This window comes from Pseudomonas sp. R1-1 (genome assembly GCF_051132135.1).
Taxonomy (GTDB): Bacteria; Pseudomonadota; Gammaproteobacteria; order Pseudomonadales; family Pseudomonadaceae; genus Aquipseudomonas.
The window spans coordinates 2809858-3271230 of the sequence record NZ_CP071663.1 but is presented as its reverse complement, the minus strand read 5'-3'; the positions used below and the strand labels follow the sequence as shown (position 1 = coordinate 3271230).

Here is a 461373-nt window from a genome sequence, read left to right as displayed (position 1 = left end):
GACGCTCTCGACGGTCCTAATCAGCTTATTTATACGTCCAGAGATCTGCCGGGGAACCAAGGACGCCAATCCAACTTTAGTCAGCGCACCGTTCAGCATGCGAAAGACCCCGATCCAAGCACGGTACAGCCACCAATCGTGACGTTGGCCAACGGTACAGACGGCGACAATTTGATCGATCTTGCAGATACACAGTTTGATTCGAACGGCGTGGAGTTCAAGGTCAAGGTCCCCACCCCAAATGCCGGAGCCGACACCATCTTGGGTTTCTGGGGTGGACAACAGGCGGGCAACGAGCAGCGAGTCGGTGCCAACACCGAACTGACGTTTTACGCCCCTTATGCTTTGGTCCAACAGGTCTATGGCGATACCGATGGCATCGTTGATACCAATGTCAGTTTCCGAATGTTTCGTGGTGCGAGAGAGTTGGCCAGCGCGGACGTCGATATCGATGTAGATATTTCATATATCGGTCCGGATCCGATCACCATCGGTCTTGATCCGCCAACGCTGACAACAACTGCTGGCAGTGACGACGAAATCAAGGAAGGCGATTACGGCGATACTGCGATCACTGCGCGTATCAAACTTTTTGCTGCGCCTCCGACGGAAGAAGGCTGGGTGATCGATTTGTTTTACGACGGCATCAAGGTCGGTGACACGATCCCTTTAACAACAGGCCAGGAGAACACCACCATCAGTCGCGTCATTCCTTGGACCCTTGTCCACGCTCAAGGAAGTGGAACCAAAGTTCTACGGTATACCCTGTACATTCCTGGGGCGACTAATCCTACTCAATCGAAACCGAAAGATATCCCGGTGGAACCTTTCCCGATTGAAATGGCTGCACCGATCATTTTGGGCCTGGCCGGACCGGCACGAAGGGTTGGTTGCTCTACCTTGAACTTTCCCACCGCGACCGTTCCCAATGATGGTACGGCGAGACGAAACTTGCAGGTGCGTGTATTGCCAAATACCTATACGGTCGATGGGGAAACCATTACTGTCAAGTATCTAGCATACGCATTAAATGACCCTACGAAGCCGATTCCCGATGCCGATGCAGTGGCTACGTTTCCTATTACTGGCCAATTTCCCGTAGATGGAGCAATTATCGGGATTGGCGATTGGGCTGAGGACTTCAAACCGGCGCATCTGCAATCGTGCCAGGTTACTTATTCTATCAGTCGCACGGGTGGCAATCCGACCCCCGACTCTCTGCCTGCTTTAAACTCACTGGATCTGGACGACAGTGCGGGCAAGTATTGTGATGAGTTTATTACCCCTAGTCCATGATTGTTAACTGATCACAGGGGCGCTGGAGGCTAGTTCATAGTCGCCCCTGTTTTATTAATATTCGGAATCAAATCATTTGGCCCTAAAGCGTTTTCTCGCGCCATCTGAGGATAAGTCCTACATAAATTTTTGAGTCTTCTCTATAGCCTTGCACCCCTAGGAGTGGCGAGAACTGCCATTTCAAAATTCAAAAAGCAGGTATTCATTATGCGGGGTCAGTCATTATCGGGTTCAGGCCGTTCACGGCGTTACATGGTTTTGAGCCCTTTGTTGTTGCCAATGTTGAGTACCTTCGCCAGTGCGGCACCGGTCGTAGGGCGGGAGGAAACGGTCACCGGCGGCACGCCGGAACGATGGGATCTTGCTCAAAATGCCACGCTCACGGTCAACGGCGCGCAGACGCTGGCCATCACCTCTGAAAATTCTACGTTGATCGCCAATCCCGGGAGTACGACACAGCAGATATCCGCTCGCAAGGGGTCGACGGTCAACCTGCAGGGCACGACTGTTTCAGCTACGAGTGGCTTGGCGGCCGTTTTCTTGAGCAGCAGTCAAGCAACTATCGACAGCAGTACGATTACCGGAAATCGGGTTGGACTCCAAGTGGTGCGCGATGCCAGCACACACGACGGCTCCAGCGTTTCTGTGACCAATGGCACGAAGGTCACCGGCGTGACCGGGGGAGCACTGGTCAGTGCATTCAGTGTCCTGAACCTCGCCGATTCCGACCTTCTCGGTACCGGGGCTAGCAGTTACGGCCTTCGGCTGAGCAGTGGTCAAGCAAATGCCCGCAACAGCACAATCGTCGGTGGTCGGGAAGGTGTCGTCATCGACTTCGACCTCAATCAGGTCCAGCCCGCGACGTTGAGTCTTGAGAACACTACCGTGCATGGCCAGACCGGCGCAGCGATTTTGGTCAACTTTGCCAATGCCGCGGATTCGACGGCTGCAATCACGTTGACCAACTCTCGTCTGCTCGCGGGCAATGGCACACTAATGGATGTCCGAGGCGGCGCAAATGCTTCACTGGTGGTCAACGACAGTACGCTTGATGGTGACATCGTCACAGAGCAAGGCAGCACCACGCAATTGACCCTGCAAAATAACTCGACGCTCACCGGCCAGTTGCAAAATGTGGCCAGTGCCACGATCAACGACAGTTCCCGATGGGTACTGACGGGTAACAGCAGTATTGACCAGCTGAATCTTAATAACGGTGGCTCGGTTGTCTTCGGTGGCACTGACGCGTTTTATCAACTTAACGTTACATCTTTGTCTGGCAATGGCCGCTTTGTGATGGGCACGAACTTCACCACGGGTGAAACGGACGTGTTGAAAATCACCGGCACCGCCCAGGGAACACACGAACTGCTGATCGCCAGCAGTGGAATCGACCCTGCTAGCGGACAACCTGTGCGGGTGGTGCAAACGGCGGGTGGCGACGCCGAGTTTTTCATGAATCGCGATGTCGATCTCGGAACATATTCCTATGGTCTGGCGAAAAGCGGCAACGATTGGATACTCGATCCGACTACCCGGACCATCAGCCCAGGGGCTCGTTCCGTGCTCGCTCTATTCAACACGGCATCGACGGTATGGCTGGGCGAGTTGACTTCGTTGCGTACTCGTATGGGGGAGTTGCGCTTCAATGGAGGTCAAGCCGGCGCCTGGGGGCGGACCTACACAAACAAATACAACATCGCCGATGGTTCGGGTGTCGGCTATCAGCAACGGCAGAGCGGGTTTACTTTAGGGGCGGATGCGCCGCTGCCATTGGGCGATGGCCAATGGTTGGTCGGGGTCATGGCAGGTCAAAGTCAATCCGAACTCGATCTCGACGCAGGTACCTCCGGGAGCGTGAACAGCTACTATCTTGGCGGCTATGTGACCTGGCTGGATGCACAAACCGGTTATTACTTCGATGGTGTGCTCAAGGCCAACCGCTTCAATAATGATGCGAAGGTCGGGCTGAGTGATGGAACGCGAGCCAAGGGCGATTACGACAATTCCGGGTTCGGTGGCTCAGTGGAAATCGGCAAACACATTGCTTTTGCTGGCGGAAACTTCCTCGAACCTTACACGCAATGGTCAGCCGTGATTATTGAGGGCAAGGACTATTCCCTAAGCAATGACCTGCAGGCAGAAGGGGACCGTACACGTTCATTTATCGGCAAGGCCGGCGTCACCGCCGGCCGAAATATAGAACTGGATAAGGGGCGCACGGTACAACCTTATATTCGCCTTGCCTGGGCTCATGAATTTGCAAAGAATAACGAAGTTCAGGTTAATAATAATGTATTCAATAATGATCTCTCCGGTTCTCGTGGTGAACTGGGGGCTGGCGTCGCTGTAGCACTGGCGAAATCTTTCAGTGTGCACGCCGACTTCGAATACAGTAATGGGCAATATATTGAACAGCCCCTGGGCGCCAACATCGGTTTTCGCTATACGTGGTAAGCACGAAAGATAAAAAAGGAAGCGAAAGCTTCCTTTTTTTTTGCAATTATTTGCTTATGCGGCCAGAGACCGGTATCCACGCAGCTTTACGATGTCTCCTTTTGCTGAGAATTTAATCTCGAGGACAAGTTCCTTGAGTACATCATCGTCCCGGTTCTCCAACACGACATTGTCCAGGTTCCCGGAAAGAGTAGCTGATTCAGGATCATAGGCGATGATGGCTGCACCTGACCTCTGAGTATAAGTCAGAGGGTTGTCCGGGTCGCTGGTGTCGAGAAATGTCAGGCGTACCTCATGGGATTGTGGTGTCAGTTCGTACCGGTCATTCGCCAGTCCCTTGGTGAAGGAAAGAGTGATTTCCTTAGTCGTGAAATTCGAGTTGCGCTTACGAGCAAACATTACATAGGCCTCACCATGAGGCAGCGGGAAGGTATGCTCGTAGAGTTCAACCAGGCTCGCGTTAAACACCTCGACGGCGTTGATTGTCCCTACACATTCACCGGTGCCGATTGCATTTCTACGTTTCAATATCTTGTTGGTCATTTTGCGGTCTCCATGTCATGACGAGATATCCCGCGATCAAAGGAAACTTTCGGGATGAGCTATCAGAGCGCTAATGAGACGAGCTGTAAACTGTCAGACCTGACAGTTTACAGCGGCTCGAAAGTATGATTTAAAGTTTCGTTAGCGGTGATGTAGTCTTTCTGAACGAAGCAATGGAAACAGGTATAAATGAGTGAGTGGAATTGGTGAGAATGATCAGCCAAACAATCCCGCCGCGATATTTATGGAGAATCCCAAAATCGCCGTGTTGAATACAAATCCTATCAACGATTGTGCCAGAACGATTTTTCGTATTTGCCGAGTCGCCACGCCGACATCGGCCGTCTGTACCGCCACGCCAATAGTGAAAGAGAAATAAAGAAAGTCCCAATAATTCGGGGTGGTCAGCCCTTCGGAGAAACGCAGCGCTGGCTCCTTGCCGTTCCAGGTGTAAAATAACCTCGCGTAGTGGACACAGAAAATCACCCCGATCAGCAGCCATGAACCGATCACTGTCAGTGCTGTGAAACCGTAATGCATGAGCTTGCGCGTGGTTTCCAGATCTCTGGCCCCGGCCAACTCAAAGGTGATGGTCGCAAGGCTGGCCAGTGCGGCAATGCACACCACAAACAGCACCAGACCAGCATTTTCGTCTTCGACTTCAGCGATGCGTTTGACGTCCGGTGCCTTGGCGCGCACGGTCAGCCAGAACATCAGCGCCAAGTAAGTCCATACACCGGCATTCCAGCCGATGAGGATTTTGCTGATGATGGAGTCGGCGGGCACCAACAAACCGGTGGCGAGGCCGAAGAGGGAGGCGGCGGAGAGACGCGGGTGAGTGCGGGCGAGGAGTTGCATGGAGGCTCGGCGGGCGGGTGAGGTTCCGACACCTTAGCCCAGCGATGGCGGACATGACTACAGGCTCAGGTTTCAAGAAGATCCGTGTAAGAACCGGACTGCCAGATAGCGATACAGCATTCAGGATTCATTGACTGAAAGTCAGCTATCGCCAGCAGGCTGGCTCCCACAGTGGATTGAGTTTCGGCATAAAGATTGTGCCGGGTTTGCTGGCCTAATCACTGATAGACCAGATTCTTCAGGTGTTAGTGGTGTTTGGTGAATCGTTGCACGAGCTTGATGACAATGACAAAGAATACCGGCACGAAGATCACCGCCAGTGTCGCGGTAATCATCCCACCGATTACCCCGGTACCGATCGCTTGCTGACTCGCCGAGCTTGCGCCCGTGGCGATGGCCAATGGCACCACGCCTAGAATGAACGCCAGCGAGGTCATCACGATCGGCCGCAACCGCAGGCGTGCTGCCTGTAACGTTGCATCGACCAGGTTGTGGCCTTCGTCATACAGGCGTTTGGCGAACTCAATGATCAGGATCGCGTTTTTCGCCGACAGGCCGATGATGGTGATCAGGCCGACCTTGAAGAACACATCGTTGGGCATGCCGCGCAGCGTCACGGCCAACACCGCGCCGAGCACGCCTAGCGGCACGACCAGCAACACTGAGGTCGGAATCGACCAGCTCTCGTACAGCGCCGCCAGACACAGAAACACCACCAGCAACGACAAACCCAGCAGGATCGGCGCTTGGTTACCGGACAAGCGTTCCTGCAACGACAGGCCGGTCCATTCCTGGCCCAGGCCTTTCGGCCCCTGCGCAACCAGACGCTCGATTTCCGCCATGGCTTCACCGGTGCTGTGCCCCGGTGATGGTTCGCCGGAAATCGCAATCGCCGGATAGCCGTTGTAGCGCGTCAACTGCGCCGGGCCCTGAATCCAGTTGGCCTGCACGAATGCCGACAGCGGCACCATGTGCCCGGTGTTGTTGCGCACATGCATTTTCAGCAGATCGGCGACCTGGCTGCGTTGATCGCCTTCTGCTTGCACGACAACGCGCTGCATCCGTCCCTGATTGGGGAAGTCATTGATGTAGCTCGAGCCCACCGCAGTCGACAGGGCGTTACCTATGTCCGCGAAGGAAACGCCCAGCGCGTTCGCCTGTTTGCGATCAACGACTAGCTGTACTTGCGGCGCCTCGGCCAACGCGCTCTCACGCACGTTCATCAATATCGGACTTTTCTCAGCGGCGGCGAGCAATTCACTGCGCGCCTGCATCAAGGTCGCATGACCGAGCCCGCCACGGTCCTGCAAACGGAACTCGAAACCGCTCGATGTACCCAGGCCATCTACTGGCGGAGGAAGGACCGAAAACGCCATGGCGTCTTTGATTTCACTCAGGGCGATGTTGGCGCGATCGGCAATTGAACTGGCGGAGTCTTCACTGCCGCGCTGTGACCAGTCCTTCAATGTCGAAAACGCCAGTGCCGCGTTCTGCCCGCTACCGGAGAAACTGAAACCGAGGATCACCACAGTGTCGCTGATACCCGACTCGCCAGCGTTATGTGCTTCCAGCTGCTCAGCCACGGCCACCGTACGATTCTTGGTCGCACCGGGCGGCAGTTGAATGTCGGTGATGGTGTAACCCTGATCTTCTACCGGCAAAAACGAGGAGGGCAGGCGCGCAAAACAAAAGCCCAGTCCGAGCAGCAGTACGACGTAGATCAGCAGATAACGGCCGCTGCGTTTCAATGCAAGGCCGACCCAGCCCTGATAGCGGTCAGTCAGTTGCTCGAAGCGCCGGTTGAACCAGCCGAAGAACCCGGTCTTTTCATGATGTTCACCTTTGGCAATTGGCTTGAGCAATGTGGCGCACAACGCCGGGGTCAGCGTCAGCGCCAGGAAAGCCGAGAACAGGATTGAGGTCGCCATCGACAACGAGAACTGCTGGTAAATCACGCCGACCGAGCCTTGCATGAACGCCATCGGAATAAACACCGCTACCAGAACCAGCGTGATGCCGATGATTGCGCCGGTAATCTGGGTCATTGCCTTGCGCGTGGCTTCCTTCGGCGACAAGCCTTCGCTGGCCATGATCCGCTCGACGTTCTCCACTACGACAATGGCGTCGTCGACCAGAATGCCGATCGCCAGCACCATGCCGAACATGGTCAGCACATTGATCGAGAAACCCAGCGCGAGCATAGTCGCGAAGGTGCCCATCAGTGCCACCGGCACTACCAGCGTCGGGATCAGCGTGTAGCGCACGTTCTGCAGGAACAGGAACATCACCGCGAACACCAGCAGCATCGCTTCGCCGAGGGTGTAGACCACTTTGGTGATCGAAACCTTGACGAAAGGCGAGGTGTCGTAAGGGATCTTGTATTCAACGCCCGCCGGGAAATAGCGCGAGAGCTCATCCATCTTCGCCCGCACCAGTGTTGCGGTGTTGAGGGCATTGGCCCCCGGCGACAGTTGTACGCCAACCGCTGTCGATGGCTTGCCGTTCAGGCGTGTGCCGAACTGGTATTCCTGGCTGCCGATCTCGACCCGCGCCACATCACCGACGCGCACGGTGGAACCGTCGCGATTGGCCTTGAGCACGATGTCGGCGAATTCTTGCGGCGTCGATAACTGACCTTTCACCAGAATGGTCGCGGTGATTTCCTGCGACGCCGGTGACGGCAGATCACCGATGCTGCCGGCTGAGACCTGCGCGTTCTGCGCGACGATGGCGGCGTTGACGTCGGCAGGCGTCAGGTCGAAAGCGATCAGCTTCTGCGGATCGATCCAGATGCGCATGGCCCGCTCGGCGCCATACAGCTGCGCCTTGCCGACGCCCTCCAGACGCTTGATCTCGTTCATCACGTTGCGCGCCAGATAATCGCTGAGCGCGACGTCATCGAGCTTGCCATCGCTGGAGGTCAGGGTGATCAGCAACAGAAAGCCGGAAGAGACTTTCTCCACCTGCAGACCTTGCTGGTTGACCGCTTGTGGCAGGCGAGACTCGACCACTTTGAGGCGGTTTTGCACGTCGACCTGTGCCAGCTCCGGGTTGGTACCTGGTTGGAACGTGGCTTTGATCGTTGCGCTGCCGAGGCTGCTTTGCGACTCGAAGTAGAGCAGATGATCGGCGCCGTTGAGCTCTTCCTCGATCAGGCTGACCACGCTTTCATCGACGGTCTGCGCCGAGGCGCCGGGGTACACGGCGTAGATTTCGATCTGCGGCGGCGCGACATCAGGATACTGCGCCACCGGTAATTGCGGGATGGCCAGCGCACCGGCCAGCAGGATAAACAGCGCGACGACCCAGGCGAATACCGGGCGATCGATAAAGAACTGCGGCATGAAAAAGCGTCCTGCTTACTGACCCGAGGTCTGGGCAATGGGAAGAGGGCTGTCGTCGATCTGCACGGTTTCGCCGGGACGGGCATGTTGCAGGCCTTCGACGACGATGCGGTCACCGGGCTTGAGGCCGCCGGTGACGATCCAGCGATTGTTTTGCACCGCACCCAATTGCACCGGTTGCTGGGCAATGCGCATCTGTGCGTCGACCGTCAGCACCTGGGCAATGCCGGCGCTGTCACGCTGCACGGCGCGTTGCGGCACGGTGATGCCCTTGGCGATCGTGGCCTGCTCCAGGCGTACGCGAATGAAACTGCCCGGCAGCAAGTCGAGATCGGGGTTGGGGAATTCGCTGCGCAGGATTATCTGGCCGGTGCCCGGGTCGACAGTAATGTCACTGAACAGCAGTTTGCCGGGCAGCGGATAAAGACTGCCGTCATCCTGGATCAGCGTGGCTTTGACCTGGTCCTGGCCGACTTCCTGCAACTGACCGGAGCGGAACGCGCGGCGCAATTCGTTGAGTTCGCGGGTCGACTGGGTGAGATCGGCGTGGATCGGATTGAGCTGCTGAATCAGCGCCAGCGGCGTGGTTTCGTTCTGCCCGACCAGCGCACCTTCAGTGACCAGTGCGCGACCGACACGACCGGAAATCGGCGCCGTGACGGTGGCGTAGCCGAGATTCAGTTTCGCCCGTTCCACCGCTGCTTTATTCGCCGCGACGTCGGCGGCAGTCTGCCGGGCATTGGCACGGGCGTTGTCGTAGTCCTGAGCGCTGATGGCCTTGTCGTCGATCAGCTGCGCATAGCGCTGTTCCTGCAGTTTCGCCTGAAAGGCATTGGCTTCAGCCTTGCGTAGCGCAGCTTCGGCGCTGTCGAGGTCGGCTTTGAAGGGCGCCGGGTCAATGCGGAACAATACGTCGCCCTTTTTCACGTCGCTGCCTTCGCGAAAGGTCCGCTGCAGGACCACGCCGGCGACTCGTGCGCGGACTTCGGCAATCCGTGGCGCGGCAATGCGCCCGCTGAGTTCGCTGCTGAGCGTCAGGGGATGCGCCTCGATCGTCTCGATGCGCACCGTGGCCGGCGGTGCCTGCACCTCGGCGTCCGACGACGAATCACAGGCGCTCAGCGTCAGCCCCAGCGCGATCAGGCCGAGCCAGGCCAGCAGTTTGTTCGACATGTACAACCCCCACTATTGAAGTCCGCATCCTACGGGCAGACGCCGAGATTAGCGGTGAAGCTTTGTAGGTGCTGTGTGAAATTGTGTAAGGGTTTTGCTCGGGGAGGGGTGAGGGCGTATATCCTGCAAACCTTGAAATTTATTGCGACAGATAAAGCATCGCCAGCAGGCTGGCTCCCACAGTGTTACCGGGCGTTCACAAGATCTGTGTTCACACCCAGACCTGTGGGAGCCAGCCTGCTGGCGATAGCGGTCGAACCGTCGCCACAGCACTTTCTGGATCACCCCATGCCCAACATCCTCCTGGTCGAAGACGACACCGCTCTGGCCGAACTGATTTCCAGCTACCTGGAACGCAACGGTTATTCCGTCAGTGTCATCGGCCGTGGCGATCACGTGCGCGAGCGGGCGCGAGTCAATCCGCCGGATCTGGTGATCCTCGACCTGATGCTGCCGGGCCTCGACGGCTTGCAGGTGTGCCGCTTGCTGCGCGCCGATTCGGCGACGCTGCCGATCCTGATGCTCACCGCCCGCGATGACAGCCATGATCAGGTGCTGGGCCTGGAGATGGGCGCCGACGATTACGTCACCAAACCGTGCGAGCCGCGCGTACTGCTGGCACGCGTGCGCACGCTGTTGCGCCGCAGCAGCCTCGGCGAGCCGCAGACGGTCAATGACCGTATCGTCATGGGCAATCTGTGCATCGACCTGTCCGAGCGCACCGTGACCTGGCGCGAGCAACCGGTGGAGCTGTCCAGCGGCGAATACAACCTGCTGGTGGTGCTGGCCCGACATGCCGGCGAAGTGCTCAGCCGCGACCAGATCCTGCAACGCCTGCGCGGTATCGAGTTCAACGGCACCGACCGTTCAGTGGATGTAGCTATTTCCAAGCTGCGGCGCAAATTCGACGACCATGCCGGCGAGGCGCGCAAGATCAAAACCGTGTGGGGCAAGGGCTATCTGTTCAGCCGCTCCGAATGGGAATGCTGAGCTGATGTTTCGCATCCTGTTTCGCCTGTATCTGGTGACGATCGTCTCCTACAGTGCGGCGATCTATCTGGTTCCGGACCTGGTGGTGATGGCGTTCAGAGAACGCTTCGTCACCTACAACCTCGACTATTCGCGCGGACTGCAATCGCTCATCAGCCGCCAGTTTCATGCGGTGCCGCAAGATCAGTGGCCGGCTCTGGCGGCGTCGCTGGACAAGGATTTCCAGCCGTTGCACATTGTTCTGGCGCGCATTGACGACGCCAAATTCACTGATACAGAGCGTGAGCGTCTGCGTCGGGGCGAGAACATCGTGCGCATCGGCGATTGGGGCTGGCGCACACTGGCAGTAGCGCCGCTGAACGACACCACAGCGGTGAAGATGGTGGTGCCGCCGGATCCGATGGACGTCGATCTGCTGTACTGGAGCATCAACGTGTTGATCGGCGCAACATTGCTGGCGTGCCTGCTGATGTGGTTGCGCCCGCACTGGCGTGATCTGGAGCGCCTCAAAGGCACCGCCGAACGTTTCGGTAAAGGGCATCTGAGCGAGCGCACGCACATCGCGCCAAGCTCGAACATTGGCAGCCTCGCGCATGTCTTCGACACCATGGCCGGCGACATCGAAAAGCTGCTCAATCAGCAGCGTGATCTGCTTAACGCCGTGTCCCATGAACTGCGCACGCCATTGACGCGCCTGGATTTCGGCCTGGCGCTGGCGCTGTCCGATGACTTGCCGGCCGCCAGCCGCGAGCGCTTGCAAGGACTGGTCGCGCACATTCGTGAGCTGGATGAGCTGGTGCTGGAGTTGTTGTCCTACAGCCGTTTACAGAATCCGGCGCAGCTACCCGAACAGGTCGAAGTAGCGCTGGACGAATTTATTGACAGCATTCTCGGCAGCGTCGACGAAGAACTGGAGTCTCCCGAGATCGTCATCGACGTGTTGCTGCACGGCCAGCTCGAACGCTTCTCGCTCGATCCGCGCCTGACCGCTCGGGCTATCCAGAATCTGTTGCGCAACGCCATGCGCTATTGCGAGAAACGTATTCAGATTGGCGTGCAGGTCAATGCCGAGGGCTGTGAGATCTGGGTCGACGACGACGGCATCGGCATTCCCGATGATGAGCGTGAGCGGATTTTCGAACCGTTCTATCGACTCGATCGCAGTCGTGACCGGGCTACCGGTGGTTTCGGCCTGGGCCTGGCAATCAGCCGCCGGGCACTCGAAGCCCAGGGCGGCACACTGACCGTCGAACCTTCACCGCTGGGTGGTGCGCGGTTCAGGTTGTGGCTGCCGACGAAAGCCTGAGATTCCAACGCCTCAGATATCAGTGTGCCTTGTGGGAGCGAGCCTGCTCGCGAAGGCGGTCCATGAGCGAAGCATGATTCGACCGATCCAACGCCCTCGCGAGCAGGCTCGCACAGGTTCTGGGTTGCAGCTCTGTTGCGGGTACAACACAAAAAACTGTGGGAGCCAGCCTGCTGGCGATGGCGGCGGGTCAGTCGAATCAACTTTGACTGGTAAACCGCTATCGCGAGCAGGCTCACTCCTACAGGTACTGCGTTTCAGCTCTATTGCGGGCACAACACAAAACACTGTGGGAGCGAGCCTGCTCGCGAAGGCGGTCTAAGAGCGAAGCATGATTCGACTGATCCAACGCCATCGCGAGCAGGCTCGCTCCCACAGAGGGCTTGTGTTGTTCAGGCGAGTTCTGTCGATTGTATCAACTCAACGCCGGCGCTCTGCATCCGCTCAATCGCCGCTGCCAGTGATCCATTCATATCGATTGCCCGACACGCATCCAGCACCACATAAGCATTGAATCCCGCCGCTCGCGCATCCAGCGCAGAGAACATCACACAGAAATCCAGCGCCAATCCGACCATGTAAACGGTATCGATGCCGCGTTCTTTGAGATAACCCGACAGGCCGGTGGTGGTGCAGCGATCGGCCTCCAGAAACGCCGAATAGCTGTCGATCTCAGGATTGCAGCCCTTGCGGATGATCAACTGGGCGTGCGGCAAATCGAGTTCAGGGTGAAACTCGGCGCCGACTGTGCCTTGCACACAGTGCTCAGGCCACAGCGTTTGTTCGCCGTAGGGCAATTGAATGCTATCGAAGGGTTGCTTGCCGGGATGCCTTGAGGCAAACGAAGCGTGGCCCGGCGGGTGCCAGTCCTGGGCAATGACGACCTGGCTGAACTGTCGGGCAAGCCGGTTGATCAACGGCACTATCACGTCACCTTCCGGCACTGGCAATTGCCCGCCGGGGATGAAGTCGTTCTGCACATCGATCACCAATAACACAGTACGGGATGAATCAGGCATTGCGTGTCCTCCTTGAAAACCAGTCGCTCAGCATAGTTCAGGACTGCTCATGCGCCGAGGCGGCTTTTAACGATTTGCCTTGCTTTCAGGTTCTGGCGCAGCGTCGTGCCCGCTCGTGGGCCAGCGCTTGCTTACCGCGTTCCGAGCGGGTAGCGAACACTGGTTTGACCGTGTTGCCTGCCAGCCAAGGAACGCGCGATCGGCCAGGACACCAGCGGCAAACAACGCTGCCGCGGCGACAGCGATGAACCAGCGACGGCTCAGCCTCGGTTTTTCAGGCGAAGGAATCGCGTCCAGCCGCGCCTGCAACCGTTCGCGGGGTGCCTGTTGGGCAAGTTCGTCATAGGCGTTTTGGTAGGGCAGATTGCTGCGGCTGAGCCACTGCACGCGCAGGTTGAGCAACGCATCGTCAGCGATGGCCTGTTCCAGCAGGTTGCGCTGTTCAGCGTCGAGTTCATGGTCGAGCCAGGCGACCAGTTGCTCGTCCGAAGGTGTCTTCATCAGTGGTCAGCCTCGGTAGAGGTCGAAACCGGGTACAGCGGTGGGTATTCAGCCAGTTTCAACCTGGCGGTGGACAGACGGGTCATGACTGTCGCAACAGGCACATGCAGAATTTCGGCGACTTCGCTGTAGGAAAAACCTTCGACGTAAGCCAGATAAACCGTCTCGCGCTGGGTTTCCGGCAAGGCATCGACACGGCGAATGACCTGCGCAGCCATCACGTGGGGTTTCCCGGCAAATGCGTTGTCAGCCTCTGTGCCATTCCGGGCCGGTTCCTGACGCACCCGGCGCGTGCGCACTTCGTTGATCCAGATTGAATGCAACAGGCCCAACAACCATCGTTCCATACGCATACCGGCCAAGTACTGACTCGCACGTCCAAGCGCGCACACGCAGGTCGCGTGCACCAGATCCTCGGCCACATGCCGATTGCGCGACAACAGCAAACCGTAGCGCCACAGTCGCGCCAGATGCTGTCCGAGTTCTGCTCTGAAGGCCTGCTCGCTGATGGCGGCTTCCCTTATCAATGTTCAGGTTGTGATGAATCGTGGACGGCGCTGGTCTGCAACGCGCATTTCTGCGATTTGCTGTCCCAGACCTGACCTTTCGGGCATTCGGGTTTCTGCACCGGCTGGCCTTTTTCTTCGGTGGCCAGCGCCAACGGGCTGGAGATCACCGCGACCAACAGCCACGGGGCGGCGAACATAACGGAACGGATAGTCATGGGCAAGGCTCCACAGAAGGTTGAGTCCGCGCAGGGACAAAACCGGGTGAAATTTTGTTCATTACATTGTCAGTGACTGTTCAGGGTGCGGATAAATTCAAGCGCTATGCTCGGCAGGGTCTGCCGTCGATCCGATGTATTGCCCTAGGGAGCCTTGCCATGAACGATCAAATCCATCATTCAGCAGCGAGCGGTTACAAGACCGCCGCCGACACCTACGTCAAAGGCCGGCCGGACTATCCGCCGCAGGTCAGCGAATGGCTGTCTGCGACCCTGGGTCTGGATGGGCACAAGACCGTCATTGATCTGGGCGCCGGCACCGGCAAGTTCACCGGCCGCCTGGTGGCGACTGGTGCGCAAGTCATCGCAGTGGAACCGGTCGCGCAAATGCTGGGCAAGCTTTCGGATGCATGGCCTGACGTGTTGGCAGTGAGCGGTACGGCGACTGATCTGCCCTTACCGGACGCCTCAGTCGATGCGGTGGTCTGCGCACAAGCGTTTCATTGGTTCGCCAGTGCCGAGGCGTTGAGCGAAATCGCCCGAGTGCTCAAACCCGGCGGCAAGCTGGGTCTGATCTGGAACCTTCGTGATACGCAGGTCAGTTGGGTGCCGAAACTCGATGCGATCGTCAACGCTATGGAGGGCGACACGCCGCGCTATTACACAGGTGCCTGGCGCGAGGCGTTTCCGCATCCGGCGTTTGGGGCGTTAAAGGCCGAACGGTTTCACCATGAGCACAGCGGCTCGCCCGAGGACGTGTTGTTCAATCGGGTGCGTTCGACCAGTTTCATCGCCGCGCTGCCCGAGGCGCAGCGGGCGCAGGTTGATGAACAGCTTCGTGCGCTGATTGCAGCAGAGCCAGAATTGCGTGGAAGAGCCGTGGTAACGGTGCCTTACGAAACCGCCGCGTTTGTCGCTGTGAAAAAGGCCTGACTGTCCATGCCGTTTCCAGGTGGGAGCGGGCCTGCTCGCGAAAGCAATCTGCGCGGATCAGCTCACCCGGGCCAGATCCGCAGCCTTCCTGTTGCGATCGCCAACCCCACGTACCACTAGATACAACAACGGCCCAACCGAAACAAAAACTGCTGTGAGCAGCAAATACGGCACCACCGACCAAAACGATTGCCCGCGCGACCGGGCATCCTTGACCATCCAGACGCCCGCGAGCGTTGCCAGCAAGTACAGATCGATAACAACCTGCGCAGTGTCCGGACGCGACATCAGGCTGATGCCGAAATCGATCAACGACTGTTCGGCCTGGAGCATCACCGAAACGGTGTAACCGCCAAAAGCGAGCAAAGCGGTGAGGGGCAGGGCGATGGAGATCATGCGTGCCTTCCTTGGTGCGATGAGAGAGTCGCCACACTAACGCTTGCGGCTGAATTTGGCCATTGACTCGCCCGCAGCGCGCAGGCTACTTTGCAGCACATGACTTCCACCGTATTGCGCTGCCAGCCAAGCATTATTACCGCCATTCCTCATTTGGCGGGCTAGCTCACGACTGCAGCACCCAACCCGCCCTAGAGGCGGGTTTTCACTTTCTGTCTCCGGGGTTTTGAACAACGTCAGGAGACGACCATGCCGCACAGCCCCGACCAGCAAGCCCTGCTTGAGCACTACGTAAAAAAGATCCTTGCTGCGCCGGTGTATGACATTGCCGTGCGCACGCCATTGCAAGCGGCGCCGGCGCTGTCGGCTGCGCTGGGCAATCGGGTCTTGCTCAAGCGTGAGGACTTGCAGCCGACGTTCTCCTTCAAGATCCGTGGCGCCTACAACAAACTGGTGCAGTTGAGCGAAGAACAGAAAGCACGCGGGGTGATCACCGCCTCGGCCGGCAACCATGCCCAGGGTGTGGCGCTGGCGGCACGCGAACTGGGTATCACGGCGACAATCGTCATGCCGTCCACCACGCCGGAACTGAAAGTGTCGGGCGTGCGCAGTCGCGGTGCCGAAGCGCTGCTGCATGGCGAGAGTTTTCCGTTTGCCCTGGCCCATGCGCTGCAACTGGCCGAACTCAGCGGACGCACCTTCGTCTCGCCATTCGATGACCCCGAGGTGATTGCCGGGCAGGGCACCGTGGCGATGGAAATCCTTCGGCAGCATCAGGGCACGCTGGACGCAATCTTTGTTCCAGTCGGCGGCGGCGGGCTGATAGCGGGAATCGCCGCTTACGTCAAATACCTGCGCCCGGAAGTGCGCATCATCGGCGTTGAATCCGAACACTCGGCGTGTCTGAAAGCTGCGCTGGACGCGGATCAGCGCGTGGTGTTGCCCAGTGTTGGCACTTTCGCCGATGGTGTCGCGGTGGCACAAATCGGCGCGTCTGGCTTCGAAGTCTGCCGATTTTGTGTGGACGAAGTCATCACGGTCAGCAACGACGACCTCTGTGCCGCGATCAAGAATATCTACGACGACACGCGTTCGATCACCGAGCCTTCCGGCGCCTTGGCAGTGGCGGGCATCAAGCAATACGTGGCACGAACGGGTGTGCGAGCGCAGACATTCGTGGCGATTGATTCGGGCGCCAATATCAACTTCGACAGTCTGCGCCACGTCGCCGAGCGCGCCGCGCTGTGCGGCGTCCCGGCCTGATGAAGGTTACGGCAGCATTGGGCGCAGGAAGCTGCGCTCGTAACTGACGATGAATTTCTTCTCCAGAAGATTGGCAACCAGTGCGGTGCTTTGCGCATCAGTCATCGCAATGTGCCGATAGCTTTCGTAGTCTGCCAGCGAGGGAAAGCTGAACAGACAATAAGCGATATTGCTCGCGCCTTCGGAGGGAAGAAAGTAACCATGATGGGTGCCGCCCAAACGCTCGACGATACCGAGCCAGGCTTTGGCGTAATCTTCGAACTCGGTCAACTGATAGGGATCGATGACGTATCTGACGTGGCAGGTAATCAAACCATGCACTCCTTGCTGTGGTTATTCCGGCAGCGCCGTGCCGACTTTTTCAGAGGCCGACCAGATCCGATAACGCACTTCTACGTCGGACGGTGCGTAGACCACAACCGGTAATTTGCTGTTGTAGCGCAGTTTGAAACCGTCACCGATAACCGGCACGAACACGCGTTTCTTTTGCGAACCGGGTGGGCAGGCCATCATCGTGCTCACCGGGCCGCTGACGTTTTCAAGGCGATAGAACGGATAACCCCAGCCTTCAAGATTGTTCTCGACCAGCGCGCCGCCGAGTCGCTGGCGATTGCAGTCGACCTCAAGAGTTTTGCCGGCGAGGATTTCGACCTGGAAGTCTTCTTCCTGCTCTTGCTTGGGCAGATGAATGACCTGGCGGGTGAAGCCGGTTTCAGCCTTTGGGTAAGGCGCGATGTCTTCGAGCTTGGCCGCGTGGGCGAGGGTGGACAGGCTGGCAACAAGCAGCGCGGTTGTCGCATATACGCGTAAAGAACCCATGGAAGCCTCCGTGCGGGTGTCGGGGTAATGGGGCATTCTTGCTGTCGTGGATGCTTAATGCAAATCGGGGCGTACTTGCAAAATGCACTGCTCACGCAGGTCGTTCTTGCATTTTGCAAATAGCAGAATGCTGGCCACTGCGCCAAGTAACTGATTTATAAGGAACGAAAACCAGCCGATCAAAGGCACGCTTTATGCGTTCTATTAGTGCGGCGCACCGGATTTGGGCGCCTACACTCCAATAGGCATTTCGCAGTACCGCCGCTTGACGCACCCAGGGAAACAGCGGGGACACACCCGCGCAGGGGCGCCACGGTCAGCGTGAATACTTGATTGGCATCTCACAGTAAGGAGAGGGTTCGCCATGTTTCTGTCTGCCTTGGAACTACGCAACATCATCGAAAGCAGTTTTCTACCGAAACGCTGCCAATGCACGCTGTCGCCGGATCTGTCGATGACCGTCAAGGTCTTCGGCGATCATCGTACCGATCAGGTTGATCTGCAGGTCAACGGCATCGATGCCAGCCGACTCAACAGCTGCCGCGAAATCAACAATCTGGTCGCGGGGCTTCGCTCCGATCTGGCCCAACAAACTGCGTCGCATCAGAGCACCGTCCGCTCGCGAGCGGTTTAACGCACCGTTTCACCCAGTTCGACCGTCACGCGCCGGGCCTGCACAAAGCCAAGGCCCAGCGCGAACTCGACCAGCACCGCGACCAAAATCCCGGGGCCGGCATGACCGTTGAGCCATTCCGCAAAACCCAGCACCGCCAACCCCAGACAGCCAACGATAAACCCATTGCTCAGCGCATTGCGCCCCAGCGACGGCGGTGCATTGCGCACCAGATAAAACATCATCGCCAACGCCGCAAACAGCACCGCACTGCGCCGCGCGACAAAACCGGCCCCCTCCGAATACTCGACGCTCCAGATCGCCAGCAGCCGTTCGGGGAAAATCCCCCAGGCCAGCGCCAGCACAAAACACAACGAACACGTGAGCCCGGACAACGTGCGAAACGACAACTGCATGGCGAATCCTTGCGGCAGTGAGGACAGCTTCGAGCATAACCGCCGAAACCCCTCCCGCCTACCGCAAAGCCGCGAATCAGACGTTTCTGTCAGTTTTGCATCTGGCACGCGTCGGATAATTTCCGGTAGGTGATTTCCTCGGGTCTGCCGTTGTTGTCGAGGTATTTCATGTCGGCGGTGATGACCTTGCATTCCAGGGTGGGTGGCTCGGTCAGTGCGACTACCTTCGCTACTTGCAGCGGCATGCCGTACTTGTAGGGCACGGGGTTTGAGGAGGTGGTTGAGTCATTGGCTTGGGCCAGTCCGGTGAATGCGGTACAGGCGAGGGCGGCTGCGAGCAGTGAAAGACGAATGTTCATGAGAGGACTCCCGTGCGACGGATTGGGGTTCGGTGTGATGCGCGCCGAACCTGCCGCACTGGGCGCCAGCCGTGGTGGGCTGGGGTGTGCGGTCTGGTAGAGTCTTTGGCTGGGGCGTTAAGACAGGGTTAAGCAGGCTGAACGGTGGCTGTCGGGGAACGGAATGTCGCGCGATTGGGGACAGAGACAGTCAATCTCTCAGTTTTTCGGGGAAAATAAGAGCGCCGGGTAAGTTGTTTTCAACTTCTCCGCAAATACTTCGCTTTTGCGACACAGATATGGGCCGCCATCAGGGATGTCCTTATTCAGTGCAAGACGGATATACCGTACAGTCACGGCCGTTGATTTTGAATTTTTTGAAAACTGGAGGTGTTTGGCACCTTTCTGATGTTGCGGTTTCCTGGCAGGGCTTCCATCCTTCTGTGGTCTTGATCCACCGATTGTCCATACTAGGTTCTTCATCTTTCGCCAAGCGGAATGTGAATTTTATTTCTTTATTTTTAATGCTCGATCGTTGAACAGTTCCGCCCGGCTTATTGCGTTTAAAATAGTCGGAGGGTACATTCCATTCAGAGTTCGCTGCGCTACACGATAATATTTTTGAAATTCCGTCTTTCTCGATTCTTTCCACGCTTAGTTGGAACATCCACGTACATAGGCCTCTAAATTCAGAGTTATCATTGGCTAATGAGGACGATCCGACAGTAGTCGTATTGCCTTTTATAGTTATTCCTCCGAAATCCCCGCCGATATCCAATGAAGACGTACCATAGCGGCCGTCGATGGCCATGTCTACGCGAGTCAGCTCCATCTTGCATCCGGCTATGCGATAACTGAGCGGGATATCGAAGCGAGCGGTTTGTTCTATATCTTTTACATCAATCTTGTCTGTTTTTTGATGCCGTCGGGTTACTTCTCCTCCTAAGCCCGCTGAGTAAGCTTTGCAATCCTGACCAGCTAGTGGTGAATATTGTGATTTTGCTGTGAGGCCAAATTTTGCAGGTGCAGTCGCTACGAGAGTAAACGAGTCGGACCCGTAGTGGCTGGTAATGTCTTCAATGCTACTTTGAAAAACTTGACCGGCAGAGGTGCAGGCACCGAATAAAGGAAACGCCAGAAGTAGTAATGACTTTAGATGGAACGAAGGTGATGGCTTATTCATTGCTTTGCTCTCTGACAAAAGGTTAAACCGCAACTAACATTGATTGATGAACTCAACAGGGTCGCGTTGGCACCTCGCTAAACGCTCTGGAGGTATTTCACTCGGAAAAAGTCTCACCCGACATCTTGCATACATTGTTCTCACAGTCGGCGGCTCAACATAAATGCCCTTTGCTCTTGTCAATCCCAGGTATCAAGCAAGTCCAGTTGTATTTCTGGAAGATCCGTATCTACCTAGGCCTTTATATTTCCACCACCCTCGAGTTGCTTTGCTTAAGCTAGAGCGACGTTGTTGGGCGATAATCATCAAAAAAAATCAAAAACCTAATTTTTCTGGGAAGAAAGAAAGAGGTAAGTGTGTTGCCTTCCATTCAATTGCATATTTTTCTACCACATCAATTTGAGCAGGCGTCATTTTCTCCGCAATTTTGGGCAGCTTGCTCTCGACGTAAACCTGAATGTTTCCACCGCCATCCAGTTCTGTAAGCAAGGATATCAGTGCGTACCCTTTAACTAAGTCGATGGGTTAGCCAACTTTGTCGGGTGTATGGGATAAATACGCTCCATAACTTGCCACGGCAGTTTGAACCAGGGCATAACCTTGGATTTTTGCAACCAAGTACGATCGGAAGTTGTTTCATACATTAAATACAAAGACTCAGGGGTATCTGTGATTGATGCTGTTTTTTAGCCTGAAGCAACCAATCGGCGCTTGATTTTTTACCCGCGGGACAATTGGTCATTTTTCTGCAGAGGTCATCGTATTGGCGGCCTAGCTGAATCATTGCAAATATAGATCCATTATCCCCAGCGGTTTCGTACCATTGCTGCGATTCAGCAGTCATGTATCGGCTTCGCTTTCGAAGTGCGTCGGCAAAGTAATACCGTGAATTCACATTTCCCCAGTCGGCCTCTTTTTTTAGTTTGCGAATCGCCAAGTCTAATTTCAACTGGTTGTATAACACCATCCCCAGAGTTGATTCATTTGTTTGCGAATGTGCTGAGCTGTTTGCAGAAAGAGCGGCGATCAGCATTGCTAAAATAATTCTAATGCTCGCACTGCTATTAATAACCTAGCTTGTCAGGGTAAAACGAGAGAGGCGGGTGGTTGGCCTTCCACGTTTTTGCGAGCTCTTTTGCTTTCTCTATTTGCTCTTTCGACATGTTTTTTTCTATGCCGGGTAATGTGTCATTGACGTCTCGTACTACATTCCCTCCACCATTAAGTTCGAGCAGGTTTGAAAGTAAAGCATATGATTTTATTGGGTCGAATGCGAAACCGTATTTTGAGTTTTCTTCGCCTATGTAGGATGCATATCCAAATACACCTTCTACATAGCTCGAGTCAGCTGCTTTTTCGTTCCAGTTTCTGAACGAGGCTAAATCTTTTTTTTCGATCATGATTGCGGCTAACCCCATCATTGCAAGTGGATAACCATTTTCAGCAGACGCCTTCATCCATCGTTCGATAGCTTGGTTGCGTCTCGAGGGTAGTAAAAATGAACCGCTTCCTTCTTGATACTTCGTCGCCAGACGGAACTGCGCAAATGCGAATCCGTTCTCTGCTGACTTCTCCAGCCAGTCATCATTGCCTGTCATTTCATATAACAGGTACATTGATTCGCTATCTCCCTGCGTTGCGCGTTGAATCGCAAGGCTTTTAGCTTTAATTACCCAACTGCTAGGAGAGACTTCACCTGGTGGACAGCTTTTCATGGTTGAACACAAGTCGTCTTCAATTCTCCCAAGGCGAATCATAGAGTAGATATTCCCCTTTTTTGCGGAGCTTTCGTATGCTTTTTTAGCTTCTGGAGTCATGAAGCGGTTATTTTTTCTTAATGCTTCACCCAGATAGTAAAGTGCTTCGTCATCGCCGCCTTCGGCTGCTGTTTTTAGGGGTTCGATTGCAGAGATAGCTTTGTATTGATTGTAAAGCTCTATGCCTTTTCTCTTTGCCTCCAGTTGTTGTGAGGTAAGCTCCGCATGCGCGCTTACACACATTAAAAGAAAAACTGCAAAAAAAGGTATACGGACTAAGCTTGACTTTATCTTCAATTTTATGCGCTCGCAGGGGGCAAGTATTTTACGGATGTTCTCGGTATATAACTGTTTTCGCCCATTACAATTTTACAAGCTCCATCAATACGCTGGCCTAATATATTTGAATTTTCCTTGTAGCGTGCTCTTGCTTTATTTCCCCTTGGATCGGTAAAGCTGAGTACCGGATCATCCATGAAAGTATCGAGCAAATGACGGTTTTCACAGTACTTTTGACCGATATCAACTGGTTCAGTGCCAAACTTGTTCATGCTTGCGCAAGCTAGTTCAAACTGTTTTTGAGCCTCTTCCAATTTGTCCTTTTCTTTTGCATTGGTGACTATGTGGTCGATAATTATTCCAATTGCGATCTGCTGAGTTAGATGTGCTTTCTCTTTTGGATAGGTTTGTTTGCTAAAAGTTGGCGACGTGTCGCTTACTTTTGTATTGGCGGCAATTGAGAACTCTTCGGGGGTGGAGGTAAGAGTCATTAAAATGGGGCCGAGTGCTGCCGGAGTGGCTTCCACAACCCATGCTTTTAGTTCATCTGGATTCTGGTATTCAACAATAGCATGAGCGATTGGGCCGCCTTTTCCTCCGCTGGTCATTGCGTCATATAAGTCCATGACTAAACTCCAACCCATAAGATAAGACATTTCCACACTAAGCCCAGCTGCGCCTAATGCGTTCAGCGCGGATGCGAACTTACCTGCTTCAGGTTCCATCCACTCTACCTTTCTGCCTTTCGCTTTGTGCAGTTCCTTGCGGTACAGGTTGATGAGGTCAACGACTGCCTCATAGCCAACTTCGAATTTAAAGCTACCGTTAGCACCAGGACCCAGCACTACCGCCGCTTTCAAGTTAAGAATAAACCGCCCCTTATCCAGAGACACCTGCGCTGTTCCCTGAAAGCCTGCGCCTAATGCCACCCCCACGGAGCCGCTCAGTTTGGCCAGTGTCAGCCATGGATTCGCGCTTTTCGCGTCTTTAGCGCTGCCAACGCCCATCGTTGGCGCGGTGCGCAGGGCGACGAGTTCTTTGGGCGGTGCCCAGTTCATTACTCCGGTGAGTTCAATCGCGGCTTGCAAACCTCCAAACACGTTGAAACTGGCTTTTGCGCCGTTTTCGACTTGCACTTTGGCGAAGCGTCCGCCTCGCAGTTGATCTGTGCTTTTGGTATCGGCGTAGGTGCCGGATTTCGACTGGTGTTCAAGATCGGGAGTAGGGCTGTTGTCGCCGCTGTCGGCCTTGGCTTGTTTGGCGGCAGCATGATCGGCACGTTCTTCTTTTGCAGAGGCATCTTCACGCTGTGCGCGTTTTACCGGGCTCAGTGACGCCCCGTACTTGACGTTGCCGAAGATCGGGCTCAACTCGACGCTGCCGGCTAGCAGCAACGATGCTCCAGCGTAGCCCCATGCCTTCACACCAAAGTGGAAGGAGAAGCGGCCGAAATTCATTTTTTGCGGGCTGCCGTCCAGGAAGTATTCAAGCGTGATGTCTTGAGCACTGGCTTTGGCAGGCATGTCGACTTTCATCAACTGAACTTCGCCACGGGCCAGATCCAGGCTCAAGCCCATCTCGCCCGATATCTGGAAGCCCTCGGCGGCGGACATTTTCGGGCCTTCGAGCTTTACTTCACCGTGAATGCTTGGCTGAGGCGGTGTCAGGCAGCGGACGAATTGCGCCTGAGGGCTGGCATCAAAGAGTCTTACTTTGCCGCGCACACTTTTCTTGAAAACCAGTTGCTGAAGGTGTTCGCCCCAGTTGGTAAGAGTCGCGTCGTCTTCCAGTTCAGTGACCTCATAGCCTTGCTTTTTCAAGTAAGCATAAAAGTCTTTGGCTTTGAACCAGCCTCTTGCATCGAAACAGTCGCCGACCTGATCGCTGAACTTTATGGCGCCCTGATTTAGTAGCCATTGGCGGAACGAATTGATTTCACTGTTTTTATCGGAGCCTTCGGTAGCGTCAGCGGGCAAACTTTGAGTTACCTTTTTTATTGAACCGACTGCTTTTTTTGAATCCTCTTTCAGGATCTTTTTTGCGTCTTTCAGGTTCGCCATGCTGAACCAGCCCAAGGGCGTGCCTTTGGCATCCGAAAGACTGACTTCACGCAGCGGAAAGCCCGGTTTCACCATGCGGTCCACCGGTTTTGGCTGGAACTCTTCCGGTTCCCAGATCAGAAAACGCCCAGGTTTGCTGTTGCTGACATTGCTTTGGGCTTTTGCTTGAAGGTCGTCTTTGATCTTTTGCAGGCTATCCCATTTGGTACGTTCCACATCAACCAGGCCCGCCGGCGCTTGGGCATTCTGGCCTGTTGCCTCGATCCAGCGTTTGTATTTCTCTTGAAGCTGCGCTGTAACTTCCGCCTGCTCTTTCTCGGTATCCAGATACAGTTTGAACTGCTCGATGCCGGAAGGAAGGCCGTCACTGATCAGCGCGAATTCTGGAAGTGCAATGCCGTATTCAGACGCTTTGATAATGGATTCAGTGTAAGCATGGTAATCAAGCGCATCGGCGTTTTTGTAGAGCGTCAAGACATACCCGACCAGATCGGCGGTGCAGTCATTCATGCCGCTGCAGATGTTTTCGTAACTTTTCTTTTTTTCCGCCAAGGCTTTCGCCACGTCTTCTAGCGGAACCTGCTTGAAGTCTTTGTTGCTGAGAAGTTTCTTGCGGGCATCCAGATAAGCTTGCACACGTGCGCGCGCTTCAATCGCCTCCTTGGAGTACAGCGAGCCGCTTTCGTAGGTGTAGCCTTGCAGTTTCGCAGCCGCGATCGCTTCTTTTTTAAGCGCCTGCCACTCCGCACGCCGCTTGTAAAAATCGACATACTCGTTGCGGATGTTTTGCTGAGTAGCGATGTCTGCTGTCAGGCGGTCCATGCGCGATTGCGCAGTGTCCTCTTGCGGGGATTGTGCAGGAGCCTCGACAGGTTTGTTTCCATTAGCTTCGTTTTGCCTTTTTTTAGCGGTGGCTGGATCGATTTCAATTTCATCCCCCATCGCTTCAAACTCTTCCATGCGCGTACGCTGCGCGCCGGTGAGGAAGTTGCTCAATTTTGGCTCAAGAAAGTATTCCAGCAATCCCGATTCCTGCAACCCGTTCAGGCGAGCATCACGTGGTTTGCTGGGGGCAATCATTTTATCCAGCGCGAACATCGATTCTTTGATGGCAGACTTTGCCCGCTCAGGAAGCAGCCAGAACTCTTGCTCCTCAGTGGCATAAATCGCGCTCGCAAACTTTTTCGAACATGGAGGCGCGTGGGGTTTGAAGGTTTTCGAGCTCTGATCTGGCGCCTCCTTTACCGGCTCCAGCTCAACCAGATCCTCTGCGGAACATTGAGTGGCGGCTTCCGGACTTGCCTGCGCAGGCGCTTGAGGCGCCGCGGGCGATTGAGCGGCAGGCACAGCGGTCGCTTGAGCGCTTTTTGGTACGCTCAGGTTCCATCCGACTTTGACGTTGTCCGGATTGGTGATGAAGGGGTTGAGCTGGCGAAGTTGCGCCACGGTGCTGTTGTAGCGCGAAGCGATCTGGTCCAGGGTTTCGCCGGGCATAACGGCGTGATTCGTGATTTCCATGGTGATTCCGTTCTGTTGTCGCGTCGCCCTAACGTTGGGCGACGGCGGCTGATTCCAGGAGCCGATCTACTTTGATAAACGACTCGTCCTTAGATTGCAGGATCGCCATGATCTCAGGCTGTGTTTCGAATAGCGGGCCGTTCACGGCGTGGCCAAGCTTGAGCAGGTGATCACCGTCATAAATATTACTTTTGAGCAGCAAGTCGAGGTTGTCAGCGATATCGTTCAGGCGTTCATCGTCTGGCTCTTCAAATGCTGCGTATTCTTCATCAATCCAATAAACCCATCCCAAGCGCGCTTCAACTCGTGCGGCAGCCTCGGGAAGATTGAACGCCGCTTTGTCACCAAGCCATGTCGATTTCTCACTGGCTCTCAAAGCCAACCAAGGACCATGCTGCTGACCGAAATGAATCGGCGCAGGGCAGTAGACAGCGTTCCAGCAACCCAGCAACTGATCAAAGGTTTCACCAGCGGTGTAAGCCAGCGCTGCCCACAGGCTCGGTTTGTGAAAGCTCAACAAGCTCTGCCCACCTGAACCGTCATTGGCTCGGAGCAACCAGCGCGCATGAGCCAGTGCTTTTTCAGAATCAGGTGCTGAGATCGCAATTCCCGAAAAGCGTTCCTCACAAAGTTTTGCCGCTACGTTTGCCACTTTGCTGCCCTTGGGGGCCACTAGCCACAGAGGGCCGTCAGGAATCTCTGCGAAGTCGGTGCTGAAAAACAACCCTTGGGAAACCACCGGTTCGCCGACTCGATAGAGTTGACTCAAGGCTTCCGGTTGGAGCCCTTGGTCAATGATGAAGCAGAGCGATTCGCTCGTAGCCGGCAGGTCCGAAAAGGTGTAGCGAGGCTCTGCGAGGAGAGCGCTCAGCGCTTTTACATGCATGTGCAATCCTTACGGCTGCAAGCGCCGTTACTCTGTTTTCCGCATAACGGTGTGATGCCTGACTCATTCAGGCGAGCGGGGAGTGGTGCCTTGCCGGCCTTATCCGCATCCACAACCTTCATCGGCCCCGGCAACAACGGCGCCGCCGGCGTGCCCACCCCAGGCGCACCACCGGTATTGACCTTCACCTCAGCGCCGCTGATGGTCACGCCACCGGCGTCGACTTTTACGAAGCTGCCGCCGGCCTTGGCGGTCAGTTCCATCGCGCCTTCGACCACGACTCGCTGGCCGGCGTAGTAATGGATTTCGTTGCCAGCCTCAACAAACTGCCCTGTCCCCACCTTCACATGCTGCGTCACACCCACGGTCAGGTGATCATCCGCACGCATTTCGCTGATGCGGTCCAGATGGGTAATCCGGTGCTCTTCAACCTTGAATTCGCTTAGCGTGTTGGCTTCAACAGTGTCATGCCGTTCGTTGCCAACGCGGATTTTCTGGTCATGTTCGATGTTTTCGTCCCAGTCGCGCTGGGCGTGGATGTAGATCTGTTCGGCGCCTTTCTTGTCTTCGATGCGGAACTCGTTGTAGCCCTTGCCGCCCGGGGAACTGAGGGTTTTGAAGGTGCTGCGGGTCTTGTTCGCCGGCAGGTCGTAGGGGACGACGTTTTCCTTGTGGTACAGGCAGCCGCTGACCAGCGGCTGGTCGGGGTCGCCTTCGAGGAAGGTGACGAGGACTTCCATGCCGATGCGCGGGATGGTGATGCCGCCGTAGGACGCGCCGGCCCAGCCGCTGGCGACGCGCAGCCAGCAGGTGGTTTTGTCGTCGGACTGGCCGTCACGGTCCCAGTGGAACTGCACCTTGACGCGGCCGTACTGGTCGCAGTGGATCTCTTCGCCGGCGGGGCCGGTGACGATCGCAGTCTGGCTGCCGAGGACTTTCGGTTTCGGGTGTTCGAGGGCAGGGCGGTAGTGTGCGTCCCACGGCGTGGCGAGAAAGCTGTTGCGGTAGCCCTGATGGAAATCGCTTTTGTTGTCGGTGACGTCGCTGGTGACGTTTTCGCCGAGCACTTGCGGTTGTTTGCCTTCGTGGAAGACTTCGAGCAGCAGCCACAGGTCGTTCCATTCGGCGCGCGGGTGTTCGGCGAGCGTGAGGAAATGGCCGCTGGTCAGGGTTGGTTCGTCACCTTTGCCTTCGGCGAGTTTGTAGTCGCTGCGATGACGTTCCAGCGCGCGCGTCGAGAGGAATTTGCCGCGCTCGCGGGTGGTGAAGCGGCCGGGGTAATCGTAGTCCTCGAGGTTTGGGGCGAATTCGGATTTGACCGCGCCCTCGGGCAAAAGCTTGGGTTTCTCGAAATCGTAATCGCGGCGGCTGACGCGGGTGGTGCGGGTTTCCAGGCGCAGGTTGAAGCGCTTGATCACCGGTTTGTCGGCGGCCATGCCGGAGTCCTGCTGGTAGCTCACCGGTTTGAGCTTGCGGAAGACCGTCTGATCGTCGCCGAACACCAGTTTGTGGCCGCTGCTGCTGTGCTGGAAGTGGAAGTGAATGCCTTCCTCTTCGCACAGGCGCTGGATGAAATGCAGGTCTGACTCGTCATACTGCACGCAGTAATCGCGTTCCGGGTACTCGGCGCCGAGCTGGAAACTGTAGGCGTCGGCGAGAATGCCGCGGTCTTCCAGTACCTGAGCGATGATTTTCGGCACCGTGAGTTGCTGGAAGATCTGCTGATCGTGGTTGTGCCGCAGGTAGGCCAGTTGCGGCACCAGGCTGAGGCTGTAACGGGTCAGGGTCTTGCCGGAGTCGCCTTGCTCGATGCGATAGACCAGACCGTGGATCTTGCCTTCGCCGGTGGCGCCGAAGGTCAGCACGCCGGGCTTGTGCAGCAGCTCTTCGAGATTGAGGTCGGGGCGGGCGCTGACCAGTTCGAGGTCGAAACGGAACGGCTCATTCAGGGCTTCGCGACCGGTGAAGCTGAGGACCTGCAGGTCGGCGTTGGCGCCTTCGAGGGTGAGGGTGATGTGGGTAGCGTTGGCGTCCAGCATGCCTTGAATTCCGTCCGTGAATAAGCAGGACACAGATGTTGCAGGATTCAGCCGTCTCGTTCAAGGCGCAAAAGGCGTAGGTGGGGTGGGGCTGGGGGATAGGGAAAACCCTTAGGGGTAGGGTTTGGGTCAATGAAAACGGGTGGTTGGCGGCATGTGACCTTGGCTATTGGCGACTTTTCTTACGTGCTGATGTTGGAGAATCAACTGTCGAAGTTGCCGGGGAGTACGGCAGGTGGCGATCGTTGGCGTCTGGTAGACCGTTATCGCGAGCAAGCTCGCTCCCACAGGGATTGATGTTGTAATGAAAGAAGAGGCTGGTTTTCAATATTGGCAGTGACTGGAAGTCAGCTATCGCCAGCAGGCTGGCTCCCACAGGGATTGGTGTCGTGCTGGGGAAAGAAGTTGGTTTCAATATGTCAGTGACTGGAAATCAGCTATCGCGAGCAGGCTCACTCCTACAGGGGAATGGGTTTCAGGCATGAGCGTTCAACTGTGGGAGCTAGCCCTGCTAGCGATAGCGGTCGAACAGTCACCGCTACAACCAATGCCAGAACCGGCTCCAGAATCCGCGATCCAGATCCTCTTTGCACCCGGCATATTGCCGCGCATAAGTATCAGAGCGAACCTGCACCTTGCGCGCGGTCGGGGGCAGCCAGGCTTTGCTGGCGTAGGTTTTGTTGCGGAAGCCGCCCCAGCCTTCGTGGTAGTTGAGGTACTGGTTGTAGGCGTCGTATTTGTAGATGCCATTGATCGAGGTGGTCTTGTCCATGTACCAGCCGATGAAATCGATGGCGTCATCGAAGTCTTCGCGGTCGGCCCAGTTGCGGCCGGTGCTTTTCTGGTAATCGGCCCAGACTTCGTCCTTGGCCTGCGCGTAACCCGAGGCGGTGGAAACCCGACCCCACGGAATCACCCACAACAGATATTTGCGTGGAGTCTTGGCGTCGTAGCGGTAGCCGGATTCCTGATACATGATCGCGAAGGGCACCTGAATCGGCACGCCCCAGCGTTTTTGCGTGACTTGCGCGGCGTCGTACCAGTCGCTTTTCTCGCGAAAGATCTCGCAGATATCTTCCGGTGAGCGGGGCGGCGAGGTGCCGCACCCGGTCATCAGTGCTGCCAGTGTCAGTAGTCCAAGCGTCTGCCCGTATTTCAAAAGCGGTTATCCCCTCGTGCGCAAAAAAGCAGACAGTCTACGCGCTCAGCTCAATTGCTGACGATAGGGCAAATCCGGGCCGGTCTTGCTGCAGGTCAGCGCAGCGGCCTGGACGGCGAAACGGAGCATGGCGTCGATCTGTTCGCGCGCCAGTTGCTGCACGCCTTCGACCGAATCCAGACCGTGCTCGGTGAGCCAGGTGATCAGCGCAGCCTGGAAGGTATCGCCAGCGCCTACAGTGTCGGCGATTTTCACCGAAACGGCCGGCACCGACCAATGGCCATGCTGACGGCTGAAGACGCTGGCGCCGTCGCCGCCACGGGTGAGGAAAACGATCTGGCAGCGATGCTCGAGCCACCTTTCGATGACCTGCTGCGGATCCTGATCGGGATAGAGCAGGCTCAGGTCTTCATCGCTGACCTTGATCAGGTCCACCAGCGGCACCAGTGCGGCGATGCGTTCGCGCCACAGCTCGATATTCGGTTCGGGATTGAGGCGTACGTTCGGGTCGAGGGTAATCAGGCGCTGGCCGCTTTCGCGCTGCACCAGTTGCAGCAGGGCGTCGCCAATTGGCTGCACCACCAGCGAAAACGAGCCCACGTGCAGGCCGCGCACCTCGGTACCGAGGGTCGGTAGATGCGCCGCGCTCAACTGCCGGTCGGCGCAGCCTTCGCCACGAAAGCTGTAATGCGGCGAGCCGTTGGCGCCGACCGCGACCATCGCCAGCGTGGTCGGAGCGGCGAACTCCACCAGATAATCCGGGCGCACGCCTTCGTCTTTCAACACCTGCTGCAAGCGCCGACCGAGGTAGTCGGTGGACACGCCGCCAAACAACGCCGAGTCCACACCCAAGCGGCGCAAACCGACGGCGACGTTGAACGGCGAACCGCCGGCGATCGCTTTGAAATTGACCTTCGAGGCCAGACCGCTGGCATCGTCTTCACTGAAAAAATCGAACAGGGCTTCGCCACACACCAGGTACATGATTGTTTGCTCTTCAAAGGGTTGCGACATGCTGTTGATAGCGTTCATAAGCCTGCTGGAACACCGCGACATTGGCGGCGATCGGCAGGGTTTCGCTGCTGGCATCGAGTTTTACGCAGCGCTGGCACAGGTCTTCGAGGCTGTCTTGCTCACCGTTAGCCGACGCTGTGCACCACGCCGCCTGAATCGCCGCGCCCAGCGCCGCGGCTTCGCTTTGCTCGGTGCAGATCACCGGGGTGTTCATGATGTCGGCGACGATCTGCCGCCACACCGCACTCTTCGAACCACCGCCGATCAGGCAAATGCGCAGGCTTTGTAAACCATTGCGGCGCAGCAGATCCAATCCGTAACGCAAACCGAAGGTCGTGCCTTCGACGGCAGCGCGGCACAGGTTGGCCTGGGTCAGGTTGTTCAGCGTCAGCCCGTGCAGGCTGCCGGTGGCGTGGGGCAGGGCGGGGACGCGCTCGCCGTTGAGGAATGGCAGCATGCACACGCCATCGGCGCCGATCGGGGCTTGGGCGACCAGATCGTTGAAGCGCGGCAAATCGAGCGCAAATAGCTCGCGAATCGCACCGGTGGCGTTGGTCAGGTTCATGGTGCAGATCAGCGGCAGCCAGCCGCCGCTGGACGAGCAGAACGTGGCCACCGAGGCGTCCGGGCTGACGGTCGCTGTGTCGGAATAGGCGTATACCGTGCCGGAAGAACCGAGGCTCATGGTGATCGCGCCCGGCTGAATATTGCCGGTGCCGATGGCCCCCATCATGTTGTCGCCGCCACCACTGGCGACGCGCGCATTGGGGTTCAGGCCAAGCTGCTCAGCGATCGCCGGAAGAATCGTGCCGACCGCTTCATGGGCCTCGATCAGCTCGGGCAGCGCCGCTTGCAGACGGCCACTGGCGTCGATGTCGCGCAGCAGTTGCAAGTCCCACTCGCGCGTGCGCACGTTGAAATAGCCGGTGCCGGAGGCATCGCCGTATTCACTGCAGGCGCGACCGGTCAGCCAGAAGTTCAGGTAGTCGTGGGGCAGCAGAATGCGTGCAATGCTGGAGAAGACGACGGGGTGTTGCTCTTTGGTCCAAAGCAGTTTCGACACGGTGTAACCCGGCGCAATGACCACGCCCAGACGCTCCAGCGAACCTTGCTCGCCGCCCAGATGGCTGAGCAATCGGTCGTTTTCGGGGCTGGTTTCGGTGTCGCACCAGAGCTTGGCCGGGCGTAGCACTTCGCCTTGATCGTCGAGCAGGACCAGACCGTGCTGCTGGCCGGAAACGCCGATGCCGAGGATGTCCTGACCATCGACATTGGCGGCCTGCAACGCCTGGCGGGTGGCGAGAGTGAAGGCGTCCAGCCATTGCTGCGGGTCTTGCTCGCGGCGACCGTTGGCGCCGCTGATCATCGTGTGCGGCGCGGCGCCCTGACCGAGGACCTGGCCGCTGATGGTGTCGAGGATGATGGCTTTGGTGCCTTGGGTGCCGCAGTCGATGCCGAGGTAGAGCTTTGTTGTTGTCATTTATGCACCGGTCGGATTGTGTTGAAGATAAAAAGCTACCCCCTCATCGGAACGCCGCCCGCCCAGCCCTCTCCCCCAGAGGGGGCGAGGGGGAAGGGAGCAGGTCGGGGGATGCCCAAATCCTGCGTTCGACTCCAGATTTCGATCGTTCCCACGCTCAGCGTGGGAATGCCTCAATGGACGCTTCGCGTCCGCTGTTCGCTCTTTGGTGGGACGCAGAGCGTCCCGGGCTGCATTCCCACGCAGAGCGTGGGAACGATCAGTCATGTTTCAAGTTGGCGTATGCCGCGCAGCCACCACGGTCAGTTCCCTCTCCCTTTGGGAGAGGGTTAGGGTGAGGGGCTTTTCAGGCGAGCACCCGTTCCAGCGTTCGCGTCACGCCTTCATCGCGCAAGCTGTTGTAGCACCACTCGAACGCCGCCACAAACTCCGCCGATTTCGGGATCGCCGCACCAAAAATCTCCTCGACCCCCAGCAACCGCTCAGTGATCAACTCATCGTCCACCACCAACGCCTGACAAAACGCCGCCCGTGGGTCAGGAATCGTGTACGTATCGCCATTCTCATCGACACCTTTCAGATACAGCGCCCAGGCCGCCACCACCAGTGCCGCGCGCCGGGTCTCGCGGCCATCGGCGATCAGTCGATTGATCGTCGGGATGGTGAACTTGGGAAACTTTGACGAGCCGTCCGAACACACCCGCTCCAGTTGGTCGGCAATCGCCTGATTGGAAAACCGCGCAACCAGCGTGTCCTTGTAATCGTTCAGGTCGATGCCCGGCACGGGCGCCAGTTGCGGGGTCACGTCCAGATCCATGTAGGCGCGCATGTAGCGCACGAACAGCGGATCATTCATGGTCTCGTGGACGAAGCGATAGCCCTTTAGAAAGCCCAGATACGTCAACGCCAGATGGCTGCCGTTGAGCAGCTTGATCTTCATTTCCTCGTAGGGCGAAACGTCGTCGGTGAACTGCACGCCGACCTTCTCCCACGCCGGACGGCCATTCACGAACTTGTCTTCGAGTACCCACTGCACAAACGGCTCGCAGACCACCGGCCAGGCATCGTCGACGCCGTGTTTGTCGGCCAGTTGCAGGCGATGCGCGGTGCTGGTCATTGGCGTGATCCGGTCGACCATCGCGTTGGGAAAGCTGACATTGGCGTCGATCCAGCTGCACAGATCGCTGTTGCGCAGCGTGGCAAACGCGAGCAGCGCCTTACGCGTCACCGCGCCGTTGTGCGGCAGGTTATCGCAGGACATCACGGTAAACGCCGGAACCCCCGCCGCTCGGCGCTTTTCCAGGGCCGCACAAAGAAAACCGAACACGGTTTTTGGTGCCTCTGGATGAGCCAGGTCGTGTTGGATCTGCGCCAGGTGCGCCATGAATTCGCCGTTGCTGTCGTCGATGCAATAGCCGCCCTCAGTGATCGTCAGCGAAACGATGCGGATCTGCGGATCGGCGAGTTTGTCGATCAGTGCCTGAGCGCCGTCCTCGGCCAGCAGCATGTCGCGAATCGCGCCGATCACCCGTACTTCGGTGTCATCGCTGTCACCGAGTTCGAACAGGGTGAACAGGTAGTCCTGTTCCTTGAGATCGTCACGGGCGCGGCGGTCTTCCGCGCGCAGGCCGACGCCGCAGATCGCCCAGTCCAGCGCTTCGCCGCTGTTCATCAGGGCATCGGTGTAATACGCCTGATGCGCACGGTGGAAGCCGCCGACGCCAATGTGCGCAATGCCCTGGCGGGTGTCGCTGAGGCGGTAGGCCGGCAGTTGCACTTGGGCGGCGAGACGGTTGAGGTTCTGTTGGTTGAGTTTCATCGGATAGTCTCGAAATCAGGCCGCGGCACGCAGCGGTCGGGTCAACGCCACACCTTCGGCATCGAATAGATGGCAGTGCGCGGCGTCCAGGTGCAGGTTCAGTTGTTCGCCATAACGGCTGGCGAGATCCCCGCGCACGCGCATGGTCAGGGCTTCGCCGGCGTTGGTGGTGACGTGGCAGAACGTATCGCTGCCCAGGCGTTCGCTGACGTCGGCAACCACCGCCAGGCTGCAATCGCCCGGTTGTGCCAGTTCCAGATGTTCCGGGCGAATGCCCAGCGTCACCGCACTGCCGACGCTGAGGCTGGCGGCGTTGAACGGCAGGTTGATGCGCGTGCCGGCATCCAGCGCCACTTCACAGCTCTGCGCATCGACGCGGGCAATCTTGCCCTTGAGAAAGCCCATCTTCGGCGTGCCGAGAAAACCGGCGACAAACAGGTTGGCCGGGTTGTGATACAGGTCGAGCGGAGAGCCGACCTGTTCGATGCGACCGCCATTGAGCACCACCACCTTGTCGGCCATGGTCATCGCTTCGACCTGATCGTGGGTCACGTAGATCATCGTCGCTTGCAGGTCTTTGTGCAGGCGCAGCAGTTCCAGGCGCATCTGCACGCGCAGCGCGGCGTCGAGATTGGACAGCGGTTCGTCGAAGAGGAAAATCTTCGGGTTGCGCACAATGGCGCGGCCGATCGCCACGCGCTGGCGCTGACCACCGGAGAGCTGTTTCGGCTTGCGCTCGAGCATCGGCCCGAGCTCAAGAATCCGCGCCGCTTCGCCGACTTTCTTCTCGACTTCGGCTTTCGGCACGCCGGCCAGATCGAGGGCGAATGACATGTTTTTCTTCACAGTCATGTGCGGGTACAGCGCGTAAGTCTGGAACACCATGGCCAGGTCACGCTTGGCCGGGCTGACTTCGGTGATGTCGCGGCCATCGAGTTCGATGGTGCCGTCGCTGACTTCCTCCAGACCTGCAATCAAACGCAGCAGGGTGGATTTGCCGCAGCCCGACGGACCGACGAAGACCACGAATTCCTTGTCGTTCACTTCAAGGTCGATGCCCTTGATGATGGAAAAACCTTCGAAGCCTTTTTGCAGATTCTTGATTTTCAGGTTGGCCATGAGATGGGCCTCCATGGATTTTATTCTGTTAAGCCGGACGCGCTTCTCTGTAGGAGTGAGCCTGCTCGCGATGAGGCAGTGTCAGTCGACATTAATGTTGAATGACATTCCCCTATCGCGAGCAGGCTCACTCCTACAGGGGGTTGTGGCGGGTTTGGGGGATTCATTTCACGGCACCGAACGAGAGGCCGCGCACCAGTTGTTTCTGGCTGATCCAGCCAAAGATCAGGATCGGCGCGCAGGCCAGCGTCGACACGGCCGACAACTTGGCCCAGAACAAACCTTCAGGGCTGGAATACGAGGCGATCAGTGCGGTCAGCGGTGCAGCTTTCGACGAAGTCAGGTTCAGCGACCAGAACGCCTCGTTCCAGCACAGGATCAGCGACAGCAACACGGTCGAGGCGAGGCCGCCCTTCGCGATCGGCAGCAGTACGCGAACCATCTCTTGCCACAGCGTGGCACCGTCGAGGCGGGCGGCTTCGAGGATGTCTTTGGGGATGTCCTTGAAGTAGGTGTAAACCATCCAGACCACGATCGGCAGGTTGATCAGCGTGTAGATCACGATCAGCGCAATGCGCGTGTCGAGCAGGCCGAAACTCTTCGCCAGCAGGTAGATCGGCATCAGCACGCCCACGGGCGGCAGCATCTTGGTCGAGAGCATCCACAGCAACGTGCCTTTGGTGCGCTGGGTTTCGTAGAACGCCATCGAGTACGCCGCCGGCACCGCGATCAGCAGGCACAGGGCCGTAGCGCTGAAGGAAATCACCACCGAGTTCCAGGCGAAGCTGAAGTAGTCGCTGCGCTCGTTGATGTGCAGGTAGTTCTCCAGCGTCGGCATGAAGATGAACTGCGGCGGTGTGGCGAACGCGTCGATTTCGGTCTTGAAGCTGGTCATCACCATCCACAGGATCGGAAAGAAAATCACGATCGCGATGGCCCAGGCCAAAGTGCCGAGCAACAGGCTTTGCAAGCGGCGGGATTGTTGGAGAGTCATGGCGGGCCTCAGGCTTTGTCAGTCAGGTTTTTGCCGATCATTCGCACCAGAATGATCGCCGCGATGTTGGCAATGACCACCGCAATCAAGCCGCCCGCCGAGGCCATGCCGACGTCGAACTGCACCAGCGCCTGGTTGTAGATCAGGTAGGCGAGGTTGGTCGAGGCGTAACCGGGGCCACCGTTGGTGGTGGTGAAAATCTCGGCGAACACCGACAGCAGGAAGATCGTTTCGATCATCACCACGACGGCAATCGGCCGCGCCAGATGCGGCAAGGTCAGATGCCAGAAAATCGCGATCGGGCCAGCGCCGTCCAGGCGAGCGGCTTCCTTTTGTTCCTGATCCAGCGACTGCATGGCCGTCATCAGAATCAGAATCGCGAAGGGCAGCCATTGCCACGACACAATGATGATGATCGACAGGAGCGGGTAGTGGGCGAGCCAGTCCACCGGTTGTGCGCCGAACAGCTTCCAGATGTAGGCGAGGATTCCCGACACCGGATGAAAAATCAGGTTCTTCCAGATCAGCGCGCCGACCGTGGGCATGATGAAGAACGGCGAGATCAGCATGACCCGCACCAGACCGCGGCCGAGAAACTCGCTTGCCTCCAGCAGCGCGCTGATCAGCACGCCGAACACCACACTGATCAGCAACACGCTGCCGACCAGCAACAACGTATTGGTGGCGCCGGGCATGAAGCCCGAGTCGGTCAGAAAGTACGTGAAGTTCTCCAGCCCGACGAATTCGTTTTCGCCGGGGTAGAGCAGGTTGTAACGGATCATCGAGAAGTACAGCGTCATGCCCAATGGCACGATCATCCACAGCAGCAACAGGGCCACCGATGGACTGACCAGAAACCAGCCAGGATTGCGCACGCGCAGTTTGCGCTGGGGTGGCGCCAGTTCGATGTGGGCTTTGGCAGTTGAAGTATTCATGGCAGTAACCGATTCGACAGGCGAATGAAGATCCCTGTAGGAGTGAGCCTGCTCGCGATAGCGGTTTTCCATCCAGCCAGGCGGTGACTGACACACCGCAATCGCGAGCAGGCTCACTCCTACAAAAGCAAGAGCGAACGATGCTGGTTACTTGGGATAACCGGCGCGCTTCATCTCGCGTTCGGTGGTCTGTTGAGCCGCAGTCAGGGCTTGATCCACCGTGGTCTGGCCGATCAGCGCCGCCGAGAACAACTTGCCGACCTGGGTGCCCACGGCCTGGAATTCAGGAATGGTCACCAACTGAATGCCGATATAAGGCACCGGTTTCAGTGTCGGTTTGCTCGGGTCCGCGGCCTTCAGTGATTCCAGCGTGACCTTGGCGAACGGCGCGGCGCTCATGTAAGCGTCGCTGTAGGTCGAGGCGCGGGTGCCTGGCGGTACGTTGGCGATGCCATCGGTTTTCGCCACCAGCTCGCCATACTCCTTGGATGTAGCCCAGGCGCTGAATTGCTTCGCGGCGTGCTTGGCTTTGGAGCTGGTTGGAATCGCCAGCGCCCAGGAATACAGCCAGGCCGAACCTTTATCGGTGGCCTGATGCGGCGCGAAGGTGAAACCGACGTGCTCGGCGACTTTGCTTTGGGTCTTGTCGGTAACGAAGGAGCCGGCAACGCTGGCGTCGACCCAGATTGCGCACTTGCCGCTGTTGAACAGCGCGAGGTTTTCGTTGAAACCGTTGCTGGACGCGCCCGGCGGGCCGGATTTTTTCATGGTGTTGACGTAGAAGTTCAGCGCGTTTTTCCATTCTGGACCGCTGAATTCCGGTTTCCACTGCTCATCGAACCAGCGCGCGCCATAGGCGTTGGCCACGGTGGTGATCAGCGCCATGTTCTCACCCCAGCCAGCCTTGCCGCGCAGGCAGATGCCGTACTGCTCTTTTTCCTTGTTGGTGAGTTTTTCAGCGAACCCGGCGATCTCTTCCCAGGTTGGTCGCTCGGGCATGGTCAGGCCAGCGTCCTTGAACAGGTCGGTGCGGTAATAGGTGATCGAGCTTTCGGCGTAGAACGGCAGGGCGTACAGCGAACCTTTCACTGACAAGCCTTCGCGGACCGAAGGAAAGACATCGTCAAGGGCATAACTGGCCGGCAGATCCTTCATCGGCTCCAGCCAACCCTTGGCGCCCCACAGTGCGGCTTCGTACATGCCGATGGTCAGCACATCGAACTGACCGCCCTGGGTGGCGATGTCGGTGGTCAGTCGCTGACGCAGGACGTTTTCTTCGAGCACGACCCAATTGAGCTTGATGTCCGGGTGCTCGCTCTCGAAAGTTTTCGAGAGTTTCTGCATGCGGATCATGTCGCTGTTGTTGACGGTGGCGATGGTCAGGGTCTGGGCGCCAAGGCTGACGCTGCTCAGGGTCATGCAGGTGAGGGCAAGCAGAGCTTTTGCAGTGGGTTGCATCGTGCACTCCTTTTCTGCACCCGGCGGGTGGCAGAAGGACGGTTATTGTTTTTGTGTCTTCCGACGACAGGAAGAATCTGCGCTGATTACAGCCTTCAATCGGCGCAGTGACAAATCATCCCTAGCACTTTTATCGATACTTTTTTGCACTGGGGTTTTCAGGCATTAACGCAGGGAAGGGGTTTGCAGCGGGGAAGGAGTATTGAATGTGTACAGGTTTTCGACCGCAACGATGTCCCCTGTGGGAGCGAGCCTGCTCGCGAAGACGGTGTGTCAGCTACAGATTTATTCACTGGCACACCGCTATCGCGAGCAGGCTCGCTCCCACAGGCAACTGCGGTGTTGTCAGAGGTGATTCTGCTCGGTCAGCCGCTGCACGGCGAGCCGTCGATAATGCGATGGCGTCATGCCCTTGAGCTGCTGAAAACGCCGATTGAAATTGGAAATATTGTTGAAGCCGGACTCGAAACATACCTCAGTCACCGGTTTGTCACCGTCGGCCAGCAATTCGCAGGACTTGCTGATGCGCAGGCGATTGACGAACTCGATGAAGTTGCGCCCGGTGGCCTGTTTGAACACGCGGCTGAAATACGTCGGGGTCATGCCCAGATGCTCGGCCACTTCCTCCAGCGAGATATCCCGCGCGTAGTGGCTGAAGATGTAATCGACCGCGCGGTTGGTGCGGTCGATGTTGTGCTCGTCGGCCAGTTGCGGCGTGGTTGCGCCCGACAACAACAGGAAGTCATCACTCGCCGCGAGCAGTTCCATCAGAATGAAAAAATGCCCGAGACGGGTAATGCCGGTGGAGTCGGCGATACGCTGCATCAGGGTCATGGCCTGGCGAATGGTGCGCTTGCAGCGAAACTCGATGCCGTATTGCGCGCGCTCGAGTAGCGGTGCCAAGGTTTTCAACTCGGCGAATACCTGATGGCCGCTTTCGAACAATTCATCGGTAAAGTTGACCAGCATGTCGCGCTTTTCCACCACTTCGTCTTCAGCGACCTGGCTGATCCAGTTGTGTGGCAGGTTGGGGCCGGTCAGGAATAGCGTTTCCGGATAGAAGTTGCCGATGTAGTCGCCAATGAACACCTTGCCGGAACTGGCGACGATCAAGTGCAGTTCGTATTCCTTGTGGAAGTGCCAACGCACCAGCGGGCAGGGGAAGCCGTGCTGGCGGTAGATGATGGACAAGCCGTTATGGTCGTCCATCAACTCGTAAGAGGGGTCGGTGACGCGAGCGGTTCGGGTCATGGCGCGCTTCTTGTTGTTGATCGCTTGCCGATGATGCCTCGTTTATCAAGCGTAGCGCCAGTTCCCGTTGGCCATGTGGTCCCGGTGTTTATGCGGACTTCTCACTGGCTTTCTGCAGATTGGCCGTCAGGCAAAAGCGCACCAGATTCGAATTCTTTATGAAGTCGAAATTGATGATGTGGCATTTCTTCGCCCAGTCCGATTGGCTCGGATCGAACCAGTTGTCGAGCGCATCCAGAATCCGCTGCGGACCACCCACGGTGTAACTGGTCGCCGATAAGGACCATGGGCGCAGCGTGCTGATCGGGGTGCTTAACACGCTGGCGATATAACTTTGCAAATCGCTTGTGCTGACGGTTTTCTGGTTGATCCATTTGTGATCGATCGTGCGCTGGAAACGATGGTCGTCGGTTGCCCAGGTCATTGGAGCGGCCACCATGATGCGTTGCAGCGGACTGATTGCCTTAAGTTCTCCCAAGGTCAGATAAAGATTCTGCGCGGGGATCATCCGGTCACCGAGATGCTCCAGCATTAATGCCTTGAACTGCGCATGATCGAATTCCTTTTTGCCATTGGCGAGTTCATGAAAGTCCAGAATGATGAATTCATCTCGACTTCTTTCATAAAAAGCTTTTATGTCACGCACCAGATTTTCAAGTGTGCGAGAGGAACGGTAGCCATTATGCTGAAAACGGAATTGCGCCAGGCCTTGGGCTTCAGGGATAAATTCAAGTCGAAGATCAAGTGCGCGGGCGCCGCGACTCAATTGTGAATAGAACGAGACGTCCTGACAGGCCAGCCAGTTTTTTCCGGGTATCAGTGCATAAGCTGCATCCCAGTCACAACCGGCGTTATGCGCGCCCGGCAGCGTCAGTTCAAAAAGCGAAAGATTGTCAATCTGCGGCGCGTCGGCCATCCATTGATAAGATTGAAAGTTCTCGATACTGTCCATGTAATACATCCTGCGTGGATTGTTTAGTTGATAGAAAAGCGCGCGCAGGATGTTTTATAACGGCTCAATGTTGTTTGGCCAACATGGCTTTTAATGCAAGTCGTGTAGATATTCCCGCTTACATGTCAGTTGTTTCTTGAGGGAGACGGTTTTTAGCTTCAATCCACTGCGCCATGTACTGAGTGCTTTTATGCGAGTGATGTCGCAACATGCTGCCGGTGAAGTTTGTAACTCTTAGTTGTTCGAGGTTTGCCTGGCAATAACGGAGTTTTTCGATCAGCGCCGGACCGTGCACTGACTGTGAATAGCGCTCGGTCAACAGGGCGTAACCTGCCGAGCGGGCCTGCTGCCACTGCGTCTCATCGTTGTAAAGCGCGACAGCGCGATTAGCGAAATCGACTGCGCTCTGGGTGACTGCACCTGGCCACGCATGCTCGCCATGCATGCCTTCGGCGCCCACCGGCGTGGTGACGCTGGGCGTGCCGCAAAGCATGGCGTCGACCAGTTTGCCCTTGATGCCGGCGCCAAAACGCAACGGCGCCAGGCAAATCCGCGCGGCAGACATCACCTGCAACGCATCTTCAGCCCAGTTCATGATGTGAAAGCCTTCTTTGGCGTTGTGCAGCGCCGTGGCTTTCGGCGGCGTATAAGCGCCATAAATATGCAGTTGGGCCTGCGGCAATTGCTGGCGAATCAGCGGCCAGATCGTGGTTTTCAGCCACAGCACCGCATCCCAGTTGGGCGCGTGGCGAAAGTTGCCGATGCTGAGAAAGTTCGCCCGCTCGGCGATCGCGACTGGCTCAGCTACTGGCGGATCGATCATCAACGGACACCAGTGCAGCAATTGCGCGGGCACGCCGAACTGCTCGGTCAGTAACTTGATTTCCACTTCGGAAATCATCAGGTTCAGATCGCAACGGTACAACGCAGCAATTTCGCGCTTGGCCAGATCGCTCTGCGCCATCAGTGCGAACTCATCCCCCAAGGCCGGCGCAAACACGTCGCTGAAATCATTCTGTTCAGGTTCGAGCTTGAGGCGATCCTTGAGCTGTTGATGGCGCGCATGCCGCAGGCTTTGCAGGTCCGAAGTTTCCAGCACGCGCAGCGCTTGCGGGCAGTGCTTTTCCACGCGCCAGCCAAACTGCTCCTCCATCATGAACTGGTCGAACAGGACAATATCCGGCGCCAGTTCGCTGATGAACGTATCGAAGCTGCTGTTGTTGAGTTCGATCGGCACTTCACGAATGCCGAGCGCAGCCAGATCAGCCTTGTGCTCGCCAGGGCCGGCCGGACTGCTGAAAGTGATATCCCAGCCTTGCTGCAGGAGGGTTTCGAGGATCTGCATGACATGCCCGCTGGCCGCCGAAGAGCGTGGTTCGGGCCAGACGTAGCCGATGACAAGGACTTTGGTGGTGGAAGGCAGGTTCATGAGGGCAGTCCTGAGCATCAGCCGGGCCGGCAAAAAAAGGGCGCAATTAAACCACAGTGATGGTTGTTTGCGCCCCTCTTCTCAGCAGTGCACCTGTGTTCGCGTTTTAAAAGGCCGGTTTGGCCAGGTTAAGCAGAAGCGGGCCCGGAAGGAACTCTCCGGGAGCGGTGTTATTGATCGTATTGGTGATAACCGAACGGTTGAACTGAAAAGTACTGGGGCTGGTTCGGTATTGATCGATCAAAGACACTGCCAATGCATAGGATTCGGCATTCAGCAGTGCCGGGTGCTCTTTGATGATTGCTGGCCAGGTTGTAATAGACTCGAATTCCTGAAAGTCCTCCACTTTTGCATAGCGGAAATGAGGGTTGGCCGTATTTTTGGGATGCGCCTTGCGCGGGTTTCTGGCGAACTCTAACAAACCGACGGCGTCGTACTCCGCCGGGCTTGCACCTTTAACCGCATCTCCGTAATAGAAGTCAAGCGTGCCTGGGGCACCATGAGACATTTCATGCACCAGAACGTCGCCGATCCTGGCGTCATCAAATTTCGCCACTTCATACATTTCATCCAGGTTGTCAGCGTAAATGGACAAGAACGTCCTTGTGTTGACGTCCAGTTTGGTATTTGAGTACACAGCGGCTTGCCAGCGCTTATAGGCCTGAGGCTGTAACGCAGCATAGGCATCGCTGCCCGGTGGTCGAAAGATCATGTTCTCAAGACTGACAAAGTCGAGATCTCTGCGCATGTTCCGCAGATCGTTTGTTATGTGCTCGACTGCCGCATTCGAGTCAGTACCAAAGACATGCAGAAGGACGGTTCTGACGTCCTCGTTTCGGGCATCGGAGATCAACGCAATCGTGTTGTCGATTTTACTTTTAGCGTGAGGAATCGCTTTTTTAAGATAACCGCGGGTGTAGCTGAAAGGTTTTACTCGCTTGAATGGGTTGCGAAAGATATTGACAACTTTCAGCTCTCTCAATTGAGGTCCCCACGGTTCGCCCAGACGGTTTACGGCGTACCATTCATCCGTGTGGCGTATGCCCCACACCTGGAAAAGGTCGGTGGAGCTCTGCGCATAGTGTCGTGTGCCCAGACGGAGAGTGTCGGTATCGAGCGCTGTGGAAAGTGTGTGGTAGGCCGGTTTTGCAGTCCATTTCCGCGCATCGTATATAGCGCCTTCAAGTGCGGCCAAACCGCTGTGCCAGCCTTTACGTAAGAGCTTCGCTCCCTTGATCAGTACATCGGTGGCCCCGTCCAGTGGGTTGATCAGGCTGTTTACCAGTCCAAGGCCTGTCGAAGCGATTTTGCCGGCCTTTGTGGCAACACTCACGCCTGTGGCGACTACGGTGGCAATCTTCGCGATGGCAGCGACGACTAACAGAACGGTCATTGCAGCTTCCAGAGCGCAAGCTCCGGCGCCTTGAACCTGTCGTTCTATATCGTCGGAATTCAAATCTTCGATACAGGACTTGAACGGAACGATCACATTGAGGAACGTATCCAGATCCTTGTCCCGCTTGATCCGCAACGCCTCGAGCCGGGTCTGTCCCCAACATTCTTTGACCAGTTCATCATAAGTCGCTATCGGCCGGTGCTTGAGCACGAAGTTCACCAGGCGATCGAACTCCCTGGAGTAGAAACTTTGATAGTAACCGTTGATCTGCGACGGTGGCTCAGCGGGCAACTCGTCGACTTTGTCGATGATGCCCGAACTGAACGCGACGAGACCGGGTGTCACCCCGTGGGTATAACATTCGATATCCGTGGGTAATCGATGCACTGTAGCAGGCGCAGAGTATTTCCTCCCTGCGGGGGAAACCTTTGGATTCAGCAGATTCTCCTGCTGAATCAGCGCTGCCATTTGAGTGTTTTCACGGCAGACGCCGTGCAATGTGAGTAGCTCGTAACATGAACCCTGACCCTCGTACTCGCAATAAATCACCACGCCGTAGCGGCCTTTGGCTTCGTCTATTTCTTTATGGCTTTCAGAGGGCTTACGCTGAGTCGTCTTCACGATCGTGTCAATCACCGACGCTAATGGATTGACGGGCAAAGTGGTTATGTCCTGAAGTTTCGCGACCGAGGGTCTCACTGTGAACATCGTCACCTTGCCCTTGAGCAAACGAGTCCGTTCAGACAGCGGCAGGAACGAGAAGGCCTGTTTCAGATGCGTATGCATGGCTTGTGTATGCGTGACATAGGCCCGATTGAACTGGCGGTGGAATTCACCGTCGGGCGAAACCAGATTGCGCAGCAGGTCAGGAAACGCTTTATAGATACTTTCGCCTTTTTTCAGATCCCAGTCGCCGGCCGCAAGGTCGTTGGACATATGCAGTTCAACCGGAGAAAGGCGCAGCGAGTTATAGGCGTCTTCCAACGGTACATTGCGTACCTGCTGAAGCACGTCACTTTCAAGGTAAGTACAACCCTTGGCGACGTGCTTGAGAATGTCCAAGGCGACACTTTTGCGTGTTGGCAGAGGGCGCTTCAATGTTTCGGCATTTGCGGCAAGGGTTCTGGCATGCCGCACATACGCATCCGTGGCGACTTTAAGGGCCTCGGGGACGGAGTTTTCGACCTCTTCAGGCGAGACGATTTTATTGAGCAATGCCCAATCGATGACAGGGTCTATCGCTGCCAGGGCATCGAGTTTCTTGCGCGATTCGGTCGCCGGTTCCAGTGTCGAGAGCTGTTGCAGCTTTGCGTAAGACATCGAGCGGGTCGAGCCCGGCGCTATGATTTCATGCACCGCTACGATTCGGCAGTATTCGACGCATTGTGGTGTACCCAGTAATAGCGTGGCAGGCAGTTGGGGGACCAAAAACTCCGGTGCGGGCTCGGCCAGTAATAAGTGCGCGGCGAGTGCGACGTTACGTTGGCTCACTCGATGATGTGCGATCAGGTGATTTTCGAATCGGGTCTGAATGTCTGCGAAAGACTGTTCCAGATGTTCGGCAGCATACAGATCGAAGCCGGCCACATGATTGCGCGGCTCTTGCTCACCCACTTGCGGATGGAGATCAAGCAATAGGGAGGTCAGGATGATTTGTTTGCGCGATGCTGCCGACTGTGGCTGATTCGGCTGCGCGCCATACCAGCCCAGATCGCGCACGTAAGCGTCCGCCCAGTGAGCGGCGATCGGGTTGGAGACCAGTTGCTCAATGATGTTTTCGGCTTCGGAGCGTTTGAACGGCGCTGACCGGCCACCCAGAATACGGTCTGACAGATGCTCCAGTAATGACTCGCCTTTTGTATAACTGACAATGAGTTTACGAAACTCGCCGCGTTGCGCCGCCGACAGCGTGGCCGTGTTGCCTTCGCTGGCCTTGATCATGTCCCGATAGTTACCAAACACTGGACCTGGCTTGGGCGCGGCAGTCATGAATGCGACCAGGCGGGAAACTTCGAGAGCGTTGCGCGGAATCAGAAAACCATGAAATGCCAGCCATTGTGTTAAATCAATCTGCTCGGCGTTGGAAATCCTGCCACCGGTAAACGCTGCCATTTCAACCAGGGTTTGCAGGTCTTCTTTCAAATCCGGGGCGAGTATGAAAGCGTTTTCCAGGCCTGTGGTGTTGTTCTGGCTGACTGCATTCATCTTGCCTTCAGCCGTTACCTCAAAAATGAAGCGATCGGAAAGTTGTAATGTGGCCAAGAGTTTTTTGAAGGAGGCTTGTTCGGACAATGTTCGCAACAGCTGCCGACCTGCCAGCAGCGCATCTTCCAGGGATGACCCCGGTTCCAGAGAAATTGTTGCACCGGCCAAAGTAACAGTTCGCGAAGGGTCGAGATCCGACACGCGTTGTTTGAGTTTATAAATGACTTCTTCCCGCTCACGATTATCACTCGGAGAGTGATCGCGCCGGGAGTCTATGGCATGCGTAGGTCGAGATAAATGACGTGGATTGGAAAATACCGCATGTTTAATATTCATAAGTCTGCTTGTTGTTGGTTTGTAAGTTCGACGTATCCTCTTTTTTAAGTGGGTGGTTATCAACAAGGTTTGTGTGAGGTAGTTTTGCAGGTCTCGAAGGTTATTGTTGTTGTGTCGAGTCCACGAGGCGATATCGCTAAGTTTAAGTTGATTGCGGATTGGCAAAAATTATCTGTCTTACTTTGTCACGCAACTGGTCGATGGAAAACGGCTTGCCGATCATATGCATGCCTTGCGGAACATCAACCGTCTCGGCGTAACCGCTTGCGAACAACACCGGAAGTGTCGGGCGCAACGCACGCGCTTGCAGGGCTAGCTCTTTGCCGTCGATATCGGGGAGGCCGACATCGGTCATCATCAAATCAATTGACTGGCCGCCGTCTCTGAGCTTTTCCAGTGCCTGCTCGCCACCATCGGCTTCAACGACCTGGTACTCCAGCTCCTCCAGCACATCCACAATAAGCATGCGTACGATGTTGTCGTCTTCTACGACAAGGATGGTGGGGGCGTTGGTGGACATGGCAGGGCTCTCAAAAAAAACGCGGGGACACCGGTCGATCGGAATCGCCGGACTCTTGCATGAGTAAGTGGCGCATAGCCACAAGTTCCCGGCCTGATACAAAAAAAGCGCAGGGCAGCGGGGTGGCGACAGGATAGCGGTTGGCGCCGCCCGGGTGCAGGGGGATGTAGGAAAACGCCATCAAAAACGTGAGAAAAATGGATCCAGACCGGGGTTTTCGGGCAAACTCCACGTTTTTCAACAGTTCGACAAGGCTGCCTCATGTCCTCTCCGTCTTCGGTTGATGAACAACGGTTTCGCAAACTCCTGATTCGCAACATCAGCCTGCCCCTGGGCGTTGGCGCCCTGAGCGCCGTGTTCTTCGTGGCGCTGATCACCTATCTGTTGTCGGTCATCCAGTGGGTGGAGCACACCGACCGGGTGATCAATAACGCCAACGAAGCGGTGAAACTCACCGTTGACCTGGAAACCGGCATGCGTGGCTACCTGCTCAGCGGTGACGAGCATTTCCTCGACCCGTACGAGACCGCCAAGCCGCGCATCGCCGTGGCGCTCAATACCCTGCTTGAGCTGACCGCCGACAACCCGGTGCAGACGGATCGTTTGCGCCGCCTGCAGGCGTTACAGGTGGAGTGGGCCAATTACGCGCAATCGATGATCGATCTGCAGCGCAGCAGCGGCGATTATCGCGGCGCGGTCAAGGCCGGGCGCGGCAAGCGCCTGACCGACGAAATCCGCAAGCAGTTCGAAGACGTCATCGAGACCGAGCAGGTATTGCGCGCCACGCGTAATGAAGAAGTGCGACGTACCACGATCTGGAGTATCAGCCTTTACCTGCTGTTCATCGGCGTGATCAGCGGTTTGCTGGCGTATGTCGGTCGTCGTGATCTGGTCAATCTTTCGCAAAGCTATAGCGCGACCCTGGCGGCGCAAGAGGCCAGTGCCGAGCGCCTGGAAAAACAAGCATGGTTGCGCAATGGCCAGACGCAACTGGCCGAGCAAGTGTTGGGGCAACTGACGCTGAATCTGTTGGGGCGCAATATTCTGCAGTTCTGCGCGCAGTACCTGGGCACTGCCGTGGCCGCATTGTATGTGCGCGAAGAGCACGGCGGACTGAAACGCGTGGCCACTTACGGGTTCTCCCGCGAACAGGAAGAACAGGAACAAGCGATCTTCAGTGGCGAAGGCATCGTTGGCCAGGTGGCGCAACAGGCGCGGCTGATTCGTCTGGATTCGGTGCCGAGCGACTATTTCAAAGTCAGCTCAGGCCTCGGTGAAGGCTTGCCGCACAGCGTGCTGGTGGTGCCGACCAGCGACGACGAGCGCGTCAATGGCGTGATCGAACTGGGCTTCCTGCGCCCGCTGAACCAGCGCGACATCGACTTGCTGGAACTGATTGCCGGCAACATCGGTACGTCCATCGAAGCGGCGCGTTACCGTCAGCGCCTGCAGGAAGTGCTGGCCGAAACCCAGCAGCTCAACGAAGAGTTGCAGGTGCAGCAGGAAGAACTGAAAACTGCCAACGAAGAGCTGGAAGAACAGTCGCGGATCCTCAAGGAATCCCAGGCGCACCTGGAAACCCAGCAGGTCGAACTGGAGCAGACCAACGAGCAGCTTGCCGAACAGGCGCAAACCCTGGCCGAGCAGCGCGATGCCATGGACCAGAAGAACACCGAGCTCAATCAGGCCCAGGTGCAACTGGAAGAACGCGCCGAAGAGTTGCAGCGTTCAAGCAAATACAAGTCCGAATTCCTCGCCAACATGTCCCACGAACTGCGCACGCCGTTGAACAGCTCGCTGATTCTGGCGAAGTTGCTCGCGGAGAATCCGCAGGAAAACCTCAGCGCCGAACAGGTCAAGTTCGCCGAGTCGATCTATTCCGCCGGCAACGACTTGCTCAACCTGATCAACGATATTCTCGACATCTCCAAAGTCGAGGCAGGCAAGCTCGAAGTGCTGCCCGAGAACACCAGCGTCGCGCGTCTGGCCGAAGGCCTGCGCAACATGTTCGAGCCACTGGCGACGGACAAGCAGCTGGCCTTCACTGTCGACCTGCAACCGGGCGCGCCGACCATGCTGTACACCGACCGCCAGCGCCTGGAGCAGGTGATCAAGAACCTGCTGTCGAACGCGTTGAAGTTCACCGAGAAGGGTTCGGTGAGCCTGACCATCGCCGGCCAGCCCGACGACCGTATTGCTTTCATCGTTCGCGACTCTGGCATCGGTATTGCGCCCGACCAGCAGGAAAGCATTTTCGAAGCGTTCCGCCAGGCCGATGGCACCACCAACCGCAAATACGGCGGCACCGGTCTGGGCTTGTCGATTTCTCGTGATCTGGCGACCTTGCTCGGCGGCTCGATCAGCGTCAGCAGCACGCCGGGGCAGGGCAGTGTGTTCACGCTGCTGCTGCCAACTCAATACAGCGAGTCCGCTGAAGTGGCCTCGGCGCCTTTGACCTTCACACCGCCTGCGCCAGTTGCGCCTGCAGCGCCGTCGCTGAATGTGTCACCGCTGGCGCCGGTACACATTCCGCGTTTCGCCGACGATCGTGACAAAGCTCCGTTCGATACCCGCTGCATTCTGGTGGTGGAAGACGAACCGAACTTCGCCCACATTCTTTACGACCTCGCGCACGAACTGGGCTATCAGTGCCTGGTCGCCCACGGTGCCGACGAAGGCTACGACCTGGCCAAAGAGTTCGTCCCGGATGCGATCCTGCTCGACATGCGCCTGCCAGATCACTCCGGCCTGACCGTGCTGCAGCGTCTCAAGGAACATGCCGGCACCCGGCACATCCCGGTGCACGTGATTTCCGTCGAAGACCGTGTCGAAGCAGCGATGCACATGGGCGCCATCGGCTATGCGGTCAAACCTACCACCCGTGAAGAGCTGAAAGACGTATTCGCCCGTCTCGAAGCCAAGCTGACGCAGAAGGTCAAACGCGTGCTGCTGGTCGAGGATGACGATCTGCAACGCGAAAGCATCGCGCGGCTGATCGGCGACGAAGACATCGAGATCACCGCGGTGGGCCTGGCCCAGGACGCGCTGGAGCTGCTGCGCACGACGATCTACGACTGCATGGTCATCGATCTGAAGTTGCCGGACATGCTCGGCAATGACCTGCTCAAGCGCATGTCCACCGAGGACATCTGCTCGTTCCCGCCGGTGATTGTCTACACCGGGCGCAACCTGACCCGCGACGAAGAATCCGAGCTGCGCAAATATTCGCGCTCGATCATCATCAAGGGCGCACGCTCGCCGGAGCGCTTGCTCGATGAGGTCACACTCTTTCTGCACAAAGTCGAATCGCAGTTGTCCCATGAACGGCAGAAGATGCTCAAGACCGCACGCAGCCGCGACAAAGTCTTCGAGGGCCGCAAGGTGCTGTTGGTGGACGATGATGTGCGCAACATTTTCGCCCTGACCAGCGCCCTGGAGACCAAAGGCGCAGTTGTGGTGATCGGCCGTAACGGTCGTGAAGCGATTGAGAAACTCAACGAAGTCGAGGACATCGATCTGGTGTTGATGGACGTGATGATGCCGGAAATGGACGGTTTCGAAGCCACCATTGAAATCCGCAAGGATCCGCGTTGGCGCAAGCTGCCGATCATTGCGGTCACGGCCAAGGCGATGAAGGACGATCAGGAGCGCTGCCTGCAAGCGGGCGCCAATGATTACCTGGCCAAACCCATCGACCTGGATCGTCTGTTCTCGCTGATTCGAGTGTGGTTACCGAAGATGGAACGCATTTAGTGGAACGCAGTACACCCGCCGAACGAAACAGCGAAATTGAGCTGCGCCTGTTGATCGAGGCGATTTATCTCAAGTACAGCTACGATTTTCGCGATTACTCCGGCGCTTCGATCAAGCGCCGGGTGCACCACGCGTTGAGCCAGTTCGAGTGCGCGACGATTTCAGCGTTGCAGGAAAAGGTTCTGCACGACCCGACGGCGTTCATGCAGCTTTTGCAGCTGCTGACGATTCCGGTCAGCGAGATGTTTCGCGACCCGTCGCACTTTCTCGCCATCCGCAACGAAGTGGTGCCGCTGTTGCGCACCTATCCGTCGTTGAAAATCTGGATCGCCGGGTGCAGCACGGGCGAGGAAGTCTACTCGATGGCGATTCTGCTGCGCGAAGAAGGCTTGCTCGATCGCACTATCATCTACGCTACGGACATCAATCCGCGCTCGCTGGACAAGGCCAAGCAGGGGATTTTCTCGATGGAGAACGTCCGCGCCTATACGGCCAATTACCAACAGGCCGGTGGTCAGCGTTCGTTCGCCGACTACTACACGGCGGCCTATGGCTACGCGATTTTTGACAAGACCCTGTGCGAAAACGTGACGTTTGCCGATCACAGCCTGGCCACCGACAGCGTGTTCTCCGAAACCCACTTGATTTCCTGCCGCAACGTGCTGATCTATTTCAACAAGAAGCTCCAGGATCGGGCCTTCGGCTTGTTTCATGAATCGCTGTGTCACCGCGGCTTTCTGGTGCTGGGCAGCAAAGAGACGCTGGACTTTTCCAACTATGCCAACCGGTTCGAAGGGCTGGTGAAGCAAGAACGGATTTACCGCAAAACATGAACGAAGCGGCGGTTTTGCCTCGCGTCGAGGCCGTTGTAGTCGGAGCGTCCGCCGGTGGCGTCGAGGCGCTGCTGAGCCTGCTCGGGCCGCTGCGCCGAGGCTTCAGATTGCCAATCATTGTGGTGTTGCACCTACCCGAAGAGCGCCGCAGCCAATTGGCCGAAGTCTTCGCCCGGCGCCTGCAAATGCCGGTGGTCGAGGCTGCCGACAAGCAGGATATCAAAGCCGGGACGGTATATTTCGCCACGCCCGGTTATCACCTGTCGATTGAAATGGACCGCAGCTTTTCCTTGAGTCAGGAAGACCGTTTGCACCATTCGCGGCCCTCGATCGATTTCCTCTTCGAGTCCGCCGCCGACGTTTACGGGCCAACGCTGGCTGCGGTTTTACTGACTGGCGCCAATCACGATGGCGCGCGCGGGCTGGCGCAAATCAAGCGCTGCGGCGGTTTGACCATTGTCCAGGACCCCAACGAAGCGCAGGTCGCCACCATGCCTCAGGCTGCAATGAACATTCGGCAGCCGGATCATGTCCTACCCATTCACGACATCAGCGGTCTGCTTGTCGAGCTGGAACGAATCGCATGCTAAGTAACATCCAAGCCAAACTGCTGATCGTCGACGATCTGCCGGAGAATCTGCTGGCACTCGAAGCGCTGATCAAGCGCGAAGACCGCACGGTCTACAAAGCCCTGTCAGCGGACGAGGCGTTGTCGTTGCTGCTGCAGCACGAGTTCGCCATGGCCATTCTCGATGTGCAGATGCCAGGCATGAACGGCTTCGAACTCGCCGAATTGATGCGCGGCACCGAGAAAACCAAGAACATCCCGATCATTTTCGTCAGCGCAGCGGGCCGTGAACTGAACTACGCGTTCAAAGGCTACGAGAGCGGGGCGGTGGACTTTCTGCATAAACCGCTGGATATCCATGCGGTGAAGAGCAAGGTCAACGTGTTCGTCGATCTGTATCGCCAAAGCAAAGCATTGAAGCAACAGCTCGAAGCGCTGGAACAGGCGCGTCGCGAACAGGAAGCGTTGCTGCAACAATTGCAAAGCACCCAGGCGGACCTCGAGCAGGCCGTGCGCATGCGCGATGACTTCATGTCGATCGTCGCCCACGAAGTGCGCACGCCGCTCAACGGCCTGATTCTCGAAACCCAGCTGCGCAAGATGCACCTGGCCCGCGACAACGCGTCGGCGTTCACCCTCGACAAGATGCACGCGATGGTCGATCGCGATGAGCGGCAGATCAAAAGCCTGATTCGCCTGATTGAAGACATGCTCGACGTGTCGCGCATTCGTACCGGTAAATTGTCGATCCGCCCGAGCCGTTTCGATCTGGTGCAATTGGTGAGCAATCTGTTACAGAACTTCGCACAGCAGATCGAGGCCGCAGAGACCGAAGTGTCGTTGACCGTATTCGGGCCCGTGGAAGGTCATTGGGACGAGTTCCGCATCGAGCAAGTGGTGTCGAACCTGCTGACCAACGCCCTGCGTTATGGCGGCCGCAGCCCGATCCAGGTGCGCGTCTATCGTGAGGGCGATGAAGCGCGGATCGAAGTCCAGGACCACGGCATCGGCATTAGCAAAGAAAACCAGAAGCGTATTTTCCAACAGTTCGAACGGGTTTCCGCCAAGACGGTAGTGGCCGGGCTCGGGCTGGGTCTGTTCATTTCCGAGCAGATCGTCGCCGCCCATGGCGGCTCCATCGTCGTCGAAAGTGAAATCAACGAAGGCGCCCTGTTTCGCGTTTGTCTGCCAATCCAGGAAAACGGCATATCCGACGCAACCTCTGATTGACCGTACGGTCGTATCAGCAGCTATTGACCGAACAAAGGCTTCCCATGAGCGTAGATGCACAAGATGTAGTACTCGTCGTCGAAGACGAACCGGTTATCTTGATGGTCCTGACGGATTACTTGTCAGGGCAGGGCTATCGCGTGTTGCAGGCTGAAAACGGAGAGCAGGCGTTCGAGATTCTGGCGAGCAAGCCGCACCTGGACATGCTGATCACCGACTTTCGCTTGCCGGGCGGGATTTCCGGCGTGCAGATCGCCGAACCGGCGGTGAAATTGCGCCCGGATCTGAAAGTAATCTTCATCAGTGGTTATCCGCAGGAAATCCGCGAGACCGGTAGCCCGATCACCAGCAAGGCACCGATTCTGGAAAAGCCTTTCGACCTTGATGTATTGCAGGAAAAGATTCAGGAGTTGCTGGCCTGATCCCCCGGCCTGCTCACGCGGGCCGTGGATTGCCAGTCAGTTCTTGATCATTTCGCGCACCTTGGCGGTGAGCAGATCGAAGGTGAACGGCTTGGTGATCATCTGCATGCCGGAATCGAGGAACCCGCCGCGCACGGCGGCATGCTCGGCGTAACCGGTGATGAACAGCACCTTCAGGCCGGGCCGATATTGGCGACCGACCTCCGCCAGTTGCCGGCCGTTCATGCCCGGCAATCCGACGTCGCTGACCAGCAAGTCGATGCGCTGCGTCGAATTGAGAATCGGCAATGCGGTATCGGCGTCGCCAGCCTCTACGTAGGCATAACCCAACTCACTGAGCACCGCACAGACCAGTACGCGCACCGCTGGATCATCCTCGACGATCAGCACGGTTTCGCCGTCCAGCGCATCCGGAGAATGCTCAACGTTGGGGTCGTCAACGACCAGTTCTTCACCGCGAAAACGCGGCAGGTAAAGTTTGACCGTGGTGCCCTGATCGATTTCGCTGTCGATCGAAACATGGCCGCGCGACTGTTTACTGAACCCGTAAATCATCGACAGGCCCAGACCTGTGCCCTGGCCGATCGGTTTGGTGGTGAAGAAAGGATCGAATGCGCGGCTCATGACACTTTGCGGCATGCCGCAGCCGTTATCGGTAACGCTGAGCATCACGTAGTCACCGGGCTCGAGATTGCTGTAGGCCTCGGTGAAATCGCGATGCAGCACCTGATTGCTGGTCTCGACCACCAGCTTGCCGCCGTCGGGCATGGCGTCACGGGCGTTGATCACCAGGTTGAGCAGGGCGCTTTCCAGTTGATTGGGGTCGGCTTCGGCGACCCAGAGGTTTTCATCCAGGCGCATCTCCAGCTGAATGCTTTCATTGAGGCTGCGCTGCAACAGCTCACCCATCGACAGCACCAGGGTGTTCATCTGTACGGCTTTGGAGTCCAGCGACTGGCGACGTGAAAACGCCAGCAGACGATGGGTCAGGCCGGCGGCGCGGTTGGCTGAGGTCACGCCCAGATCGATCAGGCTGTCGAGGTCTTCAGTGCGCCCACGGGCCAGGCGCCGACGGATCAATTCGAGGCTGCCGATGATCCCGGTGAGCATGTTATTGAAGTCGTGCGCGATGCCGCCGGTGAGCTGGCCGACCGCCTCCATTTTCTGCGACTGGCGCAACGCTTCTTCGTTGTGACGAAGCTGCGCGGTGCGCTCTTCGACCTGCTGCTCAAGGGTTTCGAGGGTCGATTGCAGGCGCCGTTCGCTTTCGCTCAGGTCGATCAGGCGATCACGCGCTTCATATTGTCGTCGCCGCCCGCGCAGTGCGGCCGAAACCATACTGACCAGGGTGACAGGATGAAAAGGGCGCTCGAGAAAAGTGACATTACCGAGCAGATCGCTCAGGCGCGACGAGGGCCCCTGTTCCTGACCGCCGTGGTGGGTCAGCAGAATGATCGGCAGATCCGACCACGCCGGTTGCTGCTCCAGCCAGGCGAACAGCGTTTCCATTTCAGGCCCGCGCAAGGCTTCGGCGGCGACCAGTAACAAGCCTGCGCCCAGTTCGAGCTGCGTACACAACTCACCGAGGGCAGGGGTCACGACGCCACCGTAACCGGCCTCATTGAGAATCTTCAGCGCAATCTGACTGTCGCGACCCAGGGGCGCCAGAATCAGCGCCCGTTCGGCCAGTGGCACCTCGAGATTCACAAGCTGTCTTCCTGAAGCAGCGGATTGTTCGCGCCGAGGTAAGTGGGGACGCCACGCAGCACGCCCTGAAACGCTTCCAGCGGTTCACCGATGGTCATGCCGCCCTTCGAAATGCGGAATTCACGAATGGTCGATTCGTGGCTGCCCGTGCGTTTCTTGATGATGGAGATCGCGCGGCGGACTTTGCCCAGCGCTTCGAAATACCGCAGCAGCACCACGGTGTCAGCCAGATAGGTGATGTCGACCGGCGCTTGCATGTCACCGACCAGGCCATGCTGGGCGACCGTCATGAACGTCGCCGCGCCTTTACGATTGAGGTACAGCAACAATTCGTGCATGTGCAGGACCAGCGCGTTCTCTTCCGGCATCGCGGCCTGGTAACCGTTGATGCTGTCGATCACCACGGTCTTGATTTCGCCTTCATCGACGCAACGGCGCACGCGATGGGAAAACTCGCCCGGCGACAGTTCGGCGGCGTCGACTTGCTCGATCAGCAGATTGCCGGTGGCCTGCAGCTCCTTGAGGTTGATACCGATGTTCTTCATGCGCTCGAATAGCAGGCCCAGCTCTTCGTCGAAGATGAACAGCGCAGCTTTTTCGCCGCGACGCACAGCCGCCGCGGCGAAGATCATCGAGATCAGCGACTTGCCGGTACCGGCAGGACCGAGGATCAGCGTGCTGGAACCGGTCTCGATGCCACCGCCAAGCAGTGCATCCATTTGCTCGATGCCGCTGGACAGTTGCAACCGCGCATACTCGCCGCGATGCTCCGCCGCCACTAGCCGCGGGAACACATGCACGCCATCACCCATAATGGTGAAGTCGTGAAAACCGCCGCGATACTTCTGCCCGCGATACTTGACCACGCGCACGCGGCGACGCTCGGCACCGTAGGCGGGCGTCAGTTCCTCGAGGCGGATCACCCCGTGCGCAACGCTGTGCACGGTTTTATCAAGGGATTCGGTGGTGAGATCGTCCAGCAGCACCACCGTCGCGTTATAGCGGACGAAGTAATGTTTGATCGCCAGAATCTGCCGGCGATAGCGCAGAGAGCTTTGCGCCAGCAAGCGGATCTCGGACAGGCTGTCGAGCACTACGCGGGTCGGTTTGAAACGCTCGACCGCTTCGAAAATCTGCTTGGTGGCTTCGCCCAGCTCCAGATCGGAGGAATACAGCAGGCTTTGCTGGTGTTCAGCATTAAGCAGGCTTTCCGGCGGCGTCAGCTCGAAGATTTCGATGTTCTCGTCGAGCGTCCAGCCGTGGGACAGCGCGCCTTGGCGCAGCTCGCGCTCGGTTTCCGAGAGCGTGATGTACAACGAGCGCTCGCCGGCTTTCGCGCCGGCCAGGAGAAAATGCAAAGCGACCGTGGTTTTGCCGGTTCCGGGTTCACCCTCCAGCAGAAACACATGCCCGCGAGACAAGCCACCGGCCAGGATGTCATCCAGACCCGCAATGCCGGTAGCGGCTTTCGCACTGATCAACTCGTTAGAAGTAGACAAATAATGTCCTCTCATGACTTAGGGAAGCGCGACCATCGATGCATTGGGTCGGCTTGAATAACTTGACCTTAAGCCGTGATGGCAGTTCCGCTTATTGTTTGCGGATGTTGCTGGTTTCTACGCTCAGAGACCCTGCTGCAGCGCCGGATCGTCTGGGTTCAGCTGTTCGAGCTGCGCCAGCAGAATCTGCACATTTTGCAGCTGGCCGCTTTCTTTCCAGTAATTGATCAGCAGAACCCGGGCCTTGCGGTCGGCGGGATGGCGCTGGACGATTTCCTGCAGCTGCTTTTGCGCCGCCTCCAGTTCTTCTGCACTGTGCAGCGTGGTGGCGAGGTCGTAGCGGTAATCCTTGTTGTCCGGTTCCAGCTCGACGGCTTTCGATAAGCCGAGCAGGGCGTATTCACGCTGGCCATGGTGCAGCAACCACAGCCCCAGGGCGTGTTGCAAATAGGCTGAATCAGGCTGGGCCTTGAGTTGTCGGGCGAGTAATTGGCGCGCTGCGTCGCTTTGGCCCAAGCGGTCGAGGACATCGATCTGCATGACCAGCGCCGGCAGATTGCCCGGCTCCAGACGCAGCGAGTTTTCCAGGGCGACTTGCGCTTGCTTGAATTCGGCGTTGTGAATGTGCAGGCGCGCCAATTGCGCGTAGTTGGCGGCAGATTCCGGTTGCGCCTTGAGGGTCTGCTCCCAGCCATCGATGGCTTGCTGCAGCGGCGCGAAATACAGCCCCAGTTCGTCAGGCGTCAGGCCGAGCAGGGCATTGATGGCGGCAAAACGCACGTTCTGGTCCGCATCATCGAGCATCGGCCCCAGCAACAGGCTGCGTTGCCCGCCCGGGACCAGCCCGACCACGCTCTTGATGGCGGCCAAGCGTACTTGTGGAGCTTCGTTCTGCAGGTCGGTGTCAGCCAGTTTCAGTGCCTGGGGGCTTGGATAGTTGGGAAGCTCGCCATGCAGCCACACGCGACGCTTGACCGAGATGTCCGGTCGGCCGAGTTGCTGGTACAACTGGCGCGCCGCCCCCGGTTCACCGGTGCGCGCGGCGTTCAGCGCTTCGCTGTAACCGTGTTTGATCGCATCGGGTATCACCGGGGTGGTGCTACGCAGCGACAACCAGGCCACAACGACGATAAGCACCAGGCCCAGGCTGATCAGCAGGTAGCGGCGAGACTGAGGCATGCAGGTTTCCGAAACAGGCGTTATTGAGCAGAGCGGCAAGCTTCGGTCAGCTCGGGCAATCAGTCAAACCCTGTGCATGTGAATCGTCCTACAAGCTGCGTCGACTCAGTTGCGCACCAAGCCAGCGATGCAGTGTCTACGCTTGCAGAAGTCGCTTTGATGAGTGTGCCCATGCAAGCCCTGTTCAATTACTTCAAGGCCGTGATTCATCCCGGTCAGGCCGTTCTGCTGTTTGCCCTGCGCACCATTGCGGCGGGGTTGCTGACGCTGTATCTGGCGTTCGTGTTCGACCTCGACCAGCCCAAGTGGTCGATCATGGCGGTGGTCATCGTCAGTCAGCCATTGGCCGGGATGGCGCTGGCGCGCAGTTTCGGCCAGGTCATCGGTACGACCCTTGGCGCGGCTGTGGCAGTGCTGATCATGGCGATTTTCCCCCAGGCGCCGTTGCCCTTTATCACCACGCTCGCGCTGTGGCTGGCGCTGTGCACGGCCGGTGGCACGCTGCTGCGCTATACCAGTTCACAAGCGTTCGTGCTCAGTGGTTACACCGCGGTGGTCGTCGCGCTGCTGGCGATCCCCGATCCGGACGGCACTTTCCTGCTGGCGGTGACTCGCGTGACTGAAACCCTGCTGGCCGTGGCGTGCGTGTGCGTGGTCAGCCTGTTGACGGCGCGCCCGCAAGCCGTGGCCAAGGGGTATTTCGCCAAGGTCGATCAGGTGATCAAACTGGCGGCCAGTCATGCGGCGGCAGTGCTGCGTACCGAAGAAAGCGAGGCGGACTTTCAGCGTCGGCAGCAGCAACTGCTTGGCGAAATCAGCGCGCTGGAGGGCTTGCGTCGGCATTTGTACTTTGACGCGCCGCGCCTGCGCAGTGCGAACAATCTGGTGTTGCTGCTGGGCAACCAATTGATGCTGCTGACTTCGCGGCTCACCGCATTACGTCATCAGCGAGAACTGCTCACCGAGCGCTGGGAGGGCGATCTGCCGCTGGAGGTGCAACGCCTGCGCAGCGAAGAACTGGCTCTTCTCGACGAACTGGCGGAGCAGGGGCGCTCATTGTCCAGCGAGCGCCGGCATGATTTCCTCACCTTGCAGCAGCAATTCGAAGGTCTTGCTTACCAGGCCGAACAACTCACCGAAACCATGAGCGCGACCCTGCGCTCGCTGGCCTGGGCGTTACGCTGGGAGCAGGCGCGGCTGTTGCAGCAACTCGAGCAGATCCTCGAATTGAGCGATGCGATTCAGGAGGGGCGAGAGGCCAGCGTGCTGTTTCGCGGGCAGGTCAGCCCGCTGCATCTGGATTTCACCCTGGCGTCGATGAATGCGATCCGCGCGTTTACGGCGTTGCTGGTGGCCGGGTTGATCTGGATCGAAACTGCTTGGGATGGCGCGCGTGGCGGGATGATTCTGGTGGGGATACTCTGCTCGCTGATGGCGACATTTCCGCGACCGCTGATGGCCGCGCAGAGTTACGCCCGCGGCCTCGGACTGGCGCTGGTGGTCTCGGCGCTGTATCAATTCATGCTGGTGCCGGCGATCAGTGATTTCGAACCGCTGGCCTTGCTGCTTGCGCCGCTGCTGTATGTCATTGCAATCGGCCTGGCGAACCCGGCGACGACGGGCATTGCCATGGGCCTGGGCTTGTCGAGCTTCTTGATGATCGGTCCGCAGAACGTCGGCACCGGGCAGAACACTGCCATTCAATGGTTCGAATTCGCTGGCGCCTACGTCAGTGCGGCGATGCTCGCGCTGTTGGTTTATGCGTGGATCTTCCCGTTCCGCCCGGCATTGCGCTTGCGCCGCTTGTATAACGAAGCGCGCGAGCAGGTGTATACGCTAAGCAAAACTCCAGCAACCGACGCAGAGCAATTTGCCTTCGAAAGTCGCATGGTCGATCGCCTGACCAGCATGCTCGGCCTGCTGCCGGCGGCGAACAGTCGGGTCATGCAACAACTGTATGAAGTCAGCCTGGCGTGCGTCGCACTGGGTGTGGCGATGCAGCAATTGCGGCAGCAGGCGCAAAACAATGCGTTGCTCAGTGAGGCATTCAGTCAGCATCTGGCGTCTGCGCTGCGCAAGACCGGGCGTTTTGTCGCCGGGCGTGAGGAGGTGCAACTGGCGCCATTGTTGACGACGCTGCGCGCCTTGGGCGACGAGCTGGACGATCTGCACGTCGCCAGCCACGAGCATCTGTGGTCGGTATTTCGCATGCGTGTCGCCCTGCTGATCATCGTGTCATTCCTGCAGCGTCACGGTGAATTCATCGAGCGCTCGATTCCGGAAGGAGAACCGGCCCTTGCCCATTGATTTCGAGATTGGCGGCGTATACCTGCCGCCCATTGCCCAAGCGCTGTTGTTGGCCATACCGATATTTCTGGTACTGGACTGGGGGCTACGCCGCCTCGGCGTGCTGCGGCTGGTCTGGCATGAAGCGCTGTTTGAGGGCGCCTTGTATGCGTCAGTTTGCGCGACGCTGATTTTGTTGATGGGAGCCTGATGCCTTGAAAGTGTTATTCGCGCGGTTGGTCACATTGGCGGTGGTGGTGTTGGCCATCGTGCTGGGCTGGTTTGCCTGGGAGTATTACACCCGTGCGCCGTGGACGCGGGATGCGCGGGTGAGGGCGGATGTGGTGACGCTGTCGGCGGATGTTTCCGGGCGCATTGTCAGCCTCGCCGTGCAGGACAACCAGCATGTCGACAAGGGGCAACTGCTGATGGAGATCGATCCGGCGCGCTATCGCCTGGCGGTGGAGCATGCGCGGCGCTCGGTGGAGGTCGCCCGGGCCTCGCTGGGTCAGTCGCAAGCGGCGATCGTCGCCAGCGAAGCCTTGCTCAAGCAGCGACAGAGTGAGGAGCGTCGGCGGCGCAAGCTCAAGCAGGGTTTTGCGATTTCCGGTGAAGAGTGGGAAAAATCCAGCACCGATGTCGCGGTGGCTCAGGCGGACCTGCTGCGCAATCAGGCCAATCTCGGGCTGGCCGAGGCCAATGTGCAACTGGCGGTTGCCGCACTGACCCAGGCCGAACTTGATCTGCAGCGTACGCGCGTCGAGTCGCCGGTCAGTGGTTATGTCACCAATCTACTGACCCGTCAGGGTGACTATGCGACAGCGGGTGGCGCCTTGATGGCGCTGGTCGACAGTGATTCGTTCTATATCAGTGGTTACTTCGAAGAGACCAAGCTGCCGCGTATCAGCGAGGGTAATCGGGTCCGTGTGCAATTGATGAGCGGGGAAACCTTTGGCGGTACGGTGCAGAGCATTGCCTTTGCTATTGCCGACCGGGAAAACGCACCGGGTAGTCGGCTGCTGGCCAATATCAATCCGAGTTACACCTGGGTGAAACTGGCGCAGCGGGTGCCGGTGCGGATCGAGATCGATGGTGACTATGCCGGGAAGAACCGCTTGCGTGCGGGTACGACTGCTACTGTGACGGTGCTTGAGGATCGTGGTTTTTAGGCGAGGGCAGCTTGCTTTTGGGTGTATATCCGTTGCTGCGGTAACGGCGGCTTAGGGTTTCGCCCTTACGGCGAGGCACCTTTTTCAAACGCCAAAAAGGTAACCCAAAACGCTTGCTCCTACGTACGGCCCTCGCAGGCTCGGGTCCCTTCGCTGCGAGATCCCTCCGCTCAGCCTTCCGATATCGCTGGTTAGGCAAGATTAAGATCAAAAGCACTCGAGCTGGCGCTCATTGTTGAGTGGTTAGGAGCGTCGCATGGCTTGGGATTTGCGGTGGATTCGCCCCTCACCCCAGCCCTCTCCCGAGGGAGAGGGAGCCGATTTTGGTTGGCTTTGAAGTTTGCGTACGACTCGGTATTTCAGGTCAGCGTACCTTTCGCATCCACCACGGTCAGTCCCCTCTCCCCTCCGGGAGAGGGCTAGGGTGGGTAAAGACCGGGTACATCCTTTACGTTTGAGACCGGGGACATGGTTTACAGGTATTAATCATGGTCAGGAGGTGCTGACCATGCCCTGGAATCAAGAGTCCCCAATGGATCAACGAGTGAAGTTAGTCAGTGACTGGCTTAGCGGTAGTTACACCAAGAGCCAATTAAGCCGGCGCTACGGCGTCAGCCGTCCAACCATCGACAAGTGGCTGGAACGGTATGCAGCGTTGGGCGTGGATGGTTTGAAAGAGCAATCGCGCAAGCCATTGAACTGCCCTCATCAAACTCCCGATGAAATCATTGCCACGCTGCTAACCAAGAAAAACGAACATCCCGATCGGGGACCCAAACAGATCATTGATCGCCTGCGCGATTCCGACCCGCATATCCAATGGCCGGCGGCGAGTACCGCCGGGGAGTGGTTGAAGAAAGCTGGTTTGGTGGTGGCGCGACGGCCGTATCCCCCGCGCCCCCGTGCTCCAACACACTTGCGTCCGGTCGACGCGCCCAACCAGACTTGGTGTGCTGATTACAAAGGGCAGTTCAAAATGCAGGACGGTAATTGGTGCTATCCGCTGACCATTACCGATCAGATGAGCCGCTTTTTATTCGTCTGTCGCGCTTTGCCCAGTACGCACGGAGCGCCAACGCGGGAAGGCTTTGAGTGGGCTTTTCGAGAATATGGGCTGCCGGATGTGATCCGCACTGACAACGGCGCTCCTTTCGCGTCGACAGGTCTGGCGCGACTTTCGAAATTATCGGTTTGGTTCATCAGACTTGGAATCCATGTCGAAACGATTACGCCTGGCCGCCCCGACCAAAATGGTCGACATGAACGGATGCATCGAACGCTAAAGGCAGCAGTGCCACCGGCGGAAAACTTGGTGCGCCAGCAGCTGGCTTTTGAGGATTTCATCCAAGACTTCAATTACCACCGACCGCACACCGCGCTGGGCATGAAACCGCCGGCATCTGTCTATAGCCCGTCGATACGCGCTTATCCAGGTTACTTGCCTGCGCTTGAATACGGTTCCGATGTTGAAGTACGCAAGGTTCGGTCAAATGGGGAAATCAAATGGAAAGGACAGCTGATTTTTCTAGGAGAGGCTCTGATTGGAGAGGACATTGCGCTGAAGGAAGTGGCTGATGACGCTTGGGAACTGTACCTTTGCAGCCATTGTTTAGGCAGGCTTGAAAGCGGCGCCAAACGCGTTTCAAGCCTGTAAAGGTGTAAACGATGTCCCCGGTCTAATTTGTAAAGGATGTACCGGTCTCTACAGTGAGGGGCTTTTGATTTCAGCTTTCAGCCTTCAGCCCTTCAATGCCGCCGGTGATCAATATCAAAATCAGGCGAGCCAACACTCGGCCTAATGGTTGCACCCGATCCCTGTGGGAGCTTGCCTGCAAGCGATTGGGCCAGCACAGCCAACACATCACTGCCTGAACCACCGCCATCGCCAGCAGGCTGGCTCCCACAGGCTGAGCAAGCGCCAACAGGGTTCGGCAAGTTTGCGAACGCCGAAATCAGAAACGCCAGGTCACCCCACCTCCAACAATGTGCAGCGCACTGTTCGGATAACTACCGGACAATGTCTGGCCGTTGCGCTTGGTCTGTTGCACATCCATGTCGCCGAGCCAGACCAGGGTGTAATTGAGGTTGAGGTCGGTGTCTTCGGCGAGTTGGTAGCTCAGGCCGGTCGCCAGGCGCCAGGCGTCGTTCATCGGGTTGTCGACGGTGCGGTCCTTGTCTTTGACGGCGGAGCTGTCGTAGCCCAGGCCCATGTTCCAGCGCAGTTTCGGGCTGATCTGGTTTTGTGCCCCCACTGACAGGTGCCAGGTGTCCTGGTATTTGCGGTCGACGGCGCGGGACACGTTGCCGGCGGCGGAATCTACCGAGACGCCGATGTCGGCAAAGTCGCTCCAGTCCTGCCAGTTCACCGAGCTGAGCAGCGTCCATTGTTCGTTCAACTGATGGGCGATACTCAGCGTCGCGGTCTGCGGGATGTTCATGTCGATTTCCAGCTCGTCGACGTCCAGCCTCGATAACGCGAGATTGAGCAGCGGGTTGCGCACGCCATGGACTGACGGTGAATCCTTGAACTCCATTTTGACCTTGCTGGTATAGGCCAGGCCGAGCGTGGTGCGCTCGTTCAGTTGATAGCGCACGCCGACGTTGACCCCGGTGCCGACGTCGGTGTCCTTGTATTGCAAGCGGCCATCCTGCTGGAACGGGTCGTCCGGCAGGAAGGCGTTATTGTCGATGGCCATCTTGGTGTAGTAGTAGCCGTAGACCAGACGCGGGCCGATGCCCACTGACAGGTCATCGGTGAACTTGTAGGCGAAGGTCGGCTGCATCGAGATGCCGATCAGCGTCGACTCCTGAGAGAAATAGCGCCCGGCCCAGTCGTCGTCATATTTGACGCTCAGGCCGAAGTTGCCGTACATGCCGAAGCCGATACTGGCGCGCTCATTGAGTTCATGGCTGATAAAAAAACTGCTGCCCGGCAGGATCGGCAGGGGGTTGCCGCCTTCGTTGCCGCCGAAATCGTTAGCGCTGTCGCGATCAAATCCCAGGCCACCGAATATCGCCTGACCGGTCAGGGTGACCTGCGTGCCTCTCAGCACGGCGATGCCGGCCGGGTTGCTCATCAGCACGCTCGGGTCAGTCGCCAGCGCCGCCGAGCCGGCATTCGCCAGCCCCGCGCCTTCCTGGCCCGCCTCGTACAAATCGATCCCGCCAGCGAATGCCTGACTCCCGGCTCCGGCCAGCGCAAGAATGATCAGTGATTGCGTGGTTTTCATCCCGGCTTCCTTATCAATGAAGATCAGCCTTCAGGTTTAGTCGCGAATCGGCTCGGGCACCAGTCGAGACGAGCTGTCGTTCGTGAACTACGCTCACAGCGGTTCAACGGAGCCGGGCAGGAGAGCCTGAATGGACGACAAACCGCTGCTGACTTTCAACAGTTCCCGCGCGCTGCTGGACGTGCTCATCCGCGCGGGGCTGATCACCGTGCTGGTGTTGTTCTGCTACGACATCTTTCATCCGTTTCTGAATGTGATGCTGTGGGCGCTGATCCTCGCGGTGACGCTGTATCCGCTGAACCAGAAACTCGGCGCGAAGCTGGGCAATCGCTATGGCTGGGCGGCAATCATTCTGGTGCTGCTGGGGCTGGTGATTCTGATGCTGCCGTTGAGCCTGCTCGGCGCCTCGATTGCCGATTCGGTCAAGGACGGCATACACACAATCGAAGCCGGGCAGTTCGAGATTCCACCGCCACCGGCCAGCGTCGAGGCCTGGCCGCTGATCGGCGCGCCGTTGTATGGCATCTGGATGCACGCCTCGCAGGACCTGAGCTGGACATTTCAAGAACTGGCGCCGCACCTCAAGGACTGGAGCAAAGTGGTTCTGCATCAGGCCGCGGGTGTCGGTGCCGGGATCGTGGTGTTTGTGATTGCGCTGATCGTCGCGGGTCTGATCATGACCCACGGCACGCGTGGCCACCGCACCGCCGTGGCGATCACCACGCGGATTTCCGGGCCGGTGCGCGGCCCGCAGATTGCCGAACTGTGTACCGCCACCATCCGCGCCGTGGCGCAGGGCGTGGTCGGCATTGCGTTCATTCAGATGCTGTTGATCGGCGTCGCGCTGGTGATCATGGGCGTGCCCGCCGCCGGCATTCTTGCCTTGCTGGTGTTGTTGCTGGGCATTACCCAGTTACCGGTGCTGCTGATCACCGTGCCCGTGGTGATTTACGTCTTCGCCCACGACGGGGTGGGCGCCGGGACGATCATCTTCGCGGTGTGGATGGTCATCGCCGGGCTGTCCGATAACGTGCTCAAGCCGATGTTGCTGGGCCGTGGGGTGGCGGTGCCGATGCCGGTGGTGCTGATTGGCGCGCTCGGCGGCATGGTCAACAGCGGCATCATCGGCCTGTTTACCGGCCCGGTGATTCTGGCGGTGGGCTATGAATTGTTTATCGGCTGGGTCTATCAACCGGCGAATGTGACCGAGCTTCTGGAGGATCCGGAGAGCAAAAATCTGCCGTGACATTTATCCGGGCGTGCGAATCTGACAACCGTTCATCGCTCGACTACGCTGGCTTACGTATCCCTCTCTGACAGTTGGGCGTAAGGAAACAGGCGCATGCGAAGCAGGCTGCTGGCGGTTTGGATGGTGCTGTTCGCAATGCTCTGGAGCGGTGTTGGCTGGGCGCTGGATGCCGCACCGAAAACGGCCGACGAAGCGGTCGAGTTGAAGGTCGCCAATCGCAGCATCATGCTGTTTCGCGCGACCATTCTCGGCGAGGCGCCGGCGTCACGGGTCAAGCGGGCAAAAATGGTCATCCACGAGGCGCTCAACGAAGACGCCGAACTGAAGATCAGCACCGACTCGATTCAGAACAGCTACATCGTGCTGATCGGCGACAAACGCGCGTTCATCGTCGCCCCCAAGGACATCGACAGCCTCGAGTATTCCTCGGTACAGGAAGCCGCCGAAGGCGCGGCCGAGCGGTTGCGTCAGGTGGTGACCGAAACCCGCGAGGCACGCAATCTGCAGATGATCGTGCGGTCGCTGGGGCTCGCCGCCGTGGCCACGCTGATTTACCTGGGGCTGCTCTGGTGCCTGGCCTGGTTACGGCGCAAATTGCTCAGCAAACTGCCGGCACTGATGGATCGTCACACCCGCGCGCTGAAGGTCGGGCGCGTGCAGTTGATCGATGCGAATTTCCTCTATCCGCTGGTCAGCCGTTTTCTGTTGTTGTTGCGCTGGCTGCTGATTCTGTTGCTCACCTACGAGTGGCTGGGTTTTATCCTGTCGCGGTTTCCCTATACCCGGCCGTGGGGCGAGAGTCTCAACAATTACCTGTTCGAACTGGCCGGCTATCTGCTGCAAGGAATTGTCGATTCGATCCCCGGCCTCGGCGTGGCCCTGGCGATTTTCTTTATCGCCCGTGGCGTCGTAGCTTTCACCCGGCGGATCCTGCGACGCATGGCCACGCCGGGGACGTTCAGTTGGCTGAACCACGAAACCCTGCAACCGACGCAACGCCTGACCGCGCTGGCGGTGTGGCTGTTTGCGTTGGCGATGGCTTATCCGTACTTGCCCGGCGCCGGCACCGATGCGTTCAAAGGCTTGTCGGTGCTGATCGGCCTGATGATTTCCCTCGGCGCGACCAGCGTTGTCGGGCAGGCCGCTGCCGGTTTGATCCTGACCTACACACGCACGCTGCGCCCCGGCGAGTTCGTGCGCATTGGCGAGTACGAAGGCACGGTTACGGAGCTGGGCATGTTCACCACGCGGATTCGCACCGGTCTGGGCGAAGTGCTGACGCTACCCAATTCAATGATCACCGGCACCGTCACCAAGAACTATTCACGCACCGTGCAAGGCCCCGGTTATGTGGTCGACACCGTGGTGACCATCGGCTACGACACGCCGTGGCGACAAGTGGAGGCAATGTTGCTGGAAGCGGCAAAACGTACGCCGGGTGTGCTGGAAGATCCGCCGGCGCAGGTGTTCCAGACCGCACTTTCGGATTTCTATCCCGAATACCGCCTCGTCGCTCAAGCGATCCCAAGCCAGCCACGCCCGCGCGCGGTGCTGCTGAGCATGCTGCACGCCAATATTCAGGATGTGTTCAACGAATACGGCGTGCAGATCATGTCGCCGCACTATCTGGGCGATCCGCCGGAAGAGAAGCGGGTGCCACCGGAGAAATGGTTCACCGCGCCTGCGCAAGCGCCGCGGGAACAGTGATAGCCGCATTGGCGCGCATCGCCAGTGAGAACTAGGCTGGTCAGTCAGTCGCCTTCAGGCGCAACGCCTACGCAGGGACAGGAGCGGAACCGATGAAAACCCCAGCCAGTATTGTCTGCCTGATGTTCACCCTGGTTCTCGCACCGGGAGCCCGTGCCGAAGACCCGGCCCAACCGCCAGCGACCGCGGCCACTGACGCCACGCCACTGGTCAACCCGCGGGTGGTCGACAAGCTCATCGACATGGGCGATTACCTGCGCAGGCTGCCGAAGTTTCAGGTCGATGCCCAGGTCTCGCGCGACACCGTTCTGGAGTCCGGTCAGAAGATCAAGACCGAGTCTTCCAACACCCTCAAAGTGGTCGGCCACGATCGGCTGTATGCCAAAAGCGAGGGCGATGTGCGTACCCGGGAGTTCTTCTATAACGGCAAGAAATTGACCCAGTATTCGCCCTACCTCAAGTACTACACCACCGTTGACGCCCCGGCCACTGTCGCGCAAACCCTGCACCGGGTCGAAAACCACTATGGCGTGCAGGTTCCGATGGAGGATCTGTTTCTGTTCGGCAGCGATCAGGCGCAGATCGATGCCTTGCAAGCCGCGCTTTACGTGGGGCCGTCGATCATCAAGGGCCAGCTCTGCGACCATTTGGCCTTTCGCCAGGAAGGCATCGACTGGCAGTTGTGGCTGACCCGCTCCGACAAACCCTTGCCATGCAAACTGGTGATCACCACCACCGACGAGAAAAGCTTTCCCGAGTACAGCGCGGTGTATCAGTGGAACCTCAAGCCGAACATTCCGGACACGCAGTTCACCTTCAAACCGGGTAAAGGCGATGTCGCGATTGCCTTGAAGAAAGCCAGCGATCAGGGAGGGGAATGACATGAACAAGTCGCTGACGTGGGGCCTGTTGTTGTCGCTGGCCACGGCAACGCTGTTGACCGCAGGTTATGTCGCTGAAGCCGATGCCCGACCGCAGCGCGCCCAAGGGCATGCTCGCGCCCACGTCAACCGCGCCCCGGCGCCCCGTGCGCAACGCGCACAACGGATCAACCCGCCACCGCGGGCCAATCATGTGAACGCCGGTCATCGGAGCAATTCGGGCAATCAGGGCAACCGGGTCAATGCCGACAATCACGTTGGCAATCGCACCCACGTCAATAACGGCAATCGCAACGTTCATAACGGCAATCGCAACGTCAATATCAACAACTACCGCGATGTCGACATCGACGTCGACGGGCATGGCCGCTACGGCTACGACGATGACTACCATCCGATTGCCGCGGCAGCGGCGGTCACGGCGACTGTCGCGGTGACGGCAGCGGTGGTGGGCTCGATCCTTACCCCGGCGCAAATGCCCAACAGTTGCGTGCAAGTGATCCGCTACGACGTGGCGTACATGCAGTGCGGTTCGACGTGGTACCAGCCGCAATATCAGGGCAGCGATGTGACTTACGTGGTGGTCAACGCGCCTTGATCAGGCTTTCAGCGCCCGTGCGGTGCCTTTGCAGAAAAAACAAACCCGGCTGATGCCGGGCTGGTTCTGATTGGGTTGCCTCAATCGATACGCGGGTGCTGTTGCGCCAGTTCATTGCGCTTGGCTTGCAGCGTGGCGATTTCGGCGTCGAGGTCTTCGATTTTCTGTTCGATGTTGTCGTGGTGCTCTTGCAGCAGTTCCTTGGCCTCTTCGAGGTCGGAGGCCGCAGGCGCTGCGCCGCGCAATGGCTTGTTGGCGGTTTCCTTCATGGTCACGCCGGTGACCAGACCGACCACGGCGATGACCATCAGGTAGTACGCCGGCATGTACAGGTCGTTAGTGCTCTCCACCAGCCAGGCCACGGCCGTCGGGGTCAGACCGGCGATCAGCACCGAGACGTTGAAGGCGCTGGCCAAGGCGCTGTAACGGATATGTGTAGGGAACATCGCCGGCAGCGTCGAGGCCATCACACCAATGAAGAAGTTCAGCAGCACGGCGAGGATCAGCAGGCCGGAAAAGATCAAACCGATGCTGCCGCTGTTGATCAGCATGAACGCCGGAATGGCGAAGATGAGCAGGCCGATGCTGCCGACCACGATAAATGGCTTACGGCCGATCTTGTCACTGATAAACCCAATCAACGGCTGCACGAACAGCATGCCGACCATGATCGCGATGATGATCAGCACGCCGTGGTTTTCGCTGTAATGCAGATTGTGCGTCAGGTAACTCGGCATGTAGGTCAGCAGCATGTAATAGGTGACGTTGGTCGCCGCCACCACGCCAATGCAGGTCATCAGGCTGCGCCAGTGCTTGGTCGCAACTTCCTTGAACGAGACTTTCGGGCCACCGGCCAGACCTTCGCGGTCGCCTTGTTCGAGTTTTTCCACGTGCTGCTGAAACGCCGGGGTTTCTTCCAGGGCATGGCGCAGATACAGACCGATCATGCCCAGCGGCAGGGCGAGGAAGAACGGCAGGCGCCAGCCCCATTCCTCGAAGCGCTGTTCACCGAGAATGGTCGAGATCAGCACCACAACACCCGCGCCGAAAACAAATCCGGCGATCGAGCCGAAGTCCAGCCAGCTACCAAGAAAGCCGCGTTTGCGATCCGGCGCGTATTCAGCGACGAAGATCGAGGCACCGGTGTATTCGCCACCGACCGAGAAACCCTGAGCCATTTTCGCCAGCAACAGCAGAATCGGCGCCCATATGCCGATGGAGGCGTAGGAGGGGATCAGACCGATGGCGAAGGTGCTCAGCGACATGATCACGATGGTCGCGGCGAGGACTTTCTGCCGCCCGTATTTATCGCCCAGTGCACCGAAGAACAAACCGCCCAACGGCCGGATCAGGAACGGTACGGAGAAGGTGGCGAGTGCGGCGATCATTTGCACGCCGGGATCGGCGCCGGGGAAGAACACTTTGCCGAGCACATAGGCGACGAAGCCGTACACCCCGAAGTCGAACCATTCCATGGCGTTGCCCAGCGCGGCGGCGGTGATCGCCTTGCGCATCTTGGCGTCGTCGACAATGGTGATGTCTTTCAAACCGATCGGTTTGACGGTTTTCTTGCGTGGTTTCATTGCGATGTTCCCGCTCGCTGATTCAGATGACCGCTGCGATGCCATCTCTATGATGGCGCCGGCTCTTCTGGCTCAGATACATGCGGACACGAAATAATTCACCGATGGCGGGAATTAATTTCGACAGGTGCGCGGCGCGACACCGCACCCTGTAGGAGTGAGCCTGCTCGCGATAGCGGTCTGTCAGTCACAACCCTTTCAACTGACCCACCGCCATCGCCAGCAGGCTGGCTCCCACAGTGGTTTTGTGTCCAGCCACGATTTTGCGTACGCCACGACCCCTGTAGGAGTGAGCCTGCTCGCGATAGCGGTCTGTCAGTCACAACCCTTTCGACTGACCCACCGTCATCGCCAGCAGGCTGGCTCCCACAGTGGTTTTGTGTCCAGCCACGATTTTGCGTACGCCACGACCCCTGTAGGAGTGAGCCTGCTCGCGATAGCGGTCTGTCAGTCACAACCCTTTCAACTGACCCACCGTCATCGCCAGCAGGCTGGCTCCCACAGTGGTTTTGTGTCCAGCCACGATTTTGCGTACGCCACGACCCCTGTAGGAGTGAGCCTGCTCGCGATAGCGGTCTGTCAGTCACAACCCTTTCAACTGGCCCACCGCCATCGCCAGCAGGCTGGCTCCCACAGGGTTTTGTGTACCTGTGGGAGCGAGCCTGCTCGCGAAGGCGGCGGTACAGCCGCTACAAGACTTACAGCGCAGCCTTCACCTGCAAGCCAAACACCAACGCATTGTCGATGTCCTGTCCGGAAAACGCGCCCGGTTCGATGATGTACTGCATATTCGGGCGCAGCGTCAGCCACGGTGTGGCCTGATAACCGTAACCGAGTTCGATCAATTGTTCGGCGCTGTCGAGGTTGGGGTACGCGGTGCCGTTGGTCAGCGCAGTGTCTTGCTGCACGTCGCGGCTGCGCGGGTTAGGCACGGCGCGGCCATAGCCCAGCGCGAGGGTGTCACGCGGGCGGCCTTCGAACGGTTTGTACAGAACCACGCCGGTGCCGTACCACTTGCTGAACGGCGAGGCGGCTTCGCTGGCGGCGGAATACTGGCCGAAGGCGTGCAGGCTGCGACCTTCCGAGGACTGTGAGCGCCATACCGCTTGATCGATCAGCAGGTAATGCCCGCCACGACCGGCAACTTCGTCATCGCTGCCGATGCGTTTGACGTCGGAGCTGTCGTAGTAATAACCGACCTTGTACTCGCCCGGCAGTGCGCCGGCATGCTTGTACACCAGTTCGATCGGCGCCACGGTGCCGGTGGTATGTTTCGGCCCCAGGTGCCAGGCGCGGCTGGAGTTGCCGTTGCTCGACGGGTCGACGTTGAACGCGGCGACGCGCAGTTGCCATGCTGGTGACAGGTCGTATTTGACCCGCACGCCCAGGTGCGCGTTGGGGTAGTTGGCCCAGCCGCTGCCACCGGACATGTTCAACGGATGACCGCAGAAACCGGCGTTCATGAAGTTGCAGAGGATGCCGCTGTCGAGGCCGCCGAGGTCATTGCCCATGGCCATGTAACCGAGTTTGACGTTGAGCGCCGGGGTGAACAGGCTGTGCTCGTAACTCAGTTCGGTCAGGCGCGTGTACAGGCCACCGTAGTTTTCCTGAATCGGCAAACGGTTGCCGACCAGATCTTCCGAGGCGCTGTTGCCGCGTCGATCATTGATGGTCAGCTGGACCTTGCCGGCATTGTCGACGCCGTAGAGTTTGCTCAGGTCGAACTGCACACCGAGTTTGATGTTCTGCGAGTAACGCGCCGAGCGATGCAGACCACCGTCGGCGTTGTAAGCGGTTTCGCCGCTGTAGTCGCCGGTGAACTTGATGCCGTCTTCGTCGAGCTGGTGGCGCAGGCCGCCCCAGTCACCGGTGAGGGTGCTACGGGTCAACAGATCGGCATCGTCAGCGGCGAATGCGGGGAGGGTGGCGGTGCAGGTGAGACCCAGCAACAGAGCCTGGAACAGCGTGGAACGGGAAAAGCCAACAGCCAAAAACATCTGAATCTTCCTGCTGAAAACTTGAGCGATAGGGAAAAGCAACGCGGCACCCGAAGGTGCCGCGCTCAAAGTCGACGCCGTGGGTTACGGCAAGGCGTAGGCCATTACGTAGTCGCCACGATCGGTCGACTGACGCGCGCCACCAGCAGTGACGACGATGTACTGCTTGCCGGTTTTCGGCGAAACGTAGGTCATCGGGCCGCCTTGGCTGCCGACCGGCAGACGCGCTTTCCAGACTTCCTCACCGTTGCCGCTGTTGAAGGCGCGCAAGTAGAAGTCTTGCGTGCCGGCAATGAAGATCAGGCCGCCCTGGGTCGACAGGGTGCCGCCGAGGGTTGGCAGACCGATCTTGATCGGCAAGTGCATGCGGATGCCCAGCGGACCTGTGTCTTCAACAGTGCCAACTGGAACCTGCCAGGCGACTTTCTGAGTCTTCATGTCGATCGCGGTCAGGGTGCCGAACGGCGGCGCCTGGCACGGAATGCCGGCCACCGACAGGAAGCGGTTTTTGTTCACCGCGTACGGCGTGCCTTTGAGCGGCACCGCGCCCATGCCAGTGTTGAGCGCTTCACCGCCGCCGGCGGCCTGGCCTTTGTTCTGCGACGGGATCATCTGAATCCACAGGCCCAGGCGCATGTCGTTGACGAAGATGAAACCGTGCACCGGGTCGGTGGAAATGCTGCCCCAGTTCATGCCACCCAGCGAACCCGGGAAGCTCAACGATTTGTCGGTACCCGGCGCGGTGTACAAACCGTCGTAGCGCATGCCCTTGAAGTCGATGCGGCAGAGCAACTGATCGTAAGGCGTGGCGCCCCACATGTCCGACTCGGTCAGGTGCTGCGCACCGATCTGCGGCATGCCTACGGATTTTGGCTGGGTCGGCGAGTACGGCTCGTTAGGAATGTTCGCCGCTTTGACCGGCACGTCCTTGACCTCGGTCAGCGGTTTGCCGGTGGCACGGTCGAGCACGTAGATCTGCCCGGCCTTGGTACCGATGACCAGCGCCGGAATGCTTTTGCCGTCCTTGTCGAAGTCGATCAGGCTCGGTTGCATCGGCAGGTCGAAGTCCCAGAGATCGTTGTGCACGGTCTGGTACACCCAACGCTCTTCACCGGTGCTGGCGTCCAGCGCGAGGATCGACGCGCCGTACTTGTGGTCCAGTTCACTGCGCTCGACACCGTAGATGTCGGTGGACGAACTGCCCATCGGCAGGAACACGGTGTTGGTTGCCGCGTCGTAGGACATCGGCGCCCAGCTGTTCGGCGTGCTGCGCACGTAGGTACTGCCGTCGGCCGGAGCCTTGCGATCCTGCGGGTTGCCCGGGTCGAACGCCCAGCGCATGGCGCCGGTGACCACGTCAAAACCACGAATCACGCCGCCGGGCATGTCGCTTTGCACGTTGTCGGCGACGCGACCGCCGACCACGACCGTAGTGCCAGCCATCAACGGCGCGGACGACAACTGATAGTAGCTGTCCGGCACATCACCCAGGCCGGCCTTCAGATCGACCTGACCGTTGTTGCCGAAACCCTGGCAGAACTCGCCGGTGTCGGCATCGACTGCGATCAGACGGGCATCGATAGTGTTGGTCAGCAGACGGCGCTGGCAATTGGCAGCCGGTTCAGGCTTGGATTCGATTATCGGCGAATTGGCTGGCTGAACGATGGTAGCGGTGCGATCGAAATACGCCATGCCACGGCAACGCTGCCAGACTTTCGACTGGGCGTTGATCTGGTTTTTCCAGATTTCCTTGCCGGTGTCGGCGTCGAGCGCGATCAGGTTGTTGTGCGGGGTGCAGATGAACACCTTGTTGCCGACCTGCAACGGCGTGAGTTGGTCTTCAGCGCCATTGCCATCGCTTTCGGCGACGTCGCCGGTGTGGTAGGTCCACGCCACTTTGAGTTTATCGACGTTGTTGCGGTTGATCTGATCCAGCGCAGCAAAGCGGCTGCCACCTTCGGTATTGCCGTAGTGCGCCCAGTCTTTCTGCGCCTTGGCCGGCTCGACCGGGGTCAGGCCCGGGCCGGCGCCGGTGTCGGCAACGGTCGGGTGGGCGACAAACATGTTTCCGCCCGCCACGGCCACGCCCACCGCCAGCACCGCGGCAACGGCGTAAGCACCGCGACCGGCCACTTCACCGTTGGCACGCTTGAGCAGGGGATAGACCAGCGCGACAACCAGACCGATCACGCTGAACATGAACAGCCGCGAGAACACCGGCCAGAACACCAGCCCGGCATCGATCACCGCCCAGATTGCGGTGCCGACGAGAAACGCAGCAAACAGCCAGGCGCCGGCAGTCTTGCAACGCGCGATCAGCAGGCCGGAAACCGCCATCACCAATCCGCCGACCAGGAAGTACCACGATCCTCCCAGACTGACCAACTTCACGCCGCCTGCGGCAAGCGCCAGGCCGAGCAGGGCGATGACCACGCCGAGCCCGACCAGAATGAACTTTGATATGCCCGAGAGGCGTTGACTCTGCTTCACGTTGAATGTCCCCGTTGAAATGAGGCGTGCAGTATATCGTTAGGTAACTACCTAGTTAAAACACATATTTTCACGATAAAGCGTAGCCCGCGATTCAGCCGCGCGGTCAACGGTGTGTTGCAGGATGAGTTTGCGCTTAGGCAACGGCGGAAAAGCTCGGTTGTGTCAGCGTCGGTGGAATTAATGACAGCCATAAGCCAAAAAGCTGCTCATCCTTGTCGAGGATGAACAGCTTTTGATTGGCCGACGCACGGCGGCCGATGGGAGGGTGATCAGGCGTTTTCTTCGATCCGGCGCACATCGCCCAGCGAATCACGCTGCATCGATTGCAGGTTTTTCTCGATGGTTTCGCACAGTGCTTCCATTTGAATCTGGTGTTCGCTGTGGCGAAACGGGCTTTGCAGGTCGGTGCCGATGCGTTCGATGGCCAACAGCATGAAGCCAACCACGGTCGAGGCCAGCGGCGTGAACCAGCCCAGCGATTCGACCAGCCCGACCGGCACGATCAGGCAGAACAGCGAAATGAACAGCCGCGGAAAATACACATAAGGGTAGGGCAGTGGCGTGTTGGCAATCCGCTCCATGCCGCCCTGGCTGTTGGACAGATCCACCAGCGTCGACTCCAGCCGCGCCAGGCGAATGCTGTCGAGGCGCCCGGCCTTGTACTCGCGAGCGAGCAGCGCAGCCGAGCCGGTGAGAATGTCGTTGGCGAAATTGTTGGTGGTGCTGCTGCGGGCAAACTCGTCGGACGGAATGAACGCGCGGACCTCATCGGGGCAGGGCAGCCCTTGCAGGTGCGCGGCGAGGCAATTGACGTAGGCGACGTGACGGCGCAACAACGTCGACTTGACAGGATTGACCTCACGGCCGCCATCGTCGATCAGCGTCAGCACCTGACGGGCGAAGCTGCGCGAGTTATTGATCATCGAGCCCCACAGCGTGCGCGCCTCCCACCAACGGTTATAGGCGCTGCTGTTACGGAAACTGATCAGCACCACCAGCGCCGAACCGAGCAACGTCAGGGGCATCAACGGCAGGTTCAACTTGGCGTTGAGAAACAGCATGAAATCCACGGTGACGGCGATGTCCCAGAGCAACAGCCAGAACAGCGACCAGCCCACGTAGCCGAGGGTCTTGATGATCAGACGGTACTTTTTGGCGATGGCAGCTTTCAAACCGGAACCTCGTGAGCGTTGGCGATCAGGAGTGACGCCTTAACTCCGACGCTGTTTTCGCGCTAAAGGTCCGCAGCCTGCTAAATCGATTAACCCAACGCCGTGTCGAGGAACATCATCACCCCGAAGCCCAGCATCAGCCCCAGCGTTGCCGGGGTTTCGTGACCGTTGCGGTGGGTTTCCGGAATGACCTCATGGGACACGACAAAAATCATCGCGCCCGCCGCCAGACCCAGTGCGATCGGATAGCCCAGCGCAAAGCCACTGGAAACACCCAGCCCGATCACGGCGCCCAACGGCTCCATCAGTCCCGAGCCAATGGCGATCAGGGCCGCGCGCCAAGCCGAAATACCGGTCACGCGCAACGCCAGGGCGATGGCCAGACCTTCGGGAATGTCCTGAATGGCGATGGCGGTGGTCAGCGGCAGGCCGACTTTCATGTCGCCGTCGGCGAAACTCACCCCGATCGCCATGCCTTCGGGCAGGTTGTGCAGAGTGATGGCGAGGACGAACAGCCAGACCCGGTTGATGCGCTGCGACTCCGGCCCACGGCGGCCGCTTTCCTGGTGCTCGTGGGGTACGAAGCGATCGAGCCCGATCATCAACGCCACGCCCAGCGCCAGACCGAGCACCACCACACCTGCGGCGAGCAACGAATTGCCGGTCATTTTTTCCGCGGCTTCGATGCCGGGCAGGATCAGCGAAAACGAACTGGCGGCGAGCATCATGCCGGCGGCGAAACCGAGCATGGTGTCCTGGGTGCGTGAGGCAATGTCGCGCAGGACCATGGCTGCCACTGCGCCCAGCGCCGTCGCGCCGAAGCCCGACAAGCCACCCAGCACCGCCAGACGCAGGTTGTTTTCGTCGGCGCTGACCAGTGCGGCGTAGCCGCTGATCAACAGCAACCCGGTGACGACAATCAGCGTCGCCCAAAACAACAGCCCCGGCCAGCCGCCACTCGATGCCATGCTCCACCAACTGCGCATGGTCGTGCTTGCGGAAGACGAGGGTTGGGACATGGGGCCTCCTGTGGGTTTGGTCGAGAATGCGGGTGTGCTCACAAATATCAGAAGCGGCGGCGAGGGTAGGAATTGCAAATTTTTTCGGGGATAGGCGACAGACGGCAAAAGCCAAAGATCAAAAGCCCCTCACCCTAGCCCTCTCCCAAAGGGAGAGGGGACTGACCGTGGTGGATGTGAGCGATACGCCGATCCGCGATACCGAGTCGAACTCAGGATTTGAGCACAGCCCAAATCGGCTCCCTCTCCTGGGGGAGAGGGCTGGGGTGAGGGGGATCGATTCCAGCCACCACACATAACCAGCGCCGACCCACCCAGGCATCGGCGCCCCACATCTCAACCAGCACTATTACCCTGCGCTACCTTGATAAACGCCCACATCCAACCCTTCAAACCGCGCCTTCAACTGCAACGCCAGATACAGCGAATAATGCCGCGACTGGTGCAGATTACCGCCGTGAAACCACAAATTTTCCTGCCGTGTCGGCTTCCACATATTGCGCAATTCCCCCTCGTATGGCCCCGGATCATTGGTCGTGCCAGACCCCAGCCCCCAGCAACGCCCGACCTTGTCAGCCACCTCCTGGGAAATCAGCTTGGCCGCCCAGCCACTCATCGAGCCATACCCGGTGGCATACACAATCAGGTCCGCCGCCAGCCGACTGCCGTCGGTCAACACCACCGCATCCGCTTCGATGTGATCGACGCCCAGCCCTGGCGCGCTTTTAAGTTTGATCGTGCCGTTGGCGATCAGCTCAGACGCGCCGACGTCAATGTAGTACCCGGAGCCACGGCGCACGTACTTCAAGAACAAGCCGGATTCATCATCTCCGAAATCGAGCATGAAACCGGCCTTGGCCAAGCGCTCATAAAATTCTTTGTCGCGGGTTTTGATCGCGTCGAAGATCGGCTTGTGAAAACTCGGCATGACCTTGTACGGGATCGAAGCGAACAGCATGTCGGCCTTGTCCGTGGTCAAGCCTGCCTCCAGCGCGTCTTCGGAATAGAGCCCGCCGAACACCAGTTCCATCAAGCTGTCGGAGCGCACGATGTGCGTGCTCGAACGTTGCACCATGGTCACCTCGGCGCCGTTTTCGACGAGGTCGGCGCAGATGTCGTGGGCCGAATTGTTGGCGCCGATGACCACCGCGCGCTTGCCGCGCCAGGCGTCGCCGCCGGGATGGCGGCTGGAATGGTGTTGCTGTCCCTGAAACACCTCGGCGCCGGGAAAATGCGGCACGTTGGGCACGCCGGACATACCGGTGGCGAGAATCAATTGCGTCGGTTTCAGCGTCATCCGTTCGCCGTCACGAAGCACCTCAACCGTCCAGGTCTGAGTCTGCTCGTCGAACCCGGCGCTCAGGCATTCGGTGCGCGACCAGTAATCGAGTTCCATGACCTTGCTGTACATCTCCAGCCAGTCGCCAATCTGGTCCTTGGGCGTGAACACCGGCCAGTGATCGGGGAAGGGCAGGTACGGCATGTGGTCGTACCAGACCGGGTCGTGCAGACACAGCGACTTATAGCGCCCGCGCCACTGATCGCCGGGCCGTTCGGCCTTGTCGACAATCAATGTCGGCACGCCGAGACGCTTGAGCCGCGCGGCGAGGCCGAGCCCGCCCTGACCGCCGCCGACAATCAGGCAATACGGTTGCGTGGTGATGCCCAGCGCCGCTTGTTCATCGCGGCGGCGTTCCAGCCAGTTGCGTTTGTCGGCATGGGCGTGGCCATGGTTGGCGCCCATTGGGCGGCGGCGACCGCTGGGTTCTTCGAAGCCCTTGAGTTCGCGCATGGTGGTCAGCAGCGTCCAGCACAAACCGTCCTTGAGTCGCACGTAACCCTTGCCGCGCGCGGCCTCGGTTTCCAGGCTCATCCAGCCTTCGAGCACGCCGTCGGTCAATGTGGCTTCACCGTCGAGTTTCCATTGCTGTGGCCGGGTCTGCTCAAGACGGGTTTCGAGCAGTTCGCGAATCGCCGGTTTGCCTTCGAGCGTGACCAGGTTCCAGCTGAACAGCAGCAGGTCACGCCAGTAGCATTCGTCGGCAAACAGCTCCAGCGTTGCCTCTACGTCACGTTGGGCAAGACGCTCGCCGAGGGTTTCGATCCAGGCAGCCAGTTGCGCGGTTGGCGTTTGCAGGGGCGCATCGATAGCGATGTTCATAGGGCTTCTCCGATCTTGTTGTTGTAGGAACAACAGCCCCGGAGCAAGGCTCGGGCCAGCTTCGGCAAAGCCCCGTGGCAGAGCGGTTGGCGCTGTAGATCGCCAATCGTGTATCGGCGCTGTGTCACGAATTCGGGAATGGGCGATGACACAGTGTCACGCCGGGCAAAAAACGCCGGTTTCGGACTTTTCATATAAGCTGCAAACAGTCCCGTGTCCGACCGTAGCGGAGAACAACAACAATGAAACCGGCCTTGATCCACGCCCATGCGCAGCAAGTGCTGCAAGCCGTACAGGGCAGCGTCGCCAGTCCTGGTCCCGTTGCCGACCTGGCGATCACTCGCTCGTGGCGCCGCTGCCTCGATCAATACCGCCTCGATCCGGCCAGCCGTCGCGCGCCGGATGTGATCGAGCAAGCGCGGTTGCAGGATCACCGCGCGCCGCTGGAACACATCATCGCCGTGGCGCACTGGCAGATGAACAGCCTGCACCAGCAGCTCGGGCGTGACGGCCATGTGGTGTTGCTCACCGATGCGCGCGGTGTGGCGATCGACAGCGTGTTCAACGATGCTGAGCGCGCCGGGTTTCAGCGTGCCGGACTGTGGCTGGGTTCGGTGTGGAGCGAGGAGCACGAAGGCACCAACGGTGTCGGTACCTGTCTGGTCGAGCGCCAGCACGTGACCATCCGCCGTGATGAACATTTTCGCGGCAAGCACGTCGGCCTGACGTGCTCTGCCAGCCCGATCTTCGACCCGAGCGGCGAATTGCTCGCCGTGCTCAATCTGTCCTCTGTGCGCGAAGAACAGAGCCTCGAACAGCGTTTCAAAGCCATGGCGCTGACCAATCTGTCGGCCAAGCTGATCGAAAGCTGCTTCTTTCTCGGGCATGACCCGCAGCGCTATCTGCTGCGTTTTCATCCTGACGCCGGGTTTGTCGGGCTGCTGGGCGAAGGGCTGCTCAGCTTCGATGAGAATGCGCGGATCTGCTCGATCAACGACGCGGGTCTGGAACTGCTTGGCCTCAGTCGTGAGCCGATCATCGGCCATTCACTGACGCTGCTGCTGGAGACACCGATTGATCAACTGATCAGTCACGCCGGCGCGCAACCCAGCGTTTGCTGGCCGCTGCGCCTGGCTGACGGTCGGCAGTTGTTTGCCCAGCTGCGCGAACCGCTGCGTCGGCCACAGCCTGCCTTTCCCGCGATCGCGCCCATCAACGACGCGCGCGTCTGCCTGGAAGACCCGCGCCTGCAACGCGGTTTTGCCCGCGCACTGCGAGTGCTGGAGCGCGACGTGCCGGTGTTTCTGCAAGGCGAGACCGGCACCGGTAAAGAAGCCTTCGCGGCGGCGCTGCACCGCGCCAGTTCGCGAGCGAGCCAGCCGTTTGTGGCGATCAATTGCGCGGCAATTCCGGAAACGCTGATTGAGAGCGAGCTGTTCGGCTATCGCGGCGGCAGTTTCACCGGGGCGCGCAAGGAGGGCATGCTCGGCAAGCTCGAACAGGCCCACGGCGGCATCCTGTTTCTCGATGAAATCGCCGACATGCCCTTGGCCCTGCAGACGCGCCTGCTGCGTGTGCTAGAGGAGCGCCAGGTGGTGCCGCTCGGCGCCACAACCGCACGGCCACTGGATATACGCCTGATCAGCGCCAGCCACCAGGACCTGCAAAATTGCGTCGCCGAAGGGCGTTTGCGCGAAGACCTGTTCTACCGCATCGGCGGTTTTGCGGTGCAACTGCCAGCGCTGCGCGAGCGCTCGGACAAGGGCCAGTTGCTCGATCTGTTGCTGCGTGAAGAAGCCGTCGGCATGCGTATCCGACTGGACGCCGGGGTCAAGGAGCGTCTGCTCAAACAGCCCTGGCCCGGCAACGTCCGGCAACTGCGCACCTGCCTGCGGACTTTGGTCGCACTGGCGACAGAAGGGCGAATCAGTCTCGATGACCTGAGCGAATTACTGCCGGAGGCGGCAGACAGCACAGCCCCCACGGAAAACCCGCTGTCCGTCTCTGAGCGACAGACTCTACTGACGCTGATCGAAACCGAGCATTGGCACATCGCCCGTGTTGCCGCGCGGCTGGGCATCAGCCGCAATACCCTGTATCGCAAGTTGCGTCAGCACGGGATAACGCGACCCGGTTGATCGCGATTTATCACGGCAGGTGCCCGACACATCGTCCGATTCCTGAACCAAGAGGCAAACGCGCATGTTGAAAGCTTGCACCCTCCTGTTATGCCTCGCCCTGGCCAGTTGCAGCGGCGTCGACGTGCGCAGCTACAGCCGGGAAAAACCCACGCTGGAGTTGCGCGAATTCTTCGAGGGTCGGGTCGAGGCCTGGGGGATTTTCCAGAAGCGTTCGGGTGAAGTCGCCAAGCGCTTTCATGTGGTGATCAACGGCCAGTCCGAAGGCGACAAACTGATTCTTGACGAGTCGTTCATCTACAGCGACGGTACGAAACAGAAACGCGTCTGGACCCTGACTCCGGACGGCCCCGGCCAATGGCGAGGCACTGCCGGCGATGTGGTCGGCGAGGCGCGTGGCGAGACGGCCGGCAACGCCTTGCGCTGGCGGTATGTGCTGCGTTTGCCGGTGGACGGCGAGGAGTACGACGTCGAACTGGATGACTGGATGTACCTCATGGACGACAAGACCCTGATCAATCGCTCGTACATGAGCAAGTTTGGCGTTGAGGTCGGTCAGATCACGTTGTTTTTCCGTAAATAACGCGGGCAGGGCGTGCGTTAGTACTTCCAGAACACCGGCGTTATCAGCACCAGCACCGTAAGGATTTCTAGCCGGCCCAGGAGCATGCCGATGGTCAGCAACCATTTCGCGGCATCCGGCAGCGAGGAAAAGTTGCCTGCCGGGCCGATGATCGTGCCCAGTCCCGGGCCGACGTTGCAAACGGCGGTGGCGGCGCCGCTCAATGCTGTCGTCCAGTCGAGTCCGATCAAGGCCAGCCCGAGAGCAATCAGGGCAATGGTGATGGTGAAGAAGAACGAGAAAGTCAGCAGCGAGCGCAAAATCTCTTCGTCGATCGGGTGGCCGTTGTACTTCTTCTGGATCACCGCGCGCGGGTGAATCAACTGCTTCAAACTGCTGACCAGCAGCGCCGCAGCCACCTGAAAGCGGAAGATTTTCAGGCCGCCGGCGGTGGAGCCGGAGCATCCGCCAACGAAAGTCAGGTAGAAGAACAACAGAATGGCGAAGCTGCCCCACAGCGTGTAGTCGCCGACGGCAATGCCGGTGGTCGTGACGACTGAAGTGACATTCACCGCAACGATGCGAAACGCATCCCACCACGAGTAATCGCTGTGCTGCCATAACCAGGTGCCGACCAGCAGCCAGGTGACCAGCAGAAAGCCGATAAAGCCGCGCACCTGATGATCCTTGAACAGGGCGCGGCGGTGGCCACGCAAGGTCGCGACATACAGGGTGAAGGGCAGGCTGCCGGCGATCATGATGACCACCGCGACCCAGTGAATCGACGCTTGCGTCCAATGCCCGAGCGAGGCGTCGGAGGTCGAGAAGCCCCCCGTGGAGATCAGCGACATCGCATGGTTGATCGCTTCAAACGGGGTCATGCCGCAAATCCACAGAGCCAGCGCGCCTGCCGAGGTCAGACCGAGGTACAAAAACAGGATGTATTTGGCGGCGACATGGGAGCGCGGCGTGACTTTTTCCGACCAGTCCGAGGACTCGGTCTGGAACAGACGCATACCGCCGACCCGCAGCAGCGGCAGGATCGCCACCGCCATGCCGATGAAGCCGATGCCACCGAGCCAGTGCAGCATCGAGCGCCACATCAGCAAGCCCGGCGAAGCATGGTCCAGGCCACTGAGTACCGTGGAACCGGTGGTGGTGATGCCGGACATGGTTTCGAAAAAGGCGTCGGTGTAACTGATGTGGCTGATTAACACCATCGGCAACGCCGCGAAGGCACACACCACCACCCAACTGGCAGTTGTCAGCAGGTACATGTCACGCGGACGAAGCTGAGCCGTCTCGGGACGCCCGCGCACCACCAGCAAAAGGCCACAGACGACGGTGATCACGCTCGACCAGAGAAACGCCGAGAGGTCATCGCTGCGCTCGAACGCCACCAGCGTGAGCATGGGAATCGCCATGCTCACGGCGAGGGTGATCAGGAAGATGCCGAGGATGAAACCGATAAGCCGCAATGCTGCAAAAGACATGAACGTTCGTCTGCTGAAATAACGGCGCGTAGTATCGGATGTCGACATATCGAGGGCGTAAAATTTGCGTAAAATTTTCGACCGAGCCGCGACTGGCGCTGATGGCTAGTCACGGCAGCGCGACGATCAGCCGACCAGATGCAGAAACTGCATGTGCCGCTCGTACTGATCGAGGATGTCACCGATCACTTCTTCACGGGACCAGCCCATGATGTCCTGATCCTGGCCGCCCTCGCGCAAGTGCACTTCGGCGCGGAAATATTTGCGCTCCTCGTCCTGGGTATCGGCCATCACAAAGCTCGGCATGGTGTAAGGGTGCGGCCGCACTTCGTAGATGAACTGCGGATTGTCAGCGCTGCCGACGCTGAGCCGTACGCTGTTGTCCTCCAGATCCTCGACGGTGCAGACGTAGCCTTGCTTGCGCCACTCCTCGGCGACCGACAGGCACGCCGGTTTTGCCGTCTCGGCAATGAACCGCAGCACATGCGCGCGGCGCGGGAACATCGCCATGGTGCGCAAGCGTCGTTGCCAGCCGCCCGGATGGCGGCTGACCCCAGGCGAGAGCGATTGATAGCGCAAGCCGCGCTTGGTCGCGTCGAGTTTCAGGGCTTTGAGCAAGCCGCGCATGCTGAAGAGCAGGGTGATGGTGAAGGGCAGTGCGCTGGCAATCGTCGCGGTTTGCAAGGCCTTGAGCCCGTCAGCCAAGAGCAGGGCGATCGCCACCAGGCCCATGCTCGACGCCCAGAACACCCGCTGCCAGACCGGCGTGTTCGACGATCCGCCCGACGCGAGCATGTCGACCACCATGGCGCCAGAGTCCGCCGAGGTGACGAAAAACACCACGACCATGACCACCGCGACCAGCGAGATCACCCCGGAAAACGGGAAGTGCTGGAGAAAGGCGAACAAGGCCAGCGAGGTATCCTTGTCGATGGCCGCGCCGAGGTCAGTGATGCCTTCGGTGAGGATCATGTGAATCGCGGTATTGCCGAACACGGTCATCCACAGCAGCGTGAAAGCCGCGGGCACCAGCAATACGCCCATCACAAACTCGCTAATGGTGCGGCCACGGGAAATGCGCGCGATGAACAGCCCGACGAAGGGCGACCACGCCAGCCACCAGCCCCAGTAAAACAGGGTCCAGCCGCCGATCCAGTCAGTCGGTTGGTAGGCGTATAGATTCAACGTGCGGCTGACGATTTCGGTCAGGTAACCGCCGGTGTTCTGCACGAAGGTTTGCAGGATCAGCACGGTAGGCCCGAGCACAATCACCATCAACAGCAACAACACCGCCAGGCCGAGATTGAGCTCGGAGAGCCGGCGCACGCCTTTGTCCAGCCCGGTGACCACGGAAATGGTCGCAAGGCCGGTGGTGGCGACAATCAGAATGATTTGCACGGTGGTGTTGATCGGCACACCGAACAGGGCGTTGAGCCCGGTGTTGATCTGCGCCACGCCAAAGCCCAGCGAAGTCGCCACGCCGAGCACGGTGCCGATGATGGCGAAAATATCCACCGCGTGGCCAATCGGTCCATGGATGCGATCGCCGATCAACGGATACAGCGCAGACCTGAGGGTCAGCGGCAGGCCGTGGCGGTAGCTGAAGTAGGCGAGGATCATCGCCACGATGGCGTAGATCGCCCAGGCATGCAGGCCCCAATGAAAAAACGTGATTTTCATCGCTTCCCGCGCTGCTTCGACGGTGCTGCCATCGCCCACCGGCGGATTGAGAAAGTGCATGACCGGCTCAGCCACGCCGAAAAACATCAGGCCGATGCCCATGCCGGCCGAGAAGAGCATGGCGAACCAGGTGGTGCTGCTGTAATCGGGGCTGCTGTGGTCGGGCCCGAGTTTGATATCGCCGTAGCGACTGATGCCCAGAAACACCACGGTACCCAGAATGATTGCCACCGCGAGGATGTAGAACCAGCTGACATTGGTGATGATCCAGTGCTGCACATTGGCGAACACCACCTGCGCATGGGCCGGGAACACGCTGGCGTAGATCACCAGCAACAGCAGGAGCACGCCCGAGGTGTAGAACACCGGAGGGTTGAGTGTCGGAGCGGCGCCCGTGTCGGCCTTGTTGGTCATATGGGTCTCCTGAGGTCGGTCACAGCGCGTTATGCGACTGAAGGGAAAATCGCGCGGCGTTTCAGATGACCATAGGGGACGGGCGTCGTTCCGCAACGCCTTGGCGGCGTTTTTTTGCAGGCACGGGTAGATTATTTACGCGTTGGCGATCATTCGTTGCAGTGCGCGGACAACATCGCGGGCGGACTGCTCGGTGATCGTCCCCGGATATTGATCGAACATATGCGGGGCGCCGGGGTAGACGTGCAGCTCGACGGCCGAGAAATTCGCCGTGCTGACGTCACCGAAGCTGCTCGAGCAAAGATCGGTCCGCGCGGCGGCGGACCTGCTCGATCATGATCTGATTCTCTCGGAAGCGACCTTGCTTTCTTGAGTGGATCGAAAGCGAACTGGGCCATGGTTTCGTCTATTGAACCGGATTGACCTCAGGTCGGGATCGCGCCGCTGAGCACGGCGAATACCAACATCACCAGGCTCACGCCCCAGGCCCAGAAAAACGTGTACATGATGTGCTTGCGCAATTCGACCCCGGCCAGCGCCAGGGCGAGGTAGACACTGGGCACCACCGGGCTGATGGCGAAGCCGGTGTTCTCGCCGATCAACATTGCCCGTGCAACTGCTTCGAGAGGCACGCCGGCAGCGACCGCCACATCGCGGATCACCGGCAATAACGCAAAGTAGTAGGCGTCGGGGGAGAAAATCATCCCCAGCGGCACGCCGAACGCGCCGATGATCAGGTGCAGGTATTGCGCAGAGCCGTGGGGCAGGGCGTCGATCAGCGCCAGGGCCATGCCATCGGACATTTTCGCCCCAGACAACACGCCGAGCAGCACTCCGGCCGCCATCATCACCAGGACCATCTGCAACGCATCGGCCGCATGTGCCTTGATGCGCTCGGTCTGCGCTTCCAGCGAGGCAAAATTAAGCGGCAGCGCAATGCCCAGTCCGACCATGAAACAGGCGTACAACGGGAAAATCCCGCTGAACAGACAGGCGAGGATGGCGACGGTCAGGGCCACGTTGAGCCAGTAACGCAACTGACGCGGAGACAGCGCGTGCTCCCGTTCCTCGGGATGGGCCAGTGTGGCGTCAAAACTCGACGCGGCGCCTAAGGATTTCGGCAGCCGCCGCTGCGCACGCAAACCAAGCCAGCCGGCAATCAGCAGCAGACAGGCAAAGCCCACCAGTTGCACCGGAATCAGCCCCATCCACAGCGCGGTCGCGTCGAGCCCGGTCGTAGCCGCCGCGCGAGCGGTGGTGCCACCCCAGGGCACCATGTTGCCTACGCCCGCGGTCGTGCCGACCAACAGCAAGAGCATGTTCGGGCTCATGTTCAGGCGTTTGTACAGTGGCAGCAGTGCCGGAATGGTCAGCAGAAAAGTGGCGGCACCGACGCCGTCGAGGTGCACCACCGCCGTCACCAGCACCGTGACCAACGCCACGGCCAGCGGCTTGCCGCCGGTACGGCGGATCAGGAAATTCACCAGCGGATCGAACAGGCCGCGATCGCGCATGATGCCGAAATACAGAATGGCGAACAGAAACAGCGCAGCGGTCGGCGCTACCGTGACCAAGCCGTTCTTGATGAAGTCGCCGATTTGCGGCGGCGCGAAACCGGCCAGCAGGCAGACGGCGACGGGGATTGTGGTGAAGCCCACCACCGGGCTGATTCTGCGGAGCAAAATCAGCGCGATGATGCTGAACATCATGAGAAAACCCAGTGCAGTGATCATGGATATGGCATCTCGGTATTGTTTTTATTGTGCGATTCGGCCTGATACGACGGCCCGGTAAAACCTGTCAGAGGAGGGCGGTCAACCCGGCGCGGGCAGGCGCAACGACAGCAGCAGGTAGCTCAGGCTTTTGCCATGGCGGTCGAGCCCCGGGCTGCGATTCACCCCGCCTTCGAGTGCATCGTCGAGAACGAAATTCAGCGCCTGCAGGCTATCGATCTCATAACGCTGAACGCGTGAAGGTCGGCGGCTGGCGAACTGCTCGGCGACGCGCTCGACGGTCAGTTCGCGCTTGAGCCACTCGTAGTGCGCGGCGTCCAGCGGCAGAACCACCACACTGAGGATATTGCCTTTATCACCAGCGCGGGCGTGGGCGAAATCAGCAAGCGTGACAAGGGCAGTCATCAGTACCACTCCAGGCGCGTGTCGATTTCATCGCGCGCAATCAGAAAACCGTGGGTGGCGATCGACTCGCTCAAGTGCCGGCGAACGCCACCACCGCCAGCCGGGCCGTTGGTGTAAAGCGACTCAACCTCGGCTAACAGCATGTCGACCTGGGCGCGGTCCTTGTGTACCAGACCGACCCTGACCGTCACATCCACCACCTGCGGCGTTTGCACCAAGCACTGATTCAGATAATCGCCACGGGCATCGTTGAACAGGCTGGCGACGCCGGCAATGTCGATCCACGGCTGCATTTGCGGGGCCAGTTGATCAAAGCGCTGCAGGAGAATGTCGCGGGCAAGCTTCGCCCGATCAACCGCGCCGGGGCCGGCATAGGAAATCTCGGCTTCACCAAACCACATGCCACGCACGCCGGCCAAACCTTTAAGCTGTGCGGGACGCGGGTGGCCCTGAATACCGCTGATGGCCACGCGATCAGGGGAGAGGGTGGTCACGCTGGCTTCGCCCAGGTCGAGCACCACATCCGGCGTAAGATAACGGCGCGGGTCGTGGACTTCATACAGCAGTTGTTCCTTGACGGTGCGCTCGGTCACGCAGCCGCCGGAGCCTGCCGCTTTGCTGATCACCAGCGTGCCGTCCGCACTGATCTCGGCGATCGGGCAACCCAAACGCGCCGGATCGGGCACGTCCTTGATGCCGGGATGGCCAAAATAGCCGCCGGTGACTTGCGTGCAGCATTCCAGTAGATGCCCGGCCGCCGTGGCGATGGCCATTTTCTGCCAGTCATCCGCCGCCCAGCCGAGGCCATGGCGAATCGGACCCACCGCCAGCGAAGGGTCGGCAACCCGTCCGGAGAGGACGATGCCGGCGCCGTCATTCAGCGCCTGGGTAATGCCGTCGGCACCGGTGTAGACGTTAACCGAAACCACATCGTGTTGCGCAACGTCGAGGTCCAGCCACTGCTCAAGACGTTGCTGTTCGACGTGCAGCAAGTCATCGCCGAGCACGCAGGCGATCTTCAGATCAGCGTGGCGTCCGCCCAGTTCGGCGCGCAGACGTTGGGCGGCCGCGCGAGGATTCGCCGCGCCGCCATTGGTGATGATCGGGATGCCAGCCTCGATGCAGGTATCGAGCACCGGACGAAGAAAATCGAATAACCGCGCGGCATAGCCGCTGTCTGGGTCAGCCTGTTTGCGCAGCTGCGCCTCGGCGAGGGTGCGCTCGGCGAGCAGTTCATACATCAGATAGCGTTTGCCGGAGCGGCTGGCCAGATCCTGCGCCAGACGCAAACCCGCGTCGGGGCGATCATTGGCGAAACCTGCGCCACAACCGATATGAATTGTTGTTGTCATTGCGTCGGACTCGGCATGTGTTCGCGGCCATCATGCGAGCGTTGGATTGTTCTGTGAATTTTAAATATTCTAAGAATTAATCCATTAATTTTATCGGTCGAGCATGGACATCAACTTCCGCCAACTGCGCGCGTTCATCCTGATCGCCGAAACCTCGAGCTTCACCCGCACCTCAGAGAAACTGCACGTCTCGCAACCGGCGTTGAGCTACATCATCCGCAAGCTCGAAGAAACCATCGGCCTGCAACTGCTGGCGCGCAACACCCGCAGCGTCGAGCTGACCCCGGCCGGCGAACACTTCCTGCCCCAGGCCCAGGCCATGCTGCGCGACATGGAAAATGCCGTGCGCGATGCCCGCGAAACGCTGAATCTCAATCGCGGCAGCATTCGTTTGGCAGCGTTACCGACTGCGGCAGCGTCGTTCCTGCCGGAAATCATTGCAGCGTTCATGCACGAGTACCCCGGCGTGCAGGTGTCGCTGCGCGATGGGCGCGCAGGGGAGGTGAGTCATTGGGTGCAAAGTGGCGAAGTCGATATCGGTATCACTTCGCGGCCGGAGGATCTGTCGGGATTGGAATTCGACGCGCTGATGGACGACAACCTGGTGCTGCTGGTGCGCCGGGATGCGCTGGCGGGTAGCTCGGACGAACGCTGGCAGTCGCTGCCTTATATAGCGCTGACCCGGGACACCAGCATTCGTCCGTTGGCGGATGCGGCATTGGCGTTGTTGGGTGTGAAGGCTGAATGTTCGTGGGAAGTTGCGCACATGAGCACGGCGGCGGCGCTGGTGCGTGCGGGGTTGGGGTTTACCTTGCTGCCGGCCAGCGCCACGAGGTTTTTGCGTGTTGATGCGGAGGTGGCGGTTTTGCAGGTTGAACAGCCGCAGCAGCGATCGTTGGGTTTGTTGCAGAGGAAACCGTTGAAGCAGACGCCGTCGATGCAGGCGTTTGTGCGCAGGTTGGGTGGGCAGTTTATGGGCGATTCTGGCGCTTAACGAGGCTGACGGACGAGAGCCAGCCTGGCGCAAGCGTCGTGCAGCGCAGTCACCGGGACCTCATATCCAGGGCCGCGCGCACAATACTGTCAATACCCACAAGGCTCATCGCGCCCATGGGGCATTGCTGGTGGCCAAGCGGTTGCTGCGGCCCTGATCAATCAGAATTCCAGTGAAGTACCGTCTTCCGGAATATCGACCCGGCTCTCGATCCCGTGTTTCCTGACATAGGCACGCAGTTCTTCGCGGGTCAAAGACATATGGTTGATTGCATCCATATGCACGGCAACGATATTCGCTTCTTTCGCAGCCTTTGAGGCGCGCAGCACGTCTTCTTCGCCCATGATGATTGATCCCTTGTAGCCGGTCATCATCGCCTTCCCGGCGTTAAGCACGATGACTTCGGGATGATATTTCTCGATGGTCTGGTCAACTTCTTTACGCCAGACAGTGTCGCCAGCGAGGTAAAGGGTCTTGTAGCCTGGCGCCTGAAACACCACGCCCATGGCTTCACCCAGCGGTTTGGCGAGTGCTGGCACCGCGTACATTTCGTCGGTGCCATGTTGGCCACCGGTCTTGGTGATCTTCACGCCGCCGAATTCAGCGTCACTGGTCAGTACGCGCACGTTTTTAAAACCTTGCGAGCGAATCAGTTGCGCATCTTCTTCATGCTGAGCGAACAGAGGGATGTCTTTGGGCAGTGCTTTTTGCGCAGCGTCATCCCAGTGATCAAGGTGGGTATGGGTGACGATGACAGCGTCGACACCGGCAATGATGTCGGCAGGTGATTCGATCAGATCAACCAATGGGTTACGCAGGTTGCTGCGGTAGGTATTTTCAAATCCTGGGTAGGCACCCTTTTTGGCAAGCATCGGGTCGATCAGAAAGGTCGTATCGCCATACGTGATCTTAGTCGTCGCGTTGCGAACCTGGTGCAGTTCGACTTTATGAGCTGCGTCAGATGCCCGGGGAGCATTTGCGCCCGCGAATGCCGGTGCGGTCATTGCAACACAAGCGATGCTGACGGCGAGGGGGAGCGTTTTAAAGTCCATGGAATCAGTCCTGTTGATGTATCGATGCGCCATTCTTGCTGAATCGCATCGACCTCAACAGTGGCCTGAATGACAGCGTTCGATATAATCGGGCCATCAAATATTTTTCGAGACCGGAGTAGGGTGGTCGCTCGAAATCCTTATCGTTGTTTTGAAAGCAGGCCGAGTCCGAAACCAGCCCATTGGGCAACCTGGGGTATCGCATGGATTCCATTCACGTTGCCGTACTGGCTTTTGATGGCGTAAGCCTGTTCCATCTTTCGGTTCCCGGGATGGTATTGGGCACCGCTCAATCCGGTTCCGGCGAACCCCATTATGAGGTCAGTTATTGCGCAGTGACGCCGGGGAAGGTGACTACCGACCAAGGCGTCGGTCTTGAGGTTAACCAAGGCCTGGAGCTGATGACGTCAGCTGATGTGATTGTTATTCCAGCATGGGGCGATCAGTCGGTCTCTGCGTGTCCTGAACTCGTGGAGGCTCTTCAGGCAGCCAATTCCACAGGCAAGCTCATCGTCGGGTTGTGCCTCGGAGCGTTTGTGCTCGGAGATGCCGGACTGCTCGATGGCAAGGAAGCGACCACTCACTGGGCAGCCCGAGACGAATTTGCGCAACGCTTTCCCAATGTCCGCTTCAGACCAGAGGTGCTTTACGTCAGCGCAGACAACATCGTGACCTCCGCAGGAACGGTGGCGGCAATCGATTGTTGCCTGCATTTGATACGTGAACGACTTGGCGCTGATGTCGCAAACCGCACCGCGAAGATGCTGGTGACGCCACCACATAGACAGGGTGGCCAAGCTCAATACGTTGAATATCCTGTGCCGCAGCTGTCCAGCGAGACTCATTTGTCTGAAGTATTGACGTGGGCGCGCATGAATCTGTCGGGTGATCTGTCGCTCGACGTCCTGGCGGAAAAGGCAAAGATGAGCCGGCGAACGTTTACTCGGCGTTTCAAGGAAACTACCGGCACAACCGTTTCCAAATGGCTGAACAGCCAGCGCGTGGCCAGAGCGCAGGAGCTTCTGGAAACGACAGATTTGCCTATCGAGTGCGTGGCTGGTGAGGCGGGCTTCGGTACCGCCTTATCCTTGAGGCAACAATTCGGCGCTCAGCTCGGGACTTCGCCCTCTGAGTACAGGCGAATGTTCTGCCGCGAAATGAAACAGGCCGAGAAGACGGCAGAGACGTTGCACGCCTGCCCTTAAGGTCGGTGAATCTCAATCACAATTCCCTCATTTACATCCGGGGCACGAAAGTAGCTAGTGATCAGATCGAACTCAGCATCAGTTGCTGCAAATTCATGCTCGGCGCGGCCATTGCGCTGATGTAGCCTGGCCCGACAGGTCTCATCATCCAGTTCGATGTAGTGGAAACAGTGGGAAACTCCAGCAGCGTCAGCCAAACCGCATAACCACTGCCTGTCTTCTGGAGTATTAGCCGGGAAATCCAAAACCACGGTCACGCCTGATTTCAGCACATCAATGACAAGCGTGCCGACCAGGTTCCGAATCTGACGCGAAAGCCGCACGTAATCGACCACTGTTTTGACCTGATCGGGATAGAGCTGTGAGAGCCAATAATCTTCACTGAGCAGAATGGCCGAACGTTCGGATGCCAAGGACTTGGCCAATGTCGATTTGCCGGATGCAATCTTGCCTGACATCAGGTGCAGTATTGGTTTGGGCATGAGAGACGTCTCCTTGTCGAGTTTTCATGATGCTCATTGAAAAGCGGCGAAGCAACTAGAGCTCTACCACTGGTAGCCTTGGGTCAGAAGCAATAAATTCCAGTCCCGGCATGGCCAACCCCCACACATCAGGCATGGAAACGTCGCCACTGACTTGGCGAAACCTTTTCCCATCGCCGGAACGCCCGGTAGTAAGAGTTGACGTCGTCGTAACCCAGAAGATACGCAACCTCTTTGAGATCAAGGCTGGTATCAGCCAGTAAGTGCAACCCCACTTGACGCCTTGCTTCGTTGAGCAGCGCATTGAATGTCGTACCTTCGGAGGCCAATCGGCGTTGCAGCGTTCGCTCGCTCTGCAATAGTTCTCCGGCCAGATGCTGCAAACTGGGTCGTCCGTTCGCCAGCGTGCGCTTGAGTATTTCAATGACCTGCTCACAGAAGCCAACCGGTGCTTCGATCGCGCGTAATGCTGCATCGAGGCCGGGGCTCATCATTTGCAGCACCTGCGAATTGTGTTGAAGAAACGGCAGGTCAAGATCTGAGGCGCTCACGATCAACTCGTCATGGCTGGCGCCGTAGCGGATGGGGCATGCGAAATAATCTGCGTGAGTTTCCAGCGTTTGCTTTGGCCGTCTCAAGCTCAATGCCAGAGGCTTGATGTGTTCACCGGTGCCTCGTCGACCGAGCTCCAGCACCAACGCAAAACACGCCTCCACTGAAAGATAGGGAGCCGGGCCCGTGCCGGAGGGCCATTGAATCGTGAATGTAACGGTGTCCTGGTGCTCGCTTAGGCAAAGTCTGTCGGGACTGCACAGGCGCTGCAGGCGTGCCAATCGCGCAAGCCCGTCGCGAAAATCAGCCGCATATAACGCCGTGATGAACGCCATTTTGTGTTTCGCGCTGGGTGTGTCGCGAACCATTTTTATCGAGAATGCGGAGTCTGCCGAAAGCGCTTCAATCGCGTTCCACACGGCAAACAACTGCTGCGTGGTGACGAAGTTGGATTCGTTCAGATGGAGGTCATGTGGCAGTTGAGCGTGTTGCTCAATCAACGAGGGATCCAGGCCCAGCTGCGCTATCGATTCCCAGAACACCTTGGGCAATTTGCACCGCTCGGTGCTGCTGTGACCGTACGACATTTTCAGGCTCCGAACCGCAGGAGAGCGGTGTTGCGTCATGCAACGCGCCGCGAATGGCGCGTTCTGCAAGTATTCTGGCGGAAGTTGCCCACGGGCTGACATCACTTCGCTCTTAACATTGTCGTCAACACACCGAGCCAAAAGGAGCTCACGATGACAATGACGTTCTATACCAACCCCAATTCGCGTGGACGCATGGTGCGCTGGATGCTCGAAGAAATCGGCTGCGCGTATGAGACGGTGGTGATGGATTACCAGTCGACCAGTCAGGCTGACCGTTGGGGTGGTGCTGCGCTGGCAGCGCCACTGGTGGCTGACGCGGATGATTTGCGAGTCGGTTTTTTTCGCGACGTGAACCCGATGGGAAAGATCCCGGCCCTGGTGCACAACGGCCAAACCATAACAGAAACTGCCGCGATCTGTGCGTATCTGGCTGACGCATTTCCCGAAGCCGGGCTAGCTCCGCTGGCGACGGAAAGGGCCGCTTTCTACCGTTGGATGTATTTCGCTGCGGGGCCGCTGGAGCAGGCGGTCACCAACCACCGCGCCGGTTTCAACCCGACGCCGGATCAGGAATTCTTCTTTGGCTACGGAAGCTATGAGCGCACGGTCGATCAACTTGAACGCGCGGTGTTGGCGCATCCATTTATTGCCGGTGAACGCTTCACCGCTGCAGACGTTTATGTTGGCTCACATATCGGCTGGGGGCTAGGCTTGCAAACCTTGCCGCCGAGAGCTGCGTTTCTCGCCTATGCCCAGAAATTGACCAGCCGCGACGCCTATAAACATGCGGTGGCGAAAGATGGAGCTTTGTTGGGTGCCAGATGAGTGATGCGCCTGCCATGGTTTTTCAGAAAACGCGGGGAACGTGATAATGCCGATTAACCGACTCGACTTCACCACACGTTTGCTGATCGACTCTGGCATAACTGAAGGGATGCGGATTCTGGACGTAGGCTGCGGTTCGGGCGATGTTGCTTTTCTGCTGTGTGATCTTGTGGGAAGAAGCGGAGAGATCATCGGAGTCGATCATGACGCCGACGCCATTGCCGTTGCACGCCAGCGCAGCGCAGGGCATACGCATCCTTCACTGACCTTTCTCAAGGGCAACCTCCAGGAATTGCCAGACTCTGTCGGCACTTTTGACGCCATCGTCGGCAGGCGCGTCCTGATGTATCAACGGGATGCGGTTGCGACAATCCGAGGGCTGTCGAAGTGTCTGTGTGCCGGCGGGATCATGGTCTTCCAGGAACACGATACGACGATGGCGCCTGCCAGCGTCGAGCCTTTCCCTTTGCATGAAAGAGCGCAGTCCTGGATACAGGAAATGATTGCTCGCGAAGGAGCGGATTTGCACATCGGGTTTAACCTGCACGGCATTTTCACCCAGGCAGGCTTGACTGTTGAAAGTGTGCGCGCTGAGTGCCTGATACAAACGCCTGATGCGCCCTACAGCCTTGGTGCCATTGTTCGGGCATGCTTGCCGCGAATCATTGCGTTAGGGGTGGCCAGTGCAGAGGAGGTCGACATTGAAACGTTGCAAGCGCGTCTGGATCAGGAGCGTTTAGCTTCTTCAGGCATCTATGTCGGTGATGTGATGTTCGGAAGCTGGGCGAGAAAGCTTTGACGTTTTAAACGGCGGAGATAGGGGGCCTGCGCATGTGAGCATGCGCCATTGGCCGTTGGTAGTGAAGGGCAGCAATCGATTAAAGCCAAAGTCAGGCTTGTGCCTCTCGTGCCAGGGGGTTAAGGCAGAGCGACTCGCTGTCAGTTGCTACGCCGGCAGAGGCCCGAACGCTCGGTATGAATCGATCAAAGAGTCGAAAAGCGAAATATCCGAGCGACTTCTAGCAAAGAGTTGGGCACCGACAACAGCAGCGAAAATCGCACGGGCTCTAGCTTCACTTTCACTTGCTTCGCACACGTTCGCAGCCAATAGAAGCTTGCTTAACCATGCAATGTTGACATCAGCAAAGGTCTGAATTTCTTTTGTCATCTCAATGGGCAAGGTATCGGTTTCAGCGCCCATGAAACTACCCAGACAAAGGCGATTGTCGGCCTCAAGCGATCTACGGAAGATTTCAGGAAAGCGGCGCAATGCGTCTATCGGAGATGGGCTTTCTGATTCGATGGCCTCTAGCGCGAGCGCACCGTCCTCCCAATAACGTTTGGCAACCGCAACACCCAGATCGGCTTTGCTTGGAAAATGGTAGTAAATACTTGCCGCTTTGATACCAACAGCTTGCGCAAGGTCGCGGAAATTCAAACCATTGTAGCCCTGCGATTGGGCAATCTTTTTGGCCGCCAGCAGAATGGCTTCTTTGGAGTTGACGCTCATGTTGGTGCCTTTCGTCTTGGGACGATCTTCCAAAATCGGGAAAGCTAATTTACAGCAAAGACCTACCGTGTGACAGGTAGAGTGTTGGCGGCGAGCCGTGAGCGCAACGTGACTTGGGTGCTCAAGTAGAGGCCGTTCACTACGGTCACCGAGAAGGCCAGGGGTGTGGCGATCTCGGCGCACGTAGTTTCCATTGAGCTGTTACTGGGCCGGCGAATCCAGCTCAGGAATGCCGCTGTTCCGATCAGCATAGGCAGCCTGGAAGCTCGGACGTTTTGTCCAGCGCTGCCAGTACGCATCCAGGAACTCAAAACGCTCGTCCAGTGGAGTGGCATTGACCGGGAATTTCGAAAAAGCGATCGCGGTTGCCAAGGTAATGTCCGAGAAGGTTGGGGCATCACCGCCGAGCAGCCATTCGCGGCCGTCGGACAGATGACGGTTAACCAGTGCAGCGTGAGCCAACGCCTCCTTACGGCAGTGCTCGCCCCAAGCCTCATTCTTGGTCAGTTCCAGCTTGAAGCCCAGCCCGGTATGCAACACGTGGAACGCTGTAACGATGCGGTACAGGATGTGCACCCAAACCCGATTGTCCCACATGTTATCCAGACCCTGTTCCAGTGCTGTCGCCCCCATTATTTTGCGACCGGGATACTCCTGATCAAGATAACGAACGATGGCAGCCGTTTCGGAAATGTAGCTGCCGTCTGCCAATTGCAGGGTGGGAGTTTCGCCCCACGGATTCATATTCAAATGACGCCAGCCACGCTGTTCGCCTAAGGGGGACATGTCATAGATGGTCTCGGCAAATTGGTCGGCAATGCCCTTTTCGTGCATGAACAGACGCAGACGCTGTGGGTTTGGAAAGGCCGAAGGCGAAGTGAACAGTTGAAGTTTATTAGTCATGGTCGATCCTGCAGAGTGGTGGCTGGGTTATCTATCTACCGTTTGGTAGGTATAATTTAGCTAGCAATTTCGGGTGCGTCAACACCTATCTAACATTCGTTAGGTACATTTTTATTGGGGTGTTCTGGCTGCATCGGTTCGATTGAGGAGAATCGCTCGCTGGAGCTGGAGCTGGAGCTGGGGAAGGGCGTGGGATCTAACATCGGGCGCGAGATAGAACTGCGTCATCCCGGCTTCGTGATTGCAAGGATTTGACCAGCCACAACATCCTCAGCATGGGCACCTATTTCGCGCCGCCCAGTGTGAATTGGAGAAGACGTGACTACCGGACAGTTTTCCTCTGACCGCTTCGAAACCGGCTGGCGCCAAGCGCTTGAACACCGCCTGCTGCAAAACGCTGCGGCAACTGTTGGCGCTGCAGACCATGCGTGGATTCCCTGTTCTGGATCGCGGTAACCGAAGCGATTTCAGGCGGGGGGATCCAGCAGGGGAATCAGGCGCGGCTCGATGCTGTCGGGTTGTATCTCAAGAACCGCCAGCGTGACCGGCAATTTGAAACGCCGAGGGCCGGCGCTTCCAGGGTTCACGTATAGACGATCACCGCGCCATTCGATGCGCGGTTTGTGGGAGTGGCCCGTGATTAAGAGCTTTATGTCTGGATCTAGATCGGCAGGGACGTCGCCGATGTCGTGGATAAGGAGTGTTTGCCAACCGTTGAGAGTGCATGTCAGAAGGTCAGGAAGGTCTTTGGCCCATGGGCTGCTGAGATCATTGTTGCCGCGCACGGCGTGGACGGCAGCAATTTTGGACAATTGGGCGAGGATGTCCGGGTTGCCGATGTCGCCGGCGTGAATGATGAGGTCACAGCCTTGGAGCGCGTCGATGGCTTCGGAGCGGAGGAGATTGTGAGTGTCGGATATTAGGCCGGTTTTCATGGGCCAATTCACCTTGGACGTTTCGGGTAGGAGTGACTGTTTTCAGCCAAAAGCAGGCCTTGTCACGCGCGACTTATGGACTTAGGTTTCGCTGTCTTCAACTACTGATGGCGTCGCAGCCGACCCTGCTAACAGGCCCCCATCAATATTGAACTCACTACCGGTAACATAGGTTGCGTCATCCGAGGCGAGCAATAAAGCCAAAGCGGCCACTTCTTCAGGCTTTCCGAATCGCCTAAGCGGAGTATCTTGAACCAGCGCCGCCATTCGCTCTTCGCGACCTGCATCCTCACCCAGCATGGGTTCCCATATGGGAGTGAGGATGGCTGCCGGATGAATTGAGTTGCATCGAACGTTTAGCCCTTGCTCGGCGCAGTAAAGCGCTACCGTCTTAGTGTGATTGCGAACGGCAGCCTTGGACGACGCGTACGCTGCAGCGCCTGGAATGCCAACTAGGCCGGAACGAGAGGAAATGTTGATTATGGAGCCCACTCCTGACTGGCGCATGGAGCGAATGGCATATTTACAACCCAAGAATACACCGTCGAGATTGGTGTGATGCACAGCGCGCCAGTCCTCCAGTCGTGCATGCTCCGGATCATGCCGCACGGCGCCTTTCTCAAATCCGGTAATACCTGCGTTGTTCACCAAGACGTTCCAACTGCCGCGCTCATTCAAGATCTGCGTCGCCGCCCGCTGCCAATCTTCTTCACGCCGCACATCCAAACGAAGATAGCAGGCGCGATTACCCAGCGAGCTTGCAACGTTTTCGCCGAGTTCATCGTTTATATCGGTGACGTAAACGAAGCAGCCTTCTTGCACGAAGAGTCGGGCAATTGCAGCACCAATCCCTTGAGCCGCGCCCGTCACAATTGCGATCTTGGAAGTCAGTTTATTGTTCATAAATGTGGAATCTTCCTTAATATGCTTTCGTTCAAAAAGGTCTAAGCCCTACGCCATGCTTTCGCCTCAAGAAGAAACCTCTTCCGTAGTAAGACTTAGAAATCTAGCATGCTTGCCGCAAATTGCGGATGTAGATGACTGGCTGCGATTGGCCGTAAGCATCCATGAACAACGTGGTGGGTTCACACATCTAGCTTCGTTGTGACTCATTAGTGCCCAACGCATTGCCCCACCAAGCGCTGCAGGCACGCTAGCTAAACGCAATACTGTAAACATCCGCCGGAGTAAAAGGCTGAATGATTGTTGCGATCAAGTAATCAAGAGATCTGGGAGGCACGCAGGCTAAATACCGCCACGCATCTGCAGCTAGTGATTGGATGACCTACCGATCATCAACGCAGAGTAACCATGCCTAGCGAAATGCTTATTCGATGAACGGCATCCTATGACCTTCAAGCGTTGCTATACCCATTGAGGTTCAGCCGTGAAAAGGATTTTTTATGTCGAAGGCGATCACTTGTGTCGGCCTGCCGGATTACTGCGCCGCTATGAGCCCAAGGATGTGTGGCGTCTTGGCAGGATTCATGTCGTTATACCCGGCTCTCGCGCAATCGGCGGACGTAGGGCCCGGTACGATCAATGCCACGATCATCGTCGGGAGCGGTTTGACCACAGTGGTAGGCGGAACCACGGTGCAGACGCCGGGATACGCTGCCTCTGTTAGCGGCGGGACACTGGTGGTTGATCCCTCTGCCTCGATTCCGGGGCCAATAGTTCTAAACGCCACCAACTTCAACTCTTTTGCTATCTATTCCACCGGCGGCTTGGTCGATATACGAAGCGGTTCGACGTCGATGTTTACTACGGGCGCAGCATCTTCCGCGTTGTGGACGCAAAATAGTGGCGCTTCGGCTGTTTCGGCAGGCGGGCTTAACATTCATACAACAGGCGGCTACGGCACCGTCGGCGGATTACCGGTTGGTTCGTACGGCGTATCTGCCAGCCACAACAGCAGCATTTCGTTAACGAACGCCAATATCTTAACTGAGGGTGTCGGTGCGGCAGGTGCATATGCATTGGGCAGCCGTATGTCCCTTAATGGCGTCAACATTGAAACGCGCGGCTCCGCCTATAGTGACGGTACTGGAACCTATGGCTCCTATGGAGCAATCGCCAACTCGCTCAACGGAATCCGCAGTACCCTTTCGCTGACTGGAGGCTCACTGCGGACTGCGGGTAATACTGGGTACGGCCTTTTTGCGCTTGCCTCAGACGTGACAGCCAATGGAACTGTAATCACGACCACTGGAAGCAGTGGTTATGGGGTATTCGCGCGACTTGGTTCCGCTATCAATGCTACCGGGCTTGAGGTCACTACTAGCGGAACGAATGGGTATGGTGTTTACGCCGTCGAGGGATCGACGATTACGATGCAGGACTCTCAAATTATTACCCAGGGCGGCACAGGTTACGGCGCGCTTAGCTATGGGCCAAACTCTCGCGTAAATCTCACGAACGTAGACATCTCCACCGTCAACGGGCCGGGGGTTACTGCTTGGGGAAATGCTGCGACCGACAACGTTCAAGCGAAGGTGACTGGCGGGACTGTCCAAACGTTGGCCAATAATGCTCACGGCTTATATGTCCGAGGTGTGCTGGCAACCATTACTGCTGATTCCACTCAAGTCTCCACGGCGGGTCAAGGTGCCGCTGCGGCTCGCGTCCTTGATGGGACACTTACTACCAATGGAGCTACGTTGCTTGCCAACGGAAGCGATGCCGCTGCACTTACGATAAATGCCAATGCCGGCCAAACTGCACGAGCGGCCATCGCCGGCGGCGAGTTGCGAAGCGCGCAATCCGATGCCATCGCCGCCACTAGCGGCTCGTCGCAGGTGAACCTGACAGGCACCACAGTGACGGGGGAAACGAACTGGCTGCATGTGATTGGTAATCCTTCGGCTGTCGCTGATCCCTTTGCAGAGCCTGAAATCACCACGGTCGCAAACGTACCTTCCTCCGGCTTGTCTGGCGTGGGCGTCAACGTTATTCCAGGCGTAAGCGTTACAGCCCCAGGGGCGTCCGCGAGCACTCTGGTTACGGCGTCAGGAGCAACATTAAACGGTGCAGCGCTAACCGAGACAGGCGCATCGTCGAATGTGTCCTTGACAGATAATACGGTCTGGAACCTCACGGGAAACTCCAACGTCACGTCATTGAGCAATCGGTCGAGCCTCATCCAGTTTTCGCCACCGGTGGGCAGCGTTTTCAAAACTCTGACAGTGACAAATTACGAGGGCCAGAACGGCACTATCGGCTTGAATACCTTTCTCGCCAGTGACGACTCTCCATCAGATAAGGTGGTCATAGACGGCGGCAATGCCTCTGGCACCAGTTTCCTCAGTGTCAAAAACACATTAGGTCAAGGTGCTTTGACCACCAATAACGGCATTCTAGTAGTGGACTCGGTCAACGGAGGTCGTACTGCCGCTGGGGCATTCGCTCTTGCCAGCGCGGTATATGCCGGGCCGTATGAGTACACACTGCATCGATCCAGCAATGACACTAGCAACCCGGAGGCTTGGTACTTACGTTCGACGATTGAGCCGGATCCCCCCGTTCCCCCCGTTCCCCCCGTTCCCCCTGGGCCACCTGTTCCACCAGATCCCGCTCCTCCAGGCCCGCCTGTCCCACCGGAACCCGTACCGCCGAACCCGCCCGTCCCCGTTCCGCCACAGCCTCGTCCTGCGCCGGTGCCCAATTTTAGGCCGGAGACTTCGCTGTATACCGCTGTGCCTGCCCTTGCACTTGTTTATACCCGCACCCTCGTCGACACGCTGCACGAGCGCGTGGGCGAAGAGCGACTGAACCAGAGCGGCTCACCGGCTGGTGATGAAAATACCTACGGGCCTTCGTTGGGCTGGGGTCGATTAATCTACCGCAGTGGCAAGCAAGAGGGATCGCGTCAGAGCTTCGGTGGAAGTACCCCTGAGTACAACTATGACCTATCCGCCTTTCAAGTCGGCCTGGATCTCTACCGTGATGTAAAACCAGACGGAAGTCATGAACAGGCGGGAGTCTCCCTCGCCGTGGGTAGCATTGATGCTGGAGTTTCGCATCACACAGGCAACAGCGCGGGTGAAGATACGTTGAGGGCTTATAGCCTCGGTGGGTACTGGACATACTTTGGCCAGAATGGCTGGTATCTGGACAGCGTTCTGCAAGTCCATCGCTTCGATATTGAAGCTAAGCCGAATCGTACGGCTAAGCTGAAAACTCGTGGGTGGGGCTACAGCGCTTCATTGGAGGCAGGTTATCCATTTGAGATGAAGAAAGATCTGTACATAGAGCCTCAGGCACAGGTCATCTACAGCTCAGTTGATCTCGATGATAGTGATGATCTCGCGGCAGAAGTGCGTTTCAAGGATGTTGATTCGCTTCTAGGACGTGTCGGTGTACGGTTCGCCAAGGATTGGGAAACCGAAGGCACTGATCACACCGTGCGACGCACTAACGCGTGGATTCGCCCGAGCGTATGGCACGAGTTCAAAGGGCAGCCTAAGACCGAATTTTCGTCGCAGAACGGTTATGTGCCGTTCGAAGCCGATATAGGCGGAAGCTGGGGAGAGGTGAATGTAGGGCTCGATTATCAAGCCAATGCACGGACGACATTTACCGTTTCTACTGGCTATCGCGAATCTTTTGAGGGTGACAGCCACGGTTACGATGGAATGATCGGGGTCAAAGTGACATTTTGACCGGTATGCTCGGAGCCGCTTTTATCAGCGAGTTGAAGCCTCTACGCCAGTTCACTTGGACGCTGACGCCAATGAATGCTTGGTCGTGCGTCAGCGAGTATGAACAGCATGTTTTTCCACGATTTCGCGTTGTGATCTATGGGCGCGTAGACTCTAAAGCGTCCCGCCTTACCTGGCCTTGACCGTCCACCGTAGTGATTTCATGCGGGGGGATCCAGCAGGGAAATCAGGCGCGGCTCGATGCTATCGGTTTGTATCTCGAGAATTGCCAACGTGACCGGCAATTTGAAACGCCGAGGGCCGGCGCTACCAGGGTTCACGTATAGACGATCGCCGCGCCATTCGATGAGCGGTTTGTGGGAATGGCCGGTGATGATGAGCTTTATGTCTGGATCTAGATCGGCAGGGACGTCGCCGATGTCGTGGATAAGGAGTGTTTGCCAACCGTTGAGAGTGCATGTCAGAAGGTCAGGAAGGTCTTTGGCCCATGGGCTGCTGAGATCATTGTTGCCGCGCACGGCGTGGACGGCAGCAATTTTGGACAATTGGGCGAGGATGTCCGGGTTGCCGATGTCGCCGGCGTGAATGATGAGGTCACAGCCTTGGAGCGCGTCGATGGCTTCGGAGCGGAGGAGATTGTGAGTGTCGGATATTACGGCGGTTTTCAAGGGCCAATTCTCCGTGGACGTTTCGGTTAGGGAGTGACTGTTTTCGACCCATTGCAGACCTTCAGGTGGGTAAATTTTTGTCACCTCGTGAATGGCATTTTCAAGGACTTTGCGATCCGATCTAAAATTTTTATGCATTTTTCAGAAACAACGAGCGGTGGTTCGTCAATCATGTAAACCAAGTGTTCGAACGCTACTCTAGCCTCGTTGTGATCGACATAATCCAGAACTATTTCACCACCATTCTCTAAACCTGCCTGAGCTAATGCATGGCCTTCCGGTACAGGGCCGAGCTGGTCGTATGCAATGGACATCAGCGCCGAGATTTCCTCAAGTGCCTCAACGAAATCGGCCCTCAAATCGTTGTTAAGGTGGCTCATAGCAAACATTCCTTCGATTATGGTGACCTGCGTTCCGTTCCCGTCTGGTCGATTGATGCCCACAAACTGATCTTTGTGCACGCGCTTGGGAGGCTAATGTCGACTGTTCGCTCTTGGGTCACGCTTTACCCATTTTCTGGTACGAAGCATCGACGAACGTGATGTGCTCATCCCCAAGCATTCAAAGCATGATCGACTTTGCAACAGATGGATGCACTCGTGAAGACTTCATCCAACACTTGCAATCGATCAGCCCTCAATCAAAAGCGTCGACTTGTAACACTCAGCTGATGCAATGGAGTCAGCGCACATTTATCACGACAGTCTCCAGTGGAAGGGCATCAAGCCTGACGTTTCATTGCTGCTGATACCTCGGGCAGACAAAGTTATGTCGCTTGTCAGCCCGGCCTATCATACGGACTATGGGGTCGGAGCTTGGCAAATCGGGGCTGAATCAGAAGGGGAGGCGCTGGGGATCGAGCTCAAACGTATTTTGAGTGCAGTCTCAATCGCGGCCGCTCCGAAGCGTACAGTTGCTACTGGAGCGGCGAAGTAATCGGATTCGCACAGTAGCGCTAAACTCGCTGACAATCCCACAACCCGAAATAAAGTCTTCGGCTCCCGGCGTATTGGTTCGCGACGCCGGTGCGACCGTTCAGGTTCACAAGCGGCAATGTTTTCGATCTTCACAATCGTTCAACGCTCGTGGACAATCCGCGCTCTGTTCCGGGGTAGTTCAGCGGTAGAACACTCGGCTCTTAACCGGGTGGGCGCTGGTTCGAATCCAGCCCCCGGACCCACAACATCGCAGGCTCGGAAGGACTCATGCTCAGGGACGAAAGGGAATCGAATGCGAATGCCGGCATAGGTGCCGGCTATGCAGCCTTTCAACTGTCTCGAGCACTCACTGCACCGGGCCTCGACAATGACGGACAGACGAGCAAGCGCATCGAGCGCTGGCGCAATGTAATCGAGCACATATTGCAGGGATCGGCGTCGTATGGCTCAAGAACTCCATTCGCGGATGTGCCTGAGTGGGTCACGCTGGAAGTCGTCACTGGAGGTTTCGCCACTGGGCAGTTCTTGGCCGGCGGTGCACTGACCGAGTACGAGCGACAGTTGGCTGCTTCGATTCCTGGTATCCGTCCTGGCTTCGAGCGACTCGATCTCAACACTTGGCACCTTACGGAGGAGGGGATCGAGGTACTGCAAACGAAGCTGGCGAGCGGGGATTATCGAATCGAGGTGCCCGAAGAAGCTGCACTGCTGACCGTGGCCTGGTTGCTGGGGCAGCAACGTACAGAGAGTGCATGGGACTTGGTTGAAGCGATAGCGCCTTTCTTTGAACAGCTGCGATTCTTTCCGATGGCTTCTGACGGTTTGCCGCTTTCTTCAGGGCAAGTGCAGGCTTTTACTGTCGGTGATGTCAGGGCCGTGCTTTCAAATCGCCCGGCACAGGCGCGCGTGGCAGTGCAGAAGCATGTAGTTGAAACTCGTTTACCGCTTTACGATTCGGCGGTGTCGCTGTTCCTATTAACGTATCAGGATAATTGGCCTTGTCGCCGGTACCCCGAGGGCTGGTTTGAGCAGGCGAATATTCTGAAGCGGCAGTTCAATGCTTCTTGCCCCAGCGCTTCAGGTGAAGCTGAAAGCTCAAGGGATCGGGCAGGGGAGTTGTTTGCACTGCTGGGGAGTTGCGCAAGCGATGTGGCGTCGCTTACGGGACGGCAAGTCGGACGAATTCGCAGGATCGTCGACGATTTCGTACGCAAGCATGGTCATCCCGAATCCGAATCTCATCAAAAGCACAGAGACTCTCAACGTAGTCACGTGTCCGCACCCGGTCACCATCTATTTGCTAAAGCGGTTGCCGCACGTCTGAGCAGGTATCCCGGTTCGGATGGAGTTTCCGACTTTTCATCTCTGCTGCAACCCGTTACCTGCGAAGAAGCGACCGCATATTCGCTGTTAACAGGTATCGCCATTCCTCCTGATATTGGTCGACGCGTCGAGCGGTGTCGAAAGGGCACAATTGCCGAGTTGATCGAGAAAGGATTGATTACATCCGGGGATACCGTGGCGCGGCTGCTGCCAGCGATAACGGCTGAGATCTGCAGTGCAGGATTTCGCGATATGTCGCTGCGGATGCTCTCTGTAGCAACCTATCGCGCCTTTCGACAACGCCGATCATTGTTGCTGTTGGATCTGCAAAGTCAGGTCAGGATGAATGAATTGCCATGGGTGGCGGCTGTTGAAGTCGAGCGTAAAACGGACGCGGTGGTCGCTGACGCAGCCAGACAGGTCCTGATCGAATCCGCAGCAATGACCCTTTGTGCTTTTCCTCAAGCGATCCTGCCCAACAAACTGATTCAGGAATTTGCCGCGCTTGCGGCGATGGCCAAGCTGGATCTGCCTTTTGTGAAAGAAGTCGCCTCGGACATTTTCATGGGCGCTTTCTCTAACAAGTACATAAGAGCAGCCAGGCAGGCGGCATCTTTGACAGGTGGCACGCTATACGCCAATTACTACGACATTGATGCAAGCCAATTGGCGATGCTTCCTGATCAACCGAAATCCAGGCGCAAAAGGTTCTCCAGGCCTGACGCTAGTACCAGGGACGCATTGGCCAGATTGTGCTCCCAGCGCGCTGATGAGGGCCTGGGGACATGGCGACCGGCGACTAACGGGAAAATCATTGAGCAACAACAGATCCTGACGACACAAAACCTCTCGCTCTTATTTGGTGAGCTTGGGTTGAAAGCGCTATTGCAGGATCGCCTGGCTTCGATGGCCGAGGAATGCTTCAGATGGATATGCATACGCCAGCAGATGAAGTTGAGGTTTTATCACTCCAGCCTGGTGATGATCAAAAATACAGCGTACGCGTGGCGGCAGATGATGTTTTATCTAGCGATGCTCGATGAGGCAGAAATGCAATTCGCGATTGAACGTATCGAAGCTCATTTCGCGACTCAGCCTAGTGCATTTCGTGAAAGGTTCCTGCCGGCGATTAGAGGATTGCGAGTAGCAGCTTCTGGCACACCGTTGACCGAGGCTCGCCAAGCAAGCGAACGTGCTCAGGTTTTTATCGGATGGACTACCGGGAGACATTGGTTGCTGAAGCTGCAAACGAATGGCGTTGCTTAGATTGAGAGGTTGGGAGTGGTGGAGCACCCAGAAGAAAATAACCGAATTTCATCTAGATAAAAAATATTAACGAAAACAATTGATAAAACATTAATTTGCTTGGTTTTCTAGAAAATTTTTGTTCAAAGCAATTCCGGCGTTGATTGTCGCAGCAGAAGAAGGGAAGCAATCTATTAAATAGAGGTGGGCTATAGAGATCGCCGATTACGATTGATTTTTTTACCAGAGGCTATGCACAACTTGCACTATAGGTAACAGCTGTCTACCTTTAGGAGCATGGATCTATCTGGAATGCCCCAATCATAAGGAATTGAGATAAGGATCAGCATATCCACAACCTATAATGGGGGTGGTTATGCCTAAGCGTGGCAGAACATCATATTTTACCAATCGTGGAAAGCATTTTGGAAATCTCTGGGCTGTATACAGCTTTAGGGCCAAAGATGTGTTATTGCTTTCCACTGACAGGCAGCTGGCGCACTGGCTTTTATACTTAGAGTTCTCGTCTTCCATTGCAAGCTTTAGTTTTAAGAGTGGGACTAAGGAGTTTTCTGAAAAACCAAACTATATCTTGAATTATCATGCTGAGGTTTTGCCGGTAGAGGGTTGTAATGAGCTGCATTATCTACAAGCGGAAGGGAACACGGAGTCTTGCGCAGAAAAAATTCTTGTGGCGAGAAAATATAAATATAATTACCGCGAGTTCAATGATGAAGATTGGCTCCCACGCCGAGACAAAATACTCCCGCTTCTTAAAGTCGCTAGTTATCTAGCAGGAAGCCGAAGTCTATACATCCCGCCAACACTGCTGGAAAAAGCGCTCCATTACATTCTAACACTACGTTCGGGGACCTTACGCGGTTTTTTATCAGCGCTGGCGGATTATGAAAAAAATCTAATCTTGGTGGTTTTTTCGCGAGCCTATTCGGAGCGTTTGATCTCAGTCGACTTTGAATTTAGCTTTTTCAGCCAAGACACGCACTGGAGGTTAAATGAAATCTAAAATCACACAAGAAAGAATTTCCTTCGTTGGATTCCAGAAAGTAGACGCCTCCGCTATGGACGACGATGACCGAGCTCTATTTCTAAGGAGAAAAAAGGCGATCGATATGAGACTGGAAGGCTACACGGGTAGAGAAATTCGAAACCAAACCGGCATAAGTGAGAGCGAGGTTACGCGTTTATTCAAGCGTTATACATTAATGTTAGTGGAAGGGCTGTTTGTCGGAGAGGCGGGTTTGATACCGCACTCGCGTGTCAGCTGCAATGTCAGACAAAAAGCACTACCGGTTAAACATACCGAAGGGCAGGGAGGGCTTTCCGGCGCCTTGGGGTATACGCTGAAAAAACACCCACGAATAGCTGTTGAATTTGAACGGCAGGTATTTCGCGAGGAATTTAAATTTGGTCACGGGGCTCATTACGATAAAAAACATCTTTGCGCGGTTTTTTATTCCATTTGTAGAAATGAAGGCGTACAGGAAGACGAGTGGCCACTCAATCAACCGCGCGGGGCACGGAGGACGATAACAAAACTCATTAATGAAATTCTGGCGAGCGACTTTAAAAGAGCATCTCTTGCCACTGGGGGAAGGCTTGCATTAACCCACTCCAAGGTGGGTACGGGACACGCTCGGCTTTTTGATAACTATGATGTCTTTGACCTAATTGAGATTGACTCGTATCATGTAGATTCTTTTTTTTTACTTAATATCACGGGTGACAGGCGCAGCCGAACGAAAGACGTCATTAGTCGCATTTGGATGATTGCGGCCGTATGTAGAAGAAGTAACGCGGTACTCGCTATAAAATTCATTTTCTCCAGTGAAATAATAGCTCAAGACCTAGTCGATCTGATTTGCGAAGCTTATTCGGGTGGCTGGAAACCTCGTCAAACATTGAGCATACTTGATTTAAAATATTCGAACGCTGCTGGAATGCCGGGGCACTCGTTTCCTGCTCTAAAAAACCATATCTGGGGAGCGGTATGCTTGGATAATGCGATGCAGCATCATGCTAATCAAGTATATGAGTTAGCGTTGCATGCGGTCGGATTTGGCATAAATTTTGGTCCTCTTGAGCAGCCAGCGCGAAGGTCTAAGGTTGAAGCGCTCTTCAAGCGTATTTCATCAAGGGTAATGCATCAAATTGAATCCACAACCGGATCTTCGCCTGGAGATGGGCGTGCAGAATCGCCAGAACAAGCCGCAATCTATTATCAGATTGATGTTGATGATGCACTGGAAGTGATGGACGTCTACGCAGCTAATTACAATGGTACTCCCCAAGGAGGATTGAACAAAGGTAACAGCCCCTTGGAGATACTATCTGATTATTGTAGCGATCTGAACGTGCTGTTGCCCGCTTCCTCTGAGGTATATCTGAATAACATCGCATTGGGCAGCACTAACCGAAAGGCACGGGTGACGGGTAACATAGAGAAAGGTATTAGACCTCGAATCAAACTCGACCAAGCTATTTATACCAGCCCAGATTTAGCAAATTGCGCGGGACTTATAGGAAAAATATTGACGATTCGGATAGCGCCCAACGACTATCGGTACGTAGAAGCCTATCTACCTGATGGAGTTTATTTCGGTACGTTGATAGTGGAGGCCGCTTGGCGAAACATTAAACACAGCGTGACTACCAGGCGATTAGTGAACCGAGCTCTCTATAAGCGAGAGTTTGAAATTATGGAAGGCGAAAACCCTGTTATTGCGTGGCAAAGGCATATGCAAATGAATGCCAGTCCTAAAACAAATCGTGAACTGCAGCGGCTCAAGGAGGAAACCAAAGGGCATCTTAGGGAAGAGCCGTTATATTTGGTAGAGGAGGAGATGCCACACACACAGGTAATGAATGAGCGATGGAAAGAACTTGGTATTCTTAAATAGGTACTGAAGATGGATCATTCTCACCCAATTTTGAGTAGAGAGTACAGGCTGAACACACCTGCTTTGCTTGCAGTGGTTCAAAACGCCTGTTTCAAGGTGCTCATGCGGAAAACAGGTGTTGTTTATACCGGAGAGCCAAGAGTTGGTAAAACTGTGTGTTGTGAAGCGCTCCTTGAAGAAATACCCAAGCGGTTTCCGAATATCTACGTTTTTATGATACCCGCGACGAACAAGGATGCGTCATCGCCTCGCTACTCCTCAATCGTGCATCAGCTTATTGAACAGGAAGGTATTACTCCCAAAGCGCGAGCTACATTTATTCAGCGTCAATCAATGTTGGTAGAGCGACTTAAGACTAGAGCCGAGGCGCGACACGCGAAGCAAATAGTGCTACTTATTGATGAGCTTTCAAGATTATCGATCGGTGACTTTAAGCAACTTGCTGATATCTACAATAAGCTTCGGGCTGACAAATTCACACTGACCGTTATATCGTTTGCAATGCCTTCCATAGAAAAAGTTGCAGAAGATTTCCTTCGCAACGATGACAGGCATATAATTGGCAGATTTTTGTCCGATATCCGTCCTTTATATGGCGTAACAACAGCGGCGCAACTTGCGCAGATAATGCGTCTCTATGATGACAACCTAGAGGAAAAACCTTTTGGTCATGGCTTCACAAGAAATGTTCTTCCGAAGGCTTATGCGGATGGCTTTAGAATTACAAACCTTGCGAGCGATGTATGGCGGGAAATGTCTCGCGTTTCCTCTGGAAATTATGTGAATAACTTGCCGATGGAGCACGTTGCGCAAGTTATTGCTTATCTATTCGTGATCTTGGGGTGTGACGACTCTTGCTCTCTTGTGGTGCCTCCGGATCTAGTTGAAGAAGCAGTGCGTGAAAGTAACTTCAAGGAGTTCTGCAGAAAAATCACTGACTGGAAGAGGGTGTGATGAGAACCTTATTCTATCCCGAGTGTGGCCCAATGCCTTACGAGTCTATTCTGTCCATCTACTTGAAACTCTCCCACAGTAATTTTATAGAGTTAGCCGACCTTCGAAGGAACCTTGGTGGACTTTGGACAAATGGCGAAAGCGGCCGCCTGCTCATCAATTATAAGATAGAAGAATGTCTAGAGAGGGAAATTCACGAGATTGCGCATCACCTGCCATGGAAGTATGCGCCTGCGATCGCACTGAGTAGTCCAGCATCTGCGCTAAGATTCTGCGCTGAATGCGTGAAATTTGGTTACCACTCCGTGTTTAATTCGATCCAATTTCATCGCATGTGTCCTTTACATAAACGAGCGCTAAGCTTGGCATGCGTTACTTGCCGACAGCGTTTCCTGAAAGGATTTACCACTTGTCAAACCATACCTAATACAATTGGGATCTGCAGCACCTGCGGATTTCAAGATATGGGACTTCGCGATGAAATAAAAAAGCGTCGCGCACCTGGACTTGCGATTGCGTTAGAGCATTTCGGAAGAGCCCAAGCTCGATGGTATCAAGAAATTTACAGTTTCCATGCCCGTGAGCCTGGCTATAGCGAACTTTATTATCAGTCAGAGTTGGGGCGTGCTGAGCTTTCAGGGCCGTGTGAACGTTTCTTCAATATGCATAGTCCGGAAAAACTCTCGGGTCGTCAATACATCTCGCCTCCGATCACTTGTGTTGGAAGCTTCAGGACCTACCTGCATTGTCGTTTATATATGCCCGCTTCAAGATTTGCTTTGGGAGACCATCTGAGATTGCACTCGCAAATTGAAATATTGATTCGCGTAAAAGAACGGTACTTGGGGAAACACGCCGATTGTTGTCGCGATATGTGTAAGATAGCAGACTATCCTGATGGAAAGTTAGTTATAAGACCAATGTGCTCTGTAGCGACGGCTTATATTCTTCTTTGCATGAAGGCTCGCTATAATGTTTGGCCGTCCCCTGGAAGTATTTGTCAAGACTTTTCGTTGTTGGCGTCCTTAGGCAGTTCCGCGCCCTCTTTTGTATCTTGCTGGACCTATCGTGAGGCGGTACTGGTATTTTTTACAATCTTAGCGCGCTTAGAGTACTACGTTTCTGAGGGGGCCAACTTTTTTGTAATCTGTAGATCTGAAACGGTCTATTTCCCAAGCCGGCGCGGCTTGACCGTCTTGAGGAAAGCCTCGTACAAATTCCGTTTTAGCTGTCGGATCCCCTCTGAGAAACTTTTAATAGCTCGCGATGGATTGGGGGGAGCTCTGATGATCATATGCACTCCGCAACGAGACCACGCTGACCCTCACTCTAAGTTAAAAACGCTTGTCGTTTAGTGTGGACGCGTTCAGATATTCTACCTTTAGGCTACCGAACCGATATTTTAGTGATCGGCCTGTTCAATCAGTAATTTTGTTTGCTAAATTCCGCCTTATTTCTTTCAGGCTCTACTTCGATGCCAAACTGCGAATACTGCCGTCAACCAGGCCCCTTAACGAAGGAGCATTTATGGCCAACCTCTCTGCACAGGCGGCTCCATGCTGTCAACCAGCAGACAAAAAACATTTTCTGGCTAAGCAGGCTACAGCGCGAAATTTCAAACGAACCACAAATACGTGATGTATGCGCGTATTGCAACAATGTCACGCTTTCCACGCTCGACGATTATATGTGCAGGCTTTTCGACTCTACTTTCACCAGGATCGTGGAGCGCTACGCAGAGGTCGTATTCGAATACGACTACCACCTTCTCAAAAGGTGGCTACTGAAAATGAGTTACAATTCCGCACGGATACACAATTCACCTGACCGCGGCGCCCTTAAATGCGTTCTTCCGTATATTTTAGGCGCTGACCTTCGAATGGGCCGCTCAATACAACTTTTCGTCCGCCTCGTACATCCTCAAGTAATTTCTGAAAGCGAGACTAGCAAGGATGGCGACCCGCAAACGAAGGTCGTGATTGACCCGTCAATACATAGATTAGGGCATGTGATATTTCGAGCCCATGGAATTGGGCAAAAGACGCTTAGGGCGATTCATCTACGCTCCTATACTTTCTACCTTGCATACTGGCAGCCCGGAAATGGGCGGGCAGAGCAACAAGATTTCGCGGAGATATTCAAACAAGGGATGCCTGGCGTACAACTCCTTCGCCCCTCCGACGAAAAGATCAAACTTTTCTGCGATGGCATCGGTGCGTGGGATTCACTTAAGGATGCCCGTAATGCCCGTTTTTCCTCTGCGGTTGATGCATAACGACTCAACTCAGCTATGGCCAGAAATGTGGGGCAGGACGAGGAAGGAGCTGACTTGTTTTCCGTTATAGTGGAAAGCGTTAATTTTTCCCAGTTATCTCAATCTCTTCTGTCGGGGCGACAGCAGGTATCAACTCAGTGGCTCGGCTGCCCAACAACGAGCCTGCCTGAAAATAGCCCATTACCGAGCCGACGCTACGGTGCTCAGTCATGGCCATCACCTCGCCGAGCGGCACTCCCTGCCGTCCGGCTTCGGTTACAAAGCCAGAACGCAAGCTATGCGCAGCCCAGTCCCCCTCCAGTCCGGCCATTTTGGCTCGGCGCTGGACGATGCGCGCGACCTGATCGGCCGACAGCGCTGTAGCGCCCACCTTGTTGCCTTTGTGCAGGCGACGGAATAGCGGTCCACTGCTTGCGGGTGCCGCCGCCAACCAAGCGGCCAATGCGATTGCCGCCGGCCCGCGCAGCGGCTTCTCACGGCGTACGCCACCGGTAACGGTCTTGGTGGTGCCCAAGGCATACATCCAAGTGTCGGCATCCAGTCGGCGAACATCGTCCACTTGCAGTCCAACCACTTCCGAGCGCCGACGACCGCCGCCGCTCCAGGTCAGCAGGAGCAGCGCGCGATCACGAACCCCGCGCACGCCGTCGTCACAGGTGGCGAGCAGCGCCTGCAATGGCTCGAGCACGATCGCGGTTTTCTTACGCACGTTCACGCCCTGGCGCGATTGTGCCTTGCGTGCTTCGCGCAGCAGTGTTTTTAAAGCCGGCGCTTCGGTCGGGCTGTCCCACTCATTGATTCGGTGCCATTTACCGAGTACCGCCAAGCGGTGACTGACGGTATTGAACGCCAGCGGTCCCAGCTTGCTCTTGACCCGGGCGGTGACCAAGGCGGCGTCGATGCCGGGCGGCAATAGGTGCGCCCAGCCGCCACCTGCCAACGGCCGTGCTAGGTGATCGAGGACAAACTGCACGGCTACAGTTGGGGGAAGGGGCGCATCGCCCAACGCCTGGCCAAAACGCAGCTGCAACCAAGCCGACCAGTATGCGAGGGCGCTGCGGTAACTGCGTACAGTATTTGCCGCGGTGCCGGCGGCAATAAACGCCGCCGCTGCTTCCTGAGCGTGGAGCGCCAAGGATTGCAGGTCCAACGGCGTTTCGTCGACCAAGGTCAATTGATCTGTAATATTCAATACGTTCAACGTATGATAATTCCACTATATAGAAATTAAGGTCGGATAACATTCAATTATCAGACCTAATATACGCCGAGGTGAGCCATGGCAGTAGGGGTACCGGAAAACGACGTTTTTGCCGCCGCGGACGCAGTGTTGGCCCGCGGTGAGCGGCCGACGGTCGAACGTGTACGCCTGGAACTGGGTCGAGGTAGCCCGGCGCGAGTCGGCGGGCTACTGGATATTTGGTGGGCGCGTTTGGCCGAACGTCTGAATGGCGAAACGCGACTGCCGACATTACCCGGTGAAGTGTCACAAGCCTTTGTTGCCGTGTGGCAACAGGCGATTCACTTAGCGCAAGGTGTGGCCGAACAAGCTTTGGCTCAGCAGCGCGAAGTATTGGAGGCCGAGCGTGAACGACTGGCGACGGTCGAGGATCAAGTGCGACAGGATCTAGCAAAGGGACGCCAACAGGTCACAGAGGCCGTGACCGAGCGTCAGGCGGTCGAATCGCGGTTGGCTGACCTGGATCTGCTGCTGGTACAGCGGCAGACGCAGATCGAGGAGCTGCAGCAGCAGCGTGACGTGTTGTCGCGCGAGCGGCATGATACCCAACAGCAAAACCAGGCACTTCAGCAACATCTCCAGGCGTTACGACAGAAGCATGAACAGGAGCGAACAGCTCAGGACAGTTATCTGCGTGGGGTTGAGGATCGCGCCCATCGCGAGATCGATCGCGCCCGGGAGGAGGGGAAAGCCGCAGTAAACCAGTTAAAGGCCGCCAGCCGAAAGTATGACGACCTGCAACGAAAGCTGGAGTTGGCCCAGAGCGAACTGAGCCAAGCACAGCAGCATGCCGCGGCGCAGCTAGCCCGTGCTGAAACCTTGGAACAGCAGTTGATTCAGATTCGTCAGATTCCCGAGACCAAGCGTAAGCCAAGAGCCCGAAAAAATCCGATATCAATTACAAATAACTAAAAGCACTTCCGTTAATGCCAGTGAATATGCTTGGGCTAATCTGTTCTGGTAAACACGAATTAGCTTCCGGACCTATCAGTCAAGGACGATACAAATGCCAAATAACTCGGATTGGAATGTCGCCACTGCCGATGCGCTGACGCTGCTGCTGCACAACCAGCATGCGCTCGGTGCGGCTATCGAAGAGATCACTCATTGGATTTCAGGGGATGGCGCAGACATTGTTGCGGATAACGCCGTCGCTGCTTTGGGGGCACTGGATGCAAACGCAAAAGCGATAACAGAGGCAATCATGAAATTACGGGGGTGCTAGTAATCGTTGAGACTGTCATTAATCGGCTAGAAAGTGGCTATTCTCAGGCGGCCGCTTTCGGCCAAAAGCGGACCTTTGAGAGCAGCGCCTTCCGGCCAATAGCACACGCTGGACGTTGTAATGGCAAATGGGTAACGTCAGCTGTGTTGTAGCGTAACTTTTAAACCTGCTAATAGACGCTAGGGGTTCTGAATCGATAAGTCCGTAAAACATTTTCGGAGGATAAATGGATTTCACAGTCATTGATGTGGAGACGTCAAACCCTAACCTGGCGAGCATTTGTCAGATAGGTGTCGCAGTTTTTCGGGGCGGAAAGCTCCATGAATCATGGGGCTCACTGGTCAATCCAAATGATTATTTTCATCCCATGAACATAGCTGTTCATGGGATCGAAGAAAATACGATTTCGGCAGCGCCATACTGGGCTGAGGTCTACCAGCGAGTTTTACCAATCGTCGCCGGAAAAATTGTTGTTAGCCATACTCCCTTCGATCGAACAGCCACCTTCCGAGCTAATCAGAGTGCTGGCCTTCCGATTTTTGATTGTTCCTGGCTCGACACCTCTCGTGTTGCACGTAGGGCTTGGAGTCAGTTTTCCCAGTCTGGTTACGGCCTCAAGAACCTAGCATCCCATTTCGGGATTGCCTTTCAACATCACGACGCTGTTGAGGATGCTCGAGCAGCGGGGGAGATATTGCTCCGCGTAATTGCTGACACCGGCTCAACGATTACTGAGTGGTGCTCTTTGGTTAATCAGCCATTGAGCCCTGATTCAATATCTTCTGTAGCGCGTGTCGCGAGCCTTGAGGGCGTACTCACGGGAAATGTTGTTGTGTTTACCGGCGCTCTCTCCATTCCTCGGCAGCATGCCGCAGATCTAGCAGCAGCCGCTGGATGCGATGTAGGCGTAGGCGTGACCAAACACACCACTCCGCTCGTTGTGGGGGACCAAGATATAAGCAGATTGGCAGGCATGGAGCGGAGTTCTAAGCATAGAAAAGCTGAAGAGCTCATTGCAAAAGGGCAAAAAATTCGAATCTTGGGCGAAAGAGATTTTCAAGCCTTGCTACAGCCGATTTAAATTTGGTGGGTGTGTCGCAACTGCTGGGTTAGATAGCAGTAACAGCTCTCCTTGTTTGAGCCTTGTCTTTCATGAAAGGCAGAAATCGGCCAGAAGCGGACCCTCGTTACGGATTGCAATTGAACCAAAGCGGGCTTTGGAATGCCCTCGCGAAACGACGTCAATCCATTGATGGAACTCAAAAAATCCCCCGTCCGTTTGACGATCCGGAACCCTGTGCCTAGGATTCTTGCAGATGACTTCGTTTCTGCGTGTAGGTCCTATCGGTTTTCTCTTATACCCATGTCGCGTCCTTACGCTGGGACTCAATTGGTTCAAGGGATTACGTATCGACAATGAACGTTATGCGACACATGCGGCGAAAAATGTGTCGCTTATATAGCTAGTCTTTTCAAAGGAAAAGCAATGAATTTGGAAGATAAATTGTCTGGATGGACTGGTCCCTCGAGTAGCACCGAACAGGACAAACAGGACAGAACGGAGCGAATGATTCGCCAAGCGATAGAATCACACGAACCATTCAATAATTGCTCGTTGAAGATTTATGCGAAAGGATCTTACGCAAACAACACTAACGTGCGTGCAGATAGTGATGTCGATATCGCTGTGGAATGTACTGATGTTCTTTATTGGGAGGAATCTGAAAAGGGGAGTTATACGCCCGGAAAACCATATGAGGGGGTTTGGACCCCATCGAAGCTGAGAGCTGAGATACTTTCTGCTATGAAGGCAAAATTTCCCGGCCAAGTAGACTCCTCGGGATCTACCGCAATACAGATAAATTCTAACTCGGCGCGAGTAGATGCTGATGTCGTACCATGCTTTAGCTATCAATATCACATGAGCGATGGGGCGAGATACGGAACTAAGATATTCAAGACGGATGGCACTAGCATAGTTAATTATCCAAATCAGCAAATGGAAAACGGGATAGCTAAAAATAAGCGAACGGGCAGCGCCTATAAAAAAGGGGCGAGACTTTTAAAGCGCATAGAAAACGCAATGGCAAAAGATGAAACATTTCGCGAACTACCATCTTTCTTTATGGAATGCCTAGCCTACAACTGTCCAGACACCGTATTTTCTCATTCGACATGGACCGAATGTCTCAGAGCAATGCTTTATCATATCTGGGTTAGTCTTCAAGGTGACGAACTGGACTCTGGGCGTTGGGTGGAAGTGAATGAATGCTTTTACTTATTTCACTCAGGACAAAAATGGACTCGTGAAGATGGGCGCGAGTTCTCAAAGGTGGCTTGGAACTACTTTGGATTCAAATAATGCGCAATGCAACACTTAAAAGCTCAGTATACCTTTTGGTCGGAACTTCAGCAGATGCTTGGTTTTCGATCGCCTATTTTGGCGGGCTAGATCTTTCAAAGGTGCTAGATTTTTTTGGACTCATTCCAAAAGTGGTTAGCATTGATCTTTTGGTAATAGCAGTGTTTATTAAGTGGGGCTGGAGGCTTAAAATATTTAGGGGTTGGCTTGTTCCTTTTCCAAACTTAAGCGGAAGCTGGGTGGGCTATATATATTCAGATTGGAAAAACCCGGAGACGGGCGAAAAGCCAGCTCCTATACCGGTAATGTTAACTGTAAATCAGTCGTTCTTCCACATTAGCTGCATGATGCGTACGGGTGAGATGGAAAGCTCTTCGTATTCTGAGGGGTTTCTTATTGACCCTGATCGTCAGATTAAAAGCGTATCTTATATATTTACTAGCAAACCCAGACTAAGTTTGAATGAGCGAAGTATTCCCCATGACGGAGCAGCCGTGTTCCAGATCATTGAGAAGCCAAAGCAAAAACTAGTTGGCAGATATTGGACGGAAAGGTTAACTAAAGGTGAAATAGTTCTTCAGTTTCACTCAAAAGATATTCTAGATGAGCTTCCAGAAGACTTGAATGAGCACCCTGTAACAGAAAATGAAAATAGACGCTAACAGCGCTCTCGCCCCAAGACTGCACATGGTTCTATCGGCTGACGGCAGACGCCCGTACTCTAATTGCGAATCGGTAGCCTCCGCTGAAAACTCTCAACTACTACCTTTTGGCCTGTGCTATTTTGAGTTATGTATTTTTTTCACGAGGAAACCTATGATTAATAATAGTTCACGGCGCGCGAAGGGGATATTATGCGGCATCCTTCCGCGTTTTAATGCGTCATAGCATCTAGTATATTTGTAATTATTTTATCTGATGAGTGCTGAAGGCTCTGAAAGAGGTTTGAATGAGAATTTTATATAAGTATATGCCTCTTAGAGACTCATTTTTCGACGACCCCTTGCTCAGGTTAACACCTCCTTCTGGTCTTAATGACCCTTTTGACTCAAAGCCGACTCAAGCAGGAGTAGAGAAAAAACTTAAATTTTTCTTTGATGAGCGAGATGAGTTTAAAGATACTGATCCGAAGTCCGTAAGTATACGGGCTGCATATGAAAGAGATCTTAAAACTGGGCTTGATCAGTTTGGAATAATTTCGCTCACAGAGGATCCATACAATCTACTAATGTGGTCGCATTACGCTAATGAGCACAGAGGATTGGTTGTATCCATCTTATGCGACTCTTCAACATTTGATTATCATCACAATTTTACAGAAACATGTGGTGTATCCAAGACAAAGCCAACAAGGGTCAGATATAGCAATGTGCGCCCTGGCTACCAGATGCCTGATAGCACAATATATGAGTATTTTGAGCACAACTTTTACACTCACTTCGCCATGATAAAGGGTAATGACTGGATCTACGAAAAGGAATACAGATATCTCCTCAGGCTGATGGAGGCTGATGTCGCTATCGTGGATGTTAATTTTGCAAGCTGGGCAAATAGTCAAGGTGCGGATTTTCGTATAACTCATCTCCACGGCAAAACTTATAAAGTCGAGGCCTCTTGTGTCGAAAAGCGCGACTCCCTTCCTTGGCTACTAGCGTTTGCGCAAGGAAGAAAAAATATATCAAATGTAATGCTTTTTAAGCGCTTGAGAAAAAATTCAGTTAAAGGTATCTATTTCGGATGCCGTGTGAGCGGGAGAGATATTCTTAAGGCGCGGGAGAAGATTGAAGAAAACCCTCTTTTTGGCAACTCAATAAGCTTCCACAGAAGTATTGAAAGCCAGGACAGATTTGAAATAACTTTTGAAAGGCTGGAATCATCCTCTAATTAAATAGGCGTCCGTAGCGTCCGCTTTTGGCTGTCGTTGAGATGCAGCTACTTTGACCACCAAAACGAACACCAATGTTCTACCAGCAGAGCGCCTTGGTTTTACTCTGCGCAAAGCACCGGCCAGCCATACTTTGATCGCCAAACTTGCTCCCCAAGGCGAAGAAGAACTTCCTTGCATTGGTAATTAGTTTTGAACCTGCTGAGTGTGACGAAGTGGAAGACCCACTCGTAATCATGAAGTTCTGGGTACTTAGACAGTGCGAGACCACCAGTTCCAGGATCTGCAAAAGTGTGTTCTTTGGCGCGAGCTTGTAACTTAGACGCTAGGCCAGAATAGACACCTTTGGTATTGAAATAATGAGAAAAGCTATCCGAATAGCGGTTGGCCCTCTGCTGAAGATCATAGTTCCTGACCTTTGCGACTTCGCCCCCCCTTGCTCTTAGATAAGTAGCGCTCCAGAGAGATTGCTTTTGTAATAGACTAATAGGAGCGTTCGTACTTATGTAGTACCAGCCAGGTTTATTCGGAATTCCACTGTGGCGATGCCACCGGTCGTTCCGTAAGTCGATTTGCACGCTGGAATGCATGCTGTCGAGGTAAATGGATAGATCGTTCATGGGAACCCTAATGTTGGAGTCTAGTCGCACACTAAAGTGGCGTCCGCGTGGATGAGGTGTGAAGAATGTGCATTGAGTATGGGAAGAAGCTGGGCCAGGATGCAGTCGGCTTGACGTGCGGTGCGCTTGATCTGAACGTAACAAGCCGGGCCGGTGCGATCATCACATCAGCCCGGGATACTACTGACTCTCACCGCAGGTGCAGCACCTATCGTATTCTTCGCTTATGACGTTGCCCCGGCATCCAGGGTGAATGCATGGGGTTCGACTCACTAGATGCCCTTCGTTACAGACGAAGCACCTGATGATGGTAGAAGTAGGTTTGTTCGGGTCCAGCACGGCGTAGCGAGGTATAGGGCCATCAATCTCTTCTGCGTGGCGTTTGCACTCCGGGCAAATGTACTTTCGAACTCCCGCAGTGACGTTGAAGAAGCGTTCCCCCTCGGTTTTCGTTAATAGGTCGAACACGGTGCAAAACTCGCGAACCAACATGCCGTCAATGAAGTCGTTGCCGAAGTACACCTGCGCCGCAGGCGCGTTGAACAAGAACTCTTTGCGGGCCAAGACCCAGCTTTGATCGGGAAAAAGATGCTCATGCGCTTCGAGAATAATCATGATGACTTCTTTGGCCGATATTTTGAGGCCAGCATTGACGGAGTGCATAGCTTGATTTCTAAGCCTGCGCACCTGCTCGAATAGATCTGCAAATTTTTGGTCGAACGGTTTGTCATGTACGGTGTTGTAGACCTTGATGAGGTCCTGCGCGTCAATGGTCCGAAATTCTGAGTACGCAATCCCTGTACCTGTCTTGTCCTTGGGCCAGTCCGACGGGGATCCTGCAATCAGCAGAAAAGGACTGACGTTAACGAGCTTGCCTTTGATGGCGAGTTCAATGCCTTGTTGCGCAATTATGAGTGAGGTCAGGATTCTTTGGCGGGCGGCTTCCCAGAATTGGGCCTTGTCATCGTTGTCGACCTCTGCGTATTGGCCTGCCTCGTCCAGCGTGGTCAAGAATGAAATGACGATATCCCAGGCAAAGTCGAACTGGGCGTAAGCTGCTGAGGAGAATTCGTCACTGGTCGGAATGTCTGTGATCATCGGATGATTCGCATTGTTTTTCGAGTGCTGTCTATATGGGCATAACTAGTCGGCTAAAACAAGCTACCTGCTTTTTCGGCAGCGACTCTGACTATCGTTACCCGCAGGCTGGCACGACGAGCAAAATTAGTTAAGCTATATTAAATCAACTCTATGGTCATAGGGCGAGGGCGGTTATGAGTTCTAAAGAAACGATTTTGCTGTTCGACCTGAGCAATAAATTTGTATCTACGAAAAAATATGCGCGCGGGCTGGTGGAAGCTATCAATGATCTGGCTCCCTACCTAAGTGTTGCAGAGAGAGAAAGTCTCTGTTTCAACAAGCTTGGTTTGAAGTTCGATAATGTTAGTGAGCAGGCTTACATACAAGCGGCAGTAGAGGTGACTGTATGTGCGCACTTTGCTAGGTTTTTCCCAAGTGGATTCGTGTATGAGGAAAAGGTGAATCCGCCCAAGGATGTAGACTGTTCGATCCGAGCTGGGGAGTTCAAATACAATATAGAGGTGAAGTGCGCCGACTTTTCTAAAAAACACGCGATTGATGATAGTGATGGTTTCAAAATTGGCTCGCTAGGTCGTCTGGGCGATTATGATAGTATCGTAGCAGACCTAGAGGACATGTTCTCCAGCTGCGGTCATACTCTGTCCCGCCAAAGGCACATGGATAATAACCTTAAAAGCTTTCTTATCTCTGCATATGAAAAATTTGCTCCCGGGACTCCTAAAAGTGAGCTGAATATCCTCGTTGTGGGGTGCGATGATGCTATGGATATGCAGAAGTGGTACTCATATTTGTATGGAGCCCAAGGGTTGTTCACACTCGAATCTTACTCAGATACATCTGCCTACGACAGAGTAGATCTCGTGCTATTGACCAATCTGTATCATCGCCATAAAAACCCGAAATCAAAGGATAAGTTGAGCGGGCATTGGCGACTAAGTGAAGCATTCTGTATTTTGTGTGAAAATCCAAAATCGCTTAAGCCTGAGGAGACTTTCATAGAGTTTTCGAAAACGATACGGCATCATAATAATGAGCTGCATAGCCACACTGTAGAAGGTGAAGCTCCTGATTTCATTTTGAAGGGCTTAGCTATTCCAAGTTATGTCGGCAGCGAGCTTCAAGCTAAGGGAATCTACTATTTTCACCCACATGAACCCGAAACTGAGATTGGCCAAGAGAAGCACTAGATCCCGTCAGGAATGTCGTGAAGTGAGAACGTGGAAGGCTTAGGGTGCCGCGAGCATGTGTCCGCTTCTGGCCCCATAGCTGACGGTCACTAACGTTAAGTTGAGGGGCTGACGCGGGCTGCTTCGCGGCAGTCCCGCTCGAACGTTAGGTTAGGTTAGGTTAGGTATTTAACTTTACTCTGACCCCAAACAGTTCTACTGAAACTACTCCCAGTAATAGCAGTTACACATATATTTCTGAATTTATCTTTATCTGATTAGGGAGCACAAAGCAACCTTCAGTAACACAGAAAAAATGATCTTGCCCCTCAATGAAGCTATGTGTAATAACTTGCCCGCCTACTAGCTCATTTACAACAGAGCTGTATGCATGGCAACCAGTCCGTTCAATTGCATTTGTAAGATCAAGCAAATATTGCTTCAAGTCGACGGAGTGCTTTATGTTTGCCGTACTGAAAAAATTAATTTCTGAAAATCCAATTTCCTCGCACCACTCTGCAAGCTTTAGCTTTGCACATCTTAGATGAAAACTATGATTCTCGAATTTTAAGAGTATGGAGTTATCTTTTCCCTCCGTGTCTTCAGGATGAAACCATGTTGTCGCGTGATAGCATTGAACGAGTTCATGTAGGCTTCTGGATGCAGCGTGTTCTCTCGACAAGGAGCATCCGTAGCCAGTAATTTCTATGGGGAAATTACTTTTATGCAATGCTGAGCAAAATACAGGAATGCCATACTTATTTGCCAGTTCAAATATTAATATCTTGTGATCGACTTCTCGCTCAACATCTTCAACCAACGACACCAACTCATTTGGAAGTGAGCTTAGATCAATGAGACGTAGCGATTTTTTGTTTCTGTTTAGAAATGCATCTACGAGGAAGGTTGAAAAAGAATCCCTTTCCACTGCTTCCAAAATACCATGAATAGTAGCCTCTAATTCATTGCTCCCTATCGCGACACCACTGTTTGTACAGTACCGCTCAATCTTAGAATAATTAAAATTATCTTGCGAAGCACTACTACGATACTCATATTTCTCATCAATGTATCTTGGGGTCGAAAGTGCCAGAGGGTAAAGTATCGTAGTATTTTTTCCCATTTGCTTGTATTCTCGAAAAGGCATTATGCCTTTTGGGGAATCTGCAATGATTGAAATAGGAAAACAACCAGAAATATGAGATTCTTTTATAAATGATTGTGTGTCGCGGTAACTAACATTACCTTTGTTGCAATTTGAAAATTGGCAAAACCAGTGTTCAGCCGCCTCAAACATTGCACCAGTTGTAGATGACTCTAGGTCACCTTTCCCATACCCAAAATCCAAATAATTTCCCGATTTATCATAGAGCATGCACTTTGCTGTTTTGACATATTGCCCCGTGACTTGAACTTCCCAATTTACTCCATAACTAGTCAGTGCAGCTTCTAGCTTGGTTCGGGCATAAATTACATCGACACTTCGTTCAATAGGAATGCTGTTCACTGACATTCTCCACGGGGCATTTTTTATTTATCGGCTTCAATTTTATTATTGGCTAATTCTCTAAGCTCTTCGGCCTCTGCCTCTAGGCTATCAATCATTTCAAGAAGCTCTTTTTCAAAAGGAGTAAGACTGTCATTATTGATACGGCCTTCCCAAGCAGCATCGGCGCGTCTTTTTGGGTTAACTATCTGTTTATTTCCTGTCATTTTATTTACCCCAGTAAGTAATTGGTTCAGTAATGGAATTTTTTGATCGGACTTTTTGTGGGTGGCGGTTTCCTTTAGTTGCTTCGAGGCGGTTTCAAAATTCATTATTCTTAAGTGCATAGACCTTGATGTGCCTAACTAATAAATAGACACCGAATGGTGTGATAACTCTTTGCGTTTTGGTGGATAAGATTCCGGGGCGAGTCTGTGCCGCCAATATAGAGCGCTGTGCTTACGACGAAGGTGGGGTATAAGAAGTTATGCACCATGACGACAATTCCTTTTACGTATGGTTTTCGGCTGGAATTGATCTTAGCTGAGCGCAGAGATAAAGCAATCAGGACAACGTGCGTGCTCCAAACCCCTATTTTGAAATGGCCACTGACCGCTATTGGCCGAAAGCTGCCGCTCACGAACGACGTCTCTGGGCCAAGAACCGCTTATTGATTACATTTTTGGGCACGCAGAATCAGGAAACCGGCAATGACAATCAAAAAAACTCCAGCCCATGTAAAAATGTCCGGCGTTTCCTGGAACAGTACATAACCCCAAAGGCAGGCGAAAACCAAGTAGGCATAATCGAAAGTCCCGATAAGTGCTGGAGGCGCAACCTGGTAGGCCTTGGCGGTAGCCGTATTTATGAAAATCAGGGCGCAGGCGTAACAGAAGATAAAAAGCATCTCCTGCCAATCAGGCGTCTGCCAAGGCGAGAGTAGAAATGTAGCACCAGCGACGCTGGACTCACTGACCATTAGCGATGCGATGCCTCCGATGACGGCGGCGAATAGAAAAGCGATATTCAAGCCCAGAGCCAATACAAGTGGATGATCATTGCGACAATGTCGGCGTGTCACAACCATCGCGATCGCATAGAAAACAGCCGCAATTACAGGTAGCAGGGCTGCAAGGACGAAAATGTCTGATCCCGGGCGTAACACCGTGGCGACACCCGTGAAGCCTATTCCTATCGCTACCCAACCCCGCCGTGATAACGGTTCACCTCCGTAAAAGGTGGAGAAAATCGCTATGAAAAGGGGAGTTGTGTAGATCGCCACGGCAGCCACTGATAATGGGATCAACGGTAATGCTGAGTAGTACGTTACCCACATTAACAAGAGCAGAATGCTCCTGATTGTTACCCAAAACATCGAGGCGGCTGAGTGTCGACCCGATCTGATGCCCCTGGCAAGCCAGACTCCAAGGGTGGGCACCGACAGGCAGGAGACGATGAGGAACAACTGCCAGAGTGGAAGTCTGGCGCTGAAATATTTGACCGCTGCATCGGCCAGAGAAAGGAGAAAGACAGCAGCGCTTATTAGCCATATGCCCTTGGGAACGCTGTCGGCGCTTGCACTGTCCTTGCTCACGAACCGCACTCCTGTTCCGTCAGTGAACTGAGATCCTAACAGACGGTGGCGCATTCCTAGGGCAAATAACCAACACGTCAGACGGCAATGTTCAGTGCTGGCCCTTGTGACTATCGTCCCCACAAGCTCTGGGCCTTAACGACCAAATGCGAACGGCTGGTTTTGGCCGTAAGCAGCCGTTCAAGGCTGCCCGTTTCTGCGGCGGTAGAGGCCCATCTGTTCGGCGCTACTTTGCTCTCACCGTTCACAGCTGATCTATCTTCGTCGTGTAACTTCTACTCATCAGTTCGGCCGCCAGTTCCAAGCATGGGGTACCGGCCAGTTCGCGAGCAGTCTTCTCGATCACCACGCTGAATTTCTGGCGAAGCATCCATGGATTGGCTTTCGCTAAGTCCATGGCAGTCTTGATGCACATCGTTCCCAGGTGAGCCTTCATGCGCTTGCCAATGCCCCAGACTTCGCCGACATTGGTGTTGCGCAGCGTCCAGTCCCGTTTGAACTGATCGCAGAGATCGACCACACCTCCGGTGATATCCAGCAGCCTTTTGGCGGTATGGTTTGCGAGCTTCGCCAGCGTCTTGGTGCCGGCAATGCCCACCCCGGCTGGAATGCCTGTGCGCTTGAGAAGGGTGGAGCGCATGTGCCTGCCGAACGCGGACAGATCTCCAGGCATGCCAGTCAAATCAGCAAATGCTTCATCAATGCTGTAGACCTCAAGTGCCGGCACCATCGATTCGATGATCGTCATGACGCGCTCGCTCATGTCACCGTACAGAGCGTAATTGCTGCTGAATGCCACCACTCCATGCCGGCGTAGATGGTCTTTGATCTGGAAGTACGGCTGGCCCATCTTCACGAAAGGCTTGGCGTCGTAGCTACGCGCGATCACGACAGCCGTCGTTGTTGGACAGCACCACAATAGGTATCTTGGCGAGGTCCGGTCTAAAGACTCGCTCGCAGCTCGCGTAAAACGAGTTGCAGTCGATCAGGGCGAAGACAGGCTCACGTGTTGTCATGATCGCGCACGCTGTATTTCACCACGCCCCAGATCACAAGCTCATCGCCTTCCATGACATGTCTAGCCGGATATTTCGGGTTTTCCGATAGGAGAATCACGGCGTTCTCGCGCAGAAGCAGACGCTTGCAGAATGGTTCCGAATTCAACGCGGCGATAACGATATCGCCACTGACCGCTTCGATGCTCCGATCGACGATCACCATATCCCCGGAATAGATGCCCGCGCCCTGCATGCTATCCCCATCAATCCTCACCAGATACACGTGCGGCGCCCTGATATCGAACAGCTCATCCAGGGAAATGTGCTTTTCGATGTGGTCAGCCGCAGGGGAAGGGAAGCCCGCCGGTACCTTGGATGAATAAAGGGGCAGCTGCTGACCGCCAGTAGCGAGTGGGCCGAGGAGGGTGATGCTCATGATGCAAGCCTTAGGAGGTTAACTGTACATGCATACAGTTAACGATTTGGTTCGCTTGCGGTCAATCTCATAGGCACGACATTTCGACGGGTGACAGCATGTGCGGACGCTACTCGATCTACGAATCGATGGATCACTACCTCAAGGTGCTTGCGCCAAAGCAGCTAGTTATCAATGGCTATGACCTTTGGCCCATTGAGCGATACAACGTCGCGCCGTCGACGCGGGTCGAAATCATCCGGCCGGGGGAAGAGGGCCTGAGCATTGATAAGGTCAAATGGGGATGGGCGCCTTTCTGGGCCAAGGGAAAGCGTCCCGACCCGATAAACGCCAGAGTCGAGACCGTCATCACCGGCAAGTTCTTCAATCAGCTCTGGCCAAACGGACGCGTACTCGCGCCGGCGAACGGCTGGTTCGAATGGGTAAAGGACGAAGAAGATCCGAAGAAAAAACAGCCGTATTTCATTACGCTGAAAGAGCAAATTCCGATGTTCTTCGCGGGGTTGGCCGAGGTGCATGAGGGTATGGAGCCGAATGATCGCGACGGCTTTGTCATCATCACTGCTGCGAGTGATGAAGGCATGGTCGATATCCACGATCGCAAGCCCTTAGTCTTATCGCCGGAGCATGCGCGTGAATGGATTGACCCGGATACCTCACCTGAGCGAGCTCGTGAACTAGCGATGGAGCAATGCAGGCCCGCTACAGATTTTCATTGGTACAAGGTTGGCAAGGAGGTGGGGAACGTTCGTAATCAGGGCTCACATTTGATTCAGCCGCTTTCACTAGCGTCAGACGTCGACGACTGATTAGCCCGTGACATGATCGCAAGTTAGTTGTCCAATGAACGAACGTATCGCGAAAGTTCAAAGCTGTTAATGGTATTTATAGAGTGCAACGCCTATGTGCAGCGCTGGACTTGCAAAGAACAGGAGGCGCTCCCGTGCCTATGACTACCGACGCGGCGATCACACATTTCAGACAAAGTCTCGCTGGCTTGCGAAGGGCTTCAAGCCGAAGCGATTTTGACAAACGCCATGCTTATCTCCTCGGCTATTGCGAAGCGCTGTTGATTATCGGGGTGATCGACAGATATCAATGGCGAGCTTTTATGGAGGACATCGACGACCAGTGCCGAGCTAGGAGCGGGGCGGTTGCACCCACTACCTCGATGCCAGGATGGTCTGCAAAAGACTACCTGTAGCCTCGTACATGCTCCCTACGCGTGAACCAAAAGCAAAGCTGGTTCGCTTGCATCAACCTTCGTGTGTATATCGACTCATGACAAGGCTAAAGCGCGGGGTCTCAAGAGGGATTCTTGTGGAACCGATCCTATTCGTGACCTGCAATGCTTAGCTAGCTACACTCCGTGCTGCGCCTGAAATTCTTTTGGGCCATCCGGAGCGTCATGCATGTCCGTCCAACATCGCAACAACGTGAACGTGCTCGGTGATGGCCCGGCAACTCTCGTTTTTTCCCACGGGTTCGGCTGCGACCAAACCATGTGGTGTTACCTCGTCGACCATTTTACGAATCGATTTAGGGTCGTTCTTTATGATCTTGTCGGCGCGGGACAGTCTGATCTCACGGCTTATGATTCGGAAAAGTACGGTTCGTTAGACGGTTATGCGCAAGATCTGGCTGAAGTCATCAATGAGTTCGCCAGTGGCCCAGTCATAGTGGTCGGTCACTCCGTCAGTGCCATGATCGGCGTATTGGCCGATAGGGCTCACAGCGACCGCATCGCTGCTCACGTGATGATTGGCCCTTCACCTTGCTATGTCGACTCCGGGGATTACGTCGGCGGATTCAAGCTCGAGGACATCCACTCATTGCTCGATACCCTCGATAGCAATTATCTCGGCTGGTCTAGCACCATGGCCCCCGTCATCATGGGGGCTCCCGGTCAACCGGCTCTTGGTGAGAAGCTGACGAACAGCTTTTGCCGTACTGATCCGGAGATCGCGAAGCAATTTGCCCGAGTGACGTTCATGTCGGATAACCGGGATGACGTAGTCGGTTTAGAAACTCCGACGCTGATATTGCAATCCACGGATGACATCATCGCCCCAGTCGCCGTAGGTGAGTACCTGCATCAGATCCTGCCCAATAGCACCCTCTGTCTAGTTTCCAATGTTGGTCATTGTCCGCACATGAGTGTGCCCAGTGCGTGCTCTGAAGCGATGGACAGCTTCCTTTCGCCCTGGACGGAAGGCGGCGATGGCCGGTGAACCGTCCCTAATTCCCGATTCGCAGTCGCTTTTCGACAACGCGCCTTGCGGCTTGGTCGTTACTCGGGAAGACGGCAGCATCCTGAGCGCCAATAAAACTTTCTGTACCTGGATCGGTTGGGAGAAAACCGACCTGGAGCGCCGGCGCTTTCAAGATCTGCTTACGATGGGCGGACGAATTTTCCACCAAACACATTGGGCGCCACTGATACAGATGCAGGGCTCGGTGGCCGAGGTAAAGTTGGATGTGGTTCACCGCGATAAGACCTTAATTTCTATGCTACTCAATGGCGTTCGTCAGCAGCATGAGTCCGGTGTTGTTTATCAACTGGCGTTGTTCTGTACCACCGACCGGGATCACTACGAACGTGAGCTATTGAAAGCCAAGCAACTCGCTGAAAAGCTTCTCGCGAATAAAGTGGCCGCTGATGCAGCGTTGTCGCAGGCGCAGACGAAGCTAAACAAAGCTTATGAAAAAGCTCAGCGTCGCGCGTTATTCGCGGAGCAAATGGTTGCGATCGTCAGCCATGACCTGAAGAACCCATTGACGGCAATCAAAATGGCGGCAGAGATTCTCGGTCGGAAAATGCCTGACGGGAAGGAAAAGCTCATGCTGAACCACATCAGCAATTCCACGGATCGGGCGCATCGAATGATCACTGACCTTTTGGATTTTGCTTTAGCTAGAGTCGGACGAGGTATATCCGTCTCGCGTTCAGCCATTGACCTACATTCGGTAGTGGCTAAAAGCGTCGCAGAGCTACGAGTTGCCTTTCCAGATGTCGATCTTCGGCATCAAACGGTTGGGCGGGGAAATGTCGAACTCGACGCTGACCGTATACAACAGATCATCGGCAACCTAGTCGCCAACAGTGCGGCGTACGGCGACCAGAAAAAACCGATTACTGTCATCTCCAGCCTTGATATTAACCGTGCAAGCATTTCGGTTCACAACTTCGGCGCGGCGATTCCTGAGTCCGCTCGATCCAAGCTTTTCGAACCGATGACCCGTGGTTCAGACCAGGATAGTCAGAACCGTAGCGTGGGGCTTGGCCTCTTCATAGTCCGGGAAATCGCTTTGGCCCATGGTGGCGATATCGCTGTGCACTCGACTGCCGACGAGGGCACAACGTTTACGATTAATTTTCCCGAGATATCGTCTTTTTCTGACGGGAAGGGATAGGGCGAATGCTTGTGCATTAGCTGAATGTTGATCACCGCAAATGAAACGCGGCTAGCACTGCCAGCACTTACCTATGAGCCACGAAAGGTTTCGTCGCACGTCGGTGTTGGCGTCCAGCGCGTCCGTGCTGCTGACATGTTATGCATGCGTCCACGGGGCGCGCTGAGGCCGCTGGCGGCGGCGAACAGCCAAGGTGAGGGGGAAGAGTCTCTTAAAGAACGCTGTAGAAAAAAGGGCGATGTTGTTTTCACAACTTCGCCCATGTCACCAGGTCGTGCGTTACTTTGATTCCATGGTTGCCGCTTGATTACCACCTTGCTCGGCGATCTTCGACAGTTTGTCGTCCGTAGCTTTCTCTTCGGCAAGTGTTGCGCTGAGGAGCTTGGCAGCATCAGTCAAGTTCAAGTGCTTCGCCATAGCGATCAACGTGCCGTAACTGGCGATCTCGTAGTGCTCGACCTTTTGCGCGGCGCCAATAAGTCCCGCATCGAGAACGGCACCTTTCTCGATTTCCTCCAAAAGCTCTTTCGATTCTTCGACCAGTCCCTCCATCGCTACGCACTTCATGCGCTTGAGCTTTAAGCCAGTCAATTCGACGAGCTGGTCAATCCGCTCAATCTGTCCTTGGGTTTCCTCCAGGTGCGCATTGAAGGCTTCAGCCAAGAGAGGATTGGTCGCCGCGCGTGCCATGCGAAGACTGTGTTCATCCAGAGTGTGTGTTATGAGATTTTCCCTTTTCTGCCAATCGCTATCCAATTGGGCTGGCAGCCCGAAGACGTTTTTGAGCGCAATTTTGTTGATCATCGCCTGGGCGGCGACCGGCCCATACTTCCACTACAACGATACATGGCAGCTCATCATCAATACGTCGACCACAATCATTACTTTCCTGATGGTGTTCCTGATTCAGAACACCCAGAACCGTGACAACGACATCCTGCATCTGAAGATTGATGAGCTTATACGAGCTACTCACGATGCGCAGAATGCCACGCTCGGTTTGGAGCAAATGGGATCGAGTGAACTCAGAAAACTTCGTGAGCAATACCGCACGTTAGGTGAATCGGGCCAGATTAAGGTTGATTCTGCACGCAGTGATGATCATCGCTAGATTATCCATCTATAAATCTGAGATATTATTTCATAAAGACCTTCACCAACCGTCCAAAGAGAATGTCCATGTCCAAGCTCGCAGAATACCGCCAATTAGAAAGACATCTCGCAGAACAACTCAAGGCGTTGGAAGCGCTAAAAGGTGACGCTGATCTTAAAAAAGAAATTGAGTTTGAGACTAAGCTGCGTGATCTCCTTGCGAAATACGGTTACAGCCTGAAAGACGTAATCAACGTGCTTGACCCACGAGCTGGTCGTCGCGAACCCGCTGTCCAATCAAACTTTGGGCGGCGCAAGCCCCGCCAAGTCAAGACCTATAAAAATCCGCACACTGGTGAAGTAATCGAAACCAAGGGCGGTAACCATCGTGGCCTCAAAGACTGGAAAGCGGAGCACGGTTCTGAAACCGTTGAGTCATGGCTAACCAAATAATTATGCGTTGAGATAAGAGAGCCCTACGGGGCTCTTTTTTACGTCGGGCGCGGAGTCGCAGCGTTGCGCGTGCTGTAAGGGCGACCGACATTGCGGGACGCGTCACCGACAGCGTGGACTGTTGAGGGCAGTTGACCAAATGCTGTGGTTGCACCGAGGGCAGTCTGCTCGTTGAGCCTCCACCATGTGCTGGGGGAAACCGCAATTTACGCAGCAATACGAACCCGATGCAGGCGCAGTTTCAAACTCGGCACGATGCTCTAATGGCAGGACGGACAGCCCAGGGCGCAGATCTTTCTGTTCGAAAAAATAAAGGCTGACGTCGCCGTCGGTCTCAACGAGCCCAAGCCTTACTTGTCCGAGATGTTCAACCCCTTGCTGTCGTAACTCCATCAGCAATTCGTTAGATGAGATGTTCAACGTTTCTAAAGACTTGAGCTCGTAGAGACCGTCACGAATGACCGTTACCGGAAGCCCATCCATCCAGGCTTCGAACTTCTTGCTCTTCGTCATCACCAGAACGGTAAGCCGGTACAGAAGCAGGAGCGTGAGAAAGACCACTGCAACCGGCAATAGCGGAACGTCATGGTAGAAAGACACGTCTCCTGCCGCTGAGCCCAATGTCAGAATCACCACCAGCTCAAAAAGTGAAAGCTGTCTGATCCCTCGTCGACCGCTGGATTTCAAAAAAAGAAACACTGCGAGGAACGCGAAAGTGGCCCTGAAACCTACCTCCAGCAAAAACGTTAAGGGAAATTCGTCTATCAGCATCCGCTGGATATCGAAAGGCGACATCGTGACCTCGATTGTATTTTCAGAGTGGACGACGGATCGAATCAGCGTTGGTTTCAAAAGCTGATGTCGGAATATTCAGCGGATAATCGGACTTTGCGGGCTGTTACGACATAAAGCGGATTCATCAATAGCCCGCGCCATACCACGCACTGCTACGTTGAGCTGGCTCGCCAGGTGACATCGGTAATGCCAAATCTTTCGGCTTGAGGTTTGGACACCATCTTCAGCGGCGGGCGACCAGGTCTGGGAATGGGTGCTACACCCGCATCGCAACTAGCCCAGTGCCAGGCATCAGCGTTTTGCATCGATTTGCTACGGATGATGAAGGACTTGGGCACACCGTGAAGCTTGTAATTGATGACGAATAGGTTGTTTTCCATGACTTACTCCGTCTGCTCTGATCTAACGGAGTCATCGATCGCGGAAAAATTCAAAAAATTCAGGGACTTCACCCCTTGTATTGATTCAGGGCAGTGGAGATCCAGCTTCATCCGCTGAGCACCAACCAAATCCGGCATGGCCTCACGATTTCGAAGCCAGGCTTAGCGTTTACTTATGGGGTTTCCGGGCTGCAGAAGCTCCGCCACTGCCACAACCATCTCATCCAGCGACCAAGGCTTGTGCAGGTAAATAGTTTGAGCTGGCACTTCGGTGCTCTCGATCAGATAACCCGAGGTAAGTATCGCAGCGATGTGAGGCCATCTGCCTTTGACCATCTGTATGAACTCGATGCCTTGGACTTGGCCGGGGACGCCGTGATCGGCGATCACAAGGACGCATTCACCATGTGCTTCGAGCAGGTAGGTCAACGCATCATCCGCTGTCGCGAACGGGACAGTCTTCGCACCAATCTCATCCATGATATCGGTCATGAGCGACTGCAGAGTTGGGTCGTCCTCAATGACGATGACCTCGCCGCGAATCGGCAGCAATCCTTCCCAATTTACGTTCAAACAATCCTCCTCTAAACAGAGAGCCCGACCGACCAAACAAACGGAACGGTGCATGAGTGTAAGCGAAAATGCCGCGTGTGCCGTGAAAACGCGTGGAGCTCCCGGGACGCTCGACGCAGGTCAAGTCCCCACAGATGTCCTCGCAGCGTATTGAAGAGCGTGTGGCGCCTCGCGTTCTGATCTCCTGCGCTAGCATGGAATTCATCTCCAGTTGTGCGCTTGAGGCTATGAATGCTGCGTAGCAATCCCTTGATCTAGATCAAACATTGCTCAATTTTTCGAACCTTCCTTCAGAGGTATCTATCGAAACTAGGAACAGGGTAAGCGCATCACCGGGGAAGATCGGCAAGCACTTATCGCGAATTAGTTGAGGCAGATGAGTCAAATTCGAGCGTGCGACAGCTAGCAACCAGGATCGATCCATGCAGCAAGAAAACCACAACCACCCAGTTATAGTCATCGGAACGTCCAGCGGCGGACTCGCTGCACTGCGTGAGTTTCTTGCCGAGCTTCCGTCTGATTTTAATGCGGCTGTCTTCGTCACGATGCACATCGGAGACCAACCTAGTGCTCTCCCTAGCCTTCTAACCCAGTCGAGCCAATTGCCCGTCGGCTTCGCTTTGAGCCAAGAGCAGGTAGTGACGGGTCGTGTATACATAGCCCCTCCCGATAAGCATCTCCTTGTCAAAAAAGGAGCTATTCAGATCACTCGAAGCGCCAAGGAAAACCACTCGCGGCCCGCGATTGATCCAATGTTTAGATCGGCTGCCATCAGCTACGGAAGCAGTGTCATAGGGGTGTTGATGACCGGCGAGCTTGATGACGGTGTAGTTGGGCTTCAGGCGATAAAAGCCTATGGCGGACTGGCCTTCGTACAAGATCCTGAGACTGCTGAAGCGCCCTCAATGCCAACGAACGCTCTCCGGCATGTGACCGTGGACGGATGCTTGCCGCTCACCGAGTTGAGTAAGAGGCTCGTACAGGTCATCAATCAGCGTACAGCGGAGGCGACAGCGGCTTCTGAGTCAAAACGTATCGAGCCATTCGCAACGGAGAATGATCTGGCTGAGGACTTCAGTAAGGGAGGTACCTCCGCGCTGGATGAGATCGGCCGAGTCGCAGGCATCTCCTGTCCTGAGTGCGGAGGCGCTCTGTGGGAGGTACACGCGTCATCGCCCCGGTTTCGCTGCCATACCGGTCATGCCTATACCGCCGCCGCATTATTTCATGCGCAGGATGAAACGATTGAGGAAGCACTCTGGGTGGCCATTAGAGCGTTGCATGAAAAACAGTTGCTCCTTGGTCGGCTCGTTCAGAGCAGCAGAGATGGCGGGCGCTTGGGCGCGTTACGAGAATACGAACTTGCAAGTGAGGGACTCGAAGGCCACAAGGCAACTCTTCGAGAATTGGTTTCATCCTTACGTCCCGGTTGAACCCGCGCCGACTCGGGTTCTTTTATTGTGGCGCCCAGTAACGTGTACGGCTCCGGTGAAGATGTTCGAAAGTTAGTTTGAAGCATCTATCAGGCTGTCTATTGCCGAAAAAAATCGAGTTTTTACAGCTCATCTAGACTGCTGAACGGATGACAGAGGAGGTATCCATGCCGAGCCGAATGATGACAGTTAAAGACTTGCAGGTGAATGTCTCAACCGCCGGCCAAGGCCCACCCTTACTCCTACTCAACGGTTTGGGAGGTTTGATTAAAACCTTCGATGCTTTGCGCAACGAACTAAGCGACTACACGACGATCACGCTGGACGTGCCTGGTGTCGGCAAATCGCAGATGCCTCGCTGGCCGATGCGTTTGCCAAGCCATGCCGATCTGATCGCCGAAATGCTAAAGCAACTGGGCATCGACCATATTGATGTATTCGGCGTGAGCTGGGGCGGTGCATTGGCGCAAGAGTTGGCTCTTCGTCATCCCACCATGGTACGAAGGCTTATCTTGGCGGCGACCTCTGCGGGCCCGGTGCCACTGGTAAAGCCCGCCGACATCCTGGAATTTTTTAGAGGGAGCGCAGGCGGCAAACAGCCCGAACGAGATGGTTCAGCCAGTTCGACACAGGCGCTGCTGCGTTTCGGTGTTGTAAAGCGAATGCTAACCGTACGCCTGCGAACCTATCATCACCAGCTAGCCGCTTTGGTAGGCTGGACAAGTCTGCTGCGGTTATTCCGTCTGCGCTCGCGCACGCTTATTCTGATCGGCGACCGTGACACCGTGGTACAACCTTACAACGCGCACATCCTGAAATGCTCAATTCCACGATCCGAACTCCGCGTGCTTAAGGGCGAGGGGCATTTCTTCGTAGTGACCAGTGCCGGGCGAACTGCTGCCTTGATACGTGAATTTCTTTGTAGGCAGCAGAACGGCGAAGGCCCAGTGCCCGAGATCTCAAACCGCGCCAGAAAGCCACGCTTACAGCGAACCAGGACTGTTTGAGCTTTGCCATGCTAAAGCTCTTACTGCTGTGTAGCGGCTAGTCCCATGCTTCGGGCGTTGCGCCCACGTCCCGAGGAAACTCAAGAGGATTTTCGTAAGCATCCAGAATGCCGCCAATCCGTTCAAACTCTTCGCTTCTCCTATGGTCAACCTGACAGGTATTGATCGTCATGTCAGAGGTGAGCCAATGGATAACTATCACATCAAAAAAACGGAAAAACTTTGGGAGCTCGTCAAAGAGGGCGCGCAACGTGCCTCCAAGACCGCATCTACCAAAGCAGAAATCACCGAGATAGCGAGCGAATTTCTTCAGGGCAAGACAGCCTCTCTCAAAATCCACAAAGAGGACGGCACGATCCAAGAGGAGCGTACATTTCCTCGTTCAGCAGATCCTAGAAAAACGAAAGGGTAAACAGACCACCTGCCCAGGGAGGTGCGGTGCCCATTGCGCCGCAATGCTGTGAATGCGGCCGACCGGAGGTCTCGCCGCATTTCAAGTGAACTTCATTTCTAACTCAGGTGCAGATCATGGTGATCGCATGTCTAGGATGGGGATCGTTGATCTGGAAACCAGGCGCCTTACCGCTTGCGAGCGAGTGGTTTATGGACGGCCCCGTGTTGCCCATCGAGTTCGCGCGGGTCAGTGATAACGGCGATCTTACGACAGCCATCTGCGCAAACGCACCTGGGTGCAAAGTGCTTTGGACGGTATTGGATCTGGACAACCTTGATGAGGCACGCGAGGCTCTTAGAATTCGGGAGGGGGTTCCTCAAGACCGGGAGGATGGCATCGGTAGTTTCGTGGTCGGTACGAACGCAGCGGGAATCATCGCTGAATGGGCGATCGCCCGCCGATTGGACGCGGTAGTTTGGACAGGACTGCCACCAAGATTCGGAGGCGTTGAGGGGCTCGTCCCCGCAGCCGAGGACGCTATTGGCTATCTCGCCGGCTTAAGCGGAGAAACACTTGAGAACGCGCGCGACTACATCAAACAAGTGCCGCCGCAGATCGATACGCCTTACCGGCGAGAAATCATTTCAAGGTTAGGGTGGCAGTGACCTGTGCTGAAAGCCCGGAACGATTCACGCCATCATGCCCATTCGTGGGTCTGAGGTACCCAAGACGGTGATCCTCCTACGATGAAGAAAGTGGGGGTCGCTGCGATTCGCAATCTTCAATCGATAGGTTTATGAAGCATCTAGGTGTGTAGGTGGGAATCTGCGGTGGGGTATGTGAAGAAATAACGCCTGTCTGCGCAGATTTTCAGAGATTCCGAAGCTGCGGGTGAACGCTTTAATATCCACGCCGGTATAAAAATTGCTCGTTTGAGCCCACCGCTAATTTGAAGACGTATATATGACGCTCTCCTTACCGATCTACGCAAGGCTGACACCTAAAGCGCTGTCCCTTTCGCTGATAGGTTTCGTTCTTCTAGTTTGTTTATCGTTGATCCTTGCTACTGCTTGGCAGATTGTGCAGTCGTCCGGTGAGCGAGTAGACGCGGCCAAAATAACTGTTTCGAACATTGTACTTGCCGCTGAACAGCAGGCCCGTGACACGATGCTGCAGGCCGACAATACCTTGCGGGATCTTGCTGAGCGTGTGGCGCACGATGGAAGCGGCCCTGATCAACAGGAGCGGTTGGCGAAGCTGATGGCCCGCCAAGTTAACGACATTGAAGGCGTTCAGGGCCTATTCATCTTCGATGCTCAAGGCAATTGGATGGCCAATTCGTTTTCCGAAGGTTTGCAAACCAAAAACAACGGCGACAGAGCTTACTTTCGATATCACCGTGAGCACGATGACCAGTCCATCCACGTTGGCTCGATAGTGGAAAGTCGAACGACAGGGGATATGGTGATCCCTATAAGTCGGCGTATCCAAACAGCCGATGGAGCTTTTGCAGGGGTTGCGTTAGCCACGGTTCCGGTTTCATATTTTCAAAGCTTTTTCAAACGTATGGCCGTGGACGACGAAGGGGTAATTTTCCTAGCACTCGATAACGGCGAACTCCTCGCGCGACGCCCGACCGTCGCAGCATTGATGACAACTAATCTTTCCAAAGGCGAAATTTTTAGCAGGTATCTACCTGAGAGCGATAGCGGGACTGCAGTCATTAAATCTATCGTGGATGGTATCGAGCGGATCTACGCCTATCGTCGTCTGGCTGGGCTGCCCATCGTCGCAGCAGCTGGCGTGTCGTACGAGCATGTATTTGCCCCTTGGTGGTCATATGTTTACCAATCGGTTGCACTGGTAGGTTCCATCATACTGGCGTTGGCAGTTTTAGGTAGCTTGCTTTATCGGCAGATCCAACAGCTGCTAGTTGCAGAGTACGAGCTAAAAATAATCCGAAAGGAGTTAGAAGTGATAGCCCATACAGATGGTCTTACTTCTCTAGCAAATAGGAGAAGCTTTGACTTGGCTATGGATAAAGAATGGAAGCGTGCCACGAGAAATCAGACAAGCATATCCGTAATCCTTTTGGATATAGATTTGTTCAAACAATATAATGACCGTTACGGCCATCTAAGCGGCGACGATTGTCTTGTACACGTAGCGAACCTTATTGCAGCCAACGTCAACAGACCGGGTGATATCGCTGCTCGCTACGGTGGGGAGGAGTTCGTAGTTTTGCTTCCGGACACTGAACTGGCAGGTGCGGTCATGGTTGCAGAAAATATTAGGCTTTCCCTATCGAATGCAAATCTTCAACATTCAGCGAGCCCCTTCGAAATAGTCACCATAAGCTCAGGTGTAGTCTCGACCTCTAGAACAGGAGAGGAGAGTCCAAAAGAGTTTCTGATCAAAGCTGACCGTTTGCTGTACGCGGCGAAATCTAAAGGGCGGAATCGGGTAGAGGCTTAGTTTCGTGATTTGAGCGTGCATTGGTCACATCCGGCTTGGGCGGGCACGCCTGCCTACATGGATTTTAAAACGATGCTTACAATATCGGAAAACATCATCAGCGTGCCGGCTAAGAAGATTGCGCTACCGAATAAAAATGTAGGTCTATGTGCATTTACGACCCTGATGTTAAATCCCGAATTCTTCGTAAATCTCATTGTAGTTTCCTCTTGCGGGGGCTAATCAGCCCCATCCGATACGGTATTCTTGCCGCCGTAAGACCGCGAACCTATATTGTCAACGTAGGTACGGTCTCGTTAATTCCTGTGCACTGGGTTCGGGGTAGCCCTCGCTCGCAAGGTTGTTTGGAATTAGCTTCCCCATACCGAACGCATTTACTGCCATGTTCACCCTTAAACCTCGACAGGCCTGCCGACAGTCATGTTCAAAGCCAGCAGAAGCTGCCTCCATCAAATGCTGGAAAGGGTCAGTAGTCAGCGAGGATACTTTGTAGTTTTTCATTACGGTCATCCGAGTTTGTGGCGGCCTCGGCATGAGGCCGCCTTATTATTTTCAGACGTCTTTGCCTTGGACATAACCGGAGCCTAGGTCAGCACCGGTAACCGGTTCGCTGAGCGAATCTGAGGCCGTGCGTGTCTTCATCGCCTCCAACACTTCTACATCCTCGGCAGGAAGGTTGACCGACGCCAGGCCATCGCCGCCGTCTACCGCCGGTTCGGGATTTTCCACGTACTCCCAAGCATCACCCTCGTTCCACGGGCCTCGTACGTTCGGCTGGCCCGACATACTGAAATACTTGTTGGTGAACTCTGGCATACCCGGAAGTTTGCCCTGCGGGAAGTTCGGTTGGATCGCATGCAAAGCTTTCTCGAACGACTTTTGGTGTGCGATTTCCCGCGTCATTAAGAAACCAAGCGCCTCCTTTACACCTGGATCATCAGTAATGTTGATCAAGCGTTCGTAGAGGATTTTTGCCCTTGCTTCCGCCGCAATGTTCGAGCGGAAGTCGGCTGTAGTTTCGGTGATCGAGTCAACATACGCCGCCGTCCAAGGCACACCTGCCGAATTGACGAGAGGTGCGCCTGCGCCGTAAAGCAGACTTGTGATGTGCGAGTCATTACCGGCGCCATTTAGGGCTCGGTATAGCTCTCCTTCCTCTTGGACGCCCTCGGCGAGCTGACCCTTCGCACCTTTGTTGAGCATCACAATAATGGAGCCGACAACCTCCAAGTGGCTCAATTCTTCGGTGGCAATATCCAGCAGAAGATCTTTTCGCCCTGGATCTTCCTCTGCTAACGCTTGAGTAAAATAACGTGCTGCCGCTGCCAATTCGCCGTTGGCGCCACCGAATTGTTCGAGTAGCAGATTCGCAAGACCTGGATTTGGCTCGGCAACGCGAACGGTGTACTGAAGTCGCTTGTTATGAATAAACATTCAGATTTCCTCATGCTTAGCTTTCGCGCGATCACCAATGCTGGCGTTGGCGCATGCATAATTTGTGAGGAGGGGAATAAACAAAAATTTCCTGCTCTAGATTTCTGACCGGACGGACGGCAGCGCGGTATAAGTTCAAAAAAAAGACGGAGCAAGGAGCGTGGTGTGCGTGTTCTAGGGTGAAAGGAGCGCTTGTGGCGATAACACGAGTCGCTAATAGTGCCGCCGACTCAGCGATGGAAATTATCTTCCACTTCGTACCCATTTATCCCAGAGACGTGCATTGAACTTTGCTGTGCGCGACATTTTCCATTGTTTGAGGTGACAAGCATCCAGCTCCGCGCGCCGAAGCTGACTATCACACCTGAACTAAGGAATGAACGTGACTGCTACCACTCATAAAACTTCTCTGCGCCGGGCCATCACTTTTCCGATGCTGTTTCTGTTTATTCTTGGCGATGTACTCGGCGCCGGCGTTTATGCACTTGCCGGCACGATCGCGGGAGAGGTGGGCGGCGCAATATGGGTGCCGCTGCTGATTGCACTATTCTTCGCCATGTTGACGGCGGGTTCCTACGCAGAGCTGGTATCGAAGTATCCCCACGCCGGCGCGGCTTCGGTTTTTGCTGAAAAGGCGTTCAAGTCACCGCTTGTTTCCTTCCTCGTAGGTTTTTGCATGCTGGCTGCCGCGATGACCAGCGCTGCAGGGTTGTCGCTGGCATTTGCAGGGGATTACCTCAACGCCTTCGTTGACGTATCGCCGCAAATTGCAGCTCTGGTGTTTCTCTCGGCTATTGGCCTGCTCAATGCGCAGGGGATCAAGGAGTCGCTTGGCGCGAATCTGGTGATGACCGTGATTGAGCTATCCGGGCTAATTTTGGTGATCGTGGCGGCCATCTGGTATTTCCGCACAGGCGAGGCGGATCTGGGGCGAACGCTTACGTTCAAACCTGGCGTCAGTCCCATGCTTGCCGTGCTGGGGGCGGCATTGCTGGCTTTCTATTCCTTCGTTGGCTTCGAAACCTCGGCCAATCTGGCCGAGGAAATTAAGGATGTGCGCAAGGTCTACCCCCGCGCTTTGTTCGCGGCTTTGCTTACCGCTGGCGTGGTTTACATGGCGGTGGGTGTGGCTGCCTCGTCGGTTCTGCCTACCGAGAAGTTGGTCGCCACGTCGGCGCCGTTACTGGAAGTTGTCCGCGCATCGACTCTCGAAATTCCGCCGACACTGTTCTCCTTCATTGCGCTGATCGCTGTCGCCAACGGTGCGCTGTTAACCATGATCATGGCCAGTCGTTTGACATATGGCATGGCAAACCTCGGACTGTTGCCAGGCATTTTGGGTGCGGTTCTGCCGAAACGACAAACCCCATGGGCGGCGATTATCGCAACCACCGTGGTGGCAATTGCCCTGACGTTAACTGGTACCTTGGCAACGCTGGCGCAAACGGTCGTATTGCTCTTGCTGTTCGTTTTTCTCAGCACAAACGTCGCGGTGTTGGTATTGCGTCGCGACCTAGTCGACGAGCGTCACTTCCGAGTCCCTACATTTGTCCCGGTGCTAGCCATCGCGTCGTGTCTCGTGCTGCTGAGCCAGCAGAGTTGGGAAACGTGGACGCGGGCAGGTGTATTGATCATCGTAGGGATGCTGCTGCACGGATGTTCTCGTCTCAACCTGTCGCCCATGAACAAGCCTGGCTAGCGCACCGCACCCGCCACGCTGGGCTTACTGGTAGCTGAGAGCTTCAGAAACCGTTTGTCTGACGCGCGACCGCCAAGTCGAAATAAATGAAACGGCTCCCATTTCCATGCTTTCCAATATATATGCCTGCCACGGCATTGCAGGCTGCTCATGTAAATTCTCCTTTTGCCCGCACATTGTGCGGGCTTTTTAACTCTTCCGCGCGAGTGAGTTCTCGTTTGCGGAATTGTTGGAAGGCAAGGTGCGCGATGAGGCCCGCAACTGAACTGAACGAATCAGCGAATAAGTGTATCCACCCGTATATTCGCAAGGGGTATTACCTCGGGATACCAAGTGACGTTTATGCGTGCGTGATTTGTGGTGAGCAACGCCCTGCAAACAGCTGGGATGAGTTTGAGCGACGCCGTACGCCGCCTAGTGGCCTGCTCAATAAGAAATAGCCGTTCGCTAATATTCTATACGCCGTAACGCTTGTTTCCGCCTGAGGTGATGCAATATCTACCACCTCTGGGGCCTATGCAAACGTTCCCGGACGAGCAGGGACAAGAAGAACTGTATTCGGTGGCAGGTCGATATGCAGGTTGTGGCGCGGGTCGTAGTGATTTCGGCTGGGTTCTGACGTAGCAGTTCGATCCGCTGCAAAGACGTTTAGAGGAAAGCCATCTAGCCGGCTGGCCATCAATGCTTATGCGTACCCATTCGTTTCGTTTTTCAAATACCTGCACGTTATCTCCGCGCTGAAGCTTCGAAATGACTTTTCCGCCGGGTTGATCCCGGATGTTGAGCTTGTCGGTGCTCACGTACTGGTCGGGTGGTGCAGCTATTGGCGAGGTAGATGCAGCCGGTGCGGATGTCGATTTACCCGGTGTGCTGAGGGCTGCGGGCTGAGTCTGAGATGTAGGAGTTTCCTTTTTCCCGATCGCCCACAGAACGGCGAACAGGATCAAAAGCGGACAAACCAAGATCGGGGTTTCTTGCGCATATCCATTGCTCTCAGAGGAAACGATACATCAGGTATTTCGCCATGGGACTGGGGCTGCGTCGCCAAACCAGCTAATGGGTTATTGAGAGGTTAGCCATGCTTCGAGTCGTTGCAGGCGACTAAGCTCGAGTACTTTTTGTTTCCCCAGGCGCAAGAGTGCGAAGAGTCGCTGTCGGTCAGCATGCATGGAAAACCAATCAGCTATTTCAACATTGCGATCCGCAGCCGGACAACGCGGGGAAAGCGGTCGCGCGCCCAGGCCGTAGCGGCTCAACTGGCTACGCGAGGCCTGTCGGGAATTTCGAGCGACTACCTAGTCGTCCGGCTCTCCATCGTCCCAGCCCGAGCAACTTTCTGCGCCATTTCGAATCCGCCGTCGATACTTGGATGAAATTTGTTGCAAGCGGCGAACATGCAACATTAAGGTAACGTGTGTTAGGTTAATTTGCGCTTCGATCTTGTGCTGCACAGTTATGGGGCGTCAGATCGCTCAATTGCATCTGCGATGTCCTTTTCTTGATGGTCCAAAGGGGGTTTAAATGCATACAAGAATTACCGAGCTGACGGGTACGCGATATCCGATTGTTCAGGGGGGAATGCAGTGGGTCGGTCGGGCCGAGTTGGCCAGCGCGGTCTCCAACGCTGGTGCCCTCGGCATACTGACTGCGCTGACCCAGCCGACGCCCGATGCGCTGGCAGCGGAGATTGCGCGGTGCCGGTCGATGACCGACCAGCCATTCGGCGTCAACCTCACCGTCCTGCCGACCACCACGCCGCCACCCTATGCGGACTACGTGACGGCCATCATCGAAAGCGGGGTGAAGGTGGTGGAGACGGCGGGGCGCAATCCCGCCGACTTCATCGAGCGATTCAAAACCGCAGGCATCAAAATAATCCACAAATGCACCGCGGTCCGTCATGCCCTGTCGGCCGAGCGGGCGGGTGTGGATGCGGTCAGCATCGATGGGTTCGAGGCCGCGGGTCATCCCGGCGAGGACGATGTGCCGGGCCTCGTCCTTATCCCGGCTGCGGCGGCGGCTTTGGGGATTCCGATCCTTGCCTCAGGCGGCATCGCCGATGGCCGCGGCATGGCGGCGGCGCTGATGCTTGGTGCGGAAGGCATCAACATGGGCACGCGTTTCATGCTGACGAAGGAAGCACCGATCCACGCCGCTATCAAGGATGCGGTCGCAGCGGGTAGCGAGTTGGATACGAATCTCATCTTCCGCGTTTTCCGCAACACGGGCCGGGTCTTCCGCAATGCCGTCTCGGATGAAGTGGTGGCGCTAGAACGACGCCCAGGGGCGACGTACGAGGATATCAGGGCCCTAGTTGCGGGGGCGCGCGGGCGTGCCGCATTGGAGGGCGGGGAAGTGGATGGCGGCCTCCTCTGGGCAGGGCAGGGCATCGGCCTCATCAAGGACGTGCCGAGCTGTGCCGAACTCGTCGAACGCATGGTGAGCGACTGTCGCCAGGCCATCGCTCGCGGCGCTGCGCTGACGCAGGAGAGCGCCCATGTCCTATAAGACGATCCGCTATGAGGTGGGGGACGACGGGATTCTGCTGCTCACCCTGTCGCGACCCGAGCAACTAAACGCCTTCACCGTTGATATGTGTAGCGAGCTGGCCGATGCCTATCGGCGTGCCAGTGGCGACGATACCGTGCGCGCCATCGTCGTGACTGGGGATGGCCGAGCTTTCTGTGCGGGCATGGATCTCTCGGTCGACGGCAATGTCTTCGGGCTGGATGAGAGCCTGACTCCTACGCTGGAGGACGTGCGCCAACGTCGGGATACGCCGGAGGTCCTGCAGGGCGTGAGCGACACTGGTGGGCGGGTGACGCTGGCGATGTACGACTGCTTGAAGCCAATCATCGGCGCGGTCAATGGTCCAGCGATTGGTGTCGGCTCGACTATGTTGCTGCCCATGGATTTCCGTTTTGCCTCCGACAGGGCACGCTTCGGCTTCGTATTCGGCAAGCTAGGGGTCACTGCCGAGGGCTGTTCCAGTTGGTTCCTGCCGCGCCTTGTGGGCTTGGAGCAGGCGCTGGAGTGGTTTTATCGGGCCGAGATCTTCGACGCCAACGAGGCGCTGGAAAAGAACTTGATCCGGGCAATATTGCCCGCTGAAACGCTGGTGGACGAGGCCCGCGCCTTCGCCACTGCGCTGGTCAAGGACCGTTCGCCGGTATCGATAGGGCTCATACGCCAGATGCTGTGGCGAAACAGCGCACAGGCGCACCCGCTCGCTGCGCATGAGGTGGAGTCGCTGGCCATGTTCTACACCAGCCAGGCCGATGGCAGGGAAGGGGTCCAGGCGTTCCGCGATAAGCGGCCTGCGCGCTTCTCCGCCAAGGCGTCCAGCATGCCGCCGTTCTACCCCTGGTTCTAGACGGTTCGTCACCCCGAGAAAAGAAACGATTGCTAGCGATGGCTTGGTTAGGTGCGACTGGTTCCCTCCGGCTCGACTTAAAAGCTGAGCTCTTTTGCAGAGGGGCGTCGCAAGAACACCAGCAAACGGAGTCAGAACAATGAGCAATGTAGAACACACTCAAGTGCCATCTGGAACGGGAATCCTGATCGAAGCCGAAGATTTCGATAGCTACGGTGGTTGGGTCCTCGATTCCCAGTTTGAAACGGTGATGGGCTCTCCCTACTTGCTTGCCCATGGCCTTGGTCGCCCAGTGTCCGATGCAACAACCGTTGTCGCTATCGCCAATGCTGGTGAATACGAGGTGTGGGTGCGCGCAAAGGACTGGGTGCCTGCGCATCATCCCGGCCGGTTCGCTCTGTCGATCAACGGCATTCTGCTCGAAACGGAGTTCGGCGCGAATGGACAGGATTGGTCCTGGCAGTGCGCCGGAAAGATTTCGCTTCCGCAGGGCGATGTGAGCTTGGCGCTACACGACCTGACAGGCTTCGACGGGCGCTGTGATGCAATCTATCTCCGTGTGGATGGAATGCTGCCGCCAAACGACGTTAATGAGGCCAGCCGAGCTTGGCGTAGGGCCCTGCGCGGTCTTCCGGACAACCCGGTTGATGCGGGAGATTACGATGTGGTCGTCGTTGGCGGTGGCATTTCCGGCTGTGCAGCAGCGCTCGCCGCCGCGCGTCTCGGTCAGCGCGTTGCGCTGATTCACGACCGCCCAGTTCTCGGCGGCAATGCAAGCAAAGAGATTGGTTTGATGCCGCGCGGTACTCAGGGCGCCCTGCTCAAGGAGTTGTCTGCGCGAACCGCTGATGGTGACCTGGTGGCCTTTACATTGCTTGAAGCTGAGCCGACCGCGATAGTGTACCTCGAACATCGCACTGTCGCTGTCGCCACCGATGGCGTGAGGATCGTCTCGGTCAACGCCGTTCAGGCTCGCGGTGGCCATGAGCGCTGCTTCAAAGGCGCGGTGTTCATTGATTGTACTGGCACGGCAATGCTGGGCGTTCTTGCAGGGGCGCAGACCATGTTCGGACGGGAGGCAAAGTCAGCTTTTCATGAGCACTATGCGCCTGACGTCGGGGATGACATGCACCATGGCAACACATTGTTCTTCCGTACACGGATTGCTGAACACTCAGCTCCGTTTCCAGAGGTACCTTGGGCGACCGAAGTATCCAAAGACTACGCAAACCTCAGTGGGCAGTTGGTTGTGGCAGGTATTGAAAACGGTCCTGGCCCGAAAGCCGGAGCAAATCCGGACACACCGGAGTTCAGGTTTGGCAGATCCTCCGATACTTTCCCTGCGACCCATTTCTGGGAATACGGCCAGTGGCTCGACCCCTACGTTGAGGGAGAGCATATCCGCGACTATCTACTTCGAGCGCTCTATGGGACGTTCTCGAATGTCAAGAATCTTGAGCCCAGGAAATACGCGAACCTTGAGTTGGAGTGGATCGCCCATGTTACTGCGCAGGGCGAGTTCAGGCGATATCTCGGTGACTATATCCTCACGGAAAAAGACATTCGCGACCATAAGCAATTCCCCGACACGTTGATCGCCAATGACGGATCGTTCTGCATACACTGCGCTTGGGGACCGGGCGAGGGCAAGTACAATTTCCGCCTCAAGGACTGGATCTTCGACGCACGTGACAAGGAGTCGTACGAGATCCCGTACCGTTGCCTCTACTCGGCTAACATCGAGAACCTGATGATGGCCGGGAAGCACATCAGTGTCACGCATGTCGCTGGTTCTGCAACTAAATTCATGGGCAACGGCGCACAGCATGGCGTTGCAGTCGCCGCTGCGGCTGCCCTATGCAACAAGTTCGGTACGACACCGCGTGGCCTGTATGAAAATCACCTCGAGGAACTTAAGGGCCTCGTGCTCCAACTCACCCGCTGCGATCATGATATGGCAAGCCATCCACCTACAAGGCAATTCGAGTCGGTTCCCGGCTAGCAGAGGGTGATCGATGGCCCGGCCGGGCCGTCGGTCAAGCATAGTGGGTGCTACTAAGGTCCGTAACAGGCTAGCTGCTGGGACGCCTCGGCAGTTGGTTTCCCTGACCGAGCACTTTGGGCAGAGATAAAAGTGTATGAAGCGAAGCAGACTAGCGGATCGATACTGCTCCATATCCAGAGAGGCTCCTGCGCTGACGGATGTTTGGTCATTCGGAATCCTTAGAGAAATTGCTTGGCGAACATACAATTCGACGGCTTGCAGGTGCGAACCGGCGTGTCGCCCCATTCGCTGACTCCGATGGGAAATCGATAATGACGTCCGCTCCCATCACCTGGATCTTGGCTTGTCACGATTGTCTATACAGATTCACTCATAAGGGAGAGACCCTCATTGAAATGATGTGGTGAGCCCACATCCTACGTCCGCATGGCTCCTGCTGACAGCTATTGGCCGATGACTGCTACCTACTACAATCATTTTGCTGTAGTGCTGATTTCCAACACAAAAGAGTTCCATGTAAATACATTCAAGGTCGCTGTTTCACTCGAATCCGAAGCAATAAGGGCTGTCTGTTCACTCCGGATTGCCTGCACCACTCCAGCACCGAGACCCCAAACCATCGATGAAAAGCGCGCGAGAATGTACTGACATCGGCGTAGCCCAGCAGGTGCGCTACTTGCGGCAGACTGATCGTCGGGACCTGCAGGTGTTTGCGCACCAGTTGCTGGCGCGTCTCGTCCAGCAACTGCTGAAAAGAGGTGTTTTCCTCAGCCAGGTGGCGCTGCAAGGACCTCCTGGTGACGGCCATGCAGTCGGCCACTCTGTCAATCGTCGCACGGCCGCTGGGCAACAGATTGCGCAGCAATTGCCTGACGTAGCCCGGCATGGCGTCGGTCGACAGGCGTTCGATGCCTGCCAAATGTTCAGCGATTAGCTGATGCAGGGCTTCACTGGCGCGATCCAGCGGCTGCGCGAGCACACTGGTGTTGAAGAGCAATCCCGTGTGGGCGGCTGAAAACGTCGGCGTGATGGTTAGCGCCTGCCGATAGAGGCCTTCATCCGCCAAAGGCGCATGGCGGAGCATGATTGCCTCGGGTTGCCATTGTTCACCGGTGAGGGTTTGCATCAGGCGCAGACCGACCCCGCACGCCAGCTCTTCGGCCTCCGCCAGGCCGTCGATCTTCTGCTCATCGGCTCGATAACCCAGTAACGCGATGCCGTCGGCCACCTTCAGATAGAGATGCGCCGCGCCGTTGTACAGGGCGAAATTGGCACGCAGTTCGCGCAGCGCGTCGCCGACGGTGCGGGTGTTGCGAATCAGGAAAAACATGTCACCGAAGACGTTGACTCCCTGATGGAGGCCGAACTCCAGACCGAACAATGCGTTATTCGAGCACTGCCGGCACAGCGTCAACAAGCGGCAGTAATTGCGAAAGGACAGGATGTCTTCCGGGCGCTGCAGTGACGCGACGGGCAGACCCGCCTGGCGCAGCATTCCGTTCGGCTCCAATCCTTGACGCCGGGCGAATGGATCGAATCCTGTCAGGCTGATGGCGCGAATGAACGGGTTGCAAGCCATGTCGAGTTACCGAGGTAAGTGTTGCATGCGTTGTTTCCACTGCTGCGGGCTGACCCCGTTCCAGCGCGTGAATGCCCGGGAAAACGCGCTCAGGTCGGCGTAACCTAACAGACCAGCTACTTGCGTCAGGCTGAGCGACGAGTCGCAGAGGTTTCGCGCGGCCATCGCTCGGCGCGTCTGGTCCAGCAACTCCTGAAATCCCGAGCCCTGCGCTCGAAGATAGCGCTGCAAGGTGCGTGGACTGATCATCATGTACTCCGCCATGTCACGCAGCGTGACCGGGCCGCGGGCCAGTTCATTGCGCAGCCTTTTTTGCAGGTAAGACGGCAATTCCTCTAGCGTCACACGGGCCAGTTCGTCGATATGTTGCCGAGCCAATTGTTGGTATCTGGCGTCTGTCGTGCCCAGCGGTGTCGTTAGTAATGACTCATCAAACACCCAGGCATTGACCAGGCTGTCGAAACGCGGCGCCACCCCGAGCAAGGCGCGATAGGCCAGGCGGTTGTCCAGAGCACTGTGGCGCAACAGCAGCGCTTTTGGTTGCCAGGCATGCCCGAGCAGTTCACGCAGCAGGCAACTGGCGATACCCATCGCCAGTTCCACGGTCTGGCGGACCGAAATCAAGGTGCCATCCGTGACGCCATATAGCAGCAGGGCGTTGCCGGCCTGACGCTCAAGCTGCACGAGCGCGCCGTCGCTATGGATATGGAAATAACGTGTCAGCAAATTCAGCGCCTCGCCGACTGTGGCTGAACTGCGCATGGCGTAGAGCAGGGTGCCGAGACTTTGCGTGCCCTGGCGCAAGCCGAACTGCACGCCGAATAGCGGGTTGTTCGAGCGCTTCGCGCACAAGTCGATCAAGGTATTGAACTGCGCGCCGGACAGTCGAGTATTCAGCGGGTCTTCAGGCAGATCTACCACAGCCAGCGCCGACTCCGGGTCGATGCCCTGACTGGCACAAAATGCCTTGAACCCCAGCAGCGCAGTACCCCGAACGGTGGACATCCGCTCAACCCTCAGAATGACCGGCCGCCGCTGGCCGGAAAGAACTGGCACGATTTGCAAAATCGCTGGCGCGATCTGCAAAGCTTTCACCGCGCTTAGAGGGCCAGACTCGAAGCGCCCACAACAATAAAACTGCGTTCAGCCCGCGGCTGGATGATGGAGGTGTTCGATGCGTCGGTTCCTGTTTGCTTTGCTCGCGGTCGCACTGGTTTCGGGTGCGCTGTATTCGCAGCACCGGCCAGTTGGCCATACGGTTGTCCATCATTCCAGTCACCCTCCGGTCGCCAGCATCAGCGATGCCTTCACCCATTTCTGAGCGTTAGAACATTTTTTCCGGCACGCAGGCCTGCTCGCGCAATTGACCACCGGCCAGCGCGCCATGCAGGAACATTTGCTCAAGGGTGCGTGCCGAATCGGCGTTGGCGGCTCGCCCGCGCTGTTCGGCATCCACCAGGCCATATACCAGCGTGATGAACAGCTCGGTGAAAATCGCGGCGGTGATGTCGATGCGAAACAGCCCTTGTTGCTGGCCTCTCAGAAAAAATCCGTCCAGCGCCTCCAGGTAAAACTCCCAGCGTGTGTCGCCCCGTTCGAAATCGAGAAAGTCGGGGCGGTAATGTGCCATCAGAAACGCCAACAACTCGCGGTGGGCGAGGTGTTCGCGTATCAATCGACGTAACGCGTCCAGCGCCTGCGAATGCTGCAAACCGGCGCGGCGGATAATCAGATTGAGCGTTGCTTCGGCGTGTTCTTCCAGTCTCTGCACCAGATTTTCCCGTGTTCCGCAATGGCGGTGCAGGGTGGCCTTGCTCACGCCTGCCAATTGCGCCAGTTCTTTCATGGTTGCCCTCGGCCGGTTGACGACCGCCACGGTCAACGATTTGAGCAGGCGTTCTTCCTGGTAAATAAGGTTCATCACCAAGCCTCAAGCGACCGTCACGTAAGATTCAATAATTTCTCATATGAGACATTGTTGACTCATTGGGGTTTGGAAAGTAGCATTCGCGCCAAATTCAATCAAGCCTCGGGTGAGTTATGGGCAATTTGCGTGCAGTAGGGATGGCGGGGTCGTTGGCAGTTGCCATTGCGCTGGCCGGGTGTGGACCAGCGAATGAACAGGCGGATATGTCCGAAGTGGCGCGCCCGGTAGAAGTATTAGCCGTGACGACCGAACCTCTGGCACTTACGTCAGAGCTGCCGGGCCGGGTGGAACCGATGCGCGTTGCGGAAGTGCGTGCGCGGGTGCCGGGCATCGTAATGCAGAAGCGTTTTGAAGAGGGCGCTGATGTCAAAGCCGGCGACCTGCTGTTCCAGATCGACCCGGCACCTCTGAAAGCAGCCCTGGCTCGCGCCGAGGGTGGACTGGCCCGTGCGCAATCCGTTGCACTCGAGGCTCAGGCACGGGTCAAGCGTTATGAACCGCTGGTGAAGATCGAGGCGGTCAGTCAGCAGGACTACGACAGCGCCATGGCTGATTTGCGCAGTGCACAGGCGGCCACGCGTTCGGCCCAGGCCGATCTGCAAAGCGCCCGGTTGAACCTGGGTTATGCCTCGGTAACCGCGCCGATTTCCGGGCGTGTCGGCCGCGCCCTGGTCACCGAGGGTGCCTTGGTCGGTCAGGGTGACGCAACGTTGATGGCGCGGATTCAGCAGCTGGATCCGGTGTATGTCGACTTCACCCAATCGGCCGCTGACGCGCTGCGTCTGCGCGAATCGCTCAAAGGCGGAAAACTCTCCGCCGACGACAACAAGGCGTTGTCGATTCGTGTCGACGGCACTGCTTACGAGCGTCAGGGAGCACTGATGTTTACCGATGTCGCCGTTGACCGCGGCACCGGCCAAGTCTCGTTGCGTGGCAAGTTCGCCAACAGCGACGGTGTGTTGCTGCCGGGCATGTTCGTGCGCGTGCGCACACCTCAAGGCACCGACAACCAGGCCATTCTCGTGCCGCAGCGCTCGGTGCAGCGCGGCAGCGATGGCGGCGCGCAGGTCATGCTGGTCGGCACCGACGGCCGCGCCGAAGCGCGCAATGTGGTGACCGGTTCCATGCAGGGTTCGCGCTGGCAGATCAGTGAAGGTCTGAAGGCTGGCGATCAGGTGATTGTCAGTGGCCTGAGTGGCCTGCAGGCAGGCGCCAAGGTCGTGCCGGGTCAGCCCCAAGCCCAGGCGCAGGCGCCTGAGTCGAAACAGTAAGGGCGCCGTCGCCGCGAGGATATTCCGATGTCTCAGTTTTTCATCAAACGCCCGAACTTCGCCTGGGTGGTAGCGTTGTTCATCTCTCTGGCCGGTCTGCTGGTCATTCCGATGCTGCCGGTGGCACAGTACCCCAACGTCGCGCCGCCGCAAATCAAGGTGACGGCGACCTATCCCGGTGCCTCTGCGAAGGTGCTGGTGGACTCGGTCACTAGCGTGATCGAAGAGTCGCTCAACGGTGCGAAGAACCTGCTGTATTTCGAGTCGACCAACAACTCCAACGGTATCGCCGAGATTGCAGTGACGTTCCAGCCAGGCACCGACCCGCAGCTCGCCCAGGTTGACGTGCAAAACCGTCTGAAAAAAGCCGAAGCGCGGATGCCGCAAGCCGTGCTCACCCAAGGTCTGGAGGTGGAGCAGACCAGTGCCGGTTTCCTGCTGATCTATGCGCTGAACTATAAGGAAGGCACCCAGCACAGCGACACCACCGCTCTGGGCGACTACGCCGCGCGCAATATCAACAACGAGCTGCGCCGGGTCCCGGGCGTCGGCAAGCTGCAGTTCTTCTCCTCTGAAGCAGCGATGCGAGTCTGGCTCGACCCGCAGAAACTGGTGGGATACGCGCTGTCGATCGACGACGTCAGCGCGGCCATCCGTGGCCAGAACGTGCAAGTGCCGGCCGGCAGCTTCGGCAGTACGCCGACCAGCAGCCAGCAGGAACTGACCGCCACCCTGGCGGTGAAAGGTACGCTGGACAATCCGGAAGAATTCTCACGCATTGTCCTGCGTGCCAACGAGGACGGTTCCACAGTCAAACTGGGCGACGTCGCCCGCGTGGAAATCGGCCAGGAAAGTTACAACTTCAACTCGCGTCTGAATGGCAGACCCGCCGTGGCAGCGGCGATCCAGTTATCGCCCGGCGCCAACGCGATCCAGACCGCAACCGCGGTCAAGCAGCGCCTGGCCGAACTGTCGGCCTACTTCCCGGATGACGTGGAATATTCCGTTCCTTACGACACCTCGCGTTTCGTCGATGTCGCGATCGAGAAGGTGATTCATACCCTGATCGAAGCGATGGTTCTGGTATTTCTGGTGATGTTCCTGTTCCTACAGAACATACGCTACACCCTGATTCCGTCGATTGTGGTGCCGGTGTGTCTGCTCGGCACGCTGCTGATGATGTACGTGCTGGGCTTCTCGGTGAACATGATGACCATGTTCGGCATGGTGCTCGCCATCGGCATTCTGGTGGACGATGCAATCGTCGTGGTGGAGAACGTCGAGCGGATCATGGCCGAAGAGGGCTTGTCGCCGGTCGACGCCACGGTGAAAGCCATGGGGCAGGTATCGGGCGCGATCATCGGTATCACCCTGGTGCTGTCGGCGGTGTTCATGCCGCTGGCATTCATGTCCGGCTCGGTCGGTGTGATCTACCAGCAGTTCTCGGTATCGCTGGCGGTGTCGATTCTGTTCTCCGGTTTCCTCGCACTGACGTTCACCCCGGCGCTATGCGCCACGCTGCTCAAGCCGATTCCACAAAGGCACCATGAAAAGCGCGGCTTCTTCGGCGCCTTCAACCGTGGTTTTGCTAATCTCACCGAACGTTACTCGGTGCTGAACAACGGACTGGTGGCGCGTGCCGGCCGGATGATGTTGGTGTACCTGGGCATTATCGCAATGCTCGGTTTCTTCTACCTGCGCCTGCCGGAATCGTTCGTGCCGGTGGAGGATCAGGGCTACATGATCGTCGACGTCCAGCTGCCGCCGGGTGCGACCCGCACCCGTACCGAAGCGACCGGCGAACAACTGGAGCGCTACTTGGCTACCCGCGACGGGGTTCAGTCGACGTTTCTGGTGTCCGGCTTCAGCTTCTCCGGGATGGGCGATAACGCAGCGCTGGCGTTCCCGGTGTTCAAGGACTGGTCAGAGCGTGGCGAAGATCAATCGGCCATGGCAGAAGTCAATGCGCTGAACGAGCAATTTGCCGTGGCCAACGACGGTGCGGTGATGGCCGTGCCACCGCCGCCGATTGACGGGCTGGGCAACTCCGGTGGTTTCGCCTTGCGCCTGCAGGATCGTGCCGGTCTGGGCCGTGAAGCATTGCTCGCTGCCCGTGATCAGGTGCTTGGCCAGGCCAACGGCAACCCGAAAATTCTCTACGCGATGATGGAAGGGCTGGCCGAGTCGCCGCAATTGCGCGTGGTGATCGACCGTGACAAGGCGCGCACCCTGGGGGTGAGTTTTGAATCGATCAGCAGTGCGTTGTCTGCCGCCTTCGGTTCGGAGGTGATCAACGACTTCACCAACGCTGGCCGCCAGCAGCGCGTGGTGGTGCAGGCCGAGCAGGGCGACCGGATGACTCCGGAAAGCGTGCTCAAGCTGTATGTACACAACACCGCGGGCGATATGGTGCCGTTCAGTGCCTTCGTCACCACGCATTGGGAGGAAGGTCCGGTGCAGGTAGTGCGCTACAACGGTTATCCGTCGGTGCGCATCGTCGGTGATGCGGGGCCGGGCTACAGCACCGGTGAAGCCATGGCGGAAATGGAGCGTATCGCCGCGCAATTGCCGGCCGGCTTCAGCTACGAGTGGACCGGTCTGTCCTATCAGGAGAAGGTCTCCAGCGGTCAGGCCACGCAACTCTTCGCGCTGGCCATTCTGGTGGTGTTTCTGCTGTTAGTGGCGCTGTACGAGAGCTGGGCGATTCCGCTGACCGTGATGCTGATTGTGCCGATCGGCGCCATCGGTGCGGTACTTGCGGTGATGGTCGCCGGCATGCCCAACGACGTGTACTTCAAGGTTGGCTTGATCACCATCATCGGTCTGGCAGCGAAAAACGCGATTCTGATCGTCGAGTTCGCCAAGGAGCTTTGGGAGAAAGGTTACAGCCTGCGCGACGCCGCGATCGAGGCCGCACGGCTGCGCTTTCGACCAATCGTGATGACGTCCATGGCGTTCATTCTCGGCGTGGTGCCGCTGGCACTGGCGACCGGGGCAGGGGCCGCGAGTCAGCGGGCGATCGGTACCGGGGTGATCGGCGGCATGCTCAGCGCGACGCTGCTGGGGGTGTTGTTTGTCCCGATCTGTTTTGTCTGGGTGCTGTCGATGTTGCGCAGTAAACCAGCGCCCATTGAACAACCCGCTTTGACTCAGGAGTGACACATGCGTATTTCAGGATTTTCTGCGCTGGTGATCGCCATACTGCTGGCCGGTTGCTCTTTGGCGCCGACCTATGATCGGCCCGTTGCACCGGTCGCGGACAACTGGGCGGGCGAGTCGCTGAAACAAGGCGTTCCGATCAACCAATTAGCGTGGCAGGCGTTCATCGTCGATCCCGACCTGCGCCGTCTGGTGGAGGTTGCGCTGGATAACAATCGCTCATTGCGCCAGACCCTTCTGGACATCGAGCAGGCTCGGGCGCTGTACCGCATTCAGCGGGCCGATCGGATTCCCGGGCTGAATGCAAGCGCGTCCGGCAATCGCCAGCGCTTGCCCTCGGACCTGGCCAGCTACGGCCGGGCAGGGGTGGCCAGCCAGTATCAGGTCGGCCTGTCGCTGCCCGAATACGAGCTGGATCTGTTTGGCCGGGTAAAAAGCCTCAGCGACTCTGCGCTGCAGGAATATCTGGCCACCGAAGAAGCCGCCCGCGCCGCGCAGATCGCGCTGATCGCCGAAGTCAGTCAGGCCTATCTGGTTCATGACGGCGCCCAGCGTCGTCTGGATTTGACCCAACAAACACTGAGCAGCCGCGAATACTCGTTCGCGCTGATCAGCCAGCGCCGCTCCAGCGGTACGGCGACTGCGCTGGATTATCAGGAAGCGCTTGGGCTGGTGGAGCAGGCGCGGGCCGAGCAGGAACGCAATCTGCGCGAGAAGCAGCAGGCGTTCAACGCGCTGGTTTTGCTGCTGGGTACAAAGGACGCAGGAAAAGTGATTCCCGAGCGCCTGACGACGCAGCCGATGCTGGTTCAGGACATCGCCCCGGACACCACGTCGACGCTGATCGAGCGCCGGCCGGACATTCTTGCGGCCGAGCATCGACTGCAAGCGCGCAATGCCGATATCGGCGCGGCACGGGCAGCGTTCTTTCCGCGTATCAGCCTGACCGGCAGCTTTGGTACTTCCAGCGCGCAAATGTCCGGTCTGTTCGACGGTGGCTCGCGCTCCTGGAGTTTCGTGCCGAACCTTTCGCTGCCGTTGTTTGATGCCGGTCGCAATAGTGCCGGGCTGAGTCTGGCCGAAGCCCGCAAGGATTCAGCTGTGGCGGCCTATGAAGGCACGATTCAGACGGCGTTCCGCGAGGTCGCCGATGCATTGGCTGCCACCGACACCTTGCGCCGGGAGGAGGCCGCGCGCCGAGCTCTGGCCAACACCAGCACTGAAACCCTGAGTCTGGCCAGGGCTCGATATGAAGGCGGTATCGACAGCCACCTGCGTTATCTCGATGCGCAGCGCACCAGCTTCGTCAACGAGACAGCGTTTATTGAGATCAGCACGCAACGGCAGATCGCTTTGGTCGATCTGTTCCGTTCGCTGGGCGGAGGATGGTCCACGCCGACAACCGTCAGGTAACGCCCTACCGGAGCTCCTTTGGGTTGGCGCATCCAACCTTTTTTTGCCCCGTGAACCGATAGGTCACGGGGCTTTTTTTGCGGGAAAAAATGAGGATCAGGGGGCGGGCGTGGCGGTGGCGGCGCCGTGCAGAAACATCTGTTCCAGCACGTTGGCCGAGTTGGCACTGGCCGCGCGTCCACGGCGCTCGGCATCGACCATGCCGAAGATCATGGTCAGGAACAGTTCGGTGAACACCGCTGCGGTGACATCGATGCGGAACGCGCCCGATTGCTGGCCACGCAGGAAAAAGGCATCGAGTGCATCGGCATAAGTCTGCCAGCGGTCGCCCTCACCATTGACCGCAAACGTGTCGGGGCGGTACTGAAAGAGTAGGAAAACCAGCATTTCCCGATGCGCCAGATGCTCGTTGATCAGACTGCGCAACGCCTGCACCGGCTCGCCGTGCAACAGGTCAGTGGTGGTGGTGATCTGGTTCAGCACCGTCTCACCATGGCTTTCCATCATCTGAACCAGATTGTCACGGGTGCCGCAAAAGCGATGCAGGGTAGCCTTGCTGACGCCAGCCGCTTCAGCCAGTTCCTTGAGCGTCGCCCGGGGGCGATCAACGATGGCCAAGGCCAGCGCCTTGATGAGTCGTTCATCTTGAGGAGTCAGGGACATCAGTCGGTCTCGAATCGAATTTCAATACGCTGAATTGTGCCGGAAAAGCTCATTACTGCAACGAAAACCACCGAATTAGAGCAAATGAGTTCATTTGAGACATTTTTTATTCATCGCGCAGGTCGAATTACAGAGCGTTCGACTGTCATGAACTGCAAAAAACCTGGCGCGATCTGCCAAGCTTTTGCGGCGCGCGCTACCCAGAATCAAAACCCTCAATAACAAAAGACACTGCATTTGGCCCCAGCCAGATGACGGAGGTTAGTGATGCGCCCAATTGTTTTTTCCTGCCTGACCGTGACTCTCGTCTCACTCGCCATTTACTCGATTTATAGCTTTTACTCGACCGGCTCGTACGGCGCGTTCAGCGCGGTGAGTTCGACGCTGCCGGCGCGCGCGCAGCCTGGTTTGCCGGTTGCCAGCATCGGCGGGTATTCCGCAAGTTTTGAGATACGCCATGTCTGACCAGGTCTATTACCGTTTCGAATACGGCCTTGCGCTGTCCGCTCTGAACCGTGCGCCGTGCAAGATCAATAAGGTGGCGGTGATCGGTGCCGGCACGCTGGGTGGCGGCATCGCGATGTGCTTCGCCGATGTCGGCATTGCCGTGGCGCTGATGGATGTGGACAGGCGCACGCTGAACCGTGGCCTTCGACGCATCCACGAAAATTATCAGCTCCACGTTCAGCGCGGGCAGCTCATCGCCGCACAAGTACAGCCGCGGATGGAGCTGTTATTCACCACGTTCGACTACGCAGATCTTTCGGATGCCGACCTGATCATCGAGGCGACGTGCGAAAAGCTGGAGAGCAAACACCAGGTGTTTCTCGCGCTGGATCAGGTCTGCAAAGCGGGCGCTATTTTCGCGCCCCATACGTCGTCGCTGGATATCGAAGCGCTGGCGAACAAGGTTTCGCGGCCACAGGCTGTGGTCGGGCTGCGTTTCTTCAGCCCGGCCTCCGACATGTGCCAAGTGGAAATTGTGCCTTGCCAGGCCACAGCGGCGTATGCGGTAACGGCCGTCGTGGAGATCGTCCGGCGTATCGGAAAACGGCCGGTTTTGTGCGGCAACGCTGCCGAGTCCAATTTTATCGAGGTGCACTGATGACTTACGATTTCGCCCAGAACTTTTCCCTCGCCGGCCGAACGGTATTGATCACCGGCGCCTCCAGCGGCATTGGTGCGCATCTGGCGCGGGTCGCTGCACATGCCGGCGCCCGGGTGGTGCTGACTGCGCGGCGCGTGGAAAAGCTTGCGCAAGTGGCCAAGGACATTGAGTGGGATTGCGGGCAGGCGCTGTCGGTTGAACTCGACGTGACCGATCGCGGCAGTGTCGAAGCCGCGTTCGATACGGCCCAAGCGCATTTCGGCCTGGTCGACGTGGTGCTCAACAACGCCGGAATCGGTGACGGTCAGCGCCCGCTGGAGATCAGCGAAGAGCAGTGGCGCGCAATGCTGTCGACCAATCTGGACGGCGTCTGGCGTGTGGCCCAGGTTGCCGCTCAACGGCTGGCCAAGGCCGGGCGCAGCGGCAGCATCGTCAACGTGGCGTCGATTCTCGGATTACGCGTCGGCACCGGTTACAGCCATTACAGCGCCGCGAAAGCCGGGGTTGTCCAACTGACCAAATCCCTGGCCCTGGAACTGGCGCGGTATAACATCCGGGTCAACGCCATTGCGCCCGGCTACTTCAAGACCGAGATGAACCAGGCCTTTTTTGAAGGCGAGAAGGGCAACAACTACATCCGCGACGTGATTCCCATGCGGCGCCTGGGCCAGTTGCACGAACTGGCCGGACCGTTTTTGCTGTTGGCCAGCGATGCCGGGGCGTTCATGACCGGCAGCGTATTGGCGGTGGATGGCGGCCATCTGGTCAGCAGCATGTGATGATCGACTCAGTGACTGGCCACCAGCAAGGCCAGCGCCGTGCAAGCAGTCTCGGTTTCGGCTCGCAATCGATCCAGATCACCGTGGGCCGACCAGGCAATGGTCAGCCCGTCTACCAGTTGGATCAACAAGCGACTGGTCGCCTTTAAAAACGCTTCGTCCAACTCAGTTCCCATGGCCCGCTGCAGCGCCTGCTCGGTGGCTTCAATCGCCACCGAGTAAATCTTGCTGGCCATTTGCGGGTCATTGCGCACTGCCCAGAAGAACAACTCGGTCTGCGCCCTGGCCGCATCCGGATGATCGATGAACCAAGTAATCAACTGGCGCAGAACTTCGGCAGTCGTCGCCGCCGCAGTGGTGCCGGCCGGTACCCGTTCCAGCGCTTGCGGGGGCAGGCTGAACAGCGATTCGTAGACGGCATAAAACAGGTCGTTCTTGGTATGAAACACGTAGTGCAACGAGGCCAACGGACAGCCGGCCTGCGCCGAGATACGGCGGGTCGTGGCATTGGCTACGCCGTGCTCGGCGATCACTCTGATCGTTGCTTCGACGAAATCCTGCCGGCGTAATTCAGCGCCCATTCTGGCCATGGTTCAGCAATCTCCCTTATTCCTGGCGCCCCCGAAAACGAAGAGGGCGATGTCGACGCTTGCGGATCCTACATCAACAAATCGCACGACGTCATGAATGAAAACGGTACGTGAAACGGTTGCACCAATAATGGTAACAACTGTTTCGTTATTTCACGTATTGGTGCGTTCCGACGAAACAAACGGGAACATTCTCCGGCAGTTTCCCCGCACCGTCGTTCCGATGAGCGCGCAATCGATTGATAAGAAACGACTAATTCCGGTCCCGCGAATCTTGGCACCGGGCTTGCTTTGATCACACGACTTGGTCAACTGATCAAGTCAGTTGATTAGGTTAGCGCAGGCAACGGGTTGCCACCGTCAAGACGGCCCCGTTGCTGACCAAGGCCCACGAGGATCCCTCCCATGAACACAGTGATTGAGCGCCCCCATAACAATTTTTCTACCGGCGTCGTAATCCGGCACCTGGTCGCAGCCGTCGCCGCCTCGGCGTTTTTCTGTACGGCACAGGCGGCAGACAAGGATCCTGCTTTGCTCGGCAGCAAACTGACCCCGCTGGGAGGCGAGGCCGCGGCCAGCGCCGACGGGGTGATTCCCGCCTGGACGGCGCCCGGCCCTCAAGGTGGCAGTTGGAGCCACGGCCAGGTGCGCGGCCAGCAATGGAAATTCAAGGATGACAAACCGCTGTTCAGTATCGACTCGGGCAACGTCGCGAAGTACGCCAGCAAGCTTTCACCGGGCCAGGTGGAAATGTTCAAGAAGATTCCGGGCTACCGCATGGACGTGTACCCGACGCGACGTAGCTGCGGCGTGCCGGATTTCGTCGCGGACAACACCAAGAAGAACGTCGGTTTCGCCAAGCTCGACGGCGACGGCCTAGCGTTGCAGGAAGCCTACGTGCCGGGCATTCCGTTTCCATTTCCAGCCTCGGGCGCCGAGGTCATGTGGAACATGAAAATGCGCTATCGCGGCGTGGGTTTCGATATGTCGAAGACCGTGTCCGGCATTTCGCCACGCAAGGGCAGTGAGGACTGGCTGCGAACCTCCACCGACTGGTTCATGTACACGCCATGGGGCGTGAAGGGCAGCGCGCTGTTCTCGTCATTCGATCGTCTGGAAGTCGCCACCTACTTCAGCTACACCGACCCCGCCGCACTGGCCGGACAAGCCGGAGTGGTCACGACCAAGGCTGGCGAGCAAGCCACCACGTTCTATTACTTCCCGGGCCAGCGCCGCGTGCGGCGCATGCCGGCGTATTCCTACGACGCGCCGCAAATCGGTCTGGACAATCAATACACCATCGATGAATCCAATGTGTTCTTCGGCCCCATGGACCGCTTCGACTGGAAGCTGCTGGGCAAGCAGGAAATGCTCGTGCCCTACAACTCGTTCGGGGCCTACGACAACTCGGCGAAGATTGAGGACGTGGCCAAGCGCGACTTCATCGCTCCCGAGTCGCGTCGCTATGAGCTGCACCGCGTGTGGGTGGTCGAGGCCACTGTTCGCCAAGGCATGCGTCACCAGGCGCCGAAGCGTCTGTTCTACATCGACGAAGACAGCTGGAACGCGCTGATGGCGGTGGACTACGACAAGCAGGGGCAAATCTGGAAAGTCCGCGAGGGCTACACAATCCCGGTGTACGAGACCGGCACCTGCGACATGGAAGCCCAGGCGCAATACAACCTGGTTGACGGTCGCTACCTGTACGACATGACCTCCATCGGCACCGGCAAGAATGACCATCGCTGGCTGACCGACGGGGCGAGCAATCCGCGCCTGAAACGTGACTTCTACACCTCAGACAACCTGCGCGCCACCAGCGAACGCTGACAGCGGCTTTCGGGAACAGACATGAAAAAAATAATCAGTAGAACCTCAGGTCTTGTCATCGCGTGTGCAGCCCCATTTGCCATGGCGTTCACCTTTGAAACCGAAAACATTCGCGGCTCATTCGATTCCACCCTCGCTGTGGGCATGGGACTGCGCACTGAATCGCGTGGCTGCAACCTCATTACCAGCAGCCCCGGCGGGCACAATCCACCCAGTGGCTGTCTGGCGCCCAGCGCCGGGATTGGTGATCAGGGCGACTTGAATTACGACCGGGGCGACCTCTTCACCAATTACATAAAAGGCACCCATGAGCTGGTGCTGAAATTTCCCGAGGACTACACGTTCATGGCGCGCGGCAGCTGGATCCGCGACTTTGCCGCGACCGACACCAGCGGCGCGTTGTCGGCCGACCGCCCTGCAGGCGTCGGCAGCGACGGCCTGACCAGCAGCGCCCGCGACGATCTGGAGTTCAAGGCGCGGCTGCTGGATCTGTGGGTGAGCAAGAGCTTTGATGTCGGTGACCAGCGGGTCCGCGCTCGCCTGGGTAATCAGGTGATCAACTGGGGCGAGAGTCTGTTCGCGGCCGGCGGCATCAACAACACCAACGCCTACGATGTCATGGCCTTGTCGCGCCCCGGTACCCAGCTCAAGGAAGCCTTGCTGCCGGCGCCGATGCTCAGCCTCGCGTCGGGGCTTGGCGCCGGGGTGAATATCGAGGCGTACTGGCAGTTCAACTGGAACAAAAGCGAATTGCCGCCAGTGGGCAGCTATTGGTCCACGACCCATGCGCTGGGCGAGGGCAGGGGTGCCTACGGGTACGATGAAAAAGAGGCGCGCAACGGCGGCCAATGGGGCGTGTCGCTGCGCTGGCAGCCTGACAACACCGATCTCAACCTGGGTCTGTACGTGATGCGTTATCACGACAAACTGCCGTCACTGAGCGTGCAGGTGGATCCGCAAACCTTCGCCGTGTCGCCGACCTGGGAATATCCGGAAGACCGAATGATGTACGGCATCAGCGCCAACATGCCGGTCGGCGACTGGGCACTGGGCACCGAGTTGTCCTACCGTCCCAAGGATGCGGTACCACTCAACCCGGTCATCGACGCTTGTGCCGCTAACGGTGGCAAATGCTGGAAAGACGCAAAGAAATTGCAATGGCACCTGACCGGCATCTACAGCATGACGCCGTCCAACTCTCCGACCTTGCTTGAATTCACCGGTGCCAGCACCGGCACCTTGTTGAGCGAACTGGTGGTCGTGAAATACCCCGGCCTGCATAACGACTACGCCGGGGAACCGATCGCCGCCGGCCTCAATACCTGGCAACTGGATCCGGCCATTGCGCCAAGCGCCAAGGGCAACAAAACCTCCTCCGGCATCAGCCTCGATTTGAGCCTGACCTACGACAACACGCTGATTCCCGGCTGGCAGGTCACGCCGGGCGTGTTCTATTCTCGCTCGATCAACGGACGCACCCCGAACCTGTCGGCCACCTTCACCGAAGATGCAAGCAGCATGAACCTGTACCTCAATTTCGTGCGCAACCCGGCGAGCTGGCAGATCTCGGTCAACTACGCAAAATTCATGGGTGGCAAGACCCCTTACGATCAACTGCTGCGTGATCGCGATTACGTCGGCCTTGTGGTTTCCCGAACCCTGTGAGGCGCGCCGTGAACAGTTCCCTGAACCTCAAGCAAAACCCTGTGCGCGGCGTCCTGCCGCGCATCGAACAATGGCTGTTCTCGCACCGCCTGCTGACGTTGGCGGGTCTGGCGCTGGTCACCCTGGGCATGGCCTGGTTTGCGGTGCAGTTGCGCATGGAAGCCGGGTTTGAAAAGCAGTTACCCATCGGCCACGAATACATCGAAACCTTTGAGACCTATCGCAATGACTTGCTCGGCGCGAACCGGTTGACGGTGGTGGTCAAGGCGCGCCAAGGGACGATCTGGAGCCAGGCAGGGCTCAAGCGTCTTTATGACGTCACCCAGGCGCTGATATTTCTGCCCAACGTGTCGCGCAGCAGCGTGCGTTCGTTGTGGACGCCCAACGCGTTCGTCAATGAAATCACCGAGGAGGGCTTTCGTGCGGACCCGCTGGTACCGGGGACGGTAACCCCGGAAAGTCTCGATGAGGCGAGCATTGCCATGATCGCCAACTCGACAGCGCAGGGCGGTTTTATCGGGACGTTGGTGGCTCGCGACCAGAGCAGCGCGATGATCACGGTCGATCTCAACGAATTCGATGCCAACGGCCAGCGCCTGGATTATGTGGCGTACAACCAGGTGCTGGAGCAGCAGATTCGCCGTCAGTTCGAGGACACGGATTTCGAGATCCAGATCATCGGCTTCGCCAAGCAGATCGGGGACATTGCTGTGGGTGCGTCAGCGGTTCTCGAGTTCTGTCTGCTGGCCTTGTTGCTGACGGCGGCTGCGGTGTACTGGTACTGCCATTCGCTGCGCTTCACCTTGCTGGCGGTGGGGTGCTCGTTGGTGTCGCTGATCTGGCAGTTCGGCGCCTTGCGTCTGCTCGGTTACGGCCTGGATCCGCTGGCGGTGCTGGTGCCGTTTCTGGTGTTTGCCATCGGCGTGTCCCATGGCGTGCAGCAGATCAACTTCATCATTCGCGAGATCGCCTGCGGCAAATCGGTGGAGGGCGCAGCGCGGGCGAGTTTCAGTGGGTTGCTGATTCCGGGCACGCTGGCGTTGGTCACCGCATTTGTATCGTTCGTGACGTTGCTGTTGATCCCGATCCCCATGGTGCGGGAACTGGCAATCACCGCGTCACTGGGGGTCGCGTTTAAGATCGTCACCAATCTGGTGATGCTGCCGGTGGTGGCCTCGATGCTCAGCGTGCAGGATGGTTACGCTGCCGCCGAGGAAGTTTCTCGCCAGCGCCGCGCTCGTTGGTTGCACGGTCTTGCGCGTTTGAGCGAATGGCACAACGTGCGCTGGGTGCTGGGCATGGCGGTGCTGATCTTTGTCACGGCCGCCTGGCAAAGCCATGATCGAGTCGTCGGTTCTTTGCAGGCCGGCGCCCCGGAACTGCGCGAGGATGCGCGATTCAATAGGGATGCGCTGTCGATCGCCAGCCATTACGACATCGGTCTGGACTGGCTCAGTGTGGTGTTCGAGGTCAAGGTCGAGGGCGGCGCGAACGACTGCGAAAACGTTGCGCTCGGCCAGTATCAGGACCGCTTCGTCTGGGCCATGCAAGGGGTGCCTGGTGTGGTCTCGGTGACCTCGTTTTCCAACAGCCTACGCCAGTTCAACGAGGGTTATAACGAGGGCAATCCGAAAATGAACGCGGTGCCCATCGACCCGACCAACTACTCGTCGATGGCCGCCGAGGTGGCTCGCGTGCCCGGCATGATGCTGCCCGATTGCAGTATGACCGCGGTGCATCTGTTTCTCGCCGATCACAAGGCGACCACAATTCACCGGGTGATCGCCGCGACCAAGGCGTTCCGCAGCCAGTTCACTCAGCCCGGAGTGAGCGTACGTCTGGCGTCCGGTAATGCCGGCGTGATTGCGGCGATCAACGAAGAGGTGGAACGCAGCGAGCTGCCGATGATGCTTTACGTCTACGGCGCAATCGCGCTGCTGGTGTTTGTCGTTTATCGCGACTGGCGCGCCGTGCTGGTCTGCTGCCTGCCGCTGACCCTGGGCACCTTCATCGGCTACTGGTTCATGAAAGAACTGCAGATCGGCCTGACCATCGCCACCTTGCCGGTCATGGTGCTCGCCGTCGGCATCGGCGTGGATTACGCGTTCTACATCTACAACCGTTTGCAGTTGCATCAGGCCCTCGGCCAGCCGATCACCAAAGCTGTCGAGCACGCGTTGCTGGAGGTCGGCGTCGCCACGATTTTTACCGCCATCACCCTGGCGGTGGGCGTCGCCACCTGGGCGTTTTCCGATCTGAAGTTCCAGGCAGACATGGGCAAGCTGCTGGCTTTCATGTTTCTGGTCAATATGATCATGGCCATGACCGTTCTCCCAGCCTTCGCCGTATGGCTGGAGCGGACATTCCCGCGGCGGCGCCCAGTGCGTCTGATCGGCTCACTGGTGCATTGAGGACATAGCCATGCGAAACCTGATGCCTTTACTGGTTCTGATGTTGCCGACGCTGTTGCAGGCGTCATCCTTGCCGGCGGTTCCGGCGACCGTGACGGCCAGCGCCACAGCCGCGACGCTGTTGAGCGTTGCCCGCGCCGGGGAGCGAACCGTTGCCGTCGGTGATCACGGTGTGGTGCTGCTGTCGGACGATCACGGCGGGCATTTCCGTCAGGCTGCGTCCGTGCCGTTGTCCACGCCTCTGACCGGGGTGTCCTTCGTCGACGCCCGTCAGGGTTGGGCCGTGGGTCACTGGGGGGCGATTCTGGCCACTACTGACGGCGGCGATACCTGGCAGGTGCAACGCCTGTCCAGTGCGGAAGATCGGCCGCTGTTTACCGTGCACTTTTTCAATCCGCAGCAAGGGGTGGCGGTGGGGCTGTGGTCGCTGGTGCTGACCACCGATGACGGCGGCAAGACCTGGACCGAGCAGCAACTTGAAGCTCCGCCAGGATCGAAGCACGCCGATCTGAACCTGATGGGGCTGTTTGCCGATCGAGAAGGGCGCTTGTACGCCACCGCCGAACGCGGCCAGTTATTGCACTCGGACGATCAGGGCAAGCACTGGCGCTACATGGATACCGGTTACAGCGGCACTTTGTGGACGGGGGCGGTGCTGGGCGACGGCTCGCTGCTGGTGGGCGGGCAACGCGGCACGTTGCTGCACGGCTCCGCCGACGGCGCACGCTGGCAGCGCGTACCGCTGCAGAGCACGAGCTCGGTCACTGCCATCGATGTTTCCGGGCAAACAGTCATTGCGGTAGGGCTCGACGGCTTGCTCGTGCGCAGTGACGACGGTGGCCAAAGTTTCCATGAGCAACCCAGCGGCGACGGGGTTTCGCTCACGGCGACACTGCTGAACGGGGATGGCTCGCCGATCGTGTTTTCCCGTAGAGGCGTCGTGTCTCGGCGCTGATACCCGGGTGGATGTCGGGAGGCGGGCGCCATGCCGGTTTCCCGGCAGTTCAGCGCGTTTTTTCTCAAACAAGCTGCTGATTTCCGGCCGGTTTTCCCGCGCCTGAAGAAGTCTCTGCAAGCTCGAAATAATAAACATAACGTATGTTGCGTTAAATAATTTTGCTTGTTACAGTCGATGACAAATAACAAAACGCAGCACGTTGCAAGCGCAGCGGTTGCCACTCTCGATGGAGGTACTTTGATGATCTCGCTCAAGTCGACACTCACCCTGCCAGCCGCCGGACTCACCGGTTTCGAAACCCCGCTGACAGAAGAGGAGGCTGCGATTCAGGCCTCCGTGCACCGCTTCGCCAAAGAAGTGTTGCGACCATTGGGTCGCGAGCTGGATCGCATGACCGCCGAAGAGGTGGTTGCCCCCGGCTCGCCTTACTACTCGCTGTTTGGCGAGTTCGCCAAACTCGGCCTCGACCCGGCGCTGTTGGCGCAGCTGCCGCCGGACATGGCGGTGCGGATCGAATCGCTGATCGGTGAAGAACTCGGCTGGGGTGATGCCGGGCTGGCGATCTCTTTGGGCTGCGCCGGTTTCCCTCTCCAAATGGCCGTTGCCGCCGGCAATGCCGAGTTGGTCGAACTCTGCCAGGGCCGGATCGGCTGCTGGATGGCCACCCAACCCGACCGTGGCAGCGACAACCAGATCTTCGACATGGCGCGAGACTGGCCAGCGGGCAAGCCCGGCAATATCGGCAACTTGACCGCCAAAGTGGTTGGCGATGAAGTCATCCTCAACGGCCAAAGCTCGGCGTGGGTCTCCAACGGCGTCATCGCCCAAGTGGCACTGGGCTTGATCTGTGCCGATTACGGTGACGGGTTTTACGATGAGAACGGCCGGCCGCACGGGATTGCGCTGATTATTCCGCTCGATCTCAAGGGCGTGTCCAAGGGCAAGCCGCTGGACAAGATCGGCCAGCGCTCCTTGCCCCAAGGCGAAATCTACTTCGACAGCGTACGAGTGCCCCGGCGCTTTGCTATCGCCGAGCGCGACAACTACTACGGCGCCGTCAGTTCTTCCTGGTCGTTCGCCGGCACCCACATGGGGCAGGTGTTCACCGGCGTCGCACGTGCCGCCTTCGAAATGGCCCTGCAGTACTGCCATGAACGCCGCCAGGGCGGGCATCCGTTGATCGACCACCAGATGACCCGCCTGCGTTTGGGCGACATGTTGCGTCGGGTCGAAACGGCCCGTGCGGTCGCCCGCCGTTCGCTGAGCTTCGCGCGCCTTTCACCGCAAACCCATCCGTACGCTACCGCCTCCGCCAAGGTCACGGTGACCGAAGAGGCAATGGCCGTTGTGCAGGAAGCTTTCCGTCTGTTCGGCGGCAATGGCACCACCCGTGAATACCCGATCGAAAAACTCTTGCGTGACACCCAGTCGTCATTGATCGAGGACGGCGAAAACCGCGTCCTGACCATGCGCCTGGGGCTGCTTGCCCAGCAACTGTACGCCGAAGGTTGGGCCAACAACTGATTCTGCATTCACCCGACATCACTCATCCAAAAACAACAAATGAGGTAAATCCCGATGGCCAAATATCCTGTCGTTGTTTACGGCGCCAGTGGTTACACCGGCATGCTGATCATGGACTGGTTGATCGACCAGCACATCCCGTTCACCGCCGTTGCACGCAACGCCGCGCGGGCTCAGGAAATGATGGCGCAACGCGTCGTCGGTCTGGAGTCGGCCACTTACGAAATCATTGAATGCGCCCACGAGGTCGACGCGCTGGTCTCGGTGTTCAAAGGTGCGCGCGTGGTGTGCAACACGGTCGGCCCGTTCATCAATTTTGGCCTGACTGCCGTGGAAGCGGCCTTGAAAGCTGGCTGCCATTACCTGGATCCGGCCGGTGAGCAGGCGCACATCCGGGCCTTGCGCGACCAGTTCGGTGAGCTGTATCGCCAGGCCGGGCTGCTGCTGTCGCCATCGTTGGCGTACATGTACACCTACGCCGAAATCGCCGCCGAACTGGCCCTGGAAACGCCGGGTGTCGATTCGCTGGAAACCGCGACCCTGACCCGTGGCCCGCGCACCGGTGCTGCCGGGGTGACTGTCGGTTCTACGGCGACCATTTTCGAAGGCGTGCGTTACCCCGGTGCCTACCTGTGGGAGAAGGAACTGGTGCCTTATGCACCGAACGCCAGCTTCAACGTGGTCTGCCCCGATCTACTGGAAGCGGTGTTCTGCCTGCCTTGGGGGGGCACCTCGCTGCCGGTGTTCTTCGAAGATGATGGCCGCGTGCGAAGTTGCATGTCCTGTGTCGGCTTCTACGACAACCCGGTGATGAAAATGGTCCACGGCCTGGGCGAGAAGTGGGAAGCCGAATACAAGCACCTGCCCAAGGAACAGCAGGACGCGGTGATTCAGAGCCTCGTGCAATCGACCACCCCGAGCATGCCGCCGCGTGAGCGCAGCACCCTGCAACGCACCGTCGACTTCGCGATCGGCCGCGGTCAACTGACAGCGGTGCGTGCCACCGTGCATGGCATCACGCCGTACATCGCCACCGGCGCCTTGCACGCCGCTGCCGTGGTCAAGCTGTTGAATAACGACACCGCCAGGACCGGGTTCGCCTCGTCCTCGAAAGCCTTCGGTCATCGCTACCTGTTGGGTTTCCTTGAACAGCGTGGCCTGGCCCGCGCAACCGTTACTCAACTGTGAAGTGACCGACATGGCGATTATCGATTTCTTCGACCGTGGCTGGCGGATCAATCCGCACGGCGCGGCGTACATCCAGGACGATCGGGTGTTCACCTTCACCGAAGTCCGCCATCTGTCCTGCCGGATCGCCAACGCGTTGCTGGCGGCCGGTTTGCCGAGCGGCACCAAGGGTGCGGTCTGGTCGGCCAACGACGCGGTGGCCTGGACCTGCACCCTGGGACTTTGGCGCGCCAACCTGTGCTGGATTCCCGTCGGCGCACGCAACAGCGCCGAAGAGAACCGGCACGTGCTCGATGCCTTCGACTGCGAGGTGCTGTTTTTTCAGCGAGAGTTCGCGCCGATCATCGACGCCTTGCGTCCGAGTCTGCCGAAAATCCGTTTGTGGATCTGCATCGACGAGCACCTGCCGGGCGCACCTTCGCTCAAATCCTGGATTGAGGATCAGCCGGTCACGGCACCGGAGGTCGAGTATCAACTGGACGATGTCGTGGCACTCTCGCCAACCGGCGGCACCACCGGGCTGCCCAAGGGGGTGATGAACACTCATCGCAGCATCCAGACGTTCTGCGCGCACTTCATGATCAATTTCCCTTACGGGGATGACCATCCGCCAGTCAACCTGGCGGCGGCGCCGATGACCCACACCGCTGGCACGCTGTCGCTGCCGTGCACCTCGCGCGGTGGCACGGTGGTGATCATTACCAAACCGGATCCGGCGCTGATGCTGGCAATGATCCCGAAGTACAAGGTCACCGAAACCTTTTTGCCGCCTACCGTGATCTATCGACTGCTGGATGTGCCGGATCTGGCGCAGAAGGTCGATTTCAGCTCGCTGAAGTATTTCCTGTACGGCGCGGCGCCGATGTCGGTGGACAAACTCAAGCAAGCCATCGAGACCTTCGGCCCGGTGATGGCCGGCGGTTACGGACAGACCGAAGCCCCGGCCTCGATCTCCAACCTGCCGCCCGCCGAGCATCTGCACGGTGGGCGCCTGGCATCGGACGAGCGACTGTCTTCAGTGGGCCGGCCTAATCCGCTGGTGCGCGTGGAAATCCTCAGCGACGCCGGGGACATCCTCGGTCAGGGTCAAACTGGCGAAATCTGTGTACGCGGCGATCTGGTGATGAAGGGTTATTACAAAGATCCGCAGAAAACCGCAGAAACCATCATCGATGGCTGGCTGCACACCGGCGACATCGGCCACGTTGATGCGCACGGCTACCTGCACATTACCGACCGCAAGAAAGACATGATCATCTCCGGCGGATTCAACGTTTATCCCAGTGAAGTCGAGCAAGTGCTGTGGAGTCATCCGGCGGTGCAGGACTGCGCGGTCATCGGTGTGCCGGATGAGCAATGGGGCGAGGGCGTGAAAGCCGTGGTCGAGTTGAGCGCTGGGCATACCGTCACCGCCGAGGAGTTGATCGAGCTGTGCAAAAGCCGGCTCGGCTCGGTCAAGTCGCCGAAAACCGTAGATTTCATTGATGCATTGCCGCGCAGCCCGGTCGGCAAGGTGCTGAAGAAAGATCTGCGTGCCCATTACTGGCAAAACGTTGAGCGGCGTATCTGAGGGGAATGATCTGATGGAACCAATTTACATCGCCGGCATTGCCATGACCGAGTTCGGTCGCCACCTCGACCGCAGTCTCCAGGATCTGGCGCTGGAAGCCTTGCAGGGCGCACTCGCCGATTCCGGCGCCTTGCGCGCCGATATCGGTGCGGTGTTCTACGCCGGCATCACCAACGGTCAGTTGCAAGGACAGCTGTCGATTCCCGGGCAGGTGCTGTGCAGCAAGATCGGCCTCGAAGGAGTGCCGGTGTACAACGTCGAAAACGCCTGCGCCTCGGGCAGTACCGCGGTTCATCTGGCAGTGCAGAGCTTGCGCTCGGGGGCTACCAACGTGGCCCTGGCTTTGGGCGCGGAGAAAATGAATGTGCCGGACAAGGCGCGGGCGCTGGCCCTGTTCGAAACCGGCTGGGACGTTTCCACCGCCGAAGAAAACTACGCGACGCTGGTGAAAATGGGCGAGGGCATCGTGGTGCCACCAGGCTCGGAATCTGATCGTCCGTACAGCAAGTTCATGGCCATCTATGCCGCCATGTGTCGCTGGCACATGAAGACCTACGGCACCACTCAGCGGCAGATTGCGGCGGTATGCGCCAAGAACCATCAACACTCGGTGCACAATCCGTATTCGCAATTTCGCAAGACCTTCACCATCGAGGAGGTGCTTTCCGCGCCGCCAATCACCTATCCGATCACGCTGCCGATGTGTGCGCCGTTATCCGACGGCGCGGCCGCTGCGATTCTTTGTACCGAGGCGGGACTGAAACGCATCGGTGCCGACCCGAAACGTTGTGTGCGGATTGCCGCCAGCGTGATCCGCAGCTTTACCCTGCGGGGGCTCGACGAGCCGCACAAGCACGTCAGCCTTTTGGCAGCGCGTGAAGCCTATGAAGTCGCCGGCCTCGGCCCGCAGGACATGCACGTGGCCGAAGTGCACGACGCCTCGGCCATGGGCGAAATCATCCAGGCGGAAAACCTCGGGCTTGCGCCGCTGGGGGAGGGTGGGGTGTGTGCCGAACGCGGCGATTTCACCTTGGGTGGTCGCCTTCCGATCAACCCCTCTGGCGGCCTGGAATCCAAGGGCCATCCGCTGGGTGCGACAGGGATCGGCCAGTTGTACGAGCTGACCACGCAGTTGCGCGGGGAGGCCGGTGCACGCCAGGTACCCGGTGCGCGGCATGCCATCCAGGAAAACGGTGGCGGGCTGCAGGGTGTCGAGGAAGCCGCCGTCGCTATTCACATCCTGAGTCGATAGGAGCGCATCACATGTCCATGACCTACCAATCACGAGAGCTGGAAAGCCACTTCGCCGGCGGGCATTTCCGTCGGCTGGGAGGCTGGGTCGAAACCCCGGCGGATCTGCAACCCGAGCTCGAGGGCGATGTCAGCGCGGACGTCATCGTGATCGGTGCCGGTTTCGCCGGGCTGTCCACCGCCCTGGAACTGACGGCGTTGGGGGCCAAGGTTGTGGTGCTGGAGCAGGCGTTTGCCGGTTTCGGCGCCAGCGGGCGGAACGCCGGCTATCTGGGTGGCAGCATCGGCATCGAGTTCGAGTTGTTCTTGAAACGTGTCGGCAAGGAAAAAGCGCAAAACATCGTCAGGTTCTATGACGAAGCGGTCGCCTACGTCGAAGGTCGGTTGCGCGAACTGGGGATCGACTGCGACTACAACGCCTCGGGCATCATCAGGGCGGGGATCCATCCGTCGCAGGAGAAAAGGCTGCGCAAAAGCATGGCCGTGGGCCACGGCCTGGGGTCGCCAACCGAATTTCTGGATCAGGGACAAATGCGTGCGCGGGGGATTCCACCGGCCTTTCTGTTTGGCTGTCTGCAACGCCACGGCGGTACCCTGGACCCTGGCAAATACGTGATGGGCCTGCGCCGCGCTGCACTCCAGGCGGGGGTGAGGCTGTATGAAAACACCACGCTTGAGTCGTACTCCGACGGGCCGACGATCACCTGCCGGACGCCACGCGGTCGGGCGAGCGCGCCAATAGTGGTGCTGGCAACCAATGCCTATACGCCGCAACTCGGTCTTCTGCGCGACAAAGTCGTACCGTTTCGGGTATCGGCGGTCGAAACCGAGCCATTGACACCACAGCAGTTGGCATCGCTGGGCTGGGCAGGGCGGGAAGGGTTGACCACGCCGCACCTGGTGATGGAAAGCCATCGCCTAACCGCACGCAATACGCTGCTGATGACCACCAAACGGCTAGGTTATGCCTACGGCTCGAAAACCCCGAACATTCCCGATGAGGTGACCTACCGCGCGTTGCAAGACAACCTTGGCGTGCGTTTCCCGATGTTGCGCGGTGTCGGCATTCAAGCGTGCTGGAGTGGTTACGTCAGCATGGCCTACGACGCGTTGCCGGTGGTGGGCGAAACTGGGTCGCACCACAACATTCTCTACACCGCGGGTTGCTCCGGACACGGTGTCGCCTCGCAGTCGCTGATCGGCCATCTGCTGGCGGAAAGAATCGGCGGTATCGAGCATCCGCTGCTCGCCGCGCTGCGGCATAAAACCCCGAAAACCCTGCCCGAACCACTGCAGTGGTGCGCCGTGAATGTGGCGCTGGGGGGAGCACATCTGCTGGACGAATACACCAACCGCAAAGTTGCGCGCCCTCATGCCTGACGGTTGAGGCTTATAGAACCAACACGCTGATTTTCCGTGGTGACGCTGACCTTGGAGTCCTAGGTCCGGCAGGCGTTCGCCTGCAGAAAGACAAACGAATGTTTGCGTTTTCGTCGCCACTTTTTTACTGCCGCACCCACGCTCGGCCACGGGCGTTCAATCCAACAATAACGTGATGTGAGGCCTCGAACATGAGCACTGACGCCCCTCCCGATCTGAAGCGAAGACAATTACTCAAACTGGCCGGTGCCACCGCCGCCATGGGATCGATCGGTTTGAACCTTGGCCCGGCCAATGCCGCCGATGCGCTGCAAAAAGACAGTCCGGACGATGTGTTTGATGTGGTGATCATCGGTGCCGGCCTGGCTGGTTTGACCGCCGCCCGTGATCTGCATCTGGCAGGTTGTGAGTCGCTTCTGGTGCTCGAAGCGCGCGATCGTGTCGGTGGCCGCACCCTCAATCATGACTTGGGCTCCGGCTACATTTCCGAAGCCGGAGGTCAGTGGATCGGTCCAGGACAAACCGCCGTAGCGGATCTGGCCCGTGAGCTTGAGGTCGGTACCTTTCCCAGTTTTTATGACGGGGAAACCGTGATCCTCGGGGGCGATGGACGTGTCGCCGTTGATTTGAAAGGCACCTTCGGTACCGACGAAAGCGTCTCGGCAAAACTCAGCGAGCTGTCGCGTGATGTGCCGTGCGGGGCGCCATGGAAATCCCCCCGGGTGGCCGAACTGGACAAACTCTCGGCGGGCGACTGGCTCGCTCAGCAAAACATCAAGCCGGAAGACCGCGCAGGGTGGAATGCCAGCTTCCTCCTGACCTGCGGTGTCACGCCGGCGAAGATGGGCTTCTTGCATTTTCTGTCGATGATCAATTCGGCCGGCAGCGAATACATGCGGCTCGACTCGATCAAGGACAGCGCGCAAGGCACGCGGATCGTCGGCGGTTCACAGGTTCTCAGCAGCAAAATGGCGCAATTGCTGGGCGACAAGGTTCGCTTGTCGTGCCCGGTGCGCAAAATTGCTGACTGGAACCGCGACATCGTCAGACTGCAAACGGATCAGGGCGAGATCCGCGCCCGCCGGGTGATCATGGCGATTCATCCCGCGCTGTGCCAACGCCTGCAATTCGATCCACCGCTGCCCGAAGCTCGCGCCGCCCTGCAACGGGCCTGGCCAGCGCACTCGCCGGCACGCAAGACCGCAATGGTTTACCAGCGGCCTTTCTGGCGCGACAAGGGTTTGAACGGTCACATCATTCAGGTCGGCGGGCCAGTCATCTGGGCTTACGACAACTCGCCGCCAAACGGCGAAATCGGCGTGATCAATGCATTCATTCTGAATGCCGCAGCTCCCACCGACCCCGAAGCCGCGAAGCGTGTGCAGACCGAAATCTATGCATGCGCCCTGGGGGATGCAGCGCTTGAGCCGGTTTCCTACCACGATCACGACTGGGCGCATTACGACCCGGTGGACCATCACGTGCGTGTCGCCGATTCCCTCCGGTTTCTGGTCGACACATGGCGAGGCACTGCGTCCGCCGTGCGGCAATCTGTTCTGGTCGGGCAGCGAAACCGCTGACATCTGGGCAGGTTACATGGACGGTGCCGTGCGCGCCGGACGCCACAGCGCCTTGCAGGTGCTCAACGCGTTACGTCGGGCATAGGAGACGACAATGAAAAAAATCATAGCGCTTGGCGTCATCACGGTCATTGTGGTGCTGGTGGCGGTTTTCGGCCGTGATCTGCTCGACCTGTATCGGCTGCAGACTTACATCACGACCTCCACGGAGGCCTATCAGGCCGAACGCGGAAACTGGCCACACCTGACCGATGCCTGCACCGGTTGCCATGGCAGCCACGGTAACTCGCTGAACCCGACATATCCGAGCCTGGCCGGGCAACCCGCCGCGTATCTGTCTGCCCAGTTGCGCAACTTCGCGAGCGGGCAACGGCTTGCGCCCAACATGGGGCCGCTGGCGATGACCCTCAGCCCGGATGAAATTGATCTGCTGGCGAAGTTCTACGCCCGGCAATCGGTCGTTGCTCATGCGGCTGTCAGCCCTGACGAGGGGCTGAAGGATCAGGGCAAACAACTGGTGCAAATCCGCGGTTGCACCGCCTGTCATGGTGCCGAGCTGATGGGCCACGACGCCTTCCCGCGCCTGGCTGCACAAGGTCAGGACTACCTTTTGGCCCAGCTCAACGCTTTTGCCAGCGGCGAGCGCATTGAGCCCAGTGGCGCGATGCAAGCCATGGCAGCGGCGCTGTCAGCGCAGGAGCGCCAGGCGATTGCGGCTTACCTGGCCGCACTGGTTCCTCAATCCCGCTAACCCATCAAATTTTCTGTCAGCTGTACCGAGGCTATCGTTATGGAACCGAGAAATATTGTGCTGTGCCTTGCCTGTTTCTTGCTGCTTGCCAATGGTCTGACCTTTGGCATCAGGTTTCTGAAGAAGAGAAACCTGCTACTGGCTCTGGAGTGGTTTGTGGTTGCGTTTTCCGCGACAAACTTCTTGATCTTCTTCCTGACAGGATCGGAGCATGCGTACCTGATTTCATACTTCTGCGACGCGTTCTCCAGAGCCTTCGGGATTCCACTGATTACCGTGCTCGGGCTGATGGCGGTAACGCATGCGTACAAGCCCTCCGTGAGCAAGGAGCTCATGATGTTTGCCGGCGCTCTGTTGGGCACGCTCGCGTTGATCTCTACCAAGGTCCTGGTCACGCTCCTGCCGTATTTCTACGTGCTGATGTGGGTGATGTTTTCGGTCTACCTGGTGTATTTCGCGGTACGCCTGGCAAATGCCGGAGAGTCATTGCATGCGATCGGTGTGATGTTTGGCATGCTCGCCTCACTGACCATTGCCTGCATCTACGACTTCTACAAGATCCCCGGCGACGACAGCAATGTGCTGCTCAACTTCTACGTGCTTGCACTGACGACCTGGGCTTATCTGCTGGTGCACCTGTATTACGCGTATTGCGCGCTGGAGCGCGCGAAGGGCGCAATGGCAGTTCTGCAAACGCGCTGAGGGAGAGTTGAAGTGCTCGAAGCCGCCGTTCTGGCGGCTTTTTTGCGTGATGCGGAGTAGGGCGGTGGGCATCCTTGCCCGGGCAGGATCAAGGGTACAGCTTGGCCAGATAATGCGCCACGGCCTTGATGTCCTCATCGGACAGGGTGCCCGCCATGGCATTCATGGCCTGCGTCGGATCGGTGCGTTGGCCACGTTTGAAAGCGCTCAGTTGATCGCTCAGATAAAGCTGCCCTTGTCCGGCGATACGCGGAGCCAGGGAGCCGCCAGAGAGTTTTTCGCCGTGGCAGGCTGCACAACCATTGGCGGCGACCACGCGCTGGCCGCGCTGGTCCAGCGCATCATCCTTGGCGGGGCTTCAGTCACGCCGGGTTGCTGTTCGGCAGAATAACTGGCCAGGCGCTTGATCTGCTCGTCGGTCAGATTGGCCGCCAGCGGCTGCATCTGGGCACTGTGGCGACGCCCTTCGGCAAACGCGCGCAACTGGTTTTCGATGTATGCCGTAGGCTGCCCTGCAAGCGCTGCGTATTGAGCGTCGCGGGGTTGACCGCTGGCGCCATGGCAAAGCGCGCAGGTGTCCTGCAACTGTGGCCACGCACCACCGTTGGCCTGGTATGCAGCGTCGCGCTGATCCACGGCCTGCATGAAACGATACCCCCCCACAGTTCCGTACCGTAAGTCGCTATTGATCCGGCCAACGCCGCGCTCACGGTGATGACTCCAAACACCATAGTCCGCTTCATCAGGCGTTCCTCCGTGGTTGAAGCACCTGCAACGCTTCCATTGCCGCGCGATGTCCGGCGCGGACCGCACCGTCCATTGCCCCGGCCCAGATTTCCGCAGTCTCGGTACCCGACCAGATCAGGCGACCGACCGCCGGCGTCAGATACTCGCCCCATTGCGTCCAGAAACCGGGAGGCATGGGGGATATACAACTCAAACTCCACGAATCGTTCTTGCCCTGGTCCAGATCATGAAACTGAATCGGGTGTAGGGCCTGTTCGCCCATGGCGCTGGCGTAAATCGCCGACAGGGTGCCCTGCGCCGTTTTCGGGTCATGGGGTAATTGTCCGGTCCTGACGAAGCCGCTCAGCACACCAAGGCTGCCGTCCGCCGGGGAGTTGTCAAAGGCCTAGATCAGCGGACCGTCCACTGGCACAATCTGCCCGTTGAGGCCTTGGTCGCGCCAGAACGGGCGCTCATAGACGTGCACGGTCTTGCGCGTCGGTGCATGGGCCGGCCAATGCCGCTGCAGCTCGGCACGCCCGGACGGCAGGGGCGGATCAAAGACGATCTGATTGCACAACGCCGGGCTCAGCGCAGCAATTACCTGCCGCGTGCGGATGATGCCCTGATCGGTGTGCAACTCGACGACATCACGATCCCAACCGACAATCTTGCGCACTGGGCACGCCAACCGGACTTTATCTCCGAGAGCATGCGCCATCTTCAAACTGAGAATTTGCGAGCCGCCAGCCAACCGAGATTCCTGCGCACCGCCCTGGACCCCTTCGAGCTTTTCAAGGCGGCAGTCCGACGAGTTGATCATCGCCAGGTAATGCAGGAGTCCCATGCCGGCCGGCGTGGCACCGAAGGTGAGGCTCACGGACATTTGAAGCCGATCTTGTCGGCGTTGCTGATGCCTTGTCCGGCCAGCCACTGGCCAATCGACAGTTTGTCCAGCTCAGCCGCGTCCTTGGCTTTCCACGGCGCTTTGCTGGGGACGCCTTCGGCGAGCTTGTTCAGTTTTGCGACGACTTCTGTATTGGAATTCGGCCCGTCGCTGAGATCTTCCTGGATGTTGACCTCGTCGATCAGATACATCGCATTGCCCTTGTAGTAGGTGGGGAAGGTGGCAACATCGAGCTGTCTGGCCATGTCGGCGATCGACGTTTGCCCCGGGCCGATCCATTGGCCACCGGCCTCGGAAATCACGCCATTGCCCAGATCATGGTTAAGCGTGCGACCACCGACGCGGTCGCGGGCTTCAAGCACGGCAAACGACTCGCAGCCAGCGGCCTGGAGGTCTCTGGCGGAGGTGAGCCCGGAAAGCCCGGCGCCAATGATCACCACATCCAGTATCGAGGTATCTACAGCTTCGGTTTGCGCCATCGCACGACCGGTGACACCGAGTCCTCCGGCGAGGGCTGCGCCTCCGATCGCTTGCAATAACAATCGTCGCTGTCGTGATTGCGTCGACAGTTCATCGAGATCCGCACCCATCTTTACCTCCGTCTTTTATTAAAATCACAGATGTTATGTGTGTATATGACAGAACAGGAATTCAGCAAAGTGAAATCGGCGAGATGTCGATTAACCGTGGGTTTGAGTGAAAGGCGGGCGCGAAAAAGCAGGGTTCGCTGCGCAAATGAAGCGAAACTTGTTGATGCCGGAGGGCAGGGCAGGGTTTAGCGAGCGGGGCTGATCAGCGTGATGACCGCATCCATCAAGGCCTTGCTGCGTTTGGCTTCAAATCGCTCAGGCTCGATTGGCAACAACATCATCCAGCCGTCACTCAGCGCACTGAGCTGATCGGCAAGCAGATCGGCAGCAATGTCCTTGCGAATGATGCCTTGGGTTTGTCCCTTACGCAGAATGCTTGCAAGATCCTCGCGGAAGCGCGAATAACGTTTCTGGATCACGTCGGCAAAAACCGGCTCGTGCCGGGCGTGGGCAAGCATCTGAAACAGGGCCAGCCAACGCGCCGAGTCGTTCGCTTGAGTCAGGTTCAACCATTGCCCGATCATTGCCCTGACGTCGACTTTTTCCTGATCGGCATCCAGCAAATGGTCGAACTCGTCGAACAGACTCTGCGCCGCCGCCGTGATCATTTCTTCTTTATTGGCAAAGTAATAGGTCACGGCGCCCGTGGTGCAGCCGGCATGACTGGCAACCTTGCGCAGAGACGTCCCGGCATAACCTTCCAGGGCAATGACTTCGATGGCTGCGGTCAACAGTTCACCGCGTTTTTCCAGTCGATTACCTACCGGACGACCGCGACGTGGAGCGGGCGCGGAATCACTGTCAATGGAGTGCTGACTATCCGTGGAAGGCGCTTGAGCATCATGCATAAGAGAGGTGATTCCGTTGGGTGAAGGCGTTGAGCCGACAGTGGCTGCGAACGCCATTTTGGCTTGGCACGTCGCGATCATGCAATCGTTCAGAGTCGACCGCTGCCAATCACCGCGACGGCACGGACTTCCACGCGCAAGCCCGGCATTGCCAGTTGGGAAATGCCGACAGCGGTCCAAGCTGGATAACGCTCAGGGAAATATTCGTCCTTTACCTGTCCAAAGGCGTGCACCTCGGCCTGCAGATCGGTATGAAACGTCATCAGCTCGACCACGTCGGCCAAGCTTGCGCCCGCAGCTTCGAGGATGGTCCGCAAGTACTGAAACGCCAGATGGGATTGCGCCTGAATGCCATCGGCTGGAACCATGGCTTCGTCGATACCGACCTGGCCGGACACCCAGATCATGTTGCCGACGCGTGTGGCCTGGGAAAAGTGGAAGTTGTCGTAGATCGCCTGGGTGTGACCAGGGTTGAAGGACTGACGCTGCAGTTCTTGAGTGCTCATCGCGGTGCTCCTCTCATATTAATTGGCGGAACGTTGGGTGGCGGAAGACGTCTCCCGCTTTCAGCGTCGACAGCTCTTCAGTGAACAGCACGCCTTGCTGCGGATAACCGCCGGCGCTGTGTTCTGGCAAGGGATGAAAGGTGGCGTCGTCGCCAAAGAAACGGAAAACGAAGGTGTGACGGTCCGGGAAGGCCTCATCCACCGGAGCGCCGCCATGCAGCGAACCCGGATGCAGCAGGAGGATATCGCCAGGCTCGGTGGCCCACGAAATGATCTCGAATGCCTCGGGATCGTTTTGCCGCAAAGCCTCGATGTCCGGCAGGCGTGGCAATGCATCGCCGCCATGCAGCGGTTGAGTCGGATCATTCGGATCGCGAAACGTGGTGCCGTCGTAGCGTGGTCCTTTGTGTGAACCTCGAACGATTTCCAAAGCGTTTTTCTTCGGCACTGATTCAAAACTGATCCAAGCATTGGCCCAGTGGTTTCCAGCCCACGGCAGATAAGACGTGTCCTGATGCCAAAGCGTGCGAGATCCGCGCCCACCAGCTTTGAGAAACACCTCTTCGGCGAAGTACCACACGTTCTCCGAGCCCCAGAGCTGCGCAAACAACTGGCCAAAGGGCAGGGAGGCCACCAGTTCTTCGAGACGGGCCTTGGCGACGGGATTGGCATTGTCGACGTGCGACTGTTGCTCCGTTCCGTCGAACATGCGAGTCGCATGAGGGCCGTGATTCTCGACAGCCCATTCATAGGCCGCCCGACACTCGGCCAATTGATCCTTGTTCAGAAAACCTTTGATCAGGACGGCCCCGTCTTCCAGGAACGCCTTTCGCACAGAGAGTTGCATGAGAGCTTTCTCCTCGAAAATGCCACTTGGCGATTCCGATGCTAGCAGGCGACCCGATTAAACACAACGGCCGTTATCTTAATAATGTTATTATTAATGGAGGCCTATGCAGACGCTCTGCGGCGGGGCCCCGGTGATCACTCGCTGATGATCGATCGCTCAACCGCGACGCGGGTCTGAGGCTGCACACATTTAAGCAAGGTCCTTATACTGAGCTTTTATGGAAAACCTAGGTCTCGTTAAAACACTGCTAGTAGAGGACGATCAGAGGCTGGCGAAACTCATCAATAAATTCCTGGCCCGGCATGGTTTCGCGGTGCAAGTCGTCCGCCGGGACGACCAGGCATTGGCGGCCGTCGTTGAGCTCAAGCCACAAATCGTCGTACTTGAGCTTCTGCTGCCGGATCAGAACGGACTGCACCTGTGCCGTCGGATTCGTGATGCTTCTGATATCCCCATCATCATCTTGACTGCGAAGGGAGATGACAGGGATCAGGTTCTCGGCTTGGAATCCGGTGCCGACGACTATGTAGTCAAGCCTGTCAAGCCATCGGTATTCCTGGCTCGGTTGCGCGCTTTGCTGCGACGCCATATCCCCACGAAGCAACCGACAGCGCTCGACATCCTTGAATTCGGTCGGCTGTCGATCGATCGCAGTGCCCGGGTAGTGAGCCTGGCCGATCAAAGAATCGATCTGACAACCATGGAGTTCGAACTACTGTCCTTGCTGGCCAGCGCGGCGGGCACACTTTTTTCTCGCGACGAAATCCTCAACCGTATCCGCGGCATTCCTTTCGACGGGATCAACCGCAGCGTCGATGTTCACATCAGTAAATTGCGCGGAAAGCTCAATGACAACCCTCGAAATCCAGAGCTCATCAAGACGATCTGGGGCAGAGGCTATCTTTTTAATGCGTTCGCCTGGGAGGCGTAGTTAAGTATGAAAAAAGATGTGTTAATTTTGCTGTTTTGTGTCTGGATTCCGGCGTCGCTGTATTCGGTTTATGGCTGGCATCAGACACAGGGAAAACAGATCGACGATGTCGATCAGCCAACGACGGTGCTGCCTGACACGTACCAATCAACAAATTCCAAAACAAGTGCGTATGAGTCTGCGACGTTCTTGTGCACGATCAGGAAATCGCCACATGGCCTGGAAGAGCCGGATAAATAAGATGCATTAGGCTAGGCTTACCGAGAACGATTCATGATCGCGAACGGATTGAGCGTCGGCAGTGGGTGGTTGAATACATAGTGCAGGGAACCGCGCTTTATGGCTCGCGTATGCCACTTGTGGATGTGCCTGAATGGGTCACGCTCTCAAGAAAGAAATTGAGTTCGAAACCAAGCTGCGCGATTTGCTCGCAAATACGGTTATAGCTTGAAGGACGTAGTCGACCTGCTTGATCCGCAAGCCGGTCGTCGTGCAGCAGCGGCTGAATCTAAAACCGGTAGTCGCAAGCCTCGCCAGTTGAAGGTATATAAAAATCCGCACACTGAAGAATTCGTAGAAACCAGGGCGGTAATCACAAAACGCTGAAGGAGTGGAAAGCAGAGCACGGCTCTGCGACCGTTGAGTCTTGGCTGACCAAGTGATTTATTGTTGAAAACAAAAGGGCCCGTACGGCCCTTTCGTTATCGATTTTTTAGCAACACGAGAGGGGATTTTGTAGATCTAAATGCAGTACCGACCGCATTGGCCCTATCCAAACGTTTCCTGAGGAGGAAGGGCAGGAATAACCTGCTTTTAAATCTAACTAAACTAATGAATGTTTATTATATTTATATCCACATCGTAATTAACGAGAAGGGACGTGAATCTAATTCAAGATCACTTCCCGGCCTGTAAAAGGGCTTGGAAAGCTTCCATTGTGGCTTGTTCTGATTCTTTGATTTGGTTGAGAATAGCCATAAGGTGCTGAGAGATTTCATCTTCCATTGCCGAACTTGGTAGATCAGCTAGGAGGCTTGACATCTTTTTTAGGCGGTTCACTTGTAAGAAAGCATTGGCAAGCCTGTTGTTGACAGTCTCACTGAAAATGTCAGCTTTATCTAAGAATTGAGATGGAAGTTCGATCGTGATCTTCGTGGCTTGAGCAGCCAGATCTTTCCGTGCGTTTTCATCATTTAGCAAATCCACCAAATAGGTTTGATCGCCATCAGAAGGTACTACATAGCATCTGAATTTCGCGATCTCTATCTGGGTATCTCCGAGGGGTGAAGTCATCATCTGAGCTAGAAGCTTTGCGCTTGCGAACCGCTCACGTTTTCTTTGAGCTTTATCAAAGCTCCAGATAATAAGTGCAATGATTGCAGCAGCAGCCGTCGCCACAGCCGCTACAGCGTCCCAGTCGATTTTCCATTCTGTACACAGCCACATGCAATTTCTCCGTCAACTGGTGAGGCAACGTTCGTCGGGAGGCATTCCAGCACATGGCGGCAGACACCGCCAAGCAGAAAGGAAGAGGCCTCGCCCGGAATCAAATCTGATGAAGCAGTCCTTAGATCTGCGCAACGTGGTGCCTGTTCTTCGGACGTCAAGATTGCTCCTAGGCGCCGCTATCGTTGGCTCTCGAACGAATTTGGGATGTACCCAAGTCATGCCCGCTTTCAAAGACATTAGTCGTGGCCAGGCGTTGAGCTACGAAGATCACGCTCACCTGAAAATAGGACTCTGAACGGCTTCAAATTCGCATCAGCATCGTCTCGTAATGAGTAGGTCGCCCCGCCTGCGACCTGATAAACGAAAAATTGCGATTCGTCCCGGGGATCCATAACGATTCCAGCCATCGTCAGAGGCTCCATGAGCCAGATAGATTGGCCATTCATATGGGGAGGTGTAACCAGCTGAACCTGCTCGACCCACACCCGATTTGACTGCGCATCGATAAATTGTTTGAGCTCATGAACGTGATACATCATAAGCATGCTCGCGTAATTTTCCCGGCCAACCTTGCGCACTACTTGGAGGTAAAACCAAGGCAGCAGCAGTTCCTGCTCAACGAAGCTCCAAACTCGCTGGCCCTCATGCGAGCTGGTGGCATCGGGCGATTCGAAGGTGATTTCGGCCCTTGGGTAGGTGGTAAACATGGCGAACCTCGAAAATGAACACTATAGATTGTAGTCCTATAAGATTCGATAGCGCTTCATCGTTCCTTTTGCGGGATCAGCAAATTGGAACTCAATATCGCGTTCGGCCAAGCGCTGAAACAGATCCGAAGCAGTAAAAATCTTACCCAAGAAGATTTTGCTACTGTAAGTAGTCGCACCTACCTCAGCACGCTGGAACGAGGCCTCAAAAGCCCAACGCTAGAAAAGGTGGACCAGCTGGCGGGAGCTTTAAACGTGCACCCGCTCAGCATCCTTGTCGCCACATACGTCGGTAAGGAAAGCCATCAGGACGTTGAGGCTCTGTTTCAGACCATCAAGGATGAATTGTCCTCAATAAGAAACTTTGAAGGGGGAAACTCATCGCCACGGAAGGACCTTTAACCCTTTCCGGTGCGAGGGTCTTATGGCTAGGTCCACACGCCGGGCTCCGTCGAACCAAAGCGCCACGGGAAGCGCTAGCAGCTTCCGAAGTTTGGATCTGACCAAGAAAAGCGGGGGGAGGGAAGGGAGGGCTCCTGTAACTCGCAGCCCTTGATTCAAGTGCATGTACGCCTGGTGCCGTCGCGAGTGCGAGTGACCTTACGAAGCTCATGGAGGAGCCTTATTGATAAATCCCCAGTTCAATACGTTCTAGGTAGTTCTCGATAACTTGAAACCCGACTGGATTGCCCGCCAGATCTAGAGGGCTATGGTCGTCCAAACGCCGGCAGGGTTTAGCTAGCCATTCTTCAGCAAGCCGCAAGGTGCCAAAAACAGTAGTTGCGTGTTCCAGTACCTTTGCGTATTGAAAGGCTATCGCGCTCTGAATGGGACTCAGTCGACCGGTCGTCGATTCGGCGACTTTGCCTTGCTTAGGTCGGCTTGGCTTACCAGTGATACGATCGATGAGTTTCGATGACAAATAAAGCTCGGAAAGCGCGATCATTGCTTGGACGTCTGTCAGTGCAAACCCCTCCCTCACGAGCAAAAAAACATGGAGCTCGCTAAGCTCCTCAATTCTGGCGTGAGTAAGATGTTCCGTAGGTTTACGATCCAATGCCGTTGAGACAACTCTATTAGCAATACGTGGGGCCATGTGATTCACTTTGGCGGTGACGAATCAGGCTAGCCTAGCTTGATTTCATACAAATCGCATGTTTGTCTGTCCTGAATCATCCACTTGCGGGATACGGTGAATGGCGTGATCGCAAGACGCATGCGGAGGGCGACGATCAATGGGATCAGAGCCTGAGGAATCCCCACAAATCTATCCCCGGCCCTGCATCTGTCGCATCACCTGGGAGCGTAAGATTTGTTAGGTCTCCTCCAGCGCTTGTTGGGCCTCCGATGGTGGCCGATAACGCCAGTACCCCAGACCCAGGCACCATGGGACAAGACATGTTTGTTTTTAACGCTATTGCTTTGTGTAAAAATTGGTAAGGGCCGAATTAACAAAGGGTAGGAGTCATTCATGTCTGTCCCTGAGTGTATTTCTAAGCGGATCAAATGCATGCGAAAGGGCAAGCCTTTTACTAGTGCCGCGTTCGCAGAGATGGGATCTCGCACCTCGGTTGATAAAGCACTGTCTCGGATGGTGCAGAGCGGCGTCCTAGAACGCGTTGCTCGCGGCATCTATATGCGCCCTAAACTGAGTGAGTACACAGGTAAGAAGGTTCGAGCTGACCCAATAACAGTCATGAAAGCAGTTGCAAGGAGTAGGGGCGAGACTATCCAAGTCCATGGTGCAGAAGCTGCTCGCAGGCTAGGAATTAGCACTCAGATGCAGGTTCTACCGACTTATTACACCAGCGGGACGACACGCGAAATTAAGATAGGAAACGCGACGGTGCGGTTGCGTCATTCGTCTTGGCAACGTCTCCAGCAAGCTGGTAGTCAAGCAGGATTAGCGTTGAGTGCGCTGCTGTATCTTGGACAAAAGGGGGTGACTCAGCAAATCGTCGGCAAGATCCTCAGTTCGCTTAGCGCTGAGGAACTTAGCAAACTGATGGACTGCAAGATGCACAAGTGGCTGCGGAAGGCATTGGCGGATTTTTCTTAGGATTATATCGACAACGCTTACTTCTGAGCGCGTCATTGCATTCTCTTGGCACATTCCGGTTACGCTTTCACACTTCACTCGACATGCAATTTCCGTAGCTTTAGTTCGCTCACAGTATTCCTACCGAGTGTAGCCCGCGCATACTTCCATGCAGAGACGCCTATAGAGGTGTTGAATGGGGGAAAAACTGGCACATTTCCGAAGAGGTTTCTCAAGCTCTGGCTAAGGGCCGTTCGAAATATAGGGCTGCCAGGCGAGGAAATTTCGAAATTGAGCATTTTGGGGCGACATTGTTCTAAATTTGCGCACGTCTGGCAGTGATTAGCGTGAGTTTCGCAGAAAAAAACTCAAATTTCCGCAGTCGCAGGCTTTGCGTATTGAAAGGCTATCGCACTCTCAAAAACGCCAAGTCGACCAGTCGTGGTTTTATCGTTTTTACCTTGCATCGTTCGGCTAGGCTTACCAACGATCCGCTTGATGACGTTCCATGACAAGTAAAGCTCGGAAAGCGAAACCATTGAGTAAACGTCGCTCAACGCGAAACCCTCCTTAGCAAGCAAGAAAACGCCGAGCGGGCTAAGATTTTCAATGCTGACCCGGGTTAGGTATTCCGTTGGTTTCCGGGCCAAAGGTGTCGGTTTCTCTGCCTCTGTAAAAGGGTCTGCCATGGGACTGACTCCGCTGCAACGGATCACTAGATTAGCTCGATTCGATACTAAACGCACGAAAGACGCTCACCATAAGAGTTATAATTGCCAGTTGCCATCTCCAAAAACCGAATTGTAAGGGCAGGGAACAGCATGATAAATCCTAAATCAAATGTGCTCACATTAGAAAAAGTCATGTGCGCTGTTGCCGATTTAAAAAAACAAGGCCTTAAAATAACCATCAAGGCTGTACGAAATCAGACGGGTTATGGTTCATACACGACCATTTCAAAGTTTCTTAGAGAAGCGTCTTTGGTAGAGAAGGAAAATGTCTCTCCTAGTGAACGGCTCGCTCAGTTTCCAGATCAGATCAGAACAGCATTTCTGTCGGTTTACAAAGAACTAATCAAAGCTGCAAATGCTGAAGCAAACAAAAAACTCAACGAAATTCAGGAGATTGAAAAAAGACTTCGAAGCAGATGGGCAGCGAACATCAAGGAGAAAATTAGAGCGCTTCGAAGTCTGGAGATCGAAACAAATGCCTGCGCCGAACTCAGAGCTGAGCTGACACGAGCGACTCAAAAGAACTTGCAAAGTCAGGAGGTCATAACGAACCTTACCGCACGACTGGTTAAAGCGGAGTGTGAAAATGTACAACTGTTAGAACTAACGGAAAAGATGAAGAATGATATAAAAGAACGTGAGAGGCACATTGAATATTTCGAAAAGCAGGTACTTCAGCAAAGACACGCGGATAACCAGATGCATCTGCTTAAGGTTGCAAAACTCGAGCAAAACTTGATGAGTAGTCAGGCTCGCGTATTGGAGCTGTCGGTGGCATTAGTGGGGAAATCCGAAGACGGTTAAACCACGTGACCATACTGCTCAACAAATTTGCTAGGCGTTGCATTGAAGGTAAGATCCAAAATCGGGCAAAAAATCTGAATTTCGATCTTTAGGTCTCAAAAATTTCGATGTTCACTTCCGGGTACTGGTGGATGTGATATCTGGAACCTGAGGCTACTCGCATCCATGATTTAACATAATATACATTACACGTAACAAAGTGTTACGGAATCAGCCCCGATGTACGCGGCATTTCAATCTGCTGCGAAGCATCAAAACGCTTTCTCTTGATTCGCTGGTATTTGAAATCCGCTCAACCCTGGTCCCGTGTCAGCTTTTCAATCAGCGCATGATGCTGCGGAAATTTCGCAGTGAGTTTTTCTCGATCACCCATTTCCATATCAGCAAAATCAAATCCAGGCGAAACCGCCTCGCTGATCAATCCGAAACCATGTGGGCCATCCATTAAGCGTGAAGCTTTCCAGATGCCACCTGGTACGGGCAATTGCAGATGTTGCCCAGTGAGTATGTCGCTGCCCATGACCCGCGTCTGCAATGAACCGTCTGCATGGATCAGCGTGTATTCGATGGGATCGCCCAGATGGAAATAATGCAGGATGTCGGACTGGTTGAAATGAAACTGTCCCACCGGTGATTGCTCAGTCAATAGATAGTAGATCGACGTCAGTAGATAACGAGGCCCTGTGCTGGTCCCAAGGCTGGCGCGGTGATCGGATTGATAGGTTCGGCGAAAATAGCCGCCTTCGATGTGGGCTTCGAGATCCAGCGTATTGATGACGTCTTGTATATTGGGTTTAGCTTGAATCATCGCCTGCCCCCATGATTCTGATAGTTTTCTTGATAGCTCAACTAAACGGTCATTTAGTGTAGCTATCAATCAAGCTGCGGTTAGCAGCCCTGCATCAGCCTTTCAGCTCACTCGATCGTCAGGACTGGATTTGATAATAATCGCGATACCACGCAACAAACCGGGACACACCATCTGCAACATCCACCTGCGGAGAAAACCCTGTCCACTGTGCAAGTGCCGATACATCGGCCCATGTACTGACGACATCGCCCGCTTGCAACGGCAGAAAATTGTATTGAGCTTTAATACCCAGCGCTTTCTCCAGGCAGTCGACAAAATCCAGCAACTTTACAGGCTTGCCACGCCCTATGTTGAACAGTTTGTTAACGCCCTCGCCCTCCTTCGCCGCTGCCGGCGGATTGCAACGCAACAATGCGATACCTTCGACAATGTCATCTATATAAGTGAAATCCCGCGCCATCTGGCCGTTGTTATAAATATCGATCGGCTCGCCCTGCAGGATCGCTTGAGTGAACTTGAACAGCGCCATGTCCGGTCGGCCCCAGGGCCCATAAACAGTAAAAAAGCGCAGCCCACTGGCTTTCAATCCGTAGAGATGGCAATAGCTGCTGGCTAACAATTCGTTGGCGCGTTTGGTGGCCGCGTATAGCGAAACCGGGCGTTCGACCGGATTATCAACGCTGTAAGGCAGCTCGCTGTTAGCGCCGTACACCGAACTGCTTGATGCGTAGATGAGATGCGCCGGCTGGTAAAATCGACAGGCTTCCAGCACGTTTAAAAAGCCCAGCAGATTCGACTGCGCATAGGCGTCAGGGTTGTCCAGTGAGTAACGCACACCGGCCTGAGCGGCCAGATGGATGACTTCGGTAAAACGATGCTCTTTGAACAGCGCCATCAATGCCGGCTTATCAACGATGTCCATCAGTTGAAACTCGAAACCTGGCAGTTCGCTTAGTTGCTTTAGTCGTGCCCGCTTTAGCTCAACGTTGTAATAATCGTTGAGGTTGTCGATACCGATTACTTGCTGGCCTTGTTGAACTAATCGTTTCGCCGTGTGATACCCGATAAAGCCTGCCGCGCCAGTCACAAGAACGGTCATAGTCCCTGCTCCCCTCAATCGAATAGGCGATGAGTTATAACGCCGTCCGCCAGAAGCCGTCCATAGTTTATAAGCATTTTGTAGCCGCTCAGTGGTGGAGGATCTCAACGATCTGACGCTGCCGGTCAATGTAAAAAAACTGGACACGCTTCAACGTCAAAATAAAAATGGCCTAAGAACAAGGAGATAGGCACAGGAGATGCCGCTAGTCGACAAATGGCGTGTTTTTTGACTCGGATCGTTTGACAGACTGCGAAGACTGGCCGATAACTACCAACGTCTAGCTGAACGTGGCGCGAGTGCCTTCTCATTCGCTCCAGATAGTTCAAGAGCTAACCCCTTAGCAACCTAACGTAAACACTGCGAACATGCAGACTGTGCGGTAGCTTTGTCTTTGAAAAAGTTCAGCCAACATCGAGCCGGACAAGTGATTCATTATTGAAACACCCAGCGTTACATCATAATAAGAACACACCCTGCCAATTGTCTCCACACAGCCCTGAATAGAGCTTCTGCCTGCCCTAAACTTCTCGAACATCAAAGAGTTTACTCGCATGCCAGCAATCAGCTCGGATCAACCCAATTGGTATCTGTTGCAATGCAAACCACGCCAGGATGAGCGCGCACACCTCAACCTGCTCCAGCAACATTACGTGGTCTTTCACCCTCAACTCTTCACAGAGCGCGTCATTCGCGGGAAACGACAGCGCGTGATGGAATCGTTATTCCCCGGTTATCTGTTTATCCAGCTCAGCCGCACAGACAACTGGGCGCCGTTGCGCTCGACCCGTGGCGTCAGCCGGATTGTCGAATTCAATCATGGTCCGGTCGCCGTGGCAGAGCATGTCATCGAACATCTGCGCGAGCGCTGCCTGGGATCGGATTCGGATGTGCAAGGCCGCCTCGAACCCGGGGAGCAGTTGCGCATCATCAGCGGCCCGCTCTCGCCACTCGAGGGTGTATTCCAGGCCCTGCACGGCAACGATCGAGTGATGCTGCTTCTGCAGTTTCTCAACCGCGAACAGCCCGTCTGTCTGCCGCTTAGCGTTATTCAACGACAAAAACACAGCTTTCAATCGTACAAATAACTGCTCGTCCCCCGTGCCTTTTCTCAGGAGCCATGACATGGCCTGGAAATCACGCTGCCCTGTTGCACTGATCATGGCCTCTTTCTACCCGGGAATGGCCTGGAGCACCGACCCACAAGCGATAAACGTTTATGGATTCGACTTCACGCCGACGTTCATCTTTTCGGAAAGTTACGACGACAACTTCCGCGAAGTGGAAGACAACAAGCAGTCCTCGATGATCACCAAACTGGCGCCCTCCTTCGAGCTCAAGGCCGAAGATCGCAACAGCGCCACGCGAGTGATATGGCAACCGACGCGCTACATCTATCACGACGATTCCGATGCCTCGAACACAGCGCAACGTGTGCGTGCCGAGAGCGTGATGGAGTTCACCGATCGCCATCGTTTGAAGCTGGACGCCGAATATCGCAAATGGGAGCGCACCGAATCGACGGCGGTCGAGGGTGTGAATGACAAGCTCAACAACAAACGGGTCGGCGGGCTTTATACCTTTGGCGCCAAAAGCGCGGACAACCAGATCGACCTCGGGGTCAATTACGCGCAACTGCGCTACGACAATGGCGACGGCATCAATGCCGACAAGGAACGCGACACCACGGCCTTGACCAGCACCTGGTACCACCGCATCGGCAGCAACACTCGAGGTTTGCTCGAATATGACCACACCGACTTCGACTACAAGCAGGCGAACAGTCCGCGCAGCAGCGTATCGGACGCCGTACTCGCCGGTGCCGTCTGGGATTTCACGGCACGCACGACGGGCAAAGTGCGCGTCGGTTACGAAAAAAAGAACTTCGACAGCAACGAATCCAATGACCTCGACAACCCCACCTGGCAAGTCGATCTGCAATGGAAACCGCGCACGTATTCGACGTTTACCTTTGTCGCGCGCCAGGCGCTTGCCGAGGGTGACGATGGCGCGGAGGCCGTGAAGTCGACCTTCACCCAGGTCGGCTGGCGACACGGCTGGACCGAACGAATCACCACCGTGGCTCAGGCCGGGCTCGGCCGTTACGTCTACGAAGGGCAAAGCCGCACCGATGACTTTCAGGATTACAACCTGGCGGTGATCTATGCGATGCGCCGCTGGCTGGATATCGAAGTTGGCTATCGCTTCCGCGACAACGACTCCGATGCCGACAACGAAAGCTTCACTCGCAACGTGTTTCAGATCAGTTTCAACGTCAGCCTTTGAGAGGGTTTCGACATGAACACATCCGCACTTGTCTTGTCGTTCACGCTGGCGATGGCAGCGCCTGTCTACGCGGCAGATCCCGCCACGCAATACAAACTGGCCGCTGGCGATGTGTTGCGCATCATTGTGTTTGGTGAGCCGGAGTTGAGCCTGAAAAAGATCCGGCTCAGCGATGCCGGCACGTTTTCCTACCCCTTTCTCGGCGAAATCTCGGCCAAGGGGCTGACCCCCGGCCAGGTCGAAAAGATCATTGTCGATGGCCTCAAACAAGGCTACCTGGTCGACCCGAAAGTCAGTCTCAGCCAGATCGAATACCGCTCGTTTTACATCAATGGCGAAGTGAAAAAGCCCGGCAGCTATCCGTTCGTGCCCGGCCTGACCCTGGAAAAAGCCATTGCCCTGGGCGGCGGCCTGACCGAGCGAGCCTCGATCAAGCGCGTCACCATCTTGCGTGGCGACAGTGGCGCGACCGACACCGATAACGTGACGCGCAGCACCACGATTGCTCCCGGCGACACCATTTCCATTGCACAAGGGTTCTTCTAATCATGGACAACAGCCTTGGCACTTACGTCGAACGTCCTTTGCAAGCGCATGTGCATCAGCATCAACAGCACAGCGAAGACAAGGACACCCTGGACCTGCTGAAACTCTGGCGGGTGATCTGGCGCGCGAAATGGAGCATCGGCTGGCTGATTCTGGTGAGCGGTCTGCTCGCGGCCATCGTGGTCTCGAACATCACTCCGCAATACATCGGCAGCACCACCCTGCTGTTCAACGACAAGAGCCCGCCGCTGATGTCCTTTCAGCAGGTCAAGGACTCCAACAGCAACACCACTGACTACCTGCAGACGCAACAGGCACTGCTGCAATCGCGGGATCTGGCCGAGCGTGCGGTGAAGAAACTCGGCCTCACCACCCACCCCGTCACTGACCCGCGCCAGCAGCCCAAATCATGGTTTGCACCGCGCGAATGGCTGGCCGCTGTCGATCTGGACAAATGGTTACCGGGGCTGGGTCTGGAGCGTTGGCTGCCGGAAAAACCGGCGGTCACCGAAGAAGAGGTGTTCAACCAGGTCACGCAAAACCTGATGCTGCACACCAGCGTCAAGTTCGTCGGCAAGAGCCAGTTGCTGGAAATCGAGGTCGAGCTGCCCGACCCGGTTCTCGCCGCAGCGGCGGCCAATGCGCTGGCCCGCGGTTTCACCGACAGCCAGCTCGACACCAGTGAAAAATCCACGCAGACCACCACGGCGTGGATGAACACCCGGCTGGTCAAACTACGTGACAACTTGCGCGCCGCCGAGAAAAAGCTTCAGGGCTACCGCGAAGAACAAGGACTGGTGGACGTTGGCGGTGTCGCCACGATCAGCGCCAACGAACTGGAAATGACCGGTAACCGCATGGTCGACGCCCGGCGCAACCGCGCCGAAGCGGAAAGCGAGTACCGGCAGGCCAAAGCCTTGGGCAACGGCGATCTGAGCAAACTCTCCAGCGTGCCCGCCGTGCTGAGTAACCCATTGGTGCAGAAATTCCAGGCCGACCGTGCCCTGGCCCAGGCCAAGGTCGATGAACTGTCGGGGCGCTATGGGCCGAAGCATCCGAGCCTGCTGTCCGCGCAGTCGGAATTGCGCACCGCCACCACCAGCCTGCAATTGCAGGTGCAACAGGTGGTCGCCGGGATCGAGCGGCAGTACCAGCTCGCCAGCGCCAGTGAGGCCTCGCTGCGCCAGTCGTTCAACAGCAACAAGGCGCAGATTCAGGACATTGCCCGCAAGGAATTTCAGTTACGCGAATTCCAGCGTGAAGTCGACAGCTCCCGTGCGCTGTACGAAACCTTTGTAACCCGCTTGAAGGAAACCACCGCCACCGCTGACATGGATTCGACCAAAGTGCGCATCGTCGACCCGGCGATTGTCCCGGTCGATCCGAGCAAACCGCGGAAAACCTTGATCGTGGCGATCGTTTCTTTGATCGCGGCGGTGATCGGTGTGGCGCTGGCACTGCTGTTCGAAAGTCTGAGCAACACCTTTAAAACCGACGAGTCGATCGAAAGCGCGCTGAACATTCCGCTGCTCAGCGTGGTGCCATTGGTCATGAAGAAAAACCGCCGGCAACTGGCGCGTTTGTTTGAAGACAACGACAACCCGCGCTTCTCCGAGACGATCCGCAACCTGCGCACCTGGCTGATGCTGCAAAGCAACGAAATGCCCTCGCAAGTGGTGTTGATTACCTCGACGGTGGCCGGTGAAGGCAAAAGCACCATTGCCAACAACCTCGCCAGCTCGCTGACGCCGCTGGAGCGCGTGTTGCTGATCGATGCCGACATGCGCCAGCCCACGCTGTCGCAGAATTTCGACTTCCCGCCCGACAGCCCTGGCCTGGCGAACGTGATTGCCGGCACCGCCCGACTCGAAGACTGCATCGTTTCGGTGGGCAATCTGGACATGTTGCTGGCCGGCAAGGTCATGCCCTCGGCGCGCGATTCCCTCGCCGCGCCACGCCTGCCCTCGCCTGCCGAGCCGGCCAATGCGCTGCAACCGCCGCCGCAGGATCTGCTCAGTTCACCGCGCATGGCGCGCATGCTCGAAGCGCTGCGCTCGCGTTACCGGCACATCATCATCGACTCGCCGCCCGCAGAAATGATCAGCGACGCGCTGTTGCTGGCCAAGCATTCGGACGCGGTGATTTACGTGGTCAAGGCCGACAGCACTCCGATCAGCCAGGTCCAGCGCGGCCTCGCCATGTTGCAACAGAGTCATGTGCCGGTATTCGGCACCGTGCTCAACCAGGTCGATTTGCGCAAGGCGCGCAAGTATGGCCATCACCACTCCCGGGCGTTCTATAACTACGATTTCGCGCCCAGGTAACACCGGGCGCCCGCGCCTGTCGCTGCACCCCTTTCTGCCAAAAACACAACTCGCTTCACCTCTGCCGAGCCACGGAAAAGCCAGCGGGAAGACACCTCGTGTCTGCTCGCTCAGCGCTGACGCATTACTGCTGCCTTGAGGTCAAGCCCATGACTCCGCTCTATACCGCTCATATGACGCAACGCCGCGGCCTGACCTTCTGGGGTCAGTGGTCGTGCGCGCTGCTGTTGGCCACCTCGTTGCTGGTGCTGCTGGTGTATTGGCGCGTCGGCTACCTGACCAGCGAATATCGCATCCTGATCATTCTGGCCGTGCTCGGCTCTGTGCCGATCTACAGCGTGATGCGCGTGTACCACAAACGCTATGGCCTGGTGGTCGGGCTCGGCAGACTGCTGGCCGGCTGGTTGATTCTGCTGGCGGTGCTGGCGGCGATTGCCTTCGTCACGCAGACCAGCGCGATCTATTCACGCCAGGTGATCATCCTCTGGGCGGTGTTGGGTTTCGTGGTCCAGGCAGCGAGTTTTCTGCCCCTGCATTACCTGGCCCGGCTGTACTCGCGCAAGATCTGCAACGAGCGCCGATCAGTGATCATCGGCACTTGCCCGACGGCGCATGAGCTGGCGAAAAAGCTCTCCACGCCCAATCGTGCGCTGGTGCTGGGCTTTGTCGCTGCCGCCGATGACAGCGGCCCCGCACCGAGCATTCTGCCGCTGCTCGGCCGTGTCGATGCGATCCGCGAGATCATCGCGCGCCTTGAAGTGCGCCGCGTGTACATCGTGCTGAACATGGCCCATGCCGCCACCATCGAAGCGCTGTACATCGACCTGCTCGACGTCAATGTCGATGTGGTGTGGATTCCGGATTTCGGCAGCATGGTCCTGCTCAATCATTCGATCTCGGAAATCGAGCGGATGCCGGCCATCTACCTCAACGAAAGCCTGATCAGCTCGCATCCGGCCAGCCTGTTGTGCAAGGACCTGTTCGAGCGCAGCCTCGCCGCCCTGGCGATCGTGCTGCTCAGCCCATTGCTGTTGGCGGTGGCAACCGCGATCAAGCTGACCTCCGCCGGCCCCGTGCTGTTCAAGCAGAACCGCCACGGCTGCAACGGCGAAGTGATCAAGGTGTGGAAGTTTCGTTCGATGCACGTTCACGACGACCGTGAGGTGCGCCAGGCCACCCGCAACGACAACCGCCTCACGCCAATCGGGCACTTCCTGCGGCGCAGTTCCATCGACGAATTGCCGCAGCTGTTCAATGTCGTGTTTGGGCAGATGGCGTTGGTCGGTCCGCGCCCCCATGCGGTCACCCACAACATTTATTACACCGGCAAGGTGCGCGCCTACATGGCCCGTCATCGACTCAAGCCGGGTATCACCGGGCTGGCGCAGATCACCGGCCATCGCGGTGAAACCGAGACGCTGGAAAAGATGCAGCTGCGCGTCGCCCAGGACCTCAATTACATCAATCAATGGTCGCTGTGGCTCGACCTGAAAATCCTCCTCAAGACCCCCTTCACGCTGTTCTCGAAAAACATCTACTGACCCCTGCCCCACCGCTGCCTGCCCCTGCCCGTCCGTTGATAACCGGTCATGACGACCTGAGGTTTGACCATGAATGTGAGCGTATTCGGTATTGGTTATGTTGGTCTTGTCCAGGGCGCCGCACTCGCGGAGGTCGGGCACAGCGTGCTCTGCGTCGATGTCGACGTCGCCCGGGTCGAGGCCTTGAAGGAAGGCACCCTGCCGATCTACGAACCGGGCCTGAAAAGCCTGGTGCGTGACAACTACCAGAGCGGTCGGCTGCGCTTCGGCACCGACCTGGCGGACGCCGTGCACCATGGCGATGTATTGCTGATCGCGGTCGGCACTCCACCGGACGAAGACGGTTCGGCGGACCTGCAATACGTGTTGAGCGTGGCGCACACCATCGCGCTGAACATGGACCGGCACCAGATCATCGTCGACAAATCCACCGTGCCGGTCGGCACTGGCGATCGGGTGCGCGCGCACATCGAACAGGTGCTGGCTGACAACGACCGCAGCGATCTGACCTTCGACGTGGTTTCCAACCCGGAATTTCTCAAGGAAGGCTGTGCCGTCGAAGACTGCATGCGCCCAGACCGGATCATCATCGGCACCGACAGTGTGCGCGCCGAAGAAGTCATGCGGGAACTGTATGAGCCGTTCAATCGCAACCGCGAAAAAATCCTCGTCATGGACGTGCGCAGCGCCGAGCTGACCAAGTACGCCGCCAACTGCATGCTGGCGACCAAGATCAGCTTCATGAACGAAATGGCTTGCCTGGCCGAAAGCCTCGGCGCCGACATCGAGAAGGTCCGCCACGGCATCGGCTCCGATCCGCGCATCGGCTACCAATTCATCTACCCCGGCCCAGGCTACGGCGGTTCATGTTTCCCCAAAGATGTGAAGGCGCTGATCCACGCCGCCACCAGCGTCGACTTCGACGCCCGTGTGCTCAAGGCCGTCGAGGCGCGCAACCAGGAACAAAAAACTTCGCTTTACAGCAAGATTTTCAACCACTTCGACGGCCACCTCAGCGGCAAGACCTTTGCCCTGTGGGGGCTGAGCTTCAAGCCCAACACCGACGACATGCGCGAAGCCCCCAGCCGCGTGTTGATGGAAGCCCTGTGGCGCGCCGGCGCCAACGTGCAGGCTTTCGATCCGAAAGCCATGGAAGAGGCGCAGCGCATTTATGGCTCGCGCGATGACCTGACCCTGACCGGCACCAAGGAAGCGGCACTGAAAAATGCCGACGCGCTGATCATCGTCACCGAGTGGCAGGCGTTTCGCGCGCCGGACTTTGACGTCCTCAGCGCGCGGCTCAAGCAACCGCTGATTTTCGACGGGCGCAATCTGTTCGATCCGCAGCGGTTGAGCAAACGCGGCTTCACCTATGTGTCGGTGGGTCGCCAGACCCCCGCCGTGAACTGACGGGAGCCGCGCCATGTTGAAACTCGAACTGGTCGGGCACTACTCGCCACAATTGCTCGAGGCCAACCAGGCCTATTCGTTCATCAACTTTGCTTCGATCAGCAGCGTGTTCGCGCAGCGCTCGGGCGCGATCACGTATTTTTGCGACGGCATGCTGATGTCTTCGTTCATGTCGCGAGTCACCGGCAGAACCATTGGCCGGGTCAGCTTCGACTTCACCTCGATCGCCGACCAGGTACTGGGCGGTGCCGAGCGCTTGGGCAAGCGGGTTTACTTCGTCGGCGCCCGACAAGGCGAACTTGAGCTGTTCATGCGCAAGATCCAGACCCTCTATCCGCGGCTGAGCATCGCCGGTTACCACAACGGCTATTTCAACGCCGCCGAGGCCGAGGTGCTGCACGCCGACATCTGCCGCAGCGAAGCGAACATTCTGATCGTCGGCCTCGGCGCCGGCCTGCAGGAACAGTTTGAGCAGGACGTGCTGCGCGCAGGTTTTCAGGGCGTTGCCTTCACCTGTGGCGGGTTCATTCGCCAGGAAGCACTGGCGTCGCGGCAATACTATCCGGCGCTGATCAATCGCCTGCACCTACGTGCGTTCTACCGCATGTACCGCGAGCCGCACACGATCAAACGCTACCTCATCGATTACCCGAGCAACTTCGTGCACCTGCTGGCCTTGCTTGCACGGCGCAAAGTCGCCATCAGTGTCGGGGAGTGACCATGCACATTCTGTTCATTCTCAAGGATTTCAAATCCGGCGGCGGCGTCGAACGCGTGCAGCAACGTCTGTCCGAGCAGTTTCTCAAGGATGGCCGGCGCGTGAGTTTCTTCGTCATGAACGGCGAAACCCCGGACACCGAAGGCAATCAACGCCACCACAGCGGCGGAGGCAACGGCATCGCCGGCCTGCTCCGCTCGATCGTGCTGTTGCGCCGGCTGATTCGTGACGAGCAGGTGACCCACCTGATTTCCGCCAAGGAGCAGGCCAACGTCTGCACCTGGTTCGCCACGCTGGGCAGTGCCTGCAAAGTCATCTACAGCCGCCACATTGCCCTCGATTGCAAAGAACAGAAAACCAATCCTTCGAGCCTACGCCTGCTGTACGCCTTGTACCTGTGCGGCAGCGGCAAAGTGGTCACCGTCTCGACGGCGTTGCGCCAGTCGCTGGTCAGTCTGTTGCCGTGGGGCCGAAAGCGCATCAGCTTTTGCCCGAACGCGGTGATCACCGAACAACTGTTCCAGGCCTCACGGGCGCCATTGCTCGCCGGGTTGCCAGAAGCTTACTGGTTGGGCCTGGGACGCCTGACGCAGCAGAAAGGCTTTGATCTGTTGCTCGACGCCTACGCCCTGGCCTTGAAACAGCGCACGCTGCCGGACCTGGTCATTGCCGGCGACGGGCCGATGCGCGATGCACTCAAAGCGCAGGCGCAACGCCTGGGTATCGCACGACGGGTGCACTTCACCGGCTACCTGAGCAACCCCTATCCGCTGCTCAGGAACACGCGGCTGTTCATCTTGAGTTCTACCCACGAAGGCATGCCGACCGTGCTGATCGAGGCGCTGGCACTGGGCACGCCGGTGCTGGCCAGCGACTGCGAAACCGGCCCCAGAGAACTGCTGGACAACGGCCAGCTCGGGCTGCTGGTCAAGGTCAACGACGTGCCGGCACTGGTTGAGGGAATGCTGCAAAGCCTGACTTCGCGCGATGACGCGATGCCCCACGAACAGACCCTGACCGAAGCCTTGCGCCCCTACACCAGCCAGCACGCGGCTCAGGCGTATTACCAGGTATGGAATCAATGAAAAAATTCCTCATCATCCTCCACGACCTCAGTGCCGGCGGCGCCGAGAAAATGATGACGCGCCTGGCCGGTGCGCTGGTTGACGCGGGTAACGACGTGACGTTGCTGCTGCTCACCGGCGGCGGCATCAACGCGAAGTACCTCGACCCGCGCGTCAAGACCGTCGAGTTGCACAGCCCGCGCAGTGTTCGTGCGATTCCGGCGCTCGCGCGGTTCCTGCGCGCCAATCGCTTCGATGCGCAACTGGCGGCGCTGACCCACGTCAACGTCGTGGCCATCGCCGCCGCGCTGTTGTCCGGAACGCTGGCACGCCTGCACGTCAGCGAGCGCAATGCGTTTTCCCACGACAAACACGTCAACCCGGCTTTCATGGTGCGGCTGGCCTACAGCGCGGCGCCGCTGCTGTACCGGCTGATTCCCAACCCGGTGATCTGCGTATCGAAAGGCGTTGCCCAGGATCTGGTCGACACCACAATCGCGCGCCGCCAGGACGTCACTACTGCGGACAATCCGGTACTCGACGATGACTTCTACAAAAAGCGCCCAGGCCGGCCCAGCCATCGCTGGCTGCTGGAAAAGTCCGGCGCGGTAATCGTTGCCGTGGGCCGTCTGGCCCGGCAAAAAGGTTTCGACACGTTGATCAGCGCGTTGGCCGCGCTACCCGATACCAACGTGCGTCTGATCATCTTTGGCGAGGGTGCGCTTCGCGAGCAGTTGCTTGAACAGGCCCGGGAGCTGGGCGTTGCCGAGCGTGTCGATCTGCCGGGTTACACCGCTGATCCGCTGGCAGAAGTGGCCGCCGCCGATTGTTTTGTCCTGTCGTCGCGCTTCGAGGGCAGCCCGAATGCGCTGGTCGAGGCCTTGGCCACGGGCACGCCGGTGGTCGCGACGCGCTGCCCTCACGGCCCGGCAGAAATCCTCATCAATGGTCTGGTGGCGCCGCTGGTCGAGGTCGACGACGCGCTCGCCCTGGCGCAAGCGATCGTCCTCCAGCTCAACACGCCGCGCCATTTCAAACGCCATACCCGGCTTGAGGCGGCCGCGCGGTTTGCCAATACGCGCGCCTTGCAGACCTACCTCACAGCGATGCTCGGGAGCGCCGCGTCATGAGCACCCTGACGATCCGATATTCAACCTTGCGCGACGGCTTCGCCCTGTTCGGCGTGCTGTTTTACATCCAGGTGATCACCTTCATCCTCGGTCTCGGCGGCGGGTTCAGCTTTGGCGATGTCGACAAGGACCTCGAAGGCAGCGTGGCCAACCAGGTCTGCGGACTGCTGACGCTGGTGGTGCCGTTGTTTTTCTTCATCCGCAACAAGGTGTTCCTGAGCAAAACCTTCTACCGCAGCAATTTCTTTCTGCTGCTGTTCCTGCTCTGTGTGATCGCCTCGATCGGCTGGTCCCACGACCCGATGCTCAGCCTGAAACGGGTGATCGCGCTGCTCGGCGTGGTGTTTTTTGCCGGTTTCATTGCCTGGAACTACCCGCTGGAAAAGATCGTGTTCATGCTCGGTTGTGCGATCGGCGCCGCGGCGTTCATCGGGCTGATTCTTGCGGTGGTCATGCCTGATGTGGCGTTCCTCTCCGGGGGCATCCGCGACGGCGCTTTCAAGGGCATCTTTGCCGAGAAGAACGCCGGTGCGCGACTTAATGCGGTCGCGATCCTGTTGTTGCTGCCGATGATCCGTCAGCGCAACCGCTGGGCGCTGTTCTGTGCGTTGTGTTCGCTGGTGGCGATTTTGCTCGCGCAATCGGCGACCGGCGTCGCCCTGGTGGTGTTCGGCACGGTCAGCTACGGGTATTTCCTCACGCTGATCCGTCTGCGCATCCACCGCTCGCAGTGGCTGTTTTTCGCCTGCACGGTGCTGTTTCTGCTGGCGGGCCTGTTGCTCTACAACCATGTCGCCTGGCTGCTGGAAATTGCTGGTCGCGACCCATCGCTGACCGACCGCACGCTAATCTGGGAACTGCTTGCGCCCTTCGTCGAACAGCAATGGCTCAAGGGTTATGGCTTTGGCGCCTTCTGGGCCAGCCCCGATGCCGATGCGTTCATCACCCGCTGGGGCTACATCGGCAACGCCCACAGCGGCTACATGGAAACCCTGCTCAACGGCGGTGTGATCCAGTTGAGCGCACTGCTTCTGCTGTTCGGCGAAGCGCTGCTCAAACAGTACCGCGCCGTCACCGCCAACCACACGGCGCAGTTGCGCGCCAGTGCGCTGGTGATCATCGGCCTGTTTGCCGTGACCAACTACGTGGCGTACGTGATTCCCAACTACCGCTCCGCCGAATTCCTGGTGTTCTGCACCCTCGCCCTGTCCTTCCGGCATCAGTTGGTGATGCTCCCCGCTTTCAAACCGGCAAACCCGCGCCAGCGTCAGGCTGGCCGGGCATTTGCGCCTGATTCCGCCGAGGCGTAACCCAAGGAGAAGCTGCCGTGACAAACCAAGCCCCGCCTACCGTTTGCGTTCTGATCCCGATGTACAACGGCGTCGACAGCATCGAGCAGACGCTGACCTCGCTGGCCGAGCAGACTCGCCTGCCCGATCACGTCATCGTCATTGACGATGGCTCCACCGATGACGGGCCGCAACGGGTCCGGGACTTCGCCGCGCCGTTTCGCCTGACCCTGTTGCAGCAGGCCAACGCCGGCCAGGCCAGTGCGCGCAATACCGGTTTGCACCACAGCCAGGAAACCTTCGTGGCGATGCTCGATGCCGATGACCAGTGGCGCCCGCAAAAACTCGAGCTGCAACTGGCGCTGTACGACGAACTCGAGCAGCAGGGCCGCCCGGTCGGGCTGATCGATTGCTACACCCAGGTCAACTACAGCAACGGCAAGCGGCAACTGGACGCCGTGCGCAAGAGCGGCATGCACTTCTACGATTTCGTCCACGCCAACGTTCTCAATGGCGTGTCGGCCGCGCTGGTCAAACGCGACGTGATGCTCCAACTCGGTGGCTTCGACGCCGGCCTGCGTTACTGCGAAGACCGCTTCATGTGGACGCGCATCGCCGAGCACTGGGAAATCCACACGGTGCCGCAGATACTGCTCGAACGCACGGTCAACGACGGCAACATGACCGCGCAACCGAAAAAACACTACCAGAACAAGATGAAGTTCATCGACGTGTACCTCGAGCGCTATGGCGCCCAGCTGAGCAAGCAGCAACACATCGATTTCGTGCTGGGCAATCACACCGATTTTCTCAACACGTTCTCCCGGCGTGGCGATCATGCCGAGGTGCTCGATGTGTACCGGCGGATGTTCGAATACTCCTGGCAGACGCTGATTTTCGATCACGGCAAACCGACCTTGCGCTGTCTCTACGCCCTCGCCCGCACCGGGTTCAAGGCGCCGGCGTCAACCGCTGCTCAATGACTCGGTATCCGCCATGGCCAATCACCGCCTCGTCACCCTCGGCTGGATCTTCACCGAAAAATTCGGCCTGATCCTGCTGTCGATGATCACCTTCGTCGCCTATGCGCGGCTGCTGTCGCCGGCCGAGCTGGGTGTGGGCACGATCATCATCGCCATCGTCGAGCTGGTCGGGCTGATTTACTCCTCGGTGCTGGAAGACCCGCTGGTGCGCCTGGAACGCCTGGAAGACAAACACATCTCGACGGCGTTCTGGGCGGCGGTGCTGGTCAGCCTCGCATCGATTGTGCTGATCTCGCTGGCGGTGCTGTTGTATACGTCCGACCCGGTGCTGCGCTGGATGACCGCGCTGGCCTCGGTGAAGATCCTATTCACCATGATGGCGCGTGTCTACGTGGCGCAAATGCGCCGCAGCGGCAACTTCAAAATGCTCGCCTCGCGCACGTTGCTGGGCAAGATTGTCGGCGGTTTCGCCGGCATTGCCGTCGCGCTATGGGGTTTAGGCGCCTGGGCGGTGATCGCCCAGGCGCTGATCATGGAATTCGTCTCGATCATTGTGTTGATGCGCGGCGATCCGAGGCGCATCGCCTTCCATATCGACGGTGCGTTCTTGCGCGAGCTGATCAAGGCCGGCACGCCGGTGGCGATCAACGCACTCAGTTCACAGACCCTGCAGCGCGGCGTCAACGTGGTGCTGGGGATGACGGCCGGGGCGAATGCGGTCGGCATGTTCAACATGGCCATGCGCATCATCGACCTGCCGCGTACGGCGATCTACAACGGCCTGCTGAGCTATGCGCTACCAGCGTTTTCCCGGCGCAGCGCCGAGCCGCTGCGCCTGCTCGGGATCATCGGCGACTCGACCGTGGTCAGCAGCTTTCTGTTGACGCCGCTGTTCCTCGGCATCGCCCTGACGGCCAGCGATCTGATCCTGCTGATTTTCGGCGCCAAATGGGCCGAGGCGATTCCTCTGCTGCAAGTGCTGGCGTGCACGGCGGCCGTCGGCAACATGGCGATGTACGCGACCACCGCGCTGGTCGCGGTCAACCGCAGCCATTTGACGATCAAGGCCGAAGTCCTGACCACGCTGCTGGCGCTGCTGCTGGTGTACGTCTTCGGCAGTGTCTATGGCGGCATGGCCGCTGCGGTTGCGCTGCTGGCGCGCATGCTGCTGATCACGCCGCTACAGATCCGCGGCCTCAACGCCGCCGTCGGTTACGACTGGCGCCGCTTCTTCGACTCCAATTACCGCAGCGTGCTGGCCTCGCTGGTGATGGTCGCAACCGTGTTGTCGCTGTCGCCGCACCTGGCCGTTCAAGGCTACCTGCACCTGCTGTGCGACATCTCGCTTGGCGCGCTGAGCTATGCCGTGGCGTATAGCGTCCTGCACCCGCGCTGGCCGCAGGAATTCAAATCGGTGTTCACCGCTCGCTGAATTCAGTCCATGAAAACAGGAAGGTTCCTCCATGCGTAAAACTACGTTGATTACTGGCGGCGCCGGTTACATCGGCTCGCATACCGCTTTGGCCCTGATCAATGCCGGACGTCACGTGCTGGTGCTCGACAACCTGTGCAACAGCAGTCGCGAGTGCATCAAGCGTCTGGAGCAGTTGACCCTGAGCCGGGTGGATTTCATCAGGGGTGATATTCGCGATGCGCACTTGCTCGACAATATCTTCGGCCGCTACGACGTCGACGCCGTGGTGCATTTCGCCAGCCTCAAATCCGTGGCCGAAAGCGTGAGCAACCCGTTGGACTACTACACCAACAACGTCGCCGGCACGCTGGAACTGTGTCGGGCAATGGCGCGCAACGAGGTGTTCAAACTGGTCTTCAGCTCTTCGGCGACGGTGTACGGCGATCCGGTGAGCACGCCTATCTCAGAAGATGTCGGCACCGGCAAACCGGTCAATCCCTACGGCCGGAGCAAACTGATGATCGAGCAATTGCTCACCGATCTGTGCCATTCCGATCCGCGCTGGAGCATCGCCCTGTTGCGCTATTTCAACCCGATCGGTGCCCACGAAAGCGGGATGATCGGCGAAGATCCCTGCGGCCGGCCGAACAACCTGTTGCCCTGCCTGACCCAGGTCGCGATTGGCCGGATTCCCGAACTGACGGTGTTTGGCAGCGATTACCCGACTGTCGACGGCACGTGCGTGCGCGATTACATCCACGTGGTCGATCTTGCTATTGGTCACCTCAAGGCCCTGCTGAAGTTGCAGCAAACCAGCGGCGTCGACGTGTGGAACCTCGGCACCGGCGTCGGTTACAGCGTGCTGCAAATCATTCAAAGTTTCGAAGACATCACCGGCATCGCCATCCCCTATCGCTTTGCCCCGCGCCGTGCAGGTGACGTTGCCAAAATGTTTGCCGACCCGGGCAAGGCCGGGCGGGAATTGGGCTGGACCGCGCAGCGCGACCTGCAACAGATGATCGTCGATGCCTGGCGCTGGCAGTCGTGCAATCCGCAGGGCTACCAGTCTTCCTTCAAGATCCCGGCATTGAGTGTGGCCCGATGAAGCTTCATGGCGTGCTGTTTCTGTGGCTGCTGGGGTTCGCCCTGGCCGGCAACGCCGCGCCAGCGCCGCCCGGTGTTCCCGCCGCCGGGCTGGTGCTGTGGCTGGACGCGGCGGATGCGCAAAGCGTGCAGCTCGATGAGCAGAACCGCGTGCTGCGCTGGAAAGACAAATCCGCCAGCGGCCTTGATGCCAGCGCCGACAATCCCGGCGCGGCGCCACAGTGGCTGCCGGACGCGGTGAACGGTCGTGCGGTGGTGCGTTTCAACGGCGCGTCAGGTTTGCTCGGCAAAGCCATCCGCAGGGCCAAAGGCCCGGTGACGGTGTTGGTGGTGTCGCGGCGTACGGCAGAACAAGCCGGGACCGATCCTTGGCAACGCTTGTTCAGCTCGCGCCCGCAAACCGCCAACAACGATAACGTCCTGCCGAATTTTGCCATCAGCCTGCGCGACACTGCGGCGTACGCAACCAGCGTTTCCGTGCTGGAGCTTTACGACGTACCGATCGGGCCGTATGGCATCGGTCGCAACGCCGTTGGCACGGCGGATAACTTTCGCGGCGACATTGCCGAAGTGCTGGTCTATGACCGTGCGTTTGCCTCGCTCACCGAACGCCAGCAAGTCTTTCAGTACCTCGCAGACCGCTGGACCGTAGCTGTTCCGCCGATCGCTGATACCTGGACCCGGGTCGGCCCACTCGGCGCTGTACCGAACCGGACCAACAGCAACCTGCCGCTGTCCGATCAGGCCAACAGCGGTCAGTGGGTGCTCAACGACAAGCTGTCCGACGAATTCAACGGCAGCACCCTCGATCGCACACGCTGGCACGTCAACCACGGCGTCGGCAACGAATCGCTCGGCCGCAAACCGGCGCTGTACACCGAGAAAAACGCCAGCGTCAGCAATGGCAACCTGAACATTGTCTTTCGCAAGGAAACCTTGCCGGAAAAGTACGTGAAACTCGGTTTCAAGGACTACACCTCCGCCATGGTCCGCACCCTTGAGAAGGGTTTGTTCGGCTATTACGAAGCGCGGGCGAAACCGATGAATTCCGCCGGCTCCAGCGCCTTCTGGCTGGCCTGGACGGGCATGGCCGACAACGCCACCGAAATCGACATTTTCGAAATCGCCGGCAAGACCAAGGATGGCAGGCTGGACCGCTCCTACCACATGAACGCCCACCTCTGGGCCACGCCGCAAAGCACCGAGCACATCGCCGATGGCAGCATCTGGGTCAGCCCATGGCGGCTGGCCGATGACTTCCATGTCTACGGCTTCGACTGGCAGCCCGACACGCTGCGCTGGTATGTCGATGGCGTGCTGGTGCGCGAATCGCGCAACAAACACTTCTTCTTCCCGATGGAAATTGTCTTCGACAGCGAGGCCATGTGGTCATGGTTTGGCGTGGTCGACGATGCTGACCTCCCCTCAACGTTCGAAGTCGACTACATCAAGATGTGGCAACGCCGTTCATCGCTGTCCCAGGCCGGGAGCACGCCATGAGCCGCCACTGCTGTTTCAGCTTGCGCCTTGGGTCGAACCGTGTTCGACAGAGTCGTCAGTTTTTGATCAGCGCTGATCAGTCCGGAGCGCATCTACATGAACAATCGACGGCTCAAGGAACTGGATTTATTGCGTTTTCTCGCGGCCCTGGCCGTGGTGTTCTTTCACTATGCGTTTCGCGGCTATGCCAAGGGCGATATGTCGGCGATGCCCTACCCGCTGCTGGCTGAGCCGGCCAAGTACGGCTATCTGGGGGTCGAGCTGTTTTTCATGATCAGCGGCTTCGTGATTCTGATGACCGCCTCCAGCAACAATCTGAAGGTGTTTTTTATCTCCCGCGTGGTGCGCCTCTGCCCAGCCTTCTGGGTGTGCTGCACGATCACCTTTCTGGTCACTCTCGCTGTTGGCCAGCCAAGATTCAGTGCTGATTTTTATCAATACGTGGTCAACATGGCCTTTCTCAGCGAGATGCTCAATGTCGAGCCCATCGACGGCGTGTACTGGTCGCTGTTCGTCGAGATCAAGTTCTACCTGATGATTTCCGTGCTGCTGGCCTTGAAGAAAATCGACCGGATCGAGCCGTGCATGGTGGTCTGGCTGCTGATCTCCGCCGTCGCCGAAGTCCTGCAATTCGAAAAGCTGCGCTCGATGCTGATCACCGATTACGCCGCGTGGTTTATCGCCGGGGCGACGTTCTACCTGGCCTGGGCCAAGGGTTTTACATCCACGCGGATTCTGCTGCTGGCGGGGGCACTGGCGCTGGCGTTGTTCACTTCGGTGGTGTGGGCCGCATCGATCGAAAGCAAATATGCCACCGACTACGACCCGCTGATCATTTGCGCCGTGGTGGTGCTGTTCTTCGTGATTTTCCTGTTGATCGCGACCAACCGCATGTCCGCTCTGCAACGCTGGAACTGGACCGCGCTGGGCGTGCTGACCTATCCGCTGTACCTGCTGCATCAGATGATCGGCTTCATGATCTTCAACATCGCCTACCCGGCGATCGATCCGCACGTGCTGCTCTGGGGCACGGTAGCGTTCATGATTGGTGTGTCGTGGTTGATTCACGATCAGATCGAGAAACCGATGGCGCAATCGATAAAAAAGTCGCTGTCGATTTCCTTCAAACTGGTCAGGGCCGACTAGCTCGCCCAGCGTCAGCCGCGCTTGAGCGTCTCGCTCGGCAGCTCTTTGAACAGCGCCCGATAGCTGCTGGAAAAACGCCCCAGATGCCAGAACGACCAGTGCATCGCCACTTCGGCCACGGTGGTTTCCGTCGGTCGACGCCTGAGCAGTTCGCGGTGCGCGCTGTTCAACCGACGCAAGCGTAACCAGTGGCTTGGCGTCATCCCCGTGTAGGCCTTGAAGGCCTGTTGCAATTGCCGTAGCGATACCCCCGCCACCTGCGCCAGCTCGAGCAGATTGAGCGCATCTTCCGGCGAATCAGCCGCCCACTCCCCCACGCGTTTCATGATCATCCGTTCTTCGCCACGCCGTTGCAGGCCGCTTCGATCAAGGCGCGCCTGCGCGTTGTCGAGAATGAACAGACAGTCTTCAAGTAGCTGTTGAGTCAGCGCCTCTTTGCTTTCCATATCAATAGCTTGCGACAACTTCGTGAGGGTCGAGCTTAACCAGCGACTGAACAAGGCGTTCTGTCCGCAGGTGAGCGGCGCCATGAACAGCCCGTCGAATTTCGCCACATCCAGCCCATGTTCACGGACAAATGCCGGGCCGAACACCACGGCAATTTCCTGGTAATTCTCCGGGGTGATCCAGATGTTGCGGCTCTCTTCGTTGAGCAGGTAGAGCGCGTTGTCGCTGCGATCAAAACAGAACGCCAGCGCACCGGACGGCGCGCTGAAATTCTGCTCGACCCGGGTATTCATCTGCTCTTCGTAGACCTCGACGCCCTGCAGATCGAGATAGCGGATCTGCCCGGCGAAATGCCCCGGCGACATCTGCTGGTAATGCTGGACCCAGCCCGGCGTGGCGCGCACTTGCTCGGCCACATCGGCGGTGTTGAAGGCTTGAACCTGAAGCGGATTGCACGTTGTCATGAGGTGACCTTGCGCACTCTTTTGGTGCGCTTGGGTGCTGCTTAAAGTGGATAGATGGATTCACCAGCCGCGCCCAAGATAGACGCCAACGCGCCACAGGGGAAGGGGCGGAAGATGAAACCCGCCCTCCCCGGCGTCTACAAAACCAATAACGAGGTCTCTATGAATGCCCCTTTCGATCAGCTGTTCACGTGGCTGAAAGATCACAAGATTACCGAAGTCGAATGCGTGGTCAGCGACCTGACCGGCATCGCCCGCGGCAAGATCGCACCGACCAACAAGTTCCTGCATGAGCGCGGCATGCGCCTGCCGGAAAGTGTGCTGCTGCAAACGGTAACCGGGGATTTTGTCGATGACGACATCTACTACGACCTGCTCGACCCGGCCGATATCGACATGGTCTGCAAGCCGGTGTCCGACGCTGTGTATGTGATCCCGTGGGCAATCGAGCCGACCGCGATCGTTATCCATGACACCTTCGACAAGTTCGGCAATCCGATCGAACTGTCGCCGCGCAACGTGCTGAAGAAAGTCCTGCAGCTGTACACCGACAAGGGCTGGAAGCCGATTGTCGCGCCGGAAATGGAGTTCTACCTGACCCAGCGCTGCGAAGACCCGGACCTGCCACTCAAGGCACCGCTGGGCCGCTCCGGTCGTGCGGAAAGTGGCCGGCAGTCGTTTTCTATCGATGCCGCCAACGAATTCGACCCGCTGTTCGAGGACGTCTACGACTGGTGCGAACTGCAAGGTCTGGACCTCGACACGCTGATCCATGAAGACGGCCCGGCGCAGATGGAAATCAACTTCCGCCACGGCGACGCGCTGGACCTGGCCGACCAGATCACCGTGTTCAAACGCACCCTGCGCGAAGCGGCGCTCAAGCACAACGTCACCGCGACGTTCATGGCCAAGCCGATCGGCGACGAGCCCGGCAGCGCCATGCACTTGCACCAGAGTGTGGTCGACATCGCCACCGGCCAGCCGATTTTCGCCAACGCCGACGGCAGCATGAGCGAGCTGTTCCGCCAGCACATCGGTGGTTTGCAGAAGTACATCCCGAAAGTGCTGCCGATGTTCGCGCCCAACGTGAACTCGTTCCGCCGCTTCCTGCCCGATACCTCGGCGCCGGTCAACGTTGAATGGGGTGAAGAGAACCGCACCGTTGGCTTGCGCGTGCCGACCTCGGGACCGGAATCGATGCGCGTGGAAAACCGCCTGCCCGGCGCCGATGCCAACCCGTATCTGGCGATTGCCGCGAGCCTGCTCTGCGGATACCTGGGCATGGTCGAGAAGGTCGAGCCGAGCGCCGCGGTTGAGGGCCGGGCCTACGAGCGACGCAACCTGCGCCTGCCGATCACCATCGAAGAAGCACTGACCCAAATGGAAGAATGCGCCACCGTGGCCGAATACCTGGGCGACAAGTTCGTACGCGGCTACGTCGCGGTGAAACGCGCCGAACACGAAAACTTCAAACGCGTGATCAGCTCGTGGGAGCGCGAGTTTCTCCTGCTGAGCGTCTGATCCAAATCTGCACAAATCCCGGTAGGAGTGAGCCTGCTCGCGATGGCGTCGGCACATCCAACATCACTGTTGCCTGAACCACCGCTATCGCCAGCAGGCTGGCTCCCACACTGAAACGCAGGTGTACACAAAACCCGCTAACACCCCGAAACCCTGTGGGAGCGAGCCTGCTCGCGATAGCGCCGGCACAGTCAACATCACTGTCGCCTGAACCACCGCTTTCGCCAGCAGGCTGGCTCCCACACTGAAAAGGAGGTGTACACACTTCCGCTAACACCACAAAACCCTGTGGGAGCGAGCCTGCTCGCGATGGCGTCGGCGCAGTCAACATCAATGTCGCCTGAACCACCGCTATCGCCAGCAGGCTGGCTCCCACAGGGTGAACGAAGCTAGCGACGATCGTTCCCACGCTCTGCGCGGGAATGCAGCCCGGGACGCTCTGCGTCCCATTCAGAGCCGAACGCGTAGCGTCCGTTGAGGCATTCCATTGCTGCGCGTAGGAACGATCATTAACGACCACTACAACAAGAGGTGTCGATATGCGTTTGTTGAAATCCGTACTCCCGGTTGCACTGAGCGTGCTGTTCAGCGCCGTGGCGCAAGCCCAACCCCAGGTCAGCGTCTACAACTGGACCGACTACATCGGCGAAACCACCCTCACCGACTTCCAGAGTAAAACCGGGATCAAAGTCATCTACGACGTGTTCGATTCCAACGAAACCCTCGAAGGCAAGCTGCTTGCCGGGCGCACCGGCTATGACGTGGTGGTGCCGTCCAACCACTTCCTGGCACGCCAGGTGAAGGCCGGCGCTTTCCTGAAACTGGATCGCTCGCAACTGCCGAACTGGAAAAACCTCGACCCGAAACTGCTCGAACTGCTGGAGAAAAACGATCCGGGCAACGCCCATTCGGTGCCGTACCTGTGGGGCACCAACGGCATCGGCTACAACGTCGACAAGGTCAAACAAGTGCTGGGCATCGACCATATCGATTCCTGGGCCGTGCTGTTCGAGCCGGAAAACCTGAAGAAACTCAGCGCCTGCGGTGTGTCGATGATGGACTCCGCCGACGAGGTGTTCCCCGCCGTGCTCAACTATATGGGCATGGACCCGCGCAGCGAAAACCCCGAAGACTATAAAAAGGCCGAAGCCAAGCTGCTGAGCATTCGCCCCTACATCACCTATTTCCATTCCTCGAAATACGTTTCCGACCTGGCCAACGGTGATATCTGCGTGGCGTTCGGTTATTCCGGCGATGTGTTCCAGGCGGCCAACCGCGCCAAGGAAGCCAACAACGGCGTGAACATTGCTTATGCCATTCCCAAGGAAGGCTCGAACCTGTGGTTCGACCTGCTCGCGATTCCGGCCGACGCCAGCAATGCCAAGGAAGCTCACGCCTTCATCAATTACCTGCTCGATCCGCAAGTGATCGCCAAGGTCAGCGCCGCAGTCGGTTACGCCAACCCGAACCCGGCCGCCAAGCCGTTCATGGACCCGGAACTGGTCAACAACCCCGAGGTTTATCCGCCGCAAGCGGTGCTCGATAAACTCTACATTTCCTCGACGCCACCGCAGGCGATCATGCGGCTGATGACCCGTTCGTGGAGCAAAGTGAAGTCGAACAAATGAATCAGCACAGCCAGGAACACGCGCGTTCCTATTACGCCGCATCGGCGCGAGCGAGCACTGCCTACCCGGTTCTCGATGGCGATCTGAGCGCTGATGTCTGCGTGATCGGCGGCGGCTTCACCGGGGTCAACACCGCGATTGAACTGGCGCAGCGCGGGCTGTCGGTGATTCTGCTCGAGGCCCGGCGAATCGGCTGGGGCGCCAGCGGGCGTAATGGCGGTCAGTTGATTCGTGGTATTGGCCATGACGTTTCCGGGTTCGCCAAGTACGTCGGCGAGGAAGGCGTGGCGTATCTGCAGCGCGCCGGGATCGATTCGGTGGAACTGGTGCGGCGGCGTATTGGCGATCATCAGATCGACTGCGACTTGCGTTGGGGCTTCTGTGAGCTGGCCAATACCCGCGCACAGTTTGCTGCGTTCTCTGCAGAACAGGCTGAACTCGGCAAACTCGGCTATGCCCATGAAACCCGTCTGGTCGGCCCTGAGCAGATCCGTCAGCAAGTGGTCAACGCCGAAGGTTATGCCGGTGGTTTGATCGACATGGGTTCCGGGCATCTGCATCCGCTGGATCTGGTGCAAGGCGAGGCGCGTCTGGCGGCCGCGCTCGGAGTGCGGGTTTTCGAACAGAGTCCGGTGCTGGAGATCATCCATGGCCCGACTGTGCAGGTGCGCTGCGCGGGCGGCACGGTGCGCGCCGGCAGTCTGGTGCTCGGTTGCAATGCGCATCTGGATGAACTGGAGCCGCAGCTCAGCGGCAAGGTGCTGCCGGCGGGCAGCTACATCATCGCCACCGAGCCGTTGTCCGCCGCACGCGCTACGCAGTTGATCCCGCAGAACCTGGCCCTGTGCGACCAGAAAGTCGGCCTCGATTACTACCGGCTCTCGGCCGACCGGCGCTTGCTGTTTGGCGGCGCCTGTCACTATTCCGGGCGCGATCCGGCGGACATCGCCGCGTACATGCGGCCGAAGCTGCTCAAGGTATTCCCGCAACTGGCTGATGTGCGCATCGATTATCAGTGGGGCGGCAGGATCGGCATCACCGCCAATCGCTTCCCGCAGGTGGGCCGCCTCCAGCAACAGCCGAACGTGTTTTATGCGCAGGGTTATTCCGGGCATGGGCTCAACGTTACGCACTGGTGCGCAAAACTGCTCGGCGAGGCGATCCACGCCGGACACAGCCAAGGCCTCGACGTGTTCAGCCGGGTTCCGCACATGACCTTCCCCGGCGGCCCGGCACTGCGCTCGCCGCTACTGGCATTGGGGATGTTCTGGTACCGGCTGCGCGAATTGCTCGGCTGAAATCCTGGGGGAGCCAGCCTGCTGGCGATGGCGGTGGGTCTGTTGAAGCAGTTGTGGCTGACAGACCGCTATCGCGAGCAGGCTCACTCCTACAGGGAACTGGGGGTTGCCTGGGTTATGTGTTCATCACAGGGGTTGGGGGAATTGGCTATTTCGGTTTGCTCTATCGCAAGGCACTTCTATATTGATGAAGTGCTTTTGCGTTCCTGACGCTCAGTGCCCAATGAATTAAGGAGGACATGGATGAAGTCGTCAGCCAGCGACGAACCGCGAGCACCCGGTCAGGCGCCGATCAAGACCCGCCGTTTCGGCGTTTCACTGGTATGGATCGTGCCCATCGTGGCCGTCCTGGTGGGCATCTCACTGGTGATCCACAACATCCTCCAGGAAGGCCCGACCATCACCGTCACCTTCAAGACCGGTGACGGCCTCACCGCCAACAAGACCGAAGTGCGCTACCGCAACGTGGTCATCGGGCATGTCTCGGATGTCGAACTGGCCGACGACCATAAAAACGTCAACGCCACGATCAAACTCGCCAAACAGGCCGAAAGCTTCACCCGCGAAGACTCGCAGTTCTGGGTGGTGCGCCCGCGCATTGGCGCGGGCGGTGTGTCCGGCATCGACACCCTGCTCTCCGGTGACTACATCGGCGCCGACATTGGTCAGGCGAACAACCGCGCCAAACATTTCACCGGTCTGGAGAACCCGCCGCCGATCACCTACGGCGAACCGGGCAAACGCTTCACTCTGCACGCGCCCGACCTCGGGTCGCTGGACATCGGCTCGCCGGTCTACTACCGCAAGATTCCCGTCGGCCAAGTGGTGTCTTACTCGCTGGATAGCGATGGCAAAGGCGTCAACATCGAAGTGTTCGTCAATTCGCCCAACGACGCCTACGTCACCGAAAACACGCGGTTCTGGAACGCCAGCGGCATTGACGTCAACGTCGGCGCCAACGGCTTTGCGGTGAAAACCGAATCGCTGTCGACCCTGTTGGTCGGCGGCATCGCCTTTCGCGCGCCGGATTACAGCCCCAATGACACCACCGCCGCTGAGGACAAGGATTTCGAGCTGTTCGCCGACCAGACCACTGCCCTCGCCCCACCCAATGGCAAGGCGCAATACCTGACCCTGCGTTTCGATCAGGCCCTGCGCGGGCTCAAGGTCGATGCGCCGGTGGAGTTCCTGGGGGTCGAGATCGGTCGTGTAGTAGCGGTCAATCTTGATTTCGACGAAGTCAAACGGACGTTCCCGGTGAATGTCGGCATCGTCATCTACCCGCAACGCCTCGGCCGCGCCCACGCGAAAATCCTCAAGACCTACAAGGGCGATGAAAACGACGAAGCCACCGGTGCGCGGCTGATCGGCACCTTCATCGAAAACGGCCTGCGCGCCCAGGCACGCAACGGCAACCTGCTCACCGGGCAGTTGTACATTTCGCTGGATTTCTACCCGAAAGCGCCGAAAGTCGCCTTCGACGCCACGGCCCGGCCGATCAGCATTCCGACCGTCCCCGGCAGCCTCGAACAGTTGCAGGAAAAACTCGAAGCGATGGTCAACAAGATCAACGCACTGCCGGTGGAACGCATCGCCAGCAACCTCGACAGCAATCTGGTCGAGCTGCGCAAAGGCCTCAGCCAGTTCAACGCCAAGACCTTGCCGAGCGTGCAAAGCACACTCGCCGACGTCAGCAAGACCTTGCAGTCGGCCAATTCGACCCTTGCCGAAGATTCGCCGCAACGCGAGCAACTGGGGCAGACCCTCGACGAACTCGGACGCATGTCGCGCTCTTTGCGTGAACTGTCGGATTACCTTGGCCGGCATCCGGAATCGCTGATTCGCGGACGACCCGACAACGCCGCACCGCTGGACCTCAAAGGACCGCCACGCAATTGAGCACAGGAGCGAAACCCATGGCATCACCGCTGAAAATCAGCGTGCTCGCGGCGATCATGCTACTCGGCGCCTGCCGCAGCGACCCGATCAGCTTTCACACCCTGACCCCGGTGCATCAAGGCGCCGGGCGCAGCGGTGCGGACATTGCCATCGAGAGCATCAGCGTGCCGCCGCAGGTCGATCGGCCGCAAATCGTCATCCGTGAAGGCAACAGTGGCCTGGCGATTCTCGAAACCGATTGGTGGGGTGCCAGCCTGATCGACGAACTGCGCAGCGCCCTGCTTGACCAGTTGAGCAACGGCGCGGGCCAGCAACGCTCATCGGTGCGCGTCGACGTGCAGCGCTTCGATTCGATTCCCGGCCAATACGCGTTGATCGACGTGAAATGGCGCCTGCGTGCGCTCGGCGCGCCGGATGCCGAATTGCTGAGCTGTCGCTCGATCCTGCAAACGCCCTCGGGGCCGAGCATTGAGGAACTGGTGACGGCGCAGCAGAACAACGTCAAACGTCTGGCCGCGCAGATCACTCAGGCCGCGAGCAGTTCGCGCGGTTGCCCAGCTGCGGGTTGACTCAGCTCACAGATCGAAACGATCCACCGCCCGCCTCCGCTCGTTGTCATCGCGCACATCGTAGTTGGCGGTGGTCTGGATGTTGCTGTGATGCGCCAGTTTCTGCGCGATCGACAGGTCGTGCTCTTCGATCACCCGCGTAATGAATGAACGACGGAAATCGTGGGGCATGATCTTCACCCCGACCTGCGTGCCGCGCTGACGGGCGATGTAGTAGATCGCGTGTTTGGTGATGCGCTCGCGGGTGATGTGGTTGCCACGGCGAATGCGGTTGAACAGAAACGCATCATCGCTCTCGCCTTCCTTGAGTTGCGAACGGCGCAGTTCCAGCCAGGCATTGAGTTTGGCGAACGCCCAGGTCGGCGCGTACTTGATCAATTGTTTGTTGCCCTTGCCGGTGACGGTCAGGCTGCGCTCGCTGAAGTCGACCTGATTCAGATCCAGGTCCACCGATTCCGACTTGCGCATGCCGGTGCCATACAGCAGCGCGATCACCGCGGCGTCGCGCAGGCCTTGCGGACGCGGATCGGCGGCGCAGACTTCCATCAATTCGTGAATCAGCGTGCGCTTGAGGTTGCGACCCTGGGACAGGCGCGTGCCGGCGATGGCCTTGACCGAACGCATCTTCAATAGATGATCCTGACTGATCAGGCTCATGCGCCAGGCTTCGTTCATCACACCGCGCACGGCATTCACGTACAGCGAAGAAGTGTTCGGCGCGTAGCCGTCTTCGCGCAACGCCGCGACCAGCGCCACGACGTCTTCCGGTTGCAGGCCATGCCAGGGGATGTCTTCGATGTCGACGTCTTCGAAGCCGAGGCGATCGGCAGCGTCCTGCAAGACGTAGCGCATGGTCAGCTGGCTGGAGGGCGCCAGGCGCGTCAGGTAAAGCGTCAATGGATTAGCGCTGGACGCGGTGGATTCAGTACTCGACAAGTCAATCAAACGAAACGGCCTTGGTAAAAATGCAATTCAACAAAACGACACGATGACAAAAACGGGCAAGTGCCGGGCTGCCCCAAAAAAAGGCCTACAACCTGCCGCCCGACCGCGTGAAAGTCAATCAGGCATTCCCCGGTCGGTAGCCCAACCCTTTGAATTTCAGTGCTTTTCAGACAATCGGGTGCTGGCATTGAGCCTGCGCCAAGTGAACGGCCGTCAGTATCGCCTGCCTGTCTGCACCGCCAGGAAGTCGCGTCGCGCAAAACAGTAGGCAAATTGAAACATGCCCTTGCCTATCCTGACCGTACGTCATGAACACCCGTCCGGCTCAGGAGTGTCCTATGAAAATCACGGTCTTTGGCAGCGGTTACGTGGGTCTTGTGCAAGCGGCGGTATTGGCCGAGGTGGGCCACGAGGTCGTGTGCATGGACGTTGATCAGCACAAGATCGACCAGTTGCGCCAGGGTCACGTCAGCATCTTCGAGCCGGGGCTGGCGAATCTGGTGCGCGAGGGCTTGGACGCCAAACGTCTGCACTTCACCAGCGACGAAAAACTTGCCGTGCAGCACGGTCGGGTGGCCTTTATCGCCGTGGGTACGCCATCGCGTGAGGATGGCTCGGCGGACCTGCGTTACGTGCTCTCAGTGGGCGACGCGATTGCCCGGCACCGTGAGCAACCGTTGATCGTGGTGGAGAAATCCACAGTGCCGGTGGGCACCGGTGACACCTTGCGCGCTTATATCGAAAAGGCCCTGATCAAGGTCGGCCGGCTGCTGCAGTTCGATATCGTCTCCAATCCGGAATTTCTCAAGGAAGGCTCGGCCGTCGCCGACTGCCGCCGCCCGGACCGCATCATCATCGGTTGCGAAGGCAATGAAGTGCGCGACGTGATGCGTGATCTGTATGCGCCGTTCAACCGCAACCATGACCGCATCCTGTTCATGGACCTGCGCAGTGCCGAACTGACCAAATACGCCGCCAACTGCATGCTCGCGACCAAGATCAGCTTCATCAACCAGATCGCCGAACTCGCCGAACACGTGGGCGCCGACATCGAAGCGGTGCGCCAGGGCATCGGCGCCGACACGCGCATCGGTTATCACTTCATTTATCCGGGCTGCGGTTATGGCGGCTCGTGCTTTCCCAAGGACATGCGCGCGCTGATCCACAGCGCCGAACAAGCACACTGCTCCAGCGACTTGCTGCAAGCGGTCGAGGCGATCAACCAGCGGCAGAAGCACAAGCTGTTCGAGCGCATCAACGCCTTCTACCGCGGCGACCTGCGCGGCAAGACCTTCGCCCTGTGGGGCCTGGCGTTCAAACCCAACACCGACGACATGCGCGAAGCACCGAGCCGGGTCCTGCTCGAAGCATTGTGGGCAGCCGGCGCCAGCGTCCGCGCCTTCGACCCCGAAGCCATGCAGCAAACCCAGAACCTCTACCCCGACGAAGCGAAACTGCTGCTGATGGGCACCCCCGAATCGGTCCTGCCCGGCGCCGACGCCCTGATCATCTGCACCGAGTGGCAACCCTTCAAAGCCCCGGACTTCGACCTGATCAAACAACGCCTCAAAAGCCCGGTGATCTTCGACGGCCGCAACCTCTACGACCCCGAACGCCTGGCCCGCAACGGCTTCCACTACTTCGCCATGGGCCGCGGCGAATCGCAGCAACTGCCGATCCCGCTGCAACAATGGCCGCGTGCGTCGGATGTGGCGTGAGTCGTCCTGTTTATGCGCAGGATTTCCAAGTTCATTCCAAACAGACAACGCCGACCCTCACCCTAGCCCTCTCCCGGAGGGAGAGGGGACTGATCGTGGTGGATGTGAGATATACGCCGACCTGGATACCGAGTCGTACGCGATTCTCAAAAGTCAAAAGCCCACCCTAGCCCTCTCCCGGAGGGAGAGGGAACTGATCGGGGTGATTGTGAGGGCTACGTCGACCTGCGATACCGAGTCGAATGCAAATCTCAAAACCAACCAAAATCGGCTCCCTCTCCCTCCGGGAGAGGGCTGGGGTGAGGGGCAGCCACACCACCAATTCCAAGCCAACCGCTCCGCTCTTCACCACTCAACAATGAGCGTTAGCTCGAGTGCTCTTGATCTTGATCTTGCCTAACCGGCGACATCGGAAGGCTGAGTGGAGGGATTGATCCGGGCGTGGGAGCGCAGCGACCGTACGACGAAGTCGTACACAGCGGAAGTAGGTGCAGCGAAGCAAACCGTAGCCGCTGCGCCCGGAGCGATCCCGCAGCGAAGGAACCCGAGCCTGCGAGGGCCGAACGTAGGAGCAAGCGTTTTGGGTTACCTTTTTGGCGTTTGAAAAAGGTGACCCGCTGTAAGAGCGGAACCTTAAGTAGCCGTTACCGCAGCAACGGATATGTACTCAATCAGCCAGAAAACCATAGCCAGACAAACCGCCTTCGCGAGCAGGCTCGCTCCCACAAGGGATTTCGGTATGGCCCTTGACCGCCAGCAGACGCACAGGGAGGATGACCCTCGCCCGCCAAGCCTCTGAAACAAGGACATTCAAACTTCGTGGCCACCTATTCGCCCCTCATTCGCCGATTGATGATCAGCTCCCTGAGCGTCGTCGTCAGCCGTGCCCTGATCAGCCCACTGCTGACCCTGTTCCTGAGCAACAAACTCGGCCTCAACCCCCAGGACGTAGGCCTGCTTCTGGGCATCGCCGTATTCAGCGCCACGCTGCTGTCCTTGTACGGCGGCTACATCATCGACCGGCTCGACAAACGCCGCTTGCTGATCCTCACCATGCTCTCCAGCGGCATCGGCCTGATCCTGCTCACCTTCGCGCAAAACCTCTACCTGGTCACGCTCGTGCTGATCATCAGCGAAACCGCCTCGGCGCTGTTCCTGATCGGCTCCAAAGCCATCCTCAGCGAAAACTTGCCAGTAGGCCAACGGGGCAAGGCGTTCTCGCTCAATTACACGCTGACCAACATCGGCTACGCCGTCGGCCCGATGATCGGCGTGGTCATCGCCGGTGTGCAGCCGGCGGCGCCTTTCATCGTTGCGGGCATGATCGCCATCGGCAGTATCTTTCTTCTGTTCGGCGCTGCCCGGGAAGCCAGTCCGGCCGCAACCCTCACGCCACCACAGAGTTTCCTCAACACACTGATCATCCTCAAGAACGACCGCACGATGATCCTGTTCACCCTCGGCTGCCTGCTCAGCACGCTGGTGCACGGGCGCTTTACCCTGTACCTGTCGCAATACCTGCTGGTCACCCACACCCAGCAACAGACGCTCGACACCATGGCCGCCCTGCTCGCCTGCAACGCGATCACGGTGATCCTGTTGCAATATCAGGTCGGCCGCTTGCTCAGTCGCGAACACTTGCGTTACTGGATTGCCGGCGGCACCGCGCTGTTCATCGTCGGCCTGATCGGTTTCAGTCTGGCCGACAGCCTCGTTGGCTGGTGCGTGGCGATGTTCATCTTCACCCTCGGCGAAATGATCATCTACCCGGCCGATTTTCTCTTCGTCGACACCCTCGCCCCGGAAGAATTGCGCGGCAGCTACTACGGCGCGCAGAACCTCGCCGCGCTCGGCGGTGCGGCGAGTCCGGTCATGTGCGGCTTTCTGTTGATGCACACGGCGGCGCCAAGCATGTTCTATGCCCTGAGTGCGCTGGCAGCAGCGGGCGGTTATCTGTGCTTCATCAGTGGACGCCGCGTCGCTTCAATTCAAAAATAATGCACTAAATCTGCATTAATATGAATTTGTCAGCATCGACTTTGCCCGGCACACTGTGCGCGTTCCTCCCCCAATGTTGGAACGCTTCGAGGGCTTTCCGGATATGCCGGACAAGTCCTTTTTTTTGTCTCGAATTTGCTGCAAAGGATCGGATTCACATGCTCGCTCGCTGGTTGCCCGCCGCCATCAACACCCGTCCCACCGAATGGAGCCGCGCCGCCATCGGCATGGCGCTGGGGACGTTGTTCAGTGTCTGGATGTGCGCACAAGTCTTCGGCCATGACGTTGCCTATCACCTGATCGGCCCGCTGGGCGCATCGGCAGTGCTGCTGTTCGCCGTGTCCTCGGGCGCCCTCGCCCAGCCATGGTCGATCCTTGGCGGTTATCTGTGTGCCGGCGTCGTGGCGCTGCTGGTCGCTCACGTCCTCGGCCGCACCCTCGGCAGTGCCTGTCTGGCGGCGGGCATGGCGTTGATTCTGATGTGCTGGCTGCGTTGCCTGCATCCACCGGCCGGTGCCCTGGCTTTGACGTTGGTGCTGGCTGACCCCGCCACCATCGCCATGGACTGGAAAGCCATGGAACCGGTAATGCTCGGCGCGTTGTGCATGCTCGGCAGCGCCCTCGCCTACAACAACCTGACCCGCATCCGCTACCCGAAACGCCCGGCCGAACCGGCGCCGCTGGTGACGCCGGTCGACAGCCTCGCCATCACCGCCGAAGACCTGAAACTGGCGCTGGCGGAGATGGAGGCGTTTATCGACGTCACCCCCGAAGACCTTGAGCGCCTGGTGCACGTCAGCGAGCTGTATGCCAAGCGTCGCAGCATCGGGGAAGTTTTTTCCAAGTAATTTTTCGCGGTTCGACTAAGGTAAAAACGCAAACAGCGCCTGCACATATCCGGGTTGTACACGACAATTTTGCACTGTTACGATCGGCTACGGCCCGTTCGCGGGCTTTTCGAATAAAGACAATAAAAGCAGGGAGTTACAGATGACAGCTCAGGCTTCATCCCAGCGGACCCCGTCCATGGATGCCACGCAAAACGAAGTGCTGGCCGAGGTGCGCAACCACATCGGTCACCTGACCCTGAACCGCCCCGCCGGCCTCAACGCCATCACCCTCGACATGGTCCGTCAGCTGCAACAGCAGCTCGATGCCTGGGCTACCGATGCCAACGTGCACGCTATTGTTCTGCGCGGCGCCGGCGAAAAAGCCTTCTGCGCCGGCGGCGACATTCGTTCGCTGTATGACAGCTTCAAAAGCGGCGACACCCTGCATGAAGATTTCTTTGTCGAGGAATACGCCCTCGACCTGACCCTCCATCACTACCGCAAACCGGTGCTGGCGCTGATGGACGGTTTCGTCCTCGGCGGTGGCATGGGCCTGGTGCAAGGCGCCGATTTGCGCGTGGTCACCGAGAAGAGCCGTCTGGCGATGCCGGAAGTGGCGATCGGTTATTTCCCGGATGTAGGCGGTAGCTATTTCCTCACGCGCATTCCCGGCGAACTGGGGATTTACCTGGGCGTCAGCGGCGTGCAGATTCGTGCGGCCGATGCGCTGTATTGCGGCCTGGCCGACTGGTATCTGGACAGCAGCAAACTGGCGCTGCTCGATGAAAAACTCGATCAGATGGAATGGCAGGACACGCCGCTCAAAGCGCTGCAGAACCTGCTCGCCAAGCACGCCGTGCAAACCCTCCCGGATGCGCCGCTGCAAGCCCTGCGCCCGGCCATCGATCACTTTTTCGCCCTGCCGGATGTGCCGAGCATGGTCGAGCAAATGCGCGAAGTGACCGTCGCCAACAGCCACGACTGGGCGCTGACTACCGCTGATTTGCTGGAAACCCGCTCGCCGCTGGCGATGGCCGTGACGCTGGAAATGCTCCGCCGCGGACGTCAACTGAGCCTTGAGCGTTGCTTTGACCTGGAACTGCATCTGGATCGCCAATGGTTTGCCCGTGGCGATCTGATCGAGGGCGTGCGCGCGCTGTTGATCGATAAAGACAAGATACCGCGCTGGAATCCGCCGACCCTCGCCGAACTGGACGTTGCGCACGTCGTGAGTTTTTTCCACGGTTTTGATGAGAGCGGGAGCTGAGCCATGCACGATCTCGAATTGACTGAAGAACAAGTGATGATCCGCGACATGGCCCGGGATTTTGCCCGTGGCGAGATCGCACCGCACGCACAAGCCTGGGAAAAGGCTGGCTGGATCGACGACGCGCTGGTGGCGAAGATGGGCGAACTCGGTCTGCTCGGCATGGTGGTGCCGGAAGAATGGGGCGGCACTTACGTCGACTACGTCGCCTATGCGCTGGCCGTAGAGGAAATCTCCGCCGGTGACGGGGCCACCGGTGCGTTCATGAGCATCCACAACTCGGTGGGCTGCGGGCCGGTGCTCAATTACGGCAGCGACGAGCAGAAGCAAACCTGGCTGGCTGATCTGGCCAGCGGGCAAACCATCGGCTGCTTCTGCCTGACCGAGCCGCAGGCCGGCTCCGAAGCGCACAACCTGCGCACGCGCGCTGAATTGCGCGACGGCCAATGGGTGATCAACGGCGCCAAGCAATTTGTCAGCAACGGCAAACGGGCGAAGCTGGCGATCGTGTTTGCGGTGACCGATCCGGAGCTGGGCAAGAAAGGCCTTTCGGCGTTTCTGGTGCCGACCGATACCGCGGGTTTCATCGTCGATCGTACCGAACACAAAATGGGCATCCGCGCCTCGGACACCTGCGCCGTGACGCTGAACAACTGCAGCATTCCCGAAGCCAACCTGCTCGGCGAACGCGGCAAAGGCCTGGCGATCGCCTTGTCCAACCTCGAAGGCGGACGCATCGGCATCGCCGCGCAAGCATTGGGCATCGCCCGGGCAGCGTTCGAAGCGGCGCTGGCGTATGCCCAGGAGCGCGTGCAGTTCGACAAGCCGATCATCGAACACCAGAGCATCGCCAACCTGCTGGCCGACATGCACCTGCAGATCAACGCGGCACGCTTGCTGATACTGCATGCGGCGCGGCTGCGCACGGCGGGCAAACCGTGTTTGTCGGAAGCGTCGCAGGCCAAGCTGTTTGCCTCGGAAATGGCCGAGAAGGTCTGCTCGTCAGCGATTCAGATTCATGGCGGCTATGGCTATCTGGAGGATTACCCGGTCGAGAAGTACTACCGCGATGCGCGGATTACCCAGATTTATGAGGGTTCGAGCGAGATTCAGCGGATGGTGATTGCGCGGGATTTGAAGAACTATCAGTTGTAGTGGTGTCGGCCCTTCCCCTCATCGGAACGCCGCCCGCCCAGCCCTCTCCCCAGGGAGAGGGAGCCGACCGAGGTGTCTGGCGCTATGCATCGACCTGAAAAACCGAGTCGATTGTAGATTCAGTGAAGCCTGCTCAGGTTGGCACACATCTACAGCATCCCCCAATCAGTCCCCTCTCCCTCCGGGAGAGGGCTAGGGTGAGGGGCTTTTGCCTTGGCTTTTGCTTTTGCTTCTGCCGCTTACTTACCCTGAAACTCAGCAGCCCGCTTGCCAATAAACGCCGCCATCCCTTCTTTCTGATCCTGCGTGGCAAACGCGGCATGAAACACCCGACGCTCAAACCGCACGCCTTCGCTCAGATTGACTTCAAAGGCGCGGTTCACGCTTTCCTTGATCATCATCGCAATCGGCAGTGACTTGTCGGCAATCACCGCCGCCACTTTCAGCGCTTCATCAAGCAATTCATCACTCGGCACGATCCGCGCGACGATGCCGCAGCGCTCGGCTTCCACGGCATCGATCATGCGCCCGCTCAGGCACATTTCCATGGCTTTGGCCTTGCCCACGGCGCGGGTCAGGCGTTGGGTGCCGCCCATGCCAGGGAGCACGCCGAGGTTGATTTCCGGTTGGCCGAATCTGGCGTTGTCGCCGGCCAGGATGAAGTCGCACATCAACGCCAGTTCGCAACCGCCGCCAAGGGCGAAACCGTTGACCGCAGCGATGATCGGCTTGCGGCGGTTGGCGACGCGGTCGCTGTCGCTGAACAGATCGTCCATGTAGATCTGCGGATAGGTCAGCTCGGCCATTTCCTTGATATCGGCCCCGGCGGCAAAAGCCTTTTTCGAACCGGTAAGCACGATGCAGCCAATATTGACGTCAGCTTCCAGCGCGTCGAGGGCCTGGTTCACTTCGCTGACCAGTTGTGCATTCAGCGCATTCAGCGCCTGCGGCCGGTTGAGGGTGATCAGGCCGACGCGGCCGTGGGTTTCGAGCAGGATGGTTTCGTACGTCATGAAGAAGATTCCTTGTCAGAGATTGCGCGAAATGACCATGCGCTGAATGTCGCTGGTGCCTTCGTAGATCTGGCAGACCCGCACGTCGCGGTAGATGCGTTCCAGCGGAAAGTCGTTGAGGTAACCGTAACCGCCAAGGGTTTGCAAGGCCATCGAGCAGACCTTCTCGGCCATCTCCGAGGCGAACAGCTTGGCCATCGATGCCTCGACCAGTGCCGGCTGGCCGCTGTCACGCAAGGCTGCCGCGTAATGCACCATTTGCCGGGCGACAGCGATCTGCGTGGCCATGTCGGCCAGACGAAACGCCACCGCCTGATGCTCGATGATCGGCTTGCCAAAGGTGTCACGTTCACGGGCGTAGTCGCGCGCCGCTTCGAAGGCTGCGCGGGCCATGCCCACCGACTGCGCGGCGATGCCGACGCGGCCACCCTCGAGGTTGGCCAGGGCGATCTTGTAGCCTTCGCCCTCCTCGCCCAGACGGTTGGCCAGCGGCACCTTGAGTTCTTCGAAAAGAATCTGGCAGGTGTCCGACGCATGCTGGCCTAGTTTGTCTTCGACCCGCGCGACGCTGTAGCCCGGTGAATCAGTGGGCACGATAAACGCGCTGATGCCGCGCTTGCCGGCGCTCGGATCGGTCACCGCAAACACAATCACCACCCCGGCGTTTTGCCCAGAGGTGATGAACTGCTTGCAGCCATTGAGCACGTAATGATCGCCCTCGCGCCGGGCGCGGGTCTTCAGGCTGCTGGCATCGGAGCCGGCCTGCGGCTCGGTCAGGGCAAAGGCGCCAAGCATCGCGCCGCTGGCCAGCGGCTTGAGAAAGCGTTCGCGCTGATCGTCATTGCCGAACTTGAGGATCGGCACGCAACCCACTGAGTTGTGCACGCTCATGATTGTCGAGCAGGCGCCGTCGCCGGCAGCAATTTCCTCCAGGGCCATGGCGTAGGCCAGGTAACCGGTCTCGCAACCGCCCCACTGCTCCGGCACCAGCATGCCGAAAAACCCCAGCTCGGCCATCTCGGCGATGGCTTCCCTGGGGAAACGGTGCTCGCGATCCCACTCGGCGGCGAACGGCTTGAGGCGCTCCTCGGCGAACTGCCGGGCCATGTCGCGGATCTGGGTTTGGTCTTCGTTGGGAATCATGGTGAATCCTTATATATCAGTCGCTCTGCTAACCCTGTAGGAGTGAGCCTGCTCGCGATAGCGGTGGGTCAGACAAATCATTACTGACTGAAAAGACGCTATCGCGAGCAGGCTCACTCCTACAAAGGAACTGCGTAAATCAATAAACGCATTCCACAGCCATGGCCGTGGCTTCGCCGCCGCCAATGCAGATTGCCGCAATACCACGCTTGAGCTGCTTCTGCCGCAGCGCCGCCAGTAAGGTCACCAGAATCCGCGCACCGGACGCGCCGATCGGGTGACCGAGCGCACAAGCCCCGCCGTGCACGTTGAGCTTGTCGTGGGGGATTTCCAGGTGGGTCATCGCCGCCATGCCGACCACGGCGAACGCTTCGTTGACCTCGAACAGGTCGACCTGCTCCAGCGTCCAGCCGGTTTTCTTGATCAGCTTCTTGATCGCTCCGATCGGCGCGGTCGGGAACAGCCCCGGCGTGTCCGCGAAAGCGGCGTGGCCATGGATCACCGCCAGCGGTTTCAAGCCCAGGGTTTGCGCCTGCGATTGACGCATCAGCACCAGCGCCGCGGCACCATCGGAGATCGAGCTCGAGTTGGCCGCAGTCACCGTACCGCCTTCGCGGAACGCCGGTTTCAGCGAAGCAACCTTGTCCAGTTTGGCTTTTGGCGGCTGTTCATCATGGCTGATGAGCACCTGCTCTTTGCCCACGGTTACGGTCAGCGGAACGATTTCGTCTGTGAAGCTGCCGTCCTTTATCGCCTGCTGGGCGCGGGTGGTCGAGGCGATGGCGAACGCATCCTGGGCTTCGCGGCTGAAGCCATTGGTTTCGGCGCAGTCTTCAGCGAAGGTGCCCATCAGGCGACCTTTGTCGTAGGCGTCTTCGAGACCGTCGAGGAACATCGAATCGAGCACGCGGCCATGGCCCATGCGGTAACCGGCGCGGGCGCGATCGAGCAGATACGGCGAGTTGGACATGCTTTCCATGCCCCCGGCGATCACCACATCGGCGCTGCCGGCGATGAGCATGTCGTGGGCGAGAATGCTGGTTTCCATGCCCGAGCCGCACATCTTGTTGACCGTGGTGCAGCGGGTCGATTTATCCAGCCCGGCGCCCAGCGCAGCCTGACGTGCCGGCGCCTGGCCGAGGCCGGCAGGCAGCACGCAACCGAACAGCACCTCGTCGACCGCATCGCTGGCGACACCGGCGCGCTCGACGGCGGCCTTGATGGCGGCAGCACCGAGCTGCGGCGCGGTGAGGCTCTTCAGTTCGCCCTGAAACCCACCCATCGGCGTGCGCACTGCGCTGACGATGACAATCGGATCATTGGAAATAGTCATGGCAAATCCTCCTTACTTCGCGGCCATGCGCAAGGCGCCGTCGAGACGGATCACCTCGCCGTTGAGCATGCTGTTTTCGATAATGTGGCGCACCAGCGCGGCGTATTCGGCAGGCTTGCCCAGGCGTGGCGGGAACGGGACGCCGGCGGCCAGCGAGTCGCGCACTTCCGGGGTCATGCCGGCCATCATCGGCGTTTCGAAAATGCCCGGGGCGATGGTCATCACGCGGATGCCAAAGCGCGCCAGTTCGCGGGCGGCTGGCAAGGTCAGGCTGGCGATCGCACCTTTGGAGGCCGAGTACGCCGCCTGACCGATCTGGCCGTCAAACGCCGCCACCGAGGCGGTGTTGATGATCACCCCGCGCTCGCCGTCGGCGTTGGCTTCGGACTCGGCAATCGCCGCGGCGGCGAGGCGCAGCATGTTGAAACTGCCGATCAGGTTGACGTTGATCACCTGGGCAAAACTGCTCAGGGCATGCGGGCCGGTCTTGCCAAGGATCTTCTCGCCACGGACGATGCCGGCGCAGTTGATCAGGCCGTTGAGGCTGCCAAACGCATCGAGGGTTGCCTGCACCGCCGCTTCGGCGGCGGCTTCGTTGCTGATGTCGGCGACCACGCTTTTCGCGCCCAGACGCTGCGCCTGAGCGGCCACGGCCTCGGCGTTCATGTCCACCAGCATCACTTTCGCACCGGCGTTGACCAGCAGCTCAGCGCTGGCCGCGCCGAGGCCCGACGCACCGCCGGTGACGATAAAAACCTTGTTCTCGATCTGCATGACTGTTTCCTTCGATTCAAGCTGAAACGTTATGCGCCGCGGCCTCTTGAGCCTTGGCGATTTCCTGGTTGCGCAGGATAAAGCGCTGCAATTTGCCGCTCGGGGTTTTGGGCAATTCGCTGACAAACTCGATTTCCCGCGGGTATGAATGCGCGGCCAGACGCTTGCGAACGTGTTGGCGCAGTTCTTCGGCGAGCTCGGGGGCTGCGCGGTATTGCGCACTGAGCACAACGAAGGCTTTGACCAGTTCGGTGCGTTCCGGGTCGGGTTTGCCGACCACCGCCGCTTCGACCACAGCCGGGTGCTCGATCAAAGCGCTTTCGACATCGAACGGGCCGACACGGTAGCCGGAGGTGGTGATCACATCGTCGCTGCGGCCGACGAAGCTGATGCTGCCGTCCGGGTTCCATTCCACGGTGTCGCCGCTGAGGTAATAGTTGCCGACAAACGCCTTGGTCGGCGCGCCTTCGTAGCCGCCAAACCAGCACATCGGCGACTGCGGACGATCAATCGCGAGAATGCCGGGCTGGCCGACGCCGAGTTCGTTGTGGTGTTCATCGAGCACCACGATGCGGTGGCCCGGCGAGGCGAAACCGGCGGCGCCGACGTGCACCGGATGCTCGAGACCGTGGTGGTTACACAGAACCATGCCCAGTTCGGTCTGGCCGTAGTGGTCGTGGATGACCACGTCGAGATGGTCGGCGAACCAGCGAATCACCTCCGGGTTCAACGGCTCGCCGGCACTGCTGACGATGCGCAGTTTGCCCTTGATCGACTTGGCGAATTCGTCACCGCCGGCAATCAGCAGACGATAGGCCGTCGGCGACCCGGTGAGGTTGCTGATGGCGTATTTGTTGATCATCCGGCAGGTGCTTTCGAGGGTGAACGGCCCATCGTAGAAAGTGATCGGATGGCCCAGCGCCAACGGCCCGGTGACGCCGAAATAAATGCCGTAGGCCCAGCCTGGATCGGCGACGTTCCAGAATGAATCTTCCGGGCGCAGATCCACGGCGTCACGGGTGTAGCTCTTGAAAGCAACGATGGCTTTGAGCGGCACCGACAATGCTTTCGCCGGGCCGGTGGTGCCGGAGGTGAACATCAGCAGGAAAGGATCGTCGCCGGTCAGCAGCACCGCTTCGCATGCGCTGGAATAGTTGGCCAGCTCGGCCCAGAAGCTGTAATCGCCACGCACGATGCCCTGCCCCTTGGCGCCGCCCACCGTGACCAGCGTCGGGCAATCGGCGACTTCAGCGAGTTTCGGGCGGTTGACCGCATCGGTCACCACGACTTTGGCGCCGGAACTGTTCAGACGGTGTTCGAGGGCTTTCGGGCCGAAGGCGGTAAACAACGGTTGATACACCGCACCGATGCGCCAGCTGGCGAGCACAGTAATCAGCAGCTCGACATTGCGCGGCAACAATCCGGCGACCTTGTCGCCCTTCTGCACGCCCTGGGCGAGGAGGAAATTGGCGAAACGCGCGGCTTTGTCTTGCAGGTCAGTGAAGGTGTACGTCGCACTGCTGCCGTCGCGGCCCTCCCAGAACAAGGCGATGCGCCCCGGCAAGGCGTGGCGGTCGCAACATTCGACACAGGCGTTGAGCGCTGCAAGCGAACCGCTGAGCGCGGCATCGACGGTGTGCTGATAGTTGAACTGTGCGGTGGCAGACAAGTAATCGCGCATTGCCAGAATCCCTCGGTGTTTTTATTAGGCTGGGAACCGTAAACAACAGAGGAATAGTCGCGCTGTGCGCAGCGTCGGGCAATGGTCAAAGCCATCAAGCTGGTTGACTGGTTTGGCCAAAATCCTGGCGAAGATGATTGTTCCCACGCTCTGCGTGGGAACGCAGCCCCGGACGCTCTGCGTCCTTTCCCCGGTTGGGACGCGGAGCGTCCCCTGAGGCATTCCCACGTGGAGCATGGGAACGATCAGTCAAGGCTCACGATAGGCGGCGCCTGTCCTGGCGCTATCGCTAGCAGTGCTAGCTCCCACAGGTTGGAATGCATTTCAAACTGTGGGAGCTAGCCTGCTAGCGATGGCGTCGGCTCAGACAGCTTCATTCAGAATCAGAGTGCGATAGTGGCCAGGGTTCGACCCCGACCATTTGCGAAACGCCTTATAGAACGAGCTCACGTCAGCAAAACCGAGGCGCGCGGCGATTTCGGCGAAGCTGATCGAAGGCTCCGCCAGCCAGGTGATCGCCAGTTCCTTGCGCACGCTGTCCTTGAGGCCCTGCCAGGTTTGCCCTTCTAACGCCAAGCGACGGCGCAACGTCGAGGCGGACATGCACAATTGCTGGGCCAGCGCTTCGGTTTCCGGCCACTGTTCGGCGGGCAACTGCCGCAAATCGTGCTTGATCCGGCTGGCGAGGCTTTCCGGGTCGCGGTACTTCACCAGAATGTTCGCCGGTGCGTGGGCGAGAAAGCGCTGCAATTCTTCCGGGCTGCGCTTGATCGGCAGATCGAGGCAGTCAGCGGCAAAAATCATCCGCGTGCGCGGGCGCCCGAAACGCAGGTTCTGCGAAAACATCACTTGATAGTCATCGGTGAAGTCCGGCGCGGCGCAGCGCAGTTCGATCGCCAGAATCGGAATGCGCCGCCCGGCCAGCCAGCAGGCGACACCGTGGACGATCATCCAGTAGGTGAAGTAAGTGAAGGCGCGGCGCGGTTCGTAGTCGTCTTCGAGCAGAACGATTTCCGCCAGGCTTTGCTGGTGCACCAGTTGCGCCGGCAACCGCTCGAGCATCAGCGAGAGAAAACTCAAGCCTGTGCTCAGCCCCGCCGCCAGCGTCGGTTGCGCCATGGCGCTGCGGCACAGGAACGCCAGGCTGCCGGATTTGAGCTTGCGCGGGTCCATGCCGAAAAATTCGTCATCGCCGCGTCGGGCCAGCAGGCGCCAGAGTTTCGCGTATTGCGATGCGGGCACCCGCGCGTGCTCGGCCTGCAGCAATGCCGGATCAATCCCGACCTTGTGCAGAGCTTCTTGCGTGGCAGCGCCTGGCGCACAACTTTGCAGCAGCGCTTCGCGCACCAGTTGAATGGCAATGGTGTCTTTTTCCGACATGGAACGCGGCGAGCCTTATGGTTATTCCGATGCCCGGCATCTTACCGCTGTGGGAGCGAGCCTGCTTGCGAAGGCGTTGGGTCAGGCGACTGCGATGCTGAATGTACCGCCGTCATCGCGAGCAAGCTCACTCCCACAGGATTGGTGTCATACACAGAATCTAGGCTGTCCACGCCCCCCTGTAGGAGTGAGCCTGCTCGCGATAGCGGTCTGTCTGTTGCTCATAAGGTGAATGACACACCGCTTTCGCGAGCAGGCTCGCTCCTACAAGGGGCTTGGGTGAGGCGAAGATCGGGTTTGTTCAGGTTAGGTTCAGCTAAATGTCAATCATCCCCATTTGGGAATGAGTGTCATTATGTTACAACTTAGCTACCTATCTAAATCACCCGTTGGTTGTGCCGAATGCTCGTTCCCTTTCTGATCATGCTGCGCGAAGGCATTGAAGCCGCGCTGATCGTTGGCATCATCGCCAGTTACCTCCAGCAAACCGGCCGCGGGCAGTGGATGCCTGCCGTGTGGATCGGGGTTTTCCTCGCGGCCGCCCTCGCCTTGCTGGTCGGCGGCGGCCTGGAACTGGTCAGCGCTGAATTCCCGCAAAAGCAGCAGGAGCTGTTCGAAGGCATCGTCGGGCTGGTCGCGGTGGGCATCCTCAGTTCGATGGTGTTCTGGATGCGCAAGGTCGCCCGTTCGATCAAGCATTCGTTGCAGGCCTCGCTGGATCAGGCGCTGACCGCGTCGAAGCATCAGGTCATCGCGCTGATTGCCATGGTGTTCTTCGCTGTCGCCCGCGAAGGCCTGGAGACGGTGTTTTTCCTGCTCGCGGTGTTTCAGCAGAGCGAAGGCCCGGGCGCGCCGATCGGCGCATTGCTCGGGCTGGTGCTGGCGGTCATCGTCGGCTTGCTGATCTACAGCGGCAGCATGCGCCTCAATCTCTCGGCGTTCTTCAAGTGGACCGGGCTGTTCATTCTGGTGGTGGCCGCCGGGATTCTCGCCAACTCGGTGCAGGCGCTGCATGAAGCCGGGCTGTGGAATCACTGGCAGACCGTGTTGTTCGACTTCAGCGCGACCCTGCCGATGGATGGCCCGCTGGGCTCGGTGCTGGCCGGCATGTTCGGTTATCAGGACGCGCCGACCGTCAGCACCCTCGGCGCCTATGTGATCTATCTGCTGGTGGCGCTGATGCTGTTCTTCGTACCCGCGCCATCGCTGTCATCGACTTCCGTTTCCAGCCAATAAGGGCCTTCATGTCCAAGCCTAAAACTCCTCAGGCCTCGCCTCCCCGCGCCTTGCGCTGGGCGGTGGCCGGCTCGGTGGTGGTGATGATCGCCGCCGGCGGGCTGTTTTACTACGCCTCGCAACTGGCCGCCGCCAAGCGCCAGCACAACCGCGACGAAGTGGTGGTCAACATTCATCCGGGCCAGTGCGAACCGAATGCGCTGAGCGTGCCGGCCGGGCGCGCCAGTTTTCGCATCGTCAACCGCTCGGACCGCGCCGTTGAATGGGAAATCCTCGATGGTGTGCTGGTGGTCGAAGAGCGCGAAAACATTGCGCCGGGCCTGAGCCAGGTGATCAACGCCAACCTGCAACCCGGCGATTACGCGATCACTTGCGGCTTGCTGAGCAACCCGCGCGGCACCTTGCACGTAACCCCGACTGCAGCGTCCGACGCTGCGGCCAAAGCCAAGCCGTCGATGGTGGCTTTCGTCGGGCCGCTGTCGGAATTCCGGGTGTACCTCGCCAGCCAGAGCAGCGCATTGATCAAAGCGGTGAGCGCCCTGAATCAGGCGATCGTGAGCGGCGATCTGAGTCAGGCGCAGGCGCTGTATGTGCCGGCGCGTGCTGCCTATCAACGTTTGGCCCCTGCCGCACAACGCCTCGCCGAACTGGATAACCGCATCAATGCCCGCGCCGATTACTTTGAAAAACGCGAAGCGGACCCGGGCTTCGTCGGCTTCCATCGCCTCGAATACGCGCTGTTCAAGCAACGCAAACTCGACAGCCTGGCGCCGGTGGCGCAACAACTGCTCAGCGATGTCAGCGAGTTGAAACAGCAACTGCTCGCGCAGTCGTTGCCGCCGGAGCAACTGGTGAGCATCGTCGTGCGCAACCTCAACACCCTCGCCGACGTGCGCGCCGCCAACGGCGAAGAAGAACGTTACAGCCACACGGACCTCAACGGTTTCGCCGCCAATGCGCAGACCGCGCACAAGGTGGTCGATCTGCTGCGGCCAATGCTGAGCAAATCCGCCGCCGAACTGTTGCCGAAAATCGACGCCGCGCTGGTGGACTTCGATAGCGCGCTGAGCAGCCTCAAAGCAGCTGAAGGCTACGTCAGTTACGACAGCGTCAGCGGCGAACAACGCCAGCAGCTCGCCAATAAAGCCCAGGCCCTGGCCGACGCGCTGGATGGCATCGACCCCGCCCTTGGCCTTTCCAGCCTGTAAGCAGAAGACCTGACCCCGATGAAAGAACTCGAAACGCTCAACCTGCAACGCCGCCGTGTGCTCATGGGCATGGGCGCCGCCGGTGTCGCCCTCGCCGGCTCGGCCCTGAGCTGCCCGGCCATGGCCGCCGCGCCGGCGCAAGTCACCGAAGCGCCGAGCAGCGACAAGACCGAAGACCGCCACGATTTTCACGGCGTCCACCAGACCGGTATCGTCACGCCGCGCCCGGCCTCGGGCATGCTGGTGGCATTCGATGTGCTGGCCAGTGATCGCGACGATCTCGAGCGGCTGTTCCGCACCCTCAACGAGCGCATCGCGTTTCTGATGAAGGGTGGCCCGGTGGCGCAGATCGATCCGAAACTGCCGCCGGTGGATTCCGGCATCCTTGGCCCCAACGTCACGCCGGACAACCTGACTATTACGGTTTCCGTGGGTGATTCGTTGTTCGACGAGCGCTTCGGTCTGGCCTCAGCCAAGCCGAAACGTCTGCAACGCATGGTCGGCTTCCCCAACGACGCGCTGGACGCCGATTGCTGCCACGGCGATCTGAGCCTGCAATTCTGCTCGAACACCGCCGACACCAACATCCATGCGCTGCGCGACATCGTCAAAAACCTTCCGGACCTGCTGCTGGTGCGCTGGAAACAGGAAGGCAGCGTGCCGCCGCAAGCCCCGGCAAAACCGGGCGTGCCAGCGCAGTCGGCGCGCAATTTTCTTGGCTTTCGCGACGGCTCGGCCAATCCCGATTCCAACGACGGCAAGGCCATGGATCGGCTGGTCTGGGTGCAGCCCGGCAGCGATGAGCCAGCCTGGGCGGCGCACGGCAGTTATCAGGCGGTGCGGATCATCCGCAACTTCGTCGAACGCTGGGACCGCACGCCGTTGCAGGAACAGGAAAGCATCATTGGCCGGGTCAAAACCACCGGTGCACCGATGGGCGCCGAGCACGAGAGTCAGGTCCCTGACTACAGCAAGGACCCGGCCGGCAAACTGACCAGGCTCGACGCGCACATTCGCCTGGCCAACCCGCGCACCGCCGCGAGCCAGGCCAATCTGATCCTGCGCCGGCCGTTCAATTACTCCAACGGCGTCAACAAGAACGGTCAGCTCGACATGGGCCTGCTGTTCATCTGCTACCAGGCCGACCTGGAAAAAGGCTTCATCACCGTGCAAACCCGGCTCAACGGCGAACCGCTCGAGGAATACCTCAAACCGGTCGGCGGCGGCTACTTCTTCACCCTGCCCGGTGTCACCGGCGACAAGGACTTCATCGGTCGCTCGCTGCTCAACGCCACCCAACCAAAAACTGCCGCCTGACAACACACTGGAGCCGCCCCGATGAAAAAGACCCCACTCGCGTTACTGCTGACCCTTGGTTTGCTCAACACCCCGCTGTCGGCATTCGCCGCGACAGCGCCGCTGGATCTGGTGGGGCCGGTGTCGGACTACAAGATCTATGTCACCGAAAAGCTCGATGAGCTGGCCAGCCACACCGAGCAATTCACCGACGCAGTAAAAAAAGGCGACCTTGCTACCGCGCAAAAACTCTACGCACCGACCCGCGTGTATTACGAGTCGATCGAGCCGATTGCCGAGCTGTTCAGTGACCTGGACGCGTCGATCGATTCGCGCGTCGACGATCACGAAAAAGGCGTCAAGGCCGAGGATTTCACCGGATTCCACCGCCTCGAATATTCGCTGTTTGCGGAGAAGTCGACCCAGGGGCTCGATGCTCTGGCGGACGGTTTGAACAAGGACGTCAAAGACCTGCAGACCCGCGTCGCCGGCCTGACCTTCCCGCCGGAAAAAGTCGTCGGTGGCGCGGCGGCGCTGCTCGAAGAAGTCGCCGCGACGAAGATCTCCGGTGAGGAAGATCGCTACAGCCACACCGACCTGTATGACTTCCAGGGCAACATTGACGGCGCGAAGAAAATCGTCGACCTGTTCCGCCCGCAGATCGAACAGCAGGACAAGGCGTTCGCCGCCAAGGTCGACAAGAATTTCGCCAGCGTGGACAAGATTCTCGCCAAATACAAAACCGCCGATGGCGGGTTCGGGACCTATGACAAGGTCAAGGACAGCGACCGCAAGGCGCTGGTCGGGCCGGTGAATACGTTGGCTGAGGATTTGTCGACGTTGCGCGGCAAGCTCGGTTTGAATTAAGACTTTATAGCGCCAGGTCGGGCCCTATCGCGAGCAGGCTCACTCCTACAGGGGAACGCATTCCAATGTAGGAGTGAGCCTGCTCGCGATAGCGGTTGTAGCCGCACCACAAAATCCGAACGATTACAGGATCCGGTAGAGCAACCGCTCAATCCGCACCCGACTCACGCGCTTGAGAAACTTGGCCACCCCGGCCGGGTAATCCGGCAGCGTCTCCAGCGTCTGGAAGCTGTCGATGCGTGTGGTGTGGCGGAAGATCTCTTCCAGCTCCTGCGCCCGCGGCGCCAGCCACTCGCCTTTCGGGTCGTCGATCAGCAGCGCGTTTTCCAGGTCGAGGCGGAACGCCCGCGGATTGAGGTTATTGCCGGTCAAAAGCGTGTAGCGCTGATCGACCCACATGCCTTTGAGGTGGTAGGTGTTGTCGCCGTCGCGCCACAGGTGCAGGTTCAACTGACCGCTGTCGATGTTGCGCTGATGGCGTTTGGCAAAGCGGCGCAGGCTGATCTCATAGAGATACGGCAGCGCGGCGATCACCTTGAACGGCTCGCTCGGCGGAATATAGAAATCGTTGGCGGTCTTGTCGCCGACCACGATGTCGATCCTCACCCCGCGCGCCAACGCCCGGTTGATCTCGCGGATCACCCCCAGCGGCAGGTTGAAGTACGGCGTGCAGATGGTCAGTTGGGTCTGCGCGCTGGCAATCAGCTCGAGAATCGCCCGGTTCAACGGGTTGTTCTTGCCGACACCCAGTAGCGGGCTGACCGACAGCCCTTCCCTGCCGCTGCTGCCTTTGGCCGTGTCGTACGTGGCGTATTTCAGACGGCTGCGCAGATCGCCGATGTCGTTGCGCAGGCTGCGCGTGGTCGGCAGGTTGGGCAGGTCGAGGCGATGCACCGCTTTCGATTCGATCAGGCCATGCTTGACCAGGTGATGCATCGAATCCGCCAGGTCATGGCTGTGCAGCACGTGATAGCGGTCGAAGCGGTACTTGTCGAACTTGTGCAGATAAACGTTGTTCAGGCTCGCCCCGCTGTAGACCACGCAATCGTCGATGACGAAGCCCTTCAGGTGCAGGACGCCAAACAACTCGCGGGTCTGCACCGGCACGCCGTACACCGGCACTTCACTTGCGTGAGTGCGGGTCATCTCCTGATACCACGCCGAATTGCCCGGCTGCTTGCCGGCACCGATCAACCCGCGCTGCGCGCGCAACCAGTCGACCACCACGGCGATTTCCAGCTCGGGGCGCTTGAGCTTGGCGGCGTGCAGGGCATCGAGAATTTCCTGACCGGCTTCGTCCTGCTGTAGATACAGCGCAACGATGTAGATGCGCTGCGTCGCGCTGGCGATTTTCTCCAGCAGGCAACGACGGAACTCGGCGGCGCCGGACAGAATGGTCACGGCCTCGGCGGTCAGCGGGAAGCTGCGTAGTTTGGGCAGCAGGGAACGTTTGAAAAGCAACGGCATAGGGCTCGCAATGGGTCGAATCCGAAGAGGTTGAGAGCTTACACCATCGTATCCCTCGGGTCTTGTCGGGTCCCGAAGGACGCCATCGCCAGCAGGCTGGCTCCCACATTTGAAATGCATTCCCCTGTGGGAGCCAGCCTGCTGGCGATGGCGGTTTTACAGCTGAAGAGAATACAGACTTGACCAAGGAGAACATCCGTTCTACTGTTCACCGCATGAACGAACTGACTAGCAACGAAACCCGCGACATCATTCTCGATGTCACCGAAAAGCTGATCTATAGAAGTGGCATCGCCGCCACCAGCATGGATCTTCTGGTGAAGACCGCCGGCGTCTCCAGAAAGAGCATTTACCGTTACTTTGCCGACAAGGACGCGCTGGTGGTCGCCGCGTTGCGACGCCGTGACACCCGCTGGATGGACTGGTACCGAAACGCTGTCGAACAGGCTCCAACCCCGGGCGATCGCCTGCTCAACCTGTTCAGCGTGCTCACAGGCTGGTTCGCCTCCGAGGGCTTTCGCGGCTGTGCATTCATCAATACCAGCGGCGAGACCGGCGATGCGCAGGACCCGGTGCGGCTTGTTGCCAAAGAACACAAACAGAAGCTGCTCGACTACGTGTGCGAGCTGTGTACCGAACATGGCGCCGAAGATCCGTTGTTGCTGGCCAGGCAATTGCTGATCCTGATCGACGGTGCCATTACCGTAGCGCTGGTGATGGGTGATCACAGTGCTGCCGATAATGCGCAATGCATGGCACGCAAGTTGTTGGACCTGTAACGCTTTAATAAGCCGGACACGTTGTTTAATTATTCATTGATTCGGGAGACTGATATGTCGACTGCAGCCCAGGTACGTCCGCCATTACCACCGTTCAACCGTGAATCGGCCATCGAGAAAGTGCGTCTGGCCGAGGACGGCTGGAACAGCCGCGATCCAGAAAGAGTCTCGCTGGCCTATACCCTCGATACGAAATGGCGCAACCGCGCCGAGTTCGCCAACAACCGCGAAGAAGCCAAGGCCTTTCTAACGCGCAAGTGGGCGAAAGAGCTGGATTACCGTTTGATCAAGGAACTCTGGGCCTACTCGGATACCCGTATCGCGGTGCGTTATGCCTACGAATGGCACGACGATTCGGGCAACTGGTTCCGTTCCTACGGCAACGAAAACTGGGAGTTCGATGACAACGGCCTGATGTTCCAGCGTTACGCCTGCATCAACGACATGCCGATCAAGGAAAGCGAGCGCAAATTCCACTGGCCGCTGGGCCGGCGCCCGGATGATCACCCGGGGCTGTCCGAACTCGGTCTTTGAATCAGATTATCAATGTGAGAGCCAGCCTTCTGGCGATAACGGATTGCCGGGTCACCGGCAATCCGGCGCAATAAGCGCCACCCCATCAAGCGATGACAATGCCCTCGCCGCTCAAGCTATTGAGCGACACCCCGACCAGCGTCACCGAATCATTGCCGAACGTCAGCAGCGTGTCCTGCCCGACGCTGCTGGCATGCGCACGGAAATCTTCCGCTGGCAAAACCCCCTGTACGCCAAGAAACACCAGTTTGTCGTTGGCCGTGTAACCGGTCACCCGATCGTGTCCGAACGCGCCGCTGAACAGGAAGGTATCGGCGCCACCGCCCGACTCCAGCAGATCATTGCCGCCACCGCCGACCAACACATCGTTGCCGCTGCCGCCAATCAGATGGTCATTGCCGTCGAGCCCGAACAACCAGTCGCCGCCGGCATGGGCCTTGAGCGTGTCGGCGCCATTGCTACCCTTCACGCTGGAGTCGTAACTGGTGAGGTTGCTGCCAGCCTTCAAACCGCTGGCCGTGACACTGTGGACCACGTCGTCCTTGAACAGCCCCCAGAGAAAACCCGGCTCCTTGGAGACGATGCTGCCGATGTCGCGGGTGATGCTGATCCCGCCGTTGGCATCGCGCACGTACAGGTTGCCGGCGCCGTCGTTGGCGAAATCGAAGTTCTTCACCGAGCCTTGCAGGTCGAGGCTGTTGCTGCCCTGCCCGCCAAGGATGACGTTGTAGCCACCGCTGTCGCGGAAGCTGTCGTTGCCGGCGCGGCCTTCCAGATAATCATTGCCGCTGCCGCCCTGGATCAGGTCGTTGCCATCGCTGCCGATGATGAACGTGCTGCCCTTGTGGGTTTCGGCGTTGCGGTTGAGGTCCTGCACCCAAGTGTTGGCCCGCGCCGGGTCCGACAGGTTGGCGACGATGATCGTCGAGTCGCGGCTGGTCAGGTCGTAGAACTTCGAGTCCAGCACCCGCGTCATGCCGTCGCCGTAACCGGTGGGCAAATGCGAAATCCAGGTCGGAATATTGAGGATCGAGAACGGCAGCACGTTCCAGGCGCTGGAGGCGTAATGGTCGTTGAAGCTGACGATGTTGTCGGTGGTCGAGGTGTGCGGCGCATCGTGCACGCCGACCGAAGCGGCGGTGAAGGTCGAACCGTCGAGCGCGCGGAACACCGGGTCGTTTTCATAGCCGATATTGAGCACCTTGTCGGTGCTGCTCTGGGTCGGCGAGGCGTAGGCGATGTAGTTGGAATCGGCAAAGAACCCGCCCCACTTGCCGCCGCTCAGGTCCGCCATGCTGTTGACCGCCAGCCCGCCAAGGCTGTGGCCGCTGACCAGAATGTCCTTGCCAGTGAGTCCGTTGGCCCTGGCGAACGCCATGACATCGTTGAGCAGATTGCCGAACGCTTCGCCGACGTAGTTTTTCGCATAATCGGCGGGGCCAAACGCGGCGAGCAGATCGTTGATCACATCGCCAATCGAATCGCCAATGAGGATTTCCCGCGGGCCGCTGGTGCCACGAAAGGCAATGCCCAACTCGGTGAGATGGCCCTGGGCGTCATATTTGCCGAGGATTTCCACTTGCGCGTTGGTGTAGCCGGGTTTCTCACCGAAGAACGTCCCGCGTGCATCGGACTTGCCGTCGTAGCCCAATTGCGTGGCGCTGATTGGCGTCCATCCGGCCTTTTGCACCGCTTCGAGGGCGAGCTTTTCCGAGTCGGGGTTCCACGGAATGCCGGGGATCACCCCTTGCGAATCGGTCCCACCAATCAGCGCGGTGACCAGCGTGGCCGGCAGGCCGAGGCCGAAACCGTTGTGCTGGTAACCGCTGGCGAAGCCGTTGTCGAGGTTGTGGTAGGAATACAGCGTGATCGCCATGGCGTCGCTGAACAACGCCTTGGAATCGGCCGTACCGAGGTTCTTGTAGTCATACACACCCATTGCCATTGCCTCTCTTGTTGTTGGAATTGTTCAGAGATAGCTCACAGCCAGAGCGCTCCGTGGTGAGCGCACCGGAGCATTGTCACTACTGCTTTTGATGTTTCATTGTGGGAGCGAGCCTGCTCGCGAAGGGGTCCTGTCAGTCAACATTTACCTCACTGACACAGCGCTTTCGCGAGCAGGCTCGCTCCCACATTGGACCTCCTACAGTTTTGCCATCAGGCGAAAACGAACGCCGAGTCCGACAGATTAGCCACTCCGACCCCAATCAGGGTCACGGCATAGTCGCCAATCTTCAGCACGGTATCGCCACCGGATTGCGAGGCATGCTGTTTGTAGTCGTAGCCCTGCCCTGCGCCCTCGACGCCCATGAACACCAGTTTGTCGTTGCCTTGATAGCCGTTGATGGCATCGAAACCGAAGGCGCCGCTGAACAGGAACGTGTTGTTGCCGCCCACCGCGCTCATCACATCGTTGCCGGCGCCGCCGACGAAGGTCACATGGCCCTTGTCGCTGATCAGGTTGTCATCGCCACCGAGGCCGAACAGCCAGTCACCGTCAGCGCTGGCGTGCAGCGCATTGCCGTAGCCATCGCCGCTGAGGGAGTGATTGTACTGAGTCAGCTCGCTGCCATTGCTCAGGCCCTTGGCCGTGACGCCCCAAGTGATCTCCTTGCTGCCCCACCACGACCCTGCCTCTTGGCTGACCAGCGCGCCGATGTCGCGGGTCAGACTGATGCCGCCGTAAGCGTCGCGCACGTACAGGGTGCCGTCACCGTCGTTGGCGAAGCTGAAGTTCTGCAGCGGCTTTTGCAGTTCGAAGGTGTTGTGCCCCTGACCGCCGAGCAGAATATTGAAACCGCCGTCGTCGCGGAAACGATCGTCACCGCCCAGGCCCTCAAGAAAGTCGTTGCCGCTGCCGCCCTTGAGCCAGTCGCTGCTGTGCGTGCCGATGATCAACGTGCTGCCCACATGCGGCTCGCCGCTGCGGCCGAGGTCTTCAACCCAGGTCTTGCCGCGCGATGACTCTTCCAGGTTGGAAACGATGATCGTCGAGTCCTTTCGGGTCAGCGGGTAGAACTGTGAGTCGATCGCCCGATTCAAGCCGTCGGCATAACCCAGCGAACTGTGGGCTGACCAATTCAGCGGATTGACGATGCTGAACGGCACCAGGTTCTGCGCAGTCGACGCGTAGTTGTCGGTGAAATTGACGATGTTGTCAGTGGTCGAATCGTGCGCGCCGTCGTGTTTGCCGAGCGAACCGCTGCTGAAGGTCGTGCCGTCAAGTGCGCGGAACACCGGGTCATTTTCATAACCGATGTTCAGCACGTTGCTGCCGGTGCTGCTCTGGGTCGGCGAGGCAAACGCAATGTAGTTCGCATCCTTGAAGAACCCGCCCCAGTGGCTGGCGCTCAGCTCTGCGACGCTGTTGACCCCGAGCCCGCCAAGGCTGTGGCCGCTGATCAACACGTCCTTGGCGGCGATGCCGTTGGCGATGGCAAATGCGGCAACAGCCTTGAGCAGATTATCGAAGGCATTTTTCGCGTAGTTGCTCGCGTAATCCGATGGACCGAAAGCGGCCAGCAGGTTGTTTTTCATGTCGCCGTAGGTGTCGCTGTAACCGAGCCCGCCGGTGCCACGAAAGGCGATGCCGATACCGATCAGCTTGCCGGCGGCATCGTACTTGCCGAGCACTTCGGCCTCGGCGCTGGTATAGCCGTCCTGCTCACCGAAGAACGTGCCCTGCGCGCCGACCTCGCCCTGATAACCCAGCGCCGTCGCTGCGACGGGCGCCCAGGCGGTGGCCGGTAACGGTTTGCCGGTCGGCGTGTAGGCATACAGCGTCAGTGCGATGGCGTCGCTGTACAACGCTTTGCCATCGGCATTTCTGTAATCGAACAATCCCATGTCGTGCCCTCTCTTCCTTCAAAACGGCAGTGCCCGCAGGCGCTGCCGATCATCTCAAAAACAGCGTTTTAGAACTGCCAGTCCAGCGTCAGCCCCACGCCGTGGTCTTTTTCGTTCGAGCCGACCAGACCGTTGTAATCCAGATTGACCCGCACGTCACGGTTGAGCGCCAGACCGGCGCGCACGCCGACCACCGCTGCGTCGCGATCCATCGACACGCTCTGCACGGTGAAGGCGCTGTTGCCGTTGGCGAACGCCAGGTGGCTGTCGGCGTCGACACTGCTCAGGTTGTGCTGCCAGCCGAGGCTCGCGCCCAGTTCCAGCTGATGCTGATCGGACAAGGCGAAGCTGCGCTTGGCGCGCACGCCGAGGGTCGACAGCACCACGTCGCGGTTGTCCTCACCGCCCTTGAGCGCCGCCGCGTCACCCTTTTCGGTGAAGCTGTCGGTGTTGAGGTGGACGTAGGACAGATTGGCGAACGGCTCCAGATTCATCTGTTGCAGGCCCAGGTCGTAAGCGGCCTCGGTGAACAACTGCGCGGTGGTCGCATCGCGCTTGGTTTTCTGCTGGCCGCTGACACCGGCAAATTGCAGATCACGTTTGGCGTCGATGCGGTGCCAGCTGTAGGCGCCGCCAACGGTCAAGCGCAGGGCATCGATCTCATGCCCCAGATACGCACCCAAGTGGTAGCTGTCGACCGACGCCGACGAATGCGTGCCGCTGCCCATGCTCAACGAGCTGTCGCTATAACCGGTGACGAAACCCAGGCGCGTATCTTCAGCAATCAAGCCGTCGACACCGGCCAACAAGCCACCGATGGAGCTGGTGGAATCGGCATTTTCGTGGCCGCCATCGCTTTTGCCCCACGACCCCAGCACCTTGACCCAGGCATTGCTGCGATCGTCGGTCGGCGCATCAGCATTGAACAGATCGCGCTCTCGCAGACGCTCGCCCACGGCTTCACGCAGGTAACGGCTGTCGTTGATCAGCAAGGTGCCGACGGCCGGATGAATCTCGCCGGAGAGTTGCTGGAACGCTTGCTGCGCCGACGCCGCGTTTGGCGACAGCAGCAGGGTTTCGAACAAGGCATTGCCGGCGCCCAGCCGCTCAGCCGCCGCACCGACCGCGCGCTGATTCGGCGTCAGGCCGACGCTGGAGAACGAGGCGTCATTACGCCCCACCGCCAGCTGAATGCCCTCCGCCGAATACGCCAGCGTGCCGCCGAGGAAGGCGTAATCCGGCAACACCTGGCCAAAACGTCCTTCAATGCCACCGGCCGCTTGCAGGATGTTGTAGCGCGTACCGAGCAGACTTTGCACTTCACTGGTGGACAGCAAGGTCGGGCTGTTTTCCAGCGACATGCTTACGGTGGCGCCTTCGATGACGGCTTTGCCGCCGGCAACGATCTGGTCGCTGCTGGTCGGCGACAGCTCGACGGCGTAGGTCGAACCCGGCGCAAAGGTCACGTCGCCGGCAACATTCAGCGTGCCGATGGAGTTGCCCGGCGCCACCGTACCGCCGCTGTTGACCGCCAGCGCGCCGATGCGGCCATTGCCGCCGAGGATGCCGCCGTCATTCACGGTGACGGCCGATTGCAGCGAACCGTTGATGGCCAGCCGTCCCTGATTGACCAGGGTCGGGCCGCTGTAGGTGTTGTTGCCGGTCAGCACCAGGGTGCCGATGCCCTGTTTGGTCAGGCCGCCGTGGCCGGAAATGTCGTTACGCCAGGTATCGAGGCCGCAGGTGATGTCCGTGCACACGCGCTCGGTCGGCTTGCCCTGATCGATGATTGCGCCGATGCCCGGCAGATCGGCGACGAACTGGCCGGAACCGTAGGCGCCGTCGATGCGGAATTCGGCCGGGATATCCTGCTCGGTGACAAACATCGACGGGCCGTCGATAGCCTTGCGCAGGTTGATCATGCCCCAGCCGTACAAGGCGTCGATGCCCGGTGCGCCGAGGTCGGTCGCGGTGGTGCGCAGGACCGTGGCGACCTGATCGCCGGTCATGTACGGAAAGCGCTCCATCAGCACCGCCACCGATCCGGCGACGTGCGGCGCGGCCATCGAGGTGCCGTTGTAGTTGGCGTAGCTGGTAGTCAGGTTGTCGAGGCTGGTGCCTTCGATGATCGAGCTGTAAATCTTCGTGCCCGGCGCGGCCACGCAGAAGCTCGCGGTGTAGCCGCAGCGCGAAGAAAACGTGCTCATGATGTACGGATTGGCGCTGGCCAGATCCGGGTTTTTTTGCAGCGCGGCGACGGTGATCCAGTTCGGCGCGATGTCCGGGACGAAATAGCCGAGACCGGCGATCGCGTCGGGGTTGTTCAGGTTGTAATCGTTGCCTGCGGCAAAAATGGTGACGATGCCGCTGCGCGCGGCGGCGATGGCGCCGTCATAGGCGCCGCCGGGTTTGGTCCCCAGCAGCGTGCGGATCTCGTTGAACTGCAACTGCGCGTCGTTGACGGTGAAGTGCGGATACGCCGGATCGCGGCCACCGAGGTCGAAGCGGTCGGTGATGCCGATGCCCCAGCTGTTGTTGATGATCCGCGCACCACTGGCGATCAGCGCATCCCAACCGGCCTTGTACACCGCGCCGTCGTTGCCGCGCACGATGCCGTCTTCCGGGCCCGGGTCGCCGTTGTCGGCGCTGATGATCTGTGCGCCGAACGCCACGCCGTGCATCACGCCACCGTCACGGCTGCCGGCGGCAATACCGCCGACGTGGGTGCCGTGAGCGCCGAGTTTGCCGTTGGAACCGACCGTGGGCGCGCCGTCATAAAGGAACGCGTCCCCGGCTTTGACCGGGATATACGGGTCGGTGTATTCGCGGATCCCACGGGTGACCAGGGTGACGACTTTGTTGCTGCCGGAGAACTCCGGGTGTGCGGCGTACACCGGCTGGTCGAAGATCCCCAGTTTCACACCTTTGCCGGTGTAGCCGGCGGCGTAAGCGTAATCGGCACCGATCGCGCCCAGGCCCCAGTCGGCCTGGAATTCGCTACTGCGCCAGCTCGACGGATCGCCCGTGCGGCCGTTCTCCACGTAAGGCGCAGCGTGGGCGGTGCCGAGGGCGCAGAGCACCGCGAGCGTCAGGGTTTTCAGGGCAAAGCGGCCACCCGTTTGCGCGGGGGTATTGTTGTTGTTCATCCAGCGACCTTCCTTAGTGTTGTTGCGAAAAATCCGTCTCAGTCTGCACGTGATCGTTCCCACGCTCCCGCGTGGGAATGCCTCAAGGGACGCTCTGCGTCCAGTGACGCGGAGCGTCACGGGCTGCATTCCCACGCAGAGCGTGGGAACGATCAACGCCTGTGGCGAGGCGTAGCGATTAGAACTGCCAGTTCAGGCTCAGGCCGACGCCGTGCAGTTTTTCGCGACTGGCCAGTTGTCCGTGGTAATCGAGGTTGACCCGCACGTCCTTGCTCAGCGCCAGGCTGGCCTGCACGCCGACCAGCGCGGCGTCGCGCACCAGCGCTGAACTTTCTACCGCGTACGGCGTGCCGCCGCTGGCAAAGCGCAGGTGTTGTTCTGAATCGATGTCGCTGAGGCTGTGCTGCCAGCCGAGGCTGCCGCTGACGTCCAGCGCTTGCCCGCTCGAAATATTGAAAGTCTTGCGCGCCCGCACACCGAGGGTGCTGAGCACTGCATCGCGCTGATCGCCGGGGCTTTTCAACGCTGCCGCATCGCCCTTCTCGGTGAAACCTTCAGTGTCCAGATGCACATAAGCCAGGTTGGCAAACGGCTCGAGCGCCAGTGCTTGCAATTCGACTCGATAGGCCGCTTCGCCGAACACTTGAGTCGTCGCTGCGTCGACCTTGGTTTTCTGTTTAGCGCTGACCTCGCCGTATTGCAGGTCGCGCTTCACATCGGCGCGATGCCAGCTGTAAGCCGCGCCAGTGCTCACGCGCCAGGCGCCAATTTCACGACCGGCGTAGGCGCCGAGGTGATAGCTGTCGACCTTGGCCGAGGAGTGAGTGCCAGAACCCATGCTCAGCGAACTGTCGCTGTAACCGGTGACCAGACCGATACGGGTTTGCTCGTCAAGCGCGCCGTCGACACCGGCCAGCAGGCCATCGATCGAGGTGTTGTAGCCGGCCGTGTCGTGGCTGGAATCGGTCGAGCCCCAGGCGCCGAGGGCTTTGATCCAGCCGTTGCTTTGCCCGGCGTTGCTGTCACGCAGGCGCTCGCCCACCGTGTCGCGAACCTGGCGGCTGTCATTGATCAGCATCGTGCCGAGCGCCGGGTAGATTTCGCCGCTTAACTGCTGAAACGCTTGTTGCGCGGTCGGCGCGTCTGGCGCACGCAGCAGGCTTTCAAACACCGCGTTGCCGGCACCCAGCCCTTCGACGGCAGCGGCCACCGAGCGTTGGTTCGGGGTCTGGCCGACGCTGGCAAACGCCGTCGCGTTGCGCTCGATGTTCAGTTGAATGCCATTGCCCGCGTAATCGAGGCTGCCGCCGATGAACAGGTAATTGGGCAGCACTGCGCCGAACTGGCCCTGAATGCCGCCGGCTGCTTGCAGAATGTTGTACTGGCGGCCGAGCAGGCTTTGCGCTTGGGCGGTGCTGAGCAGCGTCGGGCTGTTTTCCAGCGAAAGGCTGACGGTGGCGCCACTGACAGTTGCGGTGCCGTCGGCGACGATGCGATCGCTGCTGGTCGGCGACAGCTCAACCGCGTAAGTCGAGCCTGCGGCCAGCGTCACATCACCGGCGACGTTCAAGGTGCCGATGGAGTTTCCCGGCGCGACTCGCCCGCCGTTCTGCACCGACAACGCAGCGATGCGTCCGGAGCCGCCGAGGGTGCCGCTGTCGTTGACCGTGACCGCTGAAGTCAGCGAGCCGGTGACCGTCAGCAGTCCGCCGTTGACCGTGGTCGGGCCGCGATAAGTGTTGGCGCCACTCAGGACCAAATGCCCGGTGCCGGATTTGATCAGGCTGCCCTCGTATACGCGCCCCGCTGCCGCCGCATCGCGCGCGGTGCCGACTGCGTAATCGGTCTGATCCTGCTGACTGGCACCGACTGGAACGCCGTTCTGCCAGCCCTTGTCTTGCAGGGTCTGCTGCCAGGCGCTGTGCTCGGCGAGATCTTCGCGCTGGCGCTGGATCAGCGCTTTGTCGGAAATGTCATTGCTCCAGACATCGCTCTGCCCCGCGCCGAGGTTGGCGTCGAACTCGCCGAGCAACTGCCCCGGCCCGCGCATCGCCCGGTTCAGATTGGCCACACCCCAACCGACGCGTTCGGTTGGCGCATCGGTGACCGAACCATCCAGTTGTGTCGCGGTGGTCAGCAACACTTGCAGCGCCTGCTGATTGGTCATGTACGGATAGCGTTCCATCACCAGCGCCAGGGCGGCGGTGGCATGCGGCGCAGCCATAGACGTGCCGGACTTGATTGCGTAACCGCCGCCAGGAATGGTGCTGTCGATCTTCGCGCCGGGGGTGGTGATGCACCAGTATTTGGCGATGCCGCACTGGTTGTATTTTTGCTGATTGCCCTGATCGAGCCCTGAGACCGCCAGCCAGTGGCCTTCGAAATCCGGCTGAAAGTACGGCAGCGCCGAGCGCACGCTGGCATTCGGGTAGCCGCTGTTGCCGGCACTGAACACGTTGATCACGCCACGGCGAGACACGTCCGCCGCCGCATCGAGCCAGGTGCCTTTGTTCCAGTGCTGGGCATAAGCGGCGTGCAGGTCCGCCAGCGTGCGATAGCTGACATCCGGCGGCTGGCTGCCCCAACTGTTGTTGATCGCGCGCACGCCGGCATCGGCCAACGCGTCATACACCGCTTTGAAATAGCGCGGGTCGGGACTCGGGCCGAACAGGAAACCGTCGTTCTTGTTGGTGTTGCCGACGTAGATCTGCGCGTTGTACGCCACGCCGTGCATGCCGCTGCCATCGCGCGCGGCGCCCATGGTGCCGACTACGTGGGTGCCGTGGGAATCGTTGTTGGGGTTGAGCGTGCCGTCGACGTTGAACGCTGAGCCGTCGAGGTAAGTACCGCTGGCCAGCACCGGCTGGTAGCGGTCGCGGCTGAACTCGGGGTGGGCGGCATCGAAACCGGAATCGAGGGCGCCGATTTTCACGCCTTGACCGGTGATGCCCGCCGCATAGGCGTATTCGGCCTGCATGCGGCTCAGGCCCCAGTCGCGAACGAATTCGGCGCTGCGCCAACTGGCTGGATCGCCGGGTTTGCCGGCTTCGAGGTAGGCGGCGTGGGCCGCTGTTGTCGACATTGCAAACAGCAGGGTGCCGACCGGAATCGGCTTGATGCGTACGTCCATGTTCTGTTCTCGCTTTTATTGTTTTTGTGCAGGGCTTTTGTATGGTGTCGCCTGCTTCCCTCACCCCAGCCCTCTCCCTTTGGAGAGGGAGCCGTTTTGTGTTGTATGTCGAACCGAGCCCAACTCGGCTTCAGTAGTGAATTCACTGTCGAACTGTCAGGTCGGCGAATTTCTTCAGCATCCCCCAATCAGTCCCCTCTCCCTCTGGGAGAGGGTTAGGGTGAGGGCTGCCCAGCGACCACAAACGCCTCGTCCACCCGCGCCAGATCCTGCTCGTTCAAGGTCCCGGCGTAAAAATGCAACTTGGTCCACGCCATCAGATAGTCATACCGCGCCTGCGCCAGATCGCGGCGGGTGGTGAACAGTTGTTGCTCGGCGTTCAACGCGTCGAGGTTGGTCCGTTCGCCGCCGAGGATGCTTTGCTTGGTCGACACCACCAGCGCTTCGGCCGAACTCAGGGCTTTTTGGTAAGCGCGCAATTTGCTCACCCCGGACAGGCATGCACTGAACTGGCGACGCAGTTCGATCAGCGTCTCGCGGGTCTTGCCGTCGAGTTCGTATTCGGCCTGCTCCATCGTGCGGCTGGCCTGGCGGGTCGAGGCGGATACGCCGCCGCCGGCATACAGCGGCACGCTGACTTCAAAACCAATGGTGTTGGTTTCGTAACGCTGGTTATAGGTGTTGCCGCTTTCCGATTCGTTCTGGCGCATCGAGGCGTAGGCGCTGACTTTCGGCAGGTGCCCGGCGCGGTTGCGCTCCACTTCGTAACGCGCGACTTCCACGGCCTGGCGTTGCGACGCGAGGTTGGGGTTGTTGCTCACCGCCAGTTCGTGCCAGGTGTCGTAATTGGCCGGTTGCAGAGCGAAGGTCTGGAAGTTCTGGTTGAGCGGCGCCAGATCACCGATGTCCACCGCTGGTGTGCCGACCAATGCGCCCAGCTCACGCAGCGCGGCGTCCTGCTCGTTGCGCGCCTCGATTTCCTCGGCCGTCGCCAGCTCATAGCGCGATTCGGCTTCGAGGATGTCGGTGCGGGTGCCCTCGCCCTGCTTGAACATGTGTTCGTTCTGCTGGAACTGCTGCTCGTAGGCCTTCTTCTTCGCCAGCGCGATGTCGATCTGGTCCTGGGCAAACAGCGCCTTGGTGTAGTTGTCGAGCACACGCACCAGCAATTCCTGGCTCTTGCCACGGAAGGCTTCGTCGGCAAACAACGACTGCGCTACGCCTTTGCGATAGGCCGCGTACGCCTCGTAGTCGAGCAGCGGTTGTTGCAGGGTCAGTGCCGAGCCGTAACTGCTGTAGTTGCGATCGTCGGTGCGATTGCGGGCGCGCTCGTCCAGCGACGTGGCTTTCGACGAGTTACGGCCCTTGTTGTAGGTGTAACCGATGCGCGGCAACAGCCCGGCGCGGCCGATGGCGCGGTTTTCCAGGCCGGCATCGCGTTCCTTGATCGCGCCGAGGAACACCGGGTCATTGCGCAACGCCTGTTCGTAGATCTCGAACGGCCCCATGGCCGCTACTGCCGATTGGCTCGCGAGCAATGTCAGCGCCGCCAGCATGGAAAACTTGGTCATACAGCCGAACATCCTTATTCCTCGGTCAACGCGGAACCGGCCCGATCGAGCAGCGGTTTGAACAGGTAATTGAGGAGTGAACGTTCACCGGTGCGCACGAACATTTCTGCCGGCATGCCGGGTTTGATCACCAGACCGTTGAGTTTTTCCATGGCCTGATCGCTGACACTGCTGCGCAGCACGTAGTACGGCACGCCGGTTTTTTCGTCGACCATCTGGTCGGCGGAAATCAGGCTGACTTCGCCCGGTACGCGCGGGGTTCTGCTCTGGTTGAACGCAGTAAACAGAATGTCCACCGGCAAGTGCGTACCGACTTTGTCGATCAGGCTGATCGGCAAATGGCCCTCGACTTCCAGCGAAGTACCCTGCGGCACGATCTCCAACAAGGTCTCGCCCTGGCGCACCACGGCGCCTTCGGTGTGTACGCCGAGGTTGACCGCGACGCCGTCGGCGGTGGCGACAATCTCGCTGTGCTGCAGGTCGAAACCGGCCGAGGTCAGTTGCTCCGACAAGGTCACGCTCTTCAATTGCGCGTCGGCCAGTTGCGTGCGCACTTCCTTCTGATATTCCTCGCTGTGCTGTTGCAGCTTCAGGCGCGTTTCGAGGATGCCCTGCTCGACCCGGCCGCTCTCGCCAGTGTTCTCGGCCAGTTGCTGCTGCACTTGCGACAGTTGCCGCTGATATTCCATCAAGCGGTTGCGCGGGATGTAACCGTTGTCAGCCAGTGGCTGCAGGTTGCTCAATTGCTGTTGCAGCGAATCGGCCTGGGCGTTCAGGTCGGTGCGGGCGCGGCGCATGCCCGCCAGTTGCGCGGTGGCACCTTCAATGCTCGCACGCAGCCCGGCTTGCTCGCGGTAGAACGCCTCGCGGCGACTGCTGAACAGTTGCCGCTGGCCTTCCAGCACCAGCGCCAGGCGCGGGTCCGGGTCGCTGCTCAGTTCCGCCGGAAAAGTCACTTGCTTGAGGTTGTCACGCTCGGCCTGCCAGCGCGCGAGGCTGGCCCAGGCCATGCGGTATTGCGCTTGCAGCGACTGCACGTCGGCGGCGACCTGGGTCTGGTCGAGGCGGAACAGCGGCTGGCCTTGTTTCACGATTTCGCCTTCGCGCACCAGAATCCGGCTGACCACGCCGCTGCTCATCGACTGCACGGCTTTGCGTTTGCCCGAGACCACAACGGTGCCCTGCACCGGAATGCCTTGATCGAGCGGCGCCAAGGCCGCCCAGGTAAAGAAACTGCCGGCGCCGACAATCGCCAGAATCCAGCCCATGCGCGCGAAGAATTTCGCATCGCGCTCCGGGCGTTCGCTGAGGTAGGCGTGTTCCATGTTCGCTTCGTTTTCAGTGTTCATGCTTGCGCTGCTCATACACCCGAATTCCTCGTCGAGGGCTGATACTGTCGGCTCATGCTGAGCCCGCCCGGTGCCTGCGCGGCTTTTTCACGTTGTTGTTCAGGGTTACCGGAGAGTGCCTTGAGCACGTCCTGGCTCGGGCCGAAGGCTTGCAGGCGACCTTCGTTGAGCACCAGTAACTTGTCAGCCTGAGCCAACACCGAAGAACGATGCGTCACCAGCACCACCGTGGTGCCCTGCGCCTTGAGCGCGGCAATCGCGCTGGCCAGCGCCGCTTCGCCGACGGTGTCGAGGTTGGAATTGGGTTCATCGAGCACCACCAGGGTCGGCGTGCCATACATTGCACGGGCCAGGGCAACGCGCTGTTTCTGGCCACCGGACAAGCCACTGCCGTCCTCGCCCAATTGAGTGTCGTAGCCTTGCGGCAACCGCAAAATCATCTCGTGGACACCGGCCTGCTGCGCGGCCGCCACCACTTGCTGCGGATCGGCCTGGCTGAAACGCGCGATGTTCTCGGCGATGCTGCCGCTGAACAGCTCGATGTCCTGTGGCAGATAGCCGATGTACGGGCCGAGCTGATCACGATTCCAGCGATGAATATCTGCGCCGTCCAGACGCACGGTGCCGCCCAGCGTCGGCCATACGCCGACCAGTACCCGCGCCAGCGTCGATTTACCGGAGCCGGAAGCCCCGAGCACGCCGAGCACTTCGCCCGCGGCGAGGTTGAAATTGACCATGTGCAAGGTCGCGTTACGCTGGCCCGGCGGGCCGGCGCTGACCTGTTCAAAGGTGATCTGGCCTTTCGGCGCCGGCAACGCCATGGCGTCGTCACTCGGCGGGAACGCTTGCAGCAGCGCGTCAAGACGGCGATAAGCCAGCTTCGCCCCGCTCCACTGTTTCCACACGGCGATCAACTGGTCGATCGGGCTGAGCACGCGGCCCATCAGAATGGAACCGGCGATCATCATCCCGGCGGTCATGTCGCCCTTGATCACCAGCAAGGCACCGAGGCCCAGCACCAGCGATTGCAGGCACAGGCGCAAGGTTTTACTCAGCGAGCTGATCACCGCACCGGTGTCACTGGCCTGATTCTGCAAACCGAGGAAGCGCGAGTGCACCTGGAACCAGCGCTTGCGCAGCGAACCGAGCATGCCCATCGCCTGAATGGTTTCGGCGTTGTGCAAATGGCTGGTGGCCAACTGGCTGGACTTCTGCGAAAAACCGGCGGCTTCGCCAAGCGGCTTTTTGGTCATGTACTCGTTCAGGCACGCCAGCGCGATCAGCAACAGCGCGCCAGCCGTGGCGAGCACGCCAAGCCAGACGTTGAACAGGTAAATCACGAACAGGTACACCGGGAACCACGGCGCATCGAAAAACGCGAACAGCGCCGGGCCGGTGACGAATTGGCGAATATGGGTCAGATCGCCCAGCGATTGCCCGGCATTGCCCTCGCCCTTGAACAGGTTGCGTTCGAACGCGGCCTGATACACCCGCAGGTTGAAGCGGCGCTCGAGCTGACTGCCGATGCGGATGACGATAAAACTGCGCACCACTTCCAGCAGGCCGATAAAGGCGAAGAAACCGACCACCATCAGCGACAGCATCGCCAGGGTCGTTTCGTTCTGCGATGACAGGACTCGGTCATAGACCTGCAGCATGTAGATGGAGGGCACCAGCATCAGCACGTTAATCAGTGCTGTGAAGCAACCGACACTGATCAGAATGCTCTTATAGTCAGCCAAAGCCTTGAACAAGGGAGCGGTGGCTGGGGCCTTCGCCATCTTCATTGATTATTCCTGAAAACTATCTCTCGCCATTCATGGCGAAATTCGAGTTGATAATCCGCACAGTGGCGGAACTTGCCTTTTTGCCTGGCGCTTACACTTTCATAACAACTAGCGCCTTGAACTACGGTGCAGTTGCCAGTTGCAGTGGGCTTATAACACCGAGGCAGCGCTTTATATTCAAACTTCGTCTCTGCCTTGATCATTGCCTCTCAACGCGCTGCGCGCTCAAGGGTAATGATCAGGCCCGATTTCAAAGTACTCAGATAAAGCCCATCAGGTTGTCGGCTGAAAAACTGGATTCTTGAGCCTTCTTTGCCAGTGATCGACAGGCCGTCAGGGTCGGCAAACCAGCCGATCGGCAGTTGTTCCAGCCACGCGCCGAGACAGTCGGCGCCCTCACCCAAGGTCTGGTTCGCGCGCAACTCGACAGCGCAGGTGTTGGAAGGCTTGTCCTGTTGCTTTTGCGCCTGCCGGTCATCGCCTGGCGCGGACAATGTCGCTTGCCACTGCCCGGCAAATACCGCCGGTTCTTCCAGTCTGAGGCTGCTTGCCATGCTCGTTTCTCCTGAAACCATGATGAACGCCGCCGTTAGCCACGCCCCTGCCTTGTAGGTAAAAGCTTTACCGATCATGGGAATAATCGCTCCGGCGTGTAGCCTTGCTTACAGTCCAGCTCGATGCAAGCGGAGAAAGCGGCGCATTACGCACCGCTTTGCCCTTTTACATCACGCCACGATGTCGCTGGTGGCTGCCTGGCCAACGGTGCTGACGATGAAATCAGCCACGCCGTGCCCGGAGAAGTCCACCGACAACAGGCTGTTGCCACCCGACGAGGTCAGCACCGCATCGCCGGCCGCACCGGTGAAGCTGTTGACGAAGTGCAGGCCCGCGCCGTTGGTGATGCCGGTCAGATCGATTTTGTCCAGACCGCTGACGAAATCAAGGATCTGATCGATCGCCCCCGGCTTGGAATCGGAACTGGCCGCGAACACGAAAGTGTCCGAACCCGAACCGCCCCACAGCTTGTCGGCACCGCCCGCGCCGAAGAGGATGTCGTTGCCGGCACTGCCCTTCAGTTCGTTGGCCACGCTGTTGCCGATCAGCAAATCGCTGCCGGAACCACCAATGGCGTTTTCGATGATCGCGCCTTTGGCGATCGACACGTTGCCGACCATGCCACCAACGTCAGAGAACGAGGCGTCATTGAGGTTGATTTTCTGGTTTTGCGTGAAACCGGAGAAATCCAGGGTGTCCCTGCCGCCCGCGTCCCACACTGAAAACACCACTTTGTCGCTGGACGACGAAGCACTGAGGAAGTCCCGGCCAGTGTTGGAGTTGAAACCGTAAGTGCTGTCACCGGTACGGGTGTTCATGTTGGCGCCGTAGAGCTTCTGGATGGCAGCAATGTCGTCCATCAGCGGCCCAGAGGCATACGCTTCCACCCCGCCTTTACTGAAGTTCTGGCTGGTGTTGCTTTCGCTCCAGTAGCTCATGATGCTGTAACCGCGGGTGTCTTGCCCGTAGGTCGCATCGTTGTAGGTCGGGTTGCCATTGCCGGCGTTGTAGTCACCGGGGTGCGCCAGACCGAGGGTGTGGCCGATCTCGTGGGTCAGGGTCTGACGGCCGTAGTTGTTCAGATCCGGGGTCTTGTTCTGCGTGTAACCGCTGTTGATCAAGTACCACGACGTACCGTCATAACCGGCACCGGTCCCCGGCAAATAGGCAAACGCCGCCGCGCCATCCTGACCACCGCTGTAATTGCCAAAGGTCATGTGCCCGTCACCGCCCGAGGCTTTCTCGGTAAAGGTCACATTGGCCACATCGGCCCACGACTGCATGGCCAGCTTGGCCTGAGCCTGCTGCTGCGCACTGAACTGACTGAACCCGCTGATCCCGTGCTTGTTCATTGTGCTGAACGACGCCGAGGTCAGGAACGTATAGGTCAGCTCGATCTTGCCGCTGCCATCCTTGTCCTGATAGGCAGCGCCATCGCGCAGCAACTGGGTGGCCGCCTGATCGACGGTGTACGAGGGTTTACCATTAACCGTGAGATTGCCACCACGGTCATATTGATGGCTGAAGCTATTGATCTGGTTGTAGGCCGAACTGAAGGCAGCCAACTGAAAGGCCTGCTCAGCGGAATCAACAGCATTGGTTTTGACTTTCGACATAAACACACTTCCTTGTTAAGCAATGGAACAGTTTTTGTCCGACAGGACGATCCCTGGCGAGATCGTCCTATCACTCGCCCAATGAAGGCGTAAGAAACCTGACACAATTCGAAATGTTGCGTAAAGGATTTTTTTAGTTGGAAAGAGAGTGTTCCGGGTAAATGGCCGGAAACATGGCACGCGAAGGTTGAAGATTGTTTGAAGTTGCGCAGGGAGTGCGAAATTGTCTTACGATTTTCTATTTAAATATTAAATATCGGTAAGTTGAATTTTGTTAGGTGCGTCGCACTTTTTAATGCGGCGACATTGAATTGATATCAAGGATATTGGCAGTGACTGCCTTTAAAGCGGTGCCATCCCAAAAGCCCCTCACCCTAGCCCTCTCCCTGTATGTACCGGAGACATGGTGGACACATGTTCGGAGACATGGTGGACGGTTTTAGATCTTCTTACCTGCCGTCACGATCTGCAAGTTCAAGTCGATTCGAGCGACACGATGTCTACTCCAGTAGACATCGTGGATGCCGTCCTCCGTCGTCTCCCTGATCGCTATGCACCTGCCATAAAAAGCCTTTCCAATCTTGTATTCCCGATTCCTCCAAAAGATTTCGCCTCCCACCTGTACCTTCCTGACCACATCCGCGTCGCTGTACTCCGGTTCCGCCGGTCGCTCCTGATATTCCCTTGGGCTGCCACTGTAACGAGCCGCCGGCACCGCCATGCCCAGCGCCTGATGAGGGCGTTTTTGGTTGTAGATGTCGCGCCAGGTATCAAACGCCCGTTGTGCGTCGTCGAGATCGGTGAAAAACCGGCCTTGCAGGACTTCATTTTTCAGGCTGCGGTGGAAGCGCTCCAGTTTTCCCTGAGTCTGAGGATGATAAGGCCGGGAGTGACCGACCTTAATGCCCTGGCTCATCAGCCAGACTTCCAGCGCAGTATAAACGCCAGTCTGATCGCCCCATGGCGAGCCGTTGTCCATCGTCATGCGCAACGGCAGGCCGTAGCGTCGAAACGTCCGGATTAGATGGTCTTGTACAGTTTGGCGCTGTTCATTGGCACATGCGGCAATGCATAGCGAAAAGCGTGAGTGGTCGTCCAGTATTGTGAATGGATGGCAGCGTCCGTGGCTCAGACTGAAATGTCCCTTGAAGTCGATCTGCCATAGATCGTTAGGCGCTTCGTGCTCAAAGCGGATAAATGGTTTGATCTCGGTAGCCTTTGGATCAACACGCGAATGACGCTGCAAAACCGCATGCACAGTGCTGACAGAGGGCATCACAGCGCCTTCATCTTCCAGCACGCGCTTGAGCTTGCGGGCACCCCAGGCCTCGTATCGCTGACTCATGGTCAGAATCCGCTGCTCAACCTCATCAGCACAACGTTTCGGTGATGTTTTCGGTCGACGGGACTGATCGTGCAACCCCTCTACACCTGATATTTCAAACCTGTTGAGCCATTTGTAGGCAGTACTTGGGCTGATATTGAATCGACGGCAAAGCTGCCGAACATTCGCTCCTTCTTGCCGAGCTAAATGCACAAACTCTGTACGAAGTTGCATGGTGGATGCCTCTTGCCAGGACACAGGTCATCTCCTTGATGATGAGCAATGTGCCTATTAAAAAGTGTCCACCATGTCTCCGAACACCTGTCCACCATGTGTCCGGTACATACACTCCCGGAGGGAGAGGGAACCGATCGTGGTGGATGCAGGAGTTACGCCGACATGAAACTCCGAGTCGAACACACATTTTGAACAGCCCACCAATCAGCTCCCTCTCCCTCGGGAGAGGGCTGGGGTGAGGGGCAGCCACACCACAAATCCAAAGCCAACCACCCGCTTCTAACCACTCATTACAATGAGCGCAAGCTCGAGTGCCCTTGATCTTGCCATGCCGGCCCCATCGGCAGGCTGAGTGGAGGGACCGATCCGGGCGTGGGGAGCGCAGCGACCGTCTGGCGCAGCCAGACACAGCGGAAGGAGGTGTAGCGAAGCAAACCGTAGCCGCTGCGCCCGGATCGGTCCCGGAGCGAAGGGACCCGAGCCTGCGAGGGCCGAACGCAGGGGCCCAGCGTTTTGGTTACTTTTGGGCGTCTGCAAAAGTGACCCGCTGTAAAAGCGGAACCGCCAGCCGCAACACCCAAGGAAACGGATATTCACCCAAAACCCCAGAAACCTGGTCGGCCCAAAGGCCGCCAAGTCCAAAGCCTAAAAAAAGCTCAACTCCCCGTACGAATCTTGTTCCAAACCCGCGTCCGCACCCGGTCAACATTCAACGGCATCGCCTCCAGCGCAAACAGCTTGCCCATCATCTCCGGACTCGGATAAACCTTGGTATCGTTGCGGATCGCCGGATCAATCAACCCATCCGCCTGCGCATTGCCATTGGCGTAATGCACATGATTACTGATCCCGGCCATCACCTCCGGCCGCAACAGATAATTCATGAACGCATACCCGGCCTTCTCATCCGGCGCGTCCGCCGGCATGGCCACCATGTCGAACCAGATCGCCGCGCCCTCCCTGGGAATCGCATAGCCAATCTCAACGCCGTTTTTCGCCTCTTTCGCCCGGTTCTCCGCCTGCAAAATATCCCCGGAGAACCCCACCGCCACGCAAATATCGCCATTGGCCAGATCACTGGTGTACTTCGACGAATGGAAATAGCTCACGTATGGCCGCACTTTCATCAGCAGCGCTTCGGCTTTTTTATAGTCCTCGGGATTCTTGCTGTGGTGTGGCAGGCCCAGATAATTGAGCGCCGCCGGCAGCAATTCCGGACCGTTGTCGAGAATCGCCACCCCACACTTCTGCAGTTTTTCCATGTTCTCCGGCTTGAAGATCAGGTCCCAGGAATCCACCGGCGCGTTGTCGCCCAATACCGCTTTGACCTTGGCGACGTTGTAGCCAATACCCGTGCTGCCCCACAGATACGGAAAACCGTGCTCGTTGCCCGGGTCATTGGTCTGCAACGCCTTGAGCAGCACCGGATTGAGATTCTTCCAGTTCGGCAACTGGCTCTTGTCGAGCTTCTTCAGCGCCCCGCCCTGAATCTGTCGGGCCATGAAATGGTTGGACGGAAACACCACGTCGTAACCGGATTTACCGGTCATCAACTTGCCGTCGAGGGTTTCGTTGCTGTCGTAGACGTCGTACGTCACGCCGATGCCCGTGGCTTTTTCGAAATTTTTGGTGGTGTCTGGCGCGATGTAGTCGGACCAGTTGTAAACCTTGACCGTTTCCGCGGCCTGAGCAAGGGAAACGGCGAGCATCAACGGTGCCAGAGCGAGAGTCTTGCGGATCATGGATCGATTCCTGTGGGTTGTCTTTCTTGTTGGCAGGCAATCAAAGGATCAAATAATCAGAAAATCAGCACGTAGCTCTTGCGCACGGTTTCCTGGATATCCCAGATACCGAGCGTGTTGGCCGGCAACATCAGTGCGTCGCCACCTTGTATGTGCAGGGTTTCGCCACCGTCATCGGGGGTGAAGGTGCAGCGTCCGGAAATGAAATGGCAGAACTCCTGCGCGGTGATCTGCCGGCGCCAGCGCCCGGGCGTGCATTCCCAGACCCCGGTTTCGACGCCATCGTCGCGCTCGACGCTGGTGGTCGAGGCGATGGCGACCGGCTCGCCGAGGGGCACGGCCACCGGGCTGGATTCGTCGAGTTGCAACGTGGCGGTATTTTTGAACTGGGTGATGCTCATGGGCTTACCTGTTTTTGGAAATGAACGACGCTTAATGCATGAAGCCTTCCATGAAACCGGCGACCCGGCTGGCGAGTTTGCGCCGCCACGGCGCGGTCGCCGGATTCGCCAGGGTCTGGTCTTCGTGGACGAAGCTTTTGATGATCGCGTTGTAACCGAGCCAACGGCACGGCTCCGGCTCCCACGCGCGTAACGCGTGAATGCCACCGTCCGCCAGCACCCAGGGCTGATGGACCAACTCGCTGTCGCGCTCGAGAATCAGATCGGCCAGGGTACGACCGCCGAGATTGCTGGCACCGACGCCCTCCCCGCCATAACCGCCTGACAGCGCAATACCATTGGCACGGTCGCACAGCATGTGCGGTTTGAAATGTCGCGACATGCCGAGATTGCCGCCCCAGGCGTGGGTGATCTGCACGTTTTTCAGCTGCGGGAACAGTTCTCCGAACAGATAACGGCGCAGCTCGACTTCATCACGGCTCAGATCAAAGTTATGGCGCAGCTTGCCGGCGAACTGGTAGCCGCCGCGTGCGCCGAAGATCAAACGGTTGTCAGCGCTGCGCTGGCCGTAAGTGACCTGGCGGCTGAATTCACTGAAGGCCTGACCGCGATTGAGGCCGATTTCGTCCCAGGTCGCCTGGGACAGTGGCTCGGTGGCGACTATGAGGCTTTGCACCGGCAACTGATAACGGCCCAGCGGTGGCAATGTGACCGAATAGCCCTCGACGGCCGGCACGATCCAGCGGCTGCGCACACTGCCCTTGGCCGTGCGCAAACTGCCGGACTGCCATTGCGTGACCGGGCTGTTTTCGTAGATTTTCACGCCCATGTCCTGCACGGTACGCGCCAGACCACGCACCAGTTTCGCCGGGTGAATGGTTGCTACATGAGGTGCGTAAATAGCCCCGTAAGGTTTGGCGATGCGCAGCTGCTGCGCCAGTTGTTCCGGGCTGAGCCAGCGGTAATCGTCGTCGGTCAGGCCTTGGGTGTGCAGTTTTGCCAGATAGTCGCGCAGGTTCGCTTCCTGCTCCGGATAACGCGCCGCGCAGTACAGCACCCCGCCTTTGCGATAATCACAGTCGATACCTTCCTGTTCAAGGACGATCTCCACCTCGTCGGGAATGCTGTGCAACAAATCGAATGACGCCCGACGCTGCTGCGGTGACAGTCCAGCGAGCAAGCGATCCTCGCCAAGCAGATTGCCCATCAGCCAGCCGCCATTGCGCCCGGATGCGCCAAAACCGGCGGTTTGCGCTTCGACAATCGCAATGTCGAGGCCCGGTGCGTGTTTTTTCAGGTAATACGCGGTCCACAGCCCGGTGTATCCCGCGCCGATAATTGCCACATCGACATCCAGGTCCCGCTCCAGCTCCGGCCGCGCGGTCAGCGACTCGTCGAGCTGGTCCATCCACAAACTGATCGTGCGCCACGCCGGCATGCCAGACTCCGCCACTGAAAACCTTCGATGGCGTCGATCCTAGTGGCAGCGCTCAGTGGCTGTCTTGCGCGCGTGCCCGCAAAGAAATTTGTTTGACGTAGGCTTTGGGCGACTGCCCGGTGTGCTGGCGGAAACAACTGTAAAACGCCGACAACGAATTGAAGCCGGCGGCAAATGCCAGCTCATCGATGCGCAGCGGCGGCACCGCGCTGTCGAGCGAACGCAGCAAATGCTGCAGGCGCGCCTGATTGACGTAGCGGTAGAAGCTTTGCCCGAGCACTTGATTGAGCAGGTAGGAAATCTGGTTGCGACTGTAGCCGCACTCCTTCGCCACCCGCTGCAAATCGAGGTCGGAATCGAGGTACGGCTGCTGCTTTTCGAAGTACTGCTGCAGATCTTCAGCCATAAAACTCAGCTGGCGCGGTGACAGTCCCAGGTGACTCTCTGCCGGGCGCTGATTCGACGAGGCAGTGCCATCTGCTTGCGTACGCACCAGCGAGGCATATTCATTGACCCGCCAGATCAGCCCGTCCTTGACGGTGATCGCCTCGCTCGAACGAAACGACACCAGGCCATCACCACCACGTAAGGTCACTTCGTATTGAATGAACGCAGTGTTGCCATCGACGCGAATGCGGTCGCAGTGCTCAAGCAGTTCGTCGGATTCTCGCGGCATGCTGACGCGCACGTATTCGCGCAACTCATCGAGACCGAGCACACGATTCTGGAAGAAGTCGTTGTACTGGATGTCCGGGTGATACAGCGCCATGACGCTGTCCAGGTCGCGATGTTTCCAGCTCAAGTGATAGCGCATGACCGTGCCAGCCGTGGCCTGGGTCTGTTCGGGGCCGTCATCGTCGGCGTGCATAGAAGGCTCGAAAAAAAGAACCGAGCTTGCCCAACATTGGCATTGGCGGCAACGAAAAATCAGTGATGGCCATTTGGCGAGTTCACGCCTCGACGTGATCCACATCAAAAAAATCGCTGCAATCGCCAAATGGACTGAAAATTCTCACGAGAATTTCACAACTGAATGCTACTTTTAATAACTGTCACCGGTTGAGCCAATGAAGGCTCTTCCCACCTAACATGGGCAAACGGAAGCGCTCGATGAAGAAGGCGGGCAACACATGAATAAAGGGTTTAGCAAAGTCACGTTCCCCAATGCATGCCAGCTGATGCGCTGGCATTTTCATCCCATGGGTTTCGAAGCAACGATGGACGCGCCAGGCAGCATGGTCGCCCGTCTGTTCGATCGCGCCAGTGGGGAAACCATGATTGCCATCGCCGGTATTCCCTGCGCGACGGTCATGAATGCAGCAGATGTGGAACGAATCATCGAGGCTGTGGAGGATGAGCTGGAAGCTTTCATTCCTCCAGAGTCTCTCAGGAGTTACGCCTAGCCTGTTGATCCATAAAGAAAAAAGCCCGCAGTGTGCGGGCTTTTTTGTGCTCAGGTGGTTTGCCTGGCCTTACGCTGATCAGCAAAGAACGGCTTGTTGCTGGCGACCCGATCGGACGCCCGTGGCATGTTCACCGCTTGCGCGTCCTGCGGTTCAACGTACCAGTAGCAATGGCGGACCGCACGGGTGATGCCTACGTAGGCCAGGCGCAGGATTTCGTCTTTCTGCGCATTGTCATATGGCTCGCTGTCGCCCGCTTTACCGAGCCCGGCCATGCGGTAAACCTGATTCTTGTAAGGCGAACTGGTCAGGTGCTGACAATCGCCGAGCAGAAACACCGCATCGGCCTGCAGGCCTTTGGCACTGTGATAAGTCAGTTGCTTCAGACGCCGAGCTTCGTACGGCAAGCTCGAATCTACATTAAGTACAGACTGAATATGCTCTGCTATCAATGGCTTATCGCTGCTTTTTCGATAAAGCATCAAGATCGAATGGCCTTGGCGATAGTGCTCGGACAACCGCTCAGCCAGTGCCTGATCGTCACGCTCGAGAACATTGACCGCTTGCAACGGCTTGGGCGCACCGCTGGCCTTGGCCTTTTTGCCCGGGATGGCCGGCGCCGCGCGGACGATATGTTCGGCGGCGTCGATGATGTGCTGGTGGCTGCGATAATTGTCGCTGAGCATCACACGCGTGGTGCTCGGCGACGGGAATTCCTTGTCGAACGCCATGAAGTAAATCGGCGAACTGCCGCGCCAGCCATAGATCGACTGCCAGTCATCGCCAACGCACAGCAATGACGAACGCTGCGCCCCGCGCCCGACGTGCATGGCCGGACCTCGGCTGCGGATTTCAGCGAGGCTTGCGCGGATCCAGGAAACGATCTGCGGCGAAACGTCTTGAAATTCGTCAATCATCAGGTGCGACAGCGGCCGAAGCAGTTCGTCGCTTAACAGCTTGAGATTTTCCGGCGAGTGCTCGCTGAACAAGGCGAACATCCGGTTATAGGTCATGACCGGCGGTTTCTGGTCGAGCAGATGATCTTCGAATGCACGCCAGAACAGGCTCAGCGCCTCGAAGAAAAACCGGTCCGGATCGTCTTTGGCGAAACTCATGCGACCGACTGCGTCAGGCACATCCAGCCCCAGGTTCTCGATAAACCCGGCCGCGGCGACAAAACAATCGAGCAACGGCGCCGAAGTCAGCTCTCCCTTGACCTTGTATTCGAAGCCCGGACCGGCGCTGGCATCCCCGGCCAAGGTTGCCAGGATGCGCTTCGACGAATCGTAACTATCCATCCAGATCAACGGCTTACGACAGAAAGCTTGAAACAGGGTGCGCTTTACCGCCCATTCGGCGCGCACGCTGAGCTTGGCGTTGGGCCGGGAAAGCTGAGGGTTCTCGCGTTGATCGAAGCCCAGCACTACCCAGGCATCAAGACTCGGGATGTAGCCATGACTATGGAATTTCGCACCATTGATCTCGAACGTCTGCCGATTCGGTTCGATGCCCTTGATCGGCCACGCACCGGCGCGAAACCACAGATCCTCGATCACATCGCACAATTCTTCATCGCGACGCGACGCCAGTTCCGTTACCGCTACGCGTTTCTGTACGTCCGGGTGATCGCGCTCCAGTTCCTTCAACTGCAAACCGGCGCGGGACAACGGCTGAATCAACTGACGGAAACGTTCATCCTGGTTAAACAAGCGGTGATAGCAGGCATTGAGCTGCTGGCGTTGCGCGTCATTGATGCGCAGGTCAAACGGGTTGCTGTCGACCTCTTCGGCGGCGCCCTGCGCTCTGTCACTGAGATTCTCGAAAGCCTGCAAACGCTCGAAACCCGGCAAGCTGCGCACCATCGGCAGAATGCGCGAATGGAAAGTGCGCACCAGTTCGCGAGCCTGGCGCGAATTCACTGGCAAATCCCAGAGTGCGAACACGTCGATCAGTTTGTTGATGAAATCCTTGCGCGACTCGCGGGTGAAGGTCACCACCGTCATCGAGTCCAGCTCGAAACCCAGATAGTGCTTGAGCAGCAGGATACGCAGCACCAGCGTGGTCGACTTCCCCGCGCCAGCCCCGGCGACCACCGAGGTCGACGGTGTTTCGCTGAAGATCATCTTCCATTGCGCGGCGCTTGGCTGCGCGTGGGCAGGCAACAGGCGTGCGACATCGGCTTTCATGCGTTTTTTCAGTTCGGCCGTCAGCGGCAGTCGCCAATCGTCGAACAAATGGTTGTCGACGCTGGGCGGGCGGTGCTCGGTGTTGCGGCTGTCGCGAATCAGCAGCACCTGCCGACCTTCCTCCAGCCCCTCGAGTTTGCCTTGTTTAAAGCCGTAATCGACACCCGCGGTGTGCCCGCTGCGAAAACCATCCGCTTGCCCGTGCAACCAGGACGCGCGGTGCTGCGCGCGCAGACGGGTCAAGCCATGGCCGAAAAAACGCGCCGCCAGGCGTTTGAACCAGGGCATCTCGGCCAGTGGCCGAAGTTCGGGTGGGAGATCGGGGGTGTGTTGCGCCACGCAGACGGCTCCAGTGTGTGAGGCTGAGGCGGCTATGGTGGCCGGATTCGCCGCGCGTTTCTAGCGAAATGCTTATGGGTCATCGGTTTAGGCGATGAAATGAAAGTCGGGTGAGATGTTTTTGTTTTTCTTTACATCAAGTAATTCGATGGTAATGGCGCATTTTTTACGCTTTTTATCGATAGTTAACGGGTAGATGATCGCCGTCATAAACCACCGGTTTCGCCCTGTGCCGAACCTATTGCGGAGACGATCATGCTTGAACTCAGACCTTTCAATTCGCTGGGCGCAGCCAATCATGGCTGGCTCGACGCCCACCACCATTTCTCGTTCGCCGAGTATTACGACCCGCAACGCATGAACTGGGGCAACCTGCGCGTGTGGAATGACGACGTGATCGCCGCCGGCAGCGGTTTTCCGCAGCATCCGCACCGCGACATGGAAATCATCACTTATGTGCGTGAAGGTGCGATCACCCACCAGGACAACCTTGGTAACAAGGGCCGCACCGAGGCGGGTGACGTGCAAGTTATGAGCGCAGGCACCGGAATTGCGCACAGTGAATACAACCTCGAAGCCAAAGACACGCGGATATTCCAGATCTGGATTCTGCCGACTGAAACCGGTGCGCCGCCCTCTTGGGGTGCCAAACCGTTTCCGAAAGGCCAGCGTGAAGGGTTTGTAACCTTGGCCAGCGGCAAGGACGGCGATGATCAGAGCCTGCGAATCCGCGCCGATGCGCGTCTGGTTGCAGCGAATCTCAAAGCCGGCGAAACCGCGCAATACCGTCTGGATGAAGGGCGCCGCGCGTATCTCGTCCCGGCTACCGGGGTGATTGAAGTCAATGGCTTGCGTGCACAAGCTCGAGACGGCGTTGCGGTTGCGCAGGAGCAAGTGCTGACGGTGACTGCGGTTGAAGACAGTGAAATCGTTCTTGTGGATCTGGCCTGAGGCCTCCACTGCAACCCCTTGTGGGAGCGAGCCTGCTCGCGATGGCGTAGTTTCAGTCGATGAGTCGTTTGCTGATCCGCCGCATCCGCGAGCAGGCTCGCTCCCACCGGGAATGCTGGTTGCTGTTTGAAATGAAAAAGCCCCCGCCATCGTGAGATGGCGGGGGCTTTTTGTCATCGTTCAAGCATCAACGGCTGGAAATAGCGCCATCCACCAATGCCTGCGCTTCAACCACCAGTTGTTTAAGGTGGTCATCACCGATAAAGCTCTCGGCGTAGATCTTGTAAATGTCTTCGGTGCCCGACGGCCGTGCGGCGAACCAGCCGTTCTCGGTCATCACTTTCAGACCGCCGATCGCCTGATCGTTACCCGGCGCGTGGCTGAGAATGCTCTGGATTTTCTCACCGGCCAATTCGGTCGAGGTCACTTGCTCCGGCGACAGCTTGCTCAGCAGCGCCTTCTGCTCCGGATTGGCCTTGGCATCGACGCGCACCGAGAACGGCTCGCCCAACTCATCGGTCAGCGCCTTGTACGCCTGGCTCGGATCACGCCCGGTGCGCGCGGTCATTTCCGCGGCGAGCAATGCCGGAATCAGACCATCCTTGTCGGTACTCCAGACGCCACCGTCCTTGCGCAGGAACGACGCACCGGCACTTTCTTCGCCACCGAAACCCAGAGAACCATCGAACAGGCCTTCGGCGAACCATTTGAAACCGACCGGCACTTCGTACAGGCGACGGCCCAGACGCTGGGCGACACGGTCGATCAAGCCGCTGCTGACCACGGTTTTGCCCACGGCGGCATCGGCGCGCCATTGCGGACGGTTCTGGAACAGGTAATCGATGGAAACCGCCAGATAGTTGTTCGGCGCCAGCAGACCACCCGAAGGCGTAACGATGCCATGACGGTCGTGATCCGGATCGCAGGCAAACGCCACGTCGAAACGCTCTTTCAGGCCAATCAGGCCTTGCATCGCGTGGCTCGACGACGGGTCCATGCGAATCTGGCCATCCCAGTCAACGGTCATGAAGCGGAACGTCGCGTCGACTTCTTTATTGACCACTTGCAGATCCAGGCGGTAGTGCTCGGCGATCGCCGACCAGTAGCGCACCCCTGCTCCGCCCAGCGGATCAACGCCCAGACGCAGCTTGGCGTCACGAATGGCATCGAAGTCGATCACATTGATCAGGTCGGCAACATAGGTATTGACGTAGTCATGACGATGGGTGGTGCTGGCCTTGAGCGCCTGCTCGTAGCTGATGCGCTTCACGCCGGCGAGCTTGTTGGCCAACAGCTCATTGGCCTTGGCCTCGATCCACTTGGTGATATGGGTGTCGGCGGGCCCACCATTAGTGGGGTTGTATTTGTAACCACCGCTTTGAGGCGGGTTATGCGACGGCGTAATGACGATGCCGTCGGCCAGGCCCGAGGTGCGGCCGCGGTTGTAGCACAGAATGGCGTGGGAAATGGCCGGTGTCGGGGTGTATTCGTCACCTTCGGCGATCATCACCGTGACACCGTTGGCGGCCAGAACTTCCAGCGCGCTGGCCCCGGCCGGGGTCGATAGCGCATGTGTGTCGATGCCGACAAACAATGGCCCGGTAATGCCTTGCGCTTCGCGGTACAGGCAGATTGCCTGGCTGATTGCCAGAACGTGCCACTCGTTGAAACTCAAGTCGAACGAACTGCCCCGGTGTCCGGACGTACCGAACGCCACACGCTGAGTGGAAATCGACGCGTCGGGCTGTCCGGTGTAATAAGCCGTTACCAGTCGCGGGATATCGACCAACAGTTCTGCCGGTGCCGGTTTGCCCGCAAAAGGACTGAGTGTCATGCAAAACCTCTGAAGTGGAGTGATTCAGGAATAGAGCGCAGTTTACTGGCAGTTTGACCGTAGTGCGACGGGATCTATCCGGGACTCTTCCGATGTTTTTTAACGTCAGTCAGCGGGGGCCAGACGCAGGGCGTCACCGAGCAGCCCGACCACACTGGCCAGCTCACGCTCACCATGACCCGGCGTACTCAAACGCAGGTTTTGCCCGTGCAGTCCCTGCAAGCTGAACAACTCGCCCGGCGCCACCACGATCTGCTGTCTGAGCAGACGCTGGAAAACCTGAGTCATATTCACCGGTCGCAGCGAGCGCACCCATACGGTTGCGCCGCCTTCGGGCTCGACGATATCCAGCGCATCGCCCAGGCGATCGCGCAACAGCGCAATCAGCGGCGTGCGGCGTTCCTTGAGCATTCTTCGCAATACCGACAGATGCTGATCCAGTCGCCCGCCCCCCAGCAGTCTGGCAATGGCTTTCTGGCGAATCGGTGACAAGCGGAATGCACGCAACAGAAAGTGCCGCTGCAACTCATGACGCCAATGTCGCGACAACAGATAACCGAACGGTGCCTCGGCGCCGATGAACTTCTCGAATGTTGAAAACACCAGTAATCGTTCAGGATCCAGCCAGTCACGCAAGGGCTGTGCGCCCTCGCCGTCCTGTAGTTCGCTGTAGCAATCGTTTTCCAGTACCCAGGTGCCATGCAATGTCAGTAGATGCGCAATGGCCTGCTGGTTTCTCAGCGGACGCAGGCTGCCGCGTGGCATGTTCAATGCGGAAGACACCAGCATCAAACGCACCGATTCGTGCGTTAACAGCGACTCGAGCCGTTGCGGATCCACCTGACCTTCGCCCAGCAGCGGCAATTCGATGACGCGCACCTGGGCTGCTTGCAACAGACGCAGGATAACCCAGTCACATGGCGATTCGACCACGACGGTGGCGCCACGCAACTCCAGCACCGCAATCAGTATTTCCAGTACCCCACGTAAATCTGCGCCGATATAGACGTCGTCTGCGCGCCAGTAATTGGCCGTCGAGGTGGTGTAGCGCGCGGCCAACACCGTGCGCAGCTCCCGCTCGCCGCACGGCTGGATCAGCGAAGACGGCTGGCGTGGATACTGGCGCAACAATTCGCGCTCGAGCATCAACAACGGACTGTCCAGTGGCTGCAGTGAAGCCGGGTCGTCAGCGCTCAGCACGCACATGCCCGGGCGTCTGGCGTTGACATACACCGTTTCCAGCAAATCATGACAGCTCTCCAGCGAATCCATGTCGTGTAGCGCCTGGGCGTAATACCCGGACTTGGCGATCGAGTAGACCCGCCCTTCCTTTTCCAGCAGCGAATAGGCGTACTGCACTGTCGAGATCGATACGCTGAGCCGGTCTGCCAGTTGTCGCAGCGAGGGCAGGCGCACTGCTGCACCCTTCCCGGCTTCGTCTATCAACGATGTCAGATACCGATAAACCGCCTGATAAACAAAGTCATTATCCCTCGACGCTTTCACAATCCCGTATCCGTGGGCATCCATTCATCTCCTGACAAAGGGCTCATGGTCAGCCTTTTGCCGAGCGGTCTGCAGGCGGCTGTGCAGTGGCGACCTGGTCGTCCAGGCTCGGCGCGGTGGCCTGATCTGCAGCGGCCAGGCGAAACGGCCCCATCGCATAGAGACGCACGATCAACCGGAGCGGCAGCCCGCTGACGTCGGTCATCCACTTCACGACCTGTTCCGGGGCGTGCAGGCCTTGCATTGCCCGGTGCAGATCCGGGATCGCCACCAGCATGCCGGGGTGACAATGGCGCAGGAATCGCTCAAGACCCGCGCCGCCATCGATGAACGGGGCAAACAGCAGGCATGTCAGCTGGATCTGGTTCAAGTCGAAACTGGCCAGCAACGCACTTTCTGCCTGTACGCTCAGTTGATCAAGCTCGCGCAAATTGCCGAAACTGGCCAGCAGTTGCTCGCAAACGGATTCGGGTACCTGTTTTTGCCGCATCGTCAACAAGCTGCTCGCCAGATAATCACTGACACCCTCGTCGTAGGTCCGACCTGCGATGAACTGCGCCTGCAAACCGCGTAGATGCGCTGCCACCACGGGCTCTGCGTGTTCATCGTCGGGCTGATAGAGCGTCATGTCGTCCGCCTGGAAACCGAGGAAATCACTGAGCAATGGCCAGCGCTCCTCGAGCTTGCCGACAATCATGTCGTTGATATGAATGAAACTGGTGCGCCGACAGGCTTCAAACTGACCTTGCGGATGCCAGGCTACCCGCTCCTCCTCTGGGTAGAACTCCCGGTAATAATCGCCACCCAGCGCATCGAGCAAAGGGAAGAGTCTGTCGAAGCCCACATTGCTCACCTGTGGCCCGGCGATGCCAGCCTTTTGCACCGCCCGGTCCAGCCCGTCGAGAAAATGCTGCTGACGGCGCGTTGATTCGCTGCCGATCATGGCATCAACGCCATGATTCCAGCGTGCGATCTGGCCATAGAACTCGGCGGTGGCGAGGTAGGCGTCATCCCATAAATGCAGCGGTTCATCCCAATTGCGTCGATGCCCGAGCAGCAGCAAATTGAGGCGATTGGCTTCGCGACCGGCATCGCTGATCTGCGTCTGATGATCAAACGGCACGACTTCCCTATGGTCCACCATCACCAGCTCGACCCGTGGATCGTCATACAGGAACAAGGCACTGTAGCTGCGATGCATGTTCTGCAGGGACGTCTGGCTGTTGCCGTTCCAGCGCAGATTGGCTACCCGCAGCTGAAACGTCGCCGGCGCACGGCTCGCAATGCTCAACTGTGCAGCGCGCAGCAACGCCAGGGTGTAACAGCTGTCGCGCGACCCGGACTGGTTCACCAGAACCTTGAATTGACCGATGTGTTCCATGCCACCCGCGGCCACCGCCAGCCGCTGAATCAGCAACTGCAGGGCCGTGCGTTCAGCGCGGGAGAAAAAACTCAGCAAGCGTTGCAATACTTGCTGGTAGACATAGTTCATTGCTTGATCATGGATCGTGCTCATCGGTATTTACCCGGATTCGAAAAGTTCATGCCGCGTTCACGGAGACATCCGTGACGCGACAATTCATCAATAAGTAATAGACGCTCAAATGCTAACACTTACAACTTTGAAGTTATTTGAAACACTTGAGCTGGCAGAACCCCAAGGATTGCCTTTTTTTGGCCTCAAAGCCCCGTAATTACGGGACTTCCCTCATTCACCGTTCGTCCTAGGAAATTTCCCACGGGGTCCGACGGCAAGTGAGTACAAGAAAAAGAGAAGCGGTTTCCGAATCGTCTTACAGCAATTAAACAGAAGTTGCCGCTATCAACAGATTCAACCGTTAGATATCGCGCAGGACAAATAGAATGCACAGCCATGGCTCATTCCTTGAGATGAAAGTAATCATTCAATTATCAGGGCTTATAGGGCGATTAGAAGATACAGATCGAGAGCAAAAACCAGCTCAGTTGTTCAACAGGCACGCGGATGGCGCCTCAACAGGTGCGGTTTTTCACAAGGGGGACTAAACGAATAGGAGTCCGTGGGACCACGGACTCCGAAGGCAGGGCTTACGCCGGTTCGACTTGCAGGGCGACCCGTTCGCGGCACGGGCATTCGTCCATGTAGCGGTGTGCTTCGACGAACTCGTTGAACGCGAATACACGGGTTTTCAGTGGCAGCAGTACGCGGTCAGCGGTCAACTGGTTGATGTCACGCAAGGCTCGTTGCAGGGCGACGTGATCCTGAGCAATCCCCAGCTCGGGCTTGCCGGTGAAATTACCGATGCAGTGAACGAAGAACTGAATGTTCTTCTGAAACGCTGCGCAGGCCGGGAACGGCGTCTGATTGCCGCCCTGCAAGCCATACAGCACCAGGCTACCGCGCGGTGCCAGCACATCACCGAGCAATGACATCTGCGGGCCACCGAGGCCGTCGAACACAACGTCGACACCGCGGTTGTCGGTGATCTTGTTGATTCGCATCAACAGATCTTCCTCTTCGGTGACGATTACCTTTTCTGCGCCCAGAGACAGCAGATACTCGCGCTCCTCGGCTTCCTTGGTCGCGGCAATCACCCGCACACCCAGCGCCTTGCCCAACTGGACAAACGACGGGCCAGCGCAATGGCTGGCGTCCGTGACCAAGGCGAATTGCCCTGGCTTGACCCGCGCCAGATCGGCGTAGGCAAAGTAGGCGATCAGCAGCGGCGTGTAATGCACGCTGGCTTCGATCGGGCTGAGGACATCCGGATAACGCGTCAGCGCGGTACGCGGCAGCACGATCGACTCGCCGTAAACCGGATAGTCGTTGGGGCTTTCAGCCGGAAAACTGGCGACCTTGTCGCCCACGGACAGGTCTTCGACGTCGGCACCGACTGCGGTGACCACACCGGCCATTTCATGGCCAAGGCCCGAAGGCAGGCGGGCCTGAGACGAAGCCAGATTCTGACGCCAGAGGGTGTCATACCAGCTGATGCCGATGGCTTCGACACGCACCTGCACTTCGCCAGGACCTGGCTGAGCGGCCGCATGCTCTTCGCATTTGAGCACCTCGGCCGGACCAAACTTGTGAAAACGGATCGTGCGGGACATCGCAAACCTCGTCAAAGTAACCTCTAATGCCATGAACTCTATCTGGGCTTTCGACCCAAGACCATCAGTGGCTATTAATAGTCGACATGCCTGTCATTGATTCCGCAACAGGGGCGGCATGGGCATAAACCTGCAAAAAAGCGCTGCCGCCGTCTCGTAAAAGCTGAATTTTCCGGTGCAGAGTACCAGCCTTTCCCCGTAAGATTCATGCCGGCCATTGTTCTCATATGGCCGCTCTCGTCAAGCTTGATGACTCTGCCAGGACTCCAGATGAATCGTAATGACCTGCGTCGTGTCGACCTGAACCTGTTGATCGTATTCGAAACATTGATGCACGAACGCAGTGTGACCCGGGCGGCAGAAAAGCTCTTTCTCGGACAACCGGCAATCAGTGCGGCGCTGTCGCGCCTGCGCAGCCTGTTCGACGACCCGCTCTTCGTGCGCACCGGGCGCAGCATGGAACCCTCTGCCCGCGCGGTGGAAATCTTCGCCCTGCTCTCGCCGGCCCTCGACTCGATCTCGACCGCCGTCAGCCGTGCCGCCGATTTCGATCCCGCTACCAGCACGTCGGTGTTTCGGATCGGTTTGTCCGATGACGTCGAATTTGCCCTGCTGCCGATGCTGCTCAAGCGCCTGCGCGCCGAAGCACCGGGCATCGTGCTGGTGGTGCGCCGGGTCAACTACATCCTGATGCCAGGCCTGCTCGCCTCTGGCGAAATCTCGATTGGCGTCAGCTACACCACCGACCTGCCCGCCAATGCCAAGCGCAAAGTCCTGCGCCGCAGCGCCCCCAAACTGCTGCGCGCCGACACCGTACCCGGCCCGCTGAGCCTGGACGACTACTGCGCCCGCCCGCATGCATTGGTGTCGTTTGCCGGCGACCTCAGCGGCTTCGTCGACGAAGAACTGGAAAAACTCGACCGCAAGCGCCACGTGGTGCTCGCCGTGCCGCAATTCAATGGATTGGGGACGCTGCTGGCGGGCACTGACATCGTTGCGACGGTGCCGGATTACACGGCTGACGCGCTGACAGCCGCCGGTGGACTGCGCGCCGAAGACCCGCCGCTGCCGACGCGTACGTTTGAACTGCACATGGCTTGGCGGGGGTCGCAGGATAATGACCCGGGTGAGCGCTGGTTGAGGTCGCGGATTCAGATGTTTTTTGGGGATCCGGACAGTCTTTAAGCGTCGCCGGACAGCCCGTTCAGCTGACTATTTTTTCAAACCATTCCAGCGCATTACCGATACCTGCTGTGCGCAACGATTTGAGGCGAATCGAGGCGGTCGGAGGAACCGGATCAAAGGTGCAGCGCAGGTTTGGACTGGCGAACGCCATGGGCCGAGGGAATGCGGACGCGCAGGGCAATCAGCAACGCAGCCAGCAGCATCAGCACGGCTGCCGCGACGAATACGCCTGCGCTGCCACCGAGGCTGAACATCGCCCCACCCGCGGCGGCGCCCGTGGCTATGGCCGACTGCACAGAGGCCACTACCATGCCTCCGGCGCTTTCCGCCTGATCCGGTACCGCGCTGGCGACCCAGTTCGACCACGCCACCGGCACACCACCAAACGCCATGCCCCAAACCGCCAGCAACACCGCCTGCCCCGGTACCGAGGCCGGCAACAGCACCAACGCCAGGGCTGCAACGCCGACCAGCGCGGGCATCAGCACCAGAGTGGCCAGCGGGTAGCGTTCCAGCATTCTGCCGGCCAACAGCGTGCCGACGAAGTTCGCCACACCGAACCCCAGCAGCATCAGTGACAGCCCTTGAGAACCGATCCCGGTAGTCCCTTCAAGGAATGGCCGAACATAGGTAAACATCGCGAAGTGTCCGCTGTGCACCAGCACACAACCGAACATGCCCACGGCGATGCCTGGGCGCAGCAACACCTCAAGAACGGTGCGAAGTCTGGCTGGCCGCCGCGGCGCGAGTTTCGGCAGCGTGAATGACTGGAAAGCCAGGGTCACCATGCCTACCGCCGCCGCTGCAAAGAACGCGCTGCGCCAGCCATACAGCCCGCCCAGATAGCTGCCCAGCGGCACTGCCACTACGGTGCCGATGGCGATGCCGCTGAAAATGATCGACAGCGCCCGCGGCAACAAGGCACTCGGCACCAAGCGCATCGCTACCGCCGCCGCCATGCTCCAGAACCCGCCAAGCGCAATGCCCAGCAAGATGCGCATCACTAACAGCACCGCGAAGCTGGAGGACACCGCGACCAACAGATTGGAAGCGACCATCAACACGGAAAAACCCAACAACACCCAACGTCGGTCGATGCCGCGGGTCAGACCTGGCACCAACAAACCAGCGAACAGCGCCACCACGGCTGTCACCGTTACCGCCTGGCCAGCCAGCGCTTCGGACACGCCCAGCTCGGTAGACATCAGCGTCAACAAGCTGGCCGGAAGGTACTCAGCGGTCAGTAAGCCGAACACCCCCATTGCCAACGAGAAGACGGCCATCCACGCAGGTACCGCAGGCTCTGCGTCGGCGCTGACGCCGCAATGGCGGTCGGACACGGTGTTTGCTACACAATCAGTCATTGCTTGGATCTCCCACTCTTCATTTCGAGCCGCAGTCTAGGCGCTGAAAACTGGATGATCTATGATCCTTAGTCTCGAATTTTTGACCAAAACACCTGAACGATGCCTGCCGATCAGTTTGCCCTTTCCTCTGACCTCATCAACGAGCTGTTGCGCAGCATGCGCCTGCGTGGCGTTGAATACCGGCGTATTCAGACGGGCTCTACCTTCGGTTTGGGTTTTGCAAAAAAAACCGGGCACGCCTGGTTCCACTTCATGGCGGTCGGCAATGCGGTGCTGCGAATGGAGGACGGCAGCACCTATGCGCTGTCTGCCGGCAACGCCGTGTTCATCTCCCATGGCGTCGCCCATCAACTGTTTTCCCATCAGGATGCGCCTGTCCAGGACATCGATCGTCTGGACGGTGCGCCCTTGGGTGACGCCGTCAGCGCGGTGGATACCGGAACCGATGCCAGCCCGGTTCCGAGCACTATTTTGTTCAGTGCGTGTATGGAGTTTGAACTGGGCAGTATCCACGGACTTGGCAGGCTGATGCCGGGCTTGATGCTGATTGACGCCGGCGGCCAGCGCTACCCCGGGCTGGTGCCGATCCTGACCGCCATGGAACGCGAGGTCAGCGCCGCACGCGTTGGCTACGCCGGTATCCTCGCGCGGTTGGCTGACGTAGTGGCTGCCATGGTCGTTCGCGGCTGGGTGGAGTGCGCCTGCGGGAATGCTACTGGCCTTGTCGCCGCGTTGCGGGACCCCCGCTTGGCCGGTGCACTGCTTGCGCTCCATCAACAACCGGGCCGCGACTGGACGGTTGCGCAGTTGGCAGAGCACTGCAATACCTCACGCTCGGCCTTCGCGGACCGCTTTCAGACGACGATTGGCATGGCCCCGCTGCGCTATGTCACCGAACTGCGAATGCGCCTTGCAAGCCAGTGGCTGACCCTCGAAAGGCTCCCGATTGAAGAGGTAGCGCAGCGTTTGGGCTATACCTCCCAGGCCGCGTTCAGTCGTGCATTCAAACGCATCACAGGCAAGACGCCTGGATTGAGTCGCAAGGTCAGGCAAGCTGAACGCAGCTAGTCGATGGCTTGAGCGAACAGGCGCAGGTGCCCGCTCAAGCCTTGGCTGGCGTCATCCCGGATTTGCGCGCATCTCGAAAGGCAAACACGAACACCAACACCACGCCCAGCGAAAAGAACGCCGGAAACAACCAGATGCGCTGCCACTGATGCCCTTCAGGGGTGGCGTAGTAGTCGGAGACATGCCCCGCGACCCAGAAACCGATCAGCATGCCCACGCCGTAAGTCGCCAGGGTAATCAGGCCTTGGGCCGAACTTCTGAAGCGTTGAGGGGTTTTGGCATCGGTGTAGATCTGCCCGGACACGAAGAAAAAGTCGTAGCAGATGCCGTGCAAGGCGATACCGGTGAACAGCATGAAGGCCAGGTCGGCGTTGTTGCCGTAGGCAAACAACACGTAGCGCAAGGCCCACGCCAGCATGCCCATCAGTAAGGCGATCTTGATGCCGAAGCGGTGAATGAACAGCGGCAGCAGGAGCATGAACAGCACTTCGGACACCTGCCCGATGGCCATCTTCGCCGTGGGATTGGTCATGCCGATGTCCGCCAGAAACGGATTGGCATTCTGGTAATAGAACGCCAGCGGGATGCAGATCAGGATCGAGGCGATGAAAAACACCAGGTAGCTGCGGTCTTTCAGCAGGCCCAGGGCGTCGAGGCCGAGGAGTTGTTTGACACCGGTTCGGGTGTTCTCGGTTTTCAGCGGTGCGGTACGCGGCAGCGTGAAGCTGTAGACGCCCAGCACCAGAGAGGCCAGCGCCGCCATCAGGAAGGTGTTGCGCAGGCCGCCCGACGCGATCGCGGCTTTCGAGTCCCAGGCGAACACAAAACTGATCACCACTCCGGCGACAATCCAGCCCACCGTGCCCCACACACGAATGCGCGAGAACTCCAGCGCCGGGTCGCTCATCTGCCGGAAGGCCACCGAATTGACCAATGCCAGCGTCGGCATGTAGATCATCATGTAGGCGAGTACGTAGGGATAGAACGCGGCAAAATCTGGCGCTCGGTAAAGCTGATAAAGCAACACCGCTCCCAGCAGATGCAGCACCGCCAGGATGCGCTCGGCGTTGAAGAAACGGTCAGCGATCAGCCCGATCACGAACGGGGCAATGATCGCGCCCCAGGATTGGGTCGAGAACGCCATGCCGATCTGGCTGCCACTGGCGCCCAGCTGGCTGGAAAGAAAAGTGCCCAGGGTGACAAACCAGCCACCCCAGATAAAAAATTGCAGAAACATCATGGCGCTCAGGCGCGCGGTCATCCAGGTCATCACAGTCACCGTCTTGTTTTTATTGGAAGCAGCGGGTGAAACTCAGGCGTCGGGCAAGCCCAGCAAGCGCCTGTTGGAAGCCGCGTCGCTGGCCACGCTGACGAAATCGTCAAAGGCCTTTTGGCTCCGGGTAATCATGTGCTCGCGGATAAATGCAGCGCCCTCGGCAGCACCTTGCGCGGAGTCTTTCAGGCAGCATTCCCACTCCAGCACGGCCCAGCCGCTGAACCCGTATTGGGTCAGCTTGCTGAAAATCGACTTGAAGTCGATCTGCCCGTCACCCAGCGAACGAAACCGTCCAGGACGCTCGACCCAGCCCTGATAACCGCCATAAACCCCGGAGCGCGCATCCGGACGGAATTCCGCGTCCTTGACGTGGAACATGCGGATGCGTGAGTGATAACGGTCGATAAAGCCCAGGTAATCCATCTGCTGCAGCAACAAGTGGCTGGGGTCGTAGAGGATGGCGGCGCGGGGATGATGATTGACCGCGTCAAGAAAACGCTCGAAGGATGCGCCGTCATGCAGGTCTTCACCGGGGTGAATTTCGTAGCACAGATCGACACCGGCCTCGTCAAAACAATCGAGGATCGGCAGCCAGCGCTTGGCCAGTTCGGCAAACCCTTGTTCGACCAGACCGTTGGGGCGCTGCGGCCACGGGTACATGTAGGGCCACAGCAGAGCCCCGGAAAACGTGGCGTGTGCGGTCAGGCCAAGACGCTGGCTGGCCCGCGCCGCCAGTTTCAATTGCTCGATGGCCCACTCGGTGCGCGCCTGAGGCTGGCCGCGCAAATGAGCCGGCGCAAAATCATCGAACAACGCATCGAACGCCGGATGAACCGCCACCAATTGCCCTTGCAGGTGTGTCGACAGTTCACTGATTTCCACGCCGGCGCGGGCGCACACGGCTTTCAATTCATCGCAATAGCTCTGGCTTTCAGCTGCGCGTTGCAGATCGATAAAGCGTGTGCCCAGCGTCGGCAGTTGAATGGCGCTGTAGCCTTGGGACGCCGCCCATTGCGCGATATTGGCCAGGGTGTCGAATGGCGCTTCATCGCCGATGAACTGCGCCAGAAAGATCCCCGGGCCGCGCAGGCCTTGCGAGACAGCGGCAGTTGCGCTCACAGCGGACGCTTGCGGTTTCATACGTTGCACTCCAAAGGGGTCCATTTGGCATCGCTGCGGTGACTGACAATGGCCGCCTCGATAAACGCCATGCCGCGCAGGCCGACTTCGATCCCCGGCACGCCAGGTGCGGCATGGTTTACCCCGCCTGCGCGGATGGCCGTGGCAAAGTCGCTGTACAGATTGGCCATCGCTTCCAGATAACCTTCGGGATGCCCGGCGGGCAGGCGCATACGTTGGGTCGCGGCCTCGCACAACCACGGCTGCCCGGTGCCGGAACGCAGGATGCGCATCGGTTGGTCGAGTGAGCGATGAATCAGGCTGGCGGGCTGTTCCTGGCGCCATTCGAGGCCGCCCTTGTCACCGTAGACCCGAATGCTTAGCGGGTTTTCTTCGCCCGCGCAGACCTGACTGGCAATCAGCATCCCGCTGGCGCCCTGCGCCATCTTGAACAGCATGGCGGCGTCGTCATCCAACTGACGGCCCTCGACGTGCACGCCGAGGTTGGCACACAGGTGGGTGATGGCTTGATCAGCGACAAACTCCGCCAGGGAAAACGCGTGGGTGCCAATATCGGCGATGCAGCCGCCCGCACCGGACAATTCCGGCTGCCCGCGCCACTCGGCCTGCTTGTTGCCCTGCCCGGCCACATCCTGGCTGAGCCAGCCCTGGGGATACTCCACCAGCACCTTGCGTACGTTACCGATCACTCCGCTACGCACCATGTCCCGCGCTTGCCAGACCATCGGGTAACCGAGGTAGGTATGGGCCAGACCATAGAGCCCGGCGCTGCCGTTCAATCGGATTTTCAGGTCCTGCAATTCAGCGAGGCTCAATGCGGCGGGTTTCTCGCTGAACACATGGAAACCTGCAGCCAATGCCTCGCTGGCCACCGGCGCGTGTAGATGATTGGGCGTAACGATCACCAGCAACTCCATGCGCTGCTCAGCCGGTAGCGCACGCTCGGCTTCCAGCATCCATTGCCATGTGCTGTAACAACGCGACTGAGGCAGGCCCAAGCGGTTGCCGGTTCGCAGGTTGTTCTGCGCGTCGCGACTGAACGCTCCGCACACCAGCTCAAAGCGGCCATCGAGGCCCGCAGCCTGATGGTGCGCTTGAGCGATAAACGAGCCCTCTCCGCCCCCGACAAAGCCCATTCTTATTTTAGGTATCACTGTGTTCATCGCTGACCTTCTCTGTCCGGCGCGGCTGAAAGCTGTTTGCAGGCAAATGTAACCGGTTACATCTGAGCAGGAATTTAGGCGCTGGGGCGTGTGCTGTCAAACCGATAATCCACACTCCCAAGGATTCAAGCGCAGGCAGACCTGCTGTAAGCTCGCCCGACGTTCAGTTCAGACATGAGGTGGTTTTGTCCAATATCCGTGAAGTCGCCCGGCTCGCTGGCGTTTCGGTCGCCACCGTATCGCGCACCCTGAAATCGCCCGAGCGCGTGCGCCAGGCCACCCGAGACATCGTCAATGCCGCCGTCGAGCAAGCCGGTTATCGCCCCAACCTGATGGCCGTGCAATTCCGCTCACGGCGCACCGGCAATCTGGTGATTCTGGTTCCGAAAATTGCCAACAGTTTTTTTGCCCGGGTGATCAGCGGCGCGCAATCCGCTGCCCAGGCCGCCGGTTACCGACTGCTGCTCTGCGATACCCAGGGGCGCGAAGAGATCGAACGTGAATTTGCCGAGCTGGTCTACGCGCATCAGGCCGATGGCGTGATTCAGTTGCGCGCCTATGACCCCTTCCAGACCGACAGCGCTGAGCCGCCGCCGATGGTCAACGCCTGTGAAGTCATCCAGGGCGGACGCCATCCCACCATCAGCCTCGACAACCATGCGGCTGCCAAGGCCATGACTGAACACTTGATCGGTTTGGGCCATCACCGGATTGGCCTGATCAAAGGCCCTCAACACAGTCCTCTGACCCAGCAACGGGTCGCCGGTTATCAAACGGCGTTGGCCGAGGCAGGCATCCGCAACGACCCGGCGATCATCTGCCACGGCGATTTCAGCCTGCGCGCCGGCTACGACGGCGCCGCCACCCTGCTGACGCTAAGCGATCGCCCGACTGCGCTGTTTTGTGAAAACGATGAGATGGCCATTGGCGCGCTCAAGCGCATCAAGGAAGCCGGCCTGCGCGTGCCCGAAGATATCTCGGTGGTGGGATTCGATGATATTCCGTTGGCGCACTACTGCGATCCGCCGCTGACCACGATTGCCCAGCCGGCCGAAGGCTTTGGACGCACGGCCGTGGAGATGTTGATCAACCTGATCGAGAAAAAGATCAATCCTGAGCAGCATGTGATTCTGCCTTTTGAATTGACGATACGTGAAAGTTCGGCTGCGCCTTCAGCACGATAAATACCTATCGAGGAAACCGCTCACACGCCTGCTTGCAATACAAGGCTCAAGCGCCCAAGTCCGTGGGATGCAACATATCGCCCTCGCTGCAACAAATCAGCGAGGCGCGCTGCAAAATCAGACACCTGAAGAGAACCTGAATCTGTTCACTGCAATAGTGACGATTGCGGTTTTCCGCATGGCTCCATACGCCGGTAATGGTCCATTGAAATATGTTTGACTGTGAATACCTTAAGTCATAGTCAACGCATCCGGGCAGCAATGCGAGGCGTTCAAGGGCATCTTGTACTTCAACGCAAGTTTGAGATGGGCAAACATGAAAGTGCACTCTGATTTGATTGTAACTTTCACTCGTCTGCCGTTTCTCTGGTAACTCATTCATTCAGCACCTCACTGGATACCTTCACACGTTCATTTACAGCGTGACTTGTAGAGAGTCTGCAAGTCATGCATGAGCCCTATGTAGCCGAAGCATATTTTTCGGCAGCCGAAAAGAGAACACGCGCGAATATTCAGCACTTACACAAATAAAGTGCGAATGCCGCCGGGGCCTTGGAAACGAAGCGCCTGATCGATTTGAATCGCTGGGGTGTAAGTCCTCATTCATTACTCGGCTGTATCTGAGCGCTCGACTGTTTAATGCTTGTTACAGACCTATTCAGCTGCGCGGCCAGGACACACCGATGAAAAGTTTAGCGATCATTATCCCGCCAAGGCGGATTGACGCGCCGATGCTCATGTCATGCCTGGGCGTGTGGCGCAAAAAATACAATTTGAAAATTTTTTCCGTTGATGTGCGCAACTCCGAAGAGATAGATATTGGCAATCTCAAGACTCACAACGTGCAAGAACTGCATAGCGATTGCTTTGACGCTATCGCTATCATGGGCGAGACCGGAACCAAAGAGTGTTTATGGAACAACACGGACATTATTTCCAGACTGCAAAAATTCGACAACGCGCGAAAGTTGGTCGCCGGAATTGGCCTCGGCGCGATAGTGCTGGCCCAGGCCGGTGTTCTGGTTGGAAAAAAAGCAACCATTGATAACACAGTTGAATTAGTCATTCAGTTGAAGAGTTATGGCGCCATCTTCGTACCCGACGACGTAGTGATATTGAAATGGATCATCACCGGTAACGGCAGAGATGTTGAAGCCTTTGCCGACGCCGTATCGACGTGGCTCCAAACGTCCCCGCAGCAAATCATTAAATAAACCAATGGCCTCAGGAGGCAATATGAAACATCTCGTGAAAGCGGTGCCGACGATGCTCGCCCTATCGGTCGGGTCGGCAATGGCTGCTACCGATCCGGTGCCGGAACATCAAACTCAAACCTTTCTCAACGCGCTTGCAGCGGGTGCTGGCAAGCCGCTTGAGCAACTGAGCCCTAAAGAAGCCCGCGCCGTGCTGACCGGCGCACAAAACTCGGTAAAGGTTGATTTATCGGGCGTGGAGGTCACTCACAGGACGATCACCTTCGAAGGTAAACCCCTCAAACTGACGGTGATACGGCCGGAAAAAGTCAAAGGCGAGCTTCCCGCGTTCATGTTCTTTCATGGCGGCGGCTGGGTTCTGGGAGATTACCCGACACACGCACGGCTGATTCGCGACCTGGTCGTTTCCTCCGGCGCGGTTGCGGTGTATGTCGATTACACGCCCTCCCCTGAAGCCCACTATCCCACCGCCATCAATCAGGCTTACGCGGCCACGCAATGGGTGGCCGAAAACGGTCAACAGATCAATGTCGATGGCAAGCGTCTGGCGGTGGCCGGTAACAGTGTCGGCGGCAACATGGCGGCCGTCGTGAGCCTGATGGCCAAGGAGAAAGCCAGCCCGAAGATTCGATTCCAGTTGCTCCTCTGGCCGGTCACCGACTCCAGCTTCGAGACGGACAGCTACAAGCAATTCGCGGAAGGTCATTTCCTCACCAAAAACATGATGACCTGGTTCTGGGACAGCTATACCACCGACCTGAATGCACGGGCGCAAATTCATGCATCGCCGCTCAAAGCCAGCATCGATCAGTTGAAAGGCCTTCCACCTGCACTCGTTCAAACCGCGGGGCTGGATGTGTTACGAGACGAAGGCGAAGCCTATGCGCAGAAGCTGGACGCGGCCGGGGTCGATGTCACCGCGGTTCGCTACAACGGCATGATTCATGATTATGGCCTGCTCAACCCATTGAGCCAGGTACCGCAAGTCAAAGCGGCCATGAGACAGGCAGGCACCGAGCTCAAGGCGCACCTCAACTAAGCGAGCCTTGCGCATGCCGCATTCCCGGTTGGGTGCGGCATACATCTGGTCAAACGTCCTTAGCGCTCAACATTTGCGGACGATTCGACTATCACATCCCAAGGCGCCGGCACCGGAAAGACTTCCTGTAAAAAGTCTACGAATGCCTTCACGTTGGGATTACCTCTTCGGCTTTCGGGCCAGAGTGCGGTGATGACGAACCGGTCTACGGCGTGCTCGGGAAACACCGGAACCAACTCACCTCGCTGCACAAAAGGCGCGGCAACGTAGGTCGGAGAGATACCGATGCCGCCGCCTGCCGCGAGTGTCACTGCGACGGCATCGCTTACATCGATGGTCATTGTGGCGTCGGGCGTGATCTCGACGACACGCTCACCGACCTGAAACGGCCAGCGCAGCGCCTGCCCCGAACTCTGATAGCGAAAATTCACGCAATCATGGCTGACCAGATCATCAATGTTGCGCGGTTTGCCTTTTCTGGCGAGATAACCGGGCGATGCGAATGTGCAGATTCGATGCGGGCCAAGTGGCTTGGATACCAGCCGCGAGTCAGCCAGATTGCCGACTCTGATGGCGACGTCGATGCCTTGCTCGATGATGTCGGCGAACTGATCGCCGAGCCGCAGATCCACCACTAGTTTCGGATAGCGCTCACGGAACGCAGGAAGCGCCGGGGCAAGAATGTTGACCCCGATCGGCAGCGGCGCGGTCACTTTGAGCGTTCCTGACGGCTCGCCCCTCGACGCGACAGCGGCTTGTTCGATGTCCTCGACCTCACGGATTACCCGCAATGCACGCTCGTACAGCTCGCGTCCCTCGGGGGTCAGGGTCAATGAGCGAGTAGTCCGGCTGAAAAGCCGCAGGCCGAAATGTTCTTCCAGGCGCTGAACACTTTTGCTGACTGCCGAAGGCGAGACAGAGAGATCGCGTGCAGCCGCTGTGTAACTACCCAGCGAGGCCGTGCGAGCGAAGGCGATGAGACCTGTCAGGCGGTCCAGACCAATTTGTGCTTTCATGGCACAAGAGTAACCACTTGCAGCCCTATTATCAACGCTGGGCCAAGCGCATACGCTGTCTCCACAGCATCAATTCGATGCCCTTGAGGAGCAAACAGACATGCCTGAAGTACAGCCAAACCCGCTCAATAATCGCACTGTAGTGATCGTCGGCGGCACATCCGGTATTGGACTTTCCGCAGCCATCCAGGCCAAAGCCGCTGGCGCCAAGGTCGTGGTCATCGGTTCGAACCCGGAACGCGCCCGGCAAGCCGCCGACACCCACGGGCTGGATGGCTGGCGTGCAGCGGATGTCACCCAGCCTGAGCAGATTCAAGCGGCTCTGGCAGACCTTCCGAAGGTCGATCACCTGGTGTTGCTGGCCGGCACTTTCGTCGCAGGCAAAGTGCTCGAAGCCGACGTTGCCTATCTGCACCGCGCGTTCGATGAGCGAATCTGGGCCTCTATCCATGCGCTGAGAGCACTCGGTGATCGTCTCTCAAAAGACGGCTCCGTCACCTTCATTTCCGGTTCACTGGCGGACCGCCCCAATGCCTACGGGACGGCGGTGCTCGCCGCTGCATCAGCGGCCATGGAAGCCTTTGCCCGTGGCCTCGCTCTCGAATTGGCGCCTGTGCGGGTCAACACCCTCTCTCCGGGACCTATCGACACGCCGATCCTCGCCAAAGCCATGGGCGATGCGCGTGACGGCTTCGTCGCGGCACTTGAACAAACCCTGCCGCTGCATCGCCTCGGTACCGCTGAAGAAGCCGGCGCGGCGGTGGTTTTCCTGATGAGCAATGGTTTCATGAACGGCGCGACGATCAATGTCGATGGCGGCGCACGCCTGGTTTGAAGCACTTTTGTCAGTTCTGTAGGAGGTATTTATGACCACACTGTTCGAGCCGCTTCAACTGGGCGCTATCACGTTACCTAACCGCATCATCATGGCCCCGATGACGCGGGCCAGGGGAACCCAGCATCACGTCCCTACCCCGATCATGGCCGACTACTACGCCCAGCGTGCGACAGCCGGCCTCATCATCAGCGAGGCGATCGGCATCAGCCAGCAAGGCCTGGGATGGGCTTACGCCACGGGTATATGGTCCGCTGAGCAGATTGCCGGATGGCGACTGATTACCGACGCGGTCCACGCTGCCGGCGGCCGGATAATCGCTCAACTCTGGCACATGGGCCGGGTGGTCCATCCGAGCTTTCTGGATGGCGCACAACCCATCGCCCCATCGGTAACGACAGCGCCTGGACTGGCCCATACCTACGCCGGTAAACAACCCTACTCCCAGGCCCGGGCGCTACCGCTTGAGGAGATACCCTCGCTGATTGCCGAGTTCGTCCAGGCAGGACGCAATGCGTTGCTGGCGGGATTTGATGGCGTGCAGATCCACGCTGCCAATGGTTACCTGATCGATCAGTTTTTACGTGACAGCGGCAATTTCCGCACCGACGCCTATGGCGGCTCGGTCGAGAACCGGGTCAGGCTGCTCAGGGAAGTGACCCAAGCGGTGGCACATGTGGTTGGAGCAGACCGGACCGGAGTTCGATTAACCCCAAGCAGTCACGACCAAGGCGTGAGGGATAGCGATCCTGTGCCTCTGTTTACTCGCGCCGCAGAAGTCTTGTCCGACATTGGCATTGCTCATCTCGAGCTACGCGAGCCGCCGGCTGACGGCAGTTTCGGCGTGTCGGAATATCCTCCAAGCGCCGCAATCATTCGTGAGGCCTTCAAAGGCACGCTGATTCTCAACTCCGATTACGATTCGGCGCGTGCCGAAGCCGCCCTGGCAACGGGCCTTGCCGATGCAGTCGCGTTTGGGCGGCCATTTATTGCCAATCCGCAGTTGCCAGAGGTGCTGCGCCGAGGCCTGCCACTGGCGCAGGAGGACCGTTCGACATGGTTCAGCCAAGGGGTAGAAGGGTATACCGATTATCTCGGTCTTCGATCCGGCCAGGTTGCAACACAGTGATCACTGACGCGCGCCTAGGCGTGCGTTACCAGCAGCGCTTCGCACTTGTCTTTCAAGTACGCGTAAAGCAAACGAAGCGCTGGCGTAAACTGCTTGCGGTGCGGGCACACAAAGCTCAGAGGATAAAGCTCACCGGGAATATCAGGCAGTAACACCTCCAGGTGACCGGCACTTACATCCTCACAAACGTCCAACCATGATTTGTACAAAATCCCTTCGCCGGCGATGGCGCAGCGTCGAATGACGTCTGCGTCGTCACTCAGAACAGGGCCGTTTACGATGACCGAGTCATTCTCCGGCAAATTGGGAAATATCCACCGGTCGTAGAGCTTTCCATTCATGTGGAAGCGCAGGCAAGCGTGTTCCTTCAGGTCTCCCACCGATTCGGGCCGTCCGTGCAGCGCGATATAAGCCGGCGATGCCGCGATGACGCGGCGATTGCCTGGCACCAAGGGCAGCGAGATGAAGTCAGCGTTTTGCATCGTGCCATATCGGACGGCCACGTCTACGGGATCACGAAAGATGTCCGAGACGCTGTCGGACAACATGACGCGGAGCACCAAGCCGGGATTCTCGCGGCGAAAATCGATTAGCCACGGAAGCAGCACGTTTCTGCCGAAATCCGAGGCACTGGCGATCTGCAAAACCCCATGGAGTTGCCGATCGTCCTGCTGTAATCCGGCTCGCCCCTCGCTCAGCGTATTAAGCACTTCCCGCGCATAAGGCAGATAGCGCTCGCCTTCTGCAGTCAGGCGCAGACTTCGTGTGGAACGCGCAAACAGGCGCGTATCGAGTTCACATTCCAAGCGCTTTATGGCAGCGCTGATCTGTGCCGGAAACAGATCCATTTCTCGGGCTACGGCAGAGAAACTATCCACTGTTGCCACACGCACAAAAATCGCCAGGTCGTTAAATCTGATCATCATTGCCTTCTCTTGATATGAACCCACAGGCACTGAAAAGCCCATATGAGACGGCAGAGCAAAAAAGGTATTCCACGTAAGGCATGATTTTTCGAGCGTTTCCCTGAATCATTTCATCCGCTTTGATTGCACGCCCAAGCGCTGTCTGAAACGCCGTTCATGGATAGGCAGGCGCAGCGTGCAAATTAGGGGTTTGCGGGAAACATGGAAATGCAGGCCAATGGAAATTCAGACGTGCCAGGCTGGCACAAATGGAGTTGATCAGTGCCGCACCCAAGCGGGGTGCAATGGCACGTCTATCAACGAGTCATTTACCTCCTGTCACATCCAGAAAGGTACCAGTGACAAACGATGCCTCCGCGCTCGCCAGCCATAGAATGGCCCGCGCCACTTCCTCCGGCTGCCCGCCTCGGCCCATGGGAATCGAGTCCTTGACGCGGTCGACCCGCCCGGGTTCGCCACCGCTGGCGTGCATGTCGGTGTAGATGTGGCCGGGGCGGATGCAGTTGACGCGTATGCCTTCACGCGCGACTTCCTTGGCCAAGCCGATGGTGAAGGTTTCCAGCGCGCCTTTCGACGCGGCGTAGTCGACGTATTCATTGGGGCTGCCGAGACGCGCGGACGCGGACGACACGTTGATCACCACGCCGCCCGGGCCGTTATGCCGGTGCGACATGCGCTTGATCGCCTGCTGGGCGCACAGGATCGGCCCGATGGCGTTGACTGCAAAGATGCGTTGCATCCGCGCGAAGTCGAGGTCTTCAAGTCGCGATTGTCTGGCCAGCATCCCGGCATTGTTGACCAGCACGTCGATGCGTCCGAACGTGCGGTCGATGGCCGCAAACAGCTCGGCGACCTGTTCAGGATCGGCACTGTCAGCGCGCACCGCCAACCCTCTGCGTCCTGAGGCTTGTATGTCCGCGATCACTGTCTGCGCCGCGGACTCGTTAGCCACATAGCTGATGGCGACGTCGTAGCCTTGCGCGGCGGCGAGTCGGGCTGTAGCGGCGCCGACTCCGCGGCTGCCACCGGTTATCAGCATCAACGGTGCCTGCGAGACTTCATTCATGAACCTGGCTCCTGAACAGTCGGCCGTGTCAGCCGATGATGAAAATGCCGCCGACGATCACCACGCACGCCAATATCCGCCGGGCGCTGAGTGCCTCGCCGAGAAACAGATAGCCGATTAACGCCGCGAACAGCACGCTGGTTTCGCGCAATGCCGATACCGCGCCCAGCGGCGCTTCGTTCATCGCGTAGATGACAATGGCGTAGGCCAGCAATGACACCAGTCCGCCGACCACCGCGGCCAGGGTTCCCGGCCGCAGCGTGAACAGGCTGCGGGCGTCGCGCAGGCCGATGTACACCGCTGGCATCAGCACACCCCACAACGCGCACATCCACACCGTATAAGCCAGCGGCGCGCCAGACAGCCTGGCGCCGATACCGTCGACAACGCTGTAGGCGGCGATAAAACAACCGGTGCCGAGCGCGTAAGGCAGGCTCGGCACCGACAGCCTGCGCCCGCTAAAGGCCAGCGAAATGATCCCGCCGGACACTAGTGCAACGCCAAGCAGTTGGCCGGGGGCGATGCGTTCGCCGGCGAAAACGGCGGCACCAAGGGTGATCAGCGCGGGCGACGATCCACGGGAAATCGGATAGACCTGGCCCAGTTCGGCGACGCGGTAACTGCGCACCAGAAACAGGTTGTAGCCGACATGCAGCAGCGCCGAGAGCACCGCGTAACCCCAACTTGCCGCCGCGGGTATCGGCATGAACACTGCGGCGATGGCACAGGTGATGGCGATGGCGATGCACATCACGGTCATCGACCACAGCCGATCGGCACCGCCGCGCAGCAGCGCGTTCCAGCTGGCATGCAACAGTGCGGCGAACAGAACCAGGATCACGATATGGGTAGGCATGGGCACCATCTTAGGTAACACGGTCAGTGGACTACAGCGAAGTCTTCTCAATGCATCATGAGTGATTCCTCATGAAGCCGCTCAGCGCACTTTCACCGCCTCCGCCATCAGCCACTGGCGAAAGCTGACAATGTGCGGCTGCGCTTCGATGCCCTTGGGGCAGACAAAGTAGTAGGCCAGCGGCGATGCGAATGGCACGTCGAACAGGCGCACCAGTCGGCCATCGGCAATCTCGTTCTCGACGTGGCCGCTGCGCACCAACGCCACACCCTGACCGAGCAACGCGGCTTCTACGGTCATGTTGGTGTCGCCAAACCGGACACTTTCGCGAACGGGCGAAAACCCCAGCCCGATGGCTTCGAACCAGGCTTCCCATTTCGGCACCAGTTCGGCGCCATCGCGTGTCAGCAGCGGAAAGTGCAGCAATTCGGCCGGGTTGTGTGGCGTGCCAATGCGCTGCAACAGCTCGGGACTGGCGACAGGAAACACCTGCTCGCCGAACAGAAATTCAGCAAACAGACCCGGATAGTTCCCCTTGCCCAGCCGGATCGCCACGTCAGCCTGGCCCGCGGCGAAATGGATGATTTTGTCCGTAGTGTCCAGCGCAACCACTAACTCTGGATGTTGGCGTGAAAGACTCGGCAAACGCGGCAACAGCCATTTCAGCGCAAAGGAGTACGTCGTGCTGACGCTCAGGCGCACCCTGCCCTTTTGCTCGCGCAGATCCGCCAGCGTCGCCTCCAGACTGATGAAAAATTCCCGCACGATCGGCGCCAGCGTCGCCCCCGCTGCGGTGAGGCGTAACGCTTTGCCACGCTCGAACAACTGCAGCCCCCACAGCGCTTCGAGGTGTTTGAGCTGATGGCTGACCGCGCTCTGGGTCACGTGCAGTTCTTCTGCCGCAGCGGTAAAGGTCGGGTGCCGGGTGGCAACTTCAAAGGCACGCAAGGTCGCAGTCGGCGGGAGATCTTTCATGGGCGTGTCATCCGAACGAATTGTCGGCCACGAGCTGAGCATGAATAACCGCTCATGATCAAGCCATGACGAGTTTTTGCGCATGGAGCGTTTTCATCGATGCGTCGCTTTTGCCGTTCTGTGCGACACGTCCCGTTTCAGGGCTCCCGCATTCCTGCGCAGCGGTGGTAGTTTGTAAGTGCATGTGTCTTGAGATTCAGGCACGACTTATTTATCACTCTGCAAAGGAATGCCTTTCGCAATGAATGTCCCTTTCAAAAAACTCGCGGCGACCACACTGATACTGGCCGGCCTCGCCGTCTTCACCGCGCCTGCGCAAGCCAACATCACCGCGCAGCAAAGCGCCGAAATACTGAAAAGCTACAACGCCGCATCGGTGACTGATTTCCATCAGTTCCTCAGCGAACTGGGCAAAAATGATCTGGCAAAAAAAGCCCAGATCAGCCCGGCCATCGGTGCTTATCTGGATAAAAAGACCCTGACCGCTGAACAGCAGAACGAGATCTACCGCCTGCTTGGTCTCTACACGCGGGTCAAATACAGCGCAGCGGCCACCGAAACCCTGCGTGAGCTGGTCGAAATCCCGACTTATCGCAAGGACGGCGTCGAGCAGCACGACAACCCGGAATTCATCAAAATCGCCGCGAAGATCAAGAGCCTCGCCGAGTCGTTCGGTCTGAAATTCCGCAACATCGACAATCGTGTCTACGAGATTTCCCTCGACGGCAGCGGCGATGAAGTCGTGGGTATTCATGCACACGCCGACGTGGTGCCGGTGACTCCGGAAAACTGGGTGCTCAAGGATGGCACCCGCCTCGACCCGTTCAAGATCACCCTGATCGGTGATCGCATGTACGGTCGCGGCACAGAAGATGACAAGAACGGCATCGTCGTCACCCTGTACGCGATGAAGGTCATAAAGGAAGAAAAGCTGCCGCTGGTGCGCAACTTCAAGCTGCTGGTCGACACCACCGAAGAAACCACCGGTGATGCCATTCCTTACTACTTCGAACGCAATCCGACACCCAACTACAACCTCGCACTGGACGGCGGCTACCCGGTGGTGATTGCCGAAAAAGGTTACGGCACCGTCATGGCCAACTTCGCCAAGCGCAAAGGCGAAGGCAACGGTGCAGAAATCGTTGCGTTGACCGGCGGCATGGCGACCAATCAGATCCCATCTGCCTCGGTGGCCACCTTGCTTACCGACAAGCCTGCGGAACTGGCGGCCAGCCTGCAAAAGGCCGGTAGCGAATACGCCAAGCGCAACGGCGGCAATTTCGAGGTCAGCGCCAAAGTCGATGGCAAGGACGTCAAACTGACGGTGACCGGCGTATCCGCGCACTCCTCCGAACCCGAGTCCGGGGTCAATCCGGTGGCCCGCATGCTCGACTTCATCAATAGCCTTGATGGCAAGGTCGCGCTCAAGCACAACCACATCACCGACGCCGCCCGTTACCTCGCCGACAACTGGGGCCTGGATTACCTCGGCAACAAGCTCGGCGTCGGTTTCTCCGACGCGTTCATGGGGCCGCTGACCACCTCGCCGACCTTTGTCGGCATGGACGACAAGACCTTCAAACTGGCGGTCAATCTGCGTGTGCCGAAAGGCAAATCGCCGGAGAAGCTGAAAGCCGAAATCGCCGACAAGCTCGCCGCCTGGAGCAAGAAAACCCACGTTGGGGTGGCGTTCGATTATTCGGTCGCAGCACCGATGTACCGCAACCCTGAGGGAGAATGGGTCAAGGCGTTGCTGGCAGTCGCCACCGAAAACCTCGGCATGAAACACGAGTTCGGCACCTCCGCCGGCGCGACCTCCGTTCATGAATTGCCGAACGGCGTGCAGTTCGGCCTGGCCATGCCGAACGTGAAATACACCGGGCACACTGATGGGGAGTTCAAGACCGTCGAGCAATTCCAGCTGGACCTGCAGATCGTCACCGAAATGATCGGCCGCATCGGTCAGTTGCCGAAACTCTGATTGGCCAGCCGAACCCGCCGCAATGGCGGGTTCGGCGTTTGAATTGCCGCGTAAACCCGTGGGGGCCAGCCTGCTGCCGATGGCGGTGGGTCTGGCAATGAAAGGGTTGCCTGTGCGGCCGCCATCGCTTGCAGGCAAGCTCCCACATTTGAGCGCACTCATCAGGCTTGACATTCTCACGGGGCACAGTCAAAAGCCAACCCTCACCCTAGCCCTCTCCCGGAGGGAGAGGGGACTGACCGTGGTGGATGTGAGATATACGCCGACTTGGGATACCGAGTCGTACGCGATTTTCAAAGCCAAAGCAGATCGGCTCCCTCTCCTGGGGGAGAGGGTTGGGGTGAGGGGCGAATCCACCACAAATCCCAAAGCCATGCGACGCTCCCAACCACTCAACAATGAGCGCAAGCTCGAGTGCTTTTGATCTTGCGTCACCGGCGACATCGGAAGGCTGAGCGGAGGGATTGATCCGGGCGTGGGAGCGCAGCGACCGTCTGGCGCAGCCAGACACAGCGGAAGGAGGTGCAGCGAAGCAAACCGTAGCCGCTGCGCCCGGATCAATCCCGCAGCGAAGGGACCCGAGCTTGCGAGGGCTGAACGCAGGAGCAAGCCTTTTGGTTCCTTTTTGGCGTCTGAAAAAGGGACTCGCCGTAAGGGCGAAACCGCCAGCCGCAACACCCGCAGCAACGGATATGTGCCCGAAACCAAAAAAACCAGCGCCCGAAAGAAAGCCATCGCTTGCAGGCAAGCTCCCACAAAATCCAATGCCACCCACGAATCGTGATCGTTGCACAAAAAGCAACACATCATTGCCCAAAAACCTATTGATAGCCCCCTAACGAAAGGCGCACGCTAGAGGGCTGCTTCGGGTCTTATATCATTCCGAATGATAGTTACCTTTGCTTCATTCGATTCGTGCCATCACACCCCGCCGAGCATCATCCGCCCATCTTCAATACTTTGGCGGATGCATCCATGGAACATTCACTCAAACATTTGCGCTTCCCGATGGCCCTGTTGGCCGTACTGGTGATGAGCGCCTGCGGCAAAACCCCGGAGACCACCGCTGCCATGCCTCCTGCAAAAGTCAGCGTGGCCAAGGTGCTCGAACAACCGGTCAATGAGTGGGACGAATTCACCGGGCGCCTCGAGGCGCCGGAAACCGTTGAAATCCGCCCGCGGGTCTCCGGCCAGATCGATCAGGTTGCCTTCACCGAAGGCGCACTGGTCAAGAAAGGCGACCTCCTGTTCCAGATCGACCCGCGTCCGTTCCAGGCCGAGGTCCGCCGCCTCGAAGCACTGGTCGCCCAGGCCCGCGCCACCGCCACCCGCAGCGAAAACGAAGCCGCTCGCGGCGAACGTCTGCGCACCAGCAACGCGATCTCCGCCGAACTGGCTGATTCGCGCACCAGCGCTGCCCAGGAAGCCCGCGCCGCCGTCGGTGCTCTGCAAGCGCAACTCGATCTGGCCAAACTGAACCTGAGCTTCACCCGCGTCACCGCGCCGATCAGCGGCCGCGTCAGCCGTGCCGAGATCACCGCCGGCAACCTGGTGACCGCCGACACCACTGCGCTGACCAGCGTCGTTTCGACCGACAAGGTCTACGCCTACTTCGACGCCGACGAGCGCGTATTCCTCAAGTACACCCAACTGGCCCGCAACGGTCAGCGCGGTGCGACCACCCCGGTGTACATGGGCCTGTCCAACGAAGACGGCAACCCGCACCTGGGTCAGATGAACTTCGTCGACAACCAGGTCAACCCGAAAACCGGCACCATCCGTGGCCGCGCGGTGTTCGACAACACTGACGGCACCTACACCCCAGGCCTGTACGCACGGCTGAAACTGGTCGGCAGCGGCACCTACAACGCCATGCTGATCAACGACGAAGCCGTCGGCACCGACCTGGGCAAGAAGTTCGTGCTGGTGATGGATGCGGACAACAAAACCGCGTACCGCCCTGTCGAACTCGGGCCGAAAATCGAAGGCCTGCGCATCGTCCGCACCGGTCTGCAAAAAGACGACACGATCATCGTCAAGGGCCTGCAGCGGGTGCGTCCCGGCTCGCCAGTCACCCCTGAAGTGATTCCGATGGCCAGCGAGCAGACCCTCGCCGCCCTCGCCCAACAACGTCAAGCGCTGGAAGCCAGCAACCTGCCCAAAGTCGCCCCTGCCAAAGGCGCGTCGGGTTCGGCTGCGAAGCTGGCTGCTACGACCCCACGCGGTTAAGGGACGACAACTCCGATGAATTTTTCCCAATTCTTCATTTCCCGGCCGATCTTCGCAGCGGTGCTGTCGCTGTTGATCCTGATCGCCGGTGCGATCTCGCTGTTCCAGTTGCCGATCAGCGAATACCCGGAAGTTGTGCCGCCGACCGTGGTGGTGCGTGCCAACTTCCCGGGTGCCAACCCCAAAGTCATCGGTGAAACCGTGGCCGCGCCGTTGGAGCAAGCCATCACCGGCGTCGAGAACATGCTGTACATGTCCTCGCAATCGACCGCTGACGGCAAGATCACCCTGACCATCACCTTCGCTCTGGGCACTGACCTGGACAACGCGCAGGTACAGGTGCAGAACCGCGTGACCCGGACCGAGCCGAAACTTCCAGAAGAAGTGACGCGCATCGGTATCACCGTCGACAAGGCCTCGCCCGACCTGACCATGGTTGTGCACTTGACCTCGCCGGACAAACGCTACGACATGCTCTACCTGTCCAACTACGCGATCCTCAACATCAAGGATGAGCTAGCGCGTCTGGGTGGTGTCGGTGACGTGCAGCTGTTCGGTATGGGCGATTACTCGCTGCGTGTCTGGCTCGATCCGAACAAGACCGCTTCGCGCAATCTGACCGCGACCGACGTGGTCACTGCGATCCGCGAGCAGAACCGTCAGGTCGCTGCCGGCCAGCTCGGCGCGCCCCCTGCCCCGACCGCGCAAAGCTTCCAGTTGTCGATCAACACCCAGGGCCGTCTGGTCACTGAGGAAGAGTTCGAAAACATTGTGATTCGTGCTGGCGACGACGGTGAAATCACCCGCCTCAAAGACATCGCGCGCGTCGAGCTCGGCTCCAGCCAGTACGCCCTGCGTTCGCTGCTGAACAACCAGCCGGCCGTGGCGATTCCGATCTTCCAGCGCCCGGGCTCCAACGCCATCGATATCTCGAACGAAGTTCGCGGCAAGATGGAAGAGCTGAAGAAAGGCTTCCCGCAGGGCATGGACTACAGCATCGTCTATGACCCGACGATCTTCGTGCGCGGCTCGATCGAGGCGGTGGTGCACACCCTGTTCGAAGCACTGATCCTCGTGGTGCTGGTGGTGATCCTGTTCCTGCAGACCTGGCGCGCCTCGATCATTCCGTTGGTGGCGGTGCCGGTATCGTTGATCGGTACGTTTGCGGTCATGCACCTGTTCGGCTTCTCGCTCAACGCCTTGTCACTGTTCGGTCTGGTACTGGCGATCGGTATCGTGGTGGACGACGCCATCGTCGTGGTGGAGAACGTCGAGCGCAACATCGAACTCGGACTGACACCGGTTGAAGCGACCAAACGGGCGATGCGTGAAGTGACTGGCCCGATCATTGCGACGGCGCTGGTGCTGTGTGCGGTGTTCGTACCTGCCGCGTTCATTTCCGGCCTCACCGGGCAGTTCTACAAGCAGTTCGCCCTGACCATCGCCATCTCGACGGTGATCTCGGCCTTCAACTCGCTGACCCTGTCGCCAGCACTGGCCGCTGTTTTGCTGAAAAGCCACGACGCGCCGAAAGACCGCTTCTCGAAAGTGCTCGACAAGATCTTTGGTGGCTGGCTGTTCCGCCCGTTCAACCGTTTCTTCGATCGCGCCAGCCATGGCTACGTCGGCACCGTGCGCCGGGTCATCCGTGGCAGCGGCATCGCCCTGCTGCTGTACGCAGGCCTGATGGTGCTGACGTTCTTCGGTTTCTCCAGCACGCCGACCGGTTTTGTACCCGGCCAGGACAAGCAATACCTGGTGGCCTTCGCGCAACTGCCGGACGCCTCGAGCCTGGACCGCACCGAAGACGTGATCAAGCGCATGTCTGACCTGGCGCTGAAACAGCCAGGCGTGGAAAGCGCCGTAGCGTTCCCGGGCCTGTCGATCAACGGCTTCACCAACAGCCCGAACGCCGGCATCGTCTTCGTCACCCTGAAACCGTTCGACGAGCGTAAAGACCCGAGCATGTCCGCCGGTGCAATCGCCGGGGCCTTGAACGGCCAGTACGCGAACATTCAAGAGGCGTACATGGCGATCTTCCCGCCACCGCCGGTACAGGGTCTGGGCACCATTGGTGGCTTCCGTCTGCAAATCGAAGACCGCGGCAACCTCGGTTACGACGAGCTGTACAAAGAAACCATGAACATCATCAACAAGAGCCACAACGTGCCGGAACTGGCCGGCCTGTTCACCAGTTACACCGTGAACGTGCCACAGGTCGATGCCGCCATCGACCGCGAAAAAGCCAAGACCCACGGCGTGGCCGTCAGCGACATCTTCGACACCCTGCAGATCTACCTGGGTTCGCTGTATGCCAACGACTTCAACCGCTTCGGGCGCACCTATCAGGTCAACGTTCAGGCCGAACAACAGTTCCGCCTCGAATCCGATCAGATCGGTCAGCTGAAAGTACGCAACAACAAAGGCGAAATGATCCCGCTGGCGACCTTCATCAAGGTCAGCGACACCTCGGGTCCGGATCGTGTGATGCACTACAACGGCTTCATCACCGCTGAAATCAACGGTGCAGCAGCTCCCGGCTACAGCTCCGGCCAGGCCGAAAAAGCCATCGAGAAACTGCTCAAGGACGAACTGCCGAACGGCATGACCTACGAGTGGACCGACCTGACCTACCAGCAGATTCTGTCCGGCAACACCGCGCTGTTCGTGTTCCCGCTCTGCGTACTGCTGGCGTTCCTGGTGCTCGCCGCGCAGTACGAAAGCTGGAGCCTGCCACTGGCGGTGATCCTGATCGTACCGATGACCCTGCTGTCGGCCATCACCGGTGTGATCATCTCCGGCGGTGACAACAACATCTTTACCCAGATCGGCCTCATCGTACTGGTGGGACTTGCATGCAAGAACGCGATTCTGATCGTCGAATTTGCCAAGGACAAACAGGAAGAAGGCCTCGACCCGCTTGCCGCGGTACTGGAAGCCTGCCGTCTGCGTCTGCGGCCGATCCTGATGACTTCCTTCGCGTTCATCATGGGTGTGGTGCCACTGGTGTTCTCCAGCGGTGCCGGTGCCGAGATGCGTCATGCCATGGGTGTGGCGGTGTTCTCCGGGATGCTCGGGGTGACCTTCTTCGGTCTGTTGCTGACGCCAGTGTTCTACGTGCTGATCCGTAACTTCGTTGAACGCAGTGAGGCCCGCAAGGCGGCCAAGGCGCACAACCTTCCAAAGCCACTGGAGGCGCATCAATGAGTCTGAAAGTCTTCCTGCCGAGCCTGTTGGTGCTGGCCCTCAGCGCCTGCGCCGTCGGCCCCGACTACAAGACCCCAGCCACGGAGGCGGCCAACATCACGGCCGCCACCGACGGCGCCGCCGGGCAAAAGAACTTCGACCGGTCGAAATTCGAAGGCATCTGGTGGCAGCAATTCGATGACCCGACCCTCAACCAGTTGGTCACGCAATCGCTGCAAGGCAACCGTGAACTGCGCGTAGCGTTCGCCCGTTTGAAAGCCGCTCGGGCAATCCGCGACGATGCCAGCAACGATGCGATGCCGACCATCACCAGCCGTGCCAGCAGTGACCTGGGCAAAGGCCAGATTCCCGGCCAGACCACCGACCGGGTCAACAGCGAACGCTACGATCTGGGCCTGGACATGGCCTGGGAACTGGACCTGTTCGGGCGCATCCAGCGCAATCTGGAAGCCAGCGACGCCGACCAGCAGGCGGCCGAAGCCGACCTGTATCAACTGCAAGTCACGATGATCGCCGAACTGGTCGACGCTTACGGGCAACTGCGCGGTGCGCAACTGCGTGAAAAGATTGCCGTGGCCAACCTGAACAACCAGGTGGAGTCGCGCAAGATTACCGTCAGCCTGCGTGATGCCGGTGTCGGTGATCAGCTCGACGTCGAACGGGCCGATGCGCGCCTGGCCAACGTCGAAGCCACCGTGCCGCAGTTGCAGGCGGAACAGGTGCGGCAGAAAAACCGCATCGCCACGCTGCTCGGCGAACGTCCGGACAAGCTGACCGTTGACCTCAGCCCGAAAGACCTGCCAGCGATTGCCAAGGCCTTGCCGATCGGCGATCCGGGTGAATTGCTGCAACGTCGCCCGGACATTCTCAGCGCTGAACGCCAACTGGCCTCGGCCACGGCGCGTATCGGTGTAGCGAAAGCCGATCTGTTCCCACGGGTCAGCCTCAGCGGCTTCCTCGGCTGGACGGCCGGGCGCGGTTCGCAGATCGGCTCCTCGGCCGCCAACGCCTGGGCCCTCGGCCCAAGCATCACCTGGGCTGCGTTTGACCTCGGCAGCGTGCGCGCCCGCTTGCGCGGCGCCGATGCCGAAGCCGAAGGCGCGCTGGCAACCTATGAGCAGCAAGTGCTGCTGGCACTGGAAGAATCGGAAAACGCCTTCAGCGATTACGGCAAGCGGCAGCAACGGCTTATCTCGCTGATCCGCCAGAGCGAATCAAGCCGCAAGGCCGCCGACCTCGCTGAAATCCGCTACCGCGAAGGCACCACCGACTTCCTCGTGCTGCTCGATGCGCAACGTGAACGACTGAACGCCGAAGACAGCCAGGCCCAGGCCGAAGTCGACCTGTATCGCGGCATCGTCGCCATCTACAAAGCCCTCGGCGGCGGCTGGCAGCCGGAGACCGTTGCCAGCAAGTAATCGTTGAACTGAGCTCCTTTGGTTGGCCGCAACCAACCAATTTTTTTGCCCCGCGTATCATTCGGTCGCGGGGTTTTTTTATGGTTTTTTTCAGGTGTTGTGATTTTTCCGGGGGTCGTGGTGGTTCAGTTTCAGTGGTGTCGGCTGACCGGCCGCCATCGCTTGCAGGCAAGCTCCCACAGGGATCGCGTGGACCACCAGGCCAGATGCCAGCCATCAATTCGAAAATCAAAAGCCCCTCACCCTAGCCCTCTCCCGGAGGGAGAGGGGACTGACCGTGGTGATTGGGCTAGATACGCAAATCTGAGATACCGAGTCGAATGCAAATTTCGAATCCAACCAAAATCGGCTCCCTCTCCTTGGGGAGAGGGCTGGGGTGAGGGGCGAATCCACTGAAGATCTCAAGCCATGCGACGCTTCTAACCACTCAACAATGAGCGCCAGCTCGAGTGCTCTTGATCTTGCGTCACCGGCGACATCGGAAGGCTGAGCGGAGGGATTGATCCGGGCGTGGGAGCGCAGCGACCGTACGACGAAGTCGTACACAGCGGAAGTAGGTGCAGCGAAGCAAACCGTAGCCGCTGCGCCCGGAGCGATCCCGCAGCGAAGGGACCCGAGCCTGCGAGGGCCGTACGGAGGAGCAAGCCTTTTGGTTCCTTTTTGGCGTCTGAAAAAGGGACTCGCCGTAAGGGCGAAACCGCCAGCCGCAGCACCCGAAGCAACGGATATGTACACAGCAAACCAAAAAACTCAGCGCCTGAAAGAAAGCCATCGCTTGCAGGCAAGCTCCCACATTTGGAATGCATTCTTCCCCTGAAACCCATGGCCGCCTGAACTGCATTCTTGCTGTGAAACTCATTACTGCCTGGAATGCATTCCAAATGTGGGAGCCAGCCTGCTGGCGATGAGGCCTGCGAAAGCGAAGAAATTATGCTGCCAAACCACTCCGCCGATTACTCCGCGCCCTGCTTGGTGTTAAATAGGCGCCAGTCTTAACCTTGTCGCCTGAAGCCGTGCAACGAGAACTGCCATGAACAGCTATTGCTACAACGCCCAACCGCAAACGGCGGTGCGCGCATGATCGAAGTTACCGAAGTGTCCATCGCGCAATTGCGCGCCGCACTAGAATCCGGCCAGACCACCGCGGTCGAGCTGGTCAAAGCCTATCTGGCACGCATCGACGCCTACGACGGCCCCGACACGCCAACTGCGCTGAACGCCGTGGTGGTGCGCAACCCCGAAGCCTTGAACGAGGCCCGCGCCTCCGACGCACGCCGCGCCAAAGGCCAGACCCTCGGCCCGCTCGACGGCATTCCTTACACTGCCAAAGACAGTTATCTGGTCAAAGGCCTGACCGCCGCCTCGGGCAGCCCGGCCTTCGCCGATCTGGTGGCCCATCGCGACGCGTTCACTATAGAACGCCTGCGCGCCGCCGGGGCGATTTGCCTGGGCAAGACCAACATGCCGCCGATGGCCAATGGCGGCATGCAGCGCGGCGTTTATGGCCGCGCCGAAAGCCCTTACAACGCTGCCTACCTGACGGCGCCGTTCGCCTCCGGCTCGTCGAACGGTGCCGGTACCGCCACTGCCGCGAGTTTCGCCGCGTTCGGTCTGGCTGAAGAAACCTGGTCGAGCGGCCGTGGCCCGGCGTCCAACAATGGTTTGTGCGCTTACACGCCGTCGCGCGGGGTGATCTCGGTGCGCGGCAACTGGCCATTGACGCCGACCATGGACGTGGTGGTGCCCTTCGCCCGCACTATGGCCGACTTGCTCGAAGTGCTCGACGTGGTGGTCGCCGAAGACCCGGACACCCGCGGCGACCTCTGGCGCCTGCAAACATGGGTGCCGATCCCGAGCGTCAGCGAAGTGCGCCCGGCGTCTTACGCCGAACTCGCTGCCGCCCCCGCAGCGCTGGCCGGCAAACGTTTCGCCATTCCGCGCATGTACATCAATGCCGATCCCGAGGCTGGCACCAGCGAAGCGCCGGGCATCGGCGGCCCGACTGGTCAACGCATCAACACCCGCGCCTCGGTGATCGAGTTGTGGCAAAAGGCGCGCCAGGCACTGGAAGCGGCCGGCGCTGAAGTGATCGAAACCGATTTCCCGCTCGTCTCCAATTGCGAAGGCGATCGCCCCGGCGCGCCGACCGTGTTCAACCGTGGGCTGGTGTCGAAAGAGTTTTTGCATCATGAATTGTGGGACCTGACCGCGTGGGCGTTCGACGACTTCCTGCAAGCCAACGGTGACCCGAAGCTCAATCGTCTGGTTGACGTCGACGGGCCGAAAATCTTCCCGCACGACCCGGGCACCCTGCCCAACCGTGAAGGCGATCTGGCCGCCGGCATGGATGAATACGTGCGCATGGCCGAACGCGGCATTACTCCGTGGAACGAGATCCCGACCGTCGCCGACGGCCTGCGCGGCCTCGAACAGACCCGCCGCCTCGACCTCGAAGACTGGATGGACAACCTTGGCCTTGACGCCGTGCTGTTCCCCACCGTCGCCGACGTCGGCCCGGCGGACGCGGACGTCAACCCGGCCTCGGCCGACATCGCCTGGAGCAACGGCATCTGGGTGGCCAACGGCAACCTCGCAATCCGCCACCTCGGCGTACCAACGGTCACCGTACCCATGGGTGTCATGGCCGACATCGGCATGCCCGTCGGCCTGACCTTCGCCGGCCGCGCCTACGACGACTCCAGCCTGCTGCGCCTGGCCGCCGCCTTCGAATCCACCGGCAACAAACGCCGGATCCCCCCACGCACACCGCCGCTGTCGGCCAAGGGGCAGTGAAGATTTCAATCTGAAATGCAACCACTGTGGGAGCCAGCCTGCTGGCGATAGCTGACTGTCAGTCAATGAGCGGTTGAATGTTCAACCGCTATCGCTTGCAGGCAAGCTCCCACAGGTTTTGTGTGATGGCTGAATATTCAGACATCCCCCAAGATCCCTGTGGGAGCTGGCTCGCCAGCGATGACGCCAGCCCATTCAATGAGCAGTTGAACGTTCAACCGCTATCGCTTGCAGGCAAGCTCCCACAGGTTTTGTGTTGCGGCTCAATAATCAAACATCCCCCAAGATCCCTGTGGGAGCTGGCTCGCCAGCGATGGCGCCAGCCCATTCACCACCGCACTCAAGCCGAACCAAGATCCATTGTGAGAGCCAGCCTGCTGGCGATAGCTGACTTTCGGTCAATGAGCAGTTGAATGTTCAACCGCTATCGCTTGCAGGCAAGCTCCCACAGGTTTTGTGTAACGGCTGAATATTCAAGCACACCGAAAACCCTGTGGGAGCTGGCTTGCCAGCGATGGCGCCAGCCCATTCACCACCGCACTCAAGCCGAACCAAGATCCATTGTGGGAGCCAGCCTGCTGGCGATAGCTGACTTTCGGTCAATGAGCAGTTGAATGTTCAACCGCTATCGCTTGCAGGCAAGCTCCCACAGGTTTTGTGTAACGGCTGAATATTCAGGCACACCAAAAACCCTGTGGGAGCTGGCTTGCCAGCGATGGCGCCAGCCCATTCACCACCGCACTCAAGCCGAACCAAGATCCATTGTGGGAGCCAGCCTGCTGGCGATAGCTGACTTTCAGTCAATGAGCAGTTGAATGTTCAACCGCTATCGCTTGCAGGCAAGCTCCCACAGGTTTTGTGTAACGGCTGAATATTCAGGCACACCAAAAACCCTGTGGGAGCTGGCTTGCCAGCGATGACGCCAGCAATTTCACCACTGCTCTCAAGCCGATACCCGATCAAATGTAGGAGTGAGCCTGCTCGCGATGGCGGTGTGTCAGCTTCGATGAAATTGACTGACACACCGCCATCGCGAGCAGGCTCACTCCTACAAGGTTCTGTGTCACGGCCAGAACTGAGCACATCCGCCCAATCCCTCCCCCCGCAATTCCCCGATCATCCCGGCCAACCCCACCACCGCTGGCCACTGACCATGATCGACCGCGCCCCTTTGCGCCTCACCCTGCTTGCGCTGCTTTGCGGTCTGCACACTACCACCCACGCCAGCGGTTTCTTCGACGATGCCAAAAGCCAGATCCTGAGCCGCAACTTCTACCTGAGCAACGACTACCGCTCGCCCACGCCCTCCGGCAAAAACTATAAACAGGAATGGGCTCAAGGCTTTATCGGCACCTTCTCATCCGGTTTCACCGAAGGCAGCGTCGGCTTCGGCATTGATGCCCACGCCTTCGCCGGGCTGAAACTCGACGGCGGCAGAGGCCATTCCGGAACCGGCCTGCTACCCATCGACAGCAACGGGCGCAGCGAAAACGACTACTCCAGCGCCGGCGGTGCGCTGAAACTGAAAGCCTCACGCACCACCCTCGCCTTCGGCGAAATGACCGTCGAAACCCCGGTCTTCGACACCTCTGACAAACGCCTGCAACCGGAATACGCCACGGGTTTTCTGCTCAACAGCGCCGAGTTCGATAACGTCAATCTGGTCGCCGGCCACTTCACCGCGTTCAAGAACCAGGATAGCTCCTCCGGCCACGGCGATTTCTACGGTTACGGCGCCAACACCGAGGCCGGCAGCATCAGCTTTGTCGGCGCGGACCTGTTCGGCGACGAGCCGCTGGGCGGCGCGCTGTACGCCTCGGAGCTGAGCGACACCTGGCATCAGTACTACGGCAACCTGCACTTCAAACAATCCGGGCTGCTGCTCGACGCCAACCTCTACCACACCCGCGACACCGGTCGCGCACTGGCCGGCGAGATCGACAACACCGCGTTCAGCCTGTCCGGCAAATACGCCTTGGGTCCACATGCCGTCATGCTCGGCTGGCAACGCATCAACGGCGACACCCCCTTCGACTTCGTCGGCGGTGACTCGATCTACCTCGCCAACTCGATCAAATACGCCGACTTCAACGGCGCCAACGAACGCTCCTGGCAAGCCCGCTACGACCTCGACCTCGGCGCCTTCGGCATCCCCGGCCTGAAATTCATGACCCGCTACGTCACCGGCAGCCACATCGACGGCACCCACGCGCCCAGAGGCGGTGCCTACAACCCGTTCGACGCCGCCAGCGGCCAATACCAGCCACAGCAAGGCGATGGCGGCAAACACTGGGAACGCGATATCGACTTGAAATACGTCGTCCAGTCCGGCGCGGCCAAGGATTTGTCAGTGCAGCTGTCGCACGTCACCCACCGAGCGGATGAGGCGCAGGCCGGGGATGATATTGACCGGGTTTATGTGTTGATCGAGTATCCGTTGGGCTTCTGACGGCTGTTTGATTTGAAATGCAGTCAACCTGTGGGAGCCAGCCTGCTGGCGTTGGCTGACCTTCAGTCAATTAGTGGTTGAATGTTCAACCGCTATCGCTTGCAGGCAAGCTCCCACAGGTTCTATGTGATGGCTGAATGTTCAGGCACACCCAAGTTCCCTGTGGGAGCCAGCCTGCCGCCATCGCGAGCAGGCTCACTCCTACAAAAGAACGGGGCAAGTTCGCAACGTTGGCGGCGGTTGACGGGTTTGGCCTCACTCCCTATCCTCGCGCCCTGTCACGACTCATTCGTGACCGGGTTTGACGGCCTGGACTTCTCACTACGCGCATAGCCTCTCTTTGCTCGTGCACTTTTGTGCCCGCTCATTGCATATGGTGACTGTGTGTGGGGCATCTTCGGATGCGCCGGGTTAGTGAGACCGGTCCGTCAACCTGCGCACAGTTGCCACCCATTCGTTTGACGGCGATCAAGTGGCAGCTCTCTTTAATTTTCAAAGAGATACCTCACTTATGAAACAAGCAAATACAACTTCGACTCCCTGCGACCACACTACTCAACATCCTTTCACCGTCCGCCCCAATATCCCCCTCCTCGACGCCCTCGAACACGCCGCCGTCTATCTCAACTGCGCCGAAGTCCTCGCCCATCAAGCGCCTACTGTCGCTCGCCCGGACCATAGCAGCTCCTTGCGCTGGGCCAGCCAGCAAATGCTCACCAACGCCCGTGCTTTGATCGTGGCCTCCATCAACGGTCAGCAAGCCGCTCAGGCCAAGGTGGACGTATGAATGCCCATCTTTCGATGACCCACAACGAACACAGCATCCCCGTCCTGCTCGTCGCCACCGAAGCCCCGCTCGACGTCCTTCACAGCAGCGCCGCCAGCCGCTTTCTCGCGGTCACGCAGATGATGGAAAGCCTCGCCAGCCTGGATATCGCCTCGGCCAAAGGCGCCGATGTGCAGCAATTGGCGCACGCCGCGGCGATGTTGCTGCGTGATGGGTGTGATGTGATGGATGTGTTGGGGCGGCGGATTCATTGGGGGGTTGAGCAAGAGCGTAGTCTCGCAGCGCCTGAATAGGTCTCTGGAGCTATAGAAAGCTGCGATCTTTGATGCGCCATCCTCGACCTTCCTACCGCTCGTCGGCACCTGTCAAACCTGACAGGTGCGCAAATTCCGAAATCACGCCTTAATCGCAGCAACCGTAAGCGTGCGGTCGCCGCATCGCCCGCTAGTTACAGAACAAGGAGCAATGAAATGTCATCTAATTCACTAGAATCCTTTGAAATCATTGAATCGTATACTGAGGAAAATTTTGATCATTTACCAGATAAGGCACTAGAGGACATTGGTGACATCATTGAAACGCCGGTAATGATCATCGTAAGAATATTCCCGGCCGCGGGTGATAATCAAAAACTCCATATCGGTCCCACGGAGTTTTCTTACCCGGAAAAAATCAGCGGCAAAGTCCTTTCCGTTCGTTTGAATAGTGAGTTAATGCCGACTTTGAAAATTCACCTTAAAACCTCTTATAGAAGAGCCAGCTTCTGGATAAAGACATTGAGCAGCGAGACATCAATCGTTACCGTTGTTCAATTTCGTAAGGGATCAACATTGGTAAGGACTAAACCTGTGATCACTGAAAATTTGAATACTCCAGAAATTTTCGAAGTAGTTGATTCGGGTGAATTCGATCAAATAATCTTGACCTCACCAAACTCACGCACACAAGAATTTGAGATTGATCATATACGCCTTTACAAATAACGGTGCCAATCAACGCAAACGTCAGCTTCCGACAGCAGGCTCAATCATGATAGCCAGACGAGCAACCATTGCCGCGCCTGATCCGCAAACCACTTGAGTCGACCCTGCCCTGGAACGGATACCTTCCTCTTCGGCTGAAGTCCGGGCGCGCCACCGGGCGCGACTGCCTCCCTTTGACTCATTGCGCGTTGGCATGTGCCAGCGCGATCTGCCGCGATTCGCCGATGCGCCTAGTCAGGCCCAGTCGGTGGAAATACTCCAGATACTGAATACAGCATCAGCGCCCGAAACCTAGCGCATCGCGGAAGGTTGGCGGCGCCGCTCAAACCGACTTGAAATGCAATCAACCTGTGGGAGCCAGCCTGCTGGCGATGGCGGCAGGTCAGGCACTACATTTGTGGCTGAACAACCGCTATCGCGAGCAGGCTCACTCCTACAAGGGTATTGGGCAAGTTCGCAAGGTTGGCGGCGGTTGACGGGTTTGGCCTCACTCCCTATCCTCGCGCCCTGTCACGACTCATTCGTGACCGGGTTTGACGGCCTGACAATCCAAGACGCACATTGTTTTCCAACGTGCGCGCGCACTCCTGTGTGCGACGCGCTGCTCAATGGTGACTGTGTGTGGGGCATCTTCGGATGCGCCGGGTTCCTTGGACCGGTCCGTCAACCTGCACACAGTTGCCACCTATTCGTTTGACGGCGATGAAGTGGCGGTTCTCGACTTCCAAGAGGCTGCACCATGACCGAATCAACCACAAAGTCCATCACCCGCGACAACGTCTCTCACCACCCTTTCACCGTCCGCCCCGATATCCCCCTCCTCGACGCCCTCGAACACGCAGCCGTCTACCTCAACTGCGCCGAAGTCCTCGCCTTTCAAGCCCCCAACATCGCTCGCCCGGATCACAGCAGCTCCTTGCGCTGGGCCAGCCAGCAAATGCTCGCCAACGCGCGCGCTTTGATCGTGGCCTCCATCAACGGTGAGCAAGCCGCTCAGGCCAGGGTGGACGTATGAATGCCCATCTTTCGATGACCCACAACGAACACAGCATCCCCGTCCTGCTGGTTTCCACCCAAGCCCCGCTCGACGTCCTGCACAGCAGCGCCGCCAGCCGCTTTCTCGCGGTCACGCAAATGATGGAAAGCCTCGCCAGCCTGGATATCGCCTCAGCCAAAGGCGCCGACGTACAGCAACTGGCCCACGCGGCGGCGATGTTGCTGCGTGATGGTTGCGATGTGATGGATGTGTTGGGGCGGCAGATTCGTTTGCGGGATTGATACCAGCAAGATGAAAAGATCGCAGCCTTTGGCAGCTCCTGCACCGATTTGCTGCCGAAGGCTGTGATCTTTTGATTTAAGGTGTCAGGGTTGATGGACCTCCGTTGTCACCATTGGCCGAAGCGAACTAATAATCGAGACCCGACGATGCCTACCATACGAAAAACCAGCATCGGGACTGAACACCGAGACCAACGAATCCAAGCTCAAATCGATGCAAGTCACGGCTGGAACGACAGCGAATGCATTCAGGATTCGGTTTGCCGTGAGCAAGAGCGAAACACTGCGTTGGACGCCGTCCGCGCTGCGCTTGGGAAAGGCGAACTCAGTGGAAATCCACAGTCATTCGATCCTAAGGCATTCAAAAACAGAATGCTGGATGTCCTGAAATAGCGAACTCGCGTGCAAGTCTGACCTATCCACAAATCAAACTGCCAAGCACAAACCCCTGTGGGAGCGAGCCTGCTCGCGAAAGCGGTGTGTCATTAGGCATTAAGCTGCCTGACCCGACGCTATCGCGAGCAGGCTCGCTCCCACAAGGGAATCGCGGCAAATCTCAAGGTCGCTAGCGGTTGAAGGAATGCGATTCTGTGCTTTTGAATCCACTACCGTTCGTCGCCACCTGTTCTTTCCCACTCTCTGCGTGGGAATGCCTCAACGGACGCTCCGCGTTCGGCTCTGGATGGGACGCAGAGCGTCCAGGGCTGCGTTCCCACGCGGAGCGTGGGAACGATCAATCACATTAAACCGCCAATGCCTTTGAGAAAAATGGCGGAAGGCAGCCGGAGTCGAACCTGCCCGGGAACGGATGCCGTCCCCAACCGGGTTTGAAGCCCGGCCGCGCCACCGGGCGCGATTGCCTTCCTTTGACTCATTGCGCGCTGGCATTGGCCAGCGCGTTGTCGTAACGGATCTGCCGTGACTCGCCGATGCGCCGGGTCAGGCCCAGTCGGTCGAAATACTCCAGATACTGAATACAGCGTTTGCGTCCCAAGCCTAGCGCATCGCGGAAGGTTGTCACCTGGATCTGCGGATTTTCCGCGGCCAGTGTTAGCAACACCTCGGCCATGCGGCGCAGTTGTGCGTCATCCAGAAACAGATCGCGCACCACTTGATGCATCAGCCCAAGTCGCGCCCGTTTGCGCAGCAGCAGGCGTACGTCGGCATCGTCGTGGCCGAACATTTTGGCGATGTCGCGGACCCACGGTGGGTCGAATTCGGCGTTGTCGAACAGCGGTTGCAGTTGTTGCCACAGGGTTTCGTCCTCGGCATTCAGGCGCACCTGATGTTCGGGCAGGTGCAGCCAGGGGCCGCTGGTGTGGATCGCGCCGGCGCTGAGCAGTTCGTCGAGCAGACTGATAAACGTCGAACGTTCCAGCGCCAGACCGCTGAAACGCCGCAGGCGGTCGCGGTCGGGGCCCATTTGGTCGGGTTCTTGTTCGTGGAATTGTGTGAGGCGTTGCAGCAGATTGAATTTCAGTTGCGCCCAGCGCTGCACGTTGAACAGCAGCGGGCCTTGGCGGGTGTCGATCAGGCGGATGTTTTGCGCTAACGACCAGGAGGCGCGCGGGCGATTGAACTGGCGTTCGAGGCGTTGCGGATCGAGGCCGCCGGCGCTGTGGCTGAGCAGCACCGGCAAGGCCTGTTCGAGGCTGTCGCTGCTGGCCAGGGTTTGCAGTTGCGCCAGACGCTCAGGGCTGCGGCGTTGCCGGGCCGGGGCGAACGGATCGAGCACCGTGCCGCCGCCCAAGGTGCGTTGCGCGCTGGCGTCGCGCAGGATCAGCCGGTCGCCCTGCACCGCGTGTACCGGCGCGTTGATCAGCAGTTGCGCGAACATGCGTCCGCCGGGGCTCAACCGTGGGCCTTCGAGCAAGGCGACGCGGGCGATCACGTCTTGCGTACCGAGGTGCACGTGTACCGGGTGGAAGTGTTCGAAGGTGCGTTCGCCGGGCAGCAGTTGAAAGTCAATGTCGACCCGTTGCGTCGGCGCGTGCAGCCACTCGCTCAGCAGCCATTGGCCGCGATGGATCTGCGCGAGTTCCAGGCGCTCGCCGCTCAGGTTCAGGGCCACCCGTTGGCCGGCGAAGGCCTGTTCGGCGGGTTGATTTTGCGCATGCAGTCCACGCACGCGGACGGTTTTGCCGGAGGGCGCGAGGGTGAGTTTGTCGCCGACCGACACCGTGCCCGACAGCGCCGTGCCGGTGACAACGATCCCGGCGCCGGCCACGCTGAACGCGCGATCGATCGCCAGACGAAATCCCCCTTCGCCACTACGCGCCTGCACCTCGTTGTGCGCCTGCAACAACGCCGCACGCAATTCTTCAACGCCCCGCCCGCTCAGGCTCGACACGGTAAAGATCAGCGCATCGGCAAACGGCCCCGGCGCGAGCAGATCCAGCACCTGGCGCTGCACCTCTTCCACCCTGCCCGTCTCGACCCGGTCGGACTTGGTGATCGCCACCACGGCGCGGGGAATGCCGAGCAGTTCAACAATCGCCAGATGCTCGCGGGTCTGCGGCATGACGCCGTCATCGGCGGCGACCACCAGCAGCACCAGGTCGATGCCTTGCGCGCCGGCGAGCATGTTGTGGGTGAATTTCTCGTGGCCGGGCACGTCGATAAACCCGCTCAGGCCGGCGCCGGGCTGCAGTTCGGCGTAGAAATAACCGAGGTCGATGGTCATGCCGCGTTCGCGTTCCTGCGGGCGGCGGTCGCCGGTTTGCCCGGTCAGCGCTTGCAGCAGCGACGTCTTGCCGTGATCGATGTGCCCCGCCGTGCCGACAATCACGGCGCGGCCTGCAACTGCGGCAATTGCGCGAGCCACACCGGCTCATCGTCAAGCTGGCGCAGATCCAGCCACAGCGCATCGTCGTCGAGGCGCCCGAGCACGGGGATCGGCAAGGCGCGCAATGCGGCTTCGAGATTCAGCAGATAGCGCCCGCGCAGACGCTTCGATACCTGTGGCCGACAACACAGCGCCGCACTCGGCAAACGCGCCACCGGTTGGCTGCCGCTGCCGATCATGCCCAGGGCCTCGACTGCGCTGACACTCCAAGTCTCACCCAGCATGTCAGCCAGCACCGGCTGCAACCGTGAAGCCTGGGCGAAGATGTCAGCCTGCGGGCGGGTTAAAAGCCGCAAACTCGGCAGACGTTCAGCGAGGCGATCCGGGTCGCGATACAGACCGAGCACTGCTTCCAGCGCGGCCAGGGTCAACTTGTCCACGCGCAACGCACGTTTCAGCGGGTTCTTTTTGATTTTCGCGATCAGTTCTTTACGGCCAACGATCAACCCGGCCTGCGGCCCGCCGAGCAGTTTGTCGCCGCTGAAGGTGACGATATCGGCGCCATCGAGCAGCGCCTGACGCACCGTCGGCTCGGCCGGCAAACCCCAACGCGTCAAATCCAGGAGGCTGCCGCTGCCCAGATCCTCCAGCAACGGCAAGCCGTGGCGGTGGGCCAATTCGGCTAGCTCAGCGGTCGGCACGCGAGCGGTGAAACCTTCGATGCTGTAGTTGCTCGCGTGCACGCGCATGATCAAACCGCTGCGTGGGCTGATCGCCGCTTGGTAATCGCGGGCGTGGGTGCGGTTGGTGGTGCCGACTTCGTGCAGGCGCACCCCGGCGCGGGCCATGATGTCGGGAATGCGAAAGGCGCCGCCGATTTCGATCAGTTCGCCGCGTGAGATGATGCCTTCCTTGCGCGCGCCGAGGCTGTTCAGGGTCAGCAACACGGCGGCGGCATTGTTGTTGACCACGGTGACGGCTTCGGCGCCGGTCAGTTCGCGGATCAAACCTTCGATCAAATCGTCGCGATCGCCGCGTTTGCCGCTGGCCAGATCGAACTCCAGGTTCAGCGGATAGCGTGCGGCGTTCTCCACCGCAGCGATGGCTTCGGCCGGCAACAAGGCGCGGCCGAGGTTGGTGTGCAGCACGGTGCCGGTCAGGTTGAAGACGCGGCGTACCTGACTGCGTTGCTGTTGAGCCAAGCGTTCACCAACGCGGCCGGCGAGCACTTCGGGGCCGATCTCCACAGCTGCCAATTGCCCGCTCAATACGCCGGGCCTTAGCTCATCGAGCAACTGACGCAGGCCAGTCAGCAACGAATCCCGGCCGTAACGCTCAGCCAATGGCGCACACGCCGGATGTCGCAACAACCCATCAATGGACGGCAACCGCAGGGCAACGCTGGAAGACATCAGCCACTCCTGATTCGACTGAAAACACCCCTCCGGGAACAAGTTCCCTCCCACAAGGGTTTCAGAAGTGTAGACGCACTATGGGAGCGAGCCTGCTCGCGAAAGCAGTGTGTCAGTTAGTGTGGATGTGACTGACCTGACGCCTTCGCGAGCAGGCTCGCTCCCACAGGGATTGGCTGTGGGCACTCATTTTGCAGGCCGCCCTAAAACAATGTGGGAGCTTGCTCCCGCTGGCGGTGTGTCAGACAACATGAACGTGACTGGATTGACGCTATCGCGAGCAGGCTCACTCCTACAGGGATCTGGGGGTGAATCGGTATGTGTGGCTTGGCAAATAACCAGGTAGGAGTGAGCCTGCTCGCGATGGCGATAGGTCGGTCAAAGATGATGTGACTGAAACGGCCCCTTCGGGCTAGCTCGCTTCGACAGTTTCTGCTCTGGTCATTCGTCGCCCGGCGCCAGCAACAGATTCGGCGCCAGCCGCTGAAAGCCGTCCTGCGCCAGGCGCATGTCCAGCAGCAAACTGCCGAGGTCCGCCGACAACGCCTCGGCGTCGGCATCGTTTTCCAGATAGACCAGTTTCAGATAGCTGTTGCAGCCGGGGCAGACTTCCGCCCTTAACGGCGCCTGATTGGCGGCGTGGCGATCATCCTCAAGGCTCAGATAGTCGAGGCCTTTGCTCGATTCGCAATACACGCACTTGACCCGCACCACATGCCATTCGCAGGCGCACAGCGAACACACCAGATAACGCAAGCCGTTGTGTTTGCCGCGATGGCGGATCACCCCGGCCATCGCCGGAGAACCGCACGCGGGGCATTGGCTGAGGCTGTCGCCGGGTTTCAATTGCAGATGGGGCGCGCTGAGCAACCAGTGACTCCACGCCACTTGCAGCGCCGCGCCGAGGAACGGCACCAGTTGCGCCGGCACCAATGAATACTGGCCGCTGACCAGAGCGACAGCCCAGGAACGCCATTGACCGGCGCTGGCGACCCGCAGCGTCGTCACTGCCTCGATAACGGCGGGTTGTTCAGACGGCGTATAACGCTGCAACAGCGCCGAAAGATAAGCCTGCCAGCCCTCCTCGCGCACCAGCGTGTCTGCAGCGAACGGCGGCAAGCCATGTTGCTGGCTAGCCTCGATACGTTGCTGATCAAATGGCGCGGTCAGCGGCGGATCATCGAACACCTGCTGCTGAACCCGGCACAACCCGGCGATCAAACGCAGATACTCGGCCAGCGCATGCCCCTCGGCCAGTTGTTCCAGCCGTTGCGCGCGCAAGGCAAACAGGTTGTGCGGCGGCAGGTACAGGAACGGCGGCGAACTGGCCGCCGCTTCGATTTCCCCGGGTTCCAGAATAGTCGGCAAACGTCAGCCCTTTTTACTGATGGGTCGCTCTGGCACGTCCACGGGACGTTCATCGCGGGTGATGTCGCGGTACCACAGCGCGTGATGTTTTCTCGCCCAGGCGCGGCTGACCCGGCCATGCAGCATGGCGTCGACCGACCCCTTGATCCACAGCCCGGCGTAGATGTGCACGATGATGCTCAGCACCAGAATGAACCCGGCCAGCGCATGCAAGAGCATCGCCCAGCGGATCACGCTGATGCCGAAATACACGCTGAACCACGCGCGCCAGATCACCAGCCCGGTGAACAGCAACGCCAGCATGCACAGCAGTAAAGTCCAGAACAGCAGCTTTTGCCCGGCGTTGTATTTGCCCACTGGCGGCACGCTGTCTTCGTCGTTGACCATGACCCGGTTGATCCGCCGCAGCCATTGCCGATCGTTGGCGATGAAAAAGTTTGTGCGCCAGAAGCTCAAGACCAGGCCGAGGAACAGCACGAACATGGCGATGCCCATGTAGGGGTGCAGGATCCGCGTCCAGGTGCCGCCGCCGAACAGGTTGCTCAGCCAGAACAGCGCCGGGTGAAACAGCGCCAGCCCGGACAGCCCGGCCATGAAAAACAGGATCGCCACCAGCCAGTGATTGGTGCGCTGGTTGGCGCTGTAACGCAGGATCGTCTTGTGGCTCATGGCCGCTCCTCCCCGCGTGGATCGTAGGTGTGCACCGCCGGGTCGACGACATGCACCGCGGTGTCGGGCGGCGTCGGCCGTTCATCTTCCTCGACGCGATTGGGGCCGACGCGCACATAGTGGAAGAACCCGGCAATCACCGCCGCGCCCATTGCCAGCAGCGCCAAGGGTTTGCTGAGGCCTTTCCACAAATCTACCAGCGGACTGATTGCTGGGTGATCGGGCAAACCGGCGTAGAGTTTCGGCGTGTCGGCATGGTGCAAGACGTACATGACGTGGGTGCCGCCGACGCCTTGCGGGTCGTACAGACCGGCGTTATCAAAGCCGCGGCTTTTCAGGTCGACGATGCGTTCGGCGGCGTGCTCCTTCATGTCTTCCTTGGTACCGAAGACGATGGCGCCGGTCGGGCAGGTTTTCACGCAGGCCGGTTCCAGCCCGACCGCCACGCGATCGGAACACAAGGTGCACTTGTAGGCCTTGTGGTCCTTTTGCGAGATACGCGGAATGTTGAACGGGCAACCGGTGATGCAGTAACCGCAGCCGATGCAGTGATCCTGATTGAAATCAACGATGCCGTTGGCATGCTGGATGATCGCGCCGGGGCTCGGGCACGCCGCCAGGCAGCCCGGCTCGGCGCAATGCATGCAGCCGTCCTTGCGGATCAGCCACTCCAGATTGCCGGCGTCGGTTTCATGCTCGGTGAAGCGCATCAGCGTCCATGTATCCGCGGTCAGGTCCTGCGGGTTGTCGTAGGTGCCGTGGTTGTGGCCGACCTCGTCGCGCAACTCGTTCCATTCCGAGCAGGCGACCTGACAGGCCTTGCAGCCGATGCATTTGGTGGTGTCGATCAGCTTGGCGACGGCGTCCTGATTGCGTACCGACGGCGGCACCGTGGTGGTGGCCGAGCGGGCAATGATGTCTTGGCTGGCCATTTATAAGGTCTCCACTAGAGCTTCTCCACGTTGACCAGGAATGACTTGGATTCCGGGGTCTGGGTGTTGCCATCGCCGAGGAACGGCACCAGCGTGTTGGTCAGGTAACCGTGGCGCGTCAGGCCGGTAAATCCCCAGTGCAGCGGGATGCCGATCTGATGCACAACCTGGCCGTTGACCTGCAGCGGCCTTATCCGCTTGGTCACCACCGCCACCGCCTCGATAAAGCCGCGCTTGCAACTGACCCGCACGCGATCGCCGGCAGCGATGCCCTTCTCTTTCGCCAACACTTCGCCGATTTCGACGAATTGCTCGGGTTGGGCAATCGCGTTCAACTTGCAGTGCTTGCTCCAGAAGTGGAAATGCTCGGTCAGCCGGTAACTGGTGCCGGCGTAGGGGAAGTCCTTGGCCTCGCCGAGGCTTTCCCAGACCGAATCGAAGATCCGTGCCGCCGGGTTGCTGGTGGCTTTCTTGTTTTGCGGGTGCAGCGGGTTGATGCCGATCGGCGTTTCAAACGGCTCGTAGTGCTCGGGGAATGGCCCTTCGTTCATCTTGTCGACGGCGAAGAACCGGGCCACACCTTCGGGGTTCATGATGAACGGGTTCATCCCGGCTTCCGGCGGCACATCGGCCTTGTAGTCCGGCACATCGGTGCCGCCCCAGGTTTTGCCGTTCCACCAGACCAGGCGTTTTTTCGGGTCCCACGGTTTGCCCGCAAGGTCCGCCGAAGCGCGGTTGTAGAGAATCCGTCGATTGGCCGGCCACGCCCACGCCCAGCCTTGATGCTGGTGCATGCCGTAGGGGTCGGCGTTGTCGCGGCGAGCCATCTGGTTGCCGGCCTCGGTCCAGCTGCCGGCGAAGATCCAGCAACCCGACGCAGTGCTGCCGTCATCCTTGAGCAAGCCGAACCCGGCCAGTTGCGTGCCGGCCTTGACCATCGCGCCACTGGCATCGGTGAAGTCGGCCACCGCGCTGCCGTTGATTTCCTTGGCCAGCTCTTCCGGCGAAGGCTCGTCGGCGATCTTGTATGGCCACGACAGTTTCAGCAGCGGATCGGGGAATTTGCCGCCCTCGGTCTGATAGCGTTTGCGCAGGCGCAGGAACAGTTCGCTCATGATGCGTATGTCGGTCTGCGCTTCGCCGGGGCCATCGGCGCCCTTCCAGTGCCATTGCAGCCAGCGACTGCTGTTGACCAGCGAGCCGTCTTCCTCGGCGAAACAGGTGGTCGGCAGGCGAATCACTTCGGTCTGGATCTCGGAGGTTTTCACGTCGTTATATGGCCCGACGTTGTGCCAGAACTCCGAGGTTTCCGTGGCCAGCGGGTCCATCACCACCAGCCATTTCAGCTTGGCCAGGGCGACCATCACGCGGTTCTTGTCCGGCAGTGCGGCGATCGGGTTGAAGCCCTGACACAGGTAGCCGTTCACTTTGCCCTGGCCCATCAGGTCGAACATTTTCAGGACGTCGTAGTTGGGGATGTCCAGTTTCGGCAAATGATCGAACAGCCAATTGTTCTCGGCGGTGGCGTTGGCGCCGTACCAGGACTTCATCAGGCTGACGTGGAATTTGCTGTAATTCTGCCAGTACGAAAGCTGCCCCGGCCGGAGCGGCACTTGCGTGCGTTTGTGAATGAACTGGGCGTAATCCTGCTCGCTGTCGCTGGCCAGGGTCAGGTAACCGGGCAGCGCGTTGGACAGCAGACCGAGGTCAGTCAGGCCCTGAATGTTCGAGTGCCCGCGCAAGGCATTCACCCCGCCACCAGGCATTCCGACGTTGCCCAGCAGCAATTGCACCATCGCCGCGCTGCGGATGATCTGCGCGCCGATCGAGTGCTGGGTCCAGCCGAGGGCGTAGAGGATCGTCATGGTCTTACCCGGCGTCGAGCACGTGGCGATCTCGTCCCAGATCTTCTGCATGGCGTCGACCGGCATGCCGCAGATCTGGCTGGCCAACTCGATGTTGTAGCGGCTGTAATGCTGCTTCATCAATTGATAGACGCAGCGTGAGTCTTGCAGGGTCGGATCGACCCGGACGAAGCCGTCCTCGGCGAACTCGTAGCCCCAGCCGGATTTGTCGGTGTAGCTGCGCTTTTCCGCGTCATAGCCGCTGAAAATGCCGTCCTCGAAGCCATAACCGGCTTTGACGATGAACGACACGTCGGTGTAGTTGCGCACGTATTCGTGCTGGATCTTGTCAGTGGTCAGCAGGTAATTGATCAGCCCGCCCATGAACGCGATGTCGGTGCCGGTGCGGATCGGCGCGTAATAGTCGGCCACCGAAGCGGTCCGGGTAAAACGCGGATCGACCACGATCAGCCGCGCAGCGTTGTGCGCCTTGGCCTCGGTCACCCATTTGAAGCCGCACGGATGCGCTTCTGCTGCGTTGCCACCCATCACCAGGATCAGATTCGCGTTGGCGATATCGGTCCAGGTATTGGTCATGGCACCACGGCCGTACGTCGGGGCAAGACTTGCCACCGTCGGGCCGTGTCAGACACGCGCCTGGTTATCGAACCCCAGCATGCCGAGGCTGCGAATCACCTTCTGGGTGATATAGCCAGCTTCATTGGACGCCGCCGAGGCCGCGAGGAACCCGGTGCTCAGCCAGCGATTCACCGTTTGCCCGTTGGCGTTCTTTTCGATGAAGTTGGCGTCGCGGTCGGCTTTCATCAGGTCGGCGATGCGATCGAGCGCTTCGTCCCAGCTGATTCGCGTCCACTCGCTGCTGCCGGGCTTACGCACTTGCGGGTATTGCAAGCGACCAGGGCTGTGAATGAAGTCGAGCAGGCCTGCGCCTTTCGGGCAGAGGGTGCCGCGGTTGACCGGGTGGTCGGCGTCGCCCTCGATGTGAATGATGTTCTGCGCCACGTTTTTCCCGGCATCGCCCTGGCTGTACATGATCAAACCGCAGCCGACCGAGCAATACGGGCAGGTGTTGCGGGTTTCATGGGTGTGGGCGAGCTTGAAGTGACGCACCTGCTCGGCGAAGGCTGGCGTCGGGGCCATGCCCAACGCGCCCAGGCTTGAGCCTGCAAGGCCTAGACCTGCGACCTTGAAGAACTGACGACGGCTGAGATCCATCGTGCACTCCTGATCAGGTGGAACCCGGTACTGGTGCCGGGTTTTATCTGGACAATCACGGTTGCGACGCCTTGGCGTCGACTTTTTCACTGTAGACAATCAGCGCAGCGCCTGGGTGAAAACCGACCGTCGGGGGTTTTGCCGCGCGATTTGATGGCTTTGTACACACTCTGTGGGAGCTGGCTTGCCAGCGATGGCGTCGGCACATTCAATATTGATGGTGCCTAATCCACCGCAATCGCTGGCAAGCCAGCTCCCACAAAGGTTGCAGGTGGCCGTGAGGTTTTGTGTGCTCACGCAGGCCTTGCGGCTTATCATGACGCCCCTGAACAACCCGCCTTCACGAGACCGCGCATGACTTTCGATTTTGATCAGGTATTCGACCGCCACCACACCGGCAGCACCAAGTGGAGCCGTTACCCGGCGGACGTCCTGCCGATGTGGGTCGCGGACATGGACTTTGCCGCGCCGCCGGTGGTGATCGAGGCCTTGCAGCAGCGCTTGCTGCACCCGCTGGTGGGCTACAGCGTGGCGCAGGACAATTTGCGCGAAGCGATCGTTGCCGATCTGTGGAACAAGTACGCCTGGCAGGTCAAGCCGCAGGAGCTGATCTTCCTGCCGGGGGTCGAGTCCGGTTTCAACATGGCCCTCAAGGCATTGGTGCAGCCACAGCAGAACGTTGTGGTGCAAGTGCCGAACTACCCGCCGCTGCGCCAGGCGCCGGGGCATTGGGGGTTGAACAAGGTCGAGCTGGAATTCGTCGCTCAGGCGGATGGCAGTTATCTCACGCCATTGACGGCGCTGAGTGATGCGCTGGCGGGCGGCGGCGCGCTACTGTTGAGCAATCCGCACAACCCGCTCGGCAAGGTGTTTGCTGCTCAGGAGCTGCGTGATGTCGCTGATATCTGCATGGCGCAGGATGCCTGGATCATTTCTGACGAAATCCATGCCGAGCTGTGTTTTGACGGTCGCGTGCATGTTCCGACGGCATCGCTGAGCGCTGAGATCGCGCAGCGCACCATTACGCTGATGTCGGCGAGCAAGGCTTACAACATTGCCGGCCTGAAGACTTCGTTCATGATCATTCAGAACGCTGCGCTGCGTGAGCGCGTCAATCATGCTCGTTGCGGCATGGTCGACAGTGTCAATCCGCTGGGTATGGAGGCTACTCGGGTGGCGTACAGCGAAGGCGCGCCTTGGTTGGCGGAACTGAAGGTTTATCTGCAGGGCAATCGCGACTGGCTGGTTGAGGCTGTGCGCAGTCGTTTGCCGGGGGTGACGATCAATGTGCCGCAGGGGACTTATCTGGCGTGGCTGGATTGTTCGGCGCTGGATCTGGTTAATCCGCAGCAGTTCTTCCTTGAGCAGGCGAAGGTTGGGTTGAGTGCCGGGGTGGATTTTGGTGATCGGCATCAGCAGTTTGTTCGCTTGAATTTCGGTTGCCCGCGGTCGTTGCTTGAAGATGGCATCGGTCGGATGGAGCGTGCGCTGGCGCAGCGCAGTGCCTGATTCTTCGGTGATTTTCCTGAGCAGGTGATCTCCTGTGGGAGCTTGCCTGCAAGCGATGGCTTGCTTTCAGGCGCTGAGTTTTGGGGACATATCCGTTGCTTCGGGTGTTGCGGCTGGCGGTTTCGCCCTTACGGCGAGTCCCTTTTTCAAACGCCAAAAAGGAACCAAAAGGCTTTGCTCCTACGTACGGCCCTCGCAGGCTCGGGTCCCTTCGCTGCGGGATCGATCCGGGCGCAGCGGCTACGGTTTGCTTCGCTGCACCTCCTTCCGCTGTGTACGACTTCGTCGTACGGTCGCTGCGCTCCCACGCCCGGATCAATCCCTCCGCTCAGCCTTCCGATGTCGCTGGTTAGGCAAGATCAAAAGCACTCGAGCTGGCGCTCATTGTTGAGTGGTTAGAAGCGGTTGTTCGGCTTGGGATTTGCGGTGTATTCGCCCCTCATCGGAACGCCGCCCGCCCAGCCCTCTCCCGAGGGAGAGGGAGCCGATCTTTGGGCTTTTCAGAATCTGAGTTCGACTCGGTATCCCAGGTCGGCGTATATCTCACATCCACCACGATCAGTCCCCTCTCCCTCCGGGAGAGCGCTAGGGTGAGGGGCTTTTGATTTTCGATTGATAGCCTGGTGGCGCACGCGATCCCTGTGGGAGCTTGCCTGCAAGCGATGGCGCCATGACATTCAGCCTTTATGTCAACTGACACACCGCCATCGCCAGCAGGCTGGCTCCCACATTGGTTTTGCATCTTGTTCGAATCCGATCGAACTCACGGCAAATACCCCGGGTCAACCCGAGACACTTGCCTTGAAACGAAGGAGACCCTGCGATGAGCGACTATCCAAAACCACCCTTCCCCAAACAAGCCCAACCCGTGCCTGGCTCGCAGCGCAAGATGGAGCCGTATCCCGATTGCGGTGAGCAGAGTTATGTCGGTTCGGGCCGGCTGGCCGGCAAGATTGCGTTGATCACTGGCGCTGACAGCGGCATCGGTCGTGCGGTGGCGATTGCTTTCGCGCGTGAAGGCGCTGACGTGGCCGTGGCGTATCTGAATGAGCATGAAGACGCCAAGGAAACCGCGCGCTGGGTCGAGCAGGCCGGGCGTCAGTGTCTGTTGTTGCCGGGTGATATCGCCGAGAAAGCCCAGTGTCAGGCGCTGGTCGACAAGACCGTCGAGCGCTTTGGGCGTATCGATGTGCTGGTCAATAACGCTGCATTCCAGATGACCCACGAGAATTTCGAAGAAATTCCCGACGAAGAATGGCTGATGACCTTCGATGTGAACATCACTGCTATGTTCCGCATCTGTCAGGCGGCGATCAAACACATGCGCCCCGGTTCGTCGATCATCAATACCAGTTCGGTCAATTCGGACATGCCCAAACCGACCCTGCTCGCCTACGCGACCACCAAAGGGGCGATTGCCAACTTCACCGGTGGCCTGGCGCAGATGCTTGGGCCGAAGGAAATCCGCGTCAACAGCGTGGCGCCGGGGCCGATCTGGACGCCGTTGATTGTCTCGACCATGCCCGAGGAAGAAGTACAGAACTTCGGTGGCAGCACGCCGCTTGGCCGTCCCGGTCAACCAGTGGAAGTCGCGCCGATCTATGTGCTGCTGGCCTCGGATGAAGCCAGTTACATCACCGGTCAGCGCTACGGCGTGACCGGCGGCAAACCGATGCTCTGACCACCGGCGAGAAAAACTGAACCCAGCGGCGTGACGTGCCTCCATACCTTAGAGCCCGACGGGCCAACAGGATCTGGAGGTCGTCATGTCCGCACCTATCGTCAAGCTGTTCACCCGACCCAACTTCGCCTGGACCGATATCCGCCGCGAAGAAGAAGCCCACCCCAGACATTACCTTGCGCACCTGCTGCTGCTCGCGCTGATTCCGGCCGTGTGCCTGTTCATCGGCACTACCTACGTCGGCTGGAGCCTGGCGGTCGGCGAGAACGTGCGATTGAGCATGGCCAGCGCCTTGCAGCTGTGCATTCTGCTGTACCTGACCATCGTCGTCGGCGTGGCGATCATGGGCGGTTTCATTCGCTGGATGTCGCGCACCTTTGACGCGCGGCCGACGCTCAATCAATGCATCGGTTTTGCCGCTTACACCGTGACGCCGTTTTTCGTCGCCGGGATTGCCGGGCTGTATCCAAGCCGCTGGCTGGCAATACTGGTGCTCGGTGCCGCATCTATCTATTCGACTTTCCTGTTGTTTGTCGGGCTGCCGACCTTCATGCACGAGCGCAAGGAACAGGGCCTGCTCTACTCCGCCTCGGTGTGGGGCGTCGGCCTGCTAGTGCTGGTGACCCTGCTGGTGTCGATGATTCTGCTGTGGTTCAACGTGCTCATCCCCGAGTACCTGCGCACGACCGCAGGTTGAGTCGATGAGTGCGTTTACATTGATAATTGATGGCGGCCGTTCGTGAGTTTCACGGTATGGGTCGCGGTGCTCGGTGCGGTGTTGCTGACCCTGGCGCTGACCGCCTCGTACTTGCGCTGGATGCCGGTGACGACGTCCGCCGTGTGTCTGCTGCTGGGCGTCGCCATCGGCCCGAGCGGCCTGAACCTTTTGAAACTGTCGCTGGAAAACGCCTCGCTGTGGATGGAGCACCTGACCGAAGTGGCGGTGCTGTTTTCCCTGTTCGTCTGCGGCCTGAAGTTGCGTTTACCGCTGACGGATAAACGCTGGCGCATCGCGTTTGGCCTGGCCGGCCCGGTGATGGTGCTGACGATTGCCGGGGTCTGCCTGCTGCTGCACTGGGGCCTTCAGTTGCCATGGGGACCGTCGTTGCTGATCGGCGCGATTCTGGCGCCGACCGACCCGGTGCTCGCAGCGCTGGTGCAGGTCAACGATGCGCGGGATGTCGACGGCGTGCGCTTTGGCCTGTCCGGCGAGGCCGGTCTGAATGACGGCATCGCCTTCCCGTTCGTGATTCTCGGTCTGTTGCTGATTCACAGTGACAACATCGCCGGCGAGTGGCCAGGCTGGCTGTTGCGCAGTGTGCTGTGGGCGGTACCGGCGGGTCTGTTGACCGGTTACTGGATGGGCCGCGGTATCGGTCGCGTCACGGTGTTGCTGCGTATCCACAATGAAGACAGCACTCTCAGCCCCAATGACTACCTCGCGCTGGCGCTGATCGCCCTGGCTTACGTGGTTGCCGAAGCGATTGGCGGTTATGGCTTTCTTTCGGTATTCGCCGCCGGCCTGGGCTTGCGCCAGGTCGAAGTGAAATCCACCGGCGTCAGCCAGCCGCCCGCCGAGCATCTGGTGCAACCGGTGGTCGGCCATCAGAACGTCGAACCGCAACACGCGGTGCGTGGCGACACCGATGAGCTGAAGAGCAGCCAATTGGCCGCCGGCATCATGATGGGCGACATGCTCGCGTTCGGCGGGCTGGTCGAACGGGCCATGGAAGTGTTTCTGGTAACCCTGCTCGGCGTGGTGCTGTTGGCGCACTGGGACTGGCGGGCCCTGTTGGTCGGCGGTGTGCTGTTCTGCCTGATTCGCCCGGCCTGCGTGGCGCTGATGCCATGGGGCACGCTGCTCAAGGGCCGCCAGCGGCTGTTGATCGGCTGGTTCGGCATCCGCGGGATCGGCAGCCTGTTCTACCTGTTCTTCGCCTTGAATCACGGCCTGACCAACAACGTCGCCACGCTGTGTACCGACCTGACCTTGTCGGTGGTGGCGCTGAGCATCCTCGTGCATGGCATCAGCACCCAGCCAATCCTCGCGGGATATGAACAGTACAAGAAACAAAAAAGCTGATTTTTATCGCGGCGCTTTAACGGTTAATTGATCGAAGTTTTTTCTGCAAAAAAAAGGATCCCCGCTTCGTTGCCAGCGGTCACAACCATAACCGTCGCTGAGTGCATCAAGCGGCGGCCCGGCAGGTTCGATTCCCCTGCGGCGCGACGCCTATGAAACGGAATCCTGAAGAAAAAGGTTACGGTCATGAAAGAACGTTCGACTCCTGCGCAAATCAAGGCTTGCAGAGCACTGGCTCTGGAACGCAACCGTCAATTGTTCGATAACGCCCACACCCTCAACCGCGCGGCCAACGCGATGCTCGAGGTGGAGAATCTGGATATGGAGCAGTTCGAGCATTACCGGGCTTTACGCAAGAAAGCCGATTTGCTGTTTGAGGATGCGATTGATCATCTGTGCGTGTTGAATGAGGATTTTCCGCCGATTCCTCAGGCGTCGCAGCAGTCCCAAGCGGTTGAGCTTGAGCGTGAGCTTGAAGTGGCGAGTTAAGTCTGAAAGCCCCTCACCCTAGCCCTCTCCCAGAGGGAGAGGGAACTGACCGCAGTGACTAGTTGAATTACGTCGACCTGAAATACCGAGTCGAATACAAAATTTGAATCCTGCGAAGATCTGCTCCCTTTCCCCTCGCCCCCTTCGGGGGAGAGGGCTGGGGTGAGGGGGTACGATCTGAAGTCCACTACAAAATCCAAGCGAACAAAAAGCCCGAAACCATAAAGTCGGGCTTTTTTCGATTTCCAGCCATCATCCCCCCGGATTCGTCACCTGGATAAACACCGCATACCCCCCCAGCAACACCCAGAACGTCGCAAAAATCCACGGCGTGCGCAACGAAAACAACAGCGACTTGCGATAACCCTTGTGGCTCGACTCGACTTCACTGAACAGCGGCGATTCGTCGTACGCCAGCCCCATCACCGGTTCAGCTTCCAATAACTGGCTCTGCTTGAAGTGCCAGTGATCAATGATGTCGTACGCCGCGCGAATCCCCGGCCAGGCGTTCAGCGAGCTGAGCACGCCGAGCAGCGCCAGAAACGGCGGTACTACCAGCGTGAACAGCTTGCCCCACTCCGGATTGAGATTGGCCATGCACGAGGCGAACGCGATCACCAGAAACGACTGCGCCGCCAGATAGGCGTCGGTGCGGTTGGCGAGAATGCTGGTTTCGTACTGGATTTCGCGCCGATAGAAATCCAGACGTTCCTTGGGCGAGCCGAACATCTTGGCGTTGTGTTCGGTCAGCGCCTCTTCTTCAGCCGTGGGATGGGTCAATATGCGAGACAAAACAAACACGCTCCGAGGTGGTTAAAAACCTTTCGAAACCCTCGGTGACGGACAAGTTCAGGCGAACTGACCAGTGCCTCACTTCATCGATTGCGCAATGATCGCCACCAGTCCCATCTGCGTGAATGGCTTGGGCAAGCGCGGCAGTTCGGCGGCGAAGCCTTCCAGGCGTTCGGCGTAACCGGTGGCGAGGATGATCGGCAGGTCTGGTTTGAGCATACGCACGGCGTGCGCCAGTTGCGCGCCGCTCATTTTCGGCATGGCCATGTCGGTGATCATCAGGTCGATGACTTCGCCCTGATCGAACAGGCGCAACGCTTGTTCACCGGAAGTGGCACCTAGGACGCGATGACCGAGGTCCTCGAGCAGCAGGCTGGTGCTGGTCATTACCAGCGAGTCGTCATCGACCACCAGCACGCTGAGGCGTGGCACCGAAACCGGCGCGATCGAGGAAAACTCTGGCTTGCTGACGACGCCCTCGAGCGCCACCGGAATCCACAGTTCAGCCGTGGTGCCCTGGCCCTTTTCGCTTTTGAGGATGAAGCGGCCACCCAGCTGTTCAATAAACCCGTGGACCATCGACAAGCCCAGCCCAGTGCCCTTGCCCAGCCCCTTGGTGGTGAAAAACGGGTCGCGGGCCGACGCCAGCGTTTGCGCGTCCATGCCCTCCCCGGTGTCGATCAGACTCAGGCACACGTAGTGCCCGGCCGGCAACTGCGAATCACCCAGCTCGAGCACCACTTGCGGCTCTGCGGTGATGGTTACCGTGCCGCCGTCGGGCATGGCGTCGCGGGCATTGGTCGCCAGATTGAGCAAGGCCAGTTCGAGCTGATTGTTGTCGGCCAGCACTGGCTGCAGATCGTCGGGAAAGCGCGTCTCGATGCGGATGCCCGGCCCCAGCGAGCTGCGCAGCAAACCGGTGATGCCCTGCACCAACTGGGCGATGTCGACTGATTCGGTCTTGAGTTCCTGGCGGCGCGCGAACGCCAGCATGCGCTGGGTCAGCGACACACCGCGCAAGGCACCCTGGGTGGCGTTTTCCAGCAGACGGCTGATTTTCGGGTCGGCGCCCATGCGCTTTTGCACGATCTCCAGATTGCCGAGGATCACCGTCAGCAGGTTATTGAAGTCATGGGCAATGCCGCCGCTGAGTTGACCGATGGCCTGCATCTTCTGCGCCTGAAACAGCGCTTCACGGGTTTTTTCCAGTGCCTGGCGGGATTGATGGGCTTCGGTGATATCGCGGGTGATCTTGGCAAAACCGAGCAGAATGCCGGTATCGCCGCGAATCGCATCGACCACCACATGCGCCAGAAAGCGTGTGCCGTCCTTGCGCATGCGCCAGCTCTTGTTTTCGAAGCGGCCCTCGCGGGTGGCGATTTCCAGCGAGCGTTGCGGCTCGCCGAGTTCGCGGTCCTCGGGGGTGTAGAAGATCGAGAAATGCTGCCCAATGATTTCTTCTGGCAGATAGCCCTTGATCCGCTGCGCGCCCTGGTTCCAGTTACTGACCCGGCCTTCGGGGCTGAGCATGTAGATGGCGTAATCGGTAACGCCCTGCACTAGCAGACGAAACTGCTGTTCGCTTTGCTTGAGGGTTTCCTCGGCCATCTTGCGGTCGGTGAGGTCACGGGTGATCTTGGCGAAACCGAGCAAGCGGCCATCCGGGTCGATGATCGGGTCGATCACCACGTGCGACCAGAAATTGGTGCCGTCCTTGCGCACCCGCCAGCCCTCGCCTTCGAAGCGACCTTCGTTGATCGCGGTATTCAATGCGCGTTGCGGCAAACCGGCGGCGCGGTCTTCAGCGGTGTAGAAGCGTGAAAAGTGTTCGCCGAGGATTTCCGCTTCTTCATAGCCCTTGAAGCGCTTGGCCCCGGAGTTCCAGCTGGTGATGATGCCGTCCGGGTCGATCATGTAGATCGCGTAATCGATGACCGAATCGATCAGCAGGCGAAAACGCATGTTCTCGATCACAGCGTCTTTAGTGTTTTCGCTCATCATGCTCACCGGCCGTAGTCATGAGCGAAATTATGCGGCAATTAGCCGATTTGGGAAGCCGTGGTTTCATGATTGATCGCCCACCAGCGCGGCAATAGTTGCTTGATCCGGCTTTCGGCAAAGCGGTCGTCGATCAATATGACCACTCCGCGGTCCTCGCGTGTACGTATGACCCGGCCAGCGGCCTGCACGACTTTTTGCAGGCCGGGGTACAAATAGGTGTAGTCATAACCGGCACCGAAAATTGCCGCCATCCGCCGTTTCAGCTGTTCATTGATCGGATTGAGCTGGGCCAGCCCGAGTGTGGCGATGAACGCCCCGATCAGGCGCGCGCCGGGCAGATCGATGCCCTCGCCGAACGCACCGCCGAGCACAGCGAAGCCGATGCCCTGGCTGTCTGCGGTGAACTGGTCGAGAAACGCCTGTCGCGCGCCTTCGACCATGCCCCGCGACTGTTGCCAAAGAGTGATCTGCGGATAACGCTCGGCCATCAGCGCCGCGACTTGTTGCAGATAGTCGAAGCTGCTGAAGAACGCCAGATAATTGCCCGGGCGCTCGCCGAACTGGCGCGCGATCAGTTCGACGATCGGTTCCAGCGACGCCTGGCGATGGTTGAACCGGGTGGAGATGCGGCTGATGATCTGCACATCCAGCTGTTCGGCCTGGAACGGCGATTCGACGTCAATCCACACGGTAGTGGCCGGTGTGCCGAGCAGATCGGCGTAATAATTACGCGGGCTGAGCGTGGCGGAAAACAGCACACTGCTGCGTGCCGCCGTCAGCCGTGGGCCAATGAACGCCGCCGGCACGACGTTGCGCAGACACAGCTGCGACAGCGGTTTTTTGCGCTCGAGGTCGCGTTTGCTGATATCGAACAGGTAATTCGCGTCGTACAGCTCGGCCACGCGGGCGAATTGCAGCAGGTCGAAATAGAAGTTCTGCAAGCCACTGTCGAGGCCTTGCGGGTGTTCGTTGAGGTAGTCGCCGATGGCGGCACAACACAGCGAGATCGCCTGCAGAAGTTTTTCCGGCGCCTTGTCATACGCCTGATACGCCAAAATTTGCGGCGCATGCAGCGCGTTCCACTCCCGGTTGAGGCGTTGCAGGCTGTTCTTCAGCGGCGCGGGGGCGGTTTTGCGCACCGTTCCCAGCACAAACTGATCAAGGCTGGCGCTGTACATCTGCCGGCCGCGCTCGACGAGGTTGTGCGCCTCGTCGGCGAGCACCGCAACTCGCCATTGGTTGAGCTGAGCGAGGCCGAACAGCAGCGCGCTGAAGTCGAAGTAATAGTTGTAGTCGGCGACCACCACGTCGGCCCAGCGCGCCATTTCCTGGCTCAGGTAATAAGGACAGACCGCATGTTGCGCGGCGACCTCGCGCATCGCCGCCTGATCAAGCAAACGAATCCGGCTGGCAGCTTGGCGCGCGGCGGGCAGGCGATCGTAAAAGCCTTGGGCCAGCGGACAGGAGTCGCCATGGCAGGCTTTGTCCGGGTGTTCGCAGGCCTTGTCGCGAGCGACCATTTCCAAAACCCGCAAGGGCAACGTCGGCGACTGTTTGAACAACACCTGGCTGGCATCCAGCGCCAGTTTGCGTCCCGGCGTCTTGGCAGTGAGGAAGAACACCTTGTCCAGTTGCTGCGGCGCCAGCGCCTTGAGCATCGGGAACAGCGTGCCGAGGGTCTTGCCGATGCCGGTCGGCGCCTGCGCCATCAGGCAGCGACCGGTGCTGACCGCTTTGAACACTGATTCGGCCAGATGCCGTTGGCCGGGGCGAAAGTCCGCATGGGGAAATGCCAGTTGCTGCGCCGCCAGGTTACGCGCGTCGCGATGGGTCATTTCCTGCTCGGCCCATAGCAGGAACAACGCGCATTGCTGCTCGAAAAAGCCTTTGAGGGTTTCGGCGCTGAACGACTCGACCAGACAGGTTTCCTTCTCGCTGACGATGTCGAAGTAAACCAGCGCCAGATTGATCTGCTGCAAGTCGAGTTTGCAGCACATCAACCAGCCGTAGATCTTCGCCTGCGCCCAATGCAACTGGCGGTGATTGGCCGGCTGTTTGCTCAGGTCGCCGCGGTAGGTTTTGACTTCTTCCAGGCAGTTGTCCGTAGGGTCGTAGCCGTCCGCCCTGCCCTTGACCTTCAACTGGCGGAACTCGCCTTCGAGCGCCACCTCGCTCTGGTATTGCTCGCTGCGCCGCGAGGCCACGGTGCGATGCCCGGCAATGCCTTCCAGCGCGGTGGGCGACGGGGTGAACCGCAGGTCGAGGTCACCGCTTTTGGCAGTGAATTCGCACAATGCGCGCACGGCGATGCTGTAGCTCAAGCGCTCTGCTCCGCCCATTGCACGTAACACACGGCTACCGGCATCTGGTGTTCGTGGCAGAACTCCAGCCAGCGCAACTGGTTGTCCTGCAAGCGATCACCGGGGCCTTTGACTTCGATCATTCGGTAGGTCTTGCGCTGCGGCCAGAACTGGATCAGATCAGGCATGCCGGCGCGATTGGCCTTGATGTCGAGCAGCAAGCGGTTGAACCAGTGTTTCAGATGTTCAGCCGGCAGGCAGGCCAGCGCCTGCTCCAGCAGTTGCTCGTTCAAAGCGCCCCAGAATACGAACGGCGACTGAATGCCCCACTTGACAATGAAGCGTTCGCGGATGGTTGCAGCGTAGCGGCCGTCGTCGAGCTCGCTCAGGCACGCCTGAAACAGCTCGGTGCGGCGTTGCTGGAAGTCTTCGTTGAGCAAATCCACGGGCCCGCGCTGGAACGGGTGAAAGAACGCACCGGGCAACGGCGCGAAAATCGCCGGCCAGCACAGCAGCCCGAACAGCGAATTGATCAGGCTGTTTTCCACGTAATGCACCGGGCCGTCGTCATCGTGCAAATGCGCCTGCACGTAGTATTCGACGGACAATGTCGGATCGACTCGCGGTAAATGCAGATCCAGACGCTCGACCGCTCTTGCCGCTGCGCGTTTAAGTGGCGGCCCACCGAGTTTGCGCCGCAAGCGCGGCACGATCCGCTGCAAACCCTGTTGCTCGGCGGCGCTTTCCGGGGCCTGCTGCGCGAGGGTCGCCAGCTCCAGTCCCAGCGGATATTCGCCACTGCGCTCCAGCACGCGGATCATGCGCAAACGTGCGCCTGGGTAGGCGCAATCGCGGTAAATACTCAGGGCCAGGGCGAATTCGCTGATGCGCTCGCAATACTGGCCGATCTGAAACAACACCTTGCCGCGCCGCCGTTGCAGCCATGGGTTGTCGAAGTGCAGCGCGCTGACCTGAGCGACGATGTCCTCAAGCGCCTCTCCGGCTTCGAAGCGCAATTGACACTGGTGCAGGAACAGGCAGGCATCAACGTCGTCACGGCTGCGCAGGCCGCGTGAGTCGGCGCAGAATTCGACCTTTTCGTAGGTAAAGATGCCGAGGTCGGCGAGGACGAATTCCGACCAGTCCTGGTACAGATTGCCGAAGAACATCAGGCGCAAGCGGTCGCACAGGTCCATGAGGGTCAGGCTGAACAGACGGTCGCCCAGTTGCGGCGCCCAGGCGCGCAGGCTGCGCGGTTCGCTGAACTGTTCGGCCAGCTGCGGTAACCAGTCATCCTTGCGCCCCTTGGGCTGCTCGATGGCGGCGCCGAACGCTTGCAACAGCTCGGCCTTGAGCAGCACATCGAACAACTCGGCGAGCGTCAGCGGCGTGTGTTCCTTGATCCAGCCATGATCCAGCAATGGCTGAGCCGCTTCAGCGATGTCGCCGATTTCCAGGTAATTGAGTTTGCCCGCGCGAAAATGCACGCCCTTGCGCATGACCATCCGCACCAGCAAGCCCTGTGCGGGGCGCGGCAAGGACTTGAAGTCGCGAATAAAGGCATGCTCACGATCGCTCATCACGTCGGCATAACGAAGTTCAAGCCAATCAAGCACTTGGCGGAAGTTGTTAAGGTAATAGAACGGGTCGTCGAGAGGGTTGGCAGTCACGGAATTCAGGGCCATGGCGAAGCGGATACTGGTTATGCGTACAGATATCAGCTCTGCCCCGCCCGGCGCAAACGGAAAATGATCAATGGCATTTTTTTACCGGGCCCATCGAACTTTTCCGCTGCGGATGGCACCAACCGCGTTAGAAGCCGACAATGCTCGGCAGCACATGAATGAGGCACATGAGGTGGGTATGAAATTCAAGACACTGGGCATTCCTTTGGCCATCGCTGCAGCCCTGGTCCTGGGCGGTTGCTCGACCGCAACCGTCGTGACTTTGCAGAACGGCACCCAGTATCTGACCAAGGACATGCCGAAGACCAAAACCGACGATGGCTTCTATGAGTTCGAAGACATCTCCGGGGCGAAAGTGAAGGTTCGTGCAGACGAAGTCGCCACCGTTCGCGAAGAAGACTGAAGGGCTGCAAGCGGAGCTGCCGCACGAGGCAGCTCCGACGGCGCAATTACCGGGGCTGGCTCATGCCCGGAATGCTGTTGTCGCAACTGACATAGGTGCCGCCACGCCGGGCGAGTTCCTCCTGCAGGCGCCGGCAACGCGCCAGGTCCTGCTGCTCCATGCGATCGATGATCGGGTTGCCGGTGGTTTGCGAGACCACCCCGTCGCCCAGGCGAAACGTTACGTAGGGTTGTTCGGGCTGGATCTGAAAACGGCTTTTTGCTTCGACGGGTTCAATGACCTTGACGTCTGCCGCGCTCGGCAATTGCTCGGTAGTCACGCCGTAACGGCTGAGAATCGAACTGTGAGGCAGATCGGCCCACGCACTGGCCGATCCCAGCGCCACTGTGACAATACCGATATACCCCTTGAAACCTTTCACGTTTGAAACTCCTTGTGAATGTGATGATGCGCCCCCCTGTGGGAGCGAGCCTGCTCGCGAAGAGACGGCCCAGCCAGCGATAACCTTGAGTAGAACGAGTGAACAGGTAATGGCTTTAGGCCGCTTTTCTGATGATGCAGGGTTTTGAGTCAGGGAATGGCTGCTGAGTCACTTTTGAGACCGGGTTGTCTGCAATCGCCAGCAGGCTGGCTCCCACGGGGATCTCTGTTCAACGAGAAACCTATGTGGGGCCAGCCTGCTGGCGATGGCGCTGCAACTGTCGCCGCAACACCTGGAAATGAGTAACATGTCCGGCCTCCCCGCAGCCCACGTTCTGCGCCTTGCCGAATAAGCCGATTCCATGCCCTTCGAACTCAGCGTTGACCTCACCACCCTGGCCATTTTGGCCGCTGTTGCCTTCCTTGCCGGTTTCATCGATGCCATCGCTGGCGGCGGCGGTTTGCTGACCACGCCCGCCCTGCTCACCGCGGGTCTGCCGCCGCATCTGGTGCTGGGCACCAACAAACTGAGTTCGACCTTCGGTTCGGCGACCGCCAGTTTCACCTTCTATAAGCGCAAACTGTTCCATCCGCGCCAATGGACCCACGCGATCGTCGGCACGCTGGTCGGTGCGCTGACCGGTGCCGTCGTCGCGCATTACCTGCCCGCCGAGTGGCTGAACAAGATGCTGCCGGTGATCGTCTTTGCCTGCGGGCTCTATCTGTTGTTTGGGGGCACGCCGAAAGCGCCGCTGGACAGCAACGCGCCGATCAAGAAGAAATGGCAATCGACCCAAGGCTTCAGCCTCGGTTTCTATGATGGCGTGGCCGGCCCCGGCACCGGTGCGTTCTGGACCGTGAGCAGCCTGCTGCTGTACCCGATCGATCTGGTCAAGGCCAGCGGCGTGGCGCGCAGCATGAACTTCGTCAGCAACATTGCCGCGCTGTCGGTGTTCATCTTTTCCGGTCAGGTCGACTGGGTCATCGGCCTGTGCATGGGCCTGTCGGTGATGGTCGGCGCGTTTTTTGGCGCGCGCACCGCGATCAGCGGCGGCGCCAAATTCATTCGCCCGGTATTCATTACCGTGGTGCTGGGCCTGACCGTACGTCTAGCCTGGCAACACTGGTTCAGCGTGGCCTAAGCGCCGCGCCACATAAACGTCGATCAGATAACGGGCAATCGATTTCGACGCCGGCAGCGGCGGCAAATCGTGCACATTGAACCACTGGGCGTCTTCGATCTCGTCTTCCTGACAGACAATCTCGCCGCCGGCGTACTCGGCATGGAAGCCGAGCATCATCGAATGCGGGAACGGCCAGCACTGGCTGCCCATGTACTGAATGTTTTTGACCTCGATCTGCACTTCTTCGCGCACTTCGCGAATCAGGCATTCTTCGGCCGACTCGCCCGGCTCGGCGAACCCGGCCAGCGTGCTGTAGACGCCCGTGACGAAACGCGGCGAACGTGCCAGCAGAACTTCATCGCCCCGCGTGATCAGCACGATCATGCTCGGCGAGATCCGCGGGTAACTGCGCAGGTCGCAGGGCTGGCAATACATCGCCCGCTCGCGCGGCACCTGCGTCATCGGCTGGCCGCAATTGCCGCAGAAACGATGCTCGCGAGCCCAGGTGCCGATCTGCGCAGCGTAACCGAGGACTTTGTAGATTGTGTGGTCGCCTTCGAGCATGAACGCGCGCAGGCCTTTCCAGCTGCAACCCGGCACCTCGCTGGCACTGCGCAACTCGAGCAGATACACCGGCTCGCCATCGAGATGGCCAATGCCATGCTCGGCGAGGATCGACAGGTCCTGGCGCTTGAGCCATTCGCGGGGGAACAGAGCGCCGTTGTCATCGAACAGAAAGCCTTCCGGGCTGCGTGCCACGGCCATGCCGCCGGGTTGATCGGTGTCGAGTACTGCAGTGGTCCAGCGAGCTGTCATGGTTTCTCAGTCCAGAAATTCGGGTTTCTGTTTGCTCATATGGGCGGCCATGGCCACGCGCAAGTCCGTGGATTGCAGCATGGCGGCGTTCCAGGTGGCAACGTATTCGAGGCCGTCGTCGATGCGATGGTCGCGCATGTAGCTGATCATTTCCTTGGTGCCGGTGACCGCGATCGGCGATTTCGCGGCTATATCGCGAGCGATGTCGAACACACCTTCGAGCAGTGCGTCCTTGTCGCTGTAAACGCGATTGACCAGGCCGATGTTGCGCGCCTCGTCAGCGCCAAAGGTGCGACCGGTGTAAGCCAGTTCACGCAGCATGCCGTCGCCGATGATCCGTGGCAACCGTTGCAAAGTGCCAACATCGGCGGCCATGCCAATATCGATTTCCTTGATCGAGAACTGCGCGTCCTCGGCGGCGTAGCGCATGTCGCAGGCAGAAATCAGGTCGATCGCACCGCCCAGGCAATAGCCCTGAACCGCGGCCAGCACCGGTTTGCGGCAATTGTCGACGGCGTTGAAAGACGCTTGCAGGGCGAGAATCTTACGCCGCAGCAGCCGCGCATTGCGCCCGACGTCCTTGCCCAGCTCATTGGCAACCCCGGCCAGCATCATCAGGTCGATGCCCGAGGAGAAATGTTTGCCGTTGCCGCTGAGCACCACCGCGCGCACTTCGTCGGTGTCATCGATCCACTGGAAAATATCGATGATCTCGCTCCAGAACGCGGCGTTCATCGCGTTGATCTTTTCCGGGCGATTGATCTGCACATGGGCGATTTTATCGGCCAGTTCGACGCTGAAGGCGGAGTATTGAAACATGGCAGTGATCCTTTACCGGGCGGGAAATGAGGCCCGAACTATAACAAGGCATCACGGCGGCGGTTCGGCCAAATGCGGGACTGTCCTGAGTTTTGCTTTGCCCCGGGCGGCCTCTTCGCGAGCAGGCTCGCTCCCACATTTGAAATGTACTTCCCCTTGTGGGAGCGAGCCTGCTCGCGAAGGCGCCCGGCCAGTCAATAAACATTCCTCAGAATTCAGGGCAATGGTCGTCTTACTTCAGGCCGACTCTGTACAGCGAGCCCTTATCCTCATCGGTCAGCACATACAGATAACCATCCGGCCCCTGGCGCACATCACGGATGCGCTGATTCAGTTCGCCCAGCAGACGCTCCTCGTGCACGACCTTGTCGCCGTCGAACTGCAAACGGATCAGCTCTTGCGTCACCAGCGCACCGATAAAGGCATTGTGCTGCCATGCTTTGAAGCGGTCGCCATCGTAGAACGTCATGCCGGTGACGCCCGGCGATTTTTCCCAGACATGGTGCGGGGCCACCGTGCCTTCGGCAGTTTTGCCCTGCGCTTCCGGAATCGGTTGCATCGAGTAATTGATACCGTGGGTTGCCAGCGGCCAGCCGTAATTCTTGCCGCGCTCGATGATGTTCACCTCGTCGCCACCGCGCGGGCCGTGTTCGTTTTCCCACAGTGTGCCGGTCCATGGGTTGAGCGCAGCACCCTGCGGATTGCGCAGGCCATAGGCCCAGATCTCCGGGCGGACACCAGACTGGCCGACGAAGGGGTTATCGTCCGGCACCTTGCCGTCCGGGTACAGACGCACGACCTTGCCTTGCAGCTTGTCGAGGTCCTGAGCGGTCGGCCGGTCGTTGTTCTCGCCCAAGGTGATGAACAGATAACCGTCACGGTCGAACACCAGCCGCGAGCCGAAATGATTACCGACCGAGAGCTTCGGCTCCTGACGGAAGATCACCTTGAAATCCTTGAGCGTCTTCAAGTCATCGGACAGCTGCCCGCGCCCGACCGCTGTCCCGGCCTTGTTGCCGGCGCCACCGCCTTCGGCATAGGACAGGTACACCAGGCGATCCTGCTTGAAGTCCGGCGACAGCACTACGTCCAGCAAACCGCCCTGCCCCTTGGCCCAGACCTGCGGCACGCCGGAGATCGGCGCCGACAGCTTGCCGTCGCTGCCGACCACACGCAGATTACCCGGCCGCTCGGTCACCAGCATGCCCTGGCGATCCGGCAGAAACGCCAGCGCCCACGGATGTTCCAGCCCTGCGGCGACGGTGGTGACTTCGAGGGTGCCCTGCTCGCTTTGCAGCTCTTTGGGCGCAGCAGCGAAGGCCGGCGCGCTGATCAGCGCACCGGCGCACAGTGTGGCTAAAAGGGTTTTACGCAACATGCACGATTCCTTTTGTTCGTTTCAGGGGCCGGCAGAGTACGGTTCTGCCGCTCAACGGTGGCTGTCTCCGCTGCGCGGAGGCGGGTTGGGGATGAAAGTCGGCGGGTGACTCGGCACCGAGCGAATCGGTTGGCCGTTGCCGATGCCACGGTTCTCGACGGTGGGCTGACGCGGCGTCGGAACGGTGTTCGGACCGCGGATGGGCGGTGTGCTCGGCTGGGTGCCTTGCATGCTGTTGGGATTGGCCCGGCGAATCGGGCTGTTGTACGGGTTATTGCTGTTGCCGGTCGGGCTTTGCGCCAGTAACAGGTCAGCATGGACCATACCGCCGCTGAGCAGCAGAGCGAAGATGGCAAGCATGATGCGCTTCATGACGCAGCCTCTCGATGAGCAAGGAATAGAGCCTTCGAGTCCACGCTACGCTGCGGGTTCGGATTTGTTAACCCACACGCCTTAAACAACATGTAACACGACTTGACCAAGTGACGCCCGGCCCACGCATTCCGGGGAAACTTTCCGCCCGGCGCGCAGGTCATCCGATCATCACTCGGAGAACTGGCTATGGCTCGAGCAATCTGGAAAGGCGCGATCAGTTTCGGACTGGTTCACATCCCTGTCGCGCTGGTCTCGGCAACCTCGTCGCAGGGCGTGGACTTCGATTGGCTCGACAGCCGCAGCATGGAGCCGGTGGGCTATAAACGGGTAAACAAGGTCACCGGCAAGGAAGTCACCAAGGAAAACATAGTCAAAGGCGTGGCCTATGAAAAAGGCCGTTATGTAGTGCTCAGCGAGGAAGAAATCCGCTCGGCGCACCCGGTGTCGACCCAGACCATCGACATCTTCTCCTTCGTCGACGCCGAACAGATTCCCCTGCAAAACATCGACACCCCCTATTACCTGGCCCCCGACAAGCGCGGCGGCAAGGTCTACGCCCTGCTGCGCGAGACCCTGAGCAAAACCAACAAAGTCGCCCTCTCCCGCGTGGTCTTGCACACACGGCAGTACCTCGCCGCGCTGATGCCGGTGGAAGATGCGTTGGTGCTGGTAAAACTGCGCTGGCCACAGGAAGTACGCAGCCTCGATGAACTAGCACTGGGCAGCGACGTGACCAAACCACAGTTGGCCAAGGGCGAACTGGACATGGCCAAACGCCTGGTGGAAGACATGAGCGGCGACTGGAGCCCCGACGATTACAAGGACGAGTTCGAAGACAAGATCATGGCGCTGGTCGAGAAGAAAGCCCATGAAGGCAAGATCGAAGACGTTGAAACAGTGGGCGGCGAGGAAGAACGTAAAACCGCTGACGTTATCGATCTGACCGAACTGCTCAAACGCAGCCTCGGCGGCAAGGCCCCGACCAAGTCCAAAGCAAAACCGGCGGCCAAGGCACCGGCGAAGCGGACGAAGAAGGCGTCTGGGTGAGCAATAGCCAGCGAGTCGGGAACAGTGTTGTCAGGGCTGGCCTCTTCGCGAGCGGGCTCGCTCCCACAGGGAAGCGGTGACATCCGTCAGAGAATGGTCGGCTGTCAGGCCGCCATCGCTTGCAGGCAAGCTCCCACCGGGACTGAGTACAACCACTAGGCCGAGTGTCAGCTCGCCTGCTTTTGATCCTGGCCACCGCCGGTGTTGAAGGCTGAAGGCTGAAGGCTGAAGGCTGAAGGCTGAAAATCAAAAGCCCCTCACCCTAGCCCTCTCCCGGAGGGAAAGGGGACTGACCGGGGTGGATGCGAGAGATACGCCGACGTGAAATACCGAGTCGAATGCAAGTTCCAAAACCAACCAAAATCGGCTCCCTCTCCCTCGGGAGAGGGGACTGACCGCAGTGGATGTGAGAAATGCGCGAACCTGAAATACCGAGTCGGACGCAAGTTCCAAAACCAACCAAAATCGGCCCCCTCTCCCTCGGGAGAGGGCTGGGGTGAGGGGCGAATCCACCGAAGATCTCAAGCCATGCGGCGCTTCTCACCACTCAACAATGAGCGCCAGCTCGAGTGCTTCTGATCTTGCTTTTGACTCACCGGCGACGTCGGAAGGCTGAGTGGAGGGATCGATCCGGGGGGGGGAGCGCAGCGACCGTCTGGCGTAGCCAGACACAGCGGACGTAGGTGCAGCGAAGCAAACCGTAGCCGCTGCGCCCGGATCGATCCCGGAGCGAAGGGACCCGAGCTTGCGAGGGCCGAACGTAGGAGCAAGCGTTTTTTGCTTACTTTTTTTGGCGTTTGAAAAAAAGTGAGTCGCCGTCAGGCGAAACCATAAGCAGCCGTTACCGCAGCAACGGATATGCCCCCAAACCAAAAAACTCAGCGCCTGCTAGCAAGCTATCGCCAGCAGGCTGGCTCCCACAGAGATTGTGTACGCACAACGAATCCTCTGCGAAAGCCAGCAAGCCACAAAGACAATCAGATCAAAATAAAGATCACCAAAAGCCCAGCAAAGATCGCCCACTTCTCCAGGTAATAACGCGTACGGTTACGCTTCTTCAGCTCCTTGCCCCGCAACCGAATCTTGTAGATCCGCGCAAACAAACGGTTAATGCCACCCGTGCGATCCCCCGCATCATTCGGCGCACCCGCCGCCGACATCACCGTACGACTGAACCAGCTATTGAACGCCGCCGCCCAGCGATACTTCATCGGCCGCTCAATGTCACAAAACAGAATGATGCGATTCTTGTCAGTGGTGTTTTCCGCGAAATGAATAAATGTCTCGTCGAACATCACCGCCTCGCCATCGCGCCAGTGATAGCTCTCACCGTCAACGTTGATGTAGCAACCGGCATCGTTCGGCGTATCCAGGCCCAAGTGATAGCGGTAGGAACCGGCATACGGATCGCGATGACGCACCAGCTTCGAACCCGGTGGCAGTTCGGCAAACATCGCCGCCTTGATCGAGCCAATGCTCTGCACCAGTTCGGTAGTGCGCGGGCAGAGTTTCATCGCCGAAGGATGGCTCTCGCCGTACCACTTCAGATAGAAACGCTTCCAGCCGCTTTTGAAGAACGAGTTGAAACCGACATCGTCATACTGGTTCGAGCGCTTGATCTCACCGGCACGCAACAGATTCTGACCTTCTTCGCGAATCTCCTCCCAGTGCGCCTGCAACGGGCTCAGGTCGGGAAACTCGCTCGGGTCGAGATAAGGCTGGTTCGGCTTTTTCGAAAACAGATAGAGGAAGCAATTGATCGGCGCGAGAAACGTCGAGTGGTCGCTCAGTTGTCGACCAAGCTTGTGCCGCACACGCCCGCGCAGGTGAACGTAGGCAATCGAAACGACATAGATAGCAGCAATGATGAGTTTCACGGAAATCGTCACACGTCAGAAGTGAACAAACTGCGCGCCGGGTGGCCGAAGGCCCTGCGTCTTGTGCAGCGGTCTGAATACAAAGTGGCACGTCCTTGAGCCCACGCCGTGTTCCGGCGTCGGTGAAAGGTGGCATTTTAGCCACAGTTTGTAACCGACTGTGAACCTTCATCTGTGAAAAACTGTCACGCACGGCGCAACGCACCGTTAACGCCGGGCATCGCGCCTTCATTGAAAACTACGAGATGGCGCCAGCAGTCCATCGCCGACGCCCGGGTTGACTGATCAATAACGATAAACCGCCGCCGCCCCGGTTTCGGTCGGCATCGAACGCTCCGGCGGTACGACCACCACTTCACCGCCCTGACGGATGACCGCCAGAATCAGCTCGTCGAGGACATCCTCCGAATGAATCTTACGGGTATCCGCCGCTTCACGATTCAGTGCATTCGCCGCAATCGTACCGGCCACTTCGCGCTCAGCCTCTACCAGCAACAGCGCCACCCTGCCCTCTGCCGCGGCGTTGGCAATTTCCGGCAAATGTCGTCCCACTGCCCCCTGACCGAGCGCCACGCCGAAGCGATCGAAGGCTTTGTCCAGCGCATCGTCATGCCGCTTGCGCAACACACTGGCGCAAGCGTCCGCCAGTTGCGCTGGCTGTAGCGTCGCCGAGTCGCGTTCGATGCCGTCCGGCAACAGCAACGGGTTGTGGCTCACCGCGCGGAACACCGCCTGGTTCTCCGGGAGCGCGACGAGCACCAGCGGCAGGTTGCATGGGCGCGAGCAATGTTCAGTAACGGCTTTGTCGACTGCGCGGAAAAACCGCTCGCGGTCGAGGTTGATTTCGTCCTGCTTACCGCCGCCGCCCGACTCATGCATCATCGGGTCACCGCGTTCGCCGCCGCCGCTGAATCCGTCCGGGTGGCCCTGTTGATCGCGCGGGGTCAGCTCATCGCCAAGTGCGTCAACCTGACGAGTCGGCACCGCCGCCGGCAGTTCGACCTTTTCCATATGCTGCGCCGTTCCCTGGTACATCTGCACGCTGTCCCGCGACAGGCAAAGCACCTGACACCGATCGGTGACCGGCGCCAGGCGCAGCAACGGCTTGAGGTACGGGTGGCTGTTGACGATCACTGTTTCGCGAACCGTCTGATGCAGCCCGACAACGATGAAATGCTCTTCGCCAGCGAACACTGCAATGGACGCCGGGCAGTTGTTCCAGAACGTCTGATCGTCCAGCAACTGGTAAAACGGCGCGAGCACGATGTCCCTGGGAGCCTCTGGCGCGTGTTGATCAAGCAAATCCTCGAGCTGTCTGACCAGATTCTTGAAACGGATCGGATCTTGCGAACGCTGCGGAAACGTTCGATGAGCCGGCATGTACAGGCTGAGATTGAGCCGATCGCTCAGCGCCAGCAAGGTGTTCAGTGTCTCGTGAGTAAACGGTTGAATCCGGGCCATGACGACACTCCTTACTCTTTCTCCAGGTCAGCTTGTTTGGCGAGAAACTCGTCTTCGAGCATGGCGTCGATTTCCGCTGGGGAATCCTCGCGGACCGGCGGCGCGGTCAGGCGTCCGGTCGATTCGACGCGCGGTGACAAGCGCCCCACCAGATGCTCCAGCGCATGGGCGATCTTTTTCGCCGCGCCGGCGACGGCCAGTTCCAGACTCTCGGCATGGTGGCTGGCCGACAGCGAACTGTGCCCTTTGGGGTGCGCTTCGATCTGGCAGCGCTTGTCTTGCGCGCCGGCCTTCTGCGCATTGACGTCGCCGACATGAATCTCGAGCCGGGTCAGAAACGAGGTATAGCGGTCCAGCTCGTCGACCACCGTGCTGCCCACCCATTCCTGCAGTTCGGCGCTGCCTTCGATATGGTTGCTGTCTACTTGTACTTGCATGATGAAATACTCCGTGCGCTGGGCTTGAGTGGCAATCAGCAGCTTCCCGGCGGGATGCCGTCCTTGTTGAAGTCTTTCAAGCGCTCGCGCTCCTGCTCGGTGGAATGCGCTGGCGCGGTGTCGTTCGGTTGGTTGTTCGGTTCGTCGGGTTGATCGTTCTTTTCTTCAGTCATGATGACGCTCCCATGGGTAGCTGCCGCGTGCGGCGGTTGCTCAAGCTGTCGCTTTTCGTGCCCTCTCGGGAACTGCAGCAACGAGGTTTTCAGGCAATCGCGCTGTTCGCGCGCAAGGCTCTCGAGGGTGAATTCCCGGGCTTGATCGGCAGCGTTCTTCAGTAGTTGCCAGTCGTCCCGAGTGATCCATTCGTGCAGCAGCAATTCGTCGGCACGCTGGATCAACGTGTGGTGATAATCCTCGGGAAAATCCAGCCGATAAGCGTCGTCCTCCAGCAACAGACGCCACGCTTTCAGTTCCATTTCAAGATCGGTCTCACTCACGATGGTGTCCTTCTCGGGTCGGTGGTTTACCTCGCCAGGCAAGGTAAACCACGCATTGCCTATCGCTCAGCTCACTTGCGCGAGCAGGTCTTTGCGGATGAACTCGCGGACCGTAGCCAAGTGGGTTTCTTCTTGCTCCAGCGCCTGTTTGAAGCGTTTGGCAATCAGCGGATGACCGCCCTTCTGCGCCAGCTCGATCAGCAATTCCCACGCGGCGTTGTCTTCAAGCTCAATGGTCAGAATCGCACTCATCGACTGCGACACCGTGGTGCGCGGGTCGGTCAGCACTTGCAACACGCCCATCGCCTTGACCCCGGCCACGTCCGCGCACGGCGTCATGGCGGTGGGATCGCCGCCGAGGGTTTCGATGGCTTCGCGGACGATGTTCATGTGTTCGAGTTCTTCAGCCTGGATCTGCCGCAACGTGTCGACCAGCGCCGGATCGGCACCGGGCGCCGAGGTGGCCTTGGCGACCATCGCCTCATACAGGCGCACGCCGGTGCGTTCAAAGGCCAGGCGTTCGCCGAGTTTGTCGATCAGCACTTCCGGGGCCTTGCCGATGGTTTTGTCCAGCGCAGTCTTGAGCATGCCCTTGGTGGTGCCCGGCGCCGGCACCGAGCCGATCAGGTCAGCCTCGCGAATCGCCCGTTCACGTTCAGCGGTGTAGTCGCTCATGTCGCCCGGGACATCGGCCGGGAACATGCGCGTCGCTTCCAATTGGCGAGCGGTGTCCTGCGGCGAGGTCTGAATGCCGGTGCGATTGGTGCCGATGGTGACTTGAGGTTCGCTCATTGCTGTTCTCCCACTTCGTTGAGTTCCGTGCCCGGCTTGAAGGTGTAGCCGGCCGAGGCGATGTTGGCGGGCACTCCCTCGCTGTTGAGTTGCGCGCGGTAATCAAGGGAAGGTCGTGCTTCGCGCTCCTTGGGCACGTAGTCGATGCCATGCGCGCGCAGGTCGACTTCCCGCGACAGGGTTTCGCGGACGAAATCACGCTGGCTCTTGAACTCGATCATCCGTGGCAATGGTCCGGCGAGCACTTCGGCGGGGTCGCGTCGTTCGTACTTCTTGAACAGTTCGCAGGCCAGGTTGAGGTGCCCCAGCTCGTAGTCGACGTAGCGCTCCCACAGCGCTTTGAGGCGTGGGTTCTCTTCCTGCTCGGCGCAACTGGCGTAGGTGTAGACCTCCATCGCTTCGTGGACCAGCCACTTCTCCATGAACGTTTCGGCAGGGTCCTGCAACGAACCGTACTGGGTGACGTGCTGTTCTTCGACTGAGGCGATCTCGGCATACAGGGCGCGGGCTACCGGATCGGCAAACAGCGGGCCGATGTTCATGTAGTAATCATGGGTCTGGTATTCGGCGCCGGTGATCAGCGCCGCGTGGACCTTGGTGATCAGCGCGGCGTTGTCTTTTTCGTAGTTGTCGCGCAGGTCGTCACCGGGGGCGCGGTGGTGCTCGCTGGTCGGCCGACCGGGCACCAGATCGGTGTAGCCCTGGAGGATGTTGTTGGCGTCCTTGCCTTCGAGCCGATCGAGCATGGCGGCGTAGCGATACAGATGATCGAAGTCTTCGAGCAGGCCAAACCGGTAGGTCTGTGCCTGATATGGATCGGGCTCGTTCTGCGCGACAGCAGCGGTCACCTCGATCGCCACCTGCTCATAGGCCACCGTGGTTTCCAGTGGCGAATGATCCGCCGAGAGCAGCCAGTTGATCGAAGTCATCTGGTGCTGCTCGGCGCGGCGAATCTGTGCGAGCGGCAGTTGCAGTTCCTTGTGAAAGCGTGCGCCAAAGTGCTTGAGTCGCAGCGCGTCGGACTCCACCCCGTTCATCAAAATCACCCGCACACGGGTAAACGCATCGTCATCGAGCTTGCTGATCGGTTTGCCGGCCAGCTCGCGCCAGGTAAACGTCTGCTTGTCCAACGGCGTGCCTTTGTTGTCCAGCAGGTTGTCAATTTTTGTCATCTGTTGCTCTCCTCAATCAGTCATCACGCAACGCCTCGCGAGGCACGCTGTGAAAAATCGACTGCGCCAGTCATGCGCCCATTCCTGTGTTTCGACGGATGGCGTTTTACAGCGCAACGGCCGTATTGAAAGGCTTGCGGTCTCATGAAGATGACCATAAGAGCGAGGAAAAACATCGATTTACTTGCGCTGAAACCCGATGAGCGGCGCAGTACCGCGCTCAGACATCAAGCGCAGCGAGGCTGGCAAAACCCGCACAATGCTCAGCGCTCATGCAGCATCGCCTGCATTTGCCAAAGCGTACGAAAACGGCCCTGGCGCAGGCGCAATTCATCCGGCGGGCCGTCTTGCACGATCTCGCCCTGTTCGAGCACCAGCACGCGGTCGAAGCCGGCAATGGTCGAGAGCCGGTGCGCTACGGCGAGCACCGTTCTGCCGCGCATCAGGTTGGCTAACGCGCGCTGGATAATCGCTTCGGAATCGGAATCCAGCGCCGAGGTCGCCTCGTCCAGAATCAGGATCGGCGCGTTCTTGAGAAAGGCGCGCGCCAGTCCCAGGCGCTGACGCTGGCCACCGGAAAGCGTGACGCCGCGTTCACCAACCAGCGTGTGATAGCCCTCGGGTAAGGCCTGCACGAACTCATCGCAGAACGCTTGCCGGGCGGCATCGATGATTTGCTCCTCGGTGGCGTGGGGCTGGCCGTAGCCGATGTTTTCCAGAATGCTGCGATTGAACAACGCAGGCTCCTGCGGCACGACGGCGATCTGCCGGCGCAAGCTGTCCTGGCTGACCGAACGGATGTCCCGATCGTCGATGAGGATCACACCGCTTTGCACGTCATCCAAGCGTTGCAACAGGCTGAGCAAGGTCGATTTGCCGGAACCCGAGGTACCGGCAATGCCAACGCTCTGCCCCGGCGGTATTTCCAGAAACAGGTGCTTGAACACCTGACTACCGCCCGGATAGGCATAGCTGACGTCGAGCAGTTTGATGCCGCCGCGCGTCGGTGCCAGTTCCTCCGGCGTGTCGCTGAGTTCGTGGGGTTGCGCGATGATGCTCAGGGTTTCGGCAATCACGCCCATTTGCTGGCTGGCGTCGACCAGCGCCAGGGCCAGATCGCGCGAACCGTGAAGAATGCGAAAGGTCAACGCGCTGACCATCACCACATCGCCGGCCGTCACCTGGCCCTGCCGCCATAACAGGATGGCCCAGCCCAACATCGCTCCGGCCATGATCGACAGGCAGACATCGTGCAGCACCCGGGCCTTTTCCAGATAGATCCAGCTGCGTCGATGGGCAGCGGCCTCGATGCCGATCTCGCGCTCCAGCCGCTGACGTTCACGCTCGCGTCCGGAAAACGCCTTGATGGTCCAGACATTGGAGACCAGATCGACGATCTCGCCGCCGACCCGCGCTGACTGCGAGGCGAACGCGATATGCCGGTGCCTGCCGCGCACCCCGACCATCGTCAGCAACGCCGCCACCAGCAACACGCAGACGATCAACGCCAGCGCCATCGAGTCGCGCACAGAAAACAGCACCACCACCGCGCCGAGAAAATCCACGCAGGGCGGCACGATGCGCCACGCCAGGCCGCCATAGACGACATCGGCGGCGCCACCGGCCGCCGCCACCCGGTTGGCCAGCGAGCCGCTGAAGTGCCGCTTGAAATAGCGCATCGGGTGGCCGGTCAGGTGATGGAACAGATCCACACGCAGATCGGCACAACTGCCAACCACGGTGTAGCAACCGACCCAGCCGCCCAATCGCCACAACACGTTTTCCAGCACGATCAGCGCGATGAACAGGCTGAACGCGCGCCACACTTGCCCGGCCTGTGACTCTCCGGCCATCGCATCGACCAGCAGTTTCATGCCGTACTGCACCGCCACCGCGCAGCACGCAGCGCCGATCACCAGCGACAGCATGGTGCTGAAGTGAAATGGCCGCACCCTGACATAACGCCACAAGAAGGCACTCGCCGAGGCCGGCAATGGCTCATCACGCAAATGCTGGAAGTTCATCGCTGCCACCGCTCATCAGCCCGGTGCCGGTGCTCGCCGATGCGCTCGGGCACTTGCGCAAGCTCAACACATAACGGATGAAACCCTGCGCGCTCGCCCTCGCCATCGGGGTAGCCGAAAACACCGGTCGGACAGTAACGGTCATCATCCCAGCCGGGGTAATCGAGAAACGGATACCAGCAAATGCCCTGCACCGGTACGTCACGCGCGAGTGCGATTTGCACCTGCTCGACGATATAGCGCAGCCACGGCACGCGCTCGGTGTCCTCCGCCCCGGTTTCCGAGATCAGCAGCGGTCGCTGATAACGCTGATGCAGTTCTTTGAGCATGCCGGCCAGCGGTCGGTAATCGCGTTCACCGCGGTGGATTCGCGCCCCTTCGAAAAACCACTGGTTATGCGGGTAAAAGTTCGCACCAATGATGTCCAGGTAATGTTCCTGCCCGCCCAGTCCGGGCCATTGCCGCCCGGCCAGCAAATCCCAGGCTTCGAACTGCGCCAGGCGATATCGCTCGGCGTGTTCCAGCTCGTCGCTGCGCCGCGAGCCGGAGATGACGTTGATCAACGGGTCGCACTGGACGAAACGCGCCGCCGGCGCCTGTTCGCGAATCGCCTCGATCGCCGCGATGCTCGCTCGAACCAATTGATGTTTGAGCTCTTGGCCGCGCCCGTGAGCACCGGGGTTGAAATAGCCGACATCGCCGCCGGCCCAGCTCCAGAAGGAGATTTCATTGATCGGCGAATAAAAAGGCACGCTCACTCCTTCGTCGCTCATCAGTCGCGCCACGGCACCGGCAAAACGGGCGAAGCGCTCGACAAACGCCGGCTGCCAGATATCCAGATCATCCGGATAGCCGTAATGGCACAAGTCCCAGACCACTTGCAGTTGCGCGCCTTGCGCCGCTTTGAGCATCGGCAGAAAACTGCCCCAGTCATATCGGCCGGGGCTGCGTTCGATCAGATGCCAGCGCAACCCGTCCCGTGCGCAGCGGATGCGCAGATCGGCCAGTTGCCGGTAGTCCTTGTCTGCCCACTGCGCGTGGCCGGTGCTGCTGAGCAGATCCAGCCGTCGACCATCGCGGCGGCGCTGACTGGAACATTCGTAACCGGCCATCACAAAGCTGTCGAACAGCGCAGCGGGCTCGAGTCCGTCACCCTTCGGCTGCGCGGTCATCAGGCATCCAGCCTCGCTTCGGCGGGTAGCGTCTGGCTCTGCGCTTCGATATCGCGGTACAACGCCAACGCCTGCCCGACGACCTGGTCCATGTTGTAGTACTTGTAAGTGCCCAGCCGCCCGAGAAACGTCACGTTCGGGATTTGTTCGGCGAGCGCCCGGTAGCGTTTGTACAGCTCGGCATTTTCCGGGCGTGGCACCGGGTAATACGGGTCGCCGTCGTCACAGGGAAACTCATAGCTGATGCTGGTGCTCGGGTGCGTCTGGCCGGTGAGATGCTTGTACTCGGTGATCCGCGTGTACGGCACTTCGGGGTCGGGAAAATTCACCACGGCGACCGGTTGATAACGCTCCTGCTCCAGCGTCTGATGCTCGAAGCGCAAGGAGCGGTACGGCAAACGCCCCAACTGAAAGTCGAAGTACTCATCGATCGGCCCGCAGTAAATGACATGCCGGTACTTCACCACATCGCGCACGTGCTTGAAGTCCGTGCTCAGCAACAGATCGATTTGCGGCTGATCGAGCATCCGCTCGAACATTTGCGTGTAACCGTGCAGCGGCATGGCCTGGAACGTGTCGGTGAAGTAGCGGTCGTCCTCGTTGGTGCGCGTCGGCACCCGCGAGGTGACCGATTTGTCCAGCGCCGATGGATCGAGCCCCCACTGTTTTCGCGTGTAGCCGCGAAAGAATTTTTCATACAGCTCACGGCCGATCTGGTTGACCACCACGTCTTCGGAGGTGCGAATCGTCGCCACCGGTTCGGCGCGCTCGGCCAGAAACTGTTCCGCCTCGACCGAGTTCATCGACAAACCGTAGAGCGCATTGAGCGTACTCAGGTTGATCGGGATCGGCACCAACTGGCCGTCAACCCTGGCCAGCACTCGGTGCTCGTAAGGACGCCACTCAGTAAAGCGCGACAGGTAATCGACGATGCGCTGCGCGTTTGTGTGAAAAATGTGCGGGCCGTAGCGGTGCACCAATACGCCCGCGGCATCGTAGTGATCGTAGGCATTGCCGGCGATATGGTCGCGCCGATCGATCAGCAGCACGCGGCGGCCGAGGCCTTCGGCCAAGCGTTCGGCGATGACACTGCCGGCAAACCCGGCGCCGACGATCAAATAGTCATAGACCCCACTGTCGGTCTGACTGGACGGGCCGGATCTGGCCGTTTCAAGGGTTATCTGAGGCATTCGATCTGCTCCTTCATGAAGCGGCAAGTATTGTCCCACGACATGCCCGCGATAGCCGCGTCGGCGCGTTGTACGAATTCGTCGGTGCCTTTGAGCGGCAGCGCGCGCTCGATCGCTTCGATGAACGCCTCGGCCGTATCGGCAATGAACACCGCCCCGCTCTCGCCGTAGCCACTGATCACGTCGTGGATCGGCGTCGACACCACCGGACAGCCGCCAGCGAGATATTCCGGGGTCTTGGTCGGGCTGATAAAACGTGTCGAGGCATTGAGGGCGAACGGCATCAGCGCCACGTCCCAACTGCTGAGACAGGCCGGCAGTTCGTCGTATTGCTTGGCGCCCAGGTAATGAATGTTCGGCCGGCGTGGCAGGGTCTGCGGATCGATCTTGACCACCGGCCCGACCAGCACGATTTGCCAATCGGCACGTTGCTGCGCGACCTGGTCGATCAGATCGATATCGAAGCGCTCATCGATGACACCAAAAAAACCCAGGCGTGGCCGCGCGATCGACGCCTGATCCGTTGGCTCCGGCACATCCTCGCGCGCCACTGCGAAGTGTGCGATATCGACGCTGCTCGGCACCGGATAAGCGTTGCCATGCTGGCGCTGCTTGACCTCCCACAGACTGACGCCGCCGGTGAACACCACGTCCGCCCGGCCCATCAGCAAGCGCTCCATGTCGATCAGTTGCGCCGGCGCGCCCATGAACGCCGACAGCTCGTCCATGCAGTCGTAGATCGTGACTTGGGCATCGAGGTGATCGGTAAACGCCAGGCTCATCGGGGTGAAGTACCAGAGCAGCAGGTCGCCCTGCTCACGCCCGGCAAGCAGTTGGTCGAGCAACGCGCGTTGCGCTGACACCATGACTTCGTGGTCGAGGCCTTCGGGCACATGCGGGACCGCCACTTGTATGCCTGCGGCGGGCGTCGAGGTTTCCAGCCAGGGACTCTCGCCAGCGGAGACCACTGGCTCTTCAAAAAAAATCACATCGTAGTTTTGTGCCAGACGCGACATCACATGCTGCGGCCGCTGAAAAACAAACCCCCAGCGCAAATGCGACAGGCACACCAGCGTGGGGCGGGTTTGCGGCGCCAGCTCGACGAGCTTTTGCGCATTCAGAATCGGTGACTGTCCGGGTTGTTCGGCAAGGTTCATGGCAAGTTCCTTATCAAGAGAAAGAAAGACGACTCAGGGTCGAGCCATCGGGCCGTAACACCTGTGAAACAGCAGGTGTCCGGCTTCTCTCGATGAGTCCGTACGGCTCTTGATCGTTGGAAACGTGGCGTTCATGAGGCGTTCACACGAACAATAATCGCAGCCGATGAACTGCACATACCGGCTGGCAAACCGGCTTGAACTCCGCCCGGAAAATGCTCCCTACCTTTCAACAGGCATCACTGCGAGAGTCGCGGATGCCATCGAAAAACCAAGATGATCGAGGGCGGGCGCATGATTCTGATAACGGGTGGTGCGGGCTACATCGGTGCGCATGTCGCGCTGGAATTGCTGGCCAGGAACGAGGACGTGCTGATTCTGGACAATCTGTGCAACAGCCAGCGCTCGGCGATCGAGCGCATCAGCACGCTGGCCGGGCGGCGACCGGGATTCATTCAGGGTGATGTGCGCAACCGGCGTTTGCTCGACACGCTGCTGCGCGACTATCCGATCGATGCCGTGGTGCATTGCGCCGGGTTGAAAGCGGTCGGCGAGAGCGTGCACGAGCCGTTGCGTTACTACGACAACAATGTCGGCGGCAGCCTGACCTTGTGTCAGGCGATGGCGCAGGCCGGGGTTTTCACCTTGGTGTTCAGCTCATCGGCCACGGTGTATGGCGATTGCAGCACGATGCCGATCAACGAGTCCTGCGCCACCGGGCAGCCGACCAATCCTTATGGCATGTCGAAGCTGATGGCGGAAAACATCATGCAAAGTGTTGCCAGCTCCGACCCGCGCTGGTCGATAGGCTTGCTGCGCTACTTCAACCCGATCGGCGCGCACCCTTCCGGCTTGCTGGGCGAAGCGCCGCTGAACATGCCGAATAATCTCCTGCCCTTCCTACTTCAAGTTGCCAGCGGGCAACGTGAATACCTCTCGGTGTTCGGCAACGATTACCCGACAGCGGATGGCACCGGGGTGCGCGACTACATTCATATCGTCGACCTGGCGCAGGGACACCTTTGCGCGCTCGACGCATTGCGCGAGCGCAGCGGTGTGAACATCTGGAACCTGGGTACCGGACGAGGTTACTCGGTGCTGGAGCTGGTCAAGGCTTTCGAACAGGTCAGCGGCGTACCGATTGCGCTGCAGTTCAAGGCCCGGCGGCCGGGCGATGTCACCTGTTGCTGGGCCGATCCGCAAAAAGCCGCTGACGAACTGGGCTGGCGCGCCAGCCGGTCTTTGCAAGACATGCTGACCGATGCGTGGCGATGGCAATGCAGTCAACTTGAAACCGAATGGATCAGAGAAGCCAATTGAATCCTGCCGCACCCGCCAAAGCAGATCACAGCAATGTGCGTTGGCTGGTCGCGCTGCCATACAACTGCCTTCTCAGTTATGCGACAATGCGCGCAATGTCCAACATATGACCCCCGCATGCATCGCTCAGCAGCCTGGCCACACCGGCCAATGGTTGCTGGCGAAGCATGCGCGTTGGCGCAACTCAAGCTCGGATCGGGCGGAGCCGGCAAAGCTCCAGGTTGGTATCAAGTCGGTATCAGGCACACATGACCCGCTCCAAACCATTGATAGGTAAGGTAATTGATCTCCACAGCTAACATCACGATGCAGTTCGGCGCCAAGCCGCTCTTCGAAAACGTTTCGGTCAAGTTCGGCGCGGGCAATCGCTACGGTCTGATTGGCGCCAACGGTTGCGGCAAGTCGACCTTCATGAAAATCCTCGGCGGCGACCTCGACCCGTCCGGCGGTCAGGTCATGCTCGAACCGAACGTGCGTCTGGGCAAGCTGCGCCAGGATCAGTTCGCTTACGAAGAATTCACCGTGATCGACACCGTGATCATGGGCCACGAAGAGCTGTGGAAGGTCAAGGCCGAGCGCGACCGCATCTATTCGATGGCGGAAATGACCGAAGAAGACGGCATGGCCGTCGCCGAGCTGGAAACCGAGTTCGCCGAGATGGACGGCTACACCGCCGAATCCCGTGCCGGTGAACTGCTGCTGGGTCTGGGCATTCCGCTGGAACAGCATTTCGGCCCGATGAGCGAAGTTTCGCCAGGCTGGAAACTGCGCGTATTGCTGGCGCAGGCGCTGTTCTCCGATCCGGAAGTGCTGTTGCTCGACGAACCGACCAACCACCTGGACATCAACACCATTCGCTGGCTGGAAAACATCCTCACCCAGCGCAACAGCCTGATGATCATCATCTCCCACGACCGGCACTTCCTGAACAGCGTGTGCACGCACATGGCTGACCTGGATTACGGCGAGCTGCGTCTGTTCCCGGGCAACTACGACGAGTACATGACCGTGGCGACCCAGTCCCGCGAGCAACTGCTGTCGGACAACGCCAAGAAGAAAGCGCAGATTTCCGAGCTGCAATCGTTCGTCAGCCGCTTCTCGGCCAACGCCTCGAAAGCCAAGCAGGCCACGTCCCGCGCCAAGGCGATCGACAAGATCCAGCTGGCCGAGGTCAAGCCTTCGAGCCGCGTCAGCCCGTTCATTCGTTTCGAACAGAACAAGAAGCTGCACCGTCAGGCAGTCATGGTCGAGAAGATGGCCAAGGGTTTCGACGGCAAGCCGCTGTTCAAGGATTTCAGCTTCCAGGTTGAAGCCGGCGAGCGCTTGGCGATCATCGGCCCGAACGGTATCGGTAAAACCACCCTGCTGCGCACTCTGGTCAACGAGCTGACCCCGGATGCCGGTACCGTCAAGTGGACCGACGCTGCGGAACTGGGCTACTACGCTCAGGACCACGCGCACGATTTCGAAGACGACGTGACCCTGTTCGACTGGATGGGCCAGTGGACTCAAGGCGAGCAGATGATTCGCGGTACGTTGGGCCGGATGCTGTTCTCCAACGACGAGATCCTCAAGTCGGTCAAGGTCATTTCCGGTGGTGAGCAAGGCCGCATGCTGTTCGGCAAGCTGATCCTGCAAAAGCCGAACGTGCTGATCATGGACGAACCGACCAACCACCTCGACATGGAATCGATCGAAGCGCTGAACCTGGCGCTGGAAAACTACCCGGGCACGCTGATCTTCGTCAGCCACGACCGCGAGTTCGTCTCGTCGCTTGCCACGCGCATCATCGAGCTGAGCCCGGATGGCGTGACCGACTTCAGCGGCACCTATGATGACTACCTGCGTAGCCAGGGTGTCGTTTTCTAAAGCAGCTGCAAGTTTCAAGCTGTAAGCTTCAAGCTAAAGCCCTGTCCGTGTGACGGGGCTTTTTGCGTTCAGAGGGCAGTGATTTGCTGGTGCGGCTACCTTCGCGAGCAGGCTCGCTCCCACATTGGGAACGCGTTCTAACCGCCACTGATCGTTCCCACGCTCCGCGTGGGAATGCAGCCCGGGACGCTCCGCGTCCCAAAGCAGACGCAGAGCGTCCTTGGCGGCGTTACCACGCGGAGCGTGGGAACGATCAGACCGAACCCGGAATCCTGCTCGCGAAGGCGGCCTCAGCAGCACCGCACTCATCGGCGAAGTCGTTAGCCTGCTTTCTTTTCATCCATGCCCGCGCCATGATGACCGCAACGCTCCCACCGCCGCCCGCGATCGAGTTCTCATGTCTGCACAGCCTCAACCCCCGCAAAACTCCCTGGCGATCACGCTGAAGATCGTCTCCATCGTCTTCTATACCTTCATTGCCTTCCTCTGCATCGGCCTGCCGATTGCGGTGTTGCCCGCTTACGTGCACGAGCAACTGGGTTTCAGCGCGGTGATTGCCGGGCTGGTGATTGGTTCGCAGTACCTGGCCACCCTGCTCAGCCGGCCGATGGCCGGGCGCATGTCGGATACTCTCGGAACCAAGCGGGCGATCATTTACGGTTTGTGGGGCATTGTGCTCAGTGGTGTGCTGACGCTGGTTTCGACGTTGCTGCAGGATTTTGCCCTGACCAGCCTGATCATTCTGATCATCGGTCGCTTGCTGCTCGGCGTGGCGCAAGGCTTGATCGGTGTGGGCACGATCAGTTGGTGCATGGGCGCGGTCGGCGTCGAGCACACGGCCAAATCCATCGGCTGGAACGGCATCGCCTCGTACGGTGCCATCGCCATCGGCGCGCCGCTGGGTGTGGTGATGGTCGCCGATTACGGTTTCACCAGCCTTGGCATTGCCTTGGCTGCACTGGCGGCCGGCGCGCTGCTGTTGATTCACAACAAACCCTCGGTGCCGGTGATTCGCGGCGAACGCCTGCCGTTCTGGGCGGTGTTCGGGCGCATCGCACCGTATGGCATGAGCCTGACCCTGGCCTCGATCGGCTACGGCACGCTGACCACCTTCATTACGCTGTATTACCTGGACCGCGGCTGGAGCGGCGCAGCGTACTGCCTGACGGTGTTCGGCGTGTGTTTCATCCTGTCCCGGCTGCTGTTCATTTCGGCGATCGCGCGCTTCGGCGGCTTCGCCTCGGCCATCGCCTGCATGAGCGTCGAAACCCTGGGCCTGGTGTTGTTGTGGCTGGCGCCGTCCACCGCGTTCGCCTTGATCGGCGCCGGGCTGGCGGGGTTTGGCCTGTCGCTGGTGTACCCGGCGCTGGGCGTCGAGGCGATCAAGCAAGTGCCCAGTTCCAGCCGTGGATCGGGGCTGGGGGCGTATGCGGTGTTTTTCGATCTGGCGCTGGCGATTGCCGGGCCGTTGATGGGCGCGGTGGCGCTGAATCTGGGCTATGGGTGGATATTCTTCAGTGCGGCAATGTTGTCGGTGATCGGCTTGGGGCTGACGTTGCTGCTCAAGCGCCGGACGATGTCCTGAATCCCGCCGCGGCCCCCTGTAGGCCTTCGCCTGCTCGCGATGGCGGAGTGTCAGTCGACATCTTCTTGCCTGATACACCGCTATCGCGAGCAGGCGAAGGCCTACAAGGGATCTGCGACGTTCATTGATCGGCCGTCTGCATCCCCGCCCGTGTCGGTTTGCCCAGCGCATGGGAGAAGAAGCGGCCGGCCTCGGAGATCAGGTTGCGGTGGATGTCCTCGCGGTCGACGCCATTGGCATCGGTGCACAGCGCCGGCATCGCGCGGATCTGCTCTTCATTGCACGGCGCCAGGAACACGAAATGCCCTGCCCCGGCCAATAATTTGAAGTCCGGCGCGGTCGGCAGTTTGCGCGCCAGTGCGGCGGCGTTCTTGTCGAAGGCCACCAGTTTGTCGCCGTCGCCGCTGTAGAGCAGCACCGGCACGTGTACATCGGCCAGGGTGTGCCGGCCGAACTTCAGGCTCAGCGGCGCCATCAGCAACAAGGCGTGGACGCGCGGATCGGGCACCGGTTGCAGATCATCGCGATCGACGATCAATTCACCCTGGGTATTGCAGGCGTCGTGATCGTCCGGGCGTTCCTGGCAATAGCGCCGCAGGCGATCCAGATCCGGCTGCGCGCCGGAGAGGATCAACGCGGTCTCGCCACCCGCCGAATAACCGATCACGCCGACCTGCTCGGCATTCACATAAGGCGCGAGCATGCCGTCGCCTAGCGTCGCGGTGATCGCTTGGGAAATCTGGATCGGCCGCCCGTAGAGATTACTCAGGGTACCGAGGCGGCTGTGGTCCTTGGAGTTGTCGCCGGGATGAATCACCGCGACCACCACAAAGCCCTTGCGCGCCAGCGACGTCGCGAGATCGTGCAAGGCCAGCGGCGTGCCGGTGTTGCCGTGCGAAAGCATCAGCATCGGAAAACGGCCAATGGCGACTTTGGTGTCTTCACCCGCCTCGACCGAATAGCCCTCGAGCAGGCTCTGGTGTTCGCGCTCGCTGGAGGGATAGAACGCGATCGCGCGCATCGGTTGCAGATCGAGGGGATCGAGAAAGGTCATTTCGTGGTAGCCGACGCTCCACACGGGGTGTCGTCCGGGCGCTGCCTGCACTGAATCGAGGCTGACCAGCAGGCCTATCAGTAACACTGCACAAAGACGCACCATGGATGCCCCACCCTGTTTTGACTGAATCCTGTGATTCGCTGCCTGCGTGGATCGGCGCGCGAACGCTGAGCGATCAACTGCATAACCCGGGCCAGATTATGTAACAGCCAGAAACAAAAAACTCCGTATTCGCCCCTTGCGGAACCAGAATACAGAGTTTTTTGAGTGCTGCCTGAACCGTAGCTGTTCTTTACGCAAGCCTTACGCAGCAGCGAACAGTTGCTCGCTGATCTTCGCCTGGGCTGCGGCCATGGCGTTGTTGCGCACTTCTTCGCCGTAAGCCAGACCTTCAGCGCGGACGATTTCGATGTCGGTGATGCCCAGGAAGCCCAACACCAGCTTCAGATATTCTTCGTGAGCGATGCCGCTGGCCTGACCGGCATGGATGCCACCGGAGGTGGAAACGATCACCACTTTCTTGCCACCGCACAGGCCTTCAGGGCCGGCTTCGGTGTAACGGAAGGTCTGGCCGGCGACGGCAACGCGGTCGATCCACGCCTTGAGTTGGGTCGGTACGGTGAAGTTGTACATCGGCGCGGCGATTACCACGGCGTCGGCAGCGATGAATTCGGCCAGGGTGCTGGCGCTCAATTCGGCTTCGTGCTGTTGCGCGGCGTCACGCAGTTCAGCGGTGGTGCCGGCGGCGACCAAAGTAGTCGAGGAAAAGTGGCTGATCGCGTCAGCCGCCAGATCACGGTAAGTCACCACGGCGCTCGGCTCAGCGGCCTGCCAGGCTTTGACGACCTGGCTGCTCAGCTGACGGGATGCCGAGTTGTCGCCCAGGATGCTCGAATCGATATGCAGCAGTTTCATGTGGATGCTCCTTAAGTAATCGCCGGTTGCGACGCAATGGAGACAATCCTACGCAAGAAACCAATGGATGATTAGCCGCCCGCAATGCGATAGTTTGTCCTATTGATAGAACAGTCGGATGACTCGAATGCAAGACCTCAACGATCTCTACTATTTCGCCAAAGTTGTCGAGGCCGGCGGGTTCGCTGCGGCAGGGCGTTTGCTGGGCATTCCCAAGTCACGGCTGTCGCGGCGCATCGCCGAACTGGAAGAGCGCCTTGGCGCGCGACTGCTGCAACGCACCACCCGCCAGCTCAACCTGACGGCCGTCGGCGAGCGCTATTTGCGTCATTGTCAGGCGATGTTGCTGGAAGCCGAAATGGCTGACGAGGCAGTGGCGAGCATGTCCAGTGAGCCGCGCGGGCGCTTGCGGGTATCCTGCCCGACCGGACTGGCTCGGGAGATGCTGCCGTGGGTCATCAGCGAATTCCTCGGCAAATTTCCGCAGGTGCAACTGGAAGTGGTGCTGCTCAATCGTCGTGTCGATCTGGTCGGCGAAGGTTTCGATGTGGCGCTGCGCGTGCGCGAGCATGGTGATGAAGATCCATTGCTGGTTACCCGGCGTCTGCGTCAGGCGCAGATGGTCGTGGTCGCCAGCCCGGCTTTTGTCGCGGACCACTCGGTCAATCATCCGCAGGACCTGAAGAACCTGCCGGTGCTTGGTGCGCTAGAGGCTGATCGTCTGGTCCACGTGCGCTTGCTCGACGCCCAGGGCAAGAGTTTCGAGCTGAACATGGAAGCACGCCTGGGCATCGATGACTTTATTGTGCGCAAGGCTTGTGTGCTGGCCGGGCAGGGTTTCACCTTGTTGCCGATGATGTATTGCGAAGAAGAGCTGCGCAACGGCACGCTGGTGCAGATGCTGCCGGAGTGGTCATTGCCCGGCGGCTGGCTGCAAGCGGTGTATCCGCATCGGCGCGGGGTGATGCCGGCGGTGCGTGCGTGGATCGATCATCTGGTCGAATCGTTCAATGCCTGTGGGGAGCGACCGCTATGAGCAAGGGAAAAATGAGCGAAGCCGAAGTGGCGGCGTTCTGCCTGGCATTGCCGGGTGCTCGGGAAGATTACAAGTGGGGCGGCGTGCGCGTGTTTTCGATTGCCGGCAACAAGATGTTTGCCTTGCAGGGACTGCGTGGCGATTCATTGGCCTTCAAGGTCGACAAGGATCTGTTCCTCGGCCACTGCGACCGCCCGGGCATCCACCCGGCGCCGTATCTGGCGCGGGCGCAGTGGATCATCATGCACCCGCCCTACCCACTGGGCGCTGAGGAATTGCAGGGGCTGTTGCAGCGTTCGCATCAGTTGGTGGTGGGAAAGCTGCCGAAAAAGACCCAGATCGGTCTTCTGCTTTAAGCCCCAATCCTCCTGTGGGAGCTAGCCTGCTAGCGATAGCGGTGTGTCATTTTCGAATGCGCCGCCTGACACGCCGCTAACGCCAGCAGGCTGGCTCCCACAGGGGTTCGTGGTGTTCCAAGGTTAAGTGAGCCGAGCACAAAAATGTAGGAGCCAGCCTGCTGGCTCCTACAGGGTTTTGTGGTTTGGGTCAGAACAGTTTCAGCAGGTTCGAGCCGAGGAACAGCTGGTCGATCCAGAACACCTGATGCAGCGCGACGATCACCCAGAACAGAATCTGGAACGACACCTTGCGCGTCTTGTGCCGGAACAGTTGCTGGGCGATCAGTGCGCCCGGCCAGCCACCGGCCAGTTCCACGGTGTGGAGGATGTTTTCCGGGGTGCGCCAGGCATCGGTGCGGGCCTTGCGCTTGTCGGCCCAGTACATGAAGAACGCCAGCACGCTGACAATCCCGTAAGCCGCCAGCGGCACCAGGGAAATCCCGCGCAGCCACATCGACACGGAGCCGAACAGCGGCAGCGCGCACACCACCAGCAGCACCAGCAATTTGAATTTCAGATGCTGAATCGCGCCGCCCGAAGGCCGCCCTTCGGTGCGGCGTGCGCGGGAATCGTTCATGGCTTGGCCGCCGCCCAGTCGACCCAGCCGAATTGCCAGGTCGCCAGGATCACCAAGCCAAACACGATCCGGTACCAGGCGAACGCCGCGTAGCTGTGGCTGGCAATGAACTTGAGCAGGCCGCGCACGGCGATCATGGCGAAGATGAACGCGGTGACGAAACCGATGGCGAACACCGGGAAATCTGCCGGCACAAACAGCTCGCGATATTTATAACCCGAGTAGACCGCCGCGCCGACCATGGTTGGCATCGCCAGAAAAAACGAAAACTCCGTGGCGGTCTTGCGCGACAGGCCGAACAACAGGCCGCCAATGATCGTCGAGCCGGAGCGCGAGGTGCCGGGGATCATCGCCAGGCATTGGGCGAAACCGACTTTCAGTGCGTCCTTCCAGGTGATCTCGTCGACCGTTTCGGCGTGCACCTCGTGCTGACGCTTCTCCGCCCACAACATGATCACCCCGCCCACCACCAGCGCGGCCGCGACCGTGATCGGGTTGAACAAGTATTCGTGGATCAGGTCGGCAAAAATCACCCCCAGCACCACTGCCGGCAGGAAGGCGATCAGCAGGTTGGCGGTGAAGCGCCGTGCGCTCGGCTGGGTCGGCAGACCGATGACCACGTCGAGAATCTTGCGGCGAAACTCCCAGACCACCGCGAGAATCGCGCCGAGCTGGATAATGATATTGAACGCCATGGCCCGTTCGCCGCCGAAATCGAGCAAGTCGGCAACGATGATCTGGTGCCCCGTACTGGAAATGGGCAAAAACTCCGTCAGCCCTTCTACAACTCCTAGTATCAGTGCCTGCAAGGCCGTCCAAAGATCCATCAATCCCCCAAAGAGCGATGCGCAGCGGCATGCCCCGATAGTATTTTTTACGTTCACTGCGATCAGCGTAGCTGTTTATGGCTGTACCGATTCCGCGCGCACAGAATCCACACGAAACGGTAAAAATTCCGTGAAATTTCAAAATGGATTCAGGTTTTCACGCGCGGGGCCGAAATCCTAACAGACAAGCCTTAATAGCGCTGCCGCGTTATACGACTTGGGTCGCATGTACCCGCCCGCGTTATCGTGGCTGGATGCTGGCGGTCAATCATTACAAGAACAAGAACCCGGAGTGACAGCGTTATGAACAGCTTGCGCAGTGTGTCGATCAGCCGACGCTTGTGGCTCATCTTGATTGTGGCGGTGGTCATGTTGCTGACCTTGGGCGTGCTGATGCTCAAGCAGATCCATGACGACCTTTATCACGCCAAGGCCCAGAAAACCCAGCATGTGGTGCAGACCGCCAGCGGCCTGCTGACCTATTACCATGGCCTGCAAACCGCCGGCACCTTGAGCAAGGAAGCGGCGCAGCAACAGGCGCTGACGGCGATTCGCGGCCTGCGCTACGACCAGAGCGATTACTTCTGGATCAATGACCTCACGCCCGTGATGGTCATGCACCCGACCAATCCCAAGCTCGAAGGCCAGAACCTCTCGGCAATCCGCGACCCGGACGGTTTTGCGGTGTTCAACGAGATGGTCGCCATTGCCAAGGCCAAAGGCGCCGGCATGGTCAACTATCGCTGGCCGAAACCCGGCGCCACCGACCCGGTGGCGAAAACCTCCTACGTCAAACTGTTCGAGCCGTGGGGCTGGGTGATCGGCTCCGGCGTGTATGTCGATGACGTGCAGGCCGAATTCCAGGGGCAGATGCTGAAAGCCTCGGTGATCGGCCTGGCCATCGCGCTGATCATGGCGCTGCTGGTGATCCTGATCGCGCGCAGCATCGTCCGGCCGTTGCAGGAAACCGTCAACGCCATGGCCAACATCGCCAGCGGCGAAAGCGACCTGACCCGCAGCCTCGATACCCACGGCAAAGACGAAGTCACCGAACTGGCGCACCATTTCAACGCCTTCACCGCCAAGTTGCGCCGGGTCATCGGCGACTTGCAGGTATCGGCCAGCGCCCTCGGCCAGTCCTCAAGCGAGCTGGGCAACGACGCGTCGCAGGCGCAACAACGCAGCCAGCAGCAATCGCAGCAGATGGAACTGGTGGCCACGGCAATCAACGAAGTGACCTATGGCGTGCAGGATGTGGCGAAAAACGCCGAGCACGCCGCCGCCGAAATGCGTGATGCCGAGGCGCAGGCGCAACAGGGCCAGATCAACATCGACGGCAGCCTGCAACAGATCGACAGGCTGTCCGGCACCATCGATCAAGCGGTGGAAGTGATTCGTACGCTGGCCGCCGAAAGCACGCAGATTGGCAGCGTGCTGGAAGTGATCCGCTCGATTGCCGAGCAGACCAACCTGCTCGCGCTCAACGCCGCTATCGAAGCGGCGCGGGCCGGCGAGCAAGGTCGCGGGTTTGCCGTGGTCGCGGACGAAGTGCGCTTGCTGGCGCAGCGTACGCAGAAATCCACCGCAGAAATCCAGTCGATGATCGAGCGTTTGCAAAACCATTCCGAGGCCGCCGTGAAGGTGATCGGCGACAGCAGCAAGGCCTCACAACTGACCATCGAACAGGCGGGGCTTGCCGGAGCCAGCCTCAACGCGATCGGCCAGGCCCTGCGCAATCTCAATGGCTTGAACGCCTCGATTGCCAGCGCGACGTTGCAGCAGGCGCATGTGGTTGAAGACATCAATCAGAACGTGACGCAGGCGGCGGGGCTTTCGCACAGCACGGCGTTGGCGGCGGAGCAGTCGAGTGCGGCGAGTTTGCGGCTTGGGCAGTTGAGTGAACAGCTCAACGGGTTGCTGCGGCAGTTTCGCGTCTAGTCACGCTCCTTTGTAGGAGTGAGCCTGCTCGCGATAGCGGTGTTTCAGACAATGTGAGTTTTGCTGACACACTGCTATCGCGAGCGGGCTCACTCCTACATGTTTTTGTGTAAAATCCGCCCCTTTCTTCATTCCCCCCAAGGATCCTCCATGTCCGGGCTCGAACTGTTTGCCGCCGCCCTCGGTGTGATCGCCGTCTGGCTGACGGTCAAACAGAATCCGTGGTGCTGGCCGATCGGGCTGGTCATGGTGTTGCTCTACAGCTGGATCTTCTTTGAGGTGAAGCTGTATTCGGACATGTTGCTGCAAGTGATCTACGCCGCGCTGCAACTCTACGGCTGGTGGCAATGGACCCGCGCCGGGACGATGCACGACGGGCGCGCGGTGACGCGGCTGGATGCGCGCGCAATCGCCCTTGGCCTCGGCGTCGGCGCGCTCGGCAGTCTGCTGCTCGGCGCGGCGATGGCGCACTGGACCGACGCTGCACAACTGTGGCTGGATGCCGCGCTCACCGGTTTCAGCCTGGTCGCGCAGTTATGGATGGCGCAAAAGCGTCTGCAATGCTGGGCGCTGTGGTTTGTGCTGGATGTGATTTTCGTCGGGTTGTTCATCTACAAGGGCCTTTACCTCACCGCCGCGTTGTACGGGCTGTTTACCTTGCTCGCGGTTCAGGGCTTTCGCGAATGGCGCGCCGACCCGGCGCTGCGCACATGAAAGTGGTGGTGCTGACCGGCCCGGAATCCAGTGGCAAGAGCTGGCTGGCGGCGGGCCTGCAGCAGCGCTTTGGCGGCTTGCGCGTGGATGAATATGTGCGCCGCTTTATCGAACTCAATCCCCGCGACACCTGCCTGGACGACATCCCCGACATCGCTCGCGGCCAGTTGCAGTGGGAGGACGAAGCGCGGGCGCAGCGGCCTGAACTGCTGATTCTCGACACCCACCTGCTGAGCAATATGCTCTGGAGCCAGACGCTGTTCGGTGCCTGCCCGGCGTGGCTGGAGCAGGAATTGCTGACGCGGCATTACGACCTGCACCTGCTGCTGTCACCGGAACAGGTCGACTGGACCGACGATGGTCAGCGCTGCCAACCGGATCTCGTCGAGCGACAGGCCTTCTATCAGGCGACTCGACAGTGGCTGGAGCAGCATCAACAACCGCTGCAAGTCATTGCCGGCAACTGGGCCGAGCGCCAGGCGCAGGCTTTCGCTGCCGTTGAGCGTTTGCTGGCTGAATGACCCGAACGCGGGCCACGTGTCCATTGCTGAAACACCTTCCCTCACTCAAAAGGCCGATCTCAACACGGTTTACAGCTTTGTCATGGGTGGTGTATCAACGCTGAAACACCCTCGCACCAAGCCTTGTTCCAGAGCGTTGCCCAGCCAGTCGCCAGCTCAGCAGCAACCTGCCTGTTTCAAAGTTGAAACAGATCCCCACACAACGCAGGTAAATATTTCCGTAACCCTCTGAAATTAAAGTCTATTCAAAAAGCGGCACAGCTTTCGCTCTCTCCTTCACAACGCTGACCAAGGGCAGCCCGTTAAAGAAGGAGTCGCAGCCGTGGGGACTTTCAAAACCGGATTGACCTGTCTTGTGCTGATCGGATCGGCAGCCAGCGCAGTGATCAGCTTCAGCGTGCAGGCCCAAGGCAATGGCGTGATCGTCCTGCAGCGCGACGTTCAGCCGATCCCGATCGGGCGCAATGGTGGCAAAGACCCCTACCCGACCACCGTCAACGCCAACCCTTCGGCACGTATCAATCAAACCGTCGGCAGCACTGAACTCAGCGACGGCGATTTCGCCAGTGTCGCCAGCGGTTCCTCGATTCGCGGCAACATCACCACGCCCAATTCCAACCTGCCTGGCATGAACACCCTGACCAACCAGAACGGTCTGCCCGGCATGCGTGTGGGTAGCGGCGGCGGTGCCGGTGGCTCGATTTCCAATACCGTCAACCGTGCCATGAGCACCGGTCTGGCGCCTCTGACCCGCATGGCCGGAGGCCAATAAGATGAATCGCACCCTGCTGCTTCTCGCCCTGCTCGGCTGCACCAGCGCCATGGCTGATTCGAACACGGTCAACCGCGCGCACATTCAGGACTCCGGCACACAGTACCGCGGCAATTTCAACGTCAACCAGGCCGCCGGTGACCAGATGCAGCAAGCCAATACCAAGGCGATTGCCATCGGCACCGAATCCCATGCGACCACGCAGGTCATGCAGAAAATCGATACGCCCGCCAGCCGCGCCATCGACGCGAGCGCCAACATCGGCGGCCACGCTTTCAGCAATGGCAACGGCATCCTCGGTGTGAACCAGGGCGCCGGGGCCAACAATCAAATGGCCAACGTCACGCGCGTCAGCATCAGTGCTGCCCCGCAAAGCGTTGACGACAGCGCCCTGTCGCAACAGAACGTGGCGTTTTTACCGAACTCAGGAGCAACTGGCACCTCACCCGGCAGTCGCCAGGTCACGACAAGTGATCAGGCCTTCACCGGCAGCCGTGGGGTAATCCAGGTGAACCAGAGTGCCGGGGTGGGGAACCGAATGGCCAACACCCTGAGCATCCGGGTCGCAGACTGACCCATACAAAGTGCAAGTGGAAAAGTAACAACACTTAACCCAACTAATAAGCACGATGGAGAAACACCATGAAACCTACAATGGCTCTCAAACCACTGGTTTTCGCACTCGCAGCAGTGATGGCAATCGCAGCACAGGCTGGCGGCCGTGATGACAACAACGGTCATGGTAACGGGCACGGCAATGGCCACGGTAACGGTCACGGCCAGCAAGGTCCGAATCTTGAACAACTGCTGCAGATCACCGCAGGCGCCGGCGCCGCTGTACTCGACGCGCAAGACAGCGACGGCAACGTGGTGAAAAACCAGGGCACGCTGAACAATGCCAACGCCAGCGACTCGCTCAACGGCTCCAACGGCAACATGGGCGCCAACGTGGCCGCCGGCGACGGCAACCAGCAGGACAACGCTGCTGCGCTGGCCACCGCTGACGAAAGCTTCATCTTCGGCAACGCTGTTGCGGCCTCGAGCGCGACTCAGGTAAACAACAACAACTACGTGAAAAACTCCTCCACGTTCAACAACGCCACGCTCAACAATGCCGGCAACAATGGTTCCGGCAATATCGGCATCAACGTGAGCGCCGGCAACTTCAACCAGCAGAAAAACAACCTGGCGATCGCTGTATCGGGTGGCCGTGTCGCCACTGCTGCCGCTGCTGCCAACCAGTCCTCCACTGGCCTGGTCGTAGAGAACAAAGGCGTGCAGGCTTACAAAACCGACACCCTTACCGGTACCTATGCAGCCGCTGGCGTGTTCAAAGCCAAAGGCACTGCAACCATCGAAGACGACAACCATGGCGGTTGGGGTAACCGTGGCGGCGGCCACGGCGGCAACGATGATCAGAAAGCCAAGTTCGAAGCCGTGGGCAGTTTTGGCCTCGCTGGCGTCACCACCCAACAAGTGTTGACCAAAGATGGCTGGAAAACCCCGGTGGTCAACAATGCCAACATGACCAACTCGATGAACAACTTCTCCGGCAACGGTGGAGCCAACGTCTCGGCCGGTGTCGGCAACCAGCAAAGCAACTCGCTGTCCATCGCCGCAGGTTGCAAAGCCTGCATGTAAGCGCGATCGAAACGAAAGCCCCGGCAACGGGGCTTTTTCCCTGGTTCCACAAGGCGTATTCGATCATGCGGACTCCTGCCCTCCTCGCTCTGCTTTGTCTGTGTGGCCTGACTCAGGCAGCGCAGATGCCCGTCGCTGCCCTGCCTGGCGGCGTGCTGGTCTACAAGGATGTGCAAAGCATTCGTGAGCGCAAGTTTGCCGACATCGTCGAACAGAAAACCGATTTCAGTTGCGGCGCTGCTGCACTGGCAACGGTGTTGCGCCAGGCCTATTGGCTCGACGTCGATGAGGAGCACATCATCAAAGGCATGCTGGTCAACGCTGACCAGGACCTTGTGCGTACGCAAGGGTTCTCCATGCTCGACATGAAGCGCTACGTAGAGAGCATCGGCATGCGTGCCCGTGGTTACCGGATCCCGCCCGAAAAACTCGAAGCGGTGACCATTCCGGTGGTGGTTCTGATGGATATTCGCGGCTACAAGCATTTCGTCGTGCTGCAGCGTTCGGACAAGGATTGGGTCTACATCGGAGATCCGGTTCTGGGCCACAAACGCTACAAGCATGATGACTTTGTCAAAGGTTGGAACGGCATCGTCTTTGCCATCGTCGGCCCCGGTTACGACAAGGCCAACGCCTTGCGCACCCCTCCCGTGCCGCTGACGGCGAAGAATTCGCTGGACGGTTTCAACCCGGTCAAAGATGCGGAATTGATGGACTTCGGGTTCATTCAGAGCGACTTCTTTTAATCGCCGAGTTAGAGAATGGGACTGGATGTCCCGGGAGCAGCAGATGAAAACCTCATACTGGCTGGCCGCCGCCTGCCTGGCAGCGGGTGCGTCAGGCTTTGCCCATGCCGGATTCAAACCCATCGAAATCAAGGACCAGGAGCTCGCCGAGCTGCGCGGTCGCTACGTCATGCCGGGGCGGATTATCAGCTTCGGCATTGTCATGAGCAGCACCTGGCGCAACGCCAGCGGCGACCTGATCGGCGCAGCCACCTCGATGCAGGTCCAGGCGGCAACGGTCAAACCAGAGTTCTATGTCTCGACCATCAAGGAGTCGGGCAATGGCAGCACGCCAACGTTGGGAACGGGCACCGTGATCGGAGGCGCCGGCCTCAACAGCACGCAAGGCGTGACGCAAAGCGTGCGCGCCGCCGGCGATGGCAATACCGCCAACAACAACGTCGCCATCAACGTCAGCGAAGCCAGTCAGGCGCCGGCATTGCTGCCGTCGCAAGGCCAGGCGCTCGTCGCCGGGCAGACCATCACCGGCAGCAACGGCGCCGGCAGTGTCGCGGTGTCGGCCAATGGCGGCGGCGTGCAAATGGCCATTCAGGCCAGCGGTAATCAGGGCACGGCACTGCAACAAGTCGCCCAGGGCGGGCTGCTGCAGAACACCCGTTTGCTGGGCAGCGCCAACGTGGTCAACAACCTCACGCAACTCAACGTCGTACTTAACAATAACGGCAGAAGCGCCGGTGCACTGGACTGCAACCTGACCCAACTCGGGGCCCTACGCAGTATCGGATATTGAACTACGCTGAGTCTCGATCATTGGGCTTAAAGGGACGGCTTATTCATGTATCGATCAGTATCACTGCGTGCCGCAGTGTGTTTGAGTACCCTTCTCCCGGCGGCAATGCTGCAAGCAGCGCCCGACGCCGATGTAGAAGCCCTGAAACGGGAACTACTGGAACTGAAACAACGATACGAAGTACAACAACAGGCCCTGGCAGTACTTGAACAAAGGGTTCGCCAGGTCGAAGAACAGCCCGCCGCCCCACCGCCGAAACGCCTGGCCAAATCGCCATCGGACATGAAAGGCAATCGCGTCGCCACCGGCACCGGTGCGGCCGCTGCATCGGGAGGCGCTGCCGGGGGCAGTGGCGCATCCTATGGTCAATCGCTGGCTGATGACTCACAACCAGCGCAAAGCGTTTCCAACCTGTACGACGAAGCCAGCGGCTTTTTTGGTGGCGGCAAGTTCAGTTTCGAAACCGGCGTCACCTATTCGCGCTATGACACCCGCCAGTTGATCCTCAACGGCTTCCTCGCGCTGGATTCGATCTTTCTCGGCAACATCAACCTCGACCGGATCAAGGCTGACACCTGGACCCTCGACCTCACCGGCCGCTACAACTTCGACAACCGCTGGCAGTTCGACCTGAACGTGCCGGTGGTGTATCGCGAATCGACGTACCAGTCCGGCGGTGGCAATCAGGGCGCAGCAGGCGTCACCACCGAAGAAACCGTGACCAAGGATCCAACCATTGGCGACGTCAACTTTGGCATCGCCTACAAGTTCCTCGACGAGTCGGTCAACACCCCGGACGCCGTCGTGACCCTGCGCGTCAAAGCCCCCACCGGCAAGGACCCGTTCGGCATCAAACTGCGCCAGACCGACGCCAACTCGAACCTGTTTGTGCCCGACACCCTGCCCACCGGCAACGGCGTCTGGTCGATCACGCCGGGCATCTCGCTGGTCAAGACCTTCGACCCGGCAGTGCTGTTCGGCAGCCTGTCGTACACCCACAACCTGGAGGAGTCGTTCGACGACATCAGCTCCACCGTCAACCAGAAAACTCCGGGCAAAGTGCGCATCGGCGACAGCTTCCAGATCGGCGCCGGTATCGCTTTTGCGTTGAACGAGAAGATGAGCATGTCGTTCTCGGTGTCCGACCTGGTGCAGCGCAAGAGCAAGCTGAAACAGGACGGCGGCGATTGGGAATCGGTGATTTCCAGCGACGCCAACGCCGGTTATTTCAATATCGGCATGACCATCGCGGCCACCGACAACCTGACCATCGTGCCCAACCTGTCGCTCGGCATGACCGACGACGCTCCGGACTTTTCCTTCAGCCTGAAATTCCCGTATTACTTCTAATCGTGCGTTAAACAACAAAGGCCCGTTGCGATCACCTCGCAACGGGCCTTTGTTGTCTACCCGCCCTAGCGGATCTGATGCTTGTGCAACAACCGATAAAACGTCGGCCGCGATACGCCGAGCACTTTCGCTGCAACGCTGAGGTTATCGCTGTGCCGGTTCAACACGTCACACAGCGCCTGGCGTTCGGCGCGGGTCTTGTAGTCTTCGAGGGTGCCCATCGGCGTGGCGATCGAGTGCTGACTGATCAGCCCCAGATCCCGCGCCTCGATCTGCCGGCCCTCGGCCAACACCAGCCCTCGGCGCACACGGTTGGCCAGTTCGCGGACATTGCCCGGCCAGTCATGCTTGCCCATGGCGATCAGCGCGTCTTCGCTGAAACTGCGCGGACGGCGCCCGGTTTCGTGACTGTAAAAGTGTGAAAAATGATTGGCCAGCATCGACAGGTCGCCGTGTCGCTCGCGCAGTGGCGCGGTCACCACTTGCAAGACGTTGAGGCGGTAATACAGATCTTCGCGAAAAAGTTTTTTCTCGATCGCGGCTTCGAGGTCGACGTGAGTCGCCGCCAGCACCCGCACATCCACCGGAATCGGCTGACTGCCGCCGACGCGCTCGATGTGTTTTTCCTGGAGAAAGCGCAACAGGTTGGCTTGCAGCTCCAAAGGCAGATCGCCGATCTCGTCGAGAAACAGCGTGCCGCCATTGGCGGCTTCGATGCGCCCAACCTTGCGCTGATGCGCGCCGGTGAAGGCGCCTTTTTCGTGGCCGAACAATTCTGATTGGATCAGATGCTCAGGGATGGCGCCGCAATTGATCGCCACGAAGGGCTTGCTGTGGCGCTGGGACTGACGGTGCAGCGTGCGCGCGACCAGTTCTTTGCCAGTTCCGCTTTCACCGCGAATCAGAACCGGCGATTCGGTGGGCGCCAGTTTGCTGAGCAACTTGCGCAGTTCGCGAATCGGTTTGCTGTCGCCCAGCAGCTCGTGCTCGGGCTGGTCGACATGAATCGTGCCCTGCCCACGCAACCGCGCCATGCCGAACGCGCGCCCGAGGGTCACCTGCACCCGCGAGACGTCGAACGGCAAGGTGTGAAAGTCGAAAAACCATTCACAGACGAAGTCGCCGACATTCTGCAGACGCAGGACTTCCTGATTGAGCACGGCAATCCATTCGGTGCCGCTGCGGCTGATCAGCTCCTTGACGGCTTCGGGTCGTTCCAGGTGAAACGGCTGCAAGCGCAGCAAGCCGATGTCACAACTGCGCTCGGCGGCGTTCTCCAGCGAGCAACTGTCGACATCCCAACCGACGGCGCGTAATCCGGGCAATAAGCGGTGGCAGTCGTCGCACGGATCGACCACCAGTAAACGTCGTAACGCAGGCGCTTCGCTCATGACTGTTCCTTGGCGCCAAATAAAGGAAATGGTTGAAAAAACAGTCATTTGGCAGACCCGACTGTAACACTAGCAAGATTTTGACAGGGCCTTGTACCGATTGCTTATAGGCGTCTCGTTAAATCAGTTATAAGAATCGAGTTGTTAGTAAGCTATCGACTTAGTTGGCGATTCGAAGCTTTCGTCAGGCTTTCGAAAGACCGCTTTAAAGCAAGACTTGAAAGAAACTTTGAAATTTCTTTGTTTCCTGTGTGACCCGTTCGAGGGTTGCGTGCATCAGTACAAGTAACCAGCCGAACGGTAAGCCCAACCGACGGCACATCATTTGATTGGGCACGACAGAGAGAAGACCCCATGACCGCCCCGCTCCGTATCAACGAAGCTCTTCTGATTGCCAACCACGCCTTCAAACCTTTCCACTGCGTGGCCTGGGCGCCGCAAGACGGCAATGGCGAACTGAGCCTGACCGTCGTCGACCGGACCAACTCGCACATCGGCCGCAAACAGATTCCAAGCAGCGCCTACTCCGATCCAGCGCAACTCGAGCAACTGCTGCAGCAGGCTCGCGCAGAACTCAGCGAAGAAGGTTACAGCCTGCAATCGTGGTCGATGCCAGACTGATGGGCAACTGAGGCGGGAGACTTCGAAATCAACCGCCTCTGCGCTTAGTTGCAACCTTGTAAACTTCCATCAGCGTGTATAAGTGTTTTCAAGCCGACCAGGCTTAATTGCTTGGTCGGCTTTCTTTTGGTTCAAAAAGACACTGTTCTGGCACAGTGCGACTCTCCACCTGTTAGTTCTTACAGTTGTACTTCTCCCGGTTCAGGGATTGAATGTTCCGCTCGTGCAGTTACCCATCCGGTTCGCGGTCATGGTCAACTCGCAAGGAGATGCGTGCATGTCCACCCTGAACACTTTTGCCTTGCCGGCGTCACCAACGACCGTCTCACCGTCGTTTACGCCTCGATCCGGGCAACTCGATAAAACCTTTGGCACTCAGGGCGTCGCCCAGGCGTACTTCGCGGGCAGCGTGTCCAGCCTGAGCGAAGACATCGCCCTCGATGCACAGGGCCGGATTCTGGTCGCAGCGAAAGTCTGCGATGCGCGCGGCAGCCGGTTTGGCCTGGCGCGCATGCTCGCCGACGGCTCCGCAGACCTGACCTTTGGCGAGCATGGCAGCGTGATCGGCACCTTCGCCCACGGTTTCGAAGCCACCGGCGGCAAGGTAAAAGTGCTGGCGGACGGGCGCATTCTCTTGGCCGGCCTACATTACGAAAACGCCCATCGCACCCTGCCCGCGTTGGCCTTGTTCAACGCGGACGGCAAACCGGACTTGTCCTTTGGCGACAACGGCCGTCAGGTGATACGTCTGCCGGGCGACCTGTCCATGGGCAGCCGCGATGCCTGGTTGCCACCGGGCGTGCCGGGGGCGGAAGCCTGCGACGTCGCGGTGCAGGACGACGGGCGCATTCTGTTGATCGCCAACCATCATTTCGAACTGGCCGACCATGCCGGCATGCTGATTCGCCTCATGCCGGACGGCAGCCTTGATGACACCTTCAACGGCCGCGGGTTTGTGATGATTCGTCACCTGTTGCTCAATACCTGGCTGAGCAGCCTGTTACTGCAAAAGGACGGACGAATCGTGGTGGCCGGTTCCATTGATCTTCCGCAGGAAGGCTTGTTGGCGCGCTACCTGCCTGACGGTCGTCTCGATGAGTCGTTTGCAGTGGACGGGTTCATGGCGTTCAAGGCTGAGAACAAAAGTGTTCAGGTCAGTCGGGTTCTCGAAGCGTGCGATGCGCTTCAGTGTTTTGGCAGCAGCCGCGAGCCGATCCGCTGTCTGACCTTCACCCTGCACTCGAACGGCCGACCGGACATCCACAGCCATGGAGGCCTGCCGCAACTTCTGCAAATCGGCCACAGCGGCTGCCAGTGGAGCACCGCTCAACGTTTGCCCGACGGGCGGATGATCGCGGCAGGCGCGACCATTGGCGGCGTCGAGGCTGATTTCATCGTTGCCCGTTACCTGAGCGACGGTCGCCTCGACCCGGCGTTCGGCGACGGCCATGGCTGGCTCCGTACGCGCCTTGGACGCAGCCTGGACTCGGCCAGTTCACTGGCCGTGCAGGCGGATGGGGGGATTCTGGTGGGTGGGTTTTCGCTGGATGGAAATTATCGGGCGGTGGTTGTGCGATATCTCGACCACTGAAAATACTGGCTGTACTTGATCTTCCCGAACGTATCCGGCAACTTGCGCGCTTCTATAAAAAAGGAGCAACCGATGTCCGGTTCGATGACCCAGGCGTTCGCGCAAAACTTTCTCGGGCATTCGCCACGCTGGTACAAGGCGACCATCGTTGGCTTCCTGATCCTCAATGCCGTGGTGCTGTTCAGCATCGGCCCGGTGGCGGCCGGCTGGTTGTTGGTGATCGAGTTCATCTTCACCCTCGCCATGGCGCTCAAGTGCTATCCGTTGATGCCCGGCGGCTTGTTGCTGGTCGAAGCGCTGCTGCTGAAGATGACCACGCCGCAGGCGCTGTACGATGAGCTGGTGCACAACTTTCCGGTGATCCTGCTGCTGATGTTCATGGTCGCAGGCATCTACTTCATGAAAGATCTGCTGCTGTTTCTGTTCTCGCGGCTGCTGCTGGGTGTACGTTCAAAAGCCGTGCTGGCGTTGATGTTCTGCTTTCTTTCCGCATTCCTCTCGGCGTTTCTTGATGCGCTGACAGTAACGGCGGTGATCATCAGCGCCGGTGTAGGCTTCTATTCGGTCTATCACCGCGTCGCGTCCGGCAACGATCCGCGCCAGGACAGTGAATTCGCTGACGATGCGAACCTGCCGAAATTGCACCACGACGATCTTGAGCAGTTCCGCGCGTTTTTGCGCAGCCTGTTGATGCACGGTGCGGTGGGTACGGCGCTGGGCGGTGTCTGCACGCTCGTAGGCGAGCCGCAGAACCTGTTGATCGGCCATGAGATGGGCTGGCACTTCGGCGAGTTCTTTACCAAGGTTGCCCCGGTTTCGCTACCGGTGCTGGCGGCCGGTCTGGTGACATGCGTGTTGCTGGAGAAGCTGCGCTGGTTCGGCTACGGCACGTTGCTCCCGGACAATGTGCGTGGCGTTTTGGCTAACTACGCCGCCGAAGACAACGCCGAGCGCACGTCCCGCCAACGCGCCGCGCTGCTGGTGCAAGGTGCTGCGGCATTGATTCTGATCGCCTGCCTGGCCATGCACGTCGCTGAAGTCGGTCTGATCGGCTTGATGGTGATCGTGTTGATTACCGCGTTTACCGGCATCACCGACGAACATCGTCTGGGCAGCGCGTTCAAGGAAGCCATGCCGTTCACTGCGCTGCTGGTGGTGTTTTTCGCGGTAGTGGCGGTGATTCACGATCAGCAGCTGTTTGCGCCGTTGATCCAGTGGGTGCTGGCGCTGCCTGTGGAGCAGCAGCCGGGCATGTTGTTCATCGCCAATGGTCTGCTGTCGGCGATCAGCGACAACGTGTTCGTCGCAACGATTTACATCACCGAAGTGAAACAGGCATTCCTTGCCGGCCACATGAGCCGCGAGCACTTCGAAACGCTGGCCATTGCCATCAACACCGGCACCAACCTGCCGAGCGTGGCGACGCCGAACGGCCAGGCGGCGTTCCTGTTCCTGCTGACCTCGGCGATTGCACCGCTGGTGCGCCTGTCGTACGGGAAAATGGTGTGGATGGCGGTGCCGTACACCGTGGTGATGGGCGGGCTGGGCTGGTATGCGGTGAGCTACTGGCTCTGACCGATAGTGTGGTGCCAGCCTGCTGGCGCCCACACTTGGTTTCAGAGGCAGATCCCTGTAGGAGTGAGCCTGCTCGCGATAGCGGTGTGTCAGACCCGTAAATGGGGCAGATACTCCGCTATCGCGAGCAGGCTCACTCCTACATTGGTTTTTGGGTTGGCTCAGCGAGGGAGGATGTACTTCTCGATCGCCTGGGCCACGCCGTCTTCGGTGTTGGTCGCGGTAACCACGTCGGCCTGACGCTTCACCGCGTCCTCCGCCTGGCCCATGGCAATCGACAGCCCTGCACACTTGAACATCGCCGGATCATTGCCGCCGTCGCCGATCGCCGCCGTTTGTTCCAGCGGCACGCCAAGGTATTCGGCAATCGTCGTCAGCGCCGTGCCTTTGTTGGCTTCCAGCGCGGTCACGTCCAGATACACCGGTTGCGAACGCGACACCTGGGCCATGCCATTGACCTTGGGCAGCAACTGCGCCTCCAGCTCGATCAACAACTGCGTGTTGTTGCTGGTGGCGACGATCTTGTCGATCCTTTCCAGATACGGCTCAAAGCTCTCCACGACCACCGGCGGATAGCCGAGGCCGTGCTGCTCGCGCGGGACCATCGGCCCGTGCGGATCCTTGAGCAGCCAGTCGCCGCCGCTGAACACCCAGACTTCGACGTCCGGCTGATCGGCAAACAGTGCCAGTGCGATAAGCGCTGTGGTCGCCGGCAAATAATGCGCCGCCAACAGGGTGCCGTCCGGCTTGACGATAGTCCCGCCATTGAACGCCGCTGTCGGCAGATCCACGCCCAAGGCTTCGATCTGCTGCAACATGGCTTTGGGCGGGCGGCCGGTGGCGAGGCTGAACAGCACGCCCGCCTCACGCAGCGAGCGCACCGCATCAAGGGTGCGCTGGCTCAGCGTGTGATCAGGCAACAACAGCGTGCCGTCCATGTCGCTGAGCAGAAAACGGATGGGTTGTTTTGGCAAGTCACTCATCCGAGGCCATGCCAGACGCGACCATCGCGAGTCAGTAGATCTTCGGCGGCCTGCGGGCCGTCTTCACCGGCAGCGTAATGCTGCACGCTGGCATCCTGCTGCCAGGCATCGAGGAACGGTTGCACGGCGCGCCAGCCGTTCTCGATGTTGTCAGCGCGCTGGAACAGTGTCTGGTCGCCGGTCAGGCAGTCGTAGATCAGCGTTTCGTAGCCAGTCGAGGCCTGCATCTCGAAGAAATCCTTGTAGGCAAAACCCAGCTCGATGTTGGCCATGTTCAGCGCCGGCCCCGGCCGCTTGGCCAGCAGGTCGAACCACATGCCTTCGTTCGGCTGGATCTGGATGCGCAGGTAGGTCGGTTGCAGCTCATCGACTTCAGTGTCGCGGAACTGCGCATACGGTGCCGGTTTGAAGCAGATGACGATCTCGGTGTCGCGCACGCTCATGCGCTTGCCGGTGCGCAGGTAGAACGGCACGCCGACCCAGCGCCAGTTGTCGATCATCACTTTCAGTGCCACGTAGGTTTCCGTGGTGCTGTCCGGCGAAACATTGGCTTCTTGGCGATAGCCGTTCAACGGCTTGCCGTCGAGTTCCCCTGCGCTGTACTGGCCGCGGACCGAATTGGCCCGTGCCTCCTCGACCGACCAGGGACGAATCGCACCCACCACCTTGGCCTTCTCGCCGCGCACCGCATCGGCGCCAAAGGCCGCCGGCGGCTCCATGGCAACCATCGCCAGCAACTGGAACAGGTGATTGGGCACCATGTCGCGCAGTGCGCCGGTGTGTTCGTAAAAACTGCCACGGGTCTCGACACCGACTGTTTCGGCGGCAGTAATCTGCACGTGGTCGATGTAGTGATTGTTCCAGAACGCTTCGAACAGGCTGTTGGAGAACCGGCTGACGAGAATGTTCTGCACGGTTTCCTTGCCCAGATAATGGTCGATCCGATAGATCTGCTTCTCCGACATCACCTTGAGCAAACAGGCGTTCAGCGCTTCGGCGGTTTGCAGATCGGAGCCGAACGGCTTCTCGATCACCACCCTTCTGAATGCCTCGGGGGTTTCTTCGAGCAGTTTCGCAGCGCCGAGGCGGCGGACGACTTCGCTGAAGAAACGCGGCGCGGTGGCCAGGTAGAACACCGCATTGCCGGTGCCGCTGTCGGCGATTTTCGCCGCCAGCGCCGAATAGGTGCTGTCGTCCAGGAAATCGCCCTGGACGTAGCTGATACCTTTGGCGAGCTTGGCCCACAAGGCCGGATCAAGCATCTGACCGCCCTTGCCGACCTTGGCCGCCGCTTCACTGCGAATGAAATCTTCGAGCTTTTGCGCAAAGGCTTCATCGGTAATTGCGTTGTGGTCAACGCCGACGATCCGCAGATTGTCGTCAAGCAAGCCGTCGCGACTGAGGTTGTACAGCGCCGGCATCAGCAAGCGCTTGACCAGGTCGCCGTGGGCACCGAACAGAAACAGCGTGGTCGGTGGTGCGGGTTCTGCCTTGGACTTTCTGCGGATCGTTCGGGTCATTTCTTCGGTGTCTCCACGTGGCCGCCGAAGCCGAAGCGCTGCGCGGAGAGAATCTTGTCGCCGAAGGTGCCCTGCCCGCGTGAACGGTAACGCGAGAACAGCGAGTTCGACAGCACCGGTACCGGCACCGCTTGCTCCATGGCGGCCTCGATGGTCCATTGGCCTTCGCCGCTGTCCGCCACGGAACCGGAGAAACCGTCGAGTTTCGGGTCGCTGGCCAGCGCATCGGCGGTCAGGTCGAGCAACCACGACGACACCACGCTGCCGCGACGCCAGACTTCGGCAATGTCGGCCACGTTCAGATCGAAACGCTGGTCTTCCGGCAGGCGTTCACTGGATTTGGTCTTGAGGATGTCGAAGCCTTCAGCGAACGCGGCCATCATGCCGTACTCGATACCGTTGTGAATCATCTTCACGAAGTGCCCGGCACCGGCAGGACCGGCATGGATGTAACCGTGCTCGGCGCGCGGATCGTCAGACTTGCGGTCCTTGGTACGCGGGATGTCACCCATGCCCGGTGCCAGTGCAGCGAACAGCGGGTCGAGGCGCTGCACGGTGTCGGCGTCGCCGCCGATCATCATGCAATAGCCACGTTCCAGGCCCCAGACGCCGCCGGAGGTGCCGACGTCGATATAGTGCAAGCCCTTCCCGGCCAGGGTTTTGGCCCGGCGAATGTCGTCCTTATAGTTGGTGTTGCCGCCGTCGATGATGGTGTCGCCGGCTTCGAGCAGTTCGCTCAGGGTGTTGATGGTGTCTTCGGTCGGCGCGCCGGCCGGCAACATGACCCAGACAGCGCGTGGCTTGTCGAGGCCGGCAACCAGGGCTGGCAAGTCGGCGACGCCGGTGGAGCCCTCGGCGACCAGGTTATCGATGAAAGCGGTATTGCGGTCGTAAACAACGGTGGTGTGGCCGTTGAGCATCAGACGTCGCGCAATATTGCCGCCCATGCGGCCCAGTCCAATAATCCCGAGTTGCATGTGCTGATGCTCCTTACTACAAATAAATATGTGTCATTGGTTATAGCCCAACGCGACTGATGGAGGTTAGTCCAGAGCGTTGCGATGAAGTTTCCGGGCATTGTGCCCGATCCAGACTGATAACGCCGCAAATCGTGCCGAAGACACACCGACCATGAAAAATAAAAAAGTTCCATAAATGGGCAAAAGAAATCAAAATTGGCGCCGATAGTAAGTCACCACCTCAGATCAGGGGTGGCTTACAGTTGATGCACGCCATTTGCGAGGTGAGCAATGGGCACAGTACACACAGCAATGCCGCCACAAACCCTGTACGTCACGATCCGTCGCGATGAGTTGCGTCAGTTGAAGGACGAACGCGACCAGTTGAAGCAAGAGCTGGCGCAGCTGCGCCTGTTGACCCAGGGCTCGCAGCCGCAACCTTTGCCGGTCGTTCAGCGTCACCCCCACGCCTGATCCCCGCCTGATTCGGGAACGGCAGCCGCGGTTCCCGACATGATGCCCCTGCCCCTTTTAGCGGGCTAAATGCGCGTCAAATAACAAACTTTTCACATTGGCTTGGTGATACTGCGCCGCATTCTGGCCGTACCTGCGCGTACGGCCTCCGTTCGTCGGTTTCACGGATGTCCCGGCGGTGGTTGTAACCAGAGCTGGAGCGCCGAATGGCATTGTTCAAACGCAGCACAACGACTGCGACAGGTTTTGATTGGGCCGGACTTCTCTGGCTGTTCGTATTCTTCTGGTACTTCTCGGGTATCACTCAACTGCTGATTCAACTGACTGGCACCTCGGGCTTCACCGGGTTCCGTCAGGCCTTCGTCATGAGCGCGATCTGGCTCGCGCCGATGCTGCTGTTTCCCAAGCGCACCAAGTTGCTCGCGGCGATCATCGGTGTGGTGCTGTGGGCCTGCTCGATGGCCAGCCTTGGCTATTTTTTCATTTACGAGCAGGAATTCTCGCAAAGCGTGATCTTCATCATGTTCGAGTCGAACGTGTCCGAAGCCGGCGAATACATGACGCAGTACTTCGCTTGGTGGATGGTGCCGGCGTTCCTTGCGCATACCGCGTTTGCGTATTTCCTGTGGACTCGTCTGCGTCCGGTGTACATGCCGCGTGGCCGCGCCTTCGTCGCAGCGATTGCGATCCTGATTGCAGTGATCGGTTACCCGCTGGTCAAACAGACCTTGCGCATGGGTAGCTTTGAACAAGGCTTCGAAAAATTCGAAACCCGCATTGAGCCGGCCGTGCCGTGGCAGATGGTGGTGGCCTATCACCGTTATCAGGAAACCCTCGCCGACATGCAGGGCATGCTGCACAACGTCAGCAAGATCCCGCCGTTGAAAAACCTGAAGGACGCCTCGGGCGATCAGCCGCAGACCTTGGTGCTGGTGATCGGTGAATCGACCAACCGCCAGCGTATGAGCCTGTACGGTTATCCGCGCAACACCACGCCGGAGCTGGACAAACTCAAGGATCAACTGGCGGTGTTCGACAACGTCGTCACCCCGCGCCCGTACACCATCGAGGCGCTGCAGCAGGTGTTGACCTTCGCTGACGAACTGCACCCGGATCTGTACCTGTCGACGCCATCGCTGGTCAGCGTGATGAAGCAGGCCGGCTACAAGACCTTCTGGATCACAAACCAGCAGACCATGACCAAGCGCAATACTATGCTCACGACCTTTTCCGAGCAGGCCGACGAGCAGGTGTACCTCAACAACAACCGTAACCAGAATGCCGCGCAATACGACGGCGACGTCATCGAGCCGTTCAACAAGGCTCTGGCCGACGCCGCACCGCGCAAGCTGATCGTCGTGCATCTGCTCGGTACGCACATGAGCTACCAGTATCGTTATCCGCCAACCTTCGACAAGTTCAAGGACCGCGAAGGTGTCCCGGCCGAGGTGCGTGACGACCAGGTCCCGACTTACAACAGCTACGACAATGCGGTGCTGTACAACGATTTCGTCGTCTCGAGCCTGATCAAGGATTACGCCAAATCCGATCCGAACGGCTTTTTGCTATACCTCTCCGACCACGGTGAAGACGTGTTCGACTCGGTCGGCCACAAGACCCTCGGTCGTAACGAAAACAAACCGACCGCGCCGATGTACACCATCCCGTTCATGGCCTGGGCCTCGCCGAAGTGGAAGGAAAACCACGACTGGAACTTCGCCGGTGATCTTGACCGCCCTTACAGCAGCTCGCATCTGATCCACACCTGGGCCGACATGGCCGGGTTGAGCTTTGACGAACTCGACCGCAGCAAGAGCCTGGTCAGCGACAGCTTCAAGGAACGGCCGTTGTTGATCGGCGACCCGTACCAGACCGCGCAACGTGCGCTGATCGACTTCAGCCTGATGAAGCCGAAAAAGCCCGAAGCAACCGTCGCGGAAGCGAAAGAGCAATAGAACCAAAGGGGCCTCAGCGGCCCCTTTTTTTCGTCCCCGAAACATCTACAAATAACAATATTTCTCGTTTGAGCCTAAATCCCCGCTCCAACCTTCGTCTTTGAACCAACGGAATTTTTACCTTCGAAGACAAGGAGTAGGCTGCGATGTTCGCGCCCATTACCCGTTCCATGACCTTTACCCTCGGCCTCTGCGGCGCGGCGATCAGCCCGGATCTGCTGGCGCAAACCCAGGCTGAAGAGCAACCGTCGCCAGCCGGTTCGGCGCTTGAACTGGCGGCGACCAGCGTCACCGCGCAAGGCCTCGGCACCACCACCGAAAACACCGAGTCCTACACCACCGGCGCAATGAGCACCGCGACGCGGTTGAACCTGTCGATCAAGGAAACCCCGCAATCGGTGTCGGTGATCACTCGCCAGCAAATGGATGATTTCAAACTCGGTACGTTGTCCGAGGCGATGCGCCAGACCACCGGCGTGGTGGTTCAGCATCTGGATTCGGACCGGGTCAGTTATTCGTCGCGCGGCTATGCGATCGATAACTTCCAGATTGATGGAATGCTCAATACCTTCGATCGCATGAAGTCTGACTCGGACACCATCATCTACGACCGCATCGAGGTGGTTCGCGGGGCCACGGGGCTGACCACCGGGGCCGGCGATCCATCGGCGACGATCAACATGGTGCGCAAGCGCCCGACCGCGCAATGGCAGGCGCTGGCCGGGGTCAGTGGCGGCAGCTATGACAATTACTACAGCTATGTGGATGTCGGCGGGCCGCTGGCGTTCGACGGTCGTCTGCGTGGGCGCAGCGTGCTGGCTTATCGCGACAGCCAGTCGATCAAGGACAAATACGCGCTGCAGCGCGAGGTCGGTTATGGCGTGCTCGAAGCGGACCTGACCGACTCAACCGTGCTCGCGGTGGGTTACGACTATCAGAACAAGCACGTACAGGGTTCGTCCTGGGGCACCGTGCCCTATTGGAACGCCGATGGCAGCAAGGCCGGATTGGGTCGCTCGACCAACATGGCGACATCGTGGAGTTCCTGGCCACTGCAAGACAAAACCGCCTTCGCCACCCTCGACCAGCAACTGGCGGGCGGCTGGCATTTGAAAGCGGCTTACACCCATCGGCAAAGCGACACCGACGGCAAGGTTTATTTCGGCGGCGCGGGTTTTCCTGCGGCCGACCGCAGCGGCATGCTCGCCTATACCTCGCACATGATCGGCACGCAGAAAATGCAGGCCTATGACTTCAACGTGTCCGGCCCCTACTCCTTGTTCGGGCGCGAGCACGAAATGATGTTCGGCTACGGCGAGGCCGAGCGGCGTTCGAATTCCCCCTACACCATCGCCGGCGCGCGGCCCGACAATTACGGGACCATTCGCGACTGGAAATACATGGGCAACATCGACAAGTTCAGCGACACGGTCACCGATCTCACTGGTTCCAAAGACGACACGCGGCAAAAAGCCGGCTACATCGCCACGCGCCTGAGCCTCACTGATGAATTGCATGCGGTGCTGGGCAGTCGCTACGGCAGTTGGCAAGCGTCCACCACCAGTAACAGATACGACACCAACCGCCAACTGACCAGGGTCGATTACACCAGCCAGAAACAGAACGATATCTGGACGCCTTACGCCGGACTGCTCTACGACCTGACGCCGCAATACACGGCCTATGTCAGTTACACCGACATTTTCAAACCCCAGGGTAACCGCGACAAAAATCGCCAGTACATCGACCCGGTGGTCGGCAAAAACTACGAGCTGGGCCTCAAGGGCAGTTTGCTCGACGAGCGTCTGAACGTTGCCACAGCGCTGTTCTGGAGCAAGCAGGACAACGTCGCCGAGGTGGACAACAGCGCGCCGCCCGATCCGGTGACGCGTGAGCAGTTCTACAAATCCGGTGGCAAGGGCAACAAGGTCAACGGCTTCGAAGCGGAGGTCTCTGGCGAGGTCCTGCGCGGCTGGAACATGACCGCCGGTTACACCTATACCCACTCGGTCAACGGCGAAAGTGAACGCAGCAACACCAGTGAGCCGATGAACCTGCTGCGCGTGTCGACAGCGTACCGTTTACCCGGCGATTGGCAGGCGCTGACTGTCGGCGGTGCGGTGAATTGGCAGAGCGATGTGTACGGCACATCGACCCGGCCAGTCGGGACTGACCAGGAAACGGCGCGGATCAAACAGAGCGCCTACACCGTGGTGAATCTGATGTCGCGTTACGAGTTTGATCGACACCTGTCGGCGTCGCTGAACGTCAACAACCTGTTCGACAAGAAGTACTACGACAACGTCGGTTTCTACAACGGTGTTTATTGGGGCGATCCGCGCACGCTGACCGTCAGTCTCGACTGGAAGCTCTGAGCCGTTCCCTTCAAAAAACCCCACCCTCGCCCACTGATCGTTCCCACGCTCTGCGTGGGAATGCAGCCCGGACGCTCCGCGTCCCTTCGGGAACCTGGAACGCGGAGCGTCCCTTGAGGCATTCCCACGCGGGAGCGTGGGAACGATCATGCTCTGACGCGGTGCGCAGACAGCGCTCTGCAACATGCTGCAAAACTCACCCTGAGCGGGCGTTAACCCCGCGTTAATTCACACGGTAGAGACTCCTTTCGAGTTTTGCTTCATGGATGAAACAGCTCCCACTCGTTCAGTAGGAGGCACCATGAAAATCTCTACCGTGATCCTTGCCGGACTGTTTGCCCTGGGATCTGCCAGCGTCTTCGCCGAAGGCGGCGCTGAGCGCATGCGCTATTACTACGACAACTTCCCGGTTCACCAGAACCAGAGCGCGCAACAGAGCGACGCCAACGCGAAAGAAATTCGCGTTCCCGCCGACCGAACCGCGCAAGTCACCGAGTCCTACCGCGACCGAGATTGACGGAGCAACCGATGGACCTCCCGCGGCTCCGCTCTGGCCCGGGAGATGACAGTTGAGGCGCCCTTTTTGGGGCGCCTTTTTTTATGTTGGGTGGTTGCGTGTTGGGATTGGGATTGGGATTGGGATTGGGATTGGGGTGAATTTTCCACTCATCAGAACGACGCACGGCCCTCTCGCCAAGGAGAGAGAGCAGAATCAGGAAATTGCAGAAACTGCGTTTTACCGCAGATCAAAAGCCCCTCATCGGAACGCCGCCCGCCTAACCCTCTCCCGGAGGGAGAGGGGACTGACCGGGGGGATGCGAGGACTACACCGACATGAGATACCGAGTTGAATGCAAGTCTCGAAACCAAACAAAATCGGCTCCCTCTCCAAGGGGAGAGGGCTGGGCGGGCGGCGTTCCGATGAGGGGCGAATCCACCGCAGATCTCAAGCCATACGGCGCTTCTCACCACTCAACAATGAGCGCAATCTCGAGTGCCCTTGATCTTGCCTAACCAGCGACATCGGAAGGCTGAGCGGAGGGATTGATCCGGGCGTGGGAGCGCAGCGACCGTACGACGCAGTCGTACACAGCGGAAGGAGGTGCAGCGAAGCAAACCGTAGCCGCTGCGCCCGGATCGATCCCGCAGCGAAGGAACCCGAGCCTGCGAGGGCCGTACGTAGGAGCAAGCCTTTTGGGTTACCTTTTTGGCCTTTGAAAAAGGTGACCCGCTGTAAGAGCGGAACCCTAAGTAGCCGTTACCGCAGCAACGGATATGTACACAACAAACTCAGCGCCCGAAAGCAGCCATCGCCAGCAAGCTGGCTCCCACACTGATCTTCAGTGCGCACAAAACGGAAGCCCGCCTGCCAACGACGAAACCAAAGCCTCAGCGCATCACTTGGCCTCAGCCTTGAGCTTCAGATAAGTCTGATGCATATCGACCGCCCAACCATCGATAACCTTTTTAACGTCATCAGCCTTCATCACCTGCGAAGAATTCTCCAACGGCGTCCCGGTACCTTTACGCACTACCTGCGCCACGACACCGTTATTGCCGCCATCAAGAAACACCGCCTCGGTGGCCAAGGTCGTTTCCTGATCACGAATACCACTGGCCGTGCTCACGGCCGCAGCAACCAGCGCAATCGGAATCACCTCATAGGCATGCAACCCTTCGGTCTTGCTGCTCACCGCCGTAATCGCCGGACGCACCACAATCACCCCCGGCCCAGGCCCGGTGGCCAGTGGCAACGACTTGCCGATCTCACGCTTGAGCGCCTGGTCGTAATAACTGGTGATGCCATTGAGGGTCTGCTGCGGAATTTTTGCGGTCGGTTGCGGCTTGGGATAGAGCTGGCTCGGTTCGATGTAGGCGCTGGTGTATTTGTTGATATCCAGTTTCGGGTCCATCCAGCGCATCACCTCGGCACCGGAAGGCGATTTGGCCTCCTTGAGCTGGCTGTAGTCCTTGAGAAACCCGGAGTATTCATCGGGAGCGACGGTCTTGCTGGAACAACCCACCACACCGAGGGTGGCAATGCACAGCGTGCCCATCATCACTGCTAGCTTCATGCTGTAACTCCTGTCAGAAGGCCAAAAACTTTGCCTGGGGGAGCTACAGGTATAGCTAAACCTTGAGTAATTGCGCTGGCAAAGCACAAAATTCACACAGGCTGCGCAACGGCTCACAGACGTTATTTGACAGACGCCGGTCATCCGGCAAAGCTGCAACGAGCTGGAACGCGCGCCCGACGGCAAATGCCCCTGGACTACGGAAGTCGCAATGCCCAAGCATAAAAACAAAGCCGCACGACCCGACCCTGATTCGCCCTGTTCTTCAACTTCAAGTTTGCTGTTTCCCGTCACTATCGGTGTGCTGCTGGCTGCCGTGGCCGGCATCGGCTGGTTTCTGTTCAGCCCTGCTCCCGCCCCGGTGAAACCCGTGCCGGTGAGCACGCCGGTTGCCGCGCCCACCAAGCCACAGCCGGTCGTGGCGAGCATCCCGGCGACGATGGTTGATGAGCAGCAATGCCAGGGCTGCCACAGCGAGCAGGTCAAGGACTGGCAGGGTTCGCACCACCAGTTGGCGATGCAGGCGGCGAACGCCGAGACCGTGCTCGGCGATTTCAATAACGTCACCTTCAAGGCCGAGAACGAAACCACACGTTTCTCGCGCCACGACGGCGGATTCTGGGTCAACACGCCCGGCATCGACGGCAAGAATGCTGACTTCAAAGTCGCTTACACCTTCGGCATCGCGCCATTGCAGCAGTACCTGATCGAGGTCGGCGAAGGTCGCTTGCAGGCGCTCGGTGTGGCCTGGGATAGCGAAAAGCACCGCTGGTTTCATCTGTATCCCGGCCAGGGCGTCAATTTCAAGAATCCGCTGCACTGGAGCAAGCCCAGTCAGAACGCCAACTTCATGTGCGTGGAGTGCCACACTACCGGCTTCAAGCGCAACTTCGAGGCGGCCAGCAACACCTTCAACAGTCAGTGGAACAGCCTCGGCGTCGGCTGCCAGGCGTGCCACGGTCCGGCGTCGAATCATGTGCAGTGGACGGCGCAAAAAACCGATCTGATCCATCACGGCTTTGACGTGAACCTGAAAGACAAAAACGCCACCGTCGAGATCGAAACCTGCGCACGCTGTCACGCCCGCCGGGCGCCGCTGGGCGATGGTTTTACGGTCGGCAAGCGCTTGATGGACGATTACCTGCCCAGCGTCCTCACTCGCGAGCTGTACGAGCTGGACGGCAAGATCAACGATGAAGTGTTCGAACACGGCTCGTTCCTGCAAAGCAAAATGTTCGACAAGGGCGTGCGCTGCAGCAATTGTCACAACCCGCACAGCACCGAACTCAAGGCACCGGGCAACGCGGTGTGCCTGCAATGCCATAACCCCGCCGGCAAGACCTCGGTCGAAGGCGTCGACGGTAAAGGCCTGCAAGCAAAGAACTACGACTCCAGCGAACACACCCGCCACACCATGGGCCAGCCCGGTTCGCAGTGCGTGGATTGCCACATGCCCGGCAAGTTCTACATGGGCAACGACTTGCGGCATGACCACAGTTTCAGCATTCCCAACCCGGAACGCGCGCAGCAGCTCGGCACCCCGGACGCCTGCCTGACCTGTCACCAGGGCAAGGCCGGCGACAAGGTCACTGCGCAGTTCAAACTGTGGAGCGCATCCAGCGCAGCGCAAGCGCCGCGTTATGACGAGAGTCTGTGGCTGATACGCAACGGCCAGCCCGGTGCAGCGGACGCGCTGTATACGCAGTTGCAACGCAGCAATCTGCCGGCCATCCAGCGCGCGACGTTGCTGGCGGAACTGCCGCTGTACCCGAGCGAACAGGCGTTGAAACTGGCGACCGAGGGTCTGCGCCACGCCGACCCGCAAGTGCGCGAAAGCGCAGTTCGGGCGATCAGCGCGTTCCTGCCACCCGCAGAGCGTACGCCGCTGCTCTCGCCATTGTTGGGCGACCCGGTGAAAGCCGTGCGCATCGTCGCGGCGCGGGACCTGCTCGGTGTTTCGCGCAACAACGGTCTGGGCTCAGCGCAAGCCAACTGGAACGCGGCGATTGCCGAATACGAAGCGGTGCAAAAAAGCTTGCTGGAACGTGCCGAAGCCAATCTGAATCTGGCGATGCTGTACCAGGCCAGCGGCCGCAGCGCCGAAGTCGAAGGCTTGTTGCGCTCGGCACTGCAACGCGACCCGGACTTCTATCCGGCACTGGTCACGCTGGTGCAATGGCTGGAGGCCAATGGTCGGGCCAGCGAAGCGCAGAAACTGCTCGGCGACAACCTCAAGCAACACCCGGATGCTGCGTTGCTGCAACACACTCAGGGCTTGTCACTGATCCGCGCTGGCAAGACGGCCGAAGCCATGGCACCGCTGAAAAAAGCCGCGCAACTGGAGCCGCAGAACGCGCAATACGGCTATGTGCTGGCGGTGGCGCTGCATGAAAGCGGCAAAGTTGATGAGGCGTGTGCGCTGCTGGAGGGGTTGCTCAAGGTGCAGCCGGCGAATCGCAATGCGCGGTTGTCGCTGATTCAGTGGTACCTCGACAGCGGCCAGGAGCCAAAGGCGCAGGTGCTGTTGCAGGGGTGGAAGAAGATGAATATGGGGGATCCGGCGTTGAAGTGATCGGCTGGAGATTGCATCCCCTCACCCTAGCCCTCTCCCTGAGGGAGAGGGGACCGACCGAAGGATATTCATGAGATGCATTTACCTGACCTACTGTTGTGAATCCATAATCGACTGGATTTTTCAGGTCGGTGCAGCTCGCCAGACACCTCGGTCAGTCCCCTCTCCCTCTGGGAGAGGGATAGGCGGGCGGCGTTTCGATGAGGGGCTTTTGATCTTCAACCCCCATTCACCAGGACGTCTCTCCACTACGCAACGCGATCTCCCGCCGGCTATTGATCCGCATCGCCTTGATCAGCGATACCGTCCCCACCAGCAAAATAACCGCACCAAACAGAAAGTCGATGTTGTACAGGCGGAAGTCCTGCACCGGCCCGAGCAGCAGCCCGCGCACCAGCGCCACGCCCACCAGCGTCGCGAGGAAATCGATCCCCGGCAGGTCGCGATAGAACACCAGCATCAGCGGCAGACACAGCACCAGCAACAGCATCAACACAACGACTTTGAACGAATCCTTGCGCTCGACACTGAAGGCGCATTCGTGTGGTCCGTAGGGTTTGTAATCCTCGTCGCGAATCATCGAGGTGTTCTCGTTGATGTAATCGACGCGGTTGTATTTCTGGATCGGCGTGAAGGTGTTGGACATCTCCATCAGCGTGGTGATGTTCTTGAACCGCAGGTCGATGCGCTCGCTGCCCTTGAGGTAATACAGCACCGGTTTGTAGCCGTAGCGATAGGTGTCGAAAGGGAACGCAGTCGCCTGGCCCTGCACACCGATCGGGCGCGGTTCGAGTTCGGCGTAGGCGCTTTTGTTGCTGGCCGACAGGTTGCGGCTCAGCGGCTGCACCTTGACCTGTTCGAGGAAGATCGGCGTGGCGCCGTAGGTCCACTGCAACGGTTCGAGGCGCAGACGCAGTTCGTTGCGGCTCAGGTCATAGCGGTTGAAGGTGCGTTCGGACACCACCAGCGCACCGCTGAGCATGAACTCGCCGCGCAGATTATTGGTGACGCGCAGGGTCAGTTGATCCTTGCCCAGCGCCGCCGCTTCGGTGGACGGTGGCGTACCGCACCACGCGGTGCTTTCGCCGACACCGCCGAGCTGGCCGTTGCGGTTTTCATTGAACAGATAAACGTAACTGGCCCACAGCGTCAGCAGCAAAAGCAACGCCGTCAGACCGAGGATTTTTTTGCCCGGACTCACTGATCAGACTCCCTTCTTCGGTTCCATCGTCCAGCCGAAAACCCGCTGGCGAGCGCGACTCTACCAAAAGGCCATCAGTGACCCAAGGGAAAATGCCCAATCGTTGAGGATACTAAGGGTTTCCCCGGTCTTAGCGTTTCGACTTGTAGGAGTGAGCCTGCTCGCGATAGCGGTGTGTCAGGTTCAGATGGGTTGACTGGTACAGCGCTTTCGCGAGCAGGCTCGCTCCTACAATTGGACCGTGGCAAGGAACAGAAACTACACGAAAACCAGATCAGTCCGCGTCAAACCACCACAGCCCTGCCCCGAATCTGATCCGCACAAACCAGCCATTGCTGAGTCTGTTTTGTTCCCGTCGCAATTCCTACAGTGCAGCCCATGCCAGACCAGGAGGCCTGGCGCGATTTGCAACCGTGGATGAACTGACCATGAGCACAGCAACAATCGGGCAGGCCTATAACTACAAGGTCGTGCGCCAATTCGTCATCGCGACGGTTTTCTGGGGTGTGGTGGGCATGGCGATGGGCGTGTGGATCGCCTCGCAGCTGGTCTGGCCGGAAATGAACCTGAACCTGCCGTGGACCACCTTCGGCCGCTTGCGCCCGCTGCACACCAGCCTGGTGATTTTCGGTTTCGCCGGCAGCGCGCAATTTGCTGCCAGTTACTACGCGGTGCAGCGCACCTGCCAGGTGCGGCTGTACTCGGACACCCTCGCCGCGTTCACTTTCTGGGGCTGGCAATCGGTGATCGTAATCATGCTGGTCACCTTGCCGCTGGGCTACACCACCACCAAGGAATACGCCGAGATCGAATTCTCCGGCGCGGTGTGGATGGCCGTCGTCTGGGTAGCTTACGCCGTGGTGTTTTTCACCACCGTGGTGCAACGCAAGACAAGGCATATCTACGTCGGCAACTGGTTTTTCGGTGCGTTCATTCTGGTGATCGCCATGCTGCATGTGGTCAATCACCTGTCGATTCCGGTGGACTGGTTCAAGTCCTATCCGCTCTATTCCGGCGCCACCGACGCCATGGTGCAATGGTGGTACGGGCACAACGCCGTGGGTTTTTTCCTCACCACCGGATTCCTCGGCATGATGTATTACTTCGTGCCGAAACAGGTCAACCGGCCGGTGTATTCGTATCGTTTGTCGATCGTGCATTTCTGGGCACTGATCACTCTGTACATCTGGGCCGGCCCGCATCATTTGCACTACACCGCCCTGCCCGACTGGGCGCAGTCGCTGGGCATGGCCATGTCGCTGATCCTGTTGGCGCCGAGTTGGGGCGGCATGATCAACGGCATGATGACCCTCTCCGGCGCCTGGCATAAATTGCGCACCGACCCGATCCTGCGCTTTCTGGTGCTGTCGCTGGCGTTCTACGGCATGTCGACGTTCGAAGGACCGATGATGGCGATCAAAACCGTCAACGCCCTCTCCCACTACACCGACTGGACCATCGGCCATGTTCACGCCGGCGCGCTCGGCTGGGTGGCGATGATCACCTTCGGCGCGACTTACCACATGGTGCCGAAAGTCTTCGGCCGGGCGCAGATGCACAGCACCGCGCTGATCAACCTGCACTTCTGGCTCGCGACCATCGGCACCGTGCTGTACATCGCCTCGATGTGGGTCAACGGCATCACTCAGGGCCTGATGTGGCGAGCGATCAACGAGGACGGCACACTGACTTACTCGTTCGTCGAAGCGCTGCAAGCCAGTCATCCGGGCTTCGTCGTGCGCTTCGCTGGCGGGGTGTTTTTCCTGACCGGGATGTTGCTGATGGCCTACAACGTCTGGCGCACGGTACGGGTTGCGGATGTCGCCCTTGCGCAGCGTGAAGCGCAGATCGCCTGAGGTGCCAGTGATGGAAATGTTCTTCGATGGGTTGGTCGTGGTGTTTCTGTGGCTGGCGGTGGAGTACTGCTTGCGCCGGGAGACGGCGGACAGTCTGGATGAGGCGAGCATGGTGCCGTTTGCCGATGATCCGGAGGTGGCGCGGCGGGTGGAATTGGCGACCGGGAAATCAGTGAATGCGGTGGCGCCTGAAGAAGTCAAGCCGGGGTGGATCAACCTCGATATGTGAGGTGTGTCAGCCCGGCTGCCCTCACCCTGGCCCTCTCCCAGAGGGAGAGGGAACTGACCGAGTTGTTTGTTCGGGTTACGCCGACCTGAAATATCAAGTTGAACTCAGGCTTTGAACAGCACTCGATCGGCTCCCTTTCCCCCTCGCCCGCTGGGGGAGAGGGTTGGGGTGAGGGGGTAAGCTTGTGATCTTACCCACGATCCCGCGGAATCAACCCCTGCAACTGCTGCGCAAGAAAATTCGCATCAAACACAAACGTATCCGGATCCTTCAACCCGTTGGTCTTGCGCCACTGCCACTCGCCATTAGGCAGTCCCACCAGCGAAATGCTGCCGTAACGCGCGGCCGTCAGCCCCATCACCGCCAGTGAAATCTGCCCACCACTGCCCATCACATCCGGCACAAACTCCACCGGCTTCCCGGCAATCACGATGCTCAATTTCTCGGTCTTGAACGTCGACGTCTCCACCGGCACGCTCGGCCCGAACGCGATATACGCCTCGCGATTCACCTCCAGCAGATTCGGCGCCTGCACCGGCTCCAGCCATTGCTGGATATCACCAAACAGCGCGGTAATGCGCGTAGCCCATGCCGCCGATTGCGTCTCGAACAGTTGCTTCTTGTGCGCTTCACTGTCGGCGTAATGGCGGAGCATCTCGCCCAGTTGCTGTATGTCGTTCATGAGCAAGCTCCTCGATTGGCCTATGAGTACGGATAGTGGCAGATCGACCGGCCTACGTACGTTTAAGTAATCACCCCATCCTCCTATATCGAGCCCTTTAACCGACAGACGGTTAAAATAAGCAAAAATACCTGTCAGTTCTGACAGTGCGCCGGCCTGCAAAGTTAGCGTTTAATTCATCAACGAGGTGAAGTGCAGCAGAGACGACAAACGGACAGAACGCAGGGAATAGCCAATGAAAATTTTATTTCTTTCCGTTTCAATCGCAGCGCTGCTTGGCTGTGCTCACACGACTACACCGCCACAGATCCAGTCGGTTATCAGCAGTAACGCAGATAGCGCTCTGACGGGACCGCAAGTCGTCGAGTGGTTGAACACCCTTTATAACTCGAAATTTCAGAACTGCCATGAGTCCGCCACCCAGCCCGCATTCCTGTGTTCGGGGATAATTTTTCGAGTCACTGATAAAAAGCCAGGCGAGACTCATCACGTCTGGAACCCCAGTCCTACGTCCGTCAAGAATGGTGGAGTCTCCTTCTCTTACCTGAGGGCCGACTCCAAATACGGTCGACTGGCCTGGGGCCATGGCAACGGATTCATGCTGTACCCGATTTTCGGCGCCCCGCAAGACAAGGTCGATCTCGATGTGTTGTGTTCGTTTCCAATCGATGGCTGGACCTGGAACCGCACCACACCTTGCGGTCATCACGCCTCGTACCCTACCACCAGCCAGCGTTGCCAGAGTTCAGGAGTGTCCACCGCCGAACAGTGGAAAAGCGTCTGGGACAACTCCCCCAATAGCCACCACATTCGGCAATGCGGCTTCGATGTTTCAGAGGCGACCGGCAAGCCGGCCGCAGTGCCGTTCTACCAGTCGGTAAGAGCGCGTGGAATGTTGAGTCAGAACCCCACGCATTTCACTGAACAGAATGAAGTCGTGGTCAGGACATGGCCACAAAATCTGCAAGACACCCTACCGCTCATGGCGTTCTTCTTTATCGCTGGTGGCAGCAATGCCGGCCTTCCGGAAGCCCAGGGCAACCAACAGGATTTCTACAATTCCACCACCCGAAGAATATGGGTACCGGTCATCCGTTTGTTTCCTCCATCGACCCCCACCAGCGAGGCCACGTTCCAGTACGTCGAGTCAGATCAACTGGTCAAGCCTTGAATCCCGGTCAAAGCGAACGGTTCGGAATAGACGTTCTTTATTGTCAATGCGGAGATAGTCGAAATGAAGACCCACACGTTATTGCTAATGCTGTTGCTGTCCTTCGCGGGGTGCAGCAGTTATGAGCAGGTATCACCAATACCACCGGAACAGGCAGCGGGCTCCGTCAGCAGCGTATCAAGCGCTGCACTGAGCGGCGCCGAAGTTGCGACCAACCTGACCGCCCGTTACAACGATGTCAGAACCAACTGCGGTTCAGCCTCCATGCCGGCCTTTCTGTGTCGCGGCATCGTTTTGCGCTCGACTGTTCCGTCAACGGAGTACAAGGCCTGGAATCCAAGCCCGCACTCGCAAAAAAGCGGTGGTGTATCTTTTTCGTACTTGAGCAAGGACGCCAAATTTACCGGCCTCGTGTTTGGCCAGAAGAATGGCTACATCCTCTACCCGGTATTGGCACGGCCGATCGGTACCCGTCAAATCGAAGTGCTCTGCTCTTATCCCCTCGACGGCGCTACACAGCTCAGAGACGCCCCCGGTTGCGGCGCCCATCCCTACTCGCCAGACCGCAGTCGACGTTGCCAGACGATCGGTATCACTACTGCCGAGGGCTGGATAGCGAATCGCCGGAGCAACCAATGGAATATCTGCAGCTTCGATGTACGCGATGCAATGAACAATCAAGGCGCAGATTCTTTCTACCAGACCATCCGCGCGCGCAACTTGGGCGGATTCTTTGCCGGCCAATATGACTATATCGAACTGATTCTGGCGACATGGCCGCAGAACATTCCGAAAGAGTTGCCCATCCAGGCGTTCTTTTATCTTCAAGGAGGCTTGGCGGGCGCCCAGTTCGATCAGAAGGATTTCTTCGATTCAACGGGCGGCAAGGTGGTGCCGATCATAAAGATCGTCCTGCCAACCAGCGCAACCGCCGACGCGCAGTTCATCTACAACGCGGCCGACCAGGTCAAATAACTCAGGTAGCAGGTTTTAGAGACAGGCGTCTGTTGCACGCCATGGGAGGCAAATGATGCACACTCGAACCGATATCGCTCAAACGCTGGATATTGACCCGGTACAGATTCCGGGCTGGGTTTCCCCCGTGGACCACGCAGAAAGTCCCCATGGTGGAATACCACTCCCACTGGTCACCAATGGAAACATCCAGTTGCTCGTAGACCCATGGTTGAATCAGAGTCCCTTTGACGCGGCCCATGTATTGCTTAACGACTCGGAAACCTCGGTCGTTCACAAGATCATTCAGCCAGGCGAAGAGAACAAACGCTTCACACTGGATTTGCCTGCGGCACTTCTTGGCAACGGCATCAATCTCCTGCGTCTTCAAGTGATCCGGATCAGTCAACCCCTTCCCGCAACATCGCTGCCGCTGAAAGTCCTCCACAACACCCCACGCCCCGGTGGAGACGTCGTGGGCAGTGGGGACAACCCGAATCTGATCATGACGCTGCCGACCGACGTCATTGCCGACGGCGTAAATGCCAAACGTGCAGCCGAAGGTGTATTGGTCACGCTGAACTACGTTTTCATGCGGGAAAAAGACGTCGTCACACTCTCTTGTGACGGACGGGATAAACCGCATACGGTAACCGCCGCACAAGCATCTGCGGGCCGTGTGGTGATGACATTGTTCGCCAGCGATTTCTGGCAAGACAACCCGAGATTTGCCCTGCGTTTCAGAGCCACCGACCAACTCGGTAACGCAGCGGGTCCACAGGCCTTCTGGTCAAAAGCGACCCCGGTGGATGTGCATATACGCGGAGAACCGGAGCCGGAACTGGATCTGCTCAAACCCAAAGTACTGGAGGCCAGGGAAGCCGGCGGCACAGTGATTAACTTCATTAAGGATTTTTATAATGCGGAGTTTGCCACGGTTGAAGTCAACTACATCGGTTCACAACCACGTCAGACGGTTAGAGTTAAATGGTTAGGCCGTAACTTCACCTACTTCACTGAAATTCAGACCATTTCAACGATCGGCCAGACATTGTATTTCCGGGTTCCCCGCCTAGAGGTCATCGACATTATCGGCGGTAGTCAAGCCGAGGTGACCTACACGGTCAGAAAGCCCGACACCACCGAAGACATACCCTCCCGCGATCTGGACCTGACAGTCACACCGCAAAAACACTTGCTAGGCGAGCCCACCATCAATTCGGACAGGAGCAATCTGAGGGCTTACTACCCGGACCAGGTACTTGGTGGGGGTTACACGGTACGCATGGCGTTGCATGGCGTCGTTGTTCGCTATGGCGACGAGATCAATATCGTCGAACCGTCATATACCAATATCCCCATCCCATCCGCCTGGATCACCGAAAACCGCGGACGCTCCGTAATTTTCAATTACACGTTGAACCGCACCGGAGCCAATGAGCCACTGATCTTTTCATGGTGCTTGAGGCTGACGCTTTAAGCGATCTCGAAATCAAGGCAAGCCTCACTTTCAAAAGCAGCTCTAACAAGTTGTCCTTAACAAAGACACGGAGACAGTCATGCATAAAATAATCGGATTACTGCTTGTTGCACTTCTGTTCGGCTGTTCACACACCCGGTCTCCACTGCCCGATGCCATAAACATCAACGGAACTCTGGCGTTAGACGGCCCTGCCACGGCGACTTATCTCACCACTCTTTACGCTCGCAAGTTTCCCAACTGCAACAAAGTAGATTCACAGCCTTCGTTCCTGTGCTCGGGGGTGATGATCCGAGTCACGGTCAAAGACCCGAACAACACTTACAAAGTCTGGGAACCCAGTCCCATTTCCGTAACAAGTGGCGGTATTTCTTTTTCCTATCTCCGGGCCGATACCAACTTCGGCCGACTGGCTTGGGGTTACGGCAATGGCTACATCCTTTACCCCGTCCTGGAACGACCCGCCAATACCGATCAACTGCAAGTACTGTGCTCCTACCCAATGGACTCCTGGGGCTGGCATCGCGGTAAAAATGGCGTGTGCATTCCGACCCCTGCACACCCTGAAAGCGGCTACTGCCACAACGCGAATGTAATCACAGCGGAGCAATTCAAAGCAGCCTGGGACAGGGCAACCGTGAACAAAAACCTCCAGCAATGCGGCTTTGACGTACGAGACGAACGCAATATCCTGGCCGCGCCCGCGTTCTATCAGTCGTTGCGCGCCAAGGCAATGCTGGGAGCTACAGGTTTCAACGAACACAACGAAGTCATCATCAAAACCTGGCCAGCAGGCAAGGCCAACACCTTTCCGGTTCTGGCGTTTTTCTACGTTTCCGGAGGAACTGACCCCAAGCCGCTCGCCGATGCCAAGTACAACCAGCGAGACTTTTACAACTCGACCAACCCGAAAAGAGTGGTGCCAATCATTCGAATGGTGCCGGCCAACAGTGCGACAGGAACGGCGACGTTCACCTACGTGGCCGCTGACCAGGAGGTTACTCTATGAAACTGCTTCGGACCGCCCTTCTGTACAGGCATTGGCGCTGACTGGCTTGGGACTCACTACGCCTGTTGTGCAGGCTGTCGATGCACCCACTGCGGTTGACGGTGAAAGCGTCATCGTGATTGTCGAACGCTGTAACAAATACATAGAAAGCGCGTACTGGTTCTATCGGGACTATCAATGGGTACTCGCCATTACCCCTACGACGTGTGCGAGAAGAACTCAGGAGTCAGGCACACCGTTCATCTGGGATGAGTTCACGCGCGACTATTCCAACGGTCACTACTGGGGAAACACCCACGGCATGCGACACCAGTTGATTTGCCATATGGCAATTGCACGGGACAAACCGCAGTGGAACCTCGAACCCTGGCGTCCGGACGTGGGGTATGCCAAGACACTGGAGGCTGGCTGCAATCACGTCGTACCGTTGCCTGAAAAGGCACCGTGACACTTGCGCAAAAGATGAGCGATACAGTTCATCGGGCGCTGGCGTCTGGCCGAGAACCACAGGAGACTTCGGGCATGTCAGGATTTGTTGATCCGTCTCCTGCCCGAGGAACTTCAATGCGCACCATCGGCCTGATCGGCGGCATGAGCTGGGAATCCAGCGCCGAATACTATCGCTTCATCAATCAACAGGTCCGCGATCGCCTCGGCCCTTTGCGCTCGGCGCAATTGCTCATGTACAGCGTCGACTTCGGCCCCGTCGAACAGGCCCAGCACGCCGGACGCTGGGATGATGCCGCGGCCATCCTGGTCGACGCCGCGCGCAGGCTCGAGGCCGGTGGCGCCGATTGCGTGGTGCTGTGTACCAACACCATGCACAAGGTCGCCGAGCAGATTCAGGCAGCGATCCATATTCCGTTTCTGCACATTGCCGAACCGGCAGCCCACGCTGCCTTGTCGATCGATGCGCGCACCGTCGGCCTGCTCGGCACAGCGTTCACGATGGAACAGGATTTCCTCAAGCAACACCTGATCGCTCAGGGCCTGACGGTGCTAGTGCCGGACGAAGCCGAGCGCAAGGACGTGCACCGGATCATCTATGACGAACTCTGCGTCGGCGTGATCAGCGATCAATCGCGGCAAATTTACCAGCGGGTGATCGAATCGCTGACCACACGCGGCGCACAGGCGATCATCCTCGGCTGCACCGAAATCGGCCTGCTGATCAAATCCGAACACAGCGCCCTGCCCTTGCTCGACACCACCGAACTGCATGCGCAGTCGGCGGTGGCATTCGCGTTGGGCGACTGCCTTCGAGGTGGGACTCATTGGAACGTATGAGGTGGATGACAGGGGTTTGGTCGGGCATGGGGATCGGTCCGTGATCGAGGAGTGGCTGATCACGGAAAACCGATAAACCGTTGTCTGGCGAATATCAAACGGTGCTGGCCAGCCGGCTGATGACAGCGCTTTGTCCGCGATATTTTCAGTGAATGCCACCAAGCCTTCGCGAGCAGGCCGGCCACCAAAGCCTTCGAACGACACGCGCTTTGAAGCCGCTCGTCGGAAAACCATCGACACCTGTCAGATATGACAGGTGCGCTTTCCTCCCCTGTAGTGTGAGATCGGCTCTGTCTGATTAGCGGATGATCTGCCATGCCAGGAGCGTCCCCATGGATATCCAGTCCTCGTTTTTCAACCAATTGTTTGTGTTGTATCCGGTCATCATTCAGGGCTGGGTCACACCGGTGAAGCCGGATGGCGTTGCCGATGGCGGGATACCCAAGGCGCTTTACGATAGCCAGCCACAAGGCCTCGAATGTCTGGTTGATCCACCGAACGAAATGCAGCTCGCGTCCTGGACCATGGCCGTTGACGATCGCGTAGACCTTTACATCAACGACGATCCTACCCCGGTAACAGGCAAGACCATTGCCCCAGGCGAGGAGCATCAGCGCGTGCGCTTGTACGTGCCTCATGGAGCACTGAGCCAGGGCGTCAATCGCCTGTGGTACAAGGTCACCCGCGTGAGTGGCAACGCTGAAACGTCGCGCGATCTGTTCGTGCTTTACCATTTGCGCCTGCCAGAGGCGCTGGATCTGGTGATTCCGCCGGATGTTCTACGCGACGGTGTCGGGGCGGAGCGTGCGACGCAAGGAGTGACATTCGGCTTCACCTACAACAACCGACGTCAATATGACACCATCGCGCTCTCGGTCGGCGATACGACATTTCGCTTCGATGTCCCTGACGCGCCGGCTCCGGTCAACCAGACACTGTTCACCGATTTTTTTCAACGCGCCGGCGACAATCCGAGTGCTGTGGCCGAATTCAGAGTGTTTGACCAGTTGGGCAATGCCGTCATGTCAGGCGAGAAGCGTCTCGATATTCACCTTGGCCGCCTGTCGCTACTGGCACCCACCGTGCATGGCATGAACGGCAACCAGTTCAGCCCCACGACTCCGGAGGTTCGCGTGCTGGTGCCGCAAGGCTCATTATTGCCGGGCGACGAATTGACCGTGAAATGGACAGGCGCGACGGCCATCGCTGCTGGCTCCTACACGAGCCCTCCACGTCCGGTCAGCGCCGGGCTGGAAATCGCCGTACCGCGCTCGGTGCTGGCCTACAGCTTGGGCCAGCAGGTCAGTGTCACTTATCTCATCGATCGCGACGGCACTACGACCGAGTCGCCGCCTCTGCTGTTGAACATTTTACCGTTGCCGGCAACGGCGCTGACGGCGCCGAAAATTCTCGAAGCCGATACCAATAATTTTCTTGATGTACTGGCGCTGGGAACCAACGACGCAACTATCCACGCCCTGCTGCACACCTTGATTGAAGCCGGCCAGCCATGCTGGCTGCGTGTGGAGGGCAAAACAGCCGACGGTAGCGCCCATGACCTGACGCTGTGGAACGGCCTCCCAGCCCAGGTCAATTCAACATGGATCAGCCAGGGATTCTGGCCGCAGACGCTGGCCAACAGCTATCTCAGGCAACTGGGGCATGGATCGCAGCTCAAAATCAAATTGAAGGTGGCACTGAACAAGAGCAACGTTGAAGCCGATGCGGAGGTTTTTCCTGAACGGGTTTACACCGTCAAGGCTGCGCTTGAAATGACTATTGATAATTCGCTGATGCGTTTGTATGCGGTGAAGTTGCTGCAAAATTATGGCTGGGGAAGCAAGGAAGTCCCTGGCAATGTCGAGACTCGACAGCCGACCGGAGGTACGGCGCCCTACACTTACCAATCGGATGATCCAGCAGTGGCCTCGGTTGATTCGAATGGAAAAGTAACCGGGCTTAAAAATGGAGCAACAACAATACGTGTCAGCGATCGGTCTGGATCGACAGTGTCGTTTGCGGTGGATGTAAGGGCTGGGGTGAGGGCGAATCCAAAACAAATCCCAAGCCAATCGCCGCTTCTCACCACTCAACAATGAGCGTTAGCTCGAGTGCTCTTGATCTTGCGTCACCGGCGACGTCGGAAGGCTGAGTGGAGGGATTGATCCGGGGGTGGGAGCGCAGAAAGCCATCGCCAGCAGGCTGGCTCCCACAAGTAACCGGTGATCAAGGCTGAAACCATTCGCGCCGTTCAGCAAACGTATGTTGAATGAGCTCGGTAAGCGCCTGTACCTCCGGCAAACCCTCTGACTCAGCACTAACCGCCAACCAAGCCTGCAATTGCATAGGCTCAACAAACAACCCAGGCAACGCAATCAACCCCCGATCAAACCGGCTCATATACGCCGGCAATAACCCGATGCACGCGCTGCAGCGAATCATCTCCAGCATCAATTCATACGAATGCATCTGCACCACCCCGGCCAGGCGCTGCTCGACTAGCTCGTTCCACGGACGAAAGCTGTCGATCTGCCGATCATGCTGCCATTGCACCAACATGAAATCAGCAAGATCGTCCGGCGTTTGCGGGCGCGCGGTCACGCGGGAATAGCGTTTGGCGATGTGAGGCAGGTAATTCAGACAGGCCAGCCGCTGCGGTTCGCAGGTGGCAAAGGTCGGGCCAGGATGCGGGGTTGAGCCGTGGGCGAGCCAGAGAACAATGTCGGCACTGACCGCGCGCAATGACAATTCGCTGTCCAGCGCGATGATTTCCAGACGCACACTGGCGTTGCGCCGCAGCAGCGCGATGAGGTCGCGGCCGAGAATGTCGTGAAGGATCGATTCGGCCACCGCGAGACGAATCAGCGGCTGTTCGATTACGGGGAGTTTGCGTTCGTGGGCCAGGGTGATCAGTCGCGCCTGAAGCTGCTGGCCTTCGCGGGTCAGGCTGAGGGCGCTGCCCTGAAAGCTGAACAGGCTGTGCTGCAATTGTTGTTCAAGTTGCGCGAGTTGTTTGCGCAGCAGTGTCGAGCGCACGTTGAGGCTGCGCGCCGCTTGCATGAAACAGCCGCAGCGGGCGCTGACGAGGAAGTATTGCGCGACTTCGCTGTCGATGGAGGAGGCCTGGCTGAGCCAGGTTTCGGCTTTGGTTTCAGGCGAGCGGTAATCGCTGGTGCCGGCGCGTCCTGCGGGTTCGGTGAATGACATTGATGACTCCCTGTCGATCTATGTTTGTGAATGCTCAACATTCCCTTGTGGGAGCTAGCCTGCTAGCGATTGCGGAGTGTCAGGCGCCGGTAACTTTGCAGGTGCCGGCCCTATCGCTAGCAGGCTAGCTCCCACAGGGTTAAGGGTGAATTTTCGATTAGTGTTTTTCCTCCAGGACTTTGTTGAGTTCGGCGCCGTCGATGCTCAGCGTGGCGGTGTTGAGCATGCCGTCCAGGTATGCTTGGGCGATCTGTTCCTGGCGCTGTGCACGCAGGGCTTGGGTCAGTTGGTCGCGCAGTTCGTCCAGCGTCGCGGTGCGGGCCGGTTGCTGTTCGGTGAGTTTGATCACATGGAAACCGGCGGCGCTTTGCACCGGATCAGACACCGTGCCGACCTTGAGCCGGGCCACGGCGCCTCGCACCTCTGGCACCAGTTGCTGCAACGGTTGCAGCCCGCTATCACCGCCCCGCTCTGCCGTGACACGATCCTGCGAATACTGCGTCGCCAGTGCGGCAAATTCCGTCGGTGCGGCCTGCGCTTTCTTGCTCAATTCAAAGGCTTGTTTGCGCACCGTTTCCAGCGTCGAAGCGTCGCTGACGCCAAGGAAAATCTGACTGACCCGATACAGCGCCGGCGTCTGCCAATTGGCCTTGCCCGCGTCGTAGGCCTGCTGGATCTCAGCCGCACTCGGATAGTCCGCTGGCACCTGACTCACCGAGCGCAGGTAATCACGAAAGACAATCTGCTCAGTCGCCGCACGGGTCTGGCGCACGATATCGGGGCGCTGCGCCCAGCCTTGCGCGTCGGCCTGTTCCAACACCGCTTTCTCGGCCAGCCGCGCACGAATCCAGCGCTCCAGCGCCTCCCGATTGCCGCGCAGTTGCTCGCGAGCTTCGGGCGCAACGGTCGCCAGCAACCCCTGAAGTTCCTCAGGGGTTACCTGCTGATTCCCCAACCGCGCCACCGCAGGTCCCGCAGTAACCGCCGCCAACGGCGACGATTGCTGGGCGGCAACCGGGTCAGAGCCCGGGCGCAGCACCAGCGCCACGGCCACTACCAACAGCGCCACCGCAGCGGCGCTGATCACCATGGCAGGCTTTTTCACAGCGCGACTTCCTCTTGCTCGGCGACTTCCGCTTTGCCGGTCGATGCCTGCGCGGCCTGACTGAAATCACGCAGGTAGACGATGAATTCCTGCAACAGTCGATCCCACAATTCGAGGTTGCCGCGCAGGTGATCGTGGCTGACGCCAGCGGCCAGCACCACGTCCATTTCCATCACCAGAAACTCGCCCTGCAACGACAACCGCGCAAAGCGCCGCGTGGCGTTCCACTGTTCGGCCACACCCGGCGGCAGCTCGCCTTGCACGCGCAATGCACAGCTGAAGGTGAAGTCGACGTAGCTGCCCTGCTCCACCGCCGGGTTGCCGAAACGCACGGCGTAGCCGATGCCCTGGCTGGCGCTGAGCAACTGGACGATGCCGTTCTGCTCGGTCTGGTTGACGCGGTAACCGGCGGCTTGCAGCACCTCGGTCAGGGATTGTGGCGATACGTGGCTGATCAATTGAGTCATGGCTGCTTCCTTGTCTGTCAGTGGGCGCGCGCGGCTTGCGGCGCGTCGAATTGAGTTTTGTAGAGATCGTCACCGAAGCCTTGAGCCAATTCATCGAACTTGACCCGCGCACTGCCTGCGAAGGGCTGGCGGATTTTCATCACCTCGGCGACGTCGATGTTTTCGTAGGCCGTGAGGATCTGCTTGGCGACGCCGTACATCTGTTGATTCTTGGCTGAACATTGCTGCACTTGTGTGTCACGTTCGCTCAATTGCGCCTCAAGCCTGGCGCGTTCCGCCTCTTTGCCGCGGGCCATGACCAACAAATCGTCATAGGCCTTCTTGAACTTGCCGGTCTGCTCGACGCTGGCCGCCACTTGCGCCTGGGCCTGGCTGTGCAGGCTCTGTTGCTGGCCGGCGAGCTGTTCGGCCAGGCCTTGGGCCTTGGCCAGTTCCGCCGTCAGCTGCTTGATCTGCGCCTGCGCCGCCTTGGCTTCGTTCTGCGCCGCCAGTTGCGCGGCGCTGGCCTGGGCCTGCTGACTTTGCAGGGCCTGAAGCTGCTGGGTGGTGCTGCGCAATTGCGTGCGCAGGCGTTCCTCCATGCCTTCGGCATGCGCGCCAGTGGCGACCAACAGGCCGAGCCCGAGCAACACGAATCGCGATTTCATAAGCCTCTCCCGGCGCCTTAGAAGCGCGTGTTGATCTCAAGCTGCAAGACGTCGATATCGTAAGGCGCGCCGTACACCGCCTCGGTGCTCATCCAGCGACCGGTGGCGTACACGTTCTTCGCCAGACCGTAGTTGCCGCCGAGGAAATAGCCCTTGGCGTTAGTGCCGCCGAGGTGGAACGACGAGTCGTTGAAGCCGTCCGGCAAGGCATCCGGCTGAATGTATTTGTAGCCGGCGAACATGTTCCAGTCGCCCTGCTTTTTCAGGTCCAGCGCGCTGCCGAGGGTGAACTGCACCATCCATGCGTTGGCGCCGCTTTCGAGGTCGCCGTTGCTGTCGAGGTTGTTGACGATCTGCCCGGCCGAACGCCTGCGCATGTCGCCCTCGTTGTAGGCGAGGTTGTGGATGAAGTTGCCCTGGCTGCGCAGTTTGAAATCTTCCGGCAGGTCGGCGTCCCAGACCACGTTGAGATCGAGCAGATTGAATTCCGAGGCGAGGCCGACGAATTGCGGTTGCGGCGTGGTCGTCGGATTGAGCGGGTTCGGCGTAATGTCGCGCAGCAGGAACACGCTGTTGCCCTTCTGCATGAATGCCGCGCGGCTGCCATCGCTGTCGCAGCCGGGCGCGCCGGCCCACGGTTCGCAAGGCGCCGAGCGCTGGCCTTCAATATCGTCGAAGCGGTAATAGGCCAATGCGCCCTTCAAGCGGTTGTTGCTGTTGATCGCCCATTTGGCGCCGATCTGCGCACCGTACAGCCACTTGTTGTCGCTCTCTTCCTTGTCGAAACCGTTGCTGCTGGCGGTGTCGTTGGTGTAGTCGACCGGGAACGCGCCGACGGTGCCGAACACGCCCCAGTCGCGGTTGAGCTTGTGATCGAACAGCGCTGCGACGCCGTCGAAATTCAAGTCGTTGGAATAGAGCATGTCGGTGGACATGAACGGGTTGGCGAAGCGCCCGCCGGTCAGGGTCAGCTCATCGGTAGGCTTCCAGTTCAGGTAACCCTGATCGAGCCAGATGTCCTTCTTGGCGAAACCGCCGCCGAGGTTTTGCGTGGTCGAGACCGGGTTGTTGTCCGAGCCGGTGCCGATGCGAATGCCGGCGGTCCATTGCGGCGAGATCTCGGCTTTCATGCCCAGCCGCGCGCGAATGCGGAACTGGTTGGTGCGGTCTTCGCGGGTGTTGAGCAGCGGCGGCAGGCTGGTGCTGCTGTTGGGATTGACGTCGTACGGGCCGTTGTTGTTGAGCTTGGCGAAGTCGACGATCTCGTTGCTGTTGCTGTCCGAGTAGTAGCGCGATTCGTTGCGCAGGCGGATATCACCGTCGAAGCTGATGCGCGAGGCCCACTCGGGAAAGGTATTGGGTGCCGCCCAGTTTTCCTGTTTGGCGGTGGCCATGACCTCGGCTTTGACCTGATCGCGAATCTGATCACGCACCGCCGCCGGCACGTACTGCACCCGGACATCGCCCGGGGCGGCGACCGGTCCGGCCGCAACCGCCGTGGTCGCGGCGGCCTGCTTGGCCTGGACGGCCTCGTTCTGCGCCTGAGCGATCAAAGCATCGGCCTTGTCCTGTTTGAGAATGCCCTGCTCGACCAGCAAGCGGATCAGATTGATCGTGGCGTTCTCCGACGGTGCCGGCGCGGCCACGGCCTGACCGACCAGGGTCGCAACGACCATGCCGACCGCCAGGGACAATCGATTCACATTGGAAATCATCTGCACACAACTCCTTTTGGCCAAGCTCGAAGGCTTGGCAATAAACAGGCTGGGTTAACCCGGACGCCGTCCTTGCAAGGACAGGCGCACGGGCAAAGTGATCGAGGCCGGAGGCCGTTCGCTGAGAGCCGGCGCGCCACGCAGCGCGGCCAGCACCTGGGTATCGATTTGCGGGTTGCCGCTGGACTTGATCAGCTCGACGCGGGTGATCTCGCCGACGCTGCTCAGCCACACATCCGCCTGCAGCGAGAACGCGAGGTTGCGCAGCTCCGGGTTTTCACGCAGCAAGCGCTGGAAGGTGAACGCGAGGAACTGGCTGTAGGTGCCGGTACCCAAACGCCCGCCGCCGGCCCCGGCCATGCCGCCGCCCTTGCCCGCGCCGATGTTGAAGGCGTCGTTGCCGCTTTGCGCATCGCCGTCCATTTGCATCGGGTTGGCCAGATCGTCCGCCGGCGATGGCGGCGCTTCTTCTTCGGGCTTGACCTCTTGCGGCTCAGGCGTTGGCTCGGGCTCGACGACTTTTTCTTCCACCGGGGTTTCCGGCTCCGGCGGTTTTTCCGGCGGCGGGGGTGGCGGTGGCGGCAACGGAATGATCGTCGGCACCTTCGGCGCTTCACGGCGCACGCCGGCCATGTCGTTGGCCCACTGCCAGAGGAACCACGCAGCCAGTGCAGCGATAAGCAAACCGGCGCCCCACTTGGCATAACGCAGCGGAGACTTCTTCACCGGCAAGGGCTCGATCGGAAGTTGTGCAGTCATGACTCAGCCCTGACTCGGTTTGCCGGTGACGAGACCGACCTGGGACAGTTCGAGCCGGCGCAACAGATCCAGCACTTCGATGACTTTCTGGTACTGCACCGTCGCATCGCCGCGCACGATCACCGGGAAATCCGGGCTCTGCGCTTTCTCGATGCGCAGGCGCTCTTCCAGCTCGGCGAGGGTCACCGGGTAGGCATCAAGAAACACCTGACCGCCGTCATTTACCGAAATCGCCTTGGTCTTGGCCTCCGACAGCGACACCGAGGCGCTAGCCTTGGGCAGGTTGATCTGGATCCCGGAGACCTGCGCGGTGGCGGTGAGGATGAACATCACCAGCACCACCATCAGCACGTCGACCAGCGGCGTGATGTTGATGCTGTCCACTGCGGCATCTTCGTCATCGTCGTGGGAGGCATTTACGGACGCCATGTCAGTGCTCCTCAGGCCGGTACGGAATGGTTGGCGTGATGGCCGCGCGCATGCGTGGATTCACTGAACTGGCTCTCGCCGTGCATCTCCGCCAGACGGGTGATGAACTCGTCGACGAACACGCGCATGTCGGCGCTGACTTCCTTGTTGCGGGTGATCAGGCGGTTGTAGCCAAACAGCGCCGGGATCGCGACGAACAGGCCCATGGCGGTGGCGAGCAAGGCCGCGGCCATGCCCGGTGCGATCGCATTGATGTTGACGTCACCGGCCATCGCCGTGCCGAGGAACACCACCATGATCCCCAGCACCGTGCCGAGCAGGCCGATGTACGGCCCACCGGCGATGGCGTTGGACAAGGTCGAAAGCTTCGAACTCAGTTGCTGGTTTTCACGGGTGCGCACGCCGTCCATCGAGCAGCGGATGGCTTCGATGGTCGCGGCAGACACCGACGAGGTATCGGCGCCCTGCTCGCGGCGGGTGCGGATCTCTTTGACCGCCACCAGATACAAGCGCCACAGCGAAGAATGCTGCAGGCGCTGGGCAAGTTGCGCGTCGTCGGCGAACATTTCCAGACGCGTGCCGACCTTGGCGAACTGCGTGCGGAAGTCTTCGTTGGCGGCAGACACGCGGCTGAGGCTACGGTTCTTGCGCAGCATGATGATCCACGACTGGAACATCATCAGCACCAGCACGGCGATGATCACCCAGGCGTCCACCGGCACCGCATTGAGCAGGAAACCGAGGCTGCCGAAACCGAATCCGGACTGTTCTTCATCGACGCCGTACACCACCAGTTTCGACTCGGCGCCCTGCGAAGTGGCGTCGGCCAACAGCAGCGCGGCGGGACGGGCGACTTTCGACAGGCGCAGTTCATCGATAGCGCCTACGAACGGCTGGAACGGCCCTTCATGCAGATCGGCACCGATGGCCATGACCGAGTTGAACGCCGGCAGCGCCTGGGCCAACGCAGCGCTCTCGCGACCATTGATGTACAGGGTGACTTTCGAACCCTCGGCGGTCAGCGCGACGTGTTGCCATTGCGCTGGCGTCAGCGCCTGGGTAGCAGCAGCGCGTTGGCCGTCGATTTCCACGAACGGCAGACCTTGGCTAACGCCGATCAGCAGACTTTGCGAACCTTCGCGGCGAGCCAGAATCAGTTGCTCGCCACTGGCCTGATCCAGACGCAGCCAGGCGCTGAAGGTGAACGCGCTGCCAGCATTGTGTTGCAGCGACGGACTGGCCGGCAGCAGCAACGGCTGACCGCTGAACAGCAAGGCACGCCCGACTACGCCGTCAATCGCAGCACCGGTCGCGCTTTGTGCGGTGTTGCCGTAAGCGGTGGTGTCTTTGGCCGGCGTGCCAGTGGCACCGTCGAAGTGGTAGAGCGCGGTGTAATTCGGATCAAAAGTCAGCTGGCCGTTGCCGGTCGCCGGCGCCTTCTGATTGCCGTAATACATCCAGATGTCCTGACGCTGCCCGCCCTCGACGTTCGGCACGTCGACCCAGATCAGCGCCATGCCCATCAGCGCGTCGAAGCTTTCGATCTGATGGTTGAGCACGGTTTTGTCATCGGCGGCGACAAAGCGCAGGTCCGAGCCGTCCTCTTTCACCCCGTCAAAGGTGAAGTTGCCGGTGTGCAAACGCACCAGCAGTGCCGTGCGACCGAGCGCCTGATTGATCGCCGCGCCTTGCGGCGTGGTATCGACGGCGATCTGTTTGCGGTAATGCCAGTCGTCCTGCCACCAGGCCTGAGCCGTGGCCGGGAGCACGAAGCCCAGGCAGATCAACAGGGAAAGAATGAGGCGCTGCATGAAAAGTGCTCCTGATTAGAAAGTGGCCTGAAGGTTGAAGTGCAGGCGCGATTCCTGTTTCGAGGTGTTCGGCCCTTCGAGTAGCGGGTAGCCCCAGTCGAGGCTGCCGGACAGCCATTTACTCAGGCTGGCGCGGGTGCCGAGGCCGACACTGGCCAGGGCGTAATTGGCGTCCTGATCTGGCAGTTCGTCGCGCAGATAGAGTTGCGCGCCTTCTGCAAAGGCGTAGAAGCGCCAGTCCTGCATCCAGGTGCCGGAGAATTTCGCCAGCGACGGCGTGCGCAGTTCCTGACTGAGCAGGTAACCGTCATCCGCGGTGCGTTCGGCAGCCAGATAGCCGCGCACCGAAGTCGCGCCGCCGGCGGAGAATTGTTCGTTGGAAACCAGTGGGCCCGAGGCCAGTTGGAACGCCGCTTTGGTCGCGCTCTGCCAATCGCTGTCGAAGGTCCAGGTGTAGTTGGTGTCGCCCTTGAGCACGGCGAAGCTCGGTTTGGCGCGGTAGCGTTTGTAGTCGAAATCTTCGTCGGAACTGCCGTAGCCGAAAATGCTGCGCGTGGCCGCGACGAGGCTCAAACCGAGGCCGAGCTGACTTTTTTCGCTGTAGCGATAGCCGTTGTAGGCGAAGGTGAACGGCGCGTATTGCAGCGGGACCTTGTCGCTCTCGCCGGACAGGGTCAGGCGCTCGTCGAAGTCCTTGAAGTCGATACCGGCCGACAGCGAGTTCGACCAGTTGCCGCTCGACGGCAGCGTATAAATCGCCGCAACGCCGTAGCTGTGGCCCTTGCCGAGCACGTTGCTGCCACCGATGGTGGCGACGTTGCTGTCGGACTGGTAACCGGAAAGCTGCACACTCCAGCGCTCGGTCAGCGGCGCGGTGTAGGAGCCCGACCAGACTTTGGCGTTGTCGGTTTCCTGCGGCGCGGTGAAAAACGTCAGGTTGACACTGTGGCCGAGCTGCCAGAGGTTGTTGTAGCCGAGGCTGGTGACGGTGCGCAGTTTTTCAGTGTCGGCGCTGTAATCATTGTTGAGTCCGACGCTGGCGGTCCACGGGTTCTGGTCCTGCACCTGCAGATCGACGTCCATGGTGCCAGGGCGCTGACCTTCGCGCACCAGTGGAATCACCTGGCGGCCCGGCGTCTTGTTGAGCTGCGCCAGTTCACCCTGAACCTTGGCAAAGTCCGGCACCTCGCCTTCCTTCAATGCCGGCACGTTGTCGCGAATGTCCAGCGGGGAATAGTGTTTCGCGCCGACCACGCGCACCCGGCCAACCTTGGTTTCGCTGACTTGCAGATAGACGATGCCGTCAGCCACGGCTTGCTCCGGCAGCTCGACGAACACCGACTGATAACCGCGCTCCTGATAAGCCTTCTGCAACGCGTCGCGCGCACCTTCGATATCGCTGAGGGCTTTTTGCGGGCCGAGAAACGGATACACCGCTTCTTCGATCGCCCGCGCATCGAGCACGGTATTGCCACGCACGAAGTATTCGTTGACGTCGACCAGACGCGGCGCGGCGGCGTTGGCTGCGCCCTCTTCGGCCAGCACCGGCTGCACGCCCGCCGTCACCAGCAGCCAGCCGCACAGCGCCAGCCGTGACTTGAAAATCGGTTCCACACTACCCCCTGAATTCGCGATGACCTGTTGGCGCTTCAGCGCCCGGTGTGTTGCCGCTGTTAGTTGCCGACGTGCGGGGCGCAGGCGTGTTTGCCCAGCCAGGTGTGCAACAGCGCGAAGTTCAAGGAGAACTCGGGCATTTGCAGCAACGCACCGCAGAACACTTCGCCGATGATTTTCTGAATGAGCAGCACCGCGCGCGGCTCGTTGAGCAGCGTGGCGATGTCGCGACTGAGGGCGCTGAAGCTCCAGACTTTCTGGTTCAGACCGAGGCCGACGAACCAGCGGAACAGCAGGTTGTAATTGAGCTGTTCGTAGAGCTGCTGTTCGCTGGGCACCGAATACAGCAGTTGCAAAAGCAGGATGTGCATCACCGTTTGCGCCGGAATCAACATGCCCGGCTCGGCATTCAGGTCGTGCAGGAGTTCGCGGTGGGCATCAAGCAGATCGTCGATCTGCGGACGCAGCAAGACCAGCGAATGCCCCGGCGGAATGTAACTCGACACCTCTTTCAAAGCGCCCTGCCAGTCATCCTGCGAAACAATCCAGACCCACGGCGCGCCGTAGCGATACACCGACACCGGCTTCTTGCGCGCCGCCTCGACGATCTTCGACAAGCGTTGATCGAGCTCCTGCATGCCCACTTTCGAATAGCGTTCCATAGTCCCCATTGCCTCACTCCCGGCGTCCCGCCTCGGCTTGCAAAGTGCACCCCGAAGGGCCCCTCAAGCGCGTTACATAGGCATGACCGGACTGGCTATGTGCTACCGAACTTTTGTCATGAAAGCTTCATTAAGGGAGATGGGTTGGCGAGGATTTCAGGCATATGAAAAACGAATGTGGGAGCTGCAGATAAAAGCCCCTCACCCTAGCCCTCTCCCAGAGGGAGAGGGAACTGACCGAGGTGGATGTAATAGGTACGCCGACATGAAATACCGAGTCGTACGCAAACTTCGAAGCCAATCGAGATCGGCTCCCTCTCCAGGGGGAGAGGGCTGGGGAGGGGCGAATCCACCGCAAATCCCAAGCCAACCACCCGCTTCTAACCACTCAACAATGAGCGCCAGCTCGAGTGCTTTTGATCTTGATCTTGCGTCACCGGCGACGTCGGAAGGCTGAGCGGAGGGATTGATCAGGGCGTGGGAGCGCAGCGACCGTACGACGAAGTCGTACACAGCGGAAGTAGGTGCAGCGAAGCAAACCGTAGCCGCTGCGCCCGGATCGGTCCCGGAGCGAAGGGACCCGAGCCTGCGAGGGCCGTACGTAGGAGCAAGCGTTTTGGTTCCTTTTTGGCGTCTGAAAAAGGGACTCGCCGTAAGGGCGAAACCGCCAGCCGCAGCACCCGAAGCAACGGATATGTACCCAAAACCAAAAAACTCAGCGCCTGAAAGAAAGCCATCGCCAGCAGGCTGGCTCCCACAATGGAACCGACTCCATCAGCCAGAGCCCGGCCCCCTCTGCCCCATACCTGCGCGTGACATTTGCGTGACATTCGCGGGTTTAAATCCCGGCGCATTCAGGCGTATAACCTGTACAGACTTTTTGAGCTGCATGCAGACATCAACACGGGGAAGCGACATGACCACAGCAAACATCCTTGGCAACCTGTTCCCTTCTGTCAGCGACATCCCGGAAAAATACCGTCTCGACGCTCAGGTCGAGCAGCGTGAATACCTCGTCGACGGTGAATTGCATCGCTGGGACGGCCCGCTCGCGCAAGTGCGCAGCCCGGTCTATCTGCAAGGTGCCAACGGCGACGAACAAGTGATTCTCGGCAGCACGCCGCTGCTCGACGCTGAAACCGCCCTCACCGCCCTCGACGCTGCAGTCCGCGCCTACGACCGTGGTCAGGGCCTGTGGCCGACGATGCGCGTGGCGGAGCGTATCCAGCATGTCGAAGCCTTCCTCGGGCGCATGCGTCAGCAGCGCGACGCCGTGGTGAAACTGCTGATGTGGGAAATCGGCAAGAACCTCAAGGATTCGGAAAAGGAATTCGACCGCACCTGCGATTACATCGTCGACACCATCAATGCACTCAAGGAACTCGACCGCCGCTCCAGCCGTTTCGAACTGGAACAGGACACCCTCGGCCAGATCCGCCGCGTGCCGCTCGGCGTCGCCTTGTGCATGGGCCCTTATAACTATCCGCTGAACGAAACCTTCACCACGCTGATTCCGGCGCTGATCATGGGCAACACCGTGGTGTTCAAACCGGCCAAGCTCGGCGTGCTGCTGATCCGCCCGTTGCTCGAAGCCTTCCGCGACAGCTTCCCCTCTGGCGTGATCAACGTGATCTACGGCAGCGGCCGCGAAACCGTCAGCGCGCTGATGGCCAGCGGCAAGATCGACATCTTTGCCTTCATCGGCACCAACAAAGCCGCCAGCGACCTGAAAAAACTGCATCCCAAGCCGCACCGCTTGCGTGCCGCGCTGGGTCTGGACGCGAAGAACCCGGGTATCGTCCTGCCGGAAGTCGATCTCGATAACGCCGTCAGCGAAGCGCTCACCGGCTCGCTGTCGTTCAACGGCCAGCGTTGCACCGCGCTGAAGATCCTCTTCGTCCACGAAGACGTGGTCGACAGCTTCATCGAAAAATTCAACGCCAGACTGGCCACCCTGAAACCGGGCATGCCGTGGGACAGTGGCGTCGCGCTCACGCCGCTGCCGGAGTCGGGCAAGGTTGATTATCTGCACGGACTGGTCGCCGATGCGCGCAGCAAGGGTGCCGAAGTGGTCAACCCGCATGGCGGCGAGGCCCGCGCGTCATTCTTCTACCCGGCGGTGCTGTACCCGGTGAACCCGCAGATGCGCGTCTATCAGGAAGAGCAGTTCGGCCCGGTGGTGCCGATCGTGCCGTACCGTCACCTCGATACTGTCATTGACTATGTGCTGGAATCGGACTTCGGCCAGCAGCTGAGCATTTTCGGCACCAACCCGGTAGCGGTCGGTCGGCTGGTCGATACGTTTGCCAACCAGGTCGGGCGGATCAACCTCAACGCGCAGTGCCAGCGCGGCCCGGACACCTACCCGTTCAACGGCCGCAAGAATTCCGCCGAAGGCACGCTGTCGGTTCACGATGCGTTGCGGGTGTTTTCGATCCGTACACTGGTGGCGACCAAGTTCCAGGAAAGCAACAAGGATCTGATCAGCGAGATCATTCGCGGGCGTGACTCGAGCTTCCTGACCACCGACTACATCTTCTGATCCACGCTCAACGGGCCTGATCCAGGTCAGCGAGCGCCCGGCCAATCAGTGTCTACACTGATGCCAGCACTGTGCTGGATGCCGGGAACTGGATCATGCTCGATTACTTCGCGTTAGGCGTGTTGGTGTTTGTTGGGCTTGTGCTGTTCTACGGGATCATCGTCCTGCACGACATTCCCTATGAAATCGCCGTGCACCGGAATCACCCGCATCAGGATGCGATCCACGCCACTGGCTGGGTCAGTCTGTTCACGTTGCATGCGCTCTGGCCCTTTTTGTGGATCTGGGCGATGGCCTATCGTGAAGATCGCGGCTGGGGTTTTGGTGACGGCAAGTCGGTACAAAACCATGTCACGCGTCTGGAACAACAAGTGGTCGAGTTGCAAGGGCGCCTTGAGCGACTTGAAGCGCTGACGCCCACTGCCACGCCCACCCCGCACAACCGGGAGGGCTGAGCCTCATGGACCTGCTGCTGATCCTCACGTATGCCGCGTTCTGCGTCGCCCTGTTCAAGATCTTCCGCATCCCGCTGAACAAATGGACGGTGCCCACGGCCGTGCTCGGCGGCATTCTGCTGATCGGCGCGCTGATTTTCACCATGAACTACAACCATCCCTACTCGGAGGTGGCACGAACTTACTTCGTGTCCGTGCCGGTGATCCCGGTCGTCAGCGGCCAGGTGATCGACGTGCCGGTGAAGGGTAACGAGACGCTGGAAAAGGGCGATGTGCTGTTTCGCATCGACCCCACGCCTTTTGCAAACCGGGTGAAATCGCTGAAGGCGCAATTGGTTGCGGCCAAGGGGGATCGCTATCGCATCACCGAACTGATCCGCCGCAGCTTCGGTACCCAGCGTGAACTGGACGCCGCCATTGCCCGCACCGACGATCTGCAGGCGCAACTGGATAACGCGCAATTCGAACTGGACAACACCACCGTTCGCGCGCCGAGCAAAGGCTTTGTCACCCACGTTTCGTTACGCCCAGGCATGATGGCAAGCAAGTTGCCGTTGCGCCCGTCGATGGTGTTCATTCCCGAGGAAGGCCAGTATTTTGCCGCGTGGATGCGCCAGAACAGCCTGCTGCGCCTGACCGTCGGAGACGAAGCGGAAGTGGCGTTCGATGGTATTCCCGGCAAGGTCTTCGCCGGGCGGGTGAAAAATGTCATCGGCGTGATTGCCGAAGGTCAGGTGCAACCGTCCGGCACGCTGATCGGCTACACCGGTTCACCGCCGGCCGGACGGGTGCCGGTGATCATTGAAATCACCGATCCGGCCTTCGCCCAGTACAGCAAAATGATGCCCGGCGGCGCTTATGGGCAGGCCGCGTTGTACAGTCAGCACTTCCATCATATCGGTGCGATGCGCAAAATCCTCCTGCGTATGGCAGCATGGATGAATTACATTTTCCCGTTCCACTGATCTGAACCGAGATGACGAGAGGCTTGCACTGAGTACTTACAGCACCCATCGACTTCCACCCATGCTGCGCCGGGTCTTGCGCCCCTTGCTGGACCCATATCGCCGTTACCGCCACGCCCGCCTGATCCACGCTGTGCGCGTGGCCCTTGGATTGCTGGCGACGATTCTGCTGACCACCGGGATCAACCTGCCCCACGGCGAATGGGCCTCGGTGACCATGCTGGTGGTGATCGGCGGCCTGCAGCACCACGGCAACATCGGCAAAAAAGCCGCCGAGCGCGCCACCGGCACGCTGATCGGCGCCGCGGTCGGGCTGGCGCTGGTGGCGCAGCATGCGTGGCTGGGGATGCCATGGCTGACCTATTTTGCGATGGCGGTGGTCTGCGGATTTTTCTCCTATCACGCCATCGGCAAGGGTGGTTACACCGCCCTCCTCTCGGCGATTACCGTATTCATCGTCGCCGGGCATGGCGACAACCCGATCACCGATGGTTTGTGGCGCGGCGTCGATATTCTCATCGGCATCGCCCTCGCCCTGGCCTTCTCGTTCGCCCTGCCGCTGTACGCAGTGTATTCGTGGCGCTACAACCTCGCCGATGCGCTGCGCGACTGCGCCACGGTGTACGGACGCATCATCAGCGGCCAGCCAGTCAGTGCCGACGAACATTTGCGGTTGATGAGCCGCCTCGGCGCGGTGATGGTGCAGTTGCGCTCGCTGATGCCGTCGGTGTCCAAGGAAGTGAAGATTTCCATGACCGAACTCGATGCGATCCAGCGCAACCTGCGCATGTGCATCAGTACGTTGGAAATCCTTGGCAACACCCGACCGGATGCCAACGACCCAGAGGCCATGGCGCATTTGCAATCAGCGCTGAAGGCCGAGCATCGGCAGATTCGCGTGCAACTGATCGGCATGGCCCGCGCCTTGAAAAGCGGCGCGACGAGTCGACTCGACAGGCCGCTGGAGTTGCCGGAGGCCAACCTCGAGGCGCCGGTCTACAGCGCACTGGACGGTTATCGCTTGTTGACCCGGCAACTGGCGGCCAACATCGGCGAGATGCGCCAGCGCCTGGCGAAATCCGCCCCGCGCTGGAACATCTGAGTTTACTGCGCGGCCAGTCGCCGCGCTTTGAACCCCCAGCCTTGCTGCATGCCGGCGGCGGCCAGCAGAATCGCGGCCACGCCGAGCCATTGCAGGATTTCCAGGCGATGGCCGAAGGCGAACCAATCAATCAGGATCGCCGCGATCGGGTAGATAAAGGACAAAGCGCCGGTCAATGCGGTCGGCAATTTCTGAATCGCGCCGTACAGCAGCACATACATCAAACCGGTATGGACGATGCCCAAGGTCACCAGACTTGCCCAGGCACTGGGCGCTTGCGGCAACGCGCTGAAATGCGCGAACGGCGCCAGCAGCAGAACCCCGGTGCACACCTGAATCAGCGCAATCAGATGCGGCGGCGTGCCGGTCAGGCGCTTGATGATCAGTGCGGCAATCGCATACAGCAACGCCGCGCCCAAGGCCAACGCGATGCCCTGCAGATAGTCGTTGCCACTCTCGCCTTGCGTGCCGTGGGCACTGACGATGGCCAGCATGCCCATGAACGAAATCGCCAGCCAGAACAGCTTTTGCACGGTGATCTTTTCGCCGAGAAACAACGCCGCCAAGCCGACCAGCATGAACGGCTGCACGTTGTACACCGCTGTGCCGATGGCGATCGACGCACGAGAGTAAGAGGCAAACAACAGCACCCAGTTGCCGACAATCGCCACGCCGCTGAGCACCGCGAGCAAGAAAGTGCCGCGGGTCAGAATACCCGGGCGCAGGAAACCGAACGCTGCGCAGATCAACAGCAACGTGCCGGCGCCGAACACGCAACGCCAGAACACCACGTCGAGCACCGGTTGCCCGGAAACCAATACAAACCAGCCGATGGTGCCTGATATCAGCATGGCGGCGGTCATTTCCAGCGAGCCGCGACGCAAGGTTGTGTCCATGTTCATTCTCCCGAAGGGTTGGCGAAAGCATGGCAAAAGTATGCCAAGCGCGCCGGGCGCCGCTCCAGCGCAAAAGACAGGCTAAACTGGGGATCTGCCTTTTTTATCGAGGGTCATTCGTTGAAATGGCCTAATAGCGGAGTTGGCCCATGACTGACGATATCGATCAGGTCCTTATCACTGCCTTGATGGAAGACTCGCGCCGCTCGCTCAAGGCGTTGGCGCAGATCAGCGGATTGTCCTCGCCCAGCGTCGCCGAGCGCTTGCGCCGCCTCGAAGAACGCGGCGTGCTCAAGAGCTACACCGTCGAGATCGACCCGAAGCATTTTGGCTATCAGTTGCAGGCGATCGTCCGGGTGCGGCCGTTGCCGGGGCAGTTGCAGGAGGTGGAGCGGCAAATTCTGTCGATCCCTGAGTTCACCGAGTGCGACAAGGTCACCGGCGAAGACTGCTTTATTGCGCGCTTGCATGTGCGTTCGATGGAACAGCTGGACACCCTCCTCGATCGGCTCAATACCCTGGCGGAAACCAACACGGCGATCGTCAAGAAGACCCCGGTCAAGCGCCGCTTGCCGCCGATGGCCTAGATGCTTTCTGCCGTTGTTCGGGGTAGATTGTGTTTTTTCGCGGCTAAGGACTGGCGCTATGAAAATTCAGGCAATGCTGCTCGCAGCCATACTGCTCGGCGGTTGCGGCACGATTCAGACGGTGGCACGTAACGATCAAGCCGCTGTGGATGGGCTAAAGGAACAAAAAAGTTATTGCGGCGCAGTGCCGAGAATCTATAGCGGCCTCGCCTATGACTTCTGCACGCTGAACGCTCCGTTGGCCGCGGGCATTGACCCTGATGAGCACCGTAACGCGGCCATTCCGGTGGTACTGGTGGACGCCGTGGTCTCCGGCGCGCTGGATACCCTGCTGCTGCCTTACACGATCTATCGCCAGCAAGTGGATGGCAGCATCGTCATCAACTGAGCCGGCACTTTCCCGCAGACAACAAAAAACCCGCCGAAGCGGGTTTTTCGTTATTACATCATTGCTATCAGTCGTCGCGGCTCATGATGCCGAACAGTTGCAGCAGGCTGACGAACAGGTTGTAGATCGATACATACAGGCTGATGGTCGCCATGATGTAGTTGCGCTCGCCGCCGTGGATGATGGCGCTGGTCTGGAACAGGATGCACACCGACGAGAACAGCACGAAACCTGCGCTGATCGCCAGTTGCAGGCCGCTGATCTGGAAGAAGAAGCTCGCCAGCGTGGCACCCAGCAACACGAAGAAACCGGCAGTGATGAAACCACCCAGGAAGCTCATGTCCTTGCGGGTGATCAGCACGTAGGCCGACAGACCACCGAACACCAGTGCGGTCATCGCGAACGCCGAGCTGACCACTTCAGCGCCGCCCTGCATGCCCAGGTAACGGTTGAGGATCGGGCCGAGCAGGAAACCCATGAAACCGGTCAACGCGAAGGCCGACACCAGGCCCCACGCGGAGTCACGGAGTTTGTTGGTGAGGAAGAACAGCCCGTAGAAGCCGATCAGCACCACGAAGATATTCGGGTAGCCGACTCGCATCTGCTGCGCGACAAAAGCCATCACGCCGCTGAATGCGAGGGTGAGCGCCAGTAGGCCGTAAGTGTTGCGCAGGACGCGGCTAACCTCTAGCTGCTCAGCCTGCACGCTGTTATTAACTGCGTAATCCTGTTCGCGCATGGCGACACTCCTGTTGGTTTGAAACGTTCAGTCGCAAAGATCATAACAGACGCTCTGTAACAAGCCATGCAGAGAGTTTGACAGTGTGTTTCATTCAGGTATTATGGCGCCCGCAACGCAACGGAGGTGTGGCCGAGTGGTTTAAGGCAACGGTCTTGAAAACCGTCGACTGTAACAGGTCCATGAGTTCGAATCCCATCGCCTCCGCCATATTCTGTACCGACAAAGCCCTGATTATTCAGGGCTTTGTTGTTTCTTGGACTCGTGATTTGGAGTTATCTTTCTCTGAATCATTTCGACCATTTCCGCCCCCTTCCTCCCGCTCTGATATCGCTGGTTCACCTTCGACACATAGCGTCTGCCTTCAACAGGCAGCTTGCGACCAAAGCCAGACGTCCATCAATAAGCGCATTCGACCCATGGCAGACATCAGTTCAGGGGCAACGGGTATAGATGAGCCAGGCTATGAAAGCCGCTAAGAGAGAACAGTATCAAGCCTCCAACGGCGACTGCCCAACCCGGGCAAAACCACTTTCTCCTTTGAAATGACCGCCACTCAGCGAGCCCAGCACATAAACGCCAATGCGGTGAGATACCACTCCCAAGATGAAGTCCATTTGATTCATAAATTGCTTAACATGGCCTACACCCAACTGCGCAAGAAGTTGCGCAGTTGGTCGTAATATTTCAGCGGGGAAATCCTCTGCAGAGCACGCCATGCAAGGCCTGCAGCCAAGTGCGCAAGAAGTTGCGCAGTACTGCGCAACTTCTTGCGCACTTTCTTCTGATTTCCACGCTGAAAACCGCCCCGAGAGATCCCCAACCACCGCTCCGCTCCCGCCGCCCGGGCACTTCAGAAAACCTGGCACGCTCCTTGATAACAGTCAGGCACCCACCGGGCGATTTCGCCTCCCGGGCACCTTAAATTTATCCGCAAGGAGAGCACCCCATGGCAACACCAGCGTACATGTCGGTTACCGGCGAAAAACAAGGCCTGATCACTGCAGGCGCATTCACCGCTGACTCCGTAGGCAACACCTACCAGGAAGGCCACGAAGACCAGGTCATGGTTCAGGCTTTCACCCACGACGTGATCATCCCGCGTGACCCGCAATCCGGTCAGCCAACCGGTCAGCGCGTTCACAAGCCAGTTGTGATCACCAAGGTCTACGACAAGGCTTCGCCACTGCTGCAAGCAGCACTGACTTCCGGCGAGCGCATGAGCGAAATCGTTATCCAGTGGTACCGCACTTCGGCGCAAGGCACCCAAGAGCACTACTACACCACCAAACTGGAAGACGCGATCATCGTCGCCATCAACAACAAAATGCACAACTGCCAGGATCCAGGCAACGCGCACTTCACCCACCTGGAAGAAGTGCAGTTCACCTACCGCAAAATCACCTGGACCCACGAAGTATCCGGTACTTCGGGTTCCGATGACTGGCGTGCTCCAGTCGTTTAATTACGGCTGATCGTTATAAGCATCGGCCAGCTCTGCTGGTCGATGTTGTTTACGCCCCTCCAGAATTTCGCGTACGTTGACCCGCTTTTGCGGGCGTCGACGAGCGCCGCTGTACAGCACGAGGAACAAGGGATGTTCGCGCCGGCCAATGAAACCCACTTTGCCCTGACCATCGAAGGTCTTTCCGCTGATTTCCAGGTGTTTACCCTCACCGGTCGGGAAGCCATCAGCCAGCCTTTTGTCTTCGAGGTGGAGCTGGTCAGTGAGCAGCCGGCGCTGGACCTCGAAACCCTGCTGCACAAACCGGCCTTTTTGCAGCTGTCGCCTGACGGCAGCGGCATTCATGGCCAGATCTACCGCGCCGCGCAAGGCGATTCGGGCAAGCGCCTGACCCGTTACTCGGTGACTTTGCGCCCGCAACTGTCCTACCTCGCGCACCGCATCAACCAGCGCATCTTCCAGAACCTCAGCGTGCCGAAAATCATCGGCATGGTCCTCGAAGAGCACGGCATCCAAAGCAATGCCTACGAATTCAAGACCGGCTCGATCTATCCCGAACGCATCTACTGCGTGCAGTACGACGAATCGGACCTTCATTTCATTCAGCGCCTGTGCGAAGAAGAGGGCATTCACTACCACTTCCAGCACAGCGCCACGGCGCACAAACTGGTGTTCGGCGATGACCAGACGGTGTTCCCGAAACTCAAGCCGGTGGCCTACCAGCAAGATTCCGGCATGGTCGCCAGCGATCCGGTGATCAAGCGCTTCGACCTGCGACTGGAAACCCGCACCAGCCGCACCACGCGCCGCGATTACGACTTCGAAAAACCGCGCCTGACCCTGGAAAGCGAAAACCGTGGCGACGCCCTGCCCGACCTCGAAGACTACGATTACCCGGGCCGTTTCATCGATCGTGAACGCGGCAAACACCTGGCCAAACGCGCCCTCGAACGCCATCGCAGCGACTTCCAGCTCGCCGAAGGCAAGAGCGATCAGCCATTGCTCGTCAGCGGTCACTTCCTCGCCCTGGCCGAACACCCTAAGCCTAAGTGGAATGATCTGTGGCTGCTCACCGAAGTCCTGCACGAAGGCAAACAGCCGCAGGTGCTCGAAGAGTCGGTGACCAGCGACACCACCGCGCTGAAAGACGATTTCCACCAAGGCTACCGCAACCGTTTCCAGGCCACGCCGTGGGACGTACCCAATCGCCCACCGCTGCGCCACCCGAAACCGCGCATCCTCGGCAGCCAGAGCGCCGTGGTCACCGGCCCGAAAGGCGAAGAAATCCACTGCGACGAATACGGCCGCGTCAAAGTCCAGTTCCACTGGGACCGCGAAGGCCAGGCTGACGACAAGACCAGTTGCTGGCTGCGCGTCTCCAGCGCCTGGGCCGGCGCCCAGTACGGCGGCATCGCCATCCCGCGCATCGGCATGGAAGTGCTGGTCACCTTCCTTGAAGGCGACCCCGATCAACCGCTGATCAGCGGCTGCCTGTACCACAAGGAAAACACCGTCCCGTACACCCTGCCGGCGAACAAGACCCGCAGCACCTTCAAGACCCTCAGCTCGATGGGCGGTGGCGGCTACAACGAACTGCGCATCGAAGACAAGAAAGGTCAGGAGCAGATCTACCTGCACGCCCAGCGTGACTGGGACGAAAACATCGAGCACGACCAGAAAATCCGCGTCGGCAACGAACGCCACGACACCGTCGAGCAAAACAGCTACAGCGAATTCAAGGCCGAAGAACACCACACCGTCTACGCCGACCGCAAAGTCGAAACCCGCGCCAACGACCACCTCACCGTCGGCGTCAACCAGCACATCAAGATCGGCACCGGCCAGTTCATCGATGCAGGCCAGGAAATCCACCTGAGCAGCGGCATGAAAGTGGTCATGGAAGCCGGCGCAGAACTGACCCTGGTCGGCGGCGGCAGCTTCATCAAGATCGACGCCGGCGGCGTAACCATGAGCGGCCCGGTGATCAACATGAACTCCGGCGGCAGCCCCGGCGTTGGTACGGGCGCCGCGCCGTTGATGCCCGGCGTGCTGAAACAGGCGGATGCCGACAAGGCTGGCCAGGTAGTGAAACCTTCTCTCGGTTCGTTCAAGGCTCAGTCCAAGGCGGGCGTCTTGCTGCCCACTCCGTCATGTCATCTGGATGCGAGCGGTCATTGCCCGATCCACCAACCCGGTGCGTCGGCATGATTAAATCTATTGAATCGCCTTTCAAACAATCCGCGACGACAGGCGCAATATGCCTGATCCTTGATCGAAGCTTTGATGCGGATCTGCTCAGTCACTTGTTCCAGAGTGACGAACAGTTCCGACCCAGCTGCCTTCCGCTATTCACCAACACGCCCTACGCAGACTTGCAATCAGCAGGTCCATACGTCGTTCTGTATCCGCAAAAGCAAACGGTTGCACCCTACGCCAGCGCTTTGCTGGAGCAGTCTGATGCGGGTTGCGTCGCCTGGTTAAGCGACCCTGCGTTGCTGGATCAGGGCGTGGAACACTGGCGGAGCCTGCTAACCGTGCGCACCGATGAAGAACCGCAACAGATGATGCGTTTCTTCGACCCTCGCTGGCTCGAACCGTTGCTGCTTTCGCTGGACGAATCAGAAAAGGTGCAGTTTATGGGCCCGTTCAGCGCGCTCGCATGGCGCAACGAGATTGGCTGGCGCGTCTACGCAAAACCTTTTCATAGCCCGCCAACCTCTAACCAGCCACCAACATGGCTTTACCTGGGCGAAGAACGTCAGGCATTGATCGAACAGGGCCGGCTGAGAGTCATCGCGACTCGCTTCGCGGAAGATTACCGCGAGGTTCTGCCCACGGATGACAGCGTCGAGTTCGTTCACCGCCAGCTAATAGCTGCAAAAGACAAGGGCTACGAGCAAATGGCCGATCAGGAGCGCTGGCTTCGCGTGTCTATCCAGCGTGGCGACCGTTTCTGGAAACACGCGCCGGCCGCCGACCTGCTCGCGCGTGATGACGTAGCGCTGGGCGACAAGCTGACTCAACTGGAAAGCCTGTGAATCACAAGGACGATGAGCAATGAGCACCACCTACACCGTTAAGAGCGGCGACACTCTTGGCAGCATTGCCGCCGCCAATAAATGCTCCGTGGCAGATCTGCGAGCGCTGAATCCGATTATCACCGACCCCAATCACATCAAGGCTGGATGGACGTTGCAACTGCCGGCAGCCAAGGTTTTGCCGCCGCCGAAACACGCCGAGAACAAGAGCACCACAGCCGTCAAAGGCGCAGTTGAATGCAAGGATGAATTGGTCGATGTCATCCACATCACAGGCGACGAGCACTTTTACGTGCTGACGGAAAAAGAATCGAAAGAGCTACAGAAGCAATCCGACCTCGTCAAAAAACTCATGGACGAGCTGCACCAGAATCTCGCCAAGGCGACCGAAGCCAAGCTATGCGCCAAAACCAGGAATCCGCAAGCCAGTTGCACCTGCACCCGCTGCGTCAAGGATGCCTGGAACGCCAAGGCTGAAGAAGCCGGCCTGCTGCAGCGCTCGCCTCCGGTTGTAGAAAAACCGAAAGCTGTCATCGAGCGAAAGGAAGACTTGCAGGGCCAATTGGCCACCGTACAAAAGGCCCGCGACTGGTACCAGCGTTACACGCCGCAGCCGGCTTTCGAAGGCAACTACCTGGAAACCAACTGGGAAAGCCTTCGCGCGAAAAAAGTCGCAGAACTGAACGCCGAGATCCAATCGCTGCGCTCGCGAATCGCCGCGCAGGGCAAAGCCGAAGCCGGCGACAGCTCTACGAGTGCCAACGGTGCGGCACCGGATCTCAAGCACGGCAAAGGCAAAGGCACCGAGACGCAGAAAGGCAAGCAGGTCAAAACCGGCATTACCGTTGTTGAGTACATTTCCTTCAGCGACCCGACCCGACGCCACTACATTCCGGTTCGCACGCGAGAAGAACTCACCTGGCGAGTCAAAGTGCCAACCACGGTGATGCGTGGTAAACCGCTTGATAAAAATCTCGCCAAGGATTTGATCAAGGACATCCGCACCGCCGTCAGCGATGGACGTAAAACCAGCCCGCTGGGAAGTCTTGAGGCTAAGTTCACCTCATGGACGAGCAAGGACGACAATCTGCTCAACGCTCTGCATAAGGAATGCTCTTGGACCTCCAACGAGGCTGACTCGGCCAGGTACGCGGTATCGGCCGAAGCCCACGCTTTCCGATTCGCCGCTACGGCCAGCGCCGGGATCAACAGTTGGGAACCGGGCAAGGGCAACGTCGAAGTCGGCGTCAAAGCCAGTGCCGCAATCTCGCTGGCCGAAGGCTCGATTGCATTGAAGAGCTACTTCCCCGACCAGGGCGGTTACGTGGTGCGTATGCCGTACCGCAACGCCGAAGGCAAGGAAGTCGTCAGTGACATCGGCATCTTCCGTCTCGACGGCAAAGTCGAGTTGTCGTGTTTCGCTGGCGCCACCGCCCAAGGTCAGGCCGGCGTCAAAGCCCAATACAAACCCAAGGAAGTCGAAGCCTCTGGCGCAACAGCATTGCTAAGCCCGCCCGACATGGCGGTCGACAAAAAACGCGGCGGCAGCCTGGGGTTGAAAGGCAACGCCTTCGCCGGCGTACAAGGCGGAGGCACGGTCACCGGAACATTGAAATGGCTTGATTCGACCAAGCAAGGGGTCGGCAAGATCGTCGCTGGACAGGCTAACGATAGTGGTAGTACGGACTGGTCGAGCCTGGTCGAGATCAAGGCCGAAGGAAACGCGGCGCTGGGTATTGGGGCTAGTTTTGATTTTGGGATTGAGATCAGCGCGGATCGTTTAGCGATCAATTGTAAAGCCAGCTTGGTATTTGGTCCTGGCGCAGGGGGTGGGTTTGGTACCTCGGTGGACCTGGAGAAAATTGGCGATCTCATTTATGTATTTTGCAATGCACTATCAAAGGCCGATTTTCATTACCAGCTAGCAGTAACTAAAGAAGCCTTTCAATACATGGCGGCGGGCCTATTTAAAATCGCAACTAACCCAGGACAATCTGTCACCGAGGCGTTTGAAGGTGGTTTCAGCAAGATGTCGTTATGGTGGAAAAGGCGCGAAGCCACAAAACAAGAAGCCCAACGCCTCGCCAAATATTTACTGAGAAATCAATCGATTAGCATCAATAGGAAAACCATACCGTTGCAGATGCTGCCACCCGAGACAATCGGCCCCATGCTTCACTTGCTAACTGAAAGCTTTATAGAGTCATGGGCAGAGGATCAAGAAAGAGCAATAGTGCTTCTACTTTCGCATTTACGCAGCTGGAAACATTTCACTGAAGTGCTGGAACACTGCTCTAAAGACGGCAGCAAAGTTAATGCCATAGACAGCCTGAACAGGTTGAACTCTTTACTTGACGGCACAGAGCAACAACAATTTAACCGTTTCATCGGAACGTTAGCGGTCAATATTGATTCAACGGCACCAGCATACGAAAAAATTGCATGGATGCCTGGTATAGCTTGGCGCAAGGAGCGAACTCTGATAGCAGCCAGGCTTAGCAATCACTTCAACGGTCTGGCTTGAAAAAAGGCGCCAAGAGCGCCTTTTTATTTATCATTATCTAAGCGGTTTTCCGGTTTGGACCGCACAACGGAATCCAGTTCCGGGATAGTAGGCATCTTGGTCTGGATTATCAGGCCAGCGTCTAACAATCGGTGCCGCTGACAAAGGCGCCTCCGGATAATTGGAGCCCCGTCTCACTTTCTGTGTTCCGGATTCAGGCCCTTGCGGATCATCAATGGGAGATTTTCTATAATAATCTCTATCGTACCAATCATTTACCCAGTCGGTCGCATTGCCAGACAAATTAAAGATACCCAAGGGGTTTGGTGGAAAACGGTCAACCGCAAACGTTCCCCCTTCACCTTCAACGGGGAAGTTCGTACCGAAATTCAGGCTTCCGTTGCTCGTTGGAAAAAGTATATGTAATCCGCGATTACGTGCGGAGAACTCCCATTGGGCTTCAGTCGGAAGATCTACCGGATAGCCACTCAAATCGCCCAACCACTTACAAAAATCTTTCGCCTCCTGCCAGTGCTTTGTCGGTGCTGGCAGCTTGGGAGCGTACATACTCTTTAAATCCGCTCTTTCGCGATACTTGGAATCGAAGATCACTCTGCCTTGGGAAGTAAAAAACAAATCAAACTCGCCAATATTAGTTTGATACTTAGAAATGTAATACGAACTCAATTTAACCGGATGTACAAAATCATCATTACCGTCACGACTGATATTACAAAGCTGCTCCGGCTCCTGCCCACAAGGCCAAGTACAAACATCTTTTTCATCGTATTCACAAATCCAGCCAAAGTCGCCCATATCAAACTGGCCACCTTCGACAAAGACCATGTTGTCAATCGACTGAACTACGGTATTGAGAACCTTGTCACGAAGCTCGGCAGAAAGATCAGGGTATATTGCCTTGACTGTCGCTGCGATGGAGGCCACCTTTTCAGGCGACAAGTTTTTGCTAGCCGGCAGCGGACCCGATTCAGCATCACAGCCGACCAAGAGCATCAAGGCAGGAAGGGCAAGCACAAACTGACGTAACACGGGCAATATCCTTATAAAGGTTCGTCAAAGGTCAAACATACCATCGCGCGCCAAGACTACAAAATTACGAATCCTTCAGCCTGCTTCAAACACCCGGGATAGATATGCTTTTGGACCTCCGCCGAGGCTGACTCGGCAAAAGACGCCGCATCCGCCCAAGCCCACGCTTTCCGCTTTCCGCTTCGCTGCCAAGGCCAGCGCCGGGATCAACAGTTGGGAACCGGGCAAGGGCAACGTCAAAGCCAGTGCCGCGATCTCGCTGGCCGAAGGCTCGATTGCACTGAAGAGCTACTTTCCCGACCAGGGCGGTTACGTGGTGCGTATGCCGTACCGCAACGCCGAAGGCAAGGAAGTCGTCAGTGACATCGGCATCTTCCGTCTCGACGGCAAAGTCGAGCTGTCGTGTTTCGCTGGCGCCACTGCCCAAGGTCAAGCCGGCGTCAAAGCTCAATACAAACCCAAGGAAGTCGAAGCCTCTGGTGCAACAGCATTGCTAAGCCCGCCCGACATGGCGGTCGACAAGAAACGCGGCGGCAGCCTGGGGTTGAAAGGCAACGCCTTCGCCGGCGTACAAGGCGGAGGCACGGTCACCGGAACATTGAAATGGCTTGATTCGACCAAGCAAGGGGTCGGCAAGATCGTCGCAGGACAGGCTAACGATAGTGGTAGTACGGACTGGTCGAGCCTGGTCGAGATCAAGGCCGAAGGAAACGCGGCGCTGGGTATTGGAGCTAGTTTTGATTTTGGGATTGAGATCAACGCGGATCGTTTAGCGATCAATTGTAAAGCCAGCTTGGTATTTGGTCCTGGCGCTGGGGGCGGGTTTGGTACCTCGGTGGACCTAGAGAAAATTGGCGATCTGATTTATGTCTTTTGCAATGCTTTATCCAAAGCTGACTTCCATTACCAGTTGGGGGTAACAAAAGATGCATTCAACTATATCGCACAAGGCCTTTTCAAAGTGGCGACGCAGCCAGGCAAAGCGTTTGAAGAAGGTTTTAGAAAAACAGGACTATGGTGGGAAGATAGACAAGCAACAAAAAAAGAAGCTACAGGCCTTGCCAGTTATTTCATTTCCAATCAGTCCGTGAACGTTAATGGCAAAAAAATTCTGCTGCAAATGCTTCCACCGGAAACCATTGGCCCGATGTTACATCTGTTGACCGAGAGCTTCGTGGAAAGCTGGGCGGAGGATCAGGAAAAAGCAATCGTACTGTTGTTATCCCACTTGCGCAGCTGGCGACACTTCATCGAAGTTTTAGAACACTGCTCCAATAATGGAAGCAAGGTCGATGCCATGGTAAGTCTGAATCGCTTAAATATGCTTCTGGACGGTGCAGAGCAGCAGCAATTTAACCGCTTCATAAAGACCTTAGCCGTTAACACTGATTCGTCGGCGTTGGACTATGGAACACTTGCATGGAATCCCGGACAATCTTGGCGAAAAGAACGGACGCTTCTCGCAGCAAAACGAAGTAATCAATTTGATGGCCTCGCTTAAGCAAAGGTGCCAGTGGCACCTTCGCAAAACCAGCCTCAAAGTTTTCCAGCAGCTTGTACGGAGCACCGGAAGCCAGTGCCCGGATAGTAGGCGTCTTGCTGTGGGTTATCAGGCCAGCGTCGAACAACGGAAGCAGCGGACATGGGGCCCTCAGGATAATAGGAACCGCGTTTAACTTTGTAGATTCCAGTTTCTGGTCCCTGTGGATTTTCCGTTGAAGAATATCGATAGTAGTCTTCGCCGTACCAATCGTTAACCCAATCAGTGGCATTTCCTGCCAATCCATAGACTCCCAATGGGTTGGGAGGGAATTGATCGATTGGAAACGTTCGCCCCCCTCCTTCATTTGGATAATTTTTTCCAAAGTCCAAACTACCCGTATCGGTAGGAAAAAGGACGTGCTTTCCACCATTTCTAGCTACAAATTCCCACTGCGCTTCTGTAGGTAAATCGATAGGGTACCCGCTGAGTTCGGCCAGCCACACGCAATAGTCTTTCGCCTCTTGCCAACTTTTGGTGAAAGCGGGCAAGTCCGGTTGATAGCGAAATTCTAAGTCCTTTCTTTTGCGCTTTTCGGAGTCGAAAAGCGGCATCCCCTTTGCCTTAAAAAATAGATCAAAGTCCCTCAATGACACTTGATATTTTGAAAAATAAAAATTACTCAATTTAACGGAATGAACGAAGTCATCATTACCATCGCTGCTGATATTACAAAGCTGCTCAGGCTCCTGCCCACAAGGCCAAGTACAAACATCTTTTTCATCGTATTCACAAATCCATCCAAAGTCGCCCATATCAAACTGGCCACCTTCGACGAAGACCATGTTGTCAATCGACTGAACTACGGTATTGAGTACCTTGTTACGAAGCTCGGCAGAAAGATCAGGGTATTTCGATTCTACGGTCGCTGCGATGGAGGCCACCTTTTCAGGCGTCAGGTTTTTGCTAGCCGGCAGTGGACCCGATTCAGCATCACAGCCGACCAAGAGTATCAAGGCAGGAAGGGCAAGCACAAACTGACGTAACACGGGCAATATCCTTATAGAGGTTCGTCAAAGGCCAAACATACCATCGCGCGACGAGACTACAAAATTACGAATCCGTCATCCCTTCACTGACGATGGTCAGGAAATCCACCTCAGCAGCGGCGTGAAAGTGGTCATGGAAAATTCCGCCCCCACCAATCCGCCAACTCGCATTCAAAATGCGGCCGCACCCGATCGTGCTCAAACAAGAAACCGCCCCCGCCCCCCTAAAAAACTGGACTGCCATCAGCGTTTAAAGGCGTAATACGCCCGCTATAAATCCGCGACCTCCGTTGTTGCCGTTGGCGCCTCGCCGCACTTGTGCCGTTCGCGTACGGGCCCCTTCCGACGGGCAATCGGGTATCGCCAGGCCGCGCAATCGTTGCGCTCATTTTGGAGAGCAGGGAATGGAACATGTCGATCATGTGTTGATCGTGGATGATGATCGCGAGATCAGGGAACTGGTTGGCAACTACCTCAACAAGAATGGTCTGCGCACCACCGTGGTTGCGGATGGCCGTCAGATGCGGGCGTTTCTGGAAACCAACAAGGTGGATCTGATCGTACTCGACATCATGATGCCGGGCGATGATGGGCTGCTGCTGTGCCGTGAACTTCGCGTCGGCAAGCACAAGGCCACGCCGATGCTGATGTTGACCGCGCGCAGCGACGAGACCGATCGCATCATTGGTCTGGAAATGGGCGCCGACGATTACCTGGCCAAACCTTTCGCTGCCCGCGAACTGCTCGCACGTATCAATGCCGTTCTGCGTCGTACGCGCATGCTGCCGCCCAACTTTGTGGTCAGTGAAAGTGGCCGAAAACTCAAGTTCGGGCGTTGGCGCCTCGACACCACCGCTCGCCATCTGCTCGATGAAGACGATACGCTCGTCTCGTTGAGCGGCGCCGAGTACAGGCTGCTGCGGGTGTTTCTCGATCATCCGCAGCGGGTACTGAGCCGTGACCAATTGCTCAACCTGACCCAGGGCCGTGACGCTGACATGTTCGACCGGTCGATCGATTTGCTGGTCAGCCGCGTACGTCAGCGGTTGCTCGATGACGCGCGCGAACCGCTCTACTTGAAGACCGTGCGCAATGAAGGCTACGTCTTTACCTATGCGGTCGAAGTGCTTGAGGAGCAAGCATGAAGTTCGCCTTGCAATGGCCTCGCACGCTGGCATCGCGGCTGTGGCTGGTGTTCCTTGTCGGCCTGATACTCGCGCAGTCGCTGATGTTTGCCGCCCAGTATTACGAACGCTACGAAAGCACCAAGACGGCCATGCTGGGCAATTTCGAACACGACACCGCGACCTCCATCGCCATCCTTAACCGTTTGCCTGCCGCTGAGCGTCCGGCGTGGACCAAGCGCTTGCAGCGGCGCAACTACGACTATCTGCTGCGCGAGCATGATGCCGGCAGTCCGCTGACCTCGAATGATCTGGCCGGGACTGCGGCGCAATCACTGCAAGTCGCCCTGGGCCGTGACTATGCGCTGACCTTTGTGGAAATCCCGGACTCACGCCCGCATTTTCAGGCGCAGCTGCGACTGTCTGACGGTAGCCCGGTCACCATCGACGTGCGCCCTTCTGTCAGGCCGTTGTCGCCCTGGTTGCCCTTCGCCCTGTTGGCTCAGTTGGTGTTGATGATCGGCTGCACCTGGCTTGCCGTGCGCATCGCGATACGCCCCCTCAGCCGTCTGGCCGAGGCAGTGGAGAACCTTGATCCGAACGCGCATCCGATGCATCTGGATGAGAGTGGCCCGCGTGAAGTGGCCTATGCCGCCCGAGCCTTCAACAGCATGCAGGCGCGGATCGCCGCTTACCTTAAAGAGCGCATGCAACTGCTGGCGGCGATTTCCCATGACCTGCAGACGCCCATCACGCGCATGAAGCTGCGCGCCGAGTTCATGGAGGATTCGGCAGAGAAAGACAAACTGGGCAACGACCTCAACGAAATCGAGCATCTGGTGCGCGAGGGTGTCGCCTATGCTCGCAGTGTTCATGGCGCGACCGAGGCCAGTTGCCGCGTCAATCTGGACGCCTTTCTCGACAGCCTGGTTTGTGACTATCAGGACACCGGTCGAGAGGTCAGCCTGAGCGACAAGAACGGCGCGGTCATCGAAACCAGACCGCATGCCCTGCGCCGTATTCTGGTGAACCTGGTGGACAACGCGCTGAAGTACGCTGGCACCGCCGAAGTGCAAGTCAGTACAAACGCAGGCACCGGCGTTTCGATCAGTGTGCTGGACCGCGGCCAAGGGATTCCTGAAGAGGTTCTGGCAGACGTGGTCAAGCCGTTCTATCGAGTGGAAAACTCACGCAGCCGCAGCACAGGTGGCACCGGTCTGGGCCTGGCCATCGCTCAGCAACTGGCCATCGCAATTGGTGGTTCACTGACGTTGCGCAACCGCGACGGTGGCGGTCTTTGCGTCACCCTCGACATCGGCGTCCATCCCTAGCCCGCGCGGGCTGTACGTCGACGACGGCCGCTATCGGCCTGGGACAGTGGCTGGCATTTGTAAGCCACTGTATCCAGCGCCTCTACATACTCAAAACAACGCATAACTGCCGGTTATCCAACATAGCCGGTACACATGCCCCTGCAAGAATTCTCTCCATCGACTCGCCACCGGATCCCCGAACGGCGAGCCCGACAATGCATTTTTCAGCGGCAGTCATTCCGATTGCCAGAAAAACCAAGTGTTCTCCAGCCGTCTCCAACCAATGAAAAAAGGAATGATCATGCGCAATCTCAAATCGCTTTTGGCTGTCACCATCACCGCTGCATTGGCACTGACCTCTGCGTATAGCACGGCTGCCGTTGAACCCGGCGCTGCCAAGCCGACAGTCGTTCTGGTACATGGTGCGTTCGCCGAATCGTCCAGCTGGAATGGAGTTGCCGCTCAGTTGCTGAAACAGGGCTATCCAGTCGTTGCCGCGGCAAACCCATTGCGTGGCGTCAAGCAGGACTCGGATTATGTCGCCGATATTGTCGAGCATACGGCCGGTCCGGTAATCCTCGTTGGCCATTCCTACGGTGGCTCGGTGATCACCAACGCGGTTCACGACAACCCGAAAGTCAAAGCGCTTGTCTATGTCGCGGCCTTTGCCCCGGACAAGGGCGAAACCGCTATCGAGCTGTCCGGTCGCTACCCGGGAGGCACCCTGGGGCCCACCCTCGCCGCCCCGGTGCTACTGAAGGACGGCAATAAGGATCTCTACATTCAGCAGGACAAATTCGGTCAGCAATTTGCCGCCGATGTACCCGCCGCCGAGTCGGCACTGATGGCCGCCACGCAACGGCCGATCAGCGAGGCTGCGTTGAAGGAAGCGTCTGGCGAACCGGCGTGGAAAAAACTGCCGTCGTGGTTCATCTACGGTTCGGCGGACAAGAACATTCCCGAGGCGGCGCTGAAGTTCATGGCCGATCGCGCGGGTTCGAAAAAGACCGTGACCGTTCAGGGTGCGTCCCATGTGGTGATGACGTCCAACCCGCAGAAAGTCACCGCGCTGATCATTGAAGCGGCCCAGGCCAGCGCCACCGAATCATCGCACTAAACGATACGGTCGCCCGAAAGCGGGGCTTGCTCAAAAGGTTGTTGCTTCGACAAGAAACGGATCCGGCGCAGCGCGTCGGGTCTGTTCCTGCTTGAACGCGCAGCGGAACTTCCAGCGCTACTTTTCCCTCAACCGCAATGGCCTCCAGATGGAAATGACGTTAGCATTTCATTCATCCGGCTTAACAAGCCTGTTTCTTCAGATCAGGGTCGCATTGTGGAAAAGCTAAAACGCCTTCAGAGCGGAATCGAAGGGCTCGACGCGCTGCTTCAGGGAGGCCTGGTCGCGGGTGCTTCATACATCATTCAGGGGCGTCCGGGCTCGGGCAAAACCATCCTCGCCAATCAGCTGGGGTTCCATCATGCCCGCAACGGCGGTCGCGTTCTGGTCGCCACGTTGCTGGCCGAGTCGCATGACCGGCTGTTCCAGTTTCTGTCGACGATGAGTTTTTTCGACGCTTCTCGAGTGGGTGCAGAAATACAATTCGTCAGCGCATTCGATACGCTGGAGAACGAAGGTCTCGACCAGGTCGTAAAACTGCTCAGGCGCGAAATCAGCCGGCAGAAAGCCACGGTCATGGTGGTCGACGGTTTGCTCAATGCGCGCTCCAAAGCCGACTCCCCCATCGACACGAAAAAATTCATTTCCGAACTGCAAGGCCACGCGGCGTTCGCCGGTTGCACCGTGCTGTTTCTCACCAGCTCGCGCCTTGACGACGGCAGCCCCGAACACACGATGGTCGACGGCGTCATCGAAATGGGCGAAGAACTGTTCGGTACCCGCTCGGTGCGACGTATTCACTTGCGCAAGACCCGCGGCAGCGGCGCATTGACGGGTCTCCACGAGTGTGAAATTACCGATGACGGCCTGGTCGTCTATCCACGCCTAGAAAGCCTCTATAAGCGGCCTTCCGCCCCGGACAGCGCCGACATGACGCGCATTCCCAGCGGCATTGCGTCCCTGGATCAGATCCTCGGCGGAGGACTGTATAGCTCCAGCGTGTCGCTGGTCATGGGCCCTTCCGGGATCGGAAAAACCACCCTGGGCCTGAAGTTTCTGGCGCAGTCGACACCCGATGCGCCGGGCCTGCATTTCGGCTTCTATGAAAGCCCGCAGCGCCTGCGCCTGAAAGGCCAATCGCTCGGCATCAACATTGAAGACATGGAACACAGCGGTGCGCTGAGCATTGCCTGGCAACCGACCACCGAGGGTTTGCTGGATGGCCTCGGCGCGCGACTGCTGAGCATCGTCGATGAAAAAGGCATCAAGCGCTTGTTCATCGATAGCCTGAGCGGCATGACCAGGGTTTCCACCACCCCGGAACGCATCACCGACTTCTACAGTGCGCTGATGAACGAGCTGCGATCCAGAGGCGTGACGGTGTTCGCCTCGTGGGAGATGCGCGATTTGTTCGGCTCCGAGGTGAGCTCACCGAACTCTGACCTGTCCAGTATTGTCGACAACCTGATCCTCATGCGTTTCTTTGAGCATCACGCTGAACTTCGCAGGACGCTTTCCATTCTTAAGGTACGCGATAGCGCCTATGACCCATCGCGGTTCGAGGTGCTTATCCGTGAACAAGATGTGTTCCTGGAAAAGGCTTTGAGAAATGAACCTTCAGCCTCAGCTGAGTCATTGCCTGGTTCAATATCGTAAGTCTTCGAGCGGGTTGAAATAACATGACCACCATCCTGGTAGTCGACGACGAGTATCTGATTGCTGACATCCTTGGCTTTGCGCTTGAGGATGAAGGCTTCATGACGGTGACCGCGAGCAATGGCAAGAAAGCGCTCGACGTGCTGGAGAGAGAACGGCCAGCGCTGGTCATCACTGATTTCATGATGCCGGTCATGGACGGCCTCGAGTTCGCCAAAGCCGTGCGCGCTCAGCCCTCCGTCAAACATTTGCCGATCATTCTGATGAGTGGCGCGCAGGCGCATATCGGCATGCAGCGCTCGGACCTGTTCGATGTGGTAGTTGCCAAGCCTTTTGACATTGCCGAGATTGTGACGCAGGTAAAGAAGCTGTTGGCGACGGAGTAGCCGCGCGGATGGCGAGGCAGCGGCGATATTTCGGCCTGCTGTTGATGGCCGCAATCCGCCGATCCAGTCCTGCAATAAAGCCCGCAAAGCGGGCTTTTTCATGCACGCAGCAATAGCGCACGTTCTATAGGCAGCGCAAGCCTGGATGAACCGTTTTGACATGAGCTATTCGCAGCATCTGGATGGGCAGAATTCCACCCGGTTGCGCCCGCCCTGCTTGGCCCGGTACAGGCATTCGTCAGCTTTCTTGAGAACCACTTCTGCGGTGGTTGGCAGGTGTTCACAGGTTGCCACGCCGATCGAAGCGGTAATGTGTCCCACCGTTGGAATATCGCATGTGGCGATGGCCTGACGAATCCGTTCCGCGATAGCACTGGCAGAATCGATATCGGTTTCCGGCAGGATCAGTAAGAACTCCTCTCCTCCCGCTCGACAGGCAAGATCGCCCGCACGGGAATGGCTTTGCATGATTTGCGCGACCTGTTTTATCGCCAGGTCGCCCTTGTCGTGACCGAAGGTGTCGTTGACCCGTTTGAAATGGTCGATGTCCAGCGACAGCACCGAATACGTCCGGCCGGCACGCTCCAGGCCGCGCAATTCCTCGTCCATGGCCCTGCGATTGGCCAGACCGGTCATGGGATCGGCAAACGCCTGCTGACTCAGGCGGCCCAGCTTCGCTTGCAACAACTGCACACCGGCAAGCATCGCCTGGCGGATGGAAAACGCCTCGCGGTACCAGGCCTTCACGTGGTGGAGTTGCTCAGTCGCCTGCGGCGCCGACAACTGTCGGGCGATAAGCGAGAGCTGGTTCAACGGCCGACAGATCAGCAAAGTGCCAAGCCAGATCAGCACAAAGCCGATCACAGCAGCAGGCACCATTCCCCGCAAAACATCGCGCATCAATGTCTCCAGCGGCGCCAGACTGATCTCCCGTGGCTGCTGCGCAACCACAGCCCAGCCGGCGCCCGGTACCTGCGCGTATCCGGCGAGCATCGGCACGCCTTTATAGTTGCGTACGGTCATCGAGCCGCTTTCGCCCCGTAACGCTGCGTCCACGGTTTTGCTCCAACCCAGCGTGTCGCCGATGCGCGACGCGTCAGGGTGAAAGAGCAACTGACGGTCCTGATCGGCGACAAAGGCAAAGGTACCTTCGTGATGAAAGTGACGACTGATCAAGGTGTGCAGCGCGTTGTCCTCGCGCAGATAAACCGAGCCGCCGATGATGCCCACATAACGATTGGCAGCGTCATAAACGGGTTCGGAAATGAACACGACGAGATTGCCCGCCGACGACGTGTAAGCCGAGCTTATAAAGGAACGCTTCGCCTCGATGGCGTTGCGAATGGCATTCGAGTGCAGGGTCGAACCATTGATTTGCAGAGCGTCCGGGTACGCCACCAGCACCTTGGCATTGCTATCGACAATGGCGATCGAGTTGAAATCGGCATCCTGTTTTTGCAGACGAAGCGCTTCGGCACGCATGACAATGGGATCACCCCACGCTTTGCCCAACTCATCGGCGCCAAAACGCAGATGGCTCTGCGCCGAATGAATAAATTCAGACAGGCTCGAAGCGACCTTTGCGGCATAGGCACTGTTCGATTGCAGCGCGTGGTCCAGCAACGCATCGCGCTGCACGCGGTAGGCGGTGATCAGACTGTTGCCCAACGTTGCCAGAACAGACAGCAACACGAGGGCGAGTATCAGCCAGCGCAAGTTCAGCACGGCCACGGGTTGCCGCGCGCCCAGCGTCTCGTCGCTGACTGGCTGATTCGGAGTGTCCGTTCTGTCGCTCATGGTCTGCCCTGACACGTCTGTTTTTCGAATGGGTTTTGCAAGCGGCCCAGCGAGTATAAGCGCTCGGGCACGGGACATGATTTTTTCATCGGTTCAACCGAACGCTCGCGGACGCCCCCACAAAACTGAACAACCAACGTGCATTTCTGGCAGTCCCGCCCGCCCCTGACTCCTCTCACAATGGCCGCCACTGTGGTTACACGCATCCACACCCAGGACCGAGGGGTCAGTTATGTCAGGTAAATTCGCTAATCAGGTTGCAGTCGTTACCGGTGCTTCCACCGGGATTGGCTTTGCAATCGCGCAGGGGTTGATTGCCGAGGGTGCGAAACGGGTCTACATCACTGGCCGCTCTGCAACCACGCTGGAGGCGGCAGTCGCGAGGCTCGGCGATAAGGCCGTCGCGGTCATTTCCGATGTCGCCCGGCAGGCTGATCTGGGCAAGCTGAAAGCGACGATTGAAGACCACGACGATCAGTTGGACGCGGTGTTTGCCAACGCGGGTATTTGTGAAAAGAACCCGCTTGGCGAAACCACCGAAGCGGCTTACTTCAAGCTGTTCGACATAAATGTGAAGGGGGTGTTTTTTACGGTTCAGACGATGTTGCCGTTGATGAAAAATGGCGCGTCGATCGTCCTGACGGCTTCTATCTGTTCCAGCAATGGCATGGAAGGCCTGAGCCTGTATAACGCGTCCAAGGCTGCGGTGCGCTCCTTCGCCCGGACCTGGGCCAACGAACTCAAAGGTCGCAAGATCCGCGCAAATGTCCTCAGCCCTGGATTCACCCGCACGCCGCTGATGGATAACGGCTTGAACATGAGCGAAAGCGACATTGCCGCGCTGCGCCAGCATGTCGAGCAGATCACGCCACTGGGGTATATGGCCGAACCTGAAGAAATAGCTTCGTCGGCACTGTTCCTTGCTTCGGCCGACGCCAAATATGTCAACGGTGTAGAACTGATGGTCGACGGTGGCCTGTCGCAGATCTGAACACTCTTTTGCATAAACCCAAACGCTTGAAACCGAACGGTTTCAGACAGGAGACCTTATGCCTGCGAAAAAGGAAGCGACGCCGGAGCCACGGCGCTGGTTGATGTTCGCCATCCTGCTGGTCGGTGCGTTTTTGCCGCCTCTGGATTTTTTCATCGTTAACGTGGCGCTGCCCTCGATTCAGCAATCGCTGGGCACCGCCTCTGCCGCCGAACAACTGATCATCTCCTCGTACGCGACGCTGTATGCGGTGACGCTGATCACCGGCGGACGCCTGGGTGACATTTACGGCCGCATGAGGATGTTTTTCGTCGGCCTGGTGGGTTTTGCAGTCGCATCAGTTATCTGCGGCTTCGCCGAGTCACCGTGGATGTTGATCGTCGGGCGTTCGCTGCAAGGCGTCACGGCAGCGGTCATGGCGCCCCAGGCGCTCGCTTCGGTGCAGGCGATATTCCCCGAGTCAGAAAGGCCGTTGGCGCTGAGCCTGTATGGCGCGGTCTTTGGCCTGGCGTCGGTCATCGGCCAGGCCCTGGGCGGGATATTGATATCACTAAACCTGATGGGCCTGGGCTGGCGAGCGATATTTCTGGTCAATTTGCCGATCGCGTTGCTGGTGATCCTGATCGCTATTCCAGTGGTCAGGGAAACCCGTGCGCGGCAGACCACCCGGCTGGATCTGGGCGGTACGGTACTGTCCATGGTGACGCTTGCGGCGCTGATCGTGCCGCTGATCGAAGGACGTGAAGCGGGCTGGCCGTTGTGGGCCTGGCTATCCCTTGCAGCGGTGCCACTGCTGGCCTGGTGGTTCTGGCGCTACGAAGCCCGTCTACGCCAGTCAGGCGGCGCACCGTTGCTTGATCCTGCGGCATTACGTGCGCCGGGCCTTGGGCGGGCATTGCTCGTCGCGCTGAGCTTCTACTCGATCGGCGTGTTTTTCCTGCTGTTTTCCATTTACCTACAGGGCGCCCTGCGCACGAGTCCACTCGACGCGGGTCTGGTGTTCCTGCCTTTCGGCGCCGGATTTTTGCTGGGACCGCTCTCGACAAGGCAGTTCGGGCGTTTTCTGGGCGCCTATGTGAATCCCGTCGGCATGGCACTGGAAGTGCTGGGGCTTGTGCTGCTGGCCGCGCTGGTGACACAGACGCCAATGACCGCCAGCCCCGCTGCGCTGCCACTAGCCGTGAGTCTCTTCTTGATCGGTTTCGGCCAAGGGCTGGCCCTGCCAACATTGATGCGCATGATCACCGGGCGTGTGGCGCCCGCGTACTCGGGCATGATCGCGGGCATTACCAGTTCCACCCTGCAAATCAGCACCTCCCTGAGCGTGGCGATCATCGGCGGGATTTTTTACACCCTGCTGGGAACGGATACGGCCGCGGCTGCCATCACCCACGCCTTCACCGTCTCGCTAATGTGCATGGCGGCCTGCCTGACAGTCGGTACGGGACTGAGCATTACCCTGGCGCGCCAGCCGGCTGGCGGATTGCAGACCGCAGCGATGCAGCCGACCGAATGAGTCAACGGCCTGCTTATGAGCCGATCATGCTGGAGGCAAGGTCGGCAAGCGCACGCAAGCTGTCCATCTGGCGCATGTCCTGGTGGTAACCCATCCATATATCGCGACCCGGTGGCGGCTCATGCGGATCAATCAGGCGCAGCGCTGTCAGCCGGTCGCCCAAGGCACGCGGCAGTACCGCAACGCCCTGCCCGTGCGCGCACATTTGCGCCTGGACGGTACGGCTGCTGCTGGTGAACACGGTACGGGCCAGCGGGTAACGCTGCTGCAGCCACTGCACATCCGGGTAATGAGACTGGGCGACGCTCATGGTGATCAAGCCAAGCCCCTCGCCCTCGGGTTTTGGCTCAGGAGCATCGACGGCCGCGTACAAGCCGTAGCTCAGGGTCGTCAGCTTGCGGTGAACGATATCCGGTTCGGTGAACGGCACGATTCGAAACGCGATGTCGGCGTCGCGACGCGCCAGGTCGAACAATCGATGCCCGGCGATGACCTCGGGCACGATCAATGGATAACGTTTACCCAGCTCACGCAGGACCGGGGCCAACACATAGCAGGCGAACCAGTCAGCGCAAGAGATGCGCAACACACCTTCGGGCTGCGCGCTTTCCCCCGCGAGGCGCCTTTCGATGGCCAAGGCACTTTGCTCCATGTCCTGCGCCAGGCTGAGGACCTTCTCTCCGCTGTCGGTCAGTACCAGACCTTGGGCGGTGCGAAGGAAAATCGGCTGGCCGCTGGACTGTTCAAGCACCTGCAAGCGCCGCCCCACCGTCGGATGACTGACCCCCAACTGTTTGGCGGCAGCACCCAATGACCCGGTGCGGGCAACCGCGAGAAACACCCGCATATCACTCCAGTCCATGCTTTACCCCGTACAAAGTTGAACAGTGAGAGTGCTGCAATGGCGGTGCCGTAGCAATCCCGCGCGCTCCCTACTTGTTCGCACGAATGTTTGTCGACGCATCATGAGGAAGGTGGAGATGAAGACAGGTTTTATTTACAACATCATGCAGCCGATGACTCGAATGGACGCTGCTCTGGCCCTTGGGTTAATTTTTTGTTCGTTTATTCATAAGGTGCCACGACCATGACTGATCGTCAGATCATTGTTCCAGACAGCATGACATTGCTCTGTGAGCAGGCCGGATATGCACCCGCAGTAAAGGTGGGAAATACGCTTTACTGCGCGGGTCAGGTAGGCCGGACGCCGGAACTGGCAGTGATCGAAGATCCAGAACAGCAGTTTCTGGCAGCCTGGGAAAATCTCCGGCTCGTCCTCCAGGCCGGTGGCTGCGCATTTGCAGACGTAGTGGAAATGACCACATATCACGTCGACATGCACCGCCACATGTCGACATTCAGACGCGTGAAGGATGCAGTCTTTCCCAGGGGCACTTGCGCGTGGACATGCATAGGCGTCGCGGAGCTGGCTCGACCGGGTCTTCTTGTGGAGATCAAGTGCGTGGCCGTAGCGCGATGAAGTTCTTACACGCCCTGAATATGAGAATTCAATGATCCATTACAGCTGGACTTGATCCGTCAGCTCAAAGTCGCCTGATCCGGCTAATACGCCGCCTGCCAAGACTGAGTGCTGTGCCCGAGTGCTGACAATTTCGGCACTACCTGCAACTCGACGGGCGTACTGAGGCAGGCCTGACAACGCGACCGCAACCAGCGCTGGCCGACATCGTTGTGCGCCGCGCCGCGCCAGGCCATGGAGAGATTTCGCGTCGGAAGCGCCAATGGGACGGCCTCGGCCCGGATACCTTGGGCCAACGCCATCGCGCGCGCTACATAGTCGGGAACGATGGCGAGCATTTCGCTCTGCGCCAGCAACCTCGGCAATGCGCTGAATTGCGGCACCGTCAACACCACCTTGCGCTGGCGCCCAGACAGACTCAACGCCTGATCGGTATCGTCAGCCGCGTTGCCAACCGATGACACGACGATATGCGGGCGTTGGCAGAACTCCTGCAGCGTCACTGCCTCGGCGCGGTTGTCGGCACGCAATAGCATCGGCCGGACGGTACGCAGACTTTTGCGCCGCGCACTCGCCGGCAGATCGAGCGTATGGCTGATCCCCAAGGAAATTTCACCATTGAACAGCCGTTGCGACATTTGCTGCTGGTCAACGCGCAGCACGATCAAAGTGATGTTCGGTGCCTCCTTGCGCAGTTGCCGAAGCAAACGCGGCAACAGCGCGTATTCGACATCATCGGATAGCCCCACATGAAACGTCGCCTCACTGGTGCCCGGCTCAAATGACTGACAACGGCTCACCGCCGCAGCAATGCCATCCAGCGCCGGTGTCAGATTGGCGAATATGTCCTCCGCTCGTGCCGTCGGCTCCATCACCCTGCCCACTCGAATGAACAACGGATCATCGAACAGCTGACGCAAACGCCCAAGCGCGGCGCTGATCGTCGGTTGGCCGAGGAACAACTTCTCGCCAACGCGGGTAACACTGCGCTCATGCATCATCGTTTCAAATACCACCAACAGATTCATGTCGACGCGACGCAGATCATTTCTGTTCATGGACTTCACCACCCGGCACGCAGCCATTGAGTATTACCGACAGCGATCAGGTTACGACCCGGGTTGCCAGGCGTCTGTGCTACATCAGGTCAGGATGTTCATGCGTTGGGTGAGCGCTCTGATACTTGAGTATGAAACTGCAGAGACGGCTGAGGTGAACGGTTGTGTGCAGCTGATCCCTGTCTCGCATCACCTGCGACTGGCAGTTTTTCCGGGTTTTTTGTCCTAGCCGGTCACGCCGTCGGGCATCTAGCATGCTGAACCGATTTATTCGCTCCTGAAACGAACGACTATCGACGCGTGCGCATGTCTGCGTCTGGAGCATCGACAGCCATCCCGCGCCCGTTACGCTGGCGACCACAGGGAGAAAAGCGCATTGAATGCCTTTGGTCAGGCATCGATTCGCTTTGCAGGATCAGCGCTAAAATCGAGCTGGCGATTTTAGCTCTCGAGTCGGTGTCGCGCAGGCCCGGTCAGTCAACACCCTGGGAACACAAGCAATGAACAATCATCCCGCCCACAACAGTAATCCTGGCGAGCCGGTGGTCTACATCGTCGACGACGATGCCGGGTTGCGCGAATCGCTCGGGAGCCTGTTGCGCTCGATCGGCCTGCAGGTCGAGCTGTTTGCCTCGGTCGCTGAATTCATGAATCACCCGCGGCCGGACACCGTCAGTTGCCTGGTGCTCGATGTCCGACTGCAAGGCAGCAGCGGCCTGGATTTCCAGAACGAGCTGGCGGCTGCCGGCATCAGCGTACCGATTGTGTTCATCACCGGGCATGGCGATATCGCCATGACCGTGCGCGCGATGAAGGCCGGTGCCGTGGACTTTCTGACCAAACCCTTTCGCGAGCAGGATTTGATCGATGCTGTCTGCGCCGCGCATGCCCGCGACAAGCAGCGTCGCGAGTCCGGACGGCACGCGCAGGAGCTACGTACGCGCCACGCCACGTTGACGCCCCGGGAACAGACGGTCATGGCGCTGGCGGCTTCCGGTCTGATGAACAAGCAGATCGCGGGAGAGATCGGGCTAAGTGAAATCACCGTGAAGATCCATCGTGGTCAGGCCATGCGCAAGATGGGCGCGCGCTCGTTTGCCGATCTGGTGCGCATGGCCGAGGCCATCGCCGCGCAGTCGGCCAATCGCTGATAGCGCCTGCCCGCGCGGTGCGGCCATGCAACTCAGCGCGGCTAATACCTCGGTATAGCCGCGCCATACCTGGACATGCCTGCATTGACCCAATGTAGCGGTGCCCGACTCCATACCCTTGCCCTACCATCATTTCCCATAACAAGAACGGCCCGGGTGCGGCTCACGCTCGATTCTTGAATGCGTGATACAGCCGCCGCGCAAGAGCAACTCGACACGTTTATTTCTGCGTCATTCTGCCCGTCACTCAGTTTGTCCGGCATCAGCCCCAGGTTGCGTTGCCGCCCGACAGCAAAAACCGGAATAACAAATGTCTATCTACAAACGTCGCGCACAGCTTTTTTGTTCAGACGGCGTTGCCTGGCTGGCAGCCGTTGCCGTGGGCAGCACGATTTTCATTACCCATTCATACCTGGACTTTGATGTAGCACCCACCCTGTTCTATTTCACCCTGCTCTTCATGTCTGCCAACATCTTCCCCGTACCGCTGTTTATCGCTGTGGCCGCAGGATGCATCATCCATCTGACCGTCAGTTTCATCCTCGACGAAGGCTACCGCGACCACGGTTTGATCGGCGCTTTTGTTCGCTGCCTGATCGCCTTGATCACCACCAGCCTGCTTGCGCTGCACAGCAAGCGGGCGAACGAGACGCTGCGGCGCAACGCAGCGTTTTTTATCGGTGCGCAGAAACTCAGTCACACCGGCAGCGTTGGTTTCACCCTCAGCCCAGATAACAACGTCAGCGTGTCGTGGTCAGAGGAATCGTCGCGCATATTCGAATACCCACCCCTCGTAACGCCCACATTGAATATGGTCAAGGCCCGGACTCATCCCGATGACCTGCCGCTCATTGACGGTGTTCTGGAACAGGCAGCACGCCATCAGGATCTGATTGAAGTGGAGCATCGGCTGGTCATGCCCGACGGCCGGGTCAAGTTCGTGCAAATGATCGCCAGCCCATTGTTCAAGCACGGTAGCCGTTGCGAATACGTCGGCGCATTGATGGATGTCACGGCCGCCAGGCAAGCGGAAGAAGCGCTGTTTCACTCCCAGGCCACTCTTGCCCATGTGACGCGGTTGAGTTCGATGGGCGAGTTGGCCGCCTCGATCGCTCACGAGATCAATCAACCGCTCGCCGCCGTGATCACCAGCGGCGAATCCTGCAAACGCTGGATCAACCGACCCGAGCCGAACCTTGAAGAAGCCCGGCGTTCGCTGGATCGGGTCATACAGAACTCTGCACGAGTGTCCGACGTGATCACTTGCATCCGGGCGCTCTCACGGCAGAGCGAAGTACAGCGCAACACCGAGCGCTTCGACGATATCGTCAAGGACTCGCTGACGCTGATGCAGCATGACATCGCTCTGCACGAGGTCCGACCGCATGCACAACTTGGCGCCCCCGAAGCGTTGATCAAAGGCGATCGGGTGCAACTGCAGCAAGTGATCATCAACCTGATCATCAATGCATGCCAGGCCATGGCCAATGTCCACGACCGGCCCCGCACGCTGCGCATCAGCACCTCGCTGCAGCAAAACGAAGCGGTACTGCAAATCACCGATTCCGGCGCCGGCATCGCCGAGGACATTCTTCCTTCGTTGTTTGACCCCTTCTTCACCACCAAGCCGACAGGCCTGGGCATGGGCTTGTCGATCTGCCGTTCAATCATCGAATTCCACGGTGGGCACATCTGCGTGGACAGCACCGAAGGGGTCGGCACGCAGTTCCGCTTCACCCTGCCGCTGCATGACGTCAGACACGAACCGTGCGCGTTTCCAACCCCGTCAACCGTATACAAAGGCCTGGAACAGTGATTACTTCGCACGACACACCACAGGCAACACCGGGTAAACCGCGCAGCGTCATTTTCGTCGCGTATCCGCAAATGGGTCTGCTTGACATGAGCGGCGCCCAGACGGTGTTCTGGGCCGCGACCCGACGTCTGGCTGACCTCGGCCTGCCCGGCTACACGCTGCATACCGCGAGCCTGCGAGGGGGGCCGATACGCACCGCCGAAGGCCTTACGGTGCAAACGATTCGTCTGGGAGACCTGACACTGGAGCCGATGCACACGTTGATCGTCCCAGGCTCGCCGTATATTCGCCAGGCCTTGGTTGACAGTTCGCCGCTGGTGGAGTGGTTGCACAAGGCGTATTCCAGGGTCGAACGGAGCACCTCCGTATGCAGCGGTGCGTTTTTTCTCGCACGGGCCGGGTTGCTCGACGGCCTGCGGGTGGCGACTCACTGGGCCATGGCGGATCAGTTCGAGCGCTTGTTCCCACAGGTCGAACTGGATCGTGAAGCGATCTTTGTCGAGCAGGGCCCGGTGTGGACCTCGGCGGGCGTCAGCGCGGGGATAGACCTGTCTCTGGCACTGGTCGAGGCGGACCACGGCCGCGAAGTAGCCATGCAGGTGGCCAGGCGCCTGGTGGTGTACTACCGGCGCCCGGACAATCAGGCGCAATGGAACCCGTTACTGCAGTCGCAATATTCAACGCAGTAACCGCATGCCCATACTCGGGTATGACGGTCATGCCCCCAGGTGCTAGCACACCGTCTCCACGTAGGAGTGTTATCGAGCGTGGCGGGACTTAAGCTGGCCTTCCCTTACCGCGCCGCAGCGCCAGCCCGAGACGGTTGTCATGAATGCACCTCAAACGCTTTACCAGCTCCGCCACTCGTTTCGCATCAGTCGATACGGTGCTCACACATCCTTATCCACTGCCGAGCGCATCGACGTCCTCGAAGTACTGGCGCAAATGTCTGGCACGACGCAGAGCCTTCAGGCGCAGTTCGATTACCTCAAGCAGATGCTGCGCAATGTCAGTTTTCTGCCTGTGCGGCAGCTGTTTCAACAACTGGCCGGCACCACCTCTGACCATGCCCGGTTCCTCGCCATCAGTATCGTTGACTTGGGTGGCTACGTAGAACCTGCAGGGCTGTACCGCTTCAACGAAATTGCACACAGCCATTTTGCCGATTACTTGACGGAGATAAAACGCAGTACGAGCCGGCTGCAGGCTGAAGTTAACGGTTTACGTGCCCATCAACAAAGTGCCGCAGCCAACAACGATTTGGCAAGCAAGAGACTTTTTCAAGAGTGCGTGCGCCGTCATGCGCGACTTCTGCATTTGATCAGCAGTCACTTGCTCCATGAATAATCGGGACAACGACATCAGGTTCGCCATGCTTGACTCCGCTGTTATTGCCGTCGTTGATGACGATGAGCTTATTCTCGTATCACTGGGAAGTTTGTTGCGATCTTGCGGTTATACCGTGAACACGTATAACAGCGGGCTTGCGTTTCTGCAGTCCGGCGGAGCGGCGCATACCGACTGCCTGATATCGGATATTCAAATGCCTGGCATGTGCGGAGTGGAGTTGTACGAGGCGCTGGCAGCAAAGAGCGTGCATATCCCTACCCTGTTCATCACAGGAAGGCCGGGGCCGCCGCCGCAGTTCAGTGCCCGGGTCAGAAGGCCGGAAGGCTATTTTTCCAAGCCGTTCGATATCCAGGCGCTGTTAGCCTGTATCGATCGAGCATTGCAGCGCCGGCGCTGAACGCGCCAATCCGTTTCCGTACGACGATTGCGCACGCGGCGTGCGTTTGATCCAGCTTCAGGCAGGGTCAAACGCACGCCGCGTATCGGCGTCGCTACAGGTTGCGTATGGGCGACTCAGTAATCCCAGAACGCGGCGATCCAGCGAAACGCATCCCCATCAACGGCCACGCGTCCCACCGAGGGGAACGGCAAATGAGTCGCAACAAACCATTCGCCGCTGGCTGCGGCTTCACGCATCAGGCGCACCCGCACACGCACCGATTCCTCGGGGTCGTGCTCGAAGCCGTTGTGCCAATCGGGGTGTTCAAAGGCTACGGGAAACAGCGCATCGCCAGCGAAGGTCAGACGCTCGCCGCCGGAGTTCACGTAGACCACGCTATGCCCGGGCGTGTGGCCACCGGTGAGTTTCACCACCACACCCGGTGCCACCTGGTATTCATCATCAAAGGTTCGCACTTTGCTGCGATAGGTATCGATGAATTGTCTGGCGGTTGCGCGCAACACGTCGGGCACTGGCGACGGCATGACGGTCTGGGTGAAATCCGGCGTTTCCCAGAACGCCACTTCAGTGGCCGAAACATGGATGCGCACGTCTGGACGCAAGCGGTTTTTCACCTCATCGACGAGCAAGCCGCCGACGTGATCCATGTGCATGTGAGTGACCACCACGTCCGTCACCGAGCCAAGATCGATGCCGGCCGCCTCCAGTCGCTTGGGCAGTTGACCGGCACGGGGAAAGCCCGGGAACTGACCGCCCAGCCCGGCATCGACCAGGATGATCTGCTCGCCGCTGCGCACCACCAGAACATTCAGCGCCCAGTCGAATGCGTCCGGGCCCAGGTACATCTCTTTGAACCAGGCCGCGCGAGCAGCCGGATCGGCATTGGTCGACATGGTTGAGGTGGGTAGCGGCAGCACACCGTCGCTGATCACCACCACATCAATATCGCCGACCCGCAATGCATAGCGTGAAGGCACCAGTTCCTGCACGCCGCCGAAGGTCGACCCTACCGGCTGACGAGAAGCCACCTGTTGGTCGCTGCCGGGTTGATGGGCAAGGGAATGGTTCAGATACGTTGACATGATCGCGCTCCTGTTTGAGTGATACGGCAAAACACCGGGCCAATGCCCATGTTTGAAGAGAGCGCCTGCAAGCGCTCCTTGCCCAGGAGTGTGCACCGCGACCACACCCGCAAGAACCATACGCGGGTATAGGAGAAACGCCTGTTCAGTTCATTCAACCAATATCGAGGCGGTGGCGAGCCATACCAATGTATAAGCGCCAGCCCTGCGCCAACCCCAACAGTTGCGCTCTACCCGTCCGGCTCGCTGCACCGGGAACTTCACTTGCGAGTGACAGCGTTCCTTCAAATCCATACCTGAGCATAAGTGCCTCATACCCATAGACGTACCGCAGCAACCCATTGCATGAGTGTCGATTTTTCCTCTCGCCTTAAAATCCATGGTGCCGTTGAACTTCCACATTCGATAAATGGGTGAACTCAATGAAACTTGCAAATCTGGTGTTCAGCTTTACCTTGATGACCGCCATCGGCTCTCAGTCATCGATCATCTACGCCGCCGAAGTGCGCAATGGCGGCCGCGCCGAGGGCGATCGAAATGCACCGACGCCGCTGCTCCAGTACACGCTCCAAAAGGCTCCAGAACAGAGCATCGCCGAGGGCGGTGCCGACCGTTTGCATGAACGAGGACTGGCCGCCGATGGTTCCGATCATCTCAAGCAAAACCGCATGGCTGAAGGAGGGTCGGATCGCTTGCTGGAAAACCGCGTAGCGGACAATGGCAACGTCAATGTCTATCGGGCCGTGCCTGGTTTCTGCATGGCCTGTCGCTGAGTGCTCGCCCTCTTCCTCACGCTTGCAGATTGTTCGCGTCGTCAGGAGGAGGTTTTACCCAGGCTGCGGCGGCTGGCGCGCTCGGAATTTATGCCTTATAACCGTCAAGCCGCGCCCTTGCCTGCCTTGCCCACACCAGAACTTCAACGACTCATGAACTCGATTCTTGCCGACACACACTCACTTGACCCTCTAAACGCGCATCCGCGCGCTGTGGTGTTCGTGGCGTATCCGCAAATGGGTCTGCTGGATCTGACCGGCGCACAGACCGTGTTCTGGTCCGCCTCGAAAATCATGACGCTACGCGGTCTGTCGGGCTACAGCCTGCACACGGCGAGCCTGGCGGGCGGGTTGATCGCCACCGCCGAAGGCCTTGCGGTTCAGACCAGCGCATTGAGTCAGTTCGACGACGCCTGCATCGATTCGCTAATCGTGCCCGGCGCGCCGAATATTCGTCAGGCACTGTCCGATAACGCCGCGTTGATTGACTGGGTGCGCCTGACATCGGTCAAGGCCAGGCGTGTCGCCTCGGTGTGCAGCGGCACGTTCCTGCTGGCTGCCGCCGGCTTGCTTGACGGTCTGCGAGCGACCACGCACTGGGCGATGTGCGACATGCTGAAAAACGGCTTCCCGACCATCAATGTCGACCTTGATGCCATCTTTATCCAGCAAGGCACGCTGTGGACCTCGGCGGGCGTGACTACCGGCATCGACATGGCACTGGCGCTGGTCGAAGCCGATTGCGGGCGCGACGTAGCCCTGGAGGTGGCGCGGGAACTGGTGGTGTTTCTCAAGCGGCCCGGCGGTCAGGCGCAATTCAGCCAGGTGCTGCAATCGCAGACCAACGATCGCGGCGACTTCGATGGCCTGCACGCGTGGCTGAGCGAGCACCTCGGCGCCCCCCGCCTGACGGTCGAAGCCATGGCCCGCCAGGCGCAAATGAGCCCGCGCAACTTCGCCCGCGTCTACAAGCACAAGGTCGGCCGGACCCCTGCAAAGGCTTTGGAACTGCTGCGCCTTGAAGCGGCGCGACGCTTGCTCGAGGACTCTGAGCGCAACATTGATCAAATCGCCGGATTGTGCGGCTTCGGTGATGAAGAGCGCATGCGCGCGGCCTTTCTCCGTCACCTGACGATCACGCCGCGTAACTATCGCAGTCGATTCTCGCGCTGACGACTCGCTGGCGGCCACCGCCAGCGAATGAAAGTTCACGCGGATTTCTATACACACGTATAAGTACACCGCCCTTGAGAGCGGCGTATCTTGCCGACATGGCGGGCGTCCTTGCTGGGCTACCCGAGAGAGCCCAGGGAAAGAAATGGCCCACACTGCTGTTGTTTCGGTTGTCGATGATGACGAGTCCGTGCGCATGGCGCTGGACAGTCTGCTGCGGTCCAACGGATACACCGTGCAACTGTTCGCCACGGCTGAGGCATTTCTGACGTCTGCGGCCGCGCCAGACACCCGCTGCCTGATCTCGGATATCCAGATGCCCGGCCTGTCCGGGATTCAAATGTATGACCAGCTCTGCGCCCGAGGGCTGCATATTCCGGTCATTTTCATTACTGGCTTTCAAGGATCGCCACCCCAGGTCAGCGCGCAATCGGCGCCACCGGTGGCCTGGTTTCCCAAGCCGTTTCCCTGTTGCGAACTCCTCAACTGCATCGACGCCGTCGTCAATCGCCCCGACTGACCGCCGCAACGGCCTCCTATACCCCGGTATACCCGGCTCACACTCAGGCATGGCGCCGCTGACCCTAGGTAGAAGTGTCACGCGCGCCCTGTCCCGATAGCATCATCGTCAGCGAATCGAACCGCCACGCGTACCGCGATGATTATCGCAGCCAAGGCATTCCGAGGGCCAGACGATGGTCCGGCTCGAAGCGACAGCCCCATCAACGATTCATTTATTCTTCAGGAGTCATCCGATGAAACAGCACATTCTGGTTATTGGCGCAGGATTTGGTGGAGTCTGGAGCGCCCTGAGCGCCGCTCGCCTGTTGGACCAGCATGATCGTAACGACGTACTGATCAGCGTGCTCGCTCCTCAGGCGGAGCTGCGCATCCGTCCGCGCTTCTACGAGCCGGATGTGCACACCATGGCGGCGCCGCTGGGCGAGTTGTTCGACGCCGTCGGGGTGAAGTTCGTCAAAGGCGTCGCGGACACAATCGACACCGGAAACAAGCAAGTCACCTACAGCGATGCCAGCGGTACGCAGGGCACCTTGAGCTATGACCGTCTGGTGCTGGCGGCTGGCAGCCGGGTCATCCGTCCGGCACTGGAGGGCATGATCGAGCACGCTTTCGATGTCGATCAGATTGAAGAAGCCACGCGCCTGGAAGCCCACATCAAGTCATTGAGCAACCTTCCGCCGAGTGCGGCGCGCAACACCGTAGTGGTGGCTGGCGGTGGCTTTACGGGGATCGAAACAGCCACCGAGATGCCGGCTCGCTTGCGCACCGCATTGGGCGACGACGCGAAAATCCGCGTGGTCGTGGTAGACCGCGCGCCGCAGATCGCTGCGTCACTGGGCGACGGCATCCGCCCTGCGATTGTCGAAGCTTCGAAAGAACTGGGCGTGGAATGGATCGTCAACGCCTCGGTCGTGTCGGTCGACGCAGGGGGCGTGACCCTCGCCGATGGTCAGCGCATTGAAGCCAGCACGGTGATCTGGACCGTTGGTTTCCGCGCCAGCCCGCTCACCGAACAGGTTGCAGGCACACGTGACCTGCAAGGCCGACTGCATGTTGACGGCCACCTGAAAGTATTGGGCCACAAGGATGTCTTCGCCGCCGGTGACACCGCGTACGCCGCCACCGACACGGTTGGCAATTTTGCCGCGATGTCCTGCCAGCACGCGATCAGCCTGGGCCGTTATGCCGGCAACAACGTCGCAGCAGACTTGCTGGGCGTCGAACCGATGACCTACAGCCAGCCCAAGTATGTAACCTGTCTGGACCTGGGGGCCTGGGGCGCTGTGTACACCGAGGGTTGGGATCGTCAGCTGAAACTGGTCGGGCAAGAAGCGAAGGAGCTCAAGACCCAGATCAACACAGTCTGGATCTACCCGCCGGCCGCTGATCGCGCTGCTGCGCTGGCCGCCGCCGACCCATCGATTCCAGTGGCGTGAGTGGTCAAACGTCTGCGCCTGGCATCCGTTCTCAATTCCAGTGCCTGATTTGAAGTTTCGTCCCTGACCGGCGCGGCGCTCTCCTTGCTGTACCGGCACTTCCCAGACGCCCGCCATTGAAGTTTTGGCCGGGCGTTTTTTTATTGTCAGAGTGGCGCCTCTGCGGGCAGCACGAACTGGACTACAGCGCCACACGGCTGGTTGGCGCAAGCCCAGAGCTGACCCCCATGCACCTCGATGGTCGAACGACAAATCGCCAGGCCCATGCCCAAACCACTGGGTTTGGTGGTGTAGAACGGCGTGAACAAGCGCTCGTTCGACTGTGAACCGAACCCCGGTCCAGAGTCGCTGACACTCACCCTGACCTGCCCCGCTTCGTCGTACTGAGTGCAAATGCGCAACTCGCGACGGCCCGCGCCCATGCCGCTCATGGCTTCCAGTGCGTTCATCATGAGGTTGAGTACGACTTGCTGCAACTCGACCCGATCGCCATTTACGGCGGGCAAATCGTCACGCATGTCGACATGGATCACAACGGCACTTTTGTCGGCCTGACCGCGAGTGATTTCAATGACTTCGCTGATCACGTCATTGAGATTCACCGGCTCCCTGGGCTGCGGCGCTTTGCGTATGAGACCACGGATGCGCGCCAGCACTTCACTGCCGCGATTGGCATCCTTGACGATACGCTCCAGACACAGGCGCACTTCCTCGACATTCGTCGGCTGCGCCGCCAGCCAGCGCACCGCCGCTTGTGCACTGGCCAGTGTCGAGGCCAGTGGCTGGCTGACTTCATGCGCAATTGATGCAGCGAGCTGGCCCATCGTGGCTACACGACAGGCGTGCGCCAGTTCCGTTTGAATCTCGCGATAGCGCTGTTCGCCTTCACGGTGTTGTGCTTCGGCCTGCTTGCGTTCGGTCAGGTCCAGAACGAACGCCACACCATTGGCTGGTGTGCTTTCGAGCAGAGCCAGACCGACAAGCACTGGCAGGCGGCTGCCATCTTTGCGCAAGTATTGCTTCTCGAAGGGGGCTGCGCGTCCCGTGGCGAGTGCTTGCGCAAGCGCGTTTTCACTCATGTGCAAAAATTCCGGCGGGGTCATATCCCGCCAGCGTACCCGGCCGCGCAACAAATCTTCACGCTCGTAGCCAACCATGCGCAGAAACGCGTCGTTGGCCTCCATTACCTCGCCTTGGGCCGTCCAGAACAGAATGCCGATAATATCGGCATCGACCAATCTACGGATTTTCGCTTCGCGCATTTCAATATCGCGGTACAGACGCGCATTGACCAGCGAGATCGCGGCCTGCGAGGCCACAAGTTTCAGCGCGGCGATCCGCGTGGGGCTGAATACCCGTGGTGCCAGATTGTTTTCCAGGTACAGGGCGCCTATCAGTTGCGCCTGATGCAACAGCGGCAGGCACAGCACCGACCGGGCGTGATGCTCACGAACGTACGGGTCGGCGGCAAACGGCGGTTCGTGCAAGGCGTCATCAAGGAACAGGTTCTCCTCGGTTCGCAGGACATGTAACAGAATCGACTGAGGAATCAGCGTGGCACTGACCGGCTCATCGCGCAGGGACAACTGCGTCACGTCATCACGGGTCGTTGCCTGGGCCGCGATGCGTTGCTCGCTGGCCTCAAGCAGAATCAACACACCGCGCTCGGCGCCCGCCTGTTCGATCGCTGTGCGCATGACCATTTCGATCAGCTTCTCCAGAACGATTTCACTGGAGGCCGCTTGAGACACCTTCAGCACCGTGGCCATATCGAGCTGATCCACGGGGGTGGCGATCGTACTGGTCGGGCCGGGCAACGGCGTTTGCGCCTGCAAAAATACATGGCTGGCTTCCAGTTGCCGGACCTTGCCGTCGGCGCCCCAGCGCTGATAGGCATAACGCGCGTCCTGCAGGTACATCCTCGCAATCTTCGTCAGGCAACGTTCGGCATAAAAGCGCGCCGCCAGTTCGTTGGCCAGCGCCTCGATGTGCACAAACCCGCTGTCCTGGGCCAAATGAATCGCCGTTTCGTAGTATTGCTCGGCTTGCAGCGCTCGCCCTTCGATGCGGGCTATTTCGGCCCCCAAAAGCATCGCGTGGCTGGCGTAATTCTGCTTACACAGGTCGGCCCACGCTTGCAGTTGCTGATGGTGAGCCGCGATCAGCTCCAGTTCAGTTTGCCGATGGGCTTTTGGCGCGATGCTACACCGGGCAGCCGTGGTCAGGGCGCTGTAGAACACGTACTCGGATTCTTCAATAAACGCGTGTGAAGCGCGCAACAGCTGCCGCGCGGCGTTCCCGGCCCGAGTCGCCGCTGCGTAGTCGCCGGCAAAGTAACGCGCTTGCAACGTGCGAATCGAGCGCCAGCAGGCCGAGACCAACGATGTTCCGTGGCGCAGATTGTGCACATCGCCAGGGGCTGATCGCTCGGGTTCGAGACTTCCGAAGAGTTGCGTCTGGCCTCGGAGCATCTGGATGAACGCCAACTGCGTTTCGATAAAGTCGATGCCCACGGCGAAGCCGATTTTGCGGGCATAGGCCAAACCGCTTTCAGCTTCTGCCTGCACCTCGGCCAAGGGCTCGCCAGCGGCCAGCATGTTCGATACCAAACTGTTACCGGCAAAAGCGCCTACCGGCAGATCACCGGTTCGGTTGGCAACTTCGAATACCTGACGCAACGGCCCGTGACAGCTGCGCACCGGCTGCACCCAGCGCTGGGCAAACAGCAAAAAAGCCAGTTGCGTGCGCGCCTGATAACGCTCCAGACCGCGCAGCTCCACCAATCGACAGCCCAACTCAGCAAACGCCAGGCCGGCCGGGTAATCGGCAAAACGCCGGCCAGCAATCCGCGACACGTTGGCATAGGCCACACAAGACGCATCGCTGTTGCCGAACTCGATGCTCAGGTTGATGGCCCTGCCTATCGCCAGACCCGGCAGGTTCCCATCCATGTGCAAGGCTGCGACTATCAGCTTGGTCAGCGCTTCGAGCGCCGCCAGGGCAGTGGCGTCCTGCATGGGTGCCAGATCGATCAACGATCCGATACTGCGACTGCCGAGCTGCCGGCCGATACGCAGGTATTCGTCACGCACCTCATCGTCCGAAGGATGAGGCGGCCAGTCGATGCCCAGATGGCGCAGAAATCCCAGACACACCGCCACCGCGTTCTCGCTTTGATCCAGAATCAGGTAAAGATCGACTTGCAGACATGCCACCTGCGTACGCTCCTCTATGGTGACGGCGCACTCGGACAACCGCTGCAGACGTGCTTCGGCGGCGCGCAGTTGCCGGGTGAGGAATTCGCACAAGGCCTTGCCGTACTCAAGGGCGAAGATCAACTTTGCATGCGGGTCCCGACAGCCCGGAGCGAGCAACTCCGCGCCCAGGGAGTAATACTTCAGCGCCGAGGCATACGCGGTAGATGCCCTGGCGCGCTCGCCGGCCAGCCAATTGAGCTGCGCCAGTTGTACGCGCTCCGACTGTTGATCCATTAACGGCACACCGCGATTGAGCTGACCGACGATTTCGAAAATCGCCTCGGCGCGTTTGTGCTCCGGTGTCTGCTCGAGCAGCAAACGGCCAATCCGTAAATGCTTTTGCACCCGCACGTTCGGTGCAATCAATCTATAAGCCGCTTCCTGAATCCGGTCATGGGCAAATCCGTAGCCGTCGTCTCGATGAATGATCAATTCACCCTGGATAGCGGCCCACAGCGACGAATGGACCTGCGGCACAGGCATGGCAAGCAGAGAAGACAGGCTGTCAACGCCTGCGGTATCCCCCAGACATGCCAATGCCTGCAGCGCCTGCTGAGTGGCCGGTGGCAACTGCACGAGTTTACCGACCATCAGGTCAACAACATTGTCGGTATAGCCTTGAGCATGAATGAGCTGGGCGTCCCAGTGCCAGCGTCTGTCCTCATGGCGGAAAACAAGCAGGCCTTTCTCGACGAGGGTTTGCAAGAACCGAATGACAAAGAACGGATTGCCCAGGGTTCGCTCAAGCACCAACTGCGCGAGTGTCGCAATGGACGTTTGTTCTGCGTGCATCGCGTCAACCAGCAACGCTTCGACATGTGCAGTGGCGAGCGGCGCCAGGACTATCTCCTGCACTCTGCCGCCTGCCGCTCTGATTGATAGCAGCCTGGCGGTCAAGGGGTGCGCGGCATCGACTTCATTGCTGCGATAGGCCCCGATCAATAACAAATGAGCCATCCGCGAGCGCGTCAACAGTTCCTCGAGCAAATTCAGCGTCGCGCCATCCAGCCATTGCAGATCATCCAGAAAGAGCACGAGCGGATGTTCGCGTTGCGCAAACACACCGATAAAACTGCGTAAAACCTTTAAAAACCGTCGTTGCGCCAGAACAGGCTCCAGGTCAGCCAGCGTCGGGGGCTCACCCATGATCAACTTCAGTTCAGGGATCAGGTCCGTCATCAATCGCGCATCGGCACTGAGCGCGGCCTGCAAAGCGTCGCGCCAGGTGCCGACCTGCGCATCGCTCTCGCTCAATAATGTGCGCACCAGCCCTTGAAAGGCTTGCACCAATGTTGCGTAGGGCACGTCGCGTTTGTATTGATCGAACTTGCCGCCGGCAAACAGCCCCTTTGCCGGGACCAGCGCGCGATGCAATTCATTGACGACAGAGGATTTGCCGATTCCCGAATACCCAGAGACCAACAACAGCTCGGGCTGCCCGTTTTCGGCGATGCGCGTGAACGCATTGACCAGCGTCTCGACGTCGGCGTCGCGCCCATAGAGCTTCTCGGGTATGGACAAGCGGCCAGATGTACCTCGTTCGTCCAGACTGAATGAGTAGATGTGCCGTTGCCGTTGCCACTGCGTCATGCAACGTCGAAGGTCCTCTTCGAGACCTGTGGCGGACTGGTAACGCTCCTCGGCAGTTTTCGCCAGCAACTTCATGACGATGCACGAAAGCACTGGCGGCACGGTGGCGACCCGGGCGCTCGGCGACATGGGCGTACGCGCGATATGGCAGTGCAGCCACTCCATTGGCTCGGTAGCGTTGAACGGCAGCGATCCGGTGAGCATCTGGTAGAGCGTGACCCCGAAGGCATAAAGGTCGCTGCGTGAGTCGACCGACCGGTTCATTCGCCCGGTCTGCTCGGGCGCCATATAGGCCAGGGTCCCGGCGAGGACTTCCGGCGATTGCACGCTCTGCCGTTCACGTGGCAGACGCGAAGCCAGGCCGAAGCCGGTAAGCCGCGCCCGCCCATCATGGCAGTCGACGAGAATATGCGCAGGTTTGATGTCTTTGTGAATCAGGCCGCAGCCGTGCATTTCCCCCAGCGCTTGCGCAATGCTGATCGATATCTGCAGGAACGTTTCGATAGCCATCGGTGCACTGAGCAACTCAGCGAGTACCACACCGCCGGGATCCTCATAGATCACGTGCGCTCGACCATTGTCGTGCAGCAGCTCTGTAGGACGTATCGCCCACCGTTTGTCGAGTTGATCTTTCAGTGAGTACTCGTGAGCCAACCGATCAAGACTGGAGCGACCCGGCTGTTCAGCCGATGTCGACGCTACGAGAACTGCAACAGCGCAAGCATCCGACGCTCGTCTACCGCGACAGAACACGCGTTCCGCGTCACTCCAGAGAACCTGCATGCCTTGATTCATAGCGTTCGCAGCCGTTGGTAAACGTTTGATCATCAAGCCCCCTGCCACTTCCGCCACAACGCAACGTAGCCAGCAGCGGCCGGGAGAAGAAAAACGACTGAAAATCTTCGCAGTAAAACCGAAACCCGACAATCAACCATAGGTGTTAATGCAGGCACTTACCGCGATGAATGGGATTGGATTTCCTCCTTGAACCGTCTCCTTTCAGCGACGCCGGGAAGCACTCGATCACTTCGACGTCCGATAGCAAGCGCATGAAATTGCATGCAATCAAAAAAACTCACCTGCTGCGTAAACCCAGGATGACCCGGTTTTCCTGTACAACCACTGACACGCCATTAAATCCATGGAATTAATTCTTTCGAATTGAGTCCGGCCTCAAACCGTATGACTGATCGGCAGAGTTTAATATCGAGTAGCCATTACCCACTTCCCGCTCTCGATTCCAGATCCTCGGAAGTTTGCTGAACACGTCATGACCGACACATTTTGTTGCATCGGCAAAACGGTTGGATCCAACGTTCCGACAAACGGCAACGGGCTAATTAACGTTTGTTTTCAAAATCTTAATAACCCTCATTTTCATTGTACGAATTATCCGTCAGATAACAGACGCCCCCCATCCCCACTCCCAATCTATGGTTCTCCCTATAGCCGTGGCCATACGCCGATGCACTAACAGGGAGTAGTAATGGACAACATCGTTATCGCCGACAAAGCCAGTTCTCAACTCACCGCGCAGAACTGGGGTAACGTTCAGCTCAATCAGCCTTCAGTTGTACAAATTCCGGCCCGGCCCGAACAACTGGCTTCAACCAGTCGCAGCGGTCAGGATTTGATCCTGAATCTGAAGTCTGGGGAGCAGATCAAAATCACCAATTTCTTTGTCACTAGCCCCGACGGTGTTACTAACGACATCGTGTTCCAGGGTGATGACGCCACGCTGTGGCAGGCGCGCTACAACGCAGAACCCTTCAATGGCTTTACCTTCGACGAAATCGGCTCGCTCGACGAGTTGATCGCCGGTGTCGGCGTGGTTGATGGCGCGACACCTGCCTGGGCGATTGCCGGGCTGGGTCTGTTGGGCGCGGGCGGCGCAGCTGCGGCAGCAGGCGGCGGTGGTGGCGGAGGTGGTGGTGGTAGCGGTGGCGGTAACGGCGATGCGACGCCGCCCGCCCCGGCCACCGGTCTGAGTTTGTCAGCCGATGGCCGCGTGTTGAGTGGATTCGGCGAAGCCGGCAGTGTGGTTCAAATACGCGATGCGGCCGGCAATCTGCTGGGTTCCGGCACCGTCGGTGCTGACGGACGATTTCAGGTTGACCTGAACACCCCGCAAACCAACGGCCAACCCCTCGATGTGACGCTGACTGACGGTGCGGGCAATGTGTCCACACCGGGCACGGTGACCGCGCCGGACACCACTGCGCCCATAGCTCCTGCCAATCTCAGCGTGAGCGCCGATGGCACGCAGCTCAGCGGCAGCGGTGAAGCCGGCGCGACCATTCAGGTGCGCGCAGCCGATGGCAGCCTGTTGGGCAGCGCCGTGGTGGCGGCAGATGGCACCTTCAGCGTCACGCTCAGCCCGGCGCAAACCGGCGGTCAATCGCTGACCGTCAATGCCGTCGATGCGGCCGGAAATATCTCCACGGGCGCGACGGCCAGCGCACCGGCAATCGTCGAACCGCAGACGCCCGCCAATCTCGGTCTGAGCAGTGACGGCAGCCAGCTCAGCGGTACTGCAAGGGCCGGCACCACGGTTGAAGTACGGGCCGTCAATGGCGACGTGCTCGGGCGTGCTACGGTCGGTGCTGACGGCAGCTTTACGGTGACGCTCAGCCCGGCGCAAGCCAACGGCGAAGTCATCACCGTCATCGCGCTCAATAGCGTCGGCGCGCAATCGCCTGCGGTGACATTCAACGCACCGGACATCACCGGTCCGGCTGCCGCAACGGATGTGTCCGTCAGCAGCGACGGCCTGTCTGTCAGCGGCCGCGGTGAGCCCGGCAGCACGGTCAGTGTCACCAATGCTCAAGGCAGCGTGCTCGGCACGGCCCTGGTCGCGGCGGACGGCTCGTTTACGGTGCAACTCAACGCGGCACAAATCGACGGTGAAGCACTCAGTGTGCAGCTCACCGACGCCGCAGCCAATCCTTCGCCCGCAGTGACTGTCATCGCAGTCGACCTAGACGGCTTGACGCAGCCCAGCGACATCGTTTTGAGCGTGAATGGCGCGCAAATGAAAGGCCGCGGCCAGGTCGGGTCCACCGTGACCGTGCGTGATGCCAACGGCAACGTGCTCGGCTCCGCTGTGGTCGGCGCCGACGGCACCTTCGCCGTGCAATTAAGCCCGCCACAAAACAACGGCGAAACCCTGCAGATCAGCGCCAGCGATGGCGCGGGCAATACCTCCGCCCCGCTGACCTATGTAACGGCTGACACCCAAGGCCCGGCGCCACTGACGGGCGTCACCCTGGATAACCAGGGGCAGACGCTGTCCGGTCAGGGTGAGGCCGGCGCGGCCATCACCGTGCGCGATCCGGCGGGCAATATCATCGGCACCGGCACGGTCGGCATCGACGGCAATTTCTCCCTCAACCTCTCGACGCCGCAGACCGACGCGCAACAACTGCAAGTGATCCAGACCGACGCCGACGGCAACCCATCGGCGCCGATCAACGTCACTGCGCCCGATCTGACGGTACCGGTTGCGGTCTCCGATGTAGACATTTCCGCTAACGGCGCAGTGGTCACCGGGAACGGTCAGCCCGGCGCCACCGTGACCGTCACCGACGCCGGCGGCGTGGTCCTGGGAACCGTTGTAGTCGGCAGCGATGGCCGCTTTGAGATCAGTCTTTCCACGCCGCAAACCAACGGCCAGAATTTGAACGTCGTGCAGACTGATGCCTCGACGTCGGCTTCGCCGGCGGTGCCGGTTCAGGCGCCCGATATTCAGGCTCCCGGCGCACCGGCGAATCTGGTGCTGGATCCGACGGGCAGCACACTCACAGGCACCGGCGAGCCCGGCGCCACGGTGTCGGTCAAGGATCTGGCCGGCAACACGCTGGGCAGCGCGATCGTCGACGGCAACGGTGGATTTTCGGTGTCGTTGAACAGTCCGCAAACCAACGGTCAGCCGCTGCAAGTCAGCCAATCGGATGGTGTAAACGTTTCCCCTAGCACCCCACTGACCGCGGCCGACACCACCGCACCGCTGGCCCCTGACAATCTGGTGCTCAACAGCAATGGCGTAACACTGACCGGTACCGGCCAGGCCGGAAGCACCGTCACCGTCACCGCGCCGGATGGCTCGGTGCTCGGCACCACGCTGGTGGCCAGCAACGGCAGCTTTACCGTCAACCTCAGCCCGGCGCAACTTGACGGCCAGGTGCTCAGCGTCATTCAGACTGATGCGAGCACCCTGCCCTCGCCGGCCACGCCGGTCACCGCACCGGACGTCACCGCCCCACCAGTGCCGACCGGGTTAACCATCGACCCGGCGGGTGCCACGGTCAGCGGCACCACGCAGCCGAACAATACCGTCCAGGTGCTCGACGCGAATGGCAACGTCATCGGCACCGCGACCGCTGACGGCACGGGCGCTTTCACGGTCAACCTCGATACGGCCCAGACCAATGGCGAAGCCCTGCAAGTGGTGGTGTCGGACGGCACCAACGCTTCATTGCCGGGCGCTGTCACTGCACCGGATGACACCCCACCGGCGCCGGTCAGTGATCTGGCGCTCAACCCGGCAGGCAATCAAGTGTCGGGCCTCGCCGAGCCCGGCACCTTGGTCACCGTGAGCATCCCCGGCGGTGGCACGGTGTTGGGCACCGCGACGGCGGGTGCGGATGGCCGCTTCGTGGTGACCCTGAGTCCACCGGCCGAGCCTGGCGGTAATCTGGAAGTGATCAGCACTGACGGCGGCGGCAACGATTCGCCGGCCGTTCCGCTGGCAGGTCTCGACGGTAGCCAGGTCGCGACTCCGACCGATCTCGCCTTGAGCTCCGACGGTTTTACCCTGACCGGCGCGGGAACGCCTGGTTGCACAGTGACCGTGACCAACAGCAACGGCGATGTGCTCGGGTCAGGCCTGATCAATGAGTTCGGCCGTTTCACCTTGTTGCTCAGTGCCAAGCAGATCAACGCGCAAATATTGCAAGTCACCGCCACCAGCCCTGACGGCGATGTCTCGGTGCCGGGCACGGTAACGGCGGCCGATGGCACGCCACCCGAGGCGGTGAGCAATCTTGTGTTGAACGCCAACGGCAGTGCGCTGACCGGGCGTGGCGAAGCCGGCGCGACCGTCACCGTCACCGACAGCAACGGCACGGTGTTGGGCACCGCACTGGTTGCAGGCAATGGCAGCTTCAGCCTGACGCTGACACCGGCGCAACTCAATGGCCAGGCGCTCACCGTGATCCAGAGCGACGCCGCCGGCAACCCGTCGCAGCCTGCCAGCCTTATCGCCACCGATCTGCAGCCGCCCGCCGCCGCAACCGGCGTCACCATCAACGATGTCGGCACCGTGGTCAAAGGCCAGGGGGAAGCGGGCAGCACCGTAACCGTGCGCGATGCCGCCGGCAATGTTTTGGCCACCGGTGTGGTCGATCAGAGCGGCAATTTCCAGGTCACCCTGCCCAACGCGCAGACCGCCGGCGAGACCCTGCAAGTCACCCTGACCGATGCCAACGGCAACACTTCCACCGCTACCGGTGTGCTCACGATTGACGGCACCCCGCCCGCCGCCGTGCAGAACCCACTGATCAGCGCCGACGGCACTACGCTCAGCGGCACTGGCGAAGTCGGTGCGACGGTCAACGTCACCAACGCCAGCGGCACGCTGTTGGGCAGCACTGTGGTCGGCGCCGACGGTTCGTTCAGCGTAACGCTGGCGCCCGCGCCCACCAACGGTGAAGCGTTGGCGATCAGCCAGTCCGATGCGGCCGGCAATGTCTCGCCATCGACCAGCCTCAACGCGCCCGACATCAGTCCTCCGGCTGCCCTGACGCAGGTCGTGGTGAATGCCGATGGCGTGACCGTAACCGGTCATGGCGAGCCTGGCGCCACTGTGTCTGTGCGTAGCGCCGACGGCACGGTGCTCGGTACCGCGCAGGTGGGAAGCGGCGGCGCATTCAGCGTCACCCTGAGCACGCCACAGCTGAATGCCGAAGTGCTGACGGTCACCCAGGAAGACCCGCCGGGCAACGTCTCCACGGCCGTCGAAGTGATCGCGGTCGATCTGACCCCACCGGCCATTCCGAGCGGGCTGACCTTGAACGCCGCCGGCGTACAACTGGCCGGTAATGCCGAAGCCGGTAGCACGGTCACCGTGCGCGACAGCCAGGGCAACCTCCTCGGCACCACCACCGCCGCCGCCAATGGCACGTTCCAGGTGACGCTCAATAGCGCACAAGCCAACGGCCAGTCGCTGAACGTCACGGCTACGGACGCGGCGGGCAATCCGTCCGCTCCGGCCATCGTCAACGCCGCCGACACCACGGCGCCCGTGGCGGCGAACGATCTGGCGGTGAGCGCCAACGGTGCGACGTTGACCGGTATCGGTGAAGTCGGCGCCAGCGTCGAAGTGCGTGACGCAGGCGGCGCTCTGTTGGGTACCGCGACTGTCGGCAATAACGGCAATTTCAGCATCACTTTGTCGCCGGTGGCAGTCGCCGGTTCGACGCTTTCCGTTGTGCAGATCGATGCCGCCGGCAATTCCGGCCCGGCGACTCCAGTGACGGCACCGGGCAATCTGGCGGAAAGCGCGCCAACCAATCTGGCTCTCAGCGCCGATGGTCTGACCCTGACCGGCTCCGCCACCGCTGGCAGCACCGTGAGCATTCGCAATGCCTCGGGTGCGTTGCTCGGCAGCGCCGTGGTGGCGGCCAACGGTAGCTTCAGCGTTACGCTAAATATTGCGCAACTCAACGGCGAGCAATTGTCTGCCGTGGCGACATCGACCACGGGGATCAACTCGTCCCCTACCGACTACACCGCGGCCGACATCGCCGCGCCGACGCCACTCAGCGAACTCAGCCTCGCGCCAAACGGCGTCGCCCTCACCGGACGCGGTGAAGCCGGCGCCACGGTGACCGTGCTCGGCACTGGCGGCGTCGTCCTCGGCAGCGCGGTGGTGGCGGTCAACGGCACCTTCAGCGTGACCCTCAACCCGGCGCAAACCTCGGGCCAGACCCTGAGCCTGAGTCAGGCCGATGCCGCTGGCAATGAATCCAACAGCGTCAACCTGATCGCCCCGGACCTGCTCGCGCCCAACCCACCCGCTGCACTGGCAGTCAGCAATGACGGCAGTGTGTTGACCGGCACCGGTGAGGCCGGTACCACGGTCAGCGTGTTCAACGCTGCGGGTACGCTGGTCGGCACCGGCACCGTGAGCATTGACGGCAGCTTTGCGATCACCCTGACCACGCCGCAAGCCAACGGCCAGGCGTTGACCGTGTCGCTGACCGACGCAGCAGGCAACACCTCGGCGGCGACACCGTTCACCGCGGTCGACAGCACGCCGCCTGCGGCCGTGGCGCAACTGGGCATCAGCGGCGACGGCGCGACCTTGACCGGGCGCGGCGAACCGGGCGCGCAGGTGCGGGTCATCGACAGTGACGGCAATGTGCTTGGCACTGCACTGGTCAGCCCGACCGGCACCTTTACCCTGACGCTGACCCCGGCGCTGAGCAATGCCGAAGTGATCAGCGTGGTGCAGGCCGACGCGGCGGGCAACGACTCGCCTGCGGTGAGCCTGACCACCCCCGACTTCACCCCCCCTGACCCGCTGGCCAACGTCAACATCAACAGCTCAGGCGCGCTGGTCACCGGCACCGGCGAACCCGGCGCGACCGTGACCGTGCGTGATGCCAATGGCACCTTGCTCGGCACCAGCGTAGTCCTCGCTGACGGCTCGTTCAGCGTGACGCTGAACCCGCCGCAGATCAACGAACAGATCCTCAACGTTCAGCAGGCCGATCCACCCGGCAACGTCAGCGCCCCGGTGCCGGTCACCGCCCCGGACCTGACCCCGCCCGCCACGCCTGCGGATCTGCAGATCAATGTCGCTGGCGACGTGCTCACTGGTCGTGGCGAAGCCGGTGCCGAGGTCAGCGTGACCTTGGCCGATGGCACGGTGTTGGGCACCGGCACGGTCGGCAGTGACGGTCTGTTCCAGATCACCCTTTCACCCGCGCAGACCAATGGCGAAACTATTTTCGTCGAGCTCGCAGATGCTGCCGGCAACACCTCGCCTGCCGGCACCCTGGTGGCCGCCGACAGCACGCCGCCAGCGGCACTGACCGATGTGGCGATCGATGCCAGTGGCAGCCTGATCACCGGCTCCGGCGCGGCGGGTTCGCAAGTGGTGGTTACCAACGCGGTCGGCACCATCGTCGGCACCGGCACGGTCGCGGCGGACGGCAGTTTCAGCGTGACCCTCAATCAGCCGCTGCTCAACGGCGAAGCCCTGTCGGTCATCCAGCGCGATGCCGCGGGCAACCCTTCGCCCGTAGCGCCGGTTACCGCGCCCGACGTCACCGCACCGGCTGCCCCTACCGAGCTGCAACTTACGGCTAATGGTTTGACGCTGACCGGCAACGGTGAAGCCGGCGCCACCGTGCGCGTGCTCAGCGCGACCGGCACGGTGCTGGGCTCGGCAACCGTGGCCGCCAATGGCACCTTCAGCGTGACCCTCAACCCCGCGCAAGTGAACGGCGAGCAGTTGAGCGTCAATCAGACGGATCAGACCTCGAACACTTCCCCCACCGCGCCGTTGCAGGCGGGCGATACCACCGTTCCACTGGAAGTCGCCGACCTCAATGTCAGCCAGGACGGCCTGATCGTGACCGGCACCGGCGAGCCTGGGGCGCTCGTCACCGTGCGCGACGGCGCGGTGATACTTGGCACCGCGACAGTGGCCGCCGACGGCAATTTCAGCGTGACGTTGTCCGCGGCGCAACTCGATGGCCGCACGCTGTCCGTAGTTCAGGCCGACGCGAAAAACAACCTGTCCGAACCCGCCCTTGTCGACGCGCCAGACAGCACCGCGCCGCTCGCACCGACCGTCACATCGTTGACCGCCAACGGCGTTTCGCTCACCGGGACTGCCGAAGCCGGCAGCACCGTGACGGTGTTGTCGGCCACTGGCACCGTGCTGGGCACTGCTGTGGCGTTGGGCAACGGCACTTACACGGTCACGCTCAACCCGGCCCAGACCAACGGCCAGGTGTTGTCGGTGATCGCGACCGATGAGGCGCTGAACGTATCACCAGCGCTGTCCTTCCCGGTGCCGGATATCACGGATCCGGATGCCGTCACCGGCCTGACCATCAGCGGCGACCTGAGCCAACTCGCCGGGCGTGGTGAAGCCGGGGCCAGCGTCGAGGTGACCGACGCGCTCGGCACTGTCGTCGGCACTGGCACGGTCGCGGCCAACGGTACGTTCCTGGTCACCCTGACGCCGGGCATCACGGCCGGCCAGGTGTTGACTGTCATTCAGACGGACGCGGCCAATAATGTTTCCGCCGATGCCATCCTGAACGTACCGGCGGTTCCGGCGCCGGATGCACCGGGCAATCTGCTCTTGTCGGGCGATGGCGCGACGCTGACCGGCACCGCGGCAATCGGCACCACCATCAACGTTTTCGGCGCTGACAACAGCCTGATCGGCACCGGCATCACCGGTCCGGATGGCACGTTCAATGTCGTGCTGACGCCTGCGCAAACCAATGGCCAGAGCCTTGAGGTCACTGCCAACACGCCGCTGGGCGGCGT

General features: G+C 58.8%; 374 protein-coding genes, 3 tRNA genes and 7 pseudogenes (2 of these 384 cut by a window edge). 202 read left to right on the top strand and 182 right to left on the bottom strand.

The genetic code is table 11. The annotated features are described in order from the left end of the window. Both J3P75_RS14710 and J3P75_RS14705 read left to right on the top strand, forming a co-directional pair. Positions 1–1296: the 3' portion of a hypothetical protein gene (locus J3P75_RS14710; protein WP_434707201.1), read on the top strand. It extends 798 nt beyond the left edge of the window; only the last 1296 of its 2094 coding nucleotides appear in the window; the start codon falls outside the window, past its left edge; the stop codon is at positions 1294–1296. A 279-nt stretch (positions 1297–1575) separates the two neighbouring features. After that, positions 1576–3753: an autotransporter outer membrane beta-barrel domain-containing protein gene (locus tag J3P75_RS14705; RefSeq protein ID WP_434707200.1), complete on the top strand. Its 2178-nt coding sequence runs from the start codon at positions 1576–1578 to the stop codon at positions 3751–3753. 54 nt (positions 3754–3807) lie between these two features. Here J3P75_RS14705 and J3P75_RS14700 read toward each other — a convergent pair whose 3' ends face one another. The 4 genes from J3P75_RS14700 to J3P75_RS14685 all read right to left on the bottom strand — a co-directional run bounded on the left by J3P75_RS14700 (position 3808) and on the right by J3P75_RS14685 (position 9671). Continuing rightward, entirely contained in the window at positions 3808–4296 is a 489-nt protein-coding gene (locus J3P75_RS14700; protein WP_434707199.1) for a hypothetical protein, read from the bottom strand. Between the two features lie 216 nt (positions 4297–4512). Further along, complete coding sequence (locus J3P75_RS14695) at positions 4513–5154, bottom strand: DUF1345 domain-containing protein (protein ID WP_434707198.1); 642 nt, start codon at positions 5152–5154, stop codon at positions 4513–4515. Positions 5155–5399: 245 nt separating this feature from the next. After that, the gene (locus J3P75_RS14690; protein WP_434707197.1) at positions 5400–8498 is read right to left on the bottom strand and encodes a multidrug efflux RND transporter permease subunit; all 3099 of its coding nucleotides are present in this window, start codon (positions 8496–8498) and stop codon (positions 5400–5402) included. Positions 8499–8513: 15 nt separating this feature from the next. Next, entirely contained in the window at positions 8514–9671 is a 1158-nt protein-coding gene (locus J3P75_RS14685; RefSeq protein WP_434707196.1) for an efflux RND transporter periplasmic adaptor subunit, read from the bottom strand. A gap of 288 nt (positions 9672–9959) precedes the next feature. On the opposite strand from J3P75_RS14685, the gene J3P75_RS14680 reads away from it, so the two are divergent. Both J3P75_RS14680 and J3P75_RS14675 read left to right on the top strand, forming a co-directional pair. Beyond that, positions 9960–10661 (top strand): response regulator, encoded by a 702-nt coding sequence (locus tag J3P75_RS14680; RefSeq protein WP_434707195.1) that lies wholly within the window; start codon positions 9960–9962, stop codon positions 10659–10661. Positions 10662–10665: 4 nt separating this feature from the next. After that, positions 10666–11967 carry an ATP-binding protein gene (locus J3P75_RS14675; RefSeq protein WP_434707194.1) on the top strand — a complete coding sequence of 434 codons (1302 nt, stop codon included), beginning with the start codon at positions 10666–10668 and terminating at the stop codon, positions 11965–11967. 392 nt (positions 11968–12359) lie between these two features. Here J3P75_RS14675 and pncA read toward each other — a convergent pair whose 3' ends face one another. The 4 genes and pseudogenes from pncA to J3P75_RS14655 all read right to left on the bottom strand — a co-directional run bounded on the left by pncA (position 12360) and on the right by J3P75_RS14655 (position 14211). Beyond that, complete coding sequence (gene pncA, locus J3P75_RS14670) at positions 12360–12986, bottom strand: bifunctional nicotinamidase/pyrazinamidase (protein ID WP_434707193.1); 627 nt, start codon at positions 12984–12986, stop codon at positions 12360–12362. Between the two features lie 162 nt (positions 12987–13148). Beyond that, positions 13149–13487: pseudogene (locus J3P75_RS14665) on the bottom strand (transcriptional regulator); the annotation flags it as partial. Continuing rightward, positions 13487–13957 (bottom strand): RNA polymerase sigma factor, encoded by a 471-nt coding sequence (locus J3P75_RS14660; RefSeq protein ID WP_434711303.1) that lies wholly within the window; start codon positions 13955–13957, stop codon positions 13487–13489. The pseudogene J3P75_RS14665 and the gene J3P75_RS14660, both read right to left, overlap by 1 nt. A gap of 53 nt (positions 13958–14010) precedes the next feature. Then, positions 14011–14211, bottom strand: coding sequence for a hypothetical protein (locus J3P75_RS14655; protein WP_157720854.1), 201 nt, complete (start codon positions 14209–14211; stop codon positions 14011–14013). A gap of 159 nt (positions 14212–14370) precedes the next feature. On the opposite strand from J3P75_RS14655, the gene J3P75_RS14650 reads away from it, so the two are divergent. Then, a complete protein-coding gene (locus J3P75_RS14650; RefSeq protein WP_434707192.1) occupies positions 14371–15144 on the top strand; it encodes a class I SAM-dependent methyltransferase in 774 nt (257 codons plus the stop codon). Between the two features lie 57 nt (positions 15145–15201). Here the strand turns inward: J3P75_RS14650 and J3P75_RS14645 are convergent, their stop codons facing one another. After that, on the bottom strand, positions 15202–15540 hold the full coding sequence (locus J3P75_RS14645; RefSeq protein ID WP_434707191.1) for a DUF2834 domain-containing protein: 339 nt from the start codon (positions 15538–15540) through the stop codon (positions 15202–15204). Positions 15541–15789: 249 nt separating this feature from the next. Between J3P75_RS14645 and ilvA the strand changes: the two are divergent. Continuing rightward, a pseudogene (ilvA, locus tag J3P75_RS14640) lies at positions 15790–16785 on the top strand (threonine ammonia-lyase, biosynthetic); the annotation flags it as partial. Between the two features lie 24 nt (positions 16786–16809). Here ilvA and J3P75_RS14635 read toward each other — a convergent pair. After that, positions 16810–17115, bottom strand: a complete 306-nt coding sequence (locus J3P75_RS14635; protein WP_434707190.1) for an NIPSNAP family protein — start codon at positions 17113–17115, stop codon at positions 16810–16812. Positions 17116–17136: 21 nt separating this feature from the next. Beyond that, positions 17137–17622: a serine protease inhibitor ecotin gene (gene eco, locus J3P75_RS14630; protein WP_434707189.1), complete on the bottom strand. Its 486-nt coding sequence runs from the start codon at positions 17620–17622 to the stop codon at positions 17137–17139. 364 nt (positions 17623–17986) lie between these two features. Between eco and J3P75_RS14625 the strand changes: the two genes are divergently transcribed. Then, on the top strand, positions 17987–18256 hold the full coding sequence (locus J3P75_RS14625; protein WP_434707188.1) for a DUF1652 domain-containing protein: 270 nt from the start codon (positions 17987–17989) through the stop codon (positions 18254–18256). On the opposite strand, the gene J3P75_RS14620 is transcribed toward J3P75_RS14625, so the two are convergent. The 22 genes from J3P75_RS14620 to J3P75_RS14515 form a co-directional block, all read right to left on the bottom strand. Next, positions 18253–18651: a hypothetical protein gene (locus J3P75_RS14620; protein WP_434707187.1), complete on the bottom strand. Its 399-nt coding sequence runs from the start codon at positions 18649–18651 to the stop codon at positions 18253–18255. The two genes, J3P75_RS14625 and J3P75_RS14620, sit on opposite strands and share 4 nt — an antisense overlap. 89 nt (positions 18652–18740) lie before the next feature. Then, entirely contained in the window at positions 18741–19010 is a 270-nt protein-coding gene (locus tag J3P75_RS14615) for a DUF2790 domain-containing protein (protein WP_434707186.1), read from the bottom strand. A 301-nt stretch (positions 19011–19311) separates the two neighbouring features. Then, complete coding sequence (locus tag J3P75_RS14610; RefSeq protein WP_434707185.1) at positions 19312–20172, bottom strand: hypothetical protein; 861 nt, start codon at positions 20170–20172, stop codon at positions 19312–19314. A gap of 315 nt (positions 20173–20487) precedes the next feature. Continuing rightward, positions 20488–20661 carry a hypothetical protein gene (locus tag J3P75_RS14605; RefSeq protein ID WP_434707184.1) on the bottom strand — a complete coding sequence of 58 codons (174 nt, stop codon included), beginning with the start codon at positions 20659–20661 and terminating at the stop codon, positions 20488–20490. Positions 20662–20815: 154 nt separating this feature from the next. Then, entirely contained in the window at positions 20816–21205 is a 390-nt protein-coding gene (locus tag J3P75_RS14600; protein WP_434707183.1) for a hypothetical protein, read from the bottom strand. A gap of 31 nt (positions 21206–21236) precedes the next feature. Next, positions 21237–22226, bottom strand: coding sequence for a tetratricopeptide repeat protein (locus tag J3P75_RS14595; protein WP_434707182.1), 990 nt, complete (start codon positions 22224–22226; stop codon positions 21237–21239). A gap of 2 nt (positions 22227–22228) precedes the next feature. Continuing rightward, positions 22229–25786: a LysM peptidoglycan-binding domain-containing protein gene (locus J3P75_RS14590; RefSeq protein WP_434707181.1), complete on the bottom strand. Its 3558-nt coding sequence runs from the start codon at positions 25784–25786 to the stop codon at positions 22229–22231. A gap of 28 nt (positions 25787–25814) precedes the next feature. Beyond that, on the bottom strand, positions 25815–26672 hold the full coding sequence (locus J3P75_RS14585; RefSeq protein WP_434707180.1) for a DUF4123 domain-containing protein: 858 nt from the start codon (positions 26670–26672) through the stop codon (positions 25815–25817). Beyond that, on the bottom strand, positions 26663–28711 hold the full coding sequence (locus J3P75_RS14580; protein ID WP_434707179.1) for a type VI secretion system tip protein VgrG: 2049 nt from the start codon (positions 28709–28711) through the stop codon (positions 26663–26665). The genes J3P75_RS14585 and J3P75_RS14580 overlap by 10 nt, the downstream gene beginning before the upstream one ends. A 538-nt stretch (positions 28712–29249) precedes the next feature. Continuing rightward, positions 29250–29825: a hypothetical protein gene (locus J3P75_RS14575; RefSeq protein WP_434588987.1), complete on the bottom strand. Its 576-nt coding sequence runs from the start codon at positions 29823–29825 to the stop codon at positions 29250–29252. A 90-nt stretch (positions 29826–29915) separates the two neighbouring features. Beyond that, positions 29916–30854, bottom strand: a complete 939-nt coding sequence (locus J3P75_RS14570; RefSeq protein WP_434711301.1) for a carbohydrate kinase family protein — start codon at positions 30852–30854, stop codon at positions 29916–29918. 13 nt (positions 30855–30867) lie between these two features. Continuing rightward, entirely contained in the window at positions 30868–32364 is a 1497-nt protein-coding gene (gene xylB, locus J3P75_RS14565; RefSeq protein WP_434707178.1) for a xylulokinase, read from the bottom strand. Between the two features lie 346 nt (positions 32365–32710). After that, positions 32711–34183, bottom strand: coding sequence for a mannitol dehydrogenase family protein (locus J3P75_RS14560; RefSeq protein WP_434707177.1), 1473 nt, complete (start codon positions 34181–34183; stop codon positions 32711–32713). A 15-nt stretch (positions 34184–34198) separates the two neighbouring features. Continuing rightward, positions 34199–35302 carry an ABC transporter ATP-binding protein gene (locus tag J3P75_RS14555; RefSeq protein ID WP_090288524.1) on the bottom strand — a complete coding sequence of 368 codons (1104 nt, stop codon included), beginning with the start codon at positions 35300–35302 and terminating at the stop codon, positions 34199–34201. A 163-nt stretch (positions 35303–35465) separates the two neighbouring features. Then, positions 35466–36296 carry a carbohydrate ABC transporter permease gene (locus tag J3P75_RS14550; protein WP_090283315.1) on the bottom strand — a complete coding sequence of 277 codons (831 nt, stop codon included), beginning with the start codon at positions 36294–36296 and terminating at the stop codon, positions 35466–35468. 8 nt (positions 36297–36304) lie between these two features. Continuing rightward, the gene (locus J3P75_RS14545) at positions 36305–37231 is read right to left on the bottom strand and encodes a carbohydrate ABC transporter permease (protein WP_203417866.1); all 927 of its coding nucleotides are present in this window, start codon (positions 37229–37231) and stop codon (positions 36305–36307) included. 147 nt (positions 37232–37378) lie between these two features. Then, a complete protein-coding gene (locus tag J3P75_RS14540) occupies positions 37379–38689 on the bottom strand; it encodes an ABC transporter substrate-binding protein (protein ID WP_434707176.1) in 1311 nt (436 codons plus the stop codon). Positions 38690–39034: 345 nt separating this feature from the next. Next, positions 39035–39940, bottom strand: coding sequence for an AraC family transcriptional regulator (locus J3P75_RS14535; protein WP_332763056.1), 906 nt, complete (start codon positions 39938–39940; stop codon positions 39035–39037). A gap of 88 nt (positions 39941–40028) precedes the next feature. After that, on the bottom strand, positions 40029–40892 hold the full coding sequence (locus tag J3P75_RS14530; RefSeq protein WP_434707175.1) for a phospholipase: 864 nt from the start codon (positions 40890–40892) through the stop codon (positions 40029–40031). Positions 40893–41010: 118 nt separating this feature from the next. Continuing rightward, entirely contained in the window at positions 41011–42321 is a 1311-nt protein-coding gene (locus J3P75_RS14525; protein ID WP_434707174.1) for a glycosyltransferase, read from the bottom strand. 106 nt (positions 42322–42427) lie between these two features. After that, positions 42428–46258, bottom strand: a complete 3831-nt coding sequence (locus J3P75_RS14520) for a hypothetical protein (protein WP_434707173.1) — start codon at positions 46256–46258, stop codon at positions 42428–42430. Positions 46259–46400: 142 nt separating this feature from the next. Next, on the bottom strand, positions 46401–46778 hold the full coding sequence (locus tag J3P75_RS14515) for a response regulator (protein ID WP_434707172.1): 378 nt from the start codon (positions 46776–46778) through the stop codon (positions 46401–46403). Between the two features lie 261 nt (positions 46779–47039). Here J3P75_RS14515 and J3P75_RS14510 point away from each other — a divergent pair, with 261 nt between their 5' ends. Genes J3P75_RS14510 through J3P75_RS14490 form a run of 5 tightly spaced genes read left to right on the top strand, consistent with a single transcriptional unit; the run spans position 47040 to position 53584 of the window. Beyond that, the gene (locus J3P75_RS14510; protein ID WP_434707171.1) at positions 47040–50531 is read left to right on the top strand and encodes a response regulator; all 3492 of its coding nucleotides are present in this window, start codon (positions 47040–47042) and stop codon (positions 50529–50531) included. After that, the gene (locus tag J3P75_RS14505) at positions 50531–51364 is read left to right on the top strand and encodes a CheR family methyltransferase (protein ID WP_090283324.1); all 834 of its coding nucleotides are present in this window, start codon (positions 50531–50533) and stop codon (positions 51362–51364) included. The genes J3P75_RS14510 and J3P75_RS14505 overlap by 1 nt, the downstream gene beginning before the upstream one ends. After that, entirely contained in the window at positions 51361–51954 is a 594-nt protein-coding gene (locus J3P75_RS14500) for a chemotaxis protein CheB (RefSeq protein ID WP_434707170.1), read from the top strand. Before J3P75_RS14505 ends, J3P75_RS14500 begins: the two co-directional genes overlap by 4 nt. Then, positions 51948–53162: a hybrid sensor histidine kinase/response regulator gene (locus J3P75_RS14495; protein ID WP_090283326.1), complete on the top strand. Its 1215-nt coding sequence runs from the start codon at positions 51948–51950 to the stop codon at positions 53160–53162. The genes J3P75_RS14500 and J3P75_RS14495 overlap by 7 nt, the downstream gene beginning before the upstream one ends. A 44-nt stretch (positions 53163–53206) precedes the next feature. After that, positions 53207–53584 (top strand): response regulator, encoded by a 378-nt coding sequence (locus tag J3P75_RS14490; RefSeq protein ID WP_016774860.1) that lies wholly within the window; start codon positions 53207–53209, stop codon positions 53582–53584. Between the two features lie 36 nt (positions 53585–53620). On the opposite strand, the gene J3P75_RS14485 is transcribed toward J3P75_RS14490, so the two are convergent. The 3 genes from J3P75_RS14485 to J3P75_RS14475 all read right to left on the bottom strand — a co-directional run bounded on the left by J3P75_RS14485 (position 53621) and on the right by J3P75_RS14475 (position 57969). Beyond that, positions 53621–55291, bottom strand: coding sequence for an ATP-binding protein (locus J3P75_RS14485; protein WP_434707169.1), 1671 nt, complete (start codon positions 55289–55291; stop codon positions 53621–53623). Further along, a complete protein-coding gene (locus J3P75_RS14480; protein ID WP_434588957.1) occupies positions 55288–56790 on the bottom strand; it encodes an ATPase domain-containing protein in 1503 nt (500 codons plus the stop codon). Before J3P75_RS14480 ends, J3P75_RS14485 begins: the two co-directional genes overlap by 4 nt. Positions 56791–56913: 123 nt before the next feature. Continuing rightward, complete coding sequence (locus tag J3P75_RS14475; protein WP_434707168.1) at positions 56914–57969, bottom strand: tetratricopeptide repeat protein; 1056 nt, start codon at positions 57967–57969, stop codon at positions 56914–56916. 171 nt (positions 57970–58140) lie between these two features. Here J3P75_RS14475 and J3P75_RS14470 point away from each other — a divergent pair, with 171 nt between their 5' ends. The 4 genes from J3P75_RS14470 to J3P75_RS14455 all read left to right on the top strand — a co-directional run bounded on the left by J3P75_RS14470 (position 58141) and on the right by J3P75_RS14455 (position 63078). Then, complete coding sequence (locus J3P75_RS14470) at positions 58141–60276, top strand: FUSC family protein (RefSeq protein ID WP_434707167.1); 2136 nt, start codon at positions 58141–58143, stop codon at positions 60274–60276. Then, entirely contained in the window at positions 60266–60466 is a 201-nt protein-coding gene (locus J3P75_RS14465; RefSeq protein ID WP_434707166.1) for a DUF1656 domain-containing protein, read from the top strand. The genes J3P75_RS14470 and J3P75_RS14465 overlap by 11 nt, the downstream gene beginning before the upstream one ends. A gap of 4 nt (positions 60467–60470) precedes the next feature. Beyond that, entirely contained in the window at positions 60471–61424 is a 954-nt protein-coding gene (locus J3P75_RS14460; RefSeq protein ID WP_203417879.1) for a biotin/lipoyl-binding protein, read from the top strand. Between the two features lie 508 nt (positions 61425–61932). Then, positions 61933–63078, top strand: a complete 1146-nt coding sequence (locus tag J3P75_RS14455) for an integrase core domain-containing protein (protein WP_434707165.1) — start codon at positions 61933–61935, stop codon at positions 63076–63078. 298 nt (positions 63079–63376) lie between these two features. On the opposite strand, the gene J3P75_RS14450 is transcribed toward J3P75_RS14455, so the two are convergent. After that, on the bottom strand, positions 63377–64654 hold the full coding sequence (locus J3P75_RS14450; RefSeq protein WP_434707164.1) for an OmpP1/FadL family transporter: 1278 nt from the start codon (positions 64652–64654) through the stop codon (positions 63377–63379). 130 nt (positions 64655–64784) lie between these two features. Between J3P75_RS14450 and J3P75_RS14445 the strand changes: the two genes are divergently transcribed. From J3P75_RS14445 to J3P75_RS14430, 4 genes are all read left to right on the top strand, one after another. Next, positions 64785–65900 (top strand): AI-2E family transporter, encoded by a 1116-nt coding sequence (locus J3P75_RS14445; RefSeq protein WP_434707163.1) that lies wholly within the window; start codon positions 64785–64787, stop codon positions 65898–65900. 96 nt (positions 65901–65996) lie between these two features. After that, positions 65997–67610: a mechanosensitive ion channel family protein gene (locus J3P75_RS14440; RefSeq protein ID WP_434707162.1), complete on the top strand. Its 1614-nt coding sequence runs from the start codon at positions 65997–65999 to the stop codon at positions 67608–67610. 92 nt (positions 67611–67702) lie between these two features. Continuing rightward, on the top strand, positions 67703–68491 hold the full coding sequence (locus tag J3P75_RS14435; RefSeq protein ID WP_434707161.1) for a DUF2092 domain-containing protein: 789 nt from the start codon (positions 67703–67705) through the stop codon (positions 68489–68491). Between the two features lies 1 nt (position 68492). Next, on the top strand, positions 68493–69089 hold the full coding sequence (locus J3P75_RS14430) for a hypothetical protein (protein ID WP_434707160.1): 597 nt from the start codon (positions 68493–68495) through the stop codon (positions 69087–69089). Positions 69090–69169: 80 nt separating this feature from the next. Here J3P75_RS14430 and proP read toward each other — a convergent pair whose 3' ends face one another. The 6 genes from proP to J3P75_RS14400 form a co-directional block, all read right to left on the bottom strand. After that, a complete protein-coding gene (gene proP / locus J3P75_RS14425) occupies positions 69170–70672 on the bottom strand; it encodes a glycine betaine/L-proline transporter ProP (RefSeq protein ID WP_434707159.1) in 1503 nt (500 codons plus the stop codon). 698 nt (positions 70673–71370) lie between these two features. Then, the gene (locus J3P75_RS14420) at positions 71371–72669 is read right to left on the bottom strand and encodes a carbohydrate porin (RefSeq protein ID WP_434707158.1); all 1299 of its coding nucleotides are present in this window, start codon (positions 72667–72669) and stop codon (positions 71371–71373) included. Positions 72670–72753: 84 nt separating this feature from the next. After that, entirely contained in the window at positions 72754–75159 is a 2406-nt protein-coding gene (locus tag J3P75_RS14415) for a glucose/quinate/shikimate family membrane-bound PQQ-dependent dehydrogenase (RefSeq protein ID WP_434707157.1), read from the bottom strand. 272 nt (positions 75160–75431) lie between these two features. Then, a complete protein-coding gene (locus J3P75_RS14410) occupies positions 75432–76334 on the bottom strand; it encodes a bestrophin family protein (protein WP_434707156.1) in 903 nt (300 codons plus the stop codon). An 89-nt stretch (positions 76335–76423) separates the two neighbouring features. Beyond that, entirely contained in the window at positions 76424–77302 is an 879-nt protein-coding gene (locus tag J3P75_RS14405; RefSeq protein WP_434711299.1) for a ZIP family metal transporter, read from the bottom strand. A 400-nt stretch (positions 77303–77702) separates the two neighbouring features. Next, positions 77703–79514, bottom strand: a complete 1812-nt coding sequence (locus J3P75_RS14400) for an NAD(P)-binding domain-containing protein (RefSeq protein WP_434707155.1) — start codon at positions 79512–79514, stop codon at positions 77703–77705. A 242-nt stretch (positions 79515–79756) separates the two neighbouring features. On the opposite strand from J3P75_RS14400, the gene J3P75_RS14395 reads away from it, so the two are divergent. Further along, positions 79757–81652: a sigma-54-dependent Fis family transcriptional regulator gene (locus tag J3P75_RS14395; protein WP_434707154.1), complete on the top strand. Its 1896-nt coding sequence runs from the start codon at positions 79757–79759 to the stop codon at positions 81650–81652. Positions 81653–81716: 64 nt separating this feature from the next. Then, positions 81717–82235 carry a DUF3833 domain-containing protein gene (locus tag J3P75_RS14390; protein WP_434707153.1) on the top strand — a complete coding sequence of 173 codons (519 nt, stop codon included), beginning with the start codon at positions 81717–81719 and terminating at the stop codon, positions 82233–82235. A 17-nt stretch (positions 82236–82252) separates the two neighbouring features. On the opposite strand, the gene J3P75_RS14385 is transcribed toward J3P75_RS14390, so the two are convergent. Then, complete coding sequence (locus J3P75_RS14385; protein ID WP_434707152.1) at positions 82253–83707, bottom strand: TrkH family potassium uptake protein; 1455 nt, start codon at positions 83705–83707, stop codon at positions 82253–82255. 126 nt (positions 83708–83833) lie between these two features. Next, positions 83834–85801 carry a choline BCCT transporter BetT gene (gene betT / locus J3P75_RS14380; protein WP_434707151.1) on the bottom strand — a complete coding sequence of 656 codons (1968 nt, stop codon included), beginning with the start codon at positions 85799–85801 and terminating at the stop codon, positions 83834–83836. A 259-nt stretch (positions 85802–86060) separates the two neighbouring features. Here betT and J3P75_RS14375 point away from each other — a divergent pair. Then, positions 86061–86168: pseudogene (locus J3P75_RS14375) on the top strand (LysR substrate-binding domain-containing protein); the annotation flags it as partial. A gap of 58 nt (positions 86169–86226) precedes the next feature. On the opposite strand, the gene J3P75_RS14370 reads toward J3P75_RS14375, so the two are convergent. The 3 genes from J3P75_RS14370 to J3P75_RS14360 all read right to left on the bottom strand — a co-directional run bounded on the left by J3P75_RS14370 (position 86227) and on the right by J3P75_RS14360 (position 89291). After that, positions 86227–87534 (bottom strand): CitMHS family transporter, encoded by a 1308-nt coding sequence (locus J3P75_RS14370; RefSeq protein ID WP_434707150.1) that lies wholly within the window; start codon positions 87532–87534, stop codon positions 86227–86229. An 81-nt stretch (positions 87535–87615) separates the two neighbouring features. Further along, entirely contained in the window at positions 87616–87939 is a 324-nt protein-coding gene (locus tag J3P75_RS14365) for an AtuA-related protein (protein WP_434707149.1), read from the bottom strand. Continuing rightward, positions 87939–89291: an acyclic terpene utilization AtuA family protein gene (locus tag J3P75_RS14360; protein ID WP_434707148.1), complete on the bottom strand. Its 1353-nt coding sequence runs from the start codon at positions 89289–89291 to the stop codon at positions 87939–87941. The genes J3P75_RS14365 and J3P75_RS14360 overlap by 1 nt, the downstream gene beginning before the upstream one ends. Before the next feature lie 103 nt (positions 89292–89394). On the opposite strand from J3P75_RS14360, the gene J3P75_RS14355 reads away from it, so the two are divergent. After that, positions 89395–90285, top strand: a complete 891-nt coding sequence (locus J3P75_RS14355) for a LysR family transcriptional regulator (RefSeq protein WP_434707147.1) — start codon at positions 89395–89397, stop codon at positions 90283–90285. Positions 90286–90446: 161 nt separating this feature from the next. Here J3P75_RS14355 and J3P75_RS14350 read toward each other — a convergent pair whose 3' ends face one another. Continuing rightward, on the bottom strand, positions 90447–91337 hold the full coding sequence (locus J3P75_RS14350) for an MBL fold metallo-hydrolase (RefSeq protein WP_434707146.1): 891 nt from the start codon (positions 91335–91337) through the stop codon (positions 90447–90449). A gap of 203 nt (positions 91338–91540) precedes the next feature. Here J3P75_RS14350 and J3P75_RS14345 point away from each other — a divergent pair, with 203 nt between their 5' ends. Beyond that, positions 91541–92542, top strand: coding sequence for a GlxA family transcriptional regulator (locus J3P75_RS14345; protein WP_434707145.1), 1002 nt, complete (start codon positions 91541–91543; stop codon positions 92540–92542). On the opposite strand, the gene J3P75_RS14340 is transcribed toward J3P75_RS14345, so the two are convergent. Both J3P75_RS14340 and J3P75_RS14335 read right to left on the bottom strand, forming a co-directional pair. Next, the gene (locus tag J3P75_RS14340) at positions 92539–93024 is read right to left on the bottom strand and encodes an AAA family ATPase (RefSeq protein WP_434707144.1); all 486 of its coding nucleotides are present in this window, start codon (positions 93022–93024) and stop codon (positions 92539–92541) included. The genes J3P75_RS14345 and J3P75_RS14340 overlap by 4 nt on opposite strands. Before the next feature lie 128 nt (positions 93025–93152). Then, positions 93153–94163 carry an AraC family transcriptional regulator ligand-binding domain-containing protein gene (locus J3P75_RS14335; RefSeq protein WP_434707143.1) on the bottom strand — a complete coding sequence of 337 codons (1011 nt, stop codon included), beginning with the start codon at positions 94161–94163 and terminating at the stop codon, positions 93153–93155. Positions 94164–94316: 153 nt separating this feature from the next. On the opposite strand from J3P75_RS14335, the gene J3P75_RS14330 reads away from it, so the two are divergent. Both J3P75_RS14330 and J3P75_RS14325 read left to right on the top strand, forming a co-directional pair. Continuing rightward, the gene (locus J3P75_RS14330) at positions 94317–94991 is read left to right on the top strand and encodes a glutathione S-transferase family protein (protein ID WP_434707142.1); all 675 of its coding nucleotides are present in this window, start codon (positions 94317–94319) and stop codon (positions 94989–94991) included. Positions 94992–95037: 46 nt separating this feature from the next. After that, the gene (locus tag J3P75_RS14325) at positions 95038–95790 is read left to right on the top strand and encodes a methyltransferase domain-containing protein (protein WP_434707141.1); all 753 of its coding nucleotides are present in this window, start codon (positions 95038–95040) and stop codon (positions 95788–95790) included. A gap of 147 nt (positions 95791–95937) precedes the next feature. Here J3P75_RS14325 and J3P75_RS14320 read toward each other — a convergent pair whose 3' ends face one another. The 4 genes from J3P75_RS14320 to J3P75_RS14305 form a co-directional block, all read right to left on the bottom strand. After that, positions 95938–96501 carry a TetR/AcrR family transcriptional regulator gene (locus J3P75_RS14320; RefSeq protein WP_434707140.1) on the bottom strand — a complete coding sequence of 188 codons (564 nt, stop codon included), beginning with the start codon at positions 96499–96501 and terminating at the stop codon, positions 95938–95940. Between the two features lie 201 nt (positions 96502–96702). Continuing rightward, positions 96703–97404, bottom strand: coding sequence for a glutathione S-transferase family protein (locus J3P75_RS14315; protein ID WP_208937558.1), 702 nt, complete (start codon positions 97402–97404; stop codon positions 96703–96705). A gap of 467 nt (positions 97405–97871) precedes the next feature. Further along, entirely contained in the window at positions 97872–98339 is a 468-nt protein-coding gene (locus J3P75_RS14310) for a metallophosphoesterase family protein (protein ID WP_434707139.1), read from the bottom strand. Positions 98340–98420: 81 nt separating this feature from the next. Beyond that, positions 98421–99242 carry an SDR family oxidoreductase gene (locus J3P75_RS14305; RefSeq protein WP_434707138.1) on the bottom strand — a complete coding sequence of 274 codons (822 nt, stop codon included), beginning with the start codon at positions 99240–99242 and terminating at the stop codon, positions 98421–98423. A 500-nt stretch (positions 99243–99742) separates the two neighbouring features. Between J3P75_RS14305 and J3P75_RS14300 the strand changes: the two genes are divergently transcribed. Beyond that, on the top strand, positions 99743–103000 hold the full coding sequence (locus J3P75_RS14300) for an autotransporter outer membrane beta-barrel domain-containing protein (RefSeq protein ID WP_434707137.1): 3258 nt from the start codon (positions 99743–99745) through the stop codon (positions 102998–103000). A 200-nt stretch (positions 103001–103200) separates the two neighbouring features. On the opposite strand, the gene J3P75_RS14295 is transcribed toward J3P75_RS14300, so the two are convergent. Together J3P75_RS14295 and J3P75_RS14290 are read right to left on the bottom strand one after the other, a co-directional pair. Beyond that, positions 103201–103668 (bottom strand): metallophosphoesterase family protein, encoded by a 468-nt coding sequence (locus J3P75_RS14295; protein ID WP_434707136.1) that lies wholly within the window; start codon positions 103666–103668, stop codon positions 103201–103203. A gap of 80 nt (positions 103669–103748) precedes the next feature. After that, entirely contained in the window at positions 103749–104048 is a 300-nt protein-coding gene (locus J3P75_RS14290) for a hypothetical protein (RefSeq protein ID WP_434707135.1), read from the bottom strand. A 725-nt stretch (positions 104049–104773) separates the two neighbouring features. Between J3P75_RS14290 and J3P75_RS14285 the strand changes: the two genes are divergently transcribed. The 6 genes from J3P75_RS14285 (at position 104774) to J3P75_RS14260 (ending at position 113321) form a co-directional block, all read left to right on the top strand. After that, positions 104774–104848 (top strand) — tRNA-Lys (locus J3P75_RS14285). 25 nt (positions 104849–104873) lie between these two features. Continuing rightward, positions 104874–107195, top strand: a complete 2322-nt coding sequence (locus tag J3P75_RS14280) for a hypothetical protein (RefSeq protein WP_434707134.1) — start codon at positions 104874–104876, stop codon at positions 107193–107195. 355 nt (positions 107196–107550) lie between these two features. Next, positions 107551–108198, top strand: a complete 648-nt coding sequence (locus J3P75_RS14275; RefSeq protein WP_434707133.1) for a hypothetical protein — start codon at positions 107551–107553, stop codon at positions 108196–108198. Continuing rightward, positions 108188–110092: a hypothetical protein gene (locus J3P75_RS14270; RefSeq protein WP_434707132.1), complete on the top strand. Its 1905-nt coding sequence runs from the start codon at positions 108188–108190 to the stop codon at positions 110090–110092. Before J3P75_RS14275 ends, J3P75_RS14270 begins: the two co-directional genes overlap by 11 nt. A 9-nt stretch (positions 110093–110101) precedes the next feature. Then, positions 110102–111046 carry an ATP-binding protein gene (locus J3P75_RS14265; RefSeq protein ID WP_434707131.1) on the top strand — a complete coding sequence of 315 codons (945 nt, stop codon included), beginning with the start codon at positions 110102–110104 and terminating at the stop codon, positions 111044–111046. Between the two features lie 1789 nt (positions 111047–112835). Further along, on the top strand, positions 112836–113321 hold the full coding sequence (locus J3P75_RS14260) for a hypothetical protein (protein WP_434707130.1): 486 nt from the start codon (positions 112836–112838) through the stop codon (positions 113319–113321). A 79-nt stretch (positions 113322–113400) separates the two neighbouring features. On the opposite strand, the gene J3P75_RS14255 is transcribed toward J3P75_RS14260, so the two are convergent. Next, complete coding sequence (locus J3P75_RS14255; RefSeq protein ID WP_434707129.1) at positions 113401–114522, bottom strand: tyrosine-type recombinase/integrase; 1122 nt, start codon at positions 114520–114522, stop codon at positions 113401–113403. Between the two features lie 78 nt (positions 114523–114600). Here J3P75_RS14255 and J3P75_RS14250 point away from each other — a divergent pair, with 78 nt between their 5' ends. The 6 genes from J3P75_RS14250 to J3P75_RS14225 all read left to right on the top strand — a co-directional run bounded on the left by J3P75_RS14250 (position 114601) and on the right by J3P75_RS14225 (position 120036). Further along, a complete protein-coding gene (locus J3P75_RS14250) occupies positions 114601–115473 on the top strand; it encodes a DNA-binding protein (RefSeq protein WP_434674460.1) in 873 nt (290 codons plus the stop codon). A 94-nt stretch (positions 115474–115567) separates the two neighbouring features. Then, entirely contained in the window at positions 115568–115786 is a 219-nt protein-coding gene (locus J3P75_RS14245; RefSeq protein WP_434707128.1) for a hypothetical protein, read from the top strand. Between the two features lie 226 nt (positions 115787–116012). Beyond that, on the top strand, positions 116013–116867 hold the full coding sequence (locus J3P75_RS14240; RefSeq protein WP_434707127.1) for an exonuclease domain-containing protein: 855 nt from the start codon (positions 116013–116015) through the stop codon (positions 116865–116867). A gap of 405 nt (positions 116868–117272) precedes the next feature. Next, on the top strand, positions 117273–118148 hold the full coding sequence (locus J3P75_RS14235; RefSeq protein WP_434707126.1) for a nucleotidyltransferase domain-containing protein: 876 nt from the start codon (positions 117273–117275) through the stop codon (positions 118146–118148). Beyond that, on the top strand, positions 118148–118810 hold the full coding sequence (locus J3P75_RS14230; protein WP_434707125.1) for a hypothetical protein: 663 nt from the start codon (positions 118148–118150) through the stop codon (positions 118808–118810). The genes J3P75_RS14235 and J3P75_RS14230 overlap by 1 nt, the downstream gene beginning before the upstream one ends. Positions 118811–119097: 287 nt before the next feature. Next, on the top strand, positions 119098–120036 hold the full coding sequence (locus J3P75_RS14225; RefSeq protein WP_434707124.1) for a DUF2971 domain-containing protein: 939 nt from the start codon (positions 119098–119100) through the stop codon (positions 120034–120036). Between the two features lie 797 nt (positions 120037–120833). Here the strand turns inward: J3P75_RS14225 and J3P75_RS14220 are convergent. Continuing rightward, positions 120834–121751 carry a hypothetical protein gene (locus J3P75_RS14220; protein ID WP_434707123.1) on the bottom strand — a complete coding sequence of 306 codons (918 nt, stop codon included), beginning with the start codon at positions 121749–121751 and terminating at the stop codon, positions 120834–120836. Positions 121752–121927: 176 nt separating this feature from the next. Here J3P75_RS14220 and J3P75_RS14215 point away from each other — a divergent pair, with 176 nt between their 5' ends. Next, positions 121928–122941, top strand: a complete 1014-nt coding sequence (locus tag J3P75_RS14215) for a hypothetical protein (protein WP_434707122.1) — start codon at positions 121928–121930, stop codon at positions 122939–122941. Positions 122942–123164: 223 nt separating this feature from the next. Here J3P75_RS14215 and J3P75_RS14210 read toward each other — a convergent pair whose 3' ends face one another. The 5 genes and pseudogenes from J3P75_RS14210 to J3P75_RS14190 form a co-directional block, all read right to left on the bottom strand. Next, positions 123165–124427: a YcaO-like family protein gene (locus J3P75_RS14210; protein ID WP_434707121.1), complete on the bottom strand. Its 1263-nt coding sequence runs from the start codon at positions 124425–124427 to the stop codon at positions 123165–123167. Between the two features lie 23 nt (positions 124428–124450). Beyond that, positions 124451–124738: a hypothetical protein gene (locus J3P75_RS14205; RefSeq protein ID WP_434707120.1), complete on the bottom strand. Its 288-nt coding sequence runs from the start codon at positions 124736–124738 to the stop codon at positions 124451–124453. A gap of 335 nt (positions 124739–125073) precedes the next feature. Continuing rightward, positions 125074–126000, bottom strand: coding sequence for a DMT family transporter (locus J3P75_RS14200; protein ID WP_434707119.1), 927 nt, complete (start codon positions 125998–126000; stop codon positions 125074–125076). Positions 126001–126295: 295 nt separating this feature from the next. Beyond that, positions 126296–127016, bottom strand: a pseudogene (locus J3P75_RS14195) (Y-family DNA polymerase); the annotation flags it as partial. Next, positions 127003–127434, bottom strand: coding sequence for a LexA family protein (locus tag J3P75_RS14190; RefSeq protein WP_434707118.1), 432 nt, complete (start codon positions 127432–127434; stop codon positions 127003–127005). The pseudogene J3P75_RS14195 and the gene J3P75_RS14190, both read right to left, overlap by 14 nt. Before the next feature lie 98 nt (positions 127435–127532). On the opposite strand from J3P75_RS14190, the gene J3P75_RS14185 reads away from it, so the two are divergent. The 3 genes from J3P75_RS14185 (at position 127533) to J3P75_RS14175 (ending at position 130848) form a co-directional block, all read left to right on the top strand. Beyond that, positions 127533–128243, top strand: coding sequence for an SOS response-associated peptidase family protein (locus J3P75_RS14185; protein ID WP_434707117.1), 711 nt, complete (start codon positions 127533–127535; stop codon positions 128241–128243). Positions 128244–128846: 603 nt separating this feature from the next. Beyond that, complete coding sequence (locus tag J3P75_RS14180) at positions 128847–129665, top strand: alpha/beta fold hydrolase (RefSeq protein WP_024013816.1); 819 nt, start codon at positions 128847–128849, stop codon at positions 129663–129665. Continuing rightward, positions 129655–130848: a PAS domain-containing sensor histidine kinase gene (locus J3P75_RS14175; protein WP_024013815.1), complete on the top strand. Its 1194-nt coding sequence runs from the start codon at positions 129655–129657 to the stop codon at positions 130846–130848. The genes J3P75_RS14180 and J3P75_RS14175 overlap by 11 nt, the downstream gene beginning before the upstream one ends. A 279-nt stretch (positions 130849–131127) precedes the next feature. Here J3P75_RS14175 and J3P75_RS14170 read toward each other — a convergent pair whose 3' ends face one another. Then, positions 131128–131652: a ferritin-like domain-containing protein gene (locus J3P75_RS14170; protein WP_434707116.1), complete on the bottom strand. Its 525-nt coding sequence runs from the start codon at positions 131650–131652 to the stop codon at positions 131128–131130. Between J3P75_RS14170 and J3P75_RS14165 the strand changes: the two genes are divergently transcribed. After that, the gene (locus J3P75_RS14165; protein ID WP_024013813.1) at positions 131570–131959 is read left to right on the top strand and encodes a low affinity iron permease family protein; all 390 of its coding nucleotides are present in this window, start codon (positions 131570–131572) and stop codon (positions 131957–131959) included. The genes J3P75_RS14170 and J3P75_RS14165 overlap by 83 nt on opposite strands. A gap of 68 nt (positions 131960–132027) precedes the next feature. Next, the gene (locus J3P75_RS14160) at positions 132028–132393 is read left to right on the top strand and encodes a histone-like nucleoid-structuring protein, MvaT/MvaU family (protein ID WP_024013812.1); all 366 of its coding nucleotides are present in this window, start codon (positions 132028–132030) and stop codon (positions 132391–132393) included. Positions 132394–132495: 102 nt separating this feature from the next. On the opposite strand, the gene J3P75_RS14155 is transcribed toward J3P75_RS14160, so the two are convergent. From J3P75_RS14155 to J3P75_RS14145, 3 genes are all read right to left on the bottom strand, one after another. Continuing rightward, positions 132496–133188 carry a DUF421 domain-containing protein gene (locus tag J3P75_RS14155; protein WP_024013811.1) on the bottom strand — a complete coding sequence of 231 codons (693 nt, stop codon included), beginning with the start codon at positions 133186–133188 and terminating at the stop codon, positions 132496–132498. Between the two features lie 152 nt (positions 133189–133340). After that, the gene (locus tag J3P75_RS14150; protein ID WP_122746257.1) at positions 133341–133568 is read right to left on the bottom strand and encodes a DUF6555 family protein; all 228 of its coding nucleotides are present in this window, start codon (positions 133566–133568) and stop codon (positions 133341–133343) included. Positions 133569–133730: 162 nt separating this feature from the next. After that, positions 133731–134141 (bottom strand): response regulator, encoded by a 411-nt coding sequence (locus J3P75_RS14145; RefSeq protein ID WP_024013809.1) that lies wholly within the window; start codon positions 134139–134141, stop codon positions 133731–133733. Positions 134142–134563: 422 nt separating this feature from the next. Here J3P75_RS14145 and J3P75_RS14140 point away from each other — a divergent pair, with 422 nt between their 5' ends. The 5 genes from J3P75_RS14140 (at position 134564) to J3P75_RS14120 (ending at position 139450) form a co-directional block, all read left to right on the top strand. Continuing rightward, the gene (locus tag J3P75_RS14140) at positions 134564–135574 is read left to right on the top strand and encodes a chemotaxis protein CheB (protein ID WP_434674471.1); all 1011 of its coding nucleotides are present in this window, start codon (positions 134564–134566) and stop codon (positions 135572–135574) included. A 167-nt stretch (positions 135575–135741) separates the two neighbouring features. Further along, on the top strand, positions 135742–136581 hold the full coding sequence (locus J3P75_RS14135) for an alpha/beta fold hydrolase (RefSeq protein ID WP_434707115.1): 840 nt from the start codon (positions 135742–135744) through the stop codon (positions 136579–136581). 187 nt (positions 136582–136768) lie between these two features. Beyond that, positions 136769–136993, top strand: coding sequence for a DUF2188 domain-containing protein (locus J3P75_RS14130; protein ID WP_041478933.1), 225 nt, complete (start codon positions 136769–136771; stop codon positions 136991–136993). Between the two features lie 191 nt (positions 136994–137184). After that, entirely contained in the window at positions 137185–137640 is a 456-nt protein-coding gene (locus J3P75_RS14125; protein WP_434707114.1) for a hypothetical protein, read from the top strand. 298 nt (positions 137641–137938) lie between these two features. Next, positions 137939–139450, top strand: a complete 1512-nt coding sequence (locus J3P75_RS14120; protein ID WP_434707113.1) for a sensor domain-containing diguanylate cyclase — start codon at positions 137939–137941, stop codon at positions 139448–139450. 552 nt (positions 139451–140002) lie between these two features. Here the strand turns inward: J3P75_RS14120 and J3P75_RS14115 are convergent. Then, on the bottom strand, positions 140003–140884 hold the full coding sequence (locus J3P75_RS14115) for a manganese catalase family protein (protein ID WP_434707112.1): 882 nt from the start codon (positions 140882–140884) through the stop codon (positions 140003–140005). A 433-nt stretch (positions 140885–141317) separates the two neighbouring features. On the opposite strand from J3P75_RS14115, the gene J3P75_RS14110 reads away from it, so the two are divergent. Beyond that, a complete protein-coding gene (locus tag J3P75_RS14110) occupies positions 141318–142583 on the top strand; it encodes an APC family permease (RefSeq protein ID WP_434711297.1) in 1266 nt (421 codons plus the stop codon). A gap of 455 nt (positions 142584–143038) precedes the next feature. Here J3P75_RS14110 and J3P75_RS14105 read toward each other — a convergent pair whose 3' ends face one another. Continuing rightward, complete coding sequence (locus tag J3P75_RS14105) at positions 143039–143383, bottom strand: SH3 domain-containing protein (RefSeq protein WP_434674476.1); 345 nt, start codon at positions 143381–143383, stop codon at positions 143039–143041. Positions 143384–144104: 721 nt separating this feature from the next. Here J3P75_RS14105 and J3P75_RS14100 point away from each other — a divergent pair. The 3 genes from J3P75_RS14100 (at position 144105) to J3P75_RS14090 (ending at position 147958) form a co-directional block, all read left to right on the top strand. Then, a complete protein-coding gene (locus tag J3P75_RS14100; protein WP_434707111.1) occupies positions 144105–145091 on the top strand; it encodes an NAD(P)H-dependent flavin oxidoreductase in 987 nt (328 codons plus the stop codon). Further along, on the top strand, positions 145081–145956 hold the full coding sequence (locus J3P75_RS14095; protein WP_434707110.1) for a crotonase/enoyl-CoA hydratase family protein: 876 nt from the start codon (positions 145081–145083) through the stop codon (positions 145954–145956). Before J3P75_RS14100 ends, J3P75_RS14095 begins: the two co-directional genes overlap by 11 nt. A 139-nt stretch (positions 145957–146095) precedes the next feature. Further along, on the top strand, positions 146096–147958 hold the full coding sequence (locus J3P75_RS14090; RefSeq protein WP_434707109.1) for an FAD-dependent oxidoreductase: 1863 nt from the start codon (positions 146096–146098) through the stop codon (positions 147956–147958). A 529-nt stretch (positions 147959–148487) separates the two neighbouring features. On the opposite strand, the gene J3P75_RS14085 is transcribed toward J3P75_RS14090, so the two are convergent. Together J3P75_RS14085 and J3P75_RS14080 are read right to left on the bottom strand one after the other, a co-directional pair. Then, on the bottom strand, positions 148488–149540 hold the full coding sequence (locus J3P75_RS14085) for an AraC family transcriptional regulator (protein ID WP_434707108.1): 1053 nt from the start codon (positions 149538–149540) through the stop codon (positions 148488–148490). Between the two features lie 6 nt (positions 149541–149546). Further along, positions 149547–150545, bottom strand: a complete 999-nt coding sequence (locus tag J3P75_RS14080) for an AraC family transcriptional regulator (RefSeq protein ID WP_434707107.1) — start codon at positions 150543–150545, stop codon at positions 149547–149549. Between the two features lie 169 nt (positions 150546–150714). On the opposite strand from J3P75_RS14080, the gene J3P75_RS14075 reads away from it, so the two are divergent. Beyond that, positions 150715–150861: a hypothetical protein gene (locus J3P75_RS14075; RefSeq protein ID WP_434674482.1), complete on the top strand. Its 147-nt coding sequence runs from the start codon at positions 150715–150717 to the stop codon at positions 150859–150861. 3 nt (positions 150862–150864) lie between these two features. On the opposite strand, the gene J3P75_RS14070 is transcribed toward J3P75_RS14075, so the two are convergent. Next, on the bottom strand, positions 150865–151461 hold the full coding sequence (locus J3P75_RS14070; RefSeq protein WP_434707106.1) for a TetR/AcrR family transcriptional regulator: 597 nt from the start codon (positions 151459–151461) through the stop codon (positions 150865–150867). 119 nt (positions 151462–151580) lie between these two features. Between J3P75_RS14070 and J3P75_RS14065 the strand changes: the two genes are divergently transcribed. The 3 genes from J3P75_RS14065 to J3P75_RS14055 are packed head-to-tail and all read left to right on the top strand — an operon-like array spanning position 151581 to position 157310. Then, positions 151581–152738 (top strand): MexC family multidrug efflux RND transporter periplasmic adaptor subunit, encoded by a 1158-nt coding sequence (locus J3P75_RS14065; protein WP_434707105.1) that lies wholly within the window; start codon positions 151581–151583, stop codon positions 152736–152738. Between the two features lie 27 nt (positions 152739–152765). Beyond that, positions 152766–155897 (top strand): multidrug efflux RND transporter permease subunit, encoded by a 3132-nt coding sequence (locus J3P75_RS14060; RefSeq protein WP_434707104.1) that lies wholly within the window; start codon positions 152766–152768, stop codon positions 155895–155897. 3 nt (positions 155898–155900) lie between these two features. Beyond that, positions 155901–157310, top strand: a complete 1410-nt coding sequence (locus J3P75_RS14055) for an efflux transporter outer membrane subunit (protein ID WP_434707103.1) — start codon at positions 155901–155903, stop codon at positions 157308–157310. Between the two features lie 96 nt (positions 157311–157406). On the opposite strand, the gene J3P75_RS14050 is transcribed toward J3P75_RS14055, so the two are convergent. Next, positions 157407–157973, bottom strand: a complete 567-nt coding sequence (locus J3P75_RS14050; RefSeq protein ID WP_434674487.1) for a TetR/AcrR family transcriptional regulator — start codon at positions 157971–157973, stop codon at positions 157407–157409. Between the two features lie 267 nt (positions 157974–158240). Here J3P75_RS14050 and J3P75_RS14045 point away from each other — a divergent pair, with 267 nt between their 5' ends. Genes J3P75_RS14045 through J3P75_RS14035 form a run of 3 tightly spaced genes read left to right on the top strand, consistent with a single transcriptional unit; the run spans position 158241 to position 159860 of the window. Beyond that, positions 158241–158438 carry a hypothetical protein gene (locus tag J3P75_RS14045; protein WP_434674488.1) on the top strand — a complete coding sequence of 66 codons (198 nt, stop codon included), beginning with the start codon at positions 158241–158243 and terminating at the stop codon, positions 158436–158438. Continuing rightward, entirely contained in the window at positions 158431–159078 is a 648-nt protein-coding gene (locus J3P75_RS14040; protein WP_434674489.1) for a 3-hydroxyacyl-CoA dehydrogenase family protein, read from the top strand. Before J3P75_RS14045 ends, J3P75_RS14040 begins: the two co-directional genes overlap by 8 nt. Beyond that, a complete protein-coding gene (locus tag J3P75_RS14035) occupies positions 159078–159860 on the top strand; it encodes an SDR family NAD(P)-dependent oxidoreductase (RefSeq protein ID WP_434674490.1) in 783 nt (260 codons plus the stop codon). Before J3P75_RS14040 ends, J3P75_RS14035 begins: the two co-directional genes overlap by 1 nt. A gap of 8 nt (positions 159861–159868) precedes the next feature. On the opposite strand, the gene J3P75_RS14030 is transcribed toward J3P75_RS14035, so the two are convergent. Further along, a complete protein-coding gene (locus tag J3P75_RS14030) occupies positions 159869–160450 on the bottom strand; it encodes a TetR/AcrR family transcriptional regulator (RefSeq protein ID WP_434674491.1) in 582 nt (193 codons plus the stop codon). A gap of 405 nt (positions 160451–160855) precedes the next feature. Between J3P75_RS14030 and J3P75_RS14025 the strand changes: the two genes are divergently transcribed. From J3P75_RS14025 to J3P75_RS13970, 12 genes and pseudogenes are all read left to right on the top strand, one after another. Next, on the top strand, positions 160856–162280 hold the full coding sequence (locus J3P75_RS14025) for a DUF1329 domain-containing protein (RefSeq protein ID WP_122609292.1): 1425 nt from the start codon (positions 160856–160858) through the stop codon (positions 162278–162280). 81 nt (positions 162281–162361) lie between these two features. Next, positions 162362–163945 (top strand): DUF1302 domain-containing protein, encoded by a 1584-nt coding sequence (locus tag J3P75_RS14020; protein ID WP_434707102.1) that lies wholly within the window; start codon positions 162362–162364, stop codon positions 163943–163945. 8 nt (positions 163946–163953) lie between these two features. Continuing rightward, positions 163954–166356, top strand: coding sequence for an efflux RND transporter permease subunit (locus J3P75_RS14015; RefSeq protein ID WP_434707101.1), 2403 nt, complete (start codon positions 163954–163956; stop codon positions 166354–166356). Positions 166357–166366: 10 nt separating this feature from the next. After that, positions 166367–167311 (top strand): WD40/YVTN/BNR-like repeat-containing protein, encoded by a 945-nt coding sequence (locus J3P75_RS14010; RefSeq protein ID WP_434707100.1) that lies wholly within the window; start codon positions 166367–166369, stop codon positions 167309–167311. A gap of 243 nt (positions 167312–167554) precedes the next feature. Then, on the top strand, positions 167555–168838 hold the full coding sequence (locus J3P75_RS14005; protein ID WP_434707099.1) for an acyl-CoA dehydrogenase family protein: 1284 nt from the start codon (positions 167555–167557) through the stop codon (positions 168836–168838). Positions 168839–168892: 54 nt separating this feature from the next. Next, positions 168893–170026 carry a saccharopine dehydrogenase family protein gene (locus J3P75_RS14000; RefSeq protein WP_122607415.1) on the top strand — a complete coding sequence of 378 codons (1134 nt, stop codon included), beginning with the start codon at positions 168893–168895 and terminating at the stop codon, positions 170024–170026. 10 nt (positions 170027–170036) lie between these two features. After that, positions 170037–171596, top strand: coding sequence for an AMP-binding protein (locus J3P75_RS13995; RefSeq protein WP_122607421.1), 1560 nt, complete (start codon positions 170037–170039; stop codon positions 171594–171596). A 13-nt stretch (positions 171597–171609) separates the two neighbouring features. Continuing rightward, positions 171610–172848: a thiolase family protein gene (locus tag J3P75_RS13990; protein WP_434671930.1), complete on the top strand. Its 1239-nt coding sequence runs from the start codon at positions 171610–171612 to the stop codon at positions 172846–172848. 11 nt (positions 172849–172859) lie between these two features. Beyond that, positions 172860–174227 carry an NAD(P)/FAD-dependent oxidoreductase gene (locus tag J3P75_RS13985; protein ID WP_434707098.1) on the top strand — a complete coding sequence of 456 codons (1368 nt, stop codon included), beginning with the start codon at positions 172860–172862 and terminating at the stop codon, positions 174225–174227. A gap of 191 nt (positions 174228–174418) precedes the next feature. Next, a pseudogene (locus J3P75_RS13980) lies at positions 174419–175892 on the top strand (flavin monoamine oxidase family protein). A 9-nt stretch (positions 175893–175901) separates the two neighbouring features. Then, positions 175902–176558: a c-type cytochrome gene (locus J3P75_RS13975; protein WP_434671933.1), complete on the top strand. Its 657-nt coding sequence runs from the start codon at positions 175902–175904 to the stop codon at positions 176556–176558. Between the two features lie 39 nt (positions 176559–176597). Beyond that, the gene (locus tag J3P75_RS13970) at positions 176598–177260 is read left to right on the top strand and encodes a hypothetical protein (RefSeq protein ID WP_150370564.1); all 663 of its coding nucleotides are present in this window, start codon (positions 176598–176600) and stop codon (positions 177258–177260) included. 88 nt (positions 177261–177348) lie between these two features. On the opposite strand, the gene J3P75_RS13965 is transcribed toward J3P75_RS13970, so the two are convergent. From J3P75_RS13965 to J3P75_RS13940, 6 genes and pseudogenes are all read right to left on the bottom strand, one after another. Beyond that, positions 177349–177576, bottom strand: a complete 228-nt coding sequence (locus J3P75_RS13965; RefSeq protein WP_434671934.1) for a c-type cytochrome — start codon at positions 177574–177576, stop codon at positions 177349–177351. Then, on the bottom strand, positions 177480–177905 hold the full coding sequence (locus J3P75_RS13960; protein ID WP_434707097.1) for a c-type cytochrome: 426 nt from the start codon (positions 177903–177905) through the stop codon (positions 177480–177482). The genes J3P75_RS13965 and J3P75_RS13960 overlap by 97 nt, the downstream gene beginning before the upstream one ends. Positions 177906–178002: 97 nt before the next feature. After that, a pseudogene (locus J3P75_RS13955) lies at positions 178003–179483 on the bottom strand (flavin monoamine oxidase family protein). Between the two features lie 185 nt (positions 179484–179668). Then, a complete protein-coding gene (locus J3P75_RS13950; protein ID WP_434671936.1) occupies positions 179669–180331 on the bottom strand; it encodes a TetR/AcrR family transcriptional regulator in 663 nt (220 codons plus the stop codon). An 89-nt stretch (positions 180332–180420) separates the two neighbouring features. Next, entirely contained in the window at positions 180421–180837 is a 417-nt protein-coding gene (locus J3P75_RS13945; protein WP_434671937.1) for a RidA family protein, read from the bottom strand. Positions 180838–180850: 13 nt separating this feature from the next. Then, positions 180851–181684 (bottom strand): phytanoyl-CoA dioxygenase family protein, encoded by an 834-nt coding sequence (locus J3P75_RS13940; protein ID WP_434671938.1) that lies wholly within the window; start codon positions 181682–181684, stop codon positions 180851–180853. Between the two features lie 220 nt (positions 181685–181904). On the opposite strand from J3P75_RS13940, the gene J3P75_RS13935 reads away from it, so the two are divergent. The 3 genes and pseudogenes from J3P75_RS13935 to J3P75_RS13925 form a co-directional block, all read left to right on the top strand. Then, on the top strand, positions 181905–182618 hold the full coding sequence (locus J3P75_RS13935) for a winged helix-turn-helix domain-containing protein (RefSeq protein WP_434707096.1): 714 nt from the start codon (positions 181905–181907) through the stop codon (positions 182616–182618). 6 nt (positions 182619–182624) lie between these two features. Continuing rightward, positions 182625–182858, top strand: a complete 234-nt coding sequence (locus J3P75_RS13930) for a hypothetical protein (RefSeq protein WP_434671940.1) — start codon at positions 182625–182627, stop codon at positions 182856–182858. Positions 182859–183003: 145 nt separating this feature from the next. Then, positions 183004–183280 (top strand): annotated as a pseudogene (locus tag J3P75_RS13925) (histone-like nucleoid-structuring protein, MvaT/MvaU family); the annotation flags it as partial. Between the two features lie 235 nt (positions 183281–183515). Here the strand turns inward: J3P75_RS13925 and J3P75_RS13920 are convergent. Together J3P75_RS13920 and J3P75_RS13915 are read right to left on the bottom strand one after the other, a co-directional pair. Continuing rightward, positions 183516–184064 (bottom strand): hypothetical protein, encoded by a 549-nt coding sequence (locus J3P75_RS13920; protein WP_434671941.1) that lies wholly within the window; start codon positions 184062–184064, stop codon positions 183516–183518. Between the two features lie 239 nt (positions 184065–184303). Beyond that, on the bottom strand, positions 184304–184774 hold the full coding sequence (locus J3P75_RS13915) for a hypothetical protein (protein WP_434671942.1): 471 nt from the start codon (positions 184772–184774) through the stop codon (positions 184304–184306). An 84-nt stretch (positions 184775–184858) separates the two neighbouring features. Here J3P75_RS13915 and J3P75_RS13910 point away from each other — a divergent pair, with 84 nt between their 5' ends. Further along, a complete protein-coding gene (locus J3P75_RS13910; RefSeq protein WP_366299502.1) occupies positions 184859–185176 on the top strand; it encodes a helix-turn-helix domain-containing protein in 318 nt (105 codons plus the stop codon). A 220-nt stretch (positions 185177–185396) separates the two neighbouring features. Here J3P75_RS13910 and J3P75_RS13905 read toward each other — a convergent pair whose 3' ends face one another. Then, complete coding sequence (locus tag J3P75_RS13905) at positions 185397–185870, bottom strand: antitoxin Xre/MbcA/ParS toxin-binding domain-containing protein (protein WP_434671944.1); 474 nt, start codon at positions 185868–185870, stop codon at positions 185397–185399. A gap of 375 nt (positions 185871–186245) precedes the next feature. Between J3P75_RS13905 and J3P75_RS13900 the strand changes: the two genes are divergently transcribed. Continuing rightward, positions 186246–186833, top strand: coding sequence for a DUF6088 family protein (locus tag J3P75_RS13900; protein WP_434707095.1), 588 nt, complete (start codon positions 186246–186248; stop codon positions 186831–186833). A gap of 347 nt (positions 186834–187180) precedes the next feature. Here J3P75_RS13900 and J3P75_RS13895 read toward each other — a convergent pair whose 3' ends face one another. Then, positions 187181–187501 (bottom strand): hypothetical protein, encoded by a 321-nt coding sequence (locus tag J3P75_RS13895; RefSeq protein ID WP_434707094.1) that lies wholly within the window; start codon positions 187499–187501, stop codon positions 187181–187183. Positions 187502–187585: 84 nt separating this feature from the next. Here J3P75_RS13895 and J3P75_RS13890 point away from each other — a divergent pair, with 84 nt between their 5' ends. Next, the gene (locus tag J3P75_RS13890) at positions 187586–188347 is read left to right on the top strand and encodes a DNA-binding protein (protein WP_434707093.1); all 762 of its coding nucleotides are present in this window, start codon (positions 187586–187588) and stop codon (positions 188345–188347) included. A 292-nt stretch (positions 188348–188639) separates the two neighbouring features. Here J3P75_RS13890 and J3P75_RS13885 read toward each other — a convergent pair whose 3' ends face one another. After that, positions 188640–189155 carry a cupin domain-containing protein gene (locus J3P75_RS13885; RefSeq protein WP_434707092.1) on the bottom strand — a complete coding sequence of 172 codons (516 nt, stop codon included), beginning with the start codon at positions 189153–189155 and terminating at the stop codon, positions 188640–188642. A 118-nt stretch (positions 189156–189273) separates the two neighbouring features. After that, a complete protein-coding gene (locus tag J3P75_RS13880) occupies positions 189274–190257 on the bottom strand; it encodes an SDR family NAD(P)-dependent oxidoreductase (RefSeq protein WP_434707091.1) in 984 nt (327 codons plus the stop codon). Positions 190258–190811: 554 nt separating this feature from the next. Between J3P75_RS13880 and rfaH the strand changes: the two genes are divergently transcribed. The 15 genes from rfaH to J3P75_RS13805 all read left to right on the top strand — a co-directional run bounded on the left by rfaH (position 190812) and on the right by J3P75_RS13805 (position 208712). Beyond that, on the top strand, positions 190812–191345 hold the full coding sequence (rfaH, locus tag J3P75_RS13875) for a transcription/translation regulatory transformer protein RfaH (RefSeq protein ID WP_203418054.1): 534 nt from the start codon (positions 190812–190814) through the stop codon (positions 191343–191345). Positions 191346–191382: 37 nt separating this feature from the next. Continuing rightward, positions 191383–192543, top strand: a complete 1161-nt coding sequence (locus J3P75_RS13870; RefSeq protein WP_203418055.1) for an outer membrane beta-barrel protein — start codon at positions 191383–191385, stop codon at positions 192541–192543. Between the two features lie 12 nt (positions 192544–192555). After that, a complete protein-coding gene (locus J3P75_RS13865; protein ID WP_434598263.1) occupies positions 192556–193089 on the top strand; it encodes a polysaccharide biosynthesis/export family protein in 534 nt (177 codons plus the stop codon). Positions 193090–193091: 2 nt separating this feature from the next. Beyond that, complete coding sequence (locus tag J3P75_RS13860) at positions 193092–195413, top strand: GumC family protein (protein ID WP_434707090.1); 2322 nt, start codon at positions 193092–193094, stop codon at positions 195411–195413. A gap of 149 nt (positions 195414–195562) precedes the next feature. Then, positions 195563–196954, top strand: a complete 1392-nt coding sequence (locus J3P75_RS13855) for an undecaprenyl-phosphate glucose phosphotransferase (protein WP_434711190.1) — start codon at positions 195563–195565, stop codon at positions 196952–196954. A 69-nt stretch (positions 196955–197023) separates the two neighbouring features. Continuing rightward, positions 197024–198364 (top strand): UDP-glucose dehydrogenase family protein, encoded by a 1341-nt coding sequence (locus J3P75_RS13850; protein ID WP_434711188.1) that lies wholly within the window; start codon positions 197024–197026, stop codon positions 198362–198364. A 13-nt stretch (positions 198365–198377) separates the two neighbouring features. After that, positions 198378–199082: a WecB/TagA/CpsF family glycosyltransferase gene (locus J3P75_RS13845; RefSeq protein WP_434711186.1), complete on the top strand. Its 705-nt coding sequence runs from the start codon at positions 198378–198380 to the stop codon at positions 199080–199082. Between the two features lie 2 nt (positions 199083–199084). After that, entirely contained in the window at positions 199085–200167 is a 1083-nt protein-coding gene (locus J3P75_RS13840) for a glycosyltransferase (RefSeq protein WP_434711185.1), read from the top strand. Further along, positions 200164–201276 carry a glycosyltransferase gene (locus J3P75_RS13835; RefSeq protein ID WP_434711183.1) on the top strand — a complete coding sequence of 371 codons (1113 nt, stop codon included), beginning with the start codon at positions 200164–200166 and terminating at the stop codon, positions 201274–201276. The genes J3P75_RS13840 and J3P75_RS13835 overlap by 4 nt, the downstream gene beginning before the upstream one ends. Further along, positions 201273–202586: an O-antigen ligase family protein gene (locus tag J3P75_RS13830; RefSeq protein ID WP_434711181.1), complete on the top strand. Its 1314-nt coding sequence runs from the start codon at positions 201273–201275 to the stop codon at positions 202584–202586. The genes J3P75_RS13835 and J3P75_RS13830 overlap by 4 nt, the downstream gene beginning before the upstream one ends. Positions 202587–202603: 17 nt before the next feature. After that, entirely contained in the window at positions 202604–203548 is a 945-nt protein-coding gene (locus J3P75_RS13825; protein WP_434711179.1) for a glycosyltransferase family 2 protein, read from the top strand. A 13-nt stretch (positions 203549–203561) separates the two neighbouring features. After that, complete coding sequence (locus J3P75_RS13820) at positions 203562–204980, top strand: oligosaccharide flippase family protein (protein WP_434711177.1); 1419 nt, start codon at positions 203562–203564, stop codon at positions 204978–204980. Positions 204981–205011: 31 nt separating this feature from the next. Further along, positions 205012–206067 carry a UDP-glucose 4-epimerase GalE gene (gene galE, locus J3P75_RS13815; protein WP_434711175.1) on the top strand — a complete coding sequence of 352 codons (1056 nt, stop codon included), beginning with the start codon at positions 205012–205014 and terminating at the stop codon, positions 206065–206067. Then, positions 206064–207566, top strand: coding sequence for a family 16 glycosylhydrolase (locus J3P75_RS13810; protein ID WP_434711173.1), 1503 nt, complete (start codon positions 206064–206066; stop codon positions 207564–207566). The genes galE (J3P75_RS13815) and J3P75_RS13810 overlap by 4 nt, the downstream gene beginning before the upstream one ends. 96 nt (positions 207567–207662) lie before the next feature. Then, positions 207663–208712 carry an acyltransferase family protein gene (locus tag J3P75_RS13805; protein ID WP_434711171.1) on the top strand — a complete coding sequence of 350 codons (1050 nt, stop codon included), beginning with the start codon at positions 207663–207665 and terminating at the stop codon, positions 208710–208712. Between the two features lie 11 nt (positions 208713–208723). On the opposite strand, the gene J3P75_RS13800 is transcribed toward J3P75_RS13805, so the two are convergent. Then, entirely contained in the window at positions 208724–209623 is a 900-nt protein-coding gene (locus J3P75_RS13800) for a helix-turn-helix domain-containing protein (protein WP_093101670.1), read from the bottom strand. A gap of 162 nt (positions 209624–209785) precedes the next feature. Between J3P75_RS13800 and J3P75_RS13795 the strand changes: the two genes are divergently transcribed. From J3P75_RS13795 to J3P75_RS13775, 5 genes are all read left to right on the top strand, one after another. Next, positions 209786–211144, top strand: coding sequence for a glutamine synthetase family protein (locus J3P75_RS13795; protein ID WP_434711168.1), 1359 nt, complete (start codon positions 209786–209788; stop codon positions 211142–211144). A 539-nt stretch (positions 211145–211683) separates the two neighbouring features. Further along, on the top strand, positions 211684–212772 hold the full coding sequence (locus J3P75_RS13790) for a polyamine ABC transporter substrate-binding protein (protein WP_434711166.1): 1089 nt from the start codon (positions 211684–211686) through the stop codon (positions 212770–212772). After that, positions 212769–214070, top strand: coding sequence for an NAD(P)/FAD-dependent oxidoreductase (locus J3P75_RS13785; RefSeq protein ID WP_434711165.1), 1302 nt, complete (start codon positions 212769–212771; stop codon positions 214068–214070). The genes J3P75_RS13790 and J3P75_RS13785 overlap by 4 nt, the downstream gene beginning before the upstream one ends. A gap of 243 nt (positions 214071–214313) precedes the next feature. Then, entirely contained in the window at positions 214314–215969 is a 1656-nt protein-coding gene (locus J3P75_RS13780; protein ID WP_434711164.1) for an intermembrane transport protein PqiB, read from the top strand. A 17-nt stretch (positions 215970–215986) separates the two neighbouring features. After that, the gene (locus J3P75_RS13775; protein WP_434711163.1) at positions 215987–216538 is read left to right on the top strand and encodes a PqiC family protein; all 552 of its coding nucleotides are present in this window, start codon (positions 215987–215989) and stop codon (positions 216536–216538) included. 6 nt (positions 216539–216544) lie between these two features. On the opposite strand, the gene J3P75_RS13770 is transcribed toward J3P75_RS13775, so the two are convergent. Continuing rightward, positions 216545–217390, bottom strand: coding sequence for a site-specific integrase (locus tag J3P75_RS13770; protein WP_231990226.1), 846 nt, complete (start codon positions 217388–217390; stop codon positions 216545–216547). 431 nt (positions 217391–217821) lie between these two features. Between J3P75_RS13770 and J3P75_RS13765 the strand changes: the two genes are divergently transcribed. From J3P75_RS13765 to J3P75_RS13745, 5 genes are all read left to right on the top strand, one after another. Then, complete coding sequence (locus J3P75_RS13765; protein ID WP_434711162.1) at positions 217822–219201, top strand: UDP-glucose dehydrogenase family protein; 1380 nt, start codon at positions 217822–217824, stop codon at positions 219199–219201. A gap of 819 nt (positions 219202–220020) precedes the next feature. Next, positions 220021–221199 carry an MFS transporter gene (locus tag J3P75_RS13760; RefSeq protein WP_434711161.1) on the top strand — a complete coding sequence of 393 codons (1179 nt, stop codon included), beginning with the start codon at positions 220021–220023 and terminating at the stop codon, positions 221197–221199. 158 nt (positions 221200–221357) lie between these two features. Beyond that, the gene (locus J3P75_RS13755) at positions 221358–222047 is read left to right on the top strand and encodes an HPP family protein (protein ID WP_434711160.1); all 690 of its coding nucleotides are present in this window, start codon (positions 221358–221360) and stop codon (positions 222045–222047) included. Between the two features lie 142 nt (positions 222048–222189). Further along, positions 222190–223296 (top strand): enoyl-CoA hydratase/isomerase family protein, encoded by a 1107-nt coding sequence (locus J3P75_RS13750; RefSeq protein ID WP_434711159.1) that lies wholly within the window; start codon positions 222190–222192, stop codon positions 223294–223296. A 3-nt stretch (positions 223297–223299) separates the two neighbouring features. Next, on the top strand, positions 223300–224451 hold the full coding sequence (locus J3P75_RS13745; protein ID WP_434711158.1) for an acyl-CoA dehydrogenase family protein: 1152 nt from the start codon (positions 223300–223302) through the stop codon (positions 224449–224451). A 239-nt stretch (positions 224452–224690) separates the two neighbouring features. On the opposite strand, the gene J3P75_RS13740 is transcribed toward J3P75_RS13745, so the two are convergent. The 6 genes from J3P75_RS13740 to J3P75_RS13715 form a co-directional block, all read right to left on the bottom strand. Next, the gene (locus tag J3P75_RS13740) at positions 224691–225464 is read right to left on the bottom strand and encodes an enoyl-CoA hydratase (protein ID WP_434711156.1); all 774 of its coding nucleotides are present in this window, start codon (positions 225462–225464) and stop codon (positions 224691–224693) included. A gap of 15 nt (positions 225465–225479) precedes the next feature. Next, positions 225480–226607 (bottom strand): acyl-CoA dehydrogenase family protein, encoded by a 1128-nt coding sequence (locus J3P75_RS13735; protein ID WP_206415407.1) that lies wholly within the window; start codon positions 226605–226607, stop codon positions 225480–225482. A 139-nt stretch (positions 226608–226746) separates the two neighbouring features. Beyond that, positions 226747–227940, bottom strand: coding sequence for an acetyl-CoA C-acyltransferase (locus tag J3P75_RS13730; RefSeq protein WP_434711155.1), 1194 nt, complete (start codon positions 227938–227940; stop codon positions 226747–226749). 12 nt (positions 227941–227952) lie between these two features. After that, positions 227953–228714 (bottom strand): SDR family NAD(P)-dependent oxidoreductase, encoded by a 762-nt coding sequence (locus tag J3P75_RS13725; RefSeq protein ID WP_434711153.1) that lies wholly within the window; start codon positions 228712–228714, stop codon positions 227953–227955. Positions 228715–228730: 16 nt separating this feature from the next. Next, the gene (locus tag J3P75_RS13720) at positions 228731–230395 is read right to left on the bottom strand and encodes an AMP-binding protein (RefSeq protein WP_434711152.1); all 1665 of its coding nucleotides are present in this window, start codon (positions 230393–230395) and stop codon (positions 228731–228733) included. Positions 230396–230758: 363 nt separating this feature from the next. Then, positions 230759–231775 carry an AraC family transcriptional regulator gene (locus J3P75_RS13715; protein ID WP_434711150.1) on the bottom strand — a complete coding sequence of 339 codons (1017 nt, stop codon included), beginning with the start codon at positions 231773–231775 and terminating at the stop codon, positions 230759–230761. Positions 231776–232177: 402 nt separating this feature from the next. Between J3P75_RS13715 and efeU the strand changes: the two genes are divergently transcribed. Genes efeU through efeO (J3P75_RS13695) form a run of 4 tightly spaced genes read left to right on the top strand, consistent with a single transcriptional unit; the run spans position 232178 to position 236382 of the window. Next, a complete protein-coding gene (gene efeU / locus J3P75_RS13710) occupies positions 232178–233011 on the top strand; it encodes an iron uptake transporter permease EfeU (protein WP_434711148.1) in 834 nt (277 codons plus the stop codon). 8 nt (positions 233012–233019) lie between these two features. Further along, complete coding sequence (efeO, locus tag J3P75_RS13705) at positions 233020–234219, top strand: iron uptake system protein EfeO (RefSeq protein WP_434711146.1); 1200 nt, start codon at positions 233020–233022, stop codon at positions 234217–234219. 18 nt (positions 234220–234237) lie between these two features. Further along, positions 234238–235536, top strand: a complete 1299-nt coding sequence (efeB, locus tag J3P75_RS13700; protein ID WP_434711145.1) for an iron uptake transporter deferrochelatase/peroxidase subunit — start codon at positions 234238–234240, stop codon at positions 235534–235536. 21 nt (positions 235537–235557) lie between these two features. Continuing rightward, entirely contained in the window at positions 235558–236382 is an 825-nt protein-coding gene (efeO, locus tag J3P75_RS13695) for an iron uptake system protein EfeO (protein ID WP_434711143.1), read from the top strand. Positions 236383–236505: 123 nt separating this feature from the next. On the opposite strand, the gene pssA is transcribed toward efeO (J3P75_RS13695), so the two are convergent. Next, entirely contained in the window at positions 236506–237849 is a 1344-nt protein-coding gene (gene pssA / locus J3P75_RS13690; protein WP_434711142.1) for a CDP-diacylglycerol--serine O-phosphatidyltransferase, read from the bottom strand. 215 nt (positions 237850–238064) lie between these two features. On the opposite strand from pssA, the gene J3P75_RS13685 reads away from it, so the two are divergent. Then, a complete protein-coding gene (locus J3P75_RS13685) occupies positions 238065–238628 on the top strand; it encodes a TetR/AcrR family transcriptional regulator (protein WP_434711141.1) in 564 nt (187 codons plus the stop codon). Between the two features lie 54 nt (positions 238629–238682). Then, the gene (locus J3P75_RS13680; protein WP_434711140.1) at positions 238683–239162 is read left to right on the top strand and encodes a DUF1348 family protein; all 480 of its coding nucleotides are present in this window, start codon (positions 238683–238685) and stop codon (positions 239160–239162) included. 85 nt (positions 239163–239247) lie between these two features. Here the strand turns inward: J3P75_RS13680 and J3P75_RS13675 are convergent, their stop codons facing one another. The 14 genes from J3P75_RS13675 to J3P75_RS13610 form a co-directional block, all read right to left on the bottom strand. Then, complete coding sequence (locus J3P75_RS13675; RefSeq protein WP_434711296.1) at positions 239248–241101, bottom strand: polyurethane esterase; 1854 nt, start codon at positions 241099–241101, stop codon at positions 239248–239250. A gap of 218 nt (positions 241102–241319) precedes the next feature. Further along, the gene (locus J3P75_RS13670) at positions 241320–243008 is read right to left on the bottom strand and encodes a polyurethane esterase (protein WP_434711139.1); all 1689 of its coding nucleotides are present in this window, start codon (positions 243006–243008) and stop codon (positions 241320–241322) included. A gap of 68 nt (positions 243009–243076) precedes the next feature. Next, entirely contained in the window at positions 243077–246154 is a 3078-nt protein-coding gene (locus J3P75_RS13665; protein ID WP_434711137.1) for an autotransporter domain-containing protein, read from the bottom strand. A 178-nt stretch (positions 246155–246332) separates the two neighbouring features. Beyond that, positions 246333–249284, bottom strand: a complete 2952-nt coding sequence (locus J3P75_RS13660; protein WP_434711135.1) for an autotransporter domain-containing protein — start codon at positions 249282–249284, stop codon at positions 246333–246335. Positions 249285–249499: 215 nt separating this feature from the next. Further along, positions 249500–250867 carry a TolC family outer membrane protein gene (locus J3P75_RS13655; RefSeq protein ID WP_434598181.1) on the bottom strand — a complete coding sequence of 456 codons (1368 nt, stop codon included), beginning with the start codon at positions 250865–250867 and terminating at the stop codon, positions 249500–249502. Between the two features lie 2 nt (positions 250868–250869). Beyond that, positions 250870–252219 carry an HlyD family type I secretion periplasmic adaptor subunit gene (locus tag J3P75_RS13650; RefSeq protein ID WP_434711133.1) on the bottom strand — a complete coding sequence of 450 codons (1350 nt, stop codon included), beginning with the start codon at positions 252217–252219 and terminating at the stop codon, positions 250870–250872. Beyond that, complete coding sequence (locus tag J3P75_RS13645; RefSeq protein ID WP_434711131.1) at positions 252216–253991, bottom strand: type I secretion system permease/ATPase; 1776 nt, start codon at positions 253989–253991, stop codon at positions 252216–252218. Before J3P75_RS13645 ends, J3P75_RS13650 begins: the two co-directional genes overlap by 4 nt. A 209-nt stretch (positions 253992–254200) precedes the next feature. Continuing rightward, positions 254201–254623: an AprI/Inh family metalloprotease inhibitor gene (locus tag J3P75_RS13640; RefSeq protein WP_434711129.1), complete on the bottom strand. Its 423-nt coding sequence runs from the start codon at positions 254621–254623 to the stop codon at positions 254201–254203. Positions 254624–254716: 93 nt separating this feature from the next. Next, entirely contained in the window at positions 254717–256162 is a 1446-nt protein-coding gene (locus J3P75_RS13635) for a serralysin family metalloprotease (protein WP_434711127.1), read from the bottom strand. Positions 256163–256601: 439 nt separating this feature from the next. Then, positions 256602–257744 (bottom strand): IS481 family transposase, encoded by a 1143-nt coding sequence (locus tag J3P75_RS13630; RefSeq protein ID WP_434709348.1) that lies wholly within the window; start codon positions 257742–257744, stop codon positions 256602–256604. 635 nt (positions 257745–258379) lie between these two features. Next, on the bottom strand, positions 258380–259465 hold the full coding sequence (locus tag J3P75_RS13625) for a polyamine ABC transporter substrate-binding protein (RefSeq protein ID WP_434711126.1): 1086 nt from the start codon (positions 259463–259465) through the stop codon (positions 258380–258382). 56 nt (positions 259466–259521) lie between these two features. Continuing rightward, positions 259522–259866, bottom strand: a complete 345-nt coding sequence (locus J3P75_RS13620) for a cupin domain-containing protein (protein ID WP_206416259.1) — start codon at positions 259864–259866, stop codon at positions 259522–259524. A 31-nt stretch (positions 259867–259897) separates the two neighbouring features. Continuing rightward, positions 259898–261304 (bottom strand): NAD(P)/FAD-dependent oxidoreductase, encoded by a 1407-nt coding sequence (locus J3P75_RS13615; RefSeq protein ID WP_434711124.1) that lies wholly within the window; start codon positions 261302–261304, stop codon positions 259898–259900. 52 nt (positions 261305–261356) lie between these two features. Further along, positions 261357–262172, bottom strand: a complete 816-nt coding sequence (locus tag J3P75_RS13610; RefSeq protein WP_434711122.1) for a helix-turn-helix domain-containing protein — start codon at positions 262170–262172, stop codon at positions 261357–261359. Between the two features lie 262 nt (positions 262173–262434). On the opposite strand from J3P75_RS13610, the gene J3P75_RS13605 reads away from it, so the two are divergent. Next, a complete protein-coding gene (locus J3P75_RS13605; RefSeq protein ID WP_203418104.1) occupies positions 262435–262707 on the top strand; it encodes a DUF1652 domain-containing protein in 273 nt (90 codons plus the stop codon). Positions 262708–262757: 50 nt separating this feature from the next. Here J3P75_RS13605 and J3P75_RS13600 read toward each other — a convergent pair whose 3' ends face one another. Further along, on the bottom strand, positions 262758–265232 hold the full coding sequence (locus J3P75_RS13600; RefSeq protein WP_434711120.1) for a UvrD-helicase domain-containing protein: 2475 nt from the start codon (positions 265230–265232) through the stop codon (positions 262758–262760). 255 nt (positions 265233–265487) lie between these two features. On the opposite strand from J3P75_RS13600, the gene J3P75_RS13595 reads away from it, so the two are divergent. Continuing rightward, positions 265488–266183 (top strand): pirin family protein, encoded by a 696-nt coding sequence (locus J3P75_RS13595; RefSeq protein WP_434711119.1) that lies wholly within the window; start codon positions 265488–265490, stop codon positions 266181–266183. Positions 266184–266370: 187 nt separating this feature from the next. Here J3P75_RS13595 and pgm read toward each other — a convergent pair whose 3' ends face one another. From pgm to J3P75_RS13575, 4 genes are all read right to left on the bottom strand, one after another. Next, positions 266371–268017 carry a phosphoglucomutase (alpha-D-glucose-1,6-bisphosphate-dependent) gene (gene pgm / locus J3P75_RS13590; protein ID WP_434711117.1) on the bottom strand — a complete coding sequence of 549 codons (1647 nt, stop codon included), beginning with the start codon at positions 268015–268017 and terminating at the stop codon, positions 266371–266373. 105 nt (positions 268018–268122) lie between these two features. Next, positions 268123–269523, bottom strand: coding sequence for a PLP-dependent aminotransferase family protein (locus J3P75_RS13585; protein WP_434711294.1), 1401 nt, complete (start codon positions 269521–269523; stop codon positions 268123–268125). Positions 269524–269572: 49 nt separating this feature from the next. Next, positions 269573–271039 carry a hypothetical protein gene (locus tag J3P75_RS13580; RefSeq protein ID WP_434711116.1) on the bottom strand — a complete coding sequence of 489 codons (1467 nt, stop codon included), beginning with the start codon at positions 271037–271039 and terminating at the stop codon, positions 269573–269575. Between the two features lie 551 nt (positions 271040–271590). Beyond that, on the bottom strand, positions 271591–272613 hold the full coding sequence (locus tag J3P75_RS13575) for a zinc-dependent alcohol dehydrogenase family protein (RefSeq protein ID WP_203418108.1): 1023 nt from the start codon (positions 272611–272613) through the stop codon (positions 271591–271593). A gap of 270 nt (positions 272614–272883) precedes the next feature. Between J3P75_RS13575 and J3P75_RS13570 the strand changes: the two genes are divergently transcribed. Beyond that, positions 272884–273798: a LysR family transcriptional regulator gene (locus J3P75_RS13570; RefSeq protein WP_239007503.1), complete on the top strand. Its 915-nt coding sequence runs from the start codon at positions 272884–272886 to the stop codon at positions 273796–273798. Positions 273799–273911: 113 nt separating this feature from the next. On the opposite strand, the gene J3P75_RS13565 is transcribed toward J3P75_RS13570, so the two are convergent. Continuing rightward, the gene (locus tag J3P75_RS13565; protein WP_434711114.1) at positions 273912–275162 is read right to left on the bottom strand and encodes an MFS transporter; all 1251 of its coding nucleotides are present in this window, start codon (positions 275160–275162) and stop codon (positions 273912–273914) included. A 102-nt stretch (positions 275163–275264) separates the two neighbouring features. Between J3P75_RS13565 and J3P75_RS13560 the strand changes: the two genes are divergently transcribed. Next, positions 275265–276233, top strand: coding sequence for an AraC family transcriptional regulator (locus tag J3P75_RS13560; protein ID WP_434711112.1), 969 nt, complete (start codon positions 275265–275267; stop codon positions 276231–276233). Between the two features lie 34 nt (positions 276234–276267). On the opposite strand, the gene J3P75_RS13555 is transcribed toward J3P75_RS13560, so the two are convergent. Genes J3P75_RS13555 through J3P75_RS13545 form a run of 3 tightly spaced genes read right to left on the bottom strand, consistent with a single transcriptional unit; the run spans position 276268 to position 279812 of the window. Beyond that, positions 276268–277503: an MFS transporter gene (locus tag J3P75_RS13555; protein ID WP_434711110.1), complete on the bottom strand. Its 1236-nt coding sequence runs from the start codon at positions 277501–277503 to the stop codon at positions 276268–276270. A gap of 42 nt (positions 277504–277545) precedes the next feature. Next, complete coding sequence (locus J3P75_RS13550; protein WP_434711108.1) at positions 277546–278649, bottom strand: sugar phosphate isomerase/epimerase family protein; 1104 nt, start codon at positions 278647–278649, stop codon at positions 277546–277548. Beyond that, a complete protein-coding gene (locus J3P75_RS13545; RefSeq protein WP_434711106.1) occupies positions 278646–279812 on the bottom strand; it encodes a Gfo/Idh/MocA family protein in 1167 nt (388 codons plus the stop codon). Before J3P75_RS13545 ends, J3P75_RS13550 begins: the two co-directional genes overlap by 4 nt. A 185-nt stretch (positions 279813–279997) precedes the next feature. Between J3P75_RS13545 and J3P75_RS13540 the strand changes: the two genes are divergently transcribed. The 4 genes from J3P75_RS13540 to J3P75_RS13525 all read left to right on the top strand — a co-directional run bounded on the left by J3P75_RS13540 (position 279998) and on the right by J3P75_RS13525 (position 283249). After that, on the top strand, positions 279998–280996 hold the full coding sequence (locus J3P75_RS13540) for a LacI family DNA-binding transcriptional regulator (protein WP_434711104.1): 999 nt from the start codon (positions 279998–280000) through the stop codon (positions 280994–280996). Positions 280997–281063: 67 nt separating this feature from the next. Next, complete coding sequence (locus J3P75_RS13535) at positions 281064–281216, top strand: hypothetical protein (RefSeq protein ID WP_434711102.1); 153 nt, start codon at positions 281064–281066, stop codon at positions 281214–281216. A gap of 463 nt (positions 281217–281679) precedes the next feature. Next, positions 281680–282210, top strand: a complete 531-nt coding sequence (locus tag J3P75_RS13530) for a DJ-1/PfpI family protein (RefSeq protein ID WP_434711100.1) — start codon at positions 281680–281682, stop codon at positions 282208–282210. A 22-nt stretch (positions 282211–282232) separates the two neighbouring features. Beyond that, entirely contained in the window at positions 282233–283249 is a 1017-nt protein-coding gene (locus tag J3P75_RS13525; RefSeq protein WP_434711098.1) for an alpha/beta hydrolase, read from the top strand. A gap of 59 nt (positions 283250–283308) precedes the next feature. Here the strand turns inward: J3P75_RS13525 and J3P75_RS13520 are convergent, their stop codons facing one another. Further along, on the bottom strand, positions 283309–284265 hold the full coding sequence (locus J3P75_RS13520) for a LysR family transcriptional regulator (protein ID WP_434711097.1): 957 nt from the start codon (positions 284263–284265) through the stop codon (positions 283309–283311). Positions 284266–284365: 100 nt separating this feature from the next. Here J3P75_RS13520 and J3P75_RS13515 point away from each other — a divergent pair, with 100 nt between their 5' ends. After that, positions 284366–285100, top strand: coding sequence for an SDR family oxidoreductase (locus J3P75_RS13515; protein WP_434711095.1), 735 nt, complete (start codon positions 284366–284368; stop codon positions 285098–285100). A gap of 31 nt (positions 285101–285131) precedes the next feature. Further along, positions 285132–286229 (top strand): alkene reductase, encoded by a 1098-nt coding sequence (locus J3P75_RS13510; RefSeq protein WP_434711094.1) that lies wholly within the window; start codon positions 285132–285134, stop codon positions 286227–286229. Positions 286230–286243: 14 nt separating this feature from the next. On the opposite strand, the gene J3P75_RS13505 is transcribed toward J3P75_RS13510, so the two are convergent. The 4 genes from J3P75_RS13505 to gcvA form a co-directional block, all read right to left on the bottom strand. Further along, complete coding sequence (locus J3P75_RS13505; protein WP_434711292.1) at positions 286244–287152, bottom strand: LysR substrate-binding domain-containing protein; 909 nt, start codon at positions 287150–287152, stop codon at positions 286244–286246. Positions 287153–287459: 307 nt separating this feature from the next. Next, positions 287460–288221, bottom strand: a complete 762-nt coding sequence (locus J3P75_RS13500; protein WP_434711092.1) for an SDR family oxidoreductase — start codon at positions 288219–288221, stop codon at positions 287460–287462. 28 nt (positions 288222–288249) lie between these two features. Beyond that, positions 288250–289077 (bottom strand): EamA family transporter, encoded by an 828-nt coding sequence (locus J3P75_RS13495; RefSeq protein WP_434711091.1) that lies wholly within the window; start codon positions 289075–289077, stop codon positions 288250–288252. Positions 289078–289158: 81 nt separating this feature from the next. Next, positions 289159–290052 (bottom strand): transcriptional regulator GcvA, encoded by an 894-nt coding sequence (gene gcvA, locus J3P75_RS13490; RefSeq protein WP_434711089.1) that lies wholly within the window; start codon positions 290050–290052, stop codon positions 289159–289161. A 241-nt stretch (positions 290053–290293) separates the two neighbouring features. On the opposite strand from gcvA, the gene J3P75_RS13485 reads away from it, so the two are divergent. The 9 genes from J3P75_RS13485 to J3P75_RS13445 all read left to right on the top strand — a co-directional run bounded on the left by J3P75_RS13485 (position 290294) and on the right by J3P75_RS13445 (position 305899). After that, positions 290294–292033, top strand: coding sequence for a dipeptidase (locus J3P75_RS13485; protein ID WP_434711087.1), 1740 nt, complete (start codon positions 290294–290296; stop codon positions 292031–292033). 975 nt (positions 292034–293008) lie between these two features. Further along, complete coding sequence (gene mexE, locus J3P75_RS13480) at positions 293009–294262, top strand: multidrug efflux RND transporter periplasmic adaptor subunit MexE (RefSeq protein WP_090283543.1); 1254 nt, start codon at positions 293009–293011, stop codon at positions 294260–294262. Positions 294263–294277: 15 nt separating this feature from the next. Continuing rightward, positions 294278–297469, top strand: coding sequence for an efflux RND transporter permease subunit (locus tag J3P75_RS13475; RefSeq protein WP_090283546.1), 3192 nt, complete (start codon positions 294278–294280; stop codon positions 297467–297469). Continuing rightward, positions 297466–298887: an efflux transporter outer membrane subunit gene (locus J3P75_RS13470; RefSeq protein ID WP_208937480.1), complete on the top strand. Its 1422-nt coding sequence runs from the start codon at positions 297466–297468 to the stop codon at positions 298885–298887. Before J3P75_RS13475 ends, J3P75_RS13470 begins: the two co-directional genes overlap by 4 nt. 1077 nt (positions 298888–299964) lie before the next feature. Then, a complete protein-coding gene (locus J3P75_RS13465; protein ID WP_434711084.1) occupies positions 299965–301680 on the top strand; it encodes an amidase in 1716 nt (571 codons plus the stop codon). Between the two features lie 1153 nt (positions 301681–302833). Next, the gene (locus J3P75_RS13460; RefSeq protein WP_434711082.1) at positions 302834–304129 is read left to right on the top strand and encodes an OprD family porin; all 1296 of its coding nucleotides are present in this window, start codon (positions 302834–302836) and stop codon (positions 304127–304129) included. 511 nt (positions 304130–304640) lie between these two features. Continuing rightward, positions 304641–304916 carry a DUF3077 domain-containing protein gene (locus tag J3P75_RS13455; protein ID WP_434711080.1) on the top strand — a complete coding sequence of 92 codons (276 nt, stop codon included), beginning with the start codon at positions 304641–304643 and terminating at the stop codon, positions 304914–304916. Then, positions 304913–305209 (top strand): short-chain dehydrogenase, encoded by a 297-nt coding sequence (locus J3P75_RS13450; protein WP_434711078.1) that lies wholly within the window; start codon positions 304913–304915, stop codon positions 305207–305209. The genes J3P75_RS13455 and J3P75_RS13450 overlap by 4 nt, the downstream gene beginning before the upstream one ends. A 177-nt stretch (positions 305210–305386) precedes the next feature. Then, on the top strand, positions 305387–305899 hold the full coding sequence (locus J3P75_RS13445; protein WP_434711076.1) for a hypothetical protein: 513 nt from the start codon (positions 305387–305389) through the stop codon (positions 305897–305899). A 178-nt stretch (positions 305900–306077) separates the two neighbouring features. Here J3P75_RS13445 and J3P75_RS13440 read toward each other — a convergent pair whose 3' ends face one another. Then, positions 306078–306143 (bottom strand): hypothetical protein, encoded by a 66-nt coding sequence (locus J3P75_RS13440; RefSeq protein ID WP_434711291.1) that lies wholly within the window; start codon positions 306141–306143, stop codon positions 306078–306080. A 495-nt stretch (positions 306144–306638) separates the two neighbouring features. Here J3P75_RS13440 and J3P75_RS13435 point away from each other — a divergent pair, with 495 nt between their 5' ends. The 3 genes from J3P75_RS13435 (at position 306639) to J3P75_RS13425 (ending at position 307570) form a co-directional block, all read left to right on the top strand. Further along, positions 306639–306914: a DUF3077 domain-containing protein gene (locus J3P75_RS13435; protein WP_434711074.1), complete on the top strand. Its 276-nt coding sequence runs from the start codon at positions 306639–306641 to the stop codon at positions 306912–306914. Beyond that, positions 306911–307177 carry a short-chain dehydrogenase gene (locus tag J3P75_RS13430; RefSeq protein ID WP_434711073.1) on the top strand — a complete coding sequence of 89 codons (267 nt, stop codon included), beginning with the start codon at positions 306911–306913 and terminating at the stop codon, positions 307175–307177. Before J3P75_RS13435 ends, J3P75_RS13430 begins: the two co-directional genes overlap by 4 nt. Before the next feature lie 93 nt (positions 307178–307270). Beyond that, on the top strand, positions 307271–307570 hold the full coding sequence (locus J3P75_RS13425) for a type II toxin-antitoxin system ParD family antitoxin (RefSeq protein ID WP_434711289.1): 300 nt from the start codon (positions 307271–307273) through the stop codon (positions 307568–307570). A 376-nt stretch (positions 307571–307946) separates the two neighbouring features. Here the strand turns inward: J3P75_RS13425 and J3P75_RS13420 are convergent. The 7 genes from J3P75_RS13420 to fdnG all read right to left on the bottom strand — a co-directional run bounded on the left by J3P75_RS13420 (position 307947) and on the right by fdnG (position 317423). Continuing rightward, positions 307947–308042 (bottom strand) — tRNA-Sec (locus J3P75_RS13420). A 6-nt stretch (positions 308043–308048) separates the two neighbouring features. After that, a complete protein-coding gene (selB, locus tag J3P75_RS13415; RefSeq protein WP_434711288.1) occupies positions 308049–309965 on the bottom strand; it encodes a selenocysteine-specific translation elongation factor in 1917 nt (638 codons plus the stop codon). After that, positions 309962–311374, bottom strand: coding sequence for an L-seryl-tRNA(Sec) selenium transferase (gene selA / locus J3P75_RS13410; protein WP_434711071.1), 1413 nt, complete (start codon positions 311372–311374; stop codon positions 309962–309964). The genes selB and selA overlap by 4 nt, the downstream gene beginning before the upstream one ends. 441 nt (positions 311375–311815) lie before the next feature. Next, the gene (gene fdhE / locus J3P75_RS13405; protein ID WP_434711069.1) at positions 311816–312742 is read right to left on the bottom strand and encodes a formate dehydrogenase accessory protein FdhE; all 927 of its coding nucleotides are present in this window, start codon (positions 312740–312742) and stop codon (positions 311816–311818) included. 3 nt (positions 312743–312745) lie between these two features. Continuing rightward, positions 312746–313411, bottom strand: coding sequence for a formate dehydrogenase subunit gamma (locus J3P75_RS13400; RefSeq protein ID WP_434711067.1), 666 nt, complete (start codon positions 313409–313411; stop codon positions 312746–312748). Further along, the gene (gene fdxH, locus J3P75_RS13395; protein ID WP_434711065.1) at positions 313408–314343 is read right to left on the bottom strand and encodes a formate dehydrogenase subunit beta; all 936 of its coding nucleotides are present in this window, start codon (positions 314341–314343) and stop codon (positions 313408–313410) included. Before fdxH ends, J3P75_RS13400 begins: the two co-directional genes overlap by 4 nt. 14 nt (positions 314344–314357) lie before the next feature. Beyond that, positions 314358–317423 carry a formate dehydrogenase-N subunit alpha gene (gene fdnG / locus J3P75_RS13390; RefSeq protein WP_434711063.1) on the bottom strand — a complete coding sequence of 1022 codons (3066 nt, stop codon included), beginning with the start codon at positions 317421–317423 and terminating at the stop codon, positions 314358–314360. A 354-nt stretch (positions 317424–317777) separates the two neighbouring features. Between fdnG and J3P75_RS13385 the strand changes: the two genes are divergently transcribed. The 4 genes from J3P75_RS13385 to J3P75_RS13370 all read left to right on the top strand — a co-directional run bounded on the left by J3P75_RS13385 (position 317778) and on the right by J3P75_RS13370 (position 322696). Beyond that, positions 317778–318932 carry a MalY/PatB family protein gene (locus J3P75_RS13385; protein ID WP_434711061.1) on the top strand — a complete coding sequence of 385 codons (1155 nt, stop codon included), beginning with the start codon at positions 317778–317780 and terminating at the stop codon, positions 318930–318932. Between the two features lie 823 nt (positions 318933–319755). After that, complete coding sequence (locus J3P75_RS13380; RefSeq protein WP_206416235.1) at positions 319756–320613, top strand: glucose 1-dehydrogenase; 858 nt, start codon at positions 319756–319758, stop codon at positions 320611–320613. 85 nt (positions 320614–320698) lie between these two features. Continuing rightward, on the top strand, positions 320699–321310 hold the full coding sequence (locus tag J3P75_RS13375) for a Yip1 family protein (protein ID WP_434711059.1): 612 nt from the start codon (positions 320699–320701) through the stop codon (positions 321308–321310). A gap of 42 nt (positions 321311–321352) precedes the next feature. After that, positions 321353–322696, top strand: a complete 1344-nt coding sequence (locus J3P75_RS13370) for a cation:proton antiporter (RefSeq protein WP_434711057.1) — start codon at positions 321353–321355, stop codon at positions 322694–322696. Between the two features lie 23 nt (positions 322697–322719). On the opposite strand, the gene J3P75_RS13365 is transcribed toward J3P75_RS13370, so the two are convergent. Next, the gene (locus J3P75_RS13365; RefSeq protein ID WP_434711055.1) at positions 322720–322884 is read right to left on the bottom strand and encodes a hypothetical protein; all 165 of its coding nucleotides are present in this window, start codon (positions 322882–322884) and stop codon (positions 322720–322722) included. On the opposite strand from J3P75_RS13365, the gene J3P75_RS13360 reads away from it, so the two are divergent. Continuing rightward, positions 322883–323185 (top strand): hypothetical protein, encoded by a 303-nt coding sequence (locus J3P75_RS13360; protein WP_434711054.1) that lies wholly within the window; start codon positions 322883–322885, stop codon positions 323183–323185. The genes J3P75_RS13365 and J3P75_RS13360 overlap by 2 nt on opposite strands. A 252-nt stretch (positions 323186–323437) precedes the next feature. Here the strand turns inward: J3P75_RS13360 and J3P75_RS13355 are convergent, their stop codons facing one another. From J3P75_RS13355 to J3P75_RS13340, 4 genes are all read right to left on the bottom strand, one after another. Beyond that, positions 323438–323977: a hypothetical protein gene (locus tag J3P75_RS13355; protein ID WP_434711052.1), complete on the bottom strand. Its 540-nt coding sequence runs from the start codon at positions 323975–323977 to the stop codon at positions 323438–323440. A gap of 78 nt (positions 323978–324055) precedes the next feature. Further along, a complete protein-coding gene (locus J3P75_RS13350; protein ID WP_434711050.1) occupies positions 324056–325975 on the bottom strand; it encodes a PAS domain S-box protein in 1920 nt (639 codons plus the stop codon). Between the two features lie 41 nt (positions 325976–326016). After that, the gene (locus J3P75_RS13345; protein ID WP_434711048.1) at positions 326017–328299 is read right to left on the bottom strand and encodes an ATP-dependent DNA helicase; all 2283 of its coding nucleotides are present in this window, start codon (positions 328297–328299) and stop codon (positions 326017–326019) included. Beyond that, on the bottom strand, positions 328296–329948 hold the full coding sequence (locus J3P75_RS13340) for a VRR-NUC domain-containing protein (protein ID WP_434711286.1): 1653 nt from the start codon (positions 329946–329948) through the stop codon (positions 328296–328298). Before J3P75_RS13340 ends, J3P75_RS13345 begins: the two co-directional genes overlap by 4 nt. Positions 329949–330141: 193 nt before the next feature. Between J3P75_RS13340 and J3P75_RS13335 the strand changes: the two genes are divergently transcribed. After that, positions 330142–330366, top strand: coding sequence for a YgdI/YgdR family lipoprotein (locus tag J3P75_RS13335; RefSeq protein WP_434711046.1), 225 nt, complete (start codon positions 330142–330144; stop codon positions 330364–330366). A gap of 46 nt (positions 330367–330412) precedes the next feature. On the opposite strand, the gene J3P75_RS13330 is transcribed toward J3P75_RS13335, so the two are convergent. Next, positions 330413–330787 carry a hypothetical protein gene (locus J3P75_RS13330; protein ID WP_434711044.1) on the bottom strand — a complete coding sequence of 125 codons (375 nt, stop codon included), beginning with the start codon at positions 330785–330787 and terminating at the stop codon, positions 330413–330415. Positions 330788–331148: 361 nt separating this feature from the next. On the opposite strand from J3P75_RS13330, the gene J3P75_RS13325 reads away from it, so the two are divergent. Beyond that, positions 331149–331928: a TSUP family transporter gene (locus tag J3P75_RS13325; protein ID WP_394502193.1), complete on the top strand. Its 780-nt coding sequence runs from the start codon at positions 331149–331151 to the stop codon at positions 331926–331928. On the opposite strand, the gene nudC is transcribed toward J3P75_RS13325, so the two are convergent. From nudC to J3P75_RS13305, 4 genes are all read right to left on the bottom strand, one after another. Beyond that, positions 331896–332726 (bottom strand): NAD(+) diphosphatase, encoded by an 831-nt coding sequence (nudC, locus tag J3P75_RS13320; RefSeq protein WP_434598069.1) that lies wholly within the window; start codon positions 332724–332726, stop codon positions 331896–331898. The genes J3P75_RS13325 and nudC overlap by 33 nt on opposite strands. 6 nt (positions 332727–332732) lie before the next feature. Then, the gene (locus J3P75_RS13315) at positions 332733–333545 is read right to left on the bottom strand and encodes a crotonase/enoyl-CoA hydratase family protein (protein ID WP_434711042.1); all 813 of its coding nucleotides are present in this window, start codon (positions 333543–333545) and stop codon (positions 332733–332735) included. 232 nt (positions 333546–333777) lie between these two features. Further along, positions 333778–334923: a PQQ-dependent sugar dehydrogenase gene (locus tag J3P75_RS13310; RefSeq protein ID WP_434711041.1), complete on the bottom strand. Its 1146-nt coding sequence runs from the start codon at positions 334921–334923 to the stop codon at positions 333778–333780. 51 nt (positions 334924–334974) lie between these two features. Continuing rightward, a complete protein-coding gene (locus tag J3P75_RS13305; protein ID WP_434711039.1) occupies positions 334975–335295 on the bottom strand; it encodes a hypothetical protein in 321 nt (106 codons plus the stop codon). A 189-nt stretch (positions 335296–335484) separates the two neighbouring features. Between J3P75_RS13305 and J3P75_RS13300 the strand changes: the two genes are divergently transcribed. Continuing rightward, positions 335485–336345, top strand: a complete 861-nt coding sequence (locus J3P75_RS13300; protein ID WP_434598061.1) for a Ku protein — start codon at positions 335485–335487, stop codon at positions 336343–336345. Positions 336346–337322: 977 nt separating this feature from the next. Here J3P75_RS13300 and lpxO read toward each other — a convergent pair. The 10 genes from lpxO to J3P75_RS13250 form a co-directional block, all read right to left on the bottom strand. Beyond that, positions 337323–338222, bottom strand: a complete 900-nt coding sequence (gene lpxO, locus J3P75_RS13295) for a lipid A hydroxylase LpxO (protein ID WP_434711037.1) — start codon at positions 338220–338222, stop codon at positions 337323–337325. A 285-nt stretch (positions 338223–338507) separates the two neighbouring features. Next, positions 338508–339683, bottom strand: a complete 1176-nt coding sequence (locus tag J3P75_RS13290; protein ID WP_434711035.1) for a hypothetical protein — start codon at positions 339681–339683, stop codon at positions 338508–338510. Between the two features lie 11 nt (positions 339684–339694). Then, positions 339695–340120 carry an HPF/RaiA family ribosome-associated protein gene (locus tag J3P75_RS13285; protein WP_090283609.1) on the bottom strand — a complete coding sequence of 142 codons (426 nt, stop codon included), beginning with the start codon at positions 340118–340120 and terminating at the stop codon, positions 339695–339697. 35 nt (positions 340121–340155) lie between these two features. Continuing rightward, the gene (locus J3P75_RS13280; protein WP_434711406.1) at positions 340156–340617 is read right to left on the bottom strand and encodes a hypothetical protein; all 462 of its coding nucleotides are present in this window, start codon (positions 340615–340617) and stop codon (positions 340156–340158) included. Between the two features lie 66 nt (positions 340618–340683). Further along, positions 340684–341409, bottom strand: a complete 726-nt coding sequence (locus J3P75_RS13275) for a DUF892 family protein (protein WP_434711033.1) — start codon at positions 341407–341409, stop codon at positions 340684–340686. Then, positions 341406–342581 (bottom strand): hypothetical protein, encoded by a 1176-nt coding sequence (locus J3P75_RS13270; protein ID WP_434711031.1) that lies wholly within the window; start codon positions 342579–342581, stop codon positions 341406–341408. The genes J3P75_RS13275 and J3P75_RS13270 overlap by 4 nt, the downstream gene beginning before the upstream one ends. A 263-nt stretch (positions 342582–342844) precedes the next feature. Then, positions 342845–344605, bottom strand: a complete 1761-nt coding sequence (locus J3P75_RS13265) for an ABC transporter ATP-binding protein (RefSeq protein ID WP_434711029.1) — start codon at positions 344603–344605, stop codon at positions 342845–342847. Beyond that, positions 344602–345777 (bottom strand): beta-glucosidase, encoded by a 1176-nt coding sequence (locus J3P75_RS13260; RefSeq protein ID WP_434711027.1) that lies wholly within the window; start codon positions 345775–345777, stop codon positions 344602–344604. Before J3P75_RS13260 ends, J3P75_RS13265 begins: the two co-directional genes overlap by 4 nt. After that, entirely contained in the window at positions 345777–346967 is a 1191-nt protein-coding gene (gene glf, locus J3P75_RS13255; RefSeq protein WP_434711025.1) for a UDP-galactopyranose mutase, read from the bottom strand. Before glf ends, J3P75_RS13260 begins: the two co-directional genes overlap by 1 nt. Continuing rightward, positions 346955–348124, bottom strand: a complete 1170-nt coding sequence (locus J3P75_RS13250) for a glycosyltransferase family 1 protein (RefSeq protein ID WP_434711023.1) — start codon at positions 348122–348124, stop codon at positions 346955–346957. The genes glf and J3P75_RS13250 overlap by 13 nt, the downstream gene beginning before the upstream one ends. A gap of 294 nt (positions 348125–348418) precedes the next feature. On the opposite strand from J3P75_RS13250, the gene galE (J3P75_RS13245) reads away from it, so the two are divergent. From galE (J3P75_RS13245) to J3P75_RS13235, 3 genes are all read left to right on the top strand, one after another. Further along, positions 348419–349444 (top strand): UDP-glucose 4-epimerase GalE, encoded by a 1026-nt coding sequence (gene galE, locus J3P75_RS13245; protein WP_434711021.1) that lies wholly within the window; start codon positions 348419–348421, stop codon positions 349442–349444. Between the two features lie 282 nt (positions 349445–349726). Then, entirely contained in the window at positions 349727–351313 is a 1587-nt protein-coding gene (locus J3P75_RS13240) for an ABC-F family ATPase (RefSeq protein ID WP_434711019.1), read from the top strand. Between the two features lie 397 nt (positions 351314–351710). Then, a complete protein-coding gene (locus tag J3P75_RS13235) occupies positions 351711–352898 on the top strand; it encodes an MFS transporter (protein WP_434711017.1) in 1188 nt (395 codons plus the stop codon). A 121-nt stretch (positions 352899–353019) separates the two neighbouring features. Here J3P75_RS13235 and J3P75_RS13230 read toward each other — a convergent pair whose 3' ends face one another. Both J3P75_RS13230 and J3P75_RS13225 read right to left on the bottom strand, forming a co-directional pair. Then, positions 353020–354057 carry an alpha/beta hydrolase family protein gene (locus J3P75_RS13230; protein WP_434711015.1) on the bottom strand — a complete coding sequence of 346 codons (1038 nt, stop codon included), beginning with the start codon at positions 354055–354057 and terminating at the stop codon, positions 353020–353022. Positions 354058–354258: 201 nt separating this feature from the next. Next, positions 354259–354870, bottom strand: coding sequence for an FMN-dependent NADH-azoreductase (locus J3P75_RS13225; RefSeq protein WP_434598041.1), 612 nt, complete (start codon positions 354868–354870; stop codon positions 354259–354261). Between the two features lie 127 nt (positions 354871–354997). Between J3P75_RS13225 and J3P75_RS13220 the strand changes: the two genes are divergently transcribed. Then, positions 354998–355906 carry a LysR substrate-binding domain-containing protein gene (locus J3P75_RS13220; RefSeq protein WP_434711284.1) on the top strand — a complete coding sequence of 303 codons (909 nt, stop codon included), beginning with the start codon at positions 354998–355000 and terminating at the stop codon, positions 355904–355906. Further along, positions 355903–356262: an MmcQ/YjbR family DNA-binding protein gene (locus J3P75_RS13215; RefSeq protein WP_434711013.1), complete on the top strand. Its 360-nt coding sequence runs from the start codon at positions 355903–355905 to the stop codon at positions 356260–356262. The genes J3P75_RS13220 and J3P75_RS13215 overlap by 4 nt, the downstream gene beginning before the upstream one ends. A gap of 190 nt (positions 356263–356452) precedes the next feature. On the opposite strand, the gene J3P75_RS13210 is transcribed toward J3P75_RS13215, so the two are convergent. Both J3P75_RS13210 and J3P75_RS13205 read right to left on the bottom strand, forming a co-directional pair. After that, entirely contained in the window at positions 356453–356881 is a 429-nt protein-coding gene (locus tag J3P75_RS13210; RefSeq protein ID WP_434711011.1) for a DUF1294 domain-containing protein, read from the bottom strand. Then, on the bottom strand, positions 356878–357708 hold the full coding sequence (locus J3P75_RS13205) for an undecaprenyl-diphosphate phosphatase (RefSeq protein WP_090283634.1): 831 nt from the start codon (positions 357706–357708) through the stop codon (positions 356878–356880). The genes J3P75_RS13210 and J3P75_RS13205 overlap by 4 nt, the downstream gene beginning before the upstream one ends. Before the next feature lie 303 nt (positions 357709–358011). On the opposite strand from J3P75_RS13205, the gene J3P75_RS13200 reads away from it, so the two are divergent. The 9 genes from J3P75_RS13200 (at position 358012) to J3P75_RS13160 (ending at position 366180) form a co-directional block, all read left to right on the top strand. Further along, a complete protein-coding gene (locus tag J3P75_RS13200; RefSeq protein WP_434711009.1) occupies positions 358012–359646 on the top strand; it encodes a methyl-accepting chemotaxis protein in 1635 nt (544 codons plus the stop codon). 150 nt (positions 359647–359796) lie between these two features. Beyond that, complete coding sequence (gene pnuC, locus J3P75_RS13195) at positions 359797–360360, top strand: nicotinamide riboside transporter PnuC (RefSeq protein WP_434711007.1); 564 nt, start codon at positions 359797–359799, stop codon at positions 360358–360360. Beyond that, entirely contained in the window at positions 360357–360881 is a 525-nt protein-coding gene (locus tag J3P75_RS13190) for an AAA family ATPase (protein ID WP_434711282.1), read from the top strand. Before pnuC ends, J3P75_RS13190 begins: the two co-directional genes overlap by 4 nt. A 322-nt stretch (positions 360882–361203) precedes the next feature. Continuing rightward, positions 361204–361653 carry a hypothetical protein gene (locus J3P75_RS13185; RefSeq protein ID WP_434711005.1) on the top strand — a complete coding sequence of 150 codons (450 nt, stop codon included), beginning with the start codon at positions 361204–361206 and terminating at the stop codon, positions 361651–361653. 1 nt (position 361654) lies between these two features. Beyond that, a complete protein-coding gene (locus J3P75_RS13180; protein ID WP_434711003.1) occupies positions 361655–362227 on the top strand; it encodes an adhesin in 573 nt (190 codons plus the stop codon). A 68-nt stretch (positions 362228–362295) separates the two neighbouring features. Continuing rightward, the gene (locus tag J3P75_RS13175; protein ID WP_434711001.1) at positions 362296–363294 is read left to right on the top strand and encodes a heme utilization protein; all 999 of its coding nucleotides are present in this window, start codon (positions 362296–362298) and stop codon (positions 363292–363294) included. A gap of 65 nt (positions 363295–363359) precedes the next feature. Beyond that, positions 363360–364040 (top strand): C39 family peptidase, encoded by a 681-nt coding sequence (locus tag J3P75_RS13170; protein WP_434710999.1) that lies wholly within the window; start codon positions 363360–363362, stop codon positions 364038–364040. A 43-nt stretch (positions 364041–364083) separates the two neighbouring features. After that, entirely contained in the window at positions 364084–364830 is a 747-nt protein-coding gene (locus tag J3P75_RS13165; protein ID WP_434710998.1) for a hypothetical protein, read from the top strand. A 45-nt stretch (positions 364831–364875) separates the two neighbouring features. Further along, positions 364876–366180 carry a hypothetical protein gene (locus tag J3P75_RS13160; protein ID WP_434710996.1) on the top strand — a complete coding sequence of 435 codons (1305 nt, stop codon included), beginning with the start codon at positions 364876–364878 and terminating at the stop codon, positions 366178–366180. A 65-nt stretch (positions 366181–366245) separates the two neighbouring features. On the opposite strand, the gene J3P75_RS13155 is transcribed toward J3P75_RS13160, so the two are convergent. Further along, complete coding sequence (locus tag J3P75_RS13155; RefSeq protein WP_090283651.1) at positions 366246–367571, bottom strand: sigma-54 dependent transcriptional regulator; 1326 nt, start codon at positions 367569–367571, stop codon at positions 366246–366248. A gap of 354 nt (positions 367572–367925) precedes the next feature. Here J3P75_RS13155 and J3P75_RS13150 point away from each other — a divergent pair, with 354 nt between their 5' ends. The 3 genes from J3P75_RS13150 (at position 367926) to nhaB (ending at position 371358) form a co-directional block, all read left to right on the top strand. Continuing rightward, entirely contained in the window at positions 367926–368192 is a 267-nt protein-coding gene (locus tag J3P75_RS13150) for a hypothetical protein (protein WP_434710994.1), read from the top strand. 277 nt (positions 368193–368469) lie between these two features. Then, a complete protein-coding gene (locus tag J3P75_RS13145; protein ID WP_434710993.1) occupies positions 368470–369783 on the top strand; it encodes a hypothetical protein in 1314 nt (437 codons plus the stop codon). Between the two features lie 72 nt (positions 369784–369855). Continuing rightward, the gene (gene nhaB, locus J3P75_RS13140; RefSeq protein WP_434710991.1) at positions 369856–371358 is read left to right on the top strand and encodes a sodium/proton antiporter NhaB; all 1503 of its coding nucleotides are present in this window, start codon (positions 369856–369858) and stop codon (positions 371356–371358) included. 161 nt (positions 371359–371519) lie between these two features. Here the strand turns inward: nhaB and J3P75_RS13135 are convergent, their stop codons facing one another. Genes J3P75_RS13135 through gnd form a run of 3 tightly spaced genes read right to left on the bottom strand, consistent with a single transcriptional unit; the run spans position 371520 to position 374838 of the window. Next, positions 371520–372341 (bottom strand): HAD family hydrolase, encoded by an 822-nt coding sequence (locus J3P75_RS13135; RefSeq protein WP_434710990.1) that lies wholly within the window; start codon positions 372339–372341, stop codon positions 371520–371522. Continuing rightward, positions 372338–373861 carry a glucose-6-phosphate dehydrogenase gene (zwf, locus tag J3P75_RS13130; RefSeq protein WP_434710989.1) on the bottom strand — a complete coding sequence of 508 codons (1524 nt, stop codon included), beginning with the start codon at positions 373859–373861 and terminating at the stop codon, positions 372338–372340. Before zwf ends, J3P75_RS13135 begins: the two co-directional genes overlap by 4 nt. Continuing rightward, on the bottom strand, positions 373858–374838 hold the full coding sequence (gene gnd, locus J3P75_RS13125; protein ID WP_434710987.1) for a phosphogluconate dehydrogenase (NAD(+)-dependent, decarboxylating): 981 nt from the start codon (positions 374836–374838) through the stop codon (positions 373858–373860). The genes zwf and gnd overlap by 4 nt, the downstream gene beginning before the upstream one ends. Before the next feature lie 273 nt (positions 374839–375111). Between gnd and J3P75_RS13120 the strand changes: the two genes are divergently transcribed. The 4 genes from J3P75_RS13120 to J3P75_RS13105 all read left to right on the top strand — a co-directional run bounded on the left by J3P75_RS13120 (position 375112) and on the right by J3P75_RS13105 (position 380141). Continuing rightward, a complete protein-coding gene (locus J3P75_RS13120; RefSeq protein WP_203418187.1) occupies positions 375112–375294 on the top strand; it encodes a DUF6026 family protein in 183 nt (60 codons plus the stop codon). A 206-nt stretch (positions 375295–375500) separates the two neighbouring features. Further along, positions 375501–377249, top strand: coding sequence for a phosphoethanolamine transferase CptA (locus J3P75_RS13115; protein ID WP_434710985.1), 1749 nt, complete (start codon positions 375501–375503; stop codon positions 377247–377249). Positions 377250–377395: 146 nt separating this feature from the next. After that, positions 377396–379624, top strand: coding sequence for a TonB-dependent siderophore receptor (locus tag J3P75_RS13110; RefSeq protein WP_434710983.1), 2229 nt, complete (start codon positions 377396–377398; stop codon positions 379622–379624). A gap of 301 nt (positions 379625–379925) precedes the next feature. Continuing rightward, the gene (locus J3P75_RS13105) at positions 379926–380141 is read left to right on the top strand and encodes a hypothetical protein (RefSeq protein ID WP_434710981.1); all 216 of its coding nucleotides are present in this window, start codon (positions 379926–379928) and stop codon (positions 380139–380141) included. An 880-nt stretch (positions 380142–381021) separates the two neighbouring features. On the opposite strand, the gene J3P75_RS13100 is transcribed toward J3P75_RS13105, so the two are convergent. Then, a complete protein-coding gene (locus tag J3P75_RS13100) occupies positions 381022–381699 on the bottom strand; it encodes a DUF3313 domain-containing protein (RefSeq protein WP_434710980.1) in 678 nt (225 codons plus the stop codon). 211 nt (positions 381700–381910) lie between these two features. On the opposite strand from J3P75_RS13100, the gene J3P75_RS13095 reads away from it, so the two are divergent. Further along, positions 381911–384271, top strand: coding sequence for a tetratricopeptide repeat protein (locus J3P75_RS13095; protein ID WP_434710978.1), 2361 nt, complete (start codon positions 381911–381913; stop codon positions 384269–384271). Between the two features lie 229 nt (positions 384272–384500). Here the strand turns inward: J3P75_RS13095 and J3P75_RS13090 are convergent, their stop codons facing one another. Then, positions 384501–385472, bottom strand: coding sequence for a hypothetical protein (locus J3P75_RS13090; protein WP_434710976.1), 972 nt, complete (start codon positions 385470–385472; stop codon positions 384501–384503). A gap of 428 nt (positions 385473–385900) precedes the next feature. On the opposite strand from J3P75_RS13090, the gene ccoN reads away from it, so the two are divergent. Both ccoN and J3P75_RS13080 read left to right on the top strand, forming a co-directional pair. After that, positions 385901–387328 carry a cytochrome-c oxidase, cbb3-type subunit I gene (gene ccoN / locus J3P75_RS13085; protein ID WP_434710974.1) on the top strand — a complete coding sequence of 476 codons (1428 nt, stop codon included), beginning with the start codon at positions 385901–385903 and terminating at the stop codon, positions 387326–387328. Between the two features lie 10 nt (positions 387329–387338). Next, a complete protein-coding gene (locus J3P75_RS13080) occupies positions 387339–387557 on the top strand; it encodes a cbb3-type cytochrome c oxidase subunit 3 (RefSeq protein WP_434597991.1) in 219 nt (72 codons plus the stop codon). 190 nt (positions 387558–387747) lie between these two features. On the opposite strand, the gene J3P75_RS13075 is transcribed toward J3P75_RS13080, so the two are convergent. Next, the gene (locus tag J3P75_RS13075) at positions 387748–388239 is read right to left on the bottom strand and encodes a hypothetical protein (RefSeq protein WP_434710972.1); all 492 of its coding nucleotides are present in this window, start codon (positions 388237–388239) and stop codon (positions 387748–387750) included. A gap of 235 nt (positions 388240–388474) precedes the next feature. On the opposite strand from J3P75_RS13075, the gene J3P75_RS13070 reads away from it, so the two are divergent. The 7 genes from J3P75_RS13070 (at position 388475) to J3P75_RS13040 (ending at position 396239) form a co-directional block, all read left to right on the top strand. After that, positions 388475–389410: a halovibrin HvnC gene (locus J3P75_RS13070; protein ID WP_434710970.1), complete on the top strand. Its 936-nt coding sequence runs from the start codon at positions 388475–388477 to the stop codon at positions 389408–389410. Between the two features lie 63 nt (positions 389411–389473). Beyond that, positions 389474–390385, top strand: a complete 912-nt coding sequence (locus J3P75_RS13065; protein WP_434710969.1) for a halovibrin HvnA — start codon at positions 389474–389476, stop codon at positions 390383–390385. 55 nt (positions 390386–390440) lie between these two features. Further along, the gene (locus J3P75_RS13060; RefSeq protein WP_434710967.1) at positions 390441–391844 is read left to right on the top strand and encodes a hypothetical protein; all 1404 of its coding nucleotides are present in this window, start codon (positions 390441–390443) and stop codon (positions 391842–391844) included. 79 nt (positions 391845–391923) lie between these two features. Continuing rightward, positions 391924–392853 carry a halovibrin HvnC gene (locus J3P75_RS13055; protein ID WP_434597981.1) on the top strand — a complete coding sequence of 310 codons (930 nt, stop codon included), beginning with the start codon at positions 391924–391926 and terminating at the stop codon, positions 392851–392853. Beyond that, the gene (locus J3P75_RS13050; protein ID WP_434710965.1) at positions 392795–393301 is read left to right on the top strand and encodes a DUF2599 domain-containing protein; all 507 of its coding nucleotides are present in this window, start codon (positions 392795–392797) and stop codon (positions 393299–393301) included. The genes J3P75_RS13055 and J3P75_RS13050 overlap by 59 nt, the downstream gene beginning before the upstream one ends. A gap of 116 nt (positions 393302–393417) precedes the next feature. Beyond that, positions 393418–394140: an aspartate/glutamate racemase family protein gene (locus J3P75_RS13045; protein ID WP_434710963.1), complete on the top strand. Its 723-nt coding sequence runs from the start codon at positions 393418–393420 to the stop codon at positions 394138–394140. A 332-nt stretch (positions 394141–394472) separates the two neighbouring features. Beyond that, a complete protein-coding gene (locus tag J3P75_RS13040) occupies positions 394473–396239 on the top strand; it encodes an Ig-like domain-containing protein (protein ID WP_434710961.1) in 1767 nt (588 codons plus the stop codon). A gap of 127 nt (positions 396240–396366) precedes the next feature. Here J3P75_RS13040 and J3P75_RS13035 read toward each other — a convergent pair whose 3' ends face one another. From J3P75_RS13035 to J3P75_RS12990, 10 genes are all read right to left on the bottom strand, one after another. Continuing rightward, the gene (locus J3P75_RS13035) at positions 396367–397347 is read right to left on the bottom strand and encodes a LysR substrate-binding domain-containing protein (RefSeq protein ID WP_434710959.1); all 981 of its coding nucleotides are present in this window, start codon (positions 397345–397347) and stop codon (positions 396367–396369) included. Positions 397348–397504: 157 nt separating this feature from the next. After that, complete coding sequence (locus J3P75_RS13030) at positions 397505–398452, bottom strand: peptidylprolyl isomerase (RefSeq protein WP_434710957.1); 948 nt, start codon at positions 398450–398452, stop codon at positions 397505–397507. Next, on the bottom strand, positions 398449–398919 hold the full coding sequence (locus J3P75_RS13025) for a YbjN domain-containing protein (RefSeq protein ID WP_434710955.1): 471 nt from the start codon (positions 398917–398919) through the stop codon (positions 398449–398451). The genes J3P75_RS13030 and J3P75_RS13025 overlap by 4 nt, the downstream gene beginning before the upstream one ends. A gap of 17 nt (positions 398920–398936) precedes the next feature. Next, positions 398937–399566: a DNA repair protein gene (locus tag J3P75_RS13020; protein ID WP_434710953.1), complete on the bottom strand. Its 630-nt coding sequence runs from the start codon at positions 399564–399566 to the stop codon at positions 398937–398939. Between the two features lie 17 nt (positions 399567–399583). Further along, entirely contained in the window at positions 399584–401281 is a 1698-nt protein-coding gene (locus J3P75_RS13015) for a putative porin (RefSeq protein ID WP_434710951.1), read from the bottom strand. 54 nt (positions 401282–401335) lie between these two features. Further along, on the bottom strand, positions 401336–402040 hold the full coding sequence (locus tag J3P75_RS13010; protein ID WP_434710949.1) for an energy transducer TonB family protein: 705 nt from the start codon (positions 402038–402040) through the stop codon (positions 401336–401338). Positions 402041–402043: 3 nt separating this feature from the next. Beyond that, entirely contained in the window at positions 402044–402469 is a 426-nt protein-coding gene (locus tag J3P75_RS13005) for an ExbD/TolR family protein (RefSeq protein ID WP_007915482.1), read from the bottom strand. A gap of 11 nt (positions 402470–402480) precedes the next feature. Next, positions 402481–404280 (bottom strand): DUF2341 domain-containing protein, encoded by a 1800-nt coding sequence (locus tag J3P75_RS13000; protein WP_434710947.1) that lies wholly within the window; start codon positions 404278–404280, stop codon positions 402481–402483. A gap of 15 nt (positions 404281–404295) precedes the next feature. Further along, positions 404296–405894, bottom strand: a complete 1599-nt coding sequence (locus tag J3P75_RS12995; protein ID WP_434710945.1) for a ShlB/FhaC/HecB family hemolysin secretion/activation protein — start codon at positions 405892–405894, stop codon at positions 404296–404298. Positions 405895–405953: 59 nt separating this feature from the next. Then, positions 405954–406565, bottom strand: a complete 612-nt coding sequence (locus J3P75_RS12990) for a transposase (RefSeq protein ID WP_090283170.1) — start codon at positions 406563–406565, stop codon at positions 405954–405956. A 907-nt stretch (positions 406566–407472) separates the two neighbouring features. Between J3P75_RS12990 and J3P75_RS12985 the strand changes: the two genes are divergently transcribed. The 4 genes from J3P75_RS12985 (at position 407473) to J3P75_RS12970 (ending at position 411620) form a co-directional block, all read left to right on the top strand. Further along, positions 407473–409098 (top strand): NADP-dependent glyceraldehyde-3-phosphate dehydrogenase, encoded by a 1626-nt coding sequence (locus J3P75_RS12985; protein ID WP_434710943.1) that lies wholly within the window; start codon positions 407473–407475, stop codon positions 409096–409098. A gap of 95 nt (positions 409099–409193) precedes the next feature. Next, positions 409194–409553: a DUF3302 domain-containing protein gene (locus tag J3P75_RS12980; protein WP_434710941.1), complete on the top strand. Its 360-nt coding sequence runs from the start codon at positions 409194–409196 to the stop codon at positions 409551–409553. A 5-nt stretch (positions 409554–409558) separates the two neighbouring features. Continuing rightward, complete coding sequence (locus tag J3P75_RS12975; RefSeq protein ID WP_434710939.1) at positions 409559–410518, top strand: HlyD family secretion protein; 960 nt, start codon at positions 409559–409561, stop codon at positions 410516–410518. Between the two features lie 61 nt (positions 410519–410579). Further along, positions 410580–411620 carry an FUSC family protein gene (locus tag J3P75_RS12970; protein ID WP_434598358.1) on the top strand — a complete coding sequence of 347 codons (1041 nt, stop codon included), beginning with the start codon at positions 410580–410582 and terminating at the stop codon, positions 411618–411620. 2 nt (positions 411621–411622) lie between these two features. On the opposite strand, the gene J3P75_RS12965 is transcribed toward J3P75_RS12970, so the two are convergent. Continuing rightward, a complete protein-coding gene (locus J3P75_RS12965; protein WP_434710937.1) occupies positions 411623–412516 on the bottom strand; it encodes a DMT family transporter in 894 nt (297 codons plus the stop codon). Between the two features lie 149 nt (positions 412517–412665). Here J3P75_RS12965 and J3P75_RS12960 point away from each other — a divergent pair, with 149 nt between their 5' ends. Both J3P75_RS12960 and J3P75_RS12955 read left to right on the top strand, forming a co-directional pair. After that, positions 412666–413103, top strand: a complete 438-nt coding sequence (locus J3P75_RS12960; RefSeq protein WP_434710935.1) for an Lrp/AsnC family transcriptional regulator — start codon at positions 412666–412668, stop codon at positions 413101–413103. Positions 413104–413161: 58 nt separating this feature from the next. After that, positions 413162–413491, top strand: coding sequence for a YceK/YidQ family lipoprotein (locus J3P75_RS12955; protein ID WP_434597940.1), 330 nt, complete (start codon positions 413162–413164; stop codon positions 413489–413491). A gap of 67 nt (positions 413492–413558) precedes the next feature. Here J3P75_RS12955 and J3P75_RS12950 read toward each other — a convergent pair whose 3' ends face one another. After that, positions 413559–414230 (bottom strand): Bax inhibitor-1/YccA family protein, encoded by a 672-nt coding sequence (locus J3P75_RS12950; protein ID WP_008006561.1) that lies wholly within the window; start codon positions 414228–414230, stop codon positions 413559–413561. Between the two features lie 122 nt (positions 414231–414352). Here J3P75_RS12950 and J3P75_RS12945 point away from each other — a divergent pair. From J3P75_RS12945 to J3P75_RS12925, 5 genes are all read left to right on the top strand, one after another. Next, positions 414353–414440: transfer RNA gene (locus J3P75_RS12945), tRNA-Ser, on the top strand. 739 nt (positions 414441–415179) lie between these two features. Continuing rightward, positions 415180–415695, top strand: a complete 516-nt coding sequence (locus J3P75_RS12940) for an Hcp family type VI secretion system effector (protein WP_007949952.1) — start codon at positions 415180–415182, stop codon at positions 415693–415695. Between the two features lie 132 nt (positions 415696–415827). After that, positions 415828–417903, top strand: coding sequence for a type VI secretion system tip protein TssI/VgrG (tssI, locus tag J3P75_RS12935; protein ID WP_434710933.1), 2076 nt, complete (start codon positions 415828–415830; stop codon positions 417901–417903). Further along, positions 417900–418733, top strand: coding sequence for a DUF4123 domain-containing protein (locus tag J3P75_RS12930; RefSeq protein ID WP_434710931.1), 834 nt, complete (start codon positions 417900–417902; stop codon positions 418731–418733). Before tssI ends, J3P75_RS12930 begins: the two co-directional genes overlap by 4 nt. 19 nt (positions 418734–418752) lie before the next feature. Then, complete coding sequence (locus tag J3P75_RS12925; protein WP_434710929.1) at positions 418753–421257, top strand: LysM peptidoglycan-binding domain-containing protein; 2505 nt, start codon at positions 418753–418755, stop codon at positions 421255–421257. A 33-nt stretch (positions 421258–421290) separates the two neighbouring features. On the opposite strand, the gene J3P75_RS12920 is transcribed toward J3P75_RS12925, so the two are convergent. Beyond that, positions 421291–422286 (bottom strand): formylglycine-generating enzyme family protein, encoded by a 996-nt coding sequence (locus J3P75_RS12920; RefSeq protein ID WP_434710928.1) that lies wholly within the window; start codon positions 422284–422286, stop codon positions 421291–421293. A gap of 322 nt (positions 422287–422608) precedes the next feature. Here J3P75_RS12920 and J3P75_RS12915 point away from each other — a divergent pair, with 322 nt between their 5' ends. Next, complete coding sequence (locus J3P75_RS12915; protein WP_434710926.1) at positions 422609–423787, top strand: hypothetical protein; 1179 nt, start codon at positions 422609–422611, stop codon at positions 423785–423787. A 35-nt stretch (positions 423788–423822) separates the two neighbouring features. Here J3P75_RS12915 and J3P75_RS12910 read toward each other — a convergent pair whose 3' ends face one another. Then, positions 423823–424815 carry a formylglycine-generating enzyme family protein gene (locus J3P75_RS12910; RefSeq protein ID WP_434710924.1) on the bottom strand — a complete coding sequence of 331 codons (993 nt, stop codon included), beginning with the start codon at positions 424813–424815 and terminating at the stop codon, positions 423823–423825. A gap of 404 nt (positions 424816–425219) precedes the next feature. On the opposite strand from J3P75_RS12910, the gene J3P75_RS12905 reads away from it, so the two are divergent. From J3P75_RS12905 to J3P75_RS12885, 5 genes are all read left to right on the top strand, one after another. Next, on the top strand, positions 425220–425960 hold the full coding sequence (locus J3P75_RS12905; protein ID WP_434710922.1) for a response regulator: 741 nt from the start codon (positions 425220–425222) through the stop codon (positions 425958–425960). After that, positions 425957–427270: an ATP-binding protein gene (locus J3P75_RS12900; RefSeq protein ID WP_434710920.1), complete on the top strand. Its 1314-nt coding sequence runs from the start codon at positions 425957–425959 to the stop codon at positions 427268–427270. Before J3P75_RS12905 ends, J3P75_RS12900 begins: the two co-directional genes overlap by 4 nt. A gap of 283 nt (positions 427271–427553) precedes the next feature. Continuing rightward, positions 427554–428369: an alpha/beta fold hydrolase gene (locus J3P75_RS12895; protein ID WP_434710918.1), complete on the top strand. Its 816-nt coding sequence runs from the start codon at positions 427554–427556 to the stop codon at positions 428367–428369. A gap of 216 nt (positions 428370–428585) precedes the next feature. Then, the gene (locus J3P75_RS12890; RefSeq protein ID WP_434710916.1) at positions 428586–430025 is read left to right on the top strand and encodes an ATPase domain-containing protein; all 1440 of its coding nucleotides are present in this window, start codon (positions 428586–428588) and stop codon (positions 430023–430025) included. A gap of 23 nt (positions 430026–430048) precedes the next feature. Further along, positions 430049–430411 carry a response regulator gene (locus J3P75_RS12885; protein WP_434710914.1) on the top strand — a complete coding sequence of 121 codons (363 nt, stop codon included), beginning with the start codon at positions 430049–430051 and terminating at the stop codon, positions 430409–430411. 165 nt (positions 430412–430576) lie between these two features. On the opposite strand, the gene J3P75_RS12880 is transcribed toward J3P75_RS12885, so the two are convergent. Beyond that, positions 430577–432208, bottom strand: coding sequence for a sensor domain-containing diguanylate cyclase (locus tag J3P75_RS12880; RefSeq protein WP_434710912.1), 1632 nt, complete (start codon positions 432206–432208; stop codon positions 430577–430579). 232 nt (positions 432209–432440) lie between these two features. Here J3P75_RS12880 and J3P75_RS12875 point away from each other — a divergent pair, with 232 nt between their 5' ends. Continuing rightward, complete coding sequence (locus J3P75_RS12875; protein WP_434710910.1) at positions 432441–433199, top strand: SDR family oxidoreductase; 759 nt, start codon at positions 432441–432443, stop codon at positions 433197–433199. Between the two features lie 58 nt (positions 433200–433257). Then, positions 433258–434715: an MFS transporter gene (locus J3P75_RS12870; protein ID WP_434710908.1), complete on the top strand. Its 1458-nt coding sequence runs from the start codon at positions 433258–433260 to the stop codon at positions 434713–434715. A 13-nt stretch (positions 434716–434728) separates the two neighbouring features. Here J3P75_RS12870 and J3P75_RS12865 read toward each other — a convergent pair whose 3' ends face one another. After that, the gene (locus tag J3P75_RS12865) at positions 434729–435577 is read right to left on the bottom strand and encodes a LysR family transcriptional regulator (protein ID WP_434710907.1); all 849 of its coding nucleotides are present in this window, start codon (positions 435575–435577) and stop codon (positions 434729–434731) included. 225 nt (positions 435578–435802) lie between these two features. On the opposite strand from J3P75_RS12865, the gene J3P75_RS12860 reads away from it, so the two are divergent. Further along, complete coding sequence (locus tag J3P75_RS12860; RefSeq protein WP_434710905.1) at positions 435803–436195, top strand: RidA family protein; 393 nt, start codon at positions 435803–435805, stop codon at positions 436193–436195. Between the two features lie 83 nt (positions 436196–436278). On the opposite strand, the gene J3P75_RS12855 is transcribed toward J3P75_RS12860, so the two are convergent. Then, positions 436279–437253: a LysR family transcriptional regulator gene (locus J3P75_RS12855; RefSeq protein ID WP_434710903.1), complete on the bottom strand. Its 975-nt coding sequence runs from the start codon at positions 437251–437253 to the stop codon at positions 436279–436281. 500 nt (positions 437254–437753) lie between these two features. Here J3P75_RS12855 and J3P75_RS12850 point away from each other — a divergent pair, with 500 nt between their 5' ends. The 5 genes from J3P75_RS12850 to J3P75_RS12830 all read left to right on the top strand — a co-directional run bounded on the left by J3P75_RS12850 (position 437754) and on the right by J3P75_RS12830 (position 441967). Beyond that, entirely contained in the window at positions 437754–438404 is a 651-nt protein-coding gene (locus J3P75_RS12850) for a response regulator transcription factor (protein ID WP_203421910.1), read from the top strand. Positions 438405–438714: 310 nt separating this feature from the next. Continuing rightward, complete coding sequence (locus J3P75_RS12845; RefSeq protein ID WP_434710902.1) at positions 438715–440220, top strand: ATP-binding protein; 1506 nt, start codon at positions 438715–438717, stop codon at positions 440218–440220. Next, positions 440217–440909 (top strand): AraC family transcriptional regulator, encoded by a 693-nt coding sequence (locus J3P75_RS12840; protein ID WP_434710900.1) that lies wholly within the window; start codon positions 440217–440219, stop codon positions 440907–440909. The genes J3P75_RS12845 and J3P75_RS12840 overlap by 4 nt, the downstream gene beginning before the upstream one ends. A 139-nt stretch (positions 440910–441048) precedes the next feature. Beyond that, positions 441049–441567, top strand: coding sequence for a hypothetical protein (locus J3P75_RS12835; protein WP_203421908.1), 519 nt, complete (start codon positions 441049–441051; stop codon positions 441565–441567). Next, on the top strand, positions 441560–441967 hold the full coding sequence (locus tag J3P75_RS12830) for a response regulator transcription factor (RefSeq protein ID WP_239007564.1): 408 nt from the start codon (positions 441560–441562) through the stop codon (positions 441965–441967). Before J3P75_RS12835 ends, J3P75_RS12830 begins: the two co-directional genes overlap by 8 nt. A gap of 116 nt (positions 441968–442083) precedes the next feature. Here the strand turns inward: J3P75_RS12830 and J3P75_RS12825 are convergent, their stop codons facing one another. After that, the gene (locus J3P75_RS12825; RefSeq protein ID WP_434710898.1) at positions 442084–443052 is read right to left on the bottom strand and encodes an MBL fold metallo-hydrolase; all 969 of its coding nucleotides are present in this window, start codon (positions 443050–443052) and stop codon (positions 442084–442086) included. Between the two features lie 422 nt (positions 443053–443474). Between J3P75_RS12825 and J3P75_RS12820 the strand changes: the two genes are divergently transcribed. The 4 genes from J3P75_RS12820 to J3P75_RS12805 all read left to right on the top strand — a co-directional run bounded on the left by J3P75_RS12820 (position 443475) and on the right by J3P75_RS12805 (position 446956). After that, positions 443475–443825 (top strand): hypothetical protein, encoded by a 351-nt coding sequence (locus J3P75_RS12820; protein WP_203421906.1) that lies wholly within the window; start codon positions 443475–443477, stop codon positions 443823–443825. 153 nt (positions 443826–443978) lie between these two features. Beyond that, positions 443979–444998 (top strand): GlxA family transcriptional regulator, encoded by a 1020-nt coding sequence (locus tag J3P75_RS12815; RefSeq protein WP_434710896.1) that lies wholly within the window; start codon positions 443979–443981, stop codon positions 444996–444998. A gap of 145 nt (positions 444999–445143) precedes the next feature. Beyond that, complete coding sequence (locus tag J3P75_RS12810; RefSeq protein ID WP_434710895.1) at positions 445144–445518, top strand: response regulator; 375 nt, start codon at positions 445144–445146, stop codon at positions 445516–445518. Between the two features lie 235 nt (positions 445519–445753). Next, positions 445754–446956: an NAD(P)/FAD-dependent oxidoreductase gene (locus J3P75_RS12805; protein WP_434710893.1), complete on the top strand. Its 1203-nt coding sequence runs from the start codon at positions 445754–445756 to the stop codon at positions 446954–446956. Between the two features lie 146 nt (positions 446957–447102). On the opposite strand, the gene J3P75_RS12800 is transcribed toward J3P75_RS12805, so the two are convergent. Then, a complete protein-coding gene (locus tag J3P75_RS12800; protein ID WP_434710891.1) occupies positions 447103–452586 on the bottom strand; it encodes a trifunctional serine/threonine-protein kinase/ATP-binding protein/sensor histidine kinase in 5484 nt (1827 codons plus the stop codon). Positions 452587–453289: 703 nt separating this feature from the next. On the opposite strand from J3P75_RS12800, the gene J3P75_RS12795 reads away from it, so the two are divergent. Further along, positions 453290–461373, top strand: the 5' portion of a protein-coding gene (locus J3P75_RS12795) for a BapA/Bap/LapF family large adhesin (protein WP_434710889.1). It continues 3646 nt past the right edge of the window; 8084 of the gene's 11730 nt are visible here — the first part of the coding sequence; it begins with the start codon at positions 453290–453292; its stop codon lies beyond the right edge, outside the window.

Bases quoted from the DNA above. Each gene is read 5' to 3' on its own strand.
- J3P75_RS14705 (WP_434707200.1), top strand. From the start codon at position 1,576: ATGTTGAGTACCTTCGCCAGTGCGGCACCGGTCGTAGGGCGGGAGGAA.
- J3P75_RS14700 (WP_434707199.1), bottom strand. From the start codon at position 4,296: ATGACCAACAAGATATTGAAACGTAGAAATGCAATCGGCACCGGTGAA.
- J3P75_RS14695 (WP_434707198.1), bottom strand. From the start codon at position 5,154: ATGCAACTCCTCGCCCGCACTCACCCGCGTCTCTCCGCCGCCTCCCTC.
- J3P75_RS14690 (WP_434707197.1), bottom strand. From the start codon at position 8,498: ATGCCGCAGTTCTTTATCGATCGCCCGGTATTCGCCTGGGTCGTCGCG.
- J3P75_RS14685 (WP_434707196.1), bottom strand. From the start codon at position 9,671: ATGTCGAACAAACTGCTGGCCTGGCTCGGCCTGATCGCGCTGGGGCTG.
- J3P75_RS14680 (WP_434707195.1), top strand. From the start codon at position 9,960: ATGCCCAACATCCTCCTGGTCGAAGACGACACCGCTCTGGCCGAACTG.
- J3P75_RS14675 (WP_434707194.1), top strand. From the start codon at position 10,666: ATGTTTCGCATCCTGTTTCGCCTGTATCTGGTGACGATCGTCTCCTAC.
- pncA (WP_434707193.1), bottom strand. From the start codon at position 12,986: ATGCCTGATTCATCCCGTACTGTGTTATTGGTGATCGATGTGCAGAAC.
- J3P75_RS14655 (WP_157720854.1), bottom strand. From the start codon at position 14,211: ATGACTATCCGTTCCGTTATGTTCGCCGCCCCGTGGCTGTTGGTCGCG.
- J3P75_RS14650 (WP_434707192.1), top strand. From the start codon at position 14,371: ATGAACGATCAAATCCATCATTCAGCAGCGAGCGGTTACAAGACCGCC.
- J3P75_RS14645 (WP_434707191.1), bottom strand. From the start codon at position 15,540: ATGATCTCCATCGCCCTGCCCCTCACCGCTTTGCTCGCTTTTGGCGGT.
- eco (WP_434707189.1), bottom strand. From the start codon at position 17,622: ATGGGTTCTTTACGCGTATATGCGACAACCGCGCTGCTTGTTGCCAGC.
- J3P75_RS14625 (WP_434707188.1), top strand. From the start codon at position 17,987: ATGTTTCTGTCTGCCTTGGAACTACGCAACATCATCGAAAGCAGTTTT.
- J3P75_RS14620 (WP_434707187.1), bottom strand. From the start codon at position 18,651: ATGCAGTTGTCGTTTCGCACGTTGTCCGGGCTCACGTGTTCGTTGTGT.
- J3P75_RS14615 (WP_434707186.1), bottom strand. From the start codon at position 19,010: ATGAACATTCGTCTTTCACTGCTCGCAGCCGCCCTCGCCTGTACCGCA.
- J3P75_RS14610 (WP_434707185.1), bottom strand. From the start codon at position 20,172: ATGAATAAGCCATCACCTTCGTTCCATCTAAAGTCATTACTACTTCTG.
- J3P75_RS14600 (WP_434707183.1), bottom strand. From the start codon at position 21,205: ATGCTGATCGCCGCTCTTTCTGCAAACAGCTCAGCACATTCGCAAACA.
- J3P75_RS14590 (WP_434707181.1), bottom strand. From the start codon at position 25,786: ATGGAAATCACGAATCACGCCGTTATGCCCGGCGAAACCCTGGACCAG.
- J3P75_RS14585 (WP_434707180.1), bottom strand. From the start codon at position 26,672: ATGCATGTAAAAGCGCTGAGCGCTCTCCTCGCAGAGCCTCGCTACACC.
- J3P75_RS14580 (WP_434707179.1), bottom strand. From the start codon at position 28,711: ATGCTGGACGCCAACGCTACCCACATCACCCTCACCCTCGAAGGCGCC.
- J3P75_RS14575 (WP_434588987.1), bottom strand. From the start codon at position 29,825: ATGACCGGGTGCGGCACCTCGCCGCCCCGCTCACCGGAAGATATCTGC.
- J3P75_RS14570 (WP_434711301.1), bottom strand. From the start codon at position 30,854: ATGTACCTGGTGTGTGGCGAAGCCCTGTTCGATTTTTTCAGTGAAGAC.
- xylB (WP_434707178.1), bottom strand. From the start codon at position 32,364: ATGACAACAACAAAGCTCTACCTCGGCATCGACTGCGGCACCCAAGGC.
- J3P75_RS14560 (WP_434707177.1), bottom strand. From the start codon at position 34,183: ATGAAACTCAACCAACAGAACCTCAACCGTCTCGCCGCCCAAGTGCAA.
- J3P75_RS14555 (WP_090288524.1), bottom strand. From the start codon at position 35,302: ATGGCCAACCTGAAAATCAAGAATCTGCAAAAAGGCTTCGAAGGTTTT.
- J3P75_RS14550 (WP_090283315.1), bottom strand. From the start codon at position 36,296: ATGACTCTCCAACAATCCCGCCGCTTGCAAAGCCTGTTGCTCGGCACT.
- J3P75_RS14545 (WP_203417866.1), bottom strand. From the start codon at position 37,231: ATGAATACTTCAACTGCCAAAGCCCACATCGAACTGGCGCCACCCCAG.
- J3P75_RS14540 (WP_434707176.1), bottom strand. From the start codon at position 38,689: ATGCAACCCACTGCAAAAGCTCTGCTTGCCCTCACCTGCATGACCCTG.
- J3P75_RS14535 (WP_332763056.1), bottom strand. From the start codon at position 39,940: ATGACCCGAACCGCTCGCGTCACCGACCCCTCTTACGAGTTGATGGAC.
- J3P75_RS14530 (WP_434707175.1), bottom strand. From the start codon at position 40,892: ATGGACAGTATCGAGAACTTTCAATCTTATCAATGGATGGCCGACGCG.
- J3P75_RS14525 (WP_434707174.1), bottom strand. From the start codon at position 42,321: ATGAACCTGCCTTCCACCACCAAAGTCCTTGTCATCGGCTACGTCTGG.
- J3P75_RS14520 (WP_434707173.1), bottom strand. From the start codon at position 46,258: ATGAATATTAAACATGCGGTATTTTCCAATCCACGTCATTTATCTCGA.
- J3P75_RS14515 (WP_434707172.1), bottom strand. From the start codon at position 46,778: ATGTCCACCAACGCCCCCACCATCCTTGTCGTAGAAGACGACAACATC.
- J3P75_RS14510 (WP_434707171.1), top strand. From the start codon at position 47,040: ATGTCCTCTCCGTCTTCGGTTGATGAACAACGGTTTCGCAAACTCCTG.
- J3P75_RS14500 (WP_434707170.1), top strand. From the start codon at position 51,361: ATGAACGAAGCGGCGGTTTTGCCTCGCGTCGAGGCCGTTGTAGTCGGA.
- J3P75_RS14495 (WP_090283326.1), top strand. From the start codon at position 51,948: ATGCTAAGTAACATCCAAGCCAAACTGCTGATCGTCGACGATCTGCCG.
- J3P75_RS14490 (WP_016774860.1), top strand. From the start codon at position 53,207: ATGAGCGTAGATGCACAAGATGTAGTACTCGTCGTCGAAGACGAACCG.
- J3P75_RS14475 (WP_434707168.1), bottom strand. From the start codon at position 57,969: ATGCCTCAGTCTCGCCGCTACCTGCTGATCAGCCTGGGCCTGGTGCTT.
- J3P75_RS14470 (WP_434707167.1), top strand. From the start codon at position 58,141: ATGCAAGCCCTGTTCAATTACTTCAAGGCCGTGATTCATCCCGGTCAG.
- J3P75_RS14455 (WP_434707165.1), top strand. From the start codon at position 61,933: ATGCCCTGGAATCAAGAGTCCCCAATGGATCAACGAGTGAAGTTAGTC.
- J3P75_RS14450 (WP_434707164.1), bottom strand. From the start codon at position 64,654: ATGAAAACCACGCAATCACTGATCATTCTTGCGCTGGCCGGAGCCGGG.
- J3P75_RS14445 (WP_434707163.1), top strand. From the start codon at position 64,785: ATGGACGACAAACCGCTGCTGACTTTCAACAGTTCCCGCGCGCTGCTG.
- J3P75_RS14440 (WP_434707162.1), top strand. From the start codon at position 65,997: ATGCGAAGCAGGCTGCTGGCGGTTTGGATGGTGCTGTTCGCAATGCTC.
- J3P75_RS14435 (WP_434707161.1), top strand. From the start codon at position 67,703: ATGAAAACCCCAGCCAGTATTGTCTGCCTGATGTTCACCCTGGTTCTC.
- J3P75_RS14430 (WP_434707160.1), top strand. From the start codon at position 68,493: ATGAACAAGTCGCTGACGTGGGGCCTGTTGTTGTCGCTGGCCACGGCA.
- proP (WP_434707159.1), bottom strand. From the start codon at position 70,672: ATGAAACCACGCAAGAAAACCGTCAAACCGATCGGTTTGAAAGACATC.
- J3P75_RS14420 (WP_434707158.1), bottom strand. From the start codon at position 72,669: ATGTTTTTGGCTGTTGGCTTTTCCCGTTCCACGCTGTTCCAGGCTCTG.
- J3P75_RS14405 (WP_434711299.1), bottom strand. From the start codon at position 77,302: ATGGCATCGAGTGGCGGCTGGCCGGGGCTGTTGTTTTGGGCGACGCTG.
- J3P75_RS14400 (WP_434707155.1), bottom strand. From the start codon at position 79,514: ATGAACATCGCTATCGATGCGCCCCTGCAAACGCCAACCGCGCAACTG.
- J3P75_RS14395 (WP_434707154.1), top strand. From the start codon at position 79,757: ATGAAACCGGCCTTGATCCACGCCCATGCGCAGCAAGTGCTGCAAGCC.
- J3P75_RS14390 (WP_434707153.1), top strand. From the start codon at position 81,717: ATGTTGAAAGCTTGCACCCTCCTGTTATGCCTCGCCCTGGCCAGTTGC.
- J3P75_RS14385 (WP_434707152.1), bottom strand. From the start codon at position 83,707: ATGTCTTTTGCAGCATTGCGGCTTATCGGTTTCATCCTCGGCATCTTC.
- betT (WP_434707151.1), bottom strand. From the start codon at position 85,801: ATGACCAACAAGGCCGACACGGGCGCCGCTCCGACACTCAACCCTCCG.
- J3P75_RS14370 (WP_434707150.1), bottom strand. From the start codon at position 87,534: ATGATCACTGCACTGGGTTTTCTCATGATGTTCAGCATCATCGCGCTG.
- J3P75_RS14365 (WP_434707149.1), bottom strand. From the start codon at position 87,939: ATGACTGCCCTTGTCACGCTTGCTGATTTCGCCCACGCCCGCGCTGGT.
- J3P75_RS14360 (WP_434707148.1), bottom strand. From the start codon at position 89,291: ATGACAACAACAATTCATATCGGTTGTGGCGCAGGTTTCGCCAATGAT.
- J3P75_RS14355 (WP_434707147.1), top strand. From the start codon at position 89,395: ATGGACATCAACTTCCGCCAACTGCGCGCGTTCATCCTGATCGCCGAA.
- J3P75_RS14350 (WP_434707146.1), bottom strand. From the start codon at position 91,337: ATGGACTTTAAAACGCTCCCCCTCGCCGTCAGCATCGCTTGTGTTGCA.
- J3P75_RS14345 (WP_434707145.1), top strand. From the start codon at position 91,541: ATGGATTCCATTCACGTTGCCGTACTGGCTTTTGATGGCGTAAGCCTG.
- J3P75_RS14340 (WP_434707144.1), bottom strand. From the start codon at position 93,024: ATGCCCAAACCAATACTGCACCTGATGTCAGGCAAGATTGCATCCGGC.
- J3P75_RS14335 (WP_434707143.1), bottom strand. From the start codon at position 94,163: ATGTCGTACGGTCACAGCAGCACCGAGCGGTGCAAATTGCCCAAGGTG.
- J3P75_RS14330 (WP_434707142.1), top strand. From the start codon at position 94,317: ATGACAATGACGTTCTATACCAACCCCAATTCGCGTGGACGCATGGTG.
- J3P75_RS14325 (WP_434707141.1), top strand. From the start codon at position 95,038: ATGCCGATTAACCGACTCGACTTCACCACACGTTTGCTGATCGACTCT.
- J3P75_RS14320 (WP_434707140.1), bottom strand. From the start codon at position 96,501: ATGAGCGTCAACTCCAAAGAAGCCATTCTGCTGGCGGCCAAAAAGATT.
- J3P75_RS14315 (WP_208937558.1), bottom strand. From the start codon at position 97,404: ATGACTAATAAACTTCAACTGTTCACTTCGCCTTCGGCCTTTCCAAAC.
- J3P75_RS14310 (WP_434707139.1), bottom strand. From the start codon at position 98,339: ATGAAAACCGGCCTAATATCCGACACTCACAATCTCCTCCGCTCCGAA.
- J3P75_RS14305 (WP_434707138.1), bottom strand. From the start codon at position 99,242: ATGAACAATAAACTGACTTCCAAGATCGCAATTGTGACGGGCGCGGCT.
- J3P75_RS14300 (WP_434707137.1), top strand. From the start codon at position 99,743: ATGTCGAAGGCGATCACTTGTGTCGGCCTGCCGGATTACTGCGCCGCT.
- J3P75_RS14290 (WP_434707135.1), bottom strand. From the start codon at position 104,048: ATGAGCCACCTTAACAACGATTTGAGGGCCGATTTCGTTGAGGCACTT.
- J3P75_RS14280 (WP_434707134.1), top strand. From the start codon at position 104,874: ATGCTCAGGGACGAAAGGGAATCGAATGCGAATGCCGGCATAGGTGCC.
- J3P75_RS14275 (WP_434707133.1), top strand. From the start codon at position 107,551: ATGCCTAAGCGTGGCAGAACATCATATTTTACCAATCGTGGAAAGCAT.
- J3P75_RS14270 (WP_434707132.1), top strand. From the start codon at position 108,188: ATGAAATCTAAAATCACACAAGAAAGAATTTCCTTCGTTGGATTCCAG.
- J3P75_RS14265 (WP_434707131.1), top strand. From the start codon at position 110,102: ATGGATCATTCTCACCCAATTTTGAGTAGAGAGTACAGGCTGAACACA.
- J3P75_RS14260 (WP_434707130.1), top strand. From the start codon at position 112,836: ATGAGTTACAATTCCGCACGGATACACAATTCACCTGACCGCGGCGCC.
- J3P75_RS14250 (WP_434674460.1), top strand. From the start codon at position 114,601: ATGGCAGTAGGGGTACCGGAAAACGACGTTTTTGCCGCCGCGGACGCA.
- J3P75_RS14245 (WP_434707128.1), top strand. From the start codon at position 115,568: ATGCCAAATAACTCGGATTGGAATGTCGCCACTGCCGATGCGCTGACG.
- J3P75_RS14240 (WP_434707127.1), top strand. From the start codon at position 116,013: ATGGATTTCACAGTCATTGATGTGGAGACGTCAAACCCTAACCTGGCG.
- J3P75_RS14235 (WP_434707126.1), top strand. From the start codon at position 117,273: ATGAATTTGGAAGATAAATTGTCTGGATGGACTGGTCCCTCGAGTAGC.
- J3P75_RS14230 (WP_434707125.1), top strand. From the start codon at position 118,148: ATGCGCAATGCAACACTTAAAAGCTCAGTATACCTTTTGGTCGGAACT.
- J3P75_RS14225 (WP_434707124.1), top strand. From the start codon at position 119,098: ATGAGAATTTTATATAAGTATATGCCTCTTAGAGACTCATTTTTCGAC.
- J3P75_RS14220 (WP_434707123.1), bottom strand. From the start codon at position 121,751: ATGATCACAGACATTCCGACCAGTGACGAATTCTCCTCAGCAGCTTAC.
- J3P75_RS14215 (WP_434707122.1), top strand. From the start codon at position 121,928: ATGAGTTCTAAAGAAACGATTTTGCTGTTCGACCTGAGCAATAAATTT.
- J3P75_RS14205 (WP_434707120.1), bottom strand. From the start codon at position 124,738: ATGAATTTTGAAACCGCCTCGAAGCAACTAAAGGAAACCGCCACCCAC.
- J3P75_RS14190 (WP_434707118.1), bottom strand. From the start codon at position 127,434: ATGAGCATCACCCTCCTCGGCCCACTCGCTACTGGCGGTCAGCAGCTG.
- J3P75_RS14185 (WP_434707117.1), top strand. From the start codon at position 127,533: ATGTGCGGACGCTACTCGATCTACGAATCGATGGATCACTACCTCAAG.
- J3P75_RS14180 (WP_024013816.1), top strand. From the start codon at position 128,847: ATGTCCGTCCAACATCGCAACAACGTGAACGTGCTCGGTGATGGCCCG.
- J3P75_RS14175 (WP_024013815.1), top strand. From the start codon at position 129,655: ATGGCCGGTGAACCGTCCCTAATTCCCGATTCGCAGTCGCTTTTCGAC.
- J3P75_RS14165 (WP_024013813.1), top strand. From the start codon at position 131,570: ATGAGATTTTCCCTTTTCTGCCAATCGCTATCCAATTGGGCTGGCAGC.
- J3P75_RS14170 (WP_434707116.1), bottom strand. From the start codon at position 131,652: ATGATCAACAAAATTGCGCTCAAAAACGTCTTCGGGCTGCCAGCCCAA.
- J3P75_RS14160 (WP_024013812.1), top strand. From the start codon at position 132,028: ATGTCCAAGCTCGCAGAATACCGCCAATTAGAAAGACATCTCGCAGAA.
- J3P75_RS14155 (WP_024013811.1), bottom strand. From the start codon at position 133,188: ATGTCGCCTTTCGATATCCAGCGGATGCTGATAGACGAATTTCCCTTA.
- J3P75_RS14150 (WP_122746257.1), bottom strand. From the start codon at position 133,568: ATGGAAAACAACCTATTCGTCATCAATTACAAGCTTCACGGTGTGCCC.
- J3P75_RS14140 (WP_434674471.1), top strand. From the start codon at position 134,564: ATGCAGCAAGAAAACCACAACCACCCAGTTATAGTCATCGGAACGTCC.
- J3P75_RS14135 (WP_434707115.1), top strand. From the start codon at position 135,742: ATGCCGAGCCGAATGATGACAGTTAAAGACTTGCAGGTGAATGTCTCA.
- J3P75_RS14130 (WP_041478933.1), top strand. From the start codon at position 136,769: ATGGATAACTATCACATCAAAAAAACGGAAAAACTTTGGGAGCTCGTC.
- J3P75_RS14125 (WP_434707114.1), top strand. From the start codon at position 137,185: ATGGACGGCCCCGTGTTGCCCATCGAGTTCGCGCGGGTCAGTGATAAC.
- J3P75_RS14120 (WP_434707113.1), top strand. From the start codon at position 137,939: ATGACGCTCTCCTTACCGATCTACGCAAGGCTGACACCTAAAGCGCTG.
- J3P75_RS14115 (WP_434707112.1), bottom strand. From the start codon at position 140,884: ATGTTTATTCATAACAAGCGACTTCAGTACACCGTTCGCGTTGCCGAG.
- J3P75_RS14110 (WP_434711297.1), top strand. From the start codon at position 141,318: ATGCTGTTTCTGTTTATTCTTGGCGATGTACTCGGCGCCGGCGTTTAT.
- J3P75_RS14100 (WP_434707111.1), top strand. From the start codon at position 144,105: ATGCATACAAGAATTACCGAGCTGACGGGTACGCGATATCCGATTGTT.
- J3P75_RS14095 (WP_434707110.1), top strand. From the start codon at position 145,081: ATGTCCTATAAGACGATCCGCTATGAGGTGGGGGACGACGGGATTCTG.
- J3P75_RS14090 (WP_434707109.1), top strand. From the start codon at position 146,096: ATGAGCAATGTAGAACACACTCAAGTGCCATCTGGAACGGGAATCCTG.
- J3P75_RS14085 (WP_434707108.1), bottom strand. From the start codon at position 149,540: ATGGCTTGCAACCCGTTCATTCGCGCCATCAGCCTGACAGGATTCGAT.
- J3P75_RS14080 (WP_434707107.1), bottom strand. From the start codon at position 150,545: ATGTCCACCGTTCGGGGTACTGCGCTGCTGGGGTTCAAGGCATTTTGT.
- J3P75_RS14075 (WP_434674482.1), top strand. From the start codon at position 150,715: ATGCGTCGGTTCCTGTTTGCTTTGCTCGCGGTCGCACTGGTTTCGGGT.
- J3P75_RS14070 (WP_434707106.1), bottom strand. From the start codon at position 151,461: ATGAACCTTATTTACCAGGAAGAACGCCTGCTCAAATCGTTGACCGTG.
- J3P75_RS14065 (WP_434707105.1), top strand. From the start codon at position 151,581: ATGGGCAATTTGCGTGCAGTAGGGATGGCGGGGTCGTTGGCAGTTGCC.
- J3P75_RS14060 (WP_434707104.1), top strand. From the start codon at position 152,766: ATGTCTCAGTTTTTCATCAAACGCCCGAACTTCGCCTGGGTGGTAGCG.
- J3P75_RS14055 (WP_434707103.1), top strand. From the start codon at position 155,901: ATGCGTATTTCAGGATTTTCTGCGCTGGTGATCGCCATACTGCTGGCC.
- J3P75_RS14050 (WP_434674487.1), bottom strand. From the start codon at position 157,973: ATGTCCCTGACTCCTCAAGATGAACGACTCATCAAGGCGCTGGCCTTG.
- J3P75_RS14045 (WP_434674488.1), top strand. From the start codon at position 158,241: ATGCGCCCAATTGTTTTTTCCTGCCTGACCGTGACTCTCGTCTCACTC.
- J3P75_RS14040 (WP_434674489.1), top strand. From the start codon at position 158,431: ATGTCTGACCAGGTCTATTACCGTTTCGAATACGGCCTTGCGCTGTCC.
- J3P75_RS14035 (WP_434674490.1), top strand. From the start codon at position 159,078: ATGACTTACGATTTCGCCCAGAACTTTTCCCTCGCCGGCCGAACGGTA.
- J3P75_RS14030 (WP_434674491.1), bottom strand. From the start codon at position 160,450: ATGGCCAGAATGGGCGCTGAATTACGCCGGCAGGATTTCGTCGAAGCA.
- J3P75_RS14025 (WP_122609292.1), top strand. From the start codon at position 160,856: ATGAACACAGTGATTGAGCGCCCCCATAACAATTTTTCTACCGGCGTC.
- J3P75_RS14020 (WP_434707102.1), top strand. From the start codon at position 162,362: ATGGCGTTCACCTTTGAAACCGAAAACATTCGCGGCTCATTCGATTCC.
- J3P75_RS14010 (WP_434707100.1), top strand. From the start codon at position 166,367: ATGCGAAACCTGATGCCTTTACTGGTTCTGATGTTGCCGACGCTGTTG.
- J3P75_RS14005 (WP_434707099.1), top strand. From the start codon at position 167,555: ATGATCTCGCTCAAGTCGACACTCACCCTGCCAGCCGCCGGACTCACC.
- J3P75_RS14000 (WP_122607415.1), top strand. From the start codon at position 168,893: ATGGCCAAATATCCTGTCGTTGTTTACGGCGCCAGTGGTTACACCGGC.
- J3P75_RS13995 (WP_122607421.1), top strand. From the start codon at position 170,037: ATGGCGATTATCGATTTCTTCGACCGTGGCTGGCGGATCAATCCGCAC.
- J3P75_RS13990 (WP_434671930.1), top strand. From the start codon at position 171,610: ATGGAACCAATTTACATCGCCGGCATTGCCATGACCGAGTTCGGTCGC.
- J3P75_RS13985 (WP_434707098.1), top strand. From the start codon at position 172,860: ATGTCCATGACCTACCAATCACGAGAGCTGGAAAGCCACTTCGCCGGC.
- J3P75_RS13975 (WP_434671933.1), top strand. From the start codon at position 175,902: ATGAAAAAAATCATAGCGCTTGGCGTCATCACGGTCATTGTGGTGCTG.
- J3P75_RS13970 (WP_150370564.1), top strand. From the start codon at position 176,598: ATGGAACCGAGAAATATTGTGCTGTGCCTTGCCTGTTTCTTGCTGCTT.
- J3P75_RS13960 (WP_434707097.1), bottom strand. From the start codon at position 177,905: ATGCAGGCCGTGGATCAGCGCGACGCTGCATACCAGGCCAACGGTGGT.
- J3P75_RS13950 (WP_434671936.1), bottom strand. From the start codon at position 180,331: ATGCATGATGCTCAAGCGCCTTCCACGGATAGTCAGCACTCCATTGAC.
- J3P75_RS13945 (WP_434671937.1), bottom strand. From the start codon at position 180,837: ATGAGCACTCAAGAACTGCAGCGTCAGTCCTTCAACCCTGGTCACACC.
- J3P75_RS13940 (WP_434671938.1), bottom strand. From the start codon at position 181,684: ATGCAACTCTCTGTGCGAAAGGCGTTCCTGGAAGACGGGGCCGTCCTG.
- J3P75_RS13935 (WP_434707096.1), top strand. From the start codon at position 181,905: ATGGAAAACCTAGGTCTCGTTAAAACACTGCTAGTAGAGGACGATCAG.
- J3P75_RS13930 (WP_434671940.1), top strand. From the start codon at position 182,625: ATGAAAAAAGATGTGTTAATTTTGCTGTTTTGTGTCTGGATTCCGGCG.
- J3P75_RS13920 (WP_434671941.1), bottom strand. From the start codon at position 184,064: ATGTGGCTGTGTACAGAATGGAAAATCGACTGGGACGCTGTAGCGGCT.
- J3P75_RS13915 (WP_434671942.1), bottom strand. From the start codon at position 184,774: ATGTTTACCACCTACCCAAGGGCCGAAATCACCTTCGAATCGCCCGAT.
- J3P75_RS13905 (WP_434671944.1), bottom strand. From the start codon at position 185,870: ATGGCCCCACGTATTGCTAATAGAGTTGTCTCAACGGCATTGGATCGT.
- J3P75_RS13900 (WP_434707095.1), top strand. From the start codon at position 186,246: ATGTCTGTCCCTGAGTGTATTTCTAAGCGGATCAAATGCATGCGAAAG.
- J3P75_RS13895 (WP_434707094.1), bottom strand. From the start codon at position 187,501: ATGGCAGACCCTTTTACAGAGGCAGAGAAACCGACACCTTTGGCCCGG.
- J3P75_RS13885 (WP_434707092.1), bottom strand. From the start codon at position 189,155: ATGATTCAAGCTAAACCCAATATACAAGACGTCATCAATACGCTGGAT.
- J3P75_RS13880 (WP_434707091.1), bottom strand. From the start codon at position 190,257: ATGACCGTTCTTGTGACTGGCGCGGCAGGCTTTATCGGGTATCACACG.
- rfaH (WP_203418054.1), top strand. From the start codon at position 190,812: ATGCCAGCAATCAGCTCGGATCAACCCAATTGGTATCTGTTGCAATGC.
- J3P75_RS13870 (WP_203418055.1), top strand. From the start codon at position 191,383: ATGGCCTGGAAATCACGCTGCCCTGTTGCACTGATCATGGCCTCTTTC.
- J3P75_RS13865 (WP_434598263.1), top strand. From the start codon at position 192,556: ATGAACACATCCGCACTTGTCTTGTCGTTCACGCTGGCGATGGCAGCG.
- J3P75_RS13860 (WP_434707090.1), top strand. From the start codon at position 193,092: ATGGACAACAGCCTTGGCACTTACGTCGAACGTCCTTTGCAAGCGCAT.
- J3P75_RS13855 (WP_434711190.1), top strand. From the start codon at position 195,563: ATGACTCCGCTCTATACCGCTCATATGACGCAACGCCGCGGCCTGACC.
- J3P75_RS13850 (WP_434711188.1), top strand. From the start codon at position 197,024: ATGAATGTGAGCGTATTCGGTATTGGTTATGTTGGTCTTGTCCAGGGC.
- J3P75_RS13845 (WP_434711186.1), top strand. From the start codon at position 198,378: ATGTTGAAACTCGAACTGGTCGGGCACTACTCGCCACAATTGCTCGAG.
- J3P75_RS13840 (WP_434711185.1), top strand. From the start codon at position 199,085: ATGCACATTCTGTTCATTCTCAAGGATTTCAAATCCGGCGGCGGCGTC.
- J3P75_RS13835 (WP_434711183.1), top strand. From the start codon at position 200,164: ATGAAAAAATTCCTCATCATCCTCCACGACCTCAGTGCCGGCGGCGCC.
- J3P75_RS13830 (WP_434711181.1), top strand. From the start codon at position 201,273: ATGAGCACCCTGACGATCCGATATTCAACCTTGCGCGACGGCTTCGCC.
- J3P75_RS13820 (WP_434711177.1), top strand. From the start codon at position 203,562: ATGGCCAATCACCGCCTCGTCACCCTCGGCTGGATCTTCACCGAAAAA.
- galE (WP_434711175.1), top strand. From the start codon at position 205,012: ATGCGTAAAACTACGTTGATTACTGGCGGCGCCGGTTACATCGGCTCG.
- J3P75_RS13810 (WP_434711173.1), top strand. From the start codon at position 206,064: ATGAAGCTTCATGGCGTGCTGTTTCTGTGGCTGCTGGGGTTCGCCCTG.
- J3P75_RS13805 (WP_434711171.1), top strand. From the start codon at position 207,663: ATGAACAATCGACGGCTCAAGGAACTGGATTTATTGCGTTTTCTCGCG.
- J3P75_RS13800 (WP_093101670.1), bottom strand. From the start codon at position 209,623: ATGACAACGTGCAATCCGCTTCAGGTTCAAGCCTTCAACACCGCCGAT.
- J3P75_RS13795 (WP_434711168.1), top strand. From the start codon at position 209,786: ATGAATGCCCCTTTCGATCAGCTGTTCACGTGGCTGAAAGATCACAAG.
- J3P75_RS13790 (WP_434711166.1), top strand. From the start codon at position 211,684: ATGCGTTTGTTGAAATCCGTACTCCCGGTTGCACTGAGCGTGCTGTTC.
- J3P75_RS13785 (WP_434711165.1), top strand. From the start codon at position 212,769: ATGAATCAGCACAGCCAGGAACACGCGCGTTCCTATTACGCCGCATCG.
- J3P75_RS13780 (WP_434711164.1), top strand. From the start codon at position 214,314: ATGAAGTCGTCAGCCAGCGACGAACCGCGAGCACCCGGTCAGGCGCCG.
- J3P75_RS13775 (WP_434711163.1), top strand. From the start codon at position 215,987: ATGGCATCACCGCTGAAAATCAGCGTGCTCGCGGCGATCATGCTACTC.
- J3P75_RS13770 (WP_231990226.1), bottom strand. From the start codon at position 217,390: ATGCGCTACGTCTTGCAGGACGCTGCCGATCGCCTCGGCTTCGAAGAC.
- J3P75_RS13765 (WP_434711162.1), top strand. From the start codon at position 217,822: ATGAAAATCACGGTCTTTGGCAGCGGTTACGTGGGTCTTGTGCAAGCG.
- J3P75_RS13755 (WP_434711160.1), top strand. From the start codon at position 221,358: ATGCTCGCTCGCTGGTTGCCCGCCGCCATCAACACCCGTCCCACCGAA.
- J3P75_RS13750 (WP_434711159.1), top strand. From the start codon at position 222,190: ATGACAGCTCAGGCTTCATCCCAGCGGACCCCGTCCATGGATGCCACG.
- J3P75_RS13745 (WP_434711158.1), top strand. From the start codon at position 223,300: ATGCACGATCTCGAATTGACTGAAGAACAAGTGATGATCCGCGACATG.
- J3P75_RS13740 (WP_434711156.1), bottom strand. From the start codon at position 225,464: ATGACGTACGAAACCATCCTGCTCGAAACCCACGGCCGCGTCGGCCTG.
- J3P75_RS13735 (WP_206415407.1), bottom strand. From the start codon at position 226,607: ATGATTCCCAACGAAGACCAAACCCAGATCCGCGACATGGCCCGGCAG.
- J3P75_RS13730 (WP_434711155.1), bottom strand. From the start codon at position 227,940: ATGACTATTTCCAATGATCCGATTGTCATCGTCAGCGCAGTGCGCACG.
- J3P75_RS13725 (WP_434711153.1), bottom strand. From the start codon at position 228,714: ATGCAGATCGAGAACAAGGTTTTTATCGTCACCGGCGGTGCGTCGGGC.
- J3P75_RS13720 (WP_434711152.1), bottom strand. From the start codon at position 230,395: ATGCGCGATTACTTGTCTGCCACCGCACAGTTCAACTATCAGCACACC.
- J3P75_RS13715 (WP_434711150.1), bottom strand. From the start codon at position 231,775: ATGTCGGAAAAAGACACCATTGCCATTCAACTGGTGCGCGAAGCGCTG.
- efeU (WP_434711148.1), top strand. From the start codon at position 232,178: ATGCTCGTTCCCTTTCTGATCATGCTGCGCGAAGGCATTGAAGCCGCG.
- efeO (WP_434711146.1), top strand. From the start codon at position 233,020: ATGTCCAAGCCTAAAACTCCTCAGGCCTCGCCTCCCCGCGCCTTGCGC.
- efeB (WP_434711145.1), top strand. From the start codon at position 234,238: ATGAAAGAACTCGAAACGCTCAACCTGCAACGCCGCCGTGTGCTCATG.
- efeO (WP_434711143.1), top strand. From the start codon at position 235,558: ATGAAAAAGACCCCACTCGCGTTACTGCTGACCCTTGGTTTGCTCAAC.
- pssA (WP_434711142.1), bottom strand. From the start codon at position 237,849: ATGCCGTTGCTTTTCAAACGTTCCCTGCTGCCCAAACTACGCAGCTTC.
- J3P75_RS13685 (WP_434711141.1), top strand. From the start codon at position 238,065: ATGAACGAACTGACTAGCAACGAAACCCGCGACATCATTCTCGATGTC.
- J3P75_RS13680 (WP_434711140.1), top strand. From the start codon at position 238,683: ATGTCGACTGCAGCCCAGGTACGTCCGCCATTACCACCGTTCAACCGT.
- J3P75_RS13675 (WP_434711296.1), bottom strand. From the start codon at position 241,101: ATGGGTGTGTATGACTACAAGAACCTCGGTACGGCCGATTCCAAGGCG.
- J3P75_RS13670 (WP_434711139.1), bottom strand. From the start codon at position 243,008: ATGGGATTGTTCGATTACAGAAATGCCGATGGCAAAGCGTTGTACAGC.
- J3P75_RS13665 (WP_434711137.1), bottom strand. From the start codon at position 246,154: ATGAACAACAACAATACCCCCGCGCAAACGGGTGGCCGCTTTGCCCTG.
- J3P75_RS13660 (WP_434711135.1), bottom strand. From the start codon at position 249,284: ATGGACGTACGCATCAAGCCGATTCCGGTCGGCACCCTGCTGTTTGCA.
- J3P75_RS13655 (WP_434598181.1), bottom strand. From the start codon at position 250,867: ATGTTCGGCTGTATGACCAAGTTTTCCATGCTGGCGGCGCTGACATTG.
- J3P75_RS13650 (WP_434711133.1), bottom strand. From the start codon at position 252,219: ATGAGCAGCGCAAGCATGAACACTGAAAACGAAGCGAACATGGAACAC.
- J3P75_RS13645 (WP_434711131.1), bottom strand. From the start codon at position 253,991: ATGAAGATGGCGAAGGCCCCAGCCACCGCTCCCTTGTTCAAGGCTTTG.
- J3P75_RS13640 (WP_434711129.1), bottom strand. From the start codon at position 254,623: ATGATCGGTAAAGCTTTTACCTACAAGGCAGGGGCGTGGCTAACGGCG.
- J3P75_RS13635 (WP_434711127.1), bottom strand. From the start codon at position 256,162: ATGTCGAAAGTCAAAACCAATGCTGTTGATTCCGCTGAGCAGGCCTTT.
- J3P75_RS13625 (WP_434711126.1), bottom strand. From the start codon at position 259,465: ATGATCCGCAAGACTCTCGCTCTGGCACCGTTGATGCTCGCCGTTTCC.
- J3P75_RS13620 (WP_206416259.1), bottom strand. From the start codon at position 259,866: ATGAGCATCACCCAGTTCAAAAATACCGCCACGTTGCAACTCGACGAA.
- J3P75_RS13615 (WP_434711124.1), bottom strand. From the start codon at position 261,304: ATGCCGGCGTGGCGCACGATCAGTTTGTGGATGGACCAGCTCGACGAG.
- J3P75_RS13610 (WP_434711122.1), bottom strand. From the start codon at position 262,172: ATGCACGCCGACGATGACGGCCCCGAACAGACCCAGGCCACGGCTGGC.
- J3P75_RS13605 (WP_203418104.1), top strand. From the start codon at position 262,435: ATGAATAAAGGGTTTAGCAAAGTCACGTTCCCCAATGCATGCCAGCTG.
- J3P75_RS13595 (WP_434711119.1), top strand. From the start codon at position 265,488: ATGCTTGAACTCAGACCTTTCAATTCGCTGGGCGCAGCCAATCATGGC.
- pgm (WP_434711117.1), bottom strand. From the start codon at position 268,017: ATGACACTCAGTCCTTTTGCGGGCAAACCGGCACCGGCAGAACTGTTG.
- J3P75_RS13580 (WP_434711116.1), bottom strand. From the start codon at position 271,039: ATGAGCACGATCCATGATCAAGCAATGAACTATGTCTACCAGCAAGTA.
- J3P75_RS13575 (WP_203418108.1), bottom strand. From the start codon at position 272,613: ATGTCCCGCACGATCCGTTTTCACAAGTTTGGTCCGGCCGAGGTGCTC.
- J3P75_RS13570 (WP_239007503.1), top strand. From the start codon at position 272,884: ATGAATCGTAATGACCTGCGTCGTGTCGACCTGAACCTGTTGATCGTA.
- J3P75_RS13565 (WP_434711114.1), bottom strand. From the start codon at position 275,162: ATGACTGATTGTGTAGCAAACACCGTGTCCGACCGCCATTGCGGCGTC.
- J3P75_RS13560 (WP_434711112.1), top strand. From the start codon at position 275,265: ATGCCTGCCGATCAGTTTGCCCTTTCCTCTGACCTCATCAACGAGCTG.
- J3P75_RS13555 (WP_434711110.1), bottom strand. From the start codon at position 277,503: ATGACCTGGATGACCGCGCGCCTGAGCGCCATGATGTTTCTGCAATTT.
- J3P75_RS13550 (WP_434711108.1), bottom strand. From the start codon at position 278,649: ATGAAACCGCAAGCGTCCGCTGTGAGCGCAACTGCCGCTGTCTCGCAA.
- J3P75_RS13545 (WP_434711106.1), bottom strand. From the start codon at position 279,812: ATGAACACAGTGATACCTAAAATAAGAATGGGCTTTGTCGGGGGCGGA.
- J3P75_RS13535 (WP_434711102.1), top strand. From the start codon at position 281,064: ATGCAACATATCGCCCTCGCTGCAACAAATCAGCGAGGCGCGCTGCAA.
- J3P75_RS13530 (WP_434711100.1), top strand. From the start codon at position 281,680: ATGAAAAGTTTAGCGATCATTATCCCGCCAAGGCGGATTGACGCGCCG.
- J3P75_RS13525 (WP_434711098.1), top strand. From the start codon at position 282,233: ATGAAACATCTCGTGAAAGCGGTGCCGACGATGCTCGCCCTATCGGTC.
- J3P75_RS13520 (WP_434711097.1), bottom strand. From the start codon at position 284,265: ATGAAAGCACAAATTGGTCTGGACCGCCTGACAGGTCTCATCGCCTTC.
- J3P75_RS13515 (WP_434711095.1), top strand. From the start codon at position 284,366: ATGCCTGAAGTACAGCCAAACCCGCTCAATAATCGCACTGTAGTGATC.
- J3P75_RS13510 (WP_434711094.1), top strand. From the start codon at position 285,132: ATGACCACACTGTTCGAGCCGCTTCAACTGGGCGCTATCACGTTACCT.
- J3P75_RS13505 (WP_434711292.1), bottom strand. From the start codon at position 287,152: ATGATCAGATTTAACGACCTGGCGATTTTTGTGCGTGTGGCAACAGTG.
- J3P75_RS13500 (WP_434711092.1), bottom strand. From the start codon at position 288,221: ATGAATGAAGTCTCGCAGGCACCGTTGATGCTGATAACCGGTGGCAGC.
- J3P75_RS13495 (WP_434711091.1), bottom strand. From the start codon at position 289,077: ATGCCTACCCATATCGTGATCCTGGTTCTGTTCGCCGCACTGTTGCAT.
- gcvA (WP_434711089.1), bottom strand. From the start codon at position 290,052: ATGAAAGATCTCCCGCCGACTGCGACCTTGCGTGCCTTTGAAGTTGCC.
- J3P75_RS13485 (WP_434711087.1), top strand. From the start codon at position 290,294: ATGAATGTCCCTTTCAAAAAACTCGCGGCGACCACACTGATACTGGCC.
- mexE (WP_090283543.1), top strand. From the start codon at position 293,009: ATGGAACATTCACTCAAACATTTGCGCTTCCCGATGGCCCTGTTGGCC.
- J3P75_RS13475 (WP_090283546.1), top strand. From the start codon at position 294,278: ATGAATTTTTCCCAATTCTTCATTTCCCGGCCGATCTTCGCAGCGGTG.
- J3P75_RS13470 (WP_208937480.1), top strand. From the start codon at position 297,466: ATGAGTCTGAAAGTCTTCCTGCCGAGCCTGTTGGTGCTGGCCCTCAGC.
- J3P75_RS13465 (WP_434711084.1), top strand. From the start codon at position 299,965: ATGATCGAAGTTACCGAAGTGTCCATCGCGCAATTGCGCGCCGCACTA.
- J3P75_RS13460 (WP_434711082.1), top strand. From the start codon at position 302,834: ATGATCGACCGCGCCCCTTTGCGCCTCACCCTGCTTGCGCTGCTTTGC.
- J3P75_RS13455 (WP_434711080.1), top strand. From the start codon at position 304,641: ATGAAACAAGCAAATACAACTTCGACTCCCTGCGACCACACTACTCAA.
- J3P75_RS13450 (WP_434711078.1), top strand. From the start codon at position 304,913: ATGAATGCCCATCTTTCGATGACCCACAACGAACACAGCATCCCCGTC.
- J3P75_RS13445 (WP_434711076.1), top strand. From the start codon at position 305,387: ATGTCATCTAATTCACTAGAATCCTTTGAAATCATTGAATCGTATACT.
- J3P75_RS13435 (WP_434711074.1), top strand. From the start codon at position 306,639: ATGACCGAATCAACCACAAAGTCCATCACCCGCGACAACGTCTCTCAC.
- J3P75_RS13430 (WP_434711073.1), top strand. From the start codon at position 306,911: ATGAATGCCCATCTTTCGATGACCCACAACGAACACAGCATCCCCGTC.
- J3P75_RS13425 (WP_434711289.1), top strand. From the start codon at position 307,271: ATGGACCTCCGTTGTCACCATTGGCCGAAGCGAACTAATAATCGAGAC.
- selA (WP_434711071.1), bottom strand. From the start codon at position 311,374: ATGTCTTCCAGCGTTGCCCTGCGGTTGCCGTCCATTGATGGGTTGTTG.
- J3P75_RS13400 (WP_434711067.1), bottom strand. From the start codon at position 313,411: ATGAGCCACAAGACGATCCTGCGTTACAGCGCCAACCAGCGCACCAAT.
- fdxH (WP_434711065.1), bottom strand. From the start codon at position 314,343: ATGGCCAGCCAAGACATCATTGCCCGCTCGGCCACCACCACGGTGCCG.
- J3P75_RS13385 (WP_434711061.1), top strand. From the start codon at position 317,778: ATGACTTTCGATTTTGATCAGGTATTCGACCGCCACCACACCGGCAGC.
- J3P75_RS13380 (WP_206416235.1), top strand. From the start codon at position 319,756: ATGAGCGACTATCCAAAACCACCCTTCCCCAAACAAGCCCAACCCGTG.
- J3P75_RS13375 (WP_434711059.1), top strand. From the start codon at position 320,699: ATGTCCGCACCTATCGTCAAGCTGTTCACCCGACCCAACTTCGCCTGG.
- J3P75_RS13360 (WP_434711054.1), top strand. From the start codon at position 322,883: ATGAAAGAACGTTCGACTCCTGCGCAAATCAAGGCTTGCAGAGCACTG.
- J3P75_RS13365 (WP_434711055.1), bottom strand. From the start codon at position 322,884: ATGACCGTAACCTTTTTCTTCAGGATTCCGTTTCATAGGCGTCGCGCC.
- J3P75_RS13350 (WP_434711050.1), bottom strand. From the start codon at position 325,975: ATGAGCGAAAACACTAAAGACGCTGTGATCGAGAACATGCGTTTTCGC.
- J3P75_RS13335 (WP_434711046.1), top strand. From the start codon at position 330,142: ATGAAATTCAAGACACTGGGCATTCCTTTGGCCATCGCTGCAGCCCTG.
- J3P75_RS13325 (WP_394502193.1), top strand. From the start codon at position 331,149: ATGCCCTTCGAACTCAGCGTTGACCTCACCACCCTGGCCATTTTGGCC.
- nudC (WP_434598069.1), bottom strand. From the start codon at position 332,726: ATGACAGCTCGCTGGACCACTGCAGTACTCGACACCGATCAACCCGGC.
- J3P75_RS13315 (WP_434711042.1), bottom strand. From the start codon at position 333,545: ATGTTTCAATACTCCGCCTTCAGCGTCGAACTGGCCGATAAAATCGCC.
- J3P75_RS13310 (WP_434711041.1), bottom strand. From the start codon at position 334,923: ATGTTGCGTAAAACCCTTTTAGCCACACTGTGCGCCGGTGCGCTGATC.
- J3P75_RS13305 (WP_434711039.1), bottom strand. From the start codon at position 335,295: ATGAAGCGCATCATGCTTGCCATCTTCGCTCTGCTGCTCAGCGGCGGT.
- J3P75_RS13300 (WP_434598061.1), top strand. From the start codon at position 335,485: ATGGCTCGAGCAATCTGGAAAGGCGCGATCAGTTTCGGACTGGTTCAC.
- J3P75_RS13290 (WP_434711035.1), bottom strand. From the start codon at position 339,683: ATGGCCCGGATTCAACCGTTTACTCACGAGACACTGAACACCTTGCTG.
- J3P75_RS13285 (WP_090283609.1), bottom strand. From the start codon at position 340,120: ATGCAAGTACAAGTAGACAGCAACCATATCGAAGGCAGCGCCGAACTG.
- J3P75_RS13275 (WP_434711033.1), bottom strand. From the start codon at position 341,409: ATGAGCGAACCTCAAGTCACCATCGGCACCAATCGCACCGGCATTCAG.
- J3P75_RS13270 (WP_434711031.1), bottom strand. From the start codon at position 342,581: ATGACAAAAATTGACAACCTGCTGGACAACAAAGGCACGCCGTTGGAC.
- J3P75_RS13265 (WP_434711029.1), bottom strand. From the start codon at position 344,605: ATGAACTTCCAGCATTTGCGTGATGAGCCATTGCCGGCCTCGGCGAGT.
- J3P75_RS13260 (WP_434711027.1), bottom strand. From the start codon at position 345,777: ATGACCGCGCAGCCGAAGGGTGACGGACTCGAGCCCGCTGCGCTGTTC.
- glf (WP_434711025.1), bottom strand. From the start codon at position 346,967: ATGCCTCAGATAACCCTTGAAACGGCCAGATCCGGCCCGTCCAGTCAG.
- J3P75_RS13250 (WP_434711023.1), bottom strand. From the start codon at position 348,124: ATGAACCTTGCCGAACAACCCGGACAGTCACCGATTCTGAATGCGCAA.
- galE (WP_434711021.1), top strand. From the start codon at position 348,419: ATGATTCTGATAACGGGTGGTGCGGGCTACATCGGTGCGCATGTCGCG.
- J3P75_RS13235 (WP_434711017.1), top strand. From the start codon at position 351,711: ATGTCTGCACAGCCTCAACCCCCGCAAAACTCCCTGGCGATCACGCTG.
- J3P75_RS13230 (WP_434711015.1), bottom strand. From the start codon at position 354,057: ATGGTGCGTCTTTGTGCAGTGTTACTGATAGGCCTGCTGGTCAGCCTC.
- J3P75_RS13225 (WP_434598041.1), bottom strand. From the start codon at position 354,870: ATGAAACTGCTGCATATCGATTCGAGCATCCTGGGCGACAACTCGGCA.
- J3P75_RS13220 (WP_434711284.1), top strand. From the start codon at position 354,998: ATGCAAGACCTCAACGATCTCTACTATTTCGCCAAAGTTGTCGAGGCC.
- J3P75_RS13215 (WP_434711013.1), top strand. From the start codon at position 355,903: ATGAGCAAGGGAAAAATGAGCGAAGCCGAAGTGGCGGCGTTCTGCCTG.
- J3P75_RS13210 (WP_434711011.1), bottom strand. From the start codon at position 356,881: ATGAACGATTCCCGCGCACGCCGCACCGAAGGGCGGCCTTCGGGCGGC.
- J3P75_RS13205 (WP_090283634.1), bottom strand. From the start codon at position 357,708: ATGGATCTTTGGACGGCCTTGCAGGCACTGATACTAGGAGTTGTAGAA.
- J3P75_RS13200 (WP_434711009.1), top strand. From the start codon at position 358,012: ATGAACAGCTTGCGCAGTGTGTCGATCAGCCGACGCTTGTGGCTCATC.
- pnuC (WP_434711007.1), top strand. From the start codon at position 359,797: ATGTCCGGGCTCGAACTGTTTGCCGCCGCCCTCGGTGTGATCGCCGTC.
- J3P75_RS13190 (WP_434711282.1), top strand. From the start codon at position 360,357: ATGAAAGTGGTGGTGCTGACCGGCCCGGAATCCAGTGGCAAGAGCTGG.
- J3P75_RS13180 (WP_434711003.1), top strand. From the start codon at position 361,655: ATGAATCGCACCCTGCTGCTTCTCGCCCTGCTCGGCTGCACCAGCGCC.
- J3P75_RS13175 (WP_434711001.1), top strand. From the start codon at position 362,296: ATGAAACCTACAATGGCTCTCAAACCACTGGTTTTCGCACTCGCAGCA.
- J3P75_RS13170 (WP_434710999.1), top strand. From the start codon at position 363,360: ATGCGGACTCCTGCCCTCCTCGCTCTGCTTTGTCTGTGTGGCCTGACT.
- J3P75_RS13165 (WP_434710998.1), top strand. From the start codon at position 364,084: ATGAAAACCTCATACTGGCTGGCCGCCGCCTGCCTGGCAGCGGGTGCG.
- J3P75_RS13160 (WP_434710996.1), top strand. From the start codon at position 364,876: ATGTATCGATCAGTATCACTGCGTGCCGCAGTGTGTTTGAGTACCCTT.
- J3P75_RS13155 (WP_090283651.1), bottom strand. From the start codon at position 367,571: ATGAGCGAAGCGCCTGCGTTACGACGTTTACTGGTGGTCGATCCGTGC.
- J3P75_RS13150 (WP_434710994.1), top strand. From the start codon at position 367,926: ATGACCGCCCCGCTCCGTATCAACGAAGCTCTTCTGATTGCCAACCAC.
- J3P75_RS13145 (WP_434710993.1), top strand. From the start codon at position 368,470: ATGTCCACCCTGAACACTTTTGCCTTGCCGGCGTCACCAACGACCGTC.
- nhaB (WP_434710991.1), top strand. From the start codon at position 369,856: ATGTCCGGTTCGATGACCCAGGCGTTCGCGCAAAACTTTCTCGGGCAT.
- J3P75_RS13135 (WP_434710990.1), bottom strand. From the start codon at position 372,341: ATGAGTGACTTGCCAAAACAACCCATCCGTTTTCTGCTCAGCGACATG.
- zwf (WP_434710989.1), bottom strand. From the start codon at position 373,861: ATGACCCGAACGATCCGCAGAAAGTCCAAGGCAGAACCCGCACCACCG.
- gnd (WP_434710987.1), bottom strand. From the start codon at position 374,838: ATGCAACTCGGGATTATTGGACTGGGCCGCATGGGCGGCAATATTGCG.
- J3P75_RS13120 (WP_203418187.1), top strand. From the start codon at position 375,112: ATGGGCACAGTACACACAGCAATGCCGCCACAAACCCTGTACGTCACG.
- J3P75_RS13115 (WP_434710985.1), top strand. From the start codon at position 375,501: ATGGCATTGTTCAAACGCAGCACAACGACTGCGACAGGTTTTGATTGG.
- J3P75_RS13110 (WP_434710983.1), top strand. From the start codon at position 377,396: ATGTTCGCGCCCATTACCCGTTCCATGACCTTTACCCTCGGCCTCTGC.
- J3P75_RS13105 (WP_434710981.1), top strand. From the start codon at position 379,926: ATGAAAATCTCTACCGTGATCCTTGCCGGACTGTTTGCCCTGGGATCT.
- J3P75_RS13100 (WP_434710980.1), bottom strand. From the start codon at position 381,699: ATGAAGCTAGCAGTGATGATGGGCACGCTGTGCATTGCCACCCTCGGT.
- J3P75_RS13095 (WP_434710978.1), top strand. From the start codon at position 381,911: ATGCCCAAGCATAAAAACAAAGCCGCACGACCCGACCCTGATTCGCCC.
- ccoN (WP_434710974.1), top strand. From the start codon at position 385,901: ATGAGCACAGCAACAATCGGGCAGGCCTATAACTACAAGGTCGTGCGC.
- J3P75_RS13080 (WP_434597991.1), top strand. From the start codon at position 387,339: ATGGAAATGTTCTTCGATGGGTTGGTCGTGGTGTTTCTGTGGCTGGCG.
- J3P75_RS13075 (WP_434710972.1), bottom strand. From the start codon at position 388,239: ATGAACGACATACAGCAACTGGGCGAGATGCTCCGCCATTACGCCGAC.
- J3P75_RS13070 (WP_434710970.1), top strand. From the start codon at position 388,475: ATGAAAATTTTATTTCTTTCCGTTTCAATCGCAGCGCTGCTTGGCTGT.
- J3P75_RS13065 (WP_434710969.1), top strand. From the start codon at position 389,474: ATGAAGACCCACACGTTATTGCTAATGCTGTTGCTGTCCTTCGCGGGG.
- J3P75_RS13060 (WP_434710967.1), top strand. From the start codon at position 390,441: ATGCACACTCGAACCGATATCGCTCAAACGCTGGATATTGACCCGGTA.
- J3P75_RS13055 (WP_434597981.1), top strand. From the start codon at position 391,924: ATGCATAAAATAATCGGATTACTGCTTGTTGCACTTCTGTTCGGCTGT.
- J3P75_RS13045 (WP_434710963.1), top strand. From the start codon at position 393,418: ATGCGCACCATCGGCCTGATCGGCGGCATGAGCTGGGAATCCAGCGCC.
- J3P75_RS13040 (WP_434710961.1), top strand. From the start codon at position 394,473: ATGGATATCCAGTCCTCGTTTTTCAACCAATTGTTTGTGTTGTATCCG.
- J3P75_RS13035 (WP_434710959.1), bottom strand. From the start codon at position 397,347: ATGTCATTCACCGAACCCGCAGGACGCGCCGGCACCAGCGATTACCGC.
- J3P75_RS13025 (WP_434710955.1), bottom strand. From the start codon at position 398,919: ATGACTCAATTGATCAGCCACGTATCGCCACAATCCCTGACCGAGGTG.
- J3P75_RS13020 (WP_434710953.1), bottom strand. From the start codon at position 399,566: ATGAAATCGCGATTCGTGTTGCTCGGGCTCGGCCTGTTGGTCGCCACT.
- J3P75_RS13015 (WP_434710951.1), bottom strand. From the start codon at position 401,281: ATGATTTCCAATGTGAATCGATTGTCCCTGGCGGTCGGCATGGTCGTT.
- J3P75_RS13010 (WP_434710949.1), bottom strand. From the start codon at position 402,040: ATGACTGCACAACTTCCGATCGAGCCCTTGCCGGTGAAGAAGTCTCCG.
- J3P75_RS13005 (WP_007915482.1), bottom strand. From the start codon at position 402,469: ATGGCGTCCGTAAATGCCTCCCACGACGATGACGAAGATGCCGCAGTG.
- J3P75_RS13000 (WP_434710947.1), bottom strand. From the start codon at position 404,280: ATGCAGCGCCTCATTCTTTCCCTGTTGATCTGCCTGGGCTTCGTGCTC.
- J3P75_RS12990 (WP_090283170.1), bottom strand. From the start codon at position 406,565: ATGGGGACTATGGAACGCTATTCGAAAGTGGGCATGCAGGAGCTCGAT.
- J3P75_RS12985 (WP_434710943.1), top strand. From the start codon at position 407,473: ATGACCACAGCAAACATCCTTGGCAACCTGTTCCCTTCTGTCAGCGAC.
- J3P75_RS12980 (WP_434710941.1), top strand. From the start codon at position 409,194: ATGCTCGATTACTTCGCGTTAGGCGTGTTGGTGTTTGTTGGGCTTGTG.
- J3P75_RS12975 (WP_434710939.1), top strand. From the start codon at position 409,559: ATGGACCTGCTGCTGATCCTCACGTATGCCGCGTTCTGCGTCGCCCTG.
- J3P75_RS12970 (WP_434598358.1), top strand. From the start codon at position 410,580: ATGCTGCGCCGGGTCTTGCGCCCCTTGCTGGACCCATATCGCCGTTAC.
- J3P75_RS12965 (WP_434710937.1), bottom strand. From the start codon at position 412,516: ATGGACACAACCTTGCGTCGCGGCTCGCTGGAAATGACCGCCGCCATG.
- J3P75_RS12960 (WP_434710935.1), top strand. From the start codon at position 412,666: ATGACTGACGATATCGATCAGGTCCTTATCACTGCCTTGATGGAAGAC.
- J3P75_RS12955 (WP_434597940.1), top strand. From the start codon at position 413,162: ATGAAAATTCAGGCAATGCTGCTCGCAGCCATACTGCTCGGCGGTTGC.
- J3P75_RS12950 (WP_008006561.1), bottom strand. From the start codon at position 414,230: ATGCGCGAACAGGATTACGCAGTTAATAACAGCGTGCAGGCTGAGCAG.
- J3P75_RS12940 (WP_007949952.1), top strand. From the start codon at position 415,180: ATGGCAACACCAGCGTACATGTCGGTTACCGGCGAAAAACAAGGCCTG.
- tssI (WP_434710933.1), top strand. From the start codon at position 415,828: ATGTTCGCGCCGGCCAATGAAACCCACTTTGCCCTGACCATCGAAGGT.
- J3P75_RS12930 (WP_434710931.1), top strand. From the start codon at position 417,900: ATGATTAAATCTATTGAATCGCCTTTCAAACAATCCGCGACGACAGGC.
- J3P75_RS12925 (WP_434710929.1), top strand. From the start codon at position 418,753: ATGAGCACCACCTACACCGTTAAGAGCGGCGACACTCTTGGCAGCATT.
- J3P75_RS12915 (WP_434710926.1), top strand. From the start codon at position 422,609: ATGCCGTACCGCAACGCCGAAGGCAAGGAAGTCGTCAGTGACATCGGC.
- J3P75_RS12905 (WP_434710922.1), top strand. From the start codon at position 425,220: ATGGAACATGTCGATCATGTGTTGATCGTGGATGATGATCGCGAGATC.
- J3P75_RS12900 (WP_434710920.1), top strand. From the start codon at position 425,957: ATGAAGTTCGCCTTGCAATGGCCTCGCACGCTGGCATCGCGGCTGTGG.
- J3P75_RS12895 (WP_434710918.1), top strand. From the start codon at position 427,554: ATGCGCAATCTCAAATCGCTTTTGGCTGTCACCATCACCGCTGCATTG.
- J3P75_RS12885 (WP_434710914.1), top strand. From the start codon at position 430,049: ATGACCACCATCCTGGTAGTCGACGACGAGTATCTGATTGCTGACATC.
- J3P75_RS12880 (WP_434710912.1), bottom strand. From the start codon at position 432,208: ATGAGCGACAGAACGGACACTCCGAATCAGCCAGTCAGCGACGAGACG.
- J3P75_RS12875 (WP_434710910.1), top strand. From the start codon at position 432,441: ATGTCAGGTAAATTCGCTAATCAGGTTGCAGTCGTTACCGGTGCTTCC.
- J3P75_RS12870 (WP_434710908.1), top strand. From the start codon at position 433,258: ATGCCTGCGAAAAAGGAAGCGACGCCGGAGCCACGGCGCTGGTTGATG.
- J3P75_RS12865 (WP_434710907.1), bottom strand. From the start codon at position 435,577: ATGGACTGGAGTGATATGCGGGTGTTTCTCGCGGTTGCCCGCACCGGG.
- J3P75_RS12860 (WP_434710905.1), top strand. From the start codon at position 435,803: ATGACTGATCGTCAGATCATTGTTCCAGACAGCATGACATTGCTCTGT.
- J3P75_RS12855 (WP_434710903.1), bottom strand. From the start codon at position 437,253: ATGAACAGAAATGATCTGCGTCGCGTCGACATGAATCTGTTGGTGGTA.
- J3P75_RS12850 (WP_203421910.1), top strand. From the start codon at position 437,754: ATGAACAATCATCCCGCCCACAACAGTAATCCTGGCGAGCCGGTGGTC.
- J3P75_RS12845 (WP_434710902.1), top strand. From the start codon at position 438,715: ATGTCTATCTACAAACGTCGCGCACAGCTTTTTTGTTCAGACGGCGTT.
- J3P75_RS12835 (WP_203421908.1), top strand. From the start codon at position 441,049: ATGAATGCACCTCAAACGCTTTACCAGCTCCGCCACTCGTTTCGCATC.
- J3P75_RS12830 (WP_239007564.1), top strand. From the start codon at position 441,560: ATGAATAATCGGGACAACGACATCAGGTTCGCCATGCTTGACTCCGCT.
- J3P75_RS12825 (WP_434710898.1), bottom strand. From the start codon at position 443,052: ATGTCAACGTATCTGAACCATTCCCTTGCCCATCAACCCGGCAGCGAC.
- J3P75_RS12820 (WP_203421906.1), top strand. From the start codon at position 443,475: ATGAAACTTGCAAATCTGGTGTTCAGCTTTACCTTGATGACCGCCATC.
- J3P75_RS12815 (WP_434710896.1), top strand. From the start codon at position 443,979: ATGAACTCGATTCTTGCCGACACACACTCACTTGACCCTCTAAACGCG.
- J3P75_RS12810 (WP_434710895.1), top strand. From the start codon at position 445,144: ATGGCCCACACTGCTGTTGTTTCGGTTGTCGATGATGACGAGTCCGTG.
- J3P75_RS12805 (WP_434710893.1), top strand. From the start codon at position 445,754: ATGAAACAGCACATTCTGGTTATTGGCGCAGGATTTGGTGGAGTCTGG.
- J3P75_RS12800 (WP_434710891.1), bottom strand. From the start codon at position 452,586: ATGCAGGTTCTCTGGAGTGACGCGGAACGCGTGTTCTGTCGCGGTAGA.